Origin of the sequence: Micromonospora sp. CCTCC AA 2012012 (assembly GCF_040499845.1) — a bacterium.
Taxonomy (GTDB): domain Bacteria; phylum Actinomycetota; class Actinomycetes; order Mycobacteriales; family Micromonosporaceae; genus Micromonospora; species Micromonospora mangrovi.
The window spans coordinates 6027356-6484212 of the sequence record NZ_CP159342.1; the positions used below are offsets into that span (position 1 = coordinate 6027356).

General features: G+C 73.0%; 420 protein-coding genes, 6 tRNA genes, 2 pseudogenes and 1 riboswitch (2 of these 429 running past the window's edge). Of the genes and pseudogenes, 277 read left to right on the plus strand and 151 right to left on the minus strand.

Annotated features, from left to right (window positions below):
- From ABUL08_RS27280 to ABUL08_RS27300, 5 genes are all read left to right on the plus strand, one after another.
- Positions 1 to 819 carry the 3' end of an NADH-quinone oxidoreductase subunit 5 family protein gene (locus ABUL08_RS27280; RefSeq protein WP_350932903.1) on the plus strand. 1134 nt of this gene lie to the left of the window's left edge, so only the last 819 of its 1953 coding nucleotides appear in the window; its start codon lies off the left edge, out of view; it ends in the stop codon at positions 817 to 819.
- A 46-nt stretch (positions 820 to 865) separates the two neighbouring features.
- A complete protein-coding gene (locus ABUL08_RS27285; RefSeq protein WP_350932904.1) occupies positions 866 to 2368 on the plus strand; it encodes a complex I subunit 4 family protein in 1503 nt (500 codons plus the stop codon).
- Positions 2369 to 2387: 19 nt separating this feature from the next.
- Entirely contained in the window at positions 2388 to 3866 is a 1479-nt protein-coding gene (locus ABUL08_RS27290; RefSeq protein WP_350932905.1) for an NADH-quinone oxidoreductase subunit N, read from the plus strand.
- Positions 3867 to 4006: 140 nt separating this feature from the next.
- Positions 4007 to 4885 (plus strand): zinc metalloprotease HtpX, encoded by an 879-nt coding sequence (gene htpX, locus ABUL08_RS27295; RefSeq protein WP_350932906.1) that lies wholly within the window; start codon positions 4007 to 4009, stop codon positions 4883 to 4885.
- A gap of 146 nt (positions 4886 to 5031) precedes the next feature.
- The gene (locus tag ABUL08_RS27300) at positions 5032 to 6291 is read left to right on the plus strand and encodes an MFS transporter (RefSeq protein ID WP_350932907.1); all 1260 of its coding nucleotides are present in this window, start codon (positions 5032 to 5034) and stop codon (positions 6289 to 6291) included.
- Between the two features lie 322 nt (positions 6292 to 6613).
- Here the strand turns inward: ABUL08_RS27300 and ABUL08_RS27305 are convergent, their stop codons facing one another.
- On the minus strand, positions 6614 to 7108 hold the full coding sequence (locus ABUL08_RS27305; RefSeq protein ID WP_350932908.1) for a YajQ family cyclic di-GMP-binding protein: 495 nt from the start codon (positions 7106 to 7108) through the stop codon (positions 6614 to 6616).
- Between the two features lie 147 nt (positions 7109 to 7255).
- Here ABUL08_RS27305 and ABUL08_RS27310 point away from each other — a divergent pair.
- The 59 genes from ABUL08_RS27310 to truA all read left to right on the plus strand — a co-directional run bounded on the left by ABUL08_RS27310 (position 7256) and on the right by truA (position 52711).
- Positions 7256 to 7339, plus strand: a tRNA-Tyr gene (locus ABUL08_RS27310).
- A 137-nt stretch (positions 7340 to 7476) separates the two neighbouring features.
- Positions 7477 to 7866: an OsmC family protein gene (locus tag ABUL08_RS27315; protein ID WP_350932909.1), complete on the plus strand. Its 390-nt coding sequence runs from the start codon at positions 7477 to 7479 to the stop codon at positions 7864 to 7866.
- Positions 7867 to 8141: 275 nt separating this feature from the next.
- Positions 8142 to 8294 (plus strand): hypothetical protein, encoded by a 153-nt coding sequence (locus tag ABUL08_RS27320; RefSeq protein WP_350932910.1) that lies wholly within the window; start codon positions 8142 to 8144, stop codon positions 8292 to 8294.
- 60 nt (positions 8295 to 8354) lie between these two features.
- Entirely contained in the window at positions 8355 to 10901 is a 2547-nt protein-coding gene (locus ABUL08_RS27325; protein WP_350932911.1) for a putative bifunctional diguanylate cyclase/phosphodiesterase, read from the plus strand.
- A 107-nt stretch (positions 10902 to 11008) separates the two neighbouring features.
- Positions 11009 to 11081 (plus strand) — tRNA-Thr (locus ABUL08_RS27330).
- Positions 11082 to 11106: 25 nt separating this feature from the next.
- Positions 11107 to 11179 (plus strand) — tRNA-Met (locus tag ABUL08_RS27335).
- Between the two features lie 129 nt (positions 11180 to 11308).
- Positions 11309 to 11476 carry a 50S ribosomal protein L33 gene (gene rpmG / locus ABUL08_RS27340; RefSeq protein WP_067301359.1) on the plus strand — a complete coding sequence of 56 codons (168 nt, stop codon included), beginning with the start codon at positions 11309 to 11311 and terminating at the stop codon, positions 11474 to 11476.
- 122 nt (positions 11477 to 11598) lie between these two features.
- The gene (locus ABUL08_RS27345) at positions 11599 to 12045 is read left to right on the plus strand and encodes a MaoC family dehydratase N-terminal domain-containing protein (protein WP_350932912.1); all 447 of its coding nucleotides are present in this window, start codon (positions 11599 to 11601) and stop codon (positions 12043 to 12045) included.
- A gap of 1 nt (position 12046) precedes the next feature.
- Positions 12047 to 12439 (plus strand): MaoC family dehydratase, encoded by a 393-nt coding sequence (locus ABUL08_RS27350; RefSeq protein WP_350932913.1) that lies wholly within the window; start codon positions 12047 to 12049, stop codon positions 12437 to 12439.
- A gap of 128 nt (positions 12440 to 12567) precedes the next feature.
- Positions 12568 to 12640, plus strand: a tRNA-Trp gene (locus ABUL08_RS27355).
- A 210-nt stretch (positions 12641 to 12850) separates the two neighbouring features.
- Positions 12851 to 13243, plus strand: coding sequence for a preprotein translocase subunit SecE (gene secE, locus ABUL08_RS27360; protein ID WP_350932914.1), 393 nt, complete (start codon positions 12851 to 12853; stop codon positions 13241 to 13243).
- A gap of 37 nt (positions 13244 to 13280) precedes the next feature.
- Positions 13281 to 14003: a transcription termination/antitermination protein NusG gene (gene nusG, locus ABUL08_RS27365; protein ID WP_350932915.1), complete on the plus strand. Its 723-nt coding sequence runs from the start codon at positions 13281 to 13283 to the stop codon at positions 14001 to 14003.
- 184 nt (positions 14004 to 14187) lie between these two features.
- Positions 14188 to 14619, plus strand: coding sequence for a 50S ribosomal protein L11 (rplK, locus tag ABUL08_RS27370; protein ID WP_350932916.1), 432 nt, complete (start codon positions 14188 to 14190; stop codon positions 14617 to 14619).
- An 83-nt stretch (positions 14620 to 14702) separates the two neighbouring features.
- On the plus strand, positions 14703 to 15419 hold the full coding sequence (rplA, locus tag ABUL08_RS27375; protein ID WP_350932917.1) for a 50S ribosomal protein L1: 717 nt from the start codon (positions 14703 to 14705) through the stop codon (positions 15417 to 15419).
- Positions 15420 to 15497: 78 nt separating this feature from the next.
- Positions 15498 to 16388 carry an ABC transporter ATP-binding protein gene (locus ABUL08_RS27380; RefSeq protein ID WP_350932918.1) on the plus strand — a complete coding sequence of 297 codons (891 nt, stop codon included), beginning with the start codon at positions 15498 to 15500 and terminating at the stop codon, positions 16386 to 16388.
- Complete coding sequence (locus ABUL08_RS27385; RefSeq protein WP_350932919.1) at positions 16385 to 17074, plus strand: hypothetical protein; 690 nt, start codon at positions 16385 to 16387, stop codon at positions 17072 to 17074. The genes ABUL08_RS27380 and ABUL08_RS27385 overlap by 4 nt, the downstream gene beginning before the upstream one ends.
- A 402-nt stretch (positions 17075 to 17476) precedes the next feature.
- The gene (gene rplJ / locus ABUL08_RS27390; protein WP_350932920.1) at positions 17477 to 18025 is read left to right on the plus strand and encodes a 50S ribosomal protein L10; all 549 of its coding nucleotides are present in this window, start codon (positions 17477 to 17479) and stop codon (positions 18023 to 18025) included.
- A 54-nt stretch (positions 18026 to 18079) separates the two neighbouring features.
- Positions 18080 to 18469 carry a 50S ribosomal protein L7/L12 gene (gene rplL / locus ABUL08_RS27395; RefSeq protein WP_350932921.1) on the plus strand — a complete coding sequence of 130 codons (390 nt, stop codon included), beginning with the start codon at positions 18080 to 18082 and terminating at the stop codon, positions 18467 to 18469.
- 573 nt (positions 18470 to 19042) lie between these two features.
- A complete protein-coding gene (rpoB, locus tag ABUL08_RS27400) occupies positions 19043 to 22474 on the plus strand; it encodes a DNA-directed RNA polymerase subunit beta (protein WP_350932922.1) in 3432 nt (1143 codons plus the stop codon).
- A gap of 80 nt (positions 22475 to 22554) precedes the next feature.
- Positions 22555 to 26445: a DNA-directed RNA polymerase subunit beta' gene (locus tag ABUL08_RS27405; protein WP_350932923.1), complete on the plus strand. Its 3891-nt coding sequence runs from the start codon at positions 22555 to 22557 to the stop codon at positions 26443 to 26445.
- 105 nt (positions 26446 to 26550) lie between these two features.
- Complete coding sequence (locus tag ABUL08_RS27410) at positions 26551 to 26919, plus strand: hypothetical protein (protein ID WP_350932924.1); 369 nt, start codon at positions 26551 to 26553, stop codon at positions 26917 to 26919.
- Positions 26920 to 27739: 820 nt separating this feature from the next.
- A complete protein-coding gene (locus ABUL08_RS27415) occupies positions 27740 to 28162 on the plus strand; it encodes a hypothetical protein (RefSeq protein WP_350938866.1) in 423 nt (140 codons plus the stop codon).
- A gap of 528 nt (positions 28163 to 28690) precedes the next feature.
- A complete protein-coding gene (gene rpsL / locus ABUL08_RS27420) occupies positions 28691 to 29065 on the plus strand; it encodes a 30S ribosomal protein S12 (RefSeq protein WP_007465318.1) in 375 nt (124 codons plus the stop codon).
- Between the two features lies 1 nt (position 29066).
- Positions 29067 to 29537 (plus strand): 30S ribosomal protein S7, encoded by a 471-nt coding sequence (rpsG, locus tag ABUL08_RS27425; protein ID WP_091079418.1) that lies wholly within the window; start codon positions 29067 to 29069, stop codon positions 29535 to 29537.
- 77 nt (positions 29538 to 29614) lie between these two features.
- On the plus strand, positions 29615 to 31711 hold the full coding sequence (gene fusA / locus ABUL08_RS27430) for an elongation factor G (protein ID WP_350932925.1): 2097 nt from the start codon (positions 29615 to 29617) through the stop codon (positions 31709 to 31711).
- 222 nt (positions 31712 to 31933) lie between these two features.
- Positions 31934 to 33127 (plus strand): elongation factor Tu, encoded by a 1194-nt coding sequence (gene tuf / locus ABUL08_RS27435; protein ID WP_242794491.1) that lies wholly within the window; start codon positions 31934 to 31936, stop codon positions 33125 to 33127.
- Positions 33128 to 33480: 353 nt separating this feature from the next.
- Positions 33481 to 33789, plus strand: a complete 309-nt coding sequence (gene rpsJ / locus ABUL08_RS27440; protein WP_007073037.1) for a 30S ribosomal protein S10 — start codon at positions 33481 to 33483, stop codon at positions 33787 to 33789.
- Between the two features lie 11 nt (positions 33790 to 33800).
- Positions 33801 to 34466, plus strand: coding sequence for a 50S ribosomal protein L3 (gene rplC, locus ABUL08_RS27445; protein ID WP_350932926.1), 666 nt, complete (start codon positions 33801 to 33803; stop codon positions 34464 to 34466).
- A complete protein-coding gene (gene rplD / locus ABUL08_RS27450; protein WP_350932927.1) occupies positions 34463 to 35128 on the plus strand; it encodes a 50S ribosomal protein L4 in 666 nt (221 codons plus the stop codon). The genes rplC and rplD overlap by 4 nt, the downstream gene beginning before the upstream one ends.
- Complete coding sequence (gene rplW / locus ABUL08_RS27455) at positions 35125 to 35427, plus strand: 50S ribosomal protein L23 (RefSeq protein WP_091317975.1); 303 nt, start codon at positions 35125 to 35127, stop codon at positions 35425 to 35427. The genes rplD and rplW overlap by 4 nt, the downstream gene beginning before the upstream one ends.
- 12 nt (positions 35428 to 35439) lie before the next feature.
- Positions 35440 to 36279 (plus strand): 50S ribosomal protein L2, encoded by an 840-nt coding sequence (rplB, locus tag ABUL08_RS27460; RefSeq protein ID WP_350932928.1) that lies wholly within the window; start codon positions 35440 to 35442, stop codon positions 36277 to 36279.
- A gap of 12 nt (positions 36280 to 36291) precedes the next feature.
- On the plus strand, positions 36292 to 36573 hold the full coding sequence (gene rpsS / locus ABUL08_RS27465; RefSeq protein ID WP_013735950.1) for a 30S ribosomal protein S19: 282 nt from the start codon (positions 36292 to 36294) through the stop codon (positions 36571 to 36573).
- A gap of 40 nt (positions 36574 to 36613) precedes the next feature.
- Positions 36614 to 37072 carry a 50S ribosomal protein L22 gene (gene rplV, locus ABUL08_RS27470; protein WP_350932929.1) on the plus strand — a complete coding sequence of 153 codons (459 nt, stop codon included), beginning with the start codon at positions 36614 to 36616 and terminating at the stop codon, positions 37070 to 37072.
- The gene (gene rpsC, locus ABUL08_RS27475) at positions 37072 to 37944 is read left to right on the plus strand and encodes a 30S ribosomal protein S3 (protein WP_350932930.1); all 873 of its coding nucleotides are present in this window, start codon (positions 37072 to 37074) and stop codon (positions 37942 to 37944) included. The genes rplV and rpsC overlap by 1 nt, the downstream gene beginning before the upstream one ends.
- Before the next feature lie 3 nt (positions 37945 to 37947).
- Complete coding sequence (gene rplP, locus ABUL08_RS27480) at positions 37948 to 38373, plus strand: 50S ribosomal protein L16 (protein WP_073834927.1); 426 nt, start codon at positions 37948 to 37950, stop codon at positions 38371 to 38373.
- Positions 38373 to 38609: a 50S ribosomal protein L29 gene (gene rpmC / locus ABUL08_RS27485; RefSeq protein ID WP_013288628.1), complete on the plus strand. Its 237-nt coding sequence runs from the start codon at positions 38373 to 38375 to the stop codon at positions 38607 to 38609. Before rplP ends, rpmC begins: the two co-directional genes overlap by 1 nt.
- Positions 38606 to 38887 carry a 30S ribosomal protein S17 gene (gene rpsQ / locus ABUL08_RS27490; protein WP_350932931.1) on the plus strand — a complete coding sequence of 94 codons (282 nt, stop codon included), beginning with the start codon at positions 38606 to 38608 and terminating at the stop codon, positions 38885 to 38887. Before rpmC ends, rpsQ begins: the two co-directional genes overlap by 4 nt.
- Positions 38888 to 38984: 97 nt before the next feature.
- Positions 38985 to 39353 carry a 50S ribosomal protein L14 gene (gene rplN, locus ABUL08_RS27495; RefSeq protein WP_007073026.1) on the plus strand — a complete coding sequence of 123 codons (369 nt, stop codon included), beginning with the start codon at positions 38985 to 38987 and terminating at the stop codon, positions 39351 to 39353.
- Positions 39350 to 39670, plus strand: a complete 321-nt coding sequence (rplX, locus tag ABUL08_RS27500; protein WP_007465276.1) for a 50S ribosomal protein L24 — start codon at positions 39350 to 39352, stop codon at positions 39668 to 39670. Before rplN ends, rplX begins: the two co-directional genes overlap by 4 nt.
- A complete protein-coding gene (rplE, locus tag ABUL08_RS27505; protein WP_123240579.1) occupies positions 39670 to 40239 on the plus strand; it encodes a 50S ribosomal protein L5 in 570 nt (189 codons plus the stop codon). Before rplX ends, rplE begins: the two co-directional genes overlap by 1 nt.
- Position 40240: 1 nt before the next feature.
- Positions 40241 to 40426, plus strand: a complete 186-nt coding sequence (locus ABUL08_RS27510; protein WP_007465272.1) for a type Z 30S ribosomal protein S14 — start codon at positions 40241 to 40243, stop codon at positions 40424 to 40426.
- 95 nt (positions 40427 to 40521) lie between these two features.
- Complete coding sequence (gene rpsH / locus ABUL08_RS27515) at positions 40522 to 40929, plus strand: 30S ribosomal protein S8 (RefSeq protein ID WP_018784557.1); 408 nt, start codon at positions 40522 to 40524, stop codon at positions 40927 to 40929.
- Between the two features lie 16 nt (positions 40930 to 40945).
- Entirely contained in the window at positions 40946 to 41488 is a 543-nt protein-coding gene (gene rplF / locus ABUL08_RS27520) for a 50S ribosomal protein L6 (protein ID WP_350932932.1), read from the plus strand.
- On the plus strand, positions 41485 to 41874 hold the full coding sequence (gene rplR, locus ABUL08_RS27525) for a 50S ribosomal protein L18 (protein WP_088998360.1): 390 nt from the start codon (positions 41485 to 41487) through the stop codon (positions 41872 to 41874). The genes rplF and rplR overlap by 4 nt, the downstream gene beginning before the upstream one ends.
- A 33-nt stretch (positions 41875 to 41907) precedes the next feature.
- On the plus strand, positions 41908 to 42522 hold the full coding sequence (gene rpsE, locus ABUL08_RS27530) for a 30S ribosomal protein S5 (protein ID WP_091290339.1): 615 nt from the start codon (positions 41908 to 41910) through the stop codon (positions 42520 to 42522).
- Entirely contained in the window at positions 42522 to 42704 is a 183-nt protein-coding gene (rpmD, locus tag ABUL08_RS27535; RefSeq protein ID WP_229400546.1) for a 50S ribosomal protein L30, read from the plus strand. The genes rpsE and rpmD overlap by 1 nt, the downstream gene beginning before the upstream one ends.
- Entirely contained in the window at positions 42704 to 43147 is a 444-nt protein-coding gene (rplO, locus tag ABUL08_RS27540) for a 50S ribosomal protein L15 (RefSeq protein WP_350932933.1), read from the plus strand. Before rpmD ends, rplO begins: the two co-directional genes overlap by 1 nt.
- 232 nt (positions 43148 to 43379) lie before the next feature.
- Positions 43380 to 44708: a preprotein translocase subunit SecY gene (secY, locus tag ABUL08_RS27545; protein ID WP_350932934.1), complete on the plus strand. Its 1329-nt coding sequence runs from the start codon at positions 43380 to 43382 to the stop codon at positions 44706 to 44708.
- The gene (locus ABUL08_RS27550) at positions 44709 to 45362 is read left to right on the plus strand and encodes an adenylate kinase (protein WP_350932935.1); all 654 of its coding nucleotides are present in this window, start codon (positions 44709 to 44711) and stop codon (positions 45360 to 45362) included.
- A gap of 90 nt (positions 45363 to 45452) precedes the next feature.
- On the plus strand, positions 45453 to 46304 hold the full coding sequence (gene map / locus ABUL08_RS27555) for a type I methionyl aminopeptidase (protein WP_350932936.1): 852 nt from the start codon (positions 45453 to 45455) through the stop codon (positions 46302 to 46304).
- A 769-nt stretch (positions 46305 to 47073) separates the two neighbouring features.
- Entirely contained in the window at positions 47074 to 47625 is a 552-nt protein-coding gene (locus tag ABUL08_RS27560; protein WP_350932937.1) for a DUF1707 SHOCT-like domain-containing protein, read from the plus strand.
- Positions 47626 to 47935: 310 nt separating this feature from the next.
- On the plus strand, positions 47936 to 48157 hold the full coding sequence (gene infA, locus ABUL08_RS27565; RefSeq protein WP_007073013.1) for a translation initiation factor IF-1: 222 nt from the start codon (positions 47936 to 47938) through the stop codon (positions 48155 to 48157).
- A 91-nt stretch (positions 48158 to 48248) separates the two neighbouring features.
- Complete coding sequence (gene rpmJ / locus ABUL08_RS27570) at positions 48249 to 48362, plus strand: 50S ribosomal protein L36 (RefSeq protein WP_012184307.1); 114 nt, start codon at positions 48249 to 48251, stop codon at positions 48360 to 48362.
- A 262-nt stretch (positions 48363 to 48624) separates the two neighbouring features.
- On the plus strand, positions 48625 to 49005 hold the full coding sequence (gene rpsM / locus ABUL08_RS27575; RefSeq protein ID WP_091290326.1) for a 30S ribosomal protein S13: 381 nt from the start codon (positions 48625 to 48627) through the stop codon (positions 49003 to 49005).
- An 18-nt stretch (positions 49006 to 49023) separates the two neighbouring features.
- The gene (gene rpsK, locus ABUL08_RS27580; RefSeq protein ID WP_014440747.1) at positions 49024 to 49431 is read left to right on the plus strand and encodes a 30S ribosomal protein S11; all 408 of its coding nucleotides are present in this window, start codon (positions 49024 to 49026) and stop codon (positions 49429 to 49431) included.
- A gap of 13 nt (positions 49432 to 49444) precedes the next feature.
- Positions 49445 to 50071, plus strand: a complete 627-nt coding sequence (gene rpsD / locus ABUL08_RS27585; protein WP_350932938.1) for a 30S ribosomal protein S4 — start codon at positions 49445 to 49447, stop codon at positions 50069 to 50071.
- 96 nt (positions 50072 to 50167) lie between these two features.
- A complete protein-coding gene (locus ABUL08_RS27590; protein ID WP_007073009.1) occupies positions 50168 to 51190 on the plus strand; it encodes a DNA-directed RNA polymerase subunit alpha in 1023 nt (340 codons plus the stop codon).
- Positions 51191 to 51224: 34 nt separating this feature from the next.
- The gene (gene rplQ / locus ABUL08_RS27595; RefSeq protein ID WP_350932939.1) at positions 51225 to 51803 is read left to right on the plus strand and encodes a 50S ribosomal protein L17; all 579 of its coding nucleotides are present in this window, start codon (positions 51225 to 51227) and stop codon (positions 51801 to 51803) included.
- Positions 51804 to 51877: 74 nt separating this feature from the next.
- Positions 51878 to 52711 (plus strand): tRNA pseudouridine(38-40) synthase TruA, encoded by an 834-nt coding sequence (truA, locus tag ABUL08_RS27600; protein ID WP_350932940.1) that lies wholly within the window; start codon positions 51878 to 51880, stop codon positions 52709 to 52711.
- Between the two features lie 72 nt (positions 52712 to 52783).
- Here the strand turns inward: truA and ABUL08_RS27605 are convergent, their stop codons facing one another.
- Entirely contained in the window at positions 52784 to 53920 is a 1137-nt protein-coding gene (locus ABUL08_RS27605) for a hypothetical protein (RefSeq protein ID WP_350932941.1), read from the minus strand.
- 124 nt (positions 53921 to 54044) lie between these two features.
- Here ABUL08_RS27605 and ABUL08_RS27610 point away from each other — a divergent pair, with 124 nt between their 5' ends.
- From ABUL08_RS27610 to thiC, 10 genes are all read left to right on the plus strand, one after another.
- Positions 54045 to 54653: a class I SAM-dependent methyltransferase gene (locus tag ABUL08_RS27610; RefSeq protein ID WP_350938868.1), complete on the plus strand. Its 609-nt coding sequence runs from the start codon at positions 54045 to 54047 to the stop codon at positions 54651 to 54653.
- Positions 54654 to 54694: 41 nt separating this feature from the next.
- Complete coding sequence (locus ABUL08_RS27615; protein ID WP_350932942.1) at positions 54695 to 56374, plus strand: ABC-F family ATP-binding cassette domain-containing protein; 1680 nt, start codon at positions 54695 to 54697, stop codon at positions 56372 to 56374.
- Between the two features lie 38 nt (positions 56375 to 56412).
- On the plus strand, positions 56413 to 57357 hold the full coding sequence (locus tag ABUL08_RS27620) for an aldo/keto reductase (RefSeq protein WP_350938870.1): 945 nt from the start codon (positions 56413 to 56415) through the stop codon (positions 57355 to 57357).
- Between the two features lie 205 nt (positions 57358 to 57562).
- A riboswitch (TPP riboswitch) is annotated at positions 57563 to 57670 on the plus strand.
- A complete protein-coding gene (gene thiE / locus ABUL08_RS27625; protein WP_350932943.1) occupies positions 57665 to 58291 on the plus strand; it encodes a thiamine phosphate synthase in 627 nt (208 codons plus the stop codon). It overlaps the preceding riboswitch by 6 nt.
- Complete coding sequence (thiO, locus tag ABUL08_RS27630) at positions 58285 to 59424, plus strand: glycine oxidase ThiO (protein WP_350932944.1); 1140 nt, start codon at positions 58285 to 58287, stop codon at positions 59422 to 59424. The genes thiE and thiO overlap by 7 nt, the downstream gene beginning before the upstream one ends.
- A complete protein-coding gene (gene thiS / locus ABUL08_RS27635; protein ID WP_350932945.1) occupies positions 59415 to 59615 on the plus strand; it encodes a sulfur carrier protein ThiS in 201 nt (66 codons plus the stop codon). Before thiO ends, thiS begins: the two co-directional genes overlap by 10 nt.
- Positions 59612 to 60391, plus strand: a complete 780-nt coding sequence (locus ABUL08_RS27640) for a thiazole synthase (protein WP_350932946.1) — start codon at positions 59612 to 59614, stop codon at positions 60389 to 60391. Before thiS ends, ABUL08_RS27640 begins: the two co-directional genes overlap by 4 nt.
- A 59-nt stretch (positions 60392 to 60450) precedes the next feature.
- Positions 60451 to 61041, plus strand: coding sequence for a thiamine phosphate synthase (locus ABUL08_RS27645; protein WP_350938871.1), 591 nt, complete (start codon positions 60451 to 60453; stop codon positions 61039 to 61041).
- Complete coding sequence (thiD, locus tag ABUL08_RS27650) at positions 61038 to 61826, plus strand: bifunctional hydroxymethylpyrimidine kinase/phosphomethylpyrimidine kinase (protein WP_350932947.1); 789 nt, start codon at positions 61038 to 61040, stop codon at positions 61824 to 61826. The genes ABUL08_RS27645 and thiD overlap by 4 nt, the downstream gene beginning before the upstream one ends.
- A gap of 17 nt (positions 61827 to 61843) precedes the next feature.
- Positions 61844 to 63427, plus strand: a complete 1584-nt coding sequence (gene thiC / locus ABUL08_RS27655; RefSeq protein ID WP_350932948.1) for a phosphomethylpyrimidine synthase ThiC — start codon at positions 61844 to 61846, stop codon at positions 63425 to 63427.
- 57 nt (positions 63428 to 63484) lie between these two features.
- On the opposite strand, the gene ABUL08_RS27660 is transcribed toward thiC, so the two are convergent.
- From ABUL08_RS27660 to ABUL08_RS27675, 4 genes are all read right to left on the minus strand, one after another.
- Positions 63485 to 66538 carry a hypothetical protein gene (locus ABUL08_RS27660; RefSeq protein ID WP_350932950.1) on the minus strand — a complete coding sequence of 1018 codons (3054 nt, stop codon included), beginning with the start codon at positions 66536 to 66538 and terminating at the stop codon, positions 63485 to 63487.
- A gap of 76 nt (positions 66539 to 66614) precedes the next feature.
- Positions 66615 to 66923, minus strand: coding sequence for a cupin domain-containing protein (locus ABUL08_RS27665; protein WP_350932951.1), 309 nt, complete (start codon positions 66921 to 66923; stop codon positions 66615 to 66617).
- Entirely contained in the window at positions 66920 to 67870 is a 951-nt protein-coding gene (locus ABUL08_RS27670; protein ID WP_350938873.1) for an LLM class F420-dependent oxidoreductase, read from the minus strand. Before ABUL08_RS27670 ends, ABUL08_RS27665 begins: the two co-directional genes overlap by 4 nt.
- 2 nt (positions 67871 to 67872) lie before the next feature.
- Positions 67873 to 68664 carry an ABC transporter ATP-binding protein gene (locus ABUL08_RS27675; protein WP_350932952.1) on the minus strand — a complete coding sequence of 264 codons (792 nt, stop codon included), beginning with the start codon at positions 68662 to 68664 and terminating at the stop codon, positions 67873 to 67875.
- Positions 68665 to 68948: 284 nt separating this feature from the next.
- Between ABUL08_RS27675 and ABUL08_RS27680 the strand changes: the two genes are divergently transcribed.
- Entirely contained in the window at positions 68949 to 69977 is a 1029-nt protein-coding gene (locus tag ABUL08_RS27680) for an ABC transporter substrate-binding protein (protein ID WP_350932953.1), read from the plus strand.
- Positions 69978 to 70077: 100 nt separating this feature from the next.
- Positions 70078 to 70911: an ABC transporter permease gene (locus ABUL08_RS27685; protein WP_350932954.1), complete on the plus strand. Its 834-nt coding sequence runs from the start codon at positions 70078 to 70080 to the stop codon at positions 70909 to 70911.
- Positions 70912 to 70962: 51 nt separating this feature from the next.
- Here ABUL08_RS27685 and ABUL08_RS27690 read toward each other — a convergent pair whose 3' ends face one another.
- The gene (locus ABUL08_RS27690) at positions 70963 to 72144 is read right to left on the minus strand and encodes an ABC transporter substrate-binding protein (RefSeq protein WP_350932955.1); all 1182 of its coding nucleotides are present in this window, start codon (positions 72142 to 72144) and stop codon (positions 70963 to 70965) included.
- 445 nt (positions 72145 to 72589) lie between these two features.
- Between ABUL08_RS27690 and ABUL08_RS27695 the strand changes: the two genes are divergently transcribed.
- The 4 genes from ABUL08_RS27695 to ABUL08_RS27710 all read left to right on the plus strand — a co-directional run bounded on the left by ABUL08_RS27695 (position 72590) and on the right by ABUL08_RS27710 (position 77169).
- Complete coding sequence (locus tag ABUL08_RS27695) at positions 72590 to 75730, plus strand: sensor histidine kinase (RefSeq protein ID WP_350932956.1); 3141 nt, start codon at positions 72590 to 72592, stop codon at positions 75728 to 75730.
- Positions 75727 to 76134: a roadblock/LC7 domain-containing protein gene (locus tag ABUL08_RS27700; protein ID WP_007465177.1), complete on the plus strand. Its 408-nt coding sequence runs from the start codon at positions 75727 to 75729 to the stop codon at positions 76132 to 76134. Before ABUL08_RS27695 ends, ABUL08_RS27700 begins: the two co-directional genes overlap by 4 nt.
- A gap of 68 nt (positions 76135 to 76202) precedes the next feature.
- A complete protein-coding gene (locus tag ABUL08_RS27705) occupies positions 76203 to 76565 on the plus strand; it encodes a DUF742 domain-containing protein (RefSeq protein ID WP_350932958.1) in 363 nt (120 codons plus the stop codon).
- Entirely contained in the window at positions 76546 to 77169 is a 624-nt protein-coding gene (locus tag ABUL08_RS27710) for a GTP-binding protein (RefSeq protein WP_350932959.1), read from the plus strand. Before ABUL08_RS27705 ends, ABUL08_RS27710 begins: the two co-directional genes overlap by 20 nt.
- 60 nt (positions 77170 to 77229) lie before the next feature.
- Here the strand turns inward: ABUL08_RS27710 and ABUL08_RS27715 are convergent, their stop codons facing one another.
- The 5 genes from ABUL08_RS27715 to ABUL08_RS27735 form a co-directional block, all read right to left on the minus strand.
- Positions 77230 to 78318 (minus strand): uroporphyrinogen-III synthase, encoded by a 1089-nt coding sequence (locus ABUL08_RS27715; RefSeq protein WP_350932960.1) that lies wholly within the window; start codon positions 78316 to 78318, stop codon positions 77230 to 77232.
- A complete protein-coding gene (gene nirD / locus ABUL08_RS27720; RefSeq protein WP_350932961.1) occupies positions 78318 to 78665 on the minus strand; it encodes a nitrite reductase small subunit NirD in 348 nt (115 codons plus the stop codon). Before nirD ends, ABUL08_RS27715 begins: the two co-directional genes overlap by 1 nt.
- Complete coding sequence (gene nirB, locus ABUL08_RS27725) at positions 78662 to 81187, minus strand: nitrite reductase large subunit NirB (protein WP_350938875.1); 2526 nt, start codon at positions 81185 to 81187, stop codon at positions 78662 to 78664. The genes nirD and nirB overlap by 4 nt, the downstream gene beginning before the upstream one ends.
- An 88-nt stretch (positions 81188 to 81275) precedes the next feature.
- Positions 81276 to 82718: an FAD-dependent oxidoreductase gene (locus ABUL08_RS27730; RefSeq protein ID WP_350932962.1), complete on the minus strand. Its 1443-nt coding sequence runs from the start codon at positions 82716 to 82718 to the stop codon at positions 81276 to 81278.
- Positions 82715 to 84841: a molybdopterin oxidoreductase family protein gene (locus ABUL08_RS27735; RefSeq protein WP_350932963.1), complete on the minus strand. Its 2127-nt coding sequence runs from the start codon at positions 84839 to 84841 to the stop codon at positions 82715 to 82717. Before ABUL08_RS27735 ends, ABUL08_RS27730 begins: the two co-directional genes overlap by 4 nt.
- Positions 84842 to 84987: 146 nt before the next feature.
- Between ABUL08_RS27735 and ABUL08_RS27740 the strand changes: the two genes are divergently transcribed.
- The 7 genes from ABUL08_RS27740 to glmM all read left to right on the plus strand — a co-directional run bounded on the left by ABUL08_RS27740 (position 84988) and on the right by glmM (position 90397).
- Positions 84988 to 85683: a class I SAM-dependent methyltransferase gene (locus tag ABUL08_RS27740; protein WP_350932965.1), complete on the plus strand. Its 696-nt coding sequence runs from the start codon at positions 84988 to 84990 to the stop codon at positions 85681 to 85683.
- Positions 85684 to 85747: 64 nt separating this feature from the next.
- Positions 85748 to 86005: a DUF6364 family protein gene (locus tag ABUL08_RS27745; RefSeq protein WP_350932966.1), complete on the plus strand. Its 258-nt coding sequence runs from the start codon at positions 85748 to 85750 to the stop codon at positions 86003 to 86005.
- Positions 85983 to 86288: a type II toxin-antitoxin system PemK/MazF family toxin gene (locus tag ABUL08_RS27750; protein WP_350932967.1), complete on the plus strand. Its 306-nt coding sequence runs from the start codon at positions 85983 to 85985 to the stop codon at positions 86286 to 86288. Before ABUL08_RS27745 ends, ABUL08_RS27750 begins: the two co-directional genes overlap by 23 nt.
- Positions 86289 to 86410: 122 nt before the next feature.
- Positions 86411 to 87784: an MFS transporter gene (locus ABUL08_RS27755; RefSeq protein WP_350932968.1), complete on the plus strand. Its 1374-nt coding sequence runs from the start codon at positions 86411 to 86413 to the stop codon at positions 87782 to 87784.
- Positions 87785 to 87994: 210 nt separating this feature from the next.
- Positions 87995 to 88438, plus strand: a complete 444-nt coding sequence (rplM, locus tag ABUL08_RS27760) for a 50S ribosomal protein L13 (protein WP_242794454.1) — start codon at positions 87995 to 87997, stop codon at positions 88436 to 88438.
- Between the two features lie 20 nt (positions 88439 to 88458).
- Positions 88459 to 88923, plus strand: a complete 465-nt coding sequence (gene rpsI / locus ABUL08_RS27765; protein ID WP_088998399.1) for a 30S ribosomal protein S9 — start codon at positions 88459 to 88461, stop codon at positions 88921 to 88923.
- Between the two features lie 118 nt (positions 88924 to 89041).
- Positions 89042 to 90397 (plus strand): phosphoglucosamine mutase, encoded by a 1356-nt coding sequence (gene glmM, locus ABUL08_RS27770; RefSeq protein ID WP_350932970.1) that lies wholly within the window; start codon positions 89042 to 89044, stop codon positions 90395 to 90397.
- Positions 90398 to 90892: 495 nt separating this feature from the next.
- On the opposite strand, the gene ABUL08_RS27775 is transcribed toward glmM, so the two are convergent.
- Together ABUL08_RS27775 and ABUL08_RS27780 are read right to left on the minus strand one after the other, a co-directional pair.
- Positions 90893 to 92002 carry a threonine aldolase family protein gene (locus ABUL08_RS27775; protein ID WP_350932971.1) on the minus strand — a complete coding sequence of 370 codons (1110 nt, stop codon included), beginning with the start codon at positions 92000 to 92002 and terminating at the stop codon, positions 90893 to 90895.
- A complete protein-coding gene (locus ABUL08_RS27780) occupies positions 91999 to 93204 on the minus strand; it encodes a pyridoxal phosphate-dependent aminotransferase (RefSeq protein WP_377521872.1) in 1206 nt (401 codons plus the stop codon). The genes ABUL08_RS27775 and ABUL08_RS27780 overlap by 4 nt, the downstream gene beginning before the upstream one ends.
- Positions 93205 to 93374: 170 nt before the next feature.
- Between ABUL08_RS27780 and glmS the strand changes: the two genes are divergently transcribed.
- Positions 93375 to 95288, plus strand: coding sequence for a glutamine--fructose-6-phosphate transaminase (isomerizing) (glmS, locus tag ABUL08_RS27785; protein WP_350932974.1), 1914 nt, complete (start codon positions 93375 to 93377; stop codon positions 95286 to 95288).
- A gap of 70 nt (positions 95289 to 95358) precedes the next feature.
- Here the strand turns inward: glmS and ABUL08_RS27790 are convergent, their stop codons facing one another.
- Positions 95359 to 97047, minus strand: a complete 1689-nt coding sequence (locus tag ABUL08_RS27790; protein ID WP_350932975.1) for an alpha/beta hydrolase — start codon at positions 97045 to 97047, stop codon at positions 95359 to 95361.
- 31 nt (positions 97048 to 97078) lie between these two features.
- Here ABUL08_RS27790 and ABUL08_RS27795 point away from each other — a divergent pair, with 31 nt between their 5' ends.
- On the plus strand, positions 97079 to 97306 hold the full coding sequence (locus ABUL08_RS27795; protein ID WP_350932976.1) for a hypothetical protein: 228 nt from the start codon (positions 97079 to 97081) through the stop codon (positions 97304 to 97306).
- On the opposite strand, the gene ABUL08_RS27800 is transcribed toward ABUL08_RS27795, so the two are convergent.
- Positions 97287 to 97583: a hypothetical protein gene (locus ABUL08_RS27800; protein WP_350932978.1), complete on the minus strand. Its 297-nt coding sequence runs from the start codon at positions 97581 to 97583 to the stop codon at positions 97287 to 97289. The two genes, ABUL08_RS27795 and ABUL08_RS27800, sit on opposite strands and share 20 nt — an antisense overlap.
- A 188-nt stretch (positions 97584 to 97771) precedes the next feature.
- On the opposite strand from ABUL08_RS27800, the gene ABUL08_RS27805 reads away from it, so the two are divergent.
- The 6 genes from ABUL08_RS27805 to ABUL08_RS27830 all read left to right on the plus strand — a co-directional run bounded on the left by ABUL08_RS27805 (position 97772) and on the right by ABUL08_RS27830 (position 104426).
- Entirely contained in the window at positions 97772 to 98140 is a 369-nt protein-coding gene (locus tag ABUL08_RS27805; protein WP_350932979.1) for a holo-ACP synthase, read from the plus strand.
- Between the two features lie 39 nt (positions 98141 to 98179).
- On the plus strand, positions 98180 to 99649 hold the full coding sequence (locus ABUL08_RS27810; RefSeq protein WP_350932980.1) for an NAD(P)H-hydrate dehydratase: 1470 nt from the start codon (positions 98180 to 98182) through the stop codon (positions 99647 to 99649).
- Positions 99650 to 99722: 73 nt separating this feature from the next.
- Positions 99723 to 100841, plus strand: a complete 1119-nt coding sequence (gene alr, locus ABUL08_RS27815) for an alanine racemase (protein WP_350932981.1) — start codon at positions 99723 to 99725, stop codon at positions 100839 to 100841.
- Complete coding sequence (locus ABUL08_RS27820) at positions 100838 to 101947, plus strand: alpha/beta fold hydrolase (RefSeq protein ID WP_350932982.1); 1110 nt, start codon at positions 100838 to 100840, stop codon at positions 101945 to 101947. Before alr ends, ABUL08_RS27820 begins: the two co-directional genes overlap by 4 nt.
- Positions 101944 to 102426: a tRNA (adenosine(37)-N6)-threonylcarbamoyltransferase complex ATPase subunit type 1 TsaE gene (gene tsaE, locus ABUL08_RS27825; RefSeq protein WP_350932983.1), complete on the plus strand. Its 483-nt coding sequence runs from the start codon at positions 101944 to 101946 to the stop codon at positions 102424 to 102426. Before ABUL08_RS27820 ends, tsaE begins: the two co-directional genes overlap by 4 nt.
- Before the next feature lie 224 nt (positions 102427 to 102650).
- Positions 102651 to 104426, plus strand: coding sequence for a galactose-binding domain-containing protein (locus ABUL08_RS27830; RefSeq protein ID WP_350932984.1), 1776 nt, complete (start codon positions 102651 to 102653; stop codon positions 104424 to 104426).
- A gap of 125 nt (positions 104427 to 104551) precedes the next feature.
- Here the strand turns inward: ABUL08_RS27830 and ABUL08_RS27835 are convergent, their stop codons facing one another.
- Together ABUL08_RS27835 and ABUL08_RS27840 are read right to left on the minus strand one after the other, a co-directional pair.
- Positions 104552 to 105955 carry a serine/threonine-protein kinase gene (locus tag ABUL08_RS27835; RefSeq protein WP_350932985.1) on the minus strand — a complete coding sequence of 468 codons (1404 nt, stop codon included), beginning with the start codon at positions 105953 to 105955 and terminating at the stop codon, positions 104552 to 104554.
- A complete protein-coding gene (locus tag ABUL08_RS27840; RefSeq protein ID WP_350932987.1) occupies positions 105952 to 106929 on the minus strand; it encodes a LacI family DNA-binding transcriptional regulator in 978 nt (325 codons plus the stop codon). Before ABUL08_RS27840 ends, ABUL08_RS27835 begins: the two co-directional genes overlap by 4 nt.
- A 143-nt stretch (positions 106930 to 107072) precedes the next feature.
- On the opposite strand from ABUL08_RS27840, the gene ung reads away from it, so the two are divergent.
- The 11 genes from ung (at position 107073) to ABUL08_RS27895 (ending at position 116612) form a co-directional block, all read left to right on the plus strand.
- Positions 107073 to 107774: a uracil-DNA glycosylase gene (gene ung, locus ABUL08_RS27845; protein ID WP_350932988.1), complete on the plus strand. Its 702-nt coding sequence runs from the start codon at positions 107073 to 107075 to the stop codon at positions 107772 to 107774.
- Positions 107775 to 107897: 123 nt separating this feature from the next.
- Positions 107898 to 108290 carry a hypothetical protein gene (locus tag ABUL08_RS27850; protein ID WP_350932989.1) on the plus strand — a complete coding sequence of 131 codons (393 nt, stop codon included), beginning with the start codon at positions 107898 to 107900 and terminating at the stop codon, positions 108288 to 108290.
- Between the two features lie 11 nt (positions 108291 to 108301).
- A complete protein-coding gene (locus tag ABUL08_RS27855) occupies positions 108302 to 109117 on the plus strand; it encodes a radical SAM protein (RefSeq protein WP_350932991.1) in 816 nt (271 codons plus the stop codon).
- Positions 109118 to 109180: 63 nt separating this feature from the next.
- Positions 109181 to 109687 carry an SPASM domain-containing protein gene (locus ABUL08_RS27860; protein WP_350932992.1) on the plus strand — a complete coding sequence of 169 codons (507 nt, stop codon included), beginning with the start codon at positions 109181 to 109183 and terminating at the stop codon, positions 109685 to 109687.
- A complete protein-coding gene (locus ABUL08_RS27865) occupies positions 109680 to 110555 on the plus strand; it encodes a lysophospholipid acyltransferase family protein (protein ID WP_350932993.1) in 876 nt (291 codons plus the stop codon). Before ABUL08_RS27860 ends, ABUL08_RS27865 begins: the two co-directional genes overlap by 8 nt.
- A gap of 71 nt (positions 110556 to 110626) precedes the next feature.
- Positions 110627 to 111304 carry a tRNA (adenosine(37)-N6)-threonylcarbamoyltransferase complex dimerization subunit type 1 TsaB gene (tsaB, locus tag ABUL08_RS27870; RefSeq protein ID WP_350932994.1) on the plus strand — a complete coding sequence of 226 codons (678 nt, stop codon included), beginning with the start codon at positions 110627 to 110629 and terminating at the stop codon, positions 111302 to 111304.
- Complete coding sequence (gene rimI, locus ABUL08_RS27875) at positions 111301 to 111765, plus strand: ribosomal protein S18-alanine N-acetyltransferase (RefSeq protein ID WP_350932995.1); 465 nt, start codon at positions 111301 to 111303, stop codon at positions 111763 to 111765. Before tsaB ends, rimI begins: the two co-directional genes overlap by 4 nt.
- Complete coding sequence (tsaD, locus tag ABUL08_RS27880; protein ID WP_350932996.1) at positions 111758 to 112804, plus strand: tRNA (adenosine(37)-N6)-threonylcarbamoyltransferase complex transferase subunit TsaD; 1047 nt, start codon at positions 111758 to 111760, stop codon at positions 112802 to 112804. The genes rimI and tsaD overlap by 8 nt, the downstream gene beginning before the upstream one ends.
- Before the next feature lie 17 nt (positions 112805 to 112821).
- Positions 112822 to 113076: a hypothetical protein gene (locus tag ABUL08_RS27885; RefSeq protein ID WP_350932997.1), complete on the plus strand. Its 255-nt coding sequence runs from the start codon at positions 112822 to 112824 to the stop codon at positions 113074 to 113076.
- Positions 113077 to 113160: 84 nt separating this feature from the next.
- Positions 113161 to 114867: an ABC transporter ATP-binding protein gene (locus ABUL08_RS27890; protein WP_350932998.1), complete on the plus strand. Its 1707-nt coding sequence runs from the start codon at positions 113161 to 113163 to the stop codon at positions 114865 to 114867.
- Positions 114864 to 116612 (plus strand): ABC transporter ATP-binding protein, encoded by a 1749-nt coding sequence (locus tag ABUL08_RS27895; RefSeq protein ID WP_350932999.1) that lies wholly within the window; start codon positions 114864 to 114866, stop codon positions 116610 to 116612. The genes ABUL08_RS27890 and ABUL08_RS27895 overlap by 4 nt, the downstream gene beginning before the upstream one ends.
- Before the next feature lie 50 nt (positions 116613 to 116662).
- On the opposite strand, the gene ABUL08_RS27900 is transcribed toward ABUL08_RS27895, so the two are convergent.
- From ABUL08_RS27900 to ABUL08_RS27930, 7 genes are all read right to left on the minus strand, one after another.
- Positions 116663 to 117400, minus strand: coding sequence for a DUF4142 domain-containing protein (locus ABUL08_RS27900; protein ID WP_350933000.1), 738 nt, complete (start codon positions 117398 to 117400; stop codon positions 116663 to 116665).
- Positions 117401 to 117519: 119 nt separating this feature from the next.
- Positions 117520 to 118701: an ROK family protein gene (locus ABUL08_RS27905; protein ID WP_350933001.1), complete on the minus strand. Its 1182-nt coding sequence runs from the start codon at positions 118699 to 118701 to the stop codon at positions 117520 to 117522.
- Between the two features lie 43 nt (positions 118702 to 118744).
- Positions 118745 to 120004 (minus strand): sugar ABC transporter permease, encoded by a 1260-nt coding sequence (locus ABUL08_RS27910; protein ID WP_350933002.1) that lies wholly within the window; start codon positions 120002 to 120004, stop codon positions 118745 to 118747.
- The gene (locus ABUL08_RS27915) at positions 120001 to 120822 is read right to left on the minus strand and encodes an ATP-binding cassette domain-containing protein (RefSeq protein WP_350933003.1); all 822 of its coding nucleotides are present in this window, start codon (positions 120820 to 120822) and stop codon (positions 120001 to 120003) included. Before ABUL08_RS27915 ends, ABUL08_RS27910 begins: the two co-directional genes overlap by 4 nt.
- 117 nt (positions 120823 to 120939) lie before the next feature.
- Positions 120940 to 122040, minus strand: a complete 1101-nt coding sequence (locus ABUL08_RS27920; RefSeq protein ID WP_350938877.1) for a sugar ABC transporter substrate-binding protein — start codon at positions 122038 to 122040, stop codon at positions 120940 to 120942.
- Positions 122041 to 122274: 234 nt separating this feature from the next.
- Positions 122275 to 122757: a Cys-tRNA(Pro) deacylase gene (gene ybaK, locus ABUL08_RS27925; protein ID WP_350933004.1), complete on the minus strand. Its 483-nt coding sequence runs from the start codon at positions 122755 to 122757 to the stop codon at positions 122275 to 122277.
- A 43-nt stretch (positions 122758 to 122800) separates the two neighbouring features.
- Entirely contained in the window at positions 122801 to 124027 is a 1227-nt protein-coding gene (locus ABUL08_RS27930) for a THUMP-like domain-containing protein (protein ID WP_350933006.1), read from the minus strand.
- Between the two features lie 305 nt (positions 124028 to 124332).
- Here ABUL08_RS27930 and groES point away from each other — a divergent pair, with 305 nt between their 5' ends.
- From groES to ABUL08_RS27945, 3 genes are all read left to right on the plus strand, one after another.
- Positions 124333 to 124647 (plus strand): co-chaperone GroES, encoded by a 315-nt coding sequence (groES, locus tag ABUL08_RS27935; protein ID WP_018222648.1) that lies wholly within the window; start codon positions 124333 to 124335, stop codon positions 124645 to 124647.
- A gap of 70 nt (positions 124648 to 124717) precedes the next feature.
- Positions 124718 to 126358: a chaperonin GroEL gene (gene groL / locus ABUL08_RS27940; protein ID WP_350933007.1), complete on the plus strand. Its 1641-nt coding sequence runs from the start codon at positions 124718 to 124720 to the stop codon at positions 126356 to 126358.
- Positions 126359 to 126480: 122 nt separating this feature from the next.
- On the plus strand, positions 126481 to 128154 hold the full coding sequence (locus tag ABUL08_RS27945) for a molybdopterin-dependent oxidoreductase (RefSeq protein ID WP_350933008.1): 1674 nt from the start codon (positions 126481 to 126483) through the stop codon (positions 128152 to 128154).
- Positions 128155 to 128330: 176 nt separating this feature from the next.
- Here the strand turns inward: ABUL08_RS27945 and ABUL08_RS27950 are convergent, their stop codons facing one another.
- Together ABUL08_RS27950 and ABUL08_RS27955 are read right to left on the minus strand one after the other, a co-directional pair.
- Positions 128331 to 129068 (minus strand): hypothetical protein, encoded by a 738-nt coding sequence (locus tag ABUL08_RS27950; protein ID WP_350933009.1) that lies wholly within the window; start codon positions 129066 to 129068, stop codon positions 128331 to 128333.
- Between the two features lie 133 nt (positions 129069 to 129201).
- Positions 129202 to 129585, minus strand: coding sequence for a WhiB family transcriptional regulator (locus tag ABUL08_RS27955; protein WP_350933011.1), 384 nt, complete (start codon positions 129583 to 129585; stop codon positions 129202 to 129204).
- Positions 129586 to 129838: 253 nt separating this feature from the next.
- Between ABUL08_RS27955 and ABUL08_RS27960 the strand changes: the two genes are divergently transcribed.
- On the plus strand, positions 129839 to 130648 hold the full coding sequence (locus ABUL08_RS27960) for a response regulator transcription factor (RefSeq protein WP_350933012.1): 810 nt from the start codon (positions 129839 to 129841) through the stop codon (positions 130646 to 130648).
- A gap of 21 nt (positions 130649 to 130669) precedes the next feature.
- Here the strand turns inward: ABUL08_RS27960 and ABUL08_RS27965 are convergent, their stop codons facing one another.
- Complete coding sequence (locus ABUL08_RS27965) at positions 130670 to 131080, minus strand: DUF5319 domain-containing protein (protein WP_350933013.1); 411 nt, start codon at positions 131078 to 131080, stop codon at positions 130670 to 130672.
- A 197-nt stretch (positions 131081 to 131277) separates the two neighbouring features.
- Between ABUL08_RS27965 and guaB the strand changes: the two genes are divergently transcribed.
- The 4 genes from guaB to ABUL08_RS27985 all read left to right on the plus strand — a co-directional run bounded on the left by guaB (position 131278) and on the right by ABUL08_RS27985 (position 136988).
- The gene (gene guaB / locus ABUL08_RS27970) at positions 131278 to 132831 is read left to right on the plus strand and encodes an IMP dehydrogenase (RefSeq protein ID WP_350933014.1); all 1554 of its coding nucleotides are present in this window, start codon (positions 131278 to 131280) and stop codon (positions 132829 to 132831) included.
- A 30-nt stretch (positions 132832 to 132861) separates the two neighbouring features.
- Positions 132862 to 133980 (plus strand): GuaB3 family IMP dehydrogenase-related protein, encoded by a 1119-nt coding sequence (locus tag ABUL08_RS27975; protein WP_350933016.1) that lies wholly within the window; start codon positions 132862 to 132864, stop codon positions 133978 to 133980.
- A 66-nt stretch (positions 133981 to 134046) separates the two neighbouring features.
- Positions 134047 to 135438 (plus strand): M1 family metallopeptidase, encoded by a 1392-nt coding sequence (locus ABUL08_RS27980; protein WP_350933017.1) that lies wholly within the window; start codon positions 134047 to 134049, stop codon positions 135436 to 135438.
- A gap of 83 nt (positions 135439 to 135521) precedes the next feature.
- On the plus strand, positions 135522 to 136988 hold the full coding sequence (locus ABUL08_RS27985) for a M1 family metallopeptidase (RefSeq protein ID WP_350933018.1): 1467 nt from the start codon (positions 135522 to 135524) through the stop codon (positions 136986 to 136988).
- A gap of 4 nt (positions 136989 to 136992) precedes the next feature.
- Here ABUL08_RS27985 and ABUL08_RS27990 read toward each other — a convergent pair whose 3' ends face one another.
- On the minus strand, positions 136993 to 138111 hold the full coding sequence (locus tag ABUL08_RS27990) for an LCP family protein (RefSeq protein ID WP_350933019.1): 1119 nt from the start codon (positions 138109 to 138111) through the stop codon (positions 136993 to 136995).
- A gap of 130 nt (positions 138112 to 138241) precedes the next feature.
- Between ABUL08_RS27990 and ABUL08_RS27995 the strand changes: the two genes are divergently transcribed.
- Both ABUL08_RS27995 and guaA read left to right on the plus strand, forming a co-directional pair.
- On the plus strand, positions 138242 to 139939 hold the full coding sequence (locus ABUL08_RS27995; protein ID WP_350933020.1) for a GMC family oxidoreductase: 1698 nt from the start codon (positions 138242 to 138244) through the stop codon (positions 139937 to 139939).
- Positions 139940 to 140025: 86 nt separating this feature from the next.
- Positions 140026 to 141582 (plus strand): glutamine-hydrolyzing GMP synthase, encoded by a 1557-nt coding sequence (gene guaA / locus ABUL08_RS28000; RefSeq protein WP_350933022.1) that lies wholly within the window; start codon positions 140026 to 140028, stop codon positions 141580 to 141582.
- A 7-nt stretch (positions 141583 to 141589) separates the two neighbouring features.
- Here guaA and ABUL08_RS28005 read toward each other — a convergent pair whose 3' ends face one another.
- Complete coding sequence (locus ABUL08_RS28005; protein ID WP_350933023.1) at positions 141590 to 141952, minus strand: PspC domain-containing protein; 363 nt, start codon at positions 141950 to 141952, stop codon at positions 141590 to 141592.
- 144 nt (positions 141953 to 142096) lie between these two features.
- Here ABUL08_RS28005 and ABUL08_RS28010 point away from each other — a divergent pair, with 144 nt between their 5' ends.
- The 3 genes from ABUL08_RS28010 to ABUL08_RS28020 all read left to right on the plus strand — a co-directional run bounded on the left by ABUL08_RS28010 (position 142097) and on the right by ABUL08_RS28020 (position 145330).
- Positions 142097 to 143044: an NUDIX hydrolase gene (locus ABUL08_RS28010; protein WP_350933024.1), complete on the plus strand. Its 948-nt coding sequence runs from the start codon at positions 142097 to 142099 to the stop codon at positions 143042 to 143044.
- A 121-nt stretch (positions 143045 to 143165) separates the two neighbouring features.
- Positions 143166 to 144065, plus strand: a complete 900-nt coding sequence (locus tag ABUL08_RS28015) for an NUDIX hydrolase (protein ID WP_350938879.1) — start codon at positions 143166 to 143168, stop codon at positions 144063 to 144065.
- 344 nt (positions 144066 to 144409) lie between these two features.
- Positions 144410 to 145330 carry a CDP-alcohol phosphatidyltransferase family protein gene (locus ABUL08_RS28020; protein WP_350938880.1) on the plus strand — a complete coding sequence of 307 codons (921 nt, stop codon included), beginning with the start codon at positions 144410 to 144412 and terminating at the stop codon, positions 145328 to 145330.
- A 65-nt stretch (positions 145331 to 145395) separates the two neighbouring features.
- Here the strand turns inward: ABUL08_RS28020 and ABUL08_RS28025 are convergent, their stop codons facing one another.
- From ABUL08_RS28025 to ABUL08_RS28035, 3 genes are all read right to left on the minus strand, one after another.
- Positions 145396 to 146643 carry a phosphatidylserine decarboxylase gene (locus ABUL08_RS28025; protein WP_350933025.1) on the minus strand — a complete coding sequence of 416 codons (1248 nt, stop codon included), beginning with the start codon at positions 146641 to 146643 and terminating at the stop codon, positions 145396 to 145398.
- A gap of 231 nt (positions 146644 to 146874) precedes the next feature.
- On the minus strand, positions 146875 to 147372 hold the full coding sequence (locus ABUL08_RS28030) for a hypothetical protein (protein WP_350938938.1): 498 nt from the start codon (positions 147370 to 147372) through the stop codon (positions 146875 to 146877).
- The gene (locus ABUL08_RS28035) at positions 147369 to 149186 is read right to left on the minus strand and encodes a PspC domain-containing protein (RefSeq protein WP_350933027.1); all 1818 of its coding nucleotides are present in this window, start codon (positions 149184 to 149186) and stop codon (positions 147369 to 147371) included. The genes ABUL08_RS28030 and ABUL08_RS28035 overlap by 4 nt, the downstream gene beginning before the upstream one ends.
- 195 nt (positions 149187 to 149381) lie before the next feature.
- Here ABUL08_RS28035 and ABUL08_RS28040 point away from each other — a divergent pair, with 195 nt between their 5' ends.
- The 7 genes from ABUL08_RS28040 (at position 149382) to ABUL08_RS28070 (ending at position 157716) form a co-directional block, all read left to right on the plus strand.
- Positions 149382 to 150623 carry a PspC domain-containing protein gene (locus ABUL08_RS28040; protein ID WP_350933028.1) on the plus strand — a complete coding sequence of 414 codons (1242 nt, stop codon included), beginning with the start codon at positions 149382 to 149384 and terminating at the stop codon, positions 150621 to 150623.
- Position 150624: 1 nt separating this feature from the next.
- Positions 150625 to 151305 carry a response regulator transcription factor gene (locus ABUL08_RS28045; protein ID WP_350933029.1) on the plus strand — a complete coding sequence of 227 codons (681 nt, stop codon included), beginning with the start codon at positions 150625 to 150627 and terminating at the stop codon, positions 151303 to 151305.
- Positions 151306 to 151926: 621 nt separating this feature from the next.
- A complete protein-coding gene (locus ABUL08_RS28050; RefSeq protein ID WP_350933030.1) occupies positions 151927 to 153573 on the plus strand; it encodes a peptide ABC transporter substrate-binding protein in 1647 nt (548 codons plus the stop codon).
- A gap of 185 nt (positions 153574 to 153758) precedes the next feature.
- On the plus strand, positions 153759 to 154685 hold the full coding sequence (locus tag ABUL08_RS28055) for an ABC transporter permease (RefSeq protein ID WP_350933032.1): 927 nt from the start codon (positions 153759 to 153761) through the stop codon (positions 154683 to 154685).
- Positions 154678 to 155655, plus strand: coding sequence for an ABC transporter permease (locus ABUL08_RS28060; RefSeq protein WP_350933033.1), 978 nt, complete (start codon positions 154678 to 154680; stop codon positions 155653 to 155655). Before ABUL08_RS28055 ends, ABUL08_RS28060 begins: the two co-directional genes overlap by 8 nt.
- Positions 155656 to 155681: 26 nt before the next feature.
- Positions 155682 to 156710 carry an ABC transporter ATP-binding protein gene (locus ABUL08_RS28065; protein WP_350938882.1) on the plus strand — a complete coding sequence of 343 codons (1029 nt, stop codon included), beginning with the start codon at positions 155682 to 155684 and terminating at the stop codon, positions 156708 to 156710.
- Entirely contained in the window at positions 156703 to 157716 is a 1014-nt protein-coding gene (locus ABUL08_RS28070; protein ID WP_350933034.1) for an ABC transporter ATP-binding protein, read from the plus strand. Before ABUL08_RS28065 ends, ABUL08_RS28070 begins: the two co-directional genes overlap by 8 nt.
- Positions 157717 to 157931: 215 nt before the next feature.
- On the opposite strand, the gene ABUL08_RS28075 is transcribed toward ABUL08_RS28070, so the two are convergent.
- Entirely contained in the window at positions 157932 to 158276 is a 345-nt protein-coding gene (locus ABUL08_RS28075; RefSeq protein ID WP_350933035.1) for a chorismate mutase, read from the minus strand.
- 320 nt (positions 158277 to 158596) lie between these two features.
- Between ABUL08_RS28075 and pcrA the strand changes: the two genes are divergently transcribed.
- Complete coding sequence (gene pcrA, locus ABUL08_RS28080) at positions 158597 to 161002, plus strand: DNA helicase PcrA (protein WP_350933036.1); 2406 nt, start codon at positions 158597 to 158599, stop codon at positions 161000 to 161002.
- A 64-nt stretch (positions 161003 to 161066) separates the two neighbouring features.
- Here the strand turns inward: pcrA and ABUL08_RS28085 are convergent, their stop codons facing one another.
- Positions 161067 to 161828 carry a M23 family metallopeptidase gene (locus ABUL08_RS28085; protein ID WP_377521871.1) on the minus strand — a complete coding sequence of 254 codons (762 nt, stop codon included), beginning with the start codon at positions 161826 to 161828 and terminating at the stop codon, positions 161067 to 161069.
- 279 nt (positions 161829 to 162107) lie between these two features.
- On the minus strand, positions 162108 to 162821 hold the full coding sequence (locus tag ABUL08_RS28090) for a M23 family metallopeptidase (RefSeq protein ID WP_350933037.1): 714 nt from the start codon (positions 162819 to 162821) through the stop codon (positions 162108 to 162110).
- Between the two features lie 387 nt (positions 162822 to 163208).
- Between ABUL08_RS28090 and ABUL08_RS28095 the strand changes: the two genes are divergently transcribed.
- The 4 genes from ABUL08_RS28095 (at position 163209) to sucD (ending at position 167461) form a co-directional block, all read left to right on the plus strand.
- Complete coding sequence (locus ABUL08_RS28095) at positions 163209 to 163613, plus strand: cobalamin B12-binding domain-containing protein (RefSeq protein WP_242794393.1); 405 nt, start codon at positions 163209 to 163211, stop codon at positions 163611 to 163613.
- A gap of 531 nt (positions 163614 to 164144) precedes the next feature.
- Entirely contained in the window at positions 164145 to 165188 is a 1044-nt protein-coding gene (locus ABUL08_RS28100; RefSeq protein WP_350933039.1) for a hypothetical protein, read from the plus strand.
- 204 nt (positions 165189 to 165392) lie between these two features.
- Positions 165393 to 166571, plus strand: coding sequence for an ADP-forming succinate--CoA ligase subunit beta (gene sucC, locus ABUL08_RS28105; RefSeq protein WP_350933040.1), 1179 nt, complete (start codon positions 165393 to 165395; stop codon positions 166569 to 166571).
- A 2-nt stretch (positions 166572 to 166573) separates the two neighbouring features.
- Positions 166574 to 167461 carry a succinate--CoA ligase subunit alpha gene (gene sucD, locus ABUL08_RS28110; RefSeq protein WP_350933041.1) on the plus strand — a complete coding sequence of 296 codons (888 nt, stop codon included), beginning with the start codon at positions 166574 to 166576 and terminating at the stop codon, positions 167459 to 167461.
- 48 nt (positions 167462 to 167509) lie between these two features.
- On the opposite strand, the gene ABUL08_RS28115 is transcribed toward sucD, so the two are convergent.
- Positions 167510 to 167773, minus strand: a complete 264-nt coding sequence (locus tag ABUL08_RS28115) for a DUF4190 domain-containing protein (protein WP_350933042.1) — start codon at positions 167771 to 167773, stop codon at positions 167510 to 167512.
- Between the two features lie 157 nt (positions 167774 to 167930).
- On the opposite strand from ABUL08_RS28115, the gene ABUL08_RS28120 reads away from it, so the two are divergent.
- Entirely contained in the window at positions 167931 to 169256 is a 1326-nt protein-coding gene (locus ABUL08_RS28120) for a cell division protein PerM (protein WP_350933043.1), read from the plus strand.
- Positions 169257 to 169380: 124 nt separating this feature from the next.
- Here the strand turns inward: ABUL08_RS28120 and ABUL08_RS28125 are convergent, their stop codons facing one another.
- Positions 169381 to 170010 (minus strand): DUF4190 domain-containing protein, encoded by a 630-nt coding sequence (locus ABUL08_RS28125; protein ID WP_350933044.1) that lies wholly within the window; start codon positions 170008 to 170010, stop codon positions 169381 to 169383.
- Between the two features lie 32 nt (positions 170011 to 170042).
- A complete protein-coding gene (locus ABUL08_RS28130; RefSeq protein WP_350933046.1) occupies positions 170043 to 170336 on the minus strand; it encodes a CD225/dispanin family protein in 294 nt (97 codons plus the stop codon).
- A gap of 180 nt (positions 170337 to 170516) precedes the next feature.
- On the opposite strand from ABUL08_RS28130, the gene purN reads away from it, so the two are divergent.
- The 5 genes from purN to ABUL08_RS28155 all read left to right on the plus strand — a co-directional run bounded on the left by purN (position 170517) and on the right by ABUL08_RS28155 (position 177248).
- On the plus strand, positions 170517 to 171137 hold the full coding sequence (gene purN, locus ABUL08_RS28135; protein ID WP_350933048.1) for a phosphoribosylglycinamide formyltransferase: 621 nt from the start codon (positions 170517 to 170519) through the stop codon (positions 171135 to 171137).
- A complete protein-coding gene (purH, locus tag ABUL08_RS28140; protein ID WP_350933049.1) occupies positions 171134 to 172702 on the plus strand; it encodes a bifunctional phosphoribosylaminoimidazolecarboxamide formyltransferase/IMP cyclohydrolase in 1569 nt (522 codons plus the stop codon). The genes purN and purH overlap by 4 nt, the downstream gene beginning before the upstream one ends.
- A 268-nt stretch (positions 172703 to 172970) precedes the next feature.
- Positions 172971 to 173450: a hypothetical protein gene (locus ABUL08_RS28145; RefSeq protein WP_350933050.1), complete on the plus strand. Its 480-nt coding sequence runs from the start codon at positions 172971 to 172973 to the stop codon at positions 173448 to 173450.
- 172 nt (positions 173451 to 173622) lie between these two features.
- Positions 173623 to 176256 (plus strand): beta propeller repeat protein, encoded by a 2634-nt coding sequence (locus tag ABUL08_RS28150; RefSeq protein WP_350933051.1) that lies wholly within the window; start codon positions 173623 to 173625, stop codon positions 176254 to 176256.
- A gap of 272 nt (positions 176257 to 176528) precedes the next feature.
- Positions 176529 to 177248 (plus strand): hypothetical protein, encoded by a 720-nt coding sequence (locus ABUL08_RS28155; protein ID WP_350933052.1) that lies wholly within the window; start codon positions 176529 to 176531, stop codon positions 177246 to 177248.
- A 29-nt stretch (positions 177249 to 177277) separates the two neighbouring features.
- Here the strand turns inward: ABUL08_RS28155 and ABUL08_RS28160 are convergent, their stop codons facing one another.
- The 5 genes from ABUL08_RS28160 to ABUL08_RS28180 all read right to left on the minus strand — a co-directional run bounded on the left by ABUL08_RS28160 (position 177278) and on the right by ABUL08_RS28180 (position 182979).
- A complete protein-coding gene (locus ABUL08_RS28160; RefSeq protein ID WP_350933053.1) occupies positions 177278 to 178306 on the minus strand; it encodes an ABC transporter ATP-binding protein in 1029 nt (342 codons plus the stop codon).
- On the minus strand, positions 178290 to 179327 hold the full coding sequence (locus tag ABUL08_RS28165; RefSeq protein ID WP_350933054.1) for an ABC transporter ATP-binding protein: 1038 nt from the start codon (positions 179325 to 179327) through the stop codon (positions 178290 to 178292). Before ABUL08_RS28165 ends, ABUL08_RS28160 begins: the two co-directional genes overlap by 17 nt.
- Positions 179328 to 179334: 7 nt before the next feature.
- Positions 179335 to 180282 (minus strand): ABC transporter permease, encoded by a 948-nt coding sequence (locus ABUL08_RS28170; protein ID WP_350933055.1) that lies wholly within the window; start codon positions 180280 to 180282, stop codon positions 179335 to 179337.
- A 72-nt stretch (positions 180283 to 180354) separates the two neighbouring features.
- Positions 180355 to 181293 (minus strand): ABC transporter permease, encoded by a 939-nt coding sequence (locus tag ABUL08_RS28175; RefSeq protein WP_350933056.1) that lies wholly within the window; start codon positions 181291 to 181293, stop codon positions 180355 to 180357.
- Positions 181294 to 181374: 81 nt separating this feature from the next.
- A complete protein-coding gene (locus tag ABUL08_RS28180; RefSeq protein WP_350933057.1) occupies positions 181375 to 182979 on the minus strand; it encodes a peptide ABC transporter substrate-binding protein in 1605 nt (534 codons plus the stop codon).
- Positions 182980 to 183393: 414 nt separating this feature from the next.
- On the opposite strand from ABUL08_RS28180, the gene ABUL08_RS28185 reads away from it, so the two are divergent.
- Both ABUL08_RS28185 and mdh read left to right on the plus strand, forming a co-directional pair.
- The gene (locus ABUL08_RS28185) at positions 183394 to 184254 is read left to right on the plus strand and encodes a bifunctional methylenetetrahydrofolate dehydrogenase/methenyltetrahydrofolate cyclohydrolase (protein ID WP_350933058.1); all 861 of its coding nucleotides are present in this window, start codon (positions 183394 to 183396) and stop codon (positions 184252 to 184254) included.
- Between the two features lie 125 nt (positions 184255 to 184379).
- Entirely contained in the window at positions 184380 to 185330 is a 951-nt protein-coding gene (gene mdh / locus ABUL08_RS28190; protein ID WP_350933059.1) for a malate dehydrogenase, read from the plus strand.
- Positions 185331 to 185512: 182 nt separating this feature from the next.
- On the opposite strand, the gene ABUL08_RS28195 is transcribed toward mdh, so the two are convergent.
- Positions 185513 to 186322: an MBL fold metallo-hydrolase gene (locus ABUL08_RS28195; RefSeq protein WP_350933060.1), complete on the minus strand. Its 810-nt coding sequence runs from the start codon at positions 186320 to 186322 to the stop codon at positions 185513 to 185515.
- A 134-nt stretch (positions 186323 to 186456) separates the two neighbouring features.
- Here ABUL08_RS28195 and ABUL08_RS28200 point away from each other — a divergent pair, with 134 nt between their 5' ends.
- A complete protein-coding gene (locus ABUL08_RS28200; protein ID WP_350933061.1) occupies positions 186457 to 187674 on the plus strand; it encodes an NADP-dependent isocitrate dehydrogenase in 1218 nt (405 codons plus the stop codon).
- A gap of 299 nt (positions 187675 to 187973) precedes the next feature.
- Here ABUL08_RS28200 and galT read toward each other — a convergent pair whose 3' ends face one another.
- The 4 genes from galT to ABUL08_RS28220 all read right to left on the minus strand — a co-directional run bounded on the left by galT (position 187974) and on the right by ABUL08_RS28220 (position 192204).
- Positions 187974 to 189047 (minus strand): galactose-1-phosphate uridylyltransferase, encoded by a 1074-nt coding sequence (gene galT, locus ABUL08_RS28205; protein ID WP_350933062.1) that lies wholly within the window; start codon positions 189045 to 189047, stop codon positions 187974 to 187976.
- Positions 189044 to 189844: a DeoR/GlpR family DNA-binding transcription regulator gene (locus ABUL08_RS28210; protein ID WP_350933063.1), complete on the minus strand. Its 801-nt coding sequence runs from the start codon at positions 189842 to 189844 to the stop codon at positions 189044 to 189046. The genes galT and ABUL08_RS28210 overlap by 4 nt, the downstream gene beginning before the upstream one ends.
- A 159-nt stretch (positions 189845 to 190003) precedes the next feature.
- On the minus strand, positions 190004 to 191533 hold the full coding sequence (gene cysC, locus ABUL08_RS28215; RefSeq protein WP_350933064.1) for an adenylyl-sulfate kinase: 1530 nt from the start codon (positions 191531 to 191533) through the stop codon (positions 190004 to 190006).
- A gap of 110 nt (positions 191534 to 191643) precedes the next feature.
- A complete protein-coding gene (locus ABUL08_RS28220) occupies positions 191644 to 192204 on the minus strand; it encodes a DM13 domain-containing protein (protein WP_350933065.1) in 561 nt (186 codons plus the stop codon).
- Positions 192205 to 192359: 155 nt separating this feature from the next.
- Between ABUL08_RS28220 and ABUL08_RS28225 the strand changes: the two genes are divergently transcribed.
- Genes ABUL08_RS28225 through ABUL08_RS28240 form a run of 4 tightly spaced genes read left to right on the plus strand, consistent with a single transcriptional unit; the run spans position 192360 to position 195816 of the window.
- Positions 192360 to 193274: an ABC transporter ATP-binding protein gene (locus ABUL08_RS28225; RefSeq protein ID WP_350933066.1), complete on the plus strand. Its 915-nt coding sequence runs from the start codon at positions 192360 to 192362 to the stop codon at positions 193272 to 193274.
- Positions 193267 to 194148, plus strand: a complete 882-nt coding sequence (locus tag ABUL08_RS28230; RefSeq protein ID WP_350933067.1) for an ABC transporter permease — start codon at positions 193267 to 193269, stop codon at positions 194146 to 194148. The genes ABUL08_RS28225 and ABUL08_RS28230 overlap by 8 nt, the downstream gene beginning before the upstream one ends.
- Complete coding sequence (locus ABUL08_RS28235) at positions 194145 to 195104, plus strand: ABC transporter ATP-binding protein (protein ID WP_350933068.1); 960 nt, start codon at positions 194145 to 194147, stop codon at positions 195102 to 195104. The genes ABUL08_RS28230 and ABUL08_RS28235 overlap by 4 nt, the downstream gene beginning before the upstream one ends.
- A gap of 1 nt (position 195105) precedes the next feature.
- A complete protein-coding gene (locus ABUL08_RS28240; protein ID WP_350933069.1) occupies positions 195106 to 195816 on the plus strand; it encodes an ABC transporter permease in 711 nt (236 codons plus the stop codon).
- A gap of 40 nt (positions 195817 to 195856) precedes the next feature.
- On the opposite strand, the gene valS is transcribed toward ABUL08_RS28240, so the two are convergent.
- Positions 195857 to 198421 carry a valine--tRNA ligase gene (gene valS / locus ABUL08_RS28245; RefSeq protein WP_350933070.1) on the minus strand — a complete coding sequence of 855 codons (2565 nt, stop codon included), beginning with the start codon at positions 198419 to 198421 and terminating at the stop codon, positions 195857 to 195859.
- 428 nt (positions 198422 to 198849) lie between these two features.
- Between valS and ABUL08_RS28250 the strand changes: the two genes are divergently transcribed.
- Positions 198850 to 200016 (plus strand): hypothetical protein, encoded by a 1167-nt coding sequence (locus tag ABUL08_RS28250; protein WP_350933071.1) that lies wholly within the window; start codon positions 198850 to 198852, stop codon positions 200014 to 200016.
- 60 nt (positions 200017 to 200076) lie between these two features.
- Here ABUL08_RS28250 and ABUL08_RS28255 read toward each other — a convergent pair whose 3' ends face one another.
- Genes ABUL08_RS28255 through ABUL08_RS28270 form a run of 4 tightly spaced genes read right to left on the minus strand, consistent with a single transcriptional unit; the run spans position 200077 to position 205858 of the window.
- Positions 200077 to 201978, minus strand: a complete 1902-nt coding sequence (locus ABUL08_RS28255; protein WP_350933072.1) for an ABC transporter ATP-binding protein — start codon at positions 201976 to 201978, stop codon at positions 200077 to 200079.
- Positions 201975 to 203783: an ABC transporter ATP-binding protein gene (locus tag ABUL08_RS28260; protein WP_350933073.1), complete on the minus strand. Its 1809-nt coding sequence runs from the start codon at positions 203781 to 203783 to the stop codon at positions 201975 to 201977. The genes ABUL08_RS28255 and ABUL08_RS28260 overlap by 4 nt, the downstream gene beginning before the upstream one ends.
- A 48-nt stretch (positions 203784 to 203831) precedes the next feature.
- Positions 203832 to 204341 (minus strand): methylated-DNA--[protein]-cysteine S-methyltransferase, encoded by a 510-nt coding sequence (locus tag ABUL08_RS28265; protein ID WP_350933074.1) that lies wholly within the window; start codon positions 204339 to 204341, stop codon positions 203832 to 203834.
- A complete protein-coding gene (locus tag ABUL08_RS28270) occupies positions 204338 to 205858 on the minus strand; it encodes a DNA-3-methyladenine glycosylase 2 family protein (protein WP_350933075.1) in 1521 nt (506 codons plus the stop codon). Before ABUL08_RS28270 ends, ABUL08_RS28265 begins: the two co-directional genes overlap by 4 nt.
- A gap of 279 nt (positions 205859 to 206137) precedes the next feature.
- Here ABUL08_RS28270 and ABUL08_RS28275 point away from each other — a divergent pair, with 279 nt between their 5' ends.
- Entirely contained in the window at positions 206138 to 206590 is a 453-nt protein-coding gene (locus ABUL08_RS28275) for a hypothetical protein (RefSeq protein WP_350933076.1), read from the plus strand.
- 77 nt (positions 206591 to 206667) lie between these two features.
- Here ABUL08_RS28275 and ABUL08_RS28280 read toward each other — a convergent pair.
- Positions 206668 to 207438 (minus strand): annotated as a pseudogene (locus ABUL08_RS28280) (EamA family transporter); the annotation flags it as partial.
- Positions 207439 to 207525: 87 nt separating this feature from the next.
- Here ABUL08_RS28280 and ABUL08_RS28285 point away from each other — a divergent pair.
- From ABUL08_RS28285 to ychF, 3 genes are all read left to right on the plus strand, one after another.
- Positions 207526 to 208023: a MarR family winged helix-turn-helix transcriptional regulator gene (locus ABUL08_RS28285; RefSeq protein WP_350933077.1), complete on the plus strand. Its 498-nt coding sequence runs from the start codon at positions 207526 to 207528 to the stop codon at positions 208021 to 208023.
- A 64-nt stretch (positions 208024 to 208087) separates the two neighbouring features.
- Positions 208088 to 208822 carry a Type 1 glutamine amidotransferase-like domain-containing protein gene (locus tag ABUL08_RS28290; RefSeq protein WP_350933078.1) on the plus strand — a complete coding sequence of 245 codons (735 nt, stop codon included), beginning with the start codon at positions 208088 to 208090 and terminating at the stop codon, positions 208820 to 208822.
- 60 nt (positions 208823 to 208882) lie between these two features.
- Positions 208883 to 209968 carry a redox-regulated ATPase YchF gene (gene ychF, locus ABUL08_RS28295; RefSeq protein WP_350933079.1) on the plus strand — a complete coding sequence of 362 codons (1086 nt, stop codon included), beginning with the start codon at positions 208883 to 208885 and terminating at the stop codon, positions 209966 to 209968.
- Positions 209969 to 210027: 59 nt separating this feature from the next.
- On the opposite strand, the gene ABUL08_RS28300 is transcribed toward ychF, so the two are convergent.
- Positions 210028 to 210933: an MBL fold metallo-hydrolase gene (locus ABUL08_RS28300; protein WP_350933080.1), complete on the minus strand. Its 906-nt coding sequence runs from the start codon at positions 210931 to 210933 to the stop codon at positions 210028 to 210030.
- Positions 210934 to 211024: 91 nt separating this feature from the next.
- Between ABUL08_RS28300 and ABUL08_RS28305 the strand changes: the two genes are divergently transcribed.
- The 6 genes from ABUL08_RS28305 (at position 211025) to ABUL08_RS28330 (ending at position 221964) form a co-directional block, all read left to right on the plus strand.
- On the plus strand, positions 211025 to 211453 hold the full coding sequence (locus ABUL08_RS28305; RefSeq protein ID WP_350933081.1) for a helix-turn-helix domain-containing protein: 429 nt from the start codon (positions 211025 to 211027) through the stop codon (positions 211451 to 211453).
- 122 nt (positions 211454 to 211575) lie between these two features.
- The gene (locus ABUL08_RS28310) at positions 211576 to 212511 is read left to right on the plus strand and encodes a hypothetical protein (RefSeq protein WP_350933082.1); all 936 of its coding nucleotides are present in this window, start codon (positions 211576 to 211578) and stop codon (positions 212509 to 212511) included.
- A gap of 124 nt (positions 212512 to 212635) precedes the next feature.
- Positions 212636 to 213817 carry a cytochrome P450 gene (locus ABUL08_RS28315; protein WP_350933083.1) on the plus strand — a complete coding sequence of 394 codons (1182 nt, stop codon included), beginning with the start codon at positions 212636 to 212638 and terminating at the stop codon, positions 213815 to 213817.
- A 37-nt stretch (positions 213818 to 213854) separates the two neighbouring features.
- Entirely contained in the window at positions 213855 to 214871 is a 1017-nt protein-coding gene (locus tag ABUL08_RS28320; RefSeq protein WP_350933084.1) for a methyltransferase, read from the plus strand.
- 26 nt (positions 214872 to 214897) lie between these two features.
- Positions 214898 to 216550 carry a (2,3-dihydroxybenzoyl)adenylate synthase gene (locus tag ABUL08_RS28325; protein WP_350933085.1) on the plus strand — a complete coding sequence of 551 codons (1653 nt, stop codon included), beginning with the start codon at positions 214898 to 214900 and terminating at the stop codon, positions 216548 to 216550.
- Positions 216551 to 216651: 101 nt separating this feature from the next.
- Positions 216652 to 221964 carry a type I polyketide synthase gene (locus ABUL08_RS28330; protein WP_350933086.1) on the plus strand — a complete coding sequence of 1771 codons (5313 nt, stop codon included), beginning with the start codon at positions 216652 to 216654 and terminating at the stop codon, positions 221962 to 221964.
- Positions 221965 to 222091: 127 nt separating this feature from the next.
- Here ABUL08_RS28330 and ABUL08_RS28335 read toward each other — a convergent pair whose 3' ends face one another.
- The 5 genes from ABUL08_RS28335 to ABUL08_RS28355 all read right to left on the minus strand — a co-directional run bounded on the left by ABUL08_RS28335 (position 222092) and on the right by ABUL08_RS28355 (position 227824).
- A complete protein-coding gene (locus ABUL08_RS28335; protein WP_350933087.1) occupies positions 222092 to 223228 on the minus strand; it encodes an epoxide hydrolase family protein in 1137 nt (378 codons plus the stop codon).
- 112 nt (positions 223229 to 223340) lie between these two features.
- Positions 223341 to 224411 carry a 4-hydroxyphenylpyruvate dioxygenase gene (hppD, locus tag ABUL08_RS28340; RefSeq protein WP_350933088.1) on the minus strand — a complete coding sequence of 357 codons (1071 nt, stop codon included), beginning with the start codon at positions 224409 to 224411 and terminating at the stop codon, positions 223341 to 223343.
- A 193-nt stretch (positions 224412 to 224604) separates the two neighbouring features.
- Positions 224605 to 225867 carry a glycosyltransferase family 2 protein gene (locus tag ABUL08_RS28345; protein WP_350933089.1) on the minus strand — a complete coding sequence of 421 codons (1263 nt, stop codon included), beginning with the start codon at positions 225865 to 225867 and terminating at the stop codon, positions 224605 to 224607.
- 60 nt (positions 225868 to 225927) lie between these two features.
- Positions 225928 to 226797, minus strand: a complete 870-nt coding sequence (locus ABUL08_RS28350; protein ID WP_350933090.1) for an alpha/beta fold hydrolase — start codon at positions 226795 to 226797, stop codon at positions 225928 to 225930.
- Complete coding sequence (locus ABUL08_RS28355) at positions 226787 to 227824, minus strand: glycosyltransferase (protein WP_350933091.1); 1038 nt, start codon at positions 227822 to 227824, stop codon at positions 226787 to 226789. The genes ABUL08_RS28350 and ABUL08_RS28355 overlap by 11 nt, the downstream gene beginning before the upstream one ends.
- 180 nt (positions 227825 to 228004) lie before the next feature.
- Here ABUL08_RS28355 and ABUL08_RS28360 point away from each other — a divergent pair, with 180 nt between their 5' ends.
- Both ABUL08_RS28360 and ABUL08_RS28365 read left to right on the plus strand, forming a co-directional pair.
- Complete coding sequence (locus ABUL08_RS28360) at positions 228005 to 228223, plus strand: MbtH family protein (protein WP_350933092.1); 219 nt, start codon at positions 228005 to 228007, stop codon at positions 228221 to 228223.
- Complete coding sequence (locus ABUL08_RS28365; RefSeq protein WP_350933093.1) at positions 228220 to 229587, plus strand: condensation domain-containing protein; 1368 nt, start codon at positions 228220 to 228222, stop codon at positions 229585 to 229587. Before ABUL08_RS28360 ends, ABUL08_RS28365 begins: the two co-directional genes overlap by 4 nt.
- Positions 229588 to 229647: 60 nt before the next feature.
- Here the strand turns inward: ABUL08_RS28365 and ABUL08_RS28370 are convergent, their stop codons facing one another.
- Positions 229648 to 230427 (minus strand): alpha/beta fold hydrolase, encoded by a 780-nt coding sequence (locus tag ABUL08_RS28370; RefSeq protein WP_350933094.1) that lies wholly within the window; start codon positions 230425 to 230427, stop codon positions 229648 to 229650.
- Positions 230428 to 230623: 196 nt separating this feature from the next.
- On the opposite strand from ABUL08_RS28370, the gene ABUL08_RS28375 reads away from it, so the two are divergent.
- The 6 genes from ABUL08_RS28375 to ABUL08_RS28400 all read left to right on the plus strand — a co-directional run bounded on the left by ABUL08_RS28375 (position 230624) and on the right by ABUL08_RS28400 (position 236965).
- Positions 230624 to 230962, plus strand: a complete 339-nt coding sequence (locus ABUL08_RS28375) for a YciI family protein (RefSeq protein ID WP_350933095.1) — start codon at positions 230624 to 230626, stop codon at positions 230960 to 230962.
- Entirely contained in the window at positions 230950 to 232227 is a 1278-nt protein-coding gene (locus ABUL08_RS28380) for an RNA polymerase sigma factor (protein ID WP_350938885.1), read from the plus strand. The genes ABUL08_RS28375 and ABUL08_RS28380 overlap by 13 nt, the downstream gene beginning before the upstream one ends.
- 66 nt (positions 232228 to 232293) lie before the next feature.
- A complete protein-coding gene (locus ABUL08_RS28385; protein WP_350933096.1) occupies positions 232294 to 233979 on the plus strand; it encodes an MFS transporter in 1686 nt (561 codons plus the stop codon).
- On the plus strand, positions 233976 to 234263 hold the full coding sequence (locus tag ABUL08_RS28390) for a putative quinol monooxygenase (RefSeq protein WP_350933097.1): 288 nt from the start codon (positions 233976 to 233978) through the stop codon (positions 234261 to 234263). The genes ABUL08_RS28385 and ABUL08_RS28390 overlap by 4 nt, the downstream gene beginning before the upstream one ends.
- A 193-nt stretch (positions 234264 to 234456) precedes the next feature.
- Positions 234457 to 235380, plus strand: coding sequence for a VOC family protein (locus tag ABUL08_RS28395; protein WP_350933098.1), 924 nt, complete (start codon positions 234457 to 234459; stop codon positions 235378 to 235380).
- A 31-nt stretch (positions 235381 to 235411) separates the two neighbouring features.
- A complete protein-coding gene (locus ABUL08_RS28400; RefSeq protein ID WP_350933099.1) occupies positions 235412 to 236965 on the plus strand; it encodes a 4-hydroxyphenylacetate 3-hydroxylase N-terminal domain-containing protein in 1554 nt (517 codons plus the stop codon).
- 53 nt (positions 236966 to 237018) lie between these two features.
- On the opposite strand, the gene ABUL08_RS28405 is transcribed toward ABUL08_RS28400, so the two are convergent.
- Positions 237019 to 237675 carry a DUF899 domain-containing protein gene (locus tag ABUL08_RS28405; RefSeq protein ID WP_350933100.1) on the minus strand — a complete coding sequence of 219 codons (657 nt, stop codon included), beginning with the start codon at positions 237673 to 237675 and terminating at the stop codon, positions 237019 to 237021.
- A gap of 45 nt (positions 237676 to 237720) precedes the next feature.
- Positions 237721 to 239736, minus strand: a complete 2016-nt coding sequence (locus ABUL08_RS28410; protein WP_350933102.1) for an MMPL family transporter — start codon at positions 239734 to 239736, stop codon at positions 237721 to 237723.
- Positions 239737 to 240275: 539 nt separating this feature from the next.
- Here ABUL08_RS28410 and ABUL08_RS28415 point away from each other — a divergent pair.
- The 3 genes from ABUL08_RS28415 to ABUL08_RS28425 all read left to right on the plus strand — a co-directional run bounded on the left by ABUL08_RS28415 (position 240276) and on the right by ABUL08_RS28425 (position 242107).
- Complete coding sequence (locus ABUL08_RS28415; protein ID WP_350933103.1) at positions 240276 to 241070, plus strand: AraC family transcriptional regulator; 795 nt, start codon at positions 240276 to 240278, stop codon at positions 241068 to 241070.
- 129 nt (positions 241071 to 241199) lie between these two features.
- Complete coding sequence (locus ABUL08_RS28420) at positions 241200 to 241643, plus strand: SCP2 sterol-binding domain-containing protein (protein WP_350933104.1); 444 nt, start codon at positions 241200 to 241202, stop codon at positions 241641 to 241643.
- A 38-nt stretch (positions 241644 to 241681) separates the two neighbouring features.
- Entirely contained in the window at positions 241682 to 242107 is a 426-nt protein-coding gene (locus tag ABUL08_RS28425) for an SgcJ/EcaC family oxidoreductase (protein WP_350933105.1), read from the plus strand.
- Between the two features lie 63 nt (positions 242108 to 242170).
- On the opposite strand, the gene ABUL08_RS28430 is transcribed toward ABUL08_RS28425, so the two are convergent.
- Together ABUL08_RS28430 and ABUL08_RS28435 are read right to left on the minus strand one after the other, a co-directional pair.
- On the minus strand, positions 242171 to 242794 hold the full coding sequence (locus tag ABUL08_RS28430; protein WP_350933106.1) for a MerR family transcriptional regulator: 624 nt from the start codon (positions 242792 to 242794) through the stop codon (positions 242171 to 242173).
- 223 nt (positions 242795 to 243017) lie between these two features.
- Positions 243018 to 244205 (minus strand): acyl-CoA dehydrogenase family protein, encoded by a 1188-nt coding sequence (locus tag ABUL08_RS28435; protein WP_350933107.1) that lies wholly within the window; start codon positions 244203 to 244205, stop codon positions 243018 to 243020.
- A 237-nt stretch (positions 244206 to 244442) separates the two neighbouring features.
- Between ABUL08_RS28435 and ABUL08_RS28440 the strand changes: the two genes are divergently transcribed.
- Positions 244443 to 245783 (plus strand): FAD-dependent oxidoreductase, encoded by a 1341-nt coding sequence (locus ABUL08_RS28440; RefSeq protein ID WP_350933108.1) that lies wholly within the window; start codon positions 244443 to 244445, stop codon positions 245781 to 245783.
- 64 nt (positions 245784 to 245847) lie between these two features.
- Here ABUL08_RS28440 and ABUL08_RS28445 read toward each other — a convergent pair whose 3' ends face one another.
- The 5 genes from ABUL08_RS28445 to ABUL08_RS28465 form a co-directional block, all read right to left on the minus strand.
- On the minus strand, positions 245848 to 247086 hold the full coding sequence (locus tag ABUL08_RS28445; protein ID WP_350933109.1) for a cytochrome P450 family protein: 1239 nt from the start codon (positions 247084 to 247086) through the stop codon (positions 245848 to 245850).
- Positions 247087 to 247107: 21 nt separating this feature from the next.
- Positions 247108 to 248883: a non-ribosomal peptide synthetase gene (locus ABUL08_RS28450; RefSeq protein WP_350933111.1), complete on the minus strand. Its 1776-nt coding sequence runs from the start codon at positions 248881 to 248883 to the stop codon at positions 247108 to 247110.
- A 175-nt stretch (positions 248884 to 249058) separates the two neighbouring features.
- Positions 249059 to 250132 carry a carboxymuconolactone decarboxylase family protein gene (locus tag ABUL08_RS28455; protein ID WP_350933112.1) on the minus strand — a complete coding sequence of 358 codons (1074 nt, stop codon included), beginning with the start codon at positions 250130 to 250132 and terminating at the stop codon, positions 249059 to 249061.
- Between the two features lie 25 nt (positions 250133 to 250157).
- A complete protein-coding gene (locus ABUL08_RS28460; protein ID WP_350933113.1) occupies positions 250158 to 251792 on the minus strand; it encodes a GMC family oxidoreductase N-terminal domain-containing protein in 1635 nt (544 codons plus the stop codon).
- Positions 251789 to 252358: a DUF5987 family protein gene (locus ABUL08_RS28465; protein WP_377521815.1), complete on the minus strand. Its 570-nt coding sequence runs from the start codon at positions 252356 to 252358 to the stop codon at positions 251789 to 251791. Before ABUL08_RS28465 ends, ABUL08_RS28460 begins: the two co-directional genes overlap by 4 nt.
- Before the next feature lie 237 nt (positions 252359 to 252595).
- Here ABUL08_RS28465 and ABUL08_RS28470 point away from each other — a divergent pair, with 237 nt between their 5' ends.
- The 9 genes from ABUL08_RS28470 to ABUL08_RS28510 all read left to right on the plus strand — a co-directional run bounded on the left by ABUL08_RS28470 (position 252596) and on the right by ABUL08_RS28510 (position 267129).
- Positions 252596 to 253657, plus strand: a complete 1062-nt coding sequence (locus ABUL08_RS28470) for a carboxymuconolactone decarboxylase family protein (protein ID WP_350933115.1) — start codon at positions 252596 to 252598, stop codon at positions 253655 to 253657.
- A gap of 111 nt (positions 253658 to 253768) precedes the next feature.
- A complete protein-coding gene (locus ABUL08_RS28475; protein ID WP_350933116.1) occupies positions 253769 to 254761 on the plus strand; it encodes a DUF1702 family protein in 993 nt (330 codons plus the stop codon).
- A 119-nt stretch (positions 254762 to 254880) separates the two neighbouring features.
- On the plus strand, positions 254881 to 255855 hold the full coding sequence (locus ABUL08_RS28480) for a DUF1702 family protein (protein WP_350933117.1): 975 nt from the start codon (positions 254881 to 254883) through the stop codon (positions 255853 to 255855).
- A gap of 35 nt (positions 255856 to 255890) precedes the next feature.
- On the plus strand, positions 255891 to 261683 hold the full coding sequence (locus ABUL08_RS28485; RefSeq protein ID WP_350933118.1) for a type I polyketide synthase: 5793 nt from the start codon (positions 255891 to 255893) through the stop codon (positions 261681 to 261683).
- A complete protein-coding gene (locus ABUL08_RS28490; protein ID WP_350933120.1) occupies positions 261680 to 262111 on the plus strand; it encodes an acyl-CoA thioesterase in 432 nt (143 codons plus the stop codon). Before ABUL08_RS28485 ends, ABUL08_RS28490 begins: the two co-directional genes overlap by 4 nt.
- A gap of 18 nt (positions 262112 to 262129) precedes the next feature.
- Positions 262130 to 262666, plus strand: coding sequence for a flavin reductase family protein (locus ABUL08_RS28495; protein WP_350933121.1), 537 nt, complete (start codon positions 262130 to 262132; stop codon positions 262664 to 262666).
- Positions 262663 to 264024 carry a cytochrome P450 gene (locus ABUL08_RS28500; protein ID WP_350933122.1) on the plus strand — a complete coding sequence of 454 codons (1362 nt, stop codon included), beginning with the start codon at positions 262663 to 262665 and terminating at the stop codon, positions 264022 to 264024. Before ABUL08_RS28495 ends, ABUL08_RS28500 begins: the two co-directional genes overlap by 4 nt.
- A 97-nt stretch (positions 264025 to 264121) precedes the next feature.
- Entirely contained in the window at positions 264122 to 266062 is a 1941-nt protein-coding gene (locus ABUL08_RS28505) for a CRTAC1 family protein (RefSeq protein ID WP_350933123.1), read from the plus strand.
- A 20-nt stretch (positions 266063 to 266082) separates the two neighbouring features.
- On the plus strand, positions 266083 to 267129 hold the full coding sequence (locus ABUL08_RS28510) for an enediyne biosynthesis protein (RefSeq protein WP_377521870.1): 1047 nt from the start codon (positions 266083 to 266085) through the stop codon (positions 267127 to 267129).
- Positions 267130 to 267184: 55 nt separating this feature from the next.
- Here ABUL08_RS28510 and ABUL08_RS28515 read toward each other — a convergent pair whose 3' ends face one another.
- Complete coding sequence (locus ABUL08_RS28515) at positions 267185 to 268006, minus strand: TIGR03084 family metal-binding protein (RefSeq protein ID WP_350933125.1); 822 nt, start codon at positions 268004 to 268006, stop codon at positions 267185 to 267187.
- A gap of 187 nt (positions 268007 to 268193) precedes the next feature.
- Between ABUL08_RS28515 and ABUL08_RS28520 the strand changes: the two genes are divergently transcribed.
- Together ABUL08_RS28520 and ABUL08_RS28525 are read left to right on the plus strand one after the other, a co-directional pair.
- Positions 268194 to 268766: a hypothetical protein gene (locus tag ABUL08_RS28520; protein ID WP_350933126.1), complete on the plus strand. Its 573-nt coding sequence runs from the start codon at positions 268194 to 268196 to the stop codon at positions 268764 to 268766.
- A complete protein-coding gene (locus ABUL08_RS28525; protein WP_350933127.1) occupies positions 268763 to 269359 on the plus strand; it encodes a copper resistance CopC family protein in 597 nt (198 codons plus the stop codon). Before ABUL08_RS28520 ends, ABUL08_RS28525 begins: the two co-directional genes overlap by 4 nt.
- Here the strand turns inward: ABUL08_RS28525 and ABUL08_RS28530 are convergent.
- The 3 genes from ABUL08_RS28530 to ABUL08_RS28540 all read right to left on the minus strand — a co-directional run bounded on the left by ABUL08_RS28530 (position 269319) and on the right by ABUL08_RS28540 (position 272518).
- Positions 269319 to 270554, minus strand: a complete 1236-nt coding sequence (locus ABUL08_RS28530; RefSeq protein ID WP_350933128.1) for an MFS transporter — start codon at positions 270552 to 270554, stop codon at positions 269319 to 269321. The two genes, ABUL08_RS28525 and ABUL08_RS28530, sit on opposite strands and share 41 nt — an antisense overlap.
- Before the next feature lie 75 nt (positions 270555 to 270629).
- Complete coding sequence (locus ABUL08_RS28535; RefSeq protein ID WP_350933130.1) at positions 270630 to 271559, minus strand: LysR family transcriptional regulator; 930 nt, start codon at positions 271557 to 271559, stop codon at positions 270630 to 270632.
- Positions 271560 to 271651: 92 nt separating this feature from the next.
- A complete protein-coding gene (locus tag ABUL08_RS28540; protein WP_350933131.1) occupies positions 271652 to 272518 on the minus strand; it encodes an LLM class F420-dependent oxidoreductase in 867 nt (288 codons plus the stop codon).
- Positions 272519 to 272708: 190 nt separating this feature from the next.
- Here ABUL08_RS28540 and ABUL08_RS28545 point away from each other — a divergent pair, with 190 nt between their 5' ends.
- From ABUL08_RS28545 to ABUL08_RS28605, 13 genes are read left to right on the plus strand one after another with little or no spacing between them, the layout of a single operon-like run.
- Positions 272709 to 275399, plus strand: a complete 2691-nt coding sequence (locus ABUL08_RS28545) for a PEP/pyruvate-binding domain-containing protein (RefSeq protein WP_350933132.1) — start codon at positions 272709 to 272711, stop codon at positions 275397 to 275399.
- On the plus strand, positions 275396 to 276295 hold the full coding sequence (locus tag ABUL08_RS28550) for a UbiA prenyltransferase family protein (RefSeq protein ID WP_350933133.1): 900 nt from the start codon (positions 275396 to 275398) through the stop codon (positions 276293 to 276295). The genes ABUL08_RS28545 and ABUL08_RS28550 overlap by 4 nt, the downstream gene beginning before the upstream one ends.
- A complete protein-coding gene (locus ABUL08_RS28555; RefSeq protein WP_350933134.1) occupies positions 276292 to 276918 on the plus strand; it encodes a hypothetical protein in 627 nt (208 codons plus the stop codon). The genes ABUL08_RS28550 and ABUL08_RS28555 overlap by 4 nt, the downstream gene beginning before the upstream one ends.
- On the plus strand, positions 276915 to 277544 hold the full coding sequence (locus ABUL08_RS28560; RefSeq protein ID WP_350933136.1) for a DUF6182 family protein: 630 nt from the start codon (positions 276915 to 276917) through the stop codon (positions 277542 to 277544). The genes ABUL08_RS28555 and ABUL08_RS28560 overlap by 4 nt, the downstream gene beginning before the upstream one ends.
- 9 nt (positions 277545 to 277553) lie before the next feature.
- Positions 277554 to 278429, plus strand: a complete 876-nt coding sequence (locus tag ABUL08_RS28565) for a hypothetical protein (RefSeq protein ID WP_350933137.1) — start codon at positions 277554 to 277556, stop codon at positions 278427 to 278429.
- Entirely contained in the window at positions 278426 to 279565 is a 1140-nt protein-coding gene (locus tag ABUL08_RS28570) for a hypothetical protein (RefSeq protein WP_350933138.1), read from the plus strand. Before ABUL08_RS28565 ends, ABUL08_RS28570 begins: the two co-directional genes overlap by 4 nt.
- Before the next feature lie 19 nt (positions 279566 to 279584).
- Positions 279585 to 280553, plus strand: a complete 969-nt coding sequence (locus tag ABUL08_RS28575) for an AfsA-related hotdog domain-containing protein (protein ID WP_350933139.1) — start codon at positions 279585 to 279587, stop codon at positions 280551 to 280553.
- Positions 280532 to 281563 carry a beta-ketoacyl-ACP synthase III gene (locus ABUL08_RS28580; protein ID WP_350933140.1) on the plus strand — a complete coding sequence of 344 codons (1032 nt, stop codon included), beginning with the start codon at positions 280532 to 280534 and terminating at the stop codon, positions 281561 to 281563. Before ABUL08_RS28575 ends, ABUL08_RS28580 begins: the two co-directional genes overlap by 22 nt.
- A gap of 14 nt (positions 281564 to 281577) precedes the next feature.
- Positions 281578 to 281817 carry an acyl carrier protein gene (locus tag ABUL08_RS28585; RefSeq protein WP_350933142.1) on the plus strand — a complete coding sequence of 80 codons (240 nt, stop codon included), beginning with the start codon at positions 281578 to 281580 and terminating at the stop codon, positions 281815 to 281817.
- Positions 281814 to 283043: a beta-ketoacyl-[acyl-carrier-protein] synthase family protein gene (locus tag ABUL08_RS28590; RefSeq protein WP_350933143.1), complete on the plus strand. Its 1230-nt coding sequence runs from the start codon at positions 281814 to 281816 to the stop codon at positions 283041 to 283043. The genes ABUL08_RS28585 and ABUL08_RS28590 overlap by 4 nt, the downstream gene beginning before the upstream one ends.
- A 28-nt stretch (positions 283044 to 283071) precedes the next feature.
- Positions 283072 to 283788 carry an HAD family hydrolase gene (locus ABUL08_RS28595; protein ID WP_350933144.1) on the plus strand — a complete coding sequence of 239 codons (717 nt, stop codon included), beginning with the start codon at positions 283072 to 283074 and terminating at the stop codon, positions 283786 to 283788.
- A complete protein-coding gene (locus ABUL08_RS28600) occupies positions 283785 to 285623 on the plus strand; it encodes a PEP-utilizing enzyme (protein ID WP_350933145.1) in 1839 nt (612 codons plus the stop codon). Before ABUL08_RS28595 ends, ABUL08_RS28600 begins: the two co-directional genes overlap by 4 nt.
- Entirely contained in the window at positions 285620 to 286627 is a 1008-nt protein-coding gene (locus tag ABUL08_RS28605) for a PEP/pyruvate-binding domain-containing protein (protein ID WP_350933146.1), read from the plus strand. The genes ABUL08_RS28600 and ABUL08_RS28605 overlap by 4 nt, the downstream gene beginning before the upstream one ends.
- 14 nt (positions 286628 to 286641) lie before the next feature.
- Here ABUL08_RS28605 and ABUL08_RS28610 read toward each other — a convergent pair whose 3' ends face one another.
- Together ABUL08_RS28610 and ABUL08_RS28615 are read right to left on the minus strand one after the other, a co-directional pair.
- Positions 286642 to 287658 (minus strand): methyltransferase, encoded by a 1017-nt coding sequence (locus ABUL08_RS28610; RefSeq protein ID WP_350933148.1) that lies wholly within the window; start codon positions 287656 to 287658, stop codon positions 286642 to 286644.
- Positions 287655 to 291506, minus strand: coding sequence for a type I polyketide synthase (locus ABUL08_RS28615; protein WP_350933149.1), 3852 nt, complete (start codon positions 291504 to 291506; stop codon positions 287655 to 287657). The genes ABUL08_RS28610 and ABUL08_RS28615 overlap by 4 nt, the downstream gene beginning before the upstream one ends.
- 158 nt (positions 291507 to 291664) lie before the next feature.
- Between ABUL08_RS28615 and ABUL08_RS28620 the strand changes: the two genes are divergently transcribed.
- The gene (locus ABUL08_RS28620) at positions 291665 to 292663 is read left to right on the plus strand and encodes an amidohydrolase family protein (RefSeq protein ID WP_350933150.1); all 999 of its coding nucleotides are present in this window, start codon (positions 291665 to 291667) and stop codon (positions 292661 to 292663) included.
- A gap of 4 nt (positions 292664 to 292667) precedes the next feature.
- Positions 292668 to 293417, plus strand: a complete 750-nt coding sequence (locus tag ABUL08_RS28625) for a maleylpyruvate isomerase family mycothiol-dependent enzyme (RefSeq protein ID WP_350933151.1) — start codon at positions 292668 to 292670, stop codon at positions 293415 to 293417.
- On the opposite strand, the gene ABUL08_RS28630 is transcribed toward ABUL08_RS28625, so the two are convergent.
- Together ABUL08_RS28630 and ABUL08_RS28635 are read right to left on the minus strand one after the other, a co-directional pair.
- Positions 293418 to 294644 carry an MFS transporter gene (locus tag ABUL08_RS28630; protein ID WP_350933152.1) on the minus strand — a complete coding sequence of 409 codons (1227 nt, stop codon included), beginning with the start codon at positions 294642 to 294644 and terminating at the stop codon, positions 293418 to 293420.
- Between the two features lie 276 nt (positions 294645 to 294920).
- Entirely contained in the window at positions 294921 to 295352 is a 432-nt protein-coding gene (locus ABUL08_RS28635; RefSeq protein WP_350933153.1) for a DUF6234 family protein, read from the minus strand.
- 140 nt (positions 295353 to 295492) lie between these two features.
- Here ABUL08_RS28635 and ABUL08_RS28640 point away from each other — a divergent pair, with 140 nt between their 5' ends.
- Positions 295493 to 295741, plus strand: coding sequence for a hypothetical protein (locus tag ABUL08_RS28640; protein ID WP_350933154.1), 249 nt, complete (start codon positions 295493 to 295495; stop codon positions 295739 to 295741).
- A gap of 74 nt (positions 295742 to 295815) precedes the next feature.
- On the opposite strand, the gene ABUL08_RS28645 is transcribed toward ABUL08_RS28640, so the two are convergent.
- Entirely contained in the window at positions 295816 to 296352 is a 537-nt protein-coding gene (locus ABUL08_RS28645) for a hypothetical protein (RefSeq protein ID WP_350933155.1), read from the minus strand.
- 63 nt (positions 296353 to 296415) lie between these two features.
- On the opposite strand from ABUL08_RS28645, the gene ABUL08_RS28650 reads away from it, so the two are divergent.
- Complete coding sequence (locus tag ABUL08_RS28650) at positions 296416 to 296847, plus strand: SUKH-3 domain-containing protein (RefSeq protein ID WP_350933157.1); 432 nt, start codon at positions 296416 to 296418, stop codon at positions 296845 to 296847.
- On the opposite strand, the gene ABUL08_RS28655 is transcribed toward ABUL08_RS28650, so the two are convergent.
- From ABUL08_RS28655 to ABUL08_RS28675, 5 genes and pseudogenes are all read right to left on the minus strand, one after another.
- On the minus strand, positions 296738 to 297184 hold the full coding sequence (locus tag ABUL08_RS28655) for a DUF3592 domain-containing protein (RefSeq protein ID WP_350933158.1): 447 nt from the start codon (positions 297182 to 297184) through the stop codon (positions 296738 to 296740). The two genes, ABUL08_RS28650 and ABUL08_RS28655, sit on opposite strands and share 110 nt — an antisense overlap.
- A gap of 38 nt (positions 297185 to 297222) precedes the next feature.
- A complete protein-coding gene (locus ABUL08_RS28660) occupies positions 297223 to 297999 on the minus strand; it encodes an aminoglycoside adenylyltransferase family protein (RefSeq protein ID WP_350933159.1) in 777 nt (258 codons plus the stop codon).
- Between the two features lie 68 nt (positions 298000 to 298067).
- Positions 298068 to 298585: pseudogene (locus ABUL08_RS28665) on the minus strand (pyridoxamine 5'-phosphate oxidase family protein).
- Between the two features lie 51 nt (positions 298586 to 298636).
- Positions 298637 to 298789 carry a hypothetical protein gene (locus ABUL08_RS28670; protein WP_350933160.1) on the minus strand — a complete coding sequence of 51 codons (153 nt, stop codon included), beginning with the start codon at positions 298787 to 298789 and terminating at the stop codon, positions 298637 to 298639.
- 45 nt (positions 298790 to 298834) lie between these two features.
- The gene (locus ABUL08_RS28675) at positions 298835 to 299251 is read right to left on the minus strand and encodes a GntR family transcriptional regulator (RefSeq protein WP_350933162.1); all 417 of its coding nucleotides are present in this window, start codon (positions 299249 to 299251) and stop codon (positions 298835 to 298837) included.
- A 239-nt stretch (positions 299252 to 299490) separates the two neighbouring features.
- Between ABUL08_RS28675 and ABUL08_RS28680 the strand changes: the two genes are divergently transcribed.
- Together ABUL08_RS28680 and ABUL08_RS28685 are read left to right on the plus strand one after the other, a co-directional pair.
- Entirely contained in the window at positions 299491 to 299820 is a 330-nt protein-coding gene (locus tag ABUL08_RS28680) for a DivIVA domain-containing protein (RefSeq protein ID WP_350933163.1), read from the plus strand.
- Positions 299817 to 300077 (plus strand): hypothetical protein, encoded by a 261-nt coding sequence (locus ABUL08_RS28685; protein WP_350933164.1) that lies wholly within the window; start codon positions 299817 to 299819, stop codon positions 300075 to 300077. The genes ABUL08_RS28680 and ABUL08_RS28685 overlap by 4 nt, the downstream gene beginning before the upstream one ends.
- Positions 300078 to 300108: 31 nt before the next feature.
- On the opposite strand, the gene ABUL08_RS28690 is transcribed toward ABUL08_RS28685, so the two are convergent.
- On the minus strand, positions 300109 to 300600 hold the full coding sequence (locus ABUL08_RS28690) for a GNAT family N-acetyltransferase (RefSeq protein WP_350933166.1): 492 nt from the start codon (positions 300598 to 300600) through the stop codon (positions 300109 to 300111).
- 58 nt (positions 300601 to 300658) lie between these two features.
- Positions 300659 to 301351, minus strand: a complete 693-nt coding sequence (locus tag ABUL08_RS28695) for a SanA/YdcF family protein (protein ID WP_350933167.1) — start codon at positions 301349 to 301351, stop codon at positions 300659 to 300661.
- 89 nt (positions 301352 to 301440) lie between these two features.
- On the opposite strand from ABUL08_RS28695, the gene ABUL08_RS28700 reads away from it, so the two are divergent.
- On the plus strand, positions 301441 to 301926 hold the full coding sequence (locus ABUL08_RS28700; RefSeq protein WP_350933168.1) for a GNAT family N-acetyltransferase: 486 nt from the start codon (positions 301441 to 301443) through the stop codon (positions 301924 to 301926).
- Here ABUL08_RS28700 and ABUL08_RS28705 read toward each other — a convergent pair.
- The 3 genes from ABUL08_RS28705 to ABUL08_RS28715 all read right to left on the minus strand — a co-directional run bounded on the left by ABUL08_RS28705 (position 301914) and on the right by ABUL08_RS28715 (position 303168).
- Positions 301914 to 302276 carry a PH domain-containing protein gene (locus ABUL08_RS28705; RefSeq protein WP_350933169.1) on the minus strand — a complete coding sequence of 121 codons (363 nt, stop codon included), beginning with the start codon at positions 302274 to 302276 and terminating at the stop codon, positions 301914 to 301916. The genes ABUL08_RS28700 and ABUL08_RS28705 overlap by 13 nt on opposite strands.
- 72 nt (positions 302277 to 302348) lie before the next feature.
- Positions 302349 to 302672, minus strand: a complete 324-nt coding sequence (locus ABUL08_RS28710) for a hypothetical protein (RefSeq protein WP_350933170.1) — start codon at positions 302670 to 302672, stop codon at positions 302349 to 302351.
- Between the two features lie 187 nt (positions 302673 to 302859).
- Complete coding sequence (locus ABUL08_RS28715) at positions 302860 to 303168, minus strand: 4a-hydroxytetrahydrobiopterin dehydratase (protein ID WP_350933171.1); 309 nt, start codon at positions 303166 to 303168, stop codon at positions 302860 to 302862.
- 184 nt (positions 303169 to 303352) lie between these two features.
- Between ABUL08_RS28715 and ABUL08_RS28720 the strand changes: the two genes are divergently transcribed.
- Positions 303353 to 303793: a (deoxy)nucleoside triphosphate pyrophosphohydrolase gene (locus ABUL08_RS28720; RefSeq protein WP_350933172.1), complete on the plus strand. Its 441-nt coding sequence runs from the start codon at positions 303353 to 303355 to the stop codon at positions 303791 to 303793.
- Between the two features lie 79 nt (positions 303794 to 303872).
- Here ABUL08_RS28720 and ABUL08_RS28725 read toward each other — a convergent pair whose 3' ends face one another.
- The 6 genes from ABUL08_RS28725 to ABUL08_RS28750 form a co-directional block, all read right to left on the minus strand.
- Positions 303873 to 304976, minus strand: a complete 1104-nt coding sequence (locus ABUL08_RS28725) for a succinate dehydrogenase/fumarate reductase iron-sulfur subunit (protein WP_350933173.1) — start codon at positions 304974 to 304976, stop codon at positions 303873 to 303875.
- Between the two features lie 3 nt (positions 304977 to 304979).
- Positions 304980 to 306893 (minus strand): fumarate reductase/succinate dehydrogenase flavoprotein subunit, encoded by a 1914-nt coding sequence (locus ABUL08_RS28730; protein ID WP_350933174.1) that lies wholly within the window; start codon positions 306891 to 306893, stop codon positions 304980 to 304982.
- Positions 306894 to 306907: 14 nt separating this feature from the next.
- Entirely contained in the window at positions 306908 to 307714 is an 807-nt protein-coding gene (locus ABUL08_RS28735; RefSeq protein WP_350933176.1) for a hypothetical protein, read from the minus strand.
- Positions 307715 to 307967: 253 nt separating this feature from the next.
- Positions 307968 to 309419 (minus strand): TldD/PmbA family protein, encoded by a 1452-nt coding sequence (locus tag ABUL08_RS28740; protein ID WP_350933177.1) that lies wholly within the window; start codon positions 309417 to 309419, stop codon positions 307968 to 307970.
- Between the two features lie 114 nt (positions 309420 to 309533).
- Positions 309534 to 310970, minus strand: a complete 1437-nt coding sequence (locus ABUL08_RS28745) for a TldD/PmbA family protein (protein WP_350933178.1) — start codon at positions 310968 to 310970, stop codon at positions 309534 to 309536.
- Positions 310971 to 311003: 33 nt separating this feature from the next.
- Entirely contained in the window at positions 311004 to 311552 is a 549-nt protein-coding gene (locus ABUL08_RS28750) for a Uma2 family endonuclease (RefSeq protein WP_350933179.1), read from the minus strand.
- Positions 311553 to 311790: 238 nt separating this feature from the next.
- Between ABUL08_RS28750 and ABUL08_RS28755 the strand changes: the two genes are divergently transcribed.
- The 5 genes from ABUL08_RS28755 (at position 311791) to ABUL08_RS28775 (ending at position 317750) form a co-directional block, all read left to right on the plus strand.
- Positions 311791 to 312894: an ABC transporter ATP-binding protein gene (locus ABUL08_RS28755; RefSeq protein WP_377521814.1), complete on the plus strand. Its 1104-nt coding sequence runs from the start codon at positions 311791 to 311793 to the stop codon at positions 312892 to 312894.
- Positions 312891 to 313904: an ABC transporter ATP-binding protein gene (locus ABUL08_RS28760; protein WP_350933180.1), complete on the plus strand. Its 1014-nt coding sequence runs from the start codon at positions 312891 to 312893 to the stop codon at positions 313902 to 313904. The genes ABUL08_RS28755 and ABUL08_RS28760 overlap by 4 nt, the downstream gene beginning before the upstream one ends.
- Positions 313901 to 314908: an ABC transporter permease gene (locus tag ABUL08_RS28765; RefSeq protein WP_350933182.1), complete on the plus strand. Its 1008-nt coding sequence runs from the start codon at positions 313901 to 313903 to the stop codon at positions 314906 to 314908. The genes ABUL08_RS28760 and ABUL08_RS28765 overlap by 4 nt, the downstream gene beginning before the upstream one ends.
- A 14-nt stretch (positions 314909 to 314922) precedes the next feature.
- Positions 314923 to 315909 carry an ABC transporter permease gene (locus ABUL08_RS28770; RefSeq protein WP_350933183.1) on the plus strand — a complete coding sequence of 329 codons (987 nt, stop codon included), beginning with the start codon at positions 314923 to 314925 and terminating at the stop codon, positions 315907 to 315909.
- Positions 315910 to 316013: 104 nt separating this feature from the next.
- Positions 316014 to 317750, plus strand: a complete 1737-nt coding sequence (locus ABUL08_RS28775) for an ABC transporter substrate-binding protein (RefSeq protein WP_350933184.1) — start codon at positions 316014 to 316016, stop codon at positions 317748 to 317750.
- Between the two features lie 43 nt (positions 317751 to 317793).
- On the opposite strand, the gene ABUL08_RS28780 is transcribed toward ABUL08_RS28775, so the two are convergent.
- A complete protein-coding gene (locus tag ABUL08_RS28780) occupies positions 317794 to 319938 on the minus strand; it encodes a S9 family peptidase (RefSeq protein WP_350933185.1) in 2145 nt (714 codons plus the stop codon).
- A gap of 86 nt (positions 319939 to 320024) precedes the next feature.
- Between ABUL08_RS28780 and mshB the strand changes: the two genes are divergently transcribed.
- From mshB to ABUL08_RS28795, 3 genes are all read left to right on the plus strand, one after another.
- On the plus strand, positions 320025 to 320951 hold the full coding sequence (gene mshB / locus ABUL08_RS28785; RefSeq protein WP_350933186.1) for an N-acetyl-1-D-myo-inositol-2-amino-2-deoxy-alpha-D-glucopyranoside deacetylase: 927 nt from the start codon (positions 320025 to 320027) through the stop codon (positions 320949 to 320951).
- A gap of 11 nt (positions 320952 to 320962) precedes the next feature.
- Entirely contained in the window at positions 320963 to 321397 is a 435-nt protein-coding gene (locus ABUL08_RS28790) for a hypothetical protein (protein ID WP_350933188.1), read from the plus strand.
- 81 nt (positions 321398 to 321478) lie between these two features.
- Entirely contained in the window at positions 321479 to 321943 is a 465-nt protein-coding gene (locus ABUL08_RS28795; RefSeq protein ID WP_350933189.1) for a hypothetical protein, read from the plus strand.
- 137 nt (positions 321944 to 322080) lie between these two features.
- Here the strand turns inward: ABUL08_RS28795 and ABUL08_RS28800 are convergent, their stop codons facing one another.
- Positions 322081 to 323541, minus strand: coding sequence for a hypothetical protein (locus ABUL08_RS28800; protein WP_350933190.1), 1461 nt, complete (start codon positions 323539 to 323541; stop codon positions 322081 to 322083).
- Positions 323542 to 323644: 103 nt separating this feature from the next.
- The gene (locus ABUL08_RS28805) at positions 323645 to 324604 is read right to left on the minus strand and encodes a GNAT family N-acetyltransferase (RefSeq protein WP_350933191.1); all 960 of its coding nucleotides are present in this window, start codon (positions 324602 to 324604) and stop codon (positions 323645 to 323647) included.
- A gap of 78 nt (positions 324605 to 324682) precedes the next feature.
- Between ABUL08_RS28805 and fdxA the strand changes: the two genes are divergently transcribed.
- From fdxA to ABUL08_RS28830, 5 genes are read left to right on the plus strand one after another with little or no spacing between them, the layout of a single operon-like run.
- Positions 324683 to 325009 carry a ferredoxin gene (gene fdxA / locus ABUL08_RS28810; protein ID WP_007464872.1) on the plus strand — a complete coding sequence of 109 codons (327 nt, stop codon included), beginning with the start codon at positions 324683 to 324685 and terminating at the stop codon, positions 325007 to 325009.
- Entirely contained in the window at positions 325006 to 326112 is a 1107-nt protein-coding gene (gene dapC / locus ABUL08_RS28815; protein ID WP_350938888.1) for a succinyldiaminopimelate transaminase, read from the plus strand. The genes fdxA and dapC overlap by 4 nt, the downstream gene beginning before the upstream one ends.
- 18 nt (positions 326113 to 326130) lie before the next feature.
- Entirely contained in the window at positions 326131 to 327189 is a 1059-nt protein-coding gene (locus ABUL08_RS28820; RefSeq protein WP_350933192.1) for a prephenate dehydrogenase, read from the plus strand.
- A gap of 46 nt (positions 327190 to 327235) precedes the next feature.
- Complete coding sequence (locus ABUL08_RS28825; RefSeq protein ID WP_350933193.1) at positions 327236 to 327889, plus strand: SIMPL domain-containing protein; 654 nt, start codon at positions 327236 to 327238, stop codon at positions 327887 to 327889.
- Complete coding sequence (locus tag ABUL08_RS28830; protein WP_350933194.1) at positions 327889 to 328536, plus strand: nucleoside/nucleotide kinase family protein; 648 nt, start codon at positions 327889 to 327891, stop codon at positions 328534 to 328536. Before ABUL08_RS28825 ends, ABUL08_RS28830 begins: the two co-directional genes overlap by 1 nt.
- On the opposite strand, the gene ABUL08_RS28835 is transcribed toward ABUL08_RS28830, so the two are convergent.
- Positions 328513 to 331107, minus strand: coding sequence for a hypothetical protein (locus ABUL08_RS28835; RefSeq protein WP_350933195.1), 2595 nt, complete (start codon positions 331105 to 331107; stop codon positions 328513 to 328515). The genes ABUL08_RS28830 and ABUL08_RS28835 overlap by 24 nt on opposite strands.
- Positions 331108 to 331198: 91 nt before the next feature.
- Positions 331199 to 331756, minus strand: a complete 558-nt coding sequence (locus tag ABUL08_RS28840; RefSeq protein ID WP_350933196.1) for a sugar O-acetyltransferase — start codon at positions 331754 to 331756, stop codon at positions 331199 to 331201.
- 142 nt (positions 331757 to 331898) lie between these two features.
- On the opposite strand from ABUL08_RS28840, the gene ABUL08_RS28845 reads away from it, so the two are divergent.
- Positions 331899 to 335231, plus strand: a complete 3333-nt coding sequence (locus ABUL08_RS28845; protein ID WP_350933197.1) for a S8 family serine peptidase — start codon at positions 331899 to 331901, stop codon at positions 335229 to 335231.
- 80 nt (positions 335232 to 335311) lie between these two features.
- Here ABUL08_RS28845 and dapD read toward each other — a convergent pair whose 3' ends face one another.
- A complete protein-coding gene (gene dapD, locus ABUL08_RS28850; RefSeq protein ID WP_350933199.1) occupies positions 335312 to 336271 on the minus strand; it encodes a 2,3,4,5-tetrahydropyridine-2,6-dicarboxylate N-succinyltransferase in 960 nt (319 codons plus the stop codon).
- A 24-nt stretch (positions 336272 to 336295) separates the two neighbouring features.
- Between dapD and dapE the strand changes: the two genes are divergently transcribed.
- Positions 336296 to 337369 carry a succinyl-diaminopimelate desuccinylase gene (dapE, locus tag ABUL08_RS28855; RefSeq protein WP_350933200.1) on the plus strand — a complete coding sequence of 358 codons (1074 nt, stop codon included), beginning with the start codon at positions 336296 to 336298 and terminating at the stop codon, positions 337367 to 337369.
- A 150-nt stretch (positions 337370 to 337519) separates the two neighbouring features.
- Here the strand turns inward: dapE and ABUL08_RS28860 are convergent, their stop codons facing one another.
- Entirely contained in the window at positions 337520 to 337693 is a 174-nt protein-coding gene (locus ABUL08_RS28860) for a hypothetical protein (protein ID WP_350933201.1), read from the minus strand.
- A 156-nt stretch (positions 337694 to 337849) separates the two neighbouring features.
- Between ABUL08_RS28860 and ABUL08_RS28865 the strand changes: the two genes are divergently transcribed.
- The 7 genes from ABUL08_RS28865 to ABUL08_RS28895 all read left to right on the plus strand — a co-directional run bounded on the left by ABUL08_RS28865 (position 337850) and on the right by ABUL08_RS28895 (position 348944).
- Complete coding sequence (locus ABUL08_RS28865) at positions 337850 to 338749, plus strand: LOG family protein (RefSeq protein ID WP_350933202.1); 900 nt, start codon at positions 337850 to 337852, stop codon at positions 338747 to 338749.
- 2 nt (positions 338750 to 338751) lie between these two features.
- The gene (locus ABUL08_RS28870) at positions 338752 to 339303 is read left to right on the plus strand and encodes an LOG family protein (protein ID WP_350933204.1); all 552 of its coding nucleotides are present in this window, start codon (positions 338752 to 338754) and stop codon (positions 339301 to 339303) included.
- Between the two features lie 113 nt (positions 339304 to 339416).
- Complete coding sequence (locus ABUL08_RS28875) at positions 339417 to 342959, plus strand: ATP-dependent helicase (RefSeq protein ID WP_377521812.1); 3543 nt, start codon at positions 339417 to 339419, stop codon at positions 342957 to 342959.
- A 37-nt stretch (positions 342960 to 342996) separates the two neighbouring features.
- Positions 342997 to 346470: an ATP-dependent helicase gene (locus ABUL08_RS28880; protein WP_350933206.1), complete on the plus strand. Its 3474-nt coding sequence runs from the start codon at positions 342997 to 342999 to the stop codon at positions 346468 to 346470.
- A gap of 205 nt (positions 346471 to 346675) precedes the next feature.
- A complete protein-coding gene (cspE, locus tag ABUL08_RS28885) occupies positions 346676 to 346879 on the plus strand; it encodes a transcription antiterminator/RNA stability regulator CspE (RefSeq protein WP_007464836.1) in 204 nt (67 codons plus the stop codon).
- Between the two features lie 217 nt (positions 346880 to 347096).
- The gene (locus ABUL08_RS28890; RefSeq protein WP_350933208.1) at positions 347097 to 348488 is read left to right on the plus strand and encodes a DEAD/DEAH box helicase; all 1392 of its coding nucleotides are present in this window, start codon (positions 347097 to 347099) and stop codon (positions 348486 to 348488) included.
- 264 nt (positions 348489 to 348752) lie between these two features.
- Positions 348753 to 348944 carry a hypothetical protein gene (locus ABUL08_RS28895; protein ID WP_350933209.1) on the plus strand — a complete coding sequence of 64 codons (192 nt, stop codon included), beginning with the start codon at positions 348753 to 348755 and terminating at the stop codon, positions 348942 to 348944.
- Between the two features lie 153 nt (positions 348945 to 349097).
- Here ABUL08_RS28895 and ABUL08_RS28900 read toward each other — a convergent pair whose 3' ends face one another.
- From ABUL08_RS28900 to ABUL08_RS28915, 4 genes are read right to left on the minus strand one after another with little or no spacing between them, the layout of a single operon-like run.
- Entirely contained in the window at positions 349098 to 349535 is a 438-nt protein-coding gene (locus tag ABUL08_RS28900; RefSeq protein ID WP_350933210.1) for an RrF2 family transcriptional regulator, read from the minus strand.
- Positions 349536 to 349538: 3 nt separating this feature from the next.
- Positions 349539 to 350423: an ABC transporter permease gene (locus tag ABUL08_RS28905; RefSeq protein ID WP_350933212.1), complete on the minus strand. Its 885-nt coding sequence runs from the start codon at positions 350421 to 350423 to the stop codon at positions 349539 to 349541.
- On the minus strand, positions 350413 to 351192 hold the full coding sequence (locus tag ABUL08_RS28910) for an ABC transporter ATP-binding protein (protein ID WP_350933213.1): 780 nt from the start codon (positions 351190 to 351192) through the stop codon (positions 350413 to 350415). The genes ABUL08_RS28905 and ABUL08_RS28910 overlap by 11 nt, the downstream gene beginning before the upstream one ends.
- Positions 351189 to 352253 (minus strand): ABC transporter substrate-binding protein, encoded by a 1065-nt coding sequence (locus ABUL08_RS28915; RefSeq protein WP_350933214.1) that lies wholly within the window; start codon positions 352251 to 352253, stop codon positions 351189 to 351191. The genes ABUL08_RS28910 and ABUL08_RS28915 overlap by 4 nt, the downstream gene beginning before the upstream one ends.
- A 272-nt stretch (positions 352254 to 352525) precedes the next feature.
- Between ABUL08_RS28915 and ABUL08_RS28920 the strand changes: the two genes are divergently transcribed.
- The 3 genes from ABUL08_RS28920 to nudC are packed head-to-tail and all read left to right on the plus strand — an operon-like array spanning position 352526 to position 356120.
- Positions 352526 to 353836 (plus strand): M16 family metallopeptidase, encoded by a 1311-nt coding sequence (locus tag ABUL08_RS28920; RefSeq protein WP_350933215.1) that lies wholly within the window; start codon positions 352526 to 352528, stop codon positions 353834 to 353836.
- Positions 353833 to 355176, plus strand: a complete 1344-nt coding sequence (locus ABUL08_RS28925) for a M16 family metallopeptidase (RefSeq protein WP_350933216.1) — start codon at positions 353833 to 353835, stop codon at positions 355174 to 355176. The genes ABUL08_RS28920 and ABUL08_RS28925 overlap by 4 nt, the downstream gene beginning before the upstream one ends.
- Positions 355173 to 356120 carry an NAD(+) diphosphatase gene (gene nudC / locus ABUL08_RS28930; RefSeq protein WP_350933218.1) on the plus strand — a complete coding sequence of 316 codons (948 nt, stop codon included), beginning with the start codon at positions 355173 to 355175 and terminating at the stop codon, positions 356118 to 356120. The genes ABUL08_RS28925 and nudC overlap by 4 nt, the downstream gene beginning before the upstream one ends.
- A gap of 132 nt (positions 356121 to 356252) precedes the next feature.
- Here the strand turns inward: nudC and ABUL08_RS28935 are convergent, their stop codons facing one another.
- The 3 genes from ABUL08_RS28935 to ABUL08_RS28945 form a co-directional block, all read right to left on the minus strand.
- A complete protein-coding gene (locus ABUL08_RS28935) occupies positions 356253 to 356519 on the minus strand; it encodes a hypothetical protein (RefSeq protein ID WP_350933219.1) in 267 nt (88 codons plus the stop codon).
- Between the two features lie 216 nt (positions 356520 to 356735).
- Positions 356736 to 356957, minus strand: coding sequence for a DUF397 domain-containing protein (locus ABUL08_RS28940; protein WP_350933220.1), 222 nt, complete (start codon positions 356955 to 356957; stop codon positions 356736 to 356738).
- Between the two features lie 76 nt (positions 356958 to 357033).
- The gene (locus ABUL08_RS28945; RefSeq protein WP_350933221.1) at positions 357034 to 357999 is read right to left on the minus strand and encodes a helix-turn-helix domain-containing protein; all 966 of its coding nucleotides are present in this window, start codon (positions 357997 to 357999) and stop codon (positions 357034 to 357036) included.
- A gap of 228 nt (positions 358000 to 358227) precedes the next feature.
- Between ABUL08_RS28945 and ABUL08_RS28950 the strand changes: the two genes are divergently transcribed.
- Positions 358228 to 359562 carry an MFS transporter gene (locus ABUL08_RS28950; protein ID WP_350933222.1) on the plus strand — a complete coding sequence of 445 codons (1335 nt, stop codon included), beginning with the start codon at positions 358228 to 358230 and terminating at the stop codon, positions 359560 to 359562.
- A gap of 122 nt (positions 359563 to 359684) precedes the next feature.
- On the opposite strand, the gene ABUL08_RS28955 is transcribed toward ABUL08_RS28950, so the two are convergent.
- The gene (locus ABUL08_RS28955; protein WP_350933223.1) at positions 359685 to 359927 is read right to left on the minus strand and encodes a mycoredoxin; all 243 of its coding nucleotides are present in this window, start codon (positions 359925 to 359927) and stop codon (positions 359685 to 359687) included.
- Positions 359928 to 360017: 90 nt separating this feature from the next.
- On the opposite strand from ABUL08_RS28955, the gene ABUL08_RS28960 reads away from it, so the two are divergent.
- The 3 genes from ABUL08_RS28960 to ABUL08_RS28970 all read left to right on the plus strand — a co-directional run bounded on the left by ABUL08_RS28960 (position 360018) and on the right by ABUL08_RS28970 (position 363057).
- The gene (locus ABUL08_RS28960) at positions 360018 to 362180 is read left to right on the plus strand and encodes an ATP-dependent DNA helicase UvrD2 (protein WP_350933224.1); all 2163 of its coding nucleotides are present in this window, start codon (positions 360018 to 360020) and stop codon (positions 362178 to 362180) included.
- 125 nt (positions 362181 to 362305) lie between these two features.
- Positions 362306 to 362560 carry a hypothetical protein gene (locus tag ABUL08_RS28965; RefSeq protein ID WP_350933225.1) on the plus strand — a complete coding sequence of 85 codons (255 nt, stop codon included), beginning with the start codon at positions 362306 to 362308 and terminating at the stop codon, positions 362558 to 362560.
- A gap of 131 nt (positions 362561 to 362691) precedes the next feature.
- Positions 362692 to 363057 (plus strand): WhiB family transcriptional regulator, encoded by a 366-nt coding sequence (locus ABUL08_RS28970; RefSeq protein ID WP_350933226.1) that lies wholly within the window; start codon positions 362692 to 362694, stop codon positions 363055 to 363057.
- Positions 363058 to 363373: 316 nt separating this feature from the next.
- Here the strand turns inward: ABUL08_RS28970 and ABUL08_RS28975 are convergent, their stop codons facing one another.
- From ABUL08_RS28975 to ABUL08_RS28985, 3 genes are all read right to left on the minus strand, one after another.
- Positions 363374 to 364720: an ABC1 kinase family protein gene (locus ABUL08_RS28975; protein ID WP_350933227.1), complete on the minus strand. Its 1347-nt coding sequence runs from the start codon at positions 364718 to 364720 to the stop codon at positions 363374 to 363376.
- Entirely contained in the window at positions 364717 to 365853 is a 1137-nt protein-coding gene (locus tag ABUL08_RS28980; RefSeq protein WP_350933228.1) for a TOMM precursor leader peptide-binding protein, read from the minus strand. Before ABUL08_RS28980 ends, ABUL08_RS28975 begins: the two co-directional genes overlap by 4 nt.
- Positions 365854 to 366061: 208 nt before the next feature.
- On the minus strand, positions 366062 to 366229 hold the full coding sequence (locus ABUL08_RS28985) for a DUF5679 domain-containing protein (protein WP_007464795.1): 168 nt from the start codon (positions 366227 to 366229) through the stop codon (positions 366062 to 366064).
- A gap of 520 nt (positions 366230 to 366749) precedes the next feature.
- Here ABUL08_RS28985 and ABUL08_RS28990 point away from each other — a divergent pair.
- Together ABUL08_RS28990 and ABUL08_RS28995 are read left to right on the plus strand one after the other, a co-directional pair.
- A complete protein-coding gene (locus ABUL08_RS28990) occupies positions 366750 to 367280 on the plus strand; it encodes a M48 metallopeptidase family protein (protein ID WP_350933230.1) in 531 nt (176 codons plus the stop codon).
- A 207-nt stretch (positions 367281 to 367487) separates the two neighbouring features.
- The gene (locus ABUL08_RS28995) at positions 367488 to 368090 is read left to right on the plus strand and encodes a hypothetical protein (RefSeq protein WP_350933231.1); all 603 of its coding nucleotides are present in this window, start codon (positions 367488 to 367490) and stop codon (positions 368088 to 368090) included.
- 69 nt (positions 368091 to 368159) lie between these two features.
- Here the strand turns inward: ABUL08_RS28995 and ABUL08_RS29000 are convergent, their stop codons facing one another.
- Positions 368160 to 369389: a zinc-dependent metalloprotease gene (locus ABUL08_RS29000; protein ID WP_350938890.1), complete on the minus strand. Its 1230-nt coding sequence runs from the start codon at positions 369387 to 369389 to the stop codon at positions 368160 to 368162.
- A 183-nt stretch (positions 369390 to 369572) separates the two neighbouring features.
- On the opposite strand from ABUL08_RS29000, the gene ABUL08_RS29005 reads away from it, so the two are divergent.
- The 5 genes from ABUL08_RS29005 to ABUL08_RS29025 all read left to right on the plus strand — a co-directional run bounded on the left by ABUL08_RS29005 (position 369573) and on the right by ABUL08_RS29025 (position 374462).
- Entirely contained in the window at positions 369573 to 370586 is a 1014-nt protein-coding gene (locus ABUL08_RS29005; protein WP_350933232.1) for a YlbL family protein, read from the plus strand.
- 127 nt (positions 370587 to 370713) lie between these two features.
- Positions 370714 to 373671 (plus strand): UPF0182 family membrane protein, encoded by a 2958-nt coding sequence (locus tag ABUL08_RS29010; RefSeq protein WP_350933233.1) that lies wholly within the window; start codon positions 370714 to 370716, stop codon positions 373669 to 373671.
- Between the two features lie 143 nt (positions 373672 to 373814).
- A tRNA-Met gene (locus ABUL08_RS29015) sits at positions 373815 to 373891 on the plus strand.
- Between the two features lie 143 nt (positions 373892 to 374034).
- A tRNA-Met gene (locus ABUL08_RS29020) sits at positions 374035 to 374111 on the plus strand.
- A gap of 102 nt (positions 374112 to 374213) precedes the next feature.
- Positions 374214 to 374462 (plus strand): hypothetical protein, encoded by a 249-nt coding sequence (locus ABUL08_RS29025; protein ID WP_350933234.1) that lies wholly within the window; start codon positions 374214 to 374216, stop codon positions 374460 to 374462.
- 55 nt (positions 374463 to 374517) lie between these two features.
- Here ABUL08_RS29025 and ABUL08_RS29030 read toward each other — a convergent pair whose 3' ends face one another.
- A complete protein-coding gene (locus ABUL08_RS29030) occupies positions 374518 to 375840 on the minus strand; it encodes an ABC transporter substrate-binding protein (RefSeq protein ID WP_350933235.1) in 1323 nt (440 codons plus the stop codon).
- Positions 375841 to 375989: 149 nt separating this feature from the next.
- On the opposite strand from ABUL08_RS29030, the gene ABUL08_RS29035 reads away from it, so the two are divergent.
- Both ABUL08_RS29035 and ABUL08_RS29040 read left to right on the plus strand, forming a co-directional pair.
- On the plus strand, positions 375990 to 376823 hold the full coding sequence (locus tag ABUL08_RS29035; RefSeq protein ID WP_350933236.1) for a phosphoribosylaminoimidazolesuccinocarboxamide synthase: 834 nt from the start codon (positions 375990 to 375992) through the stop codon (positions 376821 to 376823).
- A 54-nt stretch (positions 376824 to 376877) separates the two neighbouring features.
- Positions 376878 to 377816, plus strand: a complete 939-nt coding sequence (locus ABUL08_RS29040) for a ribose-phosphate diphosphokinase (protein ID WP_350933237.1) — start codon at positions 376878 to 376880, stop codon at positions 377814 to 377816.
- 128 nt (positions 377817 to 377944) lie between these two features.
- Here the strand turns inward: ABUL08_RS29040 and ABUL08_RS29045 are convergent, their stop codons facing one another.
- Positions 377945 to 378403: an ATP-binding protein gene (locus ABUL08_RS29045; RefSeq protein ID WP_350933238.1), complete on the minus strand. Its 459-nt coding sequence runs from the start codon at positions 378401 to 378403 to the stop codon at positions 377945 to 377947.
- A 121-nt stretch (positions 378404 to 378524) separates the two neighbouring features.
- Between ABUL08_RS29045 and macS the strand changes: the two genes are divergently transcribed.
- Positions 378525 to 379649, plus strand: coding sequence for a MacS family sensor histidine kinase (macS, locus tag ABUL08_RS29050; protein WP_350933239.1), 1125 nt, complete (start codon positions 378525 to 378527; stop codon positions 379647 to 379649).
- Positions 379646 to 380305 (plus strand): response regulator transcription factor, encoded by a 660-nt coding sequence (locus ABUL08_RS29055; RefSeq protein ID WP_350933240.1) that lies wholly within the window; start codon positions 379646 to 379648, stop codon positions 380303 to 380305. Before macS ends, ABUL08_RS29055 begins: the two co-directional genes overlap by 4 nt.
- Here ABUL08_RS29055 and ABUL08_RS29060 read toward each other — a convergent pair.
- The 3 genes from ABUL08_RS29060 to ABUL08_RS29070 form a co-directional block, all read right to left on the minus strand.
- Complete coding sequence (locus ABUL08_RS29060) at positions 380302 to 380874, minus strand: DUF5709 domain-containing protein (protein WP_350933241.1); 573 nt, start codon at positions 380872 to 380874, stop codon at positions 380302 to 380304. The two genes, ABUL08_RS29055 and ABUL08_RS29060, sit on opposite strands and share 4 nt — an antisense overlap.
- Positions 380875 to 380968: 94 nt before the next feature.
- Complete coding sequence (locus tag ABUL08_RS29065) at positions 380969 to 381700, minus strand: ATP-binding protein (RefSeq protein ID WP_350933242.1); 732 nt, start codon at positions 381698 to 381700, stop codon at positions 380969 to 380971.
- A 59-nt stretch (positions 381701 to 381759) separates the two neighbouring features.
- Positions 381760 to 382758, minus strand: coding sequence for an SDR family oxidoreductase (locus tag ABUL08_RS29070; RefSeq protein ID WP_350933243.1), 999 nt, complete (start codon positions 382756 to 382758; stop codon positions 381760 to 381762).
- A gap of 230 nt (positions 382759 to 382988) precedes the next feature.
- On the opposite strand from ABUL08_RS29070, the gene ABUL08_RS29075 reads away from it, so the two are divergent.
- Entirely contained in the window at positions 382989 to 384245 is a 1257-nt protein-coding gene (locus ABUL08_RS29075; RefSeq protein WP_350933244.1) for a glycosyltransferase, read from the plus strand.
- A 9-nt stretch (positions 384246 to 384254) separates the two neighbouring features.
- Here the strand turns inward: ABUL08_RS29075 and ABUL08_RS29080 are convergent, their stop codons facing one another.
- The 4 genes from ABUL08_RS29080 to aroA all read right to left on the minus strand — a co-directional run bounded on the left by ABUL08_RS29080 (position 384255) and on the right by aroA (position 388440).
- Positions 384255 to 385121 carry a hypothetical protein gene (locus tag ABUL08_RS29080; protein ID WP_350938892.1) on the minus strand — a complete coding sequence of 289 codons (867 nt, stop codon included), beginning with the start codon at positions 385119 to 385121 and terminating at the stop codon, positions 384255 to 384257.
- Between the two features lie 60 nt (positions 385122 to 385181).
- Positions 385182 to 385991: a histidinol-phosphatase gene (gene hisN / locus ABUL08_RS29085; RefSeq protein ID WP_350933245.1), complete on the minus strand. Its 810-nt coding sequence runs from the start codon at positions 385989 to 385991 to the stop codon at positions 385182 to 385184.
- A gap of 31 nt (positions 385992 to 386022) precedes the next feature.
- Positions 386023 to 386934, minus strand: a complete 912-nt coding sequence (gene rsgA / locus ABUL08_RS29090; RefSeq protein WP_377521869.1) for a ribosome small subunit-dependent GTPase A — start codon at positions 386932 to 386934, stop codon at positions 386023 to 386025.
- A 204-nt stretch (positions 386935 to 387138) separates the two neighbouring features.
- Positions 387139 to 388440, minus strand: coding sequence for a 3-phosphoshikimate 1-carboxyvinyltransferase (aroA, locus tag ABUL08_RS29095; RefSeq protein WP_350933246.1), 1302 nt, complete (start codon positions 388438 to 388440; stop codon positions 387139 to 387141).
- 102 nt (positions 388441 to 388542) lie between these two features.
- On the opposite strand from aroA, the gene ABUL08_RS29100 reads away from it, so the two are divergent.
- From ABUL08_RS29100 to rsrA, 5 genes are all read left to right on the plus strand, one after another.
- Positions 388543 to 389253: an SOS response-associated peptidase gene (locus ABUL08_RS29100; protein ID WP_350933247.1), complete on the plus strand. Its 711-nt coding sequence runs from the start codon at positions 388543 to 388545 to the stop codon at positions 389251 to 389253.
- A gap of 209 nt (positions 389254 to 389462) precedes the next feature.
- Positions 389463 to 389858 (plus strand): WhiB family transcriptional regulator, encoded by a 396-nt coding sequence (locus ABUL08_RS29105; protein ID WP_242794236.1) that lies wholly within the window; start codon positions 389463 to 389465, stop codon positions 389856 to 389858.
- 202 nt (positions 389859 to 390060) lie between these two features.
- Positions 390061 to 390678 (plus strand): alpha/beta hydrolase family protein, encoded by a 618-nt coding sequence (locus ABUL08_RS29110; protein ID WP_350933248.1) that lies wholly within the window; start codon positions 390061 to 390063, stop codon positions 390676 to 390678.
- A 269-nt stretch (positions 390679 to 390947) separates the two neighbouring features.
- A complete protein-coding gene (locus ABUL08_RS29115; protein ID WP_350933249.1) occupies positions 390948 to 391757 on the plus strand; it encodes a sigma-70 family RNA polymerase sigma factor in 810 nt (269 codons plus the stop codon).
- A 2-nt stretch (positions 391758 to 391759) separates the two neighbouring features.
- Positions 391760 to 392047, plus strand: a complete 288-nt coding sequence (gene rsrA, locus ABUL08_RS29120) for a mycothiol system anti-sigma-R factor (RefSeq protein ID WP_350933250.1) — start codon at positions 391760 to 391762, stop codon at positions 392045 to 392047.
- Positions 392048 to 392170: 123 nt separating this feature from the next.
- Here the strand turns inward: rsrA and ABUL08_RS30725 are convergent, their stop codons facing one another.
- Entirely contained in the window at positions 392171 to 392245 is a 75-nt protein-coding gene (locus ABUL08_RS30725; RefSeq protein ID WP_369700219.1) for a 50S ribosomal protein bL37, read from the minus strand.
- Between the two features lie 229 nt (positions 392246 to 392474).
- On the opposite strand from ABUL08_RS30725, the gene ABUL08_RS29130 reads away from it, so the two are divergent.
- The gene (locus tag ABUL08_RS29130) at positions 392475 to 392690 is read left to right on the plus strand and encodes a biotin/lipoyl-binding carrier protein (RefSeq protein ID WP_350933252.1); all 216 of its coding nucleotides are present in this window, start codon (positions 392475 to 392477) and stop codon (positions 392688 to 392690) included.
- Positions 392687 to 393196: a GNAT family N-acetyltransferase gene (locus tag ABUL08_RS29135; RefSeq protein ID WP_350933253.1), complete on the plus strand. Its 510-nt coding sequence runs from the start codon at positions 392687 to 392689 to the stop codon at positions 393194 to 393196. Before ABUL08_RS29130 ends, ABUL08_RS29135 begins: the two co-directional genes overlap by 4 nt.
- A 24-nt stretch (positions 393197 to 393220) precedes the next feature.
- Here the strand turns inward: ABUL08_RS29135 and ABUL08_RS29140 are convergent, their stop codons facing one another.
- Positions 393221 to 393790: a TetR/AcrR family transcriptional regulator gene (locus ABUL08_RS29140; RefSeq protein WP_350933254.1), complete on the minus strand. Its 570-nt coding sequence runs from the start codon at positions 393788 to 393790 to the stop codon at positions 393221 to 393223.
- A 112-nt stretch (positions 393791 to 393902) separates the two neighbouring features.
- On the opposite strand from ABUL08_RS29140, the gene ABUL08_RS29145 reads away from it, so the two are divergent.
- Positions 393903 to 395489, plus strand: coding sequence for an MDR family MFS transporter (locus ABUL08_RS29145; RefSeq protein ID WP_350933255.1), 1587 nt, complete (start codon positions 393903 to 393905; stop codon positions 395487 to 395489).
- A gap of 95 nt (positions 395490 to 395584) precedes the next feature.
- On the opposite strand, the gene ABUL08_RS29150 is transcribed toward ABUL08_RS29145, so the two are convergent.
- Positions 395585 to 397417, minus strand: coding sequence for a tetratricopeptide repeat protein (locus ABUL08_RS29150; RefSeq protein ID WP_350933256.1), 1833 nt, complete (start codon positions 397415 to 397417; stop codon positions 395585 to 395587).
- A gap of 184 nt (positions 397418 to 397601) precedes the next feature.
- On the opposite strand from ABUL08_RS29150, the gene ABUL08_RS29155 reads away from it, so the two are divergent.
- Together ABUL08_RS29155 and ABUL08_RS29160 are read left to right on the plus strand one after the other, a co-directional pair.
- Complete coding sequence (locus ABUL08_RS29155) at positions 397602 to 398633, plus strand: SIS domain-containing protein (protein ID WP_350938896.1); 1032 nt, start codon at positions 397602 to 397604, stop codon at positions 398631 to 398633.
- A gap of 25 nt (positions 398634 to 398658) precedes the next feature.
- Positions 398659 to 400200, plus strand: coding sequence for a sensor histidine kinase (locus ABUL08_RS29160; RefSeq protein WP_350933257.1), 1542 nt, complete (start codon positions 398659 to 398661; stop codon positions 400198 to 400200).
- Positions 400201 to 400248: 48 nt separating this feature from the next.
- On the opposite strand, the gene ABUL08_RS29165 is transcribed toward ABUL08_RS29160, so the two are convergent.
- Positions 400249 to 401760 (minus strand): glycosyltransferase family 39 protein, encoded by a 1512-nt coding sequence (locus ABUL08_RS29165; RefSeq protein WP_350938898.1) that lies wholly within the window; start codon positions 401758 to 401760, stop codon positions 400249 to 400251.
- A gap of 576 nt (positions 401761 to 402336) precedes the next feature.
- Here ABUL08_RS29165 and ABUL08_RS29170 point away from each other — a divergent pair.
- The 4 genes from ABUL08_RS29170 to ABUL08_RS29185 are packed head-to-tail and all read left to right on the plus strand — an operon-like array spanning position 402337 to position 405714.
- Positions 402337 to 404049: a nitrite/sulfite reductase gene (locus ABUL08_RS29170; RefSeq protein WP_350933258.1), complete on the plus strand. Its 1713-nt coding sequence runs from the start codon at positions 402337 to 402339 to the stop codon at positions 404047 to 404049.
- The gene (locus ABUL08_RS29175) at positions 404046 to 404204 is read left to right on the plus strand and encodes an IS1 family transposase (RefSeq protein WP_146231228.1); all 159 of its coding nucleotides are present in this window, start codon (positions 404046 to 404048) and stop codon (positions 404202 to 404204) included. Before ABUL08_RS29170 ends, ABUL08_RS29175 begins: the two co-directional genes overlap by 4 nt.
- Positions 404201 to 404962, plus strand: a complete 762-nt coding sequence (locus ABUL08_RS29180) for a phosphoadenylyl-sulfate reductase (RefSeq protein ID WP_350933259.1) — start codon at positions 404201 to 404203, stop codon at positions 404960 to 404962. The genes ABUL08_RS29175 and ABUL08_RS29180 overlap by 4 nt, the downstream gene beginning before the upstream one ends.
- Positions 404944 to 405714: a sirohydrochlorin chelatase gene (locus ABUL08_RS29185; RefSeq protein ID WP_350933260.1), complete on the plus strand. Its 771-nt coding sequence runs from the start codon at positions 404944 to 404946 to the stop codon at positions 405712 to 405714. Before ABUL08_RS29180 ends, ABUL08_RS29185 begins: the two co-directional genes overlap by 19 nt.
- A 92-nt stretch (positions 405715 to 405806) precedes the next feature.
- Here the strand turns inward: ABUL08_RS29185 and ABUL08_RS29190 are convergent, their stop codons facing one another.
- Together ABUL08_RS29190 and ABUL08_RS29195 are read right to left on the minus strand one after the other, a co-directional pair.
- Complete coding sequence (locus tag ABUL08_RS29190; RefSeq protein ID WP_350933261.1) at positions 405807 to 406064, minus strand: WhiB family transcriptional regulator; 258 nt, start codon at positions 406062 to 406064, stop codon at positions 405807 to 405809.
- Between the two features lie 446 nt (positions 406065 to 406510).
- On the minus strand, positions 406511 to 407461 hold the full coding sequence (locus tag ABUL08_RS29195; RefSeq protein WP_350933262.1) for a diacylglycerol/lipid kinase family protein: 951 nt from the start codon (positions 407459 to 407461) through the stop codon (positions 406511 to 406513).
- Here ABUL08_RS29195 and ABUL08_RS29200 point away from each other — a divergent pair.
- The gene (locus ABUL08_RS29200) at positions 407460 to 407894 is read left to right on the plus strand and encodes a hypothetical protein (RefSeq protein ID WP_377521806.1); all 435 of its coding nucleotides are present in this window, start codon (positions 407460 to 407462) and stop codon (positions 407892 to 407894) included. The genes ABUL08_RS29195 and ABUL08_RS29200 overlap by 2 nt on opposite strands.
- A 22-nt stretch (positions 407895 to 407916) precedes the next feature.
- Here the strand turns inward: ABUL08_RS29200 and ABUL08_RS29205 are convergent, their stop codons facing one another.
- From ABUL08_RS29205 to sodN, 3 genes are all read right to left on the minus strand, one after another.
- Entirely contained in the window at positions 407917 to 408324 is a 408-nt protein-coding gene (locus tag ABUL08_RS29205; protein ID WP_350933264.1) for an ATP-binding protein, read from the minus strand.
- Positions 408325 to 408356: 32 nt separating this feature from the next.
- The gene (locus ABUL08_RS29210; protein WP_350938900.1) at positions 408357 to 408812 is read right to left on the minus strand and encodes a GNAT family N-acetyltransferase; all 456 of its coding nucleotides are present in this window, start codon (positions 408810 to 408812) and stop codon (positions 408357 to 408359) included.
- A 65-nt stretch (positions 408813 to 408877) separates the two neighbouring features.
- Positions 408878 to 409282, minus strand: a complete 405-nt coding sequence (gene sodN, locus ABUL08_RS29215; protein ID WP_350933265.1) for a superoxide dismutase, Ni — start codon at positions 409280 to 409282, stop codon at positions 408878 to 408880.
- Between the two features lie 84 nt (positions 409283 to 409366).
- Between sodN and ABUL08_RS29220 the strand changes: the two genes are divergently transcribed.
- The 3 genes from ABUL08_RS29220 to ABUL08_RS29230 all read left to right on the plus strand — a co-directional run bounded on the left by ABUL08_RS29220 (position 409367) and on the right by ABUL08_RS29230 (position 412281).
- Positions 409367 to 409720 carry a S24 family peptidase gene (locus tag ABUL08_RS29220; RefSeq protein WP_350933266.1) on the plus strand — a complete coding sequence of 118 codons (354 nt, stop codon included), beginning with the start codon at positions 409367 to 409369 and terminating at the stop codon, positions 409718 to 409720.
- 161 nt (positions 409721 to 409881) lie between these two features.
- Complete coding sequence (locus ABUL08_RS29225) at positions 409882 to 411057, plus strand: NAD(P)-dependent malic enzyme (RefSeq protein WP_350933267.1); 1176 nt, start codon at positions 409882 to 409884, stop codon at positions 411055 to 411057.
- Between the two features lie 261 nt (positions 411058 to 411318).
- Positions 411319 to 412281 (plus strand): zinc-binding dehydrogenase, encoded by a 963-nt coding sequence (locus ABUL08_RS29230; protein ID WP_350933268.1) that lies wholly within the window; start codon positions 411319 to 411321, stop codon positions 412279 to 412281.
- Between the two features lie 39 nt (positions 412282 to 412320).
- On the opposite strand, the gene ABUL08_RS29235 is transcribed toward ABUL08_RS29230, so the two are convergent.
- Complete coding sequence (locus ABUL08_RS29235; protein ID WP_350933269.1) at positions 412321 to 413286, minus strand: alpha/beta hydrolase family protein; 966 nt, start codon at positions 413284 to 413286, stop codon at positions 412321 to 412323.
- A 67-nt stretch (positions 413287 to 413353) separates the two neighbouring features.
- On the minus strand, positions 413354 to 413890 hold the full coding sequence (locus ABUL08_RS29240) for a nucleotidyltransferase domain-containing protein (protein ID WP_350933270.1): 537 nt from the start codon (positions 413888 to 413890) through the stop codon (positions 413354 to 413356).
- Positions 413891 to 414062: 172 nt separating this feature from the next.
- Here ABUL08_RS29240 and ABUL08_RS29245 point away from each other — a divergent pair, with 172 nt between their 5' ends.
- A complete protein-coding gene (locus tag ABUL08_RS29245) occupies positions 414063 to 414233 on the plus strand; it encodes a hypothetical protein (RefSeq protein WP_350933271.1) in 171 nt (56 codons plus the stop codon).
- A 15-nt stretch (positions 414234 to 414248) separates the two neighbouring features.
- Here ABUL08_RS29245 and ABUL08_RS29250 read toward each other — a convergent pair whose 3' ends face one another.
- From ABUL08_RS29250 to ABUL08_RS29285, 8 genes are all read right to left on the minus strand, one after another.
- The gene (locus ABUL08_RS29250) at positions 414249 to 415367 is read right to left on the minus strand and encodes an acetate/propionate family kinase (protein ID WP_350933272.1); all 1119 of its coding nucleotides are present in this window, start codon (positions 415365 to 415367) and stop codon (positions 414249 to 414251) included.
- Positions 415364 to 417439, minus strand: coding sequence for a phosphate acetyltransferase (pta, locus tag ABUL08_RS29255; protein ID WP_350933273.1), 2076 nt, complete (start codon positions 417437 to 417439; stop codon positions 415364 to 415366). Before pta ends, ABUL08_RS29250 begins: the two co-directional genes overlap by 4 nt.
- Positions 417440 to 417490: 51 nt before the next feature.
- Positions 417491 to 418195, minus strand: coding sequence for a DUF998 domain-containing protein (locus ABUL08_RS29260; protein WP_350933274.1), 705 nt, complete (start codon positions 418193 to 418195; stop codon positions 417491 to 417493).
- A 72-nt stretch (positions 418196 to 418267) separates the two neighbouring features.
- Positions 418268 to 418447: a DUF6104 family protein gene (locus ABUL08_RS29265; RefSeq protein ID WP_350933275.1), complete on the minus strand. Its 180-nt coding sequence runs from the start codon at positions 418445 to 418447 to the stop codon at positions 418268 to 418270.
- 91 nt (positions 418448 to 418538) lie between these two features.
- A complete protein-coding gene (locus ABUL08_RS29270) occupies positions 418539 to 422285 on the minus strand; it encodes a multifunctional oxoglutarate decarboxylase/oxoglutarate dehydrogenase thiamine pyrophosphate-binding subunit/dihydrolipoyllysine-residue succinyltransferase subunit (RefSeq protein WP_350933276.1) in 3747 nt (1248 codons plus the stop codon).
- 248 nt (positions 422286 to 422533) lie between these two features.
- On the minus strand, positions 422534 to 423355 hold the full coding sequence (locus ABUL08_RS29275; RefSeq protein WP_350933277.1) for an ABC transporter permease: 822 nt from the start codon (positions 423353 to 423355) through the stop codon (positions 422534 to 422536).
- Positions 423352 to 424290 (minus strand): ABC transporter ATP-binding protein, encoded by a 939-nt coding sequence (locus ABUL08_RS29280; protein WP_350933279.1) that lies wholly within the window; start codon positions 424288 to 424290, stop codon positions 423352 to 423354. The genes ABUL08_RS29275 and ABUL08_RS29280 overlap by 4 nt, the downstream gene beginning before the upstream one ends.
- Before the next feature lie 162 nt (positions 424291 to 424452).
- On the minus strand, positions 424453 to 425109 hold the full coding sequence (locus tag ABUL08_RS29285) for a hypothetical protein (RefSeq protein WP_350933280.1): 657 nt from the start codon (positions 425107 to 425109) through the stop codon (positions 424453 to 424455).
- A 182-nt stretch (positions 425110 to 425291) separates the two neighbouring features.
- Here ABUL08_RS29285 and ABUL08_RS29290 point away from each other — a divergent pair, with 182 nt between their 5' ends.
- The 9 genes from ABUL08_RS29290 to ABUL08_RS29330 all read left to right on the plus strand — a co-directional run bounded on the left by ABUL08_RS29290 (position 425292) and on the right by ABUL08_RS29330 (position 434420).
- Complete coding sequence (locus ABUL08_RS29290; protein WP_350933281.1) at positions 425292 to 426074, plus strand: GNAT family N-acetyltransferase; 783 nt, start codon at positions 425292 to 425294, stop codon at positions 426072 to 426074.
- A complete protein-coding gene (locus ABUL08_RS29295; protein WP_350933282.1) occupies positions 426071 to 426937 on the plus strand; it encodes a lysophospholipid acyltransferase family protein in 867 nt (288 codons plus the stop codon). The genes ABUL08_RS29290 and ABUL08_RS29295 overlap by 4 nt, the downstream gene beginning before the upstream one ends.
- A 105-nt stretch (positions 426938 to 427042) precedes the next feature.
- Positions 427043 to 427879 carry a DUF4097 family beta strand repeat-containing protein gene (locus ABUL08_RS29300; protein WP_350933283.1) on the plus strand — a complete coding sequence of 279 codons (837 nt, stop codon included), beginning with the start codon at positions 427043 to 427045 and terminating at the stop codon, positions 427877 to 427879.
- Entirely contained in the window at positions 427876 to 428472 is a 597-nt protein-coding gene (locus ABUL08_RS29305; RefSeq protein ID WP_350933284.1) for a PadR family transcriptional regulator, read from the plus strand. The genes ABUL08_RS29300 and ABUL08_RS29305 overlap by 4 nt, the downstream gene beginning before the upstream one ends.
- A gap of 85 nt (positions 428473 to 428557) precedes the next feature.
- On the plus strand, positions 428558 to 429259 hold the full coding sequence (locus ABUL08_RS29310) for a response regulator transcription factor (protein ID WP_242794193.1): 702 nt from the start codon (positions 428558 to 428560) through the stop codon (positions 429257 to 429259).
- On the plus strand, positions 429256 to 430800 hold the full coding sequence (locus ABUL08_RS29315) for a sensor histidine kinase (RefSeq protein WP_350933285.1): 1545 nt from the start codon (positions 429256 to 429258) through the stop codon (positions 430798 to 430800). Before ABUL08_RS29310 ends, ABUL08_RS29315 begins: the two co-directional genes overlap by 4 nt.
- 62 nt (positions 430801 to 430862) lie before the next feature.
- The gene (locus ABUL08_RS29320; RefSeq protein WP_350933286.1) at positions 430863 to 432362 is read left to right on the plus strand and encodes a S1C family serine protease; all 1500 of its coding nucleotides are present in this window, start codon (positions 430863 to 430865) and stop codon (positions 432360 to 432362) included.
- A 199-nt stretch (positions 432363 to 432561) separates the two neighbouring features.
- A complete protein-coding gene (locus ABUL08_RS29325) occupies positions 432562 to 433233 on the plus strand; it encodes a BON domain-containing protein (protein ID WP_350933288.1) in 672 nt (223 codons plus the stop codon).
- A gap of 131 nt (positions 433234 to 433364) precedes the next feature.
- Complete coding sequence (locus ABUL08_RS29330; RefSeq protein ID WP_350938902.1) at positions 433365 to 434420, plus strand: glycosyltransferase family 4 protein; 1056 nt, start codon at positions 433365 to 433367, stop codon at positions 434418 to 434420.
- A 3-nt stretch (positions 434421 to 434423) separates the two neighbouring features.
- On the opposite strand, the gene ABUL08_RS29335 is transcribed toward ABUL08_RS29330, so the two are convergent.
- Positions 434424 to 435932 (minus strand): serine/threonine-protein kinase, encoded by a 1509-nt coding sequence (locus ABUL08_RS29335; RefSeq protein WP_350933289.1) that lies wholly within the window; start codon positions 435930 to 435932, stop codon positions 434424 to 434426.
- Positions 435933 to 436109: 177 nt separating this feature from the next.
- Here ABUL08_RS29335 and ABUL08_RS29340 point away from each other — a divergent pair, with 177 nt between their 5' ends.
- The 7 genes from ABUL08_RS29340 to ABUL08_RS29370 all read left to right on the plus strand — a co-directional run bounded on the left by ABUL08_RS29340 (position 436110) and on the right by ABUL08_RS29370 (position 444685).
- Positions 436110 to 436943 carry a patatin-like phospholipase family protein gene (locus tag ABUL08_RS29340; RefSeq protein WP_350933290.1) on the plus strand — a complete coding sequence of 278 codons (834 nt, stop codon included), beginning with the start codon at positions 436110 to 436112 and terminating at the stop codon, positions 436941 to 436943.
- Positions 436943 to 437962 (plus strand): 1-acyl-sn-glycerol-3-phosphate acyltransferase, encoded by a 1020-nt coding sequence (locus ABUL08_RS29345; protein ID WP_350933292.1) that lies wholly within the window; start codon positions 436943 to 436945, stop codon positions 437960 to 437962. Before ABUL08_RS29340 ends, ABUL08_RS29345 begins: the two co-directional genes overlap by 1 nt.
- A 57-nt stretch (positions 437963 to 438019) precedes the next feature.
- The gene (gene cutA / locus ABUL08_RS29350; RefSeq protein WP_350933293.1) at positions 438020 to 438340 is read left to right on the plus strand and encodes a divalent-cation tolerance protein CutA; all 321 of its coding nucleotides are present in this window, start codon (positions 438020 to 438022) and stop codon (positions 438338 to 438340) included.
- Positions 438341 to 438387: 47 nt separating this feature from the next.
- Entirely contained in the window at positions 438388 to 442008 is a 3621-nt protein-coding gene (locus tag ABUL08_RS29355) for an SCO7613 C-terminal domain-containing membrane protein (RefSeq protein WP_350933294.1), read from the plus strand.
- A 127-nt stretch (positions 442009 to 442135) separates the two neighbouring features.
- Positions 442136 to 443188, plus strand: coding sequence for a fatty acid desaturase family protein (locus ABUL08_RS29360; protein ID WP_350933295.1), 1053 nt, complete (start codon positions 442136 to 442138; stop codon positions 443186 to 443188).
- A 58-nt stretch (positions 443189 to 443246) separates the two neighbouring features.
- Positions 443247 to 443540: a 4a-hydroxytetrahydrobiopterin dehydratase gene (locus ABUL08_RS29365; RefSeq protein ID WP_350933297.1), complete on the plus strand. Its 294-nt coding sequence runs from the start codon at positions 443247 to 443249 to the stop codon at positions 443538 to 443540.
- Positions 443537 to 444685, plus strand: coding sequence for an FHA domain-containing protein (locus ABUL08_RS29370; RefSeq protein WP_350933298.1), 1149 nt, complete (start codon positions 443537 to 443539; stop codon positions 444683 to 444685). The genes ABUL08_RS29365 and ABUL08_RS29370 overlap by 4 nt, the downstream gene beginning before the upstream one ends.
- 91 nt (positions 444686 to 444776) lie before the next feature.
- On the opposite strand, the gene rocD is transcribed toward ABUL08_RS29370, so the two are convergent.
- From rocD to ABUL08_RS29385, 3 genes are all read right to left on the minus strand, one after another.
- Entirely contained in the window at positions 444777 to 445979 is a 1203-nt protein-coding gene (rocD, locus tag ABUL08_RS29375; RefSeq protein ID WP_377521974.1) for an ornithine--oxo-acid transaminase, read from the minus strand.
- Between the two features lie 11 nt (positions 445980 to 445990).
- A complete protein-coding gene (gene ddaH, locus ABUL08_RS29380) occupies positions 445991 to 446806 on the minus strand; it encodes a dimethylargininase (protein WP_350933299.1) in 816 nt (271 codons plus the stop codon).
- A gap of 381 nt (positions 446807 to 447187) precedes the next feature.
- Complete coding sequence (locus ABUL08_RS29385) at positions 447188 to 447919, minus strand: DUF4190 domain-containing protein (protein WP_350933300.1); 732 nt, start codon at positions 447917 to 447919, stop codon at positions 447188 to 447190.
- A 157-nt stretch (positions 447920 to 448076) separates the two neighbouring features.
- On the opposite strand from ABUL08_RS29385, the gene ABUL08_RS29390 reads away from it, so the two are divergent.
- Positions 448077 to 448886, plus strand: a complete 810-nt coding sequence (locus tag ABUL08_RS29390) for an Fpg/Nei family DNA glycosylase (protein WP_350933301.1) — start codon at positions 448077 to 448079, stop codon at positions 448884 to 448886.
- A 24-nt stretch (positions 448887 to 448910) separates the two neighbouring features.
- Here ABUL08_RS29390 and ABUL08_RS29395 read toward each other — a convergent pair whose 3' ends face one another.
- From ABUL08_RS29395 to ABUL08_RS29410, 4 genes are all read right to left on the minus strand, one after another.
- Positions 448911 to 449786 carry an aminoglycoside phosphotransferase family protein gene (locus ABUL08_RS29395; protein ID WP_350933302.1) on the minus strand — a complete coding sequence of 292 codons (876 nt, stop codon included), beginning with the start codon at positions 449784 to 449786 and terminating at the stop codon, positions 448911 to 448913.
- Positions 449787 to 449869: 83 nt separating this feature from the next.
- Entirely contained in the window at positions 449870 to 451288 is a 1419-nt protein-coding gene (locus tag ABUL08_RS29400) for a WGR domain-containing protein (protein ID WP_350933304.1), read from the minus strand.
- Between the two features lie 101 nt (positions 451289 to 451389).
- Positions 451390 to 452763 (minus strand): FAD-dependent oxidoreductase, encoded by a 1374-nt coding sequence (locus ABUL08_RS29405; RefSeq protein WP_350933305.1) that lies wholly within the window; start codon positions 452761 to 452763, stop codon positions 451390 to 451392.
- Positions 452764 to 452808: 45 nt separating this feature from the next.
- A complete protein-coding gene (locus tag ABUL08_RS29410; RefSeq protein ID WP_350938906.1) occupies positions 452809 to 453957 on the minus strand; it encodes a carboxylate-amine ligase in 1149 nt (382 codons plus the stop codon).
- A gap of 188 nt (positions 453958 to 454145) precedes the next feature.
- On the opposite strand from ABUL08_RS29410, the gene lysX reads away from it, so the two are divergent.
- On the plus strand, positions 454146 to 456857 hold the 5' portion of the coding sequence (gene lysX, locus ABUL08_RS29415) for a bifunctional lysylphosphatidylglycerol synthetase/lysine--tRNA ligase LysX (RefSeq protein ID WP_350933306.1). Its footprint extends 597 nt past the window's final position; 2712 of the gene's 3309 nt are visible here — the first part of the coding sequence; its start codon is at positions 454146 to 454148; its stop codon lies beyond the right edge, outside the window.

Below are 456857 nucleotides of genomic sequence, written 5' to 3' on the forward strand. Positions count from 1 at the left end.
ATGGGCGGCCTGCGGCGCGCCATGCCGGTGACCTTCTGGTGCACGCTGGTCGGGCTGGGCGCGCTGGCCGGGGTGCCGCCGCTGTCCGGGTTCTGGAGCAAGGACGGCGTGCTCGCCGCCGCCGAGGCCGCCGCGCTGGACGGCGCCGGTCCGGCACCGCACTGGGTCGGCTGGCTGGTCTGGTCGGCCGGGCTGCTCGGCGTCGCCGTCACCGCCTGGTACGCGACCCGCCTGCTGCTGCGTACCTTCTTCGGCGCGACCCGGATCCCGCTGGCGCACCCGCACGACCCGCCCGCGGTGATGCGCTGGCCGGTGCTGCTGCTCGCGGTCCCGGCCGCGCTGCTCGGCCTGGCGGCCTTCTGGCCGCCGTTCACCGACCGGCTCTTCGCGCCCGCCACCGAGGCGGAGCGGACCGACTTCGGCACCTCGCTGGTGCACCTCGCCCCGGCGGTGCTGCTCCCGCTGGTCCTGCTGGCGGCCGGCGTCGGGCTGGCCTGGGCGGGCTGGCGCCGTGACCCGGCCGCCGACCCGGCCCGCTTCCTGGGTCCGCTGCGGCCGGTCTTCGCCCGGGCGTTCCGGCTCGACGACGTCCAGCACACCCTCGTCGTACGGCCGACGACGGCGCTGGCCCGCGCCGTGCGGGCCGGTGACGAGCTGGGCGTGGACGGCCTGGTGGAGGGGAGCGGCCACGCCGCGGTGGAGCTGGGTGGCGGGCTGGCCGCGCTGCACCGGGCGGCCCTGCCCCGGGCGGCGGCCGCGGTGCTGGCCGGCGCCCTGCTGATCGGCCTCGCCGCCGTGCTGGTCGGAGGATTCGCGTGAGCGCGGCGCCGCGTCGGCGGCGGTCGGGTGCAGAGGGGACGCCGGCATGAACCTCGGTCAGCTGCTGCTGGTCGCCGTCCTGGCGGTGCCGGCGCTGGGCGCGGTCGCCGTCGCGGCGGTCCGGCCCGACCGGGCGGCCCGGATCGTCGGCACCGTCGCCGCCGGGCTGACCCTGCTCGCCACCCTGCCGCTGGCCGGTGGGGAGCACGGCTGGTTCGGCTACGGGCCGCGTCCCGCCGTGCAGCCCTGGCACCAGCTCGACCTGCCCTGGGTGCCCGGTCTGGAGCTGCGCTTCCACCTCGGGGTGGACGGCATCTCCTGGCCGCTGGTGGTGCTGACCGCCCTGCTCACCCTGCTCTGCTGCGCGTACACCCTGGGGCACGTGCCGGGCGGCGGCAGCGGCCGGGCGCTGGTCGCGCTGCTGCTGGTGGTCGAGGTGGGCATCCTCGGCACCTTCCTCGCCCTCGACCTGGTGCTGTTCTTCGCGTTCTTCGAGGTCGTGCTGCTCCCGATGTACGCGATCATCGCCGGTTGGGGCGGCGCGGACCGGCGACGGGCGGCCCGCAAGTTCGCCCTCTACACGCTCTTCGGCTCGGTGCTGCTGCTGGTCGGCGTCTACGTCGTGGTGGCCGCCGCCGGCACCGCCGACATCGTGGCGCTGACCGGTGGGGCCGGGCTGTCCCGGGGCACCCAGGTCGCCGCGTTCACCCTGCTGGCGCTCGCCTTCGCGGTGAAGAGCCCGCTCTGGCCGCTGCACTCGTGGCTGCCCGACGCGCACACCCAGGCACCCACCGTCGGCAGCGTGGTCCTCGCCGGGGTGCTGCTCAAGATGGGCACGTACGGCCTGATCCGGGTGGCGGTCGGGGTGGCCCCGGAGGGCGCCCGCTGGGCCGCCCCGGTGCTCGGGGTGCTGGCCGTCGCCGCGATCCTGGTCGGCTCGCTGGTCTGCCTCGCCCAGGACGAGCTGAAGCGGCTGATCGCGTACTCCAGCGTGGGACACATGGGCTTCGTGCTGCTCGGGGTGGCCACGCTGACCGCCACCGGGCTCCAGGCGGCGCTGATCGGCAACATCGCGCACGGGGTGATCACCGCCCTGCTCTTCTTCCTCGCCGGGGCGGTCAAGGACCGTACCGGCACCGGCGCGCTCGCCGAGCTGTCCGGGCTGCGGGAGACCGCACCCCGGCTCGCCGGGCTGCTCGGCTTCGCCGCGGTCGCCTCGCTGGGGCTGCCCGGGCTGGCCGGCTTCTGGGGTGAGGCGTTCGCCGTGGTGGCCGCCGTCCGGCGGGGCGGCGGGCTCTGGACGACGCTGGCGGTGCTCGCCGCGATCGGTGGGGCGCTGACCGCCGCGTACTTCCTGCGGCTGCTGCGGCAGGTCACCCACGGGCGGCCCAGCCCGGCGGTGCAGCGGCTCGCGCCCGGTCTGGCCGGGGTGGAGCTGACCGCGTGGGCCCCGCTGGTGCTGCTGGCGCTGGCCGTGGGGCTGGCCCCGGCGCTGGTCCTCGGTTATGCCGCCGGCCCGGTCGACGCCCTGCTGGGAGTGCTGAGATGAGTTCCCGGGAGCTGACCCGATGAGTCTGGTGCAGAGCGTGGACAACGTGGCGCTGCTGCCGGCGTACCTGGCGGCGGGGACGGCCGTGCTGGTGCTCCTGGTCGACCTGCTGGTGGCCCGTGCCGCCGCGACGGTGGCCGCGGCGGCGCTCGGCTCGGCGGCCACCGCGCTCGGCGCGGCGCTGGTCGGGGCGGGCGGCGAGCGTCGCACCTTCTGCGTCGGCCCGGACTGCTCCTGGGTGTACGGCAGCCGGGCGGCCCTGGTCGCCGGGCTCTTCGCACTGCTCACCCTCGGCGTGCTGGCGATCTCCGGGCCGCTGCTGCGGGCCGGTCGGGCGCCGGTGGGGGAGTACTGCTTCCTCCTCGCCTGCTCGATGACCGGCGGCGTGGTGCTCGGCGCGGCCGGTGACCTGATCACCCTGGTCGTGGCGTTGGAGACGCTGACCCTGCCGCTCTACGTCCTGGTGGGGCTGCGCCGGGGCAGCCTGGCGAGCGCCGAGGCGGCGGTGACCTTCTTCGTGGTGAGCGTGGTGGCCACCACCCTGACCCTGCTCGGCGCGGCGCTGCTCTACGCGGTGACCGGCGGGCTGCACCTGGGCCGGCTCGGCGCGACCTTCGCGGACCGCCCCGACCTGCTGGACGTCCCGCTGACCTCGGTCGCGGTGGCGCTGGTGGTGCTGGGGCTGGCGTTCAAGGTGGCGGCGGTGCCGTTCCACGCCTGGGCCCCCGCCACGTACGACGGCGCGCCCCTGCCCGTGGCGGCGTACCTGTCGACGGCGTCGAAGTTGGGCGGGGTGGTGGCCCTGCTCGCCGTGGTGCAGCAGGCGCTGCCGGCCACCGTCACCGGTCCGGTGCTGGCGCTGCTGGCGGTGCTCACCATGACCGTCGGCAACCTGGTGGCGCTGCGGCAGCGGCGGACGGTCCGGCTGCTGGCGTGGTCCTCGGTGGCCCAGGCCGGCTACATCCTCGCCCCGTTGGGCGCGCTGGCGCTGGCCGCCGGCCGCACCGCCGACGCCCGATCGGGGGCGTACGCGGCGGCCGTCGCGTACGCGGTCTTCTTCGTGGTCCTGGAGCTGGCCGCCTTCGCGGCGGTGGTGGCGCTGCGCCCGGCGGACGCCGACGGTGGCACCCTGGCCGACCTGCGCGGCGCGGCCCGCCGGCACCCGTGGGTGGGCGGCGCGTTCGCCCTCGCCCTGATCGGGCTCGCCGGTCTGCCGCCCGGCCTGGCCGGCCTCTTCGCCAAGGTGACCGTGGTCCGCGCGCTGCTGACCGGGCACGCCGGCTGGCTCGCCCTGGTGGTGGCCCTCAACGCGGTGCTCGGCCTCGCCTACTACCTGCGCCTGGCCGCCACCCTGTACGCGCCCCCGGCCGGCGAGCCGGCCCCGGCGGTCGCGGGTGCCCGGCCCGCCCGGGTGGTATCGCTGGCACTGGCCGTGGCGACCGCGTTGGCCGTGGTCGTCGGCTTCGCCCCGCAGCTCGTGCTGGACCTCGCCCGCTGAGCGCTCCCGCGCCGACCGCACAGCTCACCCACAGGATTCTCCAGACAACTCTCAGCCATGAGCAGGATGGTTGACGGGTACCGGTGGTGTTGAACCGGGCAGCGGACGCCCGTGCGGGTCCGCGCACCGAAGGAGCGATCGTGCATCACAACCGTCTGAAGACCGCAGCGCTGCTCGGCCTGTTGACCTCGCTGATCCTCGCGGTCGGCTACTGGTTCGGCGGCAGCGGCGGCCTCGTCATCGCCGTCGTCGTCTCGTTGCTGATGAACGGCGTCACCTACTTCTTCTCCGACAAGCTCGCGCTGCGCTCGATGCGGGCGCAACCGGTCAGCGAGGCGGAATTCCCCGAGCTGTACCGGATGGTCCGTGAGCTGGCCACCCAGGCGGGGCAGCCGATGCCCCGGCTCTACGTGAGCCCCACGTCGCAGCCGAACGCGTTCGCCACGGGGCGGAACCCGCAGCACGCGGCGGTCTGCGTCACCCAGGGCATCACCGAGATCCTCGACTACCGCGAGCTGCGCGGGGTGATCGGGCACGAGCTGTCGCACGTCTACAACCGGGACATCCTCATCTCCAGCGTGGCGGCCGGTCTGGCCGGCATCATCACCATGCTGGCCAACATCGCCTGGTTCATCCCGCTCGGCGGTGGCGACGACGAGGACGCCCCGAACCCGGCCGTGCTGCTGCTCACCCTGATCCTCGGCCCGATCGCGGCCACCGTCATCCAGCTGGCGATCAGCCGGAGCCGCGAGTACCAGGCCGACCAGTCCGGCGCCGAGCTGAGCCGGGACCCGCTGGCCCTGGCCAGCGCCCTGCGGAAGATCCACATGGGTACCCAGCGCCGACCGCTGCCCGCCCAAGGCCAGCTCACCAGCACCGCCCACCTGATGATCGACAACCCGTTCAAGCGGGGTGGCGGCATCGCCGGGCTCTTCTCCACCCACCCGCCGATGGAGGAGCGCGTCGCCCGACTGGAGCGGATGGCCGCCAACAGCGGCCCGGTGCAGTTCCAGCGCTGACCCACCCGTACCACCCGCTCCGCCCGGGTTCCGGTTCGCCGGACCCGGGCGGAGCGCGTGTGTGCGCGCACAAACCGTTTTCCCCGTACGCGCCCCGGCGTTAGGGTCGAAACGTCTCTCACCCATTACACCGCTGGAGGTCGACCGTGGCCGCACTGCGCCAGTACCTGGGCGTCTGGCGGATCCCCGGCGCGCCGATGCTGCTGATCCTCGGCGTCATCGGCCGGCTCGGGATCGGCATGACGCCGCTGGCGCTGCTGCTCGTGGTCGAGGAGGTGACCGACCGGTACTCGCTGGCCGCGGTCGCCGGTGGCATCTACGCCCTCTCCGGTGCCGCGCTCAGCCCGGTCGCCGGCCGGATCGCCGACCGGGTCGGCCCCACCCCCGTGCTGCTGGCCACCGCCGTCGCCCACCCGCTCGCCCTCTTCGGGCTGCTCGGGGCGACCCGCGCCGAGGGTGGCAGTCTGCCCTTCATCTACCTGGCCGCCGGGCTCGCCGGTGCCACCTACCCGCCGCTCACCGCCGCCATCCGGGGTGCCTGGAACGACCTCACCGGCGCCACCTCCGGCCGGTACCACCTGCGCAACACGGCGCTGGCCGCGGAGACCTCCCTCTTCGAGATCGTCTTCGTGCTCGGTCCGCTGCTGGTCGCCGCGTTCGTGCTGCTCGCCGACGCCGCCGCCGCGCTGGTCGGTGCCGCCGTGGTCACCCTGGTCGGCACCGGTGCGGTCGCGCTCGGCCGGGTCATGCGCGGCTGGCGGCCGCACTCGCACGAGCACCACGCCAAGGGCCTCGGCCCACTGCGGGTGGCCGGCTTCCCGGCGCTGCTGCTCTGCGTCGCCAGCCTCGGCATCGCCTTCGGCGCCGCCGGGGTGACCGTGCCGGCCTTCGCCGGCAACGCCACCGCCGACGACCCGGAGAGCATGGCCGGCGTCCTGCTCGCCGTCTGGGGCATCGGCAGCGCCGCGGGTGGTTTCTGGTTCGGCGTACGCCGACCCGCGCCGAACATGACCCGCCAGTTCGCCTGGCTGCTCGGTGGGGTGGCCGCCAGCTTCGCCCTCTTCGCCGTGATGCCGACGCCGTCGGCGCTGGGCGTCGCGCTGGTGCTCGGTGGCGCCACCATCGCCCCGGCGCTGACCCTGGAGAACACCCTGGTCGGGCGGATCGCCCCGACGGGCATGCTGAACGAGGCGTACACCTGGGTGGTCACCATGTCGGTGGCGGCGAGCGCCGCCGGCGGCGCGGTCGCCGGCCTGATCGTCGACCACGCCGGTGGCGTGCCGTGGGCGTTCCTCTTCGCCGGGGCGGCGGTCGCTGTCGGGGCCGGTGTGGCGGCGCTCCCGGGCGGCCCGATCGCCCGCGCCGAGGCCACCGCGGTACGCACCGAGCAGCCGGTCCCCGTCTGACGGTGGGTCTCAACGGGTCCCGGACGGGTACAGGACCGGGATGTTCCTCTTCTTCTCGAACCGCATCGGATGTCTCGGCTCGATCCTGATCAGCGCGGTCATCACGGTGGTCCTGCTGTTGATCTTCTCGCGCTGAGCGTCCCGGGCGTCAGGCGATCGCGGAGGCCGTCGGGGTCCGCACTGCCTCAACGAGGGGCGCGCCCGAGTGGGCGCGGAAGCTGCGGCGGGCCGGTCCCAGGCCGTCGGCCGTCCCGCGAAGGGTGACGGTCCGACGGCCATGGGCAACGCGGAGGACGGGCCACAGTGGGCGGTCGGTCGAGCCTTACCGGTAGTTGGTGAACTGGAGGGCGACGCCGAAGTCCTCGCCCTTGAGCAGCGCGATGACGGCCTGGAGGTCGTCCCGCTTCTTGCCGGTCACCCGGAGCTGGTCGCCCTGGATCTGCGCCTGGACGCCCTTCGGCCCCTCGTCGCGGATCTTCTTGCTGATCGCCTTCGCCTTGTCGGTCTCGATGCCCTGGATCACCTTGGCGTCGATCTTGAAGATCTTGCCCGATCCGCGGGGCTCGCCGGCGTCCAGCGACTTCAGCGAGATGTTCCGCTTGACCAGCTTCTCCTTGAAGACGTCCAGCGCCGCCAGGACCCGCTCCTCGGTCTCCGCCTGGAGGCTGATCGCCTCCTCGCCCGACCAGGAGATCTCCGCGCCGGTCCCGCGGAAGTCGAACCGCTGCGCGAGCTCCTTCTCCGCCTGGCGGAGGGCGTTGTCGACCTCCTGGCGGTCGACCTTGCTCACGATGTCGAACGACGGGTTCGCTGCCATGCTGATGCTCCTGCTGTCCGGCGGTCTGTGGTGTTTCGTCGCCCGCTGACCAGCGGTACGACCCCCTGACGGTACCCGCTTGCACGGATCCCGGGGGCAACCGCTATCCTTGCTTCCGCTGCCACGCCACGGCGTGGTGGGTGCCCTGGCGGGTTGCCCGAGCGGCCAATGGGAGCGGACTGTAAATCCGTCGCGAAAGCTACAGAGGTTCGAATCCTCTACCCGCCACCAGGTGCACCAACGGCCCCCGACCAGCAGGAATGCTGATCGGGGGCCGTTGTCGTTCATCCGGCTGTGCCAGCCTCTGGTGGTGGTGTGGGTAACGGATCACAATGAGCCGATCGAGGACGAGCGGACGGGGGCGACCGGTGGAGCAGTTTCCCGTGGTGGTCGGTGCCGGCTCGTTCAGGTCGGTCGATGACGAGGCGATCCGGTTCCCGCACCGGTGGACACCCGAGGGCGTCACGGTCGAGGCGGCCTTCACCGGGGCCCACCTGTTGCACCTCGCCGCTGCGGGCTGCGTCCTGAACGACGTCTACCGGGAGGCCGACGGGCTCGGCGTCCGCATCGACGGCGTACGGGTGTCGGCCGAGGGCGGCTTCGACACCGGGACGTGGGTCTCGCACGGCATCAGCTACCACGTCGAGTTGGACTCACCCGCCTCCGCCGAGGAGCTTGCCCGGCTGCTGGCTCGGGTCGACGAGGTCGCCGAGATCCCACGGGCGATCCGCGCCGGCACCTCGGTACGCAGAAGATGACCCGCCGACCGGGACTGAAAACGGCGGGTTGCGTGTCCGCTACGGGTGGTAGAGGATCTAGGTGGGGATTCAGGCGCTAGGTCGGTTCTTGGGACTAGCGCCCACGGGGGAACCGGTAAACATTCTGGCCACATGACTGGCCGGGTCAGCCGGACGGGTCGAGCCGCCCCCGCGAGTGTCCTGAGCGCACGGCTGTGGCTTTCCAGCGTGCGCGCCCTGTGGCACCATCATGGAATCTCCATTGTTTTCTGCACCCTGCCGACAGGAGCACAGTGATGTCTGGTCGTAGGTCCGGCCGGCTGCTCGGCGTGACGCTGGCGCTCGTTGCCCTTGCCGCCCTCGCCGGCGGTGTCATCGGTGTTGACCCTGACCTGAGCCAGCTCGGATACGACTGGTCCGCAGCGGCGGTGTCCACGCTCGTTCCCTGACCTCCGCGGCACACGCGCGTCCTGGCAGGTCCCGCCAGGCGTCATGGTTTGAGGAGCGGGATGGCAACGAGTCGCCGGCCGGCGCGGAGAACGACTGATTCAGCCTGGCTGATCACCGGTCCACTCGCGCTGATCACCGTCGTGGGTCTCGTCATCCTCAGCCTGGCCAACCCGCCGACCGTGCGGGACGCGGTGGCGGCTCCCGTCCTGCTCCTGGTCCTGGTCGCCGCCGGCACCCAGGTTCTCCAGTTCATCGTGCTCCGGCAGGGGCTCTCCGTCACGCTGACGGAGATCCCCCTCGTGCTCGCCTTCCACTACCTGCAGCCGGTCACCGTGGTCCTCGTGGCCGCGTTCGCCGCGCTCATCGGCCAGATGAGACGCCGGCTGACGCCGACCAAGGTGTGGTTCAACGTGGCGAACGCGGGAGCGGGCGCCACGGTCGCCAGTCTGGTGCTGCTCGCCATGCCCTCGTCCGAGGGCGTCGGTCCACCGATCTGGGGCGTGCTCTTCGTCGCGGTGGGCACCTACACGCTGGTCACCCTCACGGGGGTCGGGGGCGTGATCAGCCTGCTGCAGGGACTGCAGGCAGGCTGGCAGGTCGTCCGCAGCGCGGCGCCCACGCTCCTCGCCGCGGCGGTCAACGTCGCCATCGGTCTGGTCATCCTGATCGTGCTCAGCAGCAGCGGCTGGGCGATCCTGCTGCTCGCCGCGGTGGCGCTGGCGGTGGCCTTCGTCTACCGGTCCTACTCGCGGTTCTTCCGCCAGCACCGGACACTCACCGACCTCTACGACCTGACCAGGGCGGTGACCGAGCGGGGCCAGGACGGCACGCTGGTCGACGCGCTGCTCGGCCGGATCCGCAGCCTCATGCAGGCCGAGTACGCGACGCTCTGGCTGCCGCCGCAGGGCCGGCATCCGGAGGTCCTGCTCACCGCCAAGGTCGACGCTCCCGGCCTGCTGGACTTCGCGCCGGGGCCGGCCGCGATCCGGCAGCGGGTGCTCGAGTCGGGCCGTCGGGTGGCGGTCGGGCGGAAGCTGGGCGACGACGCCGACCTGCCCCGCTCCGGCGCGAACCCGGTCACCGACATCCTGGTCGTGCCGCTGCGCTCCGGTCAGGCCGTGATCGGCACCCTGGAGATCGTCAACCGGCTGGGCGACACCAACCACCTCACCTCCGCCGACATCCCCATCTTCGAGACGGTCGCCGCGCACGCCGCCGTCGCCCTGGAGAATTCCCGGCTGGTCGACCGGCTCCGGCACGACGCCTACCACGACGCGCTGACCACGCTGCCCAACCGGCGGCGGATCACCGGCGCGCTGGAGGAGGCGGTCAAGATCCGGGCGCCGGGCGAGGTGGTGGCGGTGCTGCTCTTCGACGTGGACGGGCTGCGGCAGGTCAACGAGTCGCTCGGGCACGCCGCGGGGGACAAGGTCCTCGTCGAGGTCGCCGAGCGGCTGCGCGCCTGCGCCCCCTCGTCGGCCCTGGTGGGTCGGGCCGGCGGTGACGAGTTCCTGGTGACCCTGCGGCTGGAGAACGCCGAGGCGGCGGTGGAGCTGGCCGCCCAGTTGCGGGAGCAGATCCGCGACGAGATGGTCTTCGACGCGCTCACCCTGGACGTGGACACCGCCGTCGGGGTGGCCGTACACCCGGATCACGGCAGCGATGCCGCGACGCTGCTGCAACGGGTGGACCTGGCCGCGACGGCGGCCAAGTCGGTGCCCGGCAGCGTGCAGCTGTTCAACCCGGCGCTGGAGTCCCGGTCGCTGCGCCGGCTCGGCCTCGCCGGCGACCTGCGCCGCGCGCTGGACGACGGCGAGCTGGAGGTCTATTTCCAGCCCAAGGTGACGTTGCGGGACCGCCGGCTGCTCGGGGTGGAGTGCCTGGCCCGCTGGGAGCACCCGACGCACGGCACGGTCGCCCCGGAGGACTTCGTCGCGGTGGCCGAGCACACCGGGCAGCTGGGCCGGCTCACCGAGGTGGTGCTCCGGGAGGGGCTGCGGCGCAGTCGGGACTGGACGCACGCCGAGCAGCCGCTCGCCGTCGCGGTCAACCTCTCCGCGCGTACGTTCACCGACCCGCACTTCCCGGACCGGGTCCGCGAGCTCCTCGACGAGTACGGGGTGCCACCGCAGCGCCTCACCTTCGAGATCCGGGAGGCCGGGGTGCTGGACGGCACCGAGCGGCCGATACCGACCCTGCGCCGGCTGCGGGACCTCGGCGTCCGCCTCTCGGTGGACGACTTCGGCACCGGCTCCTCGTCGCTGGCCTACCTGCGTCGGCTCCCGGTGCACGAGGTGAAGGTCGACCGGTCGTTCGTGCAGGGCATGGCGACCGACCCGGGGGACCTGGCGATCGTGAACGCGGTGGTGACGCTCTCCCAGCAGTTCGGCCTGGCCGTGGTGGCCGAGGGGGTGGAGAGCGAGCTGACCCTGGAGCTGCTCCAGGACATCGGCTGCGAGATCGGCCAGGGCTTCCTGTTCAGCCGTCCCCTGCCGTACGAGCGGCTGGAGGCCTGGTTCGGCGCCCAGGTGGAGTCGGAGCCGGCCGGTTCGGCGGAGGCGCCGCGGCTCCGGGTGGTCCCGGATCGTTCGGTGACCCTGCTCTGAGCTGGGCGGATCCTGATCTTCCCGGCGAGGGGGGATCCGATTTCACCTCGACGGCACCCGTCGTGTACTGTTCTTCCTGCGCGACACCCCACGGGGTGATCGGGTAGGCCCCCTTAGCTCAGTCGGCAGAGCGTCTCCATGGTAAGGAGAAGGTCTACGGTTCGATTCCGTAAGGGGGCTCAAAGGGTCCGGCTGGACCCGCCACGGCGGTGTAGCTCAGATGGCAGAGCAAGCGGCTCATAATCGCTGTGTCGCCGGTTCAAGTCCGGCCACCGCTACTCTCGTCCTCCGGGCTTTCCGGTGGTCGATGTGATGGGCGCCCCAGGTGCCCATTTTGCATGTCCGCGCCGTCAGCGCGTACGCTGATGCGCCGTAGTTGTTATCCGTAGCGAGGAAGGCACTCCGCCGTGGCGAAGGCGACCGATGTCCGGCCGAAGATCACTTTGGCGTGTGTGGAGTGCAAGGAGCGCAACTACATCACGCGCAAGAACCGTCGTAACGACCCGGACCGCATCGAGCTGAAGAAGTTCTGTCCCCGGGACGGCAAGCACACGATCCACCGCGAGACCCGCTGACGCACGGTCGGTTCGCCGGCCCGCTCCACAGCACCCCGAACGCCGATCCGCACGGATCGTCGGCCCCGCGCCGCCGGTCCCGTACGGATCGGCGTTCGTGTTTTCCGTGTAGGTTCGGCGGCATGTCCCTGGACCCGTCCTTCGTCGGCCGGACCTATCCGCCGACCGCCCCCTATCAGGTGGGCCGAGAAAAGATCCGCGAGTTCGCCACCGCCATCGGCGCCACCGATCCGGCCCACCACGACCCGGCGGCCGCCCGGGCGCTCGGGCATCCGGATGTGGTGGCCCCGCCGACCTTCCCGGTGGTGGTCACCATGGCCGCCAGCCGGCAGATCGTCGAGGACCCGGCGCTCGGCGTCGACTACAGCCGGGTGGTCCACGGCGACCAGCGCTTCGCGTACACCCGGCCGGTGGTGGCCGGTGACGAGCTGGTCTGCGTCAACACCATCGAGGACATCAGCAACCGGGGCGGGCACGGTTTCCTGACCACCCGCACCGACGTGAGCACGGCCGCCGGCGAGCCGGTGGTCGCCGTCTGGTCCAAGATCGTCGTACGCGGGGAGGCCTGACATGGAGCTGCCCACCCAGACCTTCCGGGTGACCCGGGCGGACCTGATCCGGTACGCCGGTGCGTCGGGGGACTTCAACCCGATCCACTGGAACGACCGGACCGCCACGAAGGTCGGCCTGCCCGGGGTGATCGCCCACGGCATGTTCACCATGGCGCTGGTCGGCCGCGCGCTCGCCGCCTGGGCCGGCGCGCCCGACGCGGTGGTCGACTTCAACGTCCGGTTCAGCCGGCCCGTGGTGGTGCCGGACGACGACCAGGGCACCGAGATCGAGGTCTCGGCGGTGCTCAAGGAGACCACCGAGGAGGGCCTGGCCAGGCTGGACGTCACCGCGACCTGCCTGGGGGAGAAGGTCCTCTCGCAGGCGCGGGCGACCGTCCGGGCACCCCGCTGAGCGGGGCGCCGACGCGCGATGGGCAGACCGGTTGGGAAAGTCGCACGACTACCCGTACACTGGTCCGCCGTGGGGCAAGTGACCCCTGCACGGTCTTCTGTGACCGCGTGGGGTGAGAGTTGCCGCACAGGGGTGTAGCTCAATTGGCAGAGCAGCGGTCTCCAAAACCGCAGGCTGCAGGTTCAAGTCCTGTCACCCCTGCGCCTCAGGCCTGACCGTCCCGTGGGTCGCGCCGCCGAACGGCGGCGTCCGGCCCGTGGTGGTGGCGCCGGCGGGGTGGTCCGAGGCAATCGGGCCCTCCCTATCGGTCCGCCGGCCGCGGCCCGTCGCGGGACGGTTGGTCCGGCCGGCGTGACCAACGCCGCGCACGCCCATCGGCGTGCGACCCCGATACCCGCACGGAGGGCTGAAGTGGCCGAGAACAAGCGGCGCGGCGAGGACGCCGACGACGAGCGTCTGCGTGACGACGCGGTCGTCGACGACGAGGCCACCGACGAGCCCACCGACGCGGACGAGCCGGTCGCCCGGGGCGGCACCGCGACCCGCAAGCGGGCCCGCGCCGAGTCCGCCGACGAGCGGAAGACCCGCCGGGACACCGAGCGGGTGGGCCTCTTCGCCCGCATCGCGCGGTTCTTCCGCGAGGTCGTGGCCGAACTGCGTAAGGTCATCTGGCCGACCCGCAAGGAGCTGCTGACCTACACGGCCGTGGTGGTCACCTTCGTCGCGGTGATGCTGACGATCGTGGCCGGCCTGGACTACGGCTTCGCGAAGGCGGTGCTGTGGGTCTTCGGCAACCCCAGCTGACCGGCTTTTGAGCTGATAGTGACGGAAGTGAGCGAGCGTGCCTGAGTACGACGAGACCGCCGAGACCACGGACGAGCAGTCCACGGTGGCGACGGCGGCCAACGATGAGTCGGTCGAGGCCGCCAGCGAGCCGGAATTCCCGACCACCGAGCCCGCCCCGGAAGAGGACTACGACCCGGTTGCCGAGCTGCGCCAGAAGCTGCGCTACGCCCCCGGCGACTGGTACGTGGTGCACTCCTACGCCGGTTACGAGAACAAGGTCAAGACCAACCTCGAGACCCGGATCACCTCCCTCGACATGGAGGACTTCATCTACCAGGTCGAGGTGCCGACCCGGGAAGAGGTCGAGGTCAAGAACGGCAAGCGGTCGCAGATCCAGGCGAAGGTCTTCCCGGGCTACATCCTGGTCCGGATGGAGCTGACCGCCGAGTCCTACTCCTGCGTCCGGAACACCCCGGGCGTCACCGGCTTCGTCGGGGCGACCGACCGGGCCGACCGCCCGGCGCCGCTGAGCCTCGACGAGGTGCTGAAGTGGCTGGCCCCGGCGGTCGAGACCGAGCAGAAGAAGGCCAAGCCCGAGATCAAGGTCCTCGACTTCGAGGTCGGCGACTCGGTCACCGTCACCGACGGCGCGTTCGCCTCGCTGCCGGCGACGATCAGCGAGATCAACGCCGACCAGCAGAAGCTCAAGGTGCTGGTGTCGATCTTCGGCCGGGAGACGCCGGTCGAGCTGAACTTCAACCAGGTCGCCAAGATCTGACGTACGCCTCGCACCGGCGGTGGGCTCCGGCCTGCCGCCGGTGCGTCGTTCCGGCCTCCGGCCGGACCTCGGCGCAGAGGGCGGCGGAAGTCTGCGCTACCCTAGAACGTCGCCGTCGTCGCATCACGCTGACCGTGCGTGCCCGCGACCGGCGCTTTCCCAGTTCCAAGCCCCAGGAAGAGACATGCCTCCGAAGAAGAAGCTCGTCAAGACGTTCACGCTTCAGCTGAAGGCTGGCCAGGCCACCCCGGCGCCGCCGGTCGGTCCGGCGCTCGGTCAGCACGGCGTGAACATCATGGAGTTCTGCAAGTCCTACAACGCGCAGACCGAGTCCCAGCGGGGCGACATCGTCCCCGCCGAGATCAGCGTGTACGAGGACCGGTCCTTCACCTTCGTCCTGAAGACCCCGCCCGCCGCCCGGCTGCTGCTCAAGGCCGCCGGTGTCGACAAGGGCTCGGGCGTCCCGCAGAAGGACAAGGTCGGCTCCGTGACCATGACCCAGGTGCGTGAGATCGCCGAGAAGAAGATGGTCGACCTCAACGCCAACGACATCGACCAGGCTGCGAAGATCATCGCCGGCACCGCCCGGTCGATGGGCATCATCGTCAACGACTGACGTCGGTCAGCACCTTCGTAGACCAGTTCGTGGGAGGGCGCGCGGACGCCGCGGCCCGCCATAGACCACAGGAGTAACCAGAAATGCAGCGCAGCAAGACCTACCGCAAGGCCGCCGACGCGATCGACCGGTCGAAGCTCTACACCCCCGCCGAGGCCGTCAAGCTGGCCAAGGACACCACCAGCACCAAGTTCGACGCCACGGTCGAGGTCGCCATGCGCCTCGGCGTCGACCCCCGCAAGGCGGACCAGATGGTCCGCGGCACGGTCAACCTGCCGCACGGCACCGGTAAGACCGCCCGCGTGATCGTCTTCGCCGCCGGCGCGAAGGCCGAGGAGGCCGTCGCGGCGGGTGCGGACGAGGTGGGCACCGACGAGCTCGTCGCCCGCATCCAGGGTGGTTGGCTGGACTTCGACGCGGCGATCGCCACGCCGGACCAGATGGCCAAGATCGGCCGGATCGCGCGGATCCTGGGCCCGCGCGGCCTGATGCCGAACCCGAAGACCGGCACCGTGACCATGGACGTCACCAAGGCCGTCTCGGACATCAAGGGCGGCAAGATCACCTTCCGGGTGGACAAGCACTCCAACCTGCACCTGATCATCGGCAAGTCCTCGTTCTCCGAGGCCCAGCTGATCGACAACTACGCGGCGGTGCTGGACGAGGTGCTGCGCTCCAAGCCGTCCGCGGCGAAGGGCACCTACCTCAAGAAGGTCACCCTCACCACCACCATGGGCCCGGGCGTCCCGGTCGACCCGAAGCTGGTGAAGAACCTGCAGGAGGGCTCGGCCGAGGCCTGAGCACGCCTGACCTGAAGGGGTCCCGCCACGACTCGTGGCGGGACCCCTTTCTGCTGACCGCTGTGGCAGGCTCGCCGCATGCGGCTCGATGACGTCTGGCTGCGGTACCACCGGCGCGGCCGGTGGGTGCTGCGGGCGGTGGCGGCGGAGATCGGTCCGGGCGAGGTGGCGATCGTGCTCGGCCGTAACGGCGTGGGCAAGTCGACCCTCCTCCAGCTCGCCGCCGGCGTGCTCCGACCGAGCCGGGGCCGGGTGGTCGACCGGCCCGCGGCGGTCGGCTGGGTCCCGGAGCGGTTCCCCGCCGACCAGCCCTTCTCCGTGGCGCACTACCTCACCGCGATGGCCCGGATCGCCGGGCACTCCGCGACCGGCGCGGAGCGCGCCGTGGCGTACTGGACGGAGCGGCTGGGCCTGGGCGGCTTCCGGCACACCCGGCTGCCGCAGCTGTCGAAGGGCACCGCCCAGAAGGTCGGACTCGCTCAGGCGATGCTCCGCCCGCCCGGCCTGCTCGTCCTCGACGAGCCGTGGGAGGGCCTGGACGCCGCCGCCCGGGAGCTGGTCCCCGAGCTGATCGACGAGGTGCTGACCGGCGGCGGCGCGGTCCTGGTCAGCGACCACCGCGGCGAGACGGTCCGGCTGCCCGGCGCGCGGCTCTGGACCGTCGCCGACGGCACGCTGACCGAGGAGGCACCGACCGGCGAGCCGGCGCTCGCCGTGGTCGAGCTGGCGGTGCCGGCCGCGCGGGTGGCGGGCACCGTCGCCCGCCTGCGCGCCGACGGCCACCACGTCATCCGGGTACGCGACCACGCCTTCTCCCCGCCGTCCACGCCGACCGGCCCCGCACCTGTCCCGGATCGTGAGCCGGCTGTCGGGGGCGCGGGGGCGTGGCCGGCCGCCGGACGGGGTGGTGACGGCGCGGCACTGGACGAGCCGGGCGTCGAGGGTCCCGCCCCCGAGGTGACGCGGTGACCGCGCTGGTCCGGCTCCGGCTCGCCGGCTTCCTGCGTACCGGACGGGCGCTGGCGCCGGTGCTCGCCGGCCTGATCGCTCTCGCCGTCCTCTACGGCGGTGGCCGGGCCCAGCCGGCGGAGGCCTACGGCGTCTCCGCGGTGGTGCTCTTCCCGGTGCTGGCCTGGCAGAGCAAGATCCTGCTGGACGTCGAGCCGGACGTGCAGCGCCGGCTGGCCGGGGTGCTGGTCGGGCCGACCCGGGAGCGGGCGGCCGGGCTGCTCGCCGCCGTGGTCGCCGGGCTCGGCACGGTGCTGCTCGCGCTGGTCTTCCCGTGGCTGGTCGGCGGCGTGACGGGGCCGGTGGCACCGGGGGACCGGTCGGTGGCCGTCGGCGTCGCCCTGGGCCTCTGGGCGCACCTGCTCGCCCTGCCGGCGGCGGTCGTGCTCGGGGCGCTGGCCAGCCGGGCCTGCACCCGCAGCGCCGGCTACGGGGTGGCCGTCCTGGTGCTCGGCGCGGTCGGCGCCCTGGTGCTCGGTCTGACCGGCTCGGCGGCGCCCTGGCTGGCCCCGCCGGTGCTGCCGACCGCCCGGGCGCTGAGCGGTGGCCTCACCCCGGCGGCCGGGGCGTTGCTGACCGGCTGGGCGGTGCTGTGGAGCGCGGCGGCCGGTGCCGGCTACGCGTGGCGCCGCCGCAGCCGGGCCTGACCCCCCGGCCCGGCCTGGCGGCCCGGGGGTGGCCCGGCCTGGCGGCCCGGGGGGTGGCCCGGCCTGGCGGCCCGGCGGCCCGGCGGCCCGGTGACCGGGCGCACGTGGGGGGCGATTTGGCGCTGACCCGAGGGTCGCGTAACCTGATGGCGTAGTTCCACCCAGAGACCGCTGGTCACCGTGCTCCGGCACGGTCGAAGGTTCCGCGATGACGGACGACCCGCGCAGGGCGGTAAGCGAAAACTCGGTTCCTCCCATGGTCCGCCGACCGTGGTGATCGTGCCGGCCCTCGCCCCGCGCGCCCTGCGCCGGGGCTTTTCTCGTTGTCGTGTCGCCTCCGCCGCTGTCGAGGAGTTCCCCTCCCCGATGGCGACCAGCCTCGAGCAACGAGAGAGGAGGGACATGGCGGACAAGCCGATCCGGGCCGACAAGGCCACGGCCGTCGCTGAGCTGACCGAGAGCTTCCGTAACGCGGGCGCTGCGGTGCTCACCGAGTACCGTGGTCTGACGGTTTCCCAGCTCACCCAGCTGCGGCGCTCGCTCGGCAAGGAGACCACCTACACGGTTGCCAAGAACACGCTCGCGAAGCGTGCGGCGACCGACGCGGGTATCTCCGGCCTCGACGAGCTGTTCACCGGTCCTACCGCGCTGACTTTCGTTTCGGGCGACGTCGTCGAGGCGGCGAAGGGGCTTCGCGACTTCGCGAAGGCCAACCCGAAGCTCGTCATCAAGGGCGGTGTCTTCGAGGGCAAGGCCATTTCCGCGGCCGAGGTCACGAAGCTCGCCGACCTGGAGTCCCGCGAGGTGCTGCTGGCCAAGCTGGCCGGCGCGATGAAGGGCAACCTGAGCAAGGCCGCGGCCCTGTTCCAGGCTCCGCTCTCCAAGGCCGTCCGCACGGCGGCCGCCCTGGCGGACAAGAAGCGCGAGCAGGAGGGCGCCGAGGCGGCCTGAGGCCCTCCCGGCGCACCACATTCTTAGTTTTCATTGCGAGAAAGGACGCCAGACATGGCGAAGCTCAGCACCGACGAGCTGCTCGACGCGTTCAAGGAGATGACGCTGATCGAGCTCTCTGAGTTCGTGAAGCAGTTCGAGGAGACCTTCGAGGTCACCGCCGCCGCGCCGGTCGCGGTTGCCGCCGCCGGTGGTGCCGGTGGCGCCGCCGCCGCTCCCGCCGAGGAGGAGAAGGACGAGTTCGACGTCGTCCTCGAGGGTGACGGTGGCAAGAAGATCCAGGTCATCAAGGTCGTGCGTGAGCTGACCGGCCTGGGCCTCAAGGAGGCCAAGGACGCGGTCGAGTCCGCGCCGAAGGCCATCCTGGAGAAGGTCAACAAGGAGACCGCCGAGAAGGCCAAGGCCAAGCTCGAGGGCGAGGGCGCCAAGGTCACCCTCAAGTGACCTGAGCTCCACCTGACGCGCGTCCGGCTCACGTGAGCCGGGGCACACGGCGTCGCGGCGGGCGGTGATCCGGGAACGGATCACCGCCCGCTGTCGTTGGTGGGTTCCGGTGACAGCGGCGTGAGCAGGGCGTCCGACGTCGACGTACGGCGGGGGAGCGGGCCGGAGTCGGTAGCCCGACGGTGGGAAAGACACCCCGAGCGGTAACCGGCCCTTGACGCGACACGGGGCTGCCAGGCACGCTGACACCAGCAAGACCTTCCGCGCTTGCAACGGCCATCGCTTGGGTAATGGCAGCGGCAGCACCAGTGCCGCCGTCCCCGAGCGGACCGGCAGGAACATCGCGTTCCGAGCGGCCCGGTAGACCCGGTTTTCCGTGGTCCCGAGGCGAGTTCCGCGATGACCTGTGGGTTGGGCTGGACAGCGGTTAGCCTCTCGGCTACACTGCTAGTTTGCGCTGCCTTCCGACTTGACCCCTGCTCGGAAATGTCCGTTTACGGATATTTCTGGTGGGGTCATTGGAGTGCACGCGTACCAGCCGTTCTGCAGCACCGGTCCTCGGAAGGACGCATCTTGGCAGCTTCCCGCCCTGCGAAGACCAGTCGTACGTCGAGCGCTTTCGCGCCCCGCCGAGTTTCTTTCGGCAGGATCACCGAACACCTCGAGGTCCCCAACCTCCTCGCCATCCAGAACGAGTCCTTCGACTGGCTCGTCGGCAACGAGGCTTGGCAGGGCCGGTCGGCGGACGACCCGCACGCACGCTCGGGTCTCGCGGAGATCCTCGACGAGATCAGTCCCATTGAGGACTTCTCCGGCACCATGTCGCTCTCCTTCTCGGCTCCGCGCTTCGACGAGGTCAAGGCCTCGATCGAGGAGTGCAAGGAGAAGGACCTGACCTACTGCGCGCCGCTGTTCGTGACCGCGGAGTTCACCAACAACACCACTGGCGAGATCAAGAGCCAGACGGTGTTCATGGGTGACTTCCCGATGATGACGCCGAAGGGCACCTTCATCATCAACGGCACCGAGCGCGTCGTGGTCAGCCAGCTCGTCCGGTCCCCGGGCGTCTACTTCGACAAGCAGCCGGACAAGACCTCCGACCGCGACCTCTCCAGCGTCAAGGTCATCCCGAGCCGGGGTGCCTGGCTGGAGTTCGACATCGACAAGCGCGACACGGTCGGCGTCCGCATCGACCGCAAGCGTCGGCAGGCCGTCACGGTCCTGCTGAAGGCCATCGGGTGGTCCGCGGAGCAGATCCGCGAGAAGTTCGGCTGGTCCGAGCTGATGATGACCACGCTCGAGAAGGACCACATCGCCGGTCAGGACGAGGCGCTTCTCGACATCTACCGGAAGCTCCGCCCTGGCGAGCCGCCGACCCGTGAGAACGCCCAGACCCTGCTCGACAACCTCTTCTTCAACCCGAAGCGGTACGACGTCGCCAAGGTCGGTCGATACAAGTTCAACAAGAAGCTCGAGCTGGACGTGCCGATCACCACCGGCACGCTGACCGAGGACGACATCGTCGCCACCGTGGAATACCTCTGCCGGCTGCACGCCGGTGAGGAGGGCTACGAGGCCGACGACATCGACCACTTCGGCAACCGCCGTCTGCGTACGGTGGGCGAGCTGATCCAGAACCAGGTCCGGGTCGGTCTGTCCCGGATGGAGCGGGTCGTCCGCGAGCGGATGACCACCCAGGACGTCGAGGCGATCACGCCGCAGACCCTGATCAACATCCGCCCGGTGGTGGCGGCGATCAAGGAGTTCTTCGGTACGTCGCAGCTGTCCCAGTTCATGGACCAGACCAACCCGCTGGCGGGTCTGACCCACCGGCGCCGGCTGAGCGCGCTCGGCCCGGGTGGTCTGTCCCGTGAGCGGGCCGGCTTCGAGGTCCGGGACGTGCACCCGTCCCACTACGGCCGGATGTGCCCGATCGAGACGCCGGAAGGCCCGAACATCGGCCTGATCGGCGCCCTGTCCACCTTCGCCCGGGTCAACCCGTTCGGCTTCATCGAGACGCCGTACCGGAAGGTCGTCGAGGGTCGGGTCACCGACCAGATCGACTACCTGACCGCGGACGAGGAGGACCGGTTCGTCAAGGCCCAGGCCAACGCGCCGCTCAAGGCCGACGGCACGTTCGCCGAGGACCGGGTGCTGTGTCGTCGTAAGGGCGGCGAGACCGAGGACGTCGTCCCCGGTGCCGTCGACTACATGGACGTCTCGCCGCGGCAGATGACCTCGGTCGCGACCGCGATGATCCCGTTCCTCGAGCACGACGACGCGAACCGCGCGCTCATGGGCGCGAACATGCAGCGTCAGGCCGTGCCGCTGGTCAAGGCCGAGGCGCCACTGGTCGGCACCGGCATGGAATACCGTGCCGCGGTCGACGCCGGCGACGTGGTGGTGGCCGAGGTCGGCGGTGTGATCGAGGATCTCTGCGCCGACTACATCACCATCCACCAGGACGACGGCCACCGTCGCACCTACCTGCTGCACAAGTTCCGCCGTTCCAACGCCGGCTCCTGCGTCAACCAGAAGCCGGTCGTCTTCGAGGGCGACCGCGTCGAGGCCGGTCAGGTCATCGCCGACGGTCCCTGCACGGACGAGGGCGAGATGGCGCTCGGGCGCAACCTGCTCGTGGCGTTCATGTGCTGGGAGGGCCACAACTACGAGGACGCGATCATCCTGTCGCAGCGCCTCGTGCAGCAGGACGTGCTCACCTCGATCCACATCGAGGAGCACGAGGTCGACGCCCGGGACACCAAGCTCGGCCCGGAGGAGATCACCCGCGACATCCCGAACGTCAGCGAGGAGATGCTCGCGGACCTCGACGAGCGCGGCATCATCCGGATCGGCGCCGAGGTCGTCCCCGGCGACATCCTGGTCGGCAAGGTCACGCCCAAGGGCGAGACCGAGCTGACCCCGGAGGAGCGGCTGCTCCGCGCGATCTTCGGTGAGAAGGCGCGTGAGGTCCGGGACACCTCGCTGAAGGTGCCGCACGGCGAGACCGGCACGGTCATCGGCGTGCGTACCTTCTCCCGCGAGGACGGCGACGAGCTGCCGCCGGGCGTCAACGAGCTGGTCCGGGTCTACGTGGCCCAGAAGCGCAAGATCCAGGACGGCGACAAGCTCGCCGGCCGGCACGGTAACAAGGGCGTCATCTCCAAGATCCTTCCGGTCGAGGACATGCCGTTCCTGGAGGACGGGACCCCCGTCGACATCGTGCTGAACCCGCTGGGTGTGCCGTCCCGGATGAACATCGGTCAGGTCCTGGAGACCCACCTCGGGTGGGTGGCCAAGACCGGCTGGAGCGTGGACGGCGACGACGAGGAGTGGAAGCGTCAGCTCCGCTCGATCAACGCGCACGAGTCCGAGCCGGACACCAACGTGGCCACTCCGGTCTTCGACGGTGCCCGCGAGGAGGAGATCTCCGGTCTGCTGGCGTCGACCCTGCCCAACCGGGACGGCAAGCAGCTGATCGGGCGCACCGGCAAGGCGCAGCTCTTCGACGGCCGCTCCGGCGAGCCGATCCCGGACCCGATCGCGGTCGGGTACGTCTACATCCTGAAGCTCAACCACCTGGTCGACGACAAGATCCACGCCCGGTCGACCGGCCCGTACTCGATGATCACGCAGCAGCCGCTGGGTGGTAAGGCGCAGTTCGGTGGTCAGCGCTTCGGTGAGATGGAGTGCTGGGCGATGCAGGCGTACGGCGCTGCCTACGCCCTGCAGGAGCTGCTCACCATCAAGTCCGACGACGTCCTGGGCCGGGTCAAGGTCTACGAGGCGATCGTCAAGGGCGAGAACATCCCCGAGCCGGGCATCCCGGAGTCGTTCAAGGTGCTGCTCAAGGAGCTGCAGTCGCTGTGCCTCAACGTCGAGGTGCTCTCCAGCGACGGTGTGGCCCTGGAGATGCGCGAGACCGACGACGAGGTGTTCCGGGCGGCGGAGGAGCTGGGCATCGACCTGTCCCGGCGCGAGCCGAGCTCGGTCGAAGAGGTCTGAGGTGAGCGGGCGGGAGCCGGTTCGCCGGCTCCCGCCCCCACCCACTAGCTAGCAGTACAGACGACGACATAGGGGACATAGTGCTCGACGTCAACTTCTTCGACGAGCTGCGCATCGGCCTCGCCACCGCCGACGACATCCGTCAGTGGTCGCACGGTGAGGTCAAGAAGCCCGAGACGATCAACTACCGCACGCTCAAGCCGGAAAAGGACGGGCTCTTCTGCGAGAAGATCTTCGGTCCGCAGCGGGACTGGGAGTGCTACTGCGGTAAGTACAAGCGGGTCCGGTTCAAGGGCATCATCTGCGAGCGCTGCGGCGTCGAGGTGACCCGCTCCAAGGTCCGTCGTGAGCGGATGGGGCACATCGAGCTTGCTGCTCCGGTGACCCACATCTGGTACTTCAAGGGCGTCCCGAGCCGGCTGGGTTACCTGCTGGACCTCGCCCCCAAGGACCTCGAAAAGATCATCTACTTCGCCTCGTACGTCGTGACGAGCGTTGACGCCGAGTCGCGTCACCGTGACCTCTCGACCATCGAGAACGAGATCCTCGCCGAGAAGCGGCAGTCCGAGAACAGCCGCGACTCCGAGATCGAGAAGCGGGCCGCCAAGCTCGAGGCCGACCTGGCCGAGCTGGAGGCCGAGGGTGCCAAGGCGGACGTCCGGCGCAAGGTCAAGGAGGGCGGAGAGCGCGAGATGCGCCAGATCCGCGACCGGGCCCAGCGCGAGATCGACCGCCTGGACGAGGTGCTCGACACCTTCCGCAAGCTGGAGCCGAAGCAGCTGGTCACCGACGAGCTGCTCTACCGCGAGCTGCGCGACCGGTTCGGCGAGTACTTCACCGGTGCCATGGGCGCCGAGGCCATCAAGGCCCTGGTCCAGAACATGGACCTGGAGGCCGAGGCCGAGAGCCTGCGCGAGACCATCCGCTCCGGCAAGGGCCAGCGGAAGATCCGCGCGCTCAAGCGGCTGAAGGTCGTCGCGGCGTTCCAGAACACCCGCAACTCGCCGCTCGGCATGGTGCTGGACTGCGTCCCGGTCATCCCGCCGGACCTGCGCCCGATGGTGCAGCTCGACGGTGGCCGCTTCGCGACCTCCGACCTGAACGACCTGTACCGCCGCGTGATCAACCGGAACAACCGCCTCAAGCGGCTGATCGACCTCGGCGCGCCCGAGATCATCGTCAACAACGAGAAGCGGATGCTCCAGGAGGCCGTCGACGCGCTGTTCGACAACGGCCGTCGCGGTCGGCCGGTCACCGGCCCGGGTAACCGCCCGCTCAAGTCGCTCTCCGACATGCTCAAGGGCAAGCAGGGCCGGTTCCGGCAGAACCTGCTCGGCAAGCGCGTCGACTACTCCGGCCGTTCGGTCATCGTGGTCGGCCCGAAGCTGAAGCTGCACCAGTGCGGTCTGCCCAAGCAGATGGCGCTGGAGCTGTTCAAGCCGTTCGTCATGAAGCGGCTGGTCGACCTCAACCACGCGCAGAACATCAAGTCCGCCAAGCGGATGGTCGAGCGGCAGCGCCCGGTCGTGTGGGACGTGCTGGAAGAGGTCATCGGCGAGCACCCGGTGCTGCTGAACCGCGCGCCGACCCTGCACCGGCTGGGCATCCAGGCCTTCGAGCCGCAGCTGGTCGAGGGCAAGGCCATCCAGATCCACCCGCTGGTCTGCACCGCGTTCAACGCGGACTTCGACGGTGACCAGATGGCGGTCCACGTGCCGCTGTCGGCCGAGGCGCAGGCCGAGGCGCGGATCCTGATGCTGTCGTCGAACAACATCCTCAAGCCGGCCGACGGCAAGCCGGTCACCATGCCCACCCAGGACATGGTCATCGGTCTCTACCACCTCACCCACCTCACCCCCGGTGAGAAGGGCGAGGGCCGGGCGTTCAGCTCGGACGCCGAGGCGCGGATGGCGTTCGACAACGGCGAGCTGAGCCTGGGCGCGCCGGTCAAGATCCGGCTGCGCGGCGTCGTCGGGGTCGACAACGGTGCCGGCGCCGAGCCGTGGACCGCGCCCGAGGGCTGGGTCGAGGGTGAGCCGCTGACCGTGGAGACCACGCTCGGCCGGGTCCTGTTCAACGAGACGCTGCCGCAGGGCTACCGCTTCGTGAACTACGAGATCCGCAAGGGCCAGCTCTCCGCGATCGTCAACGACCTCGCCGAGCGCTTCCCGAAGGTGGCCCTCGCGGCCACCCTGGACGGGCTCAAGGAGGCCGGTTTCCACTGGGCCACCTGGTCCGGCGTCACCATCGGCATGGAGGACGTCATCGCTCCGCCGCGCAAGCGGGAGATCCTGGAGCGGTACGAGAAGGAAGCCGACCGGATCGACAAGCAGTACCAGCGTGGTCTGATGACCGCCGAGGAGCGTCGCGGCGAGCTCATCGAGATCTGGACCAAGGCGACCAACGAGGTCGCCAAGGAGATGGACACCGCGCTGCCGCAGGAGAACCCGCTGTGGAAGATGATCAACTCGGGTGCCCGCGGTAACCTGCTCCAGCTCCGGCAGATCGCGGCGATCCGTGGTCTGGTGGCCAACCCCAAGGGTGAGATCATCCCGCGGCCGATCAAGGCCTCCTACCGGGAGGGTCTGTCCGTGCTGGAGTACTTCATCTCCACGCACGGTGCCCGTAAGGGTCTCGCCGACACCGCGCTGCGGACCGCCGACTCGGGTTACCTGACCCGTCGTCTGGTGGACGTCTCGCAGGACGTCATCATCCGCGAGGAGGACTGCGGCACCGACCGCGCCATCCCGATGCAGATCGGGCAGCGTACGGAGGACGGCCGGCTCATCGTGCACGAGCACGCGGAGACCAGCGTCCACGCCCGTACCCTGGCCGACGACATCAAGGGGCCGGACGGCACCGTCGTCGCGCACCGTGGTCAGGACATCAACTCCATCGGGGTCGACACGATCGTCGCCGCCGGGGTGGAGACGGTCCGGGTCCGCAGCGTGCTCACCTGCGAGTCGAAGCTGGGCGTCTGCGGTGCGTGCTACGGCCGCTCGCTGCCGACCGGCAAGACCGTGGACGTCGGCGAGGCGGTCGGCATCATCGCCGCCCAGTCGATCGGTGAGCCGGGTACGCAGCTGACGATGCGTACCTTCCACACCGGTGGTGTCGCGGGTGAGGACATCACCCAGGGTCTGCCCCGTGTCCAGGAGATCTTCGAGGCCCGGGTCCCGAAGGGCAAGGCGCCCATCGCCGACACCCCGGGTCGGGTCCGGATCGAGGACGGCGAGCGGTCGCGGAAGATCATCGTGGTGCCGGACGACGGCAGCGACGAGATCGTCTACGACAAGATCTCCAAGCGGGTCCGGCTGCGTACCCACGACGGCGATCACGTCGAGGTCGGCGAGAAGCTCACCGAGGGCACCATCGACCCGCACGAGCTGCTGCGCATCCTCGGCCCGCGCGCGGTCCAGGTCCACCTGACCCAGGAGGTCCAGGAGGTCTACCGCTCGCAGGGTGTGCTCATCCACGACAAGCACATCGAGATCATCATCCGCCAGATGCTCAAGCGGGTGACGGTCATCGACTCCGGCTCGACCGAGTTCCTGCCGGGCGTGCTGGTCGACCGGGCGCTCTTCGAGTCGGAGAACCGCCGACTCGTCGGCGAGGGTGGCGAGCCCGCCGCCGGTCGTCCGGTGCTGATGGGTATCACCAAGGCCTCGCTGGCCACCGACTCCTGGCTCTCGGCGGCCTCCTTCCAGGAGACCACCCGGGTGCTGACCGACGCGGCGATCAACTCGCGCAGCGACTCGCTGGTCGGCCTCAAGGAGAACGTGATCATCGGTAAGCTCATCCCGGCCGGTACCGGCATCAGCAAGTACCGCAACGTCCGGGTCGAGCCGACCGAGGAGGCGAAGGCCAAGGTCTACTCGATGACCGGCTACCCGGAGACCGACTACGGCTTCGGACCGGCCAGCGGCCAGGCCGTGCCGCTGGACGACTTCGACTTCGGGTCGTACCGCTAGGCAGTGACGACGACGAGGCCCCCGGCATTCCGCCGGGGGCCTCGTCGCGTTCCGGGACGGGAAGGGACCCGGCCCGGGGGGCCGCGGCGGGGCATGATGGTGGGCATGACGAGCGCACCCGGGCCGGCCGCCGTGGCGCACCAGGCACCGCGCCACCCGCTCGACCCCGAGCCGGTCCGGTCGACCAAGGCCCGCGCGGTCTTCGCGCTCGGCCTGATCGGGGCGTTGACCGGGTTCTTCGTCGGCGGGGTGGTGCCCGCGACGATCGCCCTCCTGCTCGCCCGGCAGGCCCGACGGGAGGCGTACGCCTCGGGTGGTTTCCTCACCGGCGCGGACCGGCTGCGTCGCGGTGAGCGGCTGGCCCGGGTCGGCCTGGTCCTGGCGGCCGTCGCGGTGACCGCAGCGGTGGTGATCGGGGTGGTCCGGCTCGCCGAGTCCCCGTTCGGCCACGACTACGCCCCGAACGTGGACTGACCGCCCGGGGGAGGCGTGCCCGCCCGGCCCCGGGAACGGGACACGCGACGGTAGCCTGGCCCCTGTCCGCCGCGCTCCGGTGGACGGCACGCGTCGACAGGAGGACCTCGTGACGGAACCGGCCCCACCGTCGGGAGGCGAGCCGTCCCGGCCGCCCGCCGGGCCCCCGGACGCCGTCGGTCCCGCCCCGGACGCCCCCGGCCGGCCGCCGGGGGAGGAGACCGCCGCGGTCAGCCCCTGGGCCGCGCCGGCCGCCGGCTCCGACGAGGGGCCGAGCGTGCCGCCGGAGACCGCCTCCGTGGGGTACGCCCCGCCGCCGGTGCCGCCGTCCGGCCCGGCGTATCCGGGGCAGCAGCCGGCCGGGTCGTACCCGGGGCAGCAGCCCGGGTACGGGCGCTTCCCGGAGCTGCCGCACCCCGGTTGGTCCGCCGCCCCGCCCTCCGGCCCGTCGCACGGGCAGCCGGGGGCGCAGCCCGGGCAGTTCCCGGGCCATCCCCAGCCGGCTCCGGGTGCCCCCCACCCGGGTCCCCACTCCGGTAGCCCGGCCTCGGGCGTGCCCTATCCCGCGCCGTACTCCGGCGGGCCCTACTCCGGCGGCCCGGCCTCGGGCGTGCCCTATCCGGCGCCGTATTCCGGCGGGCCCTACTCCGGGGGGCCGTATCCGGGGCATCCGGGCCAGCCGGGGGCGTTCGGGGCGTACCCGGGACAGCAGTCACCGGCGGTCGGGCCGTACCCCGGTGGTGGGCCGGCCTTCCCGGGGTCGGCGCCGCCGGGTGCCTGGGCGCCGGCGCCGCCGGCGGTCGGCCCGCGGCCCGGACCGGTGCCGCCGCCTCCGCGCGAGCCGGCCCGGCCCCCGAAGCGGGTCGATCCGGTCCCCGGTACGCCCTTCGGCGTGGTCCACCTCGACGTGCCGCCGGTCACCTCCGGCCTGGCCGTGGGTTCGCTGGTGACCGGGATCGCGTCGATCCTCGTGTCGCTGCTGGTCTTCTGCTTCGGCTTCGGCGGTGCCAACCTGGGCGGGGCGTGGGCGGCGGGTGCCTTCACCGTGCTCGGCGCGGTGGCCGGTACGGCCGCGATCGTCGCCGGTCTGCTCGCCCGCCGGCAGATCCGCCGGCTCGCGCCGCCGCCGGCCGTGCGCTTCACCGGCCGGGGGCTCGCGGTGGCCGGTCTGAGCTGCGGCGGAGCGGGCCTGCTGCTCAGCCTGCTCGGGCTCGGGGTGGCGCTGGCGGTGCAGTTCGCGTGATCGTCATCACGCGGGCGGCCGTCGGTCGATCGGACCGCTCCGACGAGGACCGGGACATCGGGCCCGGTCGGGGCCGCCGGGTCGCCCGGCGGGCCGAGCCGGTACACTTGTCACCGTAGGTGCCCATCACGGGTGGGCAGGGACGACGGGTGAGGCCGGCGGACTGCGACGCAGTCGCCCGGACCGCTCCGTTTTGACCTGCGCGGCTGTGGTAGGTACTCTTTCCCCTTGCGCCCGGGCAAGCCCGGGCAACTCGTGCGTGCGCTGGAGCCGGTTCGACCGGTGATCGCGGGACGGCACGACAGAGCCAAGGATCCGGCGCTCGGTGAACCGCGTGCCGGTGACACAAATCCGGTGCGACGCGTGAGCGGCGGCAACGGGACCGTGATCCGGGCGACACGCCCGACCGCGGGTGCTGGGACCACCGTGAGGTGGACCCGGTTGGAAGGTAGGAGAGCCGTCCAAGAGGCCGGCTACGAGCAGACGGCGCGGTCGCTTCGCAGCGGCCGAAGGGAGCGGAGAAACCCGGTGCCCACCATTCAGCAGCTGGTCCGAAAGGGCCGCCAGGCCAAGACGACCAAGACCAAGACCCCGGCGCTGAAGGGATCCCCTCAGCGACGCGGCGTGTGCACCCGCGTGTACACCACCACCCCGAAGAAGCCGAACTCGGCGCTCCGCAAGGTCGCTCGTGTCAAGCTCAGCAGCCAGATCGAGGTGACCGCCTACATCCCGGGCGTCGGTCACAACCTGCAGGAGCACTCGATCGTGCTCGTCCGCGGCGGCCGGGTGAAGGACCTCCCCGGCGTGCGTTACAAGATCGTCCGCGGCTCGCTGGACACCCAGGGTGTCCGCAACCGCAAGCAGGCGCGCAGCCGTTACGGCGCGAAGAAGGAGAAGAGCTGACATGCCGCGTAAGGGACCCGCTCCGCGGAAGCCGCTGGTCGCTGACCCGGTGTACAACTCGCCCCTGGTCACCCAGCTGGTGAACAAGATCCTGCTGCGCGGCAAGCGTCAGCTCGCCGAGCGCATCGTGTACGCCGCCCTGGAGGGCTGCCGCGAGAAGAGCGGCACCGACCCGGTCGTCACCCTGAAGCGGGCGATGGACAACGTCAAGCCGACCCTCGAGGTCCGCAGCCGCCGTGTCGGTGGCGCGACCTACCAGGTGCCGGTCGAGGTCCGCCCCGCCCGCGCGACCACCCTCGGTCTGCGCTGGCTGGTGACCTACTCCAAGGCCCGTCGCGAGAAGACCATGGTCGAGCGGCTGATGAACGAGCTGCTGGACGCGAGCAACGGCCTCGGTGCCGCCGTCAAGCGGCGCGAGGACACGCACAAGATGGCCGAGTCCAACAAGGCCTTCGCGCACTACCGCTGGTAACACCCTGGTTCCGGCGCCCCCTCCGGGCGCCGGAACCGCCACCAGTTGAGTCGAGACGACGATAAGTAGGGATTGAAGTGGCCGCCGCAGACGCGCTCGCCAACGTACGCAACATCGGCATCATGGCGCACATCGATGCCGGTAAGACCACGACCACCGAGCGGATCCTGTTCTACACCGGTATCACGTACAAGATCGGTGAGGTTCACGAGGGCGCTGCCGTCATGGACTGGATGGAGCAGGAGCAGGAGCGTGGTATCACCATCACCTCCGCTGCTACCAAGTGTGAGTGGAAGGGCCACACGATCCAGATCATCGACACGCCCGGTCACGTCGACTTCACGGTCGAGGTCGAGCGGTCGCTGCGGGTGCTGGACGGTGCGGTCGCGGTCTACGACGGCGTCGCCGGCGTGGAGCCGCAGACGGAGAACGTCTGGCGTCAGGCCGACAAGTACCACGTCCCCCGGATGTGCTTCGTCAACAAGCTCGACCGGACCGGTGCCGACTTCTTCCGCTGCGTGCAGATGATGATCGACCGGCTCAACGCCACCCCGCTGGTCCTCCAGATCCCGATCGGGCTCGAGGGCGACCACATCGGCGTCGTCGACCTGATCAACATGCGCGCCCTCACCTGGCGCGGGGAGACCCAGAAGGGTGAGGACTACGCGATCGAGGAGATCCCGGCCGACCTGGCCGACTCCGCGGCCGAGTGGCGCGAGAAGCTGATGGAGACCCTGGCCGACGTCGACGACGCGATCATGGAGAAGTACCTGGAGGGCGAGGAGATCTCCGTCGAGGAGATCAAGGCCGCCATCCGGCGGGCCACCATCGCCAGCAAGGCCAACCCGGTGCTCTGCGGCTCGGCGTTCAAGAACAAGGGCGTGCAGCCCATGCTCGACGCCGTGGTCGACTTCCTGCCGTCGCCGCTGGACGTCCCGGCCATCGAGGGCACCGCCACCGACGGCGAGACCCCGCTGCAGCGGAAGCCGTCGAAGTCCGAGCCCTTCTCCGGTCTCGCCTTCAAGATCCAGACCGACAAGCACCTCGGCAAGCTCACCTACGTCCGGGTCTACTCCGGCGTGGTCGAGACCGGCACCCAGGTGGTCAACTCCACCAAGGACCGCAAGGAGCGCATCGGCAAGATCTACCAGATGCACGCCAACAAGCGGGAAGAGCGCGGCTCGGCCCAGGCTGGCGACATCATCGCGGTGCAGGGTCTCAAGCAGACCACCACCGGTGACACCCTCTGCGACCCGGCGAACCCGGTCATCCTGGAGTCGATGACCTTCCCCGAGCCGGTCATCGAGGTGGCCATCGAGCCGAAGACCAAGGCCGACCAGGAGAAGCTCAGCACCGCCATCCAGCGGCTGGCCGAGGAGGACCCGACCTTCCGCGTCAAGCTGGACGAGGAGACCGGTCAGACGGTCATCTCCGGCATGGGCGAGCTGCACCTGGACATCCTGGTCGACCGGATGCGCCGCGAGTTCAACGTCGAGGCGAACATCGGTAAGCCGCAGGTGGCGTACCGCGAGACGATCCGCCGCAAGGTGGAGAAGATCGAGTACACCCACAAGAAGCAGACCGGTGGCTCCGGCCAGTACGCCCGCGTCATCGTGAGCATCGAGCCGCTGCCGCTGGACAACGACTCGCCGACCTACGAGTTCGCGAACGCCGTCACCGGTGGCCGTATCCCCCGGGAGTTCATCCCTTCGGTGGACGCGGGTGCCCAGGACGCGATGCAGTACGGCATCATGGCCGGCTTCCCGCTGGTGGGTGTCAAGCTGACGCTGCTGGACGGCCAGTACCACGAGGTCGACTCGTCGGAAATGGCATTCAAGATCGCCGGCTCGATGGTGATGAAGGAGGCGGCCCGCAAGGCCGACCCCGCACTGCTCGAGCCGATGATGGCCGTTGAGGTCACCACTCCTGAGGAGAACATGGGTGACGTCATCGGCGACCTCAACTCCCGCCGCGGAATCATCCAGGCGATGGAGGAGCGCAGTGGCGCCCGCATCGTGAAGGCTCTGGTGCCGTTGTCGGAGATGTTCGGCTACGTCGGCGACCTGCGGTCGAAGACCCAGGGCCGGGCTAGCTACAGCATGCAGTTCGACTCCTACGCCGAGGTTCCGCAGAGCGTGGCGAAGGAGATCATCGCCAAGGCGACGGGTGAGTGACGCTCATCCGGATCTGATCCGATGATCCGAGGCTGGTCGCGGGAGGGAATCCCCGCCCGCGGCCACCTCGATCGGATTGCGTGAGACCGGGCCTGTAGGCTTCATCGCCGCAGAACCCACCAAGCTCTCCGGCCGTCAGGCCGGAAAGGCTGTCGACAGAGTCCTAAGCGCCGACTTGGCGCGCCGGGGCGAACGAACCAAGAAGTCCACAGGAGGACACCAGTGGCGAAGGCGAAGTTCGAGCGGACTAAGCCGCACGTCAACATCGGCACCATTGGTCACATCGACCACGGTAAGACGACGCTGACGGCGGCCATCACCAAGGTCCTGCACGACCAGTTCCCGGACCTCAACCCGTACACGCCGTTCGACGAGATCGACAAGGCGCCGGAGGAGAAGGCCCGCGGCATCACGATCTCCATCGCGCACGTCGAGTACCAGACCGAGGCGCGGCACTACGCGCACGTCGACTGCCCCGGGCACGCCGACTACATCAAGAACATGATCACCGGTGCCGCGCAGATGGACGGCGCGATCCTGGTGGTGGCGGCGACCGACGGCCCGATGCCGCAGACCCGCGAGCACGTGCTGCTGGCCCGTCAGGTCGGTGTGCCGTACATCGTCGTGGCGCTCAACAAGAGCGACATGGTCGACGACGAGGAGCTCCTGGAGCTCGTCGAGCTCGAGGTGCGCGAGCTGCTCTCCTCGCAGGAGTACCCGGGTGACGACCTGCCGGTCGTCCGGGTCTCGGCGCTGAAGGCCCTCGAGGGTGACCCCGAGTGGACCGGCAAGCTCATGGACCTCATGAACGCCGTCGACACCGCGATCCCGCAGCCGGAGCGCGAGACCGAGAAGCCGTTCCTCATGCCGATCGAGGACGTCTTCACGATCACCGGTCGTGGCACCGTGGTGACCGGCCGCGCCGAGCGTGGCATCCTCAAGCCGAACGAGGAGGTCGAGATCGTCGGTATTCGCGAGAAGTCGATGAAGACCACCTGCACCGGCATCGAGATGTTCCGCAAGCTGCTGGACGAGGCGCGGGCCGGTGAGAACGTCGGTCTGCTCCTGCGCGGTATCAAGCGCGAGGACGTCGAGCGCGGCATGGTCGTCATCAAGCCGGGCACCACGACCCCGCACACGGAGTTCGAGGCGACGGTCTACATCCTCTCCAAGGAGGAGGGCGGCCGGCACACCCCGTTCTTCCAGAACTACCGCCCGCAGTTCTACTTCCGGACCACGGACGTCACCGGCGTCGTCACGCTGCCCGAGGGCACCGAGATGGTCATGCCGGGCGACAACACCACCATGACGGTGAAGCTGATCCAGCCCATCGCCATGGAGGAGAACCTGAAGTTCGCGATTCGCGAGGGTGGTCGTACGGTCGGCGCGGGTCGCGTCACCAGCATCATCAAGTGAGTCGGGTAACCCCGATTAGCGTTGCCGCCGGTCGTGCGGCATACTAGTCAGGTTGCGTAACGACGGTCAGTGACCTGCGTCCGGTGAACGCTGGACCTCCGGGAGACTGACAGTCGCGCGCAGGGTGGTTGATCGCCCAGGCGGTCAACCACCCTCGCACGGCGTCCAGGTCGCGGTAACGCGATCGGCGCCATGACCCACCGCGTGGTCAGAGAATCGCTCCGGGCTCCCGGGGCGGAGCCTGGCCCGAGGGCGCGACACGCCCGACCGCGGGGGTCGGCGGAAGTGGGCCTGTACCAGCCGGTACAGGCGCCCGCAACACAGCGGCATCGAGAGAAGGAACAGAAGCCACCATGGCGGGACAGAAGATCCGCATCCGGCTCAAGGCCTATGACCACGAGGTCGTCGACTCCTCGGCTCGGAAGATCGTCGAGACGGTGACGCGTACCGGGGCGCAGGTCGCTGGCCCGGTGCCGCTGCCCACGGAGATCAACCGTTTCTGCGTTATCCGCTCGCCGCACAAGTACAAGGACTCGCGCGAGCACTTCGAGATGCGCACGCACAAGCGTCTGATCGACATCATCGACCCGACCCCGAAGACGGTCGACTCGCTCATGCGCCTCGACCTGCCGGCTGGCGTCGACATCGAGATCAAGCTGTAGGGACCGGACAAATGGACAGGCAAGTCAAGGGGATCCTGGGCGCAAAGCTCGGCATGACCCAGGTCTGGGACAACAACAAGGTTGTCCCGGTGACCGTGGTTCAGGCCGGCCCGTGCGTCATCAGCCAGGTTCGTAGCGCCGAGAAGGACGGTTACTCCGCGGTCCAGCTGGCGTACGGCACGATCGACCCGCGCAAGGTCAAGAAGCCGATCAGCGGGCACTACGCGAAGGCGGACGTCGCGCCGCGCCGGCACATCGTCGAGCTGCGCACCGCCGACGCCGCGGACTACTCGCTGGGCCAGGAGGTCACGGTCGAGGAGTTCCCGGCGGGCGTCACCATCGACGTCACCGGCAAGACCAAGGGCAAGGGCTACGCCGGCCCGATGAAGCGGCACGGCTTCCACGGTCTGCGCGCCAGCCACGGTGTCGAGCGCAAGCACCGCTCGCCCGGCTCGATCGGCGCCTGCGCCACCCCGGGTCGCGTCTTCAAGGGCACCCGGATGGCGGGCCGGATGGGTGGCGTGCGCTACACCGTCCAGAACCTGACCGTCCAGGCGGTCGACACCGAGAACAACCTCCTGCTCGTCCGCGGTGCCATTCCCGGCCCCAAGGGTGCGCTGGTCCTGGTCCGTACCGCGGCCAAGACCAAGGTGAAGAAGGGCGGTGCGGCCAAGTGACCACCGTTGACGTCCGCAACGTCGAAGGCGCCAAGAGCGGCTCCGTGGAGCTGCCGGCCGACATCTTCGACGTCCAGGCCAACGTTGCGCTGATGCACCAGGTCGTGGTGGCCCAGCTCGCGGCCGCCCGCCAGGGCACGCACAAGGTCAAGACCCGCGGCGAGGTCGCCGGCGGCGGCAAGAAGCCGTACAAGCAGAAGGGCACCGGTCGTGCCCGGCAGGGCTCGATCCGCGCGCCGCAGTTCGCCGGCGGTGGCGTGGTCCACGGCCCGGTGCCGCGCGACTACAGCCAGCGCACCCCGAAGAAGATGAAGGCCGCCGCCCTGCGTGGCGCCCTCTCCGACCGGGCGCGTGCCGGCCAGGTGCACGTCGTCGAGGCGTTCGTCTCGGGCGAGAAGCCGTCGACCAAGGCCGCGCTGGCCACGCTCACCAAGCTCACCGGGGCCCGTCGGGTCCTGGTCGTGCTGAGCAGCACCGACGAGCTGAACTGGGTGTCGCTGCGGAACCTGCGCAACGCGCGGGACAGCCGGGTGCACCTCATCGAGGCCGGCCAGCTCAACACGTACGACGTGCTGGTGGCCGACGACGTGGTCTTCACCAAGGACGCCCTGGACGAGTTCCTGGGTGTTCCCGCCGAGACCACCGAGGAGGGTGGCAAGTGAGCACGATCGCCGATCCGCGCGACATCATCGTCGCGCCGGTCGTCTCGGAGAAGAGCTACAGCGAGCTGAACCGGAACTGGTACACCTTCCTGGTGCACCCGGACGCCAACAAGACCGAGATCAAGATCGCTATCCAGCAGATCTTCAACGTCCGCGTCCTGACGGTCAACACGCTCAACCGCGAGGGCAAGCGCAAGCGCACCAAGACCGGGTTCGGTCAGCGCAAGTCGACCAAGCGGGCGATCGTGAAGCTGGCTGACGGTGACCGTATCGAGGCCTTCGGCGGCCCGGTCAGCTGAGGGGTGTAGACAATGGCTATTCGTAAGTACAAGCCGACGACGCCGGGCCGGCGTGGCTCGAGCGTCGCCGACTTCGCCGAGATCACCCGGTCAACGCCCGAGAAGTCGCTGCTGGCTCCGCTGCCGAAGAAGGGCGGACGCAACGCCCACGGCCGGATCACCACGCGCCACCACGGTGGCGGCCACAAGCGCCAGTACCGTCTGATCGACTTCAAGCGGGTCGACAAGGACGGCGTGCCGGCGAAGGTCGCGCACATCGAGTACGACCCGAACCGCACCGCGCGTATCGCGCTGCTGCACTACGCCGACGGCGAGAAGCGCTACATCCTCGCGCCGAAGGACCTGAAGCAGGGCGACGCGGTCGAGTCGGGCCCGGGTGCCGACATCAAGCCGGGCAACAACCTGCCGCTGCGCAACATCCCGGTCGGTACCACCATCCACAACGTGGAGCTGCGTCCGGGTGGCGGCGCCAAGCTGGCCCGTTCGGCCGGCGTCGGCATCCAGCTGCTCGGCCGTGAGGGCGTGTACGCGACCCTCCGTATGCCCTCCGGTGAGATCCGGCGGGTGGACGTGCGCTGCCGCGCCAGCATCGGCGAGATCGGCAACGCCGACCAGTCGAACATCAACTGGGGTAAGGCCGGCCGCATGCGGTGGAAGGGCAAGCGCCCGACCGTCCGTGGTGTGGCGATGAACCCGGTCGACCACCCGCACGGTGGTGGTGAGGGTAAGACCTCCGGCGGTCGCCACCCGGTCAACCCGCAGGGTAAGCCCGAGGGCCGTACCCGTCGTAAGGGCCAGCCGAGCGACCGGCTGATCGTCCGCCGCCGCTACGCCACGCGTAAGCGCGGCTGAGGGAGATAAGACATGCCTCGCAGCCTGAAGAAGGGCCCGTTCATCGACGACCACCTGCTCAAGAAGGTGGAGACGCAGAACGAGAAGGGCTCGAAGAACGTCATCAAGACCTGGTCGCGGCGCTCGACGATCATCCCCGAGATGCTGGGGCACACGATCGCCGTGCACGACGGACGCAAGCACGTCCCGGTGTTCGTGACCGAGGCCATGGTCGGGCACAAGCTCGGCGAGTTCGCGCTGACCCGCACGTTCAAGGGTCACGAGAAGGACGACCGGAAGAGCCGCCGGCGCTGACGCCGCGGGCATACGGATAGAGGAACAAGGGGTTACAGCGATGCCAGGAAAGGGCGACGCTCCGGTGCTTCCGGGCGCGCGGGCGGTTGCGCGGCACGTGCGCATCTCGCCGATGAAGGCGCGCCGGGTGGTCAACCTCGTCCGCGGCCTGCCCGCGAAGGAGGCGCTCACGGTGCTGCAGTTCGCGCCGCAGGCTGCGAGCGAGCAGGTGTACAAGGTGCTCGCGAGCGCGATCGCCAACGCGGAGAACAACGAGCGGCTGGACCCCGATGCGCTGCTCGTCAGCGAGGCGTTCGTCGACGAGGGCCCGACGATGAAGCGGTTCCGGCCGCGTGCGCAGGGCCGGGCGTACCGGATCCGCAAGCGCACGTGCCACATCACCGTGGCGGTGGAGGCGGTCGCTGCGGCGACGCCGAAGAAGGCCTCGGCGAAGAAGGCCGCCCCGGCGAAGCAGGCTGAGGCCGCTGCGACGGAGAGCAAGACGGAGGGTGCCGAGTAATGGGTCAGAAGGTTCACCCCACTGGGTTCCGGCTCGGCATCTCGACCGACTGGAAGTCCCGCTGGTTCGCGGACAAGCTCTACAAGGACTACATCGGCGAGGATGTCAAGATCCGCCGGATGATGTCCAAGGGCCTGGAGCGCGCCGGCATTTCCAAGGTCGACATCGAGCGCACCCGGGACCGGGTCCGCGTCGACATCCACACCGCCCGGCCGGGCATCGTCATCGGCCGTAAGGGTGCGGAGGCCGACCGGATCCGCGGCGAGCTCGAGAAGCTCACCGGCAAGCAGGTGCAGCTGAACATCATCGAGGTCAAGAACCCCGAGTCGGACGCGCAGCTGGTTGCCCAGGGCGTCGCCGAGCAGCTCTCCAGCCGGGTCAGCTTCCGTCGGGCCATGCGCAAGGCGATGCAGTCGGCGATGAAGAACCCGGTCTGCAAGGGCATCCGGGTTCAGGTCTCGGGTCGCCTCGGCGGCGCCGAGATGAGCCGGACCGAGTTCTACCGCGAGGGCCGGGTTCCGCTGCACACGCTGCGGGCCAACATCGAGTACGGCTTCTTCGAGGCCCGTACCACCTTCGGCCGGATCGGCGTGAAGGTCTGGATCTACAAGGGCGACGCCGTCCCGGGCCGGGAGACTCCGGCCGAGGCGGCTCCGTCGCGCGGACCGCGCCGTGACCGCGGCGACCGGCCCGAGCGGCCGCGTCGTGGCCGGTCGGGTTCGTCGGGTACGACCGCCGGTGGCACCGAGGCCGGCCGGGCTGCCGCGACCACCATCGCGCAGCAGGCCGAGACGCCGGCCGGCGAGCCGGTCGACGCCGGGGCTGTCGCCGCGGCCGCCACTCAGCCGGCAGAAACGCAGCAGGAGGGCTGACAGATGCTGATGCCGCGCAAGCCCCCGAAGGGCTTCCGCAAGCCGCACCACCCGGACCGCCACGGCGCGTCCAAGGGTGGTAACCGGGTGGTGTTCGGCGAGTTCGGGATCCAGGCTCTCGAGCCGGCGTACGTGACCAACCGCCAGATCGAGTCGGCGCGTATCGCGATGACCCGTCACATCAAGCGTGGCGGCAAGGTCTGGATCACGATCTTCCCGGACCAGGCCCTCACCAAGAAGCCGGCCGAGACCCGGATGGGTTCCGGTAAGGGTTCGCCCGAGTGGTGGGTCGCCAACGTCAAGCCGGGGCGGGTTCTCTTCGAGATGTCCTTCCCCAACGAGCAGATCGCGCGAGAGGCGATGCGTCGCGCGATCCACAAGCTCCCGATGAAGTGCCGCATTGTTACGCGCGAAGTGGGTGAATCCTGATGGCAGCGGGCGTCAAGCCTTCCGAGCTGCGTGAGCTCTCCGAGGAGGAGCTGGTCACGAAGCTGCGTGAGGCCAAGGCGGAGCTGTTCAACCTCCGCGTGCAGGCCGCAACCGGGCAGCTGGACAACAACCGGCGGCTGCAGGTCATCCGTCGGGAGATCGCCCGGATCTACACGATCATGCGTGAGCGTGAGCTGGGTCTCTCGGCCGCGCCGACTGAGGTGACTGCATCATGAGTGAGAACACCACCACCACCGCTGACGCGCGGGCCCGCCGTAAGGTGCGTGAGGGCCTCGTGGTCAGCGACAAGATGGAAAAGACCGTCGTGGTCGAGGTCGAGGACCGGGTCAAGCACGCGCTGTACGGCAAGATCATGCGCCGGACGCGCAAGCTGAAGGTGCACGACGAGCAGAACTCCGCCGGGATCGGCGACCGGGTCCTGATCATGGAGACCCGGCCGCTCTCCGCCACCAAGCGCTGGCGGCTCGTGGAGATCCTCGAGAAGGCCAAGTAGCGAAGGCTCGAGCTCGGCCGGCAAGGTCGGGCGCAGGTTCCGCCAGGCTCCGGCCGCCTCCGGGCGGCCGGAGAACCGGCAGACATAGGAGATAGACGTGATTCAGCAGGAGTCGCGACTGCGCGTCGCCGACAACACGGGTGCCCGGGAGATCCTGTGCATCCGGGTTCTCGGTGGCTCCGGTCGGCGCTACGCGAGCATCGGCGACGTCATCGTGGCCACCGTCAAGGACGCGATCCCCGGTGCCGGTGTGAAGAAGGGCGACGTCGTCAAGGCCGTCGTCGTTCGCACCGCCAAGGAGAAGCGGCGGCCTGACGGTTCGTACATCCGCTTCGACGAGAACGCCGCCGTCATCATCAAGGACGGCGGGGACCCGCGCGGTACCCGTATCTTCGGCCCGGTGGGCCGGGAGCTCCGGGACAAGCGGTTCATGAAGATCATCTCTCTCGCGCCGGAGGTGTTGTGACCGTGAAGGTCAAGAAGGGCGACACGGTCGTCGTCATCGCCGGCAAGGACAAGGGTGCCAAGGGTAAGGTCATCGCGGCCTACCCGCGGCAGGACAAGGTCCTGGTCGAGGGCGTGAACCGGGTCAAGAAGCACACCCGCATCAGCACCACCCAGCGTGGCGCCAAGACCGGTGGCATCGTCACCCAGGAGGCCCCGATCCACGTCTCGAACGTGCAGGTCCTGGACTCCGACGGCAAGCCGACCCGCGTCGGTTACCGGATCGACGACAACGGCCAGAAGGTCCGCATCGCGCGTAGCACCGGTAAGGACCTGTGATGACCACGGCTACCGAAACGAAGACCATGCCGCGCCTCAAGGAGCGGTACCGCAACGAGATCGTGGCGCAGCTGCAGGAGCAGCACAACTACGGCAACCCCATGCAGGTGCCGCGGTTGGTCAAGATCGTCGTCAACATGGGTGTCGGCGAGGCCGCTCGGGACGCCAAGCTGATCGACGGCGCGGTCCGCGACCTGGCCACGATCACCGGCCAGAAGCCGCAGGTGCGACGGGCGACCAAGTCCATCGCGCAGTTCAAGCTGCGTGAGGGCATGCCGATCGGCGCGAAGGTCACCCTGCGGGGCGACCGGATGTGGGAGTTCCTGGACCGGCTGCTCTCCATCGCGCTGCCGCGTATCCGCGACTTCCGCGGTCTGGACGGGCGCAAGCTCGACGGGCACGGCAACTACACGTTCGGTCTGACCGAGCAGTCGGTGTTCCACGAGATCGACCAGGACAAGATCGATCGCCAGCGGGGCATGGACATCACGGTGGTCACAACCGCCACGACCGACGACGAGGGCCGGGCGCTGCTCAAGCTCCTGGGCTTCCCGTTCAAGGAGAACTGAGATGGCCAAGAAGGCGCTGATCATCAAGGCGGCCGCGAAGCCGAAGTTCTCGGTTCGCGCGTACACCCGCTGCCAGCGGTGCGGGCGTCCGAAGGCGGTCTACCGCAAGTTCGGTCTCTGCCGGGTGTGCATCCGGGAGATGGCCCACCGCGGTGAGCTGCCCGGCGTGTCCAAGGCTTCCTGGTAATAGCTCGGCGCGCTCTGCGCGTTGGCTGAACTGTCTCTTCGCCGTAGGCCCCGGGCGTGCCCGGGGAACCCCGGCGAGAAAGGTTGACGAATTTCATGACGATGACCGACCCGATCGCAGACATGCTCACGCGTCTGCGTAACGCCAACCAGGCGTACCACGACCGGGTGACGATGCCGTACTCGAAGATCAAGGCGAACATCGCCGAGGTCCTCAAGTCCGAGGGTTACATCGCCACCTGGTCGGTCGAGGAGCCCGAGGAGGGCGCCGTCGGCAAGCGACTGGTCGTCGAGCTGAAGTACGGCCAGAACCGGGAGCGGAGCCTGGCCGGCATCAAGCGCGTGTCCAAGCCCGGTCTCCGGGTGTACGCCAAGTCGGACGGGCTCCCGCGGGTGCTCGGCGGGCTGGGCGTGGCGATCATTTCGACGTCCCAGGGGCTGCTCACCGACCGGCAGGCCCGCAAGCGGAGCGTTGGCGGGGAAGTCCTCGCCTTCGTCTGGTAACGGGAGACAGGTAGAAATGTCGCGTATTGGACGTAAGTCGATCCCGGTACCTTCCGGCGTCGACATCACGATCGAGGGCCAGACCGTCAAGGTCAAGGGCCCCAAGGGCGAGCTGTCGCACACCCTGGCCGAGCCGATCAAGGCGGAGCGGGGCGAGGACGGCCAGCTGCACGTCAACCGGCCGAACGACGAGCGCAAGGCCAAGGAGCTGCACGGCCTGAGCCGTACGCTGGTGGCCAACATGATCGTCGGCGTGACCGAGGGCTACCGCAAGAGCCTCGAGATCGCCGGTACCGGTTACCGTGTCACCGCCAAGGGCAAGGACCTGGAGTTCGCGCTCGGGTTCTCGCACCCGGTGCTGGTGCCCGCCCCGGACGGCATCACCTTCACGGTGGAGAAGCCGACCCTGTTCCACGTGGCCGGCATCGACAAGCAGCAGGTCGGTGAGGTTGCCGCCAACATCCGGAAGATCCGCCCGCCGGAGCCCTACAAGGGCAAGGGCGTGAAGTACCAGGGCGAGGTCATCCGCCGCAAGGCTGGAAAGGCAGGTAAGAAGTGAGCGCCACGCTGCTCAAGCGCCGCCGCGGCGTTGCCGCCAAGCGCGCCGTCGGCCGTGCGCGTCGACACTTCCGGGTCCGCAAGAACGTCAGCGGCACCGCCGAGCGTCCCCGCCTGGTCGTCACCCGCTCCCTGCGGCACATCGTCGCCCAGATCGTGGACGACACCAAGGGTCACACCCTGGCGTCGGCCTCGACCCTGGACGCCTCGCTGCGCGGCACCGAGGGCGACAAGAGCGCCCTGGCCGGCAAGGTGGGCGCCCTGCTCGCCGAGCGCGCCAAGGCCGCCGGCGTCTCGAAGGTCGTCTTCGACCGCGGTGGCAACCGGTACGCGGGGCGGGTCGCCGCGCTTGCCGATGCTGCCCGCGAAGCCGGGCTCGAGTTCTAGAAACCCCGTCACGAGAGAGAAGGAAGGCTGCTGATGCCAGGTCAACAGCGCCGTGGCGGCGGGTCCGGTGGCAACGAGGGTGGTCGCCGCGACAACCGCCGTGAGGGCGGCCGCGGAAACGCGCCCGTCGAGAAGACCCCGCACCTCGAGCGGGTCGTCGCGATCAACCGCGTCGCCAAGGTCGTGAAGGGTGGTCGTCGCTTCAGCTTCACCGCCCTGGTGATCGTGGGCGACGGCGACGGCACCGTCGGTGTGGGCTACGGAAAGGCCAAGGAGGTGCCCGCGGCGATCGCCAAGGGTGTCGAGGAGGCCAAGAAGCACTTCTTCAAGGTGCCGCGGATCGGTCAGTCGATCCCGCACCCGGTGCAGGGCGAGGACGCCGCCGGTGTGGTGCTGCTCAAGCCGGCCTCGGCCGGTACGGGTGTCATCGCCGGTGGTCCGGTTCGCGCCGTGCTGGAGTGCGCGGGCATCCACGACGTGCTCTCCAAGAGCCTCGGCTCGTCCAACCCGATCAACATCGTGCACGCCACGGTGGCGGCCCTGAAGGGGCTCGAGTCCCCGGAGCAGGTCGCGGCTCGTCGTGGTCTGCCGGTCGAGGACGTCGCGCCGGCCGCCATGCTGGCGTCGCGGGCGGGGGTGGCTTCCTGATGGCTCGCCTGAAGGTCACCCAGGTCCGGTCCGAGATCGGGACCAAGCAGAACCAGCGGCACTCGCTGCGTTCGCTCGGTCTCAAGCGGATCAACGACGTGGTGGTCAAGGAGGATCGTCCGGAGATCCGGGGCATGATCTTCGCGGTCAACCACCTCGTGAAGGTCGAGGAGGTCGAGTAATGACGATCAAGGTTCACCACCTGCGCCCGGCGCCCGGTGCCAAGACCGCCAAGACCCGCGTGGGTCGTGGTGAGGGCTCCAAGGGCAAGACCGCCGGTCGCGGTACCAAGGGTTCCAAGGCCCGGAAGAACATCTCGCCGGCGTTCGAGGGTGGGCAGATGCCCATCCACATGCGCCTGCCGAAGATGAAGGGCTTCAAGAACAAGTTCAAGGTCGTCTTCCAGGTGGTCAACCTGGACCGGCTCGCCGAGCTGTTCCCGAACGGCGGCCAGGTCGGCCCGCTCGAGATGGTCGAGGCCGGTGCGGTCCGCAAGGGCCAGCCGGTCAAGGTCCTCGGCACCGGCGACCTCGGCGGTGTGGCCCTCCAGGTGTCGGCGCAGGCGTTCAGCGCGTCGGCCAAGGAGAAGATCACTGCCGCCGGTGGTTCCGTCACCGAGCTGTAAGGCAGATACCATGGCGCCCGCTCAGTTGTCCGCAACTGGGCGGGCGCCATGGTCTACCGGCCACATGTGCGCCGGGTAACATCGGATTCGTTTTATGTAGCCGGGCACATCTGCCCGGACCGGGATCGGGCTGTTAGAGTCCCATCCCAGCTATGGATATCGGGCGCTCGCCCGGCACCCACCCCGACCCGCCAGGGATCACCGGCGGCCCGCCTCGCGCAGGAGGAAGAAGTTGCTGTCCGCCTTTCTCAGTGCGTTCCGTACGCCTGACCTGCGCAAGAAGCTGCTGTTCACAGTAGGCATCATTGCGGTCTACCGGTTGGGCGCGACCCTGCCCAGCCCGGGTGTGTCGTACGGCAACGTGCAGAAGTGTCTCGACACCCTCCAGGGCAGCGGCACCGGTGTGCTGAACCTGCTCGACCTCTTCTCCGGTGGCGCGCTGCTGCAGCTGTCGGTCTTCGCGCTGGGCATCATGCCCTACATCACCGCGTCGATCATCCTGCAGCTGCTGACGGTGGTCATCCCGCGGCTGGAGCAGCTCCGCAAGGAGGGCCAGGCCGGGCAGGCGAAGATCACCCAGTACACCCGCTACCTGACCCTGGGCCTGGGCATCCTCCAGTCCTCGGCGTTCGTGGCGCTGGCCCGCTCCGGGCAGCTCTTCCAGAACCGCTGCGACCAGTTCCCGATCGTGCCGAAGGGCACCGGGATCCCGGACTGGCTGACGCTGACCATCCTGGTCATGACGATGACCGCCGGCACCGGCGTGGTGATGTGGCTCGGCGAGCTGATCACCGACCGGGGCGTCGGCAACGGCATGTCCGTCCTGATCTTCACCTCGATCGCGGCCCGCCTGCCCAGCGAGGGCTGGAAGATCAAGACCACCAAGGGCTGGGGGATGTTCTTCCTCGTCATCGCCCTGGTCCTGCTGGTCATCACCGCGGTCACCTTCATCGAGCAGGCGCAGCGCCGGATCCCGGTGCAGTACGCCAAGCGCATGATCGGCCGGCGGATGTACGGCGGCACCTCCACCTACATCCCGCTCAAGGTGAACCAGGCCGGCGTCATCCCGGTCATCTTCGCCTCGTCGCTGCTCTACCTGCCGCAGCTCGCGCTCCAGTTCTTCGACCAGAACAACCCGGGCAAGACCCAGGCCTGGATCCAGAACCACATCGTGAAGGCGAGCGCGCCGGAGCACATCGCGATCTACTTCCTGCTGATCATCTTCTTCACGTACTTCTACGTGTCCATCACGTTCAACCCGACCGAGGTCGCGGACAACATGAAGAAGTACGGCGGCTTCGTGCCGGGCATCCGCCCGGGCAAGCCGACCGCGGAGTACCTCGACTTCATCCTCAGCCGGATCACCCTGCCGGGCGCGCTCTACCTGGGCATCATCGCGATCCTGCCGAACTTCTTCTTCATCTGGCTGGACAACCAGCAGTTCCAGAACTTCCCGTTCGGCGGCACCGCTGTGCTCATCATGGTCGGCGTCGGTCTGGAGACCGTGAAGCAGATCGAGAGCCAACTCATGCAGCGGAACTACGAAGGGTTCCTGCGGTAGATGCGACTCGTTCTGGTTGGCCCGCCGGGTGCGGGCAAGGGCACGCAGGCGGAGTTCATCGCCGCCCACCTCTCGGTGCCGAAGATCTCCACCGGTGACATCTTCCGGGCCAACGTCACCCAGGGCACGCCCCTGGGTGTCGAGGCCAAGCGGTACATGGACGCCGGCAAGCTGGTCCCGGACGATGTCACGATCAACATGGTGCGGGACCGGCTCGCCGAGCCGGACGCCGCCGAGGGCTTCCTGCTCGACGGCTTCCCGCGTACCACGCCGCAGGCCGCTGAACTGGACAAGCTCCTGGCCGACCTCGGCACCGCACTGGACCTGGTGCTGGAGCTGGTCGTCGACGACGACGAGGTGATCCGGCGGCTCTCCGGCCGGCGTACCTGCCGGGGCTGCGGCAAGATCTGGCACGTCGAGTTCGACGCCACCACGCGTGAGGGCATCTGCGACCGCTGCGGCGCCGAGCTGTTCCAGCGCGACGACGACAAGCCGGAGACGATCGCCGCCCGCCTGCGGGAGTACGCCGAGAAGACCGCTCCGCTGGTCGACTACTACGGCGCCCAGGGCAAGCTGGTCGGCATCGACGCGACCGGGCCGGTGGAGGACGTCACCGTCCGCGCCATAGACGCCCTGCGCTCGTACGGCGGCTGACGGCCCGCCGGCCTCCCGGCGGATAGAGTGCGAACAGCGGGGTACGTCCGACGTGCCCCGCTGTTCCGCGCGACGAAAGGTAACGGCTCCATGCGTCGTCCCCAGCTGGACATCCAGCTGAAGACCCCCGACCAGATCGAGCAGATGCGCGCCGCCGGCCTGGTGGTCGCCCGCGCGCTGCGTCGGATGCGGGAGGCCGTCGCCCCCGGGGTGAGCACCGCCGACCTGGACGCGATCGCCGAGGCCACCATCCGCGAGGCCGGCGCCGTCCCGTCCTTCAAGGGCTACCACGGCTTTCCGGCGTCGATCTGCTCGTCGGTCAACGAGCAGGTGGTGCACGCGATCCCGTCGCCGCAGCAGGTGCTCAGCGAGGGCGACCTCATCTCCATCGACTGCGGCGCGGTGCTGAACGGCTGGCATGGCGACGCCGCGATCACGGTCGGGGTCGGCGAGGTCGACCCCGCCCTGCTGAAGATGGCGTCGGTCGCCGAGGACGCGATGTGGGCCGGCATCGCCGCCGCGGCGCGCGGCGCCGCGAACGGCCGGGGCCGGCTCACCGACATCTCGCACGCGGTGGAGACCGCCGTCCGTAAGGGCGGCCGCTACGGCATCGTCGACGGGTACGGCGGGCACGGCATCGGCACCGAGATGCACCAGGACCCGCACGTGCTCAACCACGGGCGTCCGGGCAAGGGTCCCCGGCTGGTGCCGGGACTGGCGCTGGCGATCGAGCCGATGATCACGATGGGCTCGCCGCGGACCGAGGAACTGGCCGACGGCTGGACCGTGGTCACCCGGGACGGGTCGATGGCGGTGCACGTCGAGCACTCGATGGCGCTGCTGGACGACGGGGTCTGGGTGCTCACCGCCGAGGACGGCGGGCGGGCTCGCCTCGGCGACCTCGTCACCTCCCGTCAGCCGGCCGCCTCTCCGGCGGTCTGACCCGACGGCCAACGGCCTCGTCGGCCTGCCGGACCGCTCCCGTGCGGCCGGATACCGTTCGCGCCGCTGCGTGGGAGGCTTCCGCCCGGCGGGCGGCGGTGCGCGGGTCCGCTGGCTCCGGGCTGTTCCGCGCGGCCCTGACCAGGACGATCCTCGGCGTCGGCCCCAAGGTCACTTGTCGGCTGCGCCGGCTAAGGCGGCCGGCCGGCATCCGCGAAGTCCCGATCGTCGACCGGGCCTGCGGTGACCGGGGTGCTCGGCGCGGCGTGCGCAGCGGCAGTGCGGTCGGCGGCGGCCGAGGCGATCGGCCGACCCGGAGTCGCGACGAGCACGACGCCGGTTCGGTGCGACGCTACGAGTCTGATGTCGTAGATGAATCGGTCGGGCCCGGTCCGTCGGGGCGAGGTCCGTCTTCGGCCGGGGCGGTCAGGTCGGATCTGCCCGGGCGTTTGGCCCCAGCCGGCGGGCGTGGCCGGCGCGCAGCTTCGTTGACGGCGCGATTCATCTACGACATCAAACCTGTAGGCGTCTTGCCGGGCCAGGGGTGAGGGGGCGAACCTGGTTCGGGGTCGGCCCTGGCGTGCCCGGCCGGGTGGGCTGGCCGGGTGGCCGGGCCGCCAGGTGAGGGGCCGGGCAGGCGCACCTGGGTCGGGGCCGGTCTTCGGGGGCGGGTCGGCTGGCCGAGGCGCTGGCCTGCCGCGTGGTGGACCGCTTCGTCGGCGCGGGTGCGGGCGGTGGACGGTGGCGGGGCGGTGGCATGCTTGCCGACATGGACGGGCGGGACGGCATGCGGGCGGCCGACGCGGACCGGCAGGAGACGGCGGAACGGCTCCGGGTCGCGCTGGAGGAGGGCCGGATCGACCTCTACGAGTACGACGAGCGGCTCCAGCGGGCGTACGGGGCGAAGACCTACGGCGAGCTGGCCGGGGTGCTGGCGGACCTGCCCGGCCCCGCTCCCGTGGAGCGCTCCGGGGTGGTGCCCCGGCAGCCCGAGGCCGAGCCGGCGGTGAGCGGGGTCACGCCCCATCCGGTGGTGTCGGCCGGGGGCGGTACGACGGCCGGGTGGCTGGTCGAGGCCTGGCTGCCGTGGCTTCGGGTGGCCGCGATCCTGACCGCGATCTGGTTGTTCAGCTCGCTCGGCAGCCGGCACCTCGCGTACTTCTGGCCGATCTGGGCGCTCGGGCCGTGGGGTGCGGTGCTCCTGTTCCGGACCGCCGGCGGGCTGGCCACCGGGGCTCCGGGGCGGGACGCCGAGCGGCGGGCGCGGCGCCGTGCCGAACGACACGAGCGTCGCCGGGCCCGGCGGTCGGGCCGGCGGTAGCGCCGGACCGGGCACGAGCGGTCGGGGGTGGCGCGGGTGACAGCGGTACGGTTGCCGCGGCACCGCCACCTGCTGGCCGTCCGGGTGTCCGTTTTACCCGGCCGGATGACCGGCCGGGTGGCCGGTTTGGCGACGGCGCGCAGGCGGGCGTACACTTTCTGATCGGCGCACAGCGTCCACTCCGGCATGCCCACCCTGCGCTTCGGTGGGAGTCGGAGCCGCGGCTGGCTCGAGCCATCTGATCTTGATCAGGGCTCGTGTAAGACGTTGTGGGCCGTCCGGAGTAACCGACGTCAGGACAGCGGAGGACATGCCGAAAAAAGACGGAGCCATCGAGATCGAGGGTCGGGTCATCGAGCCCCTGCCGAACGCCATGTTCCGGGTGGAGCTCGCGAACGGTCACAAGGTGCTGGCTCACATCAGTGGCAAGATGCGGCAGCACTACATCCGCATCCTGCCGGAGGACCGTGTCGTCGTCGAACTCTCGCCGTACGACCTGACCCGCGGGCGCATCGTCTACCGCTACAAGTAATCCTGACGACGGCCGGGAAGTCCCCGTGTCCGTCTTCGACGTCCGGCGTCGCGCCTGCGCGCCTCCGGGCCAGATGGGAAGTAAGGCAACCGTGAAGGTCAAGCCGAGCGTCAAGAGGATCTGCAACAAGTGCCGGGTCATTCGCCGGCACGGCCGGGTCATGGTCATCTGCACCGACCCGCGCCACAAGCAGCGCCAGGGCTGAACCAGTCCCACCGGTCGTGAACGGCCGGTCGGATCGGCCCGGGTGTCGTAGATCCCGAAACACATCACCAAGCTCGTTCCAGCCACGAGCGGTACGCAGCGCGTACTCAATCGTGGTTGACCCCCGGTCGGAGGCCGGGGCCCGCTCGGGCAGCGACCGATCCCGGTCGCCGGCGCTGATCGCGTCGGAAGGACGGGACGGTCGGTAGCGGGGTGGGACGGGTCCACACCTCCGCCACACATCACGAGGAGTACGCCCGCACATGGCACGTCTAGTCGGCGTCGACCTCCCCCGCGAGAAGCGGATGGAGATCGCGCTCACCTACATCTTCGGGGTCGGTCGTACCCGTGCCCTGGAGACGCTCGCTGCGACCGGCATCTCGCCGGACAAGCGGGTCCGGGACCTCACGGACGAGGAGCTGGTCCAGCTCCGGAACCACATCGAGGGCAACTACAAGGTTGAAGGCGACCTGCGCCGCGAGGTCGCTGCTGACATCCGCCGCAAGGTCGAGATCGGCTGCTACGCCGGCATCCGGCACCGCCGCGGTCTGCCGGTGCGCGGTCAGCGCACCAAGACCAACGCGCGTACCCGTAAGGGCCCGAAGCGGACCGTGGCCGGCAAGAAGAAGCCCGGCAAGAAGTAATAGGAGCGCAGAAGACTTATGCCACCGAAGGCTCGTGCCGGAGCCGCCGTCAAGAAGGTCCGGCGCAAGGAACGCAAGAACGTCGCCCACGGGCAGGCGCACATCAAGAGCACCTTCAACAACACCATCGTGTCGATCACCGACCCGACCGGTGCGGTCATCTCCTGGGCCTCGTCCGGCCAGGTGGGCTTCAAGGGCTCCCGCAAGTCGACTCCGTTCGCCGCGCAGCTGGCCGCCGAGGCCGCCGCGCGTCGGGCCATGGAGCACGGCATGCGGAAGGTCGACGTGTTCGTCAAGGGCCCCGGCTCCGGCCGGGAGACCGCCATCCGTTCGCTGCAGGCCGCCGGGCTGGAGGTCGGGCAGATCTCCGACGTCACGCCGCAGCCGCACAACGGATGCCGTCCGCCCAAGCGTCGCCGGGTCTGAGAGGTAGAGAGAGATGGCTCGTTACACCGGTGCTGACTGCCGCCGTTGCCGGCGGGAGAAGATGAAGCTGTTCCTCAAGGGCAGCAAGTGCGATGGTCCGAAGTGCCCGTTCGAGTCCCGGCCGTTCCCGCCCGGGCAGCACGGCCGCGGCCGCACCAAGGAGACGGAGTACCTGCTCCAGCTCCGGGAGAAGCAGAAGGCCCGTCGTGTCTACGGCGTGCTGGAGAAGCAGTTCCGCGGCTACTACGAAGAGGCCGTGAACAAGAAGGCCAAGACGGGTGAGGTTCTGCTGCAGATCCTCGAGTCGCGGCTGGACAACGTGGTCTACCGGGCCGGCTACGCCAAGTCCCGGGACATGGCCCGCCAGCTGGTCAAGCACGGTCACTTCACGGTGAACGGCAAGAAGGTCGACATCCCGTCGTACCGCGTCAAGGAGCACGACATCATCGAGGTCCGGGGCAAGAGCAAGGAGCTCACCCCGTTCATCGTGGCGGCGGCCGAGGCCGGCTCCAAGACCGTTCCGGCGTGGCTCGAGGCCATCCCCAGCCAGATGAAGGTTCTCGTGCACTCGCTCCCGGCCCGCCAGGTGATCGACACCCAGGTCCAGGAGCAGCTGATCGTCGAGCTCTACTCCAAGTAAGGGCTCGTTGCGGTGGTCCGCCCTCCGGGGCGGGCCACCGGAACAGTTTGTGTCGTGGGCGTCAAATAGCGGGCGCCCCGGAAGAGAAGAGAAGAAATGCTCATCAGCCAGCGACCGTCTCTCTCCGAAGAGTCGATCAACGAGACCCGCTCCCGGTTCACCATCGAGCCGCTGGAGCCGGGCTTCGGCTACACCCTGGGCAACTCGCTGCGGCGTACGCTGCTGTCGTCCATCCCGGGTGCGGCGGTCACCTCGATCAAGATCGACGGTGTCCTGCACGAGTTCACCACCATCCCCGGTGTCAAGGAGGACGTGGTCGAGCTCGTCATGAACATCAAGGAGCTCTGCGTCAGCTCCGAGCACGACGAGCCGGTCAGCATGTACCTGCGCAAGCAGGGCCCGGGCGACGTGACCGCCGGTGACATCCAGCCCCCGGCCGGTGTCTCGGTGCACAACCCGGACCTGAAGCTCGCCACCCTGAACGGCAAGGGCCGGCTCGACATGGAGCTGACCGTCGAGCGGGGTCGTGGCTACGTCACGGCGGCGCAGAACAAGCAGGCCGGCGCCGAGATCGGCCGGATCCCGGTCGACTCGATCTACTCGCCGGTGCTGAAGGTGACGTACCGCGTCGAGGCGACCCGGGTCGAGCAGCGGACCGACTTCGACCGGCTGATCATCGACGTCGAGACCAAGCCGTCGATGGGCCCGCGTACCGCGCTGGCCTCCGCCGGCTCGACGCTGGTGGAGCTCTTCGGGCTGGCCCGGGAGCTGGACGAGACCGCCGAGGGCATCGACATCGGGCCGTCCCCGCAGGACGCCCAGCTGGCGGCGGACCTGGCCCTGCCGATCGAGGAGCTGGACCTCACCGTCCGCTCCTACAACTGCCTCAAGCGCGAGGGCATCAACTCCGTTGGTGAGCTCATCGGGCGTACCGAGGCCGACCTCCTCGACATCCGGAATTTCGGTCAGAAGTCGATCGACGAGGTCAAGATGAAGCTCGCCGGGATGGGGCTCGGGCTGAAGGACTCGGCTCCGAACTTCGACCCGGCGCACGTCGTGGACGCCTTCGGCGAGGCCGACTACGACACCGACGACTACCGCGAGACCGAGCAGCTCTAGTCCGCGCTGCCGCCACACCTGAGGAGCACCAAGCATGCCCACGCCCACCAAGGGCCCCCGCCTCGGCGGCAGCCCCGCGCACGAGCGGCTGATGCTGGCCAACCTGGCCACCGCGCTGTTCCAGCACGGAAAGATCAAGACCACCGAGACGAAGGCCCGGCGGCTGCGTCCGCTGGCCGAGCAGCTCATCACCAAGGCCAAGCGGGGCGACCTCGCCGCGCGGCGTCGGGTGCTGGGCGTCGTCAAGGACAAGGACGTGGTCTACGCCCTGTTCGACCAGATCGCGCCCCGGTACGCCAACCGCAACGGTGGCTACACCCGGATCGTGAAGACCGGTCCGCGCAAGGGCGACAACGCTCCGATGGCGGTCATCGAGCTGGTCGAGGAGCTTCAGGTCGCCGAGCCCAAGGCGAACAAGAAGACCGCCGCCCGCAAGGCCGCCCAGCAGGACAAGGTCGAGGCGCTCGCCCCGGCCGAGGAGACCCCGACCTCGACCCCGGCGGACGCCGACGTCGACCAGGACTCCGAGGCTCCGGTGCACGCCTCCGGTGACACCGCCGCCGCCCGCGAGGACAGCGACGAGGCCACCGAGGCCACCGAGAACAAGGCCTGAGCACAGGCAGCAGCGCCGGGCCCGGCCTCCCTTCGGGGAGTGCCGGGCCCGACGCCGTGAACGGGAGGTACGAGGTGGACGAGCGGATCCGGCTGCGGCTGGACGTCTCGTACGACGGCACCGACTTCTCCGGCTGGGCTGCCCAGCCGACCCGCCGTACCGTGGCCGGCGTGCTGGTCGAGACGCTGGACCTGGTCCTCGGCGCGGGCACCGCGACCGGGTTGACCGTCGCCGGCCGGACCGACGCCGGAGTGCACGCCACCGGGCAGGTCTGCCACCTCGACCTGCCCGCGGCGGTGTGGCGGGAGCACGACGGCCGGTTGCTGCGCCGGCTGGCCCGGCTGCTCCCCACCGACGTGCGGGTCCGGGCGATGACCGAGGTCCCCGCCGACTTCGACGCCCGCTTCTCGGCGACCTTCCGCCGCTACGAGTACCGGGTGACCGACGCCCCGTGGGGCGCCGAGCCGCTGCGCCGGCACGACACGCTCGCCTGGCCGAAGCCGCTGGACCTGGCCGCGCTGAACGCCGCCGCGGCGGGCCTGGTGGGGGAGCACGACTTCGCCGCGTACTGCCGGCGCAAGGAGCACGCCACCACGCTGCGCGAGGTGACCCGGCTGGACTGGCGGCGGGACGCGGACGGCATCCTGGTCGCCACCGTCCAGGCCGACGCGTTCTGTCAGGCGATGGTGCGCAGCCTGGTCGGCGCGATGCTGGTCGCCGGGGACGGCCGCCGGCCGGTCGAGTGGCCGGCGGGGCTGCTGACCCGGCGGGACCGGTCCAGTGAGGTCACGGTGGCGGGTGCGCACGGGCTCACCCTGGTGGCGGTGGGCTACCCCGACGACCCGGCCGAGTACGCGCGCCGCGCCGACCTGACCCGCCGACTGCGGGTCCCCGTCGCCGAGGGCTGACCGAGCCACGTCGTCCGTGGAGAACGGGCCGGTCCACCCCGAGGGGTCGACCGGCCCGTTCCCGACGGAGGTTCAGTTCTCGCTGCGGGTGTCCTCCTGCGCGGCGGTGCTCTCCTCGGGCGTGGGCTGGCCGGTGTCGCCGCTGTTCGCCCGGCGCTCCAGCACCCCGCCGGTGAGGTACTGCTCGATCAGGTCGGTGAGGATCTCCCGCGCCTTCGGGTCGTCGCCGCTGATCCGCTCACCGTCGGCCCGGGTGACCAGGCAGTACGCCAGGTAGTGCCCGCGTACCTGCCAGCCGACCCGGGCCGCCGCCTTCGCCACCGCCTCGGTGTCGTCGCCGGCCGTCATGCCCCGGAACCGGCCCTGCCGCTCGTCGAGCAGCTGCCGGATCCGGTCCCGGGCCCGCTGCGAGCTGGCCAGGTCGGTGAGGTTGAACAGACCCGTGGTGAGCAGGTATCTGCCGTCGGGGGAGCGCAGGGTGGCCCGGACCACCTGGTTGCAGCCGAGGCGGACCAGCAGGTCGGCGACCTCGTCGGTGGCCGCGACCGCGCAGTCGGCGCTGAGCTGGGTCTTGAGCACCCGGTACGCGGGCCGCCCGTCGGTGACCACCAGGGTGCGACCCGGGAAGACCTCCTTGGCGGTGAGCGCCACCTGGTCGGTGTCCCGGGAGTCGAGGTCGTGCCCGCCGGCCGCGGCGGACTGTTCGACGCCGGGCTGGTAGGTGGGGGTCACCGCTTCGGGGGTGACCTGCCGGTCCTTGATCAGTGCCGCGCCGGCCAGCCCGCTGAGGACCAGCAGCGCCAGGACGGCGGCGCCGCCGATGAGCACCCGCCAGGCGCGTCCACCCCCGCCGCTGCCGCTGCGGCCGGCCCGGTCGACCCGGGGCGGCTCGGGCGGTGGTGTGCTCGCGTACACCTGGCTGCGGGAGGGGGGCGTGGGCGTCGGGGACGACGGGACCGGGATGCGGGGCGCGGCGGTGGCGACGGGCGTGGCCGGCACCGGCACGGTGGCCCGGGTGGGTTCGGGCGGCGGGTCGACGTGGACCGACGGTCGGCCCGCGCGGGCGGGTGGGGGGAGCGACGGGGTGGGGAAGCGGGAGGGGGAGGGTCCCGCGGGAGGGGGCGTGCCGACGCCGGGCACCGACGCGTCGGGCCCCGCCTGCGGGGACTCCGGGAAGGCGTCCTCATCGGACTCGTACCGATACACCATGTCGCACACACTAGGGCTGATTATCCCTTTCGGGGGTAATATCGGGAAATTCCGGCGGGGGTGGCGTGGCCGCGCGGCCCCACCGTCGACGAGCGGGCCCTGGCCCGGTGCGACAATGCGCAACGTGACCGGCGACCACTACTTCACCGCTGAACCCGCGACCGACGCCCACCCGCGCGAGGTCGAGTTCTCCGTCGCCGGGCGCGACTACACGCTCACCTCGGCCGGCGGGGTCTTCTCCGCCGACCGGCTCGACGCCGGCACCGCGGTGCTGCTGCGCAAGGCCGAGCTGCCGGCCCCCGACACCGGCGGCGCCCTGCTCGACCTCGGCTGCGGCTTCGGGCCGATCACCTGCGTGCTCGCCGACCACGCGCCGGCCGCGACGGTCTGGGCGGTCGACGTCAACCAGCGCGCCCGCGACCTCACCGCCGCCAACGCCGCCCGGGTCGGTGCCGCCGACCGGGTCCGGGTCGCCGCCCCCGACGACGTACCGGCCGACGTCTCGTTCGCCGAGATCTGGTCCAACCCACCGATCCGGATCGGCAAGAGCGACCTGCACGACCTGCTGCGCCGCTGGCTGCCCCGACTCGCCCCGGACGGCGTCGCCTGGCTGGTCGTCGCCCGGCACCTCGGCGGTGACTCGCTGCACCGCTGGCTCGTCGAGGAACAGGGCTGGCAGGTCGAGCGGCACGCCAGCCAGAAGGGCTACCGGGTGCTGCGGGTCACCCGGTAATCCGGTGTCGGCCGGCCCGGTCGCTCGGGCAGGATGCCGGCGTGGGATACGTGGACGTGGCATCCGTCGGGCACCTGCTCCCCGACGGCCGGGAACTCTTCACCGACGTCTCCTTCCGGGTCGGTGAGGGTGCCAAGGTCGCCCTGGTGGGCCCGAACGGCGCCGGCAAGACCACCCTGCTGCGGATGGTCGCCGGCGACCTGCCGGTGCAGACCGGCGTGATCGCCCGCTCCGGCGGGCTCGGCGTGATGCGGCAGTTCATCGGCATGATCGGCGACGACTCCACCCTCGCCGACCTGGCCCTCTCGCTCGCCCCGCCCGCGCTGCGCGAGGCCGGCCGCCGGCTGGTCGCCACCGAGACGGCGATGCGGGACGCCGAGGTCCGCGGCAAGTACAGCACCGCCGCCGGCAAGGCGCAGCTCGCGTACGCGGACGCGCTCGCCGCCTGGGGGGAGGCCGGCGGGTACGACGCCGAGGTGCTCTTCGACACCGTCGCCACCATCGTCCTCGACCTGCCCTGGGACGCCGCCCGGGACCGGCCCGTCCGCACCCTCTCCGGCGGTCAGCAGAAGCGCTTCGCCCTGGAGCTGCTGCTGCGCGGCGGCGACGAGGTGCTGCTGCTCGACGAGCCGGACAACTTCCTCGACGTGCCCGGCAAGCGCTGGCTGGAGACGCGGCTGCGCGAATCCGGCAAGTCGGTGCTCTATGTCTCGCACGACCGGGAACTGCTCGCCCAGACCGCCGACCGGGTGGTCGCCGTCGAGGGCGGCGGCGCGTGGGTGCACCCCGGCGGCTTCGCGAGCTGGCACTCCGCGCGGGTGGCCCGCCACGCCCGCCTCGACGAGCTGCGTAAACGGTGGGACGAGGAGCACCAGAAGCTGCGCGAGCTGATGCTGATGTACAAGCAGAAGGCGGCGTACAACTCCGACATGGCCTCGCGCTACCAGTCGGCGCAGACCCGGCTACGCCGGTTCGAGGAGGCCGGGCCGCCGCCCGTACCCCCGAAGGACCAGGACATCCGGATGCGGCTGACCGGCGGGCGGACCGGCAAGCGCGCGGTGGTCGCCGAGCAGCTCGAACTCGACGGCCTGACCTACCCCTTCGACCTGGAGATCTGGTACGGCGACCGGGTCGCCGTGCTCGGCGCGAACGGCACCGGGAAGTCGCACTTCCTGCGGCTGCTGGCCCGCGGCGGCACCGACCCCGACCCGGCCAACGCCCCGGTCGACGGCGCGGCCGCGCTCACCCCCGTCGCCCACGACGGCGTGGTACGCCTCGGCGCCCGGGTCCGCCCCGGGCACTTCTCGCAGACCCACGACCGCCCCGAGCTGACCGGGAGGACGCTGGTCGAGATCCTCTGGCGGGGCGACGAGCACCGCAAGGGCATGGACCGGCACACCGCGATGGGCGTGCTGTCCCGCTACGAGCTGGCCGGCCAGGGCGACCAGCGCTTCGGCACCCTCTCCGGCGGTCAGCAGGCCCGCTTCCTGGTGCTGCTGCTGGAACTCTCCGGGGCGACCCTGCTGCTGCTCGACGAGCCCACCGACAACCTCGACCTGGCCTCCGCCGAGGCCCTGGAGGCCGGACTGGCGGCGTTCGAGGGGACGGTGATCGCGGTCACCCACGACCGCTGGTTCACCCGCTCCTTCGACCGGTTCCTCCTCTTCGGCGGCGACGGCGAGGTGATCGAGCCGCCCGAGCCGGTCTGGGACGTCGGGTGAGCCGCAGCCGACCGGCATAGGCTGGCCCCGTGACTGAGATGACCTACCGCCGGCTGGGCGACTCCGGGCTCGTGGTGTCCGTCGTCGGCATCGGCTGCAACAACTTCGGCCGCAAGCTGGACCTCGACGGCACCCGGGCGGTCGTCGACGCCGCCCTCGACGCCGGGATCAACTTCTTCGACACCGCCGACATCTACGGTGAGCCGCAGGGCGGCTCCGAGGAGCTGCTCGGCCAGGCGCTCAAGGGGCGCCGCGACGACGTGGTGGTCGCCACCAAGTTCGGCATGGACATGCACGGGCTCAACGGCCCCGACCACGGTGCCCGGGGCGCCCGGCGCTACATCACCCGGGCCGTCGAGGCGTCCCTGCGCCGGCTCGACACCGACCACATCGACCTGTACCAGATGCACGAACCCGACCCGGGCACCCCGATCGACGAGACCCTCTCCGCCCTGGACGACCTGGTCCGCGCCGGCAAGGTGCGCTACCTCGGCAACTCCAACTTCGCCGGCTGGCAGATCGCCGACGCCGACTGGACCGCCTCCTCCCAGGGCCGGGCCCGCTTCATCTCCGCGCAGAACCACTACTCGCTGCTGGAGCGCTCCGTCGAGGCCGAGGTCATCCCCGCCTGTGAGCGGTTCGGCCTCGGCATGCTGCCGTTCTTCCCGCTCGCCAACGGCCTGCTCACCGGCAAGTACCAGCGCGACCAGGCCCCGCCCGCCGGCAGCCGGCTCTCCGGCGGCGGCCGGTACGCCGAGCGTCTCGCCGCCGCGAAGTGGGACACCATCGAGGCGATCTCGGAGTTCGCGGCGCAGCGCGGGCTCAGCATGCTCCAGGTCGCCATCGGTGGACTCGCCGCGCAGCCGGCGGTGACCTCGGTGATCGCCGGTGCCACCACGCCCGACCAGGTACGCGCCAACGCCGAGGCGGGCGTCTGGCAGCCGACCGACGAGGACCTGGACGCCCTCGACGCCATCCTCTGAGCCCGGCTCGTCCCTGCCTGCCCCGCCCCGGCCCGCTCGACGGCGCCGGGGCGGGGCTTTTTCCGTCCCGGGTGGACGAGGGCATCCGGACAGCATGGGGGACGGGGCGGTCACGCGCTGTCCCGGTCTCCACTCCGGACGGTGAATGGGAAAAACGTCACCGACTCTTCCGCCGACGCGCGGCGCGTCGTACGGTAGGCCCCGCAAGTGACCCACGGGAGCCCGGTGCACCGGGCTGAGAGGGGGGCTGAAGCCCCCGACCGTCGAACCTGATCCGGGTAATGCCGGCGCAGGGAGGAGTGTTGCCGTGCCGTCCCTGGGACGACTGCATCTGATCACCGACACCCGGCCGGGGCGGCAGCCGCTCACCGTGCTGCGGGCCGCCCTGCCGGTGGCCCGCGCCGAGCTGGTCGTCCAGGTCCGGGTGGCGGACGACGCCACCGACCGTGAGGCGTACGAGCTGGCCCGCCGGGTGCTCGCGCTCTGCCGGCCGTACGGGGCGACCTGCCTGGTCAACGACCGGCTGCACGTGGCACTCGCGGTGGGCGCGGCGGGCGGGCACGTCGGCGCGGAGGACCTGCCGGTGCGGGCCGCCCGTCGGGTGCTCGGCTCCGCCGCGGTGCTCGGCGCCACCGCCCGGGAACCGGGTGCCGCCGCCGCGGCGGTCACCGCCGGGGCGAGCTATCTGGGCGTCGGCCCCTGCCATCCCACCAGCACCAAACCCGGCCTGCCCACGCCGATCGGCGCGGCCGGGGTGCGGGCGGTCGCCGAGGCGGTGGCCGTACCGGTGATCGCCATCGGCGGGGTCACGGCGGCGACCGTGCCGGCGCTGCGGGCCGCCGGGGCGTACGGGGTGGCGGTGGTCGGGGCGGTCTCCGGGGCGGCCGACCCGGGGCGGGCCACCGCCGAGCTGCTCGGGGCGCTGACGTGCTGACGCCCGATGTGGCGGTGGTGGGGGCGGGGCCGGTCGGGTTGGCGATCGCCTGGCGGTGCGCGCAGCGGGGGCTGCGGGTGGTGGTGCACGATCCGGCGCCGGGGTCGGGGGCGTCGCACGTCGCGGCGGGGATGCTGGCGCCGGTCGCCGAGGCGTACTTCGGGGAGCCCGAGCTGACCGGGCTGCTCACCGAGTCCGCTGCCCGCTGGCCGGGCTTCGCCGCCGAGCTGACCGCCGCCGCCGGGCGCGGGTTCGGGCACCGGACCGAGGGGACGCTGGTGGTCGGGCTGACCGGCGACGACCTGGCGGAGGCGCGGCGGCTCTGGGCGTACCAGCAGGGGCTGGGCCTGCCGATCACGCCGCTGCGCCCCTCGGAGCTGCGGGACCGCGAGCCGGCGCTGGCCCCCCGGGTGCGCGGCGGTGCGGTCGCGCCCGGCGACCACCAGGTCGACCCGCGGCGGCTGGTGACCGCGCTGCGGACCGCCGCCGAGCGGGCCGGCGCGACGCTGCTCCCCGGTCGGGTCGACCGGCTGACCGACGTGGCCGCCCGGGTCACCGTGGTCGCGGCCGGCTGCGGGGCCGCCGCGCTCACCGGCCTCCCGGTCCGTCCGGTGAAGGGGCAGGTGCTGCGGCTGCGCGCGCCCGGTCGCGGCGCGCCGGGCTTCCGGCACGTGATCCGGGGGTACGCCGACGGCGAGTCGGTCTATCTGGTGCCCCGGGACGGCGGCGAGGTGGTGGTCGGGGCGACCGTCGAGGAGCGCGCCGACACCGAGGTGACCGCCGGGGCGGTGCTGCGGCTGCTCCGCGCCGCCGTGGACCTGGTCCCCGAGCTGGCCGAGTACGACCTGGTCGAGGCGACCGCCGGGCTGCGCCCCGGCACCCCGGACAACGCGCCGATCCTCGGCGCGCTGCCCGGCCGGCCCGGCGTGCTCGCCGCCGCCGGCCACCACCGGCACGGCATCGTGCTCACCCCGGTCACCGCCGACCTGATCACCGAGCTGATCGTCACCGCCGAGCCGGACCCGCTGCTCGCCCCCTTCCGCCCGGACCGGTTCCCCGGGTTGCCGGTCGGTGGGGTGCGGGTGGTGGCCGGCGCGGGCGGGGCCGAGATGGAGGAGGAGACGTGCGACTGATCGTCAACGGTGCGGGGCGGGAGCTGCCCGGCGGGTCGACCGTGGCGGAGCTGGTCCAGGCGGTCACCGACCAGCAGCGCGGCCTCGCGGTCGCCGTCAACGGTGAGGTGGTGCCGCGCGGCGGCTGGCCGGCGACGGTGCTGGCCGACGGCGACCGCGTCGAGGTGCTCAGCGCCGCCCAGGGCGGGTGAGCGGGATGTCGTTCGAGTTGGGCGGCGAGACGTTCGGGTCCCGGCTGATCCTCGGCACCGGCGGCGCGGCCAACCTGCACGTGCTGGAGCAGGCGATCCGGGCCTCCGGCACGGAGCTGGTCACCGTCGCGCTGCGCCGGGTGGACACCGCCCCCGGCACCGCCGGTGGGCTGCTCGACCTGCTGGACCGGTGCGGGGTGAAGGTGCTGCCGAACACCGCCGGCTGCTACACGGCCGGCGAGGCGGTCAAGGTGGCCCACCTGGCCCGGGAGGCGTTCGACACCGGGTGGGTGAAGCTGGAGGTGATCGGCGACGAGCGCACCCTGCTCCCCGACGGGGTGGAGCTGCTGCGCGCCGCCGAGGAGCTGGTGGCGGACGGGTTCGTCGTGCTGCCGTACACCTCGGACGATCCGATCCTGGCCCGCCGGCTCGCGGACGTCGGCTGCGCCGCGGTGATGCCGGCCGGCGCGCCGATCGGCTCCGGGCTGGGCGTCACCAACCCGCACCACATCCGGCTGATCCGGCAGGGCGTGGACGTGCCGGTGATCCTCGACGCGGGCGTCGGCACCGCCTCCGACGCGGCGCTCGCCATGGAACTGGGCTGCGACGCGGTGCTGCTGGCCAGCGCCGTCACCCGGGCCGCCGACCCGGTGGCGATGGCCACCGCCATGCGGCACGCGGTGGAGGCCGGCCGACTGGCGTACGGCGCGGGCCGTATCGCCCGCCGCTTCCACGCCCTCCCCTCCACCCCCGACGAGGGACGGCCCGACCTGTGATCGCGCCACTCACCGCGGATCGCGGACGGCGCAGGCCCTCGGCGGCATCCGGGACCGCCCTGCCGTCGGGCGTCGTGCTGCTCACCGATCGGCGGGTGGCCCGAAGGTCGCTGGTGGCGGTCGTCGGGGCGGCGGTGCGCGGGGGAGTGCGCTGGGTGGTGCTGCGGGAGAAGGACCTGCCCCGCGCCGAGCGCGCCGCCCTCGCGGCCGCGCTGCGCGCGATCCTCGCCGACGCGGGCGGCACCCTGATCGTCGCCGGCCCCGACCCGCTCGGCGGCGACGCCGTCCACCTGCCGTCGGCCGGCCCCTATCCGCCGCCCCGGCTCGCCCTGGTCGGCCGCTCCTGCCACGACGAGGCGGAACTGGCCCGGCTCACCACCGAGGACCACGTCACCCTCTCACCCGTCTTTCCCACGAAGACCAAACCCGGCTACGGCCCGCCCCTGCGTCCACCGGGACTGCGAAGGCTGATCGAGGTCAGCCCCGTGCCGGCGCTCGCCCTCGGCGGCATCGAGACACCGGAGCACGTCAGAGCCTGCGTCGAGGCGGGAGCCGTCGGCGTCGCGGTGCTCGGCGCGCTCATGCGGGCCGACGATCCCACCGAGACAGCCGTCATGCTGACCCGCGCCTTCGAGGGAGCCCTCCGATGACCCCCACGACCGTGCTCACGATCGCCGGCTCGGACTCCGGGGGCGGCGCCGGGATCCAGGCCGACCTGAAGGTCTTCGCGGCCCTCGGGGCGTACGGCACCTCCGTGCTCACCGCGGTGACCGCGCAGAACACCCGGGGCGTCAACGCCGTCCTGCCGCTGCCCCCGCAGACCGTGCGCGACCAGCTCGACAGCGTGCTCGGCGACTTCGACGTCCGCGCGGTGAAGACCGGGATGCTCGGCACCCCGGCCGTCGCCGGCGCGGTGGCCGACGCGGCCCGGGACGGGCGGCTGCCGTACCTGGTGGTCGACCCGGTGCTGGTGGCGACCAGTGGGCACCGGCTCGGCGTGGTGGCGGCGGTCGAGCGGCTGCTGCCGTACGCGATGGTGGCGACGCCGAACTGCGCGGAGGCCGCCGCCCTCACCGGAGGGCCGGTGACCACGGTCGAGGAGATGGTGGTGGCGGCGGAGGCCCTGGCGGCCGGCGGCCCGGCGCACGTGGTGGTGACCGGCGGCGACGTGGACGCGGCCGGTGAGTCGGTGGACGTGCTGGTCGGCGGCGGGACCACCACGCTGCTGCGCGCGCCCCGGGTGGCGACCCGGCACAGCCACGGCACCGGCTGTTCGTTCTCGGCGGCGATCGCCGTCCGGCTGGCGGCGGGCGACCCGGTGCCGGTCGCGGTCACCGCCGCCAAGGAGTACGTCACCCGCGCGCTGACCGGTGCGCGGGAGTGGGAGCTGGGCGCGGGACGCGGCCCGCTGGACCACTTCGGCTGGTCCCGTTGACCATCAGGGAGGCTGTCATGCAGGCACGTCGCAAGGTCTATGTGCAGGGGGCGCGGCCGGACGTCCGGGTGCCGTTCGCCGAGGTGGAGCTGACCGGGGACAACCCGCCGCTGCGGCTCTACGACACCTCCGGCCCCGGCTCCGACCCGGAGGTCGGGCTGCCCCCGCTGCGCGGGCCGTGGATCGCGGCACGGGGTGACGTCGCGCCGGTACGCGGTGCCGGCACCCCGCTGGCGGGAGCCCGGCCGACCCAGCTCGCGTACGCGCGGGCCGGGATCGTCACGCCGGAGATGGAGTTCGTGGCGATCCGGGAGAGCGTGGCACCCGAGTTCGTCCGGGACGAGATCGCGGCCGGGCGGGCGGTGCTGCCGCTCAACGTCAACCACCCGGAGTGCGAGCCGGCGATCATCGGCAAGGCGTTCCTGGTGAAGGTGAACGCCAACATCGGCACGTCGGCGGTCAGCTCCTCGGTCGCCGAGGAGGTGGAGAAGCTGACCTGGGCGACCCGCTGGGGCGCGGACACCGTGATGGACCTCTCCACGGGCAAGCGGATCCACGAGACCCGCGAGGCGATCGTGCGGAACTCGCCGGTGCCGATCGGCACCGTGCCGATCTACCAGGCGCTGGAGAAGGTCGGCGGCGACCCGGTGAAGCTGAGCTGGGAGGTGTTCCGGGAGACCGTCATCGAGCAGGCCGAGCAGGGCGTCGACTACATGACGGTGCACGCCGGGGTGCTGCTGCCGTATGTGCCGCTGGCGGTGGACCGGGTCACCGGGATCGTCTCGCGCGGTGGCTCGATCATGGCGGCGTGGTGCCTGGCGCACCACGAGGAGAACTTCCTCTACACCAACTTCCGGGAACTGTGTTCGCTGCTTGCGAAGTACGACGTCACCTTCTCCCTCGGTGACGGGCTGCGCCCCGGGTCGATCGCGGACGCCAACGACGAGGCGCAGTTCGCCGAGCTGCGCACCCTCGGCGAGCTGACGAAGATCGCCTGGGAGTACGACGTCCAGGTGATGATCGAGGGCCCCGGGCACGTGCCGATGCACAAGATCAAGGAGAACGTGGACCTCCAGCAGGAGTGGTGCCACGAAGCCCCGTTCTACACGCTCGGCCCGCTGACCACCGACATCGCCCCCGCGTACGACCACATCACCTCGGCGATCGGTGCCGCGATGATCGGCATGTTCGGCACCGCGATGCTCTGCTACGTCACCCCGAAGGAGCACCTCGGGCTGCCGGACCGCGACGACGTGAAGGCGGGCGTGATCGCGTACAAGATCGCGGCGCACGCGGCCGACCTGGCCAAGGGGCACCCCGGGGCCCAGGCCTGGGACGACGCGCTCTCCAAGGCGCGGTTCGAGTTCCGCTGGGAGGACCAGTTCAACCTCTCGCTGGACCCGGAGACCGCACGGTCGTACCACGACGCGACGCTCCCCGCCGAGCCGGCCAAGACCGCGCACTTCTGCTCGATGTGCGGCCCGAAGTTCTGCTCCATGAAGATCACCCAGGAGCTGAAGGAGTACGCGGCGCGCGGCATGCAGGACAAGTCGGAGGAGTTCCTCTCCTCCGGGGGCCGGGTCTATCTGCCCCTGGCCTGAGTCCCGTGGGTCGGGCCGGCCCGGTCCACGGGTCGGCCCGACCTCGTCGGGTCGGCGTCAGTCGCGGTGGTGGCGGCCGGTCCGGAGCGTACGGGCCTCGTCGGACTCGGTGTCCCGGGCGGGGCCGGCGAGGCCGGTGACCCAGTCGACGTACTCCTCGTCGTGCGCCGGCACGGCCTCCGGGTCGCGGCCGGTCCGGTCGGTGGAGTGCTCCTCGACGCCCTTCCCCCGGTTCCGCCGGAACAGGCCCCGCCGCAGCCGGAACTTCCCGCCGCCGGACTCGTCGCCGTCCTCGGCCGTCGACCGCTCCGTCGCGTCCGGCGTCGGCCCGTCGGCGGGCCGGGTCGGGGTGCCCTGGTCAGGGGTGCGCGCCGTCGGGACGTCGCTGCCCGTGGCACCGCCGTCCGGGGCGGCGGTGCGCCGGGCGGCGCCGAAGGCGTCCCAGCTGGCCGCCCGGTCCAGGTCGGGCAGCGCCCGGTGCCGGGGCCGCGGCGCGGGGTCGGCCGGCGTACGTCCGTCGCCGCCGTTCGGCGCCGGATCCGGGGTGCCGGTGGTGCCGCGCGGGGTGACCGGCCAGGCCGGTGCCGGGCGGATCGGCCAGGCGGGCCGGACGTCGCCGGGGCGCTCCGTGGCGTCCTCGAAGATCGGGAAACGCGGGCGGGGCGACGGGGCGGTGTCGGTGGTCGGCGTGACCCCGGTTCCGCCGGTCGGCACCTCGCCGCTCACCGCGGCGTCCGCCGGATGGCCCGACGCCGCTGCCGGGTAGCCCGGGCCGTGGTCGGGGGTGGCCGGCTCGGCCGGAGTACGACGGGTGCGGCGCGCGGAGCGGCCGGTCGGGGCCCCGGTGGCCTGGACGCCGTCGGTGTCCTCGCCGGTGCTGGTCGGTGCGCCGGTCGTCGGGCGGTCCGTCTCCGGGGTCGGCCGGTCCGTTGCCCGGTCGGCGGGGGCCTGCGGTGCGGTCCCGCTCACCGCCGACGGGCTGGCCGGGGTCGGTGCGGTCGAGCCGGCGCCCACCGGCAACGCGCTCGGTGCGGCCGACGCCGCGCCCTTCTCGCCCGAGGCAGGGCCGGTCGACGCCTTTCCACCCGGACCAGAGGCGCTGCCGCGCGGGGCCTTGTCGCCCGGGCCGAAGGCGGTGCCGGTCGGGGCCCTCTCACCCGGGCCCGACGCGCTGCCGATCGGGGTCTTCCTGTCGCTGGTCGGGGTCTTTCCGTCCGGGCCCGAGGTGCTGCCTGCCGAGGTCTTTTCGTCCGGGCCCGAGGCGGTGCCGGTCGGGGTCGACGGCGCGGCGGTACGCGGCTTGCGGGCCCGCTTGGCCCGGCCGGTCGGGGGAGCGGTGGCCGGTGCCGGTTCCCCGGGCGGCGCCGGTGTGACCTCCGGTCCGGCCGACGGGGTGTCGCCCGGGGTGGTGGACGGGGCTGCGGTGGGGACGACAGCCGGGCGACCCGACGTCGTGGAGCCCGGCGCGGTGGTCGGGCCCGCCGAGGTCCCGGCCCGGTCCGACCCGTCCTTCGCCGGGGTCGACTCCGCCGCGGCACGGGGCGTGACCGGCTGCGTTGCCGGGACCGGCCGGGCCGCCGTGGCCGACGGAACCGGCTGCTTCGACCGGGCCGCCGACGGGACCGGCTGCTTGGGCGGCGCGGCCGACGCCACCGGGTCGGCCGGGACCGGTGCCAGGAACGAGGCCGGGGCCGGAATGGTGGCCGGCAACGGGGTGGCCGGCGCCGGAGCCGTCGGCGCGACCGGCGTCGGGGCCGAGACACCGGCGCCGGGGGTCCGCGCCGGGGTGTCGGTGTCCGGGGTCGAGGTGTCGGTGTCCGGGGTACGCGTCGGGCGGCCGGCGGCGAGCACGTCGATCGCGGAGGTCCGCCGGGTCGGCGTGGTCCGGAGCGGGTCGTCGGCGTCCGGCTCGGCCGTCGGGCCGGACTGTGCCGGGGGAGGGGTCCCGGGGCCGGCCGGTGCGGCGGGGAACGCCCCGACCTCACGATGGTCACCGACCGGCCGGGGCTCGGCCGGGGTCGCCGGGCTCTCCGCGCCGGACGGAGCCGGGGTGCTGCCGGCGCTGACCGGCCAGTCCCAGTGCGCCGGGGTGGGCCGGTCCGCGTCGGGGGATCCGGCGGCGACGAGGTCGACCGGACCGGTGGCGTGCGGCGCGGCACCGGGGACGGCCGGGTGGGCGAGGTGCGGCAGTCCACCGGCGTCGCCGGGCAGCGGCTGGAGGATCTCGCTCGGTGCGATCGCCGCGGTGGCCGGTTCGCCGGCCGCCGCGGGCCGGCGCAGCACGGTCGCGGCCGTCGAGCCGAGCGCCCCGGCGGCGACCGCGATCAGGGCACCGTAGTAGGGCGCGAGCTGGTAACGGTCGGTCCCGTCGCCCGGCCCGGCGGTCAGGTAGGCGAACGCCACCAGGACCGGGCCGGCCGCGCCCGCGGCGCCACCGACCAGCGGGGTGTGGCCGTGCCGGCGGGCCAGCGCGCCGACCGCCGCGCCGGCGAGCAGGGCCAGCGTGGGCAGGATCAGCATGGCCAGGCGCTGGGCGGTGGCCGCGTCCAGCCAGGAGGGTTCGAGGACCCCGAGTCGTACGGTCGGCAGCGGGCCGGTCGAGGCGAGCGCCGGCGCCACCGAGATCAGCGCGAGCAGCCAGACGACCCCGGTCGTCATGGCGACGTTCCAGCCCAGCGGGGGACAGAGCAGTACGGCGAGCGCGGCACCGGCACCGACCACCGCGCCGAGGACGGCGCAGATGCCGACCGCCCAGACGGGGTCCACGGTGTTCAGTTCGGCGGCCCGGGCCGGCTGCATGCACAGCGGCGCGACGATGGTGGCGCCCAGCGCGGCGGCCCCGGCGACGGCGAGCTGCTCGCTGGTGCCGCCGGGGAAACCCTCCCGACGGGCCAGCCGTTCGGTGAGCACGGCACCGGCCACCGCGGCGATCGCCGCGGACCAGCCCACCCAGACGAGCTGGGCGGGCCACCGGTTGACCGTCCCGTCGGTGAACGCGCCACCCAGGCGCACGATGCCGAACCCGTACGCGATGCCGAGCTGGCCGGCCCCGGCCAGCACGCTCACCCCGAGCGCCGTGAGCAGCAGTCTGCCCCACGTCCGAAAGGCCATGTCGGGCACGTTACGGCCCGGTGCGCCCGATCGCCACCTTGGCGCAGCGCGGCGCGGCGACGTGCCGTCGGCGTGGCTACTTCAGCTCGACCAGCCGCGCCAGATAGGTCGTGTCGCCGACGTTGGTGAGCATGTGCACCGCACCCGGGTCGCGGTAGACGACGCCCCCGGTCGGCTCGTCGGCGTCGATCCGGGTGCCGTCGACGGTCTGCACCACGTTCTTCGCGCCCTCGATCGCCACCACCAGGTACGGGTGGTCGTGCCGGTGCAGCGGCTGCCGCTCGCCCGGCGCCAGGCGGATGTGCCAGACCCGGACCCGGTCGTTCTCGAAGACGATCTCCTGCCCGACCGGGCCGAGTTCGGGTGTGTCGGAGGCGGCGGTCATCGGGCACCGTCCAGCTGGGGGAGCACCTCGGCGGCGATGAGCTCCAGGTGGTCGAGGTCGTCGAAGTCGATCAGGCGCAGGTGCACCCGGGTGGTGCCGATCGCGGCGAACTCGCCGAGCCGGTCGACGAGCTGCGCGGGGGAGCCGACCACCGGGTCCTCCGGCGGCAGGGCGCTCTTGACGTGCAGCGGCGCGGCCCGGCGCTGCGCCTCCGCGTCGGTACGCCCGATCGCCACCACCACCCCGGCGGAGAGCACCAGCGGCGCCCGCCCCGACGCGCTGCGCCCGGTCCGCTCGCTGGCCTCCCGCACCCGCTCGTACGCGGTGGCGGTCTCGGTGATGCTCTTGAAGGGCATGTTGAACTCGTCGGCGTACCGGGCGGCCAGTTCGGGGGTGCGCTTGGGGCCCCGGCCGCCGACGATCACGGGTGGGCCGGGCTGCTGCACCGGCTTGGGCAGGGCGGGGGCGTCGACCAGCGTGTAGTGGTCGCCGGTGAAGCTGTACGTCTCGCCGGGCGGGGTGCGCCACAGCCCGGTGACGATCTCCAGCTGCTCGGCCAGCCGGTCGAACCGTTCGCCGACCGGGGGGAAGGGGATGCCGTAGGCGGTGTGCTCGCGCTCGTACCAGCCGGCGCCGATGCCCAGCTCGACCCGGCCGCCGCTCATCTGGTCGACCTGGGCGACCAGCACGGCCAGCGGTCCGGGCAGCCGGAAGGTGGCCGAGGTGACCAGCGTGCCGAGCCGGATCCGGGAGGTCTCCCGGGCCAGCGCGGCCAGCGTCAGCCAGGCGTCGGTCGGACCGGGCAGCCCCGGGTCGTCGCCCATCGACCGGTAGTGGTCGGCCCGGAAGAACCCCTCGTAACCGGCCGCCTCGACCAGTCGGGCGAAGCGCAGCTGGTCGTCGTAGCTCGCGCCGCGGTGCGGCTCGGTGAAGACCGACACCCGCATGGTCACCGCCCTCCCGCCCCGGCGGCCAGGTCCACCGGCGCGTCCCGTTCCATCAGCAGTTCGTGCAGGTCGGCGCTGACCCGGGCCACCTCGGCCAGGTGCGCGTTGCGGCCGAGGGTGCGCGGCCGGGGGATGTCCACCGGCACGATCCTGCGGATCCGGCCGGGGCGTGGGCTGAGCACCACCACCCGGTCGGCGAGCAGCACCGCCTCGTCGATCGAGTGGGTGACGAAGACGATGGTCGCCTTCGTCTCCATGTGCACCCGTTGGAGTTCGCCGGAGAGTTCCTCGCGGGTGAGCGCGTCCAGCGCGGAGAAGGGCTCGTCCATCAGCATCACCCGCGGCTCGCCGACGAGGGAGCGGCAGAGCGACACCCGCTGCTGCATGCCGCCGGAGAGCTCGTGCGGCAGGCGCTTCTCGAAGCCGCCCAGCCCGGCGAGGTCGAGCAGCTCGCGGGCGCGTTCCCGGTGCTTCGCCCGGCTCCAGCCGAAGATCTCGACCGGCAGCAGGACGTTGTCCAGCACCGAGCGCCACGGCAGCAGGGCGGGGCGTTGGAACAGCATGGCGATGTCGCGGCGCGGTTTCGTGATCGGCGTACCGGCGACGGTGATCTCGCCGGCGGTGACCGGCAGCAGGCCGGCGACCATGCGCAGCAGGGTGGACTTCCCGCAGCCGGAGCGGCCGAGGACCGCGACGAACTCACCCTCGGCGACGTCGAGGTCGATGCCGCGCAGCGCCTCCACCCGGCCGGACCGGCCTTCGAAGGTACGGGACACGCCGGACAGCCGGATCATCTCCGCCGGTCTCCCTCCTGCTCGACGTCGCGAGTCGGGCAAGGTTAACCGCCATCGCTCCCCATAGCACCGTCCGGGGTGGACTGGTGTCAGTTTCCGTCACGCAACTTCGTTTCCGTTCCGCAACCGGTACGCACGAACACGTTCTGCCAGCCTTCTCGTACGCTGTGCCAGCGAATAGTCCCCTCACGACGGTCCGGACGGCTCCCCCCTCCTGCCGTCACCGTCGGCCCCACGACCCGTCCGGGTGAAGACGACCTGGTCGGAAAGGACATGGTGCACTGATGAGAAGGCTGACCCGTACGGTCGCCGCCGCCGCGCTGGCCACCGCCCTCGCCCTGGTCTCCGGGTGTGGCAGCGACTCGGACAAGTCCGACGCCAAGGCCCCGAACGGTGCCGCGCTGGAGAAGGTGACCTACCTCACCTCCTTCGGCAACTTCGGCCGGGACTCCTACGCCTGGGTGGCGAAGGAGAAGGGGTTCTTTAAGGACGCCGGCTTCGACGTGGAGATCAAGCCCGGTCAGGGCACCGGCTCGGTCATCCAGACCATCGTGGGCGGCCAGGCCGACTTCGGCCCGATCGACCTCACCGGCGGCCTGCTCCAGTTCGGCAACGGCCAGGCCAAGGACTTCGTCGCGGTGGCGGCGATCCAGCAGCGCACCATGGCCGCCATCGTCTCGGTCGAGGGCAAGAACATCGCCACCCCGAAGGACCTGGAGGGCAAGAAGCTCGCCGACGCCCCCAGCTCCGTGGTGAAGAACCTCTTCCCCACGTACGCAAAGCTGGCCGGCATCGACGCCAGCAAGGTGACCTGGGTCAACGGTGAGCCGGCGACGCTGATCGGCACGCTCGCCTCCGGTTCGGTCGACGGCATCGGCCAGTTCGTCGTCGGTCAGCCGACCGTCGAGGCGGTGACCAAGAAGAAGCCGGTGGTGCTGCCGTACAGCAACGTGATGCAGGACCTCTACGGCAACGCGCTGATCACCTCGACCAAGATGGCCAAGGAGAAGCCGGACACGGTCAAGCGCTTCACCGCCGCGCTGCTCAAGGGCCTGGAGTACGCCCTCGCGCACCCGCAGGAGGCGGCGGACATGCTGAAGAAGAACGTGGACGCCACCAACCCGGCCGCCGCGGCCGCCGAGCTCCAGCTGATGGCCGCGTACGTCCGGTCCAGCAACTCCGGCACCGCCCTGGGCACCCTGGACAGCGGCCGGGTCGCCAAGAGCATCGCCCTGCTTCAGGGCGCGGGCGCGCTCAAGCAGAACTTCACCCCCGACCAGATCATCGACTTCGACCTCGCGCCGAAGGCCTGACGGGTCGGTTCGGAGACTCCGGGTGCGGCCCGCCGGGGGGTCCGGTGGGTCGCACCCTTTCGCGTACCGGTCGTCGACCGGCCCTGACGAGGAGGACACGATGGCGGAGCAGGCTCCGACGGTGGCCGGCGCCCCGGCACCCGACGTCGCGCCCCCGCGCCGCGACGGCGTACGCCCGGCGGCGGTGGGGCTGCCGGCACTCGGCCTGGTGATCGCGGTGGGGGTGTGGTGGCTGGTCACCTCGGGCCTGCACCTGGTCCACCCGGCGTCCCTGCCGCCGCCGCAGGCGGTGTGGCGGGCGTTCACCGGGAGCGGGCACGTGCTGCTGCCCGCGCTGGGGATCACCACGCTGATGACCGTGGTCGGCTTCGCGCTCTCCGCGGTCGCCGGGGTGCTGATCGGGATGGCCCTGGCCGCGTCGCGCCGGGCCGAGCGGATGTTCGCGCCCCTGCTGGTGGCGGTCAACGCGGTACCGAAGATCGCTCTCGGCCCGCTGCTGGTGGTCTCGGTGGGCTGGGGGCACAAGCCCATCCTGACCATGGTCTTCCTGCTCTGCTTCTTTCCGATCGTGCTCTCCACCGCGACCGGCCTGACCACCACCCCGGCGGACCTGGCCGAGTTGGCCCGGTCGCTGAACGCCTCGTGGTGGCAGTCGTTCCGCAAGGTGCGGTTCCCGGCGGCGCTGCCGCAGATCTTCGTGGGGCTGAAGGTGGCGATGCCGCTGGCGGCGATCGGCGCGGTGATCGGCGAGTTCTATTCCGACCAGCCGGGCCTGGGCTTCCAGATCCTCCAGTACAACGGCATCGGGGACACCGCGACGGCGTGGGCGGCGATCGTGCTGATCGCGCTGATGAGCATCCTGCTGTACGCCGCGCTCACCCTGGTCGAGCGCCTCGCCCTGCCCTGGGTGCGGGCCACCACCTCGGCCCGCTGACCCTCCCGGTGCGGCCCGCCGGCGGATTCCGGCGGGCCGCGGCGGACGGGCTCAGCCCGAGAGGCGCCAGCGACCGCCCCGGGCGACCAGCGTGGTCAGCGCCTGCGGCATCAGTCCGGAGTGGTTGTCCGGGGTCATCCTGATCGGCCCGGAGAGGCCGTCCAGCTGCGAGGTCTCCAGGACGTCCCGGACGGCCTCGCGGTCCACCTTGCCCGCGGCTCCACCGGCGCGCAGCTCGGCGTCGGCGATGAGCTGGACCGCGTCCGCGGCGAACGAGGAGTAGCCGTTGTAGCTGCCGAAGCGGGCGGTGTAGTCCTGGAACCACTGCCGGCGGGCGGCCTTGGCCGGGGTGGTGGCGATGACGTCGTCGATCACCATGGTCTGGGTGAAGACCAGCGTGGCCCGCTCGACCGAGCGGGCCGAGCCGCCCAGGAAGAGGTCCCCGGCGGCGGACGCGTCGAAGAAGAGCGAACCGGTGAACTTCGCCTGCTGGGCGTTGGCGGCGGCCAGGGACGCCTGCTCCGGTGGGGTCCAGACGACGAGCGCGTCGGGCTTGCGGCCGACCAGCGCGCCGACCTGACTGCTCACATCCGTGTCGGTGGTCCGGACCGACTCGGCGCGCAGCAGCTTGATGCCGGTGCGGGCGAACTGGTTGCGCAGCGCCGAGAGCCCCTCCTGGCCGTACGTGTCGGCGCTGTTGAGCACCGCCACCTTGCGGATGCCGCGCCGGGTCAGTTCGTTGGTCAGGGTGGCCGCGCTGTCGGCGGCGTTGGGGGCCAGTTTGAAGACGTAGCGACGTTCGGCGACCGGCTCGGTGATGCCGCTGGCAGAGGCCAGCGCGATGGTCGGAATCCGCTTGTCGACGATGGTCCGGGCCGCGCCGACCGCGCATTCGTTGCAGCCGCCCATGATGATGGCGCTGACGTGGGAATCGTTGCTGAAATCGTTGATGTTCCGCAAGGATTCACTGGCGTCGGAGCGGTTGTCCTTCACCTTGAGCTCGATCTTCCGGCCGCCGAGCGCGCCGGAGGAGTTCAACTGCTCGACCTTCAGATCCAACGCCCGCTGGTACGCCTTCCCGATGGGCGCGGCGGCACCGGACAGTTCGAGGTCCGCGGCGATGACGATGGGACTGGTGTCCTGCTGCTCCTCGCCGAACTGGCAGCCGGTGAGCGTGGTGGCCAGTACGGCCGAGGCGAGCGCCGCGACGCTCGCGGAGCGGATGGGGCTCAACTTGGGTCCTCCAGGTGCGGCGCGGGCGGAGCCCGGACACCGCCGCTTGTCCGTCCTCAGTGGAGGAACGGGATTGGTCTGCCGTACGGTGTGCGCGAAGCCTGCAAAACCTTGCCAATGCCGGGCCCTGTGGTCAAGCGCGGGTGGTGGAGCTTTTCGGGACGCCCATCCCACATCGTGGGGTAACGGAATGTTTACGAACCATCACTTTGCAGATGCGAGTGACCACTCTGGATATACATCCCCAGTTCAGGGGCGTGGAGAAAAGTAGGTATTTCTTGACCGGATCACGGGTTCCGTCCCCGCCGACCGATTCCTGCCACACCGCCGCTTCCCAAACAGGATCTTCTCTGATGAAATCGCGGCCGTGCCGCGCGTGGCGCTGGCCGCTGCACCAGGCGCGGGTCAGCGGGTCAGGCGTGGAAAGAACGACGGAGGCGATGTCGTGAGCGGACCTACGACCCTGCCCGAGAGCACCGGCGCGGGAGAGCGGAACCGCCGACGGATGCCCCGGATCCGGGATGCCCGCATCCGCTCCAAGCTCGCCCTCATCCTGGTCGTCCCGGTCGCCGCCGTCATCGCACTGGCAGGTATCCGACTCGTCTCGGTCGGTGAGGACGCCTCCGACGCCACCCGGATCCGGTCCCTGACCGCGCTCTCCATCGACATCTCCGCGCTCACCCAGGACCTGCACAAGGAACGCATGGCGGCGGCGACCTACCTGGCCCTGCCGAACCAGCGCCCGGACGACTACAACCTGCGGGTACGCCGTACCGACGAGCGGATCGCCGCGTACCGCGACGAGCGGGGCCGGCTCAACGACCTGCCCGCGGCGGTGCGCGACCGGCTCAAGGTGATCGACGACCACCTGGCCACCCTCAACGGCACCCGCCAGGAGGTGCTCGACCGGCAGCAGATGCCGGTGGCCGAGGCCAGCCTGCGCTACGGCATCATCCTCACCGACCTGGTCGCCTACGGCGACGTCCTGGCACAGCAGCCCGGCGCGGAGAGCCTCGCGGCCGACCTGCGGGCGGTCGCCGCGTTCAGCCGGGCCAAGGCGGCCGTGGCCGAGGAGGAGGCGGTGGCGTACACCGCGCTCCTCGCCGGCCGGGTCGACGACGAACGGTTCTCCTCCTTCGTCGCCACCCTCACCGGGCAGCAGGAGGCCCTGCTCACCTTCTCCCGCTCCGCCGACCCGGACCAGCGGGCACTGGTCGACCGCACCGTCTCCGGCGACGCGGTCACCCTCGCCGACCGGGTGGCCGGCGACATCTCCCGCTCGGTCGGTACGCGGCCGCTGGTGAGGCCGGAGGAGGCCACCGCCGCGATCGGCGCGGTCGACGACCTGATGCGGTGGGCCGAGATCCAGCTCCAGGACGGTCTCCTCGCCGACGCCGAGCAGGCCCGTACCGACGTGATCCGGCAGGCGGTCGTCGAGTCGCTGCTGGTGCTGCTCACCCTGATCATCGCGGTGACCCTCGCCGTGGTGCTGGCCCGCTCGCTCAACCACTCGCTGCGCCGGCTGCGCGAGGGCGCCCTGGCGGTGGCGAACCACGACCTGCCCGACGCGGTCGCCCGGCTGCAGAACGTCAACGCGATCGGCGACGGCGGCGTGGACGAGATCGTCCGGCAGGTCCGCGACCCGATCCGGCTCACCAACCGGGACGAGGTCGGCCAGGTGGCGGTCGCCTTCAACGTGGTGCACCGGGAGGCCGTCCGGGTCGCCGCCGAACAGGCCGCGCTGCGGACCAGCGTCTCGGCGATGTTCCTCAACCTCGCCCGGCGCAGCCAGAACCTGGTCGACCGGATGATCGGCGAGCTGGACGCGATCGAGCGCGGCGAGGAGGACCCGAAGCGCCTCGCCCAGCTCTTCGAACTCGACCACCTGGCCACCCGGATGCGTCGCAACGACGAGAACCTGCTGGTCCTGGCCGGTGCCGACTCGACCGTGCCGCGCCGCGACGACGCCCTCCTGGTGGACGTGCTGCGGGCCGCCCAGTCCGAGGTGGAGCTCTACAACCGGATCGAGTTCGGCACGGTCGACACCGACATCTCCGTCGCCGCGCACGCCGTCAACGACGTCGTCCGCCTGGTCGCCGAGCTGCTCGACAACGCGACCCGGTTCTCCCCGCCGAACACCACCGTGGTGGCCGACGGCCGCCGGATCCGCGACTACGTGCTGATCCAGGTGGAGGATCGGGGCCTCGGGCTGACCGACGAGCAGATGGACTCCCTCAACCGGCGGCTGGCCGCGCCGCCGAGCGTGGACGTGGCGGCGTTCCGGCTGATGGGTCTGGCCGTGGTGAGCCGGCTCGCCTCCCGCTACGGCATCCGGGTGGAGCTGCGTCGCAACGTCGAGGGCGGCACCGTCGCCCAGGTGACCCTGCCGAACTCCACCGTGGTCCTGCCGGCGGGTCGGGGCCGCGACCAGGCCTCGCTGACCCGGCCGCGGCAGCCGGCGGCCGTCGAGCAGACGCCGCTGACCCCGCTCGGCCAGTCCGACCCGCTGGTCGGCGCCGGTCGTACCGCGACGCTGACCGAGCAGTGGCGCAGCGCGGCACCGGCGGCGCCCGCCCCGTGGCAGGCCCCGGCCGAGCCGCGGGAGACCGCCCCGGCGGTGCAGTTCGGCGGCACCGACGCGCTGCCCCCGCTGCCGGTCGCCCCGGTCTCCGCGCCGCCGGTTCCCGCGCAGCCCGCCTTCGCCGACAACGGCGGGGTCTCGGTGGGCACGCCCACCGTCGCGTACTCCACCCTGCCGCCGCTGCCCAAGCGGACCCCCGGCAGCGCCGACGCCCCCGCCCCGATGACGTCCGCCTTCGCGGCCGCCGCACCGTCGGCTGCCGCACCGTCGGCTGCCGCACCGTCGGCCGCCGCGGCGCCCGCCGCCCCGGTGCTCCCGGTCGGCCCGGTGGCCGGTGCGACCGCCGCCGCCAGCCCGCCGAGCGTGCCCGTGGCGCCGGCCGCCCCGGTCCTGGCCCGGCCGGCCCTCCCGGCCGAGGCGCCGATCTTCCGGGAGATGGAAGCGGTCTGGTTCCGCTCGCACGGCGACGACGCGACGGCCATCTTCACCCGTCCCGACTTCGACCAGCCGCCGGCCGCGGCGGCACCGCAGCCGGCCGCCGCGCCCGCACCGCAGCCGGTCGCGACCCCGGCCCGGCCGCCGCTGGCCACCCGGACCCCGGGCGCCCAGGCGGACGGCGGCGGGACCACCCAGCCGCCACCGCCGTCGTACACTCCGCCGTCGGCGTCGCCCGCCGCCCCCGTACCCCCGCCCGTGACGCCCGTGTCGGCGCCGCCGGCGGTGGATCCGGAGGCCTGGCGGACGGCGGCCGACGAGGGGTGGAACCGGGCGTCGAAGGCCGCCGAGCCGGCGACCGCCGGGACCACCCGCTCCGGGCTGCCGAAGCGGGTGCCGCAGGCGCAGCTCGTGCCCGGCGGCATCGAACCGAAGGGCGGCCGGGACCGCAGCCGGCGCACCCCGGACGAAGTACGCGGCCTGCTCTCCGCCTACCACCGCGGTGTGCAGCGCGGCAGGACGGCCGGCGCGGACCTGAACAGCACCTCGACCAAGGAGACGAACCGATGAACAGGCCAGCGGCCATGCAGGACATGGGTTGGCTGCTCACCAACTTCGCCGACAGCGTGGCGGGCATCGCCCACGTGGTGGCGGTGTCGGCGGACGGGCTGCTGCTCGCGTCCTCGCGGGACCTGCCCGGGGACCGGGCCGACCAGCTCGCCGCCATCACCTCCGGCGTGGTGAGCCTGACCGAGGGTGCCGCGCGGATGTTCAGCGCGGGCGGGGTGCTCCAGACGGTGATCGAGATGGACAGCGGCTACCTGTTCCTCATGTCGATCAGTGACGGCTCCTCGATGGCGGTGCTCGCCGCGCGCAGCTGTGACGTGGGCCAGGTCGGCTACGAGATGGCGCTGCTGGTGGAGCGGGTCGGCGCGGCCCTGGTCCCGCTGCCCCGGGACGCCGTCCGGTCCTGACCACGCACGTCACAGGGGAAAGGTGATCCGGAGCCGACCCGGCTCCGTACGGAGGGAGGTGATCGCGAATGGACCAACGGCGGGACCCGCGCGGCGCGCTGGTGCGACCGTACGCGGTCACCCGTGGCCGCACCGAGCCCCTCCAGGACATCGCCCTGGAAGCGGTGCTGTCGTGCACTCCCACCCAGGTCGCCGAGTCCCGCTTCGCCGGGCACGACAAGTACCGCATCGCCACGGTCTGCGAAGGCCGGGCACAGTCGCTGGCGGAGATCGCCGCGTACACCCGGATGCCGCTCGGCGTCACCCGGGTACTGGTCGCCGACCTGGTGGCCGAGGGCCTGCTGACGCTACACACTGCCGCTCCCGCTGAGGGGTTCGAGGAGCGGATGAACCTGCTTGGAAGGGTGCTAAGTGGACTTCGCGAACTATGACCCCGCCGGGGCACGCCGCAGCCGGGAGATCATCTCCGCGAAGATCGTCGTCGCGGGTGGCTTCGGCGTGGGCAAGACGACCCTGGTCGGTGCGATCTCCGAGATCACACCGTTGACCACCGAGGCGTTGATGACCGCCGCCGGCGTCGGCATCGACGACCCGTCCAAGGTGCCGGGCAAGGAGACCACCACGGTCGCCATGGACTTCGGCCGGATCACCATGGCGCAGGACCTGATCCTGTACCTGTTCGGCACGCCGGGCCAGACCCGCTTCTGGTTCATGTGGGACGAGATCATCCGGGGTGCGGTGGGCGCGGCCGTGCTGGTCGACACCCGGCGGATCACCGACGCCTTCGCACCGCTGGACTACTTCGAGAACCGCAACCTGCCGTACGTGGTGGCGCTGAACCGGTTCGACGGTGCCCCGCAGTACGAGCTGGAGGAGGTCCGCGAGGCGCTCGCCATCTCGCGCGACGTGCCGCTGGTGCAGTGCGACGCCCGACACCGGGACTCGGTCAAGCAGGTGCTGGTGACGGTCGTCGAGCACGCCATGCTGCGCCTCCAGGCGGAGCACGGCCGGGGCTACCCGGCCCCCGTCGGCTGAGCCGGCGACCCGGCTCCCGGACGGGCCCCTTCGCCACCCCGGTGGGAAGGGGCCCGTCCGTCAGTCGACCCGGAGCCGGTAGCCGCGCTTGACGACGGTCTGCACCACCCGGGGGGCCCGCAACCCCACCCGGAGCCGGGCCACCGCCATCTCCACCGCGTGTTCGTCAGCGCCGCGCGGCAGCGTACGCAGCAGCGCGGTCCGGGACAGCACCCGACCGGGGGTGGCGGCGAGCGCCCGCAGCACCGCCATCGGCGCGGGGGCGAGCGGACGCAGTTCCCCGTCGACCACGGCGGCGTGCCCGCGCAGGGTCAGCAGGTGCCCGGCCGCCTTGACGGTGACCGTGCGGCGGGGCAGCTCGTCGACGATCTGCCGGACCAGGGCGCCGAGCCGGGCCCGGGCGGGGGCGCTGACCGGCACCCCGCGCCGGACCAGGGGTTCCGCGGTGACCGCGCCGACGCAGCTGGCCAGCACGTCCCCGCGCAGCGCCGCCAGCACCGTCTCGGTACGGTCCCCGGCCGCCCGCAGCAGCGCCTCGGCGGCCGGCGCGGAGGTGAACGTCACCGCGTCCACCAGCCGCCCGGCGACCAGGTCGATCAGCCGGTGCAGCGGGGCCGGATCGGTCGGCGGGGCCCACCGGTAGACGGGCACCTCGATCACCGTCGCCCCGGCCGCCTCCAGCGCCTCGGTGCACTCCGGCTGCCGGTCGCCGTGCAGCTGCATGGCGACGACCTGCCCGGCCACTCCGCGCCGGCACAGGTGGGCGATCACCTCCTCGCAGCTCTCCGAGTCGGGCGACCACTGGTCGTGCAGCCCGGCGGCCCGGATCGCGCCGCGCGCCTTGGGGCCACGGGCCACCACGTACGACCGGCCGAGCACCGACCGGAGCGGCTCGGCGAGCCCCCAGCCCTCGGCCGCCTCCAGCCAGCCGCGCATCCCGATGCCGGTGTTCGCCATCAGCACGTCCGGCGGCCGGTCCAGGCAGGCCCGGGTGGCCTCGCGCAGGTCGGTGTCGTCGGCCAGCGGCACGATCCGCAGGGCGGGGGCGAGCACCACCCGGGCGCCGCGCCGCTGGAGCAGCGCGGCCAGCTCGTCGCGGCGCCGGTCGGCGGTCACCCCGATCGTGAAGCCCGCCAGTTCGTCCGCCATCACTCCTCCTGTCGCAGCCGCACCTCGACCACCCCGTCCCGGCAGCGGACCTCGTGCCGGCGCAGCAGCACGCCGGAGAGGTCCAGGCAGCGCCCGGTCCGCAGGTCGTAGACCTGCTTGTGCAGCGGGGACGCGAGCGTGGGCACGCCGGCCCGGCTGCCGACGATGCCGCGGGACATCACGTACGCGCCGCCGACCGGGTCGAGGTTGTCCACCGCGTACAGCTCGCCGCCGGTGCGGAAGAGGGCCACCTGCACGCCGTCGACCAGCGCGGCGACGCCCCGGTCGGGGTCCAGCCGGTCCAGCCGGCAGACCGGCGTCCAGGTGAGGGTGTCGAGGGTGATCATCCGCGTACCTCCGGGAGTCCGAGCGCGACCGGCTGCCGCCGGCGTTCCGTGGTGGCCGTCGGCGTGCCTGCCGGTACGGGCTGGCCGCGTTCGACGGCGAAGGTGATGGAGGGGTCCGGCACGTCCGGCGCGTTGACGAAGGAGGTGAAGCGGCGCAGCCGGTCCGGGTCGTCGAGGACGTCCCGCCACTCGTCGGAGTACGACGCGACGTGCCGGGCCATCGCCGCGTCGAGGTCGGCGCAGAGCCCGAGGGAGTCGTCGACGATGACCGCGCGCAGGTGGTCGAGGCCGCCCTCCATCGCCTCGATCCAGGCGGCGGTGCGCTGCAACCGGTCGGCGGTGCGGACATAGAACATCAGGAACCGGTCGATCAGCCGGACCAGTTCCGCGGTGCTCAGGTCGGTGGCGAAGAGGTCGGCGTGCCGGGGCCGGAAACCGCCGTTGCCGCCGAGGTAGAGGTTCCAGCCGGTGTCGGTGGCGATGATGCCGAAGTCCTTGCTGCGTGCCTCGGCGCACTCGCGGGCGCAGCCGGAGACCGCCGACTTGAGCTTGTGCGGCGCGCGCAGTCCCCGGTAGCGCAGCTCCAGTGCGACGGCCAGCCCGACGGAGTCCTGAACCCCGTACCGGCACCAGGTCTCGCCGACGCAGGACTTCACCGTGCGTAGCGCCTTGCCGTACGCGTGGCCGGACTCGAAGCCGGCGTCGACCAGCCGGCGCCAGATCTGCGGCAACTGCTCGACCCGCGCCCCGAACAGGTCGATCCGCTGCCCACCGGTGATCTTGGTGTAGAGCCGGAAGTCCCGGGCCACCTCGCCGATCACGATCAGCTTCTCGGGGGTGATCTCGCCGCCCGGGATCCGGGGCACCACCGAGTAGCTGCCGTCGCGTTGCAGGTTGGCCAGGAAGTGGTCGTTGGTGTCCTGCAACGACGCCGCCTCGCCGTCGAGCACGTGCCCGGCGCCGAGCGAGGCGAGGATCGAGGCGACCACCGGCTTGCAGATGTCGCAGCCCCGGCCGCGCCCGTGCTCGGCGACGAGCTGGGAGAAGGTGCGGACGCCACGGACCCGGACGATCTCGAACAGCTCCTGGCGGCTGGCGTCGAAGTGCTCGCAGAGCGCGGTGGACTGCCGCACCCCGGCCGCGTCGAGGAGCTGCTTCAGCATCGGCACGCAGGAGCCGCAGCTCGTACCGGCCCGCGTACACGCCTTCAGCGCCGGCACGTCGGCGCAGCCGTCGGCGATCGCCGCGTCGATCTGCTCCCGGGTCACCGCGTTGCAGGAGCAGACCTGCGCCGCCGCGGGCAGCGCGCCCGCCCCGGCCCCCGCGCCGCCGGCCGGCGCCAGCAGCGCCAGCGGGGGACCGGGCAGCGGCCCGCCCACGCTGGCCCGCAACGTCGGATAGGCGCTCGCGTCCCCGACCAGCACGCCGCCGAGCAGCGTCCGCGCGTCGTCGGAGAGGACCAGCTTCGCGTACGACCGGGTGGCCGGGTCGGTGAAGGTGACGTCCAGGCAACCCGGGGTGGTGCCGTGCGCGTCGCCGAACGACGCCACGTCCACCCCGAGCAGCTTCAGCTTGGTGGCGGTGTCCGCGCCGGGGAAGGTGGCCGCCCCGCCGAGCAGCCGGTCGGCGACCACCTCGGCGGTGGCGTAGCCGGGGGCGACCAGGCCGTGGCAGGTGCCGTCGACCGCCGCGCACTCGCCGACCGCCCAGATCCGCTCGTCGGCGGTCCGGCAGGTCGCGTCGACCAGCACCCCGCCGCGCGGGCCGAGCGCCAGCCCGGCCGCCCGGGCCAGCTCGTCCCGGGGCCGGATACCGGCGGCCACCACCACCAGGTCGGCGTCGACCGTGCCGCCGTCGGAGAGGTCCAGCGCGGCGACCGCGCCGTCCGGGCCCGGCCGCAGCGCGGTGGTGGCCACCCCGAGGTACGTGCGCACGCCCAGCTCCTGCACGTAGCGCCGGAGCATCGCCCCGCCCGCCTCGTCCACCTGCACCGGCATCAGCCGGGGCGCGAACTCGACGACGCTGGTCGCCAGGCCGAGCAGGCGCAGCGCGTTCGCCGCTTCCAGGCCGAGCAGGCCGCCGCCGATCACCGCGCCGGTCCGCCGACCCTCGGCGTGCGCCCGGATCGCCGTCAGATCGTCCAGCGTCCGATAGACGAAGACGCCCGGCAGCTCGGTGCCGGGCACCGGGGGCACGAAGGCGGACGACCCGGTGGCGAGCACCAGCGCGTCGTACGGGTGCTCCCCGGCCGCCGTGGTCACCACCCGCCGGGCCCGGTCGATTCCGGTGGCCGGCTCGCCGAGCCGCAGCTCGACCCCGTCGTCGGGGGTGTGCAGGTTCAGCTCGTCGGCGTCCACCCCGTCGAAGAAGGCCGACAGCCGCACCCGGTCGTACGCGGGCCGCCGCTCCTCGGCCAGCACCGTCACCCGCCAGCGCCCGTCGGTGTCCCGGGCCCGCAACGCCTCGACGAAGCGCTGCCCGACCATGCCGTTGCCGATGACGACCAGCCTGCCGCCGTTCATCCCCACCTCCACCGCATCGGGGTCCATCCCGTCACCTCCACCGGGTCGTCGGGTCATCGCTGCCGCCGCCGCGCGGCGGGTCGCCCGGTCATCGGGTCGCCACCGGGTCGGCCTCGGCGAGCCAGCCGGCGATGCCGGCGAGGGCGTCCCGGCAGCCGCCGCAGCCGGTGCCGGCCCGGGTCGCGGTCGACAGCGCGTCGACCGTCCGCGCGCCCGTACGCCAGCAGGCCACCAGCTCGCCCTTGCTGACGTCGTTGCACTGGCAGACCGTCGCCGCGTCCGGCATCAGCGCCGGGGACGCCGCGGGCGCCGCCGGCACCGCGCCGAACGCCCGGCCCAGCAGCAGCGAGCGGCGGTCCGCCGGCACCGGCGCGCCGCGGTCGAAGAGCTGCACCACCGTGCCGACGGCCGGGTTGTCGCCGAGCAGGATCGCGCCGGTCACCCGCTCGTCGCGGATCCGCAGCCGGGCGTACGTGCCCCGGGCCGGATCGGCGAAGGTCAGCTCCTCCACCGGGTCCCCGGCGGGCGGGTCACCCACCGCGTCGCCCATCGCGGCCAGGTCGATCCCGGCCGCCTTGAGCCGGGTCACCGCCGGACGGGGCCGGTAGCGGGCCAGCGGGTCCGCGCCGGCCAGCACCCGGGCCACCACCCGGGCCTGCGCCCAGGCGGGGGCGACCAGCCCGGTCAGCGTCCCGTCGTGCTGGGCGCAGTCACCGATCGCCGAGATCCGCCGGTCGCTGGTGCGCAGCCGGTCGTCCACCACCACGCCCCGGTCCACGGTGAGCCCGGCGGCGGCGGCGAGGGTGGTGTCGGGGCGTACGCCGCAGGAGAGGACCAGCAGGTCGGCGTGGAGGTGGCGGCCGTCGGCCAGGTCGAGGCGGACCCCGTCGGCGTCGGCGGTCACCCCGGTCGCCGGGACCGCCAGCGAGGTCCGCACCCCCAGGCGCGCGAGGGTGCCGGCCAGCACCGCCCCGGCCACCGGGTCGAGCTGCCGCTCCATCAGGTGCCCCGTCGGGTGCACCACGGTCACGGCCAGCCCCCGCGCGGCGAGCCCGCGTGCGGCCTCCAGGCCGAGCAGCCCACCACCGAGCACCAGGGCGCTGCGGGCGGTACGGGCGACGGCGAGGATGCGCCGGCAGTCGTCCAGGGTGCGGAACGGGACCACCCGCTCGGGCAGCGGGTCGAGCCCGGGCAGCGGCGGCACCAGCGCCCGGCTGCCGGTGGCGAGGACCAGGTGGTCGTAGCGGTGCCGGTCGCCGTCGTCGGTGCGTACCTGCCGGGCGGCCCGGTCGATCGCGGTGACCGCCGCGCCGGTCCGCACGTCCACGCCCTGCCCGGCGAGGTCGGTCAGCTCCACGTCCGGCTCGTCGAGCTTCCCGGCGAGCAGGGTGGAGAGCATGATCCGGTTGTACGCCCGGTGCGGCTCCGCCCCGAGCACGGTGACCTTGCGGTCCCCGCCCAGCGCGTGCAGCTCGGCGGCGAGGCGGGCGCCGGCCATGCCGTACCCGACGATCACGATCCGCTCGCTCACGGCTCCGCCCTCTCGACGCGTACGGCGCAGATCTTGAATTCCGGCATCCCGGAGACCGGGTCGACGGCGTCGTTGGTGACCGAGTTGGCGCGGGCCGCGCCCGGCCAGTGGAACGGCGCGAAGACGGTGTCCGGCCGGATCGTCGGCGTGAGCCGGGCCGGTGCGCGCAGCTCACCCCGGCGGGAGACGACGCGTACCTCGTCGCCGTCGGCCACGCCGAGTCGGGCGGCCAGGTCGGGGTGCAGCTCGACGAAGCCGCCCGGGGCGGCCCGGCGCAGCGCGTCGACCCGCCGGGTCTGCGCGCCCGACTGGTAGTGGGCGAGCACCCGGCCGGTGGTGAAGTGCAGCGGATGGGCGGCGTCGACCGGTTCGGCCGCCGGGCGGTGCGTCACCGGCCGGAACCGGGCCCGCCCGTCCGGCGTGGGGAAGGAGTCCACGAAGAGCCGGGGGGTGTCCGGGCCGTCGACCACCGGGCACGGCCAGAAGACACCGGTGTCGGTGTCGATCCGGTCCCAGGTCACCCCCGCGTAGTCCGCCGGACCGCCGGCCGAGGCGCGTCGCAGCTCCTCGAAGACCGCCCGCGGATCCGCCGACCGGGGATCGGACGGGTGGGCGGAAGCGTCCAGCCGGGCGGTGAGGTCGGCGAGGACGGCGAGGTCGGTGCGGACGCCGGGGGGCGGTTCGCGCAGGGCGCGGCGGCGCAGCACCCGACCCTCCAGGTTGGTCATCGTGCCGTCCTCCTCGGCCCACTGCGCGACGGGCAGCACCACGTCGGCCAGCTCGGCCGTCTCGGAGCGCAGGAAGTCGGCCACCACCAGCAGGTCCAGCGCGCGCAGCCGGGACTCGACCCGGGCCGCCCGGGGCGCGGAGACCACCGGGTTCGAGCCGAGGACCAGCAGTGCCTTCGGCCCCTCCGGCGTGCCGAGCGAGTCCAGCAGCTCGTACGCCGGCACCCCCGGCCCGGGCAGCTCGTCGACCGGCACCCCCCAGACCCCGGCCACGTGCGCGCGGGCCACCGGGTCGTCGATCCGGCGGTAGCCGGGGAGCTGGTCGGCCTTCTGCCCGTGTTCCCGACCGCCCTGCCCGTTGCCCTGCCCGGTGAGGCAGCCGTAGCCGGAGCCGGGGCGGCCGGGCAGGCCGAGGGCGAGCGCCAGGTTGATGAAGGCGGTGACGGTGTCCACGCCCTTGGCGTGCTGCTCGGCGCCCCGGGCGGTGAGGATGATCGCCCGGTCGGCGGTGGCGAGCGCCCGGGCGGTGGCTTCCAGGTCGGCCACCGGCACCCCGGAGAGCCGTTCCACCTCGGCCGGCAGGCAGCCGGCGACGGTCCGACGGACCTCGTCGAAGCCGGTGGTGCGGGCGGCCACGTAGTCCCGGTCGAGCAGGCCCTCGGTGAGTGCGATGTGCAGCAGCGCGTTGGCGACGGCGAGGTCGGTGCCGGGCAGCGGTTGCAGGTGCAGGTCGGCCTGGCGGGCGGTGGCGGTGACCCGGGGGTCGACCACGATCAGTCGACCGCCCCGCCGCCGCTGGTCGGCGAGGTGCCGCATCAGCGGGGGCATCGTCTCGGCCGGGTTCGCCCCGACCAGCAGCAGGGTGTCCGCGTGGCCCAGGTCGGTCAGCGGGAAGGGCAGCCCCCGGTCGATGCCGAAGGCCCGGGTCCCGGCCGCCGCCGCCGACGACATGCACCAGCGGCCGTTGTAGTCGATCAGCCTGGTCCGCAGCGTGACCCGGGCGAACCGGCCGAGGGCGTACGCCTTCTCGTTGGTCAGTCCGCCGCCGCCGAAGACGGCGACCGCGTCCCGCCCGTGTCCGGCCTGGACGGTGCGGATGCCGGTGACGATCCGGTCCAGCGCCTCGTCCCAGCTGGCCGGGCGCAGCTCGCCGCCGGGCCGGTCGCGCAGCAGCGGGGTGGTCAGCCGGTCCGGGTGGTCGAGCAGCTCGGCGGCGGTCCAGCCCTTCTGGCAGAGCCCGCCCCGGTTGGTGGGGAACTGCCGGGGCAGCACCTCCACCCGACCGTCGGTCTCGCGCAGCGTCATGCCGCACTGGAGCGCGCAGTACGGGCAGTGCGTGGCCGCCTGGCGGGGCGCAGGCCCCGGTCGGGTCGCCGTCCGTGCACCGTCTGTCATGTCGGCAAAGCGTGCCGTCGGGCAGTTTCCGCTCCGGGTCCCTTCTGTTTCGGTCCTGTCAAGAGCGCCTCACACCGCACGACAGTGACGGAACGGTCCGCACGGTTTAGAATGTGGGACAAAAATCCTGAATAGTGGGAGACATGATGAGTGTGGCGGACGCGTTCGACGCGGTGGCGGGCAGCTACGACCAGGCCCGCCGCCGGCTGGTGCCCTGCTTCGACGCCTTCTACGGCACGGCGGTCGAGGTGGCCGCCCCACCACTGCGGGCGGCGCTGGCCGCCGGGCGTACCCCGGAGGTGCTGGACCTGGGCGCGGGCACCGGACTGCTCTCGCTGCTGCTCGCCGCGGCCGTCCCCGGGGTGCGGCTGACCCTGGTCGACGGCGCGCCCGGCATGCTCGCGGTCGCCGCCGGCCACCTGGCCGAGCGGGGCGTGCCGCACCGCACCGTGCTGGCCGACCTGACCGACCCGCTCCCCGCCGGGCGGTACGACGCCGTCGTCTCCGCGCTGGCGATCCACCACCTCGACGACGACGGCAAGCGGGCGCTCTACCGGCGGGCCGCCGGGGCGCTGGTGCCCGGCGGGGTCTTCGTCAACGCCGAGCAGGTGGCCGGGCCGACACCGGCGCTGGACCGCCGCTACGACGAGGTCTGGACGGCCCGGATCACCGAGCTGGGCTCGGACGCCGAGGAGATCGCCGCCTCCCGGGAGCGGATGCGGTACGACCGGCCGTCGACCGTCGCCGACCAGTGCCACTGGCTCACCGAGGCCGGGCTGACCGACGTCGACTGCTTCTTCAAGGAGTGGCGCTTCGCCGTCTTCGGCGGGACGGCGGTTTGACCGGTTCGACGACCGGTGCGAGCGGGGATGACTGGCGGTCATACCGGTGGGTAGTCTCACCGGCATGACCGCCAAGGTGACACTCTCGTTCTCCGACGAGACGATCGAGGAGGCGCGCCGGTTCGCCAAGCGCGAGGGCCTCTCCCTCTCCGCGTGGATGGACCAGGCCGCCCGGGAGAAGGCGCTGCGCGAGGTCTTCACCGCCCACGCCGCCGCCGTCGAGCGCGCCGGGATCGACCTGGAGTCGGCCGCGCTCGCCGACGCCCAGGAGGTCGGCATGGTCGACGACGTGCTCTTCGGTGGGCGCCCGCGTGCTGCGTAGGGGAGAGGTCTGGCGCATCGAGGGCGCCCGGGAACGGCTCGGCCTGGTGATCAGCTCCGACGTCTACAACTCCACCGACGTGCCGATCGTGATCGTGGCCGAGGTGGTCGACGAGTCGCTGCTGCGCGACTCCCCGCTCGCGGTGCCGATGGACCGCTGGGTGGTGATGCCCGACCGGCTCTCCTCGCCGATGAAGAAGTGGTTCACCGAGTGCGTCGACGTGGCCGACACCGAGACCATGCAGCGGGTCGGCCGGGCGCTGCGGATCCTCCAGGAACTCTGACCGGCTCACCACCGCCGCCGGGCGGACGTGCGATTCCCGTTTCCGGAACGACCCGTCACGGGCACGCCCGGGAAACCGCCCGTTCCTAGCGTCCCCCTCGTCATCGACGAGGAGGAGTCGCCGTGAGCACGCTCGCCCCCAGCGCCACCCTGGCCCCGGCCGCCGCCGGCCGCCGGGCGCCGATCACCGACTGGCGTCCCGAGGACCCGGAATTCTGGCGTACGACCGGAGCGCCGATCGCCCGCCGCAACCTGTACGTCTCGATCTTCGCGGAGCACGTCGGCTTCTCGGTGTGGAGCCTCTGGTCGGTGATGGTGCTCTTCCTCGGCCCCGCGTACGGCATCGATCCGGCCGGGAAGTTCCTGCTCACCGCCGTACCGGCCGCGCTGGGCGGGCTGCTGCGGCTGCCGTACACCCTGGCGGTGGCCCGGTTCGGCGGGCGGAACTGGACCATCGTGAGCGCGCTGCTGCTGCTGGTCCCGGCGGTGCCGATGGCGCTGCTGATCGAGCCCGGGGTGTCGTACTCCACGCTGATGGTGCTGGCCTGCCTGACCGGGGTCGGCGGCGGCAACTTCGCCTCCTCGATGGCGAACATCAACCTCTTCTTCCCGGACCGGCTCAAGGGCCGGGCGCTGGGGCTCAACGCGGGCGGCGGCAACCTCGGCGTACCGGCGGTGCAACTGGTCGCGCTGGCGGTGCTGGCGACGGCGGGGGCCGCGTACCCCCGGTTGGTGCCGGCGGTCTATCTGCCGCTGATCGTGCTGGCGGCGCTGGCCGCGGCGCGCTGGCTGGACACCGTCCCCGGGGCGCGCAACGAGCCCGGCGCGCTGCGCGAGGCCGCCCGGGAACCGCACACCTGGGTGATGTCGGTGCTCTACATCGGCACCTTCGGCTCCTTCATCGGCTTCGGCTTCGCCTTCGGCCAGGTGCTCCAGCTCCAGTTCCACGACCGGTTCCCCACCCCGGTCGACGCCGCCTGGCTGACCTTCCTCGGGCCGCTGATCGGCTCGCTGGTCCGGCCGCTCGGTGGGCAGCTCGCCGACCGGCTCGGCGGGGCCCGGGTGACCTTCTGGAACTTCGTCGCCATGGCCGGCGGCGCGGGGCTGGTGCTGTACGCCGCCCGGGACCGGTCCCTCCCGCTCTACCTGGCCGGGTTCCTGGCGCTCTTCGTCCTCTCCGGGATCGGCAACGGGTCGACGTACAAGATGATCCCGGCGATCTTCCGGGCCCGGGCCGCCGCCGAGGCGGAGCTGACCGGCGACCGGGAGGCGGCCGACCGGCGGGCCCGGCGGCTCTCCGGGGCGCTGATCGGCATCGCGGGCGCGGTCGGCGCCGCCGGCGGGGTGCTGGTGAACGTGGCGTTCCGGCAGTCGTTCCTGACCGCCGGCACCGCCGACGCGGCCTACCTCGCCTTCATCGCCTGGTACGCCCTCTGCTGCCTGGTGACCTGGCTGGTCCACCTGCGGCCGGGGTCCCGCCGACTGGCCGGCGTGTGACCTCTGCCATGATGAACCCGCAGGCCACGCGGGCCGACCCCCCGTTTTGACCTGTCGACACGACGCCGGGTATCGTTGCCTGCTGTTGTACGACATTCAGAGGCGTGCCGCATCAGGTACGCTTGGTCGTTCGTGCGCGCTGGCCCGGCCGGGGAAGCCCTGGTCACCTCGGCGCGCGACCCCAGACCGACGACGAGACAAGGTAGACCTGTGCGTACGTACAGCCCGAAGCCGGGTGAGATCGAGCGTCAGTGGCACGTCATCGACGCCTCTGACGTCGTGCTGGGCCGCCTCGCGACCCACGCCGCCACGCTCCTGCGTGGTAAGCACAAGCCGACTTTCGCGCCGCACGTCGACACGGGCGACTTCGTCGTCATCGTGAACGCGGGCAAGGTCGCGCTGACCGGCAACAAGCGCCACACCAAGATCGCCTACCGCCACTCCGGCTACCCGGGCGGTCTGAAGCAGGTCGGCTACGACGAGCTGCTGACCAAGCGTCCCGAGCGGGCCATCGAGCTGGCCGTGAAGGGGATGCTCCCGCACAACAAGCTCGGCCGTCAGCTGATCAAGAAGCTGAAGGTCTACGCCGGTGCCGAGCACCCGCACGGCGCGCAGCAGCCGGTGCCGTTCGAGATCAAGCAGATCGCGCAGTGAGCGCGGGCGAAGGAAACAGCATGACCGACATCACCGAGACCGAGGTCGCCCCCGAGGCCACCGAGGCGCCGGCGCCCGTCGCCCGCGCGCCGCGTGGTGACCGCCCGATCCAGACCGTGGGTCGGCGCAAGGAGGCCATCGTCCGGGTGCGTATCGTCCCCGGCAGCGGTAAGATCACCTGCAACGGCCGCGACCTCGAGGCCTACTTCCCGAGCAAGGTGCACCAGCAGCTCATCAAGGACCCGCTGGTCACCGCCGAGAAGCCCGAGGCCTTCGACGTCATCGCGAACCTGCGGGGCGGCGGCACCACCGGCCAGGCCGGTGCGCTGCGGCTGGCCATCGCGCGGGCGCTGATCGTCAACGAGCCCGACGACCGCCCGGCCCTCAAGAAGGCCGGCTTCCTGACCCGTGACGCCCGGGTCAAGGAGAGCAAGAAGTACGGCCTCAAGAAGGCCCGTAAGGCTCCTCAGTACTCGAAGCGCTGATCACCACCAGCGCGTTGTACTTCTGACGGACGGCCGGTCCGCCTCCCCTCCACTCGGGGAGGTGGCCGGCCGTTCCGCTTTCTCCTCTCTACGGCACTTCCATCGGAGGTTGGCGGGTATGGGCCGGTTGTTCGGCACGGACGGCGTACGCGGGCGGGCGAACGCGGATCTCACCCCGGAGTTGGCGCTCGCGGTGGCGGTGGCCGCCGCGCACACCCTCGCCGAGACGGACCGGAGTCATCCCCCGCTCGCCGTCGTGGGCCGGGACACCCGGGCCAGCGGCGAGATGCTGGAGGCGGCCGTGGTGGCCGGCCTCACCAGCGCCGGCGCGAACGTGGTCCGGGTCGGCGTGCTGCCCACCCCCGCGGTGGCGTTCCTCACCGCCGAGGCCAAGGCCGACCTGGGCGTGATGCTCTCGGCCTCGCACAACCCCATGCCGGACAACGGCATCAAGCTCTTCGCCGCCGGTGGGCACAAGCTCCCCGACGAGCTGGAGATGAAGATCGAGGCGGCCGTCGAGGCGAACGCCACCACCGCCTGGGACCGGCCGGTCGGTGCCGGCGTCGGCCGGGTGCACGACCTGCTCGACGGTGCCGACCACTACGTCCAGCACCTGATCGGCACGGTCCCGCACCGGCTCGACGGGATCAAGGTCGTGGTCGACTGCGCGAACGGCGCCGCAGCCGAGGTCGCCCCGGTGGCGTACCGGGAGGCGGGCGCCGAGGTGATCGCGATCTACGCCGAGCCGGACGGCCTCAACATCAACGACGAGTGCGGCTCCAACCACATCGACGCGCTGCGCGCCGCCGTGGTGGAGCACGGCGCCCACCTGGGCCTCGCCCACGACGGCGACGCCGACCGCTGCGTGGCGGTCACCGCCGACGGCGACGAGGTGGACGGCGACCAGGTGATGGCGATCCTCGCGCTCGCGATGCGGGAGGCCGGCGAGCTGACCCAGGACACCCTGGTCGCCACCGTGATGAGCAACCTCGGCCTGCGGCTGGCGATGTCCGCCGAGGGCATCCGGCTGCTCGAGACCAAGGTCGGCGACCGGTACGTGCTGGAGGAGCTGCGCGCCTCCGGGCTCGCCCTCGGCGGCGAGCAGAGCGGCCACATCGTCATGCCCGCGCACGCCACCACCGGCGACGGGGTCCTGACCGGGCTGCACCTGATGGCCCGGATGGCCGCCACCGGCAAGTCCCTGGCGGAGCTGGGCTCGGTCGTCACCAAGCTGCCGCAGGTCCTGATCAACGTGCCGGTCGGTGACCGGAAGGTGGGCGCTGCCGCGCCGGAGGTCCGGGCCGAGGTGGAACGGGCCGAGGCCGAACTCGGCGAGACCGGCCGGGTGCTGCTGCGCCCGTCGGGCACCGAGCCGCTGGTCCGGGTGATGGTCGAGGCGGCCACCGAGGCGACCGCGCGCGAGGTCGCCGAGCGCATCGCCGCCCACGTCCGCACCGCCAGCCCCGCCGCCTGACGCCGTCCTCTGTCGGGCCGGCCCTGCTCTGGTGGGGCTGGCCCTGCTCTGGTGGGGGCTGGCCCTGCTCTGCCGGCTCCGGGCGTCGGCGGGGTCAGATTCGGACGCTACGAACTTGATGGCAAAGATGAATCAGACCGGGGCGGCTGCCCGCCGGGCGCGGGTCGCTCTTCATGAGGCGTGATCACTCCGGTGATTCACATATGTAATCAAGTTCGTAGCGTCGTCGGACTGGACCGTGGCGGCGCCACTTGGTTCCCGAATGCGCGGTGCTCGGGTCGCGGTGCCGGCGTGGATCTGCGCATTCAGCGCCGCGCTCAGGGGGATCGTGCTGTCCGAGGCGTGCGCACCGGTCCGAACGTCTGGGACTGGTCCGACGTGTGGGACTGGTTCGGCCGTGTGGTGCCGGTCCGGGCGTTTGGTGCCGGTCCGGGCGTTTGGTGCCGGTCCGGGCGTTTGGGATTGGTCCGGGTGTGCGAGCGGCGGGCGGCGGGGTCAGGTGGGCGGGAGGCGGCGGAGGAAGCGGTCGGCCAGGTCGGTGATCCCGTCGGCGTCCAGTTCCAGGGCGGGCGCGGCCACGGTCACCTCCGCCATCGAGACGCCGGGCACCTCGGTCTCCCGCCAACCGCCGACGAACCACGCCCGCTCCTGTTCGGCGAGGGCGAGGTTGGCGTCGTTGAGGGCCGCCGCGGGGTGCGGCAGCCAGAGCCGGAACTGGTGGGTCTGCGGCGGCGCCGGATGCACCTGGGCGCCGGGCAGCCCGGTCAGCGCCTCCGCCACCCGCTTCGCGTGTGCCACGTAGTCGGGCAGCCGGGGCAGCTCCCGATCCAGGCCGGCCAACGCGGCCAGCGCCGCCGGCCACTGCTGGAACAGCATCCCGCCGTAGCGGTGCCGCCAGGCGCGGGCGTACCGGACCAGCTCGGCGGAGCCGGCCAGGGCGGCACCCGAGTGGCCGCCCAGCGACTTGTAGAACGAGACATAGACGCTGTCGGCCAGGGCGGCGACCTCGGCCGCCGAGTGCCCCAGGTGCACGGTGGACTCCCAGAGCCGGGCACCGTCCAGGTGCACCCGGAAGCCGCGCTCCCGGGCCGCGGTGACCACCGCGGTCAGCTCGTCCCACGTCGGCAGGACGAAACCCGCGTCGCGTAACGGCAGCTCCAGCAGCAGGGTGCCGACCGGCTCGTCGAGCGCCGCGACCTCCTCGGCGGTCGGATTGCGCGGTGCGCCGGTGGTGAGCACCGCCCGCAGGCCGCCGAGCACCGCGTACGCGTCGCGCTCGTGCACCAGCGGGTGGCTGAGCGGGTGCAGCCCGACCGCGTCCCGGCCGGTGACCTCGGCGCCGTACCGCATGGCGACCTGCTGGGCGAGCGTGCCGGTGGGGAAGAAGGCGACCGCCTCGGTCCCGAGCAGCTCGGCGACCCGGCGCTCCACCAGCTCCACCGCCCCGCCCTCGCCGTAGAAGTCGGGGAGCAGCTCCGCCCCGGCGGTCGCCCGCATCGCGTCGAGCTGCTCGGCCACCGACGCCGGCCGGGACCCGGACAGCACCGTGTCGCACGCGCGCAGCGCCGTGACGCGTCGGACGCGGTCGGCGTACCCGTCGGTCATCGGGACTCCCCGAGGCGGCGCAGCCGACCGACCGCCTCGGTCAGCACCTCGGGGCGCTTGCAGAAGGCGAACCGGACGAGTCGCCGCCCTGCCTCGGCGTCGTCGTAGAAGACCTGGGTCGGCACCCCCACCACCCCGCACCGCTCGGGCAGCGACCGGCAGAACTCCACGCCGTCCCGCCCGCCCAGCGGGGTGACGTCGGCCGTCACGAAGTACGTCCCCTCCGGCGCGTACACCCCGAAGCCGGCGTCGCGCAGCCCGTCGACCAGCATGTCCCGCCGACGCCGCATGCCGTCGGCGAAGCCCGTGAAGTAGCTGTCGGGCAGGGCCAGCGCGACCGCGACGGCGGGTTGCAGCGGCGCCGCGTTGACGAAGGTGAGGAACTGCTTGACCCGCAGCACCGCCGAGACCAGCGCGGCGGGGCCGCTCACCCAGCCGACCTTCCAGCCCGTGCAGGAGAAGGTCTTGCCGGCCGACGAGATCCGCAGTGTCCGCTCCCGCATCCCGGGCAGCGTGGCCAGTGGCACGTGCGGCGCGGCGGCGTCCGGGAAGACCAGGTGCTCGTACACCTCGTCGGTGGCCGCGTACGCGTCGTGCTCCTGGCAGAGTTCGGCGACCAGGGCCAGCTCGGCGGGGGTGAAGACCTTCCCGGTCGGGTTGTGCGGCGAGTTCAACAGCACCAGGCGGGTCCGCGGGCCGAACGCCGCGCGCAGCTCCGCCGGGTCGAAGGAATACCGGCCGTCGTCGCCGGGGCGCAGCGTCACCGGGCGGCGGACCGCGCCGGCCAGCGCGATCGACGCGGCGTACGAGTCGTAGTACGGCTCGAAGCAGACCACCTCGTCGCCCGGCTCGCAGAGGGCGAGGATGGTGGCCGCGATCGCCTCGGTGGCACCGGCGGTGACCACGATCTCGCCGTCGGGGTCGTACTCCAGGCCCCAGAACCGGCGCTGGTGCTCGGCGACCGCCGCGCGCAGGGCCGGGATGCCCGGGCCCGGTGGATATTGATTCTGGCCGGCGCGCAGCGCCTCGGCCGCGGCGGCCAGCATCTCCGGCGGACCGTCCGTGTCGGGGAAGCCCTGCCCCAGGTTCACCGCCCCGGTCCGCAGGGCGAGCGCCGACATCTCGGCGAAGATGGTCGTCCCGAACGGCCGCATCCGGGCCACCAGCGGGTCGGTGTTCGCGGTCGTCGTCACGCGCGTCAGCCTACGGCCAGAGCCGGACACTTCAACCCCGCCGGCAACCGGCCCCGGAGGGCGGTTTCGTCCGATCCTCACCCTCCGCTCACCGTCCGCTCCGGATCGCTCAAATTCAGTGATCGTTTACCCGAGTTCCGAGCAAACGCGATGAGCGAAGCTGGGTTAAGCTGCGAACCATGTGTGGAATCGTGGGTTACGCCGGCGCGCGTCCGGCGCTCGGCATCGTGCTCGACGGACTGCGGCGGCTGGAATACCGCGGCTACGACTCGGCCGGCGTCGCCATCGTCTGCGACGACCAGCTGCTGACCGAGAAGAAGGCCGGCAAGCTGGCCAACCTGGAGAAGGTGCTCTCCGAGCGCGCCGCCAGCAACCCGGACGACTGCGCCGCCAGCCCGATCGGCATCGGCGACGGCACCACCGGCATCGGGCACACCCGCTGGGCCACCCACGGCGGGCCCACCGACCGCAACGCCCACCCGCACCTCGGCCCGGACGGCCGCGTCGCCGTGATCCACAACGGCATCATCGAGAACTTCGCGAAGCTCCGCACCGAGCTGGAGGCCGACGGCGTCCAGTTCACCAGCGACACCGACACCGAGTGCGCCGCCCACCTGCTCTCCGCCGCGCTGGCCGACCTGCGCGCGGCCGGTGAGGTGGACAGCCCCCAGCTGCTCGCCTCGGCCATGCGGCTGGTCTGCCAGCGCCTGGAGGGCGCCTTCACGCTGCTCGCCGTCGACGCCGCGATCCCCGGCGCGGTGGTCGGCGCCCGGCGCAACTCGCCCCTGGTCGTCGGCCGGGGCGACGGCGAGAACTACCTGGCCAGCGACGTGGCCGCGTTCATCGAGCACACCCGTGAAGCGGTCGAGCTGGGCCAGGACCAGATCGTCCTGATCACCGGCGAGAGCATCGAGATCACCGACTTCGCCGGCCAGCCCGCCACCGGCAAGGACTTCCACATCGACTGGGACTCCTCCGCCGCCGAGAAGGGCGGCTACGACTGGTTCATGCTCAAGGAGATCGAGGAGCAGCCGCAGGCCATCGCCGACACGCTGCTCGGCCGGCTCACCGAGACCGGCGAGATCGCCCTCGACGAGGTCCGCCTCAGCGACCAGGACCTGCGCGACGTCGACAAGATCTTCATCGTCGCCTGCGGCACCGCGTACCACTCGGGTCTCGTCGCCAAGTACGCGATCGAGCACTGGACCCGGATCCCCTGCGAGGTGGAGCTGGCCAGCGAGTTCCGCTACCGCGACCCGGTCCTCGACCGGTCCACGCTGATCGTGGTGATCTCGCAGTCCGGCGAGACCATGGACACCCTGATGGCGCTGCGCCACGCCAAGGAGCAGAAGGCCCGGGTGCTGGCGATCTGCAACACCAACGGCTCGACCATCCCGCGCGAGTCCGACGCCGTGCTCTACACCCACGGTGGCCCCGAGATCGCCGTCGCCTCCACCAAGGCGTTCCTCACCCAGCTCGTCGCCTGCTATCTGATCGGCCTGCACCTGGCCCAGGTGCGCGGCATCAAGTTCGCCGACGAGGTCGGCGCGGTCGTCTCGCAGCTCCAGGAGATGCCGGGCAAGCTGCGTGAGCTGCTGGACCGCATCGAGCCGGTCCGCGAGCTGGCCCGCGACCTGAAGTCGGAGCCGACGGTGCTCTTCATCGGTCGGCACGTGGGCTACCCGGTGGCCCTGGAGGGCGCGCTGAAGCTCAAGGAGCTGGCGTACATGCACGCCGAGGGCTTCGCCGCCGGTGAGCTGAAGCACGGCCCGATCGCGCTGATCGACAAGGGCACGCCGGTGATCTGCGTGGTGCCGTCCCCGGTCGGTCGGGGCATGCTGCACGACAAGGTCGTCTCCAACATCCAGGAGGTCCGCGCCCGGGGCGCCCGGACCATCGTGATCGCTGAGGAGGGCGACGAGGCGGTCGTCCGCTACGCCGACCACCTGATCTATGTGCCGCGCACGCCGACGCTGCTCGCCCCGCTGGTGACCACGGTCCCGCTCCAGGTGCTCGCGGCCGAGATCGCCGCGGCCCGGGGCCACGACGTGGACCAGCCGCGGAACCTCGCCAAGTCGGTCACCGTCGAGTAGCCGACCCGCCCCACCCGGCACCCGGAGCCCCCTGCGCCGCCCGCGGCCAGGGGGCTCCGCCGTACGCCCGTCATCGGCCCAGCACGATCCGGGCCATGCCGTCGAGGGCGGGGTTGGCCGGGTCCCAGTAGCCGGTGTGGCCGTACCGGCCGCTGGGGAAGCGCCGGCCGCCGAAGGACGGGTCGCTCGGGTCCGGCCCGAACCACAGCTCGTGACCGGCGCGGTCCAGGAGCGCCGCCGCCGGACCGAGCGGGGTGCCGGCCAGCAGCGCCCGGCGGGCCAGCTCGTCCGGCGGCCGGGTCAACCGGATCACGTCGTCCGGTGCCCTGCTCGCCCAGACCTGTCCCGCCGGCACGCCCAGCTCTCCGGCGTGCGCCACGCCCACCCCCGGCGACCCCACGAAGACCAGCGCGTCGGCGCTCAGCCCGTGGCCCCGGGCGGCGGCGCCCACCACCAGCGACCCGTAGCTGTGGCCGAGCACGGTCTGCCGGGCCGGCGGCCCGTCGTGGGAGGCGCGCAGCCCCTCCTGGAACCGGTGCAGCGCCGGGCCGGCGTCCCGGGCCTGCGCGTCGCGTACCGCCTCGTGCAGGAAGTCCGGCGCGTCGTAGTCGAGCCAGAGCACCGCCGCCGTCTCCTCGGTCGGGGCGAGCGCCGCGCAGCGGTCCCGCACCCGGGCCGCCCGGCCCAGCTCGCCGGGGGCGTCGGCCAGGCTGCTGCCCATCCCCGGCACGTACGTCAGCACCGCGCCGGCCCGGTCGGGATTGCCCAGCGCCACGATCGCCCGCCCGTCCCCGGCCGGCTCCAGCCCGACCAGGTAAGCCCGGGGTCGCTGCGCCCCGGTCAACCGCTCGGTCAACCCGTCCAGCCCGCGCAGCGCCCCCTCCACCCCGGCGAGCCGGACCCGCCGGGCCAGCTCCAGCGGCCCCGGTGGCAGCGGCCGCAGCAGTCGGCTGCGCAGCGCCACCAACGCGTTCCGCCGGTCGGCCAGCAGCAGCCGGTTGGCCTGGTCCCGCGCGGCCACCGGCACCCCGTCGAGGCGCCCCACCCGGGCCGGCTCGTGCCGCACCAGCCAGCGCCGCTCGGCCGAGGTGAGCCCGGCCCACCAGCGGCCCACCTCCGCCGCTCCGGCACCGGCCGGCGGTCGCCAGGCGGGCGGCACACTCACCCACCCGGTCACGGCCGCCGTCGACAGGGCGGCCAGCCGACCGGCTGCCTCCCGGTCGGCGGCGCCGGCGAGGGCCAGCGCCTCGCGGACGGCCGCCGCCACCTGGACCACCGCGGGGCCGGCCCGCCCGGTGGGACGGGGACGGGCCGGGTCGGGGTGGACCGCCCCGGTCCGGTCGACCAGCAGCCCGCCCGCGTCGGCGAGCGTGACGGCGGCGGCGAGCCGGGCCTTGGCCGCGCCCAGCCGGGCCGCGAACTCGGCGAGCACCTGGTCCGCCTCGACCAGCGCGGGGAGCACGTCGGTCAGGTCGGCACGCAGCCCGGCGAGGCGCTCCCGCGCCGCGACGGCGGCCCCGCCGGACCAGCCGGGACGCAGCGTGGTCGCCCGGGTGCCGAGGTCGTCGGCCCGACTGCGCAGCGGACCCGTGAGCCCGCACCAGGCCGCCCCCGCGGCGGCCCAGCGGGCCGGGTCGGCGGCCCAGAGCTGGGCGTAACCGACATCGCCGGTCGAGGGCGACGCGGCCCCGGGCGAGGCGGGCCGGGGTGGGACCGCCCCCACCGAGGCGGACTCGCGCGGGGCGGGCGCGGGCGGCACGGCCCTGGCCGACGCGGCGGGCCGGGGTGAGGTGATCCGGGCTGAGGTGGCCCGGGGTGAGCTGGCCCGGGGTGAGGTGGCCCGGGGTGAGGTGGCCCGGGGTGAGGCGGTCGTGGACGAGGCGGGTGCGGGCGAGGGGAAGCCGGTCGAGGTGCGCCCCGGTGAGGGGGTCCGGCCCAGCGGGCGACCCGGATGCCCGGCGGGGTGGGTCGACGCGCGCCCGGGCCGGCCGGGGCCGGTCACCGGGGCAGCCCGGTGAGCCGGCCGGCGGCGCGGGTGTCGACGTCGGTGTAGCCGTCGGCGGCGGTGCGCAGGGCCGCCCCGGTGTCCGCGACCCGGGCGCCGAGCGTGCCGCACCAGCGGTGCACCGCCGACTCCAGCTCGGCCAGCGCCGCGCCGGCCCGCCAGCCGTCCGGCGGCACCACCAGCCCGGTCACCCCGGCCAGCCCGTACGCCAGCCGGTACGCGTCGTCGTCGAGTGCCCGGGCCACCTCGTGCAGCAGCTCCGGCCGGACGGTGAACGGCTCCTCGCTCATCGGTGCTCCTCCCCGGGATCCCCGGCGCGAGCCGGGCGGTCGACGGGGACGACGGTAGGCACCCCGGCACCGTCCGGGCCGACCCTGTGGACGAGCGCCGGTGGTCGTACCCCCGGGTTGTCCACAGGCGTTGCCCACCGCGGACCCGGTGGCTAATCTGCGGCCGCACGCGCCGGTAGGGTGAGGTCGTGATCGTGGCGGTCGGCATCGACGTCGTGCTGGTGGACCGGTTCGCCCGGGCCCTGGCGAGGACGCCGCTGCTGGCCGACCGGCTCTTCACCGAGGCCGAGCGGTTCACCCGCGCCGGCAACCCGCGCTCGCCCGAGTCGATGGCCGCCCGGTTCGCGGCCAAGGAGGCCGTCGCCAAGGCGCTCGGTGCCCCGGGCGGGCTGAGCTGGCACGACTGCGAGATCGTGCCGGACCCGGACGGCCGGCCCTGGCTGACCGTCTCCGGTACGGTGGCCGCCGCCGCGACCGAACGCGGGATCAACCGCTGGCACCTGTCGCTGTCGCACGACGGCGGCATCGCCTCGGCCATGGTGGTCGCGGAACGCTGAGCTGACCGGCGGGTCGACCCGCCGGAGGACGGGGTACGCATGAAACCGGTGTGGCGGGTCGCGGACGTACGCGCGGCGGAGGCCGGCCTGATGGCGACCGTGCCGCCGGGGACGCTGATGCAGCGGGCGGCGGCCGGGCTGGCCCGCCGCTGCGCCCTGCTCCTGGCGGACCGGGGCGGGGTCTACGGCGCCCGGGTGCTGCTGCTGGTCGGCTCCGGCGACAACGGCGGCGACACCCTCTACGCGGGTGCCCACCTGGCCCGGCGCGGCGCGGCGGTGTCCGCCCTGCTGCTGAGTCCCGACCGGGCGCACGCCGAGGGGTCGGCCGCGTTCCGGGCCGCCGGTGGCCGGCTGGTGGACCGGCCCCCGGCCCTGGTCGACCTGGTGCTCGACGGCATCGTCGGGATCGGCGGCACCGGAGGGCTGCGGGAGACCGCCGACCAGCTCGCGGCGAGCCTGGTCCGGCACTGCGGGCGGGACGGCGCCCGGGCCACGGTGGTGGCGGTGGACGTGCCCAGCGGCGTCGCGGTGGACACCGGGGACGTGCCGCTGACCGAGTCCGGCCGGCCCAGGGCGGTACGGGCCGACGTGACGGTGGCGTTCGGCGCGCTGAAGCCCGCCCTGGTGGTGGGGCCCGCCGCCGCCCTGGCCGGGCAGGTGGAGCTGGTCGACATCGGGCTGGCGCCCTGGCTGCGCGGCACGCCCGCGCTGTCGGTGACCGAGTGGTCGGACGTCGTGGACTGGTGGCCCCGGCTCGGCCCGTCCTCGGAGAAGTACACCCGGGGCGTGGTGGGGCTGGCGACCGGTTCGGCGACGTATCCGGGGGCGGCCGTGCTCTCGGTGGGCGGCGCGCTGGCCGGGCCGACCGGCCTGGTCCGCTACGCGGGCGGGGCGCGGGCCGAGGTGCTGCACCAGCACCCGTCGGTGATCGCCGCCGGCCGGGTCGCCGACGCCGGCCGGGTGCAGGCCTGGGTGTGCGGCTCGGGACTGGGCACCGGCGAGGAGTCGGCCGCCGAGCTGCGCGCGGTGCTCGCCGCGCCGGTCCCGGTGGTGCTCGACGCCGACGCGCTGACCCTGCTGGTCGACGGCCGGATGGCCGACCGGCTGCGCGACCGGGACGCGCCGATCGTGGTGACCCCGCACGACCGGGAGTACGCCCGGCTCTGCGGGGAGACCCCGGGCGCGGACCGGGTGGCGGCGGCGCTGCGGCTGGCCGCCTGGATGAACGCGGTGGTGCTGCTGAAGGGGGACCGCACGGTGATCGGCACCCCGGACGGCCGGGCGTACGTCAACCCGACCGGCACCCCGGCGCTGGCCACCGGGGGCACCGGGGACGTGCTGGCGGGGCTGCTCGGCTCGCTGCTCGCGGCCGGGGTGCGGGCCGACCGGGCGGCTGCCGCGGCGGCGTACCTGCACGGCCTGGCCGGTCGGGAGGCGGCCCGGGGTGGGCCGGTGACCGCGCCCGACGTGGCCACCGCCCTGCGTCCGGTGATCGCCCGGCTGTCCTGATCCGGCGACGCGCGGGCCCGGTCGGGTCGCCGCCGAGCCGCGCGGTGATCACCGACGGAAGTAGGCTGGGGGCATGTGGCAGTCGGAGGTGCGCGTCGACCTGGACGCGATCCGGGAGAACGTGGCCCGGCTGAGGTCGGGCACCAGCGCCGAGTTGATGGCGGTGGTGAAGGCCGACGGGTACGGCCACGGCATGGTCCCGGCCGCCCGCGCCGCGCTGGACGCCGGCGCCGACTGGCTCGGGGTCTGCACCCTCGACGAGGCGTTGACCCTGCGCCGGGAGGGGATCACGGTCCCGGTGCTGGCCTGGCTGCTCGACCCGGGGCTGCCGCTGCACGACGGCGTCGCCGTCGGCGTGGACCTGGGCTGCGCCAGCCTGCCGCAGCTGGACGAGATGGTCGAGGCGGCCCGGCGGGCGGACCGCCCGGCCCGGCTGCACCTGAAGATCGACACCGGGTTGTCCCGGGGCGGGGCGACCGTCGCCGACTGGCCCACCCTGCTGGAGGCCGCCGCGAAGGCCCAAGCCGACGGCCTGGTCGAGGTGGTCGGGGTGTGGAGCCACTTCGTGTACGCGGACTCGCCCGGCCACCCGACCACAGACCGCCAGCTCGCCGTCTTCCACGAGGGGCTGGCGATGGTGGAGCGGGCCGGGCTGCGCCCGCGCTACCGGCACCTGGCGAACTCGGCCGCCACGCTGACCCGTCCGGACACCCACTTCGACCTGGTCCGGCCGGGCATCGCGATCTACGGCCTCTCCCCGGTGACGGGCGAGACGTACGGCCTGCGCCCGGCGATGAGCGCCCGGGCCCGGGTGATGCTGACCAAGCGGGTGCCGGCCGGCACCGGCGTCTCCTACGGCCACACCTACCTCACCGAGACCGAGGCCAACCTCGCGGTGGTGCCGCTGGGCTATGCCGACGGGGTGCCCCGGCACGCCTCGAACACCGGCCCGGTGCAGCTCGGCGGCAAGCGCCGGACCATCTCCGGTCGGGTCTGCATGGACCAGTTCGTGCTGGACTGCGGCGAGGACGAGATCGCCGCGGGTGACGTGGCGACGCTCTTCGGCAGCGGCGCCGACGGTGAGCCGACGGCCGACGACTGGGCCGACGCGGTCGGCACCATCAACTACGAGATCGTGACCCGGTTCGGCGGGGTCCGGGTGCCCCGCGTCTACGACGGCGAACGGCCATGACGTCCCCGTCCCCGTCCCCTTCCCGGTTCCGGATTCCCCGGCCCCGGACGGCGGCCGGGAAGGTCGCCGGGCTGCTGGGGGCGGCGGTCGGCGTGGCCGCCGCCGGGCTCGCCGCGGGCGTGGTGAGCGAACGCGTCCTGGTCCGCCGGCTCAAGGCCGACCCCGCCGACCCGTACGCGGACGAGGTCTTCGGCGAGCAGCGCTACGACGAGTCGTACCGGTTCGAGATGCCGGACGGCACCGACATCCACGTCGAGGTGGTCGAGCCGACCCGGCCGGTGCCGGGGCACCCGACGGTGGTGCTGGTGCACGGCTTCTGCCTGGACATGGGGACGTTCCACTTCCAGCGCAAGATGCTCGCCGCGCGCGGCGACTACCGGATCGTCGCGTACGACCAGCCCGGCCACGGCCGGTCGGGCCGGCTGGAGTCCGGGGAGTACGACCTCGCGGCGCTGGGTCGGACGCTGCGCCGGGTGCTCGACGAGACCGCCCCGGAGGGGCCGCTGGTGCTGGTCGGCCACTCGATGGGCGGCATGACGATCATGGCGTTGGCCGAGCTGTACCCGGAGCTGTTCGGCGACCGGGTGGTCGGGACCGTGCTGATGGCCACCTCGGGCGGCCTGCTCGCCGAGACCAAGCTGGTCGCGCCGGCCCTGATCGGTCGGGTCGGCGCCCCGGTGCTCTACATGATGAGCAACGCCACCCGGTACGGCGGCACGATCATCGACAAGGCCCGCCAGTCCACCGCCAACGTGGCCTGGCTGCTGACCCGTAAGTACGGCTTCGGCACCCCGAAGCCGAGCCCGGCCCTGGTGTCGTACGTGGAGACGATGAACTCACGGACGTCGGCCGACACGGTGACCCGCTACCTGCGCACCCTGGCCACCCACTCCCGCTATCCGGCGCTGGCCGCGCTGGCCGCCACGCCGGTGCTGGTGGTGGTCGGGGACAAGGACATGATCACTCCGGTGACCCATTCGGAGGAGATCGTCCGGCGGCTGCCGCACGCCGAGTTCATCAAGATCCACGACAGTGGGCACGTGGTGATGCTGGAGCACGCCGACCAGGTCAACGCGGCGCTGGAGAGGTTCCTGGAATCGCTATGACGGTCGTGGTGGAGCTGAAGACCGTCGACGACACGCACGAGTTCGGCCGCCGGCTGGCCGGCGTGCTGCGCGCCGGTGACCTGCTGCTGCTCAGCGGCCCGTTGGGCGCCGGCAAGACCGCGCTCACCCAGGGCATCGGCGCCGGTCTCGGGGTACGCGGGGACATCACCTCGCCGACCTTCGTGATCGCCCGGGTGCACCGGCCCGACCCGGCCCGGGGCGGCCGGGTGACCCTGGTGCACGCGGACGCGTACCGGCTGGGGGACGCGGCGGACCCGCGCGCCGAGATCGACGACCTGGACCTGGACGCCTCGGTGGACGAGGCGGTGACCGTGGTCGAGTGGGGCGAAGGGCTGGTCGAGCAGCTGGTCGACGCGCACCTGCGGGTGCGGATCGACCGGCACGACGACGACAGCCGTACCGTCGAACTGACGCCCGTCGGCGGCGACTGGACCGAGCGCCTCGCGGCCCTCGCCTGAAAATTTTCAGCCGTCGCAACCGGCTGACCAGGCCTTCTGTCCGGATGCGAGGCAGCGGATTGACGGAGGAAAATTCCTGCTCATAGCGTCCCAAGTGATATCAGGTGGCACGTGTCGTACTCGTCCGAATACGGAGCGTCTTCCACCCTGTTTTCACGAAGGGAACCCCTATGCAAGCCTCGACCCATCGGGCCGGCGCTCCGAAATGGATTGCGGCGGTCGCCGTGGCGGTCGTGACGGTGGTGCTGGCGACGGTCGCCTTCTACTACAGCGCGACCGCGGATGCCGCCACCGGCATCGCTGACGGCAAGAAGGTGACCGTGTCCTCCACCGAACGGAAGACCGGCCACGACCTCAGCGGTCGCAACGCGGTGGACGGTGATTCCCGCACTCGCTGGTCGAGCAGGTTCGCCGACAAGCAGTGGATCCGGATCGACCTCGGTAGGAAGGTCCACATCGGCCGGGTGGTGCTCCGCTGGGAGGCGGCCTACGGCAAGGCGTACGAGATCCAGGTCTCGGCGAACGGCGACGACTGGAAGACGGCCTACCGCACCACCACCGGTGACGGTGGCAAGGACGAGCTGACCGTGAACGCCACCGGCCGGTACGTCCGGATGTACGGCACGGTGCGGGCCACCCGTTACGGCTTCTCCCTGTACGAGTTCGAGGTCCACGCCGCCACGTCGGGCTCGACCCCGCCGCCGACGAAGGCGTCCGCGACCCCGACGGCGAAGCCGTCACCGGGCACGTCCCGGTCGTCCGCGCCGGGCTCGACCGTCATGCCGTCCGCCGGCGGCCCGGCGATCAGTCCGCTGCTCGTCGGCAACAACGCCTGGTACTACCCGAGCGACAAGGTGTGGAAGGCGAGCCGCGGCGCCGGCCTGAAGATCGTCCGCATCGGCGGCCACGACTACGACGAGAAGATGCCGTCGAACGCGCAGCTGGAGACCTGGGTCAAGCAGATCAAGGCGATGGGTGCCGAGCCGATGATCCAGGTGTCGAAGCACCGCAGCCCGGAAGACGCGGCGAACGTCGTCCGGTACTTCAACAGCAAGGGCGGCAACTACGTCAAGTACTGGAACATCGGCAACGAGACGTGGATCGACGCCGGAAAGCCGAGCAAGAACGAAGAGCTGCGCAAGCTCGCGTTCCAGGAGGCCGGCTACATCAAGGCGCGTTCCTCGGCGATGAAGGCGGTCGACCCGTCCATCAGGATCTTCGGACCGGACGAGGCCGGCTACATCGACACCATCTACAACAGCCTGCTGGGCGGCGAGGCCGACATCACCGGCAAGGACGCGAAGGGCCGGTACTACATCGACGGCGTCACCTGGCACCGCTACGTCGGCGGGGATCTGGCCACGGCCGGGGCGAACGACATCATCTCGGGGATCAAGAAGGCCCGGGCCAAGGTCGACGAGGTCAACAAGAAGCGGGGCCGCACCGGCGGAAACGCCCTCCAGTGGGGCATCGGCGAGTTCAACAGCAAGGCCGGCGGCGGGGCCTGCTCGTACGCCGCCGGGCAGATGTTCGCACAGGTCTACGGTGCGGTGATGAAGTACGGGGGCGCCTACGCCACCGCGTGGTCGATGGCCGAGCACGGCGGTAGCTGCACCGAGAGCGACTTCGGTTTCCTCGACGCCAACCTGAAGCCGCGGTCGACCTATTACCACCTGCAGCTGGTGTCGCAGAACTTCACCGGTCGGTACGCGGACGGCACCTCCAACGTCTCCACGATGCGGACCTACGGTGCGGTCGACGGCGGCAAGGTCGCGGTGATGCTGGTCAACGTCGGCGGGAAGCAGACCTGCAAGGTCCGGCTGAACACCGACGGCCAGACCGGCGGCTGCACGGTCGACATCGGCGCGGGTCTCAAGGTCACGCACACCCAGACGATCGGCGCGGCGACGTCGATGGTGCTGGTCTTCGACAAGAGCGGCAAGCTGACCAAGCGGATCACCTACGCCGCGGGTGGCGCGCCGAGGACCGAGACGTTCTGAGCGGACGGCCCGGGCGACCGCGTTCCGGAGCGTGAGCGACAGCGGGCGGGTCCCGGGGTGCAGGGCACTCCCGGGACCCGTTCCGCGCGTCCACGAGGTGGCGGTCCGGCGGCCGGCGCCGCTCGTCAGCCGCCGGTCGACCCGTCGCCCCGGGCACCGAGAGCCGTCCGGAAGGCCACGGCGAACCGCTCAAGGGCGCGGTCGAGTTCCGCTGCCGCGGCGGCGGTGACCCGGCCCTCGCGTACGCGATCGGCGACGCGGCGCCGGAGGGCGCCCATCTCACGGTCCAGGGCACGGCCGTCCGACACCCCGTTCCTCGTCAGGTTGGCAAGGGCCTGCCGCAGGTCCTGTGCCGCGTCCGGGGACATCCCGCCCTGCCGCGCGTTGCGGTCGATCACCGCGTACACCTGCTCCCGCGCTGCGGACACGGTCAACAACGGCGTCCGGCCGGTACGGCGGGGCGGGGCGGGGCGCGGGCTGCCCACGGTTGCGCCCGTCGTCCTCGGCGGGCCCGGCGTGCCGGGCACCGGAGTGGCCGGCGGCGTCGGCGCGGTACGCGGCGGTGGGTCGCCCGGCGACGACGCCCAGACCGCGACGACGCCGACGGCGGCGGCGAGGCCGAGGCCGGTCGTCACGATCGCCCGGCGTCGGGCCGGCCGTCGGGGCGGCGGTCCGGGCCAGGCCCGGACCGCCGCCGAGGATCGGCCGTCCACCAGGGCCATGAGGCTCGCGGCGACCTCCGCCGCGCTCGGTCGCAGGTCCGGCTCGGGACGCAGGCAGCGCTGACAGAGTTCCGCCAGCTCGGCCGGCGCGCCGGGGGGTGCCGGCGGCACGCTCGGCCGCCGGACCGCCGCCAGCTCGTCCCAGGTGGTCTCGGGGTACGGCGGCCGGCCGGCCAGCATCTCGAACAGCAGCGCGCCCAGTGCGTAGACGTCGCTCGCCGGTGCCACGGCCGCCCCGGCGACCCGCTCCGGCGGGACGTACGGCGGCGTGCCGAACGTCCAGCCCGACCCGTCGTCGGGTTCGCCGATCCGGGCGTTGATCCCGAAGTCGACGACTTTGACACCGTCCGGTGTGAGCAGCACGTTCTCCGGGTTGATGTCCCGGTGCACGATCGCGTCGGCGTGCGCCGCCACCAGCACCCGGGCGACCCGTTGGGCGATCCGCGCCGCGTCCGGCCAGGACAGCGGCCCGTCCGCGAGCACTTCGGCGAGGGGCTCGCCGGTCACCAACTGCATGACCATGAAGAAGACCCGGTCGCCGTCGGGGGAGGTGGCCTCGCCGCAGTCGTGGACGGTGACCACGTCGGGGTGGGCGAGCCGGGCGGTGGCGCGCGACTCACGCCGGAGCAACTCGTGTGCAGCGGCGCGCAGCGGCGCGTCGACGACCGGCAGCTTGACCGCCACCATCCGGTGCAGCGTCTCGTCGTGAGCCCGCCAGATCACCGACATGCCGCCCAGGCGCAGCCGCTCCGTCATCCGGTAGCGGCCGGCGAGCAGGTCGCCCTCGACCGGCCAGGGCCGGCTCATGCCGACTCGCGCAGGACCAGCTCGATCGGCAGCACGGCGTCGCCGGACGGCTCGCCGGGCGTCGACAGGTCCGTGAGCAGCAGCTCCGCGGCGAGCCTGCCGAGCGTCTCGATCGGCTGGCGTACGGTCGAGAGCGCGGGCGTCGCCATCCGGGCGACGGCCGCGTCGTCGAATCCGATGACGGCGACGTCGTCGGGGACGCGGCGCCCGGCCCGGCGCAGCGCGTGCAGCGCGCCCACCGCCATCAGGTCCGAGGCGACGAAGACCGCGTCCAGGCGGGGTTGCCGGTCCAACAGCCAGTTCATGGCGTGGGCGCCGGAACCCTGGGTGAAGTCGCCGTGGGCGACCGGCGGAACGGGCAACCCGGCACTCGCCAGCGCGGACCGGTATCCGGTCAGCCGGCCGTCGGCGGCGGAGACCCCCGGTGGGCCGGCGATGTTGGTGATCACGCGACGGCCCTGGTGCGCCAGGTACTCGACGGCCTGCCGCGCGCCACCGGCGTTGTCGACGTCGACGTACCGGCCGGAGGCCCTGCCGGGTGGGCGTCCGATCCAGCGCAGCGGGACGCCGGCGCCGGCCACGACGGTGGCCAGTGGGTCCTCCTTGTGGAGGCTGGCCACCAGGAGAGCGTCGGCGTGCCGGCCGGCCAGGAACCGCTCGGTCGAGTGCAGCGCGTCGCTGCACGACGAGGTCAGGACCAGGGAGATGCCCTCGCGGGACAGGGCCTGCTCCACCCCGGCGACCAGGCGGGCGAAGTACGGGTCGGCGAACATGCGGCTGGTCGACCGGCCGATCAGAAGGGCGACGGCGGCCGGGGCCCCGCTGCTCGTCGTGCCGGCGAGGCGCTGACGGCGCTGGTATCCGAGGCTGCCCAGCGCGGCGTGGACCCGCTGGCGGACCTGGGTGGTGACCCGGGCCGACCCGGTCAGCACCCGGGAGACTGTGGCCTGCGACACGCCAGCGGCCGCCGCCACGTCCGAGAGTCTGGGCTTCTCAGGCATCGAACTCCGCTGTTCGTTCGGCCGGGGAATCACAGAATGCCCTATCCTCCCGTGCCGGGTCATGTCGGTCGCGGCTGGTAGGAAAGAGGCCCGACCCAGCCGACGAGAGGTTGCCGATGCCCGACGACACCCCCACCCTCGACCTGTTGGCGCTGCTCCCCGACGACTGGCGCGAGGTGCTCACCCCGCACCTCGACCCGGCCCGCACCGCCGCGCTGGCCGAGTTCGTCGCCCGGGAGTACGCGACGCAGACCGTCTTCCCGCCGGTCGAGGACCTCTTCTCCGCCTACCGGCTGTGCGGGCCGGCGCAGTGCCGGGTGCTGATCCTCGGGCAGGACCCCTACCACAAGGCGGGGCAGGCGCACGGCCTCAGCTTCAGCGTGCGCGAGGGCGTGACGGTGCCGCCGTCGCTGCGCAACGTCTTCAAGGAGTTGGGCGAGGACCTGGGCGTGCCGAAGCCCCGCAGCGGCAACCTGGACGGCTGGGCGGCGCAGGGTGTGCTGCTGCTCAACTCGGTGCTCACCGTCCGCCAGGCCACCCCCGGGTCGCACGCGAACTCCGGGTGGGAGGAGTTCACCGACGCCACCATCCGTGCCCTGGACGCCCTCGACCAGCGTGTCGTCTTCCTGCTCTGGGGCGGGTACGCCCGCAAGAAGGCGGCCCTGGTCACCAACCCGCGGCACGTGGTGCTGGAGGCGGGGCATCCCAGCCCGATGAACCCGCGCGGCTTCCTCGGCAGCCGGCCGTTCAGCGCGGCCAACAAGGCCCTCGCCGACGCCGGCCTGCCCACCGTCGACTGGGAGCGGTCAGCCGGCTGACCTGCCCGGCCGGGCGGCGCCGGCGGCCGGGCGGACGTGTCAGCTCAAGGACAGGTGCCTGGACGGCGACGGTTCGTGGTCGCACCGTCATGAGCAGTAATCCCACTCTCCGTGAGGTGGCTCATGGCAAAGATCATCAACCTGCGCGCGCCGGAATCGATGCGCCTGCACGACCTGCCCGAGCGGGAGATCGAGAAGTACGTCACCGAGCAGGCCGACCGGATCCTCTCCGTGCTCCCGGAGGAGATCCGGCCGGCTGGCGTCAACACCGTCGTCATCGACGCGCTGCGTCCCGGCACGGCGGCGGACCCGGGTGTCTGGGCCGAGTGGAGCCGGGCCTGCTGCGGACACCGCAGCCGGATCGAGGACTTCGAGGAGCCGGTCCTGCAGGAGTGGACCGCCGACGGCAGCCTGACGCACATCGACGCCCGCGGTCAGCACGTCGAGTCCCAGCTGCGCCACACCACCCTCGAATATCCCGACATGCACCAGGCCGGCGGGGCCGGCGCGGCGTAGGTCCGGCCGCCATGCCACCGGTCGCGCTCACCCTGCACCGGAGCCGGTTCGACCCGGACCGGGTTCGGACCCTGCCCCGCGACGGGCACCTCCTGGTCATCGACCAGGTCTCCGGCCGGTGGACCACGGTCGACCAGCGGGTGGAGCCCCTGCTCCCGCTGGTCGACCAGCCGCCGGCGCTGCTGCCCACCGCCGCCCGGGAGCCGGTCGCCCGGCTCCGCCAGCTCCTGCTCGACCAGGGGATCGGGGTGGTCGGCGGTGAGAAACGGTTCAGCGAGCTGAACACGCTGATCCTGAAACTCACCAACGCGTGCAACCACGCCTGTGCCTACTGCTACGACTTCGAGGTCTTCGAGAAGGCCACCACCATCGACCGGGCGGTCGCGGTGGCCGCGATCGAGCAGGCTCTGGAGATCGCACCGGCCGAGCTGGCGGTGATCCTGCACGGCGGCGAACCGATGCTGCTCTGGCCGCTCATCGAGGACCTGGTGGTCACCGGGGAACGGCTCGCCGCCGAGCGCGGCCGGCGGATCCGGTTCGTCGGGCAGAGCAACTTCTCCCGGCTCACCGACCGGGTGGTGGAGTTCTCCGGCGCCCACGACATCGCCTGGGGTGTCTCGGTCGACGGGCCACCGCCGGTGCACGACCTGTTCCGCCGGGACCACCGCGGGCGCGGCACGTACGACGCGTTCGCCTCGGCGCTGGCCCGCTACCCGGACTTCGTCCGGTCGGCCGGGGTGATGAGCACCATCACGGCCGCGAACCAGCGGCTGCTGCTGCCGCTGGCCCGGCACTTCCGGGACGTCGGGATGACTACCTGGGACTGAAGCCTCTTCCAACCGATCGGGCGCGGTCGCGCCGACGCGGCCCGGTTCGGTCTGGATCCGGCGGTGCTGGCCGAGGCGTGGGAGGAGCTCTTCGTGGCGGTGGAGGGCGGCGAGTTTGCCGGCTTCGCCGTGCTGCCGGTGAAGAAGTACCTGGACAACTTCCTCGCCGGGCCGGGCGGCAACATGTGCCTGCGCGGCGACTGCGGGGCCGCCCGGGACCTGCTCTCGGTCTCCTCGGACGGCACCGTGGAGGCGTGCGACTGCATCGACCCGACCGGCCCCCTCGCCGGGCTCGGCACGGTGGCCGGCGGTCTGGCCGACGCCCGACGCAGTGACGTCGCCACCACCATCCGGCACCGTGACCTCTCGGCGAGCCGGTGCGCGGACTGCCTCTGGCTGGGGGTGTGCGGCGGCACCTGCCTGGCGCACGCCCCGTCGCTCAACGAGGTGTGGGACAGCGGCTGCGCGGTGGCGTTGAGCGCCTTCGACCGGATCTCGCTCTCGCTGGTGCGCGGGGACGGGCTGCTGGACTGGCTGCGCAGCCTGACGGCGGGATGCGCCCATGCGTAGCCTGGCCGCCGCGCTCCAGGAGCTCTCCTTCGACCCGCTTTACGCCCGGGTCCTCGGCGACCGGGGCACTGCGGAGGTCGACGAGCTGGCCGGCTGGCTCGCCGCGGGCGACCCGTACCGGGAGAACCAGCGGATCGGGCAGGCGTTGGCGGCGGTCGACGGTGACAGCGGGCCCGAAGCCGTCCGGCGGGTGCTGGCCCACCAGCTCTGGTGTGCCTGGCGGCAGGCCCGCTGGACGGCGGGGGCGGCCCGGCCGCTGCCGGTCGCGCAGGTGGTGGGTGCCGAGTGGCTGACCGAGACCGCCGGCCACCCCACGGTGCTGGTGTCCCCGCTGACCGTGCCCGCCCCGGACGCGTTGCACGCCGTGGCCGAGGTCTTCGGTGACCGTCCGCTGGTCGCCTTCGGCGAGGAGACCAGCAGCGCCGAACTGCCCGACGGGGTCCGGGTGCCGGTGGTCTCCGAGGGCAGCGGGGCGCTGCGCCGGATCCTGGCCACCCTCGCCGGCGGTGGGGTGCTGTGCACCTACCCGGACTTCGTCTATCCGGGGCGGGGCGTGGAACCGGTCACCCTGTTCGGGCGGCGCCGACCGATCTCCGCGGGCTTCGTCTCGCTGGCCGCCCGACCGGGCACCATGCTGCTCCCGGCGGTTCTGCACCGCCGCGACGACCGGCTGGTCCTGCGGCTCGAGGAGCCGCTGCTGGTCGGTGACCGTCCCGCCGACCGGGCGGCGGCCCGGGCCGGGCTGCGACAGGTGCTGGCCGACGTGCTGGCCGCGCTGATCAGCCGGGCACCGGAGCAGTGGCTGCTGCTGCCCACGCTGACCTTCGACAGCCCGCAGCTCGCGCCGCTGCCGGCCGCTGGTCGCTGATCCGGTGGCGGGCCGGCGGACGGCCGGGGGGTGACGGGGGGTGACCGGGGCGGCGGCTAGGCTGGCTTACCGTGCTCGTACTGGTGGTGGACTCCTCGACGCCCGCGGTGACCGCGGCGCTGGTCGAGGTCTCGGCGGACGGCGTCACGCCCCGCGCGCAGCGGTGCACCGTCGACGCGCGGGCGCACGGTGAGCTGCTCGCCCCGCAGGTCGACGCGGTGCTGGCCGACCTCGACGCCCGCCCGCGTGACCTGACCGCGATCGTCGCGGGGCTCGGCCCCGGCCCGTTCACCGGCCTGCGGGTGGGGCTGGTCACGGCCGCCACCATGGGGCAGGTGCTCGGCATCCCCACGTACGGTGTCTGCTCGCTGGACGGCATCGGCCACCCGGCGGCGGCCGGCGAGCCGGTCCTCGCGGCGAGCGACGCCCGGCGTCGGGAGGTCTACTGGGCCGTCTACGACGGCGCGGGCCAGCGGATCGCCGGGCCGAACGTGGACGCCCCCGCGGTCGCCGCCGAGCGGGCCCGCGACCTGGCCGTCACGGTCGCGGTCGGTGACGGCGCGCACCGGTACGCGGACGTGCTCGGGCTGCCGCTGCGGGCCGAGCCGCGCTACCCGGACCCGACGGTGCTGGCCGCGCTGGCCGCGGAGCGGATCCGGGCGCAGGCCCCCGGCGAGCCGCTCACCCCGCTCTACCTGCGCCGCCCCGACGCGGTCGCCGCGACCGGCCACAAGCCGGTCCTGCCATGAGTGAGGTGCGGCTGGGGCGGTTCCGCTGGTGGCACATCGACCAGGTGCTGCCGATCGAGGCGGACCTCTTCGGCGCCGAGCAGTGGTCCCCGGCGATGTTCTGGAACGAACTGGCCAACGGCCACCACTACCTGGTCGCCACCGACGACGACGGCGCGGTGCTCGGCTACGCCGGGCTCGCCGTGGCGCCGCCCGACGAGGCCTGGGTGCAGAACATCGCGGTGCGGCGGGACGTCCAGCGGCGAGGGGTCGGCCGGCTGCTGCTGGAGGCGCTGCTCGCCGAGGCCGCCCGGCGCGGTGCCCGGAGCACGCTGCTGGAGGTCGCGGCGGACAACGGCCCGGCTCAGCGGCTTTACGCCACGTACGGCTTCGAACCGATCGGGGTGCGGCGCGGCTACTACCAACCGAGCAACACCGACGCGCTGGTCATGCAGCGGAACCAGGAACAAGATCATGGCTGACGAACCACTGGTCCTCGGCATCGAGACCTCCTGCGACGAGACCGGCGTGGGCATCGTGCGGGGCCACACCCTGCTGGCCGACGCGATCGCCTCCAGCGTGGACGAGCACGCCCGGTTCGGCGGTGTGGTGCCGGAGGTGGCCAGCCGGGCGCACCTGGAGGCCATCGTGCCGACCATGGAGCGGGCGCTCGCCGAGGCGGGGGTGACGATCGCCGACATCGACGCGATCGCGGTCACCTCCGGGCCGGGCCTGGCCGGTGCGCTGCTGGTCGGGGTGGCCGCCGCGAAGGGCTACGCGCTCGCCGCCGAGAAGCCGGTCTACGGGGTGAACCACCTCGCCGCACACGTCGCCGTGGACACCCTGGAGCACGGCCCGCTGCCCGAGCCGGCGATCGCCCTGCTGGTCTCCGGCGGGCACTCGTCGCTGCTGCGGGTCGACGACCTGGCCGGCGGTGTCACCCCGCTCGGCGCGACCATCGACGACGCGGCCGGTGAGGCGTTCGACAAGGTGGCCCGCCTGCTCGGGCTGCCGTTCCCCGGCGGACCGTGGATCGACCGGGAGGCCCGGGCCGGGGACGCCGGGGCGATCGGCTTCCCGCGTGGCCTCACCGCCGCCAAGGATCTCGCCGCGCACCGCTACGACTTCTCCTTCTCCGGGCTGAAGACCGCGGTGGCCCGCTGGGTGGAGGCGCGGCAGCGGGCCGGCGAGCCGGTGCCGGTGGCCGACGTCGCCGCGTCCTTCCAGGAGGCGGTCTGCGACGTGCTGGTCGGCAAGGCGCTGGACGCCTGCCGTACGAGCGGGATCGACACGCTGGTGATCGGTGGGGGAGTGGCGGCCAACTCGCGGCTGCGGGCGATGGCCGAGCACCGCGCCGCGAAGCACGGCATCCGGGTACGGGTGCCCCGCCCGAAGCTCTGCACCGACAACGGCGCGATGGTCGCCGCGCTCGGCTCGCACCTGGTCGCCTCGGGTGTCGCGCCGAGCCGCCTGGACCTCCCCGCCGACTCCGCCCTACCGTTGACCACGGTCAGCGTCTGAACCCCGGGACGACCGACATGATCGTACGGATGTGGGAGGCGCGGGCGGAGTCGTACGGCTTCGCGGACCTCATCACCTGGGTCTGCGAGACCGCGCTGCCCGACTTCGAGCACGACCCGCTGCACCTGTCCAGTGAGGTCTTCTCCTCGACCGACCACCGGGTGGTGGTGATCTCCAAGTGGCGGAGCAACCCACGGGACCTGCCCGAGCCGCCGATGCGGCTGGTGGCCCGGCCGCCGCACTCGTGGGACTTCACCCAGGTCGACCGCTGACCGCCGCGGCCCGGCCGCAGCGCCGCCGGCCAGCCGGAATTCGGTCGCGTCGCACCGGGCGGGCCGCCTAGCGTCGGGAGGGCCATGCGCTTCTCACCGGCCGGCGATCCCGGCACTCCCGACGACCGGTCCGCCACCTGCTACCTGGTGTGGCTCGCCGGCCGGCACCCGTTCCTGTTCGGCGGCGGCATCGCGCTCGGCGTCGTCTGGATGGTGGCCCAGGCGCTGATGCCGGCCACCGTGGGCCGGGCGATCGACGCCGGCCTCACCCACCGTGACCCGGACGCCCTGCTCCGCTGGGGGGCCGCGCTGCTCGGGCTGGGCGTGCTCCAGGCGACCGCCGGGATCCTGCGGCACCGCTGCGCGGTGCACAACTGGCTGGCCGCCGCGTACCGGACCGTGCAGGTCACCGTCGAGGCCACCAACCGGCTGGGCGCCGCCCTGCCGCGCCGGGTGGCGGCCGGCGAGGTGGTCAGCATCGGTACGGCCGACATCGAGCACATCGGCAGCGCCGTCGACATCACCGCCCGGGGCACCGGTTCGGTGGTGGCCGTCGTGACGGTGGCGGTGATCCTGCTGGACGCCTCGGTGCCGCTGGGTCTGGTGGTGGTGCTCGGTGTGCCGCTGCTGATGGGGCTGGTCGCGCTGTTGATCCGGCCGCTGCACCGGCAGCAGCAGGCGTACCGGGACGCGGAGGGGCGGCTGACCGCCCGGGCCGGTGACATCGTCTCCGGGCTGCGGGTGCTGCGCGGGGTGGGCGGCGAGCCGGTGCTCTCCGGGCGGTACCGGGAGCAGTCGCAGGCGCTGCGGGCCGGTGGACTGCGGGTGGCCCGGGTGGAGTCGCTGCTCCAGGCCGCGCAGATCCTGCTGCCCGGCGTCTTCCTGGTGCTGGTGACCTGGCTGGGGGCCCGGTTCGCGCTGCGCGGTGAGATCAGCGCCGGTCAGCTCGTCGCCTTCTACGGCTACACCGCTTTCCTGGTCAGCCCGCTGCGTAACCTCACCGAGGCGGCCGACAAGCTGACCCGGGGGCACGTCGCGGCCCGCCGGGTGGTCCGGCTGCTGCGGCTCGCCCCGGAGCTGGTCGACCCGGCCCGGCCGGTTCCGCTGCCCGACGGGCCCGGCGAGCTGGTGGACGTCCGGTCGGGGCTGGTGCTGCGGCCGGGCGGGTTCACCGCGCTGGCCGCCACCGCCGGTGCGGACGCGACCGAGATCGCCGACCGCCTCGGCCGGTACGTCGACTCGGACGTGACCCTGCACGGCGTACCGCTGCGGGAGGTGGCGCTGGCGACGGTGCGCGCGCGGATCCTGGTGGCCGACAACGACGCGCACCTGTTCACCGGCCCGCTGCTCGCGGAGCTGGACCCGCACGGCGCGGGCGACCGGGCCGCCGTGGAGGCGGCCCTGGTCGCGGCGAGCGCGACCGACATCGTGGCCGCGCTCCCCGACGGGCTGGACAGCCGGGTGGCGGAGCGGGGCCGGGAGTTCTCCGGCGGGCAGCGGCAGCGACTGCGGCTGGCCCGGGCGCTGGTCGCCGACCCGGAGACGCTGATCCTGGTCGAGCCGACCAGCGCGGTGGACGCGCACACGGAGGCGCGGATCGCCGACCGGCTCGGCGCGGCCCGGCGCGGTCGCACCACGCTGGTCTGCACCACCAGCCCGCTGGTGCTGGGCCGGGCCGAGCACGTGGTCTTCGTGGAGGACGGCAAGGTGGTGGCCGAGGGCCGGCACGACGAGCTGCTCGCCGCCGAGCCGCGCTACGCGGCCACGGTGAGCCGGGAGGAGGAGGCGTGAGCACCGCGTTGCCGGTCGCCGACACCCGCCAGGTCCGGCGGTACGCCCGCGACCTGGTCCGCCGGCACCCGGCCGGCCTGGCCGTGGCGCTCGGCCTGCACGCGCTCGCCGCGGCGGCCGGTCTGGTCGCGCCGCGGCTGCTCGGCGACCTGGTGGAGGGGATCTCGCGCGGCGTCGCCGCCGTGACCGTCGACCGGATCGCGCTGGCCATCGCCGGTTTCGTGGTGGTCCAGTCGGTGCTGGTGCGCTTCGCGCACCTGGCCTCCGCCCGGCTCGGTGAGCGGGTCCTGGCGCAGCTGCGGGAGGACTTCGTCGACCGGGTGCTCGCCCTGCCGTTGTCCACGGTGGAACGGGCCGGCACGGGTGACCTGTTGACCCGCGCCTCGCGGGACGTCTCCGCGCTGTCCCGGACGGTCCGCTTCGCGGTGCCGGAGACGCTGATCTCGGTGGTCACGATCGTGCTGATCCTCGGCGCGCTCCTGCTGACCGGCCCGCTGCTGGCGCTGCCCTGCCTGCTCGCCGTGCCGGTGCTCTGGGCCGGCACTCGCTGGTACCTGCGCCGGGCACCGGCGGGTTACCTGCGGGAGAACGCCGCCTACTCGGACATCACCGACGGGATCAGTGAGACCGTCGAGGGTGCGCGGACCACGGAGGCGCTGCGTCAGCAGGCCCGCCGCCGGGCCCGCAGCGCCGCCGACATCCGCCGGTCGTACGCGGCCGAGCGTTACACCCTCCGCCTGCGGACGGTCTTCTTCCCGGTCGCCGAGATCGGGTACGTGGTGCCGGTGTCGGCCACCCTGGTCATCGGCGGCTGGTTCCACCTGAAGGGCTGGGTCAGCCTGGGCCAGGTCACCGCGGCCACCCTCTATGTCCAACAGCTCGTGGACCCGATCGACCGGCTGCTGTCCTGGTTGGACGAGTTCCAGGTCGGTGGGGCCTCGATGGCCCGGCTGCTCGGGGTGTCCGTGGACCCGCCCGCGTCCCCGGCCACCCCCGCCGGGCCCGTCCCGCCCGGCGCGGACCGTCGGGTCGCCGCGCACGACGTCCGGTACGCCTACCGGGAGGGGCACGACGTGCTGCACGGGGTGACCCTGGTGCCCCGGCCGGGGGAGAAGCTGGCCATGGTCGGTCCCTCGGGTGCCGGCAAGTCCACCCTCGGGCGGCTGCTGGCCGGGGTGCACGCGCCCCGGTCCGGCTCGGTGACCGTTGCCGGCCGGCCCCTGGTGGAGCTGCCCCTGGCGCAGCTGCGCGGTCACGTCGCCCTGGTCACCCAGGAGCACCACGTCTTCATCGGCACCCTGGCGGAGAACGTGGCGATGGTCCGTCCCGGCGCGGATCTTGCGCAGGTGCGGGGCGCGCTGGCCGCCGTCGACGCGTTGGACTGGGCCGACGCGCTCCCCGACGGCCTGACCACGGTGGTCGGCGCGGGTGGCCATCCGCTCTCCCCGGCGCAGGCGCAGCAGCTCGCGCTGGCCCGGCTGGTGCTGGCCGACCCGCACACCCTGGTCCTCGACGAGGCGACCTCGTTGATCGACCCGCGGGCCGCCCGGGCGCTGGAACGGTCGCTGGCGGCGGTGCTGCACGGTCGTACGGTGGTCGCCATCGCGCACCGGCTCTTCTCCGCGCACGACGCGGACCGGGTCGCGGTGGTGGAGGACGGTCGGATCACCGAGCTGGGCTCGCACGACGAGCTGGTCGCCGCCGACGGCTCGTACGCCGCCCTCTGGCGCTCCTGGCACGGCTGAGCGAGGGGCCCCCGGTGACGGATCACCGGGGCCCCCTCGCCGGGCCGGCGTCAGCTGCGGCGCAGGATGCGGTACGTGGCGAAGCCGCCGGTGGCCAGCGCGGCGAGGAAGACCAGCCAGACGATGGTGGTGCTCACCTTGACGCCGCCACCGGTGCCGACGTTCGCCGCGGCGGCGGCGACCAGCGAGTCGCTCTGCGCGGGCGGCAGCGCGGCCGGCGGGAGCTGCTGCCAGCGGACCAGCCCGGTGCTCTCCAGCATCGTCATGTGGTCGTTGACGAACTTGTTCGCCTCCTCGGCGAGCTTCCGCACGATCGGGTCGCGGGTGCTGGCCCGGACCGCCCCGATCACCGGGAAGATGTTGCCGTGGGCCACCCGGAGCCGGGTCACGAAGATCTGGTCGAACTGGGCGCCGGTGGCGTTCTGCATCTCGGTCAGCCAGCCCTGCTGCTGGGTGGTCGGCGTGGTCGGCAGGACGGCGCCGAGCTTGTTGGCCGCCTCCACCACGAGCTGGTCGAGGACGCCGTGCTGGCGGGAGATCTCCGCCCCGATCTCGCGTACCCGCTTGGACTGGCCCTTCTCGGCGGCCATGTTCCCGGCCGGCATCTCCCAGAGCCCGGCCAGCCGTACGCCGTTGAGCAGCGTCATGTCGGCGGCGTTCATCTGCTGACCGGGCGGGGGTGCCGCCTGTGCGGCCCCGGGCAGGACGCCGAGCCCGGCGACCAGGGTGACGAGCAGCACCGCCACCCGGTGCGCTGCCCGGCGGCGTGCGGATTCCAGCGGTGCCATGGTTGCGGTGCCCTCCTCGGTCCGTGCGCGGGTGTCGCGGACGGCCACGCGCAACGTCGACCGTCCGCACACTGGTACGGATCACCGGGCTGATCAGTTCAGCCGGCCGGCAAGCCGCGTCAGGCGGCGTCGAGGGGGTCGGCGAGGAGCCGCTCGAAGGCCAGCTCGGCCGCGCCGACCAGCGGCGCGTCCTCGCCCAGCTTCGGCGTACGCAGGCGGACGTGTTCCAGGCAGGCGCCCAGCCCGACCTGGTGCAGTCGGCTGCGCACCTGGGCGGCGGCGGCGAGGTAGAGGTCCCGCATCGTGCCGCCGAAGATGACCATCTCCGGGTTGAAGATGTTGACCAGGTTGCCGACGCCGAAGCCGAGCCAGTCGCCGGCCTGCCGGACGGCGATCTGCGCCCGGGTGTCGCCCCGGTCGGCGGCGTCGAAGACGGCCACCAGCGCGTCCCGTCCGCGCGCGTCGGAGCGACCGGCGGCGCGGAGCAGCCCGTACTCGCCGATCTCGGTCTCCCAGCAGCCGCGGGAGCCGCACTCGCAGCGGGCCCCGTCGCGGACCACCACCATGTGGCCGACCTCGCCGCCGTACCCGCCGTGGCCGGTGAGCCGCCGGCCACCGGCGATGATGCCGGCGCCGACGCCGACGTCCCCGTACAGGTAGATGACGTTGTCGCAGCCGGCCGCTACGCCCCGGGCGTGTTCGGCGAAGGCGGCCACGTCCGCCACGTTGCCGACGGTGATCGGCACGTCGATGCCGAGTTCGGCGGCGAGCGCGGCGCCGATCGGCTCGTCCACCCAGCCGGTGGTGGGGCCGAGCCGGACCAGGCCGTCGGCCTTGCGGACCATGCCGCAGACCGCGACGCCCGCCCCCACGCAGAGCGCATTGGGCGGGGCGTGCTGGTGCATCTCCTTGAGCGCGCCGGCCAGCAGCGGGGCGGTCTCCCCGGCGTCCAGGCCGCGCGGCCGTTCCAGCTCCCGGCGGTCGAGCACCTCACCGCCGAGACCGACGCGCGCGGCCCGCAGCCGGTCCACCTCGATCGAGTACGCGTACGCGTAGACCCGGTCCGACGCGGGCCGGACGACCAGTGACGGTCGTCCGGCCCGGCCGGTTTCCTTCGGCGTCCCCTCGCTGACCAGACCGGCGCCGGCCAGGTCGGCGGTCAGCGCACCGATGGTGCTGCGGTTGAGCCCGAGCGTGGTGGTGAGTTCCGCGCGGGTGGTCGCGCCGTGGACGTGCACGTGACGCAGCAGCGCACCGAGGTTCTGCCGCCGGATCTCGTCCTGGCTCGGTCCCACCCGCATGGTTCTGGTACTCCGTGTCCCGCTGGTCAGCGTCTGCCGGGACTCAGCGGACGCCGGTGGCGGCCGAGCGGCGGCGCGACAGCGCGTCGACACCTGCGGCCAGCAGCAGCACCAGGCCGGTGAAGATGTACTTCAGGCCCGAGCTGAGGTCGAGCAGTCCCATGCCGTTGATGATGACAGCCACCACCGCGCCACCCAGCACCGCGTTGATCATCCGGCCCTTGCCGCCGAAGAGGCTGGTGCCACCGATGACGGCTGCGCCGACCGCGTAGAGCAGGACGTTGCTACCGCCGGTGTTCGGGTCGACCGACCGGTCCTTGCTGGCGGCGATGATGCCGCCGACGGCGGCCATGGCGGAGCAGATGACGAAGGCGGAGATCTTCAGGCGGTCCACGTTGATGCCGGCCCGCCGCGCTGCCTCGGCGTTGCCGCCGACCGCGTAGAGGTGCCGGCCGTATCCGGTGCGGTTGAGCACGAAGGTCCAGAAGACCAGCAGCACCGCGATGATCGGCACGACCACCGGCATGCCCTTGTTGGAGGTGATCAACGGGTTGATGCTGCGCTCCTGGTTGAGCACGTACACGGCGAAGCCGAGCAGCACGGCGAGGCCGACGATCCGGGCGGCGACCACGGCGACCGGGTCGGTGAGCAGACCCCGGGCCACCCGGTTGCGGTGGCGCAGCAGTTGCGCGCCGGCATACCCGGCGACCGCGACGGCGGCGAGCAGCCAACCGACCAGGGGCGGAATGCGGCCGTTCTCGATGCCGACGATCACCTTGTCGTCGATCGAGATGTTCGTGCCCTCCTTCATCAGCAGCAGCACGATGCCCTGGAAGGCGAGGAAGCCGGCCAGGGTGACCACGAAGGACGGGATGCCGACCTTGGCGACCAGGAAGCCGATGATGAGGCCGATGACCGCGCCGGTGACCAGGGCGGCGAGCACCGCCACGTACCAGGGATAGCCGAGCACAGTGACCACGTTGGCCAGGATGGCCGCGCAGACACCGCTGGCGAAGCCGGCGGAGAGGTCGATCTCGCCGAGCAGCAGTACGAAGATCAGACCCATCGCGATCACGGTGACCGCGGCGCCCTGGGTGAACAGGTTCGCGAAGTTCGCCGCCGAGAAGAAGACCGGCCGGACGATCGCGAACACCAGGCAGAGCACGACGAGGCCGATGACGGCCGGCAGGGAGCCGAGGTCGCCACCGCGTACCCGGCCGAGGTAGTTGCGGACGTGGTCGCCGACGCTGGGTGCCGGAGCGACGGCTGCCGGCCCTTCCTTCTTCACGACGGTGGTGGTCATCGGACGGCTCCTGGGGTCGCGTCGGCCGGCTCGCTGCCGTTGCCCGTGTTGCCGCCGCCCTCGGCAGCGAGGCCGAGGTTGCCGGAACGGCCGGCGGTGATCAGCTCGACCACCTGCGAGTGGGTGATGTCGGTGGTCTTCACCTGGGCGACCATCTGACCGAGATAGAGCGCGGCGATGCGGTCGGAGACGGCGAAGACGTCGTTCATGTTGTGCGAGATGAGCACCACGGCCAGTCCCCGGTCGGCGAGCCGGCGGACCAGCTCCAGCACCTGGGCGGTCTGCGCGACGCCGAGCGCGGCGGTCGGCTCGTCGAGGATGACGAGCTTGCTGTTCCAGAGCACCGCCTTGGCGATCGCCACGGTCTGCCGCTGGCCGCCGGAGAGGCTGGAGACGTGCTGGCGCAGCGACTTGACGGTCCGGACGCTCAGGCCGGCCAGGGTCTCGGCGGCCATCTGCTCCATGGTGGGCTCGTCGAGCACGAGCCCGCTGCGCTTCTCCCGCCCGAGGAACATGTTCTGCACGATGTCGAGGTTGTCGCAGAGCGCGAGGTCCTGGTAGACGACCTCGATGCCCAGCGCGGCGGCGTCCCGCGGGCTGTTGATGTGCACCCGGTTGCCGTCGAAGAGGAACTCGCCGCCGTCCGTCGGGTAGATACCGCTGATGCACTTGACCAGGGTGGACTTACCGGCGCCGTTGTCGCCGACCAGCGCGGTCACCTCGCCGGGATGAGCGGCGAACGAGACGTCACGCAGGACCTGGACGGGACCGAAGCTCTTGTCGATCCCGCGCAGTTCCAGCAGGGGGGTTGCGGACACGGGGGTCTCCTTTGCGCGGAGGGGAGATCTCGGAGCCCGTCCGGTGGCGGGGCGCTGCCCGGCACGGTGGTCACCGTGCCGGGCAGCGCCGCCTGGAGCGGGGTTGACGCGTACGGGTCAGCTGATGCCGGCGTCGGCGCAGAGCTTGGCGTACGCCCCGGTGCAGAGCTCGTCCTTGGTCACGAAGCCGTCGGCGACGACGTCCTTGACGTTCTCCTTGTAGATGGCCTTCGGGGTCAGCAGCACGGAGGCCACCTCACGGCCACCCTCCGGGTCCTTGACCGTCTGACCGGTCTCCTTCTTCTCCCCCTTGGCCAGCGAGATGGCCAGGTCGGAGGCCGCCTTCGCCTCCTCCTTGATCGCCTTGTAGACGGTCATGCACTGGTCACCGGCGAGGATGTTCTGCAGGCCCTGCGCGGTCGCGTCCTGGCCGGTCACCGGCACCTTGCCGTTGAGCTTGTTCTTCTTCAGCACCGAGATGGCCGCGTTGCCGAGGCCGTCGTTGGCGGCGAGTACACCGTCGATCTTGCCCTTGGTCTGGGTGAGCATCTGCTCGAAGATCACGCCGGCCTGCGCGTTGTCCCAGTCCGGAACCGACTGGTCCGGGCCCTTGGTGTACTCCTTCGAGTCGAACTTCGGCTTGAGCACCGAGTCGTACCCGTTCTTGAACAGGGTGGCGTTGTTGTCGGTCGGCGAGCCGTTGAGGTAGGCCACGACCGGGTTCTTGGCGCCCTTGTCGGTCAGGCACTTGCTCAGGCCCTCGCCCTGCAGCTTGCCGACCGCCTCGTTGTCGAAGCTGACGTAGTACTGCGCCGAGCCACCCAGGGTGAGCCGGTCGTAGTCGATGGTGGCGACGCCCTGCGACTTCGCCTTGTCGAGCACGGCCTTGCCGGTGCCGGAGTCCAGGTTGACGATCATCAGCGCGGTCACGCCGTTGGTCAGCATGCCGTCGGCGATGGTGGAGAAGGCGGACTTGTCGCCCTGCGCGTTCTGGATGGTGTAGTCGACGCCGGCTGCCTTGAAGGCCTCCTCCAGGAACTTGCGGTCCGCGCCCTCCCAGCGGGCGGAGGACTTGCTGTCCGGGAGGATCACGCCGATTTTCGGCTTCTTGGCGCTGCCGCCGGCCTGGTTGCTGTCGGAGGAGTTGTCACCGCAGGCGGCCATGCTGCCGGTGGCCAGGAGGCCGACGGCGGCGAAGGTGAGGAAGCCCTTGCGCATCTGCACGGGTCCTTTCATGGGGGTGGGGGAAAGTGTCTACCGGTGTTTTGTTGTGTCCGGCAACGTATTCCGCATCGCGTCGCACGCGCAAGAGTGCCGAGGTCAGAAGTTTGTTGGCAGCGGTAACAATTCCGCAACGCGGTTGTCACCCGCGCGTCATCCCGCAGAGAGCGCTTCCCGCAGCGGCCCTGGTGAAGCCCCGACGATCATGGGATCGACGGGGTGGAGTGAGGGTCAGGCAGTGGTGGCGAGGGGAGCCGTGGTGGCGGCGGTGAGGGAGATCAGGTCGGCGGGGGCGAGTTGGAGCTGGAGGCCCCGGCGGCCGGCCGAGACGTAGATGGTGGGGTGGGCCAGCGCCGACGCGTCGAGGACGGTGGGGAGTCGCCGGCGCTGACCGAGCGGGCTGATGCCGCCGCGGACGTACCCGGTGGCCCGCTCGGCGACCGCGCGGTCGGCCATGGCGGCCCGCTTGCCGCCCACGGCGGCGGCCAGCGCCTTGAGGTCCAGCTCGCCGGTGACCGGGACGACGGCCACCGTCAGCGCGCCGTCGACCTCGGTGACCAGCGACTTGAACACCCGCTCCGGGGGCACCCCGAGGGCCGCCGCGACCAGCGCGCCGTAGTTCGGCGCGTCCGGAGCGACGTCGTACGGGTGGGTGCTGTGGCTGACCTTCCGTCTGGTCAGCAGCGCCGTCGCCGGAGTGCCCTGTCCCGCCATGCCGACAAGCTAACCCGGCCCCGGCCGGGCGGCGAGTCGAAAATCAGCCGGCCACCGGTCGACAGACCAGCACGGTGGGCGCACCGGCCACCCGGGTCAGCACCAGGCTCGCCGCCGCGTCGCCGGCCAGCCGCAGGTCCCGCCGGAGCTGCTCGGGCTCGAGCGCCGACCCGCGCTTGAGGATCTCCACCCGGCCCACCCGGCGCTCCCGCAGCAGCGCACGCAGTCGCTTCAGCGAGAACGGCAGCACGTCGGTGATCTCCAGGCAGCGGGCGAACGGGGTGGGGGCGGCGGTGTCGGCGTAGAGGTAGGCGATGGTCGGGTCGCCGAGGGTCGCGCCCAGCTCCCCGGCCAGCTCGGCGACGAGGTGTGCGCGGACCACCGCCGGGTCCGGGTCGTACAGGAACCGGCGGACCGGCCCGACGGCGGCCTCGGCGTTCCCGTCGCCGGTGAGTTGGTGACCGGCGCCGGTGCTCGGGGCGGAGGCGTCGGCCGGGGGGCGCTCCTTCTCGCGCAGCAGGGTGGCGCGGCGGCGCAGCTCGGCGAGGCGACCGCACCAGAGCGCGGCCTCGACCAGGTCGCCGTCGACGCTGACCCACTCCGCCTCGGCCCCGGCCGGGATCAGCGCGTGGTCCAGCCCCGGCGCCACCTTCACCACCGTGTACGGGACCCGTTCGGCGAGACCGGTGACGAAGTCCCACGGCGGCGAGTAGGACTTCGGGTCGAAGATCCGTCGCCCGGTGCCGGCCTTCCGGCGCGCCGGATCGCAGAAGACCGCCTCGACCCGGGTCACGTCGAACGCGGTCGCGTCGCCGCACTCCACGGTGCACAGGTCGGCCAGCCCGGCGGCGTCGGCGTTCGCGGCGGCCATCGCGGCGGTGGTCGGGTCGGCCTCCACCGCGTACACCCGGATGCCGGCGCGGGCGGCGGCCAGCGCGTCCGCGCCGAGGCCGCAGCCCAGGTCGGCCAGGGTCCGCACGCCGGCCGCCCGCAGCCGGGCGGCCCGCCGGTCGGCGACCACCCGGCGGGTGGCCTGCTCCAGCCCGGCGCGGGTGAGGAACATCCCGGCCGCGTCCGCCCCGAACTTGCCGACCGCGCGGCGGCGCAGCTCCGCCTGGGTGAGCGCGGCGGCGGCCAGCTCCGCCGGCATCCCGGTGGCGCGGAGCCGGGCCGCCGCGGCCAGCGGGTCGCCGCCGGCCAGCCCGGCGGCCGTCGCGAGCGCGGCCGACCCCTCGGGGGTACGCAGGGCGGCGAGCTGATCCAGGTCCACGCGCTCATTCTCCCGACCCGGTCCGGAGCGCCCGGCACCGGCCGGGGCGCCGGCACCTCGCCGTCGGGGCGGGGCGAGCGCGACACGACGGGTGATGCGTTGGCACTCTCCTTGACGGAGTGCTAGCCGAGGCATAACCTGCGATTAGCACTCTCCCATCGAGGGTGCCAGCTTCCGGGCTTCGGTCCGGGCGCTGAACGCCAGGCGGACCGGCACCCGCGACGACGGCCCCGCCCGGTGGCATGTGGCAGATTGACGCCGTTCGGCTCGCCGTTCGGCAACGAAACCAAGTACCCCAGGAGGGTATGCCCGTGACTACCGCGACCAAGGTTGCGATCAAGCCGCTCGAGGACCGCATCGTGGTCCAGGCGAACGAGGCTGAGACCACCACGGCGTCGGGCATCGTGATCCCCGACACCGCCAAGGAGAAGCCGCAGGAGGGCACCGTCCTCGCTGTCGGCCCGGGCCGGATCGACGACAAGGGCAACCGCGTGCCGATCGACGTCAAGGTCGGCGACACCGTCCTCTACTCGAAGTACGGCGGCACCGAGGTCAAGTACGCCGGCGAGGAGTACCTGGTGCTCTCCGCCCGCGACGTCCTCGCGGTCATCGAGAAGTAAGCAACCGATCAGTGTCGTTGCCCCGGTCCGGCTCGCCGGGCCGGGGCAGCGTCGCTTCGAAGGGACATTCATGGCGAAGATCCTGAGCTTCTCGGACGACGCCCGACACCTGCTCGAGCACGGTGTCAACGCCCTCGCGGACACGGTCAAGGTCACCCTCGGCCCGCGCGGGCGCAACGTCGTCCTGGACAAGAAATTCGGTGCGCCGACGATCACCAACGATGGTGTGACCATCGCCAAGGAGATCGAGCTCACCAACCCGTACGAGAACCTCGGCGCGCAGCTGGTCAAGGAGGTGGCGACGAAGACCAACGACGTCGCCGGCGACGGGACCACCACCGCGACCGTGCTGGCCCAGGCGATGGTCCGCGAGGGCCTGCGCAACGTGACCGCGGGCGCCAGCCCGTCCGGCCTCAAGCGCGGCATCGACGCGGCGGCCGCCAAGGTCTCCGAGGCGCTGCTCGGCCGGGCCGTCGAGGTCGCCGACAAGGAGTCGATCGCGCACGTCGCGACGATCTCCGCGCAGGACGCCACCATCGGCGAGCTGATCGCCGAGGCGATGGAGAAGGTCGGCCGGGACGGTGTCATCACCGTCGAGGAGGGCTCCGCGCTCACCACGGAGCTCGACGTGACCGAGGGGATGCAGTTCGACAAGGGCTTCATCTCCCCGAACTTCGTCACCGACCTGGAGTCGCAGGAGTCGGTCCTCGAGGACCCGTACATCCTCATCACCACGCAGAAGATCTCGGCGATCGAGGAGCTGCTGCCGCTGCTGGAGAAGGTCCTCCAGAACAGCAAGCCGCTGCTGATCGTCGCCGAGGACGTCGACGGCCAGGCGCTGTCGACCCTGGTGGTCAACTCGATCCGTAAGACCCTCAAGGTCTGCGCGGTCAAGGCCCCCGGCTTCGGCGACCGCCGCAAGGCGATGCTCCAGGACATGGCGATCCTGACCGGCGCCGAGCTGGTCGCTCCCGAGCTGGGCTACAAGCTCGACCAGGTCGGCCTGGAGGTGCTGGGCACCGCCCGTCGCGTCGTGGTCGACAAGGAGAACACGACCATCGTCGACGGTGGCGGCCAGGCCGCCGAGGTCACCGACCGGGTCGCGCAGATCCGCAAGGAGATCGAGGCCTCGGATTCCGACTGGGACCGGGAGAAGCTGGCCGAGCGGCTGGCGAAGCTCTCCGGCGGCATCGCGGTCATCAAGGTGGGCGCGGCGACCGAGGTCGAGATGAAGGAGCGCAAGCACCGCATCGAGGACGCCATCGCCGCGACCAAGGCCGCGGTCGAGGAGGGTACGGTCCCCGGCGGCGGTGCCGCGCTGGTCCAGATCCTGTCGGTGCTCGACGACGACCTGGGCTTCACCGGTGACGAGAAGACCGGTGTCTCGGTCGTACGCAAGGCGCTGGTCGAGCCGCTGCGGTGGATCGCCCAGAACGCCGGTCACGACGGCTACGTCGTGGTGCAGAAGGTCGCCGGCAAGGAGTGGGGCACCGGCCTCGACGCCGCCAAGGGCGAGTACGTCGACCTGGTGAAGTCCGGCATCATCGACCCGGTGAAGGTGACCCGCAACGCGGTAACCAACGCCGCCTCGATCGCCGGCCTGCTGCTCACCACCGAGAGCCTCGTGGTGGACAAGCCGGAGAAGGCCGAGCCGGCCGCCGCCGGTGGCCACGGCCACGGTCACGGCCACCAGCACGGCCCGGGCTTCTGACCCGACGCCGGACGGCATCATCAGGGCACACCGCCACCTCGGCGGTGTGCCCTGATCCGTATCTGATTACGGAACGCTGACGTCGGTGGCCGTCGGCCCCGGTGATCGACAAGACTGGTCCGGTGAGCAGCATCTCCCGCGGTCATGCCGCGCTGGCCGGGATCACCGCCGCCGCCGTGGCCATCGGTGCCGCCGAACCGGTGGCGGTCCTCACCGGTGCCCGCTCGGCACCGCTGATCGCGGTGGGTGGCGTGGTCGTCGACCTCGTTCCCGAGCCGGTCAAGCAGTTCGCCATCGCGGTCTTCGGCACGTACGACAAGATCGCCCTGCTGATCGGGACGGCGGTGCTGCTGGCGGCGGTCGCCGCGCTGCTCGGGGTGCTGGCGGCCCGCCGGCTCCGGGTCGGTCTCGCGGGCATCGCCGCGTTCGCCGTCCTCGGGTCGGCCGCCGCCCTCACCCGGACCGGCGCGAACGTCTTCGACGCGCTGCCGTCGCTGGTCGGTGGGGCGCTGGGCGGGCTGACCCTCTGGCTGCTCCTGGCCGGCCCCCTCCAACCCCACATCTGGGCCTGGACGCCTCCCACACCGAGCACCCCGCCCCACCCCGAGCCGCCCACCGCCGGCCCGGAACGCGCCGCCGAGGGCGCGGCGCCCGCCGGCCCGCAGCCGCCGTCGGCGCCGGTCCCGCCGGTGGTACGCCCCGTGGCGGCCCACGGTGAGGAGTCGGACCCGGAGGGACGGCGACGGTTCCTGACCGGGGCGGGCGCACTGCTGGGCGCGGCGGCGGTGGCCGGGCTCGGCGGACACTGGCTGGCCGGTCGGCGGGGTGTCTCCAGCGCCCGGCAGGCGGTCGTCCTGCCCACCCCGTCCGCACCGGCTCCCGCGGTCCCGGCCGGTGCGGACCTCGGGCTCGCCCGGCTGGCTCCCTACGTGACGCCGAACGCGGACTTCTACCGGATCGACACCGCGCTGGTGGTGCCGCAGGTGGATCCGGCGACCTGGCGGCTGCGGATCCACGGGCGGGTCCGCAAGCCGATCGAGCTGAGCTTCGCCGACCTGCTCGCCCGGCCGATGGTGGAGCGGTACGTGACACTCGCCTGCGTCTCCAACGAGGTGGGCGATGACCTGATCGGCAACGCGCGTTGGCTGGGTGTGCCGATCAAGGAGCTGCTGGACGAGGCGGAGCCGGAGGAGGGGGCCGACCAGGTGGTGGGCCGCTCGGCCGACGGCTGGACCTGCGGCACCCCGACGGCGGCGCTGCGGGACGGGCGGGACGCGTTGCTCGCGGTCGGCATGAACGGCGAGCCGCTGCCGGTCGAGCACGGCTTCCCGGTCCGGATGGTGGTGCCCGGTCTCTACGGGTACGTCTCGGCCTGCAAGTGGGTGACCGAGCTGGAGCTGACCAGCTTCGCCGACTTCGACGCGTACTGGGTGCCGCGCGGGTGGTCCGCGCAGGGGCCGATCAAGACGCAGTCCCGGATCGACACCCCCCGCCCCCGCGGCCGACTCAGCGCCGGCCCGGTGACGGTCGCCGGGGTGGCCTGGGCCCAGCACCGGGGCGTCCGCACGGTCGAGGTACGCGTCGACGGCGGTCCCTGGCGGGAGGCGACGCTCGCCCCGGCGGTCTCGGTGGACACCTGGGTGCAGTGGTCCTGGCGGTGGGACGCCACCCCGGGTGAGCACACCCTCCAGGTCCGGGCCACGGATGCCGAGGGCGTCACCCAGCCCGAGCAGCGGCGTCCGGTCGCACCGGACGGCGCCACCGGCTGGCACACCGTCAAGGTCACCGTCGGCTGACCGGGGTCGCCCTGGCCGACCAGCACGTGCGTCGCTCGGTCGTCGGGTCCGCGTAGCGTTTCGGCCGGCGGGAGGGTGGGGTCGTGGGGCGGCCGTGCCGCCGCCCCGGTCCGGCAGGGAGCCGTCACCGGCGTCGGGGAACGCCGTACGCGGGACGTCGCGGTGTCCCGCCGGAATCAGTAGGCGTTCGGGTAGTACGCCACCGACCAGCCGCGATAGGAGCCGTGGTCGAGGTAGCCGGCCACGCCGACCGCGCCGCCCACCGAGGTGCCGATGACCTTGCCCTCGCCCAGGCTGATCGCGACGTGCCCGGTGTCGGCCGAGTTGTGGTACCAGACCAACGCACCGCGCGGCGGGATGCCGGAGGTGTTCAGGTAGCCGTGGCTGCTCTCCCAGTCGCCGCCGATCTCGGCGGTGCTCCAACCCGAGCCGCCCCAGCCGTACGCCAGGGCGGTGAACTTGAGGCAGAGGTTCTCGTACGCCGTGGAGCGGTAGTTCTGGAACGCCCAGTCGATGGCGCCGTTGGGGGAGCGCGGGTTGGTCTTCGAGGAGGGCTCGGCGCCGACGTAGACGCAGCTGTTGACGATCTGCCCGTCCGAGCCGGTGTAGACGTAGGCGTCGGAGACCATGCCGCCGTTGGAGAGGAAGTCCCACATGGTCGTGGTGCCGTAGGTGCCGGTCACGGACTGGCCGGTGGTCTGGCAGAGCAGCGTGACGCTGGCCCCGTCGGCGACCGTACGCCAGGAGTCGTAGCCGCTGGACGGGCCGGAGCGGACGTTGAGGTCGGCGCCGGAGGTGTTGATGGTGCCGGTGGCGGAGCTGGCGTACGCCTGGGCGACGCCGGGTACGGCGCCGACCAGACCGGTGACGAGTGCGGTGGTGACGGCGAGCGCACCGGCTCGGCGTCTCCCCAATCCATCGAAAGGTTTCCACATATCGCTGAAGCTAGTGAGTGGGAATCCCGCCGTCCATCGACGAAAGGGCGATACGCACGCGCCGACGCCGCGCCCCGGAACCCGGGACGCGGCGTCGGTGAGATCAGGTCGTTCAGGCGATCTTGCGCTGGTCCGGCACGGCGGACTTGTGCGGGCGACCCAGCCGGGCCTCCAGCCGGGCCACGTCGACCCGGGCCTGCCGGCGGTCGGCGCAGTCCTCCCAGCCGACGGCGAGCAGCCGCAGCCGCTCGGACTCGCTGAAGCCGCCCCAGACGCCGTACGGCTCGCGGACGGCGAGGGCGTGCGCGGCGCACTCCGCCCGCACCGGGCAGGCGCCGCAGACGGCCTTGGCGCCGGACTCACGGCGCAGGCGCGAGGAGCCGCGCTCGCCGTCCGGGTGGAAGAACTGTGCGCTGTCCCGGCCCCGGCAGGCACCGAGCCGCTGCCAGTCCCAGAGATCGACGATGGGTCCGGGCAGTCTACGTACGTTCGACATCAGCACCCCTCCTCCCGCGCGGCACCGCGGAATCCTTCGTGGCCACCTACCGGGTCGGTGGTCCGCGCGGGACACCCGTTTCCGGCCTGGCGTCTCGGTACCCGGGCTTTCCCGCCCTCACACATCTGTGATCGAAAACCTCGGACAACTAGCGGCATATGACCCAGATGTCGGAAAAGTTCAGATGATTACCCGGAACCTCCTCGGCGGCCGACCCGGTCGTGGTCTGCTCTGAGTCGGAGAGGAGACCACAGTGCGTAGCGTTCTCGTGTGCGTTCGGACACCGCTCGCGGCTCAGCATCTGAGTTCCGCGGCAGCACGACTCGGGCTGTCCGGAGTCGTCCGGACGGCCGTCTCCGATCCCGAGGTGATGCTCCGGCTCGCCGAGCGGCCGGCCGACGTCATCCTCGCGGACACCGCCCTCACCCGGCCGGACAGCGCCGGCTTCGTGCGCCGGGTGCTCGCCCGCGCGCCGCAGGCCGCCGTGGTGCTGCTCGGCACCGAGGAGTCGGAAGCGGCCGCCGCCACCATCAGTGCCGGAGCCCGCGGCCTCATCCAGAACGTCGACCACGACCTGACCAGCGCGGTCGCCAAGGCATTGCTGCTGCTCTCGGCGCCCGGTCGGACCGCCCGCAACCGGGTGACCGACCCGGCGCGGGACGCGGCCGTCGCCGGTGCTGCCCGGTCCACCCCGCCGGGGCGTACGCCGGGTGGCGCGACGTGGCCGGCGGAGGCCGGCGGGGGCTCGCCGGCGATGGTGCCGGTGCAGCGCGGCGACGACGAGGCCGAGGCGACCGGCGACCAACCGGAGCCGGCGCTGCCGACCGGCCAGCGCGGGGCGACCACCCCGCGGGCCGGACGCTCCTCGGTCGGGCTGACCGAGCGCGAACTCCAGGTGCTGCTCGGCATGGCCGAGGGCAAGAGCAACGCGGAGATCGGCCGGGAGCTGTTCGTCTCGGAGGACACCGTCAAGACCCACGCCCGGCGGCTGTTCCGCAAGCTCGGTGCCCGGGACCGGGCGCACGCCGTGGCGGCCGGTTTCCGGGCCGGCCTCGTCGCCTGAGCCCGGCGGCGTCACCCCGGCTCAGTCGTCGGCGGGGGAGTCGTCCTCGGTGCCCTCGGTCAGCGTGTCGTGCACCCCGTCGGCGTAGCCGCGCGCGTAGTCCCAGGTGACGTAGTGGTCCGGGTCCGGGTCGTAGGCCGGCTCGTGCACCCGGGGTCGGCCGGAGCTCAGCAGGTGGCGCAGGTTGCCCCGAAGCAGGTCCCAGTCGAAGTAGTGCGGCTCACGGCAGTCCTCGCACTCGATGACCAGCCCGCGCACCCCGATCGGGGCGAGCAGGGCCTGGTAGATCTCCAGGTCGGCCAGATCCTCGAGGACGTCCTGCCGTTCCACGTCGGTCAACGGGTCGAGCGGATCCTCCTCCCGTGGATCGTGCAGGCCGGCAGCCGGATCGGCCGGGTCGCCGTTGAACGGGTCGATGGGCTCGTCGTGCACCCCCTCACCGTAGTCCCCGTCGCCCGTTCCGGCCTGCCCCCGGCCGGTCCCGCTCCCCCCGCCGACCCGGGCTGCCACTGCCGGGGCCCGCCCAGCTCAATGGGTACGATGAAGCGACGCGCCGTTCACCCGGCGTGCGCCGGTGCCCGCCCGCGCCACCTCGCTGAAGCCCGTCCGAGCAGCTCAGGGGAGCAACTGTGGAGAATTCGCCCAGCACCGACCTTCAGGCAGGCGCCGAACCGGGTGGCCACCTGCCGGAGCTGCCGGCTGGCTCCGCCCGGGTGGTGCCGCTCGGCCTCACCTTCGACGACGTGCTCCTGCAGCCCGGTGAGTCGGACGTCGTACCCAGCCGGGTCAACACCCGGACCCGGCTCACCCGCAACGTCGAGCTGACCGTCCCGCTGCTCTCCAGCGCGATGGACACCGTCACCGAGGCGCGGATGGCGATCGCCATGGCCCGCCAGGGCGGCATCGGCGTGCTGCACCGCAACCTCTCCGTGGAGGACCAGGCGCTCCAGGTCGACCTGGTCAAGCGCTCCGAGTCCGGCATGATCACCAACCCGGTGACGGCCCGGCCGGACGACACCCTCCGCGAGGTCGACGAGCTCTGCGGGCGCTACCGCATCTCCGGCGTACCGGTGGTGGACGGCGACGGCCAGCTCGTCGGCATCGTGACCAACCGCGACATGCGGTTCGTCTCGGACCCGGCCACCCCGGTCCACTCGATCATGACCCGGACCCCGCTGGTCACCGCCCAGGTCGGGGTGAGCAAGGACGACGCCCTCGACCTGCTGCGCCGGCACAAGGTGGAGAAGCTGCCGATCGTCGACGAGACCGGCCGGCTGCGCGGGCTGATCACCGTCAAGGACTTCACCAAGAGCGAGCAGTACCCGAACGCCACCAAGGACGACGCCGGTCGGCTCCGGGTCGCCGCCGCGGTCGGCGTGGGCGAGGACTCCTACAAGCGGGCCCGCACCCTGGTCGACGCCGGGGTGGACGTGATCATCGTGGACACCGCGCACGGTCACCAGCGGGCGGTGCTGGACATGGTCCGTCAGCTCAAGAAGGACGTCGCCATCGACATCGTCGGCGGCAACGTGGCCACGTACGCGGGGGCGAAGGCGCTGGTCGACGCCGGCGCGGACGGCGTCAAGGTGGGCGTCGGCCCGGGTGCCATCTGCACCACCCGGATCGTCGCCGGGGTGGGCGTACCGCAGATCACCGCGATCATGGAGGCAGCCCGGGCGGCCCGGCCGGCCGGCGTCCCGGTGATCGGCGACGGCGGCATCCAGTATTCCGGCGACATCGCCAAGGCCCTGGTGGCCGGTGCCGACACGGTGATGCTCGGCAGCCTGCTGGCCGGCTGCGAGGAGAGCCCCGGCGAGCTGATCTTCATCAACGGCAAGCAGTACAAGGCCTACCGGGGGATGGGCTCGCTCGGCGCGATGCAGTCCCGCGGCCAGGCCAAGTCCTACTCCAAGGACCGCTACTTCCAGCAGGACGTGCTCGCCGAGGACAAGCTCGTCCCCGAGGGCGTCGAGGGCCAGGTGCCCTACCGGGGCCCGCTCTCCGCGGTCGCCCACCAGCTCATCGGCGGGCTGCGCGCCGCGATGGGGTACGTCGGCGCGGAGAGCATCCCCGAGCTGCACCGGCGTGGCCAGCTCATCCGGATCACCGCGGCGGGGCTCAAGGAGAGCCACCCGCACGACATCCAGATGACCGTCGAGGCGCCGAACTACCACTCCCGCTGACCCATCACCCCCAACCTCCTGGAGTCCCCCATGCGTGACGTGGTCGAGATCGGGCTGGGCAAGACCGCGCAGCGCGGCTACCACCTGGACGACATCGCCATCGTGCCGAGCCGCCGCACCCGGGACGTCGACGACGTCTCTACGGCGTGGCAGCTCGACGCGTACCCGTTCGGCATCCCCTGCGTCGGGCACCCGTCGGACGCCACGATGAGCCCGGCGTCGGCGGTCCAGCTCGGCCAGCTCGGCGGCCTCGGCGTGCTCAACGTCGAGGGCCTCTGGACCCGCTACGAGAACCCGACCAAGGTGCTGGAGGAGCTGGCCGCCCTCGACGAGGACGCCCGCGCCACCAAGCGGCTCCAGGAGGTGTACGCCGAGCCGATCCGCCCGGACCTGATCGCCGAACGGGTCCGTGAGCTGCGCGCCGGTGGCGGCACGGTGGCCGTCCGGGTCTCGCCGCAGCACACCCTGGCGCTCGCCCCGGTGATCCTCGACGCGGGCGTGGACATCCTGGTCATCCAGGGCACCATCGTCTCCGCCGAGCACGTCTCCACCACCGACGAGCCGCTGAACCTCAAGGAGTTCATCGCCGACCTCGACCTGCCGGTCATCGTCGGCGGCTGCACCGACTACAAGACGGCGCTGCACCTGATGCGGACCGGCGCGGCCGGCGTGATCGTGGGCATCGGCGGCGACGACTGGTCGACCACCGAGTCGGTGCTCGGCATCCGGGTGCCGATGGCCACCGCGATCGCCGACGCCGCCGCGGCCCGCCGGGACTACCTCGACGAGACCGGCGGCCGGTACGTCCACCTGATCGCCGACGGCGACATCCAGACCTCCGGCGACATCGCCAAGGCGCTCGGCTGCGGCGCCGACGCGGTGATGCTCGGCGAGGCGCTCTCGCTCTGCGCGGAGGCCCCGGCCGGCGGGGCCTGGTGGCACTCCGCCGCCAGCCACCCGTCCCTGCCGCGTGGCGCGTTCGAGGTCGCCGGCGAGCCGCTCGGCTCGATGGAGCAGCTCCTCTTCGGCCCCGCCGACGAGCCCGACGGCCAGCTCAACCTCTTCGGTGGCCTGCGCCGCGCGATGGCCAAGTGCGGCTACCGCGACCTCAAGGAGTTCCAGAAGGTCGGCCTGGTCCTCGACCGCTGACCGACGCCGACGGCGCGGGTACGGATTCCGGTCCGGCCCGCGCCGTCGCGCAGCTACGCTCGGCGGATGAGCCGGGGGCGGTGGTACGCGGCGGCGCTGGCCGTGGCCCTGCTGCTCGGCGGCTGCACGCACGCCGACGACGGGCGGTTCCGACCCGGCGCGACCGACGCCGGTGACCCGTACGTGCCGGGGGCCGGCAACGGCGGGTACGACGTGGGCCACTACCGGCTCGCGGTGCGGTACGACCCGGCCGACGACCGGCTCAGCGGCGAGGCCGGGATCACCGCCACGGCGACGACCGGGCTGTCCCGGTTCTCCCTCGACCTCGCCGGCCTCACCGTCGAGCGGGTCCGGGTGGACGGTGCCGAGGCGAGCTACCGGCACGAGGGCAACGAACTCGTCGTCACCCCCGCGCGCGGGCTGCCGGCCGGGAGGACGTTCACCACCGAGGTGACGTACGGCGGGGTGCCCAAGGCGCTGCCCAGCGGGGAGCTGGGCGTCGGCGGCTTCCGGGCCACCCCGGACGGCGCGATCGCGCTCGGCCAGCCCGAGTCGGCGAGCACCTGGTTCCCGGTCGACGACCACCCCCGCGACAAGGCCACCTACGACATCGCGGTGACCGTCCCGGCCGGACTGGCGGCGCTGAGCAACGGGGTGCCGGGCGGGACGGCGACCCGGGACGGCTGGACCACCTGGCGCTGGTCGGAGCGCGCGCCGATGGCGAGTTACCTGGCCACCCTGGTGATCGGGGACTACCGGGTGTCGACCGGCACGCACGCCGGGAAACCGTTGGTCACCGCGGTCTCCGCCGCGCTGCCGGCGAACGGGCCGGCCGCCGCCTCGATCGCCCGCACCGGCGAGGTCGCCGACTTCCTGGCCGCCCGGTTCGGCCCCTACCCGTTCGACGCGTACGGCGGGATCGCGGTGGCCGAGGAGAGCATCGGGTACGCGCTGGAGAGCCAGTCCCGGCCGGTCTACGGGCCCGGTTTCTTCCGCTCCGGCCGGCCGAACACCGAGGTGGTCGCGCACGAGCTGGCGCACCAGTGGTTCGGTGACAGCGTCTCGGTGGCCCGGTGGAGCGACATCTGGCTGAACGAGGGCTTCGCCACGTACGCCGAATGGCTCTGGGACGAGCACGACGGCGGCCGGAGCGTGGCGCAGGCCGTGGCCACCGAGTACGCCGCCACCGACTGGACGCGCCCCTCGGTGGACCCCGGCCGGGCCGGGCTGTTCGGTCCCGCCGTCTACCAGCGCGCCGCGCTGGCGGTGCACGCGTTGCGCCGGGCCGTCGGCGACGCGACCTTCTTCCGCATCCTGAGCGGCTGGGCCGCCGAACGCCGGGGCGGGAACGCGACCACCGCCGACTTCGTCGCGTACGCCGAGCGGGCCGCCGGCCGGCCGCTGCGTCCGCTGCTCGACGCCTGGCTGACCGGGCGGACCGCGCCCGCCCTGCCGTGAGACGGCGGCGACGGCCGCTGGCGTAGGCTGCCGCGGTCGGAGCGGCCGGCGTCGGCCCTCCGTTCCGGGGAGGGGTCGAGGCGATGACGCGGGCGCGACGGAGTGGTCGAGGGAGCGTGGGGCTGCTGCTCGCGGCGGCGTCGGTGCTGGCCGGCTGCCAGTCGTCCGACGCCGGGCAGGTCGCCCCGACGCCGGGACGGTCCGTGCCGGTGACCCCCCGGAGCTTCGCCCCGGGCGCGGCCGGCGTCGGCGACCCCTACTTCCCGACGTACGGCAACGGCGGCTACGACGTCGCCCGCTACACGGTGAAGGTCCGTTACGACCCGGACTCCGACAAGCTCACCGGCACCACCACCGTGCAGGCCACGGCGACGACCGACCTCTCCGCGTTCCACCTGGACCTGGCCGGGCTGACCGTGCGCTCGGTGACGGTGGACGGGGTGAAGGCCCGCCACAAGCGGGAGTCCGACGAGCTGGTGGTCACCCCGGCCACCGGCCTGACCTCCGGCAACGGCTTCGTCGCCGAGATCCGGTACGACGGTGTGCCGGCCGCCCTGCGCAACGAGGTGCTCGGCGAGGGCGGCTGGCTGCACACCTCGGACGGCGCGATCGCGCTCGGCCAGCCCGAGTCGGCGAGCACCTGGTTCCCGGTCAACGACCACCCGTCGGACAAGGCCACCTACGACTTCGAGATCACCGTGCCGGACGGGCTCACCGCGGTCAGCAACGGCGTGCCGAAGGGGAAGACCCGGCCGCAGAAGGGCTGGACCACCTGGAAGTGGTCGGAGGGCTCGCCGATGGCCAGTTACCTGAGCATGGTGGTGATCGGCCGGTTCCGGGTCACCACCGCCGAGCACAAGGGACGGCCGGTGTTCAGCGCGGTCACCACCGGACTGGCCGAGGGCGCCCCGGACCGCTCGGTGGCCCGGACCGTGGAGGTGGCCGACTATCTGGAGAGCGTCTTCGGGCCCTACCCGTTCGACGCGTACGGCGGGGTGGTGGTCGCCGACGCCCGGATCCGGTACGCGTTGGAGACGCAGAGCCGGCCGGTCTATGCGGCGAGCTTCTTCCGGCGCGGCGACAACGCCGGGGTGGTCGCGCACGAGCTGGCCCACCAGTGGTTCGGCGACAGCGTGTCGCTGGCGAAGTGGCAGGACATCTGGCTGAACGAGGGCCTGGCCACGTACGCGGAGTGGCTCTGGGCGGAGCACACCGGCGAGTCCACCGTGCAGCGCGCCTTCGACCAGCGGTACGCGTCGTCGCCGAGCCGGGTGTGGCGTACCCCGCCGGGGAAGCCGGGGGTGGAGAACCTCTTCGGCGAGTCCGTCTACCAGCGCGGCGGGATGGCGCTGCACGCGCTGCGGGTGGCCGTCGGGGATGACGCCTTCTTCCGCATCCTGCGCACCTGGGCGGCCGAGAAGAAGGACGCGAACGGCACGACCGCGGATTTCGTGGCGTGTGCGGAGCGGGTGTCGGGGAAGAAGCTGGGGAAGCTCTTCGACGCCTGGCTCTACGGCACCGAGCGCCCCGCCACCCCGAAACCCCTGTGAGCGCTCAGCTGCGGACCCGCAGCGTCGGGTGGGTGTCGAGGAACGGCTCGGTCCGTTCGGCGGCGAGTTCGGTGAGGAACTGGCGGCCCACCGGGAGGAGCTGCTCGCCCCGGTAGGCGGCGCCCTTGCCGACCGCGTCGCCGGGGAGGGCGACCAGGGTCAGGGCGTCGGCGGGCAGCCCGCCGAGGGCGTACGCGAAGTCGACCAGGGCCCGCCCGCCGCCGGCGTAGACGAGCGTCTCGCCGAGGGCGCCGACCACCTGCTCGACCCGGGCCGGGTCCCGGGCCAGCCCCTGGTCGAGGATCTTCCGGGCCAGGGCGCGGAGCAGTTGCTGCTGGTGGCGCTGCCGGGTGTAGTCGCCGCCGGCGGTGTAGCGCTGCCGGGCGTAGTCCAGCGCCTGCCAGCCGGTCAGGTGCATGTCACCCGGCAGATAGACCATCTGCGGACCGACGTACCCGCCCGGACCCTTGTCCCGGTAGGTCCCGTCCGGCTTGCGGTGGATCGAGGCGACCCGCTGGTCGATACGCAGGTCCACCCCGCCGAGGGTGTCCACCAGCTTGTCGAAGCCACCAAAGGTGATCACCGCGCCGGCGTCGATGCGCAGCCCGGTGTACCTGGTGACCGTGGTGCGCAGCAGCTCGTACCCCTGGGCGGTGCTGGGGTGGGCCTTGTCGCCCGGCACCCGGCTGCCGTAGCTCATCGCGTGGGTGAGCTTGGTCCGGCCGCCGGGGTAGCCGGCCTTCGGGTAGGCCGGGATGTCCACCACCAGGTCGCGCGGGAGGGAGAAGAGGTACGCCCGGTCCAGCCCCTTGGTCACGTGCAGGACCAGCACCGAGTCGGCGTGCGGCTCCCAGCCGGGCACGCTGATCCGGGTGTCGACCCCGACGAGCAGGAGGTTCAGCGGCCCGGTCAGGTCGGCCCCCGGCGGCGGGGTGGGGCTGACGGTCAGTGGCACGGTGGTCGGTGACGGCGTGGGGGCGGCCGGGCCGGCGACCGGCGCGGGGGTGTGCCGCCCGGCCAGCCGGGTGGCCACGACCGCACCGGCGGCGACCAGGAGTACGGCCACCAGGGCGGCCAGCCCCAGCAACCAACGCCGTCGTGGCTGCGCCGTGCCCTGCGTCATCGACCGACCTCTTCCCCCGTGGATTGGACGCGCTGGACCGGTCGAGAGGTTCCCGGGGCGGTCGAGCGTTCTGCATGATCCCGAAAATCTCGTGCTGGCGCGATGGCTACCCGTCGGTAATGATGCGTCCATGCGGTACGACGTGCTCGTCATCGGTTCCGGCTTCGGCGGCAGCGTCACCGCGCTCCGGCTCGCCGAGAAGGGCTACGCGGTCGGGGTGCTGGAGGCCGGGCGGCGCTTCGCCGACGACGAGTTCCCGCAGACCTCCTGGCGGGCCCGGCGCTTCCTCTGGGCGCCGAAGCTGGGCTGCTACGGCCTCCAGCGGATCACCCTGCTCCGCTCGGCGGACCGGCGCTCCGGCGGGGGAGTGATGGTGCTCTCCGGTGCCGGGGTGGGCGGCGGCTCCCTGGTCTATGCGAACACCCTCTACGAGCCGCTGGACGCCTTCTACGCCGACCCGCAGTGGCGGGACATCACCGACTGGCGCGACGAGCTGGCCCGCCACTACGACCAGGCGAAGCGGATGCTCGGGGTCACCACGTACCCGATCGTCACCGGCGCGGACCGGGCGATGCGCACGGTGGCCGAGCGGATGGGGGTGGCCGACACCTTCCACGCCACCCCGGTGGGGGTGCACATCGGCCGGCCCGGCGAGCGGGTGCCCGACCCGTACTTCGGTGGGGCCGGGCCGGAGCGGACCGGCTGCACGCACTGCGGCTCCTGCATGACGGGCTGCCGGCACGGCGCGAAGAACACCCTCGTCAAGAACTACCTCTGGCTGGCCGAGCGGCTGGGTGCCCGGGTCCACCCGCTGACCACGGTCACCGCCGTCCGCCCGGCCGACGGCGGCGGCTACGCGGTGCACACCGAGCGCACCGGCGCCTGGCTGCGCAAGCGGCGCGAGGTGTTCCACGCCGACCAGGTGGTCTTCGCGGCCGGCGCGCTGGGCACCCAGCGGCTGCTGCACGAGATGAGGTCGACCGGCGCGCTGCCACACCTCTCCGCCCGCCTCGGCGAGCTGACCCGGACGAACTCGGAGGCCATCCTGGGCGCGTCGGTGCCCCGGCAGCGGGCCCGGCGGCGGGGTCTGGACTTCACCGAGGGGGTGGCGATCACCAGTTCGTTCCACCCGGACCCGCAGACCCACATCGAGCCGGTCCGCTACGGCAAGGGCTCCAACGCGATGGGGCTGCTCCAGTCGCTGCTGGTCGACGGCGGGCCGCGCCGGGTGCGGCGCTGGCTGGGTGACATCGCCCGGCATCCCGGCCTGGCCGCCCGCATGCTGTCGGTGCGGGGCTGGTCGGAGCGGACCGTGATCGCCCTGGTGATGCAGTCGGCGGACAACTCGCTCACCACCCGGTGGCGGCGCGGGCTGTTCGGTCGCCGGCTGGTCTCCGGCCCCGGTCACGGCGCGCCGAACCCGACCTGGATCCCGGCCGGCAACGACGCCGTCCGGCTGCTCGCCGAGGAGATCGACGGTACGCCCGGCGGGGCGGTCACCGAGCCGTTCAACATCCCGATGACGGCGCACATCCTCGGCGGGGCGGTGATCGGCGCCTCCCCGGCCGACGGGGTGATCGACCCGTACCACCGGGTGCACGGGCATCCGGGGCTGCACGTGGTGGACGGCGCGGCGGTCTCGGCGAACCTGGGGGTGAACCCGTCGCTGACCATCACCGCCCAGGCGGAACGGGCGATGTCCCTCTGGCCCAACAAGGGGGAGGCGGATCCGCGTCCGCCGCTGGGTGAGGCGTACCGCCGGGTGGAGCCGGTCGCCCCGCACCGGCCGGCGGTGCCGGCGCACGCCCCGGGGGCGCTGCGCGGCTGACCGGCGCGACACCGCCGGGCGATCCGCCACGCGGAACGCCCGGCCCGCGCCCGGCCCGGCGGTGCCGGTCGGTAGGCTTTCTGCACATGAGCACGCCTCGCCCCGTCCTCGTGGTGGACTTCGGAGCCCAGTACGCCCAGCTCATCGCGCGCCGGGTGCGTGAGGCGCGGGTCTACTCGGAGATCGTCCCGCACTCCATGCCGGTCGCCGAGATGCTGGCGAAGAACCCGGCCGCGATCATCCTCTCCGGCGGCCCGTCCAGCGTCTACGCTCCGGACGCCCCGCAGATCGACGCCGGCATGTTCGACGCGGACGTGCCGGTCTTCGGCATCTGCTACGGCTTCCAGGCGATGGCCCAGGCGCTCGGTGGCACGGTCGCGCGGACCGGCAACCGCGAGTACGGCGGCACCCCGCTGCGGCCCCGGCTCACCGAGCCGGGCGTGCTGCTCCGCGACCTCCCCGCCGACCTGCCGGTCTGGATGAGCCACGGCGACGCGGTGACCGAGGCCCCGGCGGGCTTCACGGTGACCGCCGAGTCGGCGGGCGCGCCGGTCGCCGCCTTCGAGGACCTGGCCGGTCGCCGCGCCGGGGTGCAGTTCCACCCGGAGGTGGGGCACACCGCGCAGGGCCAGGAGATGCTCAAGCGCTTCCTCTACGAGATCGCCGGCATCGAGCCGACCTGGACCGCGTCGAACATCATCGACGAGCAGGTGGCCCGGATCCGTGAGCAGGTGGGCGACAAGGAGGTCATCTGCGGCCTGAGCGGCGGGGTGGACTCGGCGGTCGCCGCCGCGCTGGTCCACAAGGCGGTCGGTGACCAGCTCACCTGCGTCTTCGTCGACCACGGTCTGCTGCGGGCGGGCGAGGCCGAGCAGGTGGAGAAGGACTACGTCGCGGCCACCGGCATCAAGCTGAAGGTGGTCGACGCCCAGGAGCGGTTCCTCGGCGCGCTGGCCGGGGTGACCGACCCCGAGCAGAAGCGGAAGATCATCGGCCGGGAGTTCATCCGGGTCTTCGAGGCCGCCGCCCGGGAGATCGCCTCGCACGGCGACGTCGAGTTCCTGGTGCAGGGCACCCTCTATCCCGACGTGGTGGAGTCCGGTGGCGGCACCGGCACCGCCAACATCAAGAGTCACCACAACGTCGGCGGCCTGCCGGAGGACCTGAAGTTCGCCCTGGTCGAGCCGCTGCGCACGCTCTTCAAGGACGAGGTCCGGGCGCTCGGTCTGGAGCTGGGGCTGCCCGAGGCGATGGTCTGGCGGCACCCGTTCCCGGGTCCCGGGCTGGCCATCCGGATCATCGGCGCGGTCGACCGGGAGCGGCTCGACCTGCTGCGCCAGGCCGACCTGATCGCCCGGGAGGAGCTGACCGCGGCCGGTCTGGACCGGGGCGTCTGGCAGTTCCCGGTGGTGCTCCTGGCCGACGTGCGCAGCGTCGGCGTGCAGGGCGACGGGCGCAGCTACGGGCATCCCGTGGTGCTGCGCCCGGTCTCCAGCGAGGACGCGATGACCGCCGACTGGTCCCGGCTGCCCTACGACGTGGTGGCCCGGATCTCCACCCGGATCACCAACGAGGTGGCCGAGGTGAACCGGGTGGTGCTGGACGTGACCAGCAAGCCGCCGGGCACCATCGAGTGGGAGTGACGCCGGATCACGCGGCGGCCGGCGGCTGAGGCTCCGGCCGCGGCGTGGGTCCGGGCGTGGGTCCGGTCCCGGGCTGCGGGGCCGGCCACGCCGGCGGCACGGTCGGCGGGCCCTGCGGCGCGGCGCCCGCCGGGTGCGGCCAGGCGGGTGCGCCGGTCGGCTCCTCGGGCATCAGGAACCACATGATCGGGTACGCCAGCGCGGCGACACCGCCGGTGAGCAGGGTGCCGACCGCGAAGATCACCCGGACCAGGTTCGGGTCGACGGCGAAGTAGCGGCCGAGGCCGCTGGCGACCCCGGCCACCATACGGTCGGTGGTCGGTCGCCGGAGCTGCTTGTACGGGGCCTGAGGGGTGCTCGTGGAGGTCATGTCCCCACGGTTGCTCGCGGTGGGGCGGGCGACCTCGGTGAAGGCCCGGACTCATACCCTGATCGATCCCTGAGGCACCAGCAAAGAGTCAGGAATCTGACACTCTTCGATGGAGGTAACCCCACGAGGGGAGAATTTCCTCCCGTGACCACCTTGCTGGAGCCGCTCCGCAGGATCGCGGCATACGCAGTTTGTGCAGATCAAGACGGCCGAGTGTTGCTGGTCCGCGCATCGGAGCGCTCCGGCACCCCCGGCATCTGGTCGCTGCCCGGCGGGGCGGTCGACCACGGCGAGGACCCGAAGCACACCGTCGTCCGCGAGACCGCGACGGAGACCGGCCTCTCGGTCGCCGTCTCCGGGCTGGCGGACGTGCTCGCCGACATGCGGGCCCTGCCCGAGCGGGGCATCACCATCCACACCGACCGCCTGCTCTACACGGTCTCGGTACGGGGCGGGACGCTGACCGAGCGGGTGGACCGGCCGACCGACCTGGCCCGCTGGTTCACCCTGGACGAGGCCCGGGCGCTGCCGCTGCGGTCGTTCACGGCGCGTGCCCTCGGGCTCCCCGCCTCCTCGGCCGACGTGCCGCCCGAGGAGGTCCCCGAGTTCCCCTCCTTCTACGCCGTGCCCAACCCGGACGGGCTGCACCGCGCGCAGCGCTTCGCCGCGTACGCCGTGGTCACCGACCCGGAGGAGCGGGTGCTGCTGACCCGGGTGTCGGACGGCTACCCGGGCGCCGGCTGCTGGCACCTGCCCGGCGGCGGCACCGACTACGGCGAGCAGCCGGGCGCGGCGCTGATCCGCGAACTGGTGGAGGAGACCGGGCAGACCGGCCGCCTGGTCGAGTTGCTCGGCGTGGCCAGCCACCGGGACGCCGCCTCGCTCGGCCCGGAGGGCTACCCGATCGACTGGCACGGCGTCCGCGCCTTCTACCGGGTGGTCGTCGACCAGCCCGCCCCGCCCCGGGTCACCGACGTCGGCGGCTCCACCTGCGAGGCCCGCTGGTTCCGCCGCGAGGAACTCGGCGCCCTGCCCACCGACCGCCTCACCGAGGTCACCGCCGAAGCGGTCCAGGCCGCCCGCCTCCTCTGACCCCTCGCCCTCCACACACCTTCTCCGGCGATCATGAGGTTGACGGCACGGGACGGCTGTTCCGGTGCCGCTAACCTCATGATCGACGAGAGTGATCGCGGGCGAGTGGGGCGGGGGAAGCGTGGAGGAGCGGCGGCGGGTCGGGGCGTACGGGGTGTGCCGGGACGGGGAGCGGGTGCTGCTCGCGCGGGGGTCGGCGATCTCGGACTTCCCGGGGGCGTGGCAGTTGCCGGGCGGCGGGGTGGAGCACGCCGAGCACCCGGAGGTCGCCGTGGTGCGGGAGTTCGCCGAGGAGACCGGGCTGACCGTCGAGGCGACGGGGCTGCGCGGGGTGGTGGCGGACGTCACCCGCTATCCGGACCTCGGGGTGGCGCTGCACACCGACCGGGTCATCTACGACGTCACACCCCGTTCCGGGACGTTGCGGGACGAGGCGGACGACACCACCGACCTGGTGCGCTGGTTCACCCCGGCGGAGGCGGCCGAGGTGTCGTTGCTGCCGTTCACCGCCGAGCTGCTGGGCCTGCCGGTCGTCCCGCTGCCGGCGCGCGCCGGCCGGGAGCCGTTCGGGCCGCCACCCACCGACCGCCGCCAGCGCTTCGCCGCGTACGGCCTGGTCAGCGACCCGGCCGGGCGGATCCTGCTTACCATGATCGCCGAGGGGTACCCGGGCGCGGGGAAGTGGCACCTGCCCGGCGGGGGCACCGACCACGGCGAGCAGCCCGCCGCCGGCCTGCTGCGTGAACTGGTCGAGGAGGCCGGCCAGCTCGGCCGGGTGGTCGACCTGATCGCGGTGGACAACCTGCACAACCCGGGCGCGCTCGGCCCGGAGGGACGCCCGCTGGACTGGCACGGGATCCGGGTGATCTACCGGGTCCTGGTGGACGCGCCGACCGAGGCGCGGGTGACCGAGCTGGCCGGTGGGTCCACCTCCCGCGCCGCCTGGTTCACCCCGGAGCAGGTGGCCGGGCTGCGGCTGACCGACGTGGCGCTGCTGGCAACCGGACGGCGGGGCAGCTAGCGGCCGCTCGCCGAGCCGACGTGGCCCACCTCCGGTAGAGTCAGAAGCCGGGGTTGGTGAGATAACGGGCGATGAAGCCCGAGACGGGAATAAAGAAGCGGTTCGTGCGGTTACGGGAGTTATAAGTACCGCCGGCAGCTATCGCCAAGCCCCATTCCCTTGTGCAATGGTGTACTCCGCTAACGGCTGCCGGGCCACGAAAGGTCCGGCACGAGACAGCCGGACACCCGCCCCGCAGGGCGGTCAGCCGATCCGGTGATGGAGGAAACGTGCCGAGAGCCCCATGGCGCCGGCGTCGTACGACTGACAGTCCGCGCCCCGCAGGGCGTCGCTGGGCGGGCCCACTGCGCCGCAGCAGCACCCTCGCCCGCCAGGTGCTTCTGGTCCGGGTGGGTCGCCGTGACGGCGACACACTGCCCGGCACCGGCCTGGTCGTTCCGGACCACCGCTACGCCGACCGGCAGCGCCGTCGCTACGGCCGCAACCGGTTCGACCGCGCCGAGGTCGAGGCCGTCATGCCGGTCAGCCCGGCCCTGGCCCCCGCCGCGCCGGTCGACGACTCGCCGGCGATGTCCATCCCGCTGCTCCCCGGCGAGCGCACCGCCGCCCGCCGGATGAAGTTCGCGCTGGTCAACGCCTGCACGCTGAGCAGCCTGATGCTCGGCATGCTGGCCATCTTCCTGGCCATGCAGGGCGAGACCCGCATCGCCGCGCTCTGCCTGATCGCCTGCGTCGCGTTCGACGGCCTCGACGGCGCGCTCGCCCGCAAGCTCGGCGTGGCCAGCCCGTTCGGCGCCCAGATGGACTCCCTGGCCGACATGTGCTCGTTCGGCCTCGCCGCCCCGGTGGTGGTCTACGCCTCGCTGGCCGGGTCGGTTCCGCCGGCCGCCGCCGCGGTGGCCTGCGCCCTGGTGGCGTCCTGCGCCGCGATCCGGCTCGCCCGGTTCAACGTGTCGCCCAAGGACGGCCGGTTCTTCTGCGGCGTACCGACCACCATGGCGGCGGCCGTGCTGGCCCTCACCGTGGCGATCGGGCTGCCGGTCCCCGGCCTCGTGCTGGTCGGCGGGGTCGCCCTGCTGGCCTTCGCGATGGTCTCCAGCTTCCCGTACGCCAAGCTCGCCCGGCTGGTCAAGATGCCGCCGTGGCTCTGGCTGGTCCCGGTGGTCGGCGCGCTGGTCGACATCCGGCTCACCTTCGCCCTCGTGGTGGTGGGCTACCTGGTCAGCGGCCCGCTGCTCTGGCTGCACCAGCGCCGCACCGCCTGACCCGCACCACTCAGCAACGCAGCAGGGGCGCCGCACTCGCGGCGCCCCTGCTGCCATCTCCAGGGTCAGACCCAGCGGGCGATGACCGTCGACCCGCCGACCACCTTGTCGCCGGGCCCGACCAGCGGCTCCGCCTTGTCGACCGGCAGGTAGACGTCGGTCCGCGAGCCGAACCGGATCAGCCCGAAGCGCTCACCCCGGGCCAGCAGCGCGCCGATCGGCGCCCGCTGCACGATCCGCCGGGCGATCAGGCCGGTGCGCTGGGCCACCACCACCGTGCCGTGCTCGGTGTCCAGCACCGTGTAGGCGGCCACGTTGTGCTCGGCGTCCGGCTTCATCGCGTTGACGAAGCCACCGTCCGCGACGAAGTAGTCGACTACCTTGCCGGCCACCGGCGAGCGGTTGACGTGCACGTCGAGCACCGACAGGAAGACCGCGACCCGCAGCCACTCGCCCTCGCCGAAGCGCTCGTCGTGCAGCCGCTGGACGGAGAGGACCTGCCCGTCGGCGGCGGCGACCACGGCCGACGGGTCCTCCGGGACGTCCCGCTCCGGGTCCCGGAAGAAGGCGGCCACCGGCGCGGCGGCCAGCGCCGGCAGCAGCCAGAGCTTCGACTTCGGTCGGGTGACCTTCGCCAGCGCGGCCAGGCCGAGGGTGATGCCGGCGGCGGCGACGCCGTTGGAGTCGATGTGCATGCCCCGGGTCAGCGGCACGCTCGACGGCCGGTACGCCGGCGACAGCCGGGCCGCGACGGCCGCGCTGGTCGGGGTGAAGCGCAGGTGGTGCACCCGTACCGGCGGCGTGTTGCGCAGCACCAGGTCGGTGCGGACACCGTGCAGCACCGACTGCCGGTCCAGCTCGGCGGCGGCGCCCTCGGTGCGGAAGATCGGCGCGGCCACGCTCAGCACGGCGCCGTCGCTGAGGTACTTCGACAGGCCGTCGACGGCCACCCGGGCCTCGTCGGCGGTCCCGGTCTGCGGCTCGGCGGCGATGACCACCTCGGCGGCGTCCGCCTCGGCGAGGGTGTCGACCACGCGTACCCGGTCGGCGACCCACCGGCCCTGGGCCGACACGTGCTCGCGCAGGCCGGCGGCGGAGGAGCCCTCCGCCGGGACCACGGTGAGCCGGTCGCCGGGCAGCAGTGCCTCGACCGCCGCGGCCAGGACCGCGGACTCCGGGGTCGCGCCGACCAGCAGGGCGGCCTTGGGGTCGTTACGCCGGGCGAGCTCGGTGACGAGGGTACGGGCGGCGCGCTCGCCGAGGCGGACCGGACCGGACGGGCCGGTGGTGCGCACGGCGGGGGACTGGGTCATGTCGGGCGGGCTCCTGACGGGGTAGAGACGGGCACTGCGGCGGGACCGCCACGGCGAACTGCTCGGCGTGGCCGCGGTCGAGGCTCGGCGGACGGGCCGGCCGGGAACGGGCGTGCCCCGGCGACCTGGCGCCCCGGCCGCGGCCGGGCCACACGGCGTGGGCCGGCCGGCGGAGGCGGAATCTCCACCAGTCAGCATAGGCGGCGTTCCGGTACGCCCGCACCGCCGTCGTCAGGCCGGTGGCCGCTCCCCGTCCGGTCGGCCGGGTGCCTCGCCGACGGTGGGCTGCTCCCGGGTCACCGCCGCGTCGTCGCCCGTACGCGGCTCGCGTTCCGGCGCCCGCTCGTCGACGGGTGGAACGGGTGACCAGCGTGGATCGCCGTCCGGGTCGTCGGCCGGGCGGTCCCGCACCGCCTCGACCGGCACGTCGTCGACGGCGTCGGTGCTCCACTCGTCGGCCCGGGGCGGTACGGGCGCGCTCCACTCCCGGGGCTCCTCGTAGGACGCCGACACGGTGGCGTCGGCCGGTGTCCCCCGGTCGGCGGGCCGGCCGGACCGGAGCGCGCCGAGGAGGCCGAGCAGGCCGACCAGCAGCAGCGCGCCGGCGAGGAACCAGCCGACCGGGGGCAGGGTGAGCCCGAGGATCTGGGCGAGCAGCCACCAGACGGAGAGGGCCAGGAAGGCCAGCCCGAAGGCGAACGAGACGAGGTCGGTGCGGTGCGCCTTCACCGGGTCACCTCCAGGTTGCCGGCGTTGACGTGGACGATCAGGCGGAGCTTGCCGCCGCCGGGCCCGTCGGGGCCCACGTCGGTGCTCTCCCGGAGCTTGCCCTCCAGCCCGCCGGAGCGGTTGCCGAAGACGGTGGCGTCCCCGGCGTTGACGTCGGCCAGGGTGGTGACGTCGACGTTCGGCGGCACCACCACGGTCGCCTGCCCGAAGTTGATCGCCACGGTGATCTGGGTTTCCTTCTTGTCGAAGTCGACGCCGCGCAGGTCGAGCACGGCGTCACCGAAGTTGTTCTCGTACCGGCTCGCCAGGTCGCGGTAGTCGGTCGGGGCCCAGGTGACGTCGCCGTCGACCCCGCGTACCCGGTCGTAGGACTCGGCGACGGTGGCCACGCCGAGCGCCGCGGCGGTCACCAGACCGAGCGCGATCAGCCAGCGCGCCCGGCCGAACCAGGTGCCGACCAGCAGGCCCAGCCCGATGGTGGCCAGGGCGGCGGCGAAGTAGCCTGCCGCGCTGACCGGGAAGACGTCCAGCAGGTCGAGGACGGCGACCAGGCCCAGGGCCAGGAAGATCAGCGAGAAGGTGACCGCACCGAGCGGGGAGCGCTCCTTCGGCCGCTTGGGCGGCTTCGGGGGCCGGGCCACCGGCGGGGCCGGCGGGTACGGCCCGGCGTACGGGCCGTGCGGGGCGAACGGGGCGCGGTAGCCGGTGGGCGGCAGCGGCGCGGTCACCGGGGGCACCAGCGGCGCGGAGGTGCCGCCGGTGACCCCGCTGGTCGGCGCGGCCGGCCACGCGGCCGGGTCGCCCGGTCCTGTCCCGATGGCCGGTCCCGTCCCGAGGGACGGTCCCGCCGAGGTGGTGGGCTCGCCGGTTCCCGGCCAGGTGCGTGGCTCCGGCGCCGCCGACCAGGCGGGGGACGCGGGAGCGGGTTCAGCCGGAGCGGCCCAGCCGACCGGCCCGGTCGACGCGGAGCCGACGGGCGTGACCGGGCCGACCGGCTCCCCGGCCGTCGGCATCCCGGGCCAGGTCGGCGCGGCCGGTGCGGTCGCCTCGACGCGGCCCGGCCAGGACGGCGCCCCGGCCGGCTGGGCCGAGGGACCGGTGGGACCGGACCAGGAGGCGCCGGGACCGAAGGAGGGCGTGCCGGGACCGGCCGGGGGACCGGCCGGACCGGGTGCCGGCCAGGCGACCGGTGGCACCGGCCCGGGCGGCACGGGGCCGGCACCGGGCGGGGTCGGCGGCCGGACCGGCCCCCGGTGCTCGCGGTTGAGCAGCAGCGCCCCGCCGATCAGGATCGCCGCGCCGAGCAGGACCGCGCGGAACGCGTCGGTGACGATGTAGCCGAAGCTCACCGCCACCAGGATGCTGAGCACGATGACGGTGACCGGGGACATGCTGGAGCGGCCCCGGCCGAGCATCGACTCGACCGGGGAGGCGGTGTCACCCTCGCCCGGGATGATCAACCAGGCGGTCACGTACACCAGAATGCCGATACCGCCGAAGAAGCCGAGCACCGCGAGCAGCACCCGCCACAGCACCGGGTCGGTGTTGGTGGCCCGGCCGATCGCCGCGCAGACGCCAGCCAGGTAGCGGCCCTCGCGGGGGCGGACCAGCCCGTACCGGGAGGTGAAGCCGGCACCGCCGGGCGGTGGGGCGTACCCCGGTGGGGGGAGATCGCCCGGTGCGGAGCCGGCAGCCCAGGCGGGGCCGCCCGGCGGGGGCGGGTCGGCGGGTCCGGCGCCGGTCGGTGCGGGGGGCGGTGGCCCGTCCTGCGGCGTCGCCCCCGGCAGGGGCGGGCGGGCGGCATCCTCGGTCATGCTCTGATCCTGCGTCGCCCGCCGCCCGAACGTCCTCAGGAGGCGACCCTGACCCCACCCTGAGATCCCGGCGGTCCGAATGTCGGGGGCGTCCCCGTGGTCCCGGGCCCCGCGGACGTGTGACGATCGAACCGGCGCCGGCTTGCCCTGCCCGCGCCGTCGTCCCCGACCCGGGAGCCTCCGATCACCAGCACCGTGACCCCGCACCCGCCCCGCCTCTACCGGGCGCCCGAGCACCGGATGGCGGCCGGCGTGGCCGCCGGCATCGCCGAGCACCTCGGCATCTCGGTGGTCCGCGTCCGGGTCGCCTTCATGGTGCTGCTCGGGCTGAGCGGGCTCGGCCTGCTGCTCTACGCGGCCTTCTGGGCGGTCGTCCCGCTGCGGCCGGGCGACACCGCCGTCCCGCCCCGCCGGGACATCGGCCAGCTGCTGCCGTTCGTGGCGATCGGCCTCGGCGTCCTGCTGATCCAGGTGATGGTCTTCGACTCGGTGGGTGCCGCGGGCACCGCCGGCTGGCTGGTTGCGATCATCGCGGTCGGTGCCGGGGTGATCTGGCACCAGTCCGCGCCGGAGCGCCGCCGGCAGTGGGGCGAGTCGATGCCCGTGCCGTGGCTCGGCGCGGTGGTGGAGGAGAGCGACCGGCGGGCCTTCGTGCTCCGCTTCATCGGCGGCGGGGTGCTGGTCGCGGTCGGCATCATCGGCGTCGCCGCGGTCTACTCACCGGCGCAGAACTTCGACGCGGTGATCAACGGAGTGATCTTCGCGCTGGTCGGGCTGGCCGGCGTCGGCGTGGTCGCCGCGCCGGTGCTCTGGCGCACCTGGAACCAGCTCCGTTCCGAACGGGAGGGGCGGATCCGGGAGCAGGAGCGCGCGGAACTGGCGGCGATGGTGCACGACCAGGTGCTGCACACGCTGGCCCTCATCCAGCGCAACGCCAGCGACGTGAAGGCCGTGCAGCGGTTGGCCCGTGGGCAGGAACGGTCGCTGCGGAACTGGCTCTACAAGCCCACCGCCTCGCCGACCGAGCGGTTCGCCGCCGCGCTGGAGCAGGCCGCCGCCGAGGTGGAGGACACCTTCGCGATCACCGTCGAGGCGGTGGTGGTCGGGGACCGGGAGACCGACGAGCGGGTCGGCGCGCTGGTCGCCGCCGCGCGGGAGGCGCTGGTGAACGCCGCCCGGCACGCCGGGGTGCAGACCGTGTCGCTCTATGCCGAGGTCGAGCCGGATCAGGTCAGCGCCTTCGTCCGGGACCGGGGCAAGGGCTTCGACCCCGATACGGTGGAGGATCACCGGCACGGCGTCCGCGGCTCCATCGTGGGGCGGATGAAGCGGCACGGCGGCCGGGCGGAGATCCGGTCGAGCCCGGGGGAGGGGACCGAGGTCCGGCTGATCCTCCCGATCAGCGGCGCCGGCTCCACGACGGAAAAGGACAGGTGACATGGCCGAACACGGACCGGTCGAACAGGTGCAGGCCCGGGACGGGCGGCTGCGGGTGTTCCTCGTCGACGACCACGCGATGTTCCGGGCGGGGGTCCGGGCGGAGCTGGGCGCACACGTCGAGGTGGTCGGGGAGGCCAGTACGGTGGCCGACGCGGTCCACCGGATCGCCGCGACCGGCCCGGACGTGGTCCTGCTCGACGTGCACATGCCCGACGGCGGTGGCCGGGCGGTGCTGGAGGCGATGCGGCGTACCCACCCGCAGGTGAAGTTCCTGGCGTTGAGCGTGTCGGACGCGGCGGAGGACGTCATCGGGCTGATCCGGGCCGGCGCCCGGGGGTACGTCACCAAGACCATCTCGCCGGACGAGCTGACCGACGCGATCCGGCGGGTGGCCGACGGGGACGCCGTGTTCAGCCCGCGGCTCGCCGGGTTCGTGCTGGACGCCTTCGCGGCCCGGCCGGACACCCCGGTCGCCGACCCCGAGCTGGACCAGCTCACCAACCGGGAACGCGAGGTGCTCCGGCTGCTCGCCCGGGGGTACGCGTACAAGGAGATCGCCAAGGAGCTGTTCATCTCGATCAAGACGGTCGAGACGCACGTGTCGAACGTGCTCCGCAAGCTCCAGATGTCCAACCGGTACGAATTGTCCCGCTGGGCGGCGGACCGCCGGCTGGTCTGACGCCCGGGGTCGTTGACCGTTTCCGCCCAACCTCCGGGTCACTCCGGCGTCACCCGAGGTGACAAGGGGGCGTCGGGCCTCGCCCCCCTCCTCCACCCGGCCGACGATGGTGTCCGCGAGGTCGAAGTCGACATCATCCGGACGGGCAAACACGGCCGAGGTGCGGCTGATGTCCGCGAGCGTGGCGGCGGGGCCGGGAAAGCCCCCAGAGTTCGCACCCGGGCCGAGCCGGGCCATGTCGTACCTGCTCAGAGTGGTACGACCGGCGCGTTTCATGATCTTTTCTCAAGTATCGGCAACGTGCCGACCAACTAACGGCTTGATAACGGCACCTTCACGGAACGGGCCGGTGGGTGTCACAGTTGCAGCACCTCACCCCCGGTGTGGAACCCGTCGGGTCCGGCCGCCACGCACCGCCACGATCTCATGGCGGATCGTGGTTGTCGATCCCGTTCGTGTTGCCCCGAAGGTGTGGTGCCCGGCGAATCGGCGCCCCCGGGGTGTCCCGATTTCTCTGCGGTAAACCGGCGGTCCGCGGTTCGGGGCCGACGGTGGTGTCACCCCCCAAGACGTGCGTGAAACCCACGACGGAACCAGGTTAGAAAGAGGAGGCCCCTCGGAATGAGAGTCTCGAAGCGGGCGAGCGGCGCCATCGCGGTGGGCGCGGCATTCGCGCTCGTCGCGTCCGGCTGCTCGAGCAGCAGCGACGGCGGCAACGGCAGCGACGCCGGCGCCACCAAGGACGGCGCCATCACCATCCACGGCGTCCAGCCGGAGAACCCCCTGGTTCCGGCGAACACCACCGAGACCGGTGGCGGCAAGATCATCGACGACATGTGGACCGGCCTGGTCGAGTACCCGAACGACGGTGGGGCGCCGCGCAACGCGCTGGCCGAGTCCATCGACACCAAGGACTCGAAGGTCTTCACGATCAAGATCAAGAAGGGTACCAAGTTCCACGACGGTACCGAGGTGAAGGCGAAGAACTTCGTCGACGCCTGGAACTGGGCCGCCTACACGCCGAACGGCGCCGCGAACGGCAGCTTCTTCTCCGACATCGCCGGCTACGACCAGGTCACCTCGGTCGACCCGGACGACGACGGCCCGCAGAAGGCCCCGAAGCCGGCCGCCGACAAGATGTCCGGCCTGAAGGTCATCGACGACCAGACCTTCGAGGTCACCCTCTCGGCCCCGACCGCGGTCTTCCCGACCAAGCTCGGCTACAGCGCCTTCATGCCGCTGCCGGACGCGTTCTTCACCATGAAGCCCGAGGAGTTCGGCAAGAAGCCGATCGGCAACGGCCCGGTGAAGTTCGTGTCGTGGGAGGACAACGTCGCGATCAAGCTGACGCGCTTCGACGACTACAACCTGCGTGACAAGGTCAAGATCAAGGACGTCACCGTCAAGCTCTACCAGAGCGAGGACGCTGCCTACGCCGACCTGGTGGGCAACAACCTCGACTTCATGGAGACGGTCCCGACCTCCGCGCTGGCCGGCGAGAAGTACAAGGCCGACCTCGGTGACCGGGCCATGAACACGGTGACCCCGTCGACCGCGTTCATCGCGTTCCCGATCTACGACAAGCGCTTCGCCAACCCGAAGCTGCGCAAGGCCGTCTCGATGTCGATCGACCGGCAGGCCATCTCGGACAAGATCTTCTTCGGCACCCGCAAGCCGGCCGACAGCTGGGCCAACCCGCTCACCCCGGGCGCCCCGGCCGGTAACTGCACCGCCTGCAAGTTCGACGTGACCCAGGCCAAGCAGCTCCTCCAGGAGGCCGGCGGCTTCCAGGGCGAGATGGTCTTCTACTACAACGCCGACTCCAGCCACAAGGACTGGATGGAGGCCGTTGCGCAGCAGGTCAAGACCAACCTCGGCATCAACGCCCGCGCCGAGGGTGTCCCGACCTTCGCGGTGTTCCGCCAGAACATCAACGCCCACAAGATGACCGGCCCGTACCGTGCCGCGTGGCAGCAGGACTACCCGGACATCGAGAACTGGGTGAACCCGCTCTACGTCAAGGGTGGCTCCTCCAACGACGGCCTCTACAGCAACCCCGAGGTCGACGCCCTGGCCAAGGCCGCCAGCGCTTCCGCGAGCATCGAAGAGTCGCACCAGAAGTTCGGCGAGGCCCTCAAGAAGGTCGACGAGGACGTCCCGACCATCCCGGTCTACTTCTACGGCCAGCAGTCCGGCCACTCGGAGAAGATCAAGAAGCTCGAGCTGACCAACGTCGGTGAGCTGGACCTCTCCTCGGTCGAGCTCTGATCCGACCGGCATGACCCCGGGTCGGGCCCGCCACAACCGGTGGGCCCGGCCCGGGGCCGTTCCGCGAGCGGGTGTTACAACATCTCCTCGCACGCTGTCGCGAGCGGATGTCACCAACATCCTTCCTCGCACGCTGTCACCATCGTGTCGGCCGCCGACGCACCCCCTGTCTGGAGGACCACCCCATGGGCCGCTATCTCGTGAGACGGCTGCTCCAACTTGTGCCGGTCTTCATCGGCACGACGTTCCTGATCTACTGGCTCGTCTGGGCCGTGCCCGGTGACCCCTTCGCGGGCAAGTGCGGCGAGCGTCGCTGCCCGCCGGAGTACGTCGCCGCGCTCACCCAGAAGTACCACCTCGACGAGAACGTCTTCGTGCAGTACGCGATCTACATGAAGAACCTCCTCCAGGGGGACTTCGGTACGACCTACAACGGTCTGTCGATCAACCATGTCATCGCCACCGCGTACCCGAACACGCTCAAGCTGGCCGTCGTCGCCCTGGCTATCGAGGCCGTCATCGGCCTCGCCGCCGGCGTGCTGACCGGTCTGCGCCGCAACGGCTTCCTGGACAACCTGGTCCTGGTCTCCTCGCTGTTCCTGATCGCGCTGCCGGTCTTCGTCGTCGGCTTCGTGCTCCAGTGGACCTTCGGCGTGCAGTGGAAGATCGTCACGCCGACCGTCTCCAGCGAGATGCCGTTCTCCGAGCTGCTGATCCCCGGCTTCGTGCTGGGTAGCGCCTCGATGGCGTACATCGCCCGGGTGTCGCGGACGAGCATCGCCGAGAACCGGCGGGCCGACTACGTGCGGACCGCGATCGCCAAGGGCCTCCCGATGCGCCGGGTGGTCGGGGTGCACCTGCTGCGCAACTCGCTGATCCCGGTGGTCACGCTGCTCGGCACCGACCTCGGCGCCCTCATGGGTGGTGCGATCGTCACCGAGGGCATCTTCGGCATCAACGGCATCGGTCGACAGGTCTACCGGTCGATCGTCACCAAGGAGAGCGCTACCGTTGTCTCCATCGTGGTGGTGCTGGTGCTGGTCTACCTGCTGATGAACCTGCTGGTCGACCTGCTCTACGCCGCCCTGGACCCGAGGATCCGTTATGAGTGACCCCTCCGCCGCGTCGATCGTCAGCACTCCCCGCCCGGAGCAGCCGACCGAGATCGGTGCCCCCACCAACGCCGGCCTGCCGGAGAGCGCCCGCAAGGAGAAGCCGCGTGGCCTCCTCGGCGACGCGTGGCGTGACCTGCGCCGCAAGCCGCTCTTCTGGATCTCCTCGGCGCTGATCCTGGTCTTCATCGTGATGGCGGCCTTCCCGACGCTCTTCACGTCCGGCGACGCCGTGAACGGTTCGCTGAACAACAGCCTCGGCAAGCCGTCGGCCGACGCCTGGTTCGGCTACGACGTGCAGGGCCGCGACGTCTACGCCCGGACCATCTACGGCGCGCGGGCCTCGATCATCGTGGCGCTGCTCTCCGTCGCCGGCACCATGCTGCTCGGCGGCATCATGGGCATCATCTCCGGCTACCGGGGCGGCTGGGTGGACTCGGTCCTCTCCCGGATCGCCGACGTCTTCTTCGGCCTGCCGTTCGTGCTCGGTGCCATCGTCATCCTGACGACCTTCAACGGCTCGGGCAGCAACAACAGCAAGACGAAGATCATGGGTCTGGTGATCGCGTCGCTGGTCATCCTGAGCTGGCCGGTCGTGATGCGGCTGATGCGTTCCTCGGTGCTGGCCACCCGGGAGGCGGACTACATCGTCGCCGCCCGGGCGCTGGGTGCCGGCACGGGCCGGATCATCCTGAAGCACCTGCTGCCGAACTGTCTCGCGCCGCTGCTGGTCTACTCCACGATCATGGTCGGTTCGTTCATCGGCGCGGAGGCCACGCTCTCCTTCCTGGGCGTCGGTCTGAAGAGCCCGGTGGTGTCCTGGGGCATCATGATCAGCGAGTCGCAGAACTTCATCCGCGTCTCGCCGAACCTGCTCTTCTTCCCCTCCGCGTTCCTCGTCACCGCCGTGCTGAGCTTCGTCATGCTCGGTGAGGCGGTCCGCGAGGCCCTCGACCCGAAGCTCCGATAGGGGAGACTGAGTTGTCCGACATTCTCGTGTCCGAGCAGTCCGCGCCCGGCGCCGACGGATCCGGCCGCCCCTCGGGTCGGCTGCTCGAGGTCGACGACCTGCGGGTCGAGTTCCGCACCCGCGACGGCGTCGCCAAGGTCATCAACGGGGTCACGTACCACGTCGACGCAGGGGAGACCCTCGCCGTGCTCGGCGAGTCCGGCTCCGGCAAGAGCGTCACCGCGCAGACCATCATGGGCATCCTGGACATGCCGCCCGGTTTCGTCACCGGCGGTAAGGTCCGCTTCCACGGCAAGGACATGCTCACCATGTCCGCCGAGGAGCGCCGCCGCATTCGCGGCGAGGGCATCGCGATGATCTTCCAGGACTCGCTCTCCGCGCTGAACCCGGTCTTCACCGTCGGGTTCCAGATCGCCGAGCAGTTCCGGATCCGCCGCGGCATGAGCCGCTCGGACGCCAAGAAGCGCGCGATCGAGATGCTCGACCAGGTCAAGATCCCGAACGCCAAGGGCCGGTTCAGCAACTACCCGCACCAGTTCTCGGGCGGTATGCGGCAGCGCGCGATGATCGCGATGTCGCTGGCACTCGACCCCGAGGTGCTGATCGCGGACGAGCCGACCACCGCGCTGGACGTGACCGTGCAGGCCCAGATCATGGACCTGCTCGGCGAGCTCCAGCGGGAGCGGCAGATGGGCATGATCCTGATCACCCACGACCTCGGCGTGGTCGCCGACGTCGCGGACCGGATCGCGGTCATGTACGCCGGCCGGATCGTCGAGGAAGCCAACGTGTACGACCTGTACGCCAAGCCGGCGCACCCGTACACCCTGGGCCTGCTCGACTCGATCCCGCGGCTGGACGAGAAGGGGCAGGAGCTCCGCACCATCAAGGGCCTCCCGCCGAACCTCATGAACATCCCGCCGGGCTGCCCGTTCAACCCGCGCTGCCCCATGGCGCAGCCGGTCTGCCGGGAGAAGGTGCCCCCGCTGCTGCAGATCGGTGCCGGTCGGGCCAGCGCCTGCCACTTCGCCGAGGAACTGGTGAACCGTGACTGAGAACATCATCGAGGTCCGTGACCTGGTCAAGCACTACCCGGTCACCCAGGGCATCGTGTTCAAGAAGACCATCGGTCAGGTCAAGGCGGTCGACGGCGTCTCGTTCGAGCTGAAGGCGGGCGAGACCCTCGGCGTCGTGGGCGAGTCGGGCTGCGGCAAGTCGACGCTCGCCCGGGTCCTGATGAACCTGGAGAAGCCGACCAGCGGCAGCGTGTACTACAAGGGCCAGGACATCTCCAAGCTCTCCGGCGGTGCGCTGCGGCGGCTGCGCCGGCAGATCCAGCTGGTGATGCAGGACCCGTACACCTCGCTGAACCCGCGGATGACGGTCGGTGACCTGATCGGCGAGCCGTTCGAGATCCACTCCGAGGTGGCCCCGAAGGGCAGCCGTCGGGGCAAGGTCAAGGAGCTGCTCGACCTGGTCGGCCTCAACCCGGAGCACATCAACCGGTACCCGCACCAGTTCTCCGGCGGTCAGCGTCAGCGCATCGGCATCGCCCGGGCCCTGGCGCTGCGGCCGGAGGTCATCGTCTGCGACGAGCCGGTCTCCGCGCTGGACGTGTCGATCCAGGCGCAGGTGATGAACCTGCTGGAGAAGCTCCAGGGCGAGTTCGGCCTGTCGTACGTCTTCATCGCCCACGACCTGTCGGTCGTGCGTCACCTCTCCGACCGGGTCGCGGTGATGTACCTGGGCAAGATGGTGGAGATCGGCACCGAGGACGAGATCTACGAGCGGCCGACCCACCCGTACACCCAGGCGCTGCTGTCGGCGGTGCCGGTGCCGGACCCGACGCTGCGCGAGAACAAGGCGATCATCCGGCTCACCGGTGACGTGCCGTCGCCGGTTAGCCCGCCGTCGGGCTGCCGGTTCCGCACCCGGTGCTGGAAGGCGCAGGACGTCTGCGCCGAGCAGGTGCCGCTGCTGGAGATCCGGCCGGGCTCGGACCACCCGAGCGCCTGCCACTTCGCCGAGAAGCGGGAGATCGTCGCCACCCACGGCGCCTGATCACGTCCGAACCGCCTGTCGACGTCACCACGACGCCGGCAGGCGGTTCGTCGTATCCGGGGAGGGCGGTCCGGCGACCGGGCCCGGTCGCGCCGGCGCGGCCACCGCCCGCCGCCGACGCCCCTTCCGGTACGCCGTGCGCCGCGCACCCCGGGCGTCCCGCCCGGCTGCCGGCCCGCCGTCGGCGCCGTCGCCCGGCGCGGCGTCCCGCCGCCTCACAGCGGGCCCCGACCCGCTCTCAGCAGCAGCAGCGCCAACTGGGTGCCGTCGGCCCCCAGGGCCTGCCGGAACCGCTCCAGGATCTCCCGCTCGCGGGACAGCACCAGCCGGGTCCCACCGGAGGCGAGCCGCGTGGCGCCGACCTCCTGGGAGAGGGCGGCCCGTTCCTGCCACAGCGCGATGATCGTGCGGTCGATCTCGTCGATCCGCTCCCGGATCTCGACGATCCGCTCGGCCGCCGCCGAGTCGCCGGTGCCGGTTCGCGCCGCCGCGGCCTCGGTCGGGTTCGTCTCGGCCCGGTCGCCGGCCAGGCCGCTGGACTCCACCACATCAGTCATCATCGTCGTACCCCCTCGGGTGTCGGGCCCGGTACCCGGATCCCGGGACGAAAAAGCCCCGGGCTCTCGAGAGCCCGGGGCATTTTTCGCAGGTCTGACGATCAAGCGCGACCTACGGCTGCCGGACTCCCGGGGCCGTAGTAAAAGTAGAAGCGCTGATCGAACACGTTGTCGAGTATGCCGACCGCCGGTACGGCCGCGCAAGCAAACCGGCCAACAGGTGGGACGGCCCACCTGCGCGCGGTGTCCGACGGTGCCGCCCCCGCCCGTCCCGGTGTGCGGCGGCGGGAAGTGTCCGGCCGGCGGCATAGACTCGCCGTGCGATGCATCCTCTCTTCGACATCCCCGCGTCCCCGCCCGCGCCGGAGCCCCGGCCGACCCCGCCGCACCGGCCCGGGTCGGTCGCCGCCCGGCTCGACCCGCAGGCTCTCCTCGACGGGCTGAACGGTCCGCAACGTGACGCCGTCACCCACTCCGGCTCCCCGTTGCTGATCGTGGCCGGCGCCGGCTCCGGCAAGACCCGGGTGCTCACCAGCCGGATCGCCTACCTGCTGGCCGCGCGGGACGTGCACCCCGGCGAGATCATCGCGATCACCTTCACCAACAAGGCCGCCGGGGAGATGAAGGAGCGGGTGGCCCACCTGGTCGGCCCGCGGGCCCGGCTGATGTGGGTGTCGACGTTCCACTCCGCCTGCGTGCGGATCCTGCGGGCCGAGCACGAGCACGCCGGCCTGAAGTCGACCTTCTCGATCTACGACGCGGACGACTCCCGCCGGCTGATGCAGATGGTGGCCCGGGAGTTGGACCTCGACCCGAAGCGCTACCCGGCACGCGGGCTGGCCGCCCAGGTCTCCAACCTGAAGAACGAGCTGGTCGACCCGGAGGAGTTCGCCGGTCGGGCCAAGGGGCCCAACGAGCGGGCCCTCGCCGAGGCGTACACGCTCTATCAGCGGCGGCTGCGCGAGGCGCACGCGCTGGACTTCGACGACCTGATCATGACGACGGTGCACCTGCTCCAGTCCCACCCGCACGTCGCGGAGAGCTACCGCCGACGGTTCCGGCACGTCCTGGTGGACGAGTACCAGGACACCAACCACGCCCAGTACGTGCTGATCAAGGAGCTGGTCTCCGGCACCGAGGGGATCGAGCCGGCCGAGCTCTGCGTGGTCGGTGACGCCGACCAGTCGATCTACGCGTTCCGCGGCGCGACGATCCGCAACATCCTGGAGTTCGAGCGGGACTTCACCGACGCCCGGACGATCCTGCTGGAGCAGAACTACCGCTCCACCCAGACCATCCTCAACGCCGCCAACGCGGTGATCGACCGGAACACCTCCCGCAAGCCGAAGCGGCTGTGGAGCGACGCCGGCCACGGCGAGCAGATCGTCGGCTACGTCGCGGACACCGAGCACGCCGAGGCGGACTGGGTCGCCCGGGAGATCGACCGGCTGGTCGACGAGGGCGAGACCCGCCCCGGCGACGTCGCGGTCTTCTACCGCACCAACGCCCAGTCCCGGGTCTTCGAAGAGGTCTTCATCCGGGTCGGCCTGCCCTACAAGGTCGTCGGCGGGGTGCGCTTCTATGAGCGCAAGGAGGTCCGCGACGCGCTGGCCTACCTGCGCGCCGTGGTCAACGACGACGACACGGTCAGCCTGCGCCGGATCCTCAACACGCCCCGCCGGGGCATCGGCGACCGGGCCGAGGCGTGCGTCGAGGCGCTCTCCAGCCGGGACCGGATCTCGTTCGGGGCGGCGCTGCGCCGCGCCAAGGACGCCCCGGGCATCTCCACCCGGGCGGCCAACGGCATCGGCGACTTCGTGGCGCTGCTCGACGGCGCCCGCGAGCTGGCCGAGAGCGGCACCCCCGAGGAGGTGCTGGAGGCGCTGCTGACCCGCTCGGGCTACCTGACCGAGCTGGAGGAGAGCCTCGACCCGCAGGACGCGGGCCGGGTCGACAACCTCCAGGAACTGGTCAGCGTCGCCCGGGAGTACACCGAGCGGATCGAGGCGCTGGGTGAGGAGGGGGAGCGGGCCACCCTGGCCGGCTTCCTGGAGCAGGTCGCGCTGGTGGCCGACGCCGACCAGATCCCCTCCGATGACCCCGACCACCAGGGCGTGGTCACCCTGATGACGCTGCACACCGCCAAGGGGCTGGAGTTCCCGGTGGTCTTCCTGACCGGCCTGGAGGACGGCGTCTTCCCGCACCTGCGCTCGCTGGGCGACACCCGTGAGCTGGAGGAGGAGCGCCGGCTGGCGTACGTCGGCATCACCCGTGCCCGGCAGCGCCTCTACCTGTCCCGGGCGGTGACCCGCTCGGCCTGGGGGCAGCCGGCCTACAACCCGCCGTCCCGCTTCCTGGAGGAGCTGCCCCCGGAGCTGGTCCGCTGGGAGCGCACCGAGGGGTCGTACACGTCGTGGGCCGGGGGTGGCGGCGGCGTCGGCGGCCGCGCGGACCGCGTGCCCGGCGGGCGTGGCGGCTTCACCGGGGGTACGCCGAAGGCCGCGCAGCTCGCCAAGCGGCTCGGCGTGGACGGCAGTCGGCTGGCCACCGCCAGCGAGCTGCCCCAGGGGCCGAAGGTGTCGGCCGGCGACCGGGTCAACCACCAGCGCTACGGGCTGGGCCGGGTGGTGGCAGTGGAGGGGCACGGGCCGGGGGCCCGGGCGCAGATCGACTTCGGCGACCAGACCATGTGGCTGGTGCTCCGGCACGCCCCGATCGACAAGCTCTGAGTTCAGCGACGAGGGCCCGGCCCGGCGAACCGCCGGACCGGGCCCTCCCGCGTGCTGTGGGCCGTCAGCAGGCCACGTCGATGCCCCGAGCGCGCAGGAACGGCGCCGGGTCGATCTGGTTCCACATCTGGCCCTTGTGCACCTCGAAGTGCAGGTGCGGACCGGTGGCGTCACCGGTGGCGCCCTCGTAGCCGATCACCTCGCCGGCGCTCACCTTCTCGCCCACGGTGACCTTGAGGCTGCTCTGGTGGGCGTAGTGGGTCAGGTAGCCGTTGCCGTGGTCGATGAAGACCGAGTTGCCGTACCCGTCGCCGGCGTCGCCCGCCTGCACCACGGTGCCCGCGGCGGCGGCGTGGATCGGGGTTCCCGACGGCATCGCGAAGTCGATACCGGCGTGCAGGGTGCCCCAGCGGGGCCCGTAGCAGGAGGTGATCTCGGCGCCCTTCATCGGGATCACCCAGGTCGGCTTCGGCTTGACGGTCTTCTTCGGCTTGGGCCGGGGCTTGGCGGCCGCCGTCCTGGTCGGCTCGGGTGCGGCCTTGGTCGGGCTCGGCGTGGGGCTGGCCGGGGTCGCCGACGGGGTCACCGGGGCGGTGGACTCGCGGACGGAGCGGTCGGCGCGGGCGGCGGCCTCGGCGCGGGCCTGGGCGTCGAAGTCGACGGCGGCCGGGGCCGGGGTGCCGTGGTCGGCCGTGGCGACCGAGACGCCGCCGAGGCCGAGACCGAGCAGCGCGACGGCGCCGACGACGAAGTATGTGGCGCGCCGGCCGGTCCGCTTGCGCGGCAGCTGCCGGGTGGGGATGTCCTGGGTGTTCTCGTTCTGGATGTTGCTGTCTTCCGACACGGGGGACCTTCGCAGTCGAGGGGCACTTGACCTCGAAATACTGGTGTCGGCCGGGTCGGCGGCGGGTACTGGCACCGGGGGACGAGCGGGGCAGGTGATCATCTCTGCCCGCTTCCGCCCGCTCGCGGGTGGTTTGGCCGGTAAAATGATCATGCGACGCTGTGACGCCGCCCACACTTCCGGCTGTGACCCGCCAGACTTGCCGGAACAGCAAACCGCCCGGATCGCATGATCCGGGCGGTCAACGGGCGGTACGCAGCGTCAGGAAGCCGCTACCTCGCTGTAGATTGCCTCGACTTGCAGCTTGATGTCCACTCCGCGGTCCTGGAGCCACGGCACCGGGTCGAGCGGCTGACCGTTGACATGGATCTCCAGGTGCAGGTGCGAACCGTAGGAGTGGCCGGTGTTGCCGACCAGGCCGAGCTGGTCGCCCGCCTTGACCTGCTGGCCCTCCTGCACGCTCACCGCGGAGGAGTGGCCGTAGATCGCCTCGCTGCCGTCCGGGTGCTGGACGATGACCGCGTAGCCGTAGCCGCCGAACCAGCCGGCCTTGGTGACCGTGCCCGAGTGGATCGCCACGAACGGGGTGCCCTCGGGGGCGACCAGGTCGATGCCGGTGTGCAGCTTGCCCCAGCGCATGCCGTAGGGCGAGTTGAAGTCGTAACCCTGCAGGGGGAGCAGCCAGGTGTCCTGCTCGGACGCGGCCTTGCCGTCGGTGCGGCTGTCACGGGTGGCGCGGTCGGCGGAGTTGGCGCGGGCCGCCGTGTCCTGGCTCGTGACCGAGGCCTGCTTGAGCTCGTCGAGAACCGACGGGCTGACGCTCTTGGCGTCGGGGAGGGCGTTGGCGCCGAGGGCGACGATGCCGGCTCCGACGAACGCGGTGGTGACGACCGCGGCGTAACGGCTCCGCGGGGGGGTGGGTACGCGGCGACGACCGCGATATCGATCGGGCTCAGACGACAGGCGCTGGCGCACGCACACCCTCCGTTGTCGGGGTTCCGAAGCGGCCCGCCGGTGTTCGTGAAGCTCGGATGAACGTCGGCTGGCCGCGTCGTCACCCGTCCGTGGACCTGATGACAACCGTGGACACGTTAGCCAACTGCCACTCCAGTCACAAGCCGAAGCGCCGAACTGGTGTTTCGTTCTGTCCCTTTCCGTCCACTGATGTCATAGCTCGTGACACCGGTCGGCTGGCCCTGTTACTGTCCGTTCGTCGCGCAGAGTGACCGTTCGGCGGAGGTGTCCGGCTTCCCCGCGCCCGGGCCGGCCGCTATGGGGCAACCCGGGTTCCCGGCCCCGGGCGGGCCGGGTTACCGTTCGTTCAGGTGATAGCCCGCCGGAGCCGGTGAAAGGTGTGCGCTGATGAGCTCTCGTATCCGGGTCGTCGTCGCGAAGCCCGGCCTGGACGGCCACGACCGCGGCGCGAAGGTCGTCGCGCGGGCCCTCCGCGACGCCGGCATGGAGGTCATCTACACCGGCCTGCACCAGACCCCGGAGCAGATCGTGGAGACCGCGATCCAGGAGGACGCCGACGCGGTCGGCCTCTCCGTCCTCTCCGGCGCGCACATGACCCTCTTCAAGCGGGTGCTGGAGCTGCTCGGTGAGCGGGACGCGCGGGACATCGTCGTCTTCGGCGGCGGCATCATCCCCGACGCCGACATCCCCGAGCTGCAGCAGCTCGGCGTGGCCAAGATCTTCACCCCGGGTGCGACCACCCAGTCGATCGTCGAGTGGGTCCGGGAGAACGTCGCCCAGCCGGTCGGCTGAGCCGACCGCGCCACCCGGCCCGGGCCTTGGTGCCGACGGAAGGTCGGGCCGCTCCCGGACGCGGACACGGGGGAAGGGCCGGACGCACCCCTCACACGCCCGGCCCTTCTATGCACGATGCCCCGCCGCCACCCCTCGACCGACAGGGCATCGGCCGTCTCCCGTCTTCGCGCTGTGCAGCGCTCCGACATCAGACTCAACGACGTCCTCTCGGCGGGGTTACGCAGGTCGCGCAACATCCCCCGGACGGCTGACGTGCCACCTCGCGGAGCCTGCTCCCGGCGCGAACCCGGGCGGGCCTGATCGCTCCATGCCGGCCGAGTGGGATGAACCCGGGCGGGCGGACACCACCACGTCGGCGAGGTGGGACGGTGGCCGTCGACCGGCCGCCCCGTCCGCGCCCGGTGATCGCGGGAGGCAGGCTCCCGCCCGGTCGGGTACGCGGGGTCCGCGCGGCCGTCCCGTCGGTCGTAACCTGTGGCTGCCCGTACCGCCCTTCGCGGTCGACGACCCCTGCCGGGAGCCCCTGTCGTGACCCAGCCGCCGCCTCCTCAGCCGTATCCCTCCGAGGGCTGGCCCGCTCCGCCCGCCCCCGGTGCCGGGCAGCCAGCGCCGACCGCGGGCTGGTCCGCGCCACCGCCTCCCGCGCCGAGCTGGGGTCCCCCGCCCGTCGGACCGGGTCCGGCCGCGCCACCGCCCACCGGACAAGGCTGGACCGCGCCGCCGCCCGGCCAACCGGCCGGACCCGGCTGGTCCGCCCCGCCCGCCGGACAGGCGGGCGCACCGGGCTGGTCCGCGCCGCCCGTCGGGCAGCCGGGTTGGGCCGCGCCGCCCGTCGGGCAGCCGGGCTGGGGCGCGCCGCCCGCCGGTCACCCGGGCGCGCCGGGCTGGGGGCCGCCGGCCGGGGTGCCGGGCGGGCCGCCGTATCCGGGGGCGCAGTCCGGGCCGCAGCAGGCGTACCCGAACTGGTCGTCGCCGGGCGGCCCGGCGCAGCCGCCGCCGGCCTGGCAGCCGCCGCCGTCCCGGACGGCGAAGCGGATCCCCGAGGATCAGCCGTTCGTCGCCCGGCCGAGCCTGCGCAAGCGCGGACTGGCGCTGGGCGGCCTGACCCTCTTCATCGGCCTGGTGATGGCCTGCCCGCTGGGGCTGGCCGCGTCGGGCGAGAACGGGGACGCGAGCATCCTGCTGGTCATCCCCCTCATCATGGTCTTCTTCGCGCTGGTGGTCGGCCTCCAGCTCTGGCTGGTCTCCTCCGGGGGACCGGTGCTCGCGGTCGGCCCGGCCGGGCTGTGGATCAAGACGCGACCGACCCGGGGGCAGGCGATCTGGCTGCCCTGGGAGGCGATCGACCAGGTCTACCGGCGGCGCTGGGGGCTGGAGAAGATGCTCTGCGTGCGGGCGCGCGACCCGCGCACCGGCGGCGACCTGGGCGCGTTCACCGCGCTCGACGCCGGGATGCAGCAGGCCTTCTTCGGCACCGGGTTCACCGCCACCGTCGTCTACGCCGACCGGACGGAGGAGGAGATCATGCAAGCGGTGCGGCAGTACTCGGCCGGCCGGTGCAGGGTGGTCTGAGCCACCGGGTCGCCCGGCGGGCCGAGCACCGGCCCGCCGGTTGTGCATTACCGCACACCGCGCACCCGCTCGGTTGCCGGCGGTTCCCATCTCGTTAGGCTGCGGCAAATGACCTGTCTGATCTGATGACAGGCGTCAAACTGATTTTCCAACGCTGGTGGCGGCGCGACGGCGCGCCGCGGAGACGGGACGGGACGCGCAATCGTGGACCTGTACGAGTACCAGGGGCGGGACCTGTTCGAGCGGCACGGGTTGCCCGTGCTCGCCGGCGGCGTCGCCACTACCCCGGAGGAGGCCCGCGCGATCGCCGAACGCCTCGGCGGTCGGGTGGTCGTCAAGGCGCAGGTGAAGGTCGGCGGCCGAGGCAAGGCCGGCGGCGTGAAGCTCGCCGAGGGCGCGGAGGAGACGGTGGCCCGCGCCACCGACATCCTCGGCATGGACATCAAGGGTCACACGGTCCACAAGGTCATGATCACGGTGACCGCGGACGTGGCCGAGGAGTACTACTTCTCGTACCTGCTCGACCGGGCGAACCGCACCTTCCTCTGCATCGCCAGCGTCGCCGGCGGCATGGACATCGAGGCGGTCGCCGCCGAGACCCCGGAGAAGGTCGTCAAGGCCCCGATCGACGCGAACACCGGCGTCGACGAGGCGAAGGCCCGGGAGATCGTCACCGCCGCGAACTTCCCGGCCGAGGTCGCCGACCAGGTCGTCGACATCGCGGTCAAGCTGTGGCAGGCGTTCGTCGCCGAGGACGCCACGCTGGTCGAGGTGAACCCGCTGGCCAAGAACGCCGACGGCAAGCTGCTGCTGCTCGACGCCAAGGTGACCCTGGACGAGAACGCCGGCTTCCGGCACCCGGACCACGAGGCCCTGGTCGACCAGGCGTCGGTGGACCCGCTGGAGCAGGCCGCCAAGGCCAAGGACCTCAACTACGTCAAGCTCGACGGCGAGGTCGGCATCATCGGCAACGGCGCGGGTCTGGTCATGTCCACCCTCGACGTGGTCGCGTACGCCGGTGAGCGGCACGGCGGCGTCAAGCCGGCGAACTTCCTCGACATCGGCGGCGGCGCGAGCGCCGAGGTGATGGCGAACGGTCTGGAGATCGTGCTCTCCGACCCCTCGGTGAAGAGCGTCTTCGTCAACGTCTTCGGCGGCATCACCGCGTGCGACGCCGTCGCCAACGGCATCGTCCAGGCGCTGGCGCTGCTGGAGCAGCGCGGCGAGCAGGCCACCAAGCCGCTCGTCGTCCGCCTCGACGGCAACAACGCCGAGGCCGGTCGGGCGATCCTCGACGGCGCGAACAACCCGCTCATCCAGCGGGTCGACACCATGGACGGCGCGGCCGAGCGGGCCGCCGAGCTGGCAGCTGCGGGGGTCTGATCATGGCTATCTGGCTGACCAAGGACTCCAAGGTCATCGTGCAGGGGATGACCGGCTCCGAGGGTTCCAAGCACACCCGGCGGATGCTCGCCGCCGGCACCAACGTGGTGGGCGGCGTGAACCCGCGCAAGGCCGGCACCACCGTCGACTTCGACGGCACCGAGCTGCCGGTCTTCGCCTCCGTCGCGGACGCGATGAAGGAGACCGGGGCCGACGTCACGGTCATCTTCGTACCGCCGCAGTTCACCAAGGGCGCGGTCGTCGAGGCGATCGACGCCGGGATCGACCTGGCCGTGGTGATCACCGAGGGCGTCCCGGTGCACGACACCGGCGCGTTCTGGGCGTACAACGTGGCGAAGGGGGAGCGGACCCGGATCATCGGGCCGAACTGCCCCGGCATCGCCTCGCCGGGTGCCTCCAACGCCGGCATCATCCCGGCCGACATCACCGGCTCCGGCCGGATCGGCCTGGTCAGCAAGAGCGGCACGCTGACCTACCAGATGATGTACGAGCTGCGGGACATCGGCTTCTCCACCTGCGTCGGCATCGGCGGTGACCCGATCATCGGGACCACCCACATCGACGCCCTGGCCGCGTTCGAGGCCGACCCGGAAACCGACGCGATCGTGATGATCGGCGAGATCGGCGGCGACGCCGAGGAGCGGGCCGCCGAGTTCATCAAGGCGAACGTCACCAAGCCGGTGGTCGGTTACATCGCCGGCTTCACCGCGCCCCCCGGCAAGACCATGGGTCACGCCGGTGCGATCATCTCCGGCTCGGCGGGCACCGCCGAGGCGAAGAAGGAGGCGCTGGAGGCCGTCGGCGTGAAGGTCGGCAAGACCCCGACCGAGACCGCCAACCTCATGCGGGAGATCATGTCCGGCCGCTGAGCGGTCGCGTGACGTGCCGAGGGGGTCGACCGCGTGCGGTCGGCCCCCTCACCTGTACCAGTACATGCTGTGGCCGCTGGCCCGCCAGATCGCGTTGCCGATGATGTTGACCACGCCGAGCGCGATGGCGATCCAGCCGAGCACGGGTGACTTGCCGAACCGCTTGGCGTCCCGGATCGACAGGTAGCCGAAGACGATCCCCAGGATGCCGCAGCAGATCAGGCCGAGCACAATGCCCAGGACACCCCAGAGCGTGGTGCGGTCCCGGCCGACGGCCGGCGGTGGTGGCGGCGGCGGGTACGGAGCGTTCACGGCTTCCTCCGAGCGGTCGGTGCCGCGACAGGAAAGGTCGCGTCTGGGCCGAGGCTAAACCGGATCGGGGGGATCAGTCGGTGGATCAGGGAACTCGCCGTCGGCCTGCGGCGGTATCGGACTGCCGCCGTCGGCGCGGCGTGCCAGAGTAGAGCCGATGTCACCCGTCACCCCCGACCATCCCCGCCGGCCCGCCGGTGTCGACGCCGACACCCGGCCGGTCGACCGTGTCCGGCCGGCGCCCCGGGTGCCCGCGCCCCGTCCGGCGGAGTCCGGGCCGGGTCGCGCCCCGCTGCCCGTGGCCGCCGCGGTGGCGGCCGGCTGGGCGGCGTTGACGTCGTGGCTGCCGGTGGCGCTGGTGCTGGGGCTGATGCAGATCAGCGAGGACGCCGGGTCCCTGTCGGGGGCGCTGCGGGCCGGGCTGGCCGGCTGGCTGCTCGGCCACGGGGTCCCGCTGGACACCAGCGCCGGCCCGCTCGGCCTGGCGCCGCTCGCGCTGGCCGCGCTCGCGGTGTGGCGGCTCACCCGGGCCGGGGTGCACGTCAGCCGGGCCATCGGCGCCCGCGGCGGTCGGTCACCCCGGCAGGCGCTCACCGCCGCGGTCGCCGTCGGCATCGGGTACGCGTTCTTCGGCGCCCTGGCAGCGCTGGTGGTCGGCGCGGGTGGCCCCCGGGTCTCCCCGCTGCGGGCCGCGCTCACCCTCGCCGCGTTCGGCACCCTGGCGGCACTGGTCGGGGCGCTGCGGACCACCGGGGTCGCCGCGCTCCTCGCCCGTCGTTCCCCGCCGCCGCTGCGGGACGGCGTACGCACCGGGCTGGTCGCCGGGCTGCTGCTGCTCGGCGCGGGGGCCGGCGCGGCGGGGCTCTCCGTGGCGACCGGGGGCGGTGACGCCGCCGACATGATCAGCGCGTACCGGACGGGGGTGGCCGGTCAGGTCGGGATCACCCTGGTCAGCGTCGCGTACGCGCCGAACGTCACCATCTGGTCGGTCAGTTACCTGCTCGGGCCGGGGTTCGCCGTCGGCACCGACACGGCGGTCCGCACCAGCGAGGTCTCCGTCGGGGCGCTGCCGGCCGTACCGCTGCTGGCCGGACTGCCGCGCGGCCCGGTCGACGGGTTCGGTGCGGGACTGCTCGCGGTGCCGGTGCTGGCCGGGATGGCCGCCGGCTGGCTGCTGGCCCGGCGGCTGCTGCGGCTGGCCGCGGAGGACCGGGCGGAGCTGAGGTGGGTGGCGCTGCTCGTCCCGGCGGCCCTCGCCGGCCCGGTGGCCGGGCTGCTGCTCGGCGCGGCCGCGGCGATCTCCGGCGGGCCGGTCGGCGGTGGCCGGCTGGCCGAGGTCGGCCCGGTCCCCTGGCAGGTGGCCGGCGTGGCCACGCTGGTCGTCGCCGTCGGCGCCCTCCTCGGTGCCGCCGCCACCCGCACCCTGGCCCGCACCCCCCGGCCCGACCCCACCCCCGCCCCCCGCCCCCCACTCCCGCGTTGATCAAGAGCTTTGCGTCGGGAACCTGGCTCCCGGCGACGCAAAGCTCTTGATCGACGCCAGCGGTGGCGGACGGAGAGACGGCGAGGGGGTCCGGCGAGTGCCGGACCCCCCTCGCCGAGCCGGATCAGGAGAAGTTGTTCCAGTTGATCGTGGCACCGACGATGGCCACGACGATGCCGAGCACGATGCCGACGCCGCCGCAGATCAGAGCGGTCTTGGCCTGGCCGGCGTTGCTCGCCTCACCCTGCTGGACCTTCTTCTGGCCCAGCACGCCGAGCACCACGCCGGCGATGCCGAACGGGATGCCGAGGCCGCCGCAGCAGAGGCCCAGCACGATGGACACGATGCCGACGATCATGCCGATCAGGCCGAGGGTGTTGTTCTGCCCCTGCCCGGTCGGGAAGCCCGCGTTCGGGTACGACGGGGCCGCCCCGTACGGCTGCTGCTGCGCGTACGGGTCCTGGTAGGGCTGCTGACCGTACGGCTGCCCGGAGGTCGGCTGCCCGTAGGGCTGGCCCGAGGTCGGCTGGCCGTAGGGCTGGCCCGAGGTCGGCTGGCCGGAGGTCGGCTGGCCGTACTGCGGGGCCTGCGGCTGCGCGTACGGGTCCTGCGGCTGGCCGTAGGGCTGGCCGGACGGCTGCTGACCGTATGGTGCCGCCGGCGGCTGGGCGTACGGGTCCTGGTACTGCGGGGAGGTCGGGTCCTGCGGCGGCTGCTGGCCGTACGGGTCCTGACCGGGGTTACCGGGCTGCATTACTGGGTGCTCCTCAGACTGGGGTTCGGCTGTCAGTACGTCGAGCTGTTGCCACCCATGATCGCGCCCATTCCACCGAGGACGCAGCACAGGAGGGAGATCGCCCAGCCGATGAGGCCGATGATCAGGGCCCACTTGGACCACTTCTTCGACTCGGCGGCGGCGGCCTGCGCGCCCGCGTAGTCACCCTGCTGGATCAGCGGGTTCACCTTGGAGGCGTTGATGATGGCCGGGATGGCCAGCGGCCAGAACAGGAAGATGGCGACGATGGACATCGTCATGTTGTTGTCGATCTGCTGCGGCTGCTGCGGGTAACCAGGCTGCATGGCGGCGTACTCCTCGATCCAACGGCGCGTCGTGGCGCCGGTTCACTGACGGGTGCGGGGCCGGGCGTACGCCGGGCACCGAGCGACCGGCAGCGTACCGTGCCGGCGCCACCCGGGTGATCACCCGAAACGGCGCTGCCCGACGGCTGGACGCCCCTGTCGGCCCGATAGGGTGGCCGCGTGACCGAGCCCGCGTCCGTCGCCCGCCTCGTCGTCCTCGTCTCCGGCTCCGGCAGCAACCTCCAGGCGCTGCTGGACGCCGGCACCGACCCCGCGTACGGGGCCCGGGTCGTCGCCGTGGGCGCCGACCGCGACGGCATCGCCGGTCTGGACCGGGCCGCCGCCGCCGGGGTGCCGACCTTCGTCGACCGGGTGAAGGACCACCCGACCCGCGAGGAGTGGGACCGGGCGCTCACCGCGCACGTCGCCGAGCACCGGCCCGGCCTGGTGATCAGCGCCGGCTTCCTGAAGCTCGTCGGGCCGCACTTCCTGGCCGCGTTCGGCGACCGCTACCTCAACACGCACAACACCCTGCTGCCGGCGTTCCCCGGCATCCACGGTCCCCGGGACGCCCTCGCCTACGGCGTGAAGGTCACCGGGGCCACCCTCTTCTTCGTCGACGCCGGGATGGACACCGGCCCGATCGTCGCCCAGGTCGCCGTGCCGGTGCGGGACGACGACGACGAGGAGGCGCTCACCGAGCGCATCAAGGAAGCCGAGCGCCGCCAGCTCGTCGAGCAGGTCGGTCGCCTGGTCCGTGAAGGTTGGACGATCACCGGAAGAAAGGTCACGGTCCCGTGAGTTCGAGTGAGGAGCGCCGTCCGATCCGGCGGGCGCTGGTCAGCGTCTATGACAAGACCGGCCTGGTCGAGCTGGCCCGGGCCCTGCACGCGGCCGGGGTGGAGCTCGTGTCGACGGGCAGCACCGCGTCGACGATCGCCGGGGCCGGCGTGCCGGTGACGCCGGTGGAGCAGGTGACCGGCTTCCCGGAGATCCTCGACGGCCGGGTGAAGACGCTGCACCCGAAGATCCACGGTGGCCTCCTCGCCGACCTGCGCAAGGACTCGCACGCCGCGCAGCTCGACGAGCACGGCATCGCCGGCATCGACCTGCTGGTCTCCAACCTCTACCCGTTCCAGGCCACCGTCGCCTCCGGCGCGTCGCAGGACGAGTGCGTGGAGCAGATCGACATCGGCGGACCGGCGATGGTGCGGGCCGCCGCCAAGAACCACGCCTCGGTCGCCGTGGTGACCGACCCGGCGGCATACCCGGCGCTGCTCGCCGCCCTGGACGCGGGCGGTTTCACGCTGACGCAGCGCAAGGCGCTCGCGGCCCGCGCGTTCGCGGTCATCGCCGACTACGACGTGGCGGTCGCCCAGTGGTGCGCGCAGGAGCTGGCCCCGGCCGCCGACTCGTGGCCGGAGTTCGCCGGGCTCACCCTGACCCGGCAGGCGGTGCTGCGCTACGGCGAGAACCCGCACCAGGCGGCGGCCCTCTATGCCGACCCGGCGAGCCCGGCCGGCCTGGCCCAGGCCGAGCAGCTGCACGGCAAGGAGATGTCCTACAACAACTACGTCGACGCGGACGCCGCGTGGCGGGCCGCGAACGACTTCCCCGAGCAGCCCGCCGTGGCGATCATCAAGCACGCCAACCCGTGCGGGATCGCCGTGGGCGCGGACGTGGCCGAGGCGCACCGCCTGGCCCACGCGTGCGACCCGGTGTCGGCGTACGGCGGGGTGATCGCGGTGAACCGGCCGGTGAGCGTGGAGCTGGCCCGGCAGGTCGCGGAGATCTTCACCGAGGTGCTGGTGGCGCCGGACTTCGAGCCCGGCGCCGTCGAGGTGCTCCAGGGCAAGAAGAACATCCGGCTGCTGCGGGCCCCGGCGTTCGACCCGCTGCCGGCGGAGTGGCGGCAGGTCACCGGCGGCATGCTGGTGCAGCTGCGGGACCGGATCGACGCCGACGGCGACGACCCGGCCAACTGGCGGCTGGCCGCCGGTGAGGCGGCCGACGAGGCCACCCTGCACGACCTCGCCTTCGCCTGGCGGGCGGTCCGCGCGGTGAAGAGCAACGCGATCCTGCTGGCCCGGGGCGGCGCGACCGTCGGGGTGGGCATGGGCCAGGTGAACCGGGTCGACTCGGCGCGGCTGGCGGTCAGCCGGGCCGGCGACGACCGGGCCCGCGGCGCGGTCTGCGCCTCGGACGCGTTCTTCCCGTTCGCCGACGGCCCGAAGATCCTGATCGAGGCGGGTGTCCGGGCGATCGTGCAGCCCGGCGGTTCGATCCGCGACGAGGAGGTCGTCGCCGCCTGCAAGGAGGCCGGCGTGACCCTGTACCTCACCGGCACCCGGCACTTCTTCCACTGAGTCGTCGCTCGTGAGCGGGACGTGGCCGACCGGCCACGTCCCGCTCCGCTTTCTGAGCCTCCACTCGGGAGCGCTCCGCCCGCCGCCGGGCTGACCAGCCGAAAGTACGACCGTCGAGCCGTTGCCGGTCGGGAATTGTTGTTGCTAGCGTGGGTCCGGCACGATCCGATCGACCCTCCCCGTTCTCCTCGTAGCCCGTCTCCCGCCCGCGGCCCCCGGCCGCCGCCCGAGCGGTGTCCGACATCCCCTCGCTGTGACAGGTTGGCCCATGCGCGTGTTCGACCGGTGGAACGCCGTCGTCGTCGCGCTGGCGTTCGTCCTGGCCGGCCTGGGGGCGCCCGCCTGCGTGGAGACCTCTCAGCCCGGCGCGGTGGTCACCGCCGCGCACCGGTCGATCGGCTCCGACGGGGCGCACGTCCATCCTCCGGACGTCCGGCCCGTCTCCGCCCCGGTCACCACGCCGCACCTGCCCGCCCCGACCTCCGGCGACCCCCGGGTCGCCGGGGCGCGCCCCGCGTACCCCGGCACTCCGCCGGAGCTGCGGGCGGAGGTCGTCGGCGCGCCCTGTGGTGACCACCGCGCCGGCGTCGGCCTCACCGACGGACCGGACGATCTCCTCCTCGCCGCGCCCGCGTCGGTCGACGGCACGACGGTCTCCGTCCTCGCCGCGATCCGCTACCGCCAGCCGGTGGTGCCCCTGCCGCCGCGCGGCACCCTGCCCACCCGGGCCCCACCGGTCACCGCCTGACCCTCGCCCGCCCCTCGACGTGACACGTCCGTCGATGCCGGCGCTGTGCTGTACGAGGGTCGAATCCGGACGGTCGCCGTCCGCTCACCAAGCCACGGCCACGCCATCCGCACCCGTGGTTCCCCTGCCCGGGCCACCAGCCCGGGAACCCCTTGAATCCTGGAGGATTCACATGTCGAAGTCCCGCTGGCGCAAGCCGGCGACAATCGCGGGCGCGTTGGTGCTGACCGCCGCGCTCGGTGGCGTCGCGGCCACCAACCACGAGGTCATGGAGGCCCTCGGCCTCGCCCAGGAGCCGGGCGCCAACCTGCCCTGGCACCCGCGCGAGATGGCCGAGATGGCCGCCGGGGAGAACGCCGCCGAGGCCGGCGAGGAGGCCTTCGAGGCCCGGGTCATCGCCGAGCAGTTCGCCCAGGCCCGGTCCGCGCCGGGCATCGTCGCGCCGGGCGCGTACGCCAACGCGTTCAGCCAGCTCGGCAGCGTGCCGGCCACCAAGGGCACCTGGCGGGAGGTCACCAGGATCAAGTACGACGGTGACGACCCGCGCTACCGCGACTACGCCTCCAACTCCTCCGGGGGCGCCGGCCTGCAGACCGGTCGGATCACCGGCCTCGCGGCCGACAACAGCGGCCACGTCTACGCGGCGGGTGCCGACGGTGGTGTGTGGCGGTCCTCGACCGGCGGCGGGAGCTGGACGCCGATCTCGGACCAGCTGCCCAGCCTCTCCAGCGGCGACGTGGTGCTCGCCGCCGACGGCTCGCTCTGGTACGCCACCGGTGAGGCGAACACCGGCGCCACCTCGTACGTGGGTGCGGGTGTCTACCGGCTCGCCAACCCGGCCAGTGGCCAGTTCACCACGGCCGACCGGGTCGGCGGCACCGAGCTGGAGAGCTCGGTCATCAACAAGCTGCGCTTCTTCGACGGCAGGGTCTGGGCCGCCACCAACCGGGGCCTCTACTCGCACGCGATGAGCAGCGGCTCCGGGGCGTGGAAGTTCGAGTGGGCGCCCAACCCGAGCTACCTGCCGGGCGGGGCGAACGCGGGCGCGGCGAACGCGGCGTACAAGAACATCGTCAACGACGTCGCCGACGACCCGAAGAACCCGAAGCACGTGGTGGTGGCCTCGGCCTGGCGGTCGGGCGACACCTACAACGGCTTCTACGAGACCGCCGACTACACGGCGGGCGGCTGGACGAAGGTCAACCCGGGCGGCGCCATGCCGGCCGACGACATCGGTTACGTGACGTTCGCCTTCTCCGCCGACGGCGGCAAGCTCTACGCGATCAACCAGTCGCCGGCCCTGCTCAACAAGCCGGCCGGCAACGTCAACAGCTACCTCGACGGCATCTACGTCTCCAACACCGGCAACCCGGCCGGCCCGTGGAACAAGATCGCCGACTCGGCGAAGCTCGGCAACTCCGGCTCGGCCCTCAAGCAGGCGATCGGCGGCAAGGGCTACGGTCCGGGCATCCAGGCCTGGTACAACCAGTTCCTCACGGTCGACCCGGCCAACCCGAACCACGTCTGGGCGGGTCTGGAGGAGGTCTACGAGTCGACCGACGCGGGCGCGAACTGGAAGACCGTCGGGCCGTACTGGAACTTCAACTTCGCCTGCTGGAGCAGCTCCGACGCGCAGAACAAGTGCAACAAGACCACCCACTCCGACCAGCACTCGGTCGCCGTGGGCAACGGTTTCGTCTACGTCGGCAACGACGGCGGCGTCTACCGCCGGCCGATCAGCGGCAAGACCGACAAGGACGGCCACGCCACCGACTGGCAGAGCCTGAACGACGGCACCATCGACGCCCTGCAGTACTACTCGGTCTCGGTGGGCAAGGACCCGGCGAAGGCCGGCACGGTGGTCTCCGGTGGTCTCCAGGACAACGGCGCCTCGGTGCTGCGGGCCGGCGACACCGTGATGGGCTCGAACTTCGGCGGTGACGGCGGCGACTCGCTGGCCGACCCGGCGAACGGCTGCCGGCAGGTCCAGGAGTACACCAATCTGGCCATGCGGGTCACCGAGAACTGCAACGCCAACCCGGGTCCGGGCACGATCGAGACCTCCACCTCGCGGGACATCCAGCCGTACACCTCGTCGCCGGGCGACGAGCCGGCCCGGTTCATCGCGCCGTTCGCACCGGACGCCACCGACGGGAACGTCTGGGTCGCCGGTGGCCAGCACGTCTGGGTCAACACCAAGGGTTACGCGATCCAGGACGGCAAGGGCTGGACGAACGCCTTCGACCTGGGCGCCGGTCACACCGCCACCTCGGTGGGCGTCTCCGGCGGCACCGCGTACGTCGGTTGGTGCGGGCCGTGCAACAACTCCGGCTTCACCCGGGGTGTCGCGGTCGGCAAGGTGAACGACCCGGCGAGCTGGCACCAGCTGGCCCTGCCGGCGGAGTTCCCGAACCGGTTCGTGCAGGGCGTCGGGATCGACCCGGCGAACGCCTCGCACGCCTTCCTCGCGGTCAACGGCTTCTCCCGCCGGTGGACCGAGGGCCCGGGCACCGGCTTCGGCCACGTCTTCGAGACGACCGACGCGGGCGCGACCTGGAAGGACGTCTCGGCGAACCTGCCGGACGTGCCGGCCAGCTCGGTCAAGGAGCTGTCCAACGGCGCGCTGGTGCTCGCCACCGACCTGGCCACCTTCTACCGGGCGCCGGGTGCCACCGACTGGCAGCGGCTCGGTGCCGGCCTGCCGCTGACCGTGGGCATGGACGCCGAGTACAACGCGGCCGACAACTCGGTCTACGTGGCCACCCACGGCCGTGGCATCTGGGCGTTCAGCCTGGCCCAGCTCTGATCCGGTGACCCGGCCCGGCCCGCTCCCGATTCGGGCCGGGCCGGGTCACCGCCCATCCCACCCGGCCCCGTCCCCCGACCATGGGGGACGGGGCCGGCGTCGATCATGGACCTGTTCCTGCGCCCCACGAGACCGGCGAGGGCGAGCAGTCCCGGCGCCACCACTGCGTGATCGACGAGGTGGGTCGGAACCGGGTGCGGGACGAGGAACGTCGGAGAGGTGGTGAGGCGCGAATCGGTGCCGACGGGGAACAGGGGTGGACGATGCGGACGGTGGCGGCGGGAGTGATGGTGGTCGGCGGGCTGATGGTGGTCGGGCTGGCCGGGTGTGGCGGGCCGAAGCCGGCGGCGGGACCGGAGCGGGCGGTGCCCGTGCCGGCGGGGGTCTCCAGCGCGCCGGTGACCACGGCCGATCCGCCGCCGGTCGAGATCCGGTGCGACCGGGCGGGCGCCACGGTCTCCGCCACGACGGTACGGGCGACCCGCGCCGGAGTACGGGTGCGGGTGACCGGTGACGCCCCGGCCGACACCTATCTCGCCCTGCAGTGGCGGGGCGGTGGCAACGGTCGGCCGGTGCCGTCCACGGCGGAGGTGTGGACGTTGCAGGCGCCGCCCGGTGCGGTGCGCGTGAGCTGCTCGAACGCGGAGAACGTCACGGCCGCGCTGACCGTCGTCGACCCGTCCGGACACTGGCGGCCGGGCACCGTCGCCGACCAGGGCTGCTCCTTCGCCGGGCTGGCCGACTGGGTGGTCCGCCCCGGAGCCGGGTCGACCGTGGACGCCGCGCTCGCCGACCTCACCGGCCACTTCACCGAGCTCACCGGACGGCGGACCGCCTGGACGGAACTGCCGCTCGGTTACCCGGACGCCCCTGACTCGACGTGGCTGCTCTCCGTCGACGGAACCGCCCGGCTGACCGCCGTGGTGCACCGGTCCGGCTCCGGCGTCACGGCCAGCCCCGACGCGACCTGCGTCCGACCCGGCCGCACCTGACGGCGGGGTCGTTGTCGTCGGCGACCCTGTCAGGCGGCGGGGCGTACCTCGGCGAAGTGGCAGGCCGAGGGGTGCGGGTCGGCGGCGCGGGGGACCGCGTGCGGCTCCTGGGTGGCGCAGATGTCCTGGGCCTTCCAGCAGCGGGTGCGGAACCGGCAGCCGCTCGGCGGGTCGGCCGGGCTCGGCACGTCGCCGGTGAGCCGGATCATGTTCCGGTTCTCCCGGGCGTCCGGGTCGGGCACCGGCACCGCCGAGAGCAGGGCCTGGGTGTACGGGTGGGTGGCCCGCTCGTAGATCTCCTGCTCGGTGCCGATCTCCACGATCTTGCCGAGGTACATCACCGCGACCCGGTCCGAGATGTGCCGGACCACCGACAGGTCGTGCGCGATGAAGATGTACGACAGCCCGAACTCGTCCTGGAGCTGCTCCAGCAGGTTGATCACCTGGGCCTGGATGGAGACGTCGAGCGCCGACACCGGCTCGTCGCAGACGATGATCTCCGGCCGCAGGGCGAGCGCGCGGGCGATGCCGATGCGCTGGCGCTGCCCGCCGGAGAACTGGTGCGGATAGCGGTTGATGTGCTCGGGGTTGAGCCCCACCACGTCCAGCAGCTCGCGGACCCGCTTCTGCTTGCTGCCCTTCGGGGCCGCCTCCGGGTGGATGTCGAACGGCTCGCCGATGATGTCGCCGACCGTCATCCGCGGGTTGAGCGAGGTGTACGGGTCCTGCATCACCATCTGCATGTTGCGGCGCAGCCGGCGCAGCTCGGACCCACCCGCCTTGAACAGGTCCTTCCCCTCCAGGGTGGCCCGGCCGGCGGTCGGCGTCTCCAGCCGCATCAGCAGCCGGGCCAGGGTCGACTTGCCGCAGCCGGACTCGCCGACGATGCCGAGCGTCTCGCCCCGGCGCAGCTCGAAGCTCACCCCGTCCACGGCCCGGACGGCACCGGTCTGCCGCTTGAACAGCACCCCCTGGGTGATGGGGAAGTGCTTCACCACGTCGTCGACCGACAGGATCGTCTCGCCGCGGACCTTGGTCGGGCTAGCGGGCGCTGTCATCACGGACCTCCTGCGCGAAGTGGCACGCGCTGGTCCGGCCGTCGCCGAGGACCAGGTCGTGCGGCACCACGTCCACGCAGACCTGCTGCGCGTACGGGCACCGGGGGTGGAACGGGCAGCCGGACGGGATCCGCATCAGGTTCGGCGGCAGTCCCCTGATCGTCGACAGCGCCTGGCCCCGCACGTCCAGCCGCGGGATCGACTCCAGCAACCCCTTCGTGTACGGGTGGGCGGGCGTCCGGTACAGCGAGCGCACGTCGGCGTGCTCGACGATCCGGCCGGCGTACATGACGGCGATCCGGTCCGCGACGCCGGCGACCACGCCGAGGTCGTGGGTGATCAGGATCATCGCCATGTCGAGGTCCCGGCGCAGGTCGGCGAGGAGGTCCATGATCTGGGCCTGCACGGTGACGTCCAGCGCGGTGGTCGGCTCGTCGGCGATCAGCACCTTCGGGTTCAGCGCCAACGCCATCGCGATCATGACGCGCTGGCGCATGCCGCCGGAGAACTGGTGCGGGTAGTCGCCGAGCCGCTTCGCCGCGCCCGGGATCCGGACCAGGTCCATCAGCTCGACGGACCGTCGGCGGGCGTCGGCCTTGGACATCCCCTCGCGCTGGCGCAGCGTCTCGCCGATCTGCCAGCCGACCGGGAAGACGGGGTTCAGCGCGGAGAGCGCGTCCTGGAAGATCATCGCGATCTCCTTGCCGCGTACCTGCCGGCGCTGCTCCTCGGACCGGGTCAGCAGGTCCCGACCCTGGTAGAGGATCTGACCGGCGCGGACGTGGGCCGGGGGAGTGTCCAGGATGCCCATGATCGCCTGAGCGGTCACCGACTTGCCGGAGCCCGACTCGCCGAGCACCGCCAGCGTCTCCCCGGCGTCCAGGTGGTACGACACCCCGTTGATCACCTTGGCCACGCCTTCGCCGGTGCGGAACTCGACGTGCAGGTCCCGTACCTCCAGCAGGTGGCCGCCCGGCGGGGTGGGGGAGGCCGGCGTGGGCGAAACGGCGGACTGGGTCATGAGGGGATCACCGCAGCTTCGGGTCGAAGGCGTCGCGGATCGCGTCGCCCAGCATGATGAAGGCGAGCACGGTCAGCGCGAGGAACGCGGACGGGACGACCAGCGGGGTGGCCGACTCGCGCATGTGCACCCGGCCGGCGTCGATGTCGATGCCCCAGGAGATGGTCGGGGCCTTCAGGCCGATGCCGAGGAAGCTCAGCGTCGCCTCGGCGGCGATGAACGAGCCGAGCGCGATGGTGAGCACCACGATCGCCGGGGCGAGCGCGTTCGGCAGGATGTGCCGCCACATGATCCGGCCGTTGCCGGCGCCGAGCATCCGGGCCGCGGCCACGTAGTCCTGCTCCTTGGCGGTGATCACCGAGGAGCGGACCACCCGGGCGGCGGTGGTCCAGCCGAGCACCGCCAGCACGAAGATCACCGCGAAGAGCCGGACGTTGTCGCTGCTCGTGCTGACCCGCTTGAGCAGCACGATCGCGGCGAGCAGCAGCGGGATGCCGAGCACGATGTCGATCACCCGGGAGAGCACGGCGTCGACCCAGCCGCCGAAGAAGCCGGCGAGCATCCCGACGACCAGCGCGACCACGCCGGTGAGCAGCGCGGAGAGCGCGCCGACCAGCAGCGAGGCGCGGGCCCCGTAGACCGCCCGGGCGTACGTGTCGCAGCCCTGGAAGTCGTACCCGAAGATGGCCCCGCCGGACGGCCCGGCGTGCTGCCGGGAGAGCAGGCAGTCGCGCGGGTCGTTGGCGGTGAAGAGCGACGGGACGGCCGCCATCGCGGCGACCAGCACCACCAGCACCAGGCTGATCCAGAAGATCGGCTTGCGGCGCAGGTCGCGCCAGGCGTCGCCGGCCAGGCTGCGGGCCTTCTGGGTGGCCGCCGGGGTGCCCGGCTCACCGGAGACCCCGCGCCGCGCCGACTGGTCCTCGGTCGCGGCGACGGTCTCGAAGTCGCTCATGCCCGCACCTCGCTTCGCTCGCTGCGGACCTGAGCGACCGAGCACGCTGCGGTGATGATTCGTTCGCTGCGCTCACTCATAGCGGATCCTCGGGTCGAGTACGGCGTACAGGACGTCCACCACCAGGTTGGAGACGAGATAGACCACGACGAGCACGCTGACGATGCCCACCACCAGCGGGCCGTCCTCGGTGCGGATGCCGCGGAACAGGTTGAAGCCGACACCGGGGATGTTGAACACGCCCTCGGTGATGATCGCGCCGCTCATCAGGTTGCCCAGCTCGACGCCGAGGAAGGTGACTACCGGGATGAGCGAGTTGCGCAGCACGTGCACGCTGATGATCCGCCGCTTGACCAGGCCCTTGGACCGGGCGGTCCGGACGTAGTCGGCGCGCAGGTTCTCCGCCACCGAGGTCCGGGTCAGCCGCAGCGCGGTGGCCAGCGAGAGCGAGCCGAGCACGATGCCGGGGAGCAGCAGCGCGTACAGGTCGGGTTCGGCGCCGGCGGTGGGCGGGAAGAGCTGCCACTTGACGCCGAGGAAGTACTGCGCGAGCGGGGCCAGCACGATGGTGGGGATGCCGAGCACGAGCAGGGTGAGCACCAGCGTCGAGTTGTCGAAGATGCTGGCCCGGCGGATGCCGGCGAGCACCCCGGCGGTGACCCCGAACAGGATGGTCACGGCCATCGCGATCAGCGCGAGCTGGACGGTGACCGGCCAGGCGGCGGCGAGGATGTCGCCGATCTGCCGGCCGGTCAGCGACTGCCCCAGGTCACCCTGGAGCAGGTTCCTGAGGTAGTCGAAGTAGCGGTAGAAGAAGCCACCGACGCCGGTGGCGTCGAGGTGGTACTTCTCCGTCAGGTATGCCCGCTGGGCGGCGGTGACGGGGCGTTCCCCCGCGAGCGCCTGGATGGGGTCGCCCTGACCGGCGAACATCAGGGCGTAGACGATCAGCGTGGTCCCGAAGAAGGCGAGGACCATCTGGAGCAGTCGCCGCAGAATGAAGCGGAACATACTGTGCAGTCTCTCTGAAAAAGGGCGTACGGCGTGCCGGGTCGGGCCACCCGGTGGTGACCCGACCCGGCGAGCGCCGTGTTACCTGACGGCCTCGATCTTCAGCAGGTTGACCCGGTCGAAGAGATCCATCTCCACGTTCTTGACCTTGGTCGAGTGACCGAAGTTGTTCTGGCCGAACCGGAGCGGGATCACCGGCATGTCCTCGGCCAGCAGGTCCTCCGCCGCCTGGTACTTCTTGATCGCCTCGTCCTCGTTCGGGGCCTTGGCGCCCTCGGCGAGGAGCTTGTCGAACTGCGGGTTGCTGTAGCCGTAGTAGTTCGACGAGCCGTTGGTGCTGTACAGCGGGCCCAGGTAGTTCTCCATGGACGGGTAGTCCATGACCCAGCCCATCCGGAACAGGCCGACCGACTGCTTCTGCTTGACCTTGGTCAGCAGGTCCGCGAACTTCGGCTCGGCGGTGCCGACGCACTCCACGCCCAGGTTCGCCTTGAGCTGGTTGCAGGTGGCGTCGACCCAGTCCTTGTGGCCGCCGTCGCCGTTGTAGGACAGCTCGATCTTCTTCGGGCCGCCTGCGGCCTCGTACATCGCCCTGGCCTTGGCCGGGTCGAACTCACCGGCGGCGCCGATGGTGTTCTCCCGGTAGCCGGCGACGACCGGGGAGACGAAGGAGCGTGCCGGCTGCTGCGAGTCCTTGAAGATCGACTTGGTGATCTCGTCCCGGTCGATCGCCATCGAGATCGCCTTGCGCACCTCGGGCTTGGCGAACTCCTTCTGGAAGGTCGGGATCGCCAGCACCTGGAGCGACGAGGCCGGGCTCTGCTGGAACCGGTCGCCGAGGTCGGTGGCGGCGGTCGACAGGTTCTCGGTCGGGATCGTCTTGATCACGTCGAGGTTGTCGGAGAGCACGTCCGCGTACGCGGCGGTCGGCTGCTGGTAGATCCGGAACTCGACGCCGCCCACCTTCGGCTTCTCGCCGGGGAACGCGTCGTACCGGGTCACCTCGACCTTGGCGTCGTGCTGCCAGGTGCCCTTCATCTTGAACGGGCCCTGGCCGATCGGGGCCTGCTCGTAGCCGTCCACCAGCACGCCGGGGGCGGAGAAGGCCGCCTTCGGCAGCGGGTAGAAGGCCGTGTAGCCGAGCATCGTCTTGAACTCGCTGTACGGCTCGGTGAGCGTGACGGTGAAGGTCAGGTCGTCGACCTTCTTCAGCCCGGTCAGCGTCTTCGCCTTCGGCTTCTCGCCCTGGAGGTTCTCGTACCCGGCGATCTTCTCGAAGAAGTAGCTGGAGTTCTGGCCGTTGGGGGCGTACGCGCCGTAGTTCCAGGCGTCCAGGTAGCTGTCGGCGGTGACCTTCTCGCCGTTGTGGAAGGTGTAGCCGTCCTTCAGCTTGATCGTCCAGACCTTGTTGTCCGACGACGTCACCGACTGGGCCGCCACCTCGTGGGGCTTGTTCGCCTCGTCGTAGTCGACCAGCGGGCTGAACAGGGCGGAGAGCACCTGCGAGCCGCTCGTCTCGTTGGTGTTGGTCGGCACCAGGTGCTGCGGCTCGGCGATCTCGATCCGCACGGCCGCGTTGGGGTCGCTCTGACCGGATCCGCCGTCGCCGCCCGAGCCGCAGGCCACCAGGCCCAGGGTCACCGCGAGCGGGAGAGCGGTCCAGGCGGCGAGCCTACGAACACGCATTGAGTCTCCTCATCTCCATCACGCTGCGCAGTCAGGCCCGGCGTTGGGTGACTCTGCGCAACCGGCGGCAACCGTAGGTCGTCGGGGTGGCATTCGGCAACGAGAGCGTTGCGATGGGGTAACGGATGACCCACCCCGGTCTTGTCGGCCGTCTCGGCGTCTGCTATCAGGGAAGCTCGAAATCCCTGCTCAGACGCCGTCGGCGCGACCTCCTGCCGGTCCTCTGGGGGACTTGTGCGTCGACCGGGTCCTTCTCCCCGGCCTGTCCGGTCTGTGCCGCTTCATGATCGGCTGTCCGGGCCGCCCTGTGGTGCAGCCCACAAGGTGTCACTCTCGGTGAATAAACCCACGTAACGGAAAGTCACGGTACGACGTCGTCGGATCGGCGGCCCTCCGCCGTGAGACGATTCAGGCGTGACGGTGACGATCCTGGACGGCAAGGCGACCGCGGCGGAGATCAAGGACGAGCTGCGGGTGCGGGTCAAGGCACTGGCGGAGCGCGGCATCACCCCCGGACTGGGCACGGTCCTGGTCGGCGCCGATCCCGGCTCCCAGGCGTACGTCAACGGCAAGCACCGCGACTGCGCCGAGGTGGGCATCGCCTCGATCCGGCGTGAGCTGCCCGCCGACGCCACCCAGGAGCAGGTCGACGCCGTGCTCGCCGAGCTGAACGCCGACCCGGCCTGCCACGGCTACATCGTGCAGCTCCCGCTCCCGGCCCACCTCGACACCCAGCGCGCGCTGGAGATGATCGACCCGGACAAGGACGCCGACGGGTTGCACCCGGTCAACCTGGGCCGCCTCGTCCTCGGCTACGACGGTCCGCTGCCCTGCACCCCGCGCGGCATCGTCGAGCTGCTCCGCCGGTACGACGTGCCGCTGCGCGGGGCGCGGGTGGCGGTGGTCGGCCGGGGCAACACCGTGGGCCGCCCGCTCGGCCTGCTGCTCACCCGGCGCAGCGAGAACGCCACCGTGACCCTCTGCCACACCGGCACCCTCGACCTCGCCTCGCACACCCGGGCCGCCGAGATCGTCATCGTCGCGGCCGGCGTGCCGGGCCTGCTCACCGCCGACATGGTCACCCCCGGCGCGACGGTGGTGGACGTCGGCATCACCCGGGTCATCGGGGCGGACGGCAAGGGCCGCTACACCGGTGACGTGGACCCCGAGGTGCGGGAGGTGGCCGGGCGGCTGGTGCCGATGCCCGGCGGCGTCGGGCCGATGACCCGGGCCATGCTGCTGACCAACGTGGTGGAGCGCGCCGAGCGCGGCTGAACCGGCGAACCGGGCGGCGGTGACGTTCGCCCCATCCCGGCGATGGCCGCCGCCCCTGGCCGGTTCGGTGCCAGGATGACTGATACGGTCCGGAAAACCGACTGGTATCAGGGAGTGGGACGACCATGGGTAAGAAGGTCACTGTCGTCGGGGCCGGCTTCTACGGCTCCACCACCGCACAGCGCCTGGCCGAGTACGACGTCTTCGAGACCGTCGTCCTCACCGACATCGTCGAGGGGAAGCCGGCGGGCATCGCGCTCGACCTCAACCAGTCCCGCCCGGTCGAGGGCTTCGAGACCAAGGTCGTCGGCGTCACCACCGGCCCGAACGGCGAGGGCTACGAGGCCATCGAGGGCTCCGACGTGGTCGTCATCACCGCCGGCCTGCCGCGCAAGCCGGGCATGAGCCGGATGGACCTGCTGGAGACGAACGCCAAGATCGTCCGCCAGGTCGCCGAGAACGTCGCCAAGTACGCCCCCAACGCCGTCGTCATCGTCGTGTCCAACCCGCTCGACGAGATGACCGCGCTGGCCCAGCTCGCCACCCAGTTCCCCAAGAACCGGGTGCTCGGCCAGGCCGGCATGCTGGACACCGCCCGGTTCACCAACTTCGTCGCCGAGGCGCTGAACGTACCGGTGAAGTCGGTGAAGACGCTGACCCTCGGCTCGCACGGCGACACCATGGTCCCGGTGCCCTCCCAGAGCACCGTCAACGGCAAGCCGCTGCGCGAGGCGATGCCGGCCGAGCAGATCGAGGAGCTGGTCGTCCGGACCCGCAACGGTGGCGCCGAGGTCGTCGCGCTGCTGAAGACCGGCTCGGCGTACTATGCCCCGTCGGCCGCCGCCGCCCGGATGGCGAAGGCCGTCGCGGAGGACTCCGGCGAGGTCATGCCGGTCTGCGCCTGGGTCGACGGCGAGTACGGCATCTCCGGCGTCTACCTGGGCGTCGAGGCCCAGATCGGCGCCGAGGGCATCAAGCGCGTGGTCGAGACCGACCTGGACGCCGACGAGCTGGCCAGCCTCAAGGAGGCCGCCGAGGCCGTCCGCGCCAAGCAGGCCGACGTCGCCAACATGTGACCTGAGAACCACCGCCGGAAGGGCGGGCCGGCTCCCGCCGGCCCGCCCTTCCGCCTTCCCTCCACCCCACCCTCGCCCCGCCTCGTTGATCATGAAGTTAGTGTCGATGTGGAGATCATCTTTGACGCTAACTTCATGATCAACAGGGTCGGGCGGGGTGCGGGGGAGGGGGAGGGGGAGGGTTAGAGGGGGGTGAAGGGGGTGCTCAGGTGGGGGGTGGCCAGGTGGGTGGGGATGGGGCCGGTGGCCAGGGTGTGCAGGAGGTGGGTGCGCGAGGTGCGGGCCGCCAGGGGGTCCATCTCGTGGGCGTACGCGAGGGTGGGGTCGAGCAGCTGCACCGCGTGGACCAGCAGGTCGCCGGTGACCAGGAGGCGTTCGTCGCCGCCGTCGACCAGCACGCACTGGTGGCCGGGGGTGTGGCCGGGGGTGCTCAGGGCGCGTACGCCGGGGGTGAGGTCGGTGTCGCCGTCGACCACCCGGAGCTGGCCGGCGGCGCGCAACGGCGCGACCAGGCCGGCCGGCAGCCCTGGGTTGATCGACTCCATCGCGTCCAGCTCGGCCCGCTGCACCAGGTAGTCGGCGTTCGGGAACCAGGGGCGGCCGGGAGTTCCGGTGACCGCCCAGCCGATGTGGTCGCTGTGCAGGTGGGTGAGGACGACGGTGCGGACGTCGGCGGGGTCGATGCCCGCGGCGGCCAGCTCGTCCGGCAGCCGGCCCGGCACCGGTGCCCAGCCTGCGGCGAGGGAGTCGGCCGGGCCGATCCCGGCGTCGACCAGGGTGACCGGCCCGTCCCCGGTACGCAGGGCGAAGCTGCGGAACGGCAGCCACCAGCGCCCGTCGGCGGTGACCGAGGCGGGATCCCGGCGGTCCGCCTCCCGCCAGAGCGCGTCCGTGGCGTCCGGGAACGCCGTCGCGCGGGGCTGGAAGAACGGCCCCTCACCGTCGGTGAGCGCGGTGACCGTGATAGACCCGAGGGTGCGGCTCAGTGGCATCGGACGATGGTGCCAGTGATTCCCAGGTCGGTCGCCCGGGTTTCCCACCCACCGAGGCCGACTGGGGGGTGCCGGCCCGTTTCCAGTACGCTCGTACTGCTTGAGCACGTGTCCCCCGAGAGGAGCGCCGGCCGATGGCGAAGATCAAGGTAAACAACCCGGTCGTGGAGATCGACGGCGACGAGATGACCCGGATCATCTGGAAGCAGATCCGGGAGCAGCTGATCCTGCCCTACCTCGACGTCGACCTGCACTACTACGACCTGTCGATCGAGAACCGCGACGCGACCGACGACCAGGTCACCGTCGACGCCGCCAACGCCATCAAGGAGCACGGCGTCGGCGTCAAGTGCGCCACCATCACCCCCGACGAGGCCCGCGTCGAGGAGTTCGGCCTGAAGAAGATGTGGCGGTCGCCGAACGGCACCATCCGCAACATCCTCGGCGGCGTCGTGTTCCGCGAGCCGATCATCATGTCCAACGTGCCGCGGCTCGTCCCCGGCTGGACCAAGCCGATCGTCATCGGCCGGCACGCCCACGGTGACCAGTACAAGGCCACCGACTTCGTCGTCCCCGGCCCGGGCAAGGTGACCATCACCTACACCCCGGCCGACGGCGGCGCCCCGATGGAGATGGAGGTCGCCAACTTCCCCGGCGGCGGCATCGCCATGGGCATGTACAACTACGACGAGTCGATCCGGGACTTCGCCCGCGCCTCGTTCCGGTACGGGCTGGACCGTAAGTACCCGGTCTACCTGTCCACCAAGAACACCATCCTCAAGGCGTACGACGGCCGGTTCAAGGACCTCTTCGCCGAGGTCTTCGAGGCCGAGTTCAAGGCCGACTTCGCCGCCGCCGGCATCACCTACGAGCACCGGCTCATCGACGACATGGTCGCCGCCGCGCTCAAGTGGGAGGGCGGCTACGTCTGGGCCTGCAAGAACTACGACGGTGACGTGCAGTCCGACACCGTCGCGCAGGGCTTCGGCTCGCTCGGCCTGATGACGTCGGTCCTGCTCTCCCCGGACGGCCGTACCGTCGAGGCGGAGGCCGCGCACGGCACCGTCACCCGGCACTACCGGCAGTGGCAGAAGGGCGAGAAGACCTCGACCAACCCGATCGCCTCGATCTACGCCTGGACCCGGGGCCTGGCCCACCGGGGCAAGCTGGACGGCACCCCGGCGGTCACCGAGTTCGCCAACACCCTGGAGCAGGTCATCGTCGACACCGTCGAGGGCGGCCAGATGACCAAGGACCTCGCGCTGCTCATCTCGCGGGACGCCCCGTGGCTGACCACCGACGAGTTCATGAACGCGCTCGACGAGAACCTGGCTCGCCGGATCAACGCCTGATTCCGTACCGCGTCACCCGACCGAGCCCGCCGGCACCCGCCGGCGGGCTCCGTCGTCTCCGCGCCGGTGGGGTGGCCCGTGGGGTGGGCGCGTCACCCGGGCCGGGGCGGGTCGTTGAGCAGGGTGGACGTGATGCCAGTCGCGTCCAGGAAGGTTGACCGCGGTCGCCTCGCGGCACGAGTGCCGATCAGCCAGCCTTCCCGGCTGTCGCACACAGCCAGCCGTCCCTTCCCTGCGGGGGGCCCTGTCCCGGGCCCCCCGCGCCCTGTCCGGGACGTCCCGACCGGGCGCCGCTGTGGTCAGGCGGCGCGCAGGAGTTCGGCGGCGCGCTCGGGGGCGATGTCGTTGATGAAGACGCCCATCCCCGACTCCGAGCCGGCCAGGTACTTCAGCTTGTCCTTGGCCCGCCGGACGGTGAACAGCTGCAGGTGCAGGTGCCCCAGCTCGCGGTCGATCCGCACCGGCGCCTGGTGCCAGGCGGCGATGTACGGCATGGGCAGGTCGAAGAGCCCGTCGAAGCGGCGCAGCACGTCCAGGTAGAGCGGCCCGAAGGCGTCCCGCTCGGCGTCGTCCAGCGCGGGGATGTCCGGCACCGGCCGGTGCGGGGCGACGTGCACCTCGAACGGCCAGCGGGCGGCCGCCGGGACGTACGCCGTCCAGTGCTCGTTGCTCGCGACCACGCGCTCCCCGGCGGCGCGCTCCGCGGCGAGCACGTCGGCGTAGAGGTTGCCGCCGGTCCGGTCGGCGTGCCGGCGGGCGGCGGCGAGCATCGACCGGGTCCGGGGCGTGACGAACGGGTACGCGTAGATCTGGCCGTGCGGGTGGTGCAGGGTCACGCCGATCTCCACGCCCCGGTTCTCGAACGGGAAGACCTGCTCCACCCCGGGCAGCTCGCTCAGCGCGCTGGTCCGGTCGGCGAGCGCGTCGAGCACGGTCCGCACCCGGCGCGGCGGCAGGGCCGCGAACGAGGCGTTGTGGTCGTCGGTGAAGCAGACCACCTCGCAGCGGCCACGGCCGGGCCGGACCGGGGTGAACGGGGTGATCTCGGCCGGTTCCTCGGCGACCCGCTGGCTCAGCGACGGGAAGCGGTTCTCGAAGACGGCGACGTCGTAGTCGGGGGCGGGGATCTCGCTGTGCCGACCGTCGCGGGACGGGCAGAGCGGGCACTGGTCGGCCGGCGGCAGGAAGGTGCGGGTCTGCCGGTGCACGGCGACCGCCACCCACTCGTCGGTGAGCGGGTCGTGGCGCAGCTGCGACGCGGGCGGGGGCGGGGGCAGCTCCCGCCGGTCCGGCTGGTCGCGGACCGCGTCGTCCCGCTCGTCGAAGTAGATCAGCTCGCGGCCGTCGGCCAGCTCGATCTGCGTACGCTTCACTCCGCCTCCTCCGTGGCCCGCCCGGTGCCGGACACGACCACCAGTTCGCCCACCTTCTCGTCGAGTACCCGCCGTGCGTCCGGTGCCAACTGGTCGTCCGTGACGAGCACGTCCGCGGCGGCCAGGGGAACGATGGAGGAGATCCCCACCGTGCCCCACTTGGTGTGGTCGGCGAGCACCACCAGCCGGTCGGCCGCCGCCACCAGCGCCCGGTCGGTGTCCGCCTCCATCAGGTTCGGCGTGGTGAAGCCGGCGCGCTCGCTGATCCCGTGCACGCCGAGGAAGAGCACGTCCAGGTGGAGGGCGTCGATGGCCGCGACGGCCAGCGGCCCGACCAGCGCGTCGGACGGTGTGCGGACGCCGCCGGTGAGCACCACGGTCTGGTCCGGGCCGCCCCCGACGTGCAGGATCTCGGCGACCGGCAGGGAGTTGGTCACCACGGTCAGGCCGGGCACGTCGACCAGCCGGCGGGCCAGCTCGGCGGTGGTGGTGCCGGCCGAGAGGGCGATCGCCGCGCCGGGGCGGACCAGTTGGGCCGCGCGGGCCGCGATCGCCGCCTTCTCCGCGGACTGTCGCACCGACTTGGCCCGGAAGCCCGGCTCGTCGGTGGAGCCGGGGCCGGCGAGGGTCGCCCCGCCGTGCACCTTTGCCAGCAGGCCCTGCTCGTGCAGCGTCTCCAGGTCGCGCCGGATGGTCATGTCGGAGACGCCGAACTCGGCGGCCAGTTCGGTCACCCGCACCCCGCCCTCGGTGCGGACCCGGTCCAGGATGGCCGCCTGCCGCTGTCGCGCCAGCATCCGCCGAACCTCCCGGGAGTCCGCGACCACGTGCCCACGAGGTCGAACGTGTTCCAACAAAGATGAACACTAGCGCGCAGGAAGGCACGGGGGAAGGAACAGCGGGGGAAAACGGCGACGCCGCCACCCGGCCGGGCGGCGGCGTCGCGGCGGAGCGGATCAGGCGGACTGGAGGCGAGGCTCCACCCAGCCGGTCTCGGTCAGGTGACCCACCACGAGCTGGACCGCCTCGTCGATGGTCATGTCGGTGGTGTCCACCACCAGATCAGCGTCGGTCGGCTCCTCGTACGGGTCGTCGATGCCGGTCATCCCGGTGAGCAGACCGGCCCGGGCCCGCGCGTACAGGCCCTTGCGGTCGCGCTGCTCGCACACCTCCAGCGGGGTGGCGACGTGGACCAGCAGGAAGCCCGCCCCGGCGGCGTGGGCCATCTCCCGGGCGGTCGCCCGGGCGGCCGCGTACGGGGCGATCGGGCAGCAGATGCCCACCCCCCGGTGCCGGGCGATCTCGGCGGCCACCCAGCCGATCCGGCGCACGTTGAGATCCCGGTCGGCCTTGCTGAAGGTCAGCCCGGCGGAGAGCTCCCGGCGCACCACGTCCCCGTCCAGCAGGGTGATCGTCCGGTCGCCGCCCTCGCGCAGCGCGTCGGCCAGACCGCGGGCGATGGTCGACTTGCCGGACCCGGAGAGGCCGGTCAGGAAGACCACCAGGCCCCGGTGCCGGCGCGGCGGACGGGCCCGGGCCAGCTCCTTCGCCACCGCCGGCGGGGTGTGCCACTCGGGCAGCGGGAAGCCCCGGTCCAGCAGGTCGTCGATCTCCGCCTGGCTCAGCGCCAGCCGGCGGTTGCGCGGCGGGATGTCCTCCCGCCAGCGCCACTGCCCGTCCCGGTTGTCGTAGGCCAGCTCGCGGGGCACCAGCACCCGCAGGCCCGCGCCGGAGAGGACGTCGGTGGTGGAGAGTAGATGGGTCACCCCGTACGCGGCGGCGATCCGGGCCCGCAGCAGCGCGTCGCTGATCTCGTCGCGGCGACGGACCAGCGGCACCGCCACCAGGGTCGCCGGGGGCATCCGGTCGCGGGCGGCGAAGACGCTGCGGACCAGCGCCTCCGCGGGCAGCCCGTCGACCCCGTCCTCGCCAACCGGGATCATCACCAGCAGGTGCGCGCCGAGCGTCCGGGCGGCGTGCGCGATCTGCGCGAGCTGCGGCCGGTGCAGCGGACGGTCGGCGAAGACGCCGAGCACCCGGCCCGGGGGCAGCAGCCCGCGGACGTCGTCCGGGCTGCGCCGCAGCCGCTGGAACGGCCCGTGCCCACCGTCGCCGAGCCGGCGGACCGGCCCACCGAGCCCGACCACGCCCTCGCGTACCGGCCAGCGGTCGGTCACGTCCATGGCCGCGACCGGGGCGCCCTCGCCGTCGGTCAGCACCAGGGCCCGACGCGCCGGATCGTCCGGGTCGAGGCCGTCGGCGAGCGCCGCCGGCACCTGGAGGGTCACCGGCACCGGCCACGACGTGCCGTCCGCCAACCGGCCGCGCCGGCTCAGCGCGGTGAGGTCGGCGCGGGTCATGAAGCCGGTCAGCGGGGCGTACGCCCCGGTCAGCAGCAACTCCAGATCGGCCAGTTCACCGGTGCGGGGCGCGTATGCCGGCGCGTCCCGCAAGACATCCTCGGGCAGCACCCACCCGTTGTTCATCGAACCCCCAACTCACCGGCCGGCCCACAGTTTCGCAGCCCACCGCCGATCGGTCGAGAGCGCCACTCCACCTCCCGGCCACCGGGCGTTCGCCGCCGGTGCCGTCGGGCTCAACCGGTCGGGTCCAGCGGGGCGGCCCCGAACGACACCGCGAACCGTTCGCACCAGATCGCCACGCTGGTCAGGCCGGTGACGTCGGTGCCGGCGGGAAGGTCGTACGCCTGGTCGCCGCGGTTGCCCTTGAGCGGGCCCAGCTCGACCCGGCGGCCGTCGTCGAAGACCTTCCACCCGGACGGACCGGTGCGCACCGGCTGGTCGGTCAGCCAGACCTGAAGATCCGGACCGTTGGAGGTGACCAGCCCGACCAGTTCCAGCCGGAACCGGCCGTCGGCGCGCCGGACGAGTCGCGCGCTGCCGGTGGTGTCGTGCTCGTGGGCGACGAAGTCGCCCCGACCGACCAGGGTGGGACCGGCCGGCGCGCTGGTCGCGGACGGCGCTCCGGACGGCAGCGGGGCGGGCGCCACCGACTCGATCGCGGTGAGCTGCTCGTGCACCTCGGTGTCGGTGACCAGCTTCCAGGGCTGGAACCAGAACAGCCCGAACGCGGCCCCGGCGCCGACGACGGCGACCACGACCCAGGTCAGCGGCTTGTGCGGCAGTCGGGTTCGCATGGGTCGAGTCTTCCGCTCACCGGCCCGCCCGGTCACCCCGCGCCGCTTACGGAACCCTTACCGCCCGCCGGTGCTCGGTGCTCGGGGCGGAATCAGGGGGATCCCCGAGCGTTTCCCGATGCCCGTCCGAGCGCGACCTTCCTACGCTGGTGGGCGTGACACTGATCGCGACCGAGTCGCTGACCAAGACGTACGGGGGTCGGGTCACCGCACTCGCCGACCTCACGGTGTCGGTCGAGCCGGGGATCATCGGCCTGGTCGGCGCGAACGGCGCCGGCAAGTCCACGTTGATCAAGATCCTGCTCGGCCTGCTCCCACCGACCAGCGGCCGGGTCTCCGTGCTCGGCCTCGACCCGACCAGCGATCCGGCGGCGGTCCGCGCCCGGATCGGCTACATGCCCGAGCACGACGCCCTGCCGCCCGACCTCTCCGCCGCCGAGCTGGTCACCCACCTGGGGCGGATCAGCGGCCTGCCCCGCACGGTGGCCCGGGAACGCGCCTCCGAGGCGCTGCGCCACGTGGGCCTCTACGAGGAGCGCTACCGCCCGGTCGGCGGCTACTCCACCGGCATGAAGCAGCGGGTCAAGCTCGCCCAGGCGCTCGTGCACGACCCGGACCTGCTGCTGCTCGACGAGCCGACCAACGGCCTCGACCCGGCCGGCCGGGACGCGATGCTCGCGCTGATCCACCGCATCGGCACCGAGTTCGGCATCTCCGTGCTGGTCTGCTCGCACCTGCTCGGCGAGGTGGAGCGGATCTGCGACACGCTGATCGCCATCGACGGCGGGCGACTGCTGCGCGCCGACCACATCTCCGCGATGACCTCCGCCACCGACGTGCTCGCCGTCGAGGTCAGTGAGGGCACCGACGAGCTGGCCGCCCGGCTCGCCGCGCTCGACCTGCCGGTGTCCCGGGACGGTCGGCTGCTGCTCGTCCCGCTCGCCGACGACGCCACGTACGACCTGATCCTCGGCGCGGTCGCCGAGCTGGACCTGCCGCTGCACCGGCTGGACCAGCGCCGGCACCGGGTGGCCGAACTCTTCGCCGTGAGGGAGCCCAGCCATGTCTGAGTCGACCGGCGTCATCCACGACATCGGCTACCAGCGCTACACCGGGCCACGGCTGGGTCGCCGGCAGGTCTTCGGCGCCCTCTACGGGCACGGGCTGCGCACCGCGTTCGGGCTGGGGCGTACCGCCAAGGCGAAGATCTTCCCCTGGCTGGTCGTCGGCATCGTGGTGGTCACCGCCGCCGGGCTGACCGCGGTGCGCAGCCAGCTCGGCCGGGCCGTCATGACGTACGCCCAGTTCGCCGACTCGATGAGCTGGCTGGTCATCTTCTTCGTCGCGGTGGTCGGGCCGGAGCTGGTCTCCCGCGACCTGCGCAGCGGGGTGCTGCCGCTCTACTTCTCCCGGCCGCTGGCGCGCGGCGACTACGCCCTGGCCAAGCTGCTGAGCCTGGTGACCGCGCTGTGGCTGCTGCTCGGTGCGCCGCAGCTGGTGATGTTCCTCGGCGCGGCGTTCACCACCGACGACGGGATGCACGGGGTCTGGAACGAGCTGCTGGACCTGCTCCCCGGCCTGCTCTACGCGGCGCTCTGGGCGGTGGTCTTCGCCTCCGTCGGGCTGCTGATCGCCTCGCTCACCGGCAAGCGGGCGTTCGCCGCCGGTGGGATCGTGGCGGCCTTCCTGATGACCACCCCGATCGTCGGCACGCTGTCGATCATGCCGTCCCGGGCGGTCAACGAGCTGGCCCTGCTCGCCTCGCCGTCCACCCTGGTCCAGGGCGTCGGCCTCTACACCCTCGGTGACCTGCTGGCCCCTGCCGGGGAGGCGAACCGCCTGATCGGCGGCTTCGGTCCGGTCTACGTCCTCGCCGCCGTGCTGCTCGTCGCCGGCTGCGTCACCCTGCTGCTGCTGCGATACCGGAAGGTGGCCGCCCGATGACCACGATCAGCGCCGGCCCTGCGGCGACCACCCCGACCGCGACCACCAGCACCCTCGACCTCGCCGGCGTCTCCCGCTGGTACGGCAACGTCGTGGCGGTCAACGACGTCACCATGCGGCTCGGCCCCGGCGTGACCGGCCTGCTCGGCCCGAACGGCGCCGGCAAGACCACGCTGCTGCACATGATGGCCGGCTTCCTCGCCCCCTCCCGGGGCGGCGTCACCCTCGACGGCGAGCCCACCTGGCGCAACCCGGCCGTCTACCGGCGGCTCGGCCTGGTCAGCGAGCGGGAGGCGGTGCACAGCTTCCTCACCGCGTACGAGTTCGTGCTGGCCAGCGCGAAGCTGCACCGGCTGCCCGACCCCGAGGCGGCGGCCCGGCGGGCCATCGCGCTGGTCGAGCTGGAGGGGGCGCAGGAACGCCGGATCGGCACGTACTCCAAGGGCATGCGGCAGCGCACCCGCGTCGCCGCGGCGCTGGTCCACGACCCGCAGGTGCTGCTGCTCGACGAACCCTTCAACGGGATGGACCCGCGGCAGCGGCTGCACATGATGGCCCTGCTGCACTCCCTCGGCGACGCCGGCCGGACCATCCTGTTCAGCTCGCACATCCTGGAGGAGGTCGAGCAGGTCTCCGGCACGGTGCAGGTGATGGTCGCCGGTCGGCTGGCCGCCTCCGGCGACTTCCGGACCATCCGGCGACTGATGACCAACCGGCCGCACGTCTTCGCGGTCCGCTCCACCGACGACCGGGCCCTGGCGGTCGCGCTGATCGCCGAGGAGTCGGTGACCGGGGTCGAGCTGGGCCGCGACGGGCTGACCGTCCGGGCCGGCGACTACGGCGCCTTCACCCGGGCACTGCCGAAGATCGCGCTGGCCCGGGGCATCCGGGTCCGCGCGCTGACGCCCGAGGACGAATCCCTGGAGAGCGTCTTCTCCTATCTGGTGGGGGCCTGAGATGTCGACCGTTTCCTGGATCACCGTGCGCGGCCTCTTCGGCCGGCGGCGGTTCCTGCTGCTGCTCCCGCTGCCGGCGCTGCTCCTGGTGCTCGCGATCGTCTCCCGTTCGCTCGGCGTCGACCCCGGCCAGTGGGCACCGCCGGTGGTGGTGGGCCTCGGCCTGGCCGTGGTGCTGCCGGTGGTCGCGCTGATCGTGGGCACCGGCGTGCTGGGCGCCGAGATCGACGACGGCACGGTGGTGCACATCCTGACCAAGCCGCTGCCGCGCTGGCAGATCGTGCTGCCGAAGCTCGCGGTGGCGACCGGGGTCACCGCGGCCACCGTCGCCGTGCCGATCTACGTCGCGGGCGTGCTGGCCCATTCGGTACGACTCGGCCTGGCGCTCGCCGCCGCGTCCGCGCTGGGCGCGCTGGCGTACTCGGCGCTGTTCCTGGCGCTGAGCCTGGTCACCCGGCGGCCGGTCCTGCTCGGGCTGGTCTACGTGCTGATCTGGGAGGGGCTGCTGGGCCGCTTCGTCAGCGGTACGAAGGTGCTCTCGATCCAGCAGTGGGTGATCGCCCTGGCCGACCGGATGGCCCCGACGGAGCTGCTGTCGGCCACCGTCTCGGTGCCGGTCGCCGCGGTGCTGACCGCCCTGGTCAGCGTCGGCTTCACCGTGTTGGCCATCGACCGCCTCCGCTCGTTCAGCGTGGCCGGCGAGACGAGCTGAGGGACGACGGGGAGGGCTCCGAGGGCCCTCCCCGTCGTGGCTAGAAGGCGCAGGCGATGACGAGCTCCGGGGTGCGGTCGGGGAGCAGGTCGAGGGTGGCGATCCGGCCGGCGGCGCGGACGTCGTCGGCGATCGAGGTGAGCTGGTCGAGCAGCGCGGCGGGGCCCAGCGCCTCGGCCAGCGGCACCTCCGCCCTCATCGACAGCTTCCGTTCCGACTTGGCTCGCCGCACCTGGCCGAGCGCGTCGGCGGCCAGCCGCAGCAGCTCCGGGTCACCGGGTGCCTGGATGGCCCGCCCCACCTCGTACGTGGTGGGCCAGGTGGCCCGGTGCACCGAGCCGTACCGCCACCAGGACCAGATCTCCTCGGTGACGAAGGGCAGCACCGGGGCGAAGAGCCGCAACTGCACCGACAGCGCGGTCGCGAGGGCCGCCCGGGCCGAGTCGGCCCCCGCCCCGGTGCCGTAGGCGCGTTCCTTCACCAGCTCGATGTAGTCGTCGCAGAACCGCCAGAAGAAGGACTCGGTGGCCTGCAACGCGGCCGTGTGGTCGTACGCGTCGAAGGCCGCCGTCGCGGTGCCGACCACGCCGGTGAGTTCGGCGAGCATGGCGGTGTCCAGCGGGGTGGTCGCCGGGGCGCGCAACGCGTCCGCGGCGCCCAGCCCGAGGGCGAACTTCGACGCGTTGAGCAGCTTGGTGGCGAGCCGCCGGCCGACCTTGATCTGCGCCGGGTCGAAGGCCAGGTCCATGCCGGGTTTCCCGTTGGCCGCCCAGTACCGCACGGCGTCGGAGCCGTGCTGCTCCAGCAGGCCCATCGGGGTGACCACGTTGCCCTTGGACTTCGACATCTTCTTCCGGTCCGGGTCGAGGATCCAGCCGGAGAGCACGGTGTCCCGCCAGGGCAGCACGCCGTGTTCCAGGTGCGCGCGGACCACCGAGGCGAAGAGCCAGGTCCGGATGATCTCCTGCCCCTGTGGCCGGAGGTCCATCGGGAAGACCCGGCCGAACAGGTCCGGGTCGGTCTCCCAGCCGCCGACGATCTGCGGGGTCAGCGACGAGGTGGCCCAGGTGTCCAGCACGTCCGGGTCACCGACGAAACCGCCGGGCACCCCGCGCTGCGACTCGTCGTGACCGGGCGGGGCGTCGCTGGACGGGTCGACCGGCAGCATCGACTCGTCCGGTGTGAGAGGCTGGCTCCAGTCCGGCTCGCCAGCGTCGTCGAGCCGGTACCACACCGGCACCGGCACGCCGAAGAAGCGCTGTCGACTGACCAGCCAGTCGCCGGTCAGGCCGCCCACCCAGTGGTCGTACCGGTGTCGCATGTGCTCCGGCACCCAGCGCAGCTCGGCGCCCCGGGCCAGCAGCTCCGCGCGCAGGTCGGCGTCCCGGCCGCCGTTGCGCAGGTACCACTGCCGGGTGGACACGATCTCCAGCGGCCGGTCGCCCCGCTCGTAGAACTTCACCGGATGGGTGATCTCGCGGGGCTCGCCGACCAGGTCGCCCGCGTCGCGCAGCAGGCCCACCAGGGTCCGGCGGGCAGCGGCGACGGTCTGCCCGGCCAGCGCCGCGTAGGGCTGCGCGGGCACGCCGGCCGGCGGCTCGGGCAGCAGCCGCCCGTCCCGACCGATCACCACCCGGGTCGCCAGCTCCAGGTCCCGCCACCAGGTCACGTCGGTCAGGTCGCCGAAGGTGCAGACCATCGCGATGCCCGTGCCCTTGGCCGGGTCCGCCAGCGGGTGCGCGCGCACCGGCACCTCGACCCCGAACACGGGGGTACGCACGGACGCGCCGACCAGGTCCGCGTAGCGCTCGTCGTCGGGGTGGCAGACCAGCGCCACGCAGGCCGGCAGCAGCTCCGGCCGGGTGGTGTCGATCAGCACCTCCCGCCCGCCGGGCCCGGTGAACCGCAGCCGGTGGTACGCCCCGGGCCGCTCGCGGTCCTCCAGTTCCGCCTGGGCGACGGCGGTGGCGAAGCCGACGTCCCAGAGCGTCGGCGCCTCCGCCTGGTACGCCTCGCCCCGGGCCAGGTTGCGCAGGAACGCCCGCTGGCTGGTCGCCCGCGCCACCCGCCCGATGGTGGTGTACGTCAGCGACCAGTCCACCGAGAGCCCGAGCCGCCGCCAGAGCGCCTCGAAGACCTGCTCGTCCTCGGCGGTCAGGCGTTCGCACAGCTCGACGAAGTTGCGCCGGGAGACGGCCGTCGGATCCTTCCGGGCCGCCTCGGTGACCGGCCCGGCCGGCGGCTGCCACCGCGGGTCGTACGGCAGGGTCGGGTCGCAGCGCACCGCGTAGACGTTCTGCACCCGGCGTTCGGTGGGCAGACCGTTGTCGTCCCAGCCCATCGGATAGAAGACCGTCCGGCCGCGCATCCGCTGGAACCGGGCCACCGTGTCGGTGTGCGTGTACGAGAAGACGTGTCCCATGTGCAGCTCGCCCGATACGGTCGGCGGCGGCGTGTCGATGGCGTACACGTCCGACCGCTCCTTCGTCCGGTCGAACGCGTACGTGCCGTCCTCCTGCCAGCGGCGCGCCCAGCTCTCCTCGAGGCCGTCCAGGGTCGGACGCTCGGGGACGCCGGTGCGGGCCGTCCTCGCCGTGTCGGTCATCTGCCGATCGTAGGCAGTCGGTGACCCGCCTTCCACGGCATAACCGGCGCGCCCCCCTGTCCGCGACGGGACAGCGGCCGGGCCGGGCCTGTGACAGCATCTGCCGCGTCCGTGACGCGGGGGAGGCATTCCATGGACGAGCGGGTACGCGCACGCCCGGGCTGGTGGGACCGGCCGGAGCCGGTGGAGGCGGTGGCCGCGTTCGCGGTCGGGGTGCTGGTCGCGGCGCGCGGGATGGCGCTGCTGGTCCAGGCCGGCTACACCGATCTGGTCGAGGGAGTGCCGGTCCGTACGGCGACGGTCACGGCCGTGCTGCTGGCCGTCGTGGTGGCCGCCGTCGCCCTGGTGCCCCGGCTGCCCGGCTGGCCGGTCGTGGCGGGCGCGCTGCTGCTGGTGGCGGTGGCCGACCAGGTGACCGGGGCGACCCGGTGGCGCTGGTCGCCGGCTATCCGGTGCCCGCCCGGGTGGTCGTCTCGGTCGTGCTGGCCGCCGTCGGCGTCGGGGTGGCGCTCGGCGGGACGCTGCTCGCCGTCGGCCAGGCGCCGCGAGCGGGGCGCTGGCTGCCCGCCGCCGGACTGGCCGCCGGACTGGTGCTGCAACCGGTCGCCACCCGGCTGGTGCAGGACGCGCTGCCCGACCGGTACGCGCGGTCGGTCTCCCCGGTCACCGTGCAGCTCTGGCTGGCGCTGCTGCTGACCGTCCTCGCGGCACTGCTGGCGTACCGGCGGGCGGTCGACGTGCCGCAGCCACCTTCGGGTGGCCCGGCGGTCCGGCCGGTGCTGGTCGTCGCCGGGGCCGCCGCCCTCACCCTGGCCGGGCTGCTGGTGCGGTCCTGGGTGGTGCGCACCTTCCGGGTCAGCCCGGACGGCCTGGCCGGTCACCGCCGGACCCGGGCGGTGGAGGCGTTCGGCCACTGGTCGCTGGTGCTCCTCGCCGCCGTGGTCGGGCTGGCGCTGCTCTGGTGGGCGTACCGGGCCGGTGGGGTGACGGCGGCGCGCTGGGTGGCGCTCTGCGTCGGCGCCGGCCCGACGCTGCTGTACGGCTTCCGGATCGCGCCCGGCTCGGCATCTCAGTCGCTGTTCCTGGTGACGGTGACCGGGGTGGTGGCCCTCACCGCCGCCGCCCTGCTGGCCCGGTACGCCGCCCGGGTGCTGCCCTGGGACGCGGTGGGGCTGGTGCTGGCCGCCCTCGCCATGCCGCTCGGGTCGTCCGTGGTGCGGGACCAGCTTCCGTCGGCGGCGCCGGCCCAGCCGGTGCTGATCGTGCTGGGGCTCGGGCTGGCACTGGGCTTCGGCCTCGGCTCGGCCGCCCTCGCGGTGAGCCGCCCGGTGGAGCGAACCGGCCCGCTCACCGGCCTGCTGGCGCTCGGCCCGGCCGCCCTCGTGCTCGCCGCGCTGACGCTGGCCCCGGTGGTGATCCGGTCCCAGTCCGACGGCCCCTACCGGGAGCCGCTGCTGACGGTGCCGGTCTTCGTCACCGCCACCGCCGTGGTGCTGGTGCTGCTGCACACCTTCACCCGGGCCGTCGAGCGGCTCCGCCGCGACCTGCACGCCGAGGCGGCGCTCACCCCGCCCGTCGACCCCGCCGCCGACTGAGCCGGGCCACCGCCCGCCAGGCCACCGACTGACGGCGGCCAGCGCGGGCCGGCCGCACGATCAGATCAGCGAGTCGCGCCACTGGTCGTGCAGGGCGGCGTACCGGCCACCGGCGGTGGCCAGCTCGCCCGGCGGGCCGTCCTCGACGATCCGGCCGCCGTCGATCACCAGCACCCGGTCGGCGATCTCCACCGTGGAGAGCCGGTGCGCGATGACCAGCGCGGTCCGGTCCCGCAGGATGCTGCCGAGCGCGTGCTGCACCAGCCGCTCCGTCGGCACGTCCAGCGACGAGGTGGCCTCGTCGAGGATCAGCACCCGCGGGTCGGCGAGGAACGCCCGGGCGAACGCGACGAGCTGACGCTGCCCGGCGGAGAGCCGGCCGCCGCGGCGGTGCACCTCGGTGGCGTACCCGTCGGGGAGGGCGGCGATGAACTCGTGCGCGCCGATGGCCCGGGCGGCGGCCTCCACGGCGGCGTCGTCGGCGTCCGGCCGGCCGAACCGGATGTTCTCCGCCACCGAGCCGCTGAACAGGTGGTTCTCCTGGGTGACCAGCACCACCGCGCGGCGCAGCTCGGCGTCGGCGAGGTCCCGCAGGTCGACGCCGTCCAGGCTGACCGTGCCGGCGTCCGGGTCGTGGAAGCGGGCCAGCAGCTTGGCGATGGTCGACTTGCCGGCACCGGTCGGGCCGATCAGTGCCACGGTCTGCCCGGCCGGCACGGTCAGCTCCAGCCCGGCCAGGATCGGGGTCTCCGGGCGGTAGCCGAACGACACCGTGCGGAACCGGACGAGCCCCCGGCCCGGCCCGGCGGGCAGCGGCGTCGGCCGCTCCGGTTCGGCCACCGCCGGTCGTTCGTCGAGGACCCCGGCCAGCTTCTCCAGCGCGGCGGTGGCCGACTGGAGCGAGTTGTAGAACTGGCTCAGCTCCTGCATCGGCTCGAAGAACCGCCGCAGATAGAGCAGGAACGCGGCGAGCACCCCCACCTCGGTCCGGCCGGCCAGCACCCGGGCGCCGCCGTAGCCGAGCACCACCGCCACGGTCAGGTTGCCGATCAGCTTGATCCCCGGCGAGTAGATCGCGATCAGCCGGAACGCGCCCAGGCTGGCCTGCCGGTAGTCGTCGTTCACCGCGGCGAAGATCTGCTGGTTGCGCGGCTCCCGCCGGAACGCCTGCACCGCGCGGATGCCCCGCAGCGACTCGACGAAGTGCACGATGACCAGGGCCACCGCCTCCCGGGTGCGCCGGTACGCCCCGGCGGAGGCCCGGGCGAACCAGCGGGACAGCCAGAACAGGAACGGGAAGGCGAGCAGGGTCACCGCGGCCAGCGGCAGGTCCAGCCAGAGCAGGATGCCGGCCACCGAGAGCACCGAGAGCGCGGCGACGACCAGGCTGTCGATCCCGCCGTCGACCAGTTCGGCGATCGAGTCGAGGTCGCTGGTGAGCCGGGACATCACCCGGCCGGAGGTGTAGCGCTCGTGGAAGCCGACGTCGAGGCGGAGGAAGTGGTCGTACACCCGGCGGCGGAGCTCCAGCAGGACGGCCTGGCCGATCCGCGCGGTGAGGGTGAGGAAGCCGCGCCGGGCGGCGTACTCGGTGAGCGCCGCGGCGCCGAACGCGGTCGCCACCGTGACCAGCGGTCCCGGGTCGCCGGCGCGCAGCGGGGCGATGGCCCGGTCGATGCCGACCATCACCAGGTACGGCCCGGACATCGCGGCGGCGTTCTGCACCAGCAGCAGCGCCACGGCCAGCCCGAGCCGGCCCCGCTGCGGGTGCAGCAGCTGCCGCAGCAGGTCCCGGCTGCGGGCCCGGAGCCGGGCGACCGCCTCGGGGGTGGCGTCCTCGGCGCGGCTGCGGTCGGCGTCCGGGTCGGTGGCCCGACCGCGCCACCGGTCCAGGTCCGGTCCGTCGTCCGGCGCGCGGCGCGGCGCGGGGACGGAGGGTGACCCGTCCGCCGGCTCCGTCACGAGCGCACCAGGCCGGCGTCGTCGTGCCACTGCGCCGGCCGGGCCGACAGCACCGCCCGGTACGCGGGCACGTCGGCCAGCAGTTGCGAGTGGGTGCCGACGGCGGCGATCCGGCCGTCGTGCAGCAGCGCCACCCGGTCGGCGAGCGCCACGGTGGACGGCCGGTGCACCACGAGCAGCGCGGTGGTGTCCCGCAGCATCCGCTTCAGGGCGGCCTCGACCAGCGCCTCGGTGTGCACGTCCAGCGCGGAGAGCGGGTCGTCGAGCACGAGCAGCGCGGGCCGACCGAGCACCGCCCGGGCCAGTGCCAGCCGCTGCCGCTGCCCGCCGGAGAGGGAGAGCCCCTGCTCGCCGACCCGGGTGGCCAACCCCCACGGCAGGTCGTACGCGAAGTCGGCCTGGGCGAGGGCGAGCGCGGCGCGGACCTCCTCCTCGTCGGCGTCCGGCCGGCCCAGGGTCAGGTTCTCCCAGACCGACATGGAGAACAGGGTCGGCTCCTCGAAGGCCACCCCGACCAGCCGGCGCAGCGACGCCAGCCGCAGGTCCCGCACGTCGTGCCCGTCCAGGGTGATCCGCCCGCCGGTCACGTCGTGCAGCCGGGGGACCAGGGAGAGCAGGGTGCTCTTGCCGCAGCCGGTCGCGCCGACCAGGGCCAGCGTCTCGCCCGGCTCGACGGTCAGCTGGATGTCGCGCAGCACCGGGGCGGGGGAGCCGGGATAGCGGAACGAGACCCCCTCGAAGCGCAGCCGGCCCCGCACCTGCCGTCGGTCCAGCGTCCGCGCCTGCGGTGCGTCCACGATGGACGGTTCGGTGTCGAGCACCTCCTGAATCCGGTCGGCGGCGGTGGCCGCCTCCTGCCCGTTGGCGATGATCCAGCCGAGCGACTGCACCGGCCAGATCAGCATGAGCTGGAGGCTGACGAAGGCGACCAGCTCACCGATGGTGAGGCCACCCCGGGCGGCGGCCGCCGCGCCGGCGACCAGCACCACCCCGAGGGTCAGGTTGGGCACCAGGTCGAAGAGCGCCGACGTACGGGCCAGCAGCCGGGCCTTGCCCACCCCGGTGTCGTGCAGCGCGCGGGCGCCGACCGCGAACCGTTCCGCCAGTTCCGGTCCCCGCCCGTACGCCTTGGTGGTGCGCAGCCCCTGCGCGGTCTCCTCGACCAGGGTGGCGACGTCGCCCTGCTGGTCCTGCATCCGCCGGGACGCGGCGTGGTAGTGCCGGGCGAACCGGCGACTGATCAGGAACAGCGGCACCGCGCTGACCGCCACCAGCAGCCCGAGTGCCGGGTGCAGGCGGACCAGCAGCACCACCACGGCGACGTAGGTGACCAGGTTGAGCACCAGGAAGAGCAGGCCGAAGGAGAGGAACCGGCGGATCACCGACAGGTCGCTGGTGATCCGGGAGAGCAGTTGGCCGGACTGCCAGCGGTCGTGGCAGGCGGCGGGGAGGCGTTGCAGGTGGGCGTAGACGTCGGCGCGGATCGCCGCCTCCATGCCGACCGACGAGGAGGACTGGGTCCACCGGCGGATGAAGATCAGCACCGCCTCGGCGAGGCCGAGCAGGAGGGCGAGGCCACCGAGCCGGAGCAGCCCGGCGCTGTCGTGCCGGGCGATCGGCCCGTCGACCACCCGCTGCACCACCAGCGGCACGGAGAGGCTGGCCGCGGTGGCGGCGAAGGCCGTGACCAGCAGCCAGCCGAACTCCGGCGCGTACGGGCGCAGATAGGGGTGCAGCCGCCAGAGGTTGCGCAGCGGGTGGGCGTCGCCGCCGACTGCGGGACCGCCGTCGCTCTGCGCAAGCACTACCCGACGGTAGCGTCAAATGGGCGACGTGCCGGTGTCGGCTTCCCGTCACTGCCCCCGCGCGGACTCGTGGCGCAGCAGCCACGTCTTCACGTCCAGCCCCCAGCGGTAGCCGCCGAGGGTCCCGTCGGTGCGCAGCACCCGGTGGCAGGGGACGAAGAGCGCGGCGGCGTTCCGGGCGCAGGCCGCCGCCGCGGCGCGGACCGCCGCCGGCCGTCCGGCCAGCGCGGCGAAACCGGTGTACGTCACCGGCCGGCCGGCCTCGACCTCGCGGAGGACCCGCCAGGCGTGCGGCAGGAAAGCCCCGCCGCTGCGCTGCTCCACGGCGACCGTGTCGATCGCGTCGAGGTCGCCGTCCAGGTAGGAGCGGACGGCGACGGTCACCGGGCCGAGGTCGGCGCGGTGCCGCAGGTCGCCCCGGAGACCCGGGTGGGTCAGCGGCAGCAGGCTCGCCGGGTCGGCGGTGAACCCGGCGGCGCGGACCGCCCCGTCGGGGCCGGCGAGGATGCTCAGCGGGCCGGTGGGGGTGTCGACGATGGTGCTGTCCAGTGTGGTCATGCTGCTCTCCAGAGTCGGATCACCGCGTACGACCGCCAGGGTCGCCAGCGGTCGGCGTACGCGTCGAGTGTCTTCGGGTCGTCGGGCAGGCCGAGCGCGGTCGCGCCCCGGCGGACAGCGAGGTCGGTGGGGAGCAGGACGTCCGGGTCGCCGAGTGCCCGCATCGCCACGTAGCCGGCGGTCCACGCCCCGATCCCGGGCAGCGCCGTCAACCGCCGCACGGCGTCCTCCCGGTCCCCACCCGGCTCCAGATCCAGCTCCCCCTCGGCGACGGCCCGCGCCACCCCCCGAAGAGCCTCCCGCCGCCCGGCAGGCATCCCGAACACCCCCTCCGGCAACCCCAGCACCTCCTCCGCACTGAGAAACCCCCGCAACCCCCCACCCCCACCCCGCGCCCCGCCCTCGCCGCGTTGATCAAGAGGTTTGCGTCCTGCTGGAGCGCTCTCCGCGACGCAAACCTCTTGATCACCGGGGTTGGTGGGGGTGGCGGCGGTGAGGAGGCGGGTGAGGGTGGTTCTTGCGGAAGCCAGGGAGATCTGTTGGGTGGTGATGGCGCGGACGGCCATTTCGAAGCCGTCGACGGCGTGGGGGAGGCGGATGCCGGGTTCGGTGCGCACCGATTCGGCCAGGGCGGGGTCGTGGGCGAGGGTGTCGTCGACGGCGGTGGGGTCGGCGTCGAGGTCGAAGAGGCGGCGGGAGCGGGCCACCGCGGGAGCCAGGTCGCGCATGTCGGCCAGCCGCAGGGTGGCGGAGATGTGCCCGTCGGCCGGGGTCAGCGCCACCTCGCCGGGCCCGTGCGGCAGCCGCAAGCCCCGGCGGTACGTGCCGTCGCGCACCTCCTCCACGCCGGGCAGTGCGCGCAGTGCCAGGAAGTCCAGCAGCGCCGCCGCGTGCAACGGCGGCCGGTACGCCAGCCGCAGCGTGATCGTGCCCGCCCCGCCGACCGCCGGCCGCCCGCCCCGCCCGACCCGCAGTTCGGACGGGGCGGCCCCGTACACCTCGCGGACGGTGTCGTTGAACTGGCGGACGCTGCCGAAGCCGGCGGCGAAGGCGATCTCGGCCATGCCGAGGCCGGTGGTCTCGATCAGGATCCGGGCGGTCTGCGCGCGTTGGGCACGGGCCAGCGCCAGCGGCCCGGCGCCCAGTTCGGCGCGGAGCATCCGGTGCAGGTGGCGTTCGGTGTAGCCGAGCCGGGCGGCCAGCCCGGGCACCCCGGTCCGGTCCACCACCCCGTCGGCGATCAGCCGCATGGCCCGGCCGACCACGTCCGCCCGGACGTCCCACTGCGGCGAGCCCGGGGCGGCGTCGGGGCGACACCGCCGACAGGCCCGCAGCCCGGCGCCCTGGGCGGCGGCGGCGGACGGGAAGAACCGGACGTTCTGCCGTTTCGGCGTCATCGCCGGGCAGGACGGCCGGCAGTAGATCCCGGTCGAGGTCACGCCGGTGTAGAACCAGCCGTCGAAGCGCTGGTCACGGCTGTCCACGGCCCGGTAGCACCGTTCGAAGTCCAACTCCACGTCACCGATACTGCCTCGCTGGTCCGGGCCTCGGCTGGCGGGATTCGGACCTCGCCGTGCGCCCGTTGCGGCCCGGTCCGGGTCGACCGGCCGGTCGGTGGACGGCCCACGGCTCCCGGCTGAGCGGCAACTCAGCAAAATGCCCAGCTCAACGCGCATCTCCCTTACCCGGTAACGGATTCGCGGGCGGAAAGTGTCGGTCGTGGCCGGTACGGTCCCGCCACCAACTCAAGAAAAGGTGCGCAGGATGGCGAGCGTGGCCGGGCGGGGTGTCCGCTGATGCGGTCGGGGCGGATCCGGCTCGACCGGGCGGTGGTGCAGGGCTTCTACGACCGGATGCGGGTGGTGGCGTCGGCGGCGTACGGCGCGATCGAGCGGGACCGGGCCGACGATCCGGCGCGACCGTTCGCCGAGACCGCCTGCGGCCGGCTCGCCGGCTCGCTCGACGGGGCGGGCCTGCGCGCGCTCGGCATGTGGGCGCACCACTGGTGCATGCGCTTCTATGACGACGACACCCGGGTCGGCCTGCGGCTGGTGCGGCAGATCGCCGGCCGGCACGGGCTGGGCTGGACGGCCGACGAGGTGCGCTGGATGCTCGACCAGTCCTACGCGGCCGGCCCGGCCGCCGCGCACCGGTTCACCCTGCCGCTGGCCGCCGCCGCCGAGCTGCCGCCCGGCGCGCTGCCCGAGTGGGTGGATCCGCCGGAGGTGCGCCGGCTGCTGGCCGGTTGACCGGTGCGCTGCCCGAGCGTCATCGCGCCGACCGCCACCGCGAAGCCGGCGAGCTGGGTCGGGGTGAGCGCCTGGCCGAGCACCAGCCAGCCGAGCGCGGCGGCGGTCAACGGGCTGAGCGCGCCCAGCACCGACACCTGGGTGACGGGGAGTCGGGCCGCCCCCCGGAACCACAGGGCGTACGCGCCGGCGGTGCCGACCAGGCCGAGCCACGCGTACCCGAGCAGGGCCGGGGTGTCCGGGGCGGGTGGCGGGCCCTCGACGACGGCGGCCAGCGGCACGATCAGCAGGCCACCGGCGACGAGCTGCCAGCTCGTCGCGGCGAGCGTGCCGATCCCGGCGGGCCGCCCCCAGCGGCGGGTGAGCACCAGCCCGGCGGCCATCGCGGCGGTGGCGGTGAGTCCGGCGGCGACGCCGATCGGGTCGAGGCCCGCGCCGGGGCGGAGCACGACCAGGGTCACGCCGAGCGGCGCGACCAGCGCGGCGAGCAGCGCCGGCCGGCCGGGCCGGGTGTCGAGGGCGACCACGGTGAGCCCGGCGACCAGCAGCGGCTGGACGGCGCCGAGCACGGCCGCGGTGCCACCGGGCAGCCGGTACGCGGCGAGGAAGAGCAGCGGGAAGAAGGCGCCGATGTTGAGCGCGCCCAGCACGGTGGCCCGCCACCACCAGTCGCCCCGGGGGCGGCGGCGGGTGAGCGCGAGCAGCAGCAGCCCGGCCGGGAGGGCCCGGAGCGCGCCGGACCAGAGCGGGCGGTCGGCGGGGAGCAGTTGGGAGGTGACCAGGTAGGTGGTGCCCCAGGCGGCGGGGGCGGCGGCGGTCAGCGCGACGTCCGTCCAACGTCGGTCCATCTCTTCACCTCATCACTAAGTAGCTTAGTGCTAAGCTAAATCACCGCGACCGAGGAAGGGAAGTGCGAGGTGCGGCACAATCCCGGAGTGGCAACGGACGACGTGGACGTCATCGTCGAGCAGTGGCGTCGGGAGCGGGCGGGCATGCGTCCCGAGCCGATGGCCGTCTTCGGGCGGATCTACCGGCTGGCCCGGCTGGTCGGTGACGACCAGGAGAAGGTCTACGCCGGCTGGGGGATCAGCCGGGGCGAGTTCGACGTGCTCGCCGCCCTGCGCCGCTCCGGTGAGCCGTACGCGCTCGCGCCGAAGGCACTCACCGCCGCGCTGATGCTCACCTCCGGTGGGATGACCGGCCGGCTCGACCGGCTGGAGCGGGCCGGCCTGGTCCGGCGTACGCCCGACCCGGCGGACCGGCGCGGGCTGCGGATCGTCCTCACCGACGCCGGCCGGCGGGTGGTGGAGGAGTCCGTCGACGCCGGGCTGGCCGTCCAGCGGCGGATCCTCGACGCGCTCCCGCCCGACGACCAGGCGCACCTGGCCGACCTGCTGCGTACGCTGCTCGCCGCCGCCGAGCAGGGGGCCTGAGCAGTCGACCCGCCGGACGTGGCGCAGGATGATCGTGACCGTGCCGCAGAACCGGAGGACCGCCATGGCCGCCAGCGAGCCGACCATCGTCGCCACCAGCATGGGCTTCACCACCCGGCGCCGTGGCCCGTACGACGTCCAGCCCGGCCCGGTCTTCGACCTGATGGCCGAGCTGGCGGGCGCCGACGAGCCCCGGATCTGCTACCTCAACCAGGCCGTCGGTGACCAGCCGACCGCGCTGACCACGTTCCACGGCGCGTTCGCCGGCACCCGGTTCCGCGCGTCGCACCTGGCGCTCTTCCCGATGCCCAACGTCGACGACGTCCGGGCGCACCTGCTGGCCCAGGACGTCATCTGGGTCGGCGGCGGCAGCGTGGCCAACCTCTGCGCGGTGTGGCGGGTGCACGGGCTGGAGGAGATCCTGCACGAGTGCTGGCAGGCCGGCGTGGTGCTCGGCGGGGTCTCCGCCGGGTCGATCTGCTGGCACCTCGGCGGCGCCACCGACAGCTACGGCCCCACCCTGCGCGCCTTCACCGACGGCCTGGGCTGGCTGCCCTACGGCAACGGCGTGCACTACGACGGCGAGGAGCAGCGCCGCCCGCTGATGCACCGCCTGGTCGGCGACGGCACCCTGCCGACCAGCCACTGCACCGACGACGGCGTCGGACTGGTCTATCGGGGGACCCGACTGGTCGAGGCGGTCGCCGACCGCGAGGGCGTCGCGGCGTACGAGGTGACCCGGGCCGAGGACGGCGGGGTCCGGGAGACCCGGATCGAGCCGCGGCTGCTGACCGCCTGACACCCCCATTTCCCGGCCGGCTGCCGGGTGGTCGGCGGGAGGCGCGTAAGCTGGCTCGTCGTGAGTCTCACCATCGGCATCGTCGGCCTGCCCAACGTCGGCAAGAGCACCCTGTTCAACGCGCTGACCAAGAACGACGTGCTCGCGGCGAACTACCCGTTCGCCACCATCGAGCCGAACGTCGGCGTCGTCGGGCTGCCGGACGAGCGGCTGGCCAAGCTCGCCGAGATCTTCGCCTCGCAGAAGGTGCTGCCCGCGCCGGTGTCGTTCGTCGACATCGCCGGCCTGGTCCGCGGCGCCTCCAAGGGGCAGGGCCGGGGCAACGCCTTCCTGGCGAACATCCGGGACGCCTCGGCGATCTGCCAGGTGGTGCGCGCCTTCTCCGACCCGAACGTGGTGCACGTCGACGGCAAGGTCTCCCCGGCCGACGACATCGAGACGATCAACACCGAGCTGATCCTGGCCGACCTCCAGACCCTGGACAAGGCGCTGCCCCGGCTGGAGAAGGAGGCCAAGCTCCGCAAGGACCGGGCCGCCGCCGTCACCGCCGCCAAGCAGGCCGTCGAGCTTCTCGACAGCGGCACCACCCTCTACTCCGGGGCCGCCGCCGCGAAGATCGAGCTGGAGCACCTGCGCGAGCTGCACCTGCTCACCACCAAGCCGTTCCTCTACGTCTTCAACGTCGACGAGGCCGAACTGGGCAACTCCGCGTTCCTCGACGAGCTGCGCGCCCTGGTCGCCCCGGCCGAGGCGGTCTTCATGGACGCCAAGATCGAGTCCGAGCTGGTGGACCTGCCCGAGGAGGAGGCCCGCGAGCTGCTGGAGTCCATCGGGCAGAACGAGCCCGGCCTGGACCAGCTCGTCAGGGTCGGCTTCCGCACGCTCGGGCTCCAGACGTACCTGACGGCGGGCCCCAAGGAGGCGCGCGCCTGGACCGTCCCGGTCGGCGCGACCGCGCCGGAGGCCGCGGGTGTGATCCACAGCGACTTCCAGCGCGGCTTCATCAAGGCCGAGGTCGTCTCCTACGACGACCTGGTCGCGGCCGGATCGATGGCGGCGGCGAAGGCCGCCGGCAAGGTCCGGATCGAGGGCAAGGAGTACGTCATGCAGGACGGCGACGTGGTGGAGTTCCGCTTCAACGTCTGACGGCCACGCGCCACCTTCGGTCGAACGACGATGGCGGACCCGCTGGTTCGGATCGGGGATCAGGCGCTCGGGTCGTGGGTCGGGATGATCCGGACCTGCTTCCGGACGGCGTGCAGCCGGTGCAGTGTGCGGAAGGCCGCGTCGCGATCGTCGTCGACGAGCCACCCCGGGTACGGCGCCTTCTGCCGGACGTGTTCGATCTGCAGCCCGTGCCAGGCCGCGTCACCGGCGACCAGCACCGGTCCGTCGGCGGTACGCAGCAGGACGCCGGCACTCCCCGGGGTGTGCCCGGCCAGCTCGACCATGATCACTGATCCGTCGCCGAGCAGGTCGTGACTGCGCTCGAAGGTGAGCACCGGCGGCCCGTCCAACTCGTAGCTGTCCAGCCGGCGGCCCTCCAGCGCGGCTCGGACGCCGCCCGCCGGTGCCACGTCACCGGACATCATCCAGTCCCGTTCCCGCTCCCGCACCATGACCGGCAGCCCGGGAAGGTCGAGCAGCCCGCAGACGTGGTCCCAGTGCAGATGGGTGGGGAGTGCGAAGTCGATCGTGTCGGCCGGAATGCCGGCCCGGTCCAGCGCCGTCGTGGTCGGCAGCACCTGGTAGCGCGGTCGCACCACCGGCCGCACCGTCCACGGCAACTCGCCGATCACCCGGGCTCCGACGTCGGTGCAGACCGACGGGTCGAGCAGCACGGTCACCTCCGGATGGCGGATCACGTACGTGGTCAGGGCGTTGCCGACCCGGCGCGGGTGCCGGACGGCCTCGGCGATCAGTGGGGTCGGCACCGACCGCACCGTCTGGTCCAGTGCGATCAGCTCGACCTCGACATCCCCGCGCGGGATACCGGCGTCGGACAGCCCGGCCAGGAAGCGGCGGTCGATCGGACGTGGCCGGATCAGGCGGTACGGCACCGCAGCCAGCGCGGCGACCGCCACCCCGGCCGCACGGATCGTATGGACCATGAGCTTCTCCCTCTACCGTGGCGCATCGTGCGCCATGGGAGGGCACCGTAGAAATTCAGGTCGACCTGAAGTCAACTCGTGAGGAGTCGCCGTGACGACATGGCGAATCGGAGACGCGGCGGCGCTGCTCGGCGTCCCGACGCATGTGCTGCGGCACTGGGAGGAGGTCGGTGCGCTCGAACCGGCCCGGCTCGCCAACGGGCACCGGGTCTACGACGACGAGACGATCACGCGGGCCCGCCTGATCCGACTCTGCCAGCGCGCCGGCATGTCGCTGACCGAGATCGGGGACCTGTATCGCGGCGACGGTCAGCGCCGCGCCGCGCTGGTGCGTGACCGACGAGACCGGATCGCGGACCAGATCCGCCAACTGCACGCGGCGCAGGACTTCCTCGATCACGTGCTCGCCTGCGCGCACCCGGTGGTCTCGACCTGCCCCGAGTGCAGCAGCTTCGCCGCCGGTCAGCGAGAACCGCGGGGAGCCGTGATCACGCCGGTGCCGCGCGAACGGCGTGAGTAGCGGCTGACCGCAACCGACCGGGACGAAGGGGGACCGGTCGACCTTCTTCCAGATTGCCGAGCCCGACGGGAGAGCAATCTGGGAACAGTTGACCGGCTCGGCCGCCCCAGACAATCAGCTCCATGGTTGTCACTGAAGGCAAGCAGTTCGTCACGGCGTCGCCCGAGCGGGGTGCCGTGCACCGGGGCAGGATCGTCATCGGCAGTGTCGCCGCCGGCGTGCTCCTGGCCGTGCTGTGGTCGTTCGAGTTCGTCGACCACGTCATCGGCGACAACGTCGCCAACACCCTGCTGGGCCGGGACGCCAAGGCCACCGCCGTCGGCGGCACCGTGGCCGGCCTGGTCTTCGCGTTCGTCTCCGGACTGGCCGGCACCTTCACCGCCTGCAACATCGCGATGGCGGCGTCGATCGGGCCGATGAGTCAGGCCAGTGCCGGCTCGGCGACCCGTACCGGCCTGCGCAGCCTGCTCCGGCCGGTCGGCTGGCTGGCGCTCGGCATGGTCGTCGTCTCCGGCGCGTACGGTTTCATCGGCGTGCTGGTCGGCGACCGGATGCCGCAGCTGTCCACCGCGACGGCCGGCGGCATCCCGGTCCGGCTCTGGCAGTCGATGGTCGTCTTCGGCCTGGTCGGCCTGGCCTTCGTCTATCTCGGACTGGCCGCGCTCGGCGTGCTGCCCGACCCGTTCGCCCGGCGTCCCGTCGCCCGCGTGGTGACCCTCGGCGCGTTCGTCGGCGCCTTCCTCATCGGACGGCCGTACCCGCTGTTCAACAAGCTCTTCCACTGGGCGGTCGACAGCGGCAACCCGCTCTACGGCGCCGGTGCCTTCATCCTGCAGTCGCTCGGCAACATCGTCCTCGTCTCCGCGCTGTTCGCCCTGATCGTGCTGCTCAGCCGGGGTCGGGCGATCGCCTGGCTGGCCAGCAGCCCGGCCCGGACCATCGCGCTGACGGGTGCCCTGCTGATCGCCCTGGGCGTCTTCACCGTCGTCTACTGGGACGTCCGGCTGCCCGCCATGTTCGGGCACGGCTGGTTCCCCACGATGCCCTACAACCGCTGACCGCGGCGCCGTCGCCGGGGACCTTCTTCCGGCGTGCGCTCCGCCAGCAATCGAGCGGATGAGCAGCCGTCTCCGTCCCGGTGACGATGAGACACCACCTCGATCGGCCAGCCTAGGGGGCGAGATGACCAGCACCGGTCCTGATGTCATCGGCCGGCTCACCGAGCGGTACGACCACCTCGACGCCGAGTTCGTCCCGGAGGTCGCCGAGGTCGTGAACGGGCGGCTGCGCGACGGCGCCGGGATCACCCGGACCGAGGCGTACGGGGGGATGTGGATCGTCTCCCGGTACGCCCTGGTCCGGGCGGTGCTCAAGGACCACGAGACGTTCTCCTCGGCGCAGGGGGTGTTCGTCCCGCGGGCCCCGGGCGTGCCGAAGTTCTCCCCGATCGACCACGACCCGCCGGAGCAGAAGGAGCTGCGTCGGATGATGGCGCCGCCGATGCTGCCGGACCGCATCCACGCCCTGGCCCCTGACGTACGCCGGCTCGCCGCCGAACTGGTCGGCGCCCTCGCCGACCGGGGTGGCGGCGACGTGGCCGAGGAGCTGGCCCGGCCGATGGCCATCGGCGTGCTGGCGCTGGCGATCGGGCTGTCGGAGAAGGCGCAGCACGAGATCCGCGAGCTGACCACCACCCTGTGGAGGCAGCTGGCGACGGCACCGGACTCCAGCGCGTTCTGGCCGGCGTTCGCGGAGCTGCTCTCCGCCGAGGTGGAGCACGCGCGGCGCAGCCCGGGGGAGACCTACCTGGCGCAGCTCGCGCGCCGGCCGATCCCCGAGGAGACCTTGCACTCGATCATCGTGTCGTACTGCGTCGCCGGCCACGAGACGACGATGAACACGATCAGCCGGCTGCTGTGGCACCTCGCCCGGCACCCGGAGACGCAGCAGCGGCTGCGCGCCGAACCGGAGAGCCGCTCGGTGGCGGCCGACGAGACGCTGCGGCGCTGGTGCCCCACCGACCGGTTCACCCGGGTCGCCACCCGCGAGGTCACCCTCGGCGACACGGTCCTGCCGGCCGGCGCGCGGGTGATGCTGCTGATCGACGCGGCGAACCGGGACCCGCGGCGCTTCCCCGACCCGGACACGTTCTCCCTGGACCGCGGCAACTCGCACCAGCACCTCAGCTTCGGCCTCGGCATCCACGCCTGCATGGGCTCCGGACTGGCCCGGCTGGAACTGCGCGCGGTGCTGGACGAGCTGGCCGGCCACGGCGACTACCGGCTGGCCGGGGAGCCGCGCCGGCGGTTCGAGAACGGCCGGCACATCGTCTTCGAGGACCTTCGCGTGACCTTTGGGCAGTGACCGCCCGCCCCCCGTTCCGACCGCCAGGAGGCTCGACGTGACCGATCCCGACCAGCCCGACCTCGCGGCCCTCATGCGCATGACGACCGGCCTGTGGGTGTCGCAGACGCTGGCCGCGGCCGAGGAGCTGGAGGTGTTCACCGCCTGTGCGGCCGGCGACGGGCTGACCGTCGCCGGGCTCGCCAAGCACGCCGGCATCGCGGAACGTCCGGCGGAGATCCTGCTGACCGCCTGCACCGCGCTGGGCCTGCTGCGCCGACGTGGTGAGCGCTGGGTCAACACCGCCACCGCCGACCGCTACCTGGTCAAGGGGCGGCCCTACTACCTCGGCGACTACGTCGGCATGCTCCGCCAGTACGCGTACCCGGGGTGGATGCGGGTGACCGACTCGCTCCGGGCCAACGCCCCGAGCCGGGTCATCGGCGAGGAGAACCCGGACATCTTCGCGGCGGAGAAGCGGCCCCGGGTGTTCTGGGACGGCCTTTATCCGCTCTCCGCGCTGACCGCCGGCGCGCTGGCGGAGGCGGTGGACCTGAGCGGGGTCACCTCGCTGCTCGACGTGGGCGGGGGCAACGCCGCCTTCGCCATCGGGCTCTGCTCCCGCTACCCCGACCTGCGGGCCACCGTCTACGACCTGCCGTTCGTCTGCGAGCACTCACGCGAGCGGATCGAGGGCAGCGAGGTGGCGGCGCGGATCGGCGTGCACCCGGGGGACTTCTTCGCCGAGGAGCTGCCCGCCGGCCACGACGCCATCCTGCTGTCGATGATCCTGCACGACTGGGACGAGGACCGCGGTCGCGCCCTGATCGCCAAGTGCCACCGGGCCCTGCCCCCCGGCGGGCTGCTGGTGATCAGCGAGCTGCTGGTCGACGACGAGAAGACCGGTCCGCTGAACGCCGCGCTGATGAGCATGAACATGCTCGTCGGCACCTGGGGCCGCAACTACACCGCCGCCGAATACCACGACTGGCTGCGCGACGCCGGGTTCGCCGAGGTCACGACGGTGCCCTTCACCGCGCCCGGCGCGAACGGCGCGGTCGTCGCCCGCCGCTGACGAAGCCCACGACAGGAGGTTCCGGCATGCCGGAGAGGACAACGGCGGGCATGGTGCCGTGGCCCGACGACTTCGCCGCCCGGTACACCGAGCGCGGCTACTGGGAGGGCCGACCGGTCCACGCGTACCTGCGGGACGCCGTCGCGGCAGACCCGGCGGCGGTGTGCCTGGTCGACCGGGAGCTGCGGCTGTCCTTCCAGGACTTCTGGTCCCGCGCCGAGGGGGTCGCCGCCCGGCTGTACGACCTGGGCCTGCGCCCGGACGACCGGGTGATCCTGCAACTGCCGAACTGCTGGCAGTTCCTCGTCGCGGCGGTCGGCTGCCTGCGGCTCGGGGTGGTGCCCGTGCTCTCCCTGCTGGGGCACCGCAAGCAGGAGGTCACGGCGGTCGCCGCGCACGCCGAGGCCAGCGCGATCATCACCGTCGGCGTGGTGAAGGACTTCGACCATGAGGCGCTCGCGCACGAGGTGGCCGCCACGTCCCCCACCCTGCGGCACGTGATCGTCCTGGACGGGCGGAACCCGGCGAGCCACGACCTCGACGCGTTCTGCGTACCGCCGGTGCGGCCGATGCCGCCGGTGGCCGAACCGGACGGTACGGCGGCGGCGCTGTTCCTGCTCTCCGGCGGCACCACGGGGGCACCGAAGCTCATCGCCCGCACCCACAACGACTACTCGTACCTGGTCCGGCAGGCCGCGCGGGTGTGCCGGCTCGGCGCCGACGCGGCGTACCTGGCGGTGCTGCCGCTGGGGCACGGTTTCCCGCTGACCGCGGCGCTCGGCGCGATGTTCAGCGGCGGCCGGGTGGTCATCGCCGCCTCGCCCCAGCCGGAGTACGCGTTCGACGTCGTCGCCGCCGAACGCGTCACCTTCACCTCGCTGGTGCCCGCGGTCGCCCAGCGCTGGCTGGAGTACCGGGGGACCCGGCACGACCACGACCTCAGCTCACTGCAACTCGTGCAGGTCTCCGGGTCGCGGCTGCCGGACGAGATCGCGAGCCGGATCACGCCGGTGCTCGGCTGCACCCTGCAGAACGGCTACGGCATGGGGGAGGGGCTGATGTGCCTGACCCGCCCCGACGATCCGGCCGACGTGGTGTGCCGCACCCAGGGGCGGCCGATCTGCCCGGACGACGAGCTGCGGATCGTCCGGGAGAACGGCGAACCGGCCGCCGAGGGTGAGGCCGGCATCCTGCTCACCCGCGGGCCGTACACGCCCCGGGGCTACTACCGGGCCCCGGAGACCAACGCGACCGCGTTCCTCGGCGACGGCTGGTACAACACCGGCGACATCGTCCGGATCCGTGCGGACGGGAACCTCATCGTCGAGGGCCGGCAGAAGGACGTCATCAACCGTGGTGGCGAGAAGATCTCGGCCGAGGAGATCGAGAACTTCGCGTACCGCCTCGACGCCCGGCTGGCCGCGGCCGTGGCGATGCCCGACCGCGAACTCGGCGAGCGGATCTGCCTCTACGTCGTCGGCGGCCGGTTCGACCTCGACCGGCTGCGCGACACCATGCGCGCGGCCGGCGTGGCCACCTTCAAGCTGCCGGAACGGCTGGAGCACGTCGATGCCCTGCCGTTCACCGCCGTCGGCAAGGTCGACAAGAAGGCGCTCCGCGCCGACATCGCCGCGCGGCTGGCCGAGGAGGCGACACCGGCCGCGCTGCGCGCCAGCTGATCCCGTACGCCTCACGCCGGCGCGACCGTGCGCCCCGCCCGCACCACGCACATGAAGAGATGACCCCACCGGACTCTCCCGGTGCTGGAAAGGAGCCCCCCATGAGTCAGGACGGCCAAGATCCCCGCTCGATCGCGGTGGTGGCCATGAGCTGCCGCTACGCCCCCGACCTGGACACGCCGGAGCGGTTCTGGGAGTTCCTCGTCGAGGGGCGAAGCGACGTCAGTGAGATGCCGGAGAAGCGTTGGCAGCCCTACCAGGCGAGCAGCCCGCAGGCGACCTCGATCCTGAACCGCACCACCCGTCGCGGCTCGTTCCTGCGCGACATCGAAGGCTTCGACGCCGACTTCTTCGGCATCTCGCCGCGCGAGGCGGAGTTCCTCGACCCGCAGCAGCGCATCATCCTCGAGCTGGCGTGGGAGGCGCTGGAGCGGGCCGGTATCCCACCGTTGTCGCTGCGCGGCACCGACGCCGGCGTCTACGTCGCCGCCAACTCCAACGACTACGGCCGGCGCCTGCTGGAGGACATCACCCGCACGGGTGCCTGGGCGGTCAACGGCACCACCTACTACGGCATCGCCAACCGCATCTCGTACGCCCTCGACCTGCGCGGCCCGAGCATGGCGGTGGACACCGCCTGCGCCGGTTCGCTGACCGCGCTGCACGTCGCCTGCCACAGCCTGGTCAGCGGTGAGACGCCGGTGGCGATCGTCGGCGGCGTGAACGTGATGGCCACCCCCACCCTCTTCGTCGCGCTGGACGCCGCCGGTGCCACCTCGCCGGACGGCCGCAGCAAGGCGTTCGACGACGCGGCCGACGGCTACGGGCGCGGTGAGGGCGCGGGCGTGCTGGTCCTCAAGCGCCTGGTCGACGCCCAGCGCGACGGCGACCCGGTGCTCGCCGTCATCCCCGGCAGCGGCGTCTTCCAGGACGGCCGCTCCGACGGGATGATGGCGCCCAACGGCAGCGCGCAGGCGCACATGCTGCGCCGGGCCTACGAGCGGGCCGGCATCGCCCCCGAGACGGTCCAGTACGTCGAGGCGCACGGCACCGGCACCCCGGTCGGTGATCGGGAGGAGGCGAACGCGCTGGCCGAGGTGTTCGGTGGGAACCGGCCCGCCGGGGACCCGTGCCTGATCGGGTCGGTGAAGCCGAACATCGGGCACAACGAGGCCGGCTCCGGCATCGCCGGGATCATCAAGACGGTGCTGGCCCTCCAGCACGAGGAGCTGCCGCCGAGCCTGCACGGCGCCCCCACCTCCGGCTTCGACTGGGACGCCTCCGGGCTGCGCCTGATCGGCGAGCGGACGCCGTGGCCGGCCGGTGGGCGGGTCCGCCGCGCCGGTGTCTCCAGCTACGGCGTCGGCGGGTCGATCGCCCACGTCATCATCGAGGAGGCCCCGGCCGGGACGGCCACCCCGGCGTCCACCGACACCTCGACCGAGGGTCCCGTCTTCTATCCGCTGTCGGCGATGTCCGAGGCCGGACTGCGCGCGGTCGCGGGCGACCTCGCCGGTTGGCTGGACGCGCACCCCGACGTACCCCTGTCGTCGGTGCGGCACAGCCTGGCCGCGCGCCGGTCGCCGCTGGCGCAGCGGGCCGGCATCGTGGCGGACTCCGCCGACCAGCTCGGCGCCGGGCTGCGTGCCCTGGCCGAGGGCCGCCGCGACGCCGCGGTGATCCAGGGCTGGGCCGCGGCCGGGCAGGAGACCGACCCGGTCTGGGTCTTCTCCGGGCACGGTTCGCAGTGGGCCGGCATGGGGCAGCGGCTGCTCGCCGCCGAGCCGGTCTTCGCCGAGGCCGTCGACGAGCTGGCCGACGTGTTCCGCGCCGAACTCGGCTGGACGCCGCGCGAGGCGCTGACCGCGGGCGGCCCCTGGTCCGGCTACGAGGTGCAGGCGCTCACCTTCGCGGTGCAGGCCGGCCTGATCCGGGTCTGGGAGAGCCGGGGCCTGCGCCCGGGTGCGGTCATCGGCCACTCGGTGGGCGAGATCGCCGCGGCCGTCGCCGCCGGCTGCCTGCCGGTGCTCGACGCGGCCCGGTTCGCGTGCCGCCGGGCGGTGGCCCTGCGTCCGTTCGCCGGGGACGGCGGCATGGCGCTGGTCAGCCGCCCGTTCACCGAGGTAGCCGACCGCCTGGGTGACCGGACCGACGTGGTCGCCGCGATCGCCGCGAGCCCCGGCTCCACCGTCGTCTCCGGCTCCCGGGCGGCGGTCGAGGAACTGGCCGCGCAGTGGCAGGGCGAGGGGCTGGACGTGCGGACCGTCGACACGGACATCGCCTTCCACAGCCCGCACGTCGACGGCGCCTCGGCCGCCGTCCGGGCCGCCGCCGACGAGCTGACGCCCGCCGCCCCGGTGGTGCCGCTGTACAGCACGGCGCTGGCGGACCCCCGGGCGGACGATCCGCGCGGCGGCGCGTACTGGCAGGCCAACCTGCGGCAGCCGGTGTTGTTCGCCGGTGCGGTGGAGGCCGCCGTGGCCGACGGGCACCGCCTCTTCCTGGAGATCTCCTCGCACCCGGTGGTGACCCACTCGATCACCGAGACGCTGGCCCACCTCGGCGTCGACGACGGTGCCGCGTTCGGGTCGCTGCGCCGCGACACCGACGAGTCGCAGGCCCTGGCCACCGCGCTCGCCCGGCTGTGGTGCCACGGCGCGGCCGTCGACTGGTCCCGGCAGGCGCCGGGCGCGCTGGTCCCGCTGCCCACGATGGCCTGGCAGCACCGGCCGTACTGGATCTTCCCGGAGAACGCCGAGGAGAACGGGCACGGCGGCGGGCACGACCCGCGTACGCACACCCTGCTCGGCGGGCGCACCACGGTCAGCGGCGCGCCGCCCCGGCAGGTCTGGCAGACCTACCTGGACATGGACAGCCGGCCGTACCCGCAGGACCACGAGGTGGTCGACGTCGAGATCACCCCGGCGGCCATCATCCTCAACAGCTTCGTCACCGCCGGTGCCCGCGACGGTCGGATCCCCCGGCTCGCCGACGTGGGCCTGCGTACGCCGCTGGCCGTGGAACCGGCCCGCGTCGTGCAGGTGGTCCTCGCCGAGAACACGGTGCGGATGTCCACCCGGCTGGCGTCCACCGAGGGCAGCGAGGAGGCGGACCAGGAGTGGATCACCCACTCCACCGCCACCATCGACTGGGGCACCGACCCGCTCGTCCGACCGGACGACCCCGAGGTGGTGCCCGCCCGGTGCACCGAGGAGTGGGACTTCACCCGGGTCGACAACATGTTCCGCCGGATGGGCGTCGGCGGGTACGCCTTCCCGTGGACCCTGGAGGCCATGCACCGCAACGACAACGAGCAGTTGGCCCGGCTGACGCTCGAACCCGCGCCGGCCCGGCACAGCGGCAGCTGGGCGCACGTCATCGACGGCGCGCTGACGATCAGCGCGGTGCTGGTCACCCCCGAGTTCGCCAAGCACCAGTGGATGTCCTGCTGGATCGACTCGGTGGCCTTCGACGGCGAGCCGCCGGCCCGGATCGTCGTCCACTCGATCCGCAACCCCAAGTCGCCGGACGACACCGTCGACGTCTGGATCACCGACGAGGACGACGGCCGCCTGGTCAGCGAGGTGCACGGGCTGCGGTTCTCCGCCATCCACGACGGCGAGGGGCACGTGGCGGCGCCGCGGGAGCTGGTGCACGAGGTGGTCTGGCAGCCGGTCGACGTCGGCTCCCTCGCGGAGCGGGGCAGCCTGCGGGCGGCCACCGTGATCGGGGCCGGCGAGACGGCGGAGTGGCTCACCGCCACGCTGACCACGGCCGGCGTGACGGCGACCCGGGTCAGCTCGCCGGAGGACCTGGACGCGGGCGCCCTGGCCGGCCTCGACGCCGTGCTCGTCGCCCCGGCGGCGCACGGCGTGGGCGAGCCGGTGGAGCAGGCCGCCGAGCGGTGCACCTGGTCGCTGATCCGGTCGATCCAGCGGCTGGTCGACGCCGAGGCCGGCGCGGTGGCGCCGGTGGCGCTGCCCCGGCTCTGGACGGTCACCTCCGGGGTCCGCGACGCCGGCACCGAGGAGTCGTTGGCGCACGCCCCGCTCTGGGGCACCTCCCGGATCATCGCCGGCGAGCACCCGCAGCTCTTCGGCGGCGTCATCGACCTCGACGGTCAGGGCAGCGGCGCCGCCCGGCAGGTGGTGGAGGTGCTGCGCCGCCTCGGCGGTGAGGAGGACGTGATCAGCGTCGGCGAGGACGAGGTGGCGGCGTGCCGCCTCCAGGCCATCGAACGCGCCGCCGACGGCGCCGCGCTCCAGTGCCGGCCGACCGACACGTACCTGATCACCGGTGGTCTCGGCGCGCTGGGCCGGCTGGTGGCGCGGTGGCTGGCCGACCGGGGCGCCCGGCGGCTGCTGCTGGCGGGCCGACGGGCGCTGCCGCCGCGTACCGAGTGGGACGCGGTCACCGACCCGGGGGTGCGCCGCCAGATCGACGGCGTGCTGGAGTTGGAGGCGCTGGGCGTCACCGTACGCCCGATCGCCCTGGACATCACCGACGCGGAGCAGGTGGCGCTGGCGCTGGACCCGGCCACCCACGGCCTGCCGCCGGTACGGGGCATCGTGCACGCGGCCGGCGTGGTCCGGGACGCCCTGGTGGACAAGGTCGACCGGGAGGGCCTGCTGGAGGCGATGGCGCCGAAGGTCGACGGGGCGATGGTGCTGCACCGGCTCTTCCCGCTCGGCTCGCTCGACTTCTTCGTCATGTTCTCCTCCTGCGGCCAGTTCGCCCGGCTGACCGGCCAGGCGAGCTACGCGGCGGCGAACTCCTTCGTCGACGCGCTGGCGGCGCACCGCCACCGCGGCGGTGACCGGGGGACCACCAGCTTCGGCTGGACCTCCTGGCGGGGCGTCGGCATGTCGGAGTCCATCGGCACCACGATGATGGAGGCCAACAGCCGTGGTCTGGAGGCGGTCTCCGCGGCCGAGGCGTTCCGGTCCTGGGAGTTCGCGGACCGGTTCCAGCTGCCGTACCAGGCGGTGCTGCGGGTGCTGCCGACGCCGCCGAGCGTCCCCCGGCCGCCCATGCTGCGGCTGCTCACCGCCACCGGTGGCGGCGGCGCGGAGGACGCGGCGCTGGAGGGCTTCACCGTCGACTGGTCGGCGCCGAGCGCCGAGCAGGCCGCCACGATGCTCGACGACGTGCGGGACCAGGTGGCCGCCGAGCTCAACCTGGAGCCGCAGCACGTCGACGTGCGCCGGCCGCTGGTCGAGATCGGCTTCGACTCGATCATGACGGTCGCGCTGCGGGTGCGGCTGTCCCGCCGCTACGGCATCGAGCTGCCGCCGAACATCCTGTGGAACAAGCCGACGGTGGTCCGGCTCTCCGGTCACATCCTGGAGGTGCTGCGGCCGGAGGCCCCGGCCGAGCCGTCGGCCGAGCCCGAGCCGGCCGCCGTGCCGGCCTGACGTACCGTCCGCGAAGCCCCCGCCCGGATCCACCGGGCGGGGGCTTCCCCGTGCCCGGGGGCGACGGCCGCGAAGAAGGGGCCCCGCTCACCGGTCGGTGAGCGGGGCCCGGCGTGCTGCCGCGCGGTCAGCGCAGCGTACGGAAGAACGCCCGCACGTCGTCCACCAGCAGCTCCGGCTGCTCCAGGGCGGCGAAGTGGCCGCCCCGGTCGAACTCGGTCCACCGGGTGATCGCCTTGAGGTCCCGCTCGGCGAAGCGGCGGATCGGCAGGAAGATGTCGTGCGGGAAGACGGCCACCCCGACCGGTACGGTCACCGGCGGGCCGGACATGCCGGAGGCCAGCGCCCGCACCGCCTCCGCGCCCTCGTAGTAGAACTGGGCCGAGGAGGTGGCGGTGCCGGTCAGCCAGTACAGCGAGACGATCGTCAGCAGCTCGTCCCGGTCGACCTCGCCGTCGGTCCACTCGTCGAACTTCTCCGCGATCCAGGCCAGCAGGCCGACCGGGGAGTCGGTGAGCGCGTAGCCCAGCGTCTGCGGCCGGGTCGCCATGATCTTCATGTAGCCGGAGAGGTGCTCGTCGAAGCGGGTGAGCTGGCCCAGCCGCTGCTGCTCGGTCTCGGTGAGTTCGGCCAGGTCGGCCGGGTCGCCGGACGGGAAGGTCATCAGCATGTTCACGTGTACGCCGGCCACCTGCTCCGGGCGCATCGCCCCCAGCGCGAGCGAGATCGGCGAGCCGGCGTCGCCGCCCTGCGCGCCGTACCGCTGGTAGCCGAGGCGCCCCATCAGCTCGCTCCACGCCGCGGCGATGCGCGGCACGTCCCAGCCGGTGCTGCGCAGCGGCGTGGAGAAGCCGTACCCGGGCAGCGACGGGATCACCAGGTGGAACGCGTCGGCCGGGTCGCCGCCGTGCCGCCGCGGGTCGCGCAGCTGCTCGGCGATGCCGGCGAACTCGGTGAACGCACCCGGCCAGCCGTGGGTGAGCAGCAGCGGCAGCGCGTCCGGCTCCGGCGAGGGCAGGTGTACGAAGTGGATGGTCTGGTCGTCGATCTCGGTACGGAACTGGGGCAGCCGGTTCAGGCGCTGCTCCACCGCCCGCCAGTCGAAGCCGTCGCGCCAGTACTCGGCGAGCCGGCGCAGGTGGTCCAGCGGGACGCCGCGAGCCCGCCCGATGCCGGGCAGCTCGTCCGACCAGCGGGTGGCCGCCAGCCGGCGGCGCAGGTCGTCGATGTCCGACTGAGGGATGTCGATGGTGAACGCTTGCATCGGTCCTCCTTCTCCGGGGGTGCTACGACTTCTCCGGGGTGCTACGGGACAGGGCCGCCGGATGACCGGGCGGCCCTGGACTTCGCCGTCTGCGGCGCGACGCGGGGGTGGTTCAGATGTCCCTGCTGCGTTGCAGCTCGACCGCCTGATAGAGCGCCTTGATGTTGCTGCTGCCGAAGGTGCGGGCACCGACGCGCTCGATGATCTCGTTGAAGTAGGTGCCGCGCGGGTGCACCGAGCGCGCGAAGATCTGATAGAGCTGGCCGTGGTGGTCCTCGTCGACCAGCACGTTGAGCTTGCGCAGGTCGGCGATCGAGTGCTTGACCAGCACCAGGCGCTCCTCGACCAGCTGGAAGTAGGTGTCCGGGGTGGTCAGGAACTCCTGGTTGCGGGCCTCCAGCGTCGAGACGGCGTCCACGATGTCGTCGGTGCTGAACGCCATGTGCTGCACGCCGGCGCCGCCGTGCCGCTCCAGGAACTGGTTGATCTGGCCCGGGTCGTGGCGCGGGTCGGGCTCCAGCATCGTCAGGGTGACCTTGCCGGACCGGCTCTGCACCACCTTGGAGTTCATCGCCTGGGTGCCCACCACGATGTGCTCCGTGAAGATCATGTCGAAGCCGAACACCCGCTCGTAGAACTCCACCGTCGAGTCCAGCTCGCCGGCCGGCAGGCAGACCGCGAAGTGGTCGATCTCGTGCAGCCGTGGGGCGTCCCGGTCCCGGGTCGGCGCGACCGGGAGCAGGCCGGGCAGCACCTCGTCGTCGCCGCCGGGCACCCGCTCGACCAGGGTGTGCGCCACGTCGCCGAAGCCGAGCACCGTCGCGGTGGTGACGCCGTCGCGCTGTTGCAGCGGCCGGAGCAGCTCGGCGCCGCGCGACAGCGCCGCGTCCAGGGCGGCGGCGGCGTCGTTGACCCGCAGCGCGATGTCGGCGACACCGTCGCCGTGCCGCTGCACGTACCGGCTGCCGATCCCGTCCGCCGGCGTCGGCTGCGTGACCAGCAGCCGGATGCGCTCGCGGCCGATGCCCAGGGCGGGCGAGGGCGCTCCCGGTGCCGAGCGGGCGAACGTCGGGAGCCCGTAGCCCCCTTCGAGCCAGTCGACGGCGGCCCGCAGGTCGCCGGTGCAGTACTGCACATGGTCGACGGAGAGGTCGTCGAACGGGTGCGCGGAGAGATTGCTCATGATGACTCCCGGTGGGGCAACGGAGGGGTCGCGGCGCGGTCGTCCGGGCGGATCGGGAACGCGGGTGGCGAGTTGCCGGGCCGGGCCGGCCGTCGAGGGCCGGGAGGGCACCGGTGAACACGATCAGCGTCGCACCGGGGCCGTGGGGCGGGCATCTCTGAGCGTGCCGTGCGCTCCCGCCCCCGGCCGGGAGCTAGGCGGGGACCGCGGTGACCGGCCCGGCGAGCGCGCCGTAGCCGGTCGCACCGGTCCAGCTGCCGACGGTCAGGTGGGCGTTGAACGGCTCCCCGTCGTCCCGGCGCATCGCCGGGCGGGCGTGCGCGAGGTGCGCCAGCACGTCGTCGTACTGCACTGTGCTGCCGGCCCGGGCCGTCCGCACCAGCATGTCCTCGTCCTCGCCGCCCCAGCCCAGGTAACGCTCGTCCAGCCCACCGACCTCGTCGAAGACGGAGCGTCGCAGCCACAGGCACGCCCCCGGGACGTCGCGCAGCAGCAGGCCCCGGGCCAGCCCGAGCGGGGCCTCCGGGCGGCCCACCCGGCAGCGTTGCGCGATCACCGCGTCGCTGGCGGGTACGTCCAAAGAGAGCATCTCGGTGTGCGGCAGGTGCGCGGCGTGCGACCGGTCCGCGAAGCGCGCCAGGTTACGGCGCAGGAAGTCCCGGTCGGCGAGGATGTCGGCGTCCAGCAGGCAGAGGACGGGCGCGTTCCCGGGCGTGTGCCGGACGCCCACGTTCACCGTCCACGACTTGTTGAACGGCCCCTGGGCGGACGCGTGGACGTAGTGGTCGACCAGCGGGCGGAGCACCTGCTCCCAGCGCGGCTCGGTGTCGAACTCGGCGACGGTCACCCGGTAGCGGGAGGCCGGCAGGGTCTGGTCGCGCAACGCCAGCAGGCAGGCCAGCACGTTGCGCAGCCGCCCGGTGCCGCCCCGGTCCATCAGCGGTACGACGACCAGCAGCTCCGGCTCCCCGCCGACGCTCCGGGGCGGGACCTGACGGGTCTGCTCGCGCAGACCGGCCACCGTCACCGGGGCGGGTGCGGGGACGTACTGCGGGCCGCGCAGGTAGTCGATGTAGACGTTCCCGTCGGCCTCCCGGACGGCGTCCGCCGCGGCCCGGGCGGCCTCCGGCCGGGTCGCGGTCAGCCGGGTCAGCATCCGCTGGACCCGCAGCTCGGCGCGGATGTCGTCGGGTCGGTCGAAGAGTTCGCGCACGGCGGCGCGGGCGGCCGGCTCGCCCTCGGTCAGGTCGGTCAGCGTGTCCAGCACCCGCCGGTAGTACGGCTCGCTGTGCAGCCAGTAGTCCAGCGCGACGATCCGGACGGCGGGATCGTGGGCGAGCACCGCGTAGCTGGTGAGCCGGTCCGCCAGCACGGAACCCTCCGGCCGGTAGACCGACTGGGCGGCGCGGTCGACCCGGGTCGGGCGCACGTTCATCGGGTTCTCGGTGCGCAGCACGCACATGGGCGTGCAGGCACAGGGACGAGGTTGCACGGGTCCTCCGGGAGGTTCGGGCGGTTACGGTTGCGTGGTGACCGGGGCGCTGAGCGTCAGCACCACGCTGGCCAGCACGAGCCAGTCGGCGCCGAGCAGGTCGTGACCGGTCTGCGGCAGCCTGAGCAGGGTGGCACCCGGTATCTCCGCACTCAGCGCGTGGCCGTGCGCGGGCGGGAAGAGCGGGTCCGCGTCGCCGTGCACCACGAGGGTCGGGGCGGTGATCCGGGGCAGCAGCGGGCGCCAGGGCGGCCCGTGCTGGATCAGCCCGTGATTGGTCATCGCGGTCCGCAGGTCCCCGCCGTGCGTCACCGCGGCCGTCGCCGTCCGCCGCGCCGACGACTCGTCGAAGGGGCGGGCGTGGCCGGCCCGGATCCGGGCCAGGTCGACGAGGTGCTGCACGACGGACTCCGGCCGGTCCCAGTCGGGCGGGTCGACGTCGTCCAGGTCGCAGAGCGTCCGCAGGGACGGCTGCGGCAGGTCGGCGGTGGCGTGGCCGAGGGCCGCCGGGCTGCTCGACACGAGGGTCAGCGACAGCACCCGGTCCGGGTGGGCGAGCGCGACCGCCTGGGCGAGCTGGCCGCCGAGCGAGATGCCGACCAGGTGCGCGGCCGGCAGGTCCAGGGCGTCGAGCAGGCCGACCACGTCGGCGGCGAGCGTGGGGGCGTCGTAGCCGGGCGCGCCGGGCGGGTAGGAGACCGACCGGCCGAGATCGCGGTGGTCGTAGCGGACGACGAAGCGGCCGGCCGTGGCCAGCCGGGTGCAGAAGTCGTCGGGCCAGGAGACCATCGGCGCGGCGGCGCCGGCGATCAGCAGCACCGGGGGATCGGCCGGGTCGCCGAAGCGTTCGGTCGCCAGCAGCACGCCGTTGGCGCTGATCAACTCAACCGGCATACTGCGACACCCCCGTGACGGGCGCCGTCACCACGGCGCGGACCAGCTCGTCGTACGCGTCCTGTTCCAGTTGCGGGGCGTGCGCCTCCCAGGCGTACGCCCGGGCCTGCACGCCCAGTCGGGTCCGCAGCCGCGGCTCGGTGAGCAACCGCCCGGCCTGCTCGCGGAACCCGGCCGGATCGGTGAAGAGCAGGCCGGTGTCGTCGTGCCGGACCAGGCAGGTGTTGCCGGGCACGTCCCGCGCGATCACCGGGGTGCCCAGCCACATCGCCTCCAGCACGGCGTTCGGCATGCACTCGCTCTGCGAGGTGTTCAGCACCGCCGTCGCCTCCAGCATCGCCGCGTGCAGCCGGGGGCGGGACAGCAGTCCGGCGTACCGGACCCCCGGGCCCCGGGCACAGCGACGGCGCACGATGCCGGTGAACATCTCGTCGTACTCCATCCCGGTGACGACCAGGTGCACCCGGGGGTCCTCGCGGTGCCAGCGCTGCACCTCGTCGATCAGCAGCAGCGGATCCTTGACCGGGCGCAGCCCGGCCGGCAGCAGCAGCAGGACGCCGTCGTCGCCGATCCCCAGCTCGGCGCGGAGCGAGTAGGACAGGTCGGGTTCGCCGGTGACCGACTGCGGGATCAGGCGCATCCGGTCGGCGGCCTCCGGCCAGAGCCGCCGGCCCTGGTCCAGGAAGTCCGGGGTGAAGGCGACCAGTCCGGCGGCCCGCCGTACCGCACGGGTCATCACCGCCAGCGCCTCCGGGTCGTACGCGAACTCGTTGAGGTCGGTGCCGCCGAACATGATCACCGAGGGCACCCGGACGTCCTGGAAGAGCCGTCCGGACAGGTAGGCGTGCGAGCCGACGAGCAGTTCGGCGCCGTACCGGTCGGCCGTCGTCGCCAGCTCGGCGGCGTCGTGCGGCGCGGGTACGACGGTGACCGCGTGCCCCGCGGCGCGGAGCTGGCCGGCGACGCGGCTCATGGTGGTGTGGCCGCCGCTGCCGGGCGGACTGTGCACGACCGCGACGATTCTCACGACGGTCACCCTTCTCGGGACAGGACGACGTGCGAGCAGAAGCGTAAAAATGTTGCGCCGATGTCACGTCTCTTGACGTGCGCTCTCGTCTCGGCACTTCCGGAGATGCGGCCCGGTCACCCGCACTGCGAAGGTGGCCAGAGCCCATGTCCGCGGCTTCCCCGAGACGAGAGGACCGCCATGCGCAACCCCTTCGACGATCCGGATGCCGCCTTCCTGGTCCTGGTGAACGCGCAGGACCAGCACTCGTTGTGGCCGGCGTTCGCCGAGGCGCCCGCCGGCTGGGCGGTCGCGCACGGACCGGCCGGTCGCGAGTCCTGCACGGAGTACGTCGACAGCCACTGGACCGACCTGCGGCCGGCCGCCCTGCGCGGCCCGGAGAAGGTGAGCCCGCGATGACCGCCGCACCGCAGGCGCCGGCCGACGTGCCGGTCCGCGCCCCGCTCTCCCTCCCGCAGGCCTTCCTGGTCGCCTTCGACTCCGGAGACGAGGGCGGCCCCTTCGGCAACCGCTACTTCAACACCCAGGTGCTGCGCCTGACCGGCGCGCTGGACGTCGAGGCGTTGCAGCAGGCCCTGGACGACCTGGTCCAGCGGCACGAGGCGCTGCGTACCGTGGTGGTCCGCGGCGGCGCCGAGCCCTACCAGGAGGTCCGCCCGGCCCCGCCGGTACGGCTGGTCACCTCGACCCTCGGGGACGTCCCGGCCGACGACCGGCACCGGCGGGCCGAGGAGTTCGCCGTCGAGGTGGAGGCCGGCACCCTCGAGGTGGACGACCTGCCGCTGCTCCGGGCCCACCTGGGCCGCTTCGACGAGACCGACGCGGTGCTCGTGCTGATCGCCCACCACGTGGCGACCGACGGCTGGTCGCTGCGGGTCCTGGCACGCGACCTGAGCCTGCTCTACGCCCGGCGGACCGGGGAGGCGGTCGAGCTGCCGGGCGCGCCGAGCTACCGGGACTTCACCGTTCATCAGCTCGGTCAGACGGCCGGGGAGCGGGTGGAGCGCAGCCGGGCGTACTGGGCGCGGAAGCTCGACGGGGCGCGGATGCTCGCCGTGCCGATGGACCGGCCGCGTTCCGCCGGCGGCGCCAAGGTGACCTCCACCTACCGGTACGTGCTGGACCCCGACCTCGCCCGCGCGGTCGGCCGGTTCGCGGCGAAGGAACGCAGCTCGACCTTCATCGTGCTGATGGCCGCCTACGCCGCCCTGCTGCGGCAGCGGACCGGGAACCCGGACGTGGTGACGCCGACGATCACCGCCGGCCGCAACGAGCCGGAGTTCGAGAACACCGTGGGCGCGTTCTTCAACTTCATTCCGCTGCGCATCGACCTCTCCGACTGCCTCACCTGGCGGGACGTGGTCGCCCGGACGCGGGCCACCTGTCTGGAGGCGCAGAACCACGAGATCCCGTTCGCCGAGATCGTGCCCCTGGCACCGGAGCTGATGTCCACCTTCGCGGCGGACGACCTCGCCGTCGGCGCCATGCAGGTCTTCCAGAACCCGTTCCAGCGGACCGGCCGGTTCGGCTCCGCCGTGTCGTACACGGAGATGCGCGAGCGCCAAGTGTTCCAGGAGGTCAGCTCGCACATCCCGGACGGGGTCCTGTGGACGCTGGAGGTCGCCCCGGCCGGGATGGTCGGCCAGCTGAAGTTCAACCGCAGCCAGTTCGACACCGACACCATCGCCGGCCTGGTCGAGGAGTTGCAGGCGACCCTGCGCGCCATCGTCACCACGCCGGACGCGCCGCTGCCGGGCGTCTGACACCCCGGGGTACGGGGGGAGGGGCCGGCCAGCTGGCCGGCCCCTCCTCGTGCGGCATCCCTACTCCGCCAGGAACTTCTCCACCACGGGGAAGACCACGTCGGCGTTGAGGTTGTGGTTCTGACCCTCCAGCGAGCGGCGCTGCCCGTCCGACGCCGCCTCGGCGATGGCCGCCACGGTGTTGCGCGCCCACTGCGGGCTTTCCGCGCCGTCCATCACCAGCGTCGGCGACTTGACCTGGGCCACCCGGTCGAGCGGGAGCCGGTAGTCGCCCATCACGGCGGCGTCGTAGCGCAGCGACGGGGCCATGCTCTCCAGCCAGTCCCAGACCGGGCTGTTGGTGATCTTGCTGATCACCTCCGGCGGCATCTCCACCGCCTCCGACATGAAGTAGAGGATGGCCTCGCCCCGCCGCCCCTCGTCCAGCAGCCGGCCCAGCCGCTCGGGATACTCGGCGGAGACCGCCCGGCGCTGCCCCTCGATGATGTACGGCGGTTCGTAGAGCGCCAGCTTGGTGATCGGCACACCGCGGGCCGCCGCCTCGATGGCGATCGCGCCGCCCGAGCAGTTCGCGAAGACGTACGCCGAGCCGCCGGCCACGTCGATCATGTGCGCGAGGTCCTCGACCTCGCGGTCGACCTCGTAGGGCTGGCTGTTGCCGCTGGCGCCCCGTCCGCGACGGTCGTAGTTGTAGACGGTGAACCGGTTCGACAGCAGGTCCGCGAGGGGTGCCAGCGCGGCCTGGTCGTTGAGGGCGCCGCCGGTCAGGACGACGGCCGGGCCGGACCCGGTCTTCTCGTACGCCAGCTCGGTCCCGTCCACTGATCGCGTCGTACTCATGTGACTCCTTAGTCGACAGCCGCCCGAGGACGGGGTTTCGGAATCGGTCCGGGACGTCTGCGCCCGGTAGTCTCTCCAGAGTGTCGCGGTCACCGTTTTGCCCGGGCATCTCGGAAGTTGCGCACCCGCTGCCAGTCGCGGGTGGGGGAGAATGGTGCGGCATCGACCTGCCACCGTCCGCCCGACAGGGGGCTACATGCAGTACATGCTGATGATCTGCGGTAACGAGGAGCAGATGCCCTCGCCCGGGCCGTTGAGCACGCTCCAGGGCTGCTCCGGCTGGGCGCAGGAGATGAGCCGGCGGGGTGTCCTGCGCGGCGGGGCCGGCCTGCGCCCCAGCACCGACGCCACCACCGTCCGGGTCCGTCAGGACGGCGTGCTGCTCACCGACGGCCCCTTCGCCGAGACGAAGGACCAGATCGCCGGCTACAACGTGATCGAGTGTGCCGACCTGGACGAGGCGATCGAGATCGCGTCGAAACACCCGGCGGCCCGTTTCGGCTCGATCGAGGTACGCCCCCTCTGGGACGCGTGACCGACGTCCAGGCGGCGGTCGCCGTCGCGTTCCGCAGCGAATGGGGCCAGCTCGTCGCGACCCTGATCCGGCTCACCGGCGACTGGGACCTGGCGGAGGAGTGCGCGCAGGACTCGTTCACCCTGGCCCTGCAGAGCTGGCCGCAGAACGGGATCCCGGACCGGCCGGGGGCCTGGCTCATGCGCGCCGCGCGTAACCGCGCGGTGGACGTCCTGCGCCGTCAGGCGATCGGCGCGGCCAAGCTGAAGGAGGTCGCCGCCCTCCAGGTGGCCCAGGCCGAGGTGGAGGACCACGGCGTCCTCTCCGACGACCAGCTCCGGCTGATCTTCACCTGCTGCCACCCGGCGCTCGCCTTCGAGTCGCAGGTGGCGCTCGCGCTGCGCACGCTGGCCGGGCTCAGCACCGTGGAGATTGCCCGGGCGTTCCTGGTCTCCGAGCAGACCATGTCGCGCCGGCTGGTCCGGGCCAAGAACAAGATCCGCAACGCCGGCATCCGCTACCAGGTGCCGGGCGCCGCGGCGCTGCCGGAACGCACCATGGCCGTGCTGGGCGTGCTCTATCTGCTGTTCAACGAGGGCTACTCGGCCACCGCCGGGGCGGACCTGATCCGGCACAGCCTCTGCGGTGAGGCCATCCGGTTGACCCGGGTGCTCGCCGGGCTGATGCCGGACGAGACCGAGGTGGCCGGGCTGCTCGCCCTGATGCTGCTGCACGACGCGCGCAGCGCCACCCGCACCGACGAGACCGGTGGGCTGGTCACCCTGGAGGAGCAGGACCGCACCCGGTGGAACGCCGACCGCATCGCCGAGGGCGTCGCCCTGCTCGAGACGACGTTGCGCCGGGGGCGCCCCGGGCCGTACCAGATCCAGGCGGCGATCGCGGCCTGCCACGTCCGGGCCCCCGCCGCCGAGGAGACCGACTGGGCCCAGATCGCGGCGCTGTACGAGCAGCTCGCCCGCTGGGTCCCGTCGCCGGTGGTGGAGCTGAACCGGGCGGTGGCGGTCAGCATGGCCGACGGCCCGGCGGCGGGGCTGGTCCTGGTCGACGCGTTGCAGGCGGCCGGCTCGCTGAACGGCTACCACCTGCTGCCGGCCACCCGGGCCGAGCTGCTGCGCCGGCTGGACCGCCCGGGTGAGGCCGCGGACGCCTACCGGGAGGCCATCTCGATGGCCGCGACGGCCGCCGAGCAGCGGCACCTGGTGCGGCGGCTGGAGGAGGTGGCACCCGGCGCCGACCCGGGCCGGGACGCCGCGGAAAAAGTCTGAGGTGAGGTGTCGGTCTGGGTCCGCCTTGTTCGTCGGTACAGCGAACAGGGAAGGAGAACACCCGACATGGACGTGAGTCTGCCCGAGGGCGGGCGGCGTGACGCCGGGCGGCGCGAGTGGCTCGGCCTGCTGATCCTGGCCCTGCCGACGCTGCTGCTGTCCCTCGACCTCAGCGTGCTCTATCTGGCACTACCGCACCTTGCTGCCGATCTGGACGCTTCCGGCACGCAGCAGCTGTGGATCCTCGACACCTACGGTTTCATGGTCGCCGGCTTCCTCGTCACGATGGGCACCCTCGGTGACCGCATCGGGCGTCGCCGGCTGCTGCTGATCGGTGGCGCCTTCTTCGCGGTGGCCTCCGTGATCGCCGCGTTCTCGACCAGCGCGCCGATGCTCATCGGCGCTCGGGCACTGCTCGGCGTCGCCGGTGCCACGCTCGCCCCGTCGACGCTGGCGCTGATCACCAACATGTTCGCCAACCCCAAGCAGCGCGGGGCGGCGATCGGCATCTGGTCGGCCTGCTTCATGGGCGGCGCGGTGATCGGCCCGGTCATCGGCGGCATCCTGCTCTCACAGTTCTGGTGGGGCTCGGTGTTCCTGCTGGCGGTGCCCGTGATGATCCTGCTGCTGGCGGCGGGCCCGGTGCTGCTGCCGGAGTTCCGCAACCCCGACGCGGGCCGGGTCGACCTGCTCAGCGTCGCGATGTCGCTGGCGGCGATCATCCCGTTCATCTACGGCCTGAAGAAGCTCGCCGCCGACGGCTGGGAGCTGCCGGCCGCGCTGGCGCTGGTCTTCGGCGTGGTGATGGCCGTGCTCTTCGTCCGCCGTCAGAAGCACCTCGCCGACCCGCTCTTCGACATGAGCCTCTTCTCGATCGGTCCGCTGCGCACGGCGCTCGGGTTGAGCCTCGTGGTCGGCACCGTGCAGGGCGGCAGCCTGCTGCTGGTCAACCTCTTCCTCCAGCTGGTGCACGGCTATTCACCGCTGCGCACCGGGCTGCTGCTCGGGCCGCCGGCCCTCGGCATGATCCTGAGCATCATGATCAGCGTCGGTCTGGCCCGGTTCATCCGGCCGGCCTACCTGATGGCCGCCGGCCTGCTGATCTCCGCCATCGGCTATCTGGTCCTCACCCGCGTCGAGGCCGACGGCGGCCTGACCGGCGTGCTGGTCGGTGCGGCCCTGGCGATGGCCGGGGTCGGTCCGGTCGTCTCGCTCGGTTCCAACATCATCGTCACCTCCGCGCCCCCGCAGAAGGCCGGTTCGGCGTCGGCGGCGGTGGAGACGAACGGTCAGTTCGGTGTCGCCTTCGGCGTCGCGGTCAGCGGCAGCATCGCCGCCGCCGTCTACCGCGACCACCTGGTCGTGCCGGCCGGCGTCGTCGGTGACGCGCTGAACACCGCCCGGGAGAGCCTGCCCGGTGCCCTGGCCGTGGCCGCCCGCCTGCCGGCTGCCCTGGCCGGGCCGCTGGTCGCCTCGGCCCGGGATTCGTTCACCAGCGGCCTGCACGTGGTCGCGATCGCGGCCGCCGCGCTCTTCATCCTGCTCAGCGTCTTCACCTGGGCCAGCCTCCGGCGGATCGAGCCGATGCGGGACGGGTTCGCCCCGCCCGGTGGGGCGCCCGTGGAAGCGGCCCCCGAGGCCGCCGCGGAGAACCGGGTGCCGGCGGCGTCGGTGGGCACGAAGTCCGGCCCCTCCAGTCTCGCCGTGGGCGACGGCGTTCATCAGTTGGCACACAACGAGGAGGAAGCATGATCATTGTCGCTGGGTGGTACACGGTTGCGCCCGAGGACCGGGACAAGGTCGTCGAGAGCCACGCGGAGATGGTCGGGCGTGCGCGCAAGGCGGACGGCAACCTCGACCTCGCCATCTCCGCGGACCCGGTGGACCCCGGTCGCGTCAACATGTTCGAGCTCTGGGAGTCCGAGGACGCGCTGAACGCGTGGCGCGCCATCGCCAACCCGCCGGCGCAGATCTCCGAGATCCGCGGCGGCGACGTGCAGAAGCACGAGATCAGCAAGTCGGGTCCGCCGTACTGATGCCGACCTGATCGCCCAGGCGCGAGAGTGCGGGCGTGGCCGCTGACGGCGGTCACGCCCGCATTTTGTTTCCCTCTCCTAAATTGCGCACCTTTATCGAGCCGTTCGGGACACCCATTCACGCCGGTAATATCGGCGTTATCGAGGCACTTTCCGTCTCGTTGTCTCCCGCAACAGATCGGAGGTGCGTGCCATGGGAACGCACAGGATGTCCTCCGTCACGGTGGGGGTGCCGAACCTCGCCGAAACCAGCGCCTATTACGCCGAATTCGGGCTCACGCCGGTCGGTGCCGGCTGGTTCGCCACCTCGGAGGGCGGCCCGCAGTTGCGACTGGTGTCGTCGCCGCTACGCCGACTCGTCGGTTTCGTGATCGGGGTCGATGACGAGGACGACCTGGCCCGCGCGGAATCGCGTTTCCGGCGTATCGAGGTGCCGGCGCACCGCGCGGGGGACCGGTTGATCACGGTCGACCCGGCCTCGGGCACGGAGGTGACGCTCCGTATCGAGCCGCGGCGGCCGCTCGCGTACGTGCCGCCGCCCCTCTACAACGGACCGGGCCGCCCCGACCGGATCGGCACCCGGGCGCCCGGCATCATGCGCCCCGGCCCGGTACGCCCCCGCGCGCTCGGCCACGTGGTGCTCGGCACGGTCGACTGGCCGATGTCGCTGCGCTACTTCACCGAGGGCATCGGCTTCAAGGTCAGCGACCTCGTCAAGGAGGCCGGCGCGTTCCTGCGGGTCACCAAGGAACACCACAATCTGCTGCTGCTCAAGACTCCGGTCAACTTCCTGCACCACACCTCGTGGCAGGTCGCCGACGTCGACGAGGTCGGCCGGGGCGCCATGCAGATGCTGCAGGACAATCCGGAGCGCCACGTCTGGGGCCTGGGCCGACACCACGTCGGCTCGAATTTCTTCTGGTATCTCAAGGACCCGGCCGGCAATTTCTCGGAGTACTACGCCGACACCGACTGCATCGTCGACGACCAGCTCTGGAAGCCGGAGACGTTCGAGGGCGTGCTCGGCCTGTACAGCTGGGGGCCGCCACCGCCCCCCTCGTTCATCCGCCCGGACGACCTGGCCGCGCTGATGACCGGCGCACACAGCTCACGGTGACCGCCGTACCGACCCGAGGAAGGGACCCCTGGTGCCCGACGATCCGACGCCGACCCGGCCGCTGACCGGCGACGAATACCTGGAGAGCATCCGTGACGGACGCGAGATCTACCTGTACGGGGAGCGCGTCAAGGACGTGACCACCCATCCGGCCTTCCACAACCCGGCCCGGATGACCGCCCGCCAGTACGACGCCCTGCACGACCCGGCCCGCCGGGACGTCCTCACCGCACCCACCGACACGGGGAAGCCCGGCTACACCCACCGGTTCTTCCTCACGCCGCACAGCGCCGAGGACCTGATCGCCGACCAGCGGGCCATCGCCGAGTGGGCGCGGATGAGCTACGGGTTCATGGGGCGCAGCCCCGACTACAAGGCGTCGTTCCTGGGTACCCTCGGCGCGAACTCCGACTTCTACCGGCCGTTCGAGGAGAACGCCCGCCGCTGGTACCGGGAGTCGCAGGAGAAGGTGCTGTTCTGGAACCACGCCCTGGTGCACCCGCCGGTCGACCGCAGCCTGCCGCCCGACCAGGTCGGCGACGTCTTCGTGCACGTCGAGAAGGAGACCGACGCGGGGCTGGTGGTCAGTGGCGCCAAGGTGGTGGCCACGAGTTCGGCCCTGACCCACTACAACTTCCTGGCGCACTCCGGCCTGCCGATCAAGGACAGGAAGTTCGCCCTGGTCGCCACGGTGCCGATGGACGCGCCGGGGATGAAGCTGATCTGCCGCCCGTCCTACACCGCCACGGCCGCGGTGATGGGCACCCCGTACGACTATCCGCTGTCGTCCCGGATGGACGAGAACGACAGCATCCTCGTGCTGGACCAGGTGCTGATCCCGTGGGAGAACGTCTTCATCTACGGCGATCTGGGCAAGGTGTCGCGCTTCACCGGCTACTCCGGCTTCAACGAGCGGGCGATGTTCCACGGCTGCACCCGGCTCGCCGTCAAGCTGGAGTTCCTCGCCGGCATGCTGCTCAAGGCCCTGGAGATCACCGGCACGCACGAGTTCCGGGGCGTGCAGACCCGGCTGGGGGAGGTGATGGCCTGGCGCAACCTGTTCTGGGCCCTCTCCGACGCGGCGGCGCGCAACCCGGTGCCGTGGAAGAACGGCGCCGTCCTGCCGAACCCGCAGTACGGCATGGCGTACCGGTGGTTCATGCAGCTCGGCTACCCGCGGATCCGGGAGATCATCCTCCAGGACGTGGCGAGTGGGCTGATCTACGTCAACTCCAGCAGCCGCGACTTCCAGAATCCGGAGATCCGCCCCTACCTCGACAAGTACGTGCGCGGGTCGGGCGGGGTGGAGGCCGTCGACCGGGTGAAGCTGATGAAGCTGCTCTGGGACGCGGTGGGCACCGAGTTCGGCGGCCGGCACGAGCTCTACGAGCGCAACTACTCCGGCAACCACGAGAACACCCGGGTGGAGCTGCTGATGTCGCAGCTGGTCTCCGGCGACGCGGACCGGTACAAGTCGTTCGTCGACGACTGCCTCGCCGAGTACGACCTGGACGGCTGGACGGTGCCGGACCTGGCGAACTTCTCCGACCTGCGACGGATCCGGGACGACCTGCTCAACCAGTGACCGCACGAGGGAAGGGCCCGGCTGCGAGAGCCGGGCCCTTCGTCGTACGCGGATCAGTTGTCGTACTCGTCGTGGTAGCGGAGCCACGACTGCGTCCACGACAGCCCCTCCTCCTGCCGCCCGAGGGCGGTCAGGTCGAGGTAGTTGTAGGTGCCGTTGAGCAGGTCGCTGCCGCGCTGGTGCGTCGAGTACGTGTGGAAGACCCGGTCCCCGTCGCGCAGGAACGCGCTGATCCCCGGGGGGAGCGGCTTGTCGGCGCCGTCCATGGTGACCCAGAGGTCGCGGTAGAAGTCGCTGCCCTGCGACGACGTCCACGGCAGCCGCTGCCACCCCATCCGCTCGACGACCGGCTCGATCTTGGCGAGCGGCTCCGGGCAGTCGATGACGAACGAGGTGTTCCGGGCGTGCAGGTGGGCCAGGTGACCGATGCTGTCGATCCAGAAGGAGCAGCTGAGGCAGAAGGAACCCGGGTCCTTGAACGGCATGGCGTGGTAGACGATGAGCTGCCGCCGCCCCTCGAAGAGGTCGAGCAGGCTCTTCTTCCCCTGTGCGGTGTCGAAGACGTACTCCTTCTCCATCGCGACCATCGGCAGACGCCGGCGTGCCGCGTTGACCTCGTCGCGGGCCCGGGTCAGTTCCTTCTCGGTCGCCAGGAACCGTTTCCGGGCGACCAGCCACTCCTCGCGCGACACCACATCGGGCAAGCTCACCACGACCTCCGCAACGTCAGGATCGAGCGGTGGACACCGCCTCTGTCAGCTTCGACCCGCTGGCACCGGCATGTCTTCTTCAGCCGTGCGGGCCGGTGCCGCCGGCCACCACAGCCGGCGCCCCAGGTCGATGCTCAGCGCCGGTACGAGCACCGAGCGGACGACCATCGTGTCGAGCAGGACGCCCAGGGCGACCGCGAAGCCGAGTTCGGCGAAGAAGACCAACGGCAGGGTGGCGAGCGCGGCGAAGGTGCCGGCGAGCACCAGACCGGCGGAGGTGATGACGCCGCCGGTGCTGGTGAGTGCCCGTTTGACGCTCTCGGTCGGATCGTGGCCGGCCGCCTCCTCGCGGACCCGGGTCATCAGGAAGATGTTGTAGTCCACGCCGAGGGCGACGAGGAAGACGAACACGAAGAGCGGGAACGAGGTGTCCGCGGCGGTGAAGCCGAAGACGTGCCGGAACACCAGGGTGCTCACCCCGAGGGCCGCGCCGAAGGAGAGCACCACCGTGGCGATGAGCATGACCGGCGCCACCACGGCCCGCAGCAGCAGGCCCAGGATGATCAGCACGACCAGCAGGACCAGCGGGATGATCAGTCGGTTGTCCCGCGCGCTCGCCTCGCTGACGTCGAGAGCCGTCGCGGTGTTGCCGCCGGTGATCGCGTCCGCGCCGGGCACGGCGTGCACCGCGTCGCGGACCCGTTTCACCGTGTCGGTCGCCGCGTCGCTGTCCGGCTGACTCTTCAGGGTGCCCTGGAGCATCACCCGGTCGCCGTGGAGCTGCGGCTCGCCGACCTGGGCGATGCCGTCGGTGCCCTGGAACGCCGCGGTGAGCTGCGGGGCCGCCGAGGCGTTGCCGATGACCACGACCGGCTGGCCCTGGCCGGCCTCGAAGTGACGGGCCAGGGTCTCCTGGGCGGTGACGCCGGCCGGCTTCTTCACGAATGCGTTCTCGGCGGCGAAGCCGTGCGCGTCGAGCTGCACCACGCCGAGGGTGAGGACGGCCAGCACCAGCGCGATGGCGATCCACGCGGGGCGGGGCCGGCGGGCGACGGCGTCGGCGATCCGGGCCCAGAGGCCGCGGGAGTGGTCGGGGACGACGCCCGCCTTGGGGCGTACCGGCCAGAACAGCCACCGTCCGAAGATCACCAGCAGCGCCGGTAGCAGCGTCATCATCGCGATCAGGCCGACCGTGATGCCGATGGCGACCACCGGGCCGAGGCCGCGCGTCGAGCTCATCTGCGCGACGACGAGGCAGAGCAGGCCGATCGCGACAGTGCCGGCGCTGGCGACGATGGCCGGGCCGGCCTGCCGGAGGGCGACCGACATGGCGACGTGCCGGTCCTCGTGCCGGGTCAGCTCCTCGCGGTACCGGGCGATCAGCAGCAGCGCGTAGTCGGTGGCGGCGCCGAAGACCAGCACGGTGAGGATGCCCGCGCCCTGGCCGGAGACGGTCAGACCGGCGTGCTTCGCGAGCAGGTAGATCACCGCCTGCGAACTCATCAGGGCGAGACCGGCCGAGACCACCGGGAGCAGCCAGAGGAACGGGCTGCGATAGGTGAACAACAGGATGACCACCACCACGGCGACCGTGGCGATCGTCAGGGTGGCGTCGATGCCGTCGAAGGCGTCGGCCTGGTCGGCGAAGATCGCGGCGGGGCCGGCGACGACCACGGTGAGCTGGTCGCCGCCCTTGCCGACCACGTCCCGGATGGCGTCGACCCGGGTGGCGCTCTGGCTCCACCCGTCGCCCGCCATGCTGAGCGGGACGATGACCTGCAACGCCTTGCCGTCCTTGGCCGGTACGGGTGGCGACACCGGCCCGGCGAGGCCCTCGACCCCGCCGAGCCGCTGGGCGTCGGCCGCCGCCCGTTCCTGGTCGGCGGGGGTGATGCCGCTCGTCCGCTCGTAGACCACGATGGCCGGGGCGGCCTTCTGGCCCTGGAAGGTCGGCATCTCGTCGAGGACCTTGGCGGCCTCCGACCGGTCGGGCAGCCACTGCTCCGACTCGTTCTTCTGAATGTCGCCGACCTTGCCGGCCAGCGGTCCGGCCAGGACCACCAAGATCAGCCAGGCCGCGAGGACGACCCACTTCGTGGCCCGCCCACAAACCAGGCGTGCCCAACCACTCACGCGATCCACGTCGTCTCCAGCGAAGTTCCGTCGGTGTCCGGTGCCGACCCGCGGCGTCCGTGGGTGGGTACCGGGCTGTCGTACAACCGACGAGTGGGGCACCGCCAGACCGACAGCTACGGCAGAAACCTCCCGAACTTCGCGGGTACGCCGTGCGGACAGTGACGGCGCAGCCCCCGCCGGACGGCTTGGCTTAGCTGAAAAAAGCGGGATATGCCTGATTAAGTCGCCGGTCGGAATTGGATAGTAACTATTTCTACTTTCGTTGCCGAGCGGGCCGAGAGCCATTCACGAACGGCTTTGAAAGGTATTGCGGGTGCCGAGTCCGTCCGGGTAGCCTTCCACGCAGGGAGATCAGGGGGTCACTCTCCGTGAACGGATGAGGTGTCCCCGACAATTCACGAAACGGTAATAGAGCCGTAGCGTAAATCCCTTCGCTGTCCGTTCTGTCCTGGGGGAGTGCAATCATGGACGAATCCACGAGTCGAGCGGTCCATCGTGCTATTGCTGCAATGGAGGAGAATCTGTCGGAACCCATCACGGTCGACGATATGGCGCGAGCGGCGTTGTTCAGTAAATTCCACTTCTCCCGCGTCTTCCATCGTGCGACGGGGGTTTCCCCGGGCCGTTTCCTGTCCGCACTGCGGCTGCAGCGGGCCAAGGATCTGCTCGTCTCGACCACGCTCAACGTCGCGGACATCAGCCTGCGGGTGGGCTACAGCAGCGTGGGCACGTTCAGCTACCGGTTCAGCCGCAGCGTCGGCATGTCGCCGACGGCGTACCGGCGGGGGCGCGGGTACACCGACCGGCTGAGCCCGGCCAAGAGCGCCCGGCGCGACTCCGGCCGGGGCGCGCGGATCTTCGGGAAGATCACCGGTGGGTCGGTGTCCCGGTCGACGATGGTCTTCATCGGCCTCTTCCAGGACCGCATCCCCGAGGGCCGGCCGGTGCGGTGCGCCGCGCTGGAGCTGCCGGCCGTCTACGACTTCACGGCGGTGCCGCCCGGCACCTGGTGGGTCCTGGCGCAGGCGGTGACCGCGGATCCGCGTCCGGTGTGGGACGCGGCCGGCGGCCGGGACGAGGTCAGTGTCGCCACCTACGGGCCGTTCACCGTCACCCACGACGACGTGCTCCAGGTGGAGGTCGCCCTGGAACCCGCACAGGCGCTCGACCCGCCGGTGCTGCTCGCGCTGACGGACGCGCGCAAGGAGGCGCTCGCCCGGGTCGCGGCCGCGGAGCGGTCGACCGTCACGGCGGCCTGACCGGCGCCGGACCGCCACAGCCGCGCACTCTCGGAGTGGAGCGACGGCGCCACGGTGGCGACGATCGACGGACGGGTGCGACGACGTCGTCGCACCTCCGCCGCATCGCCGCCACCGGAGGAGCCGACGATGGACCACAGTGATCCGAGCACGATGGACCTCCTGGCGTTCGGCCGCTACGTCGCCGGCGCCTCCGCCGCGGAGCTGGGTCGGCTGGTTCAGGGGGACGGGCGTACCGCCCTGCTGGACCGGTTGTTCCACAGCATGCCCGACGTGTTCCGGGCCGACCGCGCGGGCAACCTGAAGGCGGTCATCCACTGGCACGTCGGCGACCGCGTCGACGGGGGCGCCGACCACTACGAGATGGTGATCGCCGACGGCCGGTGCGTCGTCTCGCCGGCCCCCACCGGCCGCCCCGACCTCACCCTCACCCTCGGCGCGGTCTCCTACCTGCAGCTGGTCACCGCCAACGCGCACGCGGTGGCGCTGGTCGTCCGGGGTCGGTTGCGCACCAGGGGCGACCTGGCGCTGACCGCGAAGTTCCCGAGCCTCTTCGATCCGCCCAAGCCGTGACCGGTGGTCCGGCGTCATCCCGTTCGGAAGGTGCAACCATGACCACGAGTTCCTCCGTGCAGAGCCCCATCTCCGGCCAGGACCAGGCGGCGGTCGCCGCCGTGCCGGCGCGCATGATCGAGACCTGGGCGGCGCACGACGCCGACGGCTTCGCCGACCTCTTCGTCGAGGACGGCACGATGATCCTCCCCGGCCTCTACCGCAAGGGCCGGGACGAGATCAGGGCCTTCATGGCCGCCGCCTTCGCCGGGCACTACCAGGGCACCCGGGTGACCGGTACGCCGCTGGAGATCAAGCCCCTCTCCGGCGACGCGGTCGCCCTCATCACCGAGGGGGGTGTCATCCGGGCCGGCGCCGATGAGCTGGCCGACAGCGACGCCATCCGGGCCTCCTGGATCCTCGTCCGACGGGGTGACGGCTGGAAGCTCGCCGTCTACCAGAACGGCCCGCGCGACCCGAAGTAGAACGGAGCACGCATCGGGCGGGTCCGCGTCGCGGGCCCGCCCGATCGTCGTCTCCCAGGGTCCTCAGGCGGCCCGGAAGCGCTGTGCCGCCTGATGCTCCTGGGCCAGCCGGCGCAGCGAGCTGAGCACCTCGCCGAAGAGCACCGCCCGCAGCACGGCCGCCGCCCGGTCGGTCTTCATCCCGTCCGAGGGCAGCAGGTCCATCTCCTGCTCGGCGAGCTCGGCGGCGGCCCGCGCGTGCGGCAGGAAGAAATCCATCCCGTCGGCGCCGCCGAGGCTCCGCAGGGTGCCCATCATCGCCACGATGTGCTGGCGGGCCGGTGAGTCCGGGTCCCAGCCGAGCGTCTCGAAGAAGCGGTCGACGTCCTCGCGTACGGGCTCCTCGGCGACGATCTCGTCGATCACCGGGTCGTGGGCGCAGATGGTGCGGTTGACGATCGCGTACAGCTCGGCGAGGGGCAGGTCGTCGTCGGCGATCGCCTCGAGCAGGGTGCGTACGGAGGCGAGGCCGAGCCCGCCGACCGTGGTCAGCGCCCGGATGAGCTGCAGTCGGCGCAAATGGCATTCCGAGTAAACTGCCTGGTTGCGCGCGGTGAGTCTACCGGGGGGTAGAAGTCCTTCTCTGATATAGAACTTGATCGTGGCTGTGGACATGCCAGTCTGTCGGCTCAGGTCCGAGATCCGCATCAAGCTCCCTCGCTGAGGTCCGGGCTCGAGCGGCCGAAGCCGCACCAGTCCAAGATGCAACTCTTAGGATCTTCATGCAATACCCACGCCGCGACAATTCAATGACGTCGAATCCTATGGTTATAAAAAGTCCGCTTTTCATGGACGGCACGGTTTTCGCCGGTTTGTCGGCGCTCCGGGCCGGAAAAAGCCGGCGCCGCGGATTCGCGGCGCCGGCCACCGGCTAGAAGTACAACGTATTGGGGGCCAGCCCGCAGAGAATGCGGCCGTACAGCTCGTCGTTGGTGTCGGGGTGCATCAGGCCGTGCAGGTTCACGGCGTGGATGTCGCGGACCAGCCGCTGGATCGGCACCGAGGTGTAGATGGACGAGCCGCCGCTGGCCGTGCCGAAGACGTCCACGGCGGACTTCGCCAGCCGGACCGCCCGGCCCATCCCGGCCCGCGCCCGGGCCCGCTCCTCGGGCGTCCAGGCCGAGCCGTCGGCGCCCTTGCCGTCCACCAGGTCGGCGACCGACCGGGCGTGGAACCCGACCTCGTCGATCAGCAGGGAACCCTCGGCGACCTGGAGGTGGGTGATCGGCGCGTCGTGCTGGTTGTCGTACGCCGTGTAGGTGATCTTCCGGCCGGGGAGCCGGTCGAGGAACTCCCGCTTCGCCGCCCGGGCCAGGCCCCACACCGGACCGACCGACAGCGCCGAGGCGGTCGGCAGCAGCGGCGTGCGGTAGACCGGGGAGGCGGCGTTCGTGGCGGAGGCGTACTGCTCGGCGAGGACCAGCGGCAGCGGCAGGATCCGCTGCGCGGGCACGAAGACGTTCTCCGCCGCCGTGCTGACGCTGCCGGTGCCGCGCAGCCCGGAGGTCTCCCAGTCGTCGATGATCTGCAGCTCGCTCATCGGCACCACGGTCATGATCGGCCAGAACTCGCCGGGCGGGCTCGGGGCCGGCGCGACCGCCACGATCACCTGCCAGGTGGCGTGCTGGGCGCCGCTGATGAACCCCCACTTGCCGCTGAGCATCATGCCGCCCTCGACCGGCATGCACATGCCGGTGGGGCTGAGCGTGCCGCAGAGCCGGGCGTCGCCGTTGCCGAAGACCTCGTCCTGCACCTCGTCCGGCAGGAGCGACGTCATGAAGGTGGTGATCGCGTTGACCCCGCCGATCCAGGCGGCCGACGGGTCGCCCTCGGCGACCTGGCCCAGCACCTCCACGGCGGTCCGGGTGCCGGCCTCGTAGCCGCCGTAGCGGGCCGGCAGCATCAGCCGGAAGACGCCGGCCTCGGTCAGCGCCTCCACCGTCTCCTCGTGCAGGCGGCGGTTCTGCTCGCCCCACGCGATGTTCGCCCTCAGCGTCGGCCCGATCGCCGACGCACGTTCCACCAACTCGGTACGCGAGGGAAGCTGGGTGACATCCATCGGAGGTTCTCCTTCGCTCGTGGCTGTCCGGCGGGGCGTCACCGCCGCCGCGCACAGGCTCGCACGCGCCATGACGGCGCTCATCTTCCGAAATGCCGACCCGTCCCGCCGGCGCTCGGCCCGGGCCAGGCCACCGCCGGCGGAGCGCAATCGCGGAGATGGTCCTCGATGGGCACCGATGAGACGGTCGAGGTTGAGCTGTCTGACCCCACGATAGGGAAACAGGAGGGAACCGCGATGGAGGTTCTTCCGGAGGACCGCGTCGTCGTACTGGGCGGGAGTATGGCCGGGCTGCTGGCCGCGCGGGTCCTGGCGGACGCGTACGCCGAGGTGGTCGTCGTCGATCGCGACAAGATCGTCGGCGTCACCACCGCGCGCCGCGGCGTCCCTCAGGGACGGCACGTGCACGGCCTGCTGGCCCGCGGCCAGCAGGTGCTGGAGGAGTTGTTCCCCGGCTTCACCGACGACGCGATCGCCGCCGGGGTGCCCACCGGCGACCTCGGCGAGCTGCGCTGGTTCTTCAACGGCCAACGGCTGCGCAAAGGCACCACCGGGCTGATCTGCGTCTCGACGGACCGGCCGGTGCTGGAGGGGATGGTCCGGGCCCGGGTCGCCGCGCTGCCCAACGTGCGCTTCGTGGAGAGCACCGACGTGGTGGGGCTGGTCGCCACCCCGGACGCGGCACGGATCACCGGCGTCCGGGTGAGCGAGCACGCCGGCGACGGCACCGAGGAGGTCATCGAGGCCGGGCTGGTCGTCGACGCCACCGGGCGCGGCTCCCGGACGCCGGTCTGGCTGGAGGAGCTCGGCTACCAGCGGCCCGAGACCGAGAAGGTCCCGATCGACCTGACCTACACCACCCGGCACTTCCGGCTGCGGGACGAGAGCATCCTTGACGGGGACCTGTCGATCAACCCGGTCTCCACCCCGGCCCAGCCCCGCGGGGCGTTCTTCTCCCGGGTCGGTCACGGCCGGTGCATCGTCTCGCTGACCGGCGTGCTCGGCGACGCGGCCGCCCCGGACGACGAGTCCTTCATGGAGTGGACCCGCACCCTGCCGGTCTCCGACGTCTACGACGTCATCCACGACGCCGAGCCGCTGGACGACCCGGTGTCGTTCAAGTACCCGGCCAGCGTCCGCCGCCGCTACGACCTGCTGGAGCGCTTCCCCGAGCGGCTGCTGGTGGTCGGCGACGCGATGTGCAGCTTCAACCCGGTCTACGGCCAGGGCATGACGGTCGCCGCGCTGGAGGCGCTGGCGCTGCGTACGCACCTGGAGAGCGGCGTGCCGGAGCCGCTGGTGTTCTTCAAGGACATCTCCGCCGTGATCGACGTGCCGTGGCAGATCTCGGCCGGCGCCGACCTGGACTTCGCCGAGGTGCCCGGCCCCCGGCCGCCGGAGCTGCAGATGATGAACTCCTACATGTCGCTGCTCCAGTCCGCGGCGACCCGGGACGGCGAGGTGACCCGGACGTTCATGCGGGTGGCCGGCCTGGTCGACCCGCCCACCGCGCTGATGAGCCCGGACATGATCTACCGGGTGCTCAAGCACGGCACGCCCCGGCCGCAGGCCGCCTGACCGCACACGAGAACGGCGGTGCGCTGATGCGCACCGCCGATTTCGCGTACCGGCCCGGGTCGTCTCAGACGGCCGCCGGCACCTTGGTCAGCCGGACCGGCAGGGTCCGGTGGCCGTTCATGATGAACGTCGGCAGCGGCTGGAGCTCCTCCGGCGGGACCCCCAGGGACAGGTCGGGGAAGCGCGCGAAGAGACGCGACAGGCCGGTCTCGGCGATCAGCCGGGCCACCCCCGCACCCAGGCAGTAGTGCGGGCCGTGCCCGAAGGAGAGGTGCTCCTTGTCCGGGCGGGAGATGTCGAAGACGTCCGCGTCCGACCCGTGCAGGGCCGGGTCCCGCCCGACCGCGCTGTAGTTGACGAGGATCGGGTCACCCTTCGGGATCACCACGCCGTCGACCTCGACGTCCTCCACCGCGTACCGCAGGGGCAGGTGGGCGAGCGGGGACTCGGTGCGCAGCACCTCGTCCGTCACGTCGTCCCAGGAGCGCTGGCCCGAGAGCACCAGGTCGAGCTGCTCGGGGTGGGTCAGCAGCGCGGTGACCGCGTTGTCCAGGAAGTTGATGGTGGTCTCCGAGCCGGCGCCGAGGATGGCGAAGATGGTGTCGGTCAGCTCCTGCTCGCTGAGCGCCGAGCCGTCCTCGTCGCGGGCCGCGATCAGGTCGCTGGTGATGTCCTCGCCCGGGTTGCGGCGCTTCTCCTCGATCAGCTCCAGCATCGCCGAGCGCCAGCCGGCCAGCACCGCCTGGGCCTGCTCCGGGGTGACCGTCGTGTCGACCATCATGTCGATCACCTTGGCGGTACGCGCCCGGGCGGTCTCCGACATGCCGATCAGGTCGGCGACCAGCCGGGCCGGCAGCGGATAGGCGAACTTCTCCCGCAGGTCGACGATCTCGCCCGGCCCGGCGGTGGCCATGCCGTCGAGCAGCTCGTCGGTCAACTCGATCACCCGCGGCCGGAGGCTCTCCGTACGCCGGGGGCTGAACGCCTTGCCGACCAGCCGCCGCAGCCGCACGTGGTTCTTGCCGTACGCGGTGACCATGTTGTCCATCGCGATCCAGCTGATCATCTCCCAGTCCGGCGCGATCTCACCGTTGATGAACGCCGGCCAGTGGTTGCGCGCGTTTTTGGTGACCCGCGGGTCGGACAGCACCTGCTTGATCGACTCGTAGCTGTTGAGCGACCAGGCCCTCACCCGGCCCGGCAGCTCCACCTGCACCGGACCCTCGGCGCGCAGCCTGGCCGCTTCGCCGTGGAGGTCGCGGCCCAAGGTGTCGAGTGCGAAGGGACATTTGTTCTCCTGCACGGTTCCTCCCGGCATCGTGTTCTATGAGGTGGCGACGGCACCAGCGGCCGCGCCACGGGTCTGTTCGAGCGCGATCTGCCCGGCCAGCAGGGCCGGCGTGGGGTTGTCGTAGAGCGTCTCGATGGGCAGGCGGATGCCGGTGGCCTGCTCGATCCGGATGATGATCCGGATCGCCTGCAGGGACTGGCCGGAGAGTTCGAAGAAGTCGTCGTCCAGGCCGACCGTCGGCTGACCGAGCGCCTCGGCGAAGGCCGCCGAGGTCATCTCCTCCAGCGGGCTGAGCACCGGCGCCGCCTCCTGCGACCTCGCCGCGCCGGGCTCCGGCAGGGCGGCCCGGTCGAGCTTGCCGTTGGGGGTCAGCGGCAGCTCGTCCAGCACCACGAACGCCTCCGGGACCATGTAGCCCGGCAGGGCCGTGGCCGCGTACCCGCGCAGCTCGTCGGTCCGCAGGCCGGGCTTCGTGACCACGTACGCGAGCAGCCGCTTGTCGTCCCGGTCGTCGAGGGCCCGGGCCACCACCGCGGCGTCGACGACCGCGGGATGCGCCGCGAGCACGGCCTCCACCTCGGCCGGCTCCACCCGGAAGCCACGGATCTTCACCTGGTCGTCGGCGCGGCCCAGCAGCTCCAGCGCGCCGTCGGTGGTCCACCGGCCGAGGTCGCCGGTCCGGTACATCCGGGAGCCCGGCTCGCCGAACGGGTCCGCGACGAACCGCTCCGCGGTCTGCCCGGGGCGGCCGAGATAGCCGCGGGCGATGCCCTGACCGCCCACGTAGACCTCGCCCTCGTCGGCCGGGCGCAGCCGCTCGTCGAGCAGGTGGACCCGCTTGCCGTGCAGCGCGCGCCCCACCGGCACGGTGCCGTCCGCCCGGTACGGCGCGGTGATCGGCGACTGGGTGGTGAAGAGGGTCGTCTCGGTCGCGCCGTACATGGCCCGCACGACGAGGTGCGGGTTCGCCGCCAGCACCCGGGCGACGGCCGCGCCGGAGATCACGTCGCCGCCGGTCATCACCTCGCGCAGCGGGGCCAGCAGCTCCGGGGCCTCCTGGGCGACGACCCGGAAGAGGCCGGCGGTCAGGTGCGCCACCGTGACGCCCTCCCGGGCCAGCACGTCGCCCAGCACACCGGCGGTGATCTCGCCGGGCGGGAAGAGGACGATCCGGCGGCCGTGCAGCAGGGGGACCCAGATCTCGAACGTCGACATGCCGAACGCGAAGGGCGCGATCAGCAGCGACCGGTCGTACACCTCGGAGTCCCAGGTGGGCTGGCGGATCAGGCTCAGCGCGTCGCCGTGGGTGATGGCGACGCCCTTGGGCTCACCGGTGGAGCCGGAGGTGAACATGACGTACGCGAGGTTCTCCGGGCCCACCGCCGGCGCGGCGGCGACCTCGGCCTCGGCCCCGGCGTCGGTGTCCTCGGTGGGCACGAGCAGGGTGCGGCAGCGCTCGGGCAGGCCCCGCGCGCTGGTCGTGGCGTCCGCCAGCAGCACCGGGCCGCCGAGCTGGTCCACGATCCGCTGCAACCGGGCCGCCGGGTAGGAGGTGTGCAGCGGCACGTAGTAGGCGCCGGTCCGGGCCACCGCGAGCGTGGCGACCACCAGGTCCACCGAGCGTTCCATCAGGATCGCGACCGGCACCTCGGGGCCCGCACCCAGGGCGGTGAGCCGCCGGGCCAGCGCGGCGGAGCGGCGGTCGAGGTCGGCGTACCGGAGGGTCACGTCCCCGGCGGAGAGGGCGACCGCGTCCGGATCACGCGCCACCTGCGCGGCGAAGGCGGCCGGAACGGAGGAGGGTTGCATACCGTACTCCCATCGTGTGCGAGCGTCGCGGCGAACCCGTCGGCACGCGAAGCGGTCCGTCCTCACGATCGCTTCGGCCGATGCGCCGGGTCATCTCTCTGAGTGCTGTCGGTCCGGCCCGGGCGGCGTCGTGGTCGCCCCACGCCACCGCCCGGGCCGGGTACGCGGCCGAGGGCTACGGACGCTCGCCCGCCGTGGCCACGGGAAGGCTGGCGGCCAGCCGGGCGCCCTGCGCCCGCGCCGCCGTGAACGCGGCCCACGCCGCGATCGCCAGGAGGTCCCGGTCCGCCGCGCCGTCGCGTCGCACCGCCGCCACGACCTCGTCGCCGACCCGCCACGACGAGACGCTCACCAGCAGCGCCAGCCGGGCCGCCGCCCGTTCCGCCGCCGGCACCCCGCCGAGCGCCGCCTCCAGCGCCGGCCCGGCGCCGAGCGCGAGCAGGCGGGGGTCCGGCGCGTACGCCTGGTCGCGGACCAGCTCCCGGACCGGCGCGGAGAGCACGTCCGCCCCGGCCCGGTCGATCGCGGCGCCGGCCCGGGCCAGCGCGGAGCCGAGCACCGAGTCACCGGCCCAGCCCAGGTCGGCCGGCACCGGCGCGGCGGGCAGCAGGTGCAGGACCGCGCCCGGCGCCGGCGCCCGGCGGGCGAACCGGCCCAGCACCGAGGAGGTGACGGCCCGGATCCGGGGCAGGGCGACGCGGGGCGCCGGCGGCAGCGGCGTCTCCGGCAGGAAGACGTTCACCATCCGGTTCAGGTAATGGAAGGTGAGCGCCACCCCGATCAGCCCCGGGCGCAGTGCGGCCGGGCACCGCGGCGCGCCGTCGTCGAGCCCGGACGCCCACCGGGCCAGCGCGGCGCGCCACGGATCGGCGATCCCGTCGATCCGACCGGCGGCCACCGCCGCCGCGTCGGGGTGCCGGATCAGCCCGCGCAGCGCCGCGCCGTGGATCTCCACGCAGTACGGGCACCGGTTCGCCGCCGACACCGCCGCGGCGACCACCTCCCGGTCCGGCCGCGGCGGCTCGCCCGCCACCAGCAGGGTCTCCCGCACCAGCAACCACGCCGCAGCCAGCAGGGTGGGCTCGGCGGCGTGCAGCGCCACCGGCGGTGCGAGCATCCCGAACTCGTCCTCCATCCGGGAGTACACGGCGGCCACCGTGCCGGTGGCCGCCCGGTGCCGCACCGGCGTCACGTGCCGGATCTGCGCCAGGGTGATCCCGCGGGTCACCCGGGCGAACAGGCTGGACATCGTGGTCACCGCCGTCGCCCGCCGGTCACCGGGCCACGGGCTGACGCGTGGTGGACGGGACGCCCTCCGGCAGGGTGCCGCGGTAGGTCACCCGGACACCCCGGTCGGCGGCCGCCTTGACGATGCCGGGCATGGCGCGTTCGGCCAGCGCCGCGATGGTGAGCGCCGGGTTGACGGTCAACGCGCCGGGCACCGCCGAGCCGTCGGTGACGAAGATGCCGGGGTGCCCGCGCAGCTCGTGGGTGTCGTCGAGCGCGCTGGTCGCCGGGTCGTCGCCGATCCGGCACGACGCCAGCGGATGCACGGTGTACGCCCCGACCAGGTCGTTGGTCCACGGCCGTACCTTGGCCAGCCCGTCTCGCTCCAGGATCTGCCGCACGTCGGCGTCGGAGAGCGCCCAGCCGCGCCGGGTGTTCGGCGTGGGGTCGTAGCTCAACGGGCCGGTGCCGAGCATCTGCTGGGACAGCCGTACCGCGTTGCCGGTCTCCGGGGGCGGCCCGAAGACGCCCTCGTTGTCGTCCTCCGACATGGTGAAGACGGTCAGCCACGACTGCCAGCGCCGGAGCATCTCCTTCTTCTGCGGGCCGAACCAGGTCGGGCCGGTGGCGTCCGGCACCTGCGCGAGGATCGTCCCGAGGCCCGGCGGGAAGTAGAGCTGCTCCAGCGAGTAGCGCTCGTACTCCGGCAGGTCGCCGTCGAGCTTGTCCCAGCAGGCGACGGTCGGACCGCGGCCGATCTGGTTCGCGGCGAACGCCTGGCCGTCCTCCCGGCTCAGGCCGAGGACCTCGCGGACCCGGTCCTCGTCGAAGACCGCGGTGTTGAGCCGCTCGCCGTTGCCGGAGAAGTACCGGCCGACGGCGTGCGGCATCTTGCCGAGGGTCGCCTCGGAGCGCTGGAGGATGACCGGGGTCGCGGCGGTGCCGGCGGCGAGCACCACGATCTTGGCGTCGATGGCACCGGCGTCGTGCAGGATCCGGTAGTCCTCGTCGTCGACGATCCGGTAGTGCACCCGGTAGCCGCCGTCGTCGTTGCGGGTCAGGTGCTGCACCTCGTGCAGCGGCCGGATCTCGGTCTGGTGCTCCAGGGCGCCCGGCAGGTAGTTGAGCAGCATCGAGCGCTTGGCGTCGAACTTGCAGCCCGCCATCATCCAGTTGCAGTTGGTGCAGAGGTCGAGGTCGACCGCCGAGGGTGAGGGGTTCGCCGTCCGGCCGGAGTGGTGGCAGGCGGCACCGAAGAGGCCACCGGAGTACGGCACCTTGTCCCAGCCCTGCTGCTTGATCGGCAGGGCGGCGGAGACCCGGTCGTACCAGGGGTCGAGGCTCTCCCGGGTGATGGCGGCCGGCCACATCCGGCGGCCGATCGAACCGTGCCGCTCGAAGACGAACTTCGGCGCCCGGGGCATCGTCGCGAAGTAGACCACGCTGCCGCCGCCGACGCAGTTGCCGCCGAGCACGCTCATGCCGTCGCCGATGACGAAGTCGAAGATCCTGGTGTACGACTTGCCGAGCTCGAAGTTGTGGTCGAACTCGTCGGCGGAGAGCCACGGCCCGCGTTCCAGCATGACCACCTTGGCGCCCCCCACCGCCAGGTGGTACGCCGCGATGGAGCCGCCGAAACCGGTGCCGACCACCACGACGTCGGCCTGTTCGATTGCTGTCATTCCGGACTCCCCGTCGACGTCGTACGCGGGTGCGGGTCGGCCAGCGGCCGCCCGTAGGAGAAGGCGGGGAACCGCCAGAGCCCGTCCGAGCCGGGCCGGTTGTAGCCGATGGTCAGCAGGCCGGGGTGGCCCTGCGCGAGCGCGTCCAGCGTGTCGAGGTGCGCGGCGCTGTCGAACGCCATGTTGCTGAACAGCGCCAGCCCGACCCACATCGCCTTCTCCGGGTGCTCCGGCGCGGTGAGCTCCAGCACGAGCGCGGTCCGGTCCTCGAACGACAGCGCCACGAACGGCGGCACGGCGGAGTCGAGCGGGCGGCCGTTGTCGCCGGCGTACCGGAGGGCGTGGTCGTTGAGCGTGATGACCAGCGAGTCCAGCGACGGCGCGACGCCGGTGGCCGGGTCGTGCAGCAGGTCCAGGGCGCCCGCCGCCACCGCACCACCGCCGGGGGCGGCACCGGCCACGGCGCGGTCGCCGGCATGGCGCTTCTCGCCCGGGATGATCGTGTCGGCGAAAGCCTCCAACGTCATGGTCCGTGCTTCCTGGTAATTGTCCGGTGGGGCTGACATGGGCACCTCTTACCGGTTTCGTCATGCGTCGGACAAGGCGGCGGAAACGGGCGCGTACACCGTTCCCGAAGTGGCACCATCGTCCGACCCGGCCTCCTGGCGGCGCATCTTCGTAATTGCTTGCCGGCCTGGGGTCGGCCGTTTCTCGCGGCGTGCGCACCTGGGCTGCGGCCGTTGCTCGGGATTGATGAGCGGGAATAGCCTCCGGAAATTGAAGCTACTCGGGGGGGAGGAACAATGATCGCAGGCAGGGCAGTGTCCTCGGTGGCCCAGCGGCAGGTGCGGCACGTCTCGCCCGTGTCGCCGAGCGCCGCGCGGGGGCTGGTCGCCGATGTCTACCAGCAGGTCGCCGAGGAGATGCGGATGGTGATCCCGCCGGCGTCGCTGCACTCCCCGTCGCCCGAGGCGCTGGCCGCGTACTGGATGCTGCTGCGCGAACCGCTGCTGCCCAGCGGCGCGGCCGGTCGCCGGGTCAAGGAGGCGGTGGCGGCGGCCGTGTCGGTCGCCAACACCTGCCCGTACTGCGTGGACATGCACACCATGGGCCTCTACGACCTGGTGGGGGAGCGGGACGCGGAGACCATCGCCACGGGGGACGGCGACCGGCTCGCCGACCCGGTGCTGCGCGACCTCGTCGTCTTCGCCGGGGCCGCGCACCGCCCCGACGCCGAGCTGCCGGAGCTGGTCGCCGGCCCGTGGCGCGCCGAGATCGTCGGCGTGCTGGTGAGCTTCCACTACCTGTGCCGCATGGTGAACGTCTTCCTGGCGCCCTACCTGGTGCCGCCGAGGCTCGGCCCGCGCGGGCGACGCCGGTTCAAGCAGGGCATGAGCGTCGTGCTCCGCCCCACCCTGCACGACCTGCGCACGGCCGGCCGGTCGCTGGCCCTGGCCCCGGCGGCGGAGCTGCCGCCGGCCGCGGCCTGGGCGGCGGGGGACCCGGCGATCGCGGGTGCGGCCGCCCGGGCGTACGCCATCTTCGACCGCCTCGGGGAGCGGGCGGTGCCGGAGTCGGTCCGTGGGCTGGTCGAGGCGCGGACCGGGGCCTGGCAGGGCCAGCCCATGGGACTGAGCCGCCGGTGGTGCGAACCGGACGTGGACACCCTGCCCCCGGGCGACCGGGCGGCCGGCCGGCTCGCCCTGCTCACCGCACTGTCGTCGTACCAGGTGGACGACGAGGTCGTCGCCGCGTTCCGGCGGGAGCGGCCGGACGATCGCGACCTCGTGGAACTCGTCGCCTGGGCCGGCTACACGGCCGCGCGCCGCATCGGCGTGCGGTTCACCGGGGTCGCGCAGCGCTGAGGAAGCCCTGCGCACGCCTGAATAACCGCTCAGCCGCCACCGTCTGGCACAGTCTGTGCCGGCACGGTCACGCAAATGGCTGATTCTCGTATCAGCCGGAGGGAGTCCGTCATGCCCGCGCTACTGGGGACCGCCCGACGACTGCTGCTGGCACCGTCGTTCGCCGACGTCGGATTCGAGGCCCGGGGCTTCGGCGGCACGCCGACCGCCGCGACCCGCCGGCTGGAACAGATCCCCCAGTCCGTGGTGATGGGCTTCGAGTGGGGCATCGAGCTGCGCTCCCAGGAGGAGCTGGAACGGCACCTGGCGCTGGTCGAGCCGGAGATGCGCGGCTTCGCCTACGAGGGCGCCGCGATGGCCTGCACCGTCCGGGACGCGATGGCCGCCGGTCGCGGCCACCGCACCCGGGACCTGCTCGAAGGGCCCGGCCGCCGGCACATCTTCCTCACCTACATCGGCATCGGCTTCGCCATGGCCCGGTTGCCGCGTCCGCTGTGGCGCAACGTGATCCCCGACCTGCGCGACGTGCCGTACCACCCGGTGATGAGCTGGCTGGCGGTCGACGGCTACGGCTTCGACCTCGCCTACTTCGACACCCGCCGCTGGGTGGACGAGCAGCGGCGTCCCAGGCCGTACCCGTTCGACGGGCACCCGGACTACTTCCTGCGCGCCGTGGACCACGGCATCGGCCGGGCGCTGTGGTTCATCCACGGTGGCCGTCCGACCGACGTCGCCGCCGCCGTCGGGCGCTTCGCCGCCCACCGGCAGGCCGACCTGTGGGCCGGTGTCGGGCTGGCCGCCACCTTCGCCGGCGGCACCGACGCGGCCGGCTACGAGGCGCTGCGCCGCTCCGCCGGCCTCCACCAGGGGCCGCTGGCCCAGGGGGCGGTCTTCGCCGCCAAGGCCCGGGACCTCTCCGGGTACGAGCCGGCGCACACCGCGGTCGCGCTGCACGCGCTGACCGGGCTGTCGCCGCAGGCCGCCTCGGCCTTCGCCGACGAGGTCGCCGTCGCCCCCACGGTCGACGGCGACGTGCCCGCGTACGAGCAGTGGCGGTGTCGGATCGCCGACCGTTTCGATGTGCCGGCGGCGTCCATTTCCTAGCGCCGCCCGCCGTTTCTCTGCGGGTCCAGCAATGCCGAAGATGACGACGCGTGTGCTTTTGGCAACAATTTTTCCATGACTCCCGGCGATTCTTGATCGCCATTCGGCTGGAGGATTCCATGAAAGCCTGGCGCAATCTGCGGCGCGCTTTGCTGACTCCCGACGTGTCAGCCACCAAGGTTGACGTCCGCGGCTTCCACGTCAAATCCGAATCGGCACGCGACCTCTTCGAGCGGGTCGGCAGCAGTTTCCTGACCGGCTACGCGGCCGCCGCCGGCGCCACCCGGCACGCCGACGTCACGCCCGAGCTGGCCGGCCTGACCACCCAGTTCCGGGGGTTCGCCTTCGAGGGCGCGGCGATGGCGTACGCCATGCGGGACGCGCTCAACCCGTTCGGCGGCAACCTGGTCGCCCGGTTCCTCGCCGGTCCGGGCGACCCGCACGTCTACATGGCGTACGTCGGGGTCGGCTGGGCGATGGCCCGCCTGCCCCGGCTGCGCTGGTCGGCGCTGCACGCCCCCGACCCGGTGCTGCGCTGGCTGGTGCTCGACGGCTACGGATTCCACCAGACCTACTTCAAGACCGACCGCTACGTGCGCGGCCAGCAGCGGCACGAGCGGTTCCCGTGGCCGGCCGGCCCGCACAACTGGTACGCCGGCCACGCCATCGACCAGGGCGTGGGCCGGGCCATGTGGTTCGTGGCCGGCGGCGACGTCGACCGGGTGGCGGGTCTGATCAACGGCTTCGCCGAGGAGCGCCGCGCCGACATGTGGAGCGGCACCGGCCTGGCCGCCACGTACGCGGGCGCCACCGGCGAGGGCGAGCTGACCCGGCTGGCCGCGCTGGCCGGTCCCTACCGGGCGAACCTGGCGCAGGGCTCGGCCTTCGCCGCCGGTGCCCGGGTCCGGGCCGGCCTGGTGGTGCCGCACACCGACCTCGCCACGGGAGTCCTCTGCGGACTCTCCTCGACCGAGGCTTCCGCGGTGACCGACGACGAGCTGCCCGGCAGCGACGAGGACGGGGGCGACCGGCCCGCGTACGAGATCTGGCGCGAACGCGTGGCCCGACGGCTCGCGTCGCGGGTGGGGGGCTGACAGCGATGAACACAGTCGGGGAGGAACCGGACCGCATGACAAGAATCGCGATCATCGGCATGTCGTGTCGGTATCCCGACGCCACATCACCGCGAGAGCTGTGGGAGAACGCCCTGGCCGGGCGCCGCGCCTTCCGTCGCCTGCCGGACGAGCGGATGCGGCTGGACGACTACTACGACCCCGATCCGGCGACGCCGGACAAGTTCTACGTGCGCAACGCCGCCGTGATCGAGGGGTACGAGTTCGACCGGGTGGCCTACAAGGTGGCCGGCAGCACGTACCGGTCGACGGACCTGACGCACTGGCTCGCCCTCGACATGGCCGCCCTCGCCCTCGCCGACGCCGGGTTCCCGATGGCCGACGGGCTGCCGCGCGAGCGGACCAGCGTCGTCGTCGGCAACAGCCTCACCGGCGAGTTCACCCGCGCCGGGCAGCTGCGCCTGCGGTGGCCGTACGTGCGGCGGATGATGGCCGCCGCGCTCAAGGAGGAGGGCTGGGACGACGACCGGCTCGCCACCTTCCTGGGCGGCTTCGAGGCGATGTACAAGGAACCGTTCCCGCCGGTCGGTGAGGACAGCCTCGCCGGTGCGCTGGCCAACACGATCGCCGGCCGGATCTGCAACTACTTCGACCTCAAGGGCGGCGGCTACACCGTGGACGGCGCCTGCTCGTCGTCGCTGCTCTCGGTGGCGACCGCCTGCCGCTCGCTGCTCGACGGCGACGTGGACGTCGCCGTGGCCGGCGGCGTCGACCTCTCCATCGACCCGCTGGAGATGGTCGGCTTCGCCAAGACCGGTGCCCTGGCCACCGGCGAGATGCGCATCTACGACCGCGGCTCCAACGGCTTCTGGCCCGGTGAGGGCTGCGGCATGCTGGTGCTGATGCGCGAGCCGGAGGCCCGCGCCGCCGGTCACCGCATCTATGCCACCGTGGCCGGCTGGGGCATCTCGTCCGACGGCAAGGGCGGCATCACCCGTCCCGAGGTCGACGGCTACCGCCTCGCGCTGCGGCGTGCCTACGAGCGCAGCGGCTTCGGCATCGACACCGTGGCGCTCTTCGAGGGGCACGGGACCGGCACCAAGGTCGGCGACCAGACCGAACTCTCCGCCCTCGCCGCCGCCCGGGCCGCCGCCCGCCCCGCCCCGGTGCCCGCCGCCGTCGGGTCGATCAAGGGCATGATCGGCCACGCCAAGGCCGCCGCCGGCGTGGCGGGGCTGATCAAGGCGACGATGGCCGTGCACCACGGCGTGCTGCCGCCCGCCATCGGCTGCGTCGACCCGCACGAGATCCTGGCCGGCGACTCGCCGCTGCGGGCCCTGCGCACCGCCGAGGAGTGGCCGGCGGAGATGCCGCTGCGCGCCGGTGTCACCGCGATGGGCTTCGGCGGCATCAACGTGCACGTGGTGCTGGAGAACCCGACGCCGCGCCGCCGGCAGATGAACAGCCGGCACCGGGCCATCGCCGGCGCGCTCCAGGACGCCGAGCTGCTGGCCGTCGACGCGGCCGGACCGGACGAGCTGCGGGAGAAGCTGGCCGGGCTGACCGGCACCGTGCGGGACCTGTCGTACGCGCAGCTCGCCGACCTGGCCGCCCAGCTCCACGGCGAACTGCGCAACCTGCCGTACCGCGCCGCCGTGGTGGCGGCCCGGCCGGAGCAGGCGGTGCAGCGCCTCGACCGACTGGTGCAGGCCCTGGACGCCGGGGAGACCCACGTCTTCGCCCCCGGTCACATGCTCGGCCACGTCACCGGACCGGCCCGGATCGGCTTCCTCTTCCCCGGTCAGGGCTCCGGCCGCGGGGTGAGCGGAGGCGCGCTGCGCCGCCGGTTCCCCGAGGCCGCCGCCGTCTACGAGCGGTCGGGCCTGGCCGCCGGGGCGGACGCGGTCGCCACCGAGGTGGCCCAGCCGAGGATCGTCACCGGCTCGGTCGCCGGCCTGCGGGCGCTCTCCGCGCTCGGGATCGACGCCGCCGTGGCGGTCGGGCACAGCCTGGGCGAGCTCAGCGCCCTGCACTGGGCGGGCGCGCTGGACGAGGACGGGCTGCTGCGGATCGCCGGTGTGCGGGGTCGCACGATGGCCCGGCACAGCAGCTCCGGCACGATGGCCGGCATCGCCGGCTCCGCCGAGGCCGTCGCCGGGCTGGTCGCCGGGATCGACGTGGTCATCGCCGGCTACAACGGGCCGGAGCAGACGGTGATCGCCGGCACCGAGGAGGCCGTCGAGGAGGCGTGCCGGCTGGCCGCCGCGGGTGGGCTCACCCCGACCCGGCTGCGGGTGTCGCACGCCTTCCACTCGCCGTTGGTGGCGCCCGCCGCCGACGCCTTCGCCGCCGAGCTGGCCGCCGAGCGCTTCGCGCCGGTGCACCGGCGGGTCGTCTCCACGGTGACCGCCGAGCCGTTGGCCGGCGACACCGACGTCGCCGACCTGCTGCGCCGGCAGATCACCGAGCCGGTGCTGTTCAGCCAGGCCGTGGCGCTGGCCGCCAAGGACATCGACCTGCTGGTCGAGGTCGGGCCGGGGCACGTGCTGGCCGACCTGGCCGGGGCGATGGCGGACGTGCCGGCGTACGCGCTGGACACCGACAACGAGTCGATCGCCGGGCTGCTCGGGGTGGTCGGCGCCGCCTTCGTGGTGGGCGCCGCCGGGATCGACGCGACGCTCTTCGACGACCGGCTGGTCCGGCCGCTGCGGCTGGACCGGGAGAACCGGTTCCTGGCCAACCCGTGCGAGGCGGCGCCCGCGCTCGGTGTGGCGGTCCGGACGCCCGTCGCCGTGCCGTCGCCGTCGCCGTCGGCGCAGCCGGAGACGCCGGGCCGTACCGGTGAGAGCACCCAGGACCTGCTGCGCCGGCTCGCCGCGGAACGCGCCGAGCTGCCGCTGGAGATGATCGGCCCGGACAGCCGCCTCCTGGACGACCTGCACCTCAGCTCGATCACGGTCGGCCAGGTGGTCAACCAGGCCGCCCAGCAGCTCGACGTCCCGGTGGGGCAGCTGCCCACCAACTTCGCGGTGGCCACCATCCGGGAGGTCGCCGAGGCGCTGGACTCGCTGGACAGCTCGGCCGTCGAGCTGGCGGCCCGGCAGACCTCGGTCGCCGGGGCCGCGCCGTGGGCCCGGGCCTGGCGCATCGACGAGGACGAGGCGCCGGTGCCGGCGCGTACCGAGCCGCGGGAGGCGGGTGAGTGGCGGGTCTTCGCGGCCGACGGCCACCCGTACGCCAGCGAGCTGGCCGCCGCGCTGCGGCAGGAGCAGCTCGGGGCGGGCGTGCTGATCTGCCTCCCGAAGGAGTGCACCGAGGCGGACCTGTCGTACGCCCTCGCGGGAGCGCAGGCGGCGGCGACCGGCGGCAACGGGCGGCTGGTGCTCGTGCAGCACGGGCCGGGCGCGGCGGGCATCGTGAAGACCGCCCAGTTGGAGTCGCCCGGCCTGCGCACCACGGTCGTGCGGCTGGCCGACGCCACGGACGCCGTGTCGCGAGTGGTCGCGGAGGTCGCGTCGAACGACGGCTTCCGCGAGGTCGGCTACGACGCGGCGGGGCAGCGCCGCCAGCCGGTGCTGCGGGCCATGCCGGTCGCGGCCGAGCGGCCCCGGCAGCTGCTGGACGACAGCGACGTGCTGCTGGTCACCGGCGGCGGCAAGGGCATCACCGCCGAGTGCGCGCTCGCCGTCGCCAGCGACAGCGGCGCCGCCCTCGCGGTGCTCGGCCGTTCCGACCCGGCGACCGACGCCGAGCTGGCGGCCAACCTGGAGCGCCTCGCGGCCGGCGGCCTCACCGTCCGGTACGCCCGCGCCGACGTCACCGACCCCGCGCAGGTACGCCGGGCGGTGACCGAGCTGACCGCCGAGCTGGGCCCGGTGACCGCCGTCCTGCACGGCGCGGGACGCAACGAGCCGGCCGCGCTGACCAGCGTGACCCCGGACGTGGTGCGCCGCACCTTCGCCCCCAAGGTCGACGGCCTGGCGGCGGTGCTGGACTCGGTCGAGGCGTCCGGGCTGAAGCTGCTCGTCACGCTCGGCAGCATCATCGGCCGGGCCGGCCTGCGCGGTGAGGCGCACTACGCCGCCGCCAACGAGTGGCTCGCCGCCCGTACCGAGGAGTTCGGTCGGGCGAACCCCGGCTGCCGGGCGGTCTGCCTGGAGTGGTCGGTCTGGTCCGGGGTCGGCATGGGGGAGCGACTCTCCGTGGTGGAGAGCCTCGAACGGGAGGGCGTCACCCCGGTCACGCCGGAACAGGGGCTCGCGGTGCTGCGCCGGATCCTCGCCGACCCGGACGCCCCGGCCACGGTCGTGGTCAGCGGGCGCACGCTCGGCATCGACACCGTCCGCTACGACCTGCCGGAGCTGCCGCTGCTGCGGTTCGTCGGCGAGCCGCTGCTGCGCTACCCCGGGGTCGAGCTGGTCACCGAGGTGGAGCTGAGCGCCGGAACGGACCTCTATCTGGCCGACCACCGGCTGGACGGCAACCTGCTCTTCCCGGCGGTCTTCGGCATGGAGGCGATGGCCCAGGTCGCCGCCGCCGTGACCGGCCGTGCGGAGACCCCGGTGGTGGAGGACGCCCAGTTCCTCCGCCCGATCGTGGTGCCGCCGGACGGGTCGACCCGGATCCGGATCGCCGCCACCGTCGTCGCGGACGACGCCGTGGCCGTGGCGATCCGCAGCGCGGAGACGCTCTTCGCCGCGGACCACTTCACCGCCACCCTCCGCTACGGGGTGCCCGTCCCGTCGGCCGGGCTGGTCGACCAGGTGCCGGAGGGGCTGCCGCCGGTCGAGCTGCACCCCGCCGACGACCTGTACGGCTCGGTGCTCTTCCAGGGCGACCGGTTCCACCGGCTGCGGACGTACCACGGGGCGGCGGCCAAGCACGTCGACGCCGACCTGGCCACCGACGAGTCGGTGCACTGGTTCGCCACGTACCTGCCGGGCGAGCTGCTGCTCGGCGACCCGGGCACCCGGGACGCGCTGATGCACGGCACCCAGATCTGCGTGCCGGACGCGACCCTGCTGCCCGCGGGGGTCCGCCGCATCGTGCCGGCCGGTCCGGCGCTGGGCGGCTCGCGGACCGTCCGGTACAGCGCCGTGGAACGGTTCCACGACGGCGACGACTACGAGTACGACGTGGAGCTGCGCGACGCCGACGGCGCCTTCCTGGAACGGTGGGAGGGGCTGCGGCTGCGGGCGGTCCGCAAGCTCGACGGCCGCGGGCCGTGGGTGCCGGCGCTGCTCGGCCCGTACCTCGAACGGGTCCTCGACGACCTGGTCGGCGCGGGCGTCTCGGTGGCGACCGAGCCGGACGGCGCCCCGCTGCGGGCGGCCCGCAGCGGCGACCCCGACCAGGTGGCCCGCCGCCGGGCGGCGACCGCGCTGGCGGCCGGCCGGGCGCTGGGCGGCCCGGTGACGGTGCGGTACCGGCCGGACGGCCGGCCCGAGATCGACGGCGGCCGGTCGCTCTCCGCGGCGCACGGTGCCGGGCTCACCCTCGTCGTGGCCGGCACCGGGACCCTCGCCTGCGACGTCGAGGTGGCCGAACCACGGCCGGCCGGCACGTGGCCGGGCCTGCTGGGGGAGCACACCGACCTGGCGAAGCTGGTCGCCTCGGCGACCGGTGAGGACGACGACGTGGCCGGCACCCGGGTGTGGACCGCGCGGGAGTGCCTGCAGAAGTCGGGTGCCTCCGCCCACGCCCCGCTCGTCCTCCAGCCGTCGACCCGGCCCGGCTGGGCGGTCTTCGCCGCCGGCGGCGTCCGGGTGGCGACCTTCGTGACCCACCTGCGCGACCTCACCGACCCGGTGGTGTTCGCGGTCCTGACCGACGGAGGTGCGCGCTCGTGACCGCCAAGTACTTCGAATACCTGCACACGGTGGGGTTCGAGGAGACCAACCTCGTGGGCAACGTCTACTACGTCAACTACCTGCGGTGGCAGGGCCGGTGCCGGGAGATGTTCCTGAAGAACCGGGCGCCGGAGGTGCTGGCCGACCTGCAGGACGACCTGAAGCTCTTCACGCTCAAGGTGGACTGCGAGTTCTTCGCCGAGATCACCGCCTTCGACGACCTGTCCATCCGGATGCGGCTCGTGGAGCTGGGCCAGACGCAGGTGCACTTCGGCTTCGACTACGTGCGGCTGGACGCGGGCGGCGGCGAGACGCTGGTCGCCCGCGGCAGCCAGCGGGTGGCCTGCATGCGCGGACCCAACACCCGTACGGCCCCGACCCGGGTTCCGGAAGCGCTGGCCCGCGCGCTGGCGCCGTACGCGGCCTAGCCGCCGCAGGGAGGAGGGATGACCGTGGAGAGCACGCCGGTCGCCGACATGGCCGACCACCGGGCACTGCGCAGCATCCTCGGTGTCTTCGCCACCGGAGTCACCGTGCTGACGGTCGGCGGTGAGGTCCCGCACGGGATGACCGCCAACTCGTTCACCGCCGTGTCGCTCGACCCGCCGCTGGTCCTGTTCTGCGTCGGGCGGGAGGCGCTGATGCACAGCGTCCTGCTGACCGCCCCGGCGTTCGGGGTGTCGGTGCTCGCCGCGGACCAGGAGCCGGTGGCGCGGTACTTCGCCAACCGGCACCGGCCGGTGGGGGTGGACGAGTTCGCGTCGGTGGACTGGCTGCCGGGGACGCAGACGGGGGCGCCGCTCATCGTCGGCGCCGCCGCCCACTTCGAGTGCGTGCCGTGGCGCACCTACGACGGTGGCGACCACACCATCTTCCTCGGCCGGCTGCTCGCGGCGGACAGCGTCCTCGACGAGGACGCGCTGCTCTTCCTGCGCGGGCGGTTCCACCACCTCCGCTCCGCACCCAGCGACGTGACGGCATGACCGCGACGATCGACCGGCCGCAGACCATCGCGGGTCCGCCGCGCCGGGCCCTGCTGCGGATGCTCGCGGTCATGTCCACCGACCGGCTCGGCATGATGACCGACGCGGCCCGGCGGTACGGCGACGCCTCCCGGCTGCCCGTCGGGCACAAGACCCTCTACTTCTTCAACCACCCGAAGCACGTCAAGCACGTGCTGACCGACAACGGCGCCAACTACCGCAAGGGCATCGGCCTGGTGCACGCCCGCCGCGCGCTCGGCGACGGCCTGCTCACCAGTGAGGGTGAGCTGTGGCACGAGCAGCGCAAGGTGATCCAGCCGGCCTTCCGGGCCCGACGGGTCGCCGAACAGGCGGGCACCATCGCGGAGGAGGCGGACCGGCTGGTCGCCCGGCTGCGGGACGCGGCGCGGGCGGGGCGGCCGGTCGAGGTGACCGACGCGCTGACCGAGCTGACGCTGGGGGTGCTGGGTCGGGCGCTGCTCAACGCCGACCTGTCCCGCTTCCCCGGCATCGGTGCCTCGTTCGCGGCGGTCCAGGACCAGGCGATGTTCGAGCTGGCCACGCTGAGCACGGTGCCGACCTGGGTGCCGCTGCCGAAGCAGCGCCGGTTCCGCCGGGCGCGGGCCCACCTCCAGTCGGTGGTCGACCAGCTCGTCCGCGAGCACGACGACGGCGGTGACCCGGAGAACGACGTGCTCAGCCGGCTCATCGCCTCGGCCGCCAAGGAGGCCGACCCGAGGGTGGGCCGGATCCGGATCCGCGACGAGCTGGTCACGCTGCTGCTGGCCGGGCACGAGACCACCGCCAGCACGCTGAGCTGGACGCTGCACATGCTGGACGAGCATCCGCAGGTGTGGGAACGGCTGCACGCCGAGGCGACCTCGGTGCTCGGCGGCAGCGGCCCGGTGACCGCCGACGCCCTGCACGGCCTCCGCTACACCACGATGGTGATCGAGGAGGTCATGCGGCTGTACCCGCCGGTCTGGCTGCTGCCCCGGGCGGCGATCGGACCGGACGTGGTCGGCGGCTTCCCGGTGCCGGCCGGGGCCGACGTGCTGGTCTGCCCGTACACCCTGCACCGCCATCCGGCGTTCTGGGACGACCCGGAGCGGTTCGACCCGGAGCGCTTCGACCCGGACCGGCCCACCGACCGGCCGCGCTACGCGTACGTCCCGTTCGGGGCCGGTCAGCGGTTCTGCGTCGGCAACAGCCTCGGCATGATGGAGGCCGTTCTGGTCACCGCGATCCTGGCCCGTGACCTGCGACTACGCAAGATTCCCGGCCGAACAGTGGTGGCGGAGCCGATGCTCTCGCTGCGGGTGCGCGGCGGCCTCTCGATGACCGTGCAGGACGCCTGACGACGCGCCGATCCTCGCCATGCAAATCGACATACTTCCATCCCTGTAGGCCCGGAACCGTCTCGAGGGGGACTCCTTGCCCGCGAAACCCGTCGGTATGTTGCGCCGACTCGCACCCGCCCTGTTCGTACTCGTCCTGGTCGCCGGCTCGTACCTGTTCGCGCGCATCCCACCGGTGTCCGCCGAGGCGCGCGACGCCGTCGGCTCGCGCTTCCAGTTCACCAAGATGGCGATCGCCCTGCCCCCCGGCCTGCCGGAGCGGACCGTCCGCGTGGTCAACCCCAAGTACGAGCGCATCCGGTCGTGGGTCTCGTCGGTCGGCGCGGCCATCGCCGTCAACGACCTCGACGGCGGCGGCAAGCCGGACGACCTCTGCCTGGTCGACACCCGCAGCGACAGCGCCATCGTCACCCCGGTACCCGGAACGGGCGGCACCTACGCCCCGTTCGTGCTCGACCCGGCGCCGCTGCCGGTGAGCGCCACGTCGGCCCCGATGGGCTGCGTCCCCGGTGACTTCAACCAGGACGGTCGGATGGACCTGATCGTCTACTACTGGGGCCGCACCCCGGTGCTCTACCTGCACCGCGCCGACGCCACCGGCCTCACCCTGGCGACGTTCCAGCCCACCGAGCTGGTACCGCAGGCCGAGACCAGCGGCGACGGCTACCGCGGTCCGCTGTGGAACACCAACGCGGTCTCCGTCGCCGACTTCGACGGTGACGGCTACCCCGACGTGGGCGTCTTCAACTACTTCCCGGACACCGCCGTCCTGGACCCGAACGGTCAGCCCAACGTGCAGATGAACCACTCGATGTCCCGGGCCCGCAACGCCGGCGGCGCGCACATCCTGCGCTGGACCGGTGCCACCGGCGGGGCCAAGCCGGCCGTCACGTTCCAGGAGCAGCCGGCCATCGACCCCCAGTACGCCACCGGGTGGACGCTGGCCGCCAGCGCCGCCGACATCGACGACGACCTGCTGCCCGAGCTGTACGTGGCCAACGACTTCGGCCAGGACCGCTTCTTCCACAACGTGTCCACCCCCGGCCGGATCGCCTTCAAGCTGACCGAGGGCACCCGCGGCCCGTTCGACCCGAAGTCGCTGGTGGTCGGCCACGACTCGTTCAAGGGCATGGGCGTCGACTTCGGCGACCTGCGCAACACCGGCTCGTTCGACATGTTCGTCAGCAACATCACCACCTCGTGGGGCCTGGAGGAGAGCAACTTCTTCTGGAAGGCCAACACCAGCACGCCGGCCGAGGCGCGCAAGCGGATGGCGAAGGGCGAGGCCCCGTACGACAACGACGCCGCCGACATGGGCCTCGCCTGGGTCGGTTGGGGCTGGGACACCAAGATGGCCGACTTCGACAACAGCGGCGACCTGTCGATCGTGCAGGCGGCCGGCTTCGTCAAGGGCACCATCAACCGCTGGTCCTGGCTCCAGGAGCTGGCCATGACCAACGACCTGATGCTCCAGGACCCGACGCTCTGGCCGAACGCCCGCCCCGGTGACGACATCGCCGGATCGCAGCCGTTCGCGTTCTGGGCCAAGGACAAGCCCGACCACTACATCAACGTCGCCAAGTCGCTCGGCATGACCGACGGGACCCCCAGCCGGGGCATCGCGGTGGCCGACACGACCGGCACGGGCGTGCAGGACTTCGCGGTGGCGCGCCAGTGGGGCGCCCCGGAGTACTGGCGCAACGACCGGAAGGCCGCCCAGGACTTCCTGGGGCTGCGCCTCTGCCGGCCGGCGATCGGCACGCCCGGCGCCGGGACCCCCGCGTACGGCGCCAAGGTGAAGATCACCATGGCGGACGGCCGGACCCGCATCGCCCAGCTCGACGGCGGCGGCGGGCACTCCGGCAAGCGCAGCTTCGACGTCTTCTTCGGGCTCGGCGAGGCCGGGTCGAAGCCGGTGTCGGCGGAGCTGAGCTGGCGGGACACCGACGGCGGTGTGCACCGGCAGACGCTCTCGCTGGCGTCCGGCTGGCACACGCTGATGCTCACCACGGAAGCGAAGGAGGTGCCGACGCGATGACCGAGGCACAGCCCGTCAACATGACCCGACCGAGCGCCACCGCGGCGCGTACCCGGATCGCCGCCCCCGTCAGCCCCGCGGTCCCGGCGGTCACCAGCAACGGGCACGCGCCCGCCCGACCGCCGGCCGTACCCCGGGTCGACGCGCGGGACCCGCGCTACCTCGCCCTGCGCAACTTCGCCATCTCGATGTCCGTCTTCAACATCATCGGCTACACGATCCTCGGCTTCGAGCAGCCGTGGACCTGGCCGCTCTTCTCGGTCGCCATCGGCTACGCGGTCGAGCTGAGCGTGGAGTTCATCTCCTCCCGGGTGAACAACCGGGCGCCCGGCTACGCCGGCAACGGTGGCTGGGGCCTCTACACGTTCCTGCTGCCGGCGCACATCACCTCGCTCGCCGCGAACATGCTGCTCTACGCCAACGACCGGTACTGGCCGATCGCCTTCGCGGTGATCGTCGCGGTCGGTCAGAAGGCGCTGTTCCAGGCCCCGATCAAGGGTCGGATGCGGCACTTCATGAACCCGTCCAACCTGGGCATCACGGTGGCGCTGCTGGTCTTCCCGTGGGTGAACGTCGCGCCGCCGTACCAGTTCACCGAACAGGTGCCCGACACGTTCCGGATGATGGTCCCGATGATCATCCTGACCGCGGGGACCGTGCTGAACAGCATGCTCACCAAGAAGGTGCCGCTGATCCTGGGGTGGCTCGGCGCCTTCGTCATCCAGGCGCTGATCCGGCACTTCGTCTGGGACGTCGGCCTCTGGGCCGCGCTCGGCCCGATGACCGGTGTCGCGTTCGTGCTCTTCACCAACTACATGATCACCGACCCGGGCACCACGCCGTCCCTCGGTCGCTGGCAGTTCATGTTCGGCGCGAGCGTCGCCATGGTGTACGGCGTACTGATCCAGCTCAACGTCGTCTACACGCTCTTCTTCGCGGTCTGCATCGTCTGCGCCCTGCGCGGCGGCTACTGGTGGGCGCGCTGGCTGCGGGAGCGGCGTGCCGACGAGCCGGTGCCGCCGATGGGGCGGACGTCCACCCCGGACGTGGTGGCCTCCACCAGCTGAGCCGCACGAGAACACCCCCGGCCTCGGCCGGGGGTGTTCCGTCGTACGCCGACGGTCAGGCGTGCGCGGCGAACTGGCCCGGGGCGCGACCCTCGCCGGCCGGCCCCCGGTACGCCTGGGCGATGGTCAGCCAGTGCCGGGCCACCTCGCCGGTCGCCGACAGGTCGAGGTCGTCCACGTGCCGGCGACGGGTCACCAGCAGGCAGAAGTCGGCGGCCGACCCGGAGACGACCTGGTCGGAGTCCGCCGGCCCGAAGGTCCACCGGGCACCGGACGGGGCGGTCAGCTCGAAGCGCAGCTGCGCGTCCGGCGTCTCGAGCCCCCGCGCCTGGTACCCGAAGTCCCAGGTCCGGACGGCGAAGCCGACCAGGAACCGGATCCGGTCGGTGAAGGTGCGCCGCACGCCCAGCGCGTCCGCGATGTCCTGACCGTGCCCGAACAGCTCCATCATTCCGGCGCAGGCCAGCACCGACGCGGGCAGCGGCCGGACCAGCCACGGCACGATCCGGTCGCCGGGGATCGCGCCCAGCGCCTTCTCGGCGAACGCCTTCTCCTCCTGCCAGCGGCTCAGCAGCACCGGTGGCGGGTCGGCCAGGTAGCCGGCCAGCGCCGCGTCGACGTTGGCGTTGAAGTCCGGGCTCAGCCGGCTGGTCACCGCCTGGAAGGTGTCCGGGTCGGCGGCGGCCAGGCCGGCCAGCTTGAAGGTGGCGGCCAGGTGCGCCACCTGGTGGGCGACCGTCCAGCCGGGCGCGGGCGTGGGCGTACGCCACCCGGCCTCGTCCAGACCGACGATCATGGCGTCCAGTTCGGCGCCGTCCGCGGTGAGGGCGGCGACGACGTTCGGCGCGGCCGCGCCGGCGGTCTCCTGGTCAGCCATCGGGGCTCCTTTCGATTGGCGGGTCGGGCGCTCCCAGCATCGGATCCGGTCCGATCGGGTGTCTTCTCGGACCGTGCGGAGATCGTCACCGGTGATGGGTGGCCGGACATTGCGCACGCCAGGAGAACGTGTCGGGGCGGGTGGAACGGAAGCCTGGGGGAGCAGACGACTACCGCAGGAGGACCGGATGTCCGTGACGAAGACCCAGGCGCCCGCCGCCCGCACCGGCTGGCTCGCAGCGCTGAACGGCAAGCACCATCGGGCGGCCCTGACCGCGTTCCTGGTCGTGGTCATCGGCCACTGGGCCGAGCACATCGCCCAGGCCTACCAGCTGTGGGTGCTGGGCTGGGCCCCGGCGCAGGCGCGCGGCGTGCTGGGTCTGCCCTTCCCGTGGCTGATCAAGTCGGAGTGGCTGCACTACGGCTACGCCATCGTCATGCTGATCGGCCTGTTCCTGCTGCGCCCCGGCTTCACCGGCCGCAGCCGCACCTGGTGGACCATCGCGCTGGCCATCCAGTTCTGGCACCACATCGAGCACTTCCTGCTGCTGCTCCAGGCGCAGCTCGGGCACAACTTCTTCGGCCGGCCGGTGCCGACCAGCCTGCTCCAGCTCGTCGTGCCGCGGGTGGAGCTGCACCTGTTCTACAACACGATCGTCTTCATCCCGATGGTCGTCGCGATGTACCTGCACCTGCGGCCGTCGCCGGCCGAGGCCCGCCAGATGGTCTGCAGCTGCCGGCCGGTCGTGGCGACCGCATGACGCCGGCCGCCGACCGCCCCGCGCCGCGCCCCGGCGCCGCCGCGGCGGTGGCCGTGATGGTCGCGGTCGTGGTGGGCATCCTCGCCATGATGTACGCCGGAGGGTCCGCACCCGTGCGGCTCTCCGGCGTCACGCCGGGCGACGGCGCGTCGCTGGCCGCCGGCCCGTCCCAGGTGACGCTCTCGTTCTCCGGTACGCCGAAGCTGGGCCAGGCGCACCTGACGGTGGTCGGGCCGGACGGCGCCACGGTCTCCCGCGGGTTGCCGGCCCGCTCCGGCTCGACCGTCGTGCAGCCGGTGAACGCCACCGGCGCGGGGCGTTACCAGGTCGCGTACCACGTGGAGCTGACCGACGGCACGCAGTTCTCCGGGGTCACCGCCTTCACCGTGGGTCAGGTGACCGGTGACGCGGCGGCCGTGCCCGCACCGACCGCCGTACCGGCGGGCCACCAGCACGAGATGCAGCGGGACGCGACGACGCTGGTGCTGGTCCTGGTGGACCTGGTGCTGGTCGGCGTGGTCGTGGTCGTGCTGCTGCCGCGCCGCCGCAGGGTCACCCCTGACGCACCGGCGCAGGAGCGGCGGCCGGTGTAGCGGCGGCCGGTGTAGCGGCGGCCGGTGCGGCGGCGGTGAGCAGCCGCAGCACCCGGGGCGCGGTCACCGTCACCAGCACCACCAGGGCCGCGGGGATGACCATGGCGGACGAGAGCGAGGTGGCGGACGCGGCGTACCCCATGACGGCCGGACCGAGCAGGCCGCCGCCATAGCTCAGGGTGGTCACCAGCGACAGGCTCTTCGCCCGCCCCGGGAACGCCGCACCCACCGTGCTCGACACGATCGGCCACATCAGCGCCATGCCGGCGCCGGCCAGGACCCAACCGCCGAGCGCGACGGCGACCCGGCCCGCACCCAGGGCCGGGGTCAGCAGGATGACGCCGTAGCCGACGGACGCGGTCGTCCCGGCCAGCAGCACCACCCGGGCCGCGCCGAGCCGGGCGCGGACCGCGTCGCCGAGCAGGCGGACGCCGGTCATCGCCGCGAAGAAGACGGTGTACGCCAGCGACGCCGTCGCCGTGTCGGCGCCCAGCACCCGTCGGGCGTGCACCCCGGCCCAGTCGGTCGCCGCGTTCTCGGTCAGGAACGCGGCGGCACCGATCAGGCCGAGCAGCACCACCAGCCCGAAGGTGGGCAGCGGTCCGGCCGGCCCGGTGCTGGCGGTGGTCGGCGCGACGGGTGCCGGCGGCGGCAGGAGCCGGCCGACGACCAGCAGCGCCGTGGCGGCCACGGCCGCGCCGCAGAGCATGATGAGCCGCGAGTCGGCACCGGCCCGCAGCGCCGCCGCGGTGGCTCCGCCGCCGGTCAGCGCGCCCAGCGCCCACACCCCGTGCAGGGTGGCCATGGTGGGCCGCTGCTCACTGCGTTCGAGGTCGACCGCCTGCACCGTCAGCGCCACGTTGAGGACGCCGAGCACCAGGCTCAGCAGCAGCATGCCGGCGACCAGGGCGGGATAGGAGCCCGCCACGGCCGGCCCGGCCAGCGACGCGGCGAAGAGCACCGACGCCACCCGCAGCACCCGGCGGCCGCCCACCCGGTCGGCCAGCGCCCCGGTCACCGGCATGGTGACCAGCGTCCCGACGCCGAGCACCAGCAGCACCACGCCGAGTCGGCCGGGGCCGAGATCGAGCCGGGCGTCGACGGCCGGCAGGCAGGCGCCCCACAGCCCGTTCCCCATGCCGGTCAGCCCGAAGAAGCCGGCCATGACCAGCCGGTAACGCGTCCATCCCACCATGGTCCGACCCTGCCCGTCGCCGGCCGCCCGGGTCCAACACCGGCTGCGGCCCGATCGACGCGTTCCCGTTGTGGGTCAGGGCCGCCAGGCGCCCGGCGGCGGGGTCAGCCAGCCGTCGGCTACGGCCAGCTCGTCGGCGGCCCGCAGGAGCGCGCGCAGTCCCCGGGGCGCGGGCTCCCCCCGACGCCAGACGAGACTCCACGGATAGACCGCGCCCGGCTCGACCAGGGGCCGCAGCACCGCCCCCGGCACCGGCGGCTGGTCCAGCAGGGTCAGCACGGGTGAGTCGCGGGCCCGGACGTGATGGGCCAGCTCCTCGATGCTGTGCACGTACGGATGGGCCGGGCCGTTCCCGGCGTCCGCGCCGCAGGACCGCAGCAGCCGGACGGCGGCGTCCTCCCACTCCGGGGTCACGTGGTCGCCGGCGAGGAAGCAGACCCCGGCGTCGCGCAGCTCCGCCAGCGCCACCGCCGGCCGGGCGGCCAGCGGACTGCGCTCCGGCACCAGCAGCGCCATCGGCTCCCACCGGACCAGCCGGTGCGCGAACGCGTCGGCCGCCGGGTCCCACCGCCCGAACGTCGCGTGCAGGCGGCGCTCCCGCAGCAGCGTGCCGGCCCGGTCGAGGCCACCGTCGAAGCGCGCGAAGAACTCGGTCGCCGGGTCCAGCCGTCGGGCGGCGGCCAGCACCCGGGCCGGGGTCAGCCCCGGCGCCACCACGTTGACCAGCAGTGCCGAGTCGTCGCCGCGCAGGTCGCGGACCGTCTCGTCGTGCAGGGCCAGCAGCTGCCGCGCGCGGGGCAGCAGCCGTTCACCGGCCGGCGTCAGGCTCACCCGGCGGCTGGTCCGGTCCAGCAGGAGGACGCCGGCCCGCTCCTCCAGGCGCCGTACGTCGCGGCTGAGCGCCTGCTGCGCCACGAAGAGCCGGGTGGCGGCCCGGCCGAAGTGGAGTTCCTCCGCCACGGCGACGAAGTGGCGGAGCAGACGGATGTCGAGGGTGGGCCACACCCGGCCATCATGGCCCGCCGCGCCCCACCCGCGCGTCCCGCGCCGGGGGTGATCCGGTGCGCTCCACCGCGCGCCGAGGTCGGTGCGGCGGGTCAGAGCTCCGCGACGGCCGGCACCAGTTCGCGGCCGATCAGGCGCAGCCGCCGCAGGTCCCACACCTGCGGCACCCAGCCGTGCGCGTGGCTCACCCCCGCCCTGGCCAGTGCGGTCAGCTGCGCCAGCAGCGCGTCGACGTGTTCGCCCCGGTCGCCCACGTCCAGCTTGACCAGCACGGTCTTCTCGATGTCGTCGTAGTCCCGCCCCTCGGCGGCGCAGTGCTCGCGGAGGATCGCGAACTTCCGGTCGAGGTCGTCGTGGGCGAAGAGGTTGCACGCCTGCGCATAGCGGGCGACCAGCCGCAGCGTCTTGCGTTCACCGCCACCGCCGATGAGGATCGGCGGCCGGCGCAGCGGCTGCGGCGAGTTCAGCGTCCGGTCCAGCCGGTAGTGCCGGCCGTGGAACGGGGCGTCGCCCTCGTCCCACATCTGCCGGCAGATCCGCAGCGTCTCCTCCAGGCGTTCGAAGCGCTCCGCGACCGGCGGGAAGGTCAGGCCGAGCCCGGTCGCCTCGTCGGCGTTCCAGCCGGCCCCGATGCCCAGCCAGGCCCGCCCTCCGCTGAGCACGTCCAGGGTGGAGACCAGCTTCGCCACCATGCCCGGCGCCCGGTAGGTCGCCGCGGTCACCCACGCCAGCAGCTCCACCCGCGTCGTGCGGGCGGCCAGGTACCCCAGCGTGGTGTACGCCTCGAGCATCGCGTTCTCGGTCGGCCCGACCGAGGGGATCTGCCAGAGGTGGTCCATGACGCTGACCCGGGCCACCCCGGCCTCCTCGGCCGTCACGGCGATCCGGGTCAGGGTGTCGGCGAGGCCGGCCGTCCCGTCCGGGAAGGTGAAGTCCGCGATGTGCAGGCCGATTCTCATTCGCTCTCCTCCTCGTCCGGGTGCGGCTGCTCACCGGTTCGACCGGACCCCCGCGCCCCGCACACTACGGACGCTGCGTCGCCCGCGTCGCGGCCGGCGGACCAACACCGCAAGATCCAAGAAGTTGGCTCCGTAAACCCGTGTTTGACTGACTGCCGAGCCGAATTCGGCGGTGTGAAACTGGGGGGCAATGCACATGGTGGACAACTCCGCCCTGCTCGTCGACGACGAATCCGTCCTCGTCGCCGAACCGGCATTGTTCGGGCGCAAATTCACCCGGCAGATCGAGTTGGCCGCCGCCGGATTCCGGGTGCCGCCGCTGGCCTGCGTGCCGGCGACCGTGTTCGACCGGGCGGTCGCCCCGGTGCTCGGTGACCCGGCGCTGCCCACCGGGCCGCCGGACGTACGCGCCGAGGAGCTGCGCAAGCGGGTGCTGGCCGGTGGTGTGCCGGACGAGCTGCGCCGCGTGCTCGACGAGCGCTTCGACGCCATCGCCGGGCCGGACGGGCTGGTCGCCGTACGCGCCTGCGTGGTCCCCGACGCCACCGATCCGGATTCCGGCGAGGATTCCGCCCAGGACCCGTTCGCGGGTCTCAGCGACAGTTTCCTCTATGTCCGGCGGGAGGAACTGCCCGAGCGGGTGGCCGCGTGCTGGGCGTCGGCGTTCAATCCCGAAGCGGTTCTCTACCGCGCACACAAGAATATCGACCCGTTCGCCGCCCGGGTCGCCGTGGCGGTGCAGAGAATGGTGTGCGGCGAACGCTCCTTCGTCGTCTTCACCCGCGATCCGTTGAACGGTTCGGATCGCCGGGTGATTGCCGCCGCGTACGGAATCGGCGAAGGAGTCGTGCAGGAGAAGGCGGACGTCGACCATTTCTTCGTCGACCCGGCGACCGGTGTCGTGGAGGCCCACGTGGCGGCCAAGTCGCGCGCGGTGGGCCGGGACCCGGCGAACCCGGCGGCCGGTCCGGTCCCCGTCGAGGTGCCGCCCGAGCTGGCGGAGCGACCGGTGCTGGACGACCCGCAGGCGCGGGAGATCGCCACGCTGGCCGGGGCGATCGCTGAGCACTTCGGCGCCCCGCAGGACATCGAGGGCACGATCACCGCCGACGGGGTGGTGCACGTGGTGCAGGCCCGGCCGATCGTGATCCCGACCGTCGCCGCACCCGTCGCGCAGATCCTCTGGGACAACAACAACACCACCGAGACGTTCCCCGGGGTGAGCTGCGCCCTGACGTACTCGGTGGGCCGCGAGCTGATGGAGGTCGGCTTCACCGACCTGTACCGGCGGATGGGTGTCCCCGAGGAGACCATCCGGCACAACAGGCCCCGGCTGCGGCAGATGATCGGCTACCTGGACGGACACGTCTACTACGCCATCGACAACTGGTACCACCTGCACGGGATGATGCGCTGCTTCCGCCCGCTCTGGAGCACCTGGGAGCAGGCGGTCGGCCTGGCCGGCCGGCACGACGAGCGCACCCCGCCGAACCTGGCGCAGACGATCGTCCACCTCGGAGAGATCGGGCTGCGGATGGCCGCCCACCCGCGCCGGGTACGGGACTTCCTCCGCTGGTGGGACGAGCGGCACGCCACCCTGGACGTGGCCGACCTGACGCCGTCGGAGGTGGTGGCGACCTATCGCCGCCTCTGGACGGAGGTCGGCGAGTGGTGGGGGGTCACGCTCGTCAACGGGGTGTTCCTCTTCGCCGCGACCTGGGCGGCCAACGGCCTGCTGCGGCGCTGGGCGCCGGAGGCGGACCGCGCGGTCCTCAACGGCCTGCTCAGCGGCGGGAAGATGAACAAGTCGGCGCTGGCGGTGCAGTCCGCCGTCGACCTGGCCGCCCGCGCCGCCGCCGTACCGGAGCTGCGGGCCGCGCTGCTGGCCGACACCGACGCCCGCGAGCTGTGGGACGAGCTGGTCGCCGGCCGGTACGGCGACGACTTCGCCGAGGCGCTCCGCACCCACCTGCGGGAGTACGGCGATCGGGCGTTGCAGGACAACAAGATGGAGGCGATCACGCCCCGGGAGCAGCCGTGGACGGTGCTGCACTCGGTCCGCGCGTACCTGCGGCAGGGCCAGGACGTCGAGCGGAGCCTCTCCGCCGGTCGGGACGCGGCCCAGCAGGCCCGCCGCGAGCTGCGCCGGCACCTGCGCGACCCGGCCCGGCGGGCGCTGGTGCGGGGCGCCTTCGGCACCATGCGCACCTTCCTGCGGCTGCGCGAGGACATGCGGTTCCGGCGCAGCCAGCTGATGGGCGACCTGCGTGCGCTGCTGCTGCGGCAGGGCGATCACCTGGTCACGGCCGGCCGCCTCGACACGCGCCGGGACGTGCTCGACCTGACCGTCGAGGAGGTCCTCGGGGCGTTCGACGGCACCGCGCCCACCGCCGACCTGCGCGGGATGGCCGCCGTCCGGGCGGCGGAACGCGCCGCGTGGACCGCCGCCGAGCTGACGCTGCCGGCGCGGTTCGCCACCGACGCCGACCGGCCGGTCACCGACGCGCTCGCGACGGTCGCCCCGGCCTCGGTGGCCGGGCCCGACGGCGAGGCGGTGCTGCGCGGACTGGCCTCCAGTTCCGGCATCGCGCGGGGCCGGGCGATGGTCGTCCTCGACCCGTCGGTGACCGCGGACGAGACCCGCGACCGGATCCTGGTGGCCCGGGAGACCGACCCGGGCTGGCTGTTCCTGATGATGTCGGCGAAGGCGCTGGTGGTCGAGCGCGGCACCCTGCTGTCGCACACCGCGGTGACCGGCCGGCTGCTGGGCATCCCGACGGTGGTGGCGGTGCCGGGGGCCACCACGCTGATCCCCGACGGCTGCGAGATCGAGGTGGACGGGGCCGCCGGCACCGTGCGGATCCTGGGGAGCGCCGGATGATCCGCCGGTGGGGCCGCTACGTGGGGGCCGCCTACCGGCCGGCGGTGCAGATTCCGTACACGGTGTCCTGGGCGGTGGGGCTGACCGCGCTCTTCGCCACGGTGACCGCCGGGGTGGCCCGCTGGCGGCCCGGTGTCGACCTGCTGGTCACCACGGTCACGCTGATGGTGACGATGCTGCTGATCAGGGCGCTGGACGACCTGCGCGACCTGGAGTACGACCGGGCCCTGAACCCGGGCCGACCGCTGCCCAGCGGGCTGGTCCGCCCCGGCGACCTCTACACCCTGGTGGCGGTCGGCGGGGTGCTGCTGCTGGCGTTGAACGCCGGCCGGGGCGTCGCCCTGGTCGCGCTGGTCGTGCAGATGGTCTACACCGCCGCGGTGATCGTCGCGGAGCTGGTGGGCGGTTGGCCGGCCCCGGACCGGATCGGCCTCCAGGCCGCCGTCAACCTGCCGATCCTCAGCATGCTCAGCCTCTACGTCTACGCCGGGTTCCTCCGCGCCGAGCACGTGCGCCCGAGCGCCGCCGGGTTCGTCGCGGTCGCCGCGGTCACCCTGGGCGCCCTCGCGGTGGAGTTCGGCCGCAAGACCAGCCGCCGACCCCGCCCGGGGGAGCGGACGTACGCCACCATCCTCGGCGCGGCCGGCACCTCCGCCGCCGGGCTGGCCGCCGCGGTGCTGGCCACCACGGCCGTCGTGGTGATGGTGGCGCCCTGGCGGCCGGGTGCCGCCTGGGGCTGGCTGGTGCTGGCGCCGCTGGCCCTGCCGGTGATCTCGGCGGGCCGGTTCGCCGCCGGCGACAACCGCTGGCCGGCGCTGCCCACGATCGCCTACGTCCCGGCCATGTACGGCAGTTTCCTGGTGGTCGGCTGGCTCACGAAGGGAGCACTCGGATGACCGCCTTCTGGACCCTGCTCGGCCCCGACTTCGCCGGCAAGTCCACCGCCCTGCGCCGACTGCGCCGCGAGCACGGGTGGCGGGTCGTGTCGCACGACGACGAGTTCCTGGGCGACCGGCCGCTGATCTCGACGCTGCGCCGCTGCTGGGTGGACCAGGCGCTGCGGCACGCGGGCACCCGGTACACCGCCGAGCTGGTGCTGTCGGTGATGCACCCGGTGATCCTGCACCAGCGGGACGAGCTGGACCGGCAGGCGACGGGGGAGGGCGGCCCGCTCGTCGTGGACTCGTCCTATTACAAGGTGCTGGCCGCCTGCACGCTGCTCGGCGTGACGGACGACGGCGTCTTCGACCGCTGGCGCGCGATGCGTCCGCCGTGCGGCGTCGTCTATCTGGACGTGCCGCCCGAGGTGACCTGGGAGCGGACCGGACCGCTGCGGGAGGTCAGCGCCTTCGAGCACTACGGCCCGACGCTGACCCGGGAGGGGTTCGTCGCCTTCCAGCGCGACCTGCGCGCCCTGATGCTGGAGCAGCTCGCCGACCTGCCGGTGACCATGGTGGACGGCGCCGCCCCGCCGGACGAGGTGCTCGCCAAAATCATCTCTGCGGTCGGTCGGTCATGATCACCCACGACCGCCTCGCCGCCGACCTGCTCGCCGAACGCCTGACCTGGGTCGGGAACGACTCCGCCGGGGACGCCGACGCGACCGTCCTCGTCGTGCTGCGGGCGTTGGACCTGGTCGACCTGGTGCACGGCACGCGTGCGTTCGTGGCCGACCTGGACCCGGCCGACGCGGCGCGGTGGCGGCGGTCGTACACCCGGACCCGGTTCCTCTTCGGCAACCCGTCGAGCCTCGGCGACCAGCACGCCCCCCGGCGGTCGCGGCGCGCCACGGCCGCCTGGCTCGGGCCGTACCGGGACTCGACGCCCGGGGTGGCCCGACTGCTCAAGCCGGTCACCGGACGGATGCCGCCGCTGCCGCGGACGGTCCGGGTCCCCGGCATCGGGCGGGCCCGCCGGCTGGAGATCGCGATGGGCGCCTCCGTCGTGGACTACCTCGTGCACCTGCACCACACCCTCGCCGAAGCGGCGCTGATGGGCCGGCTCGCCCCGGAGGAGCCGCTGCTGCTGCGCCACCGCGCCGACCTGGCCGACCGGGCCGACAGCCCCGCCGCGTACGCCCGGGTGCTGCCCGACCCCGACGCACCCGACGGCCTCCGCCTGCACACCTGGCTCTCCCCCCGCTAAGGAATCGCCGTGGACATCACCAACTTCACCGAGTCCGACCTGGCCCGCCTCGAGGTGTCCCTGCGGCTGCGCGACCTGTCGGAGGCGTGCCGCCAGGCGGTCGCCGCCGAGGAGACCGCCGGCCCGGACGAGCCCGGCCTCCAGGCCCGCCTCCGGCTGCTCTGGGAATCCCAGGTGCCGCAGTTGCAGGACGCGATCGCGCGGCACGTCCGGATCCGCGGCGGGTCGTGGTCCGACATCGCCGCGCTCGGCGCGCTCGACGAGCAGGAGGCCCGCGAGCGGGCCGCCAACCCGGAGGCGCCGGTGGCGGGCGACCCGGTCGCCGAGGCCGCCGCCCTCGACGACTGGTACATGCGGCACGCCCAGCTGGAACCCCTGGCCCAGTTCCGCGACCCGTTCAGCCGGCTGCTCAGCGCCCACCCGGCCCAGGAGCACGAGTGCCTGATCTGCGTGAAGTACCGGGGCGGGACGCTGCCCGCGTACGGCGGGTACACCTCCCCGCCGGGCGGCTACCTGCTCGACGACGGCTGCTGGCGGGTCGGGCACGGGCCCACCCCGTACTGGCCCGCCGGGACGCTGCTGATCGAGTCGCACCGGCACTTCCTCGACCACGCCGAGATGACCCCGCACGAGGCCGCCACCATCGGCCCGCTGATCCAGCGCTTCGTCGGGCCGCTCAAGGAGGCGATGGACGCCCCCCGGGTGCACGTCTTCTCCTGCATGGAGGGCGCCGAGCACTTCCACACCTGGCTGGTGCCCCGGGTCGGCAAGGTGAACAGCGGCCGGGCCTTCATCGCCGCCCCCGGCCACTGCAGCATCCGCGAGGCGGAGGACGCGATCGCCCGGGTGCGCGCGGCACTCGCCCGGGCCGAGGCAGTCCGGTGAGCGGCGCCGGGGCACCGCCCGGGCGGCTGCTCCTCGCCCCGGTCACGGTCAGCCCCACCAAGCCGCTGACCCCGTCCCACCTGAAGCTGCTCCTGTCGGTGGACGTCCTGCACCGCGCCACGTCGACGCTGACCGACGTCACCTTCCTCTACCGGCCGCTCGCGCACGCCGGCAGCCGCCAGATCGCGGGGTTCTGGGAGTTCCTCGACCGGCGCCACCCCGGCACCTCGTACGACGACTGGAGCGAGGAGCGGATCGGCGACGCGTACGGCGAGTTCCAGCGCGCCGAGCGCGTCCCGTACGCCCGGCTGGAGCCGCTGGTCCGGCGGGCCGCAGCCGGCTGGGTCCACCCGGTCAGCCGGCGGGTCGTCGACCTGTGGCACGACCACTACCGGCGGCTGGCGCTCACCGACCCGATGGAGGCGCCCGGGCCGACGCCGATGCCGCTGGACGAGCTGATCGACCTGCTGCTGCGGCACGGGCTCTGCGTGGACGGCCGGCCCTTCGGCGCGCCGGTCTATCTCGACGCCACCCCGGCCGGTCTGCCGCTGCGCACACTCGTCGGCGCGGACGGGCACGCCAACTATCTCGCCTCCACGCTGGCCGAGCTGCTGCCGCTGCGCGCCGGCCACGACCACGTGGTGCTGCCGCACGACGTGGAGATCCGCACCGACTACCGGACCCTGGCGTACGTGCTGACCCGGCTCGGCACCCCGGTGTCGCGGATCGAGTTCCCCCGGGTGCCGCTGGACGGGACCGCCCGCGCCACCCGGTACGGCGGCTGGCACGCGTACACCGTCGACGCGCTGGCCGCGCGGGCCGCCGCCGACGGACCGGTGTTCGCCCTCGGGCTGCGGCTCTATCTGATCGCCGGGCTGGGCCGCACCGCCCGCGAGTCGTTCGACCGGCGGCAGCTCGACCGCTGGCTGCGCCGCGCCGAGCGGCTGCTCGCCGGGGGCGTCGGCGCCGCCGATCCCGTCGCGCTGGCCGCACTGGCCGGACGGCTCCCGTACGTGGACCCGTACCGCCTGGTCACCTCGATGCTCGGCCGCACGGGGGGCGCCGCCGCCGGTGACCTGCTCGCCGTGGTGCTGGGTGCCGACGCGTTCGCGCAGCCGATCCTGTCCGCGTCCTGAGGCCGAGGGGAGACAGAGGATGTCCGTCGTCGACGAGGGACCACCCCGGGTGGACCGGCTGCTGCTGCACCGGGTGCATCCGGAGGAGGCGTTCCTCCGGGGCGCGGTGGCGACCGGCCCGTCCTCCTTCGAGGCCGTGGCGCTGCTGCCGGCCGCGCACCCGCACTACCGGGGGCACACCGGTCCCAGCCGGGACCGGGACCCGCTGCTGCTGCTGGAGTGCGCCCGGCAGGCCGAGACGTACGCGGCGCACGCCTTCTACGGCGTCGACACGGACGCGCGGTTCGTGCTGCGTACCTGGTCCGCCACCTTCGACCCGGCGGCGCCGGCGGGGGCGGAGGTGCGGCTGACCGGCACCACCAGCGGCGCGCGCCGGGTCGGCGACCGGTTGCGCGGGATGACGTACGACCTGGAACTGCGGGCCGGTGACGACCGGCTGGGCGCCGTCCGGATGGACGTCGACCATCCGAGCGCCGCCGCGTACCGGATGCTGCGCCGCCGCAAGCACCCCGGCGGCCTGCCCAGCTCCGACGACCTCGCGCCGACCCCCGGCCACCCGGTCGACCCGGCCCGGGTCGGCCGCCTGCGCGCCACCGACACGCTGTTGCAGGACGTCGCGACGACGGACGGCACGGTCACCGCCGTGCTGCGGGTGCCGGTGGAGAACCCCAGCCTCTTCGACCACGCCCAGGACCACGTGCCGGCGATGGTGCTGATGGAGGCGGCCCGACAGGTCGCGGCGCTGGCGACGGCCGCCTGGGGCGGCCCGGCCGCCGACCGCACCGTGCTGACCGCCCTGACGGCGACCTTCGTCGACTACGCGGAGCTGGGCCCGCCGCTCGTCCTGGTCGCCGACCGGCCGCCCGGCGACGACCCGGTGCGGATCACCTTCACGCAGGCCGGCGCGGTGGTCGCCACGGCCCGGATCACGATGACCGCACCGCTGTCGCCCCGGGGGAGGCGGACGTGTCCCGCGCCGCGGTCCTGACCGGCCTGGGGGCGTACCTGCCGCCCACCGTGCTGCCCAACGACGAGCTGGCGTCGTGGTGGGACCGGGATCCGGAGTGGATCCGCAGCCGCACCGGCATCGAGCGCCGGCACGTGCTCACGCCGGGCTCCGCCACCAGCGACCTGGCCGTCGAGGCGGGGCGGCGGGCCCTGAGCTGTGCTGGGGCGGACCGGGCCGGCGCGGTCGTCGTCGCCACCAACACCCCGGACCGGCTCAGCCCGGCGATCGCGCCGGACGTGGCGTACCGCCTCGGCCTGGACACGGTGGCCGCCGTCGACGTGAACGCGGTCTGCACCGGCTTCGTCTACGCGCTCGCCACCGGTGCCGGGCTGATCGCCGCGGGCGTGGCCGGCAGCGTGCTGGTGATCGGCGCCGACGCCTTCACCACCGTCCTCGACCCCGACGACCTGACCACCCGGCCGCTCTTCGGCGACGGCGCGGGCGCGGTGCTGCTGCGCGCCGGCACGCCCGACGAGCCGGGGGCGCTGGGCGGGTTCGACCTGGGCAGCGACGGCGCCCGTCGCGACCTCATCGAGATTCCGGGCGGCGGCTCCCGGCAGCGCTCCGCCGGGCTGCCGGTCAAGGAGCAGGACACCTGGTTCCGGATGCAGGGCCGGGCCGTCTTCGCCCAGGCGGTACGGCGCATGTCGGCGTCCGCCGCGCGCGCCGCCGACCTGGTCGGCTGGCCGACCGGCGAGGTCGACCGGTGGGTGCTGCACCAGGCGAACGCACGCATCCTCGCCGCGGTCGCCCGGGAGATGGACGTGCCGGGCGACCGGTTCGTGTCGAACATCGCGGCGGTCGGCAACACCGTCGCCGCGTCCATCCCGCTCGCGCTGCGCGACGGGCAGGCCGACGGGACGCTGCGGGCCGGGCAGCGCGTCGTGCTGTCCGCCTTCGGCGGCGGGCTCACCTGGGGCTCGGCCGCCCTGCGCTGGCCGGAACTGCCCGGCGCCTCGGCCGTCGCGCCGGACCGCTGCGCACCCTGACGAGGAGGTCGATGATGAGTTCCATCCAGGACCGGATCACCCGGACGCTGGTCGAGGAGTTCCGGATACCGCCCGGAGCGATCACGCAGGAGACGAGTTTCACCGATCTCGGCTTCGACTCGCTGGTCATCGTCGAGCTGGCGCTGGTCCTCGACCAGCGGTTCGGCGTCGCCCTCAAGGACGGCGAGCTGGCCGAGACGATGACGCTCGCCGCCGCGGCCGACCTGCTGGCCGCCAAGGGCGCGGTGCCGTGAGCCGCCCCGCCGCCGAGGTCGCCGTCACCGGTCTCGGGCTGGTCACCCCGGCCGGGATCGGCGTCGCCGCGAACTGGCGGCGGGTGCTCTCCGGCGTCTCCACCGCCGCCCCGGACGACCGGTTGCGCGACTGCCCGGTCGCCTTCAGCTGCCGGGTCCCCGACTTCGACCCGGACGCGCTGCTCGGCGGCTTCGCGGCCCGGCAACTGGCCCGTTACACCCAGCTCGCCGTGGTGGCGGTCCGGGAGGCGGTCGCCGACGCCGGCTGGGACCCGCGCACCTGGGACGGGGCCCGCGTCGCCGTGGTCTTCGGCACCTCCTTCGGGGGCGTGGAGTCGTACGAGTCGGCGTACGAGGCGCTGGCCGGTCGGGGCCCCCGGGCGGTGTCCCCGCTGACCATCCCGATGCACCTGGTCAACATGGTCGCCGGGCAGCTCGCCATCGACATCGGCGCACGCGGCCCGAGCCAGGTGACGGCGACCGCCTGCGCGTCCGGCGCCACCGCCGTCGGGACCGGCCGGGAACTGCTGCGGCGCGGCGACTGCGACATCGTGGTGGCCGGTGCCGCCGAGGCCGCCCTCACCCCGCTGGTCGTCACCGGCCTGGCCCGGATGGGGGCGCTCTCCGGCCGGGCCGACGCCCCCGCGGAGGCGTCCCGGCCGTTCGACCGGGACCGCGACGGCTTCGTGCCAGCCGAGGGCGCGGGCGCGCTGGTGCTGGAACGGGCCGCCGACGCCCGGGCCCGGGGACGGCGTCCCCGCGTCCTGGTCGGCGGCTACGGCGCGTCGACGGACGCGCACCACGTCACCAGCCCGGCCCCCGGCGGCGAGGGCATCGAGCGGGCCCTGCGGGAGGCGCTGCGGGACGCGGGCGTCGACGGCACGGACGTCGACCACGTCAACGCGCACGGCACCTCCACGCCGCTCGGCGACGTGGTCGAGGGCCGGATGCTGCGCCGGGTGCTCGGCGCGCGGGCGGCGGTCACCTCCACCAAGGGCGTGACGGGTCACCCGCTGGCCGCGGCGGGGGCCATCGAGGCGGCGTACACCGCCCTCGCGGTCGGCGCCGGCACCGCACCGCCCACCGCCAACCTCACGCACCTCGCGCCCGAACTGGACCTCGACGTCGTCGCGGGCGTGCCCCGCGACCTCCCCATCGACGTCGCGGTGAGCATGTCGATGGGTTTCGGCGGTCACAACGCCGCGCTCGTGCTCACCGCGACGTGACCACCCCCGCCCGAAGGAGACGGCAGCCATGAAGAAGATCCGACTCGTCGCCCTGGACAGCGACGGAGTCCTGCTGAACGACACCTACAGCCCGGTGATCGAGCGCTTCGTCACCCGGCACGGAGGCGAGTACACCGCCGCGGTGGAGCGCGGCGTCTGGGGCTCGCCGCAGCTCGCCGCGGGGCAGAACATGGCGCTGGCCTGCCGGCTGCCCTGGTCGGCGAAGGACACCATCGCGGCGTTCTTCCGCGAGCGCGACGACTACCTCGCGACGCACCCGGTGGAGGTCATGCCCGGCGTCGAGGAGCTGCTGGCGATGCTCCGCGACACCGGTGTCCGGATCACCTGCTACGGCGGCCGGCACCGGGAGTACACCTTCGACCGCTACCTCGGCCGCTACGCCCGCTACTTCGACGCCGACCAGCCGTACGTGGACGTGAACAACTTCCGTCCCGGGGTCAAGGAGATCGTCGAGGACTTCTTCGGCTACCGCTACGACGAGGTGCTCTTCGTCGACGACATCAACCGGGTCGCCGAGGTCACCAAGGCCCTCGGTGCCGGTTTCCTCGGCGTACCGGCGAGCATGCCGCACAACTTCCAGCGGGCCGAGATGGAGCAGACCGGGGTCCGGCACATGGTCGGCGACATCCGCGAGATCGACCGGGCGCTGATCGAGCGGCTCGACGAGGAACTCGCCGCCGGGGAGCACTGGGCGCCGGTCCCGGTCACCGGTGGTGCCCGGTGACGGCCGGAGCGCGCCGGTTCCCCTTCTTCGAGGAGGTGCCGGCGCCGGCCGGGGGCGAGGGCTGGGAGTCGATGTACCCCTACTATCTCGTCCCGGCCGCCGAGACCCGGGAGCAGGAGCAGGGCCGGCTCTGGTTCGCCGACACCATGCACTGGTCGCGCGGGTGCTACCCGCTGGGCAGCGTGATCGCCGAGGCGGCGTACCTGGGGGCCGGGCAGAACAGCACCCGGATCTTCGCGCTGCCCGGCTCGCTCGGGCTGGACCTGCGGGTGCAGCACGGCTACGTCTACATCGCCCCGGTGCCGGTCACCGACCCGGCCGAGGTGGCCCGGCGTACCGAGCTGTTCCAGGCCCGCGCCGGGCACTACTACCGCAACTGGGACGAGCTCTACGAGCGCTGGAAGAACGCCGTGCAGGGGCTGGTCGAGGACATGCGCGGGGTCCGGTTCCCGGCGCTGCCGGAGTTCGAGCCGATGGAGACGGTCACCGAGGCGCGCGGGCGCTCCGCCGGCTGGCAGCTGCTGGCCGACTTCCGCCGGGTGATCGACGACCTGTTCCTGGTCTGGCAGCGGCACTTCGAGTTCCTCAACCTCGGCTACGGCGGCTACATCGTCTTCTTCCAGTTCTGCCGGCAGGCCTTCCCGGAGATCCCGGACCAGGTGATCGCCCGGATGGTCGCCGGGATCGACGTGATCGCGTTCCGCCCGGACGACGAGCTGCGCCGCCTCGCCCGGCTCGCCTGCGAACTGGGCGTCGACGACCTGGTCGACGGCACCGACGTGGACCGGTCGCGGGCGGCGCTGGCCGGCACCGAGCCGGGGCGGGCCTGGCTGGCCGCGTACGAGAAGGCCCAGGACCCGTGGTTCTCCTACTTCGCCGAGTACGGGTTCACCCACGACCAGGACACCTGGCTCAGCAACCCGTCCATCCCGATGACCGGCATCGCCCGGTACGTGGCGCGGCTGCGCGAGGGCGCGGAGATCGACCGGCCGGTGGCCCGGCTGCGGGCCGAACGCGACGAGCTGGTCGCCGAGTACCGCGCCCTGCTCACCGAGGAGGAGGCCGCCCAGTTCGACGACCTGCTCCACCTGGCCCGGACGGTCTTCCCGTACATCGAGGAGCACAACATCTATGTCGAGCACTGGGCGCACGCGGTCTTCTGGGACCGGATGCGCGAGCTGGGCGACTTCCTGGTGACGTCGGGCTTCGCCGAGGCGGGCGACGACGTCTTCTATCTGCACCGGTTCGAGCTGGAGCAGGTGCTCAACGACGTCGCGCAGTCCTGGGCGATCGGGGTGCCGCCGCGCGGGGCCGGGCGCTGGGCGGCCGAGGTGCGCCGACGGCGGGGCGTGGTGGCCGCGCTGCGCGAGGCGGCGCCGGAGCCCGCGTACGGGACGCCACCGGAGACGATCACCGACCCGTTCGCGATCATGAACTACGGGATCACCGACGAGCAGGTGGCGGCGTGGCTGGGCCGCTCCGGCCCGGACGCCGGCGAGCTGACCGGCATCGGCGGCTCGCCCGGTGTGGTGGAGGGACCGGTCCGGGTGCTCCGCTCGGAACGCCTGCTGGACCGGCTGCGGCCGGGCGAGATCCTGGTCTGCCCGATCACCGCCCCGTCCTGGGGGCCGGCGTTCTCCGTGGCGGGCGGCGTCATCACCGACATCGGCGGGCTGATGAGCCACGCCGCGATCGTGTGCCGCGAGTACGGGCTGCCCGCCGTCGTGGGCACCGGCGCGGCCACCACCACCCTGCGCACCGGCGACCGGGTACGGCTGGACGGCCGGACCGGCGCGGTGACCGTGCTGGAGCGGGCCCCGGCGGTGGCGACGTGACCCCGTACGTCCGGCGGCTGGACGACCCGGCGTGCCGCGACCCCCGGGAGTTCGGCGGCAAGGCCGCCGGCCTGGCGGCGCTGGCCGGGCTGGGGGTGGCGGTGCCGCCGGGCTTCGTGCTCGGCGCCGCCGCCTACCGTGCGTTCCTCGGCTCCGGCGACCTCCGCGCGGCCGTGGACGCCGGCCGGCCCGCCGCGGAGCTGGCCCGGCTGGCCGCCGTGACGCCGGTGCCGGCCGCGGTCGCCGACGCCGTCCGGGACGCGTACGCCGCCCTCGGCGGCCCGTCCCCGGTCCCGGTGGCGGTCCGCTCCAGCGCCACCGCCGAGGACGGCGCGGCGGCCAGCTTCGCCGGCGGGTTCGAGTCCTGGTTGGACGTGACCGGCCCGGACGCCGTGGTGGCGCACGTGCACCGGTGCTGGCAGGCGGTCTTCGCGCCCCGGGTCGGCGACTACGCGCGGGCCGGCGGCGGGCACCCGGCCGCCATCGAGATGGCCGTCGTCGTGCAGCGGGTCGTCCGGGCACGCGCGGCGGGGGTGATGTTCACGGTCAGCCCGGTGACCGGCGACCGGTCGCGGATCGTCGTGGAGGCGAGCTGGGGGCTCGGGCTGGCGGTGGTCGGCGGTGAGGTGACCCCGGACCGCTGGGTGGTGGACAAGGTGGGGCTGGAGATCGTCGGGTTCGAGGCGGGCGACAAGCGCATCGAGTACCGGCACGGCGGCGCCGCCACGCCCGTCGAGCCGGCCCGCCGGTCGGTGCCGTGCCTGACCGACGGGCAGGTGCTCGCCCTGGCCGGGCTGGGCAAGCGGCTGGAACGCGCCCAGGGCGCCCCGCAGGACGTGGAGTTCGTGGTCGGGGAGGGGGCCGACGCCGGCCCGGTGCTGGTGCAGTGCCGGCCGGAGACGGTCTGGTCCAACCGGCCCCGGCCGCCCCGGTTCACCGGCGGTGACCCGGCGGCCTGGCTCGGCGAGGCCGTCGGGCTGCTACCCGGCGGCCCGGCCCGCTGAAGGCCGGCGGGCTGTCAGTCGGCGGGCCGCGCCACCAGCAGGCCGGTGGACGCGCCGACCTCCCGGGTCTCGGTCAGCCGCAGTCCTGACCCGGCGAACAGGGCGGCGAACTCGGCCTCGGTGCGTTCCCGACCGGGGTGCAGGGTGAGCATGATCAGGTCGCGGATCTTGCCGTCGTGCGGGACGTCGCCCGCCGGGACGATCGCGTCCACCACCAGCAGCACGCTGTCGTCCCGCATCGCCCGGCGTACCGCGCCCAGCAGGGTGGCGGCCCGCTCGTCGTCCCAGTCGTGCAGGATCATCGACATCAGATAGACGTCCGCGCCGGGCGGGACGGCGGTGAAGAAGTCCCCGCCGACCGTCTCCGCCCGGTCCGCGACGCCGGCCGGTCCGAGCACCGCCGCGGCCCGCGCCACCACGGCCGGCTGGTCCAGCAGTACGGCCCGCAGCCGGGGATGGCGACGCAGCAGTTCGGCGACCAGGTGCCCGTGCCCGCCGCCCACGTCCACGACGAGCGAGACGTCCGACAGGTCGTACGCGTCGAGCGTCGCGGCGTGCAGCCGCCGGGACAGGTCACCCATCGCCCCGGCGAAGATCGCGGCCTGCTCCGGGTGGGTTGCGAGATGCGTCCACCAGCTCGTCCCGTACAGGTGCGGGAAGGACGGCTGGCCGGTACGCACGCTGTGCCGCAGTGCGCCCAGCGCGGCGTTCCGTTCGGGCAGTCCCCACAGCCGCGCCCAGTCGCGGAGCGAGTCGGCGCCCCCGCGCAGCGTGTCGGAGAGCGGCGTCGCCGCGAACGTCCCCGCCGCCGTCTCGGTGAACACCCCCTCGGCGGCCAGCGCGCGCAGCACCCGGTGCAGCGCGCCGGGGTCGGTCCCGCTGGCGTCGGCGAGGTCCTTCACGTCGCGCGGCCCCTCCGCGACGAGGTCCGCGAGGCGCAGCTCGGCGGCCACCGCCAGGGCCTGGGTGATCACCGGGGCGTGCAGCAGCCGCATCATCCTCTCGTGTGCGCTGCCCGTCGGGGTGCTCATGCCGCCCGCCCGGCCAGGTCGGCCGCGGGAGCCTCCTCGCGCGCCGCGGCGACCAGCTCGGTCAGGTACGCGGTGATCGCGCCGATGGTGGGCCGGTCCCAGAGCAGGCTGCTGGGCAGCGGCACCGGGAAGCGGCGGTCCAGCCGCAGGCAGATCGACTGGCCCAGCAGCGAGTCGACGCCCAGGTCGGAGAGGGGACGGCGGCGGTCCAGCCCGTCCGGGCCCAGCCGCAGCTCGGCGGCGACCACCTCGCGGACGACGGATTCGACCTGGTCGGGGAGGAGTTCACCGGGCAGCGACCACCAGTCCGGGCCGGCCAGGTCGTCGTTCGCCGCGCCCGGTGTCTCCGCCGCGGTGGGCTGGACGGCGGCGAACCGGACTCCGCGCAGCCGCAGCCCGGCGCCGTCCGGGCCGGTGGCGGTGATGTCGACGGTGACCTGGTCGGCGACGTCGCCGGTCCACCGCACGTCGACGAGCCGGATCCGGACGGTGGCCTCGGCGGGCGGCTCGCCGTGCACGGTCACCGTGGCCAGGTCGGCGGGCATGCGCAGCAGCGGGGCACCGGGGAAGAGGATCGGGGCGGCGGAGAGCGCGCCGTCGAGCAGCGACGCCCAGGACGCCCGGGGCAGCAGCCCGTCCGGGTCGGCGGCGATCCGGCAGGTGAGCGTCTCCGGGCCGCGCCGCAGCGTGCGGACCTGCCAGGGGAACCCGATGCCGACCACCCCGATCTCGGCGAGCAGCGCCATCACCGCGTCGGGATCCCGCGTCTCCTCCGGCTCCGGCGGCTCCCCGGCGTCCGGCGGGCCGACCGTCGGCGGTGGTCCGTCGCCGGCCGGGCCCCGGGTCGCGGTGGCGTGGGTGTGCCAGCTGTGGTCGTCCGGCTCACCCACCGGCCGGGAGCTGAGGGTCAGCGCGTCGTCCTGCGCCACCACCTGCACGTCGCGCGCCGCGGAGAGGGTCACCGGCACCCGCAGGGCGACGTCGCTCAGCCCGACGTCGGCCGCGTCGAGGAAGGTGGTGAGCACGACCGCGGCGGGCAGGATCTCGGTGCCGAGGACCCGGTGGCCGCCCGGATAGGGGCGGCTCTCCGCGTCCAGCCGGGTCTGCCACAGCGTCGCGGGCACCGGCCCCTGCACCCGGGTCCGGTGCCCGAGCACGGTGTGGCTCTCCACGTCGTGCCGCAGGCCGGCGCTGGCCGGCGGGGGCACCTCGTCGACCCAGAACCGCCGGTGCTGCCACACGGTGGTCGGCAGGTCCGCCCAGGCCGGCGTGGGGTGCAGCGTGTGCCAGTCCACCGGCACGCCGAGGCAGTGCAACCGGCCCAGGTGGGTCAGCAGCGTCGCCCGGTCGCCGGCGCCGCGCCGGAGGGTGGGCACCACCGCGCCGTCGTCCGCACCGCTCGCGGCGAGCGTCTCCAGCACGGAGTGCGCCACCACCGGGTGCGTGGAGACCTCCAGGAAGACCCGGTGCCCGTCGGCGGCGGCCGCGGCGACGGCCTGCGCGAAGCGGACCGGCTCACGCAGGTTCACCGCCCAGTACGCGGCGTCGCGGCTGCGGCCGGAGCGGGGGTCCGCCAGCGCGGTGCTGTAGACCGGCAGCTGCGCGGGGCGGGGCGAGACCGGCACCGCCGCGAGATCGGGCAGCAGCGGGTCCATCTGGGCGCTGTGGAACGCCACGTCGGCGGCGACCCGGCGGACCAGGAGGCCCTCGGCGGCCCACCGGGCGGCGAGGGCGTCGACCGCCGCGACGTCGCCACTGACCACCGTGGACCTCGGTGCCGCCGCGATGGCCGCGGTCACCCCGGCCAGCCCGGCCACCCGGTCGGCGGTGTCGGCGAACGGCAGGTCCACCATCGCCATCGCGCCCCGGCCGGCGACCCGGCGCAGCAGCAGCGAACGGCGGCAGATCAGCCGGGCGGCGTCGGTCAGGTCGAGCATCCCGGCGACGACGGCGGCGGCGATCTCCCCGACCGAGTGGCCGATGATCGCGGCCGGCCGCAGCCCGTACGACTGCCACACCCGGGCCAGGCCGACCTGGAGCACGAAGGTCATCGCCTGCGCGGTGGCGACGTCGGTGAAGTCCCCGTCGGCGATGGCCTGCCGTGGTCCGATGCCCAGCTCGGCCCGGAAGACGGCGTCGACCTCGTCGCAGACCGCGCCCAGCGCCGGCTCGTCACGCAGCAGGTCCCGGCCCATGCCGCTCCACTGCGCGCCGTGCCCGGAGAACACCCAGACCGCGTGCGGGCCGGCCGGGGCCCGGACGACGGACTCCTCGACGGTGCCCGGCGCCGGGCGACCGGCCGCCACGTCGTGCAGGCGGGCGACGAGTTCGTCCCGGTCGGCGGCGAGCAGGCAGGACCGGCTCTGCCGGGCGGTCCGGCGCAGCGCCAGGGTCGCCGCCGCGGCTACCGCCGGCAGGTCCGGGTCGGCGGTGAGCGCCGCCGCCACGGCCGCGGCCTGGGCCCGCAGCGCTGCCGGCGAGGTGCCGGAGAGCGGGACGACCATCGGCGTACGGGCCGGTGCCACCGGCTCGGGCGTCGCCTCCGGCGGTTCCGCGACGACGACGTGCGCCAGCGTGCCGCCGTACCCGTAGTTGCCGATGCCGGCCAGGCGCGGGCTGCGCGGGTCGCGTGGCCACGGGGTGGCGTGGGTGACCACCCGCAGTCCCGAGTCCGCCCAGTCGATGTGCGGGTTCAGGCCGGTGCGGGAGAGCGTCGCCGGAATCTCCCCGTGCCGCAGGGCGAGCACGGTCTTCATGATCCCGACCACCCCGGACGCCGCCTCCAGGTGGCCCACGTTGGTCTTCACCGAGCCGATCAGGCACGGCTGCCCCGCCGGACGGTCGGCGCCGGCCGTCGCGGCCAGCGCGCGGATCTCGATCGGGTCGCCGACGCCGGTGCCCGTCCCGTGCGCCTCCACGTAGCCGAGGTCGGCCGGGGTCACGCCCGCGTCCCGGCAGGCCAGCCGGACCAGCCGGGACTGCGCCTCCTCGCTCGGCGCCATGATGCCGTTGGTACGGCCGTCCTGGCACACCGCGCTGCCCCGGATCACCGCCAGCACCCGGTCACCGTCGCGTTCGGCGTCGGCCAGCCGCTTGAGCGCCAGGATCGCGCAGCCCTCGCTGCGGACGTAGCCGTTCGCCGCCGCGTCGAACGCCCGCGACGTGCCGTCCGGTGACAGCGCGCCAGCCGCCTCCAACGCCAGGGCGAACCCGGGGCTGGTCACCAGCATCACCCCGCCGGCCAACGCCAGGGAGGTCTCCCCGGCCTGGAGGCTGCGGCACGCCTGGTGGATCGCCACCAGCGACGCCGAGCAGGCGGTGTCCAGGGTGACACTCGGGCCGCGCAGGTCCAGCGCGTGCGAGACCCGGTTCGCGACCGCGCACATCGACGCGCCGATGCCGCTCCACGCCTCCAGCCGGGGCAGGTCCTCCAGCAGCCGACGGCCGTAGTCGTCGGTGCAGACGCCCATGAAGACGGCGGTGTCGGAGGCGGCCAGCCCGCCCGGCGCGATGCCGGCGTGCTCCAGCGTCTCCCACGCCACCTCCAGCGTGATCCGCTGCTGCGGGTCCATCAGCTCGGCCTCGCGGGGGGAGATGCCGAAGAAGTCGGCGTCGAAGCCCGCGACGTCGTCCAGGTAGCCGCCGGCCCGGATGGCCCGGCGGACCGCGGCGGCGTGTTCCGGCCCCCGGCCGGCGTACCCGGCCCAGCGGTCGTCGGGGACCGTGCCGATGACGTCCCGCTCGGCGGCGAGCAGGTCCCAGAGCTGGTCGGGCGAGCCGATACCACCGGGCAGGCGGCAGCCCATGCCGACGATGGCAACCGGGCCCGAAACGCTTTCCGAAGACAATGGAATCTCCTCGCGGCGAGGGGTGATCGTCGTTCAGAATGCACTCGTCGTGATTCACCGTCATCTCTGGAAATGCGCTGCGCCGAAGCCTGCGGAACGTTGACCGAAACGGTCGGTCAATGGTCGGATGGCTCGATCGCCGGCCGGAGGGGGTAGCCGTGAATGAGCTGATCGACGTCCATTCCCACTTCGTCACCGAGGAATACGTGGCGGCGGCGACCCAGGCCGGACACCACCTGCCGGAGGGTATGCCGGCGTGGGCCACCTGGTCCGCCGAGGAGCATCTCGCGCTTATGGACAAGGCTGGAATTCGTACGTCGGTGCTCTCCGTCTCGGCACCCGGCACCCATTTCGGCGACGACGCGCGGGCCCGAACGCTGACCCGCCGGCTCAACACGTACGCCGCCGAAGTGGTGGCCCGTCACCCGGGCCGGTTCGCCTTTTTCGCCGCCCTGCCGCTGCCCGACGTGGCCGGCGCGCGGGCCGAGGTGGGGCACGCGTTCGACGAGCTCGGCGCGGTCGGTGTGGTGCTGCTGAGCAACGCGCACGGCGTCTATCCGGGCGACCGCCGCTACGACGACCTCTATGCCGAGCTGAACCGCCGCCGGGCGGTCGTGTTCGTGCATCCACTGTCGTCGGTGGAGAACGCGCAGGTGGCGCTCAACCGGCCCAGCCCGATCCTGGAGTTCCTCTTCGACTCGGCGCGGGCCGCCAGCGACCTGGTGTTCGGCGGCGTCCTGACCCGCTTCCCGGAGATCCGCTGGGTCTTCTCGCACAGCGGCGGGGTGCTGCCCCTGCTCGCCGACCGGATGCAGCTCTTCCGCCACCTGGCCGGCGCGCCGGACGGTCCACCGGTCACCGAGCAGCTCGCCGGCCTCTGGTACGACATCGCCGGGACACCGTTCCCGCACGCCGTCCCCGCCCTGGTACGGGCGTTCGGTGCCGACCGGGTGCTCTACGGCAGCGACTACTGCTGGACCCCGCTGGCCGGGGCGCTGGGGCAGATCGCCGCGGTGGACGGGGCCGTGCAGCCGCCCGGGAACACCTGGCGCGGTCTCACCACCCGCAACGCCGAGCGGTTGCTGCCGGGCCTGCTCGGGCCGGCGGCGGCACCGCACGCAGGAGGGTGTCCGCACGTCACGCCGTCGATAGCGTGACGGGATGCGCGTCTTCGACATGATCGTCGACGAGCGGCGCCGGGCGGCCGACCTGTTCAGCGGACTCACGGCCGACCAGCTCCGTCGGCCGAGCCTCTGCGCGGGCTGGACGGTGCACGACGTGGCCGCCCACCTGACCACCTACCTGCGGTTCGGCCAGTTGAAGATCTACACCGCCATCGTCACCACGGGCGCCGACTTCGACCGCTTCAACCTGCTGCTGACCCGGCGGGCCGCCCGCCTGCCGATCGAGCGGATCGTCGCGCGGCTGCGCCGGGGCGCGGCCTCCCGGACGACGATCCCGCGCTCCGGTTACGACCCGGTCCTGAGCGACCTGCTGCTGCACGACCTCGACGTACGGGTACCGCTCGGCATCCGCCGCGACACCCCGGAGGACCGGCTGCGGGTGGTCTTCCGGCACCTGACCCAGGAGCCGTCACCCGGTTACACGATGGGCGACCGGCTGGCCGGCCTGCGGTTGGTGGCCACCGACACCGGCTGGACGTACGGCTCCGGCGCGCTGGTGCGCGGCTCGGCCGACGAACTGCTGCTCGGCATCAGCGGGCGCGCGTGGGCGTTCGACCGGCTGGCGGGGGACGGGCTGCCGCTGCTGCGGGCGCGGGTGCTGGGCCGGACCCGGCCGGGCGCGGCCACCCGGCTGATGGCGCCGCTGCGGGTGCTGACGAGCCCACCGCCGCGCGACCGGCGTGCCCGGACGGCGGTGGCGCCCGCGCAGGTGCGGCAGGACGGCTGATCATCGCTGGTGGCCGCGCCCGGACGAGCCGAGTGCCACCGGCCGGAGGTCGGGCGTCCCGGCCAGCAGCAGCGCCGACAGGGCCGCGCAGGCCGCCGCGCCGACGAAGACCAACCCTGGTGACCCGTACGCCAGCAGCCAGCCGAACGCCGCGCCGGCCGCGACCGGCACGACGGCCTCCGCGACGGCGCCGAGTCCGGTCAGCGCCCCCTGCACGGTGCCCTGCTCGTGGTCCGCGACGCCCCGTGAGATCCACGACTGGGTGGCCGCACCGGCGACCGACCCGAGCACGCCGACCACCAGGAGGACGTAGAGCAGCCACGGCACGGCGACGAACGCCGTCCCCAGCAGCGACGCGGCGCCGGCCAGGCTGCCGGTCACCGCGGCCCGCTTGTCGCCGAACCGGCGGACGACCGGGCCGACGGCCCAGGCCTGGAAGGCCGCGCCGCCGAGTGCCCCGGCGGCCATCACGACGCCGACGTGCGTGCTGTCCCAGGCGAACCGGTACGTCAGGAAGAACGCCCACACCGACTGCTGGGTCATCCGGGCGACGTCGGCGCAGAAGCGGGCGTACGCGAGCCGCCCGAGCACCGGCCGGCGCAGGACGGCGGCGAGCGAGCCGACCGGGTTCGCCATCCGCAGGCTCAGCGGGGTGGTGCGGTCGCCGGGCCGCGACTCGGGCAGGACGAACCAGCCGTAGGCGACGTTGGCCAGGGAGAGCGCGGCGGCGGCGAAGAACGGCAGGCGTACGTCGACCGCGCCGAGCAGGCCGCCGATGGTCGGACCGGCGACGAAGCCGAGCCCGAACGCGGCACCGAGCAGCCCGTAGGCGCGCGCCCGCGACTCCGGCGCCGTGACGTCCGCGATGTACGCGTTGACCACGGTGTACGTCCCCGCGCACGCCCCCGCGAGAGCGTGGAACACCAGGAGGGTCCAGGGGCCGGACGCCGTCGCGTGAGCCAGCCAGTCGGCGCCGAGACAGGTCAGCGACGCGAGCAGGACGGGTCGTCGACCGTACCGGTCGGAGAGGCGTCCGAGCAGCGGCGAGACGACGAACTGGAGCAGTCCGTAGGTGGAGCCGAGCAGGCCGGACCAGAGGACGGCGGTGCCCGCGTCCCCGGTGACGGTCGTCATCAGGGCCGGCAGGATCGGCACGATCAGGCCGAGCCCGAGCATGTCCAGGAAGACGGTGACGAGGAGGAAGGGGAGGGCGGGTGCCCGGCGCATTGCGGCTCCTGAGTCGTGAGAGGGGCGGGGCCCCCTCGCGACTCACGGCGTGCCGAAAGTACGGAGGATCAGATTATCGGTGCTGTCAAAGGGTTTTTTGTGGTCGCTCGGCGAGCCCTCTGCCGGGCGGCCCTCGTGTGGAACGGTCCCGGGAAGTCCGATCGGTGGTCGACGTGGTGGCCCGTCGGGTCGTTCACGTCGGGTGCCGAGTCCTGCACGATCCGACGGGCCGGCTGGCCCCGCTCACGGCCGCGTGCGGCACCCCGGACTGACTCGCTATCCGCCCGGGCAGCGGGTGTCGCCGCCGCTCAACTCCACGCAGTGCCCCGGTGGCCCGGGCGGGGCCGGTGCCGGGGTGAGGCTCCGGTAGGCGGAGGCGGCGACGACCAGGCCGGGAATCGCGAGCACAACGGCCAGCACCAGGAAGACGATCGCGGTACGGACCAGCCGCAGCCGGTACGCCACGACCGCGATCACGGCGGGCCCACCCGCCGCCACCAGCACCCCGATCAGCAGGGCGTGGTTCGCCTGCCGCCGGAGCCCGTCGACGTCGGTGGGCTCGTCCGAGTAGTTGGCGGCCCACTGGTGCATGCCGATGCCGAACACCCACCAGGCGACCGCGAGCAGGCCGCCCACCCAGAGCAGCACCAGGCACCCCACCAGCGGGCCGCCGGGGCGCCCGGAGGCGGTCGTCGCCGGAGTCGTCATGCGGCCCAGCCTGGTCGAGGCGGGACGGCTTGCGCATGAGCCGGCGTACTCAGCGGGCCATGCCGTCCGGACCTGGCCGGTACGGTGGGCGACGTGACGCAGCTCCGCGTCCCGCCCGTCGGGTGCGTTCCTCCGGGCCCATGAACGAGGAGGATGACGTGCCCGCCGACGGCCATCGGGATTCGTCCTGCTACCACTATTCGATCGGGCTGCCGCTCGGTGACGGGCAGGACGACGTTCCGGCCCTGTTGCGGCACGTGGCGAAGTCGATCGAAGACCTGGCCGAGTACGGCACGGCCGACGTGGTGGGCCTGATGTACAGCAATGACGAGGTAAACGAGTACGGCGAGTGGCCCCGCATGACCGTCTTCTACACCCTCGACCAGTGACGCCGACGAGGGCACGGGTTTCACCAGGCCGAGGGTAGGTGAACCGGCCTCAAGCAGGGGACACCCCGCCGTGGCTACCGCCCGGCCGCCGCGCGGGCGATCAGGGGAGGCCCGTGGTCGGGCATGACGACGATGAACAGCCACGGTCCGAACTCGACCCTGGCAAGTCCGATCGGCCCGTCGACGGCAAGCGCCGCGACCAGGGGCGGTGCCCCTTCGACGATGCGGTCCAGTCGAGCGTGGTGCTTGGCCAGTAAGGCGGCAGGGCCGTTGATCCACAGCTTGATCTCGGCCCCCCGGCGCAGCGCGTCGAGCAGTTCGTCGCGCATCGGTCCCGCCACCGCCGTCAGGACCCGTTCGTGCAGTCGTTCCTGTCCGCAGGGTCGGGTCGGGGCGACGGCAGCCCGGTGGCGGCAGGTCGGGCAGGCCGAGTCGTCCTCGTGGTCGAAGAGGTGCAGGTACAACTCGACCCGGTCCTCGGTGAGCCCGCACAGGGTCTCCTCGCCGCCCCAGGCGTGCTGCACACCCGGTTGACGCCTCTGCACCGCCGCGCCGAACTGGGCCGGGACCCGTGCGGTCGCGAAGGACCAGCCTTCCTGATCAGCAGACATCACGGCGCGAGGGTATCGAGGGGCAGAGAGCGGCCTCCCGGGACGTGACCTAGGTTCGGTGCGGTGAGAGGGACGAGCGACCTTGCCGACCAGACCCGTCAGGCACTGGAGGCAGCGGGGTGGCGTCCCGGCCGGACGATCGAGATCGCGGGCGGGGAGGCGGAACTCGTCGCGGACGGCTTCCCGCCGCTGCACCCGGTCGCCCGCCGGTTCCTCGCCGAGTACGGGGGACTGAGGTTGCCGTACTCCGGGCCCGGCGTGACCCGCGCCCGCGAGGCGATCGAGCTGATGCCGGACGCGTGCAGTGGGGAGGCCGACCGGTTCATCGAGTGGAGCGAGCACGTCCAGCGCCGGAAGAAGTCGACTGAGCCGGCATCTCGACTCGTCACGGCATGTTCGCGTAGCGGAGGGGGAGCCGAGGTCGGGGTCGGCGCCACGCCAGGCGGGTCAGGACGGCGAAGGCGATCAGCAGCACCACCGCCGGGAGGACGATGAACCACCCGCCCCGGTCGCCGACCTCACGCACCCGCAGGCACGGGTCGTTCCCGGCGTAGTGGACGCGAACGGGCTGACCGGTGGTCACCGTCCGATTCGCGTCCACCGTGACGCGCAGGTCTGATTCACAGACCTCGCCCCGGTCCGTGGTGAACCGGACCGTCAGGAAGGTCCTCGCTCCGCGATGCTCGACGGTCAGCACGTCGGCCACTGTCTCCGATCCCCGACGTTCGTCCATGACGGACCAGATGGCGATCGTCGTGAGCGTCAGCGCGAAGACCAGGCCGAACGCCGAGAACACCCGCAGGAGGGTGCGGCCCGGCCGTCGGCGTCTCACAGCCGGACCCTAGGACCGGCCCGCAACGGCTTCCCGTGTCATCGCGGGTGCAGGCGGTCGATCTCGGCGAGGACGTGGTCCACGTGCGGGCGCACCCGGGCCATCAGCTCGTCGCTCCAGCTCTCCTCGGAGTACGTGCGGTTGAGGTAGAGGTCCCGGGCGTGTTCCAGGACGGGGCGGTGCTCCGGCGGGAGGTGGGCCAGCGCCCAGTCCGCGGCGGCGTCCTTGGACCTGATCTCGCCGGTGGCGATCGTGGTCCAGATGCGGGCGAAGGTCAGCAGGACGTTGCGGGTGTCGCCGACCAGGTCGTCGAGCAGGCCGGGAATGCCCGCCACGGTCGCCCGCACGAAGTCCGCGTGCGGAACCGCATCGAGTACGCGGGCCGGCGGCGGGCCGGTGAGCGGATGATCGCCCTTCAGCGTCATGGTGAGCAGCAGGGCCAGGTCGGGCATCGGTTCCGGCTGGGGTGGCCCGTTGGTCTCGAACTCGTCGCGCAGCCACTCGCCGTAGACGAAGTCGGCGGTCGGCGGGTAGCGCCAGGGGCATACCTCGGACTGGACCACCACGGTCAGCTCGACGGGACGGGCCTGGTTGCGAGAGCCGGAGAGTCTCAGGAGACCGTCGAGGAGGCCGCGCCGTTCCTGGTCGGTCATGCCGCGCCGGGTGACGACGAGGACATCCAGGTCGCTGGCCGGTCTGAGGCCGCCGAGCACGGACGAGCCGTGCAGGTAGCTGCCGACGACCTCCGGACCGAGCACCCGTTCCACCAGCCCGACGATCCGTTGAACCTGATCCATCGCGCCAGTCTCGACCATTGTGGAGGTAGAGCGCCTCGGGATTTTCGGTGTCGCCCGCTTCCCAGACGTGATCACCGGCAGGTCAGTCAGCGACGCCAGAACTGGCGGAGCGCGAACCCTTCACGTCGCAGCCAGTGCTCGGTGTAAACGATCCGCTCCGGCTCGACGACCACCAGCGTGTCCTCGGGTGGCTCGGACAGTAATCGCCCCCGCTCGGCGTGCTCGTTCTCCCATCGGAACGCTTCCCAGTAGTGCGCACGGTCCGGATGTCCCGGATCGAGCACCCGGGCAGCTCCGAAGAGTTGAGCCCCGCGGCTGCTGGCCAGCCCAATCAGCGGCGCGAAGATCCCGACGGAGATCCGTGGATCGGCAGCGATGTTGCGCATCTTCGGAGAACCCGGCGCGGCCGTGAACAGCACCGCGAACCCGAGCGAGAAGTACCGCACCGGAGCACCGGAGTGGCCAGCGGCCCGTCCGGACCAGCGGTCGCGAGCACGCACATGTTCTGCGACGACAACAGATTGAGAATGCGCTCTTCAAGCCGTTCACGATCGAGCCGCTTCGCCGGGGTGGGCTCGGCCAGCCACGGATTCGTCAACGGCATGCGGCGTCCTCGATCATGGCGAGCACCCTACCGATCCGGCCTGTCCCGCGCTCACAGCCCCAGCTCAGCGCGGAGTTCGCCCAGTGCGATCGGTCGGTCGCCGCTCTCGATGCGGGCAAGCGCTGCGAGCGCGGCTGCCACGTCCTCGCTGTCCTCCGCGCGTTCGGTTGCTTTCGCCACGTCCGCCGGCTCGATCGCGTCCACCTGTTTCCTCCGCTCTGCCTCCGCCCGATTGTCAGTCAGGGACGGTCAGGCGGTGGGTGGGCGGGTCAGTTCGACCTCGTCGCCCGGCAGGACCTCGACGTCGCCCTTTGCGTCGCGGATCTCCAGCACCGGTACGCCCTCGTCGAGCTGCATCGCCCGGCGCTCGCCACCGCTGGGCATCCGCGCAATGACCGATGCGCCCGGCGGCAACTCGACCCCCCGGCGCTGCGGCGTCTCGCGGACATAGCTGCCGTGTCCGCGAACGGTGTTGACCATTCCCTCGGAGCGCAGCAGCGAGATCGCCATCCGGACCGCCTCGCGGCCGATCCCGTGTTCCTGGGTCAGGCGGGCTTCGCTTGGCAGGGCCGAGCCAGGCGGCAGCTCTCCTGCCTCGATCTGCTCGCGGAGGAAGTCGGCGAGCTGCACGTACACCGGGGTGTGCGACCGCGGATCGATGGCCATAGCGCATAAGCCTCGTTCCCCTGTGGGCAAGTCTGGTTGTGCCCCTGAGCCCCTGGCCGTATAGTCGCAGTGACAGTCAGTGCTCGGGTGGAAACGCTCGAACGCGTGACTGCGTGTGAGCAGCCCTGCTGCCGTACTGCTGAGTGGAGCTGCGGTGGTGGGGCGGGGTGGTCGGCCCGCACGCGGCGGGTGGGTGCGGCCACCCCTTCCATCCGACGACGCAGAGAGGTGGAGCGATCGTGCGTGCCTTTTTCCGAGGCCCAGGCCGACGCCGAGGGCGGAACGAGCGGGCGCAGCGGGGACCGGGGAACACCTACCGCTCCTCGTCGTACGTCCCGCTGACGCCCTGGCAGGTGCGGGAGCGACGGTTCCGGCCGACCCGCCTCGGCCGGCGCGGCCTCGACCCGGCCGAGGTGGCCCAGTTCCTCGACCGGGTCGCCGATGAGCTGACCGCCGCCTACCGGGCGCTCGGCGACAGCCGGCAGGAGACGGCCCGGATCAAGGACGCGCTGCGGCGCTGGCAGTCCGAGCAGGCGCAGCAGCGGGTCAACGCCGGGCACTACCGGTGACGGCCGAGCGGGAGCGGTTCGTCGTACACCTGCCGGTGGCCGCCGGTGACCTGGGCGGCGCGGTACGGCTGGCCCGGGTGGTGGCCCGCTGGGCGAGCCTGCTGTCGGTGGCCGACCCGGGGGAGACCACCGTCTCCGCCGAGGACGACCAGGGCGTACGCCATCGGGTCTTCTGCGACCTGCGGCTGCCCGGCGGCCGGCGCTGCCTGCTGCGGGCCGACCACGACGGGCCGTGCGCCCGTCGGCTGACCCGCTGACGCCGGGGTCGGGGAAGCGCCCCGAGCGCAATTACCGGAGGGATTTCGCCATCACCCGCTCGCGGTGGACGCCGTCGGGCATCAGGTCGCCGACCTGCCCGGTGTACGCCAGCCCGTGCCGCTCGTAGAGCGCCGTCGCCGGGGCGTTGCCGTCCGCCACGGAGAGGCGCAGCACCTCGGCGTCCACCCGGCGGGCCCAGCGTTCGACGTCCCGCAACAACTCGTCGCCGACGCCCCGGCCGCGCCCGGCCGGTGCCACCCACATCGAGATCAGCTCCACCACCCCGGGCTCGTCGGTCGGCACGCCGCTGGCCATGCCGACGGGTTCACCCGCGAGCAGGGCGACCACGTTGTACGAGCCGGGAATGCCGAGCCGGCCGCGCCAGCGCTCCTCGCGGTCGCCGTCGCCCTGCCAGTCGGCGAGCCGGGAACCGAACGCGTGGGGCGCCTCGGCGAGCGCCGCCAGGCGCAAGTGTCGCCAGGTCGGCCAGTCGTCGGGGGTGAGGGTGCGCAGTTCGATCATGTGGGCAGCGTGCCCGGTGGCGGGCGGGTGCCCAACCGGTTTTCCGGCGGTCCCGGGGTCAGCCGGTGCGCAGCGCGTCCTCGACGCCGGTCTCGTGGCGGCCCAGGTGGACGGGATCGCGACCGGTGAGGACGTCCACCGCCGCCTTCACGCAGGCGCCGTACTCCCGGGTGGAGCTGATCCGCCACCGCTCGGCGTAGCGGCGCGCGGTGTCGTCGCCGACGCCGACCGCGTCGATGCCCAGGTGGCGGCAGAGCGCGACCGCCCGGGGCAGGTGGAACGACTGGGTCACCACCGTCGCCCGGTCCACCCCGAAGATCCGCCTGGCCCGCGCGCACGAGTCGTACGTGTCGAAGCCGGCGTAGTCCATCACGACCTTCTCCGCCGGCAGCCCGTGGTCGAGCAGCCAGCGCCGCATCGCCTCCGGCTCGTTGTAGCCGGCGTGCATGTTGTCGCCGGAGACCAGGATCGCGCGGACCCGGCCGGCGGTGAAGAGCCGCCGGGCGATCTCCAGCCGGCCGGTGAGGAACGGTGACGGCGTGCCGTCCGCCTCGACCTTCGTGCCCAGGACCAGGGCGACCGGCTCGTCCGGCACGTCGGCCTCGGCGAAGAGGTGCCCCGCGGCACCGTCACGGATCCAGCGCACGCTGCCGATGGTCGCGCCGGCCAGCAGCACCGCGCCGACGGCGGCCACCACGAGCGCGGTGCGGAGCACCCGCCGGTTGCACCACCGTCTGACAAACCCTCGCATCCGGACGAGTATCGCAGCCCCACCCGGTGCGCCGGGGCCCGCACAAAAGGGAGCGACCCGCGCGGCCGGCCACGGCTACCGTGTCGGGGATGAAGACCCTGAGACTCGCACCGATGACCGACGAGCAGTACGAGCGGTACCGGGAACGCGCCGAGGAGGAGTACGCGCAGAACATCGCCGACTCCGGTGCCATGCCGCTGCCGGAGGCGCGGGAGAAGTCCCGGGCCGACTACCAGCGCCTCCTGCCGGCGGGGCTCGCCACCGAGGGCCACCGGCTGTGGACGGCGTACGACGGCGACGACGAGGTCGGGCGGCTCTGGCTGCACCTGGAGCAGAAGTCGGACGGCGTGCACGCCTTCGGCTACGACCTGGAGGTCCGCGAGGACCTGCGCCGCAAGGGCTACGGTCGCGCGATGATCCAGGCCGCCGAACGGGTCTGCCGGGAGCTGGGCGTGGTCTCGATCGGGCTGAACGTCTTCGGCTTCAACGCCGGTGCCCGCGCGCTCTATGACGAGATGGGCTTCGAGGTCACCTCGGTGCAGATGCGCAAGCGCCTGGGCGGTCAGGAGATGTAGTGCAGGATCACGTTGTGCACGTGGTGGCTCTTCTCCGCGCCCCGGAACTCCACCTCGTAGGTGTGCGCGCCGACGTGGATCGCGATCGCCCCGGTGGAGAAGAACGACCCGCCCCACGACTTGTTGCTGACCACGCTCACGCTGGTGATCTTCGCGTACGGGATGCTGGTGATGGCGAAGCGCTTGCCGACGAATGAGCGGTCCTGGATGATCACCCGCCGGTCGGTCAGGCCGATGAACCCGGTGCCCGTGCCGATCGCGTCGTAGACGGCGATGATCTGTTCGCCGTTGAGCAGGCCGCTCTGGATCTGCTGGAACTGTTCCTTGCGGTCGTACGTCGCCTTGGCCATGCGGTCCACGGTAGGCAGTACGCGCCAGGGGGCCCGCCGACGTGGTCGGCGGGCCCCCTGCGCGAGTTCGGATCAGTGGTTGGTGCGCGGGTCGTTGTCCCGGCTGCGGCTGCCGGACTTCGCCAGGCCCCGGCTGATCAGGTAACCGATGGTCAGCAGGGTGATGTACCACCACGCCTTGTCGGCCGCGAAGTAGTCCGCGCCGTTGTTCGCCGACCCGTCGCCCACGGCGTTGGAGGCGATCAGCACCCCGATCACGGAGAGCAGATAGACGGCCAGCTCGGTGGTCTTCCACGAGGGCTTGGTCTCGTCGCCGTGCCGGTTGAGGTGCCGGGCGTCGCGGTCCAGGTGACCGTGGTCGGTGTGGTCGGTCGTGTGGGTGGTGGACGTAGCCATCTGAAGCTCCCAAAAGTGCGTATCGAGTGGTTCGTCCCTTGCGAGAGGGTTCGTGGTCTCCCGCCGGGATTCAGGTACCCGTACGTACTTCGCCGGAAACAAGAATGTTCTCAGCTTCTTTTCAGCCACTCGCCCCGTACGCCCGGATCGGCGCACGATCAGGGGGTGTCGAGCCGGCGGTGGGAGGTCAGGAGTTGGTGACGGCGCGGACGGCGTCCTCGATGCGGGCGGCGAGCAGGACCTCGCCCTCGGTCAACGGCTCGCCGTCGCCGTGCCCGACCCGGATCTGGGTACGATCCGCCCGCCGGCTGATGTCCGGGCGTACGCGCAGCGCGTCCGCGACCACCTTCACCCGCTCGGTGAGGGCCGCGTGCTGGGTGTCGTCCAGAACCAGGGTCCGGCGGATCTGCTCACCCTCGCGGGTCCACCCGGAGAGCAGGGTGAGCGCGTCGCTGAGGTAGTCGTGCTTCGCCCGGCCGCTGAACAGCACGCGCATCACCGCACCTCCCAGGCGTCGTTGCCGGCTTGTGGCCAAATCGTCGCCATCCCGTGTCCTCGTCGACGACCTCTAGTCTGTCGTCGCACCGAAGGTGTGTCCACGCCCACACTTCCGAGTTCTCCTGGCCTGACGGACGAGGGCGCTACCCAAACCGCCGATTGATCTGGCACGCTGGACGCCCGTGCGGACCGAACGGGTAAGCGGAAACGGACAGGCCGACCGACACGAGCCGAGAGTGGTCGTCGGGGCGGCGATCATCGCGGGCGGGCGGGTCCTGGCCTGCGCCCGGGCCGCCCCACCCGAGGTGGCCGGCCGGTGGGAGTTCCCCGGCGGCAAGGTCGAGCCGGGGGAGAGCGAGACCGCAGCCCTGGTCCGCGAGTGCGCCGAGGAACTCGCCGTACGCGTCGAGATCGGCGACCGGGTCGGCCGCGACGTGCGGATGGCCCACGGCCGTTCGGTCCTCAAGGTGTACGCGGCCCGCCTGCTGCACGACGACCAGCCCACGGCGCTGGAGCACTCCGCGCTGCGCTGGCTCTCCGCCGCCGAACTGGACACCGTCGACTGGCTGCCCGCCGACGCCCCCATCGTCGCCGCGCTCCGCCCGCTGCTCGCCCCACGCTGAGCGGAAGCGGACAGCAGGTCGAAAAGGGGACGGGGGCCGGCGGCAGTCGCCGCGGCCCCCGTCGTCGTTGTCGCCCTGCTCAGTGCTTCGGTTCGTCCTGCTGCGGGTGCGCGAAGTTGAGGTGCTCCGGCGGCAGTGGGAACGTGACGTCGTCGCCGAACGGCGACGGCGCCGCCGCCCGGTCGAAGGTCAGCTCCGTGAGCGGCAGCTTGCCGTTGTCGTCGACCGCCGGGGCGGTCGGGTGCGGCACCTCGCGGTGCCAGTTGACGCCCTGCTGCACCTGGGCCTCGGCCCGCGCGTCGTGCGAGCCGCCGGCGTGCGAGTGCACACCGCCGTGGGCTGCGCTGGCGGTCACGGCGCCGCGGTGATGCCCGCTGGTCGAGCTGGTCTGAGGCACCTGACCCCTCCGGAAGATCTTGCTACCAAGCCACACGAGGGGATCGTACCTGCGGTCGACGACCCGCTCCTTCATGGGGATGATCCCGTTGTCCGTGATCTTGATGTGCTCGGGGCAGACCTCGGTGCAGCACTTGGTGATGTTGCAGAAACCGAGACCCTGCTCGGCCTGCGCGTACTCCTTGCGGTCGGTCTTCGCGTCGAGCGGGTGCATGTCCAGCTCGGCGGCCCGGATGAAGAACCGCGGGCCGGAGAAGGCCTGCTTGTTCTCGTCGTGGTCGCGGATCACGTGGCAGACGTTCTGGCAGAGGAAGCACTCGATGCACTTGCGGAACTCCTGCGAGCGCTCGACGTCCACCTGCTGCATCCGGTAGTCGCCCGGCGCCAGGTCGGCCGGCGGCGCGAACGCCGGGGTCTCCCGGGCCTTCTCGTAGTTGAACGAGACGTCGGTGACCAGGTCCCGGATCACCGGGAACGTCCGCAGCGGCGTGACCGTGACCGTCTCGTTCTCCTCGAACGTCGACATCCGGGTCATGCAGCTCAGCCGCGGCTTGCCGTTGATCTCCATCGAGCAGGAGCCGCACTTGCCGGCCTTGCAGTTCCACCGGCAGGCCAGGTCGGGAGCGTCGGTGGCCTGGAGCCGGTGGATGACGTCGAGGACCACCTCGCCCTCGTTCACCTCGACGGCGTAGTCCTGCAGGTCGCCGCCGTTCTCGTCGCCCCGCCAGATGCGGAACTGTCGCTTCGCCCCCGGCTTGCCGGCCGCCGGTGAACTGTGGTTGCCCATTGCTCAGCGCTCCTCTTCCGCAGCGAGGGCGTCGAACTCGGCGAGCTCCTCGTCGGTCAGGTACTTGGCCAGCTCCGCCCGGTCGAAGAGACCGATCAGCTCCGGCCGCATCTTCGGCAGCGGCTTGTGCGTCAGGCGGACGGTGTCGCCGTCCAGCGCGCAGACCAGGTTGACCCGCCGCCACGCCGGATCCATCGCCGGGTGGTCCTCCCGGGTGTGCCCGCCGCGCGACTCCTGCCGCTCCAGCGCCGCCTTCGCGGTGCACTCCGACACCACCAGCATGTTGCGCAGGTCCAGCGCCAGGTGCCAGCCCGGGTTGTAGCGCCGGCCGCCGGCCGCGCTCACCTTGGCGACCCGCTCGCGCAGCTCCGCCAGCCGGCTCAGCGCGTCGACCAGCTCGCCCTCCCGCCGGATGATGCCGACCAGGTCGCCCATGACCGCCTGGAGGTCCTGCTGGAGGACGTACGGGCTCTCGCCGGTGTCCCGCTGCAGCGGGGCCAGGGCCGTCTCCACCGCCGCCTCGACCGCCGCGACGGCGATCGTCGGGCGCGAGCTGAGCTGATCGGCGTACGAGGCGGCGTGGCCGCCGGCCCGCTTGCCGAAGACCAGCAGGTCGGACAGGGAGTTGCCGCCGAGCCGGTTGGAGCCGTGCATGCCGCCGGAGACCTCACCGGCGGCGAAGAGCCCCCGCACGGTGCCGTACGCCGCCCCGGAGTCCGGGTCCACCTCGACGCCACCCATGACGTAGTGGCAGGTCGGGCCGACCTCCATCGGCTCGGCGGTGATGTCGACGTCGGCCAGCTCCTTGAACTGGTGGTACATCGACGGCAGGCGGCGACGGATCTCCTCCGCCGAACGCCGCGAGGCGATGTCCAGATAGACGCCGCCGGCCGGCGTACCCCGACCGGCCTTGACCTCGCTGTTGATCGCCCGCGCCACCTCGTCGCGGGGCAGCAGCTCCGGCGGACGCCGGTTGTTGTCCGGGTCGGTGTACCAGCGGTCCGCCTCCTCCTCGGTCTCCGCGTACTGCTTGCGGAAGACGTCGGGGACGTAGTCGAACATGAACCGCTTGCCGTCGGAGTTCTTGAGCACGCCGCCGTCGCCGCGCACCGACTCGGTGACCAGGATGCCCTTCACCGAGGGCGGCCAGACCATGCCGGTCGGGTGGAACTGGAGGAACTCCATGTTGATCAGCGTCGCCCCGGCGCGCAGCGCGAGGGCGTGACCGTCCCCGGTGTACTCCCACGAGTTCGAGGTGACCTTGTAGGAGCGGCCGACGCCGCCGGTCGCCAGCACCACGGCCGGCGCCTCGAAGAGGACGAACTCGCCGGACTCCCGGTAGTAGCCGAACGCGCCGGCCACCCGGTCGCCGTCGAGCAGCAGCTCGGTGATGGTGGTCTCGGCGAAGACCTTGATCCGCGCGTCGTAGCTGCCGAACTCCCGCTTGTCCTCCTGCTGGAGGGAGACGATCTTCTGCTGGAGGGTGCGGATCAGCTCCAGGCCGGTCCGGTCGCCGACGTGCGCCAGGCGGGGGTACTCGTGGCCACCGAAGTTGCGCTGCGAGATCTTCCCGTCCTTGGTGCGGTCGAAGAGCGCGCCGTACGTCTCCAGCTCCCAGATCCGCTGCGGCGACTCCTTCGCGTGCAGCTCGGCCATCCGGAAGTTGTTGAGGAACTTGCCGCCGCGCATGGTGTCCCGGAAGTGCACCTGCCAGTTGTCCCGGCTGTTCACGTTCCCCATCGCGGCCGCCGCGCCGCCCTCGGCCATCACCGTGTGCGCCTTGCCGAAGAGCGACTTCGAGATGATCGCCGTCTTCTTGCCGGCGAGCCGGGCCTCGATCGCCGCGCGCAGGCCGGCGCCGCCGGCCCCGATCACGACGACGTCGTAGTGGTGTCGTTCGATTCGCGTCTCAGTCATGTCCAGGGCTACCTCTAGTTGATGAAGCGCAGGTCGTTGAACCAGCCGGCGGCCACCGCCATGACATAGAAGTCGGTCAGCGCCAGCGTGCCGAGGGTGATCCAGGCGAGCTGCATGTGCCGGACGTTGAGCTTGGAGACGAACGTCCACGCCTTGTAGCGCACCGGGTGCGCCGAGAAGTGCTTGAGCCGACCGCCGATGATGTGCCGGCAGGAGTGGCAGGAGATCGTGTACGCCCAGAGCATCACCACGTTGACCAGCAGGATCACGTTGCCCAGGCCGAAGCCGAAGCCCTTCGGCGAGTGGAACGCGTAGATCGCGTCCCAGGTGTTGATCAGCGAGATGATCGCGGCGGCGTAGAAGAAGTAGCGGTGCAGGTTCTGACCGAGCAGCGGGAACCGGGTCTCACCGCTGTAGGACTTGTGCCCGTCCGGGACCGCGCAGGCCGGCGGCGAGAGCCAGAACGACCGGTAGTAGGCCTTGCGGTAGTAGTAGCAGGTCAACCGGAACAGCAGCAGGAACGGCAGGGTCAGCGCCGCGTCCGGGATGATCCACCAGCCGGGCAGGAAGCTGCCGAAGTGCGAGGAGCCCTCGACGCACCGCTCGGTGACGCAGGGGGAGTAGAACGGGGTCAGGTAGTGGTACTGCGGCACCCAGTAGTCGCGGTGCATGAACACCCGGACCGTCGCGTACGTGACCCAGGCGCCGAGCCCGATGACGGTGATCAGTGGGGCGAGCCACCAGCGGTCGGTCCGCAACGTCTTCGCCGCGATGGCGGCGCGCGCTCGCCCGCCCCGCGGCCTCGTTGCCGTTGATGTCATTCGAGTTCGTCTCCCTGACGGGCAGCCCTCGCGGGCGGCGGATCTCGTTCGGTACCGGTCAGCGGACCGGCGAGACCGCGTCCACTGCCACGTCATGCGCACACACCAACGACCGCACCGGCGTGACGGCGCAGCTAAGTGACACACGTTACGCCGATCTTCGCGGCCCGGCCGCGCAACGCAGTGTCCCGTGTGTCCCGCAGGTTGGAAAGACCCTAGACCAAGATCAATATGTGAACCACGGCCCGAGCGGTCAGCCGGAGGCGCCGCCGGTGAAGTTCCAGGCGGCCAGCCGCAGCGGCGGCGCGTCCCACCAGGAGCCGTCCATCCGGTCCGGCTGCCGCACCGACCGCCGCCCCAGGCCGCGTACCGCACCCGGCCCGAGCGCGCGGGGGTAGGACTCGGTGAACCGGAAGTCCCGCACCGCCCGGGTGGGCACGCCGTCCTCCACCAGCCACACCCCGTTGCGGGTCAACCCGGTGATGACCAGGCTCTTCGGGTCCAGCACCCGGGTGTACCAGAAGTCGCTGACCAGCAGGCCGCGCTCCATCCCGGCGACCAGCTCGGCGGTGTCCGGGTCGGCCACCGCGCCGGTCACCCCGCCCGCCACTGCGGGCAGCCGGTCGGTGGGGTCGTTGCCCCGGGTGCCGGCGTGCGTGGCGCCGTCGGTCGCACCATCGCCGGTCGGGGCGGGCAGGAGCCGGAGGTTGTGCGGGATCGGGCCGAACGTGGCCGCGCCCGGCATGCCGTGCCCGGTGGAGCCGGTGCCCGCCTGCGCGCCGCTGCGCCGGTCGTGCACCACCGCCCGGGTCACCCCCGCGTCCACCAGGGTCAGCGGCCCACGGCCGGTGCCCTCCAGGTCGTACGGCAGGGTCGAGGAGTGCAGCGGGTCGTCGACCAGGGACACCGCCGGGTCGAACTGGGCGGCACCCAGCTCGGCGAAGCTCTGCCGCTCGGCGTACCGCTTGCCGTTGAAGCCGTACCAGGCGAGATTCTGGAGGAGGTCGGCGACGGCGGCCGGTTCGAGGACCACCTCGTAGCGCCCCGGTGGCAGCTCGACGGGGTCGGCGGCGGCCCGCGCCTTCGCCGCCGCCCGGGCCCCCAGGACGGCGCCGTCGAGGTCGGCGAGCCGGTCGGCGCAGAGCCGGGCCACCCCGTCCGACCCGCCGGTACGGGCGATGCCGTCCATCGCCGCCTCCGCGCTGCGCCCCTGCGCCGAGTGCCCGGCCGAGTTCGCGAACGCCCCCGACCGGTACGACGTGCGGCAGAAGCCGGCCGTCTCCAGCCCCTCGGCGGCGTCGACGAAGGCGCGTACCCGCGCGGCGCGCTCGTCCGGGTCGGCGTGCCCGGTGGCCTCGTCCGGTGCCGTCCCGGGCGGCACCGGCGACGGCGCCGTCAGCCCCGGCCAGGCCGGGTCGACCGGGCAGAGCCGGGCGGCGGTCAGCGTCCGCTCGACCAGCGCCCGCAGGCCGTCCGGGTCGACCAGGCTCCCGCCTCCCGACGCGGTACGTCCGTCGACGTGCACCCGCAGCCGCACCGTGACGCCCGACTCGGCGACGTTCTGGTGGATGAACGAGTTGGCGAACCGGGTCAGCGCCAGATCGGTCCGGGTCACCACGGCCTCGGCCTGCGCGTCCGGCCCGGCGAGCCGCCGGACCAGCTCCACGACCCGACCCGCGATCTCCAGCTCACTGCTCGCGCTCACCGGGCTCGCCTTTCGTTCGCGACTGCGGGGCTCCGCTTCGCTGCACTCCTCGCGCTCACCGGGCTCGCCTTTCGTTCGCGACTGCGGGGCTCCGCTTCGCTGCACTCCTCGCGCTCACGCGCGTACCCCCACTCGGACGTTGCGGAAGCGGGCCGGCGCGGAGGGATGGCCGGTGTGGCCGATCTGGCCGGGTTGGCCCTTGCCGCAGTTCGGCGTCCCCCACGGGACGATCTCGCTGGAGAGCATGTCCATCGAGCGCCAGAAGAGCGGACCGATCCCCGTGTAGGTGGGGTTGCGCAGCATCCGCCCGCGCCGGCCGTTGCGCACCTCCCAGCCGACCTCGCAGCCGAACTGGAAGTTGAGCCGCTTGTCGTCGATCGACCAGGAGCGGTTGACGTCCATCAGCACGCCGTCGTCGGTGGCGGCGATGATCTCGTCGAGGGTGTGCGGGCCGGGTTCCAGGCCGACGTTGGTCATCCGCACCATCGGCAGCCGGGCCCAGCCGTCCGCGCGTACGCTGCCGCCGTAGCCGAGACCGGCGACGGCGGCCGAGTCCCGGCCGGCGAGCACGCCCACCCACCGGCCCTCACGGACCGCGTCCCGCTTGACCGCCGGGGAACCCTCGTCGTCGAAGCCGAAGCTGCCCAGCGCGCCCGGGATGGTCGGGTCGATGGTGACGTTCATCAGCTCGGAGCCGTAGCGCAGCGAACCGAGCTGGGCCAGGTCCAGCCAGGACGTGCCGGCGAAGGCGGCCTCCCAGCCCAGGATCCGGTCCAGCTCGATGGCGTGCCCGACCGACTCGTGGATCTGCAGGGCGAGCTGCTCGCCGCCGAGGATCAGGTCGGTCTCCCCGGCCGGGCACTCGGGCGCGGTGAGCAGCTCCCGGGACTCCTCGGCGATCCGGGCGGCGTGCCCCACCAGGTCGAGCGAGGTGACCAGCTCCCAGCCGGTGGTGCCGTACTGCCCGCGGTAGCTGGGGTAGGAGCGGCGCTGGGTCTCGCCGGCACCGATCGAGGTGGCCGAGATGCCGCCGCCGCACTCGCGGATCCGCTGGTCGATCCGGTGCCCCTCGCTGGAGACGAACCACTTGGCGGTGTCCCAGATCTGATAGAGCCCCTCGGCCAGGTCGGCGCCGTGCTCCCGCATCGTGCCGGTGGCCCGGACCAGCAGGTCACCCTTGTCGGAGAGGGCCACCCCGAGCGGGTCGACGTCGCAGCCGGAGGACCAGCTCGCCACGGTCGGCTCGGCGGCGACCAGGTCGATCGGCGGGCCGGGGACCCGCGCGCTCGCGGCGGCGATCCGCGCGGCGCGCCGGCCGGCGTCGCGGGCCGCGGCGTCCGACAGATCCGGTACGGCGTGGAAGCCCCAGCCCGACCCGACCAGCGCCCGCACGCCCAGCCCGATGCTCTCGTCCTGCGCCAGCTCCTCGATGTCGCCGTTGCGGGCGGACATCGACTCGTAGCGGCGGTGCATCACCCGGACGTCCGCATAGCGGGCACCGGCGTCGAGTGCGGCCTGTACGGCGGCACCCGCCGCATCGAACTCGCTCATGCGACCGACCCTAGGCGAGCCGACCGACATCCGTCAGGGGACGAGATCCTCCGGCCGGATCGTCGCCCGCACCGGCTCGCTCAGCTCCAGGACCTGGCCGGGCTTGGTCACCGACTGCTCCTTGTAGTGGCTGTGGTGCCGACGGTGCAGGTGCAGCGTGGCGTTCTCCTGTTCGATCAGGAGATACCACTCGATGCCCGCGGCGGCGTAGTAGTGCATCTTCAGCACCTTGTCGGTGGCCGCGTTGCTCGGCGATATGATCTCGCAGACCAGTCGCACGTCCCGGGCTTCGACGTTGAGTTCGTCGAAGTCGATCGGGCCAGTGATGACCAGGTCGGGAATCGGGATCCGGCCGGGCCGGAGCCGCACGTTGACCCCTTCGAGCACGTGCAGCCCTGCCGCTCGCGCGGGGAGGCGCAGCGCGGCCCGCAACTCGCCGGAGATGTTCTGGTGTCGTGGGGTGGGGGCTGGGGTCACGTGGAGGCTCCCGTCGAAGAGTTCGACGCGCTGAGACGTCTCGCCGAGCGCGAGGTACTCCTCTTCGGTCCACGGTCCGTCGTGGTCGAACACCGCCGCCGTCATGGTCACCTCCACCTCGCCGCCGGCGAGAATCTTGACGTTGCCGCCCGGTCCATGGTCGCACCCGACGTGCGACGGGGGAGGGGTGACATCGAGTTGCGATGGTGGATGTCCAGCGTGAGGACTGTTCACGGCCGCAACGGAGTCGTTACCCTGGGGCCGCTGACAGCTTCCGGCTTGTAGCTTATTTTCGCCCTCAGACGTTTGTTGTAGGTTCTCTTCAACACTGAGGGAGGCGGTCGTGGGCAGCTCGGAGTCGTCGCCGTCCGGGGAACCGGACCGCCCCCGCGTGCCGGAGCAGCGCTCCGCCGACGGGCCCTACCTGCGGGTCGACGATCTGCGGGTCCGGTTCGACACCGAGGACGGCGTGGTGCGGGCCGTGGACGGGATCTCCTTCGCCGTCGAGCGGGGGCGGACCCTCGGCATCGTGGGTGAGTCCGGCTCCGGCAAGAGCGTCACCTCGCTGGCCATCCTCGGCCTGCACGACACCAAGCGCGCCACGGTCACCGGCGAGATCTCCGTCGGCGGCCGTCAGCTGGTCGGCCTGCCGGAGGAGGAGGTACGGCGGCTGCGCGGCCGGGACATGTCGATGATCTTCCAGGACCCGCTGTCCGCGCTGCACCCGTACTACACGGTCGGCCGGCAGATCGCCGAGGCGTACCGGGTGCACCACCCGCGGGCCGGTCGACGGGAGGCGCGCGGGCGGGCGGTGGACATGCTGGGCCGGGTGGGGATCCCGCAGCCGGCCCGCCGGTTCGACCAGTATCCGCACGAGTTCTCCGGCGGGATGCGGCAGCGGGCGATGATCGCGATGGCCCTGGTGAACGATCCGGACCTGGTGATCGCGGACGAGCCGACGACGGCGCTGGACGTGACGGTGCAGGCGCAGATCCTGGACCTGCTGGCCGACCTCCAGGCCGAGTTCCGCTCGGCGATCATCCTGATCACGCACGACCTCGGGGTGGTGTCGCAGGTGGCGGACGACGTGCTGGTGATGTACGGGGGCCGGGCGGTGGAGCGGGGAACGGTCGAGCAGGTGCTGCGGCGCCCGCAGCATCCGTACACCTGGGGTCTGCTGTCGAGCGTGCCCTCGTTGCGGGGTGACGCGGACGCGGACCTGGTGCCGATCGCCGGCAGCCCGCCGTCGTTGATCAACCTGCCGTCGGGGTGCGCGTTCCACCCGCGCTGCCGGTACGCGGGCCGCAACGGTGACCGCTCCCGCACCGAGGTCCCCGAGCTGCGCCCGGCCGGCGAGGAGGGCCACCTCGTCGCCTGTCACCTGCCGGCGGACGAGCGCACCCGGCTCTATCAGGAGGACGTCGCCCAGGTCGGAGTCGCCCGATGAGCGAAGCGTTGCTGAAGGTCCGGGGGCTGACCAAGCACTTCCCGGTGCGGAACGGATTCCGGGCGTCCGGGATGGTCCGGGCGGTCGACGGGCTGGACTTCGACGTCCGGCCGGGGGAGACGCTGGGCCTGGTGGGGGAGTCCGGCTGCGGGAAGACCACCACCGGGCGGATGCTGGTGCGGCTGCTGGAGCCGACCGACGGCACCATCGAGTTCGCCGGCCGGGACATCACCCACGCCCGGCGGGGCGCGCTGCGGCCGTTGCGGCAGGACCTCCAGATCATCTTCCAGGATCCGTACGCCTCGCTGAACCCGCGCCACACGGTCGGCCGGATCGTGGCCATGCCGTTGCAGGTCAACGGCATCACCCCGCCCGGCGGGGTCAAGAAGCGCGTGCAGGAGCTGCTCGAACTGGTCGGGCTGAACCCGGAGCACTACAACCGCTACCCGCACGAGTTCTCCGGCGGGCAGCGCCAACGCATCGGCATCGCCCGCGCGCTCGCCCTGCGGCCCAGGCTCATCGTGGCCGACGAACCCGTCTCCGCCCTCGACGTCTCGATCCAGGCCCAGGTCATCAACCTGCTACGCGACCTGCAACGCGACCTCGACCTGGCGTTCGTGTTCATCGCCCACGACCTCGCCGTCGTGCGGCACTTCTGCCACCGGGTCGCGGTCATGTACCTCGGGAAGATCGTCGAGATCGGTGACCGCGACGACATCTACACCCGCCCCCAGCACCCCTACACGCGGGCCCTGCTCTCCGCCATCCCCGACGTCACCACGCTCGGGCCGGCCGGCCGGATCCGGCTGAGCGGGGACGTGCCGACCCCGCTGAACCCGCCGTCGGGCTGCCGCTTCCGTACCCGGTGCTGGAAGGCCCAGGAGCGGTGCGCGACGGAGGAACCCGCGCTGGTCGCCCGCGACGGCGGCCGGCAGTCGACCGCCTGTCACTTCCCGGAGGCCGGCACCATCGCGGCCGACACCGGCGAGAACCTGGAGGTGGCCCCATGAGCCTGTCCCCGGTGGAGGGTGCGGCGCGGGCGGAGATCGCGCCGGCCGCCGACCCGGTCAAGCCCGCCGAGAAGGCGTTCGTGGGCCGGTCGCCCGGGCAGCTCGCCTGGGCCCGGCTGCGCCGGGACCGGACCGCGGTGGTCAGCGGCGCGGTGCTGCTCTTCTTCATCCTGCTCGCGCTGGCCGCGCCGCTGGTCTCCCGGCTCTACGGCGTCGGCCCGAACGAGCAGTTCTCACACCTGCTCGACGGCAACGGCATGCCGCTGGGTTACGTCGGCGGCATCACCGGCGACCACTGGTTCGGCCTCGAACCGCGGCTGGGCCGGGACATCTTCGTCCGGATGGTCTACGGGATGCGGACGTCGCTCTTCATCGCCTTCGCCGCCGCGCTGGTCACCACCGCGATCGGCGTGATCGCCGGCATCCTCGCCGGTTTCCTCGGCGGGGTGGTGGACGCGGTGATCAGTTGGATCACCGACGTGGCGTTGGCCCTGCCGTTCCTCATCTTCGCGCTGGCCGTGGTGCCGACCGTGGCGCTGCGCTTCTACGGCCCGCGCGAGGAGGTGCCGCCGACGTTCCAGGTGGCCGTGCTGATCGGCATCTTCGCCGCGTTCGGCTGGACCAGCACCGCCCGGCTGGTCCGCGGTCAGGTGATCTCGCTGCGCGAACGGGAGTTCGTGGAGGCGGCCCGGGCCAGCGGCGCCGGACTGGGCCACATGCTCTTCCGGCAGCTCCTGCCGAACCTCTGGGCGCCGATCCTGGTCGCCTTCTCTCTCGCGGTGCCGCAGTACATCACCGGCGAGGCGGCGCTGTCGTTCCTCGGCATCGGCATCCTCGAACCGACCGCCGACTTCGGCCGGATGATCTTCCAGAGCATCCCGTACCTGCAGACCGATCCGGCGTACGTCTTCTTCCCCGGCGTCACGATCTTCCTCCTCGTGCTCGCCTTCAACCTGCTCGGCGACGCGCTGCGTGACGCGCTCGACCCGAAGTCGTCCCGGTAGGCGGTGGCTCTCCCATGACCCGATTCCTGGTCCGGCGGCTGCTGACCGCCGTGCTCACCCTCTTCGCGGTGAGCGTGCTCAGTTTCCTGATGTTCTTCGGGCTGCCCCGCGACCCGGTCAGCGGGATGTGCCCGAAGAACTGCAACGCGGAGCGGCTGGAGCGGGTCCGCGAGGAGCTGGGCCTGCGCGACCCGCTGCCGGAGCAGTACGCCAACTACATGAAGGGCATCGTCACCGGCCGGGACCTGGGCAGCTCCCAGGGCGGCCGGTGTGACGCCCCCTGCCTCGGCTACTCCTACGTCAACAGCGAGGCGGTCACCGACACCCTGCTCCGGGTGCTGCCGGTGACGCTGAGCATCGTCATCCCGGCGGCCGTGCTGTGGCTGGCGCTCGGGGTCGGGCTGGGCATGATCTCGGCGCTGCGGCGGGGCACGCTGGTGGACCGGCTGGCGATCGGCTTCTCGCTGACCGGGGCCTCCATGCAGCTCTACTTCGTCGGCGCGGTGCTCCTGCTGATCTTCACCTACAACCTGCGGATCACGCCGACGCCGAGCTACACGTCGTTGTTCGACAATCCGGTGAAGTGGGCCAGCGGGCTGGTGCTCGCCTGGGTGTCGCTGGCCTTCCTCTTCTCCGCGATCTATGCCCGGCTGTCCCGGGCGCAGATGCTGGAGACGCTCTCGGAGGACTTCGTCCGGACCGCGCGGGCCAAGGGCCTGGCCAAACCCAAGGTGTACGGGCGGCACGCGCTGCGCGCGGCGATCACCCCGATCGTCACCATCGCCGGTCTCGACGTGGGCAGCGCGCTCGGCGGCACGGTGATCACCGAGACCACCTTCGGCATCCAGGGGCTCGGCCGGACCGCGGTGGACGCGGTCAAGGGCGGCGACCTGCCGACCATCATGGCCACCGTGCTGATCTCGGCGGTCTTCATCGTGGTCGCCAACATCGTGGTGGACATCCTCTATGCCGCCATCGACCCGCGGGTCCGGTTGCGATAGCGCAACGGCACCCCGGCGGGGCATGGAGAAATTCGCCGCCTTCTGTTACACAAACCGTAGTTTTCCTACGTCGTCTGACGAGGCTCCAGATAGGGAGGGCGCAGATGCGCTTGAAGAGGGCAGCCGCCGCAGGCGGAGCGCTCGCACTGCTCGCGGTGATGGGGGCGTGCAGCGAGAACAAGGGCACCGACGGCGGTAACGACGCCGACCGGGTGCAGAGCGGTTCGATCGCCACCGACCCGAAGGACTCGATGGGTCCGGCCGCCGAGGTGCCGGGCGCCGCCAAGGGCGGCACCTTCCGGGTGATCCGGGAGACCAAGATCTCGCACATCGACCCGCAGCGGGTCTATTCCTTCGCCGGCCTGATGAACGCGCCGCTGTACGCCCGCTTCCTGACCACCTTCAAGGACGACGGCTCCGGCAAGGTGACCCTGGTCGGCGACCTGGCCGAGACCCCGGGCACCGATGTCAACAAGGACTGCAAGGTCTGGGAGTTCAAGGTCAAGGACGGGGTGAAGTTCGAGGACGGCAGCCCGATCACCTCCAAGGAGATCGCGTACGGCATCGCCCGTTCCTTCGACCCCGACCTGACCGGCGGCCCCACCTACCTGCAGGAGTGGCTCGCCGACAGCCCGCAGTACGACACCAAGTGGAACTTCAAGGCGAACAAGACGTCGTTGCCCCCGGGCCTGACCACGCCGGACGCCAAGACGCTGAAGTTCGAGTTCGCCAAGCCGCACTGCGACCTGCCGTTCGCCGCGTCGCTGCCGTACACGGCTCCGCTGAAGCCGGAGAAGGACACCGGCGTCAACCTGGACAACCAGCCGTTCTCCTCCGGGCCATACAAGATCACCAAGAACACCGCGGGTGTCGAGCTGGTGATGGAGCGGAACGAGAACTGGGACCCGAAGACCGACCCGGTGCGGCACGCGTACCCGGACAGGATCGTCTGGGCCTTCGGCCCGGACGCCGAGGCGGGCGCCAACCGGGTGATCGCCGACAACGGCGACGACCAGACGGCGCTGGGCTGGAACGGCGTGCCCTCCGCGCTGGTCGCCCGGGTCACCGGTGACGCGGCCCTCAAGGACCGCTCGGTGCGCGGCCAGACGCCGAGCCTGTGGCGGCTCGAGATCAACACCCAGCGGGTGCCGGACCTGGCGGTGCGGCAGGCGCTGAACTACGCCGTCGACCGCGACGGCTTCATCAAGGCGTACGGCGGCGAGGCGTCGGCCAAGGCCGTCACCACCCTGATGCCGCCCTCGACCATCGGCTACGAGAAGTACGACGCCTACCCGGCCGGCCCGAACGGCAACGTCGAGAAGGCCAAGGAGCTGCTCGCCGGCAAGACCCCGGAGCTGGTGCTCGGCATCAGCGACGACTCGCCGGAACTGGCCACCCAGCTCAAGGGCAACCTGGAGAAGGCCGGCTTCAAGATCACGGTGAAGACCATCCCGACCGACGCCAAGCTCGACGAGGTCGGCAAGAAGAACAACCCGTACGACCTCTACATCAACCAGTGGGCCGCCGACTGGCCCAGCGGCGCGGCGATCCTGCCGGTGCTCTTCGACGGCCGCACCATCAAGGCCGAGAACAACAGCAACACCTCGTACGTCAACAGCGACGAGATCAACAAGGAGTTCGACCGGGTGCTCGCCATGCCCGCCGGTGAGCAGGGCAAGGAGTGGGCCAAGCTCGACCAGCGGATCATGAAGGAGCTGGCCCCGGCCGTACCGCTCTTCGTCGAGCAGGGGTACTACCTGCACGGCTCGAAGGTGGGCGGGATCTACCTGTCCAGCATCTTCGGCTACCCGGCGCTGACCAGCGCGTACGTCAAGCAGTAACCGCCCGTCACGAGGGGCCCCCGCACACCGCGGGGGCCCCTCGTCACAGGTGCGTACGGAGGAAGTCCAGCTCCAGCCGGAGCAGGCGTTCCGCCGTACCGCCGGCGGCCATGTGGGTCGCCCCGGTCAGCGGCAGCACCGCGTGCGGTCGCCCGGCGGCCAGCAGCGCCGCCGACAGCCGCAGCGTGTGCGCCGCCACCACGTTGTCGTCCACCAGGCCGTGCACCAGCAGCATCGGCCGGGCCTGGTCCGTCGCGCCGAGCGGCTCGGCGGCCAGCTCCACCAGCGAATGGTGCGCGTACACGTCCATCCCGTCGTCCGGCAGGCCGAGATAGCGCTCGGTGTACGCGGTGTCGTACAACGTCCAGTCGGTGACCGGCGCGCCCACGATCGCGCAGCGGAACAGCTCCGGGTGGCGCAGCACCGCCAGCCCGGCCAGCCAGCCGCCTAACGACCAGCCCCGCACCGCCACCCGCGCCAGGTCCAGGTCCGGGTGCTTGTCGGCGAGCGCGGTCAGCGCGTCCACCTGGTCGGAGAGGATCACGTCGGCGAGCCGCCGGTGGATCGCCTTCTCGAATGACGGCGCCACCCCGGGGGTGCCCCGGTTGTCGATGGTCACCACCGCGAAGCCGGCCTCGGCCCACCACTGCCGCTCCAGCCAGGCCGCCCGGGCCGCGACCACCTCCTGGTGCCCCGGGCCGCCGTAGATGTCCAGCAGCACCGGCAGCCGGGTGCCCTTGACGTGGTCGGCCGGATAGAGCACGGCCGTCGGCAGCCGCCGGTCGGTCACCCGCACCAGCATCGGCCGCGGCGCGTACGGCGGGTTCGCGGCGAACGAGCGGATCTGGGCCACCTCGCGGTCGTCGTGCCACACCGACCAGCGGGTGCCCGGGTGGTCCAGCGAGGCGCTGCCCACGACCAGCGTGGAGCCGCCGATCGCGGCGGTGTGCCAGCCCGGATCGCTGCTCATCCGGCGGGCGTCCACGCCACCGCCGATCGTGGTGCGGACCCGGTAGAGGTGCCGCTGGCTCGGTTCCCCCTCGCTCGCCTCGACCAGCAGGTCCGCCGGCCCGTTCGGCCCCGCCGGCAGCCGGCCCACCACCCGGCGTACGTAGAGCGACGGCGGGGTGAGCAGGGTGCCGTCGGCGAAGAGGCAGCGGGCGTCGTACCCGTCGTGGGCCAGCTCGCCGCCGACCAGCACCCGACCGTCCGGCAGGTGCGCCGGCGTGCCGGGGATCGGCTCCACCCAGCGTGGGTCGGCCAGCTCGGCGTGCACCTGCGTCTCGCCGGTCCGCGGGTCCACCGCGAGCACCAGCCCGTGCTGCTGGGAACGGCGCAGCACGGTGATCAGCGGGCCGCCGTCCGCCCAGTCCACCGAGGTCAGGTACGGGTAGGTCTCCCGGTCCCAGTGCACGTCGACCCAGCCGTCGTCCAGGTCGAGCAGGTGCAGGCTGACCTCCGCGTTCGGGCCGCCCGCCACCGGGTAGGCGACGGTGGTCGGCCGGCTGGTCGGGTCGGCCGGGTCGTGCAGGTACCAGTGCGGCAGCCGGGACTCGTCCACCCGGGCGGCCAGCACCGAGCGCCCGTCCGGCGCCCACCAGTAGCCACGGAACCGGTCGAACTCCTCGGCGGCGATGTGCTCGGCCAGCCCCCAGGTCACCCCGCTGTCCTCACCCGCGAGCAGGTTGTCCGTGCCGTCCGGGTCGACCACCCGCAGCTGACCCCGGCGGACCCCCTCGGCGGCGTCGGTGACGTACGCCAGCCGCTCGCCGGTCGGGTCGGGGCGCGGGTCGATCACCGGGCCGACGGTGGCCACCTCGATCACGTCCCCGTGCACCAGATCGGCCCGGAACAGCCGGCCCGCGAGGGCGAACGCCGCGATCCGGCCGGCCCCGTCCAGGGCGTACGAGCCGATGCCGGCGGCGCTGAGCCGCAGGCGTTCCCGCAGGGCCCGCTCGCCGGGGGCGAGGGCGGCCGGGTCGCCGTCCGCGCCGAGCAGCGTCGCCGGGTCGGCGACCAGCCGCTCCTCGCCGGAGTCGACGTCCAGCAGCCAGAGGGCGTCGGCCGGGTCCTCCGGGCCGGCCGAGCGCAGGAAGATCACCCGGGAACCGTCGTCGGTCACGGTGACCGCGCGCGGCGCCCCGTGGCTGAACCGACGGGTACGGGCGGCCAGCTCGGGAAAGTCCACGCTTCGGATCGTAGGCGCGCGTCGGGCGTGATGTGGCCGACCTGAGCGGACGCGTGAAGCTCGGTGGGACACCACTGCCGGTTAGAGTGACGGTCGTGACGACGCTGCCCGACCGCCGCCTGCTGCTGGTCCACGCGCACCCCGACGACGAGTCGATCGGCACCGGCTCGACGATGGCCCACTACGCCGCCGCCGGCGCCCACGTCACGCTGGTGACCTGCACGTTGGGCGAGGAGGGCGAGATCCACGTGCCGGCGCTGGCCCAGCTCGCCGCCGCCGAGGCCGACCAGCTCGGCGGCTACCGGATCGGTGAGCTCGCCGCCGCCTGCGCCGCGCTCGGCGTCACCGACCACCGCTTCCTCGGCGGCGCGGGCCGCTACCGCGACTCGGGGATGATGGGGCTGGCCACCAACGAGCACCCCCGGGCGTTCTGGCAGGCCGACCTGGACTCCGCCGCCGGGCAACTGGTGGAGATCATGCGCGAGGTCCGCCCCCAGGTCATGATCACGTACGACCCGAACGGCTTCTACGGCCACCCCGACCACATCCAGGCGCACCGGGTGGCGATGCGGGCCGTGGAACTGGCCGCCGTCGAGGGCGTCGCCCCGGCGAAGGTCTACTGGACGGCCATGCCGCGCAGCGTGCTGGAGGCCGGCATGAGCCACTTCGAGGAGTCCTCGGACAACCCCTTCGCGGGCATCGACGACGTCGACGAGCTGCCCTTCGGCACCCCCGACCCGGAGATCGCCGCCCGGATCGACGCCACCGACCAGCACGCCGCCAAGGAGGCGGCGATGCGGGCGCACGCCACGCAGATCCCCGCCACCTCCTGGCTCTATGCCATCGCCGGCAACTTCGGCGCCGAGTTCATGGGCGTGGAGTACTTCACCCTGGCGGTCGGCGACAAGGGCCCGGGCGCCGGCCCGTACGGCTGGGAGGACGACCTCTTCGCCGGCCTGGCCCTGGACGACGGGCCGGACCGGTCCCCGGTCGTCGCGGCCGGTCACCGGTGACCACCGCCCCCATGTCGGTCCTGCCCGGCCAGGAGCCCAGCGCGCCGACCGCACGCCCACGGCGCGGCCTCGACCTCGTCCTGCGACTCGTCGGCGGGGTGATCGCCGTCGTCGCCGGCCTGCTCTCGGCGGTGCTGGAGCTGCTGCTGGCCACCGTCCGGGTGGGTGGACAGCTCATCGGGGTGTCGGTGCTGGTGGCGGTCGGCGCGGGCATCGCGCTGAGCTGGTTCGCCCACGAGGTGGTGGGCCGCCGCTGGTCGGTCGTGCTGCCGGCGCTGCCCTGGTTCGTGCTGATGGCGGTGGCCTCGGTCCGCACCACCGAGGGGGACCTGCTGCTCTCCGGCGACAACTGGGTCGGTCTCGCGATGATCGTCGCCGGTGCGATGACCTTCGCCGTGATGGGCTTCCGGCAGATGCTCGCGCCACCGGTCCACCACGACGGGTGATGACGACACCCGGGCCGCGGTGGTAGATATTCCTGCCAGAGGACCCGCCGCCCCGGCGGGCGGTACGGCGGGAGGTGGGCGATGAGCCAGCGGTGGCGCGCGGTGGGCGTGCTGGCGGGGACGCTGTTCCTGGTCAACGTGCTGGCCCGGCTGGTGATCAAGCTCGGCTTCGACGAGGACGACAGCGCCGCCGACCGGGTCTCGTGGGTGATGTTCCTGGTCATCGGCCTGATCCTCGCCGTGATGGCGTTCCGCTGGGGCCGGGACCGTCCCGTCGCCCGATGGTCCACCGATCTGGTCGTCACGGTGGCCGTGGCGCTCGCGTTGACCGTCTTCGTCGCACCGCTGCTGGTCGGCCAGAACCCGTTCGCCGGTGGTGCCGGGCTCTTCTTCGCCCAGATCTGGCTCTATCTGGCGGCCACCGCCGCCGGCGTGCTCGTCGGCTATCTCGTGCTCACCGCCCTGGGCCGCGACCACCGCTCCCAGCAGCTCAAGCGCTACGCCCAGCTGAAGGCCGCCAAGCCCCGCCGGGTCGTCCGTCGCTGACCCGGCCGATCGCCCGACAAGCTCGCCGGTCTGCGCCCGGCTGGCCGCCGCCGCATGATCGTCTGCTGTTGACGGTGGTGACACGCCGACATCGGGTGCGCTGAACAGCAGACGATCATGCGGCCAGGCCGACCAGCTCAGGTGCGGCGGCGGTCCCGGTCGGTGGGGAGCGGCGAGGTGGCCTCGGACTCGGTCACCCGGTCCCCACCGGTGGTGATCATGGTGCCCTCGGGCGTGACCACCTCGTCCACCTGGTCCAGCTCCGGCGGCATCATCGACGTCAGCACCCGGTCCGCCGACTCCATGGTCACCGCCGGCCCGGACCCGTCGCCCGACGTACGCACCGGCTGCCGCGCCGCCGTGTCCCCGTCGCCGCTGTCGGAGCGCGGGAGGGGAACCCGGGCATCCGATCCGGTGTCCGCAGCCGTGCCGGAGCCGGTCGGCAGTGCGACCTGCTCCCCGCCGCGCTCCGTACCACCGGACCCTGTCCCACCGCCGGACCCCGCCCGGCCGGACTCCGCACCGCCGGACTTCGCCTGACCGGACTCCGCACCGCCGGACTTCGCACCGTCGGACTCCGCCCGGCCGGACTCCTCAGCGTCGGACCCCGCCTGACCGGACTCCGCACCGACCGGGGCCGCCAGCAGGGCCGGCGTGTCGGGCGGCGAGGCGATGCTCCCCGTCGCCTCCTCCTCCAGTTCCGCCGCGCGCCGCTCGACCTGCTCGACCTCGGGCGCCTGCGGGGCCACCTCGGCGAGCTGCGCCGCCTGCCGCTCCACCTCTTCCAGCTCGGCGGTGACCGCCGTCGCCGCGGTGTCGGCGCCGACCTGCTCGCCGCCCCGCGACGAGTCCGACCGCCCGCTCGACCGGGTGGCCGACCGCTCACCCGACGGTGAGCTCGCCCGCCCGCCTGACGAGGAGGCCGACCCTCGGTTCGACGCAGAGGCCGACCCTCGGTTCGACGAGGAGGCCGACGCTCGGTTCGACGGGGAGGTCGACGCTCCGTTCGACGCGGAGGCCGACGCTCCGTTCGACGCGGAGTGGGAGGGCCCGTTCGGCCCGGAGTTCGAGTGCTCGGCTCGCCGCCCGGAGGTGCCGCTGCCGGAACGGACGGTCCTGCGGCCCTCGCGCAGCGCCTTGATCAACGCGTCGACCAGGTCGTTCTTGCGCCAGTCGGCGGTGCCGGTGATGCCGCGTCGGCGGAGTCGGTCGCGCAGCTGGTCGACCTTCAGCCGGGCGATCTCGCTCTCCTTCACCTCGGGGGTGTTCGGGGTCTGGTTGCCCGGCCGCTCCCCACCGTTGCCCTGCTTCCCGCCGGAGGTGCGGCGCGAGTCGCCGGTGGCGCGGGAGTTCGCGCGGGACCGTACCGTCCGGCGGCCCTCGCGCAGGGCCTTGACGAGGGCGTCGACCAGGGCGTCCTTGCGCCAGTCGGCGGTGCCGGTGATGCCGCGTCGGCGGAGTCGGTCGCGGAGCTGGTCGACCTTCAGCCGGGCGATCTCGCTCTCGTTCACCTCGGGGGTGTTCGGGGTCTGGTTGCCGGGGACGTTCTTCGTCGCCGTCGAGCCGCTGGCGCGCTGCGATGCGCTCTGACTGGCCATCGAACGGGTCCTTCCTGTCCGGGGTGCGGCGACCCGCGTCGTGCCGCCTCCCGTTACCCCTACCCTCGACGACCTGCCGAAACCTTCCTCTCGCGGCTGCGGCTCAGGCCGGGGCGACCCGGGTCAGGTAGGTGTGGTGGGTGGTGAAACCCAGCCCCCGGTAGAGGGTCACCGCCGGGGTGTTGCGCTGTTCGACCTGGAGGAAGGCGTGGGTGGCCCCCTCCGCCGCGCCCCAGTCGACCAGCGACCGGATCACCCGGCGGGCGAGACCCTGCCGACGCACCTGCGGCGCCACCTCGACCAGGGTGAGGCCGAGCCAGCGGCCGTCACCGGTGACGGTGCCACGGCCGATGGCGAGCAGCTCGCCGCCGGCGTACACCTGGGCGAAGCGGACCCGGTCCACGGCGGTGAGAATGTGGCGGGCGGCGTCCGGCAGGCCGCCCTTGCGGCCGGCGGCGACCGCCAACCAGGCCTCCGACGGCGCGGTCGCCAGCTCGACCGGCGGCAGGCCCGCCCGGTCGGTCGGGGTCGGCGGCAGCCCGGCGAGCGCGACGGTCTGCACCACCGTGAGGGGGCGGGCGCCCCACCCGCGGGCGTCCAGCTCCGCGCCGACCGGCGCGGCCAGCGGCAGGGGCGTGTTGACCAGGGCGGGCTGGCCCCGGTCGGCGTACCAGCGTTCGACGGCGTCCAGGGCGGCGGGCAGCGGGCGGTCCGGGTCGCCGACCGGGAGCGCCGAGTTGGCCCGGCCGGTCCACCCCTCGGCGCTGCGCAGCCGCCAGTCACCGAGCCGGCCCTGGACGGGCGCCGGCCAGGCCTCGTCGGCGGCCAGTTCCAACGCGACCACCGCGGCGGCGGTCGGCCGGCGGGCCGGTGGCACCCGCTTCGCCCGGTGCACCTCGCTGACCGGCACCCGCAACCGACCCTGCGCCGTGGCCAGGGTGATGTGGGTCTCGTTCAGCTCGACCAGCTCCCCGAGGGCGTCGGTGAAGAGCGGCCGGCCTTCGCGAATCCCCACAATGCGGCGGACCACGATGCGGTGTCCCACATCCTGCTGTCGGAGCACGATTCACCCCCTCCCCGGCGAGATACTAGGCTCTTACCGTCGCGGGTGATCGCGACGAGTCTGCGGAGGAGAAGACCGGTGACCTACATCATCGCCGAGCCGTGCGTGGATGTGCTCGACAAGGCTTGCATCGAGGAGTGCCCGGTCGACTGCATTTACGAGGGCAACCGGATGCTCTACATCCACCCCGACGAGTGCGTCGACTGCGGGGCCTGTGAGCCGGTCTGCCCGGTGGAGGCGATCTTCTACGAGGACGACGTCCCGGAGCAGTGGAAGGACTACACCGGGGCGAACTACGAGTTCTTCGAGGACCTCGGCTCGCCGGGCGGCGCCTCCAAGATCGGCAAGGTGGAGAAGGACGCGACGTTCGTCGCCGCCCAGCCGCCGCGCGGAGAGGGCCACTGAACCGGCCCGCGCCGGTCTCGTCGCGGCTGCCCGACTTCACCTGGGACACCCTGGACGCCGCGGCCACGACGGCCGCGGCGCACCCGGACGGTCTCATCAACCTCTCGATGGGCACGCCGGTCGATCCGGTTCCCCCGGTCATCCGGCAGGCGCTGGCCGACGCGTCGAACGCGCCCGGCTATCCGCTGACCGCGGGCTCGCCCGCGCTGCGGGACGCCATCGCGGCCTGGGTGGCCCGGGCCTGCGGCGCAGGGGCCGACGGTCTCGGCGTGCTGCCCACGATCGGTTCCAAGGAGCTGGTCGCGTGGCTGCCCACGCTGCTGGGCGTCGGCCCCGGTGACATCGTGGTGGTGCCGTCCATCGCCTACCCGACCTACGAGGACGGGGCGCGGCTGGCGGGCGCCACCACCGTACGGACCGACTCGCTGACCGCGGTCGGACCGAGTTCCCGGGTACGCCTGGTGTGGATCAACTCGCCCGGCAACCCGACCGGGCGGGTGCTCCCCGCCACCCACCTGCGCAAGGTGGTGGACTGGGCGCGCGAGCGGGGTGCCGTGGTCGCCAGCGACGAGTGCTATCTGCCGCTCGGCTGGGACGCCGAACCCGTCTCGGTCCTCTCGCCCGAGGTCTGCGGCGGCTCGTACGACGGGGTGCTGGCGGTGCACTCGCTCTCCAAGCGCTCCAACCTGGCCGGCTACCGGGCCGGCTTCGTCGCCGGCGATCCGGCGCTGGTCGCCGAGCTGCTCAAGATCCGGAAGCACGCCGGCATGATCGTGCCCGCACCGGTCCAGGCGGCGATGGTCGCGGCGCTCGGCGACGAGGCCCACGCCGACGCGCAGCGGGAGCGCTACCGGGCCCGTCGCGAACAGCTGTACGCCGCCTTCACCGGTGCCGGCTTCACCGTCGAGCACTCCGAGGCCGGGCTCTATCTCTGGATGACCCGCGACGAGGACTGCTGGGAGACCGTCGACTGGCTGGCCCGACGGGGCATCCTGGTCGCCGCCGGGATCTTCTACGGCCCAGCGGGCGCCCGGCACGTCCGGGTGGCGCTCACCGAGTCCGACGAACACGTCGCGGCGGTCGCCGACCGGTTGCGCGCCTGACCGGCGGGCGGCTTCTTCATGACGGACGGCGGGGCGGAACGGGCCGGCGAGGTGGAGCCGTCGCTGCCGGGAGCAGAGCTGGTCGGAGTGCGGGCCGCCGTGATCGGCACCGGTCTGATCGGCGGGTCGGTGCTGCTGCGGCTGCGCGACGCCGGCTTCGACGTGACCGGCTGGGACCCGGACCCGACGACCCGGGGGTACGCCGCCGCGTCGGGGGTCACCTGCGCGGAGAGCCTCGACGAGGCGGTCGCCGGCCGGCAGGTGGTGTTTCTCTGCGGACCTCTGCCCACGCTGCCGGAGACCCTGCTGCGCGTCGCCGGCCTCGTCGGTGAGCGGTGCGTGCTGACCGACGTGGGCAGCACCAAAGGGGAGCTGGCCGCCTTCGCCGAGGCGCACGGGCTCACCGACCGTTTCGTGCCCGGTCACCCGATGGCCGGTACGGACCGGGCCGGCCTCACGTCGGCCGATCCGGCGCTCTTCGACGGGGCCGCCTGGGTGCTGTGTCCCGCCGGTGGCGCCGGCACGGCCGCCTTCCGTTGGCTGGCCGACCTGGTCATCCGGGTCTTCCGCGCGCACGTGGTGCCCATGTCACCGACCGAGCACGACGCGGTGGTGGCGCTCTCCTCGCATGTGCCGCACCTGCTCGCCCGGGCGCTCGCGGGGGCGGTGCACCGGGCCGAGCTGCGGGACGCGGTGCTCGGTCTCGCCGCCGGCAGTTTCCGCGACGGCACCAGGGTCGCCGCGACCCCGTCGGAGCGCACCGTCAACATGCTCCTCGGCAACCGGGCGCGGGTGCTGGAGGAGCTGGCCCGGGTGGGCGGCGTGCTGGACGAGCTGGCCGCCGCACTGGGCGCCGCGGACCGGACGGCCCTGGTGGAGCTGCACGAGGAGGGGAGGGCCGCCCGAACCGGCCTCTTCGAGCGGCAGCTGACCAGGGAACGGCGGGAGTTCGCCGTGGTCGGCGAGCAGGCCGAGGAGTTGGCGTGGCTGCTGGGGCTGGGCTCCGCCGGGGGGCACCTCACCGAGTGCCGCGTCGTGGACGGGCGGGTGGCGTACGCCGGGGAACGCCCGGCCTGACCGCGACGCTCGCGCGGGCCGGTCCGCGCGCGGCTAGGGTGGGGGCATGGTGGACGGACCGGTCGTGGCGGTACGCGGCGAGGCGTACCGGGAGGTCGCTCCCGAGCTGGCGCGGTTCAGTGTGACCGCGACGGCCCGGGACCGGGACCGGGAGGCGACGCTGACCCGGCTGGCCGAGCGGGCGGCGGCGGTCCGGGTCCTGCTGGACTCCGCCGGCCCCGTGATCGACCGGCGGGAGGCCGGCGAGCTGCGGGTCTGGCCCGAGACGAAGCGCTCGGGGGAGCGGGTGGTGGCCTACCACGGCAGTGTCACCACCACCGTGACCGTCACCGACTTCACCGCGCTGGGTGAGCTGATGCTGCGCCTGGCCGACCAGGACCAGGTCGAGGTCGCCGGCCCGTGGTGGTCGCTGCGGCCGGACAGCCCGGCGTACCGGGAGGCGCGGCGGGCGGCGATCGCCGACGCGCTGGCCCGCGCCCGGGAGTACGCGGAGGCGCTCGGCGCCCGGATCACCGCCCTGCTGGAGCTGGCCGACACGGGGCTGGCCGCGCAGCCGATGTTCGCCCGGTCGGCGGAGTTCGGCCGGGCGGGTGGGGTGGCCGGTGGTGCCCCGCCGGAGCTGGAGCTGGATCCGCGCCCGCAGAGCGTGCAGGCGGCGGTGGAGGCCCGGTTCACGATCAGCGAGCCGGTTCTCGGCTGATGCCCCCGGCACAGGTTCTCCCGTTCGACGAGCTGGCGGCCCGGGCCCGGGTCCTCGCCGAGGCCGGTCCACGGCAGCTGCTCGGCGTCGCCGGGGCACCGGGGGCCGGCAAGTCGACCCTGGCGGAGCGGATCGTCGCCGAGGTCGGGCCGACCGCCCGGCTGGTGCCGATGGACGGGTTCCACCTCGCCGGGCCGGAGCTGGCCCGGTTGGGCCGGGACGGGCGCAAGGGCGCCCCGGACACCTTCGACGTCAACGGGTTCGTCTCCCTGCTGCGTCGGCTGCGTCGGTTGGAGCCGACCTCGGTGTGGGCGCCCGCCTTCCGGCGGGACCTGGAGGAGCCGATCGCCGGGTCGATCGAAGTGCCGCCGGAGGTCCGGCTGGTGGTGACCGAGGGCAACTACCTGCTGCTGGACGACGAGCCGTGGGAGGAGGTCCGGTCCCTGCTGCACGAGGCGTGGTTCGTGGACCTGGCCGCGGAGCTGCGGCTGCGCCGGCTGATCGCCCGGCACGAGGCGTACGGGAAGTCGCCCGAGCAGGCGCGGGCCTGGGCGCTGGGCAGCGACGAGACGAACGCGGCGCTGGTGGCCGGCACCGCCGGCCGAGCCGATCTGGTGGTCCGGCTAGCCGACCCCCTGCCGGGGTGACGGGACGCTCCGGCGCAGCAGTCGGGCCACGACCGCCCGTTCCCGGGCGAACTCCACCGACTCCGGATAGCTGCTGTGGTTGCGGATCGGCGGGTCGGCGACCTCGCCCCCGTCGGGGTGCAGGGCTTCCGGGTCGACGACCGGCACGTCCCGTTCCCCGGCGCTGACCGGCCACCCCAGCGGGTCGGTGTCCCGCCAGAAGTTGGTCCAGCCGACGTGGCCGGAGGGCCAGGTGAGCGCGGCTGCGAGGGCGCGCAGCCGCGGCGGCCCGAAGTACGCGGGGAAGATCCGTCCGTAGAGGCGGGTGAGCTGGCAGCCGTACGAGAAGAACCAGATCCGCTGCCGCCACCGGCGGGGGAGCTGGAAGAGCATGGCCGTGCAGATGACACTGCCCTGGCTGTGCCCGGAGAGGATCACTCCGTCCATCCGGCGGGGGTCGTGCGGGGCCAGTGCCAGCAGGCCGGCGATGCGGGTCTGGAGTTCGGGCACGGCGCGTTCGGCGTAGCTGGGCGGGGCGAGCGGGTGGGCGGCGCGCGGCCAGAAGGTGCCGATGTCCCAGAGCACGCCGACCGTGCGCCGCACGGTGTCGTTGCGGTAGACCAGCAGCCCGAGTCCGGCGATCACCAGCGGCAGCCAGCCGAGGATCATGTCGCCGAGGTTGGCGACGGTGTGGACGACCGCCTGCCAGCCGGCCGGGGTCTCGGGGGAGGGGCGGCTGCCGGAGAGGGCCGCCGCGCAGCAGAGGGTCACCAGCACGCCGGAGACGGTGGCGTAGCAGCCGATCAGCCGGACGGCGTGCTCGCCGACGAGTCGGTGCAGGGCCCGGTAGGTGCTCACGTCGCGGCAGCGGCGCAGGTCGTGCGCGGAGAGGGCGGGGCCGGGCGCGGTGAGGGCGGCGTATTCGGTCCGCCGCAGCGCGTGGAAGAGCACCCCGGCGCGCAGCAGCGCGCAGAGCAGGGCGGCCAGCGCGATCACACAGGCCAGCCCGGCCCAGAACACCGCCAGCGGCGGTACGACCCGACTGGTGCCGCTCGGGTCGGCCCGGCTGTCGAGCCGGTCGCTGACCGAGTAGAGCAGGCCGGCGCAGTAGGCGATGGCCATCATCCAGCCGAAGCCGGCGATGAGCGCCGCGCCCCGGCCGCCCCAGGCCAGGTCGGTGTACGCGCCGAGTGGCTGGTGCGGTTCGGCCGGCCGGGTGCGCGGCAGCAGCAGTCCGGCCGCGGCGACGGCGATGGCCGCGACCACGACCATCCAGGAGCGCAGCCCGTCGGGGGCGGGTGGGACGCCGGGCAGGCCCCGTTCGGTCCAGAGCATTCCCAGTGGCAGCAGCGCGCCACCGGCGGCCGGGGCGAGCAGGCCCCGCCGGCCGGCCCGGGTGACCGTGCCGATGGCGATGAGCAGGAGCACCTGGTAGGTGGCGAGCCAGGCGACGATCGCGTCGTACCCGGGCAGTGACCGGTCGGTGCGGCAGCCCGCGATGCCGGGGTCCCGGACGCAGCCGGTCGGCGGCCGGTAGTGGGACAGGGGCGTGCCGGCGGGCCCGTCGGGGAGCAGCACGAGCAGGAACGTCCCGGCCAGCCCGAGGGCGGTGAGCACCCCGACGGTCGCGCTCCACCGGCCGAGCGGGGTGTCGCCGGCGCGGCGGGTCAGCCAGGGGCGGCCCACCGCGACCGCCGCGATCACCAGCACGGCGGCGAGCAGGGCGACGGTCGACCAGACGACGACGGCGCGCAGGCCCACGGGTGGGTCCATGATGACCACCGCGGCGATCGGCACCGAGGCGGCGGTCACCGCTCCGACGCACAGGTGAAGCACGGCGGCCCGCCGCAGCTGTCCCTCGCCGCACCAGAAGGTGGGGTCCTGGAGCGGGTTCTCCAACGGTTCCGGTGGTTCGCTGTGGCGGTCCGCTTCGGTCCCGTCCTCGCGCGACGCGGAGCGGGGGCGCGGCTCGGCGGGCATCTGCGCCTCGTACTGGTAGGTGCGCCAGGCCACCATGCCGAGCGCCAGGAGCACGGCCAGCGGCAGCAGCAGGCCGGCGGCGAGGGCGCGGGTGTCCTGCCGCCACCAGATGTTGCCGAGGAAGTCCCAGGGGCCGGGCAGGTGGCTCAGGCAGTCCGGTCCGACGCACTGCCAGCCGATCAGGTCGACGCCGACGCCGGCCACTGTGATGATCATCGTGCTGGTGAGGCTGAGGCAGAAGAGTCGGATCAGCCAGGCGGCGAGGCCGGAGCGGCTGCCCCAGCGTTCCCGGTCGGGGTCGGGCGGGATGCCGGGCCGGGCGTGCAGCGCCACGTTGGCCAGGGTGAAGGGGAGCAGCAGCGTCCACAGGGCGCGTTCGACGTCCCGCGCGGTCCGCGCGCCCGAGGTCAACTGCCCCCAGCTGTACGCCTCGACGGTGATCGGCTCGTCGTGTCCGGCGGTGGTGGAGCGGTAGAAGCCGGTGACCTCACCACCGGCCACCAGCCAGGGCTGCGGGCCGTCCCCACCGGGCGTGGGGCGCAGACCGAGGAGCTGGTCCGGCGGGGTGTTCGACACCCCGTGGATGCGTAGTTCCAGTACCCGCTCGGCCATGTTGCCCCCTGGTCACCTGTTCACTACCCAGGGTGCACCATCGGGGAGGGATCGCCCACTGTCCGAAATGACGTTTCGGCAGCTCAGACGGCTATTCCAGAGTACGTACGACGCGAGCGGGGTTACCGAGCGCCACCACGTTGGCGGGTAGGTCGCGGGTCACCACGGCTCCGGCGCCGACCACGGTGTTCGCCCCGATGGTGACGCCGGCCAGCACGATGACGCCGCCGCCGAGCCAGACGTTGTCGCCGATGGTGATCGGCTGCGCGGCCTCCCACTTGGCCCGCCGGGGTTCGGGCTCGACGGGGTGGGTGGCGGTGAGCAGTTGGACGTTCGGTCCGATCTGGACGTCCGCGCCGATGGTGATCCGGGCGACGTCGAGGAAGACCGCGTTGAAGTTGACGAAGCTGCGCGGCCCGATGTGGGTCTGCCAGCCGTAGTCGCAGTGGAACGGCGGGCGGATCCAGGTGTCCTCGCCGAGCGAGCCGAGCAGTTCCCGCAGTGCGGCGAGGCGCCCCGTCGGGTCGTCCGTGGAGCTGCGGTTGAAGCGTTCGGAGAGCCGGGCGGCCCGTTCCAGGTCGGCGATGATCTCCGGGTCGTCGGCGATGTACGCCTCGCCGGCCAGCATCCGTTCCCGCATCGAACCCATCGGACGATGATGCCCGATCGGGCGACTGTTTCGTACCGGGACGGTCACATTCGTGACTTCACTTTGCATACTCGGTATGTAATTCTGGCAGTGCCCGTCGATGTGCCCTTCATCGATGAAGACGCGTCCGAAGGAGAAAGCGTTGCTCCCAGACAGAAGAAAAGTGGCCGGTATCGGCCTCACCCTCGGCCTGCTCCTCGGCGTGCCGCTGCCGGCCTCGGCGGCGACCGCACCGTCCACCCCGGACCACGCGCCGCGATCCGCCGGTCGCCCGGCCACCGTCACCCTGCTCACGGGTGACCGGGTCACCCTCACCGCCACCGGTCAGGCCGCCGTACGCCCCGGCCCGGGTCGGGCCGACCTCACCTTCCTCACCCGTCGGGACCGGGGCCACCTCACCGTGGTGCCGCGGGACGCGCTGCCGCTCATCCGCTCCGGCAAGGTCGACCGGCGGCTCTTCGACGTCACCGAACTCGTCTCGTCCGGCTATGACGACGCCCACCGGGACACGCTGCCGCTGCTGGTGTCGTACCCCCGAGGGGTCGCGAAGCGGACGACGGCCCCGCTCGCCGGCGCGCGGGTGACCCGCGACCTGCCGGCGATCGGCGGCGCGGCCGTGGTGGCGGCGAAGGCCGACGCCGGCGCGGTCTGGGGCGCGCTCACCGCCGGCGGGTCCGGCGCCCGGATCGACGCTGCGGGGGGCGTCGACCGGGTCTGGCTCGACGCCCGGCGGCGGGTCACGCTCGACCACAGCGTCCCGCAGATCGGTGCGCCGGCGGCCTGGGCGGCCGGCTTCACCGGGAAGGGGATCACCGTCGCCGTGCTCGACACCGGTGTGGACGTCACCCACCCCGACCTGGCCGGACGGGTCGCCGAGTCGCGCAACTTCACCGAGGCCCCCGACGCCGACGACATGGTCGGCCACGGCACCCACGTCGCCTCGATCATCGGCGGCAGCGGTGCCGCCTCCGGCGGGAAGTACCGGGGCGTCGCCCCGGACGCCACCCTGCTCTCCGGCAAGGTCTGCGAGGACGAGGGCTGCACCGACTCGGCGATCCTGGCCGGCATGGAGTGGGCCGCCGCCGAGAAGCACGCCACCGTGGTCAACATGAGCCTCAGCGGCTGGGACACGCCCGAGATCGACCCGCTGGAGCAGGCCGTCCAGACGCTGACCGCGCAGACCGGCACGCTCTTCGTCCTCGCCGCCGGCAACGACGGGTCGGACGGTTCGGTCGGCTCGCCGGCCACCGCCGACGCCGGTCTGGCCGTCGGCGCCGTCGACCGGGACGACGAGCTGGCGTACTTCTCCAGCCGGGGCCCGCGCCTCGGCGATGACGGCCTGAAGCCGGACATCACCGCGCCGGGCGTGGACATCGTCGCCGCCCGGGCCGCACACGGCGTCATCGGCGACCCGGTGGGGGACAAGTACGTGACCCTCTCCGGCACCTCGATGGCCACCCCGCACGTGGTGGGCTCCGCGGCGCTGCTCGCCCAGCAGCACCCGGGCTGGGCCGCCGGTCAGCTCAAGGCGACCCTGATGGCCTCCGCGAAGCCGCACCCCGACCAGACGGCGTACCAGCAGGGCGCCGGCCGGGTCGACGTGGCGCACGCCATCACCGAGCAGGTGACCAGCGACCCGGTGAGCGTCTCGTTCGGCCGGGCGGTCTGGCCGCACGACGACGACCAGCCGATCAGCAGGACGGTCACCTACCGCAACTCCGGGGCCTCCGCGCTCACCCTCGACCTCGCCACCGAGGTCACCGGGCCGGACGGTCGGCCCGCGCCGACCGGCATGTTCACCCTCGGCGCGTCCCGGCTCACCGTGCCGGCGGGCGGCACCGCCCAGGTCACCGTCACCGCCGACACCCGCCTCGGTGGTCTCGACGGCTACTGGACCGGCCGGGTGGTGGCCCGTTCCGGTGCCACGGTCGCCGTCACCCCGCTGGCCGTGCACCGGGAGGTCGAGAGCTACACCGTCACGGTCACCCACGTGAACCGGGCCGGCCGGGCCGCCACCGACTACGCCACCGCCCTGCTGGGGCTGGACCGGTTCAGTGTCCAGGACCTCTACGACGCGGACGGCGAGGTGCAGGTGCGGGTCCCCAAGGGCCGGTACGGCCTGAGCAGCCTCTTCTTCGAGTCCGACGCGCAGGGCGCACCGGCGGGGGTGGCGATGCTCGTCCAGCCGGAGGTGGTGGTCGACCGGGATCTGAAGATCACCGTGGACGCCCGGACGGCCCGGCCGGTCACCACGACCGTGCCCCAGCGCGGCGCCACGCCCGAGCTGATCGACCTCACCGGCACCTTCTTCGGCGCGGACGGCATCTACAGCTGGGGGCTCTGGTCGTTCGACTTCGCCGGGCTGACCAGTCGGCAGCTCGGCCGGACGGTGTCGGCGAAGAAGTTCGTCGGCTCGCTGTCCAGCCAGTGGGCCGACCGGAAGGTGGCCAGCAGCCCCTACCTCTACGCGGTCAGCGAGGTCTTCCCCGGCCGCTTCCCGACCGGCTACACGAAGCACTACCAGCCGCGTGACCTGGCCACCGTGGTGCACCGGTTCCACGGGGGCTACCCCGGCATGGAGGCCGAACGGGCGGTCCTGCCCGAGTCCGACTACAACCTGGGCGGCTCGGCGATCATCCTGCCCACCTCGGTGCCCGGCCAGCGCGTCGAGCACTACAGCACCGCCGGCGTGCGGTGGAGTTCCGAGCTGGACTTCGGAGCGCGGGACCCCGAGGGCTGGCTGAACACGAAGGCCGTCGTGGCGTCCGTGCCGACCCGCTATCTGCCGGCCCGCACCGTGCGGGAGGACTGGAACTCGGCGCCGTACGGGCCGTCGTTCCCGCAGCCGCGCTGGCCGGAAGAGGGGATCACCCGCAACGGCAACACCATCGTGGTGAGCCTGCCGGTGCACAGTGACGCCGCCGGGCACCCCGGTGGTTCGCTCAACGACACCGAGCGGACCGCGCTCTACCGCAACGGCAAGCTCGTCGCCGAGATCCCGTACGCCGGGTACGGCGAGTTCCAGGTGCCGCCCGGCCTGGCCACCTACCGGGTGGAGGTGAGCGCCGGGCGCGGCTTCACCGACCTCAGCAGCGAGGTGACCGCGGCCTGGACCTTCCGGTCGAAGCACGTGTCCGGCAAGGACTGGGCGCGGCAGCCGGCGATGGCGGTGCGCTTCGCGCCGTCGCTGCGGGACGACAACAGCGCCCCGGCCGGTCGGCCGTTCACCGTCCCGGTGACCGTGCAACGGCAGCCCGGCGCCCCGGCCGCCACGGTCAAGGCGCTCACCGTCGAGGTCTCCTACGACGGGGGGAAGACCTGGCGCAGGGCGGCCCTGCACCGACAGGGCGCGGGCTGGGCGGCCACCGTCCGGCACCCGGCCGGCAACGGCCTGGTGTCGCTGCGGGCCACCGCCCGGGACAGCGCGGGCAACACGGTCACCGAGCAGATCATCGGGGCGTACCGCCTGCGGTGAGGCTCGTCCGGGTCCGCGGTCTCCCCGCCGCGGACCCGGACGCGGTCCGGGCCGGGGCCGGTCGCCCCGGCCCGGTCGCGTCAGTCGTTGGCGTGCAGGGCGGCGTTCAGCTCGATGCCCCGGCCGCTGCGCTGCTTCGCCTCCAGCGCCCCGGTCACCGAGTTGCGCCAGAAGAGCAGGTTGTCCACGCCGGAGAGGTCACGGGCCTTCACCACCCGGCCGTCCGGCAGGCTGATCTTCGAGGCGGCGGTGACATAGCAGCCGGCCTCGACCACGCAGTCGTCGCCGAGCGAGATGCCGACACCGGCGTTCGCGCCGATCAGGCTCCGCTCACCGATCGAGATCTTCTCGGTGCCGCCGCCGGAGAGCGTGCCCATGATGGAGGCGCCGCCGCCGATGTCGGAACCGTCGCCGACCAGCACGCCCTGCACGATCCGCCCCTCGACCATCGAGGTGCCCAGCGTGCCGGCGTTGAAGTTGACGAAGCCCTCGTGCATCACGGTGGTGCCGGCGGCCAGGTGCGCGCCGAGCCGGACCCGGTCCGCGTCGGCGATCCGCACCCCGGCGGGGACCACGTAGTCGGTCATCCGGGGGAACTTGTCCACCCCGTACACGGCGAGGTGGCGGCCGGCGGCCCGCTCGATGACGCGCAGCTCGTCCACCCGCTCCGGCGGGCACGGCCCGGCGGAGGTCCAGGCCACGTTGGCCAGCTTGCCGAAGATGCCGTCGAGGTTCAGCTCGTTGGGCCGCACCAGGCGGTGGGAGAGCAGGTGCAACCGCAGGTACGCGTCCGCGGCGTCCTTGATCGGGTCGTCCAGCGACCCGATCACCGTGGTCACCTCCACGGTACGCAGACCGGGCAGCGCCCGCTCGCCGATCGCGCCGGGCGGCAGGTCGAGCACGTCGGCCTGGTCCTCTCCCGGGACCAGCGGCAACTCGCCGAGTCCGAGCTTGCCGGTCGGGTACCAGGTGTCGAGGACCTGATCGTCAGCGGTGATGGTGGCGAGGCCGATGCCCCAGGCAGCCTGTGCGTTGGTCACGATTTTGACGGTACCGTGCCCAGCATGGAGAACCCGTTGACCCCCGAGGTCCTGGCTGATCCGGTGGCGCTCACCCGCGCCCTGGTGGACATAGAGTCCGTCTCCCTCAACGAGAAGGCGATCGCCGACTGCGTGGAGGAGGTGCTGCGGGGCGTGCCGCACCTGACCACGTTCCGGCACAGCAACACGGTGATGGCGCGTACCGACCTGGGTCGGGCGTCCCGGGTGGTGCTCGCCGGCCACCTCGACACCGTGCCGCTGAACGGCAACTTCCCGTCGAGCATGCGCGGCGACCTGATGTACGGCTGCGGCACCTCCGACATGAAGTCCGGTGTGGCGTTCGCGCTGCACCTCGCGGTGACCCTGCCCGACCCGCGCTACGACGTCACCTACCTCTTCTACGAGGCCGAGGAGATCGAGTCGAAGTACAACGGGCTCACCCTGGTCGCCGCGGCGCACCCGGAGTGGCTGGCGGCCGACTTCGCGGTGCTGCTGGAGCCGACGTACGGGATCGTCGAGGCCGGCTGTCAGGGCACCATGCGGGCGGTCGTCACCACGCACGGGGAGCGGGCGCACGCGGCCCGGTCCTGGCACGGGGTGAACGCGATCCACGGCGCCGCCGAGGTGCTGAACCGGCTGCGGTCGTACGAGGGGCGTCGGGTCACCATCGACGGCTGCGACTACCGGGAGGGCCTGAACGCGGTCCGGATCGTCGGCGGGGTGGCCGGCAACGTCGTCCCCGACCACTGCGAGATCGAGATCAACTACCGGTACGCCCCGGACCGCGACCCGGCCGCCGCCGAGGCGCACCTGCGGGAGCTCTTCACCGGCTTCGACCTCGAGGTGACCGACGCCGCCGCCGGTGCCGCCCCCGGCCTGGACGCGCCTCCGGCGCAGGAGTTCCTGGCCGCCGTCGGCGCGGCGCCGATCGGCAAGCTGGGCTGGACGGACGTGGCCCGCTTCGCCGCGATGGGCATCCCGGCCCTCAACTTCGGCCCCGGCGATCCCAACTTCGCCCACCACAAGGACGAGCACGTCGAACTGACCAAGATCCGCGACGGCGCCGCCACCCTCCACCGCTGGCTAGCCTCCACCTGACCCCCACCCCACCCCCACCCCCCACCGTTCGGGGTGATCATGAGGTTTGCGTCGTCCGGGCCCGTGGTCGGCGACGCAAACCTCATGATCACCGCAGACCGGGCCTGCTGCGGCGGGCCCGGTCTGCGGTGCGACGGGGTGGGGGTGCGGTCAGGGGGTGGGGGTGAGGGACTGGTCCTTGGTGAGGTGGGACTCGGTCGGGTCACCGGTGAGGTCGGTGTGGTGGGCTTCCTGCTGGCGGGCGCGGCGACGCTCGGCCACCACGTCCTGGATCCGGCGCTGCATCTGCCGCCGGATCCGGATCATCTCGGTGTTGCTGATCACGCTTGCTCCTCCCCCGAAGGCGCGTGGCCCGGGGCATACCCGGTATGTGAATAGTAAGACGTACGTGCGACCGAATTAGTTGCCCAAGATCGCAAACTTTTCCCCGCCTGGTCGCGCCGCACACCGCAGGACCCCGGCTCCACTACGGTGGCTCCCATGAGCCAGAGCAACGGGCGGCCGCTGCCCGGTCGTGACCCGGGTCGGGAACGGCACCGGGGCGCGGTCACGCTGCGCCGTGGCGCGATCCCCACCAGCACCGCCGACCAGCGCCTGCTGGACTCCCGCGGACGCGGCGACTGGAAGACCAAGGACGCCTGGCGGGCGCTGCGGATCCTCTCCGAGTTCGTGGAGGGCTTCGACACCCTCGCCGACCTGCCGCCCGCGGTGAGCGTCTTCGGCTCCGCCCGGAGCAAGCCGGAGAGCCCGGAGTGCCGGCTGGCCGAGGAGCTGGGCGCCGCGCTGGCCCGCGCCGGCTACGCCGTGATCACCGGTGGCGGTCCGGGCGTGATGGAGGCGGCCAACCGGGGCGCCAGCGAGGCCGGCGGGCTCTCCGTCGGCCTGGGCATCGAGCTCCCCTTCGAGCAGGGGCTCAACGACTGGGTCGACCTGGCGATCGACTTCCGCTACTTCTTCGCCCGCAAGACCATGTTCGTCAAGTACGCCCAGGCGTTCGTGGTGCTGCCCGGCGGGTTCGGCACGATGGACGAGCTCTTCGAGGCGCTCACCCTGGTGCAGACCGGCAAGGTGACCCGCTTCCCGGTGGTGCTGATGGGTGAGGCGTACTGGCGCGGGCTGCTGGACTGGCTGCGCGGCAGCATGGCCGCCGAGGGCAAGATCGGCACGGTCGACCTGGAGCTGATCTGCGTCACCGACGACGTCGACGCCGCCGTACGCCACATCGTGCAGGCCGAGGCGGCGCTCTCCGCGGAGCAGGAGTCGATCCGCGAGGAGGCGGTGGCCCGGACCGCCGCGGACCAGCAGGCCGCCGCCACCGCCGCGCCCCGGGAGGAGCGACCGGCCGGCGGGCCCGGGGTGCGGCCGGACGGGCGGGACTGACCGTGGCCGCCATCTGCGTGTTCTGCGCGTCCTCGCGGACCCTCGACCAGCGCTGGCTGGACCTGGCCACCGAGACCGGCGCCGAGCTGGCCCGGCGCGGGCACACTCTGGTCAGCGGCGGTGGCTGCGTCGGCATGATGGGCGCGGTGGCGGACGGGGCGCGGGCCGCCGGCGGGCGCACCCTCGGGGTGATCCCGCAGACCCTGGTCGACCTGGAGGTCGCCGACCTGGCCAGCGACGAGCTGCTGGTCACCGACGGCATGGCCAGCCGGAAGAACCTGATGATCGAGAAGTCGGACGCCTTCATCACCCTGCCCGGCGGGCTGGGCACCCTCGACGAGCTGTTCGAGGTCTGGACCACCGCCACCCTGGCCCTGCACACCAAGCCGATGGTGCTGATCGACGCGGACGGCTTCTACCGCCCCCTGCTCGACTGGCTGCACTCGCTGGCCGACCGCCACTTCCTCAAGCCCGCCGGCCTGGACCTGGTCACCGTGGTCCCCACCGTCCCCGCCGCCCTCGACGTCCTCGAATCCCACCTCTCCCGGCGCTGATCATGAGGTGGCCGGCGAGGTGGATCTCCGATCCTGCCGCCGACCTCATGATCGACGTGAGGTCGGCGGGGTGGTGGGGGTGGGGTGTCGTAGGGGCGTGATGGGATGTGGGCGTGCAGGGATACCGGCTGGTGCGCCGGGGTGCGGGGGCGGGTCCTGACGGACACTTCGCCGGGTCGGTTCGGGGGGATCGGCCGGGCGGCGGGTCGGGTCAGCAGGAGCGCTCCGCGCGGGGTGCCGAGGGGGAGCCGCGATCCGGGGGGTCAGCGGGCGCTGACGCGCACCCTCGACCGGGCGCGCGACTGGCCGACCCGGTGCAGGCCGAGGTGGTGGCGCACACCGACGGGCCGATGCTGGTCCTCGGCGGCCCCGGCACCGGCAAGACCAGCACCCTGATCGAGGCGGTCGCCGCCCGGGTGGCCGAGGGCGTCGACCCGGAGCGCGTCCTGGTGCTCACCTTCGGCCGCCGGCAGGCCACCGACCTGCGTCACGCCATCGAGGCCCGGATCGCCGGGGACGGCCACCGGGTCGTCCGCGAGCCGCTGGTCCGCACCTTCCCGGCGTACGCGTTCGGGCTGCTGCGGCGGGCCGCCGCCGAGCGGGGCGAACCGTCGCCGCGACTGCTCACCGGCCCCGAGCAGGATCTGATCATCCGTGAGCTGCTGGACGTGGTCGGCGAGGAGCCCGACGACGATCCGGTCGGCTGGCCGGAGGACCTGCGCCCCGCGCTGCGTACCCGGGCGTTCGCCGCCCAGCTGCGCGACCTGCTGATGCGCGCCGCAGAGCGGGGCGTCGGCCCGGTCGAGCTGGCCCGGCTGGGCGAGAAGCTGGGCCGCGCCGACTGGCCGGCCGCCGCGCGCTTCCTCCGGGAGTACGTCGCCGTCCTCGCCCTGCGCGACGTGAGCAACCGCGGCTCCGTCGCGTACGACCCGGCCGAACTGGTCCGGGCCGCCACCGGCATGCTCCTCGACGATCCGGAGCTGCTGGCCGCCGAGCGCCGTCGGCTGGCGCACGTCTACGTCGACGAGCTGGCCGACACCGACCCCGCCCAGCTCGAGCTGCTCGCCGTCATCGCGGGCGGCGGCACCCCCCTGGTCGCCTTCGCCGACCCCGACTCCTCCACGTACGCCTTCCGGGGCGCCGACCCGGCCGGGGTGGCCACCTTCCCGCACCGGTTCCGCACCGCCTCCGGCGCGCCCGCCGCCCAGGTCGTGCTGACCACCTCGTACCGGGCCGGGCCGGGCCTGCTCGCGGCCACCGCGCGGCTGGCCCGCCGGCTGCGCGGTCCGGCCACGCACCGCCGGCTCCAGCCGCTGCCCGACGCGCCGCCCGGCACGGTCGAGGTCCGCACGTTCCGCTCGGCCACCAGCGAGTCGGCCTGGCTGGCCCACGCCCTGCGCGAGGCGCACCTGCTGGACGGGGTGCCCTGGTCCCGGATGGCGGTGCTGGTCCGGTCGACCGGCCGGCAACTGCCGTCGCTGCAACGGGCCCTGCACCACGCGGGTGTGCCGACCGTGGTGCACGGCGAGGACCTGCCGCTGCACCTGCAACCCGGGGTGGCGCCGCTGCTGCTCCTGCTGCGCTGCGCGCTGGAACCCGACCGGCTCGACGAGGAGACCGCCGTCGCGCTGCTGCACTCGCCGCTGGGCGGCGCCGATCCGCTCGCCGAGCGGCGGCTGCGCCAGGGGCTGCGGGCGCTCGCGCTGGCCGGCGGCGACCGGCGGCCCTCCGGCGAGCTGATCGTCGAGGCGCTGCGCGACCCCGCCGAGCTGGCCGCGATCGACCGGCGCTGGGCCGTGCCCGCGCAGACGGTGGCGCAGCTGCTGGCCACCGCCCGGCAGGCGGCGGCCGTGCCCGGGGCCACCGCCGAGGACGTGCTCTGGGCGGTCTGGCGCGACAGCGGCCTGGCGGAACGCTGGGCCGGGGCGATCACCCGGGGCCGGGCCGCCACCGGGGAGCACGAGACCGCGCAGCGCTGGCGGGCCGAGGCCGCCGACCGGGACCTGGACGCGGTGCTGGTGCTCTTCGACGCGGCGGCCCGGTTCACCGACCGGCTGCCCGGCGCCCGGGCCGAGGTCTTCCTCGACCACGTGCTCGGGCAGGACCTGCCGGCCGACACGCTGGCCGCCAGCGCCGACCGGGGCGACGCGGTCCGGTTGCTCACCGCGCACGCCGCGAAGGGCCTGGAGTGGGACCTCGTCGCCGTCGCCGGGGTGCAGGAGGGCGTCTGGCCCGACCTGCGACTCCGCGGCAGCCTGCTCGGCTCCGAACGGCTCGTCGACGTGCTCGCCGGCCGGGCGCAGGGCGCCGGGCTCCGGGCCAGCCTGGTCGGGCAGACCTCCGCGCTGCTCGACGAGGAGCGCCGGCTCTTCCACGTCGCGGTCACCCGGGCCCGGCGTCGGCTGCTGGTCACCGCGGTCGCCTCGGCGGCGGTCGGCGGCGACGACCACGAGGAACAGCCCAGCCGCTTCCTGCACGAGCTGGGCGGCACCGAGCCGCCCGCGATCGGCGGCGGGTCGCCCCCGCCGAACCCGTCCGGACCGACGTCCGACGGGTCGGGGGCCGCCCGGGCGGGTGACGGCGCGGCGCCGGTCGTCACCGCTGAGCCGCACGACGACGAGGTCGATCGGCCCGGCGCGCTGCCGGTCACCCTGCCGCCGCGCGGGCTCACCCTGTCGGCGCTGGTGGCGGAGCTGCGTACCGCGGTCACCGACCCGGCGGCACCGTCCGCCCGGCGGCGTACGGCGGCGGCCGAGCTGGCCCGGCTGGCCGCCGCCGGGGTTCCCGGCGCGCACCCCGACGACTGGTGGGGACTGCGCGGGCTCTCCGACGACCGACCGCTGGTGGACGACGGCGAACCGGTCCGGGTCACCCCGTCGGCGATGGAGAGCGCGTTGCGGTGCAGCCTGCGCTGGCTGCTGGAACGGCACGGCGGCAGCGGCCCGGCCAGCGCCGCGCAGGGCGTCGGCAACCTGGTGCACGCCGCCGCGATGCTCGCCGAGGACGCCAGCGTCGACCGGACCGCCCTGCTGGACTACGTGGCCGCCCGGTTCGACGCGATCGAGCTGGCCGCCCGCTGGATGGTCGGGCCGGAACGCGACCGCGCCGAGGCGATGGTGGACAAGCTGCTGCGCTGGCTGGCCGGCAACCCACGCCGGCTGCTCGCCATCGAGCACGAGTTCGCGGTCCGCCTCGACGACCCGCAGCGCCCGATCGAGCTGACCGGGCGGGTGGACCGGCTGGAGGTCGACGCCGACGGCCGGCTCGTGGTGATCGACCTGAAGACCGGCAAGTCCACCGCGGTCACCGAGCGGGAGCTGGCCGAGCACCCGCAGCTCGGTGCGTACCAGGCGGCGGTGGAGGCGGGGGCGTTCGCCGAGTACGGCGAGTCCTCCGGCGGGGCGGCGCTGGTGCAGCTCGGCACCGGCGCCAAGGACGCCCGGGAGCAGGCGCAGGCCGCCGCGGGGGAGGGGCCGGAGGCCGGCTGGGCGACCGCGCTGGTCCGGCGGACCGCCGATACGATGGCCGCCGCCACCTTCGCCGCGGTCGCCAACTCGAAGTGCCGGGTCTGCCCGGTCCGCACGAGCTGCCCGGTCTCGGGGCAGGGGCGTCAGGTCGTCGAGCCGCCGACGGTCCGCCGCGAGCGCGAGGAGTGAGCGTGCGAGCCCCGCAGCCAGCAGCGACGGCGCTGCCGTGACCCAGCCCGCGCTGTTCAGCACGACCGCGCCACCACCGAGGACCCCCGACTCCGGTCCCCGGTACACGCCGGTGGAGCTGGCGAAGCTGCTGCGGCTGCCCGCGCCCACCCGGGAGCAGGCGGCGATCATCGCCGCGCCGGTGGAGCCGCTGCTGGTGGTCGCGGGGGCCGGCTCCGGCAAGACCGAGACGATGGCCGCGCGGGTGGTCTGGCTGGTCGCCAACTCGTACGTCCGGCCGGAGCAGATCCTCGGCCTCACCTTCACCCGCAAGGCGGCCGGCGAGCTGGCGCACCGGGTGCGTACCCGGCTGGACCAGCTCATCCGGCGGCTGGGCCGGCAGGCGCGCGACCCGCAGGACGACCCGCTCGCCGGTGAGCCGACCGTCTCCACCTACCACTCGTACGCCGGGCGGATCGTCACCGAGCACGGCCTGCGGGCTGGCTACGAGCCGACCACCCGGCTGCTCACCGAGGCGTCCCGCTGGCAGCTCGTGGACCTGCTGGTCCGCAACTACGACGGGGACATGTCCGAGGTGGACCGGATGCCCAGCACGATCACCGACGCCGTGCTGGCGTTGGCCGGCGAGCTGGACGAGCACCTGGTCGACCCGGACGAGCTGGCCGCCTGGACCGGCCGTTTCTTCGCCGACGTGCAGTCCCGCCCCGGCCGGGTCTACGCCGACGTACGCAAGGCGCTGGCCGTGCAGCAGACCCGGCTGCGGCTGCTGCCGCTGGTGCGGGCGTACGGCCGGCGCAAGGACGACTTCGAGGCGATGGACTTCGCCGACCAGCTCGCCCGGGCCGCCCGGGTGGCCCGCGACCATCCCGGCGTGGGGGTCATCGAGCGGGACCGCTTCCGGGTGGTGCTGCTCGACGAGTACCAGGACACCAGCCACGCCCAGGTGGTGCTCCTCAACGCCCTCTTCGGCGGCGGTCACCCGGTCACCGCCGTCGGCGACCCCTGCCAGTCCATCTACGGCTGGCGCGGGGCCAGCGCCGGCACCCTCGACCGGTTCCCCACCGAGTTCGCCCGCGCCGACGGCACCCCGGCCGACGTGCTCAGCCTCACCACCAGCTGGCGCAACCGGCCGGAGATCCTCGGCGTGGCCAACGCGCTGGCCACCCCGCTGCGGGCGGCCGGCGCGCAGGTGCCGGAGCTGCGCGCCGCGCTGAGCGTCAAGGACCCGATCCCGCACCGCAGCCCGCGCGGGAACGCCGCCGGCACCGTGCACTGCGCGCTGCTGGAGACGTACGCCGACGAGGCCGACTGGATCGCCGAGAGCGTCCTCGCGGCGTGGCGCGGGGCGGCCGGGATGCCCGGCGCGCTGCCCGAGCACATCCCGGTGCCGCAGCGCCCCACCACCGCCGTGCTGGTCCGGTTGCGCAGTCAGATCCCCGCCCTGGAGTCCGCGCTGCGCGCCCGGGGCCTGCCGGTCGAGGTGGTCGGCCTGGGCGGCCTGCTGGACACCCCCGAGGTGCGGGACGTGGTCTGCACGCTGCGGGTCCTGGCCGACCCGACCGACGGGGCGGCGCTGCTGCGCCTGCTCACCGGGGCGCGCTGGCGGATCGGGCCCCGTGACCTGGTCGCCCTGCACCGGCGGGCCCGGGCGATCGCCCGGTCCCGGCGGGAGCTGACCGGCGACGACGGGCCGGAGATCGTGGTGGACGCGCTGGACGAGGCCACGCTGGTCGAGGCGCTGGCCGACCTGGGGCCGGCGCAGGCGTACTCGGCGGAGGGCTACGCCCGGCTGCGCGCGTACGGGATGGAGCTGGCGCTGCTGCGTTACCGGCTGGACCAGTCCCTGCCGGAGCTGATCGCGGACATCGAGCGGACCTCCGGCCTGGACGTGGAGGTGGCGGTCCGGGCCGGCCGGGACGGCACCGGCGACGCCGGGCTGGCCCGCGGTCACCTGGACGCGCTCGGCGACGTCGCGGCCCGGTTCAGCGGCGAGACGCCCGGCGCCACGCTGGCCGGTTTCCTGGCCTATCTGGCCGCCGCCGAGGACGAGGAGCGGGGGCTCGCCCCGGGCGAGGTCGAGGTGGTGGAGGGGGCGGTGCAGATCCTCACCGCGCATGCCGCCAAGGGCCTGGAGTGGGACGTGGTGGCGGTCGCCGGGCTGACCCGGGGGGTCTGGCCGGGGCCGGTCCGCAACTCGGACCACTGGCTGGGTGGGCTCGGTGTGCTGCCGTTCCCGCTGCGCGGCGACGCCGACGGGCTGCCGGAGCTGGGGCTGGCCGAGGCCGAGGACCAGCGTGGGGTGGCCCGGGTGGTGGCGGACTTCACCGACGCCTGGCGGGCGCACGACGAGCGGGAGGAGCGTCGGCTGGCGTACGTGGCGGTGACCCGGCCCCGCCGGCTGCTGCTCTGCTCCGGCTACTGGTGGGGGGAGGGCACCAAGCGGTTCCGGGGCCCGTCGGTCTTCCTCCGCGAGGTGTACGACGCCTGCCTAAACGACGTGGCCGGGCACGTGATCGACGCGTGGGCGCCGGAGCCGGCCGGGGACGCGGTCAACCCGACGACGGAGGTGGTGCTCCGCGCCGAGTGGCCGGCCGATCCGCTCGGTGCCCGCCGTCCGGCGCTGGCCGAGGCCGCCGCGCTGGTCCGCCGTTTCCTCGCCGATCCGGAGGCGGCCCGCCGCGAGGCGGCCGTGCTCGCCGCCGCCGCGCTCACCGACTCCGGAGCTGCGCCCGCCGACCCGGGAGCCGCCGCCGCGCCCGCCGACCCGGGGACCGCCGCTGCGCCCGCCGACGATCCGGAGGTGGCACGCTGGCGGCGGGAGGCGGAGCTGCTGCTGGCCGAGCGGGCCGAGCTGCTGCGGCGGGCCGACGCGGTGGAGGTGGAGCTGCCGGCGCACCTGTCGGTGACCCAGCTGGTGGCGCTGCGCCGCGACCCGGAGGCGCTGGCGCGGGCCCTGCGCCGGCCGATGCCCACCGAACCCAACCCGTACGCCCGGCGGGGCACCGCCTTCCACACCTGGCTGGAGCAGCGGTTCGGCGCGGACCGGCTGCTCGACGTGGACGAGCTGCCCGGCGCGGCGGACGAGGACGCCGCCCCGGACGAGGCGCTGGTCGAGCTCCAGGAGCGTTTCCTGGCCAGCGAGTGGGCCGACCGGGTGCCGCTGGAGGTGGAGGTGCCCTTCGCCACGGTGATCGCCGGCGTGGTGGTCCGGGGCCGGATGGACGCGGTCTTCGCCCGTCCCGGTGGCCGGTTCGACGTGGTCGACTGGAAGACCGGTCGGCAGCCGGCCGGCCGGGAGGCCGAGGTGGCCGCCGTGCAGCTCGCCGTCTACCGGCTGGCCTGGGCGGAGCTGGCCGGTGTGCCGGTCGACCGGGTGGGCGCCGCGTTCCACTACGTCCGGGACGGGGTGACCGTGCGGCCGGCCGACCTGCTGGACGCGGCGGGACTGACCGCGTTGATCGCCGGGGTACCGGAAATCTCGCCGGAAGCCCCACCGGCCGGAAATCCGTGATACGTTGGTCCCGTTGCAGTTTTGGTTTCCAGAGACTCTGTGTGCGCCTGGCGGATTGTGGCCCCAGGCGCTCTTTGTTGTGTCCGGAGTTCTCCGGGCGGGGCGACCAGCAGCGACAGGTTCATCGCGTGGATCATGCGCGGTGGGCTCCTCTTTCGGCCCGCAACAAGTGCGGTTCGAACGTTCCGTCAAGGAGACGAAACAAATGGCTATTGGCACCGTCAAGTGGTTCAACGCTGACAAGGGCTTCGGCTTCATCACCCCGGACGGCGGCGGCGCTGACGTCTTCGCCCACTTCTCGGCGATCCAGTCCTCCGGCTACCGGAGCCTGGACGAGAACCAGCGGGTCGAGTTCGAGGTCACCCAGGGCCAGAAGGGCCCGCAGGCGGAGAACATCCGCCCGCTCTGATCTTCGGATCACCCGTAACACCCATCGCGCCCTCAGGGCACGGTGACGGGTCCGGTCCGCCGCGCCACCCCCGCTCCGGCGGGCGGCGCGCTGCGGCGGACCGGCCCGTACCCCCTTCGGTTCGTGCTTGTGAGTCCCGGCGGACGAGTCCCCCGGTGACAGCGCCGCCCTTCGGCGCCCTTCCTCGACACGTGCCGCGTCGAGGAAGGCATTCCGCATGACCACGACCATGCCCACATTCGCGTCCACCGGCCTGGCTCCGGCGCTCGTCGCCGAGCTGACCGTGCAGGGCATCACCGAGCCGTTCCCCATTCAGTCGGCCACCATTCCCGACTCGCTCGCCGGTCGGGACGTGCTCGGCCGGGGGCGTACCGGCTCCGGCAAGACGCTCGCCTTCGGCCTGCCGCTGCTGCACCGCGTCGCGGGCCGCCGGGCCCGCCCCGGCCGCCCGCTCGCGCTGGTGCTGGTGCCGACCCGGGAGCTGGCCCAGCAGGTCACCACCGCACTCACCCCGTACGCGCGTGCGCTCGGCGTGCGCTGCGTCACCGTCGTCGGCGGTCTCTCCCTCCAGCGCCAGGCGGACGCCCTCCGTGCCGGCGCCGAGGTGGTCGTCGCCACCCCCGGTCGGCTGCACGACCTGATCAACCGCGGTGACGCCCGCCTCGGCGAGGTGGCGGTCACCGTGCTCGACGAGGCCGACCAGATGGCCGACATGGGCTTCCTGCCGCAGGTCACCAAGCTGCTGGAGCAGGTCGCCCCGGACGGGCAGCGGATGCTCTTCTCCGCCACCCTCGACGGCGGCGTCGACCGGCTGGTCCGCCGCTTCCTGACCAACCCGGTCTCGCACTCGGTCGACCCGGGCACCGCCACGGTGACCGCGATGACCCACCACGTGCTGCACGTCGAGGCAGCGGACAAGCCCGACGCCCTCGCCCGGATCGCCGCCCGCGAGGGCCGCACCATCCTCTTCATCGGGACCAAGCACCGCGCCGACCGGCTCGCCCGTCAGCTGCTGTCCAAGGGCGTACGCGCGGCGGCGCTGCACGGTGGCAAGAGCCAGCCGCAGCGCACCCGGATCCTGGACCAGTTCAAGAGCGGCCAGATCACCGCGCTGGTCGCCACCGACGTGGCGGCCCGCGGCATCCACGTCGACGGGCTGGACCTCGTGGTCAACGCCGACCCGCCCACCGAGGCGAAGGACTACCTGCACCGGGGTGGGCGTACCGCCCGGGCCGGCGAGTCGGGCACCGTGGTCACGCTGGTCCTGCCGGAGCAGCGCCGGGACGTCACCCGGCTGATGAGCGTCGCCGGCATCCGCCCGCAGACCGCCCAGGTACGCCCCGGCGACGAGGCGCTGTCCCGGGTCACCGGGGCCCGCGAGCCGTCCGGCGTGCCGGTGACGATCGCCGCCCCGGCGGCGGTCGCCGCCACGCGTACCGGGTCGGGTCGGGGTCGTCGGGCCGGTGGCGGTGACGGTTTCCGCGCCCCCGCTGGCCGGGCCACCGAGACGGGTCGTACGACGGGTGACTCCGTCGAGGCGGGCGGAGCGCGTTCGGTGCACCGCCCCTCCGGCCGTCGTCGTCGCCCTCAGCGCCCCCGTACCGCCTGATCGAACCTCCCGTGCTGGCCCGTCCCTCTCCAGGGGCGGGCCAGCGCGCTTTCCCGACCCTGGAACGCTTCCGCCCCGGGGTGGGCTGTCGGGTTCCACGGTCTCGCCGGGGGCAACGCGGCGGACGAGGCGCCGGGGTGATGGAGTCGGGGATCAGTCGGTGCGGCGTCTGATGGGCGACTGTCCCGGGGGCGGGGGTGGGCGAGGCTGGCGTCGGGGGGAAGCGGCCGGGGGGACCGGCCGCTGGCGCGGGGAGGGGTGACCATGGCGGGCGACGCCGGCTCGGGGGCGCTGCGCGAGCTGCTGCTGGTTCTCGCTGTTGCGGGGGCGGGCCTGCTGCTCGCCATGGTTGCTGCCTTCGGCCCGTGGCACCCGGCGGCCGGTGACGTCGCCGGGGCCGGCCCGGTCGAATGGCACAGCCCCACCGGCCCGCTCACCCAGCCGGTCGTGAGCTGATCGACCGCCGGCTTCCCGCGTGCCGCGCGCACCGGGATCGCGCCCGAAGATCCCGCTCGATCCTGGATCGGGTGGCATCCGACGCGGTTCGACGCCACCACTTCCTGGATCGAGCACGATCTTCGGGCGGGGGCGCGAAGGTCGCGCGACCGGTCAGTGCGGGGTGACGCGGTCGGCGAGCAGGTCGGCGAGGGTGGTCCGGTCGACGACCAGGGCGATCGCGCCGTGCACCGCCAGCCAGACGTCCCGCAGCCCGGTGGCGACGCCGTGGTAGCCGGCGCTGTCCGCCGGGAGGCCCCGCACGCTGGTCAGCGTGCCGCCGACCGCGCGCAGGACGTCGCCGACGCTGATCTCGTCGGCCGGGCGGGCGAGGGCGTAGCCGCCGTCGGTGCCCCGGTGACTGTGCAGCAGGTCGGCCCGGCGCAGGTCCAGCAGGATGCCCTGGAGGAAGCTGTGCGGGATCTGTTGACTCTCGGCCAGGCTCGCCGCCTTGACCAGCTCGCCGCCGCCGGTCCGACCGGGGGACCCGGTGACGTCGGCGACGGCGAGCATGGCCCGGAGTGCGTAGTCGGCGCGCGCGGAGACGTACACGGCTCAGTTGCCGGCCTGGTCCAGCACGCCCCAGCGGCGCCGGATCGCCTTGTCCGCGGCGCCGAACGCGGCGTCCACCGCCAGGCCCACCACCAGGATGACGATCATGATGGCCATCAGCCGGGGCGCCTCGTTGAGTTCCCGGGCATAGGTGAGCTGGGCGCCGATGGAGGTCTTGGTGGCGATGACCACCAGCAGCTCACCGGCCATCAGGCTGCGCCAGGCGAACGCCCAGCCCTGCTTGAGCCCGGCCACGATGGCCGGCAGGGCGGCCGGCGCGATGACGTACCGGTAGAGGTTGAGCCCCCGGGCGCCGAGGTTGCGGCCGGCCCGGACCAGCAGCGGGGGCACGTAGTCCACGCCGTGGATGACGCCGTTGGCGACCGACGGGGCGGCGCCGAGCACCACCACGAAGAAGATCGCCTGCTCGCTGAGCTGGAAGAGCAGGATCGCCAGCGGGAACCAGGCGATCGACGGCATGGTCTGCAAGGCGGTGATCATGGAGCCGAGGGCGGCCCGCAGGATCTTCACCCGGGCCACGGCCAGGCCGAGCAGCAGGCCGACGGCGACGGCGGCGGCGAAGCCCACCGCGGCCCGGCGACCGGTGGTGGCGAGGCCCTCCCAGAGCGCCGGGCTGACCAGGTAGTCGCCGAGATCGGCGAAGACCGTCGCCGGGCCGGGCAGCGCCCACGGGTCCTTCCACCCGGTCCAGACCACGAACTGCCACAGCGCGATGCTGAGCGCGAGGGCGGCGAGCTTCGGCCACGTGGCCGACCAGAGCTGCCGCAGTCGGGACGGGCCCTGCTCCTGCCCGGCGATCTCCAGCGCGTCCAGTCCGGAGATCTCCGCGTCGCTGCGCGTGGTCCCGGTGATCGTGTCACTGGCCATGGCGGCCCACCTCCGTACGCAGCCGGTCGGTGACCTCGGCGGCGATGTTCGCGATCTCGGGGGAGTCGATCCGGCGGGGTCGGGGCACGTCCACCCCGGTGGACCAGCTGATCCGGCCGGGACGGCTGGAGAGCAGAATGATCCGGTCGGCGAGGCGGGCCGCCTCCCGCACGTTGTGGGTGACGAAGAGCACGGTGAGCTTCCGCTCGGACCAGATCCGCTCCAGCTCGTCGTGCAGGATGTCGCGGGTCATCGCGTCCAGCGCGCCGAACGGCTCGTCCATCAGCAGCACCGGGGTGTCCAGGGCGAGGGTGCGGGCCAGGGCGACCCGCTGCCGCATGCCGCCGGAGAGTTCGTGCGGTCGCTTGCGGCCGAAGTCGGCCAGGTGGACCGTACGCAGCAGCTCGGCGACCCTCGCCTTCCGTTCGGCCCGGGGCAGACCGCGCAGCTTCAGCGGCACCTCGACGTTGGCCTCGACGGTGAGCCAGGGGAAGAGGGCGGGCTCCTGGAACATCAGGCCGGGGTTGACGCCCTCGCCGAGTTCGATCTTCCCGCCGCTGGGCCGGTCCAGCCCGGCGACCAGGTTGAGCAGCGTGCTCTTGCCGCAGCCGGAGGCGCCGACCAGGCAGACGAACTCGCCGGGGGCGACGTCCAGCGACACCCCGTCCAGCGCCAGGACGGCGTTGCCGCCCTGGCCGTACACCTTGGTCACGCCGCGCAGCGCGACCGAGCCGGTCGCGCTGCGCGTGGTCGTCGTGGTCGACGTCACGGCTGGGTGACCTCGGGCTTGCCCTGCGCCTTGAGCACCTCGTTGAGGAACTTCAGGTCGTAGAGGCCGTTCAGGTCGACCGGCTGGGTCAGCTCGACGGCGACCGCGTGGTCCAGGCCGGTCTTCAGCGAGGACGCGATCGGGTCGTTGGTGAACTCCAGCGTCGGCCACGCCTGCTTGATCAGCTTGACGTCCAGCGGCTTACCGGTGATCTTGCCGATGTGGTCGGAGATGGCCTGCTGGGCCTCGTCCGGCTTGGTGTTGACGAACTCGTTCGCCGCCACCTGCCCCTCGACCAGCTTCTTGACCACGTCCGGGTGGGCCTTGAGGAACTTGGTGCTGACGATCAGGTTGGTGATCACGAACTTCTTGTCCGGCCAGAGGTCGCGCTCGTCGACGAGGACCTTGCCGCCGGCGTTGACCAGCCGGGAGACGTACGGCTCCGGCACCCAGGCGCCGTCGATCGCGCCGCTGGCGAAGGTGTCCACCGTCTGCGCGTTCTCCTGCGGGACGACCTTGACGTCGCCGCCGCCCTCCTTGGTGGTCTTGAGGCCCTTCTCCTTGAGCCAGTAGCGCAGCGCCACGTCCTGGGTGTTGCCGAGCTGCGGGGTGGCGATCTTCTTGCCGCGCAGCTGCTCGACCGAGGTGATGGTGGGCTTGACCACGAGGGCCACGCCGCCGGAGGCGGCGCCGGAGACCACCCGGACCGCCTCGCCCTTGGACTTGGAGAAGGCGTTCACGGTCGGGTTCGGACCGATGTACGTGGCATCGAGCGCGCCGGAGAAGATCGCCTCGATGGCGGCCGGGCCGGCGTTGAACGTCTTGGTCTCCAGCTTGACGCCGCTGCCCAGCTTCTCGGCGAAGATCCCCTTCTCCACGCCGACGACGGCGGGGGCGTGGGTGATGTTGGGGAAGTAGCCGAGGCGCAGGGTCACCGGGCCGGCCTTGCCGGCGGCGTCATCGGTGTCGTCGCCGCAGGCGGCGGTACTGCCCAGGGTGGCCGCGCCGACGACGGCGAGGGTGGCGAGGGAGACCAGCCGACGGAAGGGGAGCCGTCTCATCGTTGTCCAATCCGCAGTATTCCTACTTAGTAGGTAGGAAGACTGGAGTAACACGCGGCCGGCGTCAAGGCCGGTTCAGCATCCGGGAAGCCCCGACCTGCGTTTCTCGATAATTCCCACCTGTTCGGTGGAGTTACCCTCGCCGGTCGGCCCACCGCGCGGACCGCCGTCCGGTGCCCCGGCCGCCGTCGGCCGCCGACCCCCGGCGCGCCGTCGCCCCGCTGCCGGGAGCTGGCCGGTACGGGGGGTGCCGACGCGCTAGTGTCGATCACGTGCCGACGCGGAGAGCGAGAATTCCAGCGACGAAATACCCGGTCGAGCGGTTCACCCTCGACAACGGCCTGCGGGTGGTGCTCACCCCTGACCGCAGCGCCCCGGTGATCGGGGTGGCGGTGGTCTACGACGTCGGCATCCGCTCCGAACCCGAGGGACGCACCGGCTTCGCCCACCTCTTCGAGCACCTGATGTTCCAGGGCTCGGAGAACCTGGAGAAGCTGGCCCACTTCCGGCACGTGCAGGGCGCCGGTGGGACCTTCAACGGCTCCACCCACCTGGACTACACCGACTACTACGAGACCCTGCCGGCCAATGCGCTGGAACGGGCCCTCTTCCTCGAGGCCGACCGGATGCGCGGTCCCCGCCTCACCGAGGAGAACCTGCGCAACCAGGTCGACGTGGTCAAGGAGGAGATCCGGGTCAACGTGCTCAACCGGCCGTACGGCGGGTTCCCCTGGCTGACCCTGCCGCCGGTCATGTTCGACACCTTCCCCAACGCGCACGACGGCTACGGCTCCTTCGACGACCTGGAGTCCGCCACCGTCGCCGACGCCGCCGACTTCTTCCGCCGCTACTACGCCAGCGGCAACGCCGTCCTGGCGGTCAGCGGCGACATCGACGTGGCCGAGGCGACCGGGCTGATCGAGCGGCACTTCGGCGACGTGCCGGCCCGGCCCGCCCCGGACCGCCCCGACTTCACCGAACCCGACCTGACCGCCGAGCGGCGGAAGTCGTACACCGACAAGCTGGCGCCGCTGCCGGCGATCGCCGGGGCCTGGCGGGTGCCCGACCCGGTGAGCGACTTCGCCGGCTACCTGCCGTACGTGGTGCTGGCCGAGGTGCTCACCGACGGTGACGCCTCCCGGCTGGTCGAGCGGCTGGTGCAGCGGGACCGGACGGTCACCAGCCTCGGCGGCTACCTCGGCTTCATGGGTGACCCGTTCGACGTGCGTGACCCCACCGCGCTGCTGCTCCAGGCGCACCTGCCGCCCGGCGGCGACGTGGACAAGGTGCTGCGCACCCTCGACGAGGAGCTGGACCGGCTCGCCACCGACGGGCTCACCGAGGGTGAGCTGGCCCGTACCCAGGCCAGGATGGCCACCCACCTGCTGCGGGACACCGACGCGGTGCTCGGCCGGGCACTGCGGATGGCCGTGCTGGAACAGCAGCGCGGCGAGCCGGGCCTGCTCAACGAGCTGCCCCGGCTGGTCGGCGAGGTCACCGAGGAGCAGGTCCGCGCCGCCGCCGCCACCCTGCGGCCGGAACGCCGCGCGTCCATCGAGGTCATCCCCGGAGGTGCCAAATGACGGCGACGGCGACCGTTTCCGCCGGGTCCCGGACGCTGCCGCCGCTCGGCCCCAACCGCAAGCTCAAGCTCCCCACCCAGGCCGAGCGCACCCTCGCCAACGGGCTCACCGTGATCGCCGTACGCCGGCCGGCGGTGCCGCTGGTCGAGCTGCGGCTCTGGATGCCGTTCGGGCGCAGCCACCTGGCCCGCGGCGCGATGCTCGCCCAGACCATGCTCTCCGGCACGCAGACCCTCACCGCGACCCAGATCGCCGCCGAGCTGCAGAAGGTCGGCGGCGGGCTCTCCGCCGGGGTCGACCCGGACCGGCTGATGCTCTCCGGGGCCGGCCTGGTCACCGGGTTGGACCGGATGCTGGAACTCCTCGCCGACGTGCTGACCGGGGCGACCTATCCGGGCGACTGGGTGGAGACCGAGCGGGACCGGCTGGTCGACCGGATCCAGGTCGCGCAGAGCCAGCCCGCCCACCTCGCCCGCACCGCGCTGCTCAAGCGGGTCTACGGCCGGCACCCGTACGCGACCCAGACCCCGGAACCCGACCAGGTCCGCGCGGTCCGCCCGGCGGCCCTGCGGAAGCTGCACGCCGAGCGGGTCCACCCGGCCGGGGCGGTGCTGGTGCTGGTCGGCGACGTGCAGCCGGCCCGCGCGCTGGACGCCGCCGAGCAGGCCCTCGGCGGCTGGCGGGGCGACGGGCACGTCGCCGAGCTGCCGCCCGCCCCGCCGCTGGAGCCCGGCCCGCTGCTGCTGGTCGACCGGCCCGGCTCGGTGCAGTCGTCGCTGCGGATCGCGCTGCCGGCGGTGCCGCGTACCCACCCCGATCACGCCGCGCTGCAACTGGCCAACCTGATCTTCGGGGGCTACTTCTCGTCCCGCTGGGTGGAGAACATCCGCGAGGACAAGGGCTACACGTACGGGCCGCACTCGATGGTCGAGCACTCGGTGGCCGGTTCGGTGCTGGTCGCCGGGGCCGAGGTGGCCACCGAGGTCACCGCCCCGGCGCTGCTGGAGACCACGTACGAGCTGGGTCGGCTGGCGTCGCTGCCGGTCAAGCCGGAGGAGCTGGAGCAGGCCCGCCAGTACGCCCTGGGCACCCTCCAGCTCGGCATGTCCACCCAGGCCGGGCTCGCCTCGCTGACCAGCGCGTACGCCGGCAACGGGCTGCGCCTGGACTTCCTCGCCGAGCACGCCGCCCGGTTGGCGAAGGCGACCGTGGCCGACGTCGCCGAGGCCGGGGCGCGCTACCTGTCCCCGGCGAAGGCGGTCGTGGTGGTGCTCGGCGACGCCGAACGGGTCGCCGGTCCGCTCTCCGCGCTGACCCCGGTACGGACGGAGCCGGCGTGACCGGTGAGGCCGTCCCGCCGCTCGCCCGGACCACCCTGGACCGGGCGGCGCACCGGCGTACCGACCCGGGCTGGCTCGCCGAGGCGTGGGAGCAGGCCCGGGTGCTGGTGCTCGACTCGACCGACGACGGTCGGGCGCTGATCCGCGGCGAGGGCGCCCCGCCGGAGCTGGTGCTGGTCGGCTCCGGCGAGCTGCCCGAGGTGCCCCGGTCGGTGCCGATGTTCCTCGGTGTCGAGCCGGACGGGCTGCCGGTCTTCGCGGTGGACGCGCCGCTGCCGAGCCTGCCGGGCACCCGGGCGGTCAGCCTGCGCGAGGTGGGGCACCTGCTCGCCGACCGGGACGCCGGCATCTTCACCACCGCCCTGGCGCTGCTGAACTGGCACCTGCGGCACGGCTACTCGGCCTCGACGGGGCACCCGACGCAGGTGGACGAGGCCGGCTGGTCGCGGATCGACCCGGGCGGCGACCGGGCGTGGCCGCGTACCGACCCGGCGATGATCGTGCTGGTGCACGACGGGGTGGACGGCCCGGAGGGTCGCTGCCTGCTCGGCAACAACGCCACCTGGCCGCGTACCCCCGGGCAGCGACGCTTCTCCTGCCTCGCGGGTTACGTGGAGCCGGGGGAGTCGGCGGAGGCCGCCGTGCTGCGCGAGGTCCGCGAGGAGGTCGGCGTCGGGGTCGCCGGCATCGCGTACGCGGGCAGCCAGGCCTGGCCGTTCCCGGGCTCGCTGATGCTCGGTTTCCTGGCCCGGGCCGACGCCGACGAGCCGGTCCGGGTCGACCCGGCGGAGATCGCCCAGGCGCGCTGGTTCACCCGCCGGGAGATCGGCGCCGCGCTGGCCGGCGAGGCGGTCGACGTCGGCGGGGGTGACCGCCTGGTCCTGCCCCCGCCCTCCTCCATCGCCCTGTTCCTGGTGCACCGCTGGCTCGACGGCCACTGCTGACCCCGGACGCGGTCCCGGCCCGTCACCGTCGTTGCCGCGACGGTCACGGGCCGGGAACACGGGCCGTCGTGGGCGGCTGAGGCAGGGAACGCGGCGGGGGAGCCGGTCCGACCACGACGGACGTCGGGTGGGTCAGGAGCCGCCACGGTACGGGTGGTCCGGGCCGGGGGAGTCGAGCGGCAGCACCTTGACCCGTTGCTTGCCGCAGCGCACCGCGCCGACGGTGGCCAGCGCCCGGGCCAGCAGCAGCGCGGCGTCGCGGTCCTCGGCGTGCACGACCTGGCGGCGCGGTTCCGGCGTGGTGGTCTCGTCCCGCAGTCGGCCACCGTCCGCCCAGGCGGCGGCGATGTCGGTGTCGGCGACGGAGCGGATGTCGGTGCGAACGATCAGGAACCGCATGGGTGTCCCCCGGACGGATCGCGACGGCGAGTACGCAGTGGAACTTCCACGTCACTCTTTCGACATGTTACGCCCGGACGTCGTCCCAGCAAGTGAAACTCGCCTATCGACGGTGCGGGTCGCCCGATCGGGGGACCCCAGCTCAGTACGGTTGTCGGCAGGAACGCGCGAGGGGCCGCCGGCGCGACGCCGACGGCCCCGGAGATGCTCGCCGGATCAGTTCAGGTCGAACTGCCCGTTCTTCGCGCCGGCGATGAAGCCCAGCCAGCCGGCCCGGTTGAACAGCAGCACCGGGCCGCCCTGGTCCTTGCTGTCGCGCAGCGCGACGGCCGCCGGCCCGGCGCGCAACTCGGCCACCTCGACACAGTTCGAGGTCTGGCTGCGGGTGCTCTTGTGCCACGCCGCGTCGGCGAGCTGCTGGTTGCGGAGTTCGTTCATGGTCCTGCTCCTGCTCTGGAGTGCTCCGATGGGGACGAGTGACGCCGCGGGCCGAGACGGCGGGCCCGGCGGTGCGTCACCGGTCCGTCGTCAGACGCCCCGAGGCCCGGCGGCGCTGTGCCGGCGCCGTTGCCGGCGCGTACGCCACCGTGGACTCGGTTGCCGTGTCGGGCAGTCGTCCCGTCGCCTCGATGAGCCAGGAGCGGGTGTCCGATTCGGAGAGCGCCGCCGAGCATAGCCACTCGAACACCACTTTATAGGGATTTAGGACGTTTGCTGCGGTTGACATGACGTCGGTGAAGCCACCTTCGATGGCCAGCGTCTCCGGATCGAGCGGGTCGGCGAAGCGGTAGATCGAGAACGCCGTCGGTGGCAGGTACCAGTCGGCGACCCGGGTGTCCCGCAGCAGCAGGCGCAGCGTGACGTTGGGCTGCCCGGCCAGCTCGCAGAGGTGGATGATCTGCTCGCGCAGCACCTCCGGCGGGGCGGTCCGCCGGCCCAGCGCCGACTCCTCCAGCACGGCGGTGTAGCGGGGCGCCTCCGGGCGGGTGAGCAGGGACTGGCGGGCCTGCCGGGCGCGTACCTCGGTCTCCGGGTCCTCGCCGGCCTGCTCGTCGACCCCGTGCGCGGAGACGATCCGCAGGCGGGCGTACGCCGGGGTCTGCAAGAGGCCGGGGACGAGCACCGGGTTGAACTCGGAGATCTCCGCGCAGCCGGCCTCCAGTTCGGCGAAGCCGCGCTGCTGCTGGGTCATCACCGGGAAGTTCCTCAACCAGCCGCGCATGTCGCCGGCCTCCTGGGCGATGCCCAGCAGCTCCTCGCGCAGCTCGCCGTCCGCCCCGTAGAGATCCAGCAGGACGCCCACGTCCTCCGGGTCCGGGCGGCTGCGACCGTTCTCCAGCCGGGACAACTTGGACGCGGAGGCCCAGCCGATCCGCTCGATGACCTGGTCGCCGGTGAGACCGGTCAGCTCGCGGAGTCGGCGCAGCTCGGTGCCCAGTCTGCGGCGACGCAGCATGGGGCCTGGTGCGGTAGGAGGCACGGTGTCCTCTTCTCCGTCGACCGCCGCAGACGCGACGGTAACTGTATGAAATTCACCCCCCACGGTCAGTATGGACGGCGCAACCGGTGTCGGTGGTTCCGGCGAGGGCGTGTCTCCAGACAAAAAGAGGACTGTGGAGAGGTGCCGACGGCCCCGACGACGCTGTTCCGGTCGACCGGCACCGCCCCCTGACGCGCCCGCACCGGGCGCCACCCCCCGGAGGGACCCATGCGCACCGTCCTGCGCCGCCCCGACTTCCGCCTGCTCTTCGGCGCCCTGCTGGCCAGCATGGCCGCCGAGTCGATCCTGCTGCTGGCCCTCGCCGTCTGGGTGAAGGACCTGACCGGGTCGGACGGTCAGGCCGGCGCCACCATCTTCGCCATCATCGCCCCGATGGTGCTCGCCCCGCTCGTCGGCTGGGTGGTCGACCGCTACCCGCGCCGGCCGTTCTTCGTGGCCGCCAACCTCGGCACCGCCGTCCTGCTGAGTCCGCTCTTCGCCGTCCGCGACCGCGCCGACGTCTGGATCATCTATGTGGTGGCCGCGCTCTACGGCCTGTCGTACATCACGCTGAGCGCGGTGCTCAGCGGCCTGATCCGGCAGCTGGTGCCGAGCGACCTGCTGCCCGACGCGAACGGCGCGTTGCAGACCGTCCGCCAGGGGCTGCGCCTGGTCGGCCCGCTCGCCGGCGCCGGGCTCTACGCCGCGGTGGGCGGTTGGCTGCTGGTGACACTCGCGATGGCCGGCTTCGGCACCGCCGCCGCGGTGGTCGGCCTGCTCCGGGTCGCCGAGACCCGACCCCCGGCCGGGGAGCTGAGCTGGCCCGCGGAGCTGGGGGCCGGGCTGCGACACCTGGCCGGCGAGCCCGCGCTGCGCCGGGCCCTGGTCGGCTACGGCCTGGGTTCGCTGGTGATGGGTTTCACCGAGTCGCTGATCTTCGCGTACGTCGACCGGGGGCTGCACCGGGACGCCGCGTTCGTCGGCGTGCTGGTCACCGTGCAGGGGATCGGTGGACTGGTCGGCGGCCTGCTCTCGGCCACCGTGGTCCGCCGGGCCGGCGAGGTGGGGGCGTTGGCCGCCGGGGTGACCTTCTTCGGGCCGGCCGCGGTGGCGCTGGCGTACCCGCGGCTCTGGCTCGGCGTGCTGGCGCTGCTGCTGGCCGGGGTGTCGCTGCCGTTGACCATGGTCGGGTTGAACACGCTGGTCCAGCGGCGTACCCCGCCCCGGCTGCTCGGCCGGGTCGCCGCCGCCTCCGACGCCCTGGTCAGCGGTCCGCAGGCGGCCTCCATCGGCACCGGTGCGCTGCTCGTCGGGGTGTTCGACTACCGCCTGCTCTTCGTCCTCGTCGGGGTGGTCACCACGGCGGCCGGCGCGTACCTCTGGCACGGCCGCCGCCTCAGCCCCCCGGCCGCGACCCCCACCCCACCACCGGCCCACCCCGCCCGGATCCCCTCCCCCCGCCGCCCCACCACCCCCACCCCCCTCGACCCGGCCCCCGCCCCTCCCGCCCTCGGCGTCGATCATGAGGTTGCCGTCACGACACGCCGAGCGGCCGGACGCTGACTTCATGACCACGGGGCGGCCACTGGTCGGGCGGTGGTCGGCCGGGGGCGGTGGAGGTGGCGGGGACGTGAAAGAGCGGCCGGCCCGGGACGGGGCGGCCGCTCTCTCAGGTGCGGGTGGGGTCAGGCGTTGAGGCTGGCGAGGTGCTGCTTGACCTGGGTGATCGAGGGGTTGGTGAGGGCGCTGCCGTCGGCGAAGCGCAGCGTCGGGACGGTCTGGTTGCCGCCGTTGACGCTCATCACGAACTCGGCGGCCTTCGGGTCCTGCTCGATGTCGACCACGTCGTACCCGATGCCCTCCCGGTCCAGCTGCGACTTCAGGCGGTGGCAGTAGCCGCACCACGGGGTGGAATACATCGTCAACATGCTGAGGTCCTCCAACGATCCTGTCCGGCGGCTCACGGTCAAGCCAGGCTATCGGTGCAACGTCGGGGGAGCCTGGGATGATTCCTGGCTGTGGTGGTTCACTCTGCGGCGGAACGGGTGCTGGCCGGGCTGGATCCGGAGCAGCGGGCCGCGGTGACCGCGCCGGCCGGTCCGGTCTGCATCCTGGCCGGCGCCGGCACCGGCAAGACCCGCGCGGTCACCTCCCGGATCGCCCACCGCGCGCTGACCGGGGACATCTCCGCCCGGCACGTGCTGGCGGTCACCTTCACCGCCCGCGCCGCCGCCGAGATGAGAAGCCGTCTCACCGTTCTCGGGGTGCCGGGTGTCCAGGCACGCACGTTCCATGCCGCCGCGCTGCGTCAGGTGCGCTACTTCGCCCCCCGGCTGCTGGAGGGGCGGGCCATGCCCGAGCTGCTCGACAGCAAGGTGCGGGTGGTCACGCTCGCCGCCGCCAAGGTGGGGCTGCGCACCGACCGGGCCGCCGCCCGGGACCTGGCCGGCGAGATCGAGTGGGCCAAGTCGTCGCTGGTCGAGCCGGGGGAGTACGTGGTCGCCGCGGCCAAGGCGCTGCGCGACACCCCGCACGAGCCGGCCAAGGTGGCCGAGGTCTTCGCCGCGTACGAGAAGCTCAAGCGCGGCAACGGGGTGATCGACTTCGAGGACATGCTGCGTGCCGCCGTCTGGGGCATCGAGGAGCACCCGGACGTCGCCGAGCAGGTACGCGGCCAGTACCGGCACTTCGTGGTCGACGAGTACCAGGACGTCAACCCGCTCCAGCAGCGGCTGCTGGACGCCTGGCTCGGCGGCCGGGACGACCTCACCGTGGTCGGCGACGCCAGCCAGACGATCTACTCGTTCACCGGGGCCACCTCGTCGTACCTGGTCGACTTCCCGCGCCGGCACCGCACCGCCACCGTGGTCCGGCTGGTCCGCGACTACCGCTCCACCCCGCAGGTCGTCGGGCTGGCCAACGCGGTGATCTCGCAGGCCCGGGGCACCGAGGCCCGGCTGCGGCTGGAGCTGCACGGGCAGCGGCCCGCCGGCCCCGAACCGGAGCTGCGGATCTTCACCGACGAGGCGGCCGAGGCCAACGCGGTCGCGGCCCGCTGCCGGGTGCTGATCGACGGTGGCACCCCGGCCCGGGAGATCGCCGTGCTGTTCCGGATCAACGCCCAGTCCGAGGCGTACGAGAAGGCGCTCACCGAGGCGCAGGTGCCGTACGTGGTGCAGGGGGCGGAGCGCTTCTTCGAACGACCCGAGGTGCGTCAGGCGATGGTGGCGCTGCGGGCCGCCACCCGCTCCATCCCGGGGGAGACGCCGCTGCCGACCGCCGTGGTCGAGGGCCTCTCCGCCGTCGGCTGGGCACCGGACGCCGCCCCGGCCGGCGGTGCCGCCCGGGAGCGCTGGGAGGCGCTCGCCGCCCTGGTCCAGCTCGCCGAGGAGTACGCCTCGACGCCCGAGGTGCTGCCCATCGGCGAGGCCGCCGCGGTCGAGCGGCCGGTGACCCTGGGCGACTTCAACGACGAGCTGGCCCGCCGGGCCGCCCAGCAGCACGTACCCACCGTCGAGGGGGTGACCCTGGCCTCGCTGCACTCCGCCAAGGGCCTCGAATGGGACGCGGTCTTCCTGGTCGGCCTCGCCGAGGGCACCCTCCCCACCGTGTACGCGAAGACCGCCGAGCAGGTCGAGGAGGAGCGACGGCTGCTCTACGTCGGGATCACCCGGGCGCGGGAGTGGCTCTGGCTGTCGTACGCCGCGGCCCGCTCGCCGGGCGGACGGGCCCGGCGGCCGTCCCGCTTCCTGCCGCAGCTCGACCGCTCGGGGGGCGGCACGGAACGGGCCGGCGCCGGCGCGGCGAAGCGGGTCGAGCGGCGGCGCAACCAGATCGTCTCCTGCCGGATCTGCGGCGCGACCCTGCTCGGCGGCGCGGACCGCAAGCTGGGGCGCTGCCCGACCTGCCCCTCCGACCTCGACGAGGAGCTGTACGAGCGGCTGCTCGACTGGCGGCGGCGGGTGGCCGGCGCGCAGAAGGTGCCGGCGTACGTGGTCTTCACCGACGCCACGTTGACCGCGCTGGCCGAGCGGAAGCCGGGGCGGGCCGAGGAGCTGATCGCGATCGCCGGCATCGGACCACGCAAACTGGGCCTTTACGGCGACACGGTCCTCGCCCTGGTGGGAGGCGCGTCGGTCGACGATGTCTGCCCGGAGAAAACTTTCGAAATCGAGTCGTAAATTCGTTTGCCCTCGCCCCGGCGCGAGGAATAGCCTCAGGACACACCACGCGAGCGGCGCCATTCCGGCTGCTCACGGGGGTCGGGTCCAGAGTCGACATGAGGAACGTGAGGGGGGTGGCAGCAATGGAGATCTTCAACTATGAGCTTCCGGCGGCGATGCCAGCTGCCCACGCTCCGCTGTCGGCTGTCCGGGTGGTCCTTGCCGCTCGGCCGTCGGTTCCGCAGGTGCACCAGGTCCAGGCTCAGGCCGAGCTGAACCTGACCGTTGCGCCGCTGGCCGGAATCGAGGGGACCAGTGGCTTCACGGGCAAGGGCATCGACAGCGCCAAGAAGCGCACGGATGTCCGCGGCGTTCCACCTCGAGGGAGACCGGTCTGATCTTCAGACCACCGGCTCACCTCGAGGCCGCGGAACCCGCTCACCGGGATCCGCGGCCTCAGTTTTTTGCCCGTCGAAGTACGTCGGAATTGCGATCCACGAGATCGAAGTGAGAGAGAGGTGACCGGGCGATGAGTCTGGCGTTGGCCCCGCTCGACGCAGATGTCGAGGTGGAGGCGAACCTGCCCTGCCGGAAGTTCGACCCCGACCTGTGGTTCTCCGACCAGCCCGCCGAGCTGGAGTTGGCCAAGTCGCTCTGCGGGGACTGCCCGCTGCGCGTCGAGTGCCTCGCCGGTGCGGTGGAGCGGGCCGAGCCCTGGGGCGTCTGGGGCGGCGAGATCTTCGAGCGTGGCGCGGTCGTCCCGCGCAAGCGGCCCCGTGGCCGTCCGCGCAAGGAGGACCTCGCCCGTGACGCCCAGCTCCGGGTCGAGGCCGAGGCGCGACTGGCGGCCAGTGGGCTGCCCGATTCGCGTCACACGGTCCGGCTGGCGGCCTGACAACTTCCCGTTCCACACGTCCCCGCCGGTGTCCCACCGGCCGAGAGAGAGCCGAGATCCATGATCCACCTGCCGAACGGAACCGAGATGCAACTACTCCACGAAGCGTTGTCCCGGGCTCGAATGCCCCGGCCTCAGGCCGGTCGTACCACCACGAGCACTGAGGCAACCCCTTCCGCCCGTACCGTCGCGATGCAAAGCCGCAGCAAGTCGGCCCGCGACCTGGGCGTTCTCTAGTCCCTACCAGCACGAGGGGCGGTGGCCGGTTTCCGGCCACCGCCCCTCGGCGTCTCCGTGTCGCGCGGGGCGTCGTCGCTCAGGCGACCGGGGCGAAACCGGGCAGCCAGCGCTCCAGGATGGCCCGGTAGGGCGCCTTCGCCTCCAACTGGCAGAGCACCCCGATCGACCCCAGCGTCACCCGGTGGATCAGCAGGTACGACGGCGGCAGGTTGAGCTGCCGGCTGAGCTGGAAGGCGGGCGAGCGGGGGCTGGCCAGCCGGGTCGCCTCGGCGCGGAGCCACGCCCGGGTGAACCGGAACTCCTCCTCGGCGACCGGGGCCAGCATCGGCTGGATGTATTCCAGCAGCGCCTGCGCGTCGATCGACTCTGTCTGGCTGACGAAGCCCTCCTCGCGCAGCCCGCTGACCAGCCCGTCCGCGTCGCCGCGCAGCGCCATGCCGGCCAACCGGCCGATCGGCTCGGGGGTGCCCTCGGGCATCCGGGCCACGGCGCCGAAGTCGATGACCCCGAGCCGACCGTCGGGGAGCAGCCGGAAGTTGCCCGGGTGCGGGTCGGCGTGGAGCAGGCCCGCCCGCATCGGCGCGGAGAGGTGCAGCACGGCCATCAGCCGCCCGGCCTCGTCGCGCTCCTCCTCGCTGCCCTCCCGGATGATCGCGGAGAGCGGCGTCCCCTCGATCCACTCGGTGACCAGGAGCCGGGGTGCGGCGTGCAGCACCTCCGGGATGAAGATCTCCGGATCGTCCGCGTACGCCGCCGCGAAGGCGCGCTGCGACTCGGCCTCCAGCTCGTAGTCCAGCTCCTCGGTGATCCGCTCGCGCAGCTCGACCAGGAGCGGCTTGACGTCCAGGCCGGGCTGGATGGCCCGGAACATGCCGCCCAGCCGGGAGAGCTGCTTGAGGTCGGAGAGCAGGGCCTCACCGGCACCCGGGTACTGGATCTTGACAGCCACGTCGCGGTGGTTCGGGGCGCCGGTCGGGCCGTACCCCGGGTCGCGCCAGACGGCGCGGTGCACCTGACCGATGCTCGCCGCGGCGGCCGGGGTGTCGTCGAACTCCACGAAACGGTCCCGCCACTCGGGCCCGAGCTGCTCGGCGAGCACCTTGTGCACGGTCGACGCGGGCAGCGGCGGGGCGGCCTCCTGGAGTTTGGTGAGTGCCTGCCGGTAGGGGGCGGCGACCTCCTCGGGCAGCGCCGCCTCGAAGACCGACAGGGCCTGCCCGAACTTCATCGCACCGCCCTTGAGCTGGCCCAGGACGCTGAAGAGCTGTTCGGCGGTGCGTTGCTGGATCTCGGCGGAGATGACGTCGGACGCGAGCCCGGTGACCCGCTTGCCCATCCCGAGGACGGTCCGACCGGCGAAGCCGAGCGGCAGGGCGGCGAGCTTGGCGGTCCGGGACACGGCCCGGCGCGGGATGTCGGTCACTCGGCCATTGTTACCGACTCGGGGGGTCGGCTGCTGCTCCGTGGCGGGTAGCGGTTGACGCTGACCCGGGGACGACGCTCGCCGGAGCACCCGCAGGAGGGATGCGGGGGCCAGCTCCGCCGCCGGTGCCGGCCGGCGGCACCCACCTCGACCGCGCTGCCGAGGGTCTCCGGGCTGCCCCCGTCGAGGTGCGCCAGCGCCTCGGCCGCCGCGTACGCCCCGGCCGCGAGGAGGGTGGTGGCCGCCGCGGCCTGGTCCGCCGGGTCGACGGCGGCGAGCTGGGCGGCGAGGGCCGGCCAGTCCGGATCACGGTCGATCCGGTGCAGGTCGAGGCAGTTCAGGCAGGGCCCCACCGGCGGCCGGACGAGTGGGCCGACGACCGGTACGCCGCCGCGCAGGCCGACCAGCAGGTGCGGCTGGCGACGCCGGGCGTGCCGGGCGGCGATCAGGGCGGCGGGCCGGTCGGTGCCCAGGTGGACGACCAGGTCGACCCGGCCGTGTCGCAGCGGGCGGGTGTCCGTGCCCGGCGCGGTGCCGCCGAGCACCTCGCGCAGCGCGGCGGCCAGCGGCCGACCGACGTCCGCCGCCGACAGCCCGGTGCCGACCAGGTCACCGGGGCGGACCGGGCCGGCGAGGTCGGGGTCGACCTGGCCGACGCCCGCCTGCGCCAGCGCCACCGCGATCGGCCCGCCCAGCCGCCCGGCGCCGGTGACCAGCACCCGGGCGCTGCGGCGTCGCCGGAGCACCTGGGCGGGAGTGCCGGGCAGTCCCGCGGCGTCCAGCGCCAGCGCGCCGGCCTCACCGGCCAGTCGGGCCCGGACCGGGCCGGCCAGGTCGCGGGGGAGCAGGGTGTGCGCGGGCACCACCAGTCCGGCGGCGTGCAGCGCGTCGAGCAGGACCCGCGCGTCGTCGGCCGGCACGTCCGCCTCGGTGAGGACACCGCGCTCGCTGCGGGTGCCGTCGAGCAGGTCGAGCAGCCGGGCCGCGCGGGGATCAGCCACCTCCAGCAGGACCGCCCGGCCCGGTTCGACGCCGAGTTGGAGGGTGTGCCGGTCGCGCCACAGCCGGGCCAGGCCGGGCAGCAGGGTGGGACGGGTGAGGGCGGCGCGGGCCGGGGGCGCGAGACGTGTCATGGCACGAATCGTTACCGCGTCCATGCTCTCCGTGGATCGTTGTCCACAGGTGGGCATCGCTGTATCCAGCGCTGTCCACAGGAAAAGCCGGGTTGTCCACAACCGGCCGGTAACTCTGTCCGGCAGCCGACAACGGCCCCCGACCACCGGAAACGCAACGGGGGAGGGGTGGCCGTGGGCCACCCCTCCCCCGTTCGATCCGGACGGATCAGACCTTCGCCTTGCCGAGAATGCGGTTCACTGTTGTGCCGCAGACCGGGCACTTGCCCTTGGCCATGTTCATGCCGGTCTTGGAGACCTCGACGTGTCCCTCGAAGTCCCGCTTCTCCTTGCACTTGACGCAGTAACCGTTGTAGGTCTGGGCCTGGTCGGCCACGGTAGCCCTCCTCGTCTCGTCCGTCGGGCACGGAGTCCCGGCGGGTTTCCCGGCGCGGGCCACGCGGGCGCCGACGCTGGGGTTCTCCGCGGTCACGCTCGTGACCGCTGGTTGGCGGACCCTACCCAGGTACGGGCAGTTCCATGTCAGCTGTGCATCGCGACGTGAGCAAGTCGACGTCGAGAGTGTGCATGCCGAGTTAGGTCGGATAAGTCAGTTTGGCGGGGACACGCCGGGCGAATGCGCTCAGATCCCCCTTCGGACCGCCCCCGTCCCGCACTTCCCGGGATGATCACTTAACGTGGTCCGGGTCCGCGAGGTGACGCGTACGCCGCCGATCCGGCCGCCACGAAGGGTGACCGGGGCGGCCTGACCTGGCCCGGGACAGATTTTTTTCGGGACTCTGGGCGACCAATCATCATTTTTCGGGCGCGTGTCGTCGTGTTGACCCTTGCGGACCCCTGGTCAGTACGCATTAGCTTTCCCTCGTGACAGTCATCCGAGGCTGCGCGGGTCAGTGATGGCCGTGACGCGGAAGCCCGTCGTCGAGGTGCGGCGCAGTCAGCGCCGGCGACGCACGGTGTCCGCGTACCGGGACGGTGAGCGGGTCGTGGTGCTCATCCCCGACCAGTTCTCCCGCGCGGAGGAGAGCGAGTGGGTCGACCGGATGCTGGCCCGGCTCGCCGCCCGGGAGGGTCGCCTCGCCCGCTCCGACGCCGAACTGCTCGCCCGGGCCGCCCGACTGATCAACCTCTACCTGGCCGAGCACGGGGCCGAGGCCGCGCCGGCGAGCGTCCGCTGGGTGACCAACCAGAACGGGCGCTGGGGCTCCTGCACCCCCGCCGACCGCACCATCCGGATCTCCCACCGGATCCAGGACATGCCGGACTGGGTGATCGACTACGTGCTGCTGCACGAGCTGGCGCACCTCATCGTGCCCAGTCACAACGCCCGGTTCTGGCAGCTCGTCGGCCGCTACCCGAAGACCGAGCGGGCGCGCGGCTATCTGGAGGGCGTCGCCGCCGCCTCCGGCATCCCGCTCACCGACTGACCGCGCCGCGCTGACGCTGGGGCGGGACGGCCGTCCCGGTCGCCTGCGCGGGTGGGCCGACGGTGGCGGCCCACCCGCGCAGGCGAGTGGGCCGCCACCGTCGGCCGGGCACACCGGTCGGTGACCCATTGATGTAATCAAGTTCGTAGCGTCCCGACGGTGACCGGCGGCACCGGACGACGGGGTGGTGCGGCGTAGGGTCTGGGCGTGGCCCGACGTGTGGTGGTGGCGTTGCTCGGACCGGTGGCCTGGACGCCACCGGGGATCGACCCGACCCGGTGGCGGACCGCGCTCGCCGAGGACGTGGTGGACCTGCTCGCCACCCTCAACGAGGTGGAGACGGCCGTGGCCGTCACGCCGGCGGACCGGCCGCTGGCCGACGCCGTGGTCTGGCCCGACATGACGGTGTACGAGGTGCCCGAGCTGACCGTCAACGCGGTCCTCGCCGCGCTGACCCGCTACGACCAGGCCGCCGTGGTGGCCGCCGACGCACCCGACGTGCCCGGCCTCACCCTGGGCAAGCTGCTGCGTCCGCTCACCACCCGACCGGTGGCGGTCGCGCCGGTCGAGGGGACCGGACCAGGGCTGCTCGGCGTCGCGGCGCGGCTGCCCGTACCCGAGTGGTTGCCGGTGCTGGACCTGGACACGGCGGTGCCGACGGACGCCCGGGTCGGTGCCCCGAGCCCGGGCGACGTCGCGGTCACCACCGGCTGGCGGCGGCTGCGCGGCCCGGCCGACCTGGCCGCCCTGGACCCCGCCTTCGAGGGCTGGGACGCCACCCGGGCGCTGCTCTCCGGCCACGCGCGCTGAGCGGCGGTGCCCGGGACACCCGGACACCGCCGCAGCACCACACTCACCCGCCGGGTCGTCCGGCGGACGTCAGGCCTTCTCGTCGCCCTCGGAGTCGGGGCGGGGCGGGGTGTCCCCACCCGGCGCCGGCTCCTCGGGGCCACCCGGCGCGGTGAAGTCGAAGGTGGCCAACTCGTCGTCCAGGTCGAGCCGGGCGGCGGCGAAGCCCTCCGGGTCGGCGAAGTCGTCGTCGGACGAGAGCAGGTCCGGGTGACCCCAGACCGCGTCCCGGCCGGCGATGCCCCGGTGCTCGGTCAGCGCCGCCCAGAGCACCGCCGCCTCGCGCAGCCGGCGCGGACGCAGCTCCAGGCCGACCAGCGCGGCGAAGGTCTGCTCGGCCGGCCCGCCCGCGGCCCGGCGACGGCGGAACGCCTCGCCCAGCCGGACGACGTTCGGCAGGCGCTCACCCGCGGCGCTGTCCACCACGTGGCACACCCAGCCCTCGACCAGGGCCAGCACGGTCTCCAGCCGGGCCAGTGACGCCTTCTGCGCCGGAGTGTCCTCCGGCGTGAAGATGCCCTCCAGGGCGATCGCCTGCATCGACTCCGGGTCGGTCGGGTCGACCCGGCCCATCGCCTCCTCGATCGCCTCCCGGTTGACCCGGATCCCGGCGGCGTAGTTCTCCACGGCGGTGAGGACGTGCCCGCGCAGCCACGGCACGTGCTGGAAGAGCCGCTGGTGGGCGGCCTCGCGCAGGGCGACGTAGAGGCGGACCTCGTCCTCGGGCAGCTCCAGGCCCTCGCCGTACACCTTGATGTTGGCCGGGACGAGCGCGGCCGTGCCGGCCGGGCCGAGCGGCAGCCCGATGTCGCCGGCGGAGAGCACCTCGGCGGCGAGCGAGCCGAGCGCCTGGCCGAGCTGGCCGCCGAAGAGCGCGCCGCCCAGCGTCGCGACCATCGACTGCATCGGGCCGAGCTGGGCCCGCGCCTCCGGCGGCACCAGGTCGCCCATCGCGCCGACCATCCGGCTGGCCACCGGGTCGCAGAGCTTGCGCCACACGTCGAGGGTCCGGAAGATCCACTCGTTCCGGTTCCAGGCGATCGAGGTCTGGATGCCGGTGGGCCACGACGTGGCCGGCTCCAGCCAGAGGTCGGCGATGCGCAGCGCCTCCTCGACCGCGTTGCGGTCGAACGGCGAGACCGCCGGGTCGCCGCTGGCGGCGAGCTGGCTCGCCGCCACCTGGCGGGCGAGGTCCCAGTTGACCGGCCCGCTGCCCGGCGCGGAGAGCAGGTTCTGCAACTGCGACATGAACTGCTGCATCTGCGCGGGGTCGTTGGGATCTGGTGGTTGCCCACCCGGGAGCGCGAATCCGAACGGAATGTCAGGCACGACGTCTACGGTACGCGTGCCGCGCCCCAGGTCGCGCCGCTGGCGTTGCGCTGAGGGCGAAGTCCACCGGTCGTCGGGCCGGACCGGCGCACGGCGGTCGGTACGCTCTGCCGCATGAGACGTCGCGGCGTGACCGTACTGCTCGGTGCACTGCTCACCGCCCTGCTCAGCGTCGGCGTGCTGAGCGTCCCGATTCCGTACGTGGTGCTCGGGCCCGGCCCGACGGTCAACACCCTCGGCACCTCGGACGGCAAGGAGGTCATCCAGGTCACCGGGCGGCCGACGTCCACCTCCGCCGGCCAGCTCCGGCTGACCACCGTGGGCGTGCAGCCCACCGTCCGGCTCCGCTCGGCGCTCGCCGGCTGGTTCTCCCCGGACGAGGCGGTGGTGCCGCGCGAGCTGGTCTATCCGCCGGGCGAGTCGCAGCAGGAGGTCGAGAAGCGCAACGCCGAGGACTTCCAGAACTCGCAGACCAGCGCGGAGACCGCCGCCCTGCGGGAGCTGGGCTATCCGATCCAGGTGCTGGTCAAGGGGGTCACCGCCGGTGGCCCCTCGACCGACGTGCTGAAGGCCGGGGACGTCCTCACCTCGGTCGACGGGCAGCAGGTGACCAGCGCCAGCCGGCTCACCGAACTGATCCGGGCCAAGCCGGCCGGCACCGCGCTGAAGATCGGCTACACCCGGGACGGCACCCCGGCCACCGCCACGGTGACCAGCCGCGAGCAGGACGGGCGACCCCGGATCGGCGTCGAGATCGACCAGCAGCAGCCGCACCCGTTCACCCTGAAGATCGACCTGGGTGACATCGGTGGCCCGAGCGCCGGGCTGATGTTCGCCCTGGGCGTCGTCGACAAGCTGGAGCCGGCGGACCTGACCGGCGGCAAGGTCATCGCCGGCACCGGCACCATCGACGACGAGGGTCGGGTCGGGCCGATCGGTGGCATCGCCCAGAAGCTGGTCGGCGCGAAGGAAGCGGGCGCGAAGGTCTTCCTGGTGCCGGCCGACAACTGCGCCGAGGCGGTCCGCAATCCGCAGCCCGACCTGCCGTTGCTGAAGGTGGCCTCGCTGGACGACGCGCTGACGGCGTTGGAGAAGCTGCGGACCGGCGGGCAGCCCACCCGCTGCTGAGCCGGGCCCCGCCCGGCCGGGCCCCGCGATCGTGACGTGACCTTGACCCGACGTGTTCAGGAACACCCCGTACTCTGGGTGCCTGGTCGGAGCCGATCACATCGAGCGTGCGGAGCCAACAGTGGTCATGCGTAGCAGCCCCCTGCCGAGAATGAGCCGGCGCGGACGCGTCACCATCGGGGTCCTGATCGGGGTGTTCGTGCTCTTCACCCTGCTCGGGTGGGGGGTCAACGCCTGGACGGACTGGCTCTGGTTCGACGAGGTCCGCTACACCCAGGTCTTCACCGGCGTGCTCGCCACCCGGCTGCTGCTCTTCCTGGTCGTCGGGCTCGCGATGGCGGTCGTCATCGGCGGCAACCTCTGGCTGGCCCACCGGTTGCGGCCCCGGATGCGCCCGCACTCCCTGGAGCAGGCCACGCTGGAGCGCTACCGGACGCTGCTGAGCCCCCGGCTGGGCAGCTGGATCGCCCTGGTCTCCATCGTCATCGGCCTCTTCGCCGGGCTCTCCGCGCAGTCCCGGTGGAGCCAGTGGCTGCTCTTCCGCAACGGCGGGAACTTCGGCGTCAAGGACCCGGAGTTCGGCGTCGACGTCGGGTTCTACGTCTTCGACCTGCCGTTCTGGCGCTACCTGCTGGGCGTCGGCTTCACGGCCGTGGTGCTGTCGCTGCTCGGCGCGCTGGCCGTGCACTACCTCTTCGGCGGGGTCCGGCTGCAGGGCGTCGGCGACCGGATGACCAACGGTGCCCGCGCCCACCTGAGCACGCTGGTCGCGGTCTTCGTGCTGCTCAAGGCCATCGCGTACGTGCTGGACCGGCGGGCGATGCTGCTGGAGTACAACGAGGGCACCAAGCTCTACGGCGCCGGCTACGCCGACATCAACGCGCTGCTGCCGGCGAAGGAGATCCTCGCCTACATCTCCGTGGTGGTGGCGATCGCGATCATCGTCTTCTCCAACGCGGTGATGCGGAACCTGGTCTGGCCCGGCATCGCGCTCGCCCTGCTGGGCGTCTCCGCCGTCGCCATCGGCGGCATCTACCCGTGGGCGGTGCAGACCTTCGAGGTCAAGCCGAGCGCCCGGGACAAGGAGGCGCGGTACATCCAGCGCAGCATCGAGGCGACGCGGGGGGCGTACGGGCTCAACGACACGAAGACCTCGGGGTACGCGGCGAACAACCTCGTCCCGCCGGCCAGCCTGGCCACCGACACCTCGGTGGTGCCGAACGTCCGGCTGCTCGACCCGCAGCTGGTCTCCGAGACGTACACCCAGCTCCAGCAGGTCCGCGGCTTCTACGACTTCGGCCCGAAGCTGGACATCGACCGGTACGCGGTGAACGGCAAGACCTCCGACTACGTGGTCGGCGTCCGCGAGATCAACTACGGCGAGCTGACCCAGAACAACTGGATCAACCGGCACACCGTCTACACCCACGGGTACGGGCTGGTGGCGGCCCCGGCCAACCAGGTCTGCGGCGGTACGCCGTTCTTCGTCTCCGGCTTCCTCGGCGAGTCGTCGAAGGAGGAGGTGCAGGGCTGCACCTCGCCGAGCGAGCAGATCCCGGCGCAGCAGCCGCGGATCTACTACGGCGAGCGGATGGAGGCCGACGACTACGCGATCGTCGGGCAGTCCGGGGACCGCAACGTCGAGTTCGACCGCCCGACCTCGACCGGCGGTGAGCAGTACTACACCTACACCGGCGAGGGCGGCGTCAAGATCGGGTCGTTCCCCCGGCGGCTGCTGTACGCGCTCAAGGAGCAGGAGTCGAACTTCCTGCTCTCGGAGTCGGTGAACGAGAACTCCAAGCTGCTCTACGTGCGGAACCCGCGCGACCGGGTGGAGAAGGTCGCGCCGTTCCTGACCCTGGACGGCGACCCGTACCCGGCGGTGGTGAACGGGCGCATCCAGTGGATCGTCGACGGCTACACCACGGCCGCCACCTATCCGTACGCCGAGCGGGTCAACCTCCAGGCGGAGACCACCGACGAGCTGACCGGCCGGGGCACCTTCCAGCTCGCCCGGGAGAACGTCAACTACATCCGCAACTCGGTCAAGGCGACCGTCGACGCGTACGACGGCACCGTCCGGCTGTACCAGTTCGACGACACCGACCCGGTGCTGAAGGCGTGGAACAAGGCGTTCGGCGGTGACCTGGTGCTGCCGAAGTCGGCGATCCCGCCGGAGCTGGCCGAGCACTTCCGCTACCCGGCCGACCTGTTCAAGGTGCAGCGCAACCTGCTCACCAAGTTCCACGTCACCGACCCCGGCGACTTCTATTCCGGTCAGGACTTCTGGCAGGTGCCGAACGTGCCGGACGCGCCGGACAGCGGGCAGAAGCAGCCGCCGTACTACCTGTTCACCCAGTTCCCCGGGCAGGAGGGGCCGCGCTTCCAGCTCACCTCGGCGGTCACTCCGAACCGTCGGGAGAACCTCGCCGCGCTGATCTCCGGGTCGTACGTGGACGGCCAGCCGAGGCTGGAGGTGCTGGAACTGCCCGACCAGACCCGGACCGCCGGCCCGGTCCAGGTGCACCAGCAGATGACCAACAACGGCGACATCCGGCAGCAGCTCAACCTGCTCTCCTCGAACCAGTCCCAGGTGCAGTACGGCAACCTGCTCTCCCTGCCGTTCGCCAACGGGATGCTCTACGTCGAGCCGGTCTATGTGAAGAGCAACACCCAGAACGCCTTCCCGCAGCTGCAACGGGTGCTCCTGTCGTACGGCGACGGCGGCTCGTACGTGGCGCTCGCGCCCACCCTCAGCGAGGGCATCAAGCAGCTCGTCGAGCAGGGCAAACGGGCGGCCCAGGGCTCCCCGCCGCCGGCCGGCGGGACGCCACCGGCGCCCGGCACCGGCTCTCCGCCGCCGCTCACCGGCGAGCTGGCCCAGGCGGCCGGCAAGGTGCAGAGCGCCATCGCCGAGGTCAAGGCCGCCCAGACGTCCGGTGACTTCGAGCGGTACGGGCGGGCGCTGAAGGCGCTGGACGAGGCGATGACCGCGTTCCAGCAGGCGCAGGCGGCGGCCAACCCGGCGTCGCCGGCCCCGACGTCCAGCGGCAGCCCGTCCGCGTCGCCGTCGCCGAACGGCTGACGCCACCCGCACACCACGGAGCCCGTGGCCGGAACCCTGAGCGGTTCCGGCCACGGGCTCTTTCGGGTCCGGTGACCGTCTGCCGCGACCCACGGGGTCGTTTTGCATGCCGTGGGGGGAGTGGGTTAGGGTTTAGCTACCGACGCGGGGTGGAGCAGCTCGGTAGCTCGCTGGGCTCATAACCCAGAGGTCGCAGGTTCAAATCCTGTCCCCGCTACCACGACGGAACGACCCCGAGGATCTGATCCTCGGGGTCGTTCCGGTTTTCCGGGTCCGTTCCGGGTGCCGGCGGCGGCCCTCTCCTCCCGATCGGGGGACCCGGCTGATCTCTCCGGCGGGGATGGGATAAGCTTTGTGAGCCGACGCGGGGTGGAGCAGCTCGGTAGCTCGCTGGGCTCATAACCCAGAGGTCGCAGGTTCAAATCCTGTCCCCGCTACCACGCCCGAAGGGCCCCGGAGAGAAATCTCCGGGGCCCTTCGTCGTTTCACCCGCACGTCCCGTCCGGCGTGCCGCTGTTGCGCTTCTCGGCGAGGATGGGGACATGTCTGCATGGAGCAAGTGGTGGGGCCGGCTCGGCGCGGTCCTCGGTACGGTCGCGCTCTCGGTGTTCGTACCGGTCGCGGCCTGGGCGTCCACCGGTTCGGGCGAGCTGGTGGTCGAGGCCGCCCGGCGGCGGTCGCGCGGTGGTGGCAGCATCCTCGGCCTGCTCTGCTGCCTGGTGGTGGTCGCCGGAATCGTGTTCCTGGTGCTGCGGTTGATGCGTAACCGGCGGGGCGGCCCGCCGCGCTGACCGGGGGCCTGCCGGTCCCCGGCGCGGCCCGCGCCGCGTCGGGGACCCGGCCGGGTCAGACCGCCAGGGCCGCGTTGGCCTGCGCCATGAACCGGGAGGTGGCGGCGCGCGCGCCGGAGCGCCCGGAGCGGATGCTCTCGGCCGCGGCGATGAGCAGGGTACGCACCTTCGCGTGCCCCTTCGGCGGAGGCGTGGGCGCCGGCCCGAGCAGGTCGTCAAGGGCGGTGCCGAGGGCGGCGACCCGCTTCTGCGCCAGGTCGGTGACGCCCTCCTGGACGAACTTGCGGACCGGCACGCTGGCGTTCAGGCCCCGCTCGAAGCCGAGGATCCGCCCGGCGGCCACGTTGGTGGTCAGGAAGTTGAGCACGTCCACGACGACGCCCGGGTGCCGGGTGCCACGGAAGCCCGCCCAGTACATGGACGCCCGGGGCCACTGCGCGACCGGGGTGCCGGGGAAGCTGCTGACGGCCAGCTCGTCGTCGGTGTAGCGCTGGAGTTCCGGCAGCTGGTGCGACCAGGCGAAGGACGCCGCGGTGTGGCCGGTGACCACGAGCTGGCGGGTGAGGTCGCCGCTGTCCGCCTGTTCCACCAGGGCGGCGCTCGGGGTGGCGCGCCGGGACCGGGCCACCTGCCAGAACTCGAACCAGTCGAGCAGCGCGGCGGAGCTGAAGCCGAGCTGCCGTCCCTGATACAGCTCGCCACCCTGGCCCCGGAGCCAGAGCCAGAACGCGCGGTAGTCGCCGGAGGGGTCCATGGTGCCGGCCACCCGGCCGCCGGAGGCCCGGGTGACCCGGCCGGCCCACTCCACGTAGTCCCGCCAGGACATGCCGGTGTGCGGCTCGGGCACGTTGAGCCGGCGTACCAGGTCGCGGTTCCAGACCAGGGCGGCGGCGGTCTGCGCGGCGGCGACCCCCACCGTCCGCTCCGCCACCTGGCCGTAGCGGGCCAGGCCCGGCGGCAGTCCGCGCAGGTCGAGCCGGTTGTCGGCGACGTAGTCGGTGAGGTCCAGGGCGATCTGGCGCTGCGCGTACTCGGTGAGCAGGGTGTCGTCGATCTGGAAGAGGTCGGGCGCGTTGCCGCCCGCCGCCTGGGTGGCGATCCGGTCGTAGTAGCCGGTCAGGTTCTGCCAGGTGACCCGGAAGCTGACCCGGGGGTTCTGCTGCGAATAGAGGCGCAGCGCCTTCTCGGTGGCCTCGGCCCGCCGGGTGCCGCCCCACCAGAAGACGGAGAGCTCGATCGGGCCGTCGTCGACCTGGGTGCGCTCCTCGGCGGCGCAGCCCGCCAGCCCACCGGCGACGAGGGGCAGGCCACCGAGCGCGCCGAGGAACCGCCGCCGGTCGACGCCGGGGTGGGGCGGGGCGGGGTGCAGGGCGCGCACGGGAACTCCTGGGGCGCTGGCGAGCGGGTGCGGACGGACCATTTACACAGGCCCCACGCGCAGGTGTCAACGCCGGGCCGGTCAGCCGGGCTCTGGGATGCCCGGTGGCCGCCCCGGGAGCGTGCCCGGCGCGTGGTGTACTAGGCGCCGTGGAACTTCTGCACTCCGGAAAGGTCCGGGACGTCTACGCCGACGGCGACGATCTGATCCTGGTCGCCTCGGACCGGATCTCGATCTACGACGTGGCGCTGCCGACCCCGATCCCGGACAAGGGACGCCTGCTCACCGCGCTGTCGCTCTGGTGGTTCGACCAGCTCGCCGACCTGGTGCCGAACCACGTCATCTCCGCCACCGACGTGCCGACGGAGTTCGCCGGCCGGGCGATCCGCTGTCGCCGGCTGGAGATGGTCCCGGTGGAGTGCGTCGCCCGTGGCTATCTGACCGGCGGCGGCCTCGTCGAGTACCGGAACACCGGCGCGGTCTCCGGTGTGGAGCTGCCCCGGGGCCTGGTCGAGGCGTCGATCCTGCCCGAGCCGATCTTCACTCCGTCGACCAAGGCCCCCAAGGGAGAGCACGACGAGCCGATCACCTATGCGCAGGTGGTCGACAAGGTCGGCGCGGAGGTCGCGGAACGGCTCCGGCAGATCACCATCGACGTCTACCGGCGCGGCGCGGAGATCGCCGCGGACCGGGGCATCCTGGTCGCCGACACCAAGATCGAGCTGGGCTGGGCGCCGGACGGCACCCTGGTCCTCGCCGACGAGGTGCTCACCTCCGACTCGTCCCGGTTCTGGCCGGCCGAGTCGTACCAGCCGGGCCGGGCGCAGTTCTCCTACGACAAGCAGTACGTCCGGGACTGGGCCACCGACAGCGGCTGGGACAAGCAGGAGCCCGCGCCCGAGGTGCCGGCCGAGGTGGTCGAGGCGACCCGGGCCCGCTACGTCGAGGTCTACGAGAAGCTCACCGGCAACCGCTGGGACTGACCGGTCGGGTGTCCCCGGGCGTGGGGCGGGTCCGGTTCCGTACGATCAACAGGCGTGCGTGACATTGCCGTCTTCAGCGGAACCGCCCACCCCGACCTCGCCGCCGAGATCTGCGCCCACCTCGACGTCCCGCTGCACCCCGTGCGGGTGTCCCGGTTCGCCAACGACTGCCTCGAAGTGCAGTTGCAGGCGAACTGCCGGGAGCGGGACGTCTTCCTGATCCAGCCGTTGGTGCCACCCGTGCAGGAGCACCTGGTCGAGCTGCTGCTCATGATCGACGCGGCCCGGGGCGCGTCCGCCGGGCGGATCACCGTGGTGCTGCCGCACTACGCGTACGCCCGCTCGGACAAGAAGGACGCCCCGCGCATCTCCATCGGTGGCCGGCTCGTCGCGGACCTGCTCACCTCGGCCGGCGCGGACCGGGTGCTCGCGATGACCCTGCACTCCCCGCAGGTGCACGGCTTCTTCAGCGTCCCGGTCGACCACCTGCACGCGCTGCGCGAGCTGGCCGCCCACTTCAAGGGGTACGACCTGAGCAACACCGTGGTGGTCTCACCGGACCTCGGCAACGCCAAGGAGGCGGCGGCCTTCGCCCGGATGCTCGGTACGCCGGTCGCGGCCGGCGCGAAGCAGCGGTTCAGCGACGACCGGGTGCAGATCAGCACGGTGATCGGTGAGGTGGCGGACCGGGACGTGATCGTGCTGGACGACGAGATCGCCAAGGGCAGCACGGTGATCGAGCTGATGAGTCACCTGCGCGAGCGGAAGGTCCGCTCGATCCGGCTCGCCTGCACCCACGGCCTCTTCTCCAGCCACGCGCTGGAGCGGCTGAGCGCTGAGGAGGGGGTGCAGGAGATCGTCTGCACCAACACGGTGCCGATCCCGCCGCAGGAGCGGGTGCCGAAGCTGGCGGTGCTGTCGGTGGCCCCGGCGTTGGCCGAGGCGATGCGGCGGATCCACAACGGCGAGTCGGTCAGCGCCCTCTTTGCCTGACCCGGCTTCCCGCCGTGGGCGGCCCGGAACGCCGGAGGGCCGCCCCGTCGCCTGCCCGGGGCCGTTCGGGGTGCCGGAGGGCCGCCGCGTCACCGCCGTCGCCGAACGGCCGGCGGGCGGGTCGGGGGTCAGTCGGTGGTGGCCGGGGTGGAGGGGTCGACGGTGGCGCTGATGCGGACGGTCGTGCCGGCCTCGCCGGTCTCGACCTCCATCGAGTCGCTCAGCTCCCGGGCCAGCCAGAGGCCCCAGCCGCCGGCGGTGTCCGGGGCGGGTCGCCGACGGTCATCGAGGCGCTGGGCGCTGATTCCCCGGCCGTGGTCGGCCACCTCGCAGACGAGCCGACCGGGGCGGTGCCACAACCGGAGCGAGCCCTGACCGCCGCCGTGCCGGACGGCGTTGGTGATCAACTCGTTGACCGCCAGCACGAAGTCGTCCAGCCGCTGCCCGCTCAGCCCCGAAGCGTGCGCGCAGGAGGTGACCGAGTGTCGCAGCTCGGTCACCTGGGCCTGGTCGAAGGCTTCGGCGATGAGGAGGGAAGTTTCGATGGGCACAACCGTACGCGGTGCGCGGGGTTCTGCGTTTGTCATGGCCCCGTCCCGACAGCGGATCTCGCTCTTGTTTGCGGCATTTCCACCGTACGTCAGGTTTTCCCGGGCTGCATCCACCGCTCTCCGAGGCGTACTGCCGGAGTGTGGCATGGTGGCCGGCATGCCGTCGTCACCGGGAGGCCTGGAGGGCCCGCTCTGGCGGTCCATCGCCGTCTTCCGCTTCGCCTCCCTGGCGTACGTCTGCGTGCTGGTGCTGCGCGACGCCGACCGGTACGCGCACCCGCTGGCCGCCGGCGGCGTACTCCTGGTGATGCTGGCCTGGAGCGGGGTGACCGCGGTGGGCTACGCCCGGCCGGCGGGGCGGGGCTGGCCGCTGCTCCTGGCCGACCTCGGCGTGCTGCTGGCCATCATGCTGGCCACCCCGTGGGTGATGGGACGGGCGGCGCTCGCCGCCGGCCTGCCCACCCTGACCGTGGCCTGGCTGGCCGGGCCGGTGCTGGCCTGGGCGGTCTCCGGCGGCCGGCGGCGCGGCGCGGTCGCCGCGCTGGTGGCCGGCGGCGTCGACCTGGTCACCCGGGAACGGGTCAGCCAGTCCTCGCTGACCGGGGTGATCCTGATGCTGCTCGCCGGGGTGGTGGTCGGGCACGTCGCCCGGCTGGCGGTGACCGCCGAGGAGCGGTTGCAGCGGGCGGTGGAGCTGGAGGCGGCCACCCGGGAACGCGAGCGGCTGGCCCGGGACATCCACGACTCGGTGCTCCAGGTGCTGGCCCTGGTGCAGCGCCGGGGCGCGCAGCTCGACGGCGAGGGCGGCGAGCTGGCCCGGCTGGCCGGCGAGCAGGAGGCGGCGCTGCGCGCCCTGATCGGCCGGGCCGCCGCGCCGCCGCCCGAGGAGGGCGACACCCGGGACCTGCGGGACCTGCTCGACCGGTACGCCTCGACGACGGTCGCGGTCTCCGCCCCGGCCACCCCGGTCGGGCTGCCCGCGCACGCCGCCCGGGAGGTCGCCGCCGCGGTCGGCGCGGCGCTGGACAACGTGGCCCGGTACGCCGGCGGGCGGGCCTGGGTGCTGATCGAGGACGAGGGGGAGACGGTGACCGTCTCGGTACGCGACGAGGGGCCGGGCATCCCGGCGGGCCGGCTGGCGGAGGCCGCGGCGCAGGGGCGGCTCGGGGTGGCGCAGTCCATCCGGGGCCGGGTGGCCGACCTGGGCGGGCAGGTGCGGATCGCCTCCGCGCCGGGCTCCGGCACCGAGATCGAGCTGGTCGTGCCGCGGAGCGGTCGATGAGCGCGGGCGTGCGGGTGATGGTGGTCGACGACCACCCGATGTGGCGCGAGGGGGTGGCCCGGGACCTCACCGAGGCCGGCCACCTGGTGGTGGCGACCAGCGGCGAGGGTCGGCAGGCGGTCCGGGTGGCCGCCGCGGCCCGACCGGACCTGGTGGTGCTGGACCTGCAACTGCCGGACGTCTCCGGGGTCGAGGTGATCCGGGGGCTGCGCGCGGCGCTGCCCGAGGTGCGGGTGCTGATGCTGTCGGCCAGCGGCGAGCCGCAGAGCGTCCTCGACGCGGTGAAGGCCGGCGCGACCGGCTACCTGGTGAAGTCCGCCGCGCCGGCCGAGTTCCTCGACGCGGTCCGGCGCACCGCGGCCGGCGAGCCGGTCTTCACCCCCGGGCTGGCCGGGCTCGTGCTGGGGGAGTACCGCCGGCTGGCGGCCGGTCCACCCGCCGGCTCCGGGTACGACGAAGCACCCCGGCTCACCGAACGGGAGACCGAGGTGCTGCGCCTGGTGGCGAAGGGACTGTCGTACAAGCAGATCGCCGAGCGGCTCGGGGTCTCGCACCGGACGGTGCAGAACCACGTGCAGAACACGCTCGGCAAGCTCCAGTTGCACAACCGCGTCGAGCTGACCCGCTATGCGATCGAGCGGGGCCTGGACGACTAGTGCGACTCGGGCGGCCGGGTCTCGTGGATGGCCAGCTCCTCCGCGGTCGCGCCGCCCCCGGCGGAGCCGGCGTCGTACGCGACGTTGTCGGTCTCCTGGTCGGTGTGGGCGCCCTCGTCCGGCTCGACCAGCCGCCCGACCTGGTGGTCGGCGACGGTGCCGAGCTGACCGTGGTCGTAGAGGGAGACCGGCGAGTGCGGGTCGGAGGTCGGGCCCGGGTCGATCACGTCGGCGTCGAGCTGGGCCTGCGCGGCGGCCTCGTCGCTGTCCGCCTCGGCGGCGATGTCCGGATCGATCGGGCCGGCGAGCGGGTCGTCGGCCGGCCGCTCGTAGCTCTCCCGCTCCAGCTTGTAGTCCAGGGACTCGCCGTCGAGCTGCTCCTCGGCGGTGGTGCCGAAGCGGTCGACGGCGACCGGCGTGCGGTCGCCGGGCAGCTGGGCCGGCTCCGGCCCGTCCGCCTCGCGGCCGGTGAGGACGTCGTCGTTGGCGGTGGAGTCGTCGTCGGCGGTGTCGGGCAGCCCCTCCGCCTCGGGGTCGGACACGGGGGTCGGGTACTCGTCGTCGCGCATGACCGGTCACTACCCACTGCCATGCCCGGGTTAACCGGTTTCGGCGGCGACGATCGGGAGGAAAGCGACGAAAGAGCGCAGTCGGGTGGCCGGGTCAGTGCTGGCCGGCGGTCTCGTCGTCGGTGTGCAGCACGCACCAGACGACCTTGCCGTCCGGCAGCGGGGTGGTGCCCCAGCGCCGGGCCACAGTGTCGATCAGCAGCAGGCCGCGCCCGCCCGCCGAGTTCACCGGGGCGACCCCGGCGAAGGCCGGCTGCCGGGGCGAGCGGTCCCGCACGGCCAGCTGGAGGCAGTGGTCCCGGGGCGCCACCCGGACGGTCATCGGGGTGCGCGCGTGGGCGACCACGTTGTTGACCATCTCGGTGATCGCGATGCAGGCCGCCTCGGCCAGCTCGGGCACCCCCCACCGCAGGGACGCGTCGGTGACCAGGGCCCGGGCCTCCCGGGCGGCCTCCACGGCGGGCGGCAGCTCGGTGCTCAGCACCGCGGCCAGCGGCGCGGCGACCAACGCCGCCTGCGCCTCGCCGAGAGACGCGCAGACCGACACCGCGGCACCCGGCCAGCGTCCCACCGGGTCCACCACCAGCAGCCCCGCGGCCGGCCAGTCGCCCGCCACCCGGTGCAGCTCGTCGAAGACCGAGCGGACCTCCGGATCCGGCACCCGCAGCCCCGACAGGTCGGCGATCACCGGGCCGGGCCGCTCCCAGAGCCGGGCCAGCAGCGTGTCCCGGACCGCGCCGACGCCGGCCCGGTCGAGGACCCCGGTCACCCTGGCCAGCGCGGACGTCTCGTCCAGCTCCACCAGGCAGCGCACGTCCGTCGGCATGATCGTCCCATTGTGCATGCCCGGCACCGGGGGCGCATCCGGCCGCTCGATCCGGTTCATCAGCGATCGGTCCGGGAACGTCGGGCCATCGCCGCCGCCGTGCCGACCGCCGTACCCGCGGCGGCCAGCCCGAAGGCCGCGGTCATCCGGACGAGCTGGCGTCGCCGCCCCTGCCAGCCACCGTCCCGCTCGGCGGCCGCGTCGGCCCGGAAGACGTTCCCGCTGCTCTCCAGCCGGACCCCGGGACCGAACTGGGTGCGGTGGGCGTACCAGCCGAGGGCACGCTCCGCCACCGCCGGGGCGAGCCGCCACTGGAGGCCGAGCAGCCGCGCCGCGCCCCCGGCGTACGCCTCCCGGCGGGGCCGGCGCAGCAACCGGACGATGGTCTCGGCGACCACCTCGGGCGGGTACACCGGTGGCGGCGGGGTCAGCTCCCGGCCGGTGTGGTTGGCCGCGTGCCGGAAGAACGGGGTGTCGATGGTGGCCGGCAGCACGGTGCACACCGAGATCGCGCTCCGGCCGGTGACCCGCAGCTCCTGGCGTACCGTGTCCGCCAGCCCGCGGATGCCGTGCTTCGTGGCGTTGTACGCCGACTGGTAGGGCATCGCCACCTCGGCCAGCACCGACGCGTTGTTCACCAGCACCCCGCCGCCCGCCGCCGCCAGCCACGGCAGCGCGGCCCGGATCCCGTGCACGGTGCCGAGCAGGTTCACCTCCACCACCCGGCGGAACTCGGCCACCGGGATCTCGTCGAAGAGCCCCACCGCGCTCACCGCCGCGTTGTTCACCCAGCCGTCGATCCGGCCGAACTCCGCCGCCGCCCGCGCGGCCAACCGGTTCACCGCGTCCGGGTCGGTGACGTCGGTCGGCACCACCAGGGCGCGCCCGCCCAGTTCCCGGCAGCGCCCGGCCACCCGCTGGAGGGCGTCCGCGCTGCGGGCGGCGAGGACGACGTCGGCACCCCGACGGGCGAGGGCGTACGCGGTGGCGGCGCCGATGCCGCTGGACGCTCCGGTGATCACCACGGTGGAGTCGTCGAGGGTGCGGGTGAGAGGCATCCTTCGCCCGTACCCCAGGTGGGGTGGGTCATGCCGACCGGATCCGGCGGATCACGGTTGGCGCGACCCGCCAGCGGGCAGTGTGTGGCGGAGCCGGCGGAACGCCATCGGGACGCCTCACCACCCGGGGTCCGTCGGTCCGATCTGCCAGGTTTCGGCTCGCCGGGGCCGGGTTAATGGGACCCTCTGACCGGAGGACCACCGCTCGAAAGAACGCATGGAGGTGCACCATGCGCGTCGGCCTTGTGTGCGCACACGCCGGCCCGTCCACTGACGGTCCTGCCGTCGGCACGCACGAGCACATCGCGCGGGTCGCCGCCGAGCTCGCCGAGCGCGGCCACGACGTCCGGGTGTACGAGCGCCGCGACGCCCCCGGCCTGCCGGAGAGCCTCGACGTCGACGGCTACCGGCTGGAACGGGTGCCGATCGGTCCGGCCGCCCCGCTCCCCACCGCCGAACTGGTCCCGCACGTGGCCGCGTACGGGCAGTGGCTGGCCCGCCGGTGGGCCGGCGACTGGACCCCCGACGTGGTGCACGGGCACTACTGGATCGGCGGCCTGGCGGCCGCCCAGGCGCTCCGCGAGACCGACATCCCGATCGTGCAGACCTTCCACTCGCTCGGCGTGGAGCAGCTGCGCCACCTGGGCAACCGCTACGACGGCCCGGGGGAGCGGATCCCGCTGGAACGGGCGCTGACCCGGGCGGTGGACATCGCGGTGGCCCAGTGCAACGACGAGGTCGACGAGCTGACCCGGATGGGGCTGCAACGCACCGCGGTCGCGATGGTCCCGACCGGGGTCGACACCCACCAGTTCCACCCCGACGGCGAGGCGGCCCCGCGCGACCAGCGGGCCCGCATCCTCTCCGTCGGCGGACTCTCCGCCGGGCACGGCCACGAGGACCTGATCCGCGCCATGCGCCTGGTCGGCGACGCCGAGCTGGTGATCGCCGGCGGGCCGCCCGCCGAGCAGCTCGCTGGCCACGCCGAGGCGCGCCGGCTGCGTGAGCTGGCCGAGCGGAACGGGGTGGCCGACCAGGTGAAGCTGGTCGGCGCGGTGCCGCACGACCAGATGGCCACCTGGTACCGCTCCGCCGACGTGGTCGCCTGCACCCCGCACTACTCGTCCGCCGGGCGGGTGTCGCTGGAGGCGATGGCCTGCGGCGTGCCGGTGGTCGGCTACGCGATGGGCGGCATCGCCGACGCGGTGGTGGACGAGGTGACCGGCAAGCTGGTCCCGCCCGGTGACGTCCGCACCCTCGGGATGACCCTGCGCCGGCTGCTCGCCGACAACGCCGGGCGGTTCGCGTACGGGCACGCGGCGGTCGACCGGGTCCGGTGCAGCTACACCTGGGAACGGACGGCCGGCGCCCTGGAGCGCCTCTACGAACGGGTCGTCGGGCGCCGCAGGCCGGCCGAGAAGCCGCTGGAGACAGCCGTGGAGGAGCCGCTGGAGACGACGGCGGAGAAATCGGTCGAGGCGGCCTGACGGCAGCGGTCAGCGACGGGGTCGGCCGGTCGGGCCGGCCCCCACCATCAGGCGCTCCCGCTCCCGGGCGACGGCGTGGTGGTGCTGCGGCTCGGCGTACCGGGTCAGGCCCACCACCGCGGCCAGGGTGACCAGGAAACCGGCGGCGGCCAGCCACTCCCGGCCCGGCCAGATCCGGTCGTTGAGCAGCAGCAGCCCGACGATCGCGGCGGGCACCGCCCCGGCGGCGTCCATCGCGGCCACCGCCGCCGTGGTGGAGCCGCGCTGCATCGCCAGCCCGAGCAGCAGCTGCCCGACGATCGAGTGCGCCACCAGCAGATAGAGCAGCGGGTCCCGGACGAACGCCTCCGCCGAGTCGGCCGACGCGAGCGGCCGGGCGGCCACCGCGGCGGCCGAGAAGGCCATCCCGGCGAGGGAGCCCAGCGCCACCGAACCGGGCGCGCCGTGCAGCCGGACCGCGAAGAAGCCGAGCAGGGCGATCACCCCCACCGCCGCACCGAGGGCGATCACCCCGGCCGTGCCCAGTTGCCGGGACGGTGCCGGCTCGGCGGCGAGCACCAGCCCGGTGATCCCGGCGAAGAGCAGCACCAGCAGCACCACCTCGGCCGCCGGCAGCCGCCACTTCAGCACCACCACGCCGATCAGCGCGGTCACCCCCAGACCGGCCGCCACGCTGGCCTGGACCAGGAAGAGCGGCAGGTCCCGGCGGGCCAGGAAGGCCAGCACGAATCCGGTGACCTGGCAGAGCAGCCCGACCAGATAGGTGCGGTGGCTGGCCAGCCGCAGCAGCAGCCCCGGGTCGAAGGTGTGGTGCACGGTGGTCCGCGCCGCGGCCACCGACTGGAGCAGGTTGGCGAAGCCGTACGCGACGATCATCGCCGCGAGGAAGCACCAACCGGAGGAGACCACCTGGCGAGGATAGAGGTTGTGGCCGGGTCAGCGCGCGGCTGGCCGGCCGAGCCGGTCGAGGATGTCGGCGTGCAGCCGGCCGTTCGTGGCGACCGCGCTGTTCTCCCCGCCGGTCGGCGCCGGCCGCCCGGCCAGGTCGGTGACGGTGCCCCCGGCCTCGGTCACGATCGGCACCAGCGCGGCGACGTCCCAGAGCGACAGTTCCGGCTCCACCATCACGTCCAGCGCCCCCTCGGCCAGCAGCATGTAGCCGTAGAAGTCGCCGTAGGCGCGGCTGCGCCAGGTGTCCCGCATGAGCTGGAGCATCCCGTCGAGCCGACCGGCCGCCTCCCAGCCGGTCAGGGACGAATAGCAGAAGCTGGCGTCGGCCAGGTCGGTGACGCCGGAGACCCGGATCGGCTCGCCGGTGGCGAGGTCGGTGCCGGCGTACGCGCCCGCGCCGAGGGCGGCCCACCAGCGCCGGCCCAGCGCCGGGGCGGAGACCAGCCCGAGGACCGGGCGATCGGACTCCAGCAGGGCGATCAGGGTGGCCCACACCGGCACCCCGCGGACGAAGTTCTTGGTGCCGTCGATCGGGTCCACCACCCAGCGGCGACCGCCGGGGCCGGTGGCGGGCTGTTCGCCGTACTCCTCGCCGAGCAGGCCGTCGTCGGGGCGGTGCCGCGCCAGCAGGGCCCGGATCTCCCGCTCCACCGCGGTGTCCGCGTCGGAGACCGGGGTCAGGTCCGGCTTCGACTCGACCCGCAGGTCCAGGGCGCGGAACCGGGCCGTGGAGACGGCGTCGGCGGCGTCGGCGAGCAGGTGGGCGAGGGTGAGGTCGTCGGCGTACCCGGTCATGCCGGACACGGTAGCGGCGGCGTCCCGGTCGTCAGCCGGCGGCCGGGGCGTCCGGCGCGCGCCGGTCGCCCTCGCCGGGCCCGCGGTGGTCGGTCTCCCGCGTGTCGCCCTCGCCGCTGCGGGAGGCCAGCAGTCGACGGTACGACGCCAGCCGCCGCTGGTCGGCCTTGCCGGCGGCCACCCAGGCGTCCAGCGCGCAGTCCGCCTCCTCGGCGGTGTGCTGACAGTTGACGGGGCAGTCGACCGTCCCCTCGACCAGGTCCGGGAAGCCGTGCAGCAGGCTGTTCGCCGAGACGTGCGCCAGCCCGAAGCTGCGCACCCCCGGGGTGTCGACGATCCAGCCGACGGCCGACCCCGGCTCGGCCGGCAGCCGCAGCGCCACCGCGCTGGTCGAGGTGTGCCGCCCCCGGCCGATCGCACTGACCACGCCGACCGCCCGCTCGGCCGCCGGCACCAGCCGGTTGACCAGCGTCGACTTGCCCACCCCGGAGTGGCCCACCATGACCGACACCCGGCCGGCGAGCAGGGCGCGCAGCGCGGCCAGGTCCGAGTCGGGCCGGACCAGCACGTACGGCAGCTCCAGCTCGGTGTAGTAGTCCAGCACCGCCTCCGGGCCGGCCAGGTCGGCCTTGGTCAGGCAGAGCAGCGGCTCGATGTCGGCGTCGTACGCGGCCACCAGGCAGCGGTCGATGAACCCGGTGCGCGGCGGCGGGTCGGCCAGCGCGCTGACGATCACCAGCTGGTCGGCGTTCGCCACCACGACCCGTTCCAGCCGCCCCTCGGCGGTGGACTCGTCGTCGTCGGCGGTACGCCGCAGCACCGAGCTGCGCTCGGCGATCCGGACGATCCGGGCCAGCGCACCGGGCGCGCCGGAGGTGTCCCCGACCAGCCAGACCCGGTCGCCGACCACCACCGACTTGCGGCCCAGCTCGCGGGCCCGCATCGCGGTCACGGTCGGGGAGTCCGGGGCGTCGGGGCGGACGCAGGTGTAGCGGCCCCGGTCGACGGCGATCACCAGGCCGTCGATCGCGTCGGCGTGCCGGGGGCGGGTGCGCGTACGCGGGCGCGACGACTTACCGGGTCGGACCCGGACGTCGTCCTCGTCGTACTCGCGCCGTTTGGTCGCCAGGACCTGCCCCCTGTCGCGTCAGCTCTTTCCGGTCACCATCCCAGACCATAGTGCCGGAAACTCGGGCATGGTCTTGGAGGTGCACGCCACGTCGTCGACCTCGATGCCGGGGACGGCCAGCCCGGCCACCGCCGCCGCGTGCGCCATCCGATGGTCGGCGTACGTGCGGAAGGTGCCGCCGCGCAGCGGGCGCGGCCGGATCTCCAGCCCGTCGGCGGACTCGGTGATGTCCGCGCCGAGCGCGGTGAACTCGCGGGCCAGCGCGGCGATCCGGTCGGTCTCGTGGCCCCGGATGTGCCCGACGCCGGTGAACCGGGACGGCGAGTCGGCGAGCATCGCCAGCGCGGTCAGCGCCGGGGTCAGCTCGCTCACGTCGGAGAGGTCGGCGGCCAGGCCGTGCACCGTGCCGGTGCCGCGCACGGTCAGCCCGGCGGTGCCGAGGGTCACCTCGCCGCCCATCCGGTGCAGCAGGGCGCGGAGCTGCTCGACCGGCTGCATGCTGCTGCGCGGCCAGCCCTGCAACGTCACCTCACCGCCGGTGACCAGCGCGGCGGCGAAGAACGGCACCGCGCCGGAGAGGTCCGGCTCGATCTCCCAGCCGCGACCGGTCAGCGGGCCCGGCTCGACCGTCCACACGTCGGGGACGGTGTCGTCGACCGCCGCGCCGGCGGCGCGCAGCATCTGCGTGGTCATCCGCAGGTGCGGCGCGGAGGGGACCGGTGGGCCCTCGTGCCGCACCACCACGCCCCGGTCGAAGCGGGAGGCCGCCAGCAGCAGGCCGGAGACGAGCTGGCTGGAGGCGGAGGCGTCGATGACCACCTCGCCGCCGGTGACCCGGCCGGCGCCGAGGACCGCCAGCGGCAGGCTGCCGGTGGCGGGGCTGTCGATGCGTACGCCGAGCGAGCGCAACGCGCCGATCAGCGGGCCGAGCGGACGGACCCGGACCTGCGGGTCGCCGTCGAAGGTGACCCGCCCCTCGGCCAGGCCGGCGACCGGCGGCAGGAAGCGCATCACCGTGCCGGCCAGGCCGACGTCGACGTGCGCGGGACCGACCAGCCGGTGCGGCCGGACCAGCCAGCGGTCGTCGTCGGAGATCGACATGTGGGCGCCCAGCGCGCGCAGCCCACCGGCCATCAGCTCGGTGTCCCGGGCGCGCAGCGGCCCGTGCAGTGTCGACGGGCCGCTGGCCAGCGCGCTGAGCACCAGCGCCCGGGCGGTCATCGACTTGGAACCCGGCAGGCGCAGCGTGACAGCCACCGGGTCGCTGGCGGTCGGAGCGGTCCACGGCTGCGGCGGCCGGGTCGCGATCGGATTCCCCACGCTCACATTCTGCCAACTCCGACCGGGTGTGGAGCCCTCCGCGGGCCCACCTCCCGGTTGGCGGGACAGCCGGGAACGCCGCCGCGGGTTAGCGTGTGCGCCATGTGCGGGAGGTACGCGACGACCCGGAGCGCGGGCGACCTGAGCGCGCTGTTCGAGTCGTACGACGAGACCGGCGGCGGGGTCCGTCCGGACTTCAACGTGGCCCCGACCGATCCGGTGCCGCTGGTCCGGCTCGACCCGGAGGGGCACCGGCTGCTCTCCGTCGGTCGTTGGGGCCTCGTCCCGCACTGGTCCCGCACGGCGGGCGGCGCCGCCCGCATGATCAACGCGCGGGCCGAGACCATCGCCACCAGCCGCGCGTACGCCCCCTCCTTCGCCCGCCGCCGCTGCCTGGTCCCCGCCGACGGCTGGTACGAGTGGGTCCGCGAGCCCGACGGCCGGAAGCAGCCCTACTTCATGACCCCGGCCGACGGCTCGGTGCTCGCCCTCGCCGGCATCTGGTCGGTGTGGGAGCCGGGCGGCACCGAGCTGCTCAGCTTCAGCGTCCTCACCACGGCGGCGGTCGGCGAGCTGGCCGAGGTGCACGACCGGATGCCGCTGCTGCTGCCCCGCGAGCGGTGGACGTCCTGGCTCGGCGACGCCGACGACCCCGCCACGCTGCTCGTACCGCCGCCCCGGGAGTGGCTCGACGGGCTGGAGATCCGCCCGGTCTCCCCGGCGGTCGGCGACGTCCGCAACGACGGTCCGGAGCTGACGGCGCGGGTCTCGTCGGGGCCGCGCGAGCCCGACAGCGAAATGACGCTCTTCTGATCACCCTCGGCACATTGTCGTGTGCTGATTTGCCGCAGTTGGGCCGGAAACGTCGCCTGACTGTTTAGGCATCTTTACCGCAGAGTCTTGTCCCCGTGTCCGGAAGTGCGATAGAACACAGCGCCGGTGGTGGGTGTCTGTTCGCACGGGGCGGATGTCACCCATCGATCTTCGTGATCATGCCGGTCCCACGGGGGAGGTGGGTGAATGTGACACGGGCACGTATGCCGCGCCCGCACGAGGTGGCGGCCGCACGACGGGATCCGCGACTGCTGCGGGCCCTGCGGGAGCGCCGCCAGGACGAGGCGTGGCGCACCAGAGGGACCTGCCAGAGTGTGGACCCGGAGACGTTCTTTCCGGCGCCCAACGAGCCGGCCGACGCGGCCGTGGCGCTCTGCCGAAGCTGTGACGTCCAAGGGTCGTGTCTGGCCTGGGCGTTGGAGGTCGGTGACTGTCACGGCGTGTGGGGGGGCACCACACCGCGCGAACGGCGGGCGATGCTCGTCGCCTGGCGCAGCGAGGTGCAACCGGATCCGGACGCGGTCGACGAGGCCGGTCCGCCGGTCCGCGACCAACTGCTCACCCTGATGCCGCTCAGCCGCTGACCGGACCGTCAGGCCCGCGCCGCCCGCCTCGCACCGTCGAGGCGGGCGGCGCCCTTGTTCTTCCGCTCCGGCGTCGCGGCGCCCGGTCCTTCGGATGCTCCGGCGTTCGGCCGCTCCGGCCTTCCGGTGCTCCGCCGCCCGGCCGCTCCGGCCTTCGGGCGGTCCGCGTCGTCGGTGGGGTGATCCGGCGCAGAATGGGCCGGTGCGGCGGAACGACGAGATCGAGACACCCCGCGGACCGGCCCGCGTCGACACCGACCTGCCTGCCGGTCCGGCGGCCACCGCGCTGGTGCTCGGGCACGGTGCGGGCGGTGCGGTGGACGCCCCCGACCTGCTCGCGGTCCGGGACGCGCTGGTCAGTGCCGGGTTGGCGGTGGTCCGGGTGACCCAGCCCTACCGGGTGGCCGGCCGTCGCGCACCCGCCCCGGCCGGGCACCTCGACGAGGCGTGGACGGCGGTGCTGGCCGTACTCCGGGAACGGCACCCGGCCGTCGCGAGGTGGCTGGTCGGGGGCCGGTCCAGCGGCGCCCGGGTCGCCTGCCGGACGGCGGTGGCCGTCGGCGCGAGCGGCGTCGTCGCGCTGGCGTTCCCGCTGCACCCGCCGGGCCGGCCGGAGCGCTCGCGGGCCGCCGAGCTGGCGACCGGACTGCCCACCCTGGTGGTGAACGGCGACCGGGACCCGTTCGGGGTGCCGGCCCCGGGGCCGGCCGTCGACGTGGTGGTCCGCCCCGGCGAGACACACGACCTGAAGCGCGACCCGGCGGGCACCGCCGCGGCGGTGCGCGACTGGCTGCGGGAGCGCGGCTGGGCGACCCGCTGACCCCGCGTGGGCGACCGGGGCGGCGGTCGGCGGTCGGCGGTCGGCGGAAAGATCATGCGGGGGCGTGACCGGGGGCGGTGGCGGTCGTTGCTACGGATGGTGCCGGGCGTCCGGTTCGGGCGTTCCGGGGCCTCCTCCCAGGCCCTTCCTGGTCCCAGCGTCGGTCGCGGCCGAGGCCGGGACCAGGAACGGCGGGCGGCGGGCGGAATGCACCGGCAGTCGGGACGCGTTACTACCCCCGGACGACTTTTCAGCCGAGGGGGTGGGCGGTGCCGATCGAGACACGGAGCCGGGAGCGGGACGACCGGGACGCGCGGCAGCTGAGGCAGCTGCTGGACGCGCCGGAGTGGCCCGCGAGCGGGGCGGCCGTGGTGAGCACCAGCACACCGGCCGGAACTGAATCTACGAGCAGGTCCGTACGCGTATCCTCGGCGGGAAAGCATCCGACGCGAGGGGATGTGCGGTTGACCACCGAGAAGACGGACGAGCGCAGGGCCCGCTTCGAGCGGGACGCGATGCCATTCGTCGATCAGCTCTACGCTGCCGGTCTGCGGATGACGCGGAACCCGGCGGATGCCGAGGACCTGGTCCAGGAGACGTACCTGAAGGCGTACGCCGCCTTCCACCAGTTCGAGCAGGGCACGAACCTGAAGGCCTGGCTCTACCGGATCCTGACCAACACCTACATCAACTCCTACCGCAAGCGGCAGCGCCAGCCCGTGCAGGCGCCCACCGAGGAGATCACCGACTGGCAGCTCGCCGAGGCCGAGTCGCACACCTCCAGCGGGCTGCGGTCGGCCGAGACCGAGGCGCTGGACCGACTGCCCGACAGCGACGTCAAGGAGGCCCTCCAGCAGCTGCCGGAGGAGTTCCGCCTGGCCGTCTACCTGACCGATGTCGAGGGCTTCTCCTACAAGGAGGTCGCCGACATCATGGGCACGCCGATCGGCACGGTGATGTCGCGGCTGCACCGCGGGCGTCGTAATCTGCGCAAACTGCTCGAGCAGTACGCCGCGGAGCGGGGCTTCACCGCTGCGCCCTCGAAGGGTTCGACCGCCGCTGCCGGCCGGGAGGTGTGACCGTGAGCTGTGGAGAGCCGCACGAGACGGACTGCCGCGAGGTGCTCGCGGAGGTCTACCTCTATCTGGACCTGGAGTGCGGGGAGGAGCGGCGGACGCTGATCCGTCACCACCTCGACGAGTGCGGGCCGTGCCTGCGCGAGTTCGGCATCGAGCAGGAGGTGAAGGCGCTGGTCGCCCGCTGCTGCGGCAACGAGACCGCGCCGGACCAGCTGCGGGAGCGGCTGCGGGTGCGCCTCACCGAGCTGGTGGTCTTCGAGAGCACGGAGTCCCGCGAACTGGCGGAGTGAGCACCGCCGTAACGCGAGCACGTACACCGGTGGCCCGGGTCGGATCCGACCCGGGCCACCGGTCTGTCCCGGCCCGGGGCCGGGGAGGTCGCTGATCTGCTCGGCGGGTACGCCCGCCGCCGATCAGGAGTTGGGGCGCTTGCCGTGGTTCGCGCCGCTCTTCTTACGGGCCTTCTTCTTGCGGGCCTTCTTCGCCATGCTGTACCTCCTTGTGCTGGTCACGGTCCGACCGCGGGCGAGCGCGGCGGAGGTCGCGTACCGGTCCTCGCGGCATCCGGGGCCGACCCGGACGATGCTAGTGCCGACCGGGTCGCTCCCGGACCGCCGGGGGCGCAACCGGGCGTGCCGACCGGCCGCTGCCGCTGTGGCCGGCGTCATGATTGGATACCGTTCGCAGGAACACCGGGTGGAGAGGGAGGGCCGTCACATGGCCGAGGAGATCCGCGCCGAGATGGTGGCGAACGTCTGGAAGGTCGTCGCGTCGGCCGGGGACACCGTGTCCGAGGGGGACACGCTGGTGATCCTGGAGTCGATGAAGATGGAGATCCCGGTGGTCGCCGAGTCGGACGGGGTGCTCACCCAGCTCGCCGTCAACGAGGGTGACGTGGTGCAGGACGGCGACCTGATCGCGGTGATCGATTGACCGGGCTGCGGGTCCGGCGGGCCGAGCCGGCCGACTTCGCGGCGGTGGCCCGGCTGACGGTCGCCGCGTACGAGGCCGACGGTCAGCTCAAGGGCGAGAACAGCTACGCCGTCGTGCTCGCCGACGTGGCCACCCGGGCGGAGTCCGGTGAGGTGCTGGTCGCGGTCGACGAGTCGTCCGGTGCCGTCGTCGGCGCGGTGACCTTCGTGCTGCCCGGCACCCCGTACGCGGAACTCGCCGGCCCGGGTGAGGCGGAGTTCCGGATGCTCGCCGTGGACCCGGCCGCGCAGGGCCGGGGCGCGGGCTCGGCCCTGGCCCGGGCCTGCGTGGCGCGCGCCGCCGAGCTGGGCTGCTCGGCCGTGGTCATCTGCGTACGCAGTGGGATGGCCGTCGCCGCCCACCGGATGTACGAGCGGTTGGGCTTCGTCCGGGTGCCGGAGAAGGACTGGTCGCCGCTGCCCGGCGTGGAGCTGCTCGGCCTGCGCCTGGAGCTGGCCCGCGGCTGACGACCCCTCGGGGGACCCGGGCGGTCAGTCGTCGCTGCCGATCTTCGACAGCAGCTCGTCGGCGACCTCCAGCGCGATCTTCTTCCGCTCGTCGTCGGTGATGTCCGGCGCGCGGACCGCGAACCAGCTGCTGTGCACGGCGAAGAGGGTCAGCGCGGCGCGGAGCTGGGCGGCCGGCGAGTCGTCGCCGCGGCAGAGCTGGTCGGCGAGGCGCAGCATCCGGTCGCGCATCTGCTGGCCGGCGGAGAGGCTCTTCAGCACGGTCTGGTTCTGTTCGAAGAAGCGCATCACCGACGGCTGTTCGGTGGCGAACATGGCGTCGGCGTACCGGCTGATGAGGACGCGGCGGGTGGCCAGGGTGGCCGGTTGCGACCGGGCCCAGTCGATCAGCTCGTCCATCCGCTGGAGGCGGTCCTCGACGAAGCTGTTGACGATCTCGTCCTTGCTCTTGAAGTGGTAGTAGAGGGCGGCCTTGGTCACGTTCAGCCGCTCGGCGATCTCCCGCAGCGAGGTCTTCTCGTATCCCTGCTCGGTGAAGAGCTCCAGCGCGACGGCCTGGATGCGTTGCCGCGTGCTGCCTGTGCTCTCCCTCACCTGTACCACCTAACTGGCTTGACGGGTTCCTGCTGTCCAACTTACCGTGCGGCTAGTAAGGTAGCTAGCCGGGCGGCAAGTAAGTCGGTCACATCTCGGGGGGAGCTTACCCATGACTCAGGAAACCCAGGCCGGAGCGCGACCCAACGTACGGGTCGTGCTGTTCGGTCTGATGATCGCGATGATGCTCGCGATGCTCGACAACATGATCGTCAGCACCGCGCTGCCGCGGATCGTCGGCGAGTTCGGCGGCGTCAACCACTTCACCTGGGTCGTCACCGCCTACGTGCTGGGCACCACCGTCTCCACCCCGATCTGGGGCAAGCTCGGCGACCTCTACGGGCGCAAGGCCGTCTTCCTCACCTCCGTGGTCATCTTCCTGATCGGCTCCGCGCTCTGCGGCATGTCCGGCTCGGGCGTGCTCGGCGGGGTGGACAGCGGAATGATCGAGCTGATCGCGTTCCGGGCCGTCCAGGGCCTCGGCGCGGGTGGCCTGATGGTCGGTGTGATGGCGATCATCGGCGACCTGGTGTCGCCCCGCGAGCGGGGCCGCTACCAGGGCATGTTCGCCGGCATCATGGCGATCGCCATGGTGGCCGGCCCGCTGGTGGGCGGCTTCATCACCGACCACCTCTCCTGGCGCTGGGCGTTCTATGTGAACCTCCCGCTGGGCGGTGTCGCGCTGCTGCTCCTCGCCACCACCATGCACCTGCCGAAGTACCGCACCGAGCACAAGATCGACTGGTTGGGCGCCGCGCTGCTCTCGGTGGGCATCACCGCGATCGTGCTGGTCACCACCTGGGGCGGCAACGAGTACGACTGGACCTCGCCGCAGATCCTCGGCCTCGCCGTCCTCGCCCTGGTCGCCCTGGCCGTCTTCGGCCTCGTCGAGCGCCGGGTCCCCGAGCCGATCCTCCCGCTGGCCCTCTTCGCCAACCGGAACTTCGCCCTTATCTCGGTGATCGGCTTCCTGCTCGGCTTCGCGATGTTCGGCGCGATGAACTTCCTGCCGCTCTATCAGCAGACCGTGCAGGGCGCCTCGGCCACCAACAGCGGTCTGCTGCTGCTCCCGCTGATGTTCGGCATGCTCGTGGTGTCCCTGGTCGTCGGTCGGGCGATCACCAGCACCGGCCGGTACCGGATCTTCCCGATCGTCGGCGGCGTGGTGATGACCACCGGCATGTTCCTGCTCAGCCGCCTCGACGTGGACACCAGCAAGGCCATGTCCTCGCTCTACATGGTGGTGCTCGGCGCGGGCATGGGCTTCCTGATGCAGACCTCGATGCTGATCGCGCAGAACAGCGTCGAGCAGAAGGACCTCGGCGCGGCGAGCGGCGGGGCCACCTTCTTCCGTTCCATCGGCGGTTCGTTCGGCATCTCGCTCTTCGGCGCGATCTTCGCCAACCGGCTCGCCGACTCGCCCGCCGGCGGCGCGTTCAGCGGCGGCGGCGAGGGCGGCCGGATGGACCTGGAGAAGCTCAAGGCGCTGCCGGCGCAGGCGCGGGAGCTGGTGCTCGGCGGCCTCGCCGACGCCATCTCCCACGTCTTCCTCTGGGCGGTGCTCTTCACCGTCGCGGTGCCGATCCTCGCCTGGTTCATCAAGGAGGTCCCGCTGCGATCCAGCAACGACGCCCCGCCGGCGGGCGCCAGCGGTGAGGAGCAGGCCGAGACCGCCCTGGGCAAGGCCCCGGTCGCCTGACGCACGTCCCCCGCGGCCACGTCGACCCCATCCCGGGGTACGGCGTGGCCGCGCCGCATCCCGCCCCCGTCCCGAGCCCTGCCCGGGCACGGCGGTCAGGCGCGGCGGAACAGGGCGGTGAGACGGCGCCAGAGGCGGCGCAGGACGCCGGGGCGGGTCGGACCGCCGGGCGAGGTGGCGGTCAGCTCGTGGGCCAGGGCGGTGGTGGCCTCGTCCAGCGCCGGAGTGGCCAGCGCCAGGTGGGCCAGCGAGGCGGCGATCGGCACCCGGCGCGCCCGGGCCACGGCGGCCACGTCGGCGAGGCGCTCGGCCACCACCCGGGCCACGTCGGGGCGTACCGAGGGGTCCACCCAGGCGGCGGTGACCAGGGCGAAGAGGGCGGCCTCGGTGATCCAGTCCTCCACGCCCCAGACCAGCTCCACCAGCACCCGACGGCGGGTGGACTCCGCCCACGGCTCGTCGGTGCGGTGGTGCAGCAGGCCGAGACAGGCCCAGACCTGCACGCAGCGCACCCAGAGCGACGGGTCCTGCCCGGCCAGCACCCGGCCCAGCGCGGTCGTCGGCGGCTCGGGCGGGTGCACCAGCAGGCCGAGCAGGTCGGTCAGCTCCAGGGTGGCCAGGTTCACCGCGGCGTCGTACGCGGCCGGGGGATGGGGCCAGGCCGGATGCGCGAGCTGCCGGACCCGCTCCGCCGCCGCCGGTGACGGGACCGGCAGGGTGGGGGCGGCGGTGGCGCCGTCGTACCGCCAGAGCTGGCAGGTGGTGGCCCGGCGGGGTTCCCGGGGGTCCGGCTCGACCGTCCCGGTCACCTCGACGTCCAGGCCGGGGACCGCCGCCGCCACGGTACGCATCGCGCTCGGCGGCTCCGGGGCGTCGAGGCGTACGGGCACCCGGGCGGTGTCCTCGTCGGCCAGCGCCTGGCGGAGCGCGTCCAGCATCGGCCCGCCGGCCGGTGTCACCTGGCCCAGCCACGGCCGGCTGCGGCAGCACTCGGCCAGGTCGGCGTGCTCGTGGCTGTCGTCGGGGTGGTCGCGGACGAAGTCGGCGAGCGCCACCAGGTGGGCCACGTCGCCGTCGCGCTGGAACCGCAGCCGGTGCGCGGTGTGCACCGCGCAGTCGAAGGTCGGGTCGCGGGCCAGCGCCCGGTCGATCCACTCCAGCGCCTCGTCGAGCCGGCCGTTGTCCGCGAGGGTGCCCGCGAGGTCGGCGTAGACGGCGAGGTCGTCGGGGTCGTGGGCGACCGCCCGACCCAGTGCGGCGAGGGCGTCCCGGGTCCGGCCGGCGCTGCGGTACGCGTACCCGAGCCAGACCTCGCCGAGTTTGGACGGCTCCGCGCGTACCCCCCGGGAGGCCCACTTGATCGCGAGGGCGACCTCGCCGACCCGCCGGGCCAGCGCGGACGCCGCCCCCAGCAGCAGCGCGTGCTCGGGATGCACGGTGACCGCGTTGCGGGCCAGGGTGAGGTACGGCCGCAGCGGTTCCCGGGCGCGGCGCGGCACCGGGTCCGGCGCGGCGGCGCAGATCTGCATGAGGATCCGGGCGATCCGCTCCGGGTCGAGCCGTTCGGCCAGCTCGGGCGCGGTCACCCAGGGCACCCCGGCCCAGTCGACGCCGGGCGCGTAGCCGGTGGCGGCGGCCAGCAGGTCGAGTCCCTCGGCGGGCCGCCCGGCGGCGGCGAGCAGGTGCGCGCGGGCGACGACCGCGCCGACGAAGGCGTGGTGGCCGATCGGGAAGAGGTCGAGGTCGCCGCCGCTGGCCGCCGCGACGCGGGCCAGGGTCTCGTGCACCTCGGGCAGGGTGGGGGCGAGGACGAGCGCGGCGGCGACGTGTTCGGCGGCGTGCCGGAGGTCGCCGTCGGCGAGCGCCAGCCGGGCCAGCGCGAGCTCCCCCTCCGCGGGCAGCGTCGGGTCGTCCGTTCCCTCGGGCACGTCGTCCTCTCGCTTCGTCGATTCACTGGCCGGGCAAGCCTAGGGGATGTTGCGTCGATTCGGTGATCCACTGCGCATTGCTGCTCGTTGCGTTGCTCGTGGCGGCTCAAACGTGCAAGACTGAGCACCGATCGCGCGGGTACCGCGCAGAGGGGGGCTATCCGTGACGCGTCCAGGGGCCGGGATGGCCGCCGACATCGACGAGCAGCCGGCCGGCTACGAGCGGCTGCTCTCCGCCGAGCACGCCGGCGCGATCGCCCGGGTGGCGGCGGTCATCGCCGAGCGTCGGCCCCGGCACGTGGTCTTCACCGCGCGCGGCACCTCCGACCACGCGGCGCTCTACGCGGCCTACCTCACCGAGATCCGCCTCGGGCTGCCGGCCGGCCTCGCCTCACCGAGCGCCGTCACCGTCTACGGCGCCCGGCCCGACCTCTCCGACGCCCTCGTCGTCGGGGTCAGCCAGAGCGGCGGCTCACCCGACCTCGCCGAGGTGCTCCGGGTCGCCCGGGCCTCCGGCGCGCTCACCCTCGCCGTCACCAACGCACCCGACTCGCCGCTGGTGGAGACCGCCGAGCTGAGCGTCGACATCGCCGCCGGGCACGAGCGGGCCGTCGCCGCCACCAAGACGTACACCGCCGAGCTGCTCGCGCTGCTGCTGCTCGTCGAGGGGGTACGCGCCGGCGACGGCGTGCTGCCCGCGGCGGAACGGGCCGCCCTGGCCGTCCTGCCGGAGCTGGCCGCCCGTACCCTCGCCGACCCGACTCCGGCGCAGCTCGCCCCGCGCTACCGGTTCGCCGGCCAGCTCGTCACCACCGGCCGGGGATACGCGTACCCGACCGCCCGGGAGGCGGCGCTGAAGCTGATGGAGACCTCGTACCTGCCGGCGCTCGCCTTCTCCGGCGCCGACCTGCTGCACGGACCGCTCGCCATGACCGACCCGGACGTGCCGGTGCTCGCCGTGGTCGGCTCCGGCCCCGGCGGCGAGTCGATGCGCCAGGTGCTGCCCCGGCTCGGCGAGCGCCGGGCCGACGTGGTGGTGGTCGGCTCCGCCGCGGTCGAGGGCGCCACCCGGATGGCCGTCCCCGAGGTCGACGAGCGGTACGCCCCGCTGCTGGACATCCTCCCGCTGCAACGGCTGGCGCTGGCCCTGGCGCTGGCCCGGGGCGAGGACCCGGACGCGCCGCGCGGGTTGAAGAAGGTCACCGCGACGATGTGACACCCGGCGTGGCACCCTGTGAGGCGTGTCCACGCTGCGCGACCTCGCCGACGAGCACACCCAGCTCCGCCCGGCCGACATCGACCACCTGCACCGGATCGCGGGGGACTGGCAGCTGCTGTCCGACCTCTCCTTCGCCGACCTGCTGCTCTGGGTCCCGGTGGACGGTGACGGGACCTTCGTCTGCGTCGCCCAGGTCCGTCCGACGACCGCGCCGACGGCCTACCTGGACGACCAGGTGGGTCGGATCGTCGGCGGCCCGGAGGTGGCCCACCTGGAGGTCGCCCACCGGCAGGGCCGGATCTGGCGCGAGGGCGATCCCGTCTGGTACGGCGACGTGCCCGCCCGGCACGAGGCGATCCCGGTGCGGCTACGGACCACCGACGGGGAGGCCGGCGAGGTGATCGCCGTGGTCGGCCGGGACACCAACCTCTCCACCGCCCGGACGCCCAGCCAGCTGGAACTGAACTATCTGACCACCGCCGACGACCTGGCCCAGATGATCGCCGACGGCACCTTCCCGCCGCCCCGGCACCCGGGCGAGACGACCTCCGCGCCCCGGGTCGGCGACGGGCTGGTCCGGCTGGACGCCAACGGCAAGGTCACCTACGCCAGCCCGAACGCGCAATCCGCGTACCGCCGGTTGGGCTACGCCTCCCACCTGGTGGGGGAGGACCTGGCCAAGCTGCACCGCCGGCTGGCCGGCGACCCCCTCGAAGGCACCGACGCGGCGAACAGCATTCTGGCCGCGCTGCGCGGTGACGCCCCGCCCCGCCGCGAGGTCGACGCCCGGGGCGCCACCATGCTCACCCGGGCGCTGCCGCTGATGCCGGCGGGCGTGCCGATCGGCGCGCTGGTGCTGGTCCGCGACATCACCGAGGTACGCCGCCGGGACCGGGCCCTGATCACCAAGGACGCCACCATCCGGGAGATCCACCACCGGGTGAAGAACAACCTCCAGACCGTGGCCGCGCTGCTGCGCCTCCAGGCCCGCCGGGTCGCCATGCCGGAGGCCCGGGTCGCCCTGGAGGAGTCCGTCCGCCGGGTCGCCTCCATCGCCCTGGTCCACGAGACGCTCTCCATGTCCAGCGACGAGGCGGTCGAGTTCGACGGCATCGTCGACCGGGTGGCCAGCGCGGCGACCGAGGTGGCGGCCACCGAGGTGACCGTCGGCATGCGCCGGCAGGGCAGCTTCGGGGTGCTCCCCGCCGAGATCGCCACCTCACTGGTGATGGTCCTCAACGAGCTGCTGCTCAACGCCGTCGAGCACGGTTTCCCGCCGGCCGGGGAGGAGGGCCCGGCCGCCCCCGAGGAGGGCGCGAAGCCCGAGGTGGTGGTGACCGCGCAGCGGCAGCGCAAGCAGCTGCACGTCTCGGTCGCCGACAACGGCCGGGGACTGCCCGAGCAGTTCGACGCCGAACGCGGCGGCCGGCTCGGCCTGCAGATCGTCCGGGCGCTCGTCACCGGCGAGCTGCGCGGCACCATCGAGCTGCGCAACGGCGCGGCCGGTGGCACCGAGGCCGTCCTGGTCGTCCCGCTGGCCCGGCCCACCGCCGACCGCGGCTGACCGCCGCTGGTTCCACGTTCGGCGCGGCCTCCGCCCACCGGGGCTGCGTCAGCGGGTGAGCAGGGCGACCGTCAGGCCCGGGCGGGGGTCGACCCGGGCCACCCGGAAGCCGTCCCGCAGCGCCGCGCCCTTCGCGCCGGGCACCGCCGCCAGCGGGTCGGTCCGCCGGCCGGCGACCACCAACCAGACCCGCCGCGCGCCGGCCAGGCACTCCGCCGGGCGTGGGCACTCGGCGGCCCAGAGGTCCGCGCGCTGCCGCTGGTCGCGGACCACCAGCACGTCGCGCGGCCGGTCCGACCCCAGGTGGTACGCCATGCCGAGGTCGAGGAAGAGCCAGCTGTCCCGGGGTGAGTAGACGATGGCGTCCCCCGGTTGCTGCCCATCGGCGATCACCCGCGCCGCACCCCGGTAGTCCACCGTCGCACTGCGCGGCCACTCGTGGGTCCGCCGCAGCCCCGCCTGGTCGGGCAGACCCACCAGCCCGGCCAGGGTCACCACCGCGAGCGCCGGCACCAGTCGTACGCCGGCCAGCGCCGCCCCGGCCAGCAGGCAGCCGAACGGCACCGTGAAGACCAGGTAGCGCGCCACCCAGAGCGGCACCACCAGCCCGGCGGCGAAGAGCAGCAGCACGGGCAGCAGCACGCAGGCGCCCGGCAGCACCGCCCGACGGCCGAGCCGCCCCGCGCCCAGCGCGGCGAGGCCCAGCAGCAGCCCGCCCACCGCGCCGCTCTGCGCCACGCCCCCGGGCAACGCCGCCAGGTCGGTCAGCCGGGCCGCGTCCACCCAGTCGAGCTGCCGGGACCGCTGCCCCCGGGCCGCCAGCGCCAGCGGCGTGACCAGCACCACGGCCGGCAGCAGGGCCAGCAGCCACGGCAGCACCACTCGCCGCCCCGCTCCCTCCGACTCGTTCGCGCCGGATGTCGGGTCGGGCTCGGCGTGCCTGTTCGGTGCGTTCGCGCCGGGTGTCGGCGCGACGGGCGAGTGGCGGACGGTTACCAGGGCGGCGGGGCCGAGCCACCGGACGAGCAGCACCGCGACGGCGTGCGCGGCGAGCAGGGTGAGCGCGAGCAGGTGGGCCAGACCGAGTGCGGCGACCGCGAGGGCGTAAGCCGTCCAGCGTGGCCACGAGGGTCGGCGCAGCGCCTCGACCAGCAGCAGGGTGGCGAGCACGGCGAAGAACGTGGCGAGCGCGTACGGACGGGCCTCCTGGGCGTACCGGGAGGTGCCGGGCAGGACGGCGAAGAGCAGCCCGGCCAGCAGCCCGACCCGGGCGTGGACCAGCCGCTCACCGAGCCGGGCGGTGAGCCCGGCGGCCCCCGCCATGGCCAGCACGGACGGTAGCCGCAGCGCGACCGTGGAATCGCCGAACGCCGCGGTCCAGCCGTGCATGAACAGGTAGTACGGCCCGGTGGCGGCGTCGATGGTGCCGGCCAGCCGGACCAGGTCGCCGACCGGCCGGGTGGCCGCACTCCAGGTCGCCAGCTCGTCCCGCCACAGCTGGGCCCGCCCGAGCCCGGTGAGACCCACCCCGAGGGTGAGCACGACCGGCGGCACCCACACCCCTCGCGCCGCCCGCCGGGCCGCCCCAGGCACCGACTTACCGGACAATTCGTCCACGCGCCGAGCCTCCCACAACCCGCCCCGCACCGCTGCCGAGCCCACGCCTCCCGTCCTGCTCCCGCGGCTGCCCGCGCCCCCGCGCCGTTGCCGTGCAAGATCGCGCTCGATCCTGGATCGAGTGGCCTCCGACGCTCGTCGACCCCACTACTTCCTGGATCGAGCACGATCTCGGCGCGGGGCGCGGGGCGCGGGGCGCGGGGCGCGGGGCGCGACTTCCTCGATCGTGCTCGGGTGGAGCCCGTGATGTGGGATCACACACTCGGTCATTGGCCGGTCGACCAGGGGTGTGGAAGCATGAGGGCATGACCGCCGCTGTCGTCCGCCGCTTCGTGGCCCGTCGCCACGTCGATTACGGCCGCGTGCGCAGCGCGATCTGTCCGGCCACCTGACGACGCCCGACCACTCTGTCTCGGGCGCTGCGCGCCGGCCGTCACGACATCGCAGTCACGGCCCTTCTCAGGGCCGGCCGCCGCGTCCGCGCTCCCAGGCACCGCAGACACAACGGAGGACGCCGCGATGGCGGTCAGCAGCACCCCGACCCGGCCCGAGAGCCCCGCGGCCCCCGCCGCCCGGGCTCCCCGCCGCCCGCGCGGGGAGGGACAGTGGGCGCTCGGTCACCGCGAGCCGCTCAACGCCAACGAGCGGATCAAGAAGGACGACGACCCGCTGAACGTGCGGGCCCGGATCGAGAACATCTACGCCCACCAGGGCTTCGCCTCGATCGATCCGCAGGACCTGCGCGGGCGGTTCCGCTGGTGGGGCCTCTACACCCAGCGCAAGGCCGGCATCGACGGCGGGCGTACGGCCGTGCTGGAGCCGCACGAGCTGGAGGACGAGTTCTTCATGCTCCGGGTCCGGGTGGACGGCGGTGAGCTGAGCCTGGCCCAGCTCCGGGTGGTCGCCGACATCTCCCGCGAGTTCGCCCGGGACACCGCCGACATCACCGACCGGCAGAACATCCAGTACCACTGGATCCGGGTCGAGGACATGCCGGAGATCTGGCGTCGGCTGGAGGAGGTCGGCCTGCAGACCACCGAGGCGTGCGGCGACTGCCCCCGGGTGGTGCTCGGCAGCCCGGTCGCCGGGGTGGCCGAGGCGGAGGTGCTGGACCCGACGCCGGCGCTCGACGAGATCGTCCGCCGGTACGTCGGCGACAAGGCGTACTCGAACCTGCCGCGCAAGTTCAAGACCTCGATCTCCTGGCTGGCCGACTCGCCGTACGAGACGAACGACATCGCCTTCCTCGGCGTGGAGCACCCGGAGCACGGGCCCGGCTTCGACGTCTGGGTGGGCGGGGGCCTCGCCACCAACCCGATGCTGGCCCAGCGGCTCGGCGTCTGGGTGCCGCTGGCCGAGGTGCCGGACGTCTGGGCGGGCGTGGTCGGCATCTTCCGCGACTACGGCTACCGCCGGCTGCGGAACCGGGCGCGACTGAAGTTCCTGGTCGCCGACTGGGGCGTGGCGAAGTTCCGCGAGGTGCTGGAGAAGGAGTACCTCGGCCGGACGATGCTCGACGGCCCGGCGCCGGAGCTGCCGAGCAAGCCGATCGACCACATCGGCGTGCACCGGCAGCGCGACGGCCGGAACTTCGTCGGGGCCGCCCCGGTGGTCGGGCGGGTCTCCGGGGGGCAGCTCGCCGAGCTGGCCGACCTGGTGGAGGCGCACGGCAGCGGCCGGGTGCGGCTCACCCCGTACCAGAAGCTGCTGGTGCTCGACGTGCCGCCGGAGCGGACGGAGCCCCTGGTCACGGCCCTGCGCGGGATCGGTCTGGAGGCCCGGCCGTCGGCCTGGCGGCGCGGCACGATGGCCTGCACCGGCATCGAGTTCTGCAAGCTGGCCATCGTCGAGACGAAGCGGCGTGGTGAGGAGCTGGTGGCCCGGCTGGAGGAGCGGCTGCGGGACTTCGACGCGGACATCTCCATCCACCTCAACGGCTGCCCGAACGCCTGCGCCCGCACCCAGGTCGCCGACATCGGGCTGAAGGGTCAGCTGGTGGTGGGCCCGGACGGCCGTCAGGTCGAGGGCTTCCAGGTGCACCTGGGCGGCGGCCTCGGCATGGCGCAGGGGCAGACCGCCGGTTTCGGCCGCAAGCTGCGCGGCCTGAAGACCACCGCCGACGAGCTTCCGGAGTACGTGGAACGGCTGGCCCGCCGCTACCTGGCCGGCCGGAGCGAGGGCGAGACGTTCGCCAACTGGGTGATCAGGGTCGACGAGGAGGACTTGCGATGAGCGATGCCCGATCTGCGCCTCTCTACTGCCCGTACTGCGGCGAGGAGGACCTGCGGCCGAGCGAGGCCGGGCACGGCGCCTGGGAGTGCCACGCCTGCGCCCGGGTCTTCACGGTGAAGTTCACCGGTCTGCTCGGCAGGGCGGTGGCCCGGTGAGTCTCGCTTCCGCCGCCAACCTGGGCCTGGTCGGGCTGGGCGGCCCGACTCCCGTCGACCCGCAGCGCCGTGACCCAGAGGAGCTGCGCGTGCTGGCCGAGACGGCCGGCCGTGAGCTGGAGGGCGCCCCCGCGCTGGAGATCGCCCGCTGGGCCGCCGAGACGTTCGGCGACCGGTTCTGCGTGACCAGCTCGATGGCGGACGGGGTGCTGGCGCACCTGGTGTCCCGGGTCGCGCCGGGCGTGGACGTGGTCTTCCTCGACACCGGGCTGCACTTCCCGGAGACGCTGCGCGTGCGGGACGAGGTGGCCCGCCGGCTGCCGGTGAACGTCCGTTCGATCCGGCCCCGGATGACGGTGGGCCAGCAGGACGGCCAGTACGGTCCCCGCCTGTTCAGCAAGTCCCCGGACGACTGCTGCCAGCTGCGCAAGGTCGAGCCCCTGGAACGCGCCCTGACCGGCTACGACGCCTGGGCGGCCGGGCTGCGCCGGGACGAGTCGCAGACCCGGGCCAACACGCCGGTGGTGACCTTCGACGCCCGGCGCGGCAAGGTGAAGGTCAACCCGATCGCCGCCTGGACGCAGCGGGACGTGGACTCCTACATCTCCCGCTACGACATCCCGGTCAACGAGTTGTTCGCCCGCGGCTACGGCTCGATCGGCTGCTGGCCGTGCACCCGGCGGACCCGGGCGGGGGAGGACCCGCGGGCCGGCCGGTGGGCCATGTTCGAGAAGACCGAGTGCGGCCTGCACGTGTGACGCCGACGGATGCCGGGGCGGTCGAGGTGGCCGCCCCGGTGGTCCTGGTCGCCCACGGCAGTCGTGATCCCCGGGCCGCCGAGGCGATCCGTGCGCTGGCCGGAGCCGTGGCGGCGGCCCGTCCCGGCACCCCGGTGCTGCCGAGCTGGCTGGACCACACCGAGCCGGGACCGACCGCGGTGTTGCGCGGTCTCGCCGCCGCGGGGCATCCCCGGGCGGTGCTGGTGCCGTTGCTGCTGACGGCCGCGTACCACCGGAAGGTGGACATCCCGGCGGCGGTGGCCGCGGCGCGGGAGGCGGGGCCGACGCTGGACGTCCGGATCACCGACGTGCTGGGGCCCGCCGACGGCACGGTGGACGGCTGCCTGCTGGCCGGTCTGCGCCAGCGGCTCGCGGCGGCGGAACCTGGCCGGTTCGACGCGCTGGTGCTGGCCGCGGCGGGCACCCGGGACCCTCGGGCCCGGGGCTCGGTGGGCCGGGTGGCGGCGGCGCTGGGCGCGTCCCTGGGCGTCCCCACCCGGGTCTCGTACGCCTCGGCGGCACCCCCGGCGGTCGGCGTCGCGGTGGCGAAGCTCCGCGCCCGGGGTGCCACCCGGGTCGCGGTGGCCGCCTACTTCCTCGCTCCCGGCCTCTTCCACGACGCCGTGGTGGCCGACGCCCACGCCGCCGGTGCGGTGGCGGTGGCCGCCCCCCTCACCGACGTCCCCGCCCTGGCCGACCTGGTCCTCCGTCGGGTCGACGCGACCGGTTGACGGGCGGCAAAACTTGCCGGGCGGCAAATGTGGGCGGGCAGCAAGACGCCCCGGCCGGAAAGCCCGGCCGGGGCGTGAAGCTGTGTGATGGGTCAGGCAGAGTGAGCGCGCAGCACCCGGAGACCGCCGCGGCGCTTGACCGCGCGGCGCTCCTCTTCGCTCATCCCGCCCCAGACACCGGCGTCCTGACCGGACTCGAGGGCCCACTGAAGGCACTCGTCGGTCACGGAGCAGCGCCGGCAGACAGCCTTGGCCTGCTCGACCTGCAGGAGAGCCGGACCGGACGTCCCGATCGGGAAGAACAGCTCCGGGTCCTCGTCGCGGCAGACAGCATGGTGACGCCAGTCCATGGCGGCAACACTCCTCATTCTGGATGGGCGGCAGATAACGCTTTCGTGCTTTTCCTATATGCATCCGCATTGCCGATTGGTGACGGTCAGCATCCATCAATTCGGCGCTGCGTGAGCAGGCTGCGGGTCCCTGGACCTGCTGGAACAGCTCAACCTGACGAGCATATCCAGGCAATGTCCCGGTAACACAAGTTCGCTTGTGAATACTTTCACGAACTGTCGCGATGTCAAGGGTGACGCTCGGAAAAACTCCGATCAGTGAGCGGGCTCACCACCCTTATGTCCGGGTTCCAGAGGCCTCTGGCTACCCGGCGTACCACAGTCGAGGATCAATATAGTACGGTCCGCGTGACATTGCTGACATTTCCGGCACCTACCCCTCGGTGTGGCGCGCCACCGCTTGGGTGCGGTGGGTCACCGCGTCAACCGACGGGAGTACCCGAGACCTAGCAGATTACTCTCAGTGCGGCCGGAACGGATGTGAATCTAACTTTCTCCCGCTCCCCGAGATAGTCCCCGTCCAGTTGGAAAGCCTGCGGACGGGCCGAGACCAGCGTGAACTCCGGCACGTCGTGCAGCCGCAGCACCTGCCGACCGCGCGGCTCGGCGTTGCGAGACAGGAACTGTGTCACCGTGCGTGTCGTACTGGCCACGCGGAGCTGACGCATCGCCAGCACGTCCAGGCCGAGGTCGAAGGACGCGTCCGGATTCGGATTGATCTCCCGGTCGCCCAGGTACGTCCACGGGGCGGTGTTCTGGATGATGACGGTCGCCAACTCGCCCTCGGCCAGCTCACCCGGCCGTTCCAGGCTGATCGCCGGGTGCCGCCGGTCCGAGCCGAGGAAGTACTGCCCGAGCGTGGAGCGCAGATAGAGCGCGGGCGTCGACACGCGGCCCCGCTTGCGGGCCTGTTCCACCCGGTGGATCACGGCGGCGTCGAGACCGAAGCCGGCGCAGAAGGTGAAGTAACGCTCGTCGGCCCGGCCCAGGCCGATCGTCCGGGACCGGCCGAGGCGCAGCGCCTCCAGGATCATGCTCGTGCCGTCCGGCCACTCCCGGGGCAGGCCGAGCGCGCGGGCGAAGACGTTGGTCGAGCCGCCCGGCACGGTGGCCAACGCGGGCAGCCGCTCCGCCGGGGTGTCGCCGGTCCGGAAGGTGGGCGGCTCCGCCGCCATCAACCCGTTCGCCACCTCGTTGACGGTGCCGTCGCCGCCGAGCGTGACCACCAGGTCGACGCCCTCCTCGGCGGCCTCCCGGGCGAGGTCCATCGCGTGACCCCGGCGGCGGGTGTACCGCACCGACAGGTCGACTTCACTGCGCAGCGCCCGGACCAGGACGTCCCGGCTGCGTTCGCTGGTGGTGGTGGCCTTCGGATTGACCACCAGGACGGCCCGCATGGGCGGCACTGTACCGCGATCGCCCACCGGTATCGTGGCGCGCGTGACGATCGACTCGGACCCGACCCCGACCACGCTGCGCTGGGCGGTGTTGCTGCTGCGCGCCGAATCGGTCGCGCTCGGGCTGGTCGCGGTCTGGCTGATCTGGTCCGACCTGACCGCGCGGACCACCGACCTCACCTCGGCGCTGCTCGTCACCGCGTTCGCGGTGGCCGGCGCGGTGGTGCTCTGGGCCCTCGGCGCCGCGCTGGCGCGGCGGAAGGCGGGCGCCCGCGCCCCGGCCATCGTGCTTCAGCTGATGCTGCTGCCGATCGGTTGGTACATGATCCAGGGCGGGATGGGCTGGCTGGGCCTACCACTGATGGCGCTCGGTCTGGGGGTCACCGGCCTGCTGGTCAGTCCGCCGACCACCCGGGCCCTCGGCCTGCACTGAGAGGCCGCGCGCCCCGGGTGGCTCAGTAGCCGGAGGCGCGGCGGGTGAGCAGCGAGATGGTGGCCCGGCCGTCGGCCGCCCGGGCGGAGGCGCCCGTGGTCAGCGCGGTCAGCACCTTCCAGGCGAAGGACGACTCGGACGGCAGCGTGGTGCCCCGGACGGTCGGCACGGTCACCTCGACGGAGAGCGCGTCGTCGGTGACCGCGAAGCGGCACTCCAACTCGGCGTCCCGGGTGGCGATGGCGAGCAGCATGGCGCACGCCTCGTCGACCGCGATCCGCAGGTCCTCGATCTCGTCGAGGGCGAACTGCAGCCGGGCCGCGAGGCCCGCCGTGGCGGTGCGGAGCACGCCGAGATAGCCGCCGTCGGCGGGCACGGTGAGGTGCACCACGTCGTCGTCGGTCGCTGGCTGGCCAGTCAGTTGAGTCACGCCTCATCCCCCTGGTGCCGGACTCTACCCGGTCAGTCCGCCGTACGCCTCGGCGCGGCCGTCGCGGCGGCCGCGAGGCCGTGCAGCGCCTCCCCGGTGAGCCGGTAGGGCACCCACTCGTCGAGCGGTGTGGCGCCGATGGCGGCGTAGAAGCCGGCGGCCGGATTCCAGTTGATCATCGACCAGTCGAGCCGCCGGTAGCCCCGCTCGACGCAGACCGCGGCGAGGGTGGCCAGCAGCAGCCGGCCGGCCCCGGTGCCCCGGGCGGCCGGGCGGACGTAGAGGTCCTCCAGGTAGATGCCGTGCACGCCTTCCCAGGTGGAGAAGTTGAGGAACCAGAGCGCGAAGCCGATCGGCTCGTCGGCCCGGTCCACCGCGACGTGCCCGTACAGCGCCGGCGCCGGCGCGAAGAGGGCGGTGGTGAGCTGCTCGACGGTGAGGTGGCACTGCTCCGGCGCGCGCTCGTAGTCGGCGAGTTCGTGCACCATCGCGACGACGGCCGGCACGTCGGAGGGACGTGCCGGCCGGATCGTCGGTGCCTGGATGCCCAGGGTCACGCCTTCTTGGTCTCCCAGAAGATCTTCGAGATCTCGTCGATCTTCTGGAGCAGCTCGTCGGCCTTGGCAGGGTCGGTCGCACCCTTGGCGCCGGCCGCACCGGCCGCCTTGGTGGCCTCGTTGAAGAGCTGGTGCAGGTGCGGGTACTTCTCGAAGTGGGCCGGCTTGAAGTAGTCGGTCCAGAGCACCCAGAGGTGGTGCTTCACCAGCTCGGCCCGCTGCTCCTTGATCAGGATGGCGCGGGTGCGGAACTCCGGGTCGGTGTTCGCCTGGTACTTCTCGCAGATCATTTTGACCGACTCGGCCTCGATCCGGGCCTGCGCCGGGTCGTACACGCCGCACGGCAGGTCGCAGTGCGCGTTGGCGGTCACACGGGGCGAAAGGATGCGGGGAAGTCGCATCAGGGTCCTCCATGGGATGTTTGCGATGATCCAAGCCGACATTACTCCTGGACATGCTCCCCGGCGGGCTGGAGGTGAAACCCGGTGCGGATCGAAGAAGACCCGGCCGCCCCCGAGCTGCGCGGTCCACTCGTACCGGTGCTGGTCACCGGCCCCTCGATGGTGCCGACCCTGCGCCACGGGGACGCCGTACTGGTGCGCACCGGGGGGCGGGCGGTCCGCGCCGGCGACGTCGTGGTCGCGGTCTTCCGCAGCCGCCCCGACCTGCTCGTGGTCAAGCGCGCGGTCCGCCGGCAGGACGGCGGCTGGTGGGTACGCGGCGACAACGACCTGGTCACCGACGACTCCCGGGCGTACGGGGTGGCCGACGTCCGGGGTCGGGTGGTGGCCCGCTACTGGCCCCGCCCCGGCCTGCTGCGGAACCGGCCCGGCCGGTGACGCCCCGGGAGCGGATATGACCCCGCTCACATCGGCGCCCCGCGCGCGCCACTATGCTCGGAAAGTGCCCGGGTGACCCCCCGCACCGCCCGCCCCGCTCGTCGCTGACCTCGCGCCCGAGCCGGCCGGTCCGTCTGCTCGACAGATCCTGGAGTCACCACATGTCTTCGTCCACCGTGGACCCCGCTGATCCCGTCTTCCGCCTGCACGTCGGCGGCAAGATGGCCGTCACCTCGACCGTTCCGCTCACCAGCCGGGAGGACCTCTCCCTCGCGTACACCCCCGGGGTGGCGCGGGTGTGCGAGGCGATCGCCGCCGACCCCGCCCTCGCCGACGACTACACCTGGGTGTCGCACACCGTCGCCGTGGTCACCGACGGCTCGGCCGTACTCGGTCTGGGCAACATCGGCCCGCGCGCGGCGCTGCCGGTGATGGAGGGCAAGGCGGTGCTGTTCAAGCAGTTCGCCGGCGTGGACGCGGTGCCGATCTGCCTGGACACCCAGGACGTGGACGAGATCGTGGCGACGGTCAAGGCGCTCGCGCCCTCGTTCGGCGGGATCAACCTGGAGGACATCAGCGCCCCGCGCTGCTTCGAGGTGGAACGCCGGCTGGACGAGGAGCTGGCCATCCCGGTCTTCCACGACGACCAGCACGGCACCGCGATCGTGGTGCTGGCCGCGCTGCGCAACGCTGCCGCCCTGCTCAACCGCAAGCTCGGCGACCTGCGGGTCGTGGTGAGCGGCGCCGGCGCGGCGGGCGTGGCGGTGACGAAGATGCTGATCGCCGGGGGAGTGAACCCCGATCAGGTGGTGGTCTGCGACTCCAAGGGGATCATCGGCCGGCACCGCGAGCTGACCGGGACGAAGGCGGAACTGGCGGAGCTGACCAACGCCGAGGGCCGCCAGGGCGACATCACCGAGGCGCTGCGCGGCGCGGACGTGCTGATCGGCGTCTCCGGCGGTCAGATCCCCGAGGCGGCGGTGGTCGGGATGGCCCCCGGCGGGATCGTCTTCGCGCTGGCCAACCCCACCCCCGAGGTGCACCCGGAGGTGGCCGCCCGGCACGTGGCGGTGGTGGCCACCGGGCGCAGCGACTACCCCAACCAGATCAACAACGTGCTCGCCTTCCCCGGCGTCTTCCGGGGGGCGCTCGACGCCCGCGCCACCCGGATCACCGAGGGGATGAAGGTGGCCGCCGCCGACGCGATCGCGGGCGTGGTCGCCGAGTCGCTGACGGCCGAGGCGATCGTGCCGTCCCCCCTGGACCCCCGGGTCGCCCCCGCGGTGGCCGAGGCGGTCGCCGAGGCGGCACGCCGCGACGGCGTCGCCCGCCGCTGACCCACCCCCGCGCCCCCGCACCCTCAAGATCCGCACAGTTTCAGGGAAAGAGTGGCCTCCCGGCGCGGGGAGGCCACTCTTTCCCTGAATTAGTGGGCACGGCCGGCGAGCGGCGAGTGGGTGGGTGGTGGGTGGGGACCCGTGGACGGCGGCGGGCTGGTGCGGGCGGCGGGTGGGTGGGTTCGGACCGTCGAGGTACGGGCGCGGGGTACGGGGTGACTCGCCGGAGGGGCTGTGTGTGGGGGCGTGGGGGTTGTTACGGTGCGGATCATGCGTGCCGCCTATGCCTCGGCCTTCGACGCCGACAACCCGCTCACCGCGCTCACCGTCGGCGACCGTCCCGAGCCGACCCATCCCCAGGACGACTGGGTCACCGTGCAGGTCCGGGCCAGCTCGCTCAACCACCACGACCTCTGGTCGCTGCGCGGCGTCGGGCTCACCGCCGACCAGCTCCCGATGATCCTGGGCTGCGACGCGGTCGGCACCGACCCGGACGGCAACGAGGTGGTCATCTATCCGGTCGTCCCCACCCCGGGTGACCCGCGCGGGGTCTCCATCCTCTCCGAGCACTTCCAGGGCACCTTCGCCGAGCGGGTGGCCGTACCCCGGATGAACCTGCTGCCGCTGCCGACCGGCCTGGCGGCGGCCGACGCGGCGTGCCTGCCCACGGCCTGGCTGACCGCGTGGCGGATGCTCACCACCCGGGGCCGGATCGACGAGGGCGAGTCGGTGCTGGTCCAGGGGGCGGGCGGCGGCGTCGCGACCGCGGCCGTCGCGCTCGCCGTGGCGCTCGGCAAGCGGGTGTACGCGACCAGCCGCGACGCCGCCAAGCGGGAGCGGATCACCGAGCTGGGGGCGACCGCGCTGGAGCCCGGCGCCCGGCTCCCCGAACGGGTCGACGTGGTGATCGAGACGGTCGGCGCGGCCACCTTCGAGCACTCGATGAAGTCGGCCGCGCCGATGGCCCGGATCGTGGTCTCCGGGGCCACCAGCGGTCACGAGCCCAAGGTCAACCTGCGGCGGGTCTTCGCCATGCAGCTGGAGATCCTGGGCACCTCGATGGGCACCCCCGCCGAGCTGACCGAGCTGCTCGCCTTCTGCGCCGAGCACGAGGTACGCCCGGTGATCGACAGCGTGGTCCCGTTCAGCCGTATCGAGGAGGCCTTCGCCCGGCTCGCCTCCGGCGAGGTCTTCGGCAAGATCGTCATCGACCACACCGCCTGAGCCGGTGAGCAGGGGGCCCCGACGGCAGGGGCCCTCTGCTCACAGGTGGTCGTCGAGGGTGGCGAGGTTGCCGCGGGCGGCGTCGGCGGGGAGGCGCTCCTTCGCCGCCGCGTCGCCGTAGAGGGTCCAGCGGAGGAACTCGACGGTGGTGTCGGAGACCACCCGCAGCGCCTTGCCGTCGGTGAGCAGGGCCCGACCGTGGTCGCCCTTGGGCAGGCTCAGCATGGCCTTCGGCCACGGCACCGCGTCGTAGACCGCCTTGCCGGCCGCGTAGTTCACCACCTCGTCGGCCTCGCCGTGCACGAAGAGCTGCGGGGCGGCGGCCCCGGCGAAGGCGGTGCCGACCCCGAGCCCGGTGCCGGCGAAGACCACCCCGGCGTCCAACCGCTCGTCCCGGCCCGCCGTGAAGAGCCCGATCGTGGTCACCCCGCCGGCCGAGTGCCCGGCCGCGGCGACCCGGTCGGTGGCCAGCCGGCCCTTCAGCGGATCGCCGGCCTCGGCGTCGAGGGCGAGCACCCGGGTCAGCACGTACGACACGTCGGCCGGCTGGTTGAGCACGTCGAGCACGTTGCCGTCCCCACCGGCGCCGGTGTGCGGGAACCGGGGCGCGGCGACCACGAAACCGGCCGCCGCCCAGCGGGCCAGCAGCACCTGGTAGTCCTCCGGCCGGGCGCCCAGCCCGTGGCTGAACATCACCACCGGGAACCGGCCGTCGGCGGCCCGTACCCCGCGCTTCGCCGCGCCGCCCGCCGCACCCTCGGCCGGATACCAGACGGTCACCGGCAGGGCGCGGTCACCGCCCCGGTTCAGCGTCAACTGGCGTACGCCGACCGCGAAGGACTCCGTCGGGGCGTGCCCGGCGGGCACCCGGGGGGCCGGGGTGGTCGCCTTCGGCGGCCCGGCCGGGGCGCTGCGCGGGGCCGGCGCGGCGTCGGTCGAGCAGCCCGCCAGACCGACGGTGAGCAGCGCGGCGGCGACCAGGGCGGGGGTACGGCTTCGGAGCATGAAGACGATTGTGCCTCGCGATCCGTAGAGTCGGCCGGAGTTCGACCGGCGGCACAGCTCCACGAGATCAGTTCGGCTCGGCGGGCCGGGCGGCGCGCAGCCGGGCGAGGTCCGTGGTGTCCTTCGGGCGGCGGGGTCGCTCCGGCATCCAGACCGGGAACATCTCCTTGAACTCGATCTGCGCGGCCACCGCGATCACCGGTGCGGTGAGCGCCCCGATCCGGCCGGGCGGGGCGTCCAGCATGCCGTCCGGCAGCGGCGTCCCCGTCCACGGCCCGGCGCCCACCACCACCCGCCCGGCGGCGTCCCGGTCGAGGTAGGCGACGCTCAGCTCGACGTCGTCGCGGAGCAGGTCGAGCTGCGTCGCCACCGGCATCCGGGGGTCGGGTCGCCAGCCCCGGGCGGTGAGCAGCGCGGCGAGCCGGTCGGCGTCGGCCCGCCAGCAGTACCAGTCGACGTCCACGTGCGGCCGGGTCACCTCGCCGAGGTGGAAGTCCATCGCCCAGCCGCCGCGCAGCCACACCGCGATCCCGGCCGCCCGGGCGACGCGTACCACCTCGTCGATCGCCGCCAGTTGCCGCCCGGGCAGCCCGTCGATGTCCATCCACCGGACGCTACCGTCCCCCCGTACGTGCGGGGTGCCGGTCGAGGGCGTCCACCGTCCGGACCCGGTGTGGTCGCCACCCGGTCGGTCCGGCTCGGCCGCCCGGATCCGACCTGCCCGGCGCGGCCCGGCGGGGCGGTCGGTGCCGACCGGTTTCGCTAGGGTCACCGGCATGGCTGAGAACTACACCGACCCGAGCGGCAACACCCAGCAGTTCCGTGCCTTCGTGGACGCCCGCGAGGCCGCCGCTCCGGCCGCCGCCCCGAACCGGCTGCCGCTGATCCTCGGCGGCGTGGCCGTGGTGCTGGTGGTGGCCGTCGTCGCCTGGCTCGCACTGGGCTGAGCCGACGATCCCGGGTCAGTGGTGGTCCGCCACCACGGCCCGGGTCTCCCGGGCGATCTCCCGCTCCTCGTCGGTGCCGATCACGCAGACCGCCACCTCCGCGCCGTCCGGTGAGATCACCCGGTCGCCGCTGCCCTCGTTGCGCGCCGGGTCCACGGCGACGCCGAGCCGCTCCAGCCCGGCCAGCGAAGCTGCCCGGACCTCGGGGGAGTGCTCGCCCACCCCGGCCGTGAAGGTGATCGCGTCGACCCGCCCGAGCAGGGCGTAGTACGCCCCGACGTAGCCGGTGATCCGGCGGCGGTAGACGTCGAAGGCGAGCGCCGCCGCGGCGTCCCCGTCCGCCCGGCGGGCCAGCACCTCGCGCATGTCGTTCACCCCGGTCAGGCCGAGCAGGCCGCTGCGGTGGTTGAGCAGGTCGTCGATCTGGTCGACGGCCATCCCGGCCTCGCGGCGCAGGTGGAAGATGATCGTCGGGTCGAGGTCGCCGCTGCGGGTGCCCATCACCAGGCCCTCCAGCGGGGACATGCCCATCGAGGTGGCCACGCTCCGGCCCCCCTCGACCGCGCAGGCGCTCGCCCCGTTGCCGAGGTGCAGGGTGATCGTGTTCAGCTCTCCGTACGGGCGGTCCAGCAGCTCCGCCGTGCGCTTCGAGACGTACGCGTGCGAGGTGCCGTGGAAGCCGTAGCGGCGGATGTCGTACCGCCGGGCGGTCTCCCGGTCGATGGCGTACGTGGCGGCGGCCTCGGGCAGCGTGTGGTGGAACGCGGTGTCGAAGACGGCCACCTGCGGCACGTCGGGCAACGCCTCCCGGGCCACCCGGATGCCGGCCAGGTTCGCCGGGTTGTGCAGCGGGGCGAGCGGCACCAGCTCCTCGATGGCGGTGAAGACCGCGTCGTCGATCTCGACCGGCTGGGTGAAGCGCCGCCCGCCGTGGACCACCCGGTGCCCGACCGCGTCCAGCCCGGCCAGGTCCAGCCCGTCCAGGATCTGCCGGACCGCCGTCTCGTGGTCGGCCGGACCGCCGCCCGGTTCGCCGACCCGCTCGACCGTGCCCTTGGCGCGGATCGTCTCACCGTCGTAGAGGCGGTACTTCACCGACGACGACCCGCAGTTGAGCACGAGAACCCGGCTCATGACGCCTCCCCGGCGGACGCCTGGATCGCGGTGATCGCGACCGTGTTCACGATGTCGGGCACGGTCGCGCCCCGGGACAGGTCGTTGACCGGCCGCCGCAGGCCCTGCATGACCGGGCCGACCGCCACCGCCCCCGCCGAGCGTTGCACCGCCTTGTACGTGTTGTTGCCGGTGTTGAGGTCCGGGAAGATGAACACCGTCGCCCGGCCCGCCACCTCGCTGTCGGGCAGTTTCGTCGCCGCGACCTGCGGGTCGATCGCCGCGTCGTACTGGATCGGGCCCTCGACCAGCAGCTCCGGGCGGCGCTCGCGGACCAGCTTCGTGGCCGCCGCGACCTTCTCCACGTCCGCGCCCGCCCCGGAACTGCCGGTGGAGTACGACAGCATCGCCACCCGCGGCTCGATGCCGAACCGGGCCGCCGTGTCGGCCGAGGAGATCGCGATGTCGGCGAGCTGGGCGGCGTCCGGGTCGGGGTTGACGGCACAGTCGCCATAGACCAGCACCCGGTCGGCGAGCAGCATGAAGAAGACGCTGGACGCGACGGAGACGCCCGGCACGGTCCGGATGATCTCGAACGCGGGACGGATGGTGGCGGCCGTGGTGTGGGTGGCCCCGGAGACCATGCCGTCGGCGTGGCCGGTCTGCACCATCATCGTGCCGAAGTAGTTGGGCTGGGCGACGATGTCGTGGGCCAGTTCGACGGTGACGCCCCGGTGGGCGCGCAGCTTCGCGTACGCCTCGGCGAACTCGTCGCGCCACGGGCTGGTCTGCGGGTCGACCACCTCGGCGTCGCCGACGTCGATGCCGAGTTCCCGGGTGCGTCGGGCGATGTCGTCGGGGCGGCCGAGCAGGGTCAGGTCGGCGACGCCCCGGCGCAGCAGGATCTCCGCCGCGCGCAGGATCCGCTCCTCGGCGCCCTCCGGCAGCACCAGCCGGCGCCGGGCCGACCGGGCCCGGTCGATCAGGTCGTACTCGAACATCAGCGGGGTGACCCGTTCGCTGCGGCTGACCCGCAGCCGGCGGGCCAGGTCGACGGTGTCCACGCAGCGTTCGAAGGCGCCGAGCGCGGCCTCGACCTTGCGCGGGTTCTCGGCGCTGGGCCGCCCCTCGATCCGGCTGGACGCGGCGACCGTGTCATAGCTGTCGCTGGCCACGGAGAGCACCGCGAGCCCGGTGTTCAGCCCCTCGACCAGCCGCATCGCCCGCGGGTCGGGCTGCTCGCCGAGGGTCAGCACCAGGCCGGCCACCGACACCTGCCCGGCGACGTGCGCGGCGCTCGCCGCGACCAGCAGGTCGGCCCGGTCGCCGGGGGTGATCACCAGCGCGCCCTCGGTCAGGTGGTCGAGCAGGGTCGGCACGTGCGCCGCGCCGACCACGTAGTCGAGCACGTCCCGGCCGAGCGCCGCGTCGTCACCGGCGAGCAGGGTGGCGCCGAGCGCCGCCGCCACCTCGGCCACCGTCGGCGCCGACACGGTCGGCACCTCCGGGATGGCGTACGTCGGCACGGGCAGCTCGGGCAGCGTCATCGGCCCCGGCACCCGATTGGCGATCACCGCCAGCACCGTCGCGCCCAGGTCCGCCAGATCGTGGTACGCCCCGCGCGCCGCCGCCTCGATCGCCTCCGGCTCCTGGCCGTACCCGTCGATCACGGGCACCACCACGCTGCCGAACTCGGTCGCCAGCCGGGCGTTGAAGGCCAGCTCACGCGGGCCGGCCCCGTCCCCGTCGGCGAAGTCGCTGCCCACCACGACGACGGCCGGGCAGCGTCGCTCCACGTCCCGGTAGCGCTCGACGATGCGGGAGATCAGCTCTTCCCGTCGCCCGTCGGCGACCAGCGCGTTCGCCTCGGCGTAGCTGCTGCCGTGCAGGTCGTCGACCGGCAGCTCCACCCGGTAACGGTCGGTGAGCAGGGCGAGGATCGGATCGGGTCCGGTGCCGGAGACCAGCGGCCGGAACGCGCCGATCCGGTCCACCTGCCGGGAGAGGAGTTCCGCGAGGCCGAGGGCGATGGTCGACTTCCCCCCGCCGGACCCCACGCTGGTCACATAGACGCTGCGGGCCACGACGACCACGCTACAAGATCGCGGGTCGACCCGCCCGGGTCCTTGTGCCCGGGCCCCCGGTCAGGAGGCGGCGGGCGTGACGACCGGGCCGGCGTCGACCGGCGGCTCGTCCGGGAGTTCGGCCGAGCGCAGGAGCGCGTCGCTCTTCGCCACCCACGCCGCCCCGAAGGCGATCACGGCGACGGTCTCGCACCACAGCACCGGCTTGAGCGTGTGCCGGACGTCCGCGGGCAGCACGGCGCTGGCCAGCGCGAGCCCGATCGCCACCAGGATGAGCAGGCCGCAGGCGCGGTAGAACCGGTTGGCCGCACGGGAGGGCGGCACCCCGGCCCGGTCCGGCCGGGTGAAGAGGAAGAGGCAGAAGACGGCGAGGAGCAGGAAGAGGGCGGCGGCGGCCACCTGGTGCAGCACGCCGACCGTCCGGTCGGTGCCGTCCGTGCTGGCGGCCGGCACGCCGACCGTGGTGGGGCAGAGGGCCACCGTGATCGCCAGCAGGCCGGCGACGGTGCTCAGCACGTCGTCCGGCCGGCGGTAGCGGTAGCTGATCAGGAACACCCCGATCGCGCAGAGGGCGCCGACGAAGACGTCCCGCAGCTCGGAGTGGTAGTAGCCGCTGAGCGAGTCGAGCAGGACGGGTCGGCGGGCGACCAGGAGGTGGCCCACGATCAGCACGACCGGCAGTGCGATGCCGACGGCGCCGACGCCGAGACGCAGTCGGCGGACGGTCACCGCGTCCTGCGGCGGTTTGCGGGTTCCGGGCTCCACGTCCGCCTCCTGTCGTCCGGCGCGCCTCCGGTCAGTTGACGCCCCTGACCCGTCGGCGTCAAGCGGTGACGGTCAGTCCTCGTCCTCGTCGTCGAGGCGGGCGAGCCAGGTGGCGAAACGCTCGACCGGGGTCTCGAACTCCGGGTTGAGGTCGACGAAGTCCCGCAGGCGCTCGCCCAGCCACTCCAGGCTGACCTGCTCCTCGCCCCGGCGCTCGACCAGTTCCTCGATACCGCGGTCGGTGAAGTACATGCGTCCGTCCTCTCTCACAACAGGGTGGTCACGCAATCGGGGCAGCGGCCGTCGTCACGGTCGCTGCCCCGGTGCTGGTGGTGCGGTCAGGTCACGGGCGGGGGAGAGCCGCCTCGATCAGCGCGTTCAGTTCGACCTCGTGCAGCTTGGCCGAGCCGACCGCCGGAGCGGCGGCGGCGGGCCGGGAGATGCGGCGCAGCCGCACCTCGGAGAGGTGCTCCAGCAGGTTGAGCGCCACGAACGACCAGGCACCCTGGTTGGCCGGCTCCTCCTGCACCCAGGCGAAGTCCTCGGCGTTCGGGTACTGCGCCAGGGCGGCCCGGACCTCCTCGACGGGCAGCGGATAGAGCTGCTCCATCCGGATGATCGCGGTGTCCGTGACGCCCCGCTCGGCCCGCGCCTGGAACAGGTCGTAGTAGACCTTGCCCGTGCAGAGCAGCACCCGCTTCACCTGCTCCGGCGCCGGGTCGGCCAGGACCGGCTGGAAGGTGCCGGTGGTGAAGTCCTCCACCTGCGAGACGCAGAGCTTGTGCCGCAGCAGCGACTTCGGCGTGAAGACCACCAGCGGCTTGCGCTTCGGCGACAGGGCCTGGCGGCGCAGCAGGTGGAAGTAGTTCGCCGGGGTGGTCGGGATGGCCACCCGCATGTTGTCCTCGGCGCAGAGCTGGAGGAAGCGCTCCGGGCGACCGGAGGTGTGGTCCGGGCCCTGGCCCTCGTGGCCGTGCGGCAGCAGCAGGGTGACCGCGGAGCGCTGGCCCCACTTCACCTCACCGGAGGAGATGAACTCGTCGATCACCGACTGGGCGCCGTTGACGAAGTCACCGAACTGCGCTTCCCAGCAGACCAGCGCGTTGATGTTCTCCACCGAGTAGCCGTACTCGAAGCCCATCGCGGCGTACTCGCTCAGCAGCGAGTCGTGCACGAAGAAGCGGGACCGCTCGCCGTCGCCGGTGAGCGACTTCAGCGGCAGGTAGTCGTTTCCGGTCTTCGCGTCGACCACCGAGGCGTGCCGCTGGACGAAGGTGCCCCGGCGGGAGTCCTGCCCGGCGAGCCGGACGGTGACCCCGTCGTGCAGCAGCGAACCGAACGCGATGATCTCGCCGTAGCCCCAGTCGATGTTGCCCTCGACGGACATCTTCGCCCGCCGGTCGAGCAGCTGCTGGATCCGCTTGTGCGGGGTGAAGCCCTCCGGCAGGTTGACGTGGGCCTCGCCGATCGCCTTGACCACCGACGCGTCGGTGGCGGTGTCGACCTGCGGCTCCGGCTCGTCCTCGCGCTTGGGCCGGCTGAGCTGACGCGGCGTGGTGGCGGCGTCCCGGGTGGCCTTGAAGACCCGCTCCAGCTGCGACTGGTAGTCGCGCAGCAGCTCCTCCGCGTCCTCCACGGTGATGTCGCCCCGACCGATCAGCTCCTCGGTGTAGAGCTTCCGCACCGAGCGCTTCGAGTCAATGATCTTGTACATCTGGGGGTTGGACATCGAGGGGTCGTCGCCCTCGTTGTGGCCGCGCCGGCGGTAGCAGACCATGTCGATCACGACGTCCTTGTTGAACGCCTGCCGGTATTCGAAGGCCAGCCGGGCGACCCGGACCACGGCCTCGGGGTCGTCGCCGTTGACGTGGAAGATCGGCGCCTGGATCATCCGGGCCACGTCGGTGCTGTAGAGGCTGGAGCGGCTGTATTCCGGGGCGGTGGTGAAGCCGACCTGGTTGTTGACCACCACGTGCACGGTGCCGCCGGTGCGGTAGCCGCGCAGCTGGGACAGGTTGAGCGTCTCGGCGACCACGCCCTGGCCGGCGAAGGCGGCGTCACCGTGCACCGCCAGCGGCAGGACGGTGTAGCCCTCCAGCTTGAGGTCGATCCGGTCCTGCTTGGCCCGGACGATGCCCTCCAGCACCGGGTCCACGGCCTCCAGGTGCGACGGGTTCGCCACCACCGACACCTTGACCGCGTGCTCGCCGTCCGGGGTGGTGAACTTGCCGTTCTGGCCGAGGTGGTACTTCACGTCCCCGGAGCCCTGGGTGGAGCGCGGGTCGAGGTGCCCCTCGAACTCCGAGAAGATCTTCTCGTACGGCTTGCCGACGACGTTGGCCAGCACGTTGAGCCGGCCCCGGTGGGCCATGCCGATGACGACCTCGTCCAGCCCGCCCTCGGCCGACGACTCCAGCACCTCACCCAGCAGCGGGATCAGCGACTCGCCACCCTCCAGCGAGAAGCGCTTCTGGCCGACGTACTTGGTCTGGAGGAAGGTCTCGAAGGCCTCGGCGGCGTTCAGTCGGTTGAGCACGTGCTTCTGCTCTTCCGGGCTGGGCTTCTCGTACTTGCGCTCGATCCGCTCCTGGATCCAGCGCCGCTCCTCCGGGTCCTGGATGTGCATGTACTCGATGCCGATCCGGCGGCAGTACGAGTCGCGCAGCACGCCGAGGATCTCGCGCAGCTTCATCCGCTGCTTGCCGGCGAAGCCGTTGACCGGGAAGACCCGGTCCAGATCCCACAGGGTCAGCCCGTGCTGGAGGACGTCCAGGTCCGGGTGCTTCCGGATCTTGAACTCCAGCGGGTCGGTGTCGGCCATCAGGTGGCCGCGCACCCGGTACGCGTGGATCAGCTCGTGCACCCGCGCGGTCTTGTTGATCTGACCCTCGGAGTCGACCGCCACGTCCCGCACCCAGCGCACCGGCTCGTACGGGATGCGCAGCGAGGTGAAGATCTGGTCGTAGAAGCCGCGCTCGCCGAGCAGCAGCTCGTGCATCACCTTGAGGAACTCGCCGGACTGCGCGCCCTGGATGATCCGGTGGTCGTAGGTGCTGGTCAGCGTGATGATCTTGCTGACCGCCAGCTCGGCGAGGGTCGCCTCGCTCATGCCCTGGTACGGCGCCGGGTATTCCATCGCGCCGACGCCGATGATGGCGCTCTGCCCCTGCATCAGGCGCGGGATCGAGTGGACCGTGCCGATGCCACCCGGGTTGGTCAGCGAGATCGTGGTGCCGGAGTAGTCCTCCATGGTCAGCTCGTTGCGGCGGGCGCGCCGGACCACGTCCTCGTACGCCTGCCAGAACTGCCGGAAGTCCATCTGCTCGCAGCCCTTGATGGAGGGCACCACCAGGTTGCGGGAGCCGTCCGGCTTGGTCAGGTCGATGGCGATGCCCAGGTTGACGTGCTCCGGGCGGACCATCGCCGGCTTGCCGTCGACCTCGGCGAAGGAGTTGTTCATCTCCGGGTGCTCGACCAGCGCCCGGACCATCGCGTACCCGACGAGGTGGGTGAAGCTGACCTTGCCGCCACGGCCGCGAGCCAGGTGGTTGTTGATGACGATGCGGTTGTCCACCAGCAGCTTGGCCGGGACCGCGCGCACGCTGGTGGCGGTCGGCACGGCCAGCGAGGCGTCCATGTTCTGGACGATCTTGGCAGCCACGCCGCGCAGCGGGGTGGTGCCGGCGGCGCTCGCGGTCGGCGCCTTGGCGGCGGGCTTCGCGGGCGCCGGGGCGGCCTTCGCGGCCGGCTTCTCGGCGACGGGCCTGGCGGCGGCCGGCTTCGCCGGGGCCGGCGTGGCGGGCGCCGGGGCGGCCTTCGCGGCCGGCTTCTCGGCGGCCGGCTGGGCGACGGAGGCGACGGCCTCCTGCTGCTCGGCGGGCTCGGGCCGGGCGGCCGGCTTGGCCTGGCCGTCGGCGGGGCGCGCGGGCGCGGCGCCGGGCGCGGGTCGGTAGTCGGCGAAGAAGTCGTGCCAGGCCGAATCAACGCTCGATGGGTCGGCGAGGTAGCGCTGGTACATCTCCTCGACGATCCACTCGTTCGGGCCGAAACCCGCCAGTGGGTTCTCCTGCGAAGTCTGCTGGGTCGACACGGCCGGTAATCGCCTCTTTCACGCGGGTTCGTTTGTCACGCGGTGTCCGCCGGTGCCGGAATAGCAGCGCACGGGAGACGGTCCCCAGGCTACGCCGTGCGAATGCCGCCGGCATTCTCGCCTCCGGCTGGTGGTCCGTTTCACAGAAGATGCCAGAAGTTCGGCAAACGCTGCGTGCCCGGTCGACTCCTGCTAGACGCGCAACGGCCCCGGGGCGCGCGCCCCGGGGCCGTTGCGACACGGCGGTGTCAGGAGATGTCGCGCCGCCGGATGGTCAGCACGCCGATCGCCCCGGCGACCACGGCGTACCCGATCAGCACCGCGGCCCCCGCCCAGCGCGGCGGCTGCCCCGGGATGTCGGCGCCGCTCACCATCAGCCCCGACGCCAGCGACGGCACCAGCAGCTGGAGCTTGTTGATCCAGTCACCGAACTTCGCGGCCAGCAGGCTCAGCGCGATGCCGGCGCCGATGGTGCCGCCCAGATAGAGCAGGATGCCGGTCACCGTGGCGCCGATCTGACTGCGGATCAGCACGCCGAGCCCGACCCCCAGCACCGACCAGAGCAGGTAGGCCAGCGCGTTGAGGCCGATGGCCCGCCAGACCGCGCCGCTGCCGAGCTGCGGCCCGACGTCCACCGCGTGCAGCACCAGCGGACCGACGACCAGGTTCAGCAGCGTGGTGACCAGCCAGAAGAGCAGCGCCAGGACGCCCGCGGCGGCCAGCTTGGCCAGCATCACGGCGGTGCGGTGCGGCGCGGTGAGGAACGTGGTGGTCACCGTCTGGTGGAAGAACTCGCTGGTCACCACGACGATGCCCAGCAGCATCACGATCATCAGGCCGAGGAACTGACCGTTGGTGTAGACGTTGGCGGCCAGGCTGTCGGCGCTGGCCGCCGCCTGGATCTGGTCGGCCTGGTCCGCCGGCACGTCGCCGTTCGCGCCGGTGGCCGTCGCGGCCCCCAACCAGTTCAGGAGCATGGCCACGCCCCAGAGCGGCAACGTGATCAGACCGAAGATCCACCAGGTGCTGGTCGTACGGATCTTGAGCAGCTCGGATCGGACGAGGTTCATCGGATGTCCGCCTTTCCGGCCGTCAGTTCCAGGAAGACCCGTTCCAGGTCGGGTCGTTCGGCGGTCAGCTCGTGCAGCTCCACCTTGGCGGCCAGCGCGGCCCGGCCGACCGTCGGGGCGTCCGCCCCGGTGACCAGCAGCCCGCCGTGCTCGCCGGTGGTGACCGTGGCGCCCTGCTCCTGCAGCGCGGCGGTCAGCTCGGCCGCCTGCGGGGTGCGGACCCGCACCTGGCCGCCGTGGGTCATCGACCCCATCACCTGCTCCACCGGGCCCTGCCGGACCAGCTTGCCGGCCGCGATGATCACCACGTCGTCGGCGAGCAGCTGCATCTCCGACAGCAGGTGACTGGAGACCAGCACCGTACGACCCTCGGCGGCGAGTCCCTTGAGGAAGCCGCGCATCCACCGGATGCCCTCCGGGTCGAGGCCGTTGGCCGGCTCGTCGAGGATCAGCACCTGCGGGTTGCCGAGCATCGCGGCGGCGATGCCGAGCCGCTGCTTCATGCCGAGCGAGTAGCCCTTGAACTTGCGCTTCGCCGCCGGGGACAGCCCGACCAGGGCCAGCGCCTCGTCGGCCCGGCTGCGGGGCAGGCCGGCCGCCGCGCAGATCACCCGCAGGTGGTTGATGCCGGTGCGGCCCTTGTGCGCGCTGGAGGCCTCCAGCACCGCGCCCACCGAGCGCAGCGGGTCGGTCAGGTCGGCGTACCGGTGGCCGCCGATGGTCGCGCCACCGGCCGTCGGGGCGACCAGGTTGAGCAGCATGCGCAGGGTGGTCGTCTTGCCGGCGCCGTTCGGGCCGAGGAAGCCGGTCACCCGCCCCGGCTCGACGGTGAAGGACAGGTCGTCCACCGCCCGGACGTTCTTGTACTGCTTGGTCAGTCCGGACACCACGATCTGGCCGGTACCGGCGTTGGGGCTCCACTGCCCGTCGGACATCGTTCTCCTCTCCTGCCGCGACGCGCGGAGCGCGCCGCTGGGGCGCCGTTGCGGGGGCGCCGACGGACAGCCTGGCAAGGCCGTGCAAGCAGGTCAATCGGGCGCTGTCCGGAGTCGGGCCTCCGTCCCGGGCAGGAGGTGATCATCCGCAGGGATGAGACGTCAGGCCGCCGGCAGCGCGATCCAGGTGGCCCGCGCCCAGCCGAGCAGCGTCCCGGTGGGGCCGTACAGGCTGGAGTGCACCTCCGCCTTGCGACCCGCGCCGCCGACCGTCGCGCCGGTCACCACGCACGCGTCACCCGGCTCGGGCAGCGCCGTGACCACGGCGGCGATCCGGCCGAGGACGTACGGGCGGCCGGGGGCGATCACGGCCCAGCCGCCGGGGCAGTCCAGCGCGGCCCAGACCGTCGCCGGGACCACCGGGTCGGGGGCGTCGAACGGCGCGGCGGTCCGGCCGTCCGGCAGCCGGCCGGGGAAGATCCGCAGGCCGTGCGGGTTCTCCGGGCCGCAGACATAGCAGCCGGGAAAGGGATGGTCCACCAGCCCGGGGTACGCCGTCGAGGCAGCCTCGGCCGTCGCCCGGTCCACCGGTGGCACCACCGCCCGGAACGGCTCGACCCGGCGTACCTGGGCGACGACCGTGCCGTCCGGGTCGCGGATCTCGCCGTCGTGGGCGGTCAGCGGGGTCTCCAGCGGCGGCGGCCGGCGCAGGGTCACCTCGACCGGTCCGCGGTCGTCGAGCGTCGCCGCGAAGACCCCGGCGCTCCAGCCGCCGTTGCCCGAGCCCGGCGGGCCGGCGAAGCGCGATTCGATGATCATGTGTCCTCCGGGTGGTCCGGGCGGCCGGCCGCGTCGCCGGGGCCCGTCCGGGCAGCCTCGCACGCCGGGCGCCGTCGTCGCGTCGCGGGCCGTCCCGCCCCATCGTGCGCGCCGGTTGGCGTTCACCGGATCGACACCCCTCACCCCCGCAGCCGGCAACCCGAGGCCCTTACACAGATCCCATGGCCGTTCTGCACGCCGCTGGCACATCCCTGACGACCAGCGGATACACCCTGCTGATCACCGACGACCCGGCACTGGTCGTGGCCGCGCAGCGGCTGCGCCACGAGGTGTTCGCCACCGAACTCGGCGCGACCCTGCGCCCGGCCGCCGTCGGGCTGGACACCGACGACTTCGACGCCCACTGCGACCACCTGGTGGTGGTCTCCGACCGCACCGGCGAGGTGGTCGGCACGTACCGGCTGCTGCCGCCGGGCCGGACCGACCGGCGGTACGCCGACGCCGAGTTCGACCTCACCGCGCTCGACCCGCTCCGTGACGACCTGGTGGAGACCGGCCGCTCCTGCGTGCACCCGGACCACCGCACCGGCGCGGTGATCAACCTGATGTGGGCGGGTCTGACCCGTTATCTGCACCTGCGCGGGTCACGCTGGCTCGGCGGCTGCGCGTCGGTGCCGGTCGCCGACGGCGGCGTCGCGGCGGCCGAGGTGTGGGCCCAGGTCGTCGCCCGGCACCTGGCCCCGCCGCCGCTGCGGGTCCGCCCCCGGCGGCCCTGGTTCGCCGAGCCGTCGGCGACCGTCGGCCCGGTGGGGTCCGCCCCGGCCGGGCACCGGGCGCTGATCCCGCCGCTGCTCCGCGGCTACCTGCGGCTCGGCGCGTGGGTGGCCGGCGAGCCGGCGTACGACCCGGACTTCCGGGTGGCCGACTTCTACGTCCTCTTCTCGCTGGACCGGATGAACCCCCGCTATCTGCGGCACTTCCTCGGCGGCGGTGAGCGGTCGTGACCGCGGCGCTCTGGCGGCCGGTCTCCGGCTGCGGGCCGGACTGCCTGCCGATCGCCGGGGAGCCGGCCGTGCCGACCCGACGTCGGGTGGGCCGGCTGGTGGGCGTACTCGGGATGCTGCTGGTCGGGGTGGCGACGGTCGTGCTGCTGCCGGTGCTGCCGGCCCGGGAGCGGGACGCGGTGCTGCGCGGCTGGGCGCGGACGACGCTGCGCGCCCTGGGCGTGCGGCTGGTGGTGCGGGGCCGGCTGCCGCGGCGGCGGGCCCTGCTGGTCGCCAACCACGTCTCCTGGCTGGACGTGCTGGCGGTGCTGGCGGTGTCGCCGGCCCGGCTGCTGGCCAAGCGCGAGGTGCGCGGCTGGCCGCTGGTCGGGGCGTTGGCCGCAGCGGCCGGCACGGTCTTCGTGGACCGGGCCCGGCCCCGCGAGCTGCCGGCCACGGTGGCCCGGATCGCCGCCGCGCTGCGCGGCGGCCGTCCGGTCGCGGTCTTCCCGGAGGGTACGACCTGGTGCGGCGAGGCCGCGGGCTGCCGGCCGGGTGGGGGTTTTCGGCCGGCGATGTTCCAGGCGGCGATCGACGCCGGGGCGCCGGTGGTGCCGCTGCGGATCGGCTACCGGTACGCGGACGGCGACGCGGTCACCACGGCCGCCGCCTTCCTCGGCGACGAGACCCTCTGGGCCTCGGTACGCCGGGTGCTGGCGGCCCGCGACCTGACCGTCTCGGTGGCGGTGGGCGCGGCGCTGCACCCGACGGCGGACGCGGACCGGCGGTTGCTGGCCCGGGCCGCCGAGTCGGCGGTGCACCTGGTGCCGGCCCGGGCCCGGCGGTCCCCGGCCCCGTCCATCCCGCGGGGGGTGGCCGCCTGACGGATCCGCGACACGTAACAGTCTTGTTCAGTCGCGATGTATCGCGTTACGCTCTCCTCGTCACCCGACGTGCCGCAGCGGCGCGTCGACGAGAGGAGGACGGCCATGGCCAGTTGGACGGTCGACAGCCCGCAACGACTCACCCTGGAGGAGCCGGTCACCCGGCTCGACGTCCGGCTCATCACCGGGCGGCTCAACGTCGTCGCCACCGACGGCCCGGCCCGGGTCGACGTCACCCGGGTCAGCAGCCGGCCCGTCATCGTCGAGCACCAGGACGGCACGCTCGTCGTCCGCCACCCGCACCCGCCGCGCTGGCCCGGACTCGCCTGGTGGCTCGGGCAGCTCGGCCGCCGGTTCCGCGCCGAGGTCTCCATCGCCGTACCGGCCGAGGTCCAGGCCGACCTGCGGCTGGTCGACGGCGCGCTGGTCGTCTCCGGGCTGCGCCGGGACACCCAGGTCGACGTCACCTCCGGGCAGGTCACCCTGCGCGGGCTGCGCGGCCGGACCGCCGCGAAGGTCATCTCCGGGCCGGTGGAGGCGCTCGGCGTCTCCGGCGACCTGACCCTGGAGACGGTCTCCGGCGAGGTGATCCTCGCCGAGAGCGCGGCCGACCGGGTACACGCCAACACCGTCTCCGGCGCGATCACCTGCGACCTGGACAACCCCCGGCACAGCGAGATCCGGCTCAGCACCATCTCCGGCGGCATCACCGTCCGGGTCCGCCAGGACAGCGACCTCGCCGTCCACCTGCACACCACCTCCGGCCGGATCACCAGCGGCTTCCCGCAGGTCGGCGGCGCGGCGGGGTTCGGCGCGGTGAAGGACAGCCACGGGGTGCTCGGCGGCGGCGACGGTAAGCTCTGGGCCTCCGCGACCTCCGGCAGCATCGCCCTGCTGGCCCGCCCGGTCGAGGGTACCGACGCCGAGGGGGGACTGCCGTGACCGCCGTGTTCAGCCACGGGCGGCTGCGGCTCTATCTGCTCAAGCTGCTCGACGACGGCCCCAAGCACGGCTACGAGCTGATCCGGCTGCTGGAGGACCGCTTCCTCGGCCTGTACGCGCCGAGCGCCGGCACCATCTATCCCCGGCTGCAACGCCTGGAGGTCGAGGGGCTGGTCACCCACACCGCCGCCGGCGGACGCAAGGTCTATGAGATCACCGAGGCGGGCCGGGCCGAGCTGCGGCAGCGCGCCGACGAGCTGGCCACGCTGGAGAGCGACATCACCGCCTCCGTGCAGGATCTCTCCGCCCTGGCCGGCGAGATCCAGACCGAGGTCCGTGGCTCGGTCCGCGACCTCAAGCGTGAGCTGCGCGAGGCCACCCGGCAGACCCGCCGGACCCGCTGGGAGCCGCCGCCCACCCGGCCGCCGAACGGGGAGGCGCCCCTGCTCGCCGAGTTCGACCAGCGGCTCGCCGCGTTCACCGTCGAGGTCGGCGCGCTGGTCCGGGCCGGCCGGCTCAGCGACACCCAGCTGCGGACCGCCATCCGGGTGCTCGACGGCGCGTTGGACGGGCTGCGCCGGCTGCTGCGCTGAGCCGTGGCCGCCGGGGCGGCGGCTCACAGGTTGTTTCCAGGAACCGCCCAGCGCAGCCGCAGCCAGAGCGCGGATGATGGGGCCCATGGCGGCTACCCAGACCGAGGCCCGACTGCTCGTCGTCGAGGACGACCCGAACATCCTCGAACTGCTCTCCGCGAGCCTGCGCTTCGCGGGGTTCGACGTGGCGACCGCGATGAGCGGCAGCGCGGCGCTGAGTGCCGCCAAGGACCACCGGCCCGACCTGGTGGTGCTCGACGTCATGCTGCCCGACCTGGACGGCTTCGAGGTCATCCGGATGCTCCGCGAGGGCGGTACGCGTACCCCGGTGGTCTTCCTGACCGCCCGGGACGCCACCGACGACAAGATCCGCGGGCTGACCCTGGGCGGCGACGACTACGTCACCAAGCCGTTCAGCCTGGAGGAGTTGACCGCCCGGATCCGGGCCGTGCTGCGGCGGACCGCCACCGGTGAGCACGCGCCGTCCCGGCTCACCTTCGCCGACCTGGAGCTGGACGAGGAGACCCACGAGGTGCACCGGGCCGGCCAGCGGGTGCAGCTCTCGCCGACCGAGTTCAAGCTGCTGCGCTATCTGATGCTGAACGCCAACCGGGTGCTGTCCAAGGCGCAGATCCTCGACCACGTCTGGAACTACGACTTCCGGGGCGACGACAACATCGTCGAGTCCTACATCTCCTACCTGCGGCGCAAGGTCGACAACACCCAGCCCCGGCTGATCCACACCCTGCGCGGAGTGGGCTACGTGCTGCGCAAGCCGGCGGCGTGAACACGGTCCAACAGGCGAAGGGCTGGCTGCGAGGCGTACCCCTCCGGGTGAAGCTGGTCGCCTCGGTGCTCGCCCTGGTGTCCGGCGCGCTGGTGGTGATCAGCGTGTCCACCGCCTACTTTCTGCACGACTACCTGGTGGGCCGGGTCGACGGGGAGCTGAGCGATCAACTCGACCGGGGCATCGTGGTCAACGAGAACAACCCGAACAGTCTCCCGACGGACTACGTGGTCAGTCAGTGGAATCGCACGACTCAGATCGCCATCATCGCCCGCGACAAGTCTCTGGTTGCGGACGATCTGCCCGCGGGACTGAAGAAGGCAGACTGGTACCTGGAACACGCCAACCAGTCGGCCTTCAGCACCGAGGGCGCGGACAAGCGGGTTCGCTGGCGGTTCATGGTCCGGCAGGTCAACGGCGACACGTATGTCGCCATCGGGCAGAACATGAACGACGTCGACCTGGCCGTCCGGCAACTGCTCTGGATCGACCTCCTGGTCGGCGGGGCGGTGCTGCTGATCCTGGCGTCGGTCGGCGCGGCGATCGTCCGGACCAGCCTGAAGCCGCTGGTGGACATCGAGCGCACCGCCGCGGCCATCGCCGGCGGTGACCTGACCCGACGGGTCCCCGACCCCGAGGACGGCCACCCCTGTCCCACCTCGGAACTGGGTCGGCTCGCCCGGGCGCTGAACGCGATGCTGGCCCAGATCGAGGCGGCCTTCACCGCCCGGGCCGCCTCCGAGGCGGCGGCCCGCAGCGCCGAGGTCAGCGCCCGGGACGCCGCCGTCTCGGCCCAGGCATCGGAGGCCCGGGCACGCCGGTCCGAGGAGCGGATGCGGCAGTTCATCGCGGACGCCTCGCACGAGCTGCGTACCCCGCTGACCACCATCCGGGGCTTCGCGGAGCTGTACCGGCAGGGCGCGGCCCGGCAGCCGGAACAGACCGCCGGTCTGCTGCGCCGGATCGAGGACGAGGCGGCCCGGATGGGGCTGCTCGTGGAGGACCTGCTGCTGCTCGCCCGGATGGACCGGGAACGCCCGATCACGCTGGCGCCGGTGGAGCTGCCGGTGCTCGCCTCCGACGGGGTGCAGGCCGCCCGGGCGGTCGACCCGGAGCGCCGGATCGAGCTGGACATCCAGCCGGGCGCCGGTCCGCTGGTGGTGCTCGGTGACGACGCCCGGCTGCGCCAGGTGATCGGCAACCTGATGACCAACGCCCTCACCCACACCCCGCCGGACGCCTCGGTGACCCTGCGGCTGCGTACCGAGCCGGGCAACCTGGCGGTGATCGAGGTGGCGGACACCGGTCCGGGACTGACCCCGGAGCAGGCCGAACGGGTCTTCGAGCGGTTCTACCGGGCGGACGCGGCGCGTACCCGGCGGGCCGGCGGGCCGACCAGCACCGGCCTGGGGCTCGCCATCGTCGCGGCGCTGGTGGCCGCGCACCACGGCACCGTCGAGGCGACCGGCACCCCCGGCGGGGGCGCGACCTTCCGGGTCCGGCTGCCGCTGCTGCCCGACGCGCCGGACGACACGGAGTGACTTTCAGGAAACTTCCAGGCCGATTCCAGGCTGATCGCAGTGCGAACGGAGAAGGTGGACACATGACCGAGTACGAGACCGACCCCCAGCGTCGGCCGGCTCCCACGGACGCCGAGCCGTCGCAGCCCACCGCCGAGCTGTCCCGCGTCGAGGACGCACAGTCCGGCCCCACCGCCGCTGCTCCGGCCGGCGGCCCGGTTCCGGCCGACTCCCCGGCTGCCGGAACCGCCGCCACCCCGGGCACCCCACCCGCCGACCCGTACGCGCCGCAGGCGGCCACCCCGTCCGCTCCGCCCTACCAGGGGCAGCAGCCCTGGTACGGCGGTCAGCAGCAGACCGGCTGGACGGGCGGGGCGCAGCAGGCCCCCGGGTACCCGCCGCACGGCACCGGGCCGCTGCCGCAGTACCAGGGGCAGCAGCCGTACCCGGGCCAGTCGTACCCCGGACAGCCGTACCCGCCGCACCTCGCCGGCCAGCCGTGGGCGCACGGCCCGGCGCCGGCCCGTCCGGGCCGGGCGGCCAAGTTCGTCGGCGCGGGCGCCCTGGTGCTGGCGCTGATGTTCGGCTCCGGCGTGGCCGGTGGCGCGCTCGCGCTCGGGTTGGACGGCGACTCCGGCGGGGTGACCCGCACCTACTCGGCGGCGCCGGTGCTCAACAGCGCCGACCTGCCCAAGATCGCCGCGTCGGTCCAGGACAGCATCGTCACGATCATGACCGACAGTGGTGAGGGCTCCGGGGTGATCCTCAGCGCCGACGGCTACGTGCTGACCAACAACCACGTGGTCGCCTCCGCGAGCGGGGACACGGTCAAGGTGGTCTTCGCCGACGGCAAGAGCGCGCAGGCCAAGATCGTCGGCACCGACCCGAAGACCGACCTGGCGGTGGTGAAGGCCAGCGGGGTCAGCGGTCTCAAGGCGGCGAAGTTCGGTGACAGCGACGGGATGCAGGTCGGCGACCAGGTGCTCGCCCTGGGCAGCCCGCTCGGCCTCCAGGGCTCGGTCACGGCCGGCATCCTCAGCGCCCGGGACCGGACCATCCGGGCCGGTGAGGGCGGCGAGCAGCAGCAGAACTCGCAGCAGGGCGCCAGCTCGATCTCCGGGCTGCTCCAGACCGACGCGCCGATCAACCCGGGCAACTCCGGTGGCGCCCTGGTCAACACCCGAGGCGAGGTGATCGGCATCAACACCGCGATCGCCACCGCCGGGCAGGGCAGCAACGGCAACATCGGCGTCGGCTTCGCGATCCCGAGCAACAAGGCCAAGGACGTGGCCCAGAAGCTCCAGCGCGGCGAGAAGATCAGCCACCCCTCGCTCGGGGTCAGCGTCAACGCCGCCGAGGACGGCGGGGCGCTGGTCGCGGCGGTCGCCCCGGGCAGTGCCGCCGAGAAGGCCGGCCTCCAGCGGGGTGACGTGATCACCAAGTTCGGTGACAAGCCGGTGAACGACTCCAACGATCTGGTCGGCGCCGTGCAGGCCGGCAAGGTGGGCGACCGGGTCGAGGTGGAATACAAGCGAAACGGTTCGACGCAGACGGCAACCGTGACGCTCGCTGAGACGTCCTAACGGATACGGACCTGCCTCCCCTGGGCGGCGGGTGACGGGACCAAGGGGGTTGGTGCCCGTCCCGGGCGGCGGCTGACGGACCAAGGGGGTTGGTCCGGCGGCCGCCGCCTTTCCGTGCCCGGTTCACCCCGACCGGGTGAGTCGGGTTCACCCCGACCGGCGGCACCCTCGACGGAGCACCGCACCGGGAGGGGACACCATGACCACCGCAGCCGCCGTCCGTACCGATCCGCAGATCCAGCGGGACGTGCTGGACGAACTCGACTGGGACGCGCAGACCCGGCCGGCCGAGATCGGGGTGACCGTCGCCGACGGGGTGGTCGCGCTGACCGGCTGGGTGGACAGCTACGCCCGACGCTGGGCGGCCGAGCGCTGCGCGCACCGGGTGCGCGGCGTCCGCGCGGTGGCCAGCCAGCTCGAGGTACGCCTCCCCGGCACCGACGAGCGCACCGACGCGGACATCGCCATCGCGGCGAGCCGGGCGCTGGAGTGGGACAGCTTCGTCCCCGCCGAGCGGCTGGACGTCACCGTTGCCGACGGCTGGCTGATGCTCCGCGGCGAGGTCGAGTACGGCTTCCAGCGGCGTACCGCCGAGCGGGAGCTGCGCCGGCTGCGGGGCGTACGCGGGATCACCAACCTGGTGGAGGTGCGCGCGTCGGCCCCGCCGAGCGACGAGCAGACCCGCCGGGACCTGGCGCGGGTGCTGATCCGGCGGACCGGCACCGAACGGATCGACATCCGGGTCACCGGCGACACGGTGGTGCTGACCGGGGTGGTGCGTTCCTGGTGGCAGCGGGACGAGGCGGAACGCGCGGCCTGGTCCACCCCGGGCGTCCGTGAGGTGCACGACCGGATCGTCGTGGCCGGCTGAGCCGGGTGACCGTTTACCGCCACCGGGGCGGGGAAGACCCCGCCGATCACGTCGGCACCGACACAGGAGGGCTCGTGGCCGGAAATCCACCGCCGCCGGACCGGGTACGTGGGGACCCGCTGCGGATCGCGATGGTGGTGCCGCCGTGGCTCTCGGTGCCGCCGCCCGGCTACGGCGGCCTGGAGCAGGTGGTGGCCGGACTGGTGGACGCCCTGGTCGGGCACGGCCACGCGGTGACCGTCTTCGGTGCCGGCCGGGACCACGGCACGGCCGCCCACTTCGTCTCCACCGTGTCGGACCTCCAGTACGACCGCCTCGGCGAGTCGCTGCCCGAGCTGGCCCACCTGGCCCGGGTCAACCAGCTCGTCACCGCCGCCGACTTCGACGTGATCCACGACCACACCACGATCGGCCCGCTGGTGGCCGGTCGGCGCGCGGTGCCCACGGTGGCCACCGTGCACGGCAACCCGGTCGGCGAGTACGGCACCGTGCTGAGCGACACGGACCACGGGGTGGGTCTGGTGGCCATCTCGCACACCCAGCGCCGGGCGAACCCGGGGCTGCCCTGGGCGGGGACGGTGCACAACGCGATGCCGACGGCGGACTTCCCGCACAAGCGGGTGCCCTCCCGGGGGCCGGTGCTCTGGCTGGCCCGGTTCAGCCCCGACAAGGGGCCGGACGTGGCGATCCGGGCCTGCCGGGCGGCCGGGCTGCCGCTGATCCTGGCCGGCAAGTGCAACGAGCCGGCCGAGCGCCGCTACTTCCAGCAGGTGGTCGAGCCGCTGCTGGACGAGGACGTCACCCTCGTGCTGAACGCCGACCGGGAGGCGACCTTCCGGCTGCTGCTGGAGGCTCGGTGCCTGATCATGCCGATCCAGTGGGAGGAACCGTTCGGCATGGTGATGCTGGAGGCGATGGCGACCGGCACCCCGGTGGTGGCGCTGCGCCGCGGAGCGGTGCCGGAGCTGGTCCGTCCCGGGGTGAGCGGGCTGCTCTGCGACAGCGCCGACGAGCTGCCGGCGGCGTTGCGCGAGTCGGTCGGGCTGGACCCGGCGGCCTGCGTGGCGCACATCGCGGAGAACTTCTCCGTCGAGCGGATGGCCTTCGGCTACGAGGCGATCTACCGACGGGTCGCCGCCGGCTCCGCCGGGCACCTGCGGGAGCCGGTCCGGCTGGCGGCCCGCTGAGGGTCAGGTCCGGGCGGCGCCCAGCTCCGCCGCGGCGGCGTCGAGTCGGCCGGCGTACGCCGGACTGACGCTGCCCTCCCGCCGCCGTTCGACGATCTTGTCGCGGAGCCGGGCCACCGCGACCGTCAGGTCGGCCTGGTTCGTCGCGTTGGCGGCGATGCGGAGCAGGTTGCGCAGGTCGATGCCGACGTCGCTGCGGATCTGACCGGCGCTCAGGCCCTCCTCGATCAGCCCGTCGACCCGGTCCGCCGCCTCCACCACCGTGCCGCCGGGCGGGGCGGGCGGGCTGCTGGTCACCACGGGTGGCCGGACCCGGGTGGGGGGTGCGGACGAGGACGCCGTCCCGGTCTCGACGGCGGTCGGGGACGCCGTCGTGGGAGGCACGATCGGGTCGTAGGTGGGAAGCACCTGCGGCGGTCGGGGTTCGTCGCGCAGCAGCGCCGGCGCCAGCAGCGCCGCCGCGACGGCCACCACGACGGCGGCCAGCACCGCCGGCACGGGCCAGCGGCGGCCGGCGGTGGCCCGTCGTCGGCCCGCGCCGGCCGCCGCCACGCCGCCCGCCGGCCCGGTCGACGCGGGCGAGGGCAGCGTCGTCGCCGTGGTGGCGGTCGGTGCGGGCGCGGTGAGCGCCGGCAGGGTCACCGTCGGCGAGAGCATCGTGGCGGCCTGCGGGTCGGCGGGCAGGAGCTGGTCGCGCAGCACCAGGGCGACCTGGTGGGCGGTCGGCCGCCGCCGCGGGTCGCGGGACAGGCAGCGCAGGCAGATCTCGGCCACCGGCGACGGCAGCCCCGGTACGCCGTCCAGCGACGGCGGGTCGCCCGACTCCAGCGCGGCGCCGAGCTGCTCCCAGGTGTCCGCCGGATAGGGCACCTGCCCGGTCAGCGTCTCGTGCAGCAGCACTCCCAGCGAGTAGATGTCGGTGGCGGGCTGGGCCGGCGCCCCGTCCAGCCGTTCCGGCGCCACGTACGCCGGGGTGCCGAAGGTGCCGCCGTCCTCGTCCTCGTCGGGGGCGCCGACCCGGGTGGCGATGCCGAAGTCCAGCACCTTGGCGCCGACCGGGGTCATCATCACGTTGGCCGGGGTGATGTCGCGGTGCACGATGCCGAGCCGGTGCGCGGCGGCGAGCGCCTCGGCCACCTGGGCGCCGATCTCGACCGCCGCCGGCCAGGGCAGCGGCCCCTCGGTGAGCCGGTCCTCCAGCTCCTCCCCGCTGAGCAGCTCCATCACCACGAACGAGGTGATGGTGCCGTCCGGGGCGAGGGTCTCGCCGTAGTCGTGCACGGAGGTGACGTGCGGGTGCACCAGCTGGGCGGCGGAGCGGGCCTCCTCGCGGACCATGTCCCGGAAGCGGGCGTCGGCGGCGAGCGACGGGGCGAGCACCTTCAGCGCGACGATCCGGTCCAGCACCTCGTCGCGGGCCCGCCAGATCACCGACATGCCGCCGGCCCCGATCTGGTCGATGAGCCGGTACCTGCGGGCCAGTAACCTGCCGGCGTGCAGTGACGCCTTCACATCGCACCTGCCTGGGCTTGGGAGCGCTATCAGGTTGCGGGAATGTGTCCGGCCTGTCAACGGCTGTCCGATCCCCGGTCGCGGAGCGCGACGGGACGTCCCGCCGCGGTGACCGTCGCGGCCGGTCGCGGTGGTGGGACCGGGCCGGTCGGCGGGGTGCGTGCCAGGATGAACGGCATGGATGGCGGTCCGGTGGCGTTCGTGCTCGGCGGCGGGGGAGTGCTCGGCGCGGTGGAGGTGGGCATGCTCCGTGCCCTGTTCCGCGCCCAGATCAAGCCGGACCTGGTGCTGGGCACCTCGATCGGGGCGGTGAACGGCGCCCTGGTCGCCGCCGACCCGTCCGAGGCGGTCACCGACCGGCTGGTCCGGCTCTGGGCGTCCCCCGAGGCCAGCGAGGTGTACGGCGACTCCGTCGCGCGGCAGCTGCGCCGGTTCGCGGCGCGTACCCACCTGCACTCGCCCCGGCCGCTGCGCCGGCTGCTGGAGGGCGAGCTGGGCGAGGAGACCACCTTCGCCGACCTGAAGGTGCCGTTCCGCTGCTGCGCGGCGAACATCGAGCGGGCGGCCGAGCACTGGTTCCAGGACGGGCCGCTGGTGCCGGCGGTGCTCGCCTCCGCCTCGGTGCCGGGCCTGCTGCCGCCGGCCCAGATCGACGGCCAGCACTACATCGACGGCGGCATCGTCAACTCCATCCCGATCGGGGAGGCGGTCGCGGCCGGCGCGAAGCAGATCTTCGTCCTCCAGGTGGGTCGGATCGAGCGGGAGCTGACGCCGCCCCGCCGCCCCTGGGAGATCGCCCAGGTGGCCTTCGAGATCGCCCGCCGGCACCGGTTCGCCCGGGAGATGGCGGCGCTGCCCGACGGGGTGGAGGTGCACGTGCTGCCGACCGGCGGCGGCGAGCCGCGCGACGACAGCCCGTGGGCGTACCGGGACATGGCGGCGGTGGGGCGGCGGATCAGCCGCGCGTACACCGCTTCCCGGCGCTATCTGGACGCGCGGTCGGAACGCTGATGCCGCTGCCCCCGCACTGGGTACGCCGGGTGCTGCTCGCCCCCGGCGTGGTGCTGCTGGCGGTCGCGGTGGTGACCACCCTGCCGCTCTGGGCGCTGGTCGCGCTGGCTGCCTCGCCGCTGGTGCCGGGCCGGCTGCGGCCCCTGCGGCTGCTCTGGATCGGCGCCGTCTATCTGGTCTGGGACGCGGCGGCGCTGCTGGTCCTCTTCGCTCTCTGGCTGGCGTCCGGCTTCGGCGCCCGCAAACGCTCACCGGCCTTCCAGCGGGCCCACTACGTGGTGGCGGGCTGGTTCCTGCGGGTGATGTTCTGGCAGGCGCGCTGGACGCTGCGACTGAGCATCGACGTGGTCGGCACGGACCCGGACACCGCGCTGCCGGGCCGGCCGGAGCTGGTGCTCTGCCGGCACGCCGGGCCGGGTGACTCGTTCATCCTCATCCACGCCCTGGTCAACTGGTTCCACCGGGAGCCCCGGATCGTGCTCAAGGAGAGCCTCCAGTGGGACCCGGCGATCGACGTCCTGCTGAACCGGCTGCCCAACCGCTTCATCGCGCCCGGGCCGGACAGCCGGGACACCGTGGTCAGCCAGATCGGCCACCTGGCCACCGGCCTGGACGACGACGACGCGTTCGTGATCTTCCCGGAGGGGGGCAACTTCACCCCCGGCCGGCGGCTGCGGGCCATCGCCCGGCTGCGGACGCTGGGCCTGGAGCGGATGGCGTTGCGGGCGGAACGGATGCAGCACGTGCTCGCCCCGCAGCCGGGCGGGCTGCTCGCCGCCCTGGACGCCGCCCCCGACGCCGGGGTGATCTTCGTCGCGCACACCGGTCTGGACCGGATGCTCACCGTGACGGACGTCTGGCGGGAACTGCCGATGGACAAGCGGATCGTGATGCGCTTCTGGTCGGTGCCGCCCGAGGAGGTGCCGACCGGCCGGCAGGAACGCATCGACTGGCTCTTCGACTGGTGGGCCCGGATCGACCGGTGGATCGCCGCGAACCGGGACGGCGTCACCGCCTGAGTAGCGCGCCGCGCCGGTCTACAGCCGATCCGCAGAAATCCCACGTATGGTGCGCTCGTGGAGCAGATCTGCGTGGTGACGACGGTGGTGGACTCGCGCGGGGTCGCCGACGTGCTGGCGGCTGCGGCCGTCGCCGGGCGACTGGCGGCCTGTGCCCAGGTCGGCGGACAGGTGGACAGCACCTACTGGTGGCAGTCCGCGATCCAGACCACCGCCGAGTGGTCGGTGCAGTTCAAGACCGCCCCGGACCGGGTGACCGCCCTGGTCGACCAGCTCCGCGCCAACCACCCGTACGAGGTGCCGGAGATTTTGGTGACCCGGGTGGAGAGCGGCAACCCGGCGTACACGGCCTGGGTGCACGACCACACGAGGGCCTAGGTACTCCTACTCTGGGCGGCCCTTGACCGGCCCACCATGCTGACCGGGTGGAGAACACCGGCTACCCCTGTCCCGGCTGCGGCGCACCCGCCGACCTCGTCGCCGGGTGCCCCGGCTGCGGTCGACCGCCGTACCCGCCCGCCGCCGAGGTGGTGCGGCTGGACCGGGAGATCGCGACGCTCGCGCCGGAGGTGGAGCGGGCGCGGGTGACGTACCAGGATCTGCTGGCCCGGCTGGGCACCGCCCGGCAGCGCCGGTCGGAGCTGGCCGCCCGGATCCGTGCGGAGATCCCGCCGCCGACCCTGGCCCGGCCGGTCCCGGTCCGACCCGCGCCGCCGGCTCCGCTGCCCGCGACGCCGGCTCCGCTGCCCGCGACGCCGGCTCCGCTGCCCGCGACGCCGGCTCCGCTGCCCGCGACGCCGCCGACCGGGTACGGCGTCCCGGCCCGCCCCGGGCGGCCGGAGACCTCGACGCGGACCGTGCAGGGGCTGCTGTTCGTCCTGGGTGGACTGCTGCTGGGCACCGCCGCGATCGTCTTCACCGCGGTGGCCTGGGCCGCGGTCGGCGTGGCCGGCCGGGCGCTGATCCTCGTCGCGGTCACCGTGCTGGCGCTCGCCGTGCCGCTGGTCGCCCGGTGGCGCGGACTGCGGGGCACGGCCGAGACGTTCGCCGCGGTGGGACTGCTGCTGGTGCTCCTCGACGGGTACGCCGCCTGGAGCGTCGACCTGGCCGGCGTGGCCGACTGGCCCGGCACCCGGTACGCCGCGCTGGTCGGGGGGGCCGGCGCGGCGATCGCCGCCGGGTACGCGCTGCTCAGCCGGCTGACCGTGCCGTGGTTCGCGGCGCTGCTGATCGCGCAGCCGGTGCTGCCGCTGCTCACCGCGGCGGCCCGGCCGTCCGCGGCGGGCTGGGCGCTGGTGCTGACGGCGGTGGCGCTGGGTGACCTCGTGATGGTGGTCGCCCTGCGCGGCCGGGGGGTTGCCGCTCCGGCACCCGTCGGCGCACCGGGGGGCGGGGTGACCGGTGGGGGACCGGTCCACCCTGCCCCGATGGGGATCGGTGCGGCGGTGGCCGGCGGGGGGCCGGTCGCCGCCGCACCGGTCGGACCGGCGATCCTCGTGGGCAGCCCGGCGGTCGTCGCCGGCCGGGTGCTCGGCTGGCTGGGGTACGCGGTCGCGCTGGCCGCCGCCGCCGGCTGTGCGCTGGTGCCGCTGGCCCTGGGCCGGGCGGCCGGTACGCCGCTGCTGGCCGGGGGTCCGCTGCTGATGGTGGCGCTGGCCCTGCACGGCGGCGCGCTGCTGGCCGGTGGCCGGACGTTCCGGGTGGCGACCGCCGGGCTGCTGGTGCCGGTGCTCGCCACCGCACTGCTGCGGCCGGTCGGCGCGCTGCGGCCGGGGCTGCTGCTGGTGGCCGCCGCGGTGATCGGGCTCGGGCTGGCCGGGGCGGTGCGGCTGCTGCCGGCGCGGCTGCGTACCGGGCCCCGGGTGGGGGCGCTGGTGGTGGCGGCGGGACTCGCCCAGGTCGGCGCGTCGCTCACCGCGTACCAGGCCGGGCGGGTGGTGGACGGCTCGCTGCCGGCGTGGCGGGGCGCCGATGCGGTGCCGGCGCCGCACTGGGGCTGGCAACTGCCGGTTGCCGTGCTGCTCACCGCCGCGGCGGCGGCGCTGCTGCTGCCCCGGGCCGCCCGACCGGTCGTCGGGGTGCTCGGGGGCACCCTGGCCGTGCTGGCCGCCCCGGCGATCGCGGCCACCCCGTGGCCGACGGTGGTGGCGGTCGACCTGGTGGCCGGCGCGGCGCTGCTGCTGGCCGCCGTACTGCGGCCCCGCACGGGCCACCCGACCGTGCTGACCCCGGCGCTGGCCGGTGCCGCGCTGACCGCGCACGGGCTGCTGGTGGCGCTCGCCGACCCGGCCGGCCCGGTGGTGGCGCTCGCCGTGGTCGTCGTGGTCGGACTCGCCGTGGCGGCCCGGGGGCGGCGCGGTCACGGCGTCCAGCCGGCCGTCGGCGGTGGCGCGCTGCTCGCGGCGGTGCTCGCCGTACCGGTCGGGGTGGCCGTCGGGCTCTTCGCCGTCGGGGCGCCGGCCTGGTGGCAGCTGCGGGGCGTGGCCGTCGCCGCCGGGGTGCTGGTGCTCGGCACGCTCGCGGTCCGTCGACACTGGCCGGACCTGCTCGGGTACGCCTCGACCGGGCTGGCCGGGACGCTCGTGCTGCTCGGCGTCGCACCGCTGGTCGTACCGGCCGCCGAACCGGTGGCGGGGTACGCCGCGCTGGGCGTGCTGCTGGCGCTGGCCTCCGGTGGCGGTGGTCGGCCGGCACCCGCCCCCCGGGTGGCGGGCGTCGCGCTGGCCGGGCTCGCCGCGCTCGCCACCGCCCCGACGGTCCTGCGGGTCCTCGGTGGCCTGCCCGTACGGCCCTGGTCGGGGGTGCCCGCCGTCGAGCCGGTGCGGGGGGCCTGGGGAGCCGGGGCGGCGCTGCTGCTGCTCGCGGCGGCCGGGGCGGCGTACCTGCGGATCGTGCGGGGTGGGCGGTGGCTGCCGGCGACGGCCGCGCTGCCGTTCGCCGCGCTGGCGCTGCCGGTGCTGCTGGCGGCCGTACCGGCGCCCTGGCCGGTGACGCCGGCCGTGGCGTACGCCGTCGGGGTGGCCGCACTGCTCGTCGCGGCCCTGGCCGCGCCGCGTCCGGCGCTGGTGCCGGTCGCCGTGCCGGTGGGCCTGGTGCTCGGCGCGTCGGGGCTGGCCGGGCTGCTCGCCACCCGGGCGGGCACGCTCGCCGGCCTGGGTGTGCTGGTCGTCGCGGCGGCAGCCGTGGGTACGGCCGGCCGGCACCCGGTCACCCGGCTCGCCGGCTGGCCGGCGGCGGTGCTGGCGGCGACCGGCTTCGCGCTGACCGCGTCGCTGGCGGGTGGCCTGCCGGTACGGACCGCCGCGTTCGCGGTGCTGGCGGTGGCGGTGGCGGCGCTGCACGCGGCGCCGCTGCTCGCCCGCCGGGAGGCCGCCGCGGCGTCGACGGTCGGGCTGGCGGTGGAGGCCGCCGGGCAGGCGGTCGCGCTGCTGGCGGTGCTGCTGGCCTGGGGTGCGCTGCGGCACGCGGCGACGGTCTGCGTGCTGTGGGGCGTGGCGGTGGCGCTGCGGGTGCTGCGCCGGGGTGAGTCCCCGGCCCGGCGGCGGGCCCTCGCCGCGATCGCCGGGGTCAGCGAGCTGCTCGGCGGCTGGCTGCTGCTCGCGGCCGGTGGGGTGGTGCTGCTGGAGGCGTACACCGTGCCGGCGGCCGTGCTGGCCCTGGCCGCCGGTCTGGTGGCACTGGGCGGCCGACCCGGGCTGACCAGCTGGCTGGCGCTCGGCCCGGGCCTCGTGGCGGCGCTGCTGCCCAGCCTGGTGTCGGTGCTGGTGGCCCCCGACCCGCAGCCGTGGCGGCGGCTGGCGCTCGGCGCGGCGGCGGTCGCCGCCGTGCTGGTCGGCGCGGTCCGGCGCTGGCAGGCCCCGGCGGTGCTGGGCAGTGTCGTCCTGGTGCCGCTCGCCCTGCACGAGCTGGCCCGGGGCTGGGACCTGCTGCCCCGGTGGATCTTCCTGGCGGTCGGCGGACTGGCCCTGATCGGGCTCGCCGCCACCTACGAGCGGCGCCGTCGTGACCTGCACAGACTACGGAGCGTGGTCGGAAGGATGGGATGAGGGGTAGGGTCGGCCTCACCATCGGTTCGGGGGTTGCCAGGATTACTCACGGCAACGGTTTCGACCAGACTCGGTGAGCAGGGCCGCGCCGAACGGCGTGGCCCGCACCGACGACGGGAGAGCGCGGATGACCGCCCCGATGCTGACGGAACCCCCGGTACGCCGGGGCAGCGACTACGCCGGGCTGTCCCGGCGGATCGCCGAGGCCGGCCTGCTGGACCGCCGCCCCGGCTCGTACGTCCTGCGGATCGTGCTCACGCTGGGTGCCTTCGTCGCCGGCTGGGCGGGTGTGGTGGCGCTCGGTGACTCGTGGGCGCAGCTCCTCCTCGCGGTCGGCATGGCGGTGGCCACCACCCAGGTGGCGTTCCTCGGGCACGACGCCGGGCACCGGCAGATGTTCCGCCGCCGGTGGCCGAGCGAACTCGCCGGGCTGGTCGCCGGCAACCTCGCCGTCGGGCTCAGCTACGGCTGGTGGGTCGACAAGCACAACCGGCACCACGCCAACCCGAACCACGCCGACTCCGACCCGGACGTCGGGGCGGGTGCCCTGGTCTGGACGGACGAGCAGGCAAGGGCGACCCGCGGGTTCGGGCGGTGGCTGGCGGCCCGGCAGGCGTGGTTCTTCTTCCCGATGCTGCTGCTGGAGGGGCTGGCGCTGCACGTGGCGAGCGTCCGGGCGCTGGTGGGTCGGTCGCCGGACGGTGGGTGGGCCACCCCGGTCCGGCACCGGGCGGTGGAGGCGGTGCTGCTCGTCGCGCACGCCGTCGGCTTCCTGGGGCTGCTCCTCGCGGTGATGTCGCCGGTGAAGGCGCTGCTCTTCGTCGTCGTCCAGCAGGGACTCTGGGGCCTCTACATGGGCTGCGCCTTCGCCCCGAACCACAAGGGCATGCCGATGCCGACCGCCGGCGACGACCTCGACTTCCTGCGTAAGCAGGTGCTCACCTCGCGCAACGTACGCGGTGGCCGGTTCGTGGACGCGGCGCTGGGCGGGCTCAACTATCAGATCGAGCACCACCTCTTCCCGAACATGCCGCGGGCCAACCTGCGCCGGGCGCAGCCGATCGTCCGGGCGTACTGCGCGCAGCGGGGCGTCGGGTACGCGGAGACCGGGCTGGTCGAGTCGTACCGGCAGGCGCTGGGGCATCTGCACGAGGTCGGCCGCCCGCTGCGCGACGGCTGACGTCCCTGCTCACGGGCCGTGCCGGGAGCGCTGGACGGCCTCCCGGTAGGGTCGTCGCATGGCAGACGTGCTCACCGCGCAGGCGGTGCGAGACGAGCTGGGCGGGCTGGCGGAGTGGTCGGGTGATCCGACCGGGATCAGCCGCACCGTCGAGTTCGGCAGTTTCCCGGCCGCCGTCGCGGTGGTCGACCGGGTGGCCGAGGTGGCCGAGGAACTCGACCACCACCCCGACATCGACATCCGATGGCGGACCCTGACCTTCCGCTGCGTCACCCACTCCTCCGGCGGGGTCACCCACCGGGACGTGGCGCTGGCCCGGCGGATCGACGAGATCGTCCGGAGCGTCCGATGAGATTTGAGATCAGCAAGGTGCTGGACGCCATCGAGGGGCGGGTCTGCACCGACCCCTCGCTGGCGCGTGCCGTCGTCGACCTGGCCGAGGTGATCCGCTGGCAGGACCTGGACGGCGGCCGGCCAGCCAGCCTGCTGCGGCTCGGCATGGTCATCGACGCGCTGGCCCGCCAACTGGAGGAGGACAGCGTCCCGGTCTATGCCATCGTGCACCGGGCCCTGCTCTCCGACGCCGACCTGACCTCCAACGAGCGGATGGTGGTCCGCCGCTGGGCCGACGACGGCCTGGTGGAGGTGCTGGACCAGCCGGGCGACCGGGTGCTGGAGGTGGCCGACCTGCTCGGCCTGCCGGTGCTCAGCCGGGTCCGCTTCGACGGCCTGGGCGGTCGGTTCCCGTGGCTCGGGCAGCCCGGTCGGGTGCTCGCCCCGGTGCCCGGGGCCGGTGGACCGGTCTTCATCGCCCACGTCGGTGGCGGGCAGAGCCCGGCGTCCGGCAGCCGGTCACCGGTCGGCGCGAAGCTGCTCGCCCGGCAGTGGCGGTGCCCCGAGCCGGGCTGCGCGCTCTTCGGCGGCGGCGGGGGCGGTGGCGCCTTCGCCGACCTGGCCCGGGTGGACCGCGCCCCGGCCGGGCAGCCGCCGCCCACCCTGCGGGGCGGCGTGCCCACCTGCCCGCGGCACGGCACCCGGCTCGGTGACGCGGGGCCGCGACCGCGTACGGAGGTGCTGGCGGTGCGGATCGGCGGGCTGGTCCGGCGGCGCTTCGTGCTCACCGAGACCCAGCCGGTGCTGGTCGGCCGCGCGCCGGACACCGACGGCGGGATCACCCTCGGCCAGTGGCTCAACGACGAGTCGCGGCGCTGGATCAGCCGCAGCCACGTCCGCTTCGAGCTGCGCGTGGGCGAGGTGGTGGTCACCGACACCAGCACCAACGGCTCCGGCATCCGACCGGCCGGCTCGATGGCCGAGCCGGACCGGTTGAAGCTCGCCCCGCAGCAGTCCCGGGTGCTGGCCGAGGGCGACATCGTGGAGCTCTATCCGGGGGTGCAGATCGGCCGCGCCGACGAGCTGCCCCGGGGTGCCCCGTTCACCCCGACCTCGGTGATGGCCGAGGCCCCCACCATGGCGATGCGACTGCCCCGGCCCTGACGGCGGGACGACGAAGGGCGCCGGGACCGTGACGGTCCCGGCGCCCTTTCGCGTACGGGGAATCAGCCGCCTCCGGCGGCCGGCCGGGAGATCAGCCGGCCAGGACGGCGGCGAGCTGCGCCACCGCGTGGTCGATCTCCTCCTCGGTGATCACCAGCGGCGGGGCGAGCCGGATGGTCGAGCCGTGGGTGTCCTTGGCCAGGACGCCCCGCTCCATCAGCCGCTCGCAGGCCTGCCGGCCGGTCATCAGGGCCGGGTCGAGGTCGACGCCGGCCCAGAGGCCCCGGACCCGGACGGCGACGAGGCCCTTGCCGAGCAGCCCCTCCAGCCCGGCCCGCAGCCGCTCGCCCAGCTCGGCGGAGCGGCGCTGGAACTCGCCGGTGGCCAGCAGCCGGACCACCTCGGTGGCGACCGCGCAGGCCAGCGGGTTGCCGCCGAAGGTCGAGCCGTGCTGGCCCGGCTTGAGCACCCCGAGCACGTCGGCGTTCGCGGCGACCGCGGAGACCGGCACGATGCCGCCGCCGAGCGCCTTGCCCAGCAGGTACATGTCGGGCACGACGCCCTCGTGCTCGCAGGCGAAGGTGTGCCCGGTCCGGCCCAGACCGGACTGGATCTCGTCGGCGATGAAGAGCACGTTGTTCTCGGTGCAGACCCGGCGGACGGCCGGCAGGTAGCCCTCCGGCGGCAGCACGACGCCCTGCTCGCCCTGGATCGGCTCCAGCAGCACCGCGACGGTGTTCTCGTCGATCGCGGCGGTCAGCGCGTCCAGGTCGCCGTAGGGCACCACGGTGAAGCCCGGCGTGTACGGCCCGAAGTCGGCGCGGGCGTCCTCGTCGGTGGAGAAGCTGACGATGGTGGTGGTCCGGCCGTGGAAGTTGCCCTCCATCACCACGATGTTCGCCTGGCCCGGGGCGACGCCCTTGACCTGGTAGCCCCACTTGCGGGCGACCTTGATGCCGGTCTCCACCGCCTCGGCGCCGGTGTTCATCGGCAGGACCAGGTCCTTGCCGCACAGCTCCGCCAGCTCCTTGCAGAAGTCGGCGAACTGGTCGTGGATGAACGCCCGGCTGGTCAGGGTCAGCTTGTCGAGCTGCGCGTGCGCGGCCTCGATCAGCTTGGGGTGCCGGTGGCCGAAGTTCAGCGCCGAGTAGCCGGCCAGGCAGTCCAGGTAACGCCGACCGTCCACGTCGGTCAGCCAGGCGCCCTCGGCGGAGGAGATCACCACCGGCAGCGGGTGGTAGTTGTGCGCGGTGTGGCGCTCGGCGTCGCGTACCGCCCCCGGCGTCCGCAGCATGTCGTCCACGATCACTTGCTTGCCTTTCCCTGACGGAGTCGCAGCGTGCAGCACTTCGGTCCGCCGCCGGCCTTGCGCAGCTCGGACAGGTCGATGCCGATGGTCTCGTAGCCCCGGTCGCGCAGCTTGGCCGCCAGGTCGGTGGCCTGCGCGGGCAGCACCACGTGCTTCCCGTCGCTGACCGCGTTCAGGCCCAGCACCTCGGCGTCGGCCATGGTGGCGTGGATCGCGTCCGGGAAGAGCCGGCGCAGCACCGCCCGGCTGCCGGGCGAGAACGCCTCCGGCAGGTACGCCACGGTCCGCTCGTCGAGCACGGTCAGCGCGGTGTCCAGGTGGTAGAAGCGCGGGTCGACCAGCTGCATGGTGATCACCGGGTAACCGAAGACCTCCTGGAGCTGGGCGTGCGAGGCGTGCGCGGTGCGGAAGCCGGTGCCGGCGAGCAGGTGGTCACCGACCAGCAGGACGTCGCCCTCGCCCTCGTTGATGTGCTTCGGGTCGTACATCTCGAAGCCGGCGGCCTCGAACCAGGCCCGGAAGGCGGGCGCCTCGTCGGCGCGCTGCGGGTCGCGGAACTGCACCGCCATGGCCTTGCCGTCGATCACCGTGCCGCCGTTGGCGGCGAAGACCATGTCCGGCAGGCCGGCGACCGGGTCGACCAGCTCGACCTCGTGGCCCAGGTCCAGGTACGTCTGGCGCAGCTGCTCCCACTGCCGGATCGCCAGGTCGGCGTCGACCGGGGCGGTCGGGTCCATCCACGGGTTGATCGCGTAGTCGACGGCGAAGTACGTCGGCCGGCACATCAGAAAACGCTGCCTGGTGGCGTCCATCGTCATTGTCCTGCTCCCAGCGGTCGGGCGCGCCCCGGCCACCGTGGCCCACGGGCTGGCGCCGTTGGTCAACGGTATGCGCCCCGGGCCGACGACATCCACCGCCGGAACTTGCGTAGGACGCGCAATCGTTGCGTCTAACCCCCGCCCGTCGGCGATTCATTGCGCAGACGCTCGGCAACCCCGGCGGGCAGTTGATCATGCAGCGGCGGGGCCGGTTCGGAGGCATTGACGGAGCTTGTCCGCAACCCCGACCGGCGGGGTGGAGACACACTTCGGGGGCGGCGAACCGCCGCCCCCGAAAGAGGTGTTGCCCGGCCGGTGAACCACCGGAGCTGGTCGGGCGTGCCGGCGATGCGCCGGCGAGTGGAAAGATGCCCCTCAGAACAGGCCGGCAAACTGTGAGTCGAGCCACTCGCGCAGTCGGCCCACCCAGTCGCCGTCCGTCGTCGGCCAGTCGAACTGACCGGTCAGCGCCACGATGCCGAGCACCACGGCGGCCAGTCCGACGACGATGCCGATCAGGGCGTCCAGCTTGCCGGCCACGTGCCGGCGGCGGGTGGCGATCAGACCCAGCACCGCGAGGACCGCGCCGACCGCGCCGAGCCCCACGCCGTACCCGGCGAGGGTGCCGGTGAGCACGAAGAGCGCGCCGACCACCGAGACGATCAGGCCGAGCGTCGCCAGCAGGCTGGCCCGGGGCTTCGGACCGACCACGGCCGGCGCGACGGGCCGGTCGAGGTCCCGCTGCACCGGCTGTTCGAGGGTGGCGTCCCGGTCGGTCCGGTGCCCGTCCAGGTCGACGGTGCGCTCCAGGGTGGGCTCCGGGTCGGTGCGCCGCACGGTGTCCGGCGCCATCGGTCGCCCGGTCGCGGCACGCGCGGTCGCCGCCCGGTCGGCCGCCCGTCGCTCCGCCTCCGAGACGCGACCGCCGTCGGCCGGGGTGGTGCTGCTGCGGTAGGTCGTGCCGTCGTCGTCGCGTTCGGCGACCGCCGGACGCCCCGGGTCGTCCACCCGGTCGGTCGCCGGGACGTGGTCCCGCCCGTCGACCCGGCCGTCGCCGTTCACGTCGCTGTCGCGTGCCGGTCCGTTCCGGCGGGACAGAATCTTCACTTCACACCTCCTGGTCAAGGGCGTGGAGGCCGCGAACGCGGAGGACAGCCACGCATGACGTACCGGGGAGGTACCCCCGCGGACCGGCAGCGACACCCGTCGACGACCGGCGGCTTGCGTTACCGGCCGCGCCGCCCGTCGGGCTACCGTTGCCGGCGTGCCAGAGGGACACACCATCCACCGCCTGGCGGCCCGGCACGCCGAGCTCTTCGTCGGCGACAAGGTGCACGCCGCCAGCCCGCAGGGCCGCTTCGCCGAGGGCGCGGCCCGGCTCACCGGCACCGTCCTGGACGGCACCGAGGCGTACGGCAAGCATCTGCTGCACCACTACGCCGGCGAGCTGACCCTGCACGTCCACCTCGGGCTCTACGGGCGGTTCACCGACGGCCCCGGCGAGCCGCCCCCGCCGGTCGGGCAGGTGCGGCTGCGGTTGACGAGTGACCGGCACTGGCTGGACCTGCGCGGGCCGACCGCCTGTGAGCTGCTCACCCCGCCCGAGGTGGCGGCGCTGCGCGACCGGCTCGGCCCGGACCCGCTGCGCGCCGACGCCGACCCGGACCGGGCGTACGCCCGGATCTCCCGCAGCCCGACGCCGCTCGCGGCGCTCCTGCTCGACCAGTCCGTGGTGGCCGGCACCGGGCTGATCTTCGTGACCGAGGCGCTGTTCCGGGCCGGCCTGCCGCCGCTGCTGCCCGGCCGTGAGCTGACCCCCGCAGGCTGGCGGGAACTCTGGGCCGACCTGGTCGCGCTGATGACCCTCGCCGTCGAGCGGGGCCGGATCGACACCGTGCGGGACGCCCACCTGCCCGAGGCGACCGGCCGCCCGGCCCGCGTCGACCGGCACGGCGGCGAGGTGTACGTCTACCGCCGCCCCGGCGCGCCCTGCCACGTCTGCGGCACCGAGGTCAGTCGGGGCGAGCTGGCCGGCCGCAACCTCTACTGGTGCCCCACCTGCCAACGCGGGTGAGGACGCGCACCGCCGGTTGCCCGGTCAGTCGTCGAGGAGCCAGCGGACGACCTCGACCTGGCGGGGGAAGACGTCGTCGCCGCCGATGCTCCAGGCCAGCGTCTGCGCGACCGTCCAACCCCGGACCCGTTCCCGGTCGAGCCCCAGCTCGGCGCAGAGCCGGTCCAGCCGGTGCCGCACCGCGGCCGGTGAGTGGCCCAGCTCCGCGCCGCGCACCATCGGGACCGGCGCGAACTCCCGCTCACCCACCAGCGGCTTCGGGTCGATGACCAGCCACGGCTCCCGGGTCGCCCGGAGCACGTTGCCGGCGTGCAGATCCTGGTTGACCAGCACCTGCTCGCCCTGGCTCGGCACCAGGTCGGCGAGGAGCCCGAGCGCCGCGTCGAGCAGTCGCCGCTCGTACGGGCGGCCGACCCGTTCCCAGTTGACCGGCATCCGTTCCGCCCACCCGGCCGCTTCCTCGGCGAGCGAGGTGAACGGCGGGCCGGCCGGCACCCCGAGCCGGGGCAGCAGCTCCACCACCGCGTCGAGCGCCTCATCGGCCGGCACCCGGTGCAGCGGGGTACCGGGCACGCACCGCTCGACCAGCAGCGCCCGCCGCTCCGGGGCGTGGTCGAGCAGCCGGATCGCGCCCCGGCCCGCCCAGTGCGCCAACGCCGTCGCCTCGTGCATGCTGTCGTCGTCCGGGAACTGGAGCTTCAGCACCGCCGGGGTGCCGTCCGGCAGCTCCGCCGGCATCGCCAGTGACGCGAACGCGTACGGGTAGGGCCGGCCCACCCGCAGCCCCCAGCGGTCCACGCAGGCGGCCAGCCGCTCCGGCAGCACCGCCAACCAGTCCCGCCCGGCCGGCACCCGCTCGACCCAGCGCAGCCCGTCCGGAATCTCCAGCTCCGTCGCCATCCGACCATTCTGGACGAAGCCCGGCCGCCGCGTACCACCGACTCCGGAGCGACCGCGCCGGCCGGTGGCGCGCGGGGGAGCGGTCAGCGCAGTCGGCGGATGTCGCCGTACGCGCGGTAGAAGCCGCCGCGGCCGGACTCGCGGACCTCGGTGACCAGGTAGCGCGCGCCCGGCTCCCGGATGCCCTTGGGGAACTGCACCGACCAGTCCCGGTGGTAGCCGGAGGAGAGCACGTGGATGCGGAGCCGGCCGCCGTCGTCGACGCACTGCACCACCACGCCGTCGGAGTCGTCGGTGGTCACCTCGACCGTGGACCAGGCCGCCGGCTCGGGCAGCCGGACCGGCGCCTTGACGTCGACGACCTCCGGCACGCTGCCCGCCTCGGCCGCCCGGATCGCCGGCTCGCTGGCGTCGATGCAGGCCAGGTGGCCGCTGGTGGTCACCACGTAGAGGCGCTCGTCGTGGTATTGCATGGAGTAGGCCGAGCCGCAGCCGGTGCCGAGCTTCCAGAGCCGGGTGCCGGCCTGGTCGAAGCAGTAGATCGAGGACTGGCTGTCGCCGGCGAAGACGTACCGGCCCTCCTCGGCGGTGGCGCAGGAGAAGACCGGGGCGTCGCAGCGGTACGTCCGCTCGGCGCGCCCGTCCTTGCGCAGCCGCACCACCTCCCGCGTGCCGGTGCCCGCGAAGACGGCCGTCCGCTCCTGCCAGCCGAAGAGCACCGATCCGGTGGGGGTGTGCCACAGCTCCCGCCCGGTGCGCCAGTCGTAGCCGGTGACGCCCTGGGAGTGGCCGTGGTAGAGCGCGTCGGTGTCGCAACGGACCATCCACGCGGACCGGCCACGCCCCGCCCGCCGCCAGAGGAACTCGTCCTCGTGGTCGATCGCGGCGATGCCGCCGTCGGCGTCGGAGACGCCCAGCACCCCGTCGTGGATGTCCAGCCAGTAGATGTCGATCTCCGGCGCGATCGCGTACGCCGCCCGGGGCACCTTGCCGGAGAGGTCGTAGACGTTGCCGTCGTCGCAGCCGGCATAGATCCAGGCGTCGTCGGCCACGATGCACTTCACCCCGTCGGGGAGCCGGACCTGGTTCAGCACCCGCGCGTCGTGGCCCAGCGTGGTGATCACCCCGTGCTCGTTGCCCACCATGCAGCTCTGCCCGTCGACGAAGATGCCGAACGCGGGCGCGCCCGACGCGTACCGCCAGAGGACCGGAGCGGTGCGGGCGGTGGAGCGGGTGCTGACGATCTGCCGGCGGGAGACCGTGCGCTTCTGGCGTACGCCGGGGGTCGCCGGGGCGTACCCCTTGCGGATCTTCTCGCCGATCTTCTTCGCGGCGGCGGCCCGGGCCCGGGTGTTGTCGGGGTAGCTCGCGGTCTTGACCTGACCCTGGTCGCCGATCCGGCCGTAGCGCACGGTCATCGCGGTGTTGTCCACCACCACCTCGTAGAACTTGTGCGCACCGTCCACTTCGGACAGTTCGAGATAGGTCGTCTCCTGCGACATGGGGATGCCTCCGAGGGGGAATCAACGCCGGACCCGGCACTGCGCCAACACCCCGAACCTAACCGCGCCCCCCGACAAGATCGGGTCCCCGCTGACCGCTCCTAGCGGCGGTCGAGGGCGTCGACGGCCTTGCGGGCGGCGATCAGCACCGGATCCCAGACCGGCGCGTACGGCGGGGCGTAGCCGAGATCCAGCGAGGTCATCTCGTCCACCGTCATGCCGTTCCACAGCGCCACCGCGAGGGTGTCGATCCGCTTGGCCGCCTCGGACCAGCCGACGATCTGCGCCCCGAGCAGCCGCCCGCTGGGGCGCTCCGCGAGCAGCTTGACCGTCATCGGCCGGGAACCGGGGTAGTAGCCGGCCCGGCTGGTCGACTCGGCGACCACCGAGACGAACTCGAAGCCGGCCGAGGCGGCGTCCCGCTCGCGCAGGCCGGTACGCCCCACCTCCAGGTCGCAGACCTTGGTCACGGCCGTGCCGATCACGCCCGGGAAGGTGGCGTACCCGCCGCCGATGTTGATCCCGGCCACCCGGCCCTGCTTGTTGGCGTGCGTGCCGAGCGGGATGTGCACCGGCAGCCCGCTGACCCGGTGCAGGGTCTCGACGCAGTCCCCGGCGGCCCAGACGCCCGGTACCCCGGGCACCCGCATCCGCCGGTCGGTGCGTACCCCGCCGGAGGGCCCGATCGGCAGGCCGGCGGCCTGCGCGACGGCGATGTTCGGGCGTACGCCGAGGCCCAGGACCACGACGTCGGCCGGCATCGGCCCCTCGGCGGTGACCACCGCGGTGACCCGGCCGTCCCGGGTCTCCAGGCCGGTCACCGTCAGTCCGGTACGGATGCCGATGCCGATGCCGCGCATCGCGTCGGATACCAGCTCGGCCATGTCGGCGTCCACGGTGGACATCGGTTGGTCGGCCTGCTCGACCAGGTCGACGGTGAGCCCCCGCTTGATCAGCGCCTCGGCCATCTCGACGCCGATGTAGCCGCCGCCCACCACCACCGCCCGGCGCGGCGTCGGCTCCCGGTCCAGCCAGTCGCGCAGCGCCGCCCCGTCGTCGAGCGTCTGCACGCCGAACACCCCGTCGGCGTCGGTGCGCGCCCAGTCGGGCGTCAGCGGGACGGCTCCGGTGGCGTACACCAGCTGGTCGAAACGCTCGCGGACCTCGCCGCCGCCGGCCAGGTTCCGGGCGACCACCTCGCGGCGCTCCAGGTCGATGCCGGTCACCTCGTGCCGCAGCCGGACGTCGATGTCGAACGACGTGCGGAAGGTCTCGGGATCCCGGGCGACGAGCTGGTCCCGGTCGGGCACCACCCCACCGATCCAGTAGGGGATGCCGCAGGACGAGTAGGACGTGAAGTGCCCCCGCTCGAAGGCGACGATCTCCAGGTCGTCCCGGTCCCGGCGACGCCGGGCCTGGGACGCGGCGGCCATCCCGGCCGCGTCCCCGCCGACGACGATCAGCCGTTCCGCCACGACGCCCATCCTGTCACGCCCGGCCCGTCCGCGGGCCGGTGCCGGTCAGCCACGGGTCTGCCGGGCCACGTCCTCCACCACGTCCACCAACCGACCGGTACGCGCGAAGACCGCCCGCTGCCGCGCCGCCCCGCTGCCGTGCCGGCGCAGCCCGCCCAGCAGCTCGGTCACCTGGTCGAGGTCGCCGTGCCGGGTCAGCTCCGGACGCAGCCGGTCGACCAGCCGGTCCAGCAGCTCCCACATGGGCCGCAGCTCGCCGTCGGTGACGTCCACGCCCTCGCCCTCCAGCCCGTCGTGGGCGGCCCGCCAGTGCGCGGCCACCAGCAGGTGGTGGTCGGTGCGGATCGGGGCGCGGCCGGCCGCGATGTCCGTCATCGCGGTCGCCACCAGGGCCCGCACCAGGGCGGCGACCAGCACCGTGTCGTCCACCGACGGGCAGACGTCACCGATCCGGATCTCCACCGTCGGGTACTTCGCCGACAGTCGGGCGTACCAGTAGAGCATCCCCTCGTCGAGCATCACGCCGGTCGCGATGAGCTGCCGGATCAGCCGCTCGTAGTGCTCGTGGGAGGTCAGGTAGGGGGTGGGCGCGACCGACGGCCAGCGTTCCCACTCCACCGAGCGCCAGCTCGCGTACCCGGTGTCCTCGCCCCGGGAGAACGGGGAGTTGGTGGTCATCGCGTGCAGGATCGGCAGCCAGGGCCGGACGTGGTTGAGCACCTGCACGCCCGTGTCGCCGTCCGGCACGCCGACGTGCACGTGCATGCCGTTGTTGCCGGGACCGGGCACGAGCAGCCGGAACCGTTCGATCATCCGGTCGAAGCGGGGCTTGTCGACCACCGGCGGGACCGGGCCGTCCACCGGGCCGGTGCCGATCGCGAGCAGCCGTACGCCGGCCCGCTCGGCGGCGGCGGAGAGCTCACCGCGCAGCACGCCCAGCGAGTGGCGGATCGAGGAGAGTTCCAGGCCGGGCGGGGTGCCGATCTCGATCTGGCTGGTCTGGAACTCGCGTTCGATCTGACCGCGCAGCTCCGCCGGCACCTGCTCCATGACCAGGTCCACCGCCGGCACGGCGGCACCGGTGTGCGGGTCGACCAGGAGGAACTCCTCCTCCACGCCGACGGTGAGCAGATCGGTGCCGCCGGGGGCGGCGTCCCGTTCCCGCTCCGCAACTGACCCGCTCATCACCATCACCGTCCGCTCGTGCCGGTCGCGGCACCGTGCCGCGTACGTCGATCCGCCCATTACCCACCGTGTCCATTTCGGGAAACGCCACCATCGGCGTGTCTTCCCCCGCGCGCCGCCTCGTCGGGTGCCAATGGGGGACCCCTGCTATACCGGATGCGTTGACAGGCTCTTCCTTCTGCCAAGGAGTGCGTACGGTGACCGACGAACGGCGGCCCGACCGGGACTGGCGACGCCAGGTGCCGCGTGCCTTCGCGACGCTGCTCTGGGTGATCGCGGTGGTCTGCGCGCTGGCGGCGCTGAGCAGCGCTGTCCGCACCGACATCCAGCCGGTCCGCACCGCGATCGACGCGCTGCTGCTGCCCGCCCCCGCGAACCTGGCGTACGCGGTCTTCATCGGCACCCTGGCCTCGGCGGTGCTGCGCCGCAAGCGGCTCGCCTACTGGGTGCTGGTCGTCTACTTCACCCTCAGCCTGGCCGTCGGCGTGCTGGCCGGCGTGCTGCTGCTGGTGGTCGGCGCCAACGACCTCACCGACGACGCCGGCCGCCGGCTGTTCAACTCCTTGGAGACCGTCGGGGTGTGGGTGGGCATCGCCTTCGCCGCCGCCGCGCTGGGTCTGCTGCTCGCCGCCCGGCGGGAGTTCTACGCCCGGGTCCGCAGCGGCAGCACCCGGCAGGCCCTGGGGGTCTTCTTCGGACTCGCGGCGGTCTCGGTCGGCCTGGGTTACCTGCTGCTCACCGCCGTGCCGGGCAGTCTGCACACCTGGCTGGACCGGCTCGGCTACGCGATCGAGAAGGTCTTCGGCGGCGCGATCACCCTGGACCTCACCCGGCAGGGGCAGGCCCCCGGCTGGGTCAACCTGCTGCTCGGCGCCTTCGGTGCGACCGCCTTCGTGGCCGGCCTGTTCACCCTGCTCCGCTCGCAGCGGGCCGCCGCCGTGCTGCACCCGCAGGAGGAGGAGCGGATCCGGGAGCTGCTGGCCCGGCACGGCGGCCGGGACTCGCTCGGCTACTTCGCCACCCGCCGCGACAAGGCGGCCATCTTCTCCGCCAGCGGCAAGTCGGCCGTCACCTACCGGGTGGTCAACGGGGTGAGCCTGGCCAGCGGCGACCCGGTCGGCGACCCCGAGGCGTGGGGCCCGGCGATCGAGGCGTGGCTCGACCAGGCCCGCGAGTACGCCTGGACTCCGGCGGTGATGGGCGCCAGCGAGGCGGGGGCGCGGGCGTACCACCGGCACGGGCTGAAGGTGCTGCACCTGGGCGACGAGGCGATCCTGCTGCCCCGGGAGTTCGACCTGAACGGCCCGGACATGCGCCCGGTCCGCCAGGCGGTGCACCGGGTGGAACGAGCCGGCTACACCGCCCGGGTACGCCGGCACGCGGAGATCCCGCCGGAGGAGCTGTCCGCGCTGGCCCGGCTCGCCACCGCCTGGCGGGACACCGAGCACGAGCGGGGCTTCTCGATGGCGCTCGGCCGGCTCGGCGACCCGGCCGACGGCGACTGCGTGCTGGTCGACGCCCGGGACGGCAGCGGCCGGGTGCGGGCGATCCTGTCGCTCAGCCCGTGGGGCGCGGACGGGCTCTCGCTGGACCTGATGCGCCGGGACCGCTCCGCCGACAACGGCGTCATGGAATTCATGGTCGCCGCGCTGCTCGGGGCCGCGCCCCGGCACGGCGTGGAACGGGTCTCGCTGAACTTCGCGGTGTTCCGGTCGGTCTTCGAGCAGGGCGCGCGGATCGGCGCCGGCCCGATCATCCGGCTCTGGCGGCACGCCCTGCTCTTCTTCTCCCGCTGGTGGCAGCTGGAGTCGCTCTATCTCTCCAACGCCAAGTACCAGCCGCACTGGACGCCCCGCTACCTCTGCTTCGCGGAGCGCCGGGAACTGGCCCGGGTCGGTCTCGCGGCAGCCGTCGCCGAGGGCTTCCTGGCGCTGCCGGGCGGCCGGCCCACCCCGTTGCAGGGGGTGCCGCCGGCCGGCGGGGGCGTCGGCTTCGTGCCGCCGGCCGCCGCGACGGTCCGGGCCGTGCCGCCCGAGCCGACCGCGGTGCAGCGGCCGGAACAGATCCGGGTACGCCAGGCGAAGCTGGACCGGCTGCGCGCCGAGGGGGTCGACCCGTACCCGGTGGGTTTCCCGCGCACGGTCAGCTGCGCCGAGGTGCGCCGCCGGCACGCCGGACTGGCGCCGGACACGGCTTCCGGGGAGACCGTCTCGGTGGCCGGGCGGGTGCTGCTGGTCCGCGACCACGGCGGGATCTGCTTCGCCACCGTCCGGGACGGCAGCGGCGACCTGCAACTGGTGCTGGATCACGACCTGGACCGGTGGCGGGCGACGATCGACATCGGCGACCACGTCGGCGCCACCGGCGAGGTGTACGCGACCCGCCGGGGCGAGGTGTCGGTGCGGGTCGCCGACTGGCAGTTGACCGCCAAGTGCCTGCGCCCGCTGCCGGACAAGCACCACGGGCTGGCCGACCCGGAGGCCCGGGTCCGCCAGCGCTACCTGGACCTGGCGATCAACCCGGAGGCGCGGGAGCTGCTGCGGGCCCGGGGGGCGGCGCTGGGCAGCCTGCGCCGGACCCTGGCCGACCGGGACTTCCTGGAGGTGGAGACGCCGATCCTGCAACGGGTGCACGGCGGGGCGAACGCCCGCCCCTTCGCCACCCACAGCAACGCGTACGACGTGCGGCTGAGCCTGCGGATCGCGCCGGAGCTCTATCTCAAGCGGCTCGCGGTGGGCGGGGTGGAGCGGGTGTACGAGCTGGGTCGGGCGTTCCGCAACGAGGGGGTCGACTTCAGCCACAACCCGGAGTTCACCGTGCTGGAGGCCTACCAGGCGTACGCCGACTACCACGTCATGCGCGAGCTGGCCCGGGACCTGATCGTGGCGGCGGCGGTGGCGGTGCACGGG

Coding starts and splice junctions, on each gene's coding strand:
- ABUL08_RS27285 (WP_350932904.1), top strand. CDS start 866: ATGAACCTCGGTCAGCTGCTGCTGGTCGCCGTCCTGGCGGTGCCGGCG.
- ABUL08_RS27290 (WP_350932905.1), top strand. CDS start 2,388: ATGAGTCTGGTGCAGAGCGTGGACAACGTGGCGCTGCTGCCGGCGTAC.
- ABUL08_RS27305 (WP_350932908.1), bottom strand. CDS start 7,108: ATGGCAGCGAACCCGTCGTTCGACATCGTGAGCAAGGTCGACCGCCAG.
- ABUL08_RS27320 (WP_350932910.1), top strand. CDS start 8,142: ATGTCTGGTCGTAGGTCCGGCCGGCTGCTCGGCGTGACGCTGGCGCTC.
- ABUL08_RS27325 (WP_350932911.1), top strand. CDS start 8,355: ATGGCAACGAGTCGCCGGCCGGCGCGGAGAACGACTGATTCAGCCTGG.
- ABUL08_RS27345 (WP_350932912.1), top strand. CDS start 11,599: ATGTCCCTGGACCCGTCCTTCGTCGGCCGGACCTATCCGCCGACCGCC.
- ABUL08_RS27350 (WP_350932913.1), top strand. CDS start 12,047: ATGGAGCTGCCCACCCAGACCTTCCGGGTGACCCGGGCGGACCTGATC.
- rplK (WP_350932916.1), top strand. CDS start 14,188: ATGCCTCCGAAGAAGAAGCTCGTCAAGACGTTCACGCTTCAGCTGAAG.
- rplA (WP_350932917.1), top strand. CDS start 14,703: ATGCAGCGCAGCAAGACCTACCGCAAGGCCGCCGACGCGATCGACCGG.
- ABUL08_RS27380 (WP_350932918.1), top strand. CDS start 15,498: ATGCGGCTCGATGACGTCTGGCTGCGGTACCACCGGCGCGGCCGGTGG.
- rplJ (WP_350932920.1), top strand. CDS start 17,477: ATGGCGGACAAGCCGATCCGGGCCGACAAGGCCACGGCCGTCGCTGAG.
- rplL (WP_350932921.1), top strand. CDS start 18,080: ATGGCGAAGCTCAGCACCGACGAGCTGCTCGACGCGTTCAAGGAGATG.
- ABUL08_RS27410 (WP_350932924.1), top strand. CDS start 26,551: ATGACGAGCGCACCCGGGCCGGCCGCCGTGGCGCACCAGGCACCGCGC.
- rpsG (WP_091079418.1), top strand. CDS start 29,067: ATGCCGCGTAAGGGACCCGCTCCGCGGAAGCCGCTGGTCGCTGACCCG.
- rpsJ (WP_007073037.1), top strand. CDS start 33,481: ATGGCGGGACAGAAGATCCGCATCCGGCTCAAGGCCTATGACCACGAG.
- rplC (WP_350932926.1), top strand. CDS start 33,801: ATGGACAGGCAAGTCAAGGGGATCCTGGGCGCAAAGCTCGGCATGACC.
- rplB (WP_350932928.1), top strand. CDS start 35,440: ATGGCTATTCGTAAGTACAAGCCGACGACGCCGGGCCGGCGTGGCTCG.
- rpsS (WP_013735950.1), top strand. CDS start 36,292: ATGCCTCGCAGCCTGAAGAAGGGCCCGTTCATCGACGACCACCTGCTC.
- rplV (WP_350932929.1), top strand. CDS start 36,614: ATGCCAGGAAAGGGCGACGCTCCGGTGCTTCCGGGCGCGCGGGCGGTT.
- rpsC (WP_350932930.1), top strand. CDS start 37,072: ATGGGTCAGAAGGTTCACCCCACTGGGTTCCGGCTCGGCATCTCGACC.
- rplP (WP_073834927.1), top strand. CDS start 37,948: ATGCTGATGCCGCGCAAGCCCCCGAAGGGCTTCCGCAAGCCGCACCAC.
- rpmC (WP_013288628.1), top strand. CDS start 38,373: ATGGCAGCGGGCGTCAAGCCTTCCGAGCTGCGTGAGCTCTCCGAGGAG.
- rpsQ (WP_350932931.1), top strand. CDS start 38,606: ATGAGTGAGAACACCACCACCACCGCTGACGCGCGGGCCCGCCGTAAG.
- rplE (WP_123240579.1), top strand. CDS start 39,670: ATGACCACGGCTACCGAAACGAAGACCATGCCGCGCCTCAAGGAGCGG.
- ABUL08_RS27510 (WP_007465272.1), top strand. CDS start 40,241: ATGGCCAAGAAGGCGCTGATCATCAAGGCGGCCGCGAAGCCGAAGTTC.
- rpsH (WP_018784557.1), top strand. CDS start 40,522: ATGACGATGACCGACCCGATCGCAGACATGCTCACGCGTCTGCGTAAC.
- rplF (WP_350932932.1), top strand. CDS start 40,946: ATGTCGCGTATTGGACGTAAGTCGATCCCGGTACCTTCCGGCGTCGAC.
- rpsE (WP_091290339.1), top strand. CDS start 41,908: ATGCCAGGTCAACAGCGCCGTGGCGGCGGGTCCGGTGGCAACGAGGGT.
- rpmD (WP_229400546.1), top strand. CDS start 42,522: ATGGCTCGCCTGAAGGTCACCCAGGTCCGGTCCGAGATCGGGACCAAG.
- rplO (WP_350932933.1), top strand. CDS start 42,704: ATGACGATCAAGGTTCACCACCTGCGCCCGGCGCCCGGTGCCAAGACC.
- ABUL08_RS27550 (WP_350932935.1), top strand. CDS start 44,709: ATGCGACTCGTTCTGGTTGGCCCGCCGGGTGCGGGCAAGGGCACGCAG.
- map (WP_350932936.1), top strand. CDS start 45,453: ATGCGTCGTCCCCAGCTGGACATCCAGCTGAAGACCCCCGACCAGATC.
- ABUL08_RS27560 (WP_350932937.1), top strand. CDS start 47,074: ATGGACGGGCGGGACGGCATGCGGGCGGCCGACGCGGACCGGCAGGAG.
- infA (WP_007073013.1), top strand. CDS start 47,936: ATGCCGAAAAAAGACGGAGCCATCGAGATCGAGGGTCGGGTCATCGAG.
- rpsM (WP_091290326.1), top strand. CDS start 48,625: ATGGCACGTCTAGTCGGCGTCGACCTCCCCCGCGAGAAGCGGATGGAG.
- rpsK (WP_014440747.1), top strand. CDS start 49,024: ATGCCACCGAAGGCTCGTGCCGGAGCCGCCGTCAAGAAGGTCCGGCGC.
- rpsD (WP_350932938.1), top strand. CDS start 49,445: ATGGCTCGTTACACCGGTGCTGACTGCCGCCGTTGCCGGCGGGAGAAG.
- ABUL08_RS27590 (WP_007073009.1), top strand. CDS start 50,168: ATGCTCATCAGCCAGCGACCGTCTCTCTCCGAAGAGTCGATCAACGAG.
- rplQ (WP_350932939.1), top strand. CDS start 51,225: ATGCCCACGCCCACCAAGGGCCCCCGCCTCGGCGGCAGCCCCGCGCAC.
- ABUL08_RS27605 (WP_350932941.1), bottom strand. CDS start 53,920: ATGGTGTATCGGTACGAGTCCGATGAGGACGCCTTCCCGGAGTCCCCG.
- ABUL08_RS27620 (WP_350938870.1), top strand. CDS start 56,413: ATGACCTACCGCCGGCTGGGCGACTCCGGGCTCGTGGTGTCCGTCGTC.
- thiD (WP_350932947.1), top strand. CDS start 61,038: ATGACCCCCACGACCGTGCTCACGATCGCCGGCTCGGACTCCGGGGGC.
- thiC (WP_350932948.1), top strand. CDS start 61,844: ATGCAGGCACGTCGCAAGGTCTATGTGCAGGGGGCGCGGCCGGACGTC.
- ABUL08_RS27660 (WP_350932950.1), bottom strand. CDS start 66,538: ATGGCCTTTCGGACGTGGGGCAGACTGCTGCTCACGGCGCTCGGGGTG.
- ABUL08_RS27665 (WP_350932951.1), bottom strand. CDS start 66,923: ATGACCGCCGCCTCCGACACACCCGAACTCGGCCCGGTCGGGCAGGAG.
- ABUL08_RS27670 (WP_350938873.1), bottom strand. CDS start 67,870: ATGCGGGTGTCGGTCTTCACCGAGCCGCACCGCGGCGCGAGCTACGAC.
- ABUL08_RS27675 (WP_350932952.1), bottom strand. CDS start 68,664: ATGATCCGGCTGTCCGGCGTGTCCCGTACCTTCGAAGGCCGGTCCGGC.
- ABUL08_RS27680 (WP_350932953.1), top strand. CDS start 68,949: ATGAGAAGGCTGACCCGTACGGTCGCCGCCGCCGCGCTGGCCACCGCC.
- ABUL08_RS27685 (WP_350932954.1), top strand. CDS start 70,078: ATGGCGGAGCAGGCTCCGACGGTGGCCGGCGCCCCGGCACCCGACGTC.
- ABUL08_RS27700 (WP_007465177.1), top strand. CDS start 75,727: ATGAACAGGCCAGCGGCCATGCAGGACATGGGTTGGCTGCTCACCAAC.
- ABUL08_RS27705 (WP_350932958.1), top strand. CDS start 76,203: ATGGACCAACGGCGGGACCCGCGCGGCGCGCTGGTGCGACCGTACGCG.
- ABUL08_RS27715 (WP_350932960.1), bottom strand. CDS start 78,318: ATGGCGGACGAACTGGCGGGCTTCACGATCGGGGTGACCGCCGACCGG.
- nirD (WP_350932961.1), bottom strand. CDS start 78,665: ATGATCACCCTCGACACCCTCACCTGGACGCCGGTCTGCCGGCTGGAC.
- nirB (WP_350938875.1), bottom strand. CDS start 81,187: ATGAACGGCGGCAGGCTGGTCGTCATCGGCAACGGCATGGTCGGGCAG.
- ABUL08_RS27735 (WP_350932963.1), bottom strand. CDS start 84,841: ATGACAGACGGTGCACGGACGGCGACCCGACCGGGGCCTGCGCCCCGC.
- ABUL08_RS27740 (WP_350932965.1), top strand. CDS start 84,988: ATGAGTGTGGCGGACGCGTTCGACGCGGTGGCGGGCAGCTACGACCAG.
- ABUL08_RS27745 (WP_350932966.1), top strand. CDS start 85,748: ATGACCGCCAAGGTGACACTCTCGTTCTCCGACGAGACGATCGAGGAG.
- rpsI (WP_088998399.1), top strand. CDS start 88,459: ATGACCGACATCACCGAGACCGAGGTCGCCCCCGAGGCCACCGAGGCG.
- glmM (WP_350932970.1), top strand. CDS start 89,042: ATGGGCCGGTTGTTCGGCACGGACGGCGTACGCGGGCGGGCGAACGCG.
- ABUL08_RS27775 (WP_350932971.1), bottom strand. CDS start 92,002: ATGACCGACGGGTACGCCGACCGCGTCCGACGCGTCACGGCGCTGCGC.
- glmS (WP_350932974.1), top strand. CDS start 93,375: ATGTGTGGAATCGTGGGTTACGCCGGCGCGCGTCCGGCGCTCGGCATC.
- ABUL08_RS27800 (WP_350932978.1), bottom strand. CDS start 97,583: ATGAGCGAGGAGCCGTTCACCGTCCGGCCGGAGCTGCTGCACGAGGTG.
- ABUL08_RS27810 (WP_350932980.1), top strand. CDS start 98,180: ATGAAACCGGTGTGGCGGGTCGCGGACGTACGCGCGGCGGAGGCCGGC.
- alr (WP_350932981.1), top strand. CDS start 99,723: ATGTGGCAGTCGGAGGTGCGCGTCGACCTGGACGCGATCCGGGAGAAC.
- ABUL08_RS27820 (WP_350932982.1), top strand. CDS start 100,838: ATGACGTCCCCGTCCCCGTCCCCTTCCCGGTTCCGGATTCCCCGGCCC.
- tsaE (WP_350932983.1), top strand. CDS start 101,944: ATGACGGTCGTGGTGGAGCTGAAGACCGTCGACGACACGCACGAGTTC.
- ABUL08_RS27835 (WP_350932985.1), bottom strand. CDS start 105,955: ATGAGCCGGCCCTGGCCGGTCGAGGGCGACCTGCTCGCCGGCCGCTAC.
- ung (WP_350932988.1), top strand. CDS start 107,073: ATGCCCGACGACACCCCCACCCTCGACCTGTTGGCGCTGCTCCCCGAC.
- ABUL08_RS27850 (WP_350932989.1), top strand. CDS start 107,898: ATGGCAAAGATCATCAACCTGCGCGCGCCGGAATCGATGCGCCTGCAC.
- ABUL08_RS27855 (WP_350932991.1), top strand. CDS start 108,302: ATGCCACCGGTCGCGCTCACCCTGCACCGGAGCCGGTTCGACCCGGAC.
- ABUL08_RS27865 (WP_350932993.1), top strand. CDS start 109,680: ATGCGTAGCCTGGCCGCCGCGCTCCAGGAGCTCTCCTTCGACCCGCTT.
- rimI (WP_350932995.1), top strand. CDS start 111,301: ATGAGTGAGGTGCGGCTGGGGCGGTTCCGCTGGTGGCACATCGACCAG.
- tsaD (WP_350932996.1), top strand. CDS start 111,758: ATGGCTGACGAACCACTGGTCCTCGGCATCGAGACCTCCTGCGACGAG.
- ABUL08_RS27885 (WP_350932997.1), top strand. CDS start 112,822: ATGATCGTACGGATGTGGGAGGCGCGGGCGGAGTCGTACGGCTTCGCG.
- ABUL08_RS27890 (WP_350932998.1), top strand. CDS start 113,161: ATGCGCTTCTCACCGGCCGGCGATCCCGGCACTCCCGACGACCGGTCC.
- ABUL08_RS27900 (WP_350933000.1), bottom strand. CDS start 117,400: ATGGCACCGCTGGAATCCGCACGCCGCCGGGCAGCGCACCGGGTGGCG.
- ABUL08_RS27905 (WP_350933001.1), bottom strand. CDS start 118,701: ATGCGGGTGGGACCGAGCCAGGACGAGATCCGGCGGCAGAACCTCGGT.
- ABUL08_RS27910 (WP_350933002.1), bottom strand. CDS start 120,004: ATGACCACCACCGTCGTGAAGAAGGAAGGGCCGGCAGCCGTCGCTCCG.
- ABUL08_RS27920 (WP_350938877.1), bottom strand. CDS start 122,040: ATGCGCAAGGGCTTCCTCACCTTCGCCGCCGTCGGCCTCCTGGCCACC.
- ybaK (WP_350933004.1), bottom strand. CDS start 122,757: ATGGCGGGACAGGGCACTCCGGCGACGGCGCTGCTGACCAGACGGAAG.
- groES (WP_018222648.1), top strand. CDS start 124,333: ATGCCCGTGACTACCGCGACCAAGGTTGCGATCAAGCCGCTCGAGGAC.
- groL (WP_350933007.1), top strand. CDS start 124,718: ATGGCGAAGATCCTGAGCTTCTCGGACGACGCCCGACACCTGCTCGAG.
- ABUL08_RS27955 (WP_350933011.1), bottom strand. CDS start 129,585: ATGTCGAACGTACGTAGACTGCCCGGACCCATCGTCGATCTCTGGGAC.
- ABUL08_RS27975 (WP_350933016.1), top strand. CDS start 132,862: ATGCGTGACGTGGTCGAGATCGGGCTGGGCAAGACCGCGCAGCGCGGC.
- ABUL08_RS27980 (WP_350933017.1), top strand. CDS start 134,047: ATGAGCCGGGGGCGGTGGTACGCGGCGGCGCTGGCCGTGGCCCTGCTG.
- ABUL08_RS27985 (WP_350933018.1), top strand. CDS start 135,522: ATGACGCGGGCGCGACGGAGTGGTCGAGGGAGCGTGGGGCTGCTGCTC.
- ABUL08_RS27990 (WP_350933019.1), bottom strand. CDS start 138,111: ATGACGCAGGGCACGGCGCAGCCACGACGGCGTTGGTTGCTGGGGCTG.
- ABUL08_RS27995 (WP_350933020.1), top strand. CDS start 138,242: ATGCGGTACGACGTGCTCGTCATCGGTTCCGGCTTCGGCGGCAGCGTC.
- guaA (WP_350933022.1), top strand. CDS start 140,026: ATGAGCACGCCTCGCCCCGTCCTCGTGGTGGACTTCGGAGCCCAGTAC.
- ABUL08_RS28005 (WP_350933023.1), bottom strand. CDS start 141,952: ATGACCTCCACGAGCACCCCTCAGGCCCCGTACAAGCAGCTCCGGCGA.
- ABUL08_RS28025 (WP_350933025.1), bottom strand. CDS start 146,643: ATGACCCAGTCCCCCGCCGTGCGCACCACCGGCCCGTCCGGTCCGGTC.
- ABUL08_RS28035 (WP_350933027.1), bottom strand. CDS start 149,186: ATGACCGAGGATGCCGCCCGCCCGCCCCTGCCGGGGGCGACGCCGCAG.
- ABUL08_RS28045 (WP_350933029.1), top strand. CDS start 150,625: ATGGCCGAACACGGACCGGTCGAACAGGTGCAGGCCCGGGACGGGCGG.
- ABUL08_RS28050 (WP_350933030.1), top strand. CDS start 151,927: ATGAGAGTCTCGAAGCGGGCGAGCGGCGCCATCGCGGTGGGCGCGGCA.
- ABUL08_RS28055 (WP_350933032.1), top strand. CDS start 153,759: ATGGGCCGCTATCTCGTGAGACGGCTGCTCCAACTTGTGCCGGTCTTC.
- ABUL08_RS28060 (WP_350933033.1), top strand. CDS start 154,678: ATGAGTGACCCCTCCGCCGCGTCGATCGTCAGCACTCCCCGCCCGGAG.
- ABUL08_RS28075 (WP_350933035.1), bottom strand. CDS start 158,276: ATGATGACTGATGTGGTGGAGTCCAGCGGCCTGGCCGGCGACCGGGCC.
- pcrA (WP_350933036.1), top strand. CDS start 158,597: ATGCATCCTCTCTTCGACATCCCCGCGTCCCCGCCCGCGCCGGAGCCC.
- ABUL08_RS28095 (WP_242794393.1), top strand. CDS start 163,209: ATGAGCTCTCGTATCCGGGTCGTCGTCGCGAAGCCCGGCCTGGACGGC.
- sucD (WP_350933041.1), top strand. CDS start 166,574: ATGGCTATCTGGCTGACCAAGGACTCCAAGGTCATCGTGCAGGGGATG.
- ABUL08_RS28120 (WP_350933043.1), top strand. CDS start 167,931: ATGTCACCCGTCACCCCCGACCATCCCCGCCGGCCCGCCGGTGTCGAC.
- ABUL08_RS28125 (WP_350933044.1), bottom strand. CDS start 170,010: ATGCAGCCCGGTAACCCCGGTCAGGACCCGTACGGCCAGCAGCCGCCG.
- ABUL08_RS28130 (WP_350933046.1), bottom strand. CDS start 170,336: ATGCAGCCTGGTTACCCGCAGCAGCCGCAGCAGATCGACAACAACATG.
- ABUL08_RS28145 (WP_350933050.1), top strand. CDS start 172,971: ATGCGCGTGTTCGACCGGTGGAACGCCGTCGTCGTCGCGCTGGCGTTC.
- ABUL08_RS28150 (WP_350933051.1), top strand. CDS start 173,623: ATGTCGAAGTCCCGCTGGCGCAAGCCGGCGACAATCGCGGGCGCGTTG.
- ABUL08_RS28160 (WP_350933053.1), bottom strand. CDS start 178,306: ATGACAGCGCCCGCTAGCCCGACCAAGGTCCGCGGCGAGACGATCCTG.
- ABUL08_RS28165 (WP_350933054.1), bottom strand. CDS start 179,327: ATGACCCAGTCCGCCGTTTCGCCCACGCCGGCCTCCCCCACCCCGCCG.
- ABUL08_RS28170 (WP_350933055.1), bottom strand. CDS start 180,282: ATGAGCGACTTCGAGACCGTCGCCGCGACCGAGGACCAGTCGGCGCGG.
- ABUL08_RS28175 (WP_350933056.1), bottom strand. CDS start 181,293: ATGTTCCGCTTCATTCTGCGGCGACTGCTCCAGATGGTCCTCGCCTTC.
- ABUL08_RS28180 (WP_350933057.1), bottom strand. CDS start 182,979: ATGCGTGTTCGTAGGCTCGCCGCCTGGACCGCTCTCCCGCTCGCGGTG.
- mdh (WP_350933059.1), top strand. CDS start 184,380: ATGGGTAAGAAGGTCACTGTCGTCGGGGCCGGCTTCTACGGCTCCACC.
- ABUL08_RS28195 (WP_350933060.1), bottom strand. CDS start 186,322: ATGCCACTGAGCCGCACCCTCGGGTCTATCACGGTCACCGCGCTCACC.
- ABUL08_RS28200 (WP_350933061.1), top strand. CDS start 186,457: ATGGCGAAGATCAAGGTAAACAACCCGGTCGTGGAGATCGACGGCGAC.
- ABUL08_RS28210 (WP_350933063.1), bottom strand. CDS start 189,844: ATGCTGGCGCGACAGCGGCAGGCGGCCATCCTGGACCGGGTCCGCACC.
- cysC (WP_350933064.1), bottom strand. CDS start 191,533: ATGAACAACGGGTGGGTGCTGCCCGAGGATGTCTTGCGGGACGCGCCG.
- ABUL08_RS28220 (WP_350933065.1), bottom strand. CDS start 192,204: ATGCGAACCCGACTGCCGCACAAGCCGCTGACCTGGGTCGTGGTCGCC.
- ABUL08_RS28230 (WP_350933067.1), top strand. CDS start 193,267: ATGTCTGAGTCGACCGGCGTCATCCACGACATCGGCTACCAGCGCTAC.
- ABUL08_RS28235 (WP_350933068.1), top strand. CDS start 194,145: ATGACCACGATCAGCGCCGGCCCTGCGGCGACCACCCCGACCGCGACC.
- ABUL08_RS28240 (WP_350933069.1), top strand. CDS start 195,106: ATGTCGACCGTTTCCTGGATCACCGTGCGCGGCCTCTTCGGCCGGCGG.
- valS (WP_350933070.1), bottom strand. CDS start 198,421: ATGACCGACACGGCGAGGACGGCCCGCACCGGCGTCCCCGAGCGTCCG.
- ABUL08_RS28265 (WP_350933074.1), bottom strand. CDS start 204,341: ATGACCACACTGGACAGCACCATCGTCGACACCCCCACCGGCCCGCTG.
- ABUL08_RS28275 (WP_350933076.1), top strand. CDS start 206,138: ATGCGGTCGGGGCGGATCCGGCTCGACCGGGCGGTGGTGCAGGGCTTC.
- ABUL08_RS28290 (WP_350933078.1), top strand. CDS start 208,088: ATGGCCGCCAGCGAGCCGACCATCGTCGCCACCAGCATGGGCTTCACC.
- ABUL08_RS28300 (WP_350933080.1), bottom strand. CDS start 210,933: ATGGTCCATACGATCCGTGCGGCCGGGGTGGCGGTCGCCGCGCTGGCT.
- ABUL08_RS28310 (WP_350933082.1), top strand. CDS start 211,576: ATGGTTGTCACTGAAGGCAAGCAGTTCGTCACGGCGTCGCCCGAGCGG.
- ABUL08_RS28315 (WP_350933083.1), top strand. CDS start 212,636: ATGACCAGCACCGGTCCTGATGTCATCGGCCGGCTCACCGAGCGGTAC.
- ABUL08_RS28325 (WP_350933085.1), top strand. CDS start 214,898: ATGCCGGAGAGGACAACGGCGGGCATGGTGCCGTGGCCCGACGACTTC.
- ABUL08_RS28330 (WP_350933086.1), top strand. CDS start 216,652: ATGAGTCAGGACGGCCAAGATCCCCGCTCGATCGCGGTGGTGGCCATG.
- ABUL08_RS28335 (WP_350933087.1), bottom strand. CDS start 223,228: ATGCAAGCGTTCACCATCGACATCCCTCAGTCGGACATCGACGACCTG.
- hppD (WP_350933088.1), bottom strand. CDS start 224,411: ATGAGCAATCTCTCCGCGCACCCGTTCGACGACCTCTCCGTCGACCAT.
- ABUL08_RS28350 (WP_350933090.1), bottom strand. CDS start 226,797: ATGCCGGTTGAGTTGATCAGCGCCAACGGCGTGCTGCTGGCGACCGAA.
- ABUL08_RS28360 (WP_350933092.1), top strand. CDS start 228,005: ATGCGCAACCCCTTCGACGATCCGGATGCCGCCTTCCTGGTCCTGGTG.
- ABUL08_RS28365 (WP_350933093.1), top strand. CDS start 228,220: ATGACCGCCGCACCGCAGGCGCCGGCCGACGTGCCGGTCCGCGCCCCG.
- ABUL08_RS28370 (WP_350933094.1), bottom strand. CDS start 230,427: ATGAGTACGACGCGATCAGTGGACGGGACCGAGCTGGCGTACGAGAAG.
- ABUL08_RS28375 (WP_350933095.1), top strand. CDS start 230,624: ATGCAGTACATGCTGATGATCTGCGGTAACGAGGAGCAGATGCCCTCG.
- ABUL08_RS28385 (WP_350933096.1), top strand. CDS start 232,294: ATGGACGTGAGTCTGCCCGAGGGCGGGCGGCGTGACGCCGGGCGGCGC.
- ABUL08_RS28390 (WP_350933097.1), top strand. CDS start 233,976: ATGATCATTGTCGCTGGGTGGTACACGGTTGCGCCCGAGGACCGGGAC.
- ABUL08_RS28395 (WP_350933098.1), top strand. CDS start 234,457: ATGGGAACGCACAGGATGTCCTCCGTCACGGTGGGGGTGCCGAACCTC.
- ABUL08_RS28415 (WP_350933103.1), top strand. CDS start 240,276: ATGGACGAATCCACGAGTCGAGCGGTCCATCGTGCTATTGCTGCAATG.
- ABUL08_RS28420 (WP_350933104.1), top strand. CDS start 241,200: ATGGACCACAGTGATCCGAGCACGATGGACCTCCTGGCGTTCGGCCGC.
- ABUL08_RS28425 (WP_350933105.1), top strand. CDS start 241,682: ATGACCACGAGTTCCTCCGTGCAGAGCCCCATCTCCGGCCAGGACCAG.
- ABUL08_RS28430 (WP_350933106.1), bottom strand. CDS start 242,794: ATGCGGATCTCGGACCTGAGCCGACAGACTGGCATGTCCACAGCCACG.
- ABUL08_RS28435 (WP_350933107.1), bottom strand. CDS start 244,205: ATGGATGTCACCCAGCTTCCCTCGCGTACCGAGTTGGTGGAACGTGCG.
- ABUL08_RS28440 (WP_350933108.1), top strand. CDS start 244,443: ATGGAGGTTCTTCCGGAGGACCGCGTCGTCGTACTGGGCGGGAGTATG.
- ABUL08_RS28450 (WP_350933111.1), bottom strand. CDS start 248,883: ATGCAACCCTCCTCCGTTCCGGCCGCCTTCGCCGCGCAGGTGGCGCGT.
- ABUL08_RS28455 (WP_350933112.1), bottom strand. CDS start 250,132: ATGTCCAGCCTGTTCGCCCGGGTGACCCGCGGGATCACCCTGGCGCAG.
- ABUL08_RS28460 (WP_350933113.1), bottom strand. CDS start 251,792: ATGACAGCAATCGAACAGGCCGACGTCGTGGTGGTCGGCACCGGTTTC.
- ABUL08_RS28465 (WP_377521815.1), bottom strand. CDS start 252,358: ATGTCAGCCCCACCGGACAATTACCAGGAAGCACGGACCATGACGTTG.
- ABUL08_RS28470 (WP_350933115.1), top strand. CDS start 252,596: ATGATCGCAGGCAGGGCAGTGTCCTCGGTGGCCCAGCGGCAGGTGCGG.
- ABUL08_RS28475 (WP_350933116.1), top strand. CDS start 253,769: ATGCCCGCGCTACTGGGGACCGCCCGACGACTGCTGCTGGCACCGTCG.
- ABUL08_RS28480 (WP_350933117.1), top strand. CDS start 254,881: ATGAAAGCCTGGCGCAATCTGCGGCGCGCTTTGCTGACTCCCGACGTG.
- ABUL08_RS28485 (WP_350933118.1), top strand. CDS start 255,891: ATGACAAGAATCGCGATCATCGGCATGTCGTGTCGGTATCCCGACGCC.
- ABUL08_RS28495 (WP_350933121.1), top strand. CDS start 262,130: ATGACCGTGGAGAGCACGCCGGTCGCCGACATGGCCGACCACCGGGCA.
- ABUL08_RS28500 (WP_350933122.1), top strand. CDS start 262,663: ATGACCGCGACGATCGACCGGCCGCAGACCATCGCGGGTCCGCCGCGC.
- ABUL08_RS28505 (WP_350933123.1), top strand. CDS start 264,122: ATGTTGCGCCGACTCGCACCCGCCCTGTTCGTACTCGTCCTGGTCGCC.
- ABUL08_RS28510 (WP_377521870.1), top strand. CDS start 266,083: ATGACCCGACCGAGCGCCACCGCGGCGCGTACCCGGATCGCCGCCCCC.
- ABUL08_RS28515 (WP_350933125.1), bottom strand. CDS start 268,006: ATGGCTGACCAGGAGACCGCCGGCGCGGCCGCGCCGAACGTCGTCGCC.
- ABUL08_RS28520 (WP_350933126.1), top strand. CDS start 268,194: ATGTCCGTGACGAAGACCCAGGCGCCCGCCGCCCGCACCGGCTGGCTC.
- ABUL08_RS28525 (WP_350933127.1), top strand. CDS start 268,763: ATGACGCCGGCCGCCGACCGCCCCGCGCCGCGCCCCGGCGCCGCCGCG.
- ABUL08_RS28530 (WP_350933128.1), bottom strand. CDS start 270,554: ATGGTGGGATGGACGCGTTACCGGCTGGTCATGGCCGGCTTCTTCGGG.
- ABUL08_RS28540 (WP_350933131.1), bottom strand. CDS start 272,518: ATGAGAATCGGCCTGCACATCGCGGACTTCACCTTCCCGGACGGGACG.
- ABUL08_RS28545 (WP_350933132.1), top strand. CDS start 272,709: ATGCACATGGTGGACAACTCCGCCCTGCTCGTCGACGACGAATCCGTC.
- ABUL08_RS28550 (WP_350933133.1), top strand. CDS start 275,396: ATGATCCGCCGGTGGGGCCGCTACGTGGGGGCCGCCTACCGGCCGGCG.
- ABUL08_RS28555 (WP_350933134.1), top strand. CDS start 276,292: ATGACCGCCTTCTGGACCCTGCTCGGCCCCGACTTCGCCGGCAAGTCC.
- ABUL08_RS28560 (WP_350933136.1), top strand. CDS start 276,915: ATGATCACCCACGACCGCCTCGCCGCCGACCTGCTCGCCGAACGCCTG.
- ABUL08_RS28575 (WP_350933139.1), top strand. CDS start 279,585: ATGTCCGTCGTCGACGAGGGACCACCCCGGGTGGACCGGCTGCTGCTG.
- ABUL08_RS28585 (WP_350933142.1), top strand. CDS start 281,578: ATGAGTTCCATCCAGGACCGGATCACCCGGACGCTGGTCGAGGAGTTC.
- ABUL08_RS28595 (WP_350933144.1), top strand. CDS start 283,072: ATGAAGAAGATCCGACTCGTCGCCCTGGACAGCGACGGAGTCCTGCTG.
- ABUL08_RS28610 (WP_350933148.1), bottom strand. CDS start 287,658: ATGAGCACCCCGACGGGCAGCGCACACGAGAGGATGATGCGGCTGCTG.
- ABUL08_RS28625 (WP_350933151.1), top strand. CDS start 292,668: ATGCGCGTCTTCGACATGATCGTCGACGAGCGGCGCCGGGCGGCCGAC.
- ABUL08_RS28630 (WP_350933152.1), bottom strand. CDS start 294,644: ATGCGCCGGGCACCCGCCCTCCCCTTCCTCCTCGTCACCGTCTTCCTG.
- ABUL08_RS28635 (WP_350933153.1), bottom strand. CDS start 295,352: ATGACGACTCCGGCGACGACCGCCTCCGGGCGCCCCGGCGGCCCGCTG.
- ABUL08_RS28640 (WP_350933154.1), top strand. CDS start 295,493: ATGAACGAGGAGGATGACGTGCCCGCCGACGGCCATCGGGATTCGTCC.
- ABUL08_RS28645 (WP_350933155.1), bottom strand. CDS start 296,352: ATGTCTGCTGATCAGGAAGGCTGGTCCTTCGCGACCGCACGGGTCCCG.
- ABUL08_RS28660 (WP_350933159.1), bottom strand. CDS start 297,999: ATGGTCGAGACTGGCGCGATGGATCAGGTTCAACGGATCGTCGGGCTG.
- ABUL08_RS28675 (WP_350933162.1), bottom strand. CDS start 299,251: ATGGCCATCGATCCGCGGTCGCACACCCCGGTGTACGTGCAGCTCGCC.
- ABUL08_RS28690 (WP_350933166.1), bottom strand. CDS start 300,600: ATGATCGAACTGCGCACCCTCACCCCCGACGACTGGCCGACCTGGCGA.
- ABUL08_RS28695 (WP_350933167.1), bottom strand. CDS start 301,351: ATGCGAGGGTTTGTCAGACGGTGGTGCAACCGGCGGGTGCTCCGCACC.
- ABUL08_RS28700 (WP_350933168.1), top strand. CDS start 301,441: ATGAAGACCCTGAGACTCGCACCGATGACCGACGAGCAGTACGAGCGG.
- ABUL08_RS28705 (WP_350933169.1), bottom strand. CDS start 302,276: ATGGCCAAGGCGACGTACGACCGCAAGGAACAGTTCCAGCAGATCCAG.
- ABUL08_RS28710 (WP_350933170.1), bottom strand. CDS start 302,672: ATGGCTACGTCCACCACCCACACGACCGACCACACCGACCACGGTCAC.
- ABUL08_RS28715 (WP_350933171.1), bottom strand. CDS start 303,168: ATGCGCGTGCTGTTCAGCGGCCGGGCGAAGCACGACTACCTCAGCGAC.
- ABUL08_RS28725 (WP_350933173.1), bottom strand. CDS start 304,976: ATGGGCAACCACAGTTCACCGGCGGCCGGCAAGCCGGGGGCGAAGCGA.
- ABUL08_RS28730 (WP_350933174.1), bottom strand. CDS start 306,893: ATGACTGAGACGCGAATCGAACGACACCACTACGACGTCGTCGTGATC.
- ABUL08_RS28735 (WP_350933176.1), bottom strand. CDS start 307,714: ATGACATCAACGGCAACGAGGCCGCGGGGCGGGCGAGCGCGCGCCGCC.
- ABUL08_RS28745 (WP_350933178.1), bottom strand. CDS start 310,970: ATGAGCGAGTTCGATGCGGCGGGTGCCGCCGTACAGGCCGCACTCGAC.
- ABUL08_RS28750 (WP_350933179.1), bottom strand. CDS start 311,552: ATGACGGCGGCGGTGTTCGACCACGACGGACCGTGGACCGAAGAGGAG.
- ABUL08_RS28760 (WP_350933180.1), top strand. CDS start 312,891: ATGAGCGAAGCGTTGCTGAAGGTCCGGGGGCTGACCAAGCACTTCCCG.
- ABUL08_RS28765 (WP_350933182.1), top strand. CDS start 313,901: ATGAGCCTGTCCCCGGTGGAGGGTGCGGCGCGGGCGGAGATCGCGCCG.
- ABUL08_RS28770 (WP_350933183.1), top strand. CDS start 314,923: ATGACCCGATTCCTGGTCCGGCGGCTGCTGACCGCCGTGCTCACCCTC.
- ABUL08_RS28775 (WP_350933184.1), top strand. CDS start 316,014: ATGCGCTTGAAGAGGGCAGCCGCCGCAGGCGGAGCGCTCGCACTGCTC.
- ABUL08_RS28790 (WP_350933188.1), top strand. CDS start 320,963: ATGTCGGTCCTGCCCGGCCAGGAGCCCAGCGCGCCGACCGCACGCCCA.
- ABUL08_RS28795 (WP_350933189.1), top strand. CDS start 321,479: ATGAGCCAGCGGTGGCGCGCGGTGGGCGTGCTGGCGGGGACGCTGTTC.
- ABUL08_RS28800 (WP_350933190.1), bottom strand. CDS start 323,541: ATGGCCAGTCAGAGCGCATCGCAGCGCGCCAGCGGCTCGACGGCGACG.
- ABUL08_RS28820 (WP_350933192.1), top strand. CDS start 326,131: ATGACGGACGGCGGGGCGGAACGGGCCGGCGAGGTGGAGCCGTCGCTG.
- ABUL08_RS28825 (WP_350933193.1), top strand. CDS start 327,236: ATGGTGGACGGACCGGTCGTGGCGGTACGCGGCGAGGCGTACCGGGAG.
- ABUL08_RS28830 (WP_350933194.1), top strand. CDS start 327,889: ATGCCCCCGGCACAGGTTCTCCCGTTCGACGAGCTGGCGGCCCGGGCC.
- ABUL08_RS28835 (WP_350933195.1), bottom strand. CDS start 331,107: ATGGCCGAGCGGGTACTGGAACTACGCATCCACGGGGTGTCGAACACC.
- ABUL08_RS28840 (WP_350933196.1), bottom strand. CDS start 331,756: ATGGGTTCGATGCGGGAACGGATGCTGGCCGGCGAGGCGTACATCGCC.
- dapE (WP_350933200.1), top strand. CDS start 336,296: ATGGAGAACCCGTTGACCCCCGAGGTCCTGGCTGATCCGGTGGCGCTC.
- ABUL08_RS28865 (WP_350933202.1), top strand. CDS start 337,850: ATGAGCCAGAGCAACGGGCGGCCGCTGCCCGGTCGTGACCCGGGTCGG.
- cspE (WP_007464836.1), top strand. CDS start 346,676: ATGGCTATTGGCACCGTCAAGTGGTTCAACGCTGACAAGGGCTTCGGC.
- ABUL08_RS28890 (WP_350933208.1), top strand. CDS start 347,097: ATGACCACGACCATGCCCACATTCGCGTCCACCGGCCTGGCTCCGGCG.
- ABUL08_RS28895 (WP_350933209.1), top strand. CDS start 348,753: ATGGCGGGCGACGCCGGCTCGGGGGCGCTGCGCGAGCTGCTGCTGGTT.
- ABUL08_RS28905 (WP_350933212.1), bottom strand. CDS start 350,423: ATGGCCAGTGACACGATCACCGGGACCACGCGCAGCGACGCGGAGATC.
- ABUL08_RS28915 (WP_350933214.1), bottom strand. CDS start 352,253: ATGAGACGGCTCCCCTTCCGTCGGCTGGTCTCCCTCGCCACCCTCGCC.
- ABUL08_RS28925 (WP_350933216.1), top strand. CDS start 353,833: ATGACGGCGACGGCGACCGTTTCCGCCGGGTCCCGGACGCTGCCGCCG.
- ABUL08_RS28935 (WP_350933219.1), bottom strand. CDS start 356,519: ATGCGGTTCCTGATCGTTCGCACCGACATCCGCTCCGTCGCCGACACC.
- ABUL08_RS28940 (WP_350933220.1), bottom strand. CDS start 356,957: ATGAACGAACTCCGCAACCAGCAGCTCGCCGACGCGGCGTGGCACAAG.
- ABUL08_RS28950 (WP_350933222.1), top strand. CDS start 358,228: ATGCGCACCGTCCTGCGCCGCCCCGACTTCCGCCTGCTCTTCGGCGCC.
- ABUL08_RS28955 (WP_350933223.1), bottom strand. CDS start 359,927: ATGTTGACGATGTATTCCACCCCGTGGTGCGGCTACTGCCACCGCCTG.
- ABUL08_RS28965 (WP_350933225.1), top strand. CDS start 362,306: ATGGAGATCTTCAACTATGAGCTTCCGGCGGCGATGCCAGCTGCCCAC.
- ABUL08_RS28970 (WP_350933226.1), top strand. CDS start 362,692: ATGAGTCTGGCGTTGGCCCCGCTCGACGCAGATGTCGAGGTGGAGGCG.
- ABUL08_RS28980 (WP_350933228.1), bottom strand. CDS start 365,853: ATGACACGTCTCGCGCCCCCGGCCCGCGCCGCCCTCACCCGTCCCACC.
- ABUL08_RS28990 (WP_350933230.1), top strand. CDS start 366,750: ATGGCCGTGACGCGGAAGCCCGTCGTCGAGGTGCGGCGCAGTCAGCGC.
- ABUL08_RS29000 (WP_350938890.1), bottom strand. CDS start 369,389: ATGCAGCAGTTCATGTCGCAGTTGCAGAACCTGCTCTCCGCGCCGGGC.
- ABUL08_RS29005 (WP_350933232.1), top strand. CDS start 369,573: ATGAGACGTCGCGGCGTGACCGTACTGCTCGGTGCACTGCTCACCGCC.
- ABUL08_RS29010 (WP_350933233.1), top strand. CDS start 370,714: ATGCGTAGCAGCCCCCTGCCGAGAATGAGCCGGCGCGGACGCGTCACC.
- ABUL08_RS29025 (WP_350933234.1), top strand. CDS start 374,214: ATGTCTGCATGGAGCAAGTGGTGGGGCCGGCTCGGCGCGGTCCTCGGT.
- ABUL08_RS29045 (WP_350933238.1), bottom strand. CDS start 378,403: ATGACAAACGCAGAACCCCGCGCACCGCGTACGGTTGTGCCCATCGAA.
- macS (WP_350933239.1), top strand. CDS start 378,525: ATGCCGTCGTCACCGGGAGGCCTGGAGGGCCCGCTCTGGCGGTCCATC.
- ABUL08_RS29055 (WP_350933240.1), top strand. CDS start 379,646: ATGAGCGCGGGCGTGCGGGTGATGGTGGTCGACGACCACCCGATGTGG.
- ABUL08_RS29060 (WP_350933241.1), bottom strand. CDS start 380,874: ATGCGCGACGACGAGTACCCGACCCCCGTGTCCGACCCCGAGGCGGAG.
- ABUL08_RS29065 (WP_350933242.1), bottom strand. CDS start 381,700: ATGCCGACGGACGTGCGCTGCCTGGTGGAGCTGGACGAGACGTCCGCG.
- ABUL08_RS29070 (WP_350933243.1), bottom strand. CDS start 382,758: ATGCCTCTCACCCGCACCCTCGACGACTCCACCGTGGTGATCACCGGA.
- ABUL08_RS29075 (WP_350933244.1), top strand. CDS start 382,989: ATGCGCGTCGGCCTTGTGTGCGCACACGCCGGCCCGTCCACTGACGGT.
- ABUL08_RS29080 (WP_350938892.1), bottom strand. CDS start 385,121: ATGATCGTCGCGTACGGCTTCGCCAACCTGCTCCAGTCGGTGGCCGCG.
- hisN (WP_350933245.1), bottom strand. CDS start 385,991: ATGACCGGGTACGCCGACGACCTCACCCTCGCCCACCTGCTCGCCGAC.
- rsgA (WP_377521869.1), bottom strand. CDS start 386,934: ATGCGGGCCCGCGAGCTGGGCCGCAAGTCGGTGGTGGTCGGCGACCGG.
- ABUL08_RS29100 (WP_350933247.1), top strand. CDS start 388,543: ATGTGCGGGAGGTACGCGACGACCCGGAGCGCGGGCGACCTGAGCGCG.
- ABUL08_RS29130 (WP_350933252.1), top strand. CDS start 392,475: ATGGCCGAGGAGATCCGCGCCGAGATGGTGGCGAACGTCTGGAAGGTC.
- ABUL08_RS29145 (WP_350933255.1), top strand. CDS start 393,903: ATGACTCAGGAAACCCAGGCCGGAGCGCGACCCAACGTACGGGTCGTG.
- ABUL08_RS29155 (WP_350938896.1), top strand. CDS start 397,602: ATGGCCGCCGACATCGACGAGCAGCCGGCCGGCTACGAGCGGCTGCTC.
- ABUL08_RS29170 (WP_350933258.1), top strand. CDS start 402,337: ATGGCGGTCAGCAGCACCCCGACCCGGCCCGAGAGCCCCGCGGCCCCC.
- ABUL08_RS29175 (WP_146231228.1), top strand. CDS start 404,046: ATGAGCGATGCCCGATCTGCGCCTCTCTACTGCCCGTACTGCGGCGAG.
- ABUL08_RS29190 (WP_350933261.1), bottom strand. CDS start 406,064: ATGGACTGGCGTCACCATGCTGTCTGCCGCGACGAGGACCCGGAGCTG.
- ABUL08_RS29200 (WP_377521806.1), top strand. CDS start 407,460: ATGGGCGGCACTGTACCGCGATCGCCCACCGGTATCGTGGCGCGCGTG.
- ABUL08_RS29195 (WP_350933262.1), bottom strand. CDS start 407,461: ATGCGGGCCGTCCTGGTGGTCAATCCGAAGGCCACCACCACCAGCGAA.
- ABUL08_RS29210 (WP_350938900.1), bottom strand. CDS start 408,812: ATGGTGCACGAACTCGCCGACTACGAGCGCGCGCCGGAGCAGTGCCAC.
- sodN (WP_350933265.1), bottom strand. CDS start 409,282: ATGCGACTTCCCCGCATCCTTTCGCCCCGTGTGACCGCCAACGCGCAC.
- ABUL08_RS29225 (WP_350933267.1), top strand. CDS start 409,882: ATGTCTTCGTCCACCGTGGACCCCGCTGATCCCGTCTTCCGCCTGCAC.
- ABUL08_RS29235 (WP_350933269.1), bottom strand. CDS start 413,286: ATGCTCCGAAGCCGTACCCCCGCCCTGGTCGCCGCCGCGCTGCTCACC.
- ABUL08_RS29240 (WP_350933270.1), bottom strand. CDS start 413,890: ATGGACATCGACGGGCTGCCCGGGCGGCAACTGGCGGCGATCGACGAG.
- ABUL08_RS29245 (WP_350933271.1), top strand. CDS start 414,063: ATGGCTGAGAACTACACCGACCCGAGCGGCAACACCCAGCAGTTCCGT.
- ABUL08_RS29250 (WP_350933272.1), bottom strand. CDS start 415,367: ATGAGCCGGGTTCTCGTGCTCAACTGCGGGTCGTCGTCGGTGAAGTAC.
- ABUL08_RS29265 (WP_350933275.1), bottom strand. CDS start 418,447: ATGTACTTCACCGACCGCGGTATCGAGGAACTGGTCGAGCGCCGGGGC.
- ABUL08_RS29275 (WP_350933277.1), bottom strand. CDS start 423,355: ATGAACCTCGTCCGATCCGAGCTGCTCAAGATCCGTACGACCAGCACC.
- ABUL08_RS29280 (WP_350933279.1), bottom strand. CDS start 424,290: ATGTCCGACGGGCAGTGGAGCCCCAACGCCGGTACCGGCCAGATCGTG.
- ABUL08_RS29285 (WP_350933280.1), bottom strand. CDS start 425,109: ATGATCATCGAATCGCGCTTCGCCGGCCCGCCGGGCTCGGGCAACGGC.
- ABUL08_RS29290 (WP_350933281.1), top strand. CDS start 425,292: ATGGCCGTTCTGCACGCCGCTGGCACATCCCTGACGACCAGCGGATAC.
- ABUL08_RS29300 (WP_350933283.1), top strand. CDS start 427,043: ATGGCCAGTTGGACGGTCGACAGCCCGCAACGACTCACCCTGGAGGAG.
- ABUL08_RS29310 (WP_242794193.1), top strand. CDS start 428,558: ATGGCGGCTACCCAGACCGAGGCCCGACTGCTCGTCGTCGAGGACGAC.
- ABUL08_RS29320 (WP_350933286.1), top strand. CDS start 430,863: ATGACCGAGTACGAGACCGACCCCCAGCGTCGGCCGGCTCCCACGGAC.
- ABUL08_RS29325 (WP_350933288.1), top strand. CDS start 432,562: ATGACCACCGCAGCCGCCGTCCGTACCGATCCGCAGATCCAGCGGGAC.
- ABUL08_RS29330 (WP_350938902.1), top strand. CDS start 433,365: ATGGTGGTGCCGCCGTGGCTCTCGGTGCCGCCGCCCGGCTACGGCGGC.
- ABUL08_RS29340 (WP_350933290.1), top strand. CDS start 436,110: ATGGATGGCGGTCCGGTGGCGTTCGTGCTCGGCGGCGGGGGAGTGCTC.
- ABUL08_RS29345 (WP_350933292.1), top strand. CDS start 436,943: ATGCCGCTGCCCCCGCACTGGGTACGCCGGGTGCTGCTCGCCCCCGGC.
- ABUL08_RS29360 (WP_350933295.1), top strand. CDS start 442,136: ATGACCGCCCCGATGCTGACGGAACCCCCGGTACGCCGGGGCAGCGAC.
- ABUL08_RS29365 (WP_350933297.1), top strand. CDS start 443,247: ATGGCAGACGTGCTCACCGCGCAGGCGGTGCGAGACGAGCTGGGCGGG.
- ABUL08_RS29370 (WP_350933298.1), top strand. CDS start 443,537: ATGAGATTTGAGATCAGCAAGGTGCTGGACGCCATCGAGGGGCGGGTC.
- rocD (WP_377521974.1), bottom strand. CDS start 445,979: ATGCTGCGGACGCCGGGGGCGGTACGCGACGCCGAGCGCCACACCGCG.
- ddaH (WP_350933299.1), bottom strand. CDS start 446,806: ATGGACGCCACCAGGCAGCGTTTTCTGATGTGCCGGCCGACGTACTTC.
- ABUL08_RS29395 (WP_350933302.1), bottom strand. CDS start 449,786: ATGGCGACGGAGCTGGAGATTCCGGACGGGCTGCGCTGGGTCGAGCGG.
- ABUL08_RS29400 (WP_350933304.1), bottom strand. CDS start 451,288: ATGTCGCAGGAGACGACCTATCTCGAACTGTCCGAAGTGGACGGTGCG.